Here is a 333,982-nt window from a genome sequence, read left to right on the forward strand (position 1 = left end):
GGTCAGTTGTGGGCACAACTCAACCTCAAGAGATAGCATGAGCCTTTCTATTCGTAACAGGCAGAGCCTGCCACTCATGACCACGTCCGTAGGACGTGGTTTCCCACGCTTAAATGAATGACCCGAAAAGAGGGGCAGGCCCTCCGCCCTACAGGGCACCCCCCCCTGTAGGGTCGAATTCATTCGACCGAGCGGAGTTGGCGGAATGAATTCCGCCCTACAGGGCACGCGCCCCCGATGTCCCCAATGTCCCCAATGTCCCCAATGTCCCCAATGTAGGGTCGAATTCATTCGACCACCCGGCCGCCCGGCCGGGTCGCGCGCGACAAACGCCGGGGCCTGCGCTAGACTCGATGGCATGGGCCAGCTGCGCGTCGAACCGAGGGTTCGCGGGCCGGCGAGCACCACACTCTGACGCAACAATTTCACGGGGAAGCCAGATGGAATACAACCCAGAGGTGCACAGCATCAAGTGTCCCAAGTGCGGGCATGGCATGGAAGAAATCGGCTATGGCGGTGTGACTATCGATCGCTGCACCAACTGTCTCGGCCTGTGGTTCGACACCGGCGAGGCCGAGGAGTTGAAGAAAAAATGGATGGGGGACGCGCTGGACTCCGGCAGGGCGGATGAAGGCAAGAAGTGGGACACCGTGGAGGACATCGCCTGCCCCCGCTGTGGCAAGGACATGGATAAAACCTCCGATCCCAAGCAGTCCCACATCTGGTACGAGGTCTGCAACGAACACGGCATGTTCATGGATGCCGGTGAGTTCACCGACTACAAGCACGAAACCCTGGCCGACCGCTTCCGCAGCCTGATCAAGGGCAGCCGCTAGCGCGGCGGCCGTAAAGCACCGGCGCGCGCGCCGGTGCCGGGCATTGTTCAGGCTGCGTTCAGGCCCTCCCCCCACCATCGGGCCAGCGCAATCCCACTGACTCCATAATAAACGCGGTCGCGGTGGCGACCGACGAGGCGGAGTACCTCCATGACAGGACCGGGCAGCCGCCTGCTCTATGGCGTTGGCGGCATCGTTTACGCGGCCAAGGAGGCCGCCTACACCGCCTTCGTACTGCTGTTCTATACCCAGGTGCTGGGACTCAGCGGCACCGTCACCGGCACCATTATCGCCACCAGCCTGGTGTGGGACAGCATCTCCGACCCCTTGGTCGGCTCGCTCTCCGACCGCCTGCGCAGCCGCTGGGGCCGCCGCTTCCCCTTCATGGTATTCAGCATCCTGCCCCTGGGACTGGGTTTCATCGGCCTGTTCGCGCCACCCGCGGCGGTGGTCGCCGACCACGCCCTGCTGGCGGGGTGGCTGCTGTTCTGGTCGCTGTGGGTGCGCACCTTCGTCACCACCTTCGCCATTCCCCACCTGGCGCTGTCGGCGGAAATCACCCGCGACTACCACGAGCGCAGCCAGGTACTCGGGGCGCGCCTGGCCTGCATGTTCCTGTTCGCGGTATTGCTGCCCGCGGCGGGACTGCTGTTGATCTTTCCCACCGTAAACGGCGGCGACGGCCGCTTCGACGCGGCCAACTACCCCTGGTACGGCGTGCTGAGTTGCGCCGTGGCCTGGACCGCCGCCATCGCCTGCACCCTGGGCGCGCGCCGCTATATCCGCTCCTCGCGCGACGCCCCGGAGCCGCCCGGCGACAACGCCTCCCCCGCGGCCCTGGTCCGCGACCTGCTGCGCACCCTGGGCAACAAGACCTTTCGCATCGTCATCGCCTACGAATTCGCCTGCATGGTCGCCTACGGCACCATTGTCAGCCTGAACATGCTGGTGTGGACCTACTTCTGGGAGTTCTCCCCGGAGGAGTCCTCCATCGTCCTGTCGCTGCCCAGCCTGCTGGCCATCGTCCTGGTCATGGCGAGCCTCAAGTCCCTGAGCCGCCGCTTCCCCAAGCACCGGCTGATACAGCTCTCCCTCGTCGGCATGTTCCTCAATTGCCTGTGGCTGTACCCGCTGAAGCTGGCCGGCCTGCTGCCGGACAACGACCACACGCTGGTGTTCGCGCTGAACTTCCTGTTCATGCTGGTGTTCATGTACTGCTTCCTGTTGCGCAGCATCTGCACCCAGTCGGTGGTGGCCGACCTCACCGACGAGCACGAACTGGCCTGCGGCCTGCGCCAGGAGGCCAGCTTTTTCTCGATGACCAACCTGATGAACAAGACCGCCACGGTGATCGGCCCGTTCTACGGCGGCCTCGCCCTGGACGCGATCGGCCTGCACGCCGGCATGCTGCCGGGACAGGTGCCCGCGGCCACCGTCGAGGGGCTGGGCTACGCCCTGGGCCTGGGGGTGCTGCCGCCGCTGCTGGTATCCCTCGTGCTGTCGCTGAAGATTTCCATGAGCGAGGACAAGGTCAGGGCCATCCAGCGCGCCATCGGCCAGCGCGCCGCGGACAGCGCCTGAACTGGGTCCGCGCACTTGCCCGGCACAAGCCCGGCGCGCGACAATAGCCGGCCCGCAACCCACTCCCGGCAAGGGCATGACCGAACGCACCGACGACATACGCATCAGCCGCGCGCAGCCGCTGATCACCCCCTGGATCCTGCAGGAAGAACTCCCCCTGGGCGATGCACAGGCGGCGGCGATCGCCGCCGCCCGCCGCGACATTGAAGCCATCCTGGCGGGGGACGACCCGCGCCTGCTGGTGATCGTCGGCCCCTGTTCGGTGCACGATCCCGAGGCCCTGCTGGACTACGCCCGGCAACTGCAAAGCCTGTGCGAACCGCTGGCGGACGCGATACTCCCGGTACTGCGGGTCTACTTCGAGAAACCGCGGACGGTGGTGGGCTGGAAGGGGCTGATCAACGACCCGGACCTGGACGACAGCTTCCACATCAACCGCGGACTGCACCTGGCGCGCAAGGTGTTGCTGGATGTGGCGGCGCTGGGACTGCCCGCGGCCAGCGAGTTCCTCGACACCACCTTCGGCCAGTACTACGCCGACCTGGTGAGCTTCGGCGCCATTGGCGCCCGCACCGTGGAGAGCCAGGTGCACCGCGAGCTGGCCTCGGGCCTGTCGATGCCCGTGGGCTTCAAGAACGGCACCACCGGCCAGGTGGACGTGGCCATCGACGCCATTCGCAGCGCCCGCCACAGTCACTGGTTCCCCTCGCTGACCAAGGAGGGCACCCCCGCCATCCTGCGTTCCAGCGGCAACCCCCACTGCCACCTGATTCTCCGCGGCGGCAGGGACACCGGGCCCAACTACCATCCGCAGGCGGTACAGGCCGCCGCCGAGGCCCTGGCGGCGCACCGGCTGCCGGCCTCGCTGATCGTGGATTGCAGTCACGGCAACAGCGACAAGGACCCGGCGCGCCAGGCCCAGGTGCTGTCCAGCCTCTGCGACCAGATCGAACAGGGCCAGCGGGCGATTCGCGGGGTGATGCTGGAGAGCCACCTGGTGAGCGGCAACCAGCCGATGGCGGCGCGGGAGGCCCTGGCCTACGGCCAGAGCATCACCGACGCCTGTCTGTCGCTGGCCGACACCGCGCCGCTGCTGGAGCAACTCGCGGCCACGGCGCGTCGCTGCCGCTGACTACCAGGTGTAGCCGAGGCGGAAGCGGTAGGTCTGGTCGACTTCCTCGACGTCCGCGGGCACGCCGCTGTCGTACTCGATCAACACTTCGGCGGCGGCCTCGATGCTGAACATCAGCGGGAAGGCCAGGCCGAAGGTGGTATTCATGATCAGGTCGCCGGCGTCGTCGAGGTTGAGGATGCCGTTGTGATCCAGGTACAGGCGTGAATCCCCCCCGAGCACATTGCTGGTGGCATTGACCGTCCAGTTGAGACCGGGGTATTCCTTGTCATCGGCGACGATGAAGTTCTCGTTCACGTACACCGCGCCGGCCTCGGCGGAGAGGGTCAGCTTCGGCTCCTCGTAGAACTGGTGACCGATGTAGGGACCGACGTAGTAGCGCAGGTCGAGGTCGGCGAAATCGTCCGCCTCGGCGGCGGCGTTGATGCCGGTGTACCAGGTCGGGTCTTCCAGGAAATAGTCGTACTTGGCGATGGCCTTCCAGTTCTCGGCATTCTTGACGCCGTTGGCCTCGTCCACCTCCCCGTTCATTTTGGTGGTAAAGCGGTCCCGCAGGCTGCGCCACACCGACTCCAGGCGGTAGTCGAACTCCTCGGTGTCGGTATTGCCCTGCTCGATGGTCAGCGCGGCGCTGACCAGGCCCGTCCACTTGTAGCCGTCACCCAGCTCCCAGGGCTCGGGGTTGACCACCAGCAAATTCGCCAGGGGGTAGCGGGTCTCCGGGGCGAGGCCGGGGGGCAGCAGCAGCTCGTCGTCGCGCACCACGATGGGCTGGTTCTGCACCACGATGCCGTCTTCCAGCTGCATCACCACGGGCTCGTGGGTCGACATGGCGGCCACCTGGTCCTGCTGGATGCTCAGGGTGCCGGCAAACTCCGTCTCCACGGTGATCACCCCGGCGCGGGTGTCGGTCACCGTGCCGATGATGCGCGAGCCGTTCTTCAGGGTAATCTCGTCCGACGGCTGCTGGCCGCCCTCCGCGGCGCCGGCCAGCGCCACGTGCGCGGCCAGCAGGCTGGCGGCGCACAGCGACGCCGGCTTGAAGTTTTTTCCTAGCATATTCCCTACCTTTTTCTCTGCCACGGTCGCTAGCGAGGACACGGGCGATCCAGTCCCGGGCGCACCAATCGAGGGCGGCCCATCCAAAGCGGCGACACCATACCCGATACCGGGGCCCCGCCAAACCCAACTATTACCGCGATTACCCCACCGCGGCGCCCTGGGCCAGGACCTCCACCGGGTCGCCCCGGCGCAGCTCCCCCCCACCCTGGTATAGCAGATTCTGGCCGAACAGAATCTGCCGCTCGAAGCGGCGGAAATCCGCCAGGGCGCGATTGATATAGGGGTCCCGCTCTCCAGTGGCCTGATCGATGGAGGGAATCGCGCAGCGGCTGCAGGCCTTGACCACGTCCATCTCCACCGCGCCGATGCGGATGCGCGACCAGCCGTCCTCGGCGAAAGGCTCGCAACCGGAGACTACGAGATTGGGGCGAAATCGGTTCATCGACACTTCGTGGGGCAGGCGCTCGTTCAAGGCCCCCAGGGAAGCCTCGGATATCAGCAGCAGGGGAAAGCCGTCGGCGAAGGACACCGTTTCCCCCCTTCTGGCGTAATCCGGGTCCACCGCGCGCCGGCTCTCCCCGGGCATGTACACCAGCCGGCATTCGGTCGCCAACACCTCGCTCAGCCAGGCGGCCGCGCCATCGCCGGCATCCACCGCGTTGACGCGGTCGTCCCACACCGTGACCTCGGCGAAAGGCGCGCCGGGGCCCGGCACCGCCACGCCGCACTCGGTGTCCCCGAGGGACAGCAACAGCCCGCCCCCGGGCAATTGGCTCACCCGCACCAGCGCCATGCGCGCCAGCTCGCGCTGGCTGAGAAAACGGCCGGTTCCGTCCACCACCATCCAGCGGCGGTCGCCGCGGGGGCCGAAACGGTCCAGGCTGACCCCTTCCAGGTCGATACCCGCGCAAGACTTAACCGGGTAGATGTGGATCGCGCTCAAGCTAATCTCAGTCATGTTGGAGAACTCCTTCGTTATCGGTCGCCAGTGCATTCGCGACGGCCGCCAACAGCTCGGCGAGACCGCTGTCGACGCCGTCCGCGGTCAGCCCCAGGCGAACCACCACTGTTTCCTGTTCGGGCAGTACCACCACCGCCTGGCCGCTGTTGCCCGACGCAAAGAACAGGGTATCGGGCAATGCCGGAAAGGCCACTCCGGCCGTGTTGAGCCAGAAGCCGCGGCCGTAGGCGCCATCGGCGGCGGCACTTCGCGGTCGCACCGCGGCCCGCTGCCAGTCCCGCCCCAGCACCGGGCTGCGACCGTGCCAGGCATCGAGCCACAGCTGCCCCACCCCGAGCCAGTCCCGGGCCGTCATAAACGCGTAGGAGGACCCCACCTGAACACCGGAGGCGTCGGCTTCCGCCACCAGCGAATGCAGGCCCAGCGGCCCGGCAAATTCGCGCCGCAGCCAGGTGGTATACGGCGTGTCACCCAGCGACTGCTGCCAGACGAGCGCGGCGAGGTTGGTGTCGCCGCTGGAATAGCTGAAGCGCTCACCGGGGCCGACGGCCTGGCCGGTGGCCGGGGCGGCGGCCCACATGGCCTCGCTGCGGTACAGCATCCGCGTGGCGTCGCCCCCGGGCAGATAGGTCTCCTCGAAATCCAGGCCGCTTTCCATATGCAGCAAGTGTCCCAGGTTGAGGCCCGGGTCCACGGCAGGCGCCAGCGCATCGCCGCCCGGCGCCCGCGCCAGCGCGGCCCGCACGGGCTGATCAAGAGTCAGCTGGCCGCGCGCCACCTGCATACCCACCCAGGTCGCCATCAGGCTCTTGTTCATCGACCAGCCCTGCAGTGGCATGTCGGGCGACACCGGCGGGAGATAGCGTTCGGCAATCAGGCTGCCGCGACGGGATACCAGCACCGCCAGGGTGTTGCGTCCGCCGCCAGCGGGTTCGGCAAAGGCCTGGTCCAGGGCCGCCTCGAGGGCGCGCGGAGCCACCACCGGGGCCGAGGGCCTCCGCGCCGCGGCGCGTGGCGTGGCGGCTTCGCCCCGCGATTTGTGCAGGCTGCAACCGCGTCCCGGGGCATAGCTGGCGCGGGCGGTGACGCCGAGGAAGGTGCTGCTCACCCCCGTTCGCTGCGGCGTTATCCCGCCGCGCAGCCGGTCACGCAACGGCCCGAGGATCGCCATGCGCGGCGCCACGTCCCGCTCCCAGATAAAATCCGCGGGCAGGCCCGACACCAGCAGCCCGGAGCAGGTCTGCTTGGCGGTATAACCCACGGCGACCTCGAGCGCCGGGCGCAGCAGCACCCAGGCCAGCGCCACCAGGCCGATGAGTACCAGCGAAACGATAAGCGTGGCTCGCTTCATGCCTGTCCTTCCAGGTGTGGGCGGACCATGATACCCGGCCGGCGCGACAGCGCCCACCACACCGGGTGCGGTTGCCGCTATTGGCGCCGGCCCTGGGCTGCTACACTCTTCGACATTTGCGCATCACCCCGCAAGCTCACGACTGGAGGACTTCATCAATGTCAGCCCTGGATTACGATCTGTTTGTTATTGGCGCCGGCTCCGGCGGGGTGCGGGCAGCGCGCATGGCCGCGGGCTTCGGCGCCCGGGTGGCCGTCGCCGAGGATCGCTACATGGGGGGCACCTGCGTCAATGTGGGCTGCGTGCCGAAAAAACTGTACGTCTACGCCTCGGAATACGGCAAGGCCTTCGAGGACGCCCGCGGTTTCGGCTGGGACAGCCAGCGGCCCGCTTTCGACTGGGCCACCCTGCGCGACAACAAGAAGACCGAGATCGGACGGCTGAACGCCATCTACGAGCGCCTGCTGGACGGCGCCGATGTCGATGTGATCGACGGCCGGGCGCGCATCGTCGAGGCCAACACCGTGGCCGTCGGGGACCGGCGCTTCACCGCCCGCAAGATCCTGATCGCCACCGGCGGCTGGCCCTATATTCCCGAGTTCCCGGGGCGCGAACACGCCATCACCTCCAATGAAATCTTCGATCTCGAGGAGTTTCCCGAGCGCCTGGTGGTGGTGGGCGGCGGCTATATCGCGGTGGAATTCGCCGGCATCTTCAACGGCCTCGGCTCGCGCGTCACCCAGCTGTACCGGGGCCCGCTGTTCCTGCGCGGCTTCGACCCGGACGTGCGCGCCCACGCCGCCCGGGAAATCGCCAACACCGGCGTGGACCTGCGCTTTGAGGTCAATGTGGAATCCATCAGCCGCGAATCGACGGGCCTGCGCCTGACCCTGACCGACGGCAGCACCCTGGAAGCGGACTGCGTACTCTACGCCACCGGCCGCAAGGCCCACCTGCAGGACCTGGGGCTGGAGAACGTCAGCGTGGAACTGACCGAGAGCGGCCATATCGCGGTCGAGGAACACTACAGCACCAGCGAACCGGACATATTCGCCCTGGGAGACGTTACCGGCGGCATGGAACTGACCCCGGTGGCCCTGGAAGAGGGCATGGCTTTCGCCCGCCGCCAGTTCGGCGACATGGACCAGCCGGTCAGCTACGAATACATACCCACCGCCGTGTTCAGCCAGCCCAATATCGGCACCGTGGGTTATACCGAGGACGAGGCCCACGCCCGCTTCGGGCACCTGCGCATCTACAAGTCGACCTTCAAACCGATGAAGCACACCATCAGCGGCCGCGAGGAGCGCTCCTTCATGAAGCTCATCGTGGACGACGCCTCCGACCGGGTGGTGGGCGCGCACATGGTCGGGCCCGACGCCGGCGAGATCATGCAGGGCTTCGCCGTGGCCATGCGCGCCGGCGCCACCAAGGCCATGTTCGATGCCACGGTGGGCATCCACCCCACCGCCGCGGAGGAATTCGTCACCATGCGCGAGGTGTGGAACGCGGACTGACGACACGATGATCGAGGCCCAATCCCTGACCCGCCGCTACGGCCCGGTGACCGCGGTCAACCGGGTCAGTTTCCATATCGGCAACAACGGTGTGGTGGGATTGCTGGGCCACAACGGCGCCGGCAAAAGCACGGTGATGAAAATGCTCAGCGGCTACCTGGAACCCACCGCCGGCAGCCTGCGCGTGGCGGGGCGGGATTACGCCCACGGCTGCCGGGAAGTCCAGCGCTCGCTCGGCTACCTGCCGGAAAACCTGCCGCTGTACCCGGAAATGATGGTGGCGGACTACCTGGACTACGCCGCCACCTGCAAGGGCATCGGCCGCGACCAGCGCGCGCTGGCGGTCCGCGAGGCGATGCAGGCCACCGACATCGCCGGGCACATGCTAGCCAAAATCGCCACCCTGTCCCGCGGCCAACGCCAGCGGGTGGGTGTCGCCCAGGCCATACTGGGCAACCCGCGATTGCTGATCCTCGACGAACCCGGCAACGGCCTGGACCCGGAACAAACCGGGCATATGCGCGCGCTGATCAAGCGCCTGGCGCGGCGCGCCACGGTACTGCTGTCCACGCATATCATGCAGGAGGTCGACGCGGTCTGCGACCGCGTGCTGATCCTGCACCAGGGGCGGCTGGCGCTGGATGCCACGCTCGAGGCCCTGCGCCACAGCGAGGCCCTGTCACTGCGGGTGAAAACCGCCTCCGAGCCCCTGCGCCACGCCCTGGAACTGGTGCCCGCCATCGCCAGCGTCGAGGCCCTGCCCAACTGCGACGAGTACCGCCTGCTATTGCGCCGCGACGAAGATCCCGACGACGCCTCGGCGGCCATCGCCCGGGTGGTCATCGAACAGGGCGCCGAACTGTGCCAACTCCTGCCCTTGCAGCGGGACCTGGAGACCGTGTTCCGGGAAGCCACCGGCGGGAGCGCGGCGCCGTGAGCCGAACCGCCGTCGCGCGCCGGGTCGCCGCCAAGGAGACGCGGCTGTTCTTCGCCTCGCCGGTGGCCTGGCTGTTCCTCGCCACTTTCACCGGCGCGACCCTGTTTATCGTGTTCTGGGTGGAATCGTTCTTCGCCCGCAATATTGCCGACCTGCGCCCGCTGTTTCGCTGGATGCCGGTACTGCTGGCCTTTCTGTGCCCGGCGCTGACCATGCGCATGTGGAGCGAGGAACGCCAGCGCCACACCCTGGAACACGTACTCACCCAGCCGGTGGGCATCAGCCGCTTCGTGTTCGGCAAGTTCGGCGCCTGCCTGTTGCTACTCGCCCTGGCGCTGCTGGCCACCGCGCCGCTGCCGGTGACCGTGAGCCTGATCGCGGAGCTGGACTGGGGGCCGGTGGCCGCGGGCTACCTGGCGGCGCTGCTGCTGGGCAGCGCCTACCTCAGCATCGGCCTGTTCGTCTCCGCCTGCACCGACAACCCCATTGTCAGCCTGATCGCCTCGGTGGCGCTGTGCATCGCCCTCTACCTGCTGGGCAGCCCGCTGCTCACCGGCTTCTTCGAGGCCGGCACCGCCGACTGGCTGCGGGCCCTGGGCAGCGGCTCACGTTTCGAGAGCATCGCCCGCGGCGTGGTGGACGTTCGCGATCTCTACTACTACCTGGGACTCACCGGCGTGTTTCTCACGCTGAACGTGTACGCCCTGGAGCGCGGCCGCTGGTCCCGGGCGCACAGCCGCCGGCACCGCTACTGGCGCTCGGTCGCCGCGCTGCTGGTGGTCAACTTCCTGCTGGCCAATGTCTGGCTGCACAAAGTGCCCGGCCTGCGACTGGACGTGACCGAGGGGCGACTGTACTCGCTGTCCGACACCACCGGGCAGTTCCTGCAGCGATTGGAGGAGCCGTTGCTGATCCGCGGGTATTTCAGCGAGCGCACCCACCCGCTGCTGGCGCCGCTGGTACCGCAACTGCGCGACCTCATCGAGGAATACCGGGAAGCGTCCGGCGGCAGGGTACGGGTGGAATTTGTCGACCCCGCGGACAACCCCGACCTGGAGCGCGAGGCGATCGAGCGCTACGGCCTGCGCGCCGCGCCCTTCCAGGTGTCGGACCGCCACCAGTCCGCCGTGGTCAACGCCTGGTTCCACCTGGTGGTGCACTACGGCGACGAATTCGAAACCCTGGGTTTTGGCGAACTGATCGAAGTGCGCAACGCGGTCAACGCCCAGCCGGAGGTGCGGCTGCGCAACCCGGAGTACGACCTCACCCGGGCGATCCGCGATGTCCTCTACAGCTACCGCAGCGGCGGGCAGCTGTTCGCCGGCATCGACACACCGGTGGAACTGGTGGCCTATGTCTCCGACGACGTCCTGCTACCGCCGCTGTTGCAGACCTACCGCCAATCCATCGCCAGCCAGCTGCAAGCTATCGCCGCGGAGTCTGGCGGCAAGTTCAGCTACCGTTTCGTCGCGCCGGAAGCCGATGGCGGCCTCGAGGCGCGCCGCATCGTGGACGAGTGGGGCTTCACGCCGATGGCGACCGCCATCGGCGAGGGTCGGGAATTTTTCTTCTATCTCACCCTCGAGGATGACCACCAGGTGGTCCAGCTCCCCAACGACAGCTTCGACCCCGGCGATTTCCGCCGCGACCTGGAGACGGGGCTGCGCCGCTTCTCCAGCGGCTTCACCCGCACTGTCGCCCTGGCGGTGCCGACCCCGCGCGAACAGGGATACCCATTCAACGGCGGCGCACCGACCTTCAGCCAGCTGGAGCAGATGATCACCCGTGACTACAGCATCCGCATGGAACAGCTGGCGGACGGCAGCGTGACCCCCGAGGCGGATATCCTGGTGGTGGTGGCCCCGCACCAACTCGACACGCACGCGCGCTACGCCATCGACCAGTTCCTGATGCGCGGGGGCACCGTGCTCCTGGCCACCTCCCCCTGGACCGTGTCGCTGGCCGGCGAAGACATGCGCCTGTTGCCCTGGCCCAGCGGGCTGGAAGAGTGGCTGGCCCACCACGGCCTGCACATCGGCGACGAGCTGGTCATGGACGATCAGAACGCCACCTTCCCCGCGCCGGTCATCCGCCGCGTCGGCGACCGCGAGTTTCGCGAGCTGCAGCTGGTCGACTACCCCTACTTTATCGACCTGCGGCCACCGGGACTCAACCCGGACCACCCGATCACCGCCAACCTGCCGCGACTCACCATGGGCTGGGCCTCCCCGGTAACGGTCCAGCGCGGTGAAAACCAGCGCCTTACCACCCTGCTGCGCAGCTCGCCGGCCGCCTGGCTGTCCAGCGCCGGCGATGTCACCCCGCGGGCGGACAGCGACGGGCAAGCAACTTTCTACGGCCAGGGAGAACGCAAGCCGCGCACGCTGGGGGTGATTCTCCAGGGGCGCTTCCACTCCCAATTCACCGACCGCCCACCCCCGAAGCCATCGGAGGCCGGTGATGCCAGCGACCCGCCAGCGGAAGAGTTGCAGCCACTGGTGGAGCTCTCGCCGCTGTCGGCGCGCATTATTTTGTTCAGCTCCAACGATTTCCTCGACGACCAGACGCTCAACGCGGCGGCCGGCGTCTCCGGTACCCGGCAGCAGGAGGGCCTGGAGTTGCTGATGAACGCCATCGACTGGTCGTTGCGCGACAGCAGCCTGCTGCGCATCCGCTCCCGCGGCCACTTCAATCGCACGCTGCCGCCAATGAGTAACCAGGCACAAACACTGATTGAGTATTTCAACTACGCCCTGGCGCTGGCCTGGCTGGCACTGCTGGCCCTGGTGCACTGGCTGCGCGCGCGCCTGCGCATGCGCCACTACCGGAAAACACTGGCCCTATGAAGCGCACCATCGTCAGCCTGCTGTTTCTACTGCTGGTGCAGTGCGGACTGGCGGCACTGTTGTACTGGCCGGGAAACAGCGACACCGGCGACGCCCGGCACCTGCTGGACAGCCGCGCGGCCTTGCGGGTCGACGCGATACGGATCGCCGACGACAGGGACAACGAGGTCCTGCTGCAAAACCTTCACGGCCGCTGGGTGCTACCGGATCTGCACAACCTGCCCGCGGACCACGCGCACATCCAGGAGCTGATCGATACCCTGACGCGGCCGCCGCGCGGTTTTCCCGTGGCCGAGAGCGCCGCCGCCCGGCAGCGCTTCCGGGTGGCTTCCTACCACTACAAGCGCCGGCTCACCTTCCTCGGCAACGGCGAGGCACTGGCCACCATCTACCTCGGCCGCTCACCCGCCTACCGCGCGGTATACGCCCGCAGCGACAGCTACCCCGCGATCTACCGCCTGCAATACAACAACCACGACGCGCCGGCGACCCCGGACGCCTGGCTCGATCCCGGCCTGCTCGCGATCGAGGGGCCGCGCGCCATCGCCATCGACGGCACCCAGTTGCGCCGCGACGACCAGGGACGGTGGCGCGGCGCCGCGGGAAGCGCCCCGGAGCCGCGGGAGCTGGCGGCCCTGCTCGACGCCCTCGCCACGCTGACGGTGCAGGGGCTGGCGGACGAGGACGCGCAGCGCAGCCTGGCGGAATCGGGCCGCGCCGCGCGCCGCCTGCGCGTGGAATACAACGGCCAGTCGATCCTGCTGGAGCTGTTCCGCGACGGCGAGCGCTACTACGTCCACGACAGCCGCTATCCGCCGTTTTTGAGCCTCAGCAGGCGGCAGTACCAGCGGCTGATGGACATTGACATAGCATCGCTCGCGCCTTTGATTGACACCAACAACTGACGTCCGGCCGCGCCAGGTTCAGCCCTGGAGTTTGCGCAGGATGCTGGAGAAATCCAGTTGGCCATTCCCCGCCGACTGGTGCTCGCTATACAGCGCCCGGGCCAATTGCCCCATGCGGTTGTCGACGTCGCTGTGCTCGGCGATATCCAACGCCAGCCCCAGGTCCTTGACCATCAAATCGACCATGAAACCGGGCTTGTAATCGTTGCTGGCGGGGGCCTTCTCCATCACTCCCGGGTAGGGGTTGTAGACCTCCAGCGACCAGTTGCGCCCGGAGCTGGCAAGCATGATCTCCGACAGCACCTTCGGGTCGAGGCCGTTGCGCGCGCCCATCTCCAGGGCCTCACAGGTGCCGATCATGTGAATCGCCAACAGCATGTTGTTGCAGCCCTTGGCCACCTGGCCGGCGCCGGCGGGGCCGGCGTGGAAAATGTTTTTGCCCATGTCGGACAGGATGGCCTTTGCCTTGGGGAAGGTCTCCGCCTCGCCGCCGCACATGAAGGCCAGGGTGCCCGCCGCCGCGGCGGCCACGCCACCGGAGACCGGCGCGTCCATGAAGCCGATACCCGCCTCGCGGGCCGCCTCGCCAACCTCGCGCGCGGTGGCGGCGTCGATGGTGCTGCAATCCAGGACCGTGGTGCTCTTGTCGAGTTGTTGCAGCAGGCCTTCGTCGCCGAGATACAAGCCGGCCACGTGTTTGCCGGCGGGCAGCATGCTGATGACGTAATCGACACCGCTCGCGGCCTCGGCGGCGGAGGATGCGATGCTCGCACCCACTGCCGCCAGCTGTTCACAGGCCGGCGCCGAGAGGTCGAACACCTTCACCGCGTGACCGGCCTTGACCAGGTTGGTGGCCATGGGGCCACCCATGTTGCCGAGGCCAATAAACGCTACCTTTGCCATGTCGGAATTCCTCGTTGTTGGTGACAGCCGCTTACAGATCGGCCAGTGGATTGGCGGGCCAGGGGGCACGGAAAAAGCCCTCGAGTACCTCCTCCGGCACATCGCGGGAGGTGGCGTACTGCCAGGCGGGCTTGCGGTCCTTGTCGATCAGCAGCGCGCGCACACCCTCGGCGAACTCGGGGTGGCGCACCACGTTGGTGGCCAGCTGCGCCTCGGCCTGGAACACTTCGCGCAGCGAGGCGTGACGGGTCTCCCACAGTTGCCGGTGAATCCACAGCGCGGCGAGCTTCGAGCCGTGGGCCAGGCTGTCCCGGGCCCGCGCCAGCCAGGGGTCGTCGGTCTGCTGGGCGATGATATTGTCGATCACCTGGTGCACGTCGTCGCCGTCGCACAGGCGGTTGATGGTGGCCATGTGCGGCTCCACCTGGCCCGCGGGCTGGCTGCCCAGGCTGCGCTCGGCGAAGGGCCGCAGGCAGTGGCGCACGGTCTTGTGGTTGTCCCGCGGGTCGTGGCTCCAGTCCTGCTTCAACAAGCGCTCGATCAGGTCCGGCTTGTGCTCGCTGGCGATGAAACGGTCCGCCAGGCCGGTAAACAAAGCGTCGGCGGCGTTGATCGAAGCCCCGGTCAGGGCCAGGAACAGGCCCGTACTGCCCGGCATGTGGTTGAGGAACCAGCTGCCGCCGACATCGGGGAACAGGGCGATGGTCACCTCCGGCATGGCGATGCGGGTGGTCTCGGTCACCACCCGGTGACCGCAGCCCGCCATCACGCCCAGGCCACCGCCCATGACGATGCCGTGACCCCAGCACACCAGCGGTTTGGGGTAGGTGTGCAGGGTATGATTCATGCGGTACTCGCGGGTGAAAAAATCCTCCGCGTACTCGCAGGGGCCGCCGGGGGTCGCCACCGCCGAGCGGTGCAGCGCCTGCACGTCACCGCCGGCACAGAAGGCCTTGTCGCCACTGCCCTCGATGAACACCGCCGCGACGTGCTCGTCGTCGCGCCACTCGTCCAGCTGCGCCTGCAACAGGTCCACCATTTCCAGGGTCAGGGAGTTCAGGGTGCCGGGGACATTCAGGGTCACCCGGCCAATGCGGCCGGCGTTGGCCGGCAGTTCCTCGAATACGATCGGGGCGTCACTCATACCTGTGGCCTCTTCGGGTTATTGGTTCTTCCATTGGGGCTTGCGCTTTTCCAGGAAGGCATTGACACCCTCGCGCTGGTCCTCGGTGGAGAACAGTTCCACGAACAGTTCGCGCTCGCCGGCCAGGCCATCGCCCAGGGCCTTGTCGCGGGCGGAGTGGATCAGTTGCTTGCAGCGGCCGATGGACGAGGGGCTCTGCTCGCCCACCTGCTCGGCCAGGGCCAGCGCCTTGTCCAGGGCCTCGCCGGTGCCGACCACTTCCTCCACCAGGCCGATGCGCTCGGCCTTGTCGGCCTTGATGCGCTCGCCGCAGAGGATCATGCGCTTGGCCCAGCCCTCGCCCACCAGCCAGGACAGGCGCTGGGTGCCGCCGGCGCAGGGCAGCAGGCCCACCTTGGCTTCCGGCAGGGCCATCTGCGCCTGCTCTTCCGCGATGCGGATATCGCAGGCCAGGGCCACTTCCAGGCCGCCGCCCATGGCGAAGCCATTGATGGCGGCGATGGACACGCCGCGGAAATCCGCCAGGGCCTCGAAGGCCTCGCCGAAGTAGCGCGCCATCTCGCCGGCTTTTTCCGGGTCGCCGTCGGCAAAGATCTTGAGGTCGGCGCCGGCGGAAAAGAACTTGTCCCCCGCGCCGGTCAGCACCAGGGCGTAGACGTCGCGGTTGGCGTTGAGCGCCTCCACCAGCGCCTTCAGCGCCGGCAGGCTCTCGACATCCCAGGTGTTGGCCGCCGGGTTGTCCACGGTAACCAGCGCGGTGTGACCGCGCAGCTCGACCTTGATCTTGTCGGATGTGCTTGCAATAGGACTCGGGCTCATTTGATAACCTCCAGTGCGCCTTCCATGAAGAGTTTGCGCGATATGATCACGCGCATGATTTCGTTGGTACCCTCGAGGATCTGGTGCACGCGGGTGTCGCGCACATGCCGCTCCATCGGGTACTCGCGGATATAACCGTAGCCGCCGAACAGTTGCAACGCGTCGTTGCAGATGGCGAAACCGGCGTCGGTGGCGAAGCGCTTGGCCATGGCGCAATAGGTGGAGGCCTGGCTGTCGCCATGGTCCAGCTTCCAGGCCGCCAGGCGCACCATCTGCCGCGCCGCCACCAGCTCGGTGAGCATGTCGGCGAGCTTGAACTGGGTGTGCTGGAAATCGGCGATGCGTGTACCGAACTGCTGCCGCTCCTGGACATAGCTCGTGGCCTCCTCCAGCGCCTGTTGGGCGGTGCCCACGCTGCAGGTGGCGATGTTGATGCGTCCGCCGTCGAGCCCCTCCATGGCGATGGCGAAACCCTGGCCCTCCTCGCCGAGGCGGTTGGCCACCGGTACGCGCACGTTGTCGAAGGTGATCATGCGCGTGGGCTGGGCGTTCCAGCCCATTTTGTCTTCCTTCTTGCCGTAGCTGACACCCTCGGCATCGGCCGGTACCAACAGCGCGGTGATGCCTTTCGGGCCCGGATCGCCGGTACGCAGCATCACCACCAGGGCGTCGGTGTGACCGGCGCCGGAGATGAAGACCTTGCTGCCGTTGACCAGGTAGTCGTCGCCCTCGCGTACCGCGGTGGTGCGCAGGGAGGCGGCGTCGGAGCCGGCGCCGGGCTCGGTGAGGCAGTAGGAGGCGAGTTTGGCGCCCGTCACCAGCTCGGGGCACCAGGCCTCGACCAGGGCGTCGCCGCCGTACTTGCCGACCATGCTGGTGGCCATGTTGTGGATGGTGAGAAAGGCGGCGGTGGTGGTGCAGCCCTTGGCCAGTTCTTCCACGATCAGGCTGGCGTCCAGGCGCCCCATACCCAGGCCGCCGGCGCGTTCGGGCGTGTACATGCCCATGAAACCCAGTTCGCCGGCCTGGGCGAGCACGTCCTTGGGAAAATGAGCCTGCTCGTCCCACTCGGCCGCGTGGGGGGCCAGGGCGCCCTCGCTAAAGGCGCGGGCGCTGTCGATAAAAGCTTTCTGGTCGTCGTTGAGGGAAAAGTCCAAGGTTGGGGACCTCCATTATTGTTGACGGACACCCTGTAGGGTCGCATTCATTCGACCGGCACACCGGCCGACCGCGCGGCATTGGCCGGATGAATCCGGCCCTACAAGGGGACCGGTTTGCCACCCTGTAGGGTCGAATTCATTCGACCATCACACCGGCCGACCGCGCGGCAATGGCCGGATGAATCCGGCCCTACAAGGGCCGGTTTGCCACCCTGTAGGGTCGAATTCATTCGACCATCACACCGGCCGACCGCGCGGCAATGGCCGGATGAATCCGGCCCTACAAGGGGTCGGTTTGCCACCCTGTAGGGTCGAATTCATTCGACCATCACACCGACCGACCGCGCGGCAATGGCCGGATGAATCCGACCCTACAAGGGGTCGGTTTGCCACCCTGTAGGGTCGAATTCATTCGACCATCACACCGGCCGACCGCGCGGCAATGGCCGGATGAATCCGGTCGTACAGGGAGCCGGTTTGCCACCCTGTAGGGTCGAATTCATTCGACCATCACACCGGCCGACCGGCCGCATGGCCGACACCCTAGCGCAGGTTAATGCTCATGTTCGGCTGCTTCGAGGTGCTGGCCTCGGAGTGCGTCCAGCGCGCGGTGATGGTCTTGGTCTCGGTGTAGAAGCGCACCGCCTGCTTGCCATAGGCGTGCAGGTCGCCGCGGAACGAACCGCGCCAGCCGGTAAAGGAGAAGAAGGGCAGCGGCACCGGAATGGGGATGTTGATGCCGACCTGGCCCACCAGGATCTCGTGCTGGTACTTGCGCGCGGCGCCGCCGGAGTTGGTGAAGATGGAGGTGCCGTTGCCGTAGGGGCAGGCGTTGATCAGTTCGATCGCCTCCTCCAGGGTGTCCACGGTCACGCAGCACAGCACCGGGCCGAAGATTTCCTCGCGGTAGATGCTCATCTCGGGGGTGACGTCGGTGAACAGGGTCGGGCCCACCCAGTTGCCGTCCGGCAGGCCTTCCACCACATAGTCGCTGCCGTCGAGCAGGCAGGTGGCGCCCTCTTCCTTGCCCTTGCCGATCAGGCCGAGCACCTTCTCGTAGGCCGGCTTGGAAATGATCGGGCCGTAGCTGGCGCTGGCGTCGTCCCAGGCGCCCGGGCGCGCGGTGGCCATGCGCTCCTTGAGTTCTTCGATCCACTGCTTGGACTCGCCCACGAACACCGCCACGGAGATCGCCATGCAACGCTGGCCCGCGGCGCCCACGGAGGAACCCACCAGGGCGTTGAGGGTGCCGTTCTTGTCGGCGTCGGGCATCACCACCATGTGGTTCTTGGCGCCCATCATGCACTGCACGCGCTTGCCGGCGTCGGTGCCGGTGCGGTAAATATGATCGCCGACCTTGGACGAGCCCACGAAGGACACCGCCTGGATGTCGGGATGGTTCAACAGCTGGTTCACCTGGTCGGCGCCACCGTGGACCATGTTCAGCACGCCCTTGGGCGCGCCCGCCTCGATGAACAGCTCCACCAGCCGCACCGGGGTCAGCGGGTCCTGCTCCGAGGGCTTGAGCACGAAGGTATTGCCGCAGGCGATCGCCAGCGGGTACATCCACAGCGGGATCATCGCCGGGAAGTTAAAGGGCGTAATGCCGGCGCACACACCGATCGGCTGAATGTAGCTGTAGGTATCGATGCCGTTGGCGACGTTCTCCACGGTCTCGCCCATCATGTTGGAGCCGACGTTGGCGGCCTGCTCGACCACCTCGATGCCGCGCCACACGTCGCCCTTGGCGTCCTCGAAGGTCTTGCCGGTGTCCTGGGACAGGATCTCGCCCAGCTCGTCGTGGTGCTCCTTGAGCAGGGCGCAGTAGCGCATCATCAGGCGCGCGCGCTCCGCCACCGGCACGTTGCGCCAGGTCTGGAAGGCTTCCCTGGCGCTGGCCACGGCTGCCTCAACCTCGTCGTGGGTGGCCAGGGGCACCTCGGCCAGCAGCTGCTGGTTGGCGGGGTTGGTGACCGGCAGTTTATTGCTGCTGCCGCTCTGGACGAATTCACCGTTGATGAACAGGGGGACCTGACGTGTCATGACTGCGTACCTGCGGGTTTGTTAGGGATTTCAGTCACTACAGTAGCAGCTCCCCGGGAAAGCGCACATTGACGAAGTTGCGGTGTTTATGGACTATATTGCGCCAAAAACAACGCTCAGACTGGCATTTAGGGATTATCGACCGGTTCCTGCCAGGTCCGGAGGTAGGGCCCCTCCGGGACCAGGACGGGGCCCGCACAAGGCGCGCGCGGTAACGGCAGGGCCAGCACAACGATGGAAGGCACTCTTTCCCACTCAACGGTTTTGGGCGAAAAGCATTGGGCCTGTTCTAGTTATCATTATCCAAACATAGCAACAGTCCACCTGGACGGCAAAGGCCACCAAGACGCTACCGCCGGCGGACTGGTACCATCCCCGGTAGCCAATACACGCCGGAGCACGCGCGCCCCCGTCATGAGCAGCCCCTCACAATGGCCCCTCCCCCCCCAGGGCGTGCGCCTGCTGACCCCCGCCTTCCTGCTGGAGCAGCTGCACCGCCACCCCCTGACCCGGGACTGCTACCCCACCGCCATGGGCTACTATCCCCACGCGAAGGGGCACCGCATGCGGCGGCCGCGGCACGACGACAACCTGCTGCTGTACTGCGTGGACGGTGTCGGCCGCCTGCGCGTCGGCGACACCCGCTACCCGGTCGGCGCCGGCGACCTGATCCTGCTGCCCCAGGGGGTCGCCCACAGCTACGCCGCCGCCCAGAGCCAGCCCTGGACCCTGTACTGGGTGCACTTCCAGGGGGTGAGCACGCGGATCTTCATGGAGTACCTGGGCTACCGCGACAACCGCCCGGTGCGGCGGGTGGGCCTGGCGCCGGCGCTGGCGGCGAACTTCCACAACCTGCTGGCGGTGGGCAAGACCGGCTACAGCAGCGGCGCCTTCATCAATGCCGCCAACCAGCTGCGCCACCTGTTCACCCAGTTTGCCCTCGAGGCGAACCGGGAACAGGCCAGCCACGCCTCGGGCATGGACCTGGAGGCCATCCGCACCTACATGCAGGAGAACATTCACGAGAGCCTGGACCTGGACGACCTGGCGGCGGTGGCGCACCTGTCCAAGTACCACTTCTCCGGCCGCTACAAGGCCCTGACCGGCTATTCGCCGATCAAGCACTTCCTGCACATGAAGATCGAGTACGCCTGCCAGTTGCTGGACAGCTCGGACCTCAGCGTGAAGGCCATCGCCGGCGCGGTGGGCTACGACGACCCGCTGTACTTCTCGCGCCTGTTCCGCAAGACCATGGGACTGTCGCCGCGGGCCTATCGCAGCTCGGTGCGTAAATAAGGCCGGCTCAGGCGGCGCTGGTGTTGGCCTGGGCGGTCAATTCCGGGGAGGTCAGGTGCTTCATCAACAGGGTGCGCAGCCATTGGTGCGCGGCGCTGCGCGAGGTGCGCGTGTGGCGCATCAGCGACATCTTGCCGCGGTGCTCGCTGTGGGAGTTGCGGATCATGCGCTGCAATTCCTGCGGCAGCTCGCAACCGGTGATCAGGTCCTGGTACAGGCCGCTGCCCTCGAAGCCGGCATTGGCCACCAGCAGGGATTGGGTGCGGTTGAGCACCCCCACCGCGGCGGCGAACTGGGTGGTCTCCAGGGTGATGGTACGGTGCACGCCGTACTGGCCGAGCACGTCGTCGACCATGGACGTGTTTTCGCGGGTCAGCCCGGGCAGGTAGAGGCGCACATGGGGATAGTCGAGAAAGTCCTTGAGACTCATCTCCCTGGCCATCAACGGATGACTCACCCCCATGTAACAGCGCGGCGGCAGCGCGGCGATCGGCTCGGCGAGGATATCGCGCTCGGTCTCCTGGGCCACGAAGGCGGCGAAATCCACCTCGCCCTTTTTCATCCGCTCCTGGTAGTCGGGGGTCACCTCGCCGGCGACGATCTGGACCTGGGGGGCAATCTCCCGCAGCTCGACCATCAGGCTGGGCAGCAGCGCCTCGCTGAGTATTGGCGGCAGCAGCAGTTTAAAGCTGCCGGCGTAGGTCTCGGGGCTGAAGACATCGCTGCCCAACACCTGCTCCACCCCCTCCAGCAGGGGCGGCAAATGCTGCGCCAGGGCCTCCGCCCGCGGCGTCGGAATCAGGCCGTGGGCGGTGCGGGTAAACAGCTCGTCCTCGAAGGCCTCGCGCAGTTTCTGCAGGGTTTTGCTCAGGGCGGGCTGCGACACCGACAGCCGTTCGGCGGCGCGGGTGACATTGCGCTCTTCCAGCAGGATCTGCAGGGCGACCAGGAGATTGAGATCCGTGCGAATCAGTTTTTTGGAAATCATCCCCTCGCCTCTGGCAACGTATTGTGCTTATTGGTGCGATCGTACCAGAGCCCCGCCCCCGCCGCACCGCTTTTCCCAAGCCGCCAGTGGCCGCCACTACGCAGTACTGCTACCATTTTTCGTCACATCATAGGCAATGAAGAGGCCGGCCATGCCCACCTGGAAACTCCTGCTCACCGCGCTGTTGTCGCTGGCGCTCGCCGCCTGCAGCGGCGTTGAAACCCGCCCCGCCGACACCGCCGACTTCGAGGCCGGCCACTACACCTATTACAAGTGGCGCAGCGAACCCCTGGGGAGCCGCAGCGGCTCGGCCGACCCCATCTACCGCGTGGACCCCATCCTGCGCGCCGCGGTGGACCGGGAACTGGCCGCCAAGGGCTACATCCTGGACCCCGAGCGCGCCCAGTTCAGCGTCGACTACGTCTACGCCGAGGGGCTGCGCATGGGCGAGACGGGCGCCGAGGCCAGCAATATCTCCCCCTACCCCGGAACCATTCCCAACCGCAACATTGACCAGGCCAGCGTCGACAACGCCATCGCCCTGGGCGGGGTCAAGGAAACCAGCAACATCGGCCTGCAGTTCAACGATGTACAGCGCCGGCAGGAGGTGTGGCGGGTGATCGTGACCAAGATCATCGAGCGGGTGAACAACACCGATACCGAGGCGATGCGCAAGACCATCGACTCGGCCATCAAGCACGGCCTGCGCCCGCTGCCAGACGCGGGCTGAGGGCGTCTAGACCCCGGGGTTAACGCAGTGGGGCATGGGCCGCCCCTTGAGCGCGGCGATGGCGTTCTCCACGGCGATGTCGGCCATCTGCGCCCGGGTAAAGGTGGTGGCGCTGCCGATGTGCGGCGTCAAGATGACGTTGGGCAGGTGCAACAGCGGATTGTCTTCCGGCACCGGCTCGCGCTCGAACACGTCGATCCCGGCGGCGTAGAGGTCGCCGCTCACCAGCGCGGCCGCCAGGGCCCGCTCATCGACGATGCCACCGCGGGCGGTGTTGACCAGCACCGCGCCGGGCTTCATGGTGGCAATCCTGTCGGCATCGAGCAGGTTGCGGGTGTCGGCGGTGAGCGCGCAGTGCACGCTGACGAAGTCGCTGCGCAACAGCAGTTCTTCCAGTGACACGCTCTCCACCCCATCGACGCTGCGCCCGCTGCGAGTCCAGGCCAGCACTTCCATGCCGAACCCGGCGGCCCGGCGCGCGACCGCCTGGCCGATTTCCCCGAGGCCGATGATGCCGAGGGTGGCGCCGTAGACGTCTTTGCCGGTGAAGAAGTCGGGGGCCCAGGCGTTCTCGGGCCGCCAGCTGCCCTGGCGCACGAAGTTGTCGGCCTCGGCGACCCGCCTCGCGGCGGCCAGCAGCAAAGCGAAGGCGGTGTCGGCGGTGGTTTCGACCAGCACGCCGGGGGTGTTGCCCAGGGGGATGCCGCGCTCGCTGAGTGCGTCGACGTCGACGTGGTCGACACCGACGGACATGCTGGAGACGAATTCGAGCTGGTCGCAGGCCTGCAACAGCTGGCGGTCAACGCGGTCGGTGAGCAGGCACACGAGGCCCTGGCAGTCGGCCAGTTCCGCGGCCAGTTCGCTGGCCGGCAACAGGCCGGGGCCCATCCAGACGTTGAGGTCGCACAGCTGCGCCAGGTCGTGGATACGCTCGCCGGGCAGTTGGTGCGTGACAAACACTTTTTTGCTCATACCTTGAGAATACCCCAAAGTGTTTTTCCGGCAATAGCGTGATGTTTCAAAAAACGCGATTTTCTGGCGCTGTTCTCGAAACGGTTGATTTTCGGTTGGCCGGCTTGAGGGTGTAACGGAATACGCTATCATGGTGCGTACTGTTCACGGATGGCTGTAGTTGTGAATTGGGCGTGGATTGCGGCGTTCGAGTGTTCACTAGCTGCGGTGGCGGCGCGCGAAGCGGGTGGCCCCCTGCCAGACACGCTACAAGCATGACGTCCATGTCTCGCTCGGCAGCGGCCGTCCCTGGCCGCTGACGGTCTGGCAGGGGGCCACCCGCTCCTCACGCCTCTCGTCCACTGCCAGTGCTTTCGTTCGGCTTACCGAATCCCCATTTGCATGAATTAAACACTCTTGGCTGTACTCGTTCAAAGTACCTATCGTTGACTGAGAGGTCCGAGGGCGGGAGGGCCGCAGCGAAACCACATCCGCGGCCGAATCAGCAGAGTCAGCTCGGTTATTCCCAGCTTTGAGCTTACCCCCATCCCGACTATGATGAAGGCATAGTCAAAGTCGTGCGTCACCCGAAAAAACCAGCCCGGGGAACATAGCCGATGCACACCAGTCCAAATACAAAGGGCCGGCGCCAAGACCGGCCCAGACAAGAGTTACCCGAATATGACTGACAGCAACAAAGCCATCAACGGCGACCTCAGCAAACGCGTGGCCGTCGAAACCAGTGACATGCCCTGGAGCGCCAGCCCCGGCGTCGACGTGTGGCGCAAGCGTGTACACCGCGTCGGCCCCACCGAATCCGGACAGGTGACCTCCGTGGTGCGCTACGAACCCGGCGCCCGCTTTCCCAGCCACGACCATCCCCAGGGCGAGGAAATCCTCGTGCTCGAGGGCGTCTTTTCCGACGAGCAGGGCGACTGGCCCGCCGGCAGCTACCTATTGAACCCCGAGGGCTTCCGCCACGCCCCATGGTCCGAGCAGGGCTGCACCCTCTTCGTCAAACTGCGGCAATACCCCGGGGCCGACCGCGAGCGGGTCGCGCTGCAAACCCGCGACAGCCAGTGGCGGCCCTCGGTGCGGCGCAACGTCCAGTGGAAAAAGCTCTACGCCCAGGAGCCCTACAGCGACTTCATGCGCCTTGAGGCCTGGGACGCCCCCGCCGAACTGGGACAGATCAACTTTCCCCGGGGCGCCGAACTGTTCGTCCTCAGCGGGCGCTTCGCCGACGAACACGGCGAGTACGGCACCCACTGCTGGCTGCGCATTCCCGCGGGCGGGTCTATCACCCCCACCAGCGATGACTACTGCGAGCTCTATATCAAAGAGGGTGGTTTCACCTACCTGCGCCAGGCCCCGGACCTCGACGGCACGCCCCGGGCGGTCGGCCAGTAGCGCCCGCCCCGGGGACAGCGGAACCGGTCTAGATCGTGACCCCGCCGTCCACCACGATACACTCGCCGTTGGTGTAGCTGCTGGCGTCAGACACCAGGTACAGTATGGTGCCCGCCATTTCCTCCGGCTCGGCGTGGCGCTGCAGCGGGATGCGCTTGACCACCTCCTCGTAGATGCCTTCGTTCTCGAACAGGGCGCCGGCGAACTTGGTCTTGGTCAGCCCCGGCAGCAGGGCATTGCAGCGGATACCGAGGGGGCCGCACTCCTTGGCGAAGGCCTTGGTCATGTTGACCACCGCGGCCTTGGTGATCGAATAGATGCCCTGCATCGCGCCCGGCTGCAGGGCATTGATCGAAGCGGTGTTGACGATGACGCCGCCGCCCTGTTCGCGCATCAACTTGCCCGCTTCCACCGACATGAAGAAATAGCCGCGGATATTGACCTCCACGGTCTTGTTGAAGGCGCCGAGGTCGGTGTCGAGGATATGCCCGAAGTAGGGATTGGCGGCGGCGTTGTTGACGCAGATATCGAGGCGGCCGTGGCTGTCGCGGATGTGCGCGAACATCGCCTGGATATCGTCCATGTTGCCGACGTGGCAGGCCCGGGCCTCGGCGCTGTGGCCGGCGTCGCGGATGGCCTGGGCCACCGCCTCGCAATCGGCTTGCTTGCGGCTGGATACAATCACATGGGCGCCGTAGCGCGCCAGTAACGTCGCCGCCGCCTCGCCGATGCCGCGACTCGCGCCACTTACCAGGGCGATTTTACCACTCAGGTCGAACAGATCTTTTGCCATGCTTGCCTCCCGCGATGCAGCCGCCCGCCGGATCGATTCGACCCGCCAGGTGGTTTTTTCAACTTTGAGTATGCTCCCGGCGCCATCATACCATGCGCACCGCGCTTGTCACCCGTGGGCGGCGGCATCCCGCCACGGGCCGTCCCACAGGGCCCAGGCCAGGTAGCACAAGAGGATGACGAAGCAGCCCAGAAAGGCACCAGCGTAGCCGAACCAGGCCAGGTTGACACCGGCGAGCAGCGGCCCGCACACCCGCCCCCAGGACGCCGCGGCGCTGGTGGTACCGAGCATGCGCCCGCGCAGGGCCGGGGGAATGCGGTGGCTGACGATGGTATTGAGCAGCGGCATGCACAGGGTGCCCCCGGACATGGCGATGAACACCGCCGCCACCATGGCCGGCATCGCCGTGGCCCACGCGGCGATGGCGACCCCGGCGAGGAATATCGAGATCTGCAGGCGCAGCAGCGGCCACTCGCCCAGCGCGCGCACCAGGCGCCCCAGCAGTCCGCCCTGGAGGACCACCATGATAGCCCCCTGGATGCCGAACAGGATGCCCACTTCCCGCGCGCCCCAGTCGAGCAGGTCGCCGGTCCACAGGGGCACCAGGTAGGTGAAGGCCGCGGTGACGCTGTTGTGCAGCAGGAATTGCAACACCAGCAGGCGGTTGCCGGTATCGCGCAGCAGTTGCCAGGTGGAGGTGCGGGGGCCGGCGCGGTGGTCGGCGCGGTTGGCGGCGCGCCGCTCACTGCTCACTGATTCCGGCAGGAACACCGCCGCCGCCAGGATCGCCAGCGCCGACATACCGCCGGCGACGATGCAGGGCAGGGTGAAGTCCCCGTCGTCGCCCGAAAGCAGGCCGCCGAGCAGCGGACCGAGCATGATACCCAGGCCCCAGGCTGCACCGATCATTCCCATGCCGCGGGCGCGACTCTCGGGCCGGGTGATATCCGCCATCATCGCCGAAGCCACGCCGAAGTTGCCCGCCATGACCCCGGCGAAGGCCCGGGCGGCGTAGACCATCCACAACTCGGTCGCCAGGCCCAGCATCACGTAGGCCAGCGCGGCGCCCGCCAGGCAAATCATGATCACCGGCTTGCGACCGAGGCGGTCCGACAGGCGCCCCCAGAAGCCGCCGCACAGCCCCGTGCCCACGGCGTAGGCCGCGATGATCAGGGCGATGTCCATTTTGCTGGCCCCGAGTTCGGGCGAGAGAAAGGGCAGGATGGGAATGACAATGCCGAAACCGATCAGGTCGAGCAACACCACGCCGAACAGGATGGGCACCGCTAACTAACCCGCCATCGGCCGCGGGCCGCGGACCGCGCCCGTCTCGCCGCCAGTGGCCATTGTCGATCGCTGGACCATGCAACTACCCGCACCCTGAGAAAGTGCGCACTTTAGCAGGGCGGGGCGTGGAATTCATGGCGCCGAAGGCTGTTCGGGTGGGTTATTGCCCGACCAGCGATTAGAATGCCGTGCGTTTTTCCCTTCACAGGTCCAGGCAATCGTGCGGCACAGTTTTCTAGCGGAGCTCAAGCAACTGATCAGGCTGGCCAGCCCCCTGCTGGCGGCGCAGTTGCTGGGGACCGGCATGGGGGTCGTGGACACCCTGATGTCGGGCCGCTACAACGCCAACGACCTGGCGGCGGTCGCGGTGGGCAGCAGCATCTGGCTGCCCCTGTACCTGCTGATATCCGGGCTGCTGATCGCCACCACCTCGATGGTGGCGCGCTATAACGGCAGCGGCGACTACGGCGCGCTGGTGACCACGGCCCAGCAAAGTGTCTGGCTGGCGCTGGCCGCGGCCATTCCCTGCATCCTCCTGCTGCTGAACGTGGGCACGCTACTGGACTGGCTGGCGGTGGACCCGGCCTTTGCCGGTATTGCCGGGGACTATTTGGCGGCGATCGCCCTGGGGCTGCCGGGGGCGGCGATATTCAATAGCCTGCGGGCCTTTACCGAGGGTATGGGTCGCACCATGCCGTACATGATCAGCAGCGCGGCCGCGTTCGTGCTGAACATCCCGTTGAACTACGGCCTGATCTACGGCAACTGGGGCCTGCCGGAACTGGGCGGCGCGGGCTGCGGCTGGGCCACGGCCCTCTGCCTCTGGGTGCAGACAGCGCTGCTGTTCTGGTTTACATCGCGCCCGGCGGACTACGACGGCGTGCGCCTGTTTCACCAGTGGCGGCGCCCGCACTGGCCGACCATCCGCCGGGTGGCGCGGCTCGGCCTGCCGATCGCGCTGGCGGTGTTTGCCGAAGTCTCCATTTTCTCGGCCATCGCGCTGTTACTGGCGCCGCTGGGCGCCCTGGTGGTGGCCAGCCACCAGATCGCCCTGAGCGTGTCACACCTGATCTTTATGTGCCCGCTGAGCCTGTCGCAGGCCATTACCATCCGCGTGGGCTATATTCTCGGCCGCGGCGACCAGGCGCACGCCAATTTCATTGCCCGCACCGGGGTGATCGGCGCCGGCCTGCTGGCGATCTCGACCATGTCCCTGATCCTGGCCTTTCGCCATACGATCGTCGGCTGGTACACGCCCGACATCGAGGTACAGGCGGCCGCCGCCGCGCTGTTTGTATGGATGGCGATCTACCAGTTCCCCGACCAGATCCAGGTCGCTTCCAACGCCTGCTTGCGGGCCTATCAGGACAGCCGCATTCCGCTGCTGCTGATCCTGTTCTCCTACTGGGGCGTTGCCATTCCACTGGGATTCCTGCTGGCGCGCACCGACTGGCTGGGGCAGGCGATGGCCGCCAAGGGCTTTTGGATCGGACTGGTGGCGGGCCTGACGCTGACCGCGGTAATGTTGAGCGGCCGCCTGCTGCGCATCGCCCGACGCCCGCTGGCGGACGGGACCGCGCCGGAACGCATCGCCACCTGACACCGCGCGCCGATGCCGGCGCGCAGCCGTCGCGACTGGTGTATGCTGCGCCGGGACAAAGGAGCCTCCCCCATGCCAGAACTGCTGACCGCGCGACTGCGGATCAATCACCTGGGCGCCGATGACGCGCCGTTCATGCTCGCCATGCTCAACGATCCGGACTTTATCGCCAATGTGGCCGATCGCGGGGTGCGCACCGAGGAGCAGGCCCGACGCTATATCGAGGACGGGCCGGTGGCCAGCTACCGGCAACACGGCTTCGGCATGTACGCCGTGCGCCTGCGCGACAGCGGTGAAACCGTCGGCTTGTGCGGGCTGGTAAAGCGCCCCGAATTGACCGACGTGGATATCGGCTACGGCTTCCTGCCCGCGGGCCGCGGCCAGGGGCTGGCGCTGGAAGCCGCCCGCCGCGTGTGGGAACATGCGACCGGGGAGCTGGGATTGAAGCGGTTGGTGGCCATCATTGCACCGCACAACGCGCCCTCTATCCGCCTGATCGAGCAGCTCGGCCTGCGGTACGAGACCACCATCCGGCTGGCGCCGGACGGTGAGCCCGTCAAGGTGTACGGCTGGACTGCGGTGTAGGGCGGGATTTATCCGGTCGTGCCGGCCGTTGGTCGAATGAATTCGATCCTACAGGGGCGGGAGTGATGCCCGCGGTGTAGGGCCGGATTTATCCGGCCGTGCCGGCCGTTGGTCGAATGAATTCGACCCTACAGGGGCGGGAGTGATGCCCGCGGTGTAGGGCCGGATTTATCCGGCCGTGCCGGCCGTTGGTCGAATGAATTCGACCCTACAGGGGCGGGAGTGATGCCCGCGGTGTAGGGCCGGATTTATCCGGCCGTGCCGGCCGTTGGTCGAATGAATTCGACCCTACAGGGGCGGGAGTGATGCCCGCGGTGTAGGGCCGGATACATCCGGCCGTGCCGGCCGTTGGTCGAATGAATTCGACCCTACAGGGGCGGCGCTCAGAAGCGGTAGCGCACGCCGGCCTCCACGCTGCGCCCGGCCTCTGGCGCCACATCGCGCAGGAAGGAGGTGCTGAGGCGGATCTCCTCGTCGCTGAGGTTGTTGAGGGCCAGGAACAGGGTGAGTTCGTTCTCGCCCATGTCCAGATTATAGTCCACCCCGGCATCCCAGCGGGTGTAGCCGTCGGTGGACTCCTCGTTGGCGCCCGGCTTGTCCTGGTCGGCGGCGTCGATCACCCGACCCCAGACTTCGAGGCGCTCGCCGACCCAGCTCAGGCGGCTGCCCACGCGGGTCGGCGGCAGGCGCGGCACGTCGTCGCCATTGTCCAGCTCGCCGTCGATGGCGTCGCCAAACAGGCGCAGCAGCACCGCGCCGCCGGCCACGCTGGCCACCGTGAATTGGGAATCCACCTCGACACCGCGGAACGTGGCGTCGCCCTGGATATAGGCATGCACCGGCGTTTCGTCCACCTCGATGCCGGTGTTCTCCAAATCGATGTAGTCGCTGAAGTCATTGTAGTAGGCGGTGACCTCCACGTAGTGGCTGCCGTTGTCCCAGCGCACGGAGAGGTCCGCGTTGTTGGATACCTCGGTGTCGAGATCCGGGTTGCCCAGCTCAATGGCATTGGTGGCGGCGTGGACCACCCAATCCGCCGGCCCGCTGTTCTCGACATTGGAGAACAGCTCTTCGATGGAGGGCGCCCGCTCGGCGCGCGACAGGGCGAGCCCCAGCTGCCAGTTGTCGGCGACATCCCAAAGGGCCGAGGCCGATACGCTGAAGGCGTTGAAGTCCTGGCTATCCGCAAAAGAGGTATCCGGGTCGCGCTCGTCGCGGTCGTAGCGCAGGCCGCCCTCGAAGGTCCACGCGTCGACGTGGTAGTCCTCGAGCAGGAACAGGCCGAAGTCGCGGCTGTCGGTCAGGGGAATGAAGGCCTCCTCCCCCACCGCGCTGAACTCGCGGTCCCGGGCCTGCAGCCCGATCACGCCGTGCATCCCGGCGATGGGTTCGTGCACCAGTTCCAGGCGCCCCTCCCAGGTATCACTGGCGTAGCGCGTGCCCACCTCGCCACCGGGTTCCACTTCCTTGTGCTCGTAGTCGGTGTAGGTCAGGAAGGCGCGGGCCACCTCGAAGGCCGGGATCGGGTCGTGCAGGTGCATCGCCAGGTCGTAGCGGGTTTGCTCCAGGTCGATGCGCACGCCGCCGTCCTCGTGGCCGTGATCCTCGTCCTCGTGCTCTTCCTCGTGGTGGTCCTCGCCCTCGTGCTCGTCCTCGTCGTGATGGTGCTCGTGGGCGCCGGCGGGAATGCCGTACTCGTTCTCGAGGCGATTGACCGCGAAGCCCACAAAGCCCTCGTCAAAGTGGTAGCTGGCGCCGACCGTGGCGCTGCGGGTGCGGCCATCGGTATTGGCGATGTAGCCGTCGCTGCCCTCTTCCTCGTGATCGTGCTCTTCGTGTTCCTCGTCGTGCTCTTCCTCGTGATGCTCGTCATCGTGCTCACGGGCCGCTTCGCCGGGGATCTCCAGGTTGTTCCAGTCGCGGTAGAGGCCGTCGATATGAAAAGCGAAGTTGCCGCTGCCGCCCTCCAGGCGACCCACCAGGGTGTCCATGTCGCTCGCGGCGTCGTGCCGGTACTCGGCGCCGCCATCGAGACCCTCCTGACGGGTGGTGGGAATGCGGTTGTCGACCACGTTCACCACCCCGCCAATGGCGCCGCCACCGTAGAGCAGCGTCGACGGCCCGCGCAGGATCTCGATGCTGTCGGCGAGCATCGCCTCGACCGATACCGCGTGGTCGGCGGAAATGTTGGACGCGTCGGCACTGGAGGTGCCGTTCTGCAGCACCGTGACCCGGGGACCCTGCTGGCCGCGGATCACCGGCTGGCCGACACCGGGGCCGAAGGAGGCATTGGCCAGCCCCGGGGCGTTATTCAGGGTGTCGCCGAGGGTGGAGGCGGCGGCCCGACTCAGGGCGTCGCCCGTCAGTACGGTAACCGGCAGCGCGGTCTCGGCGGTTTGCTTGTGCAACGGCACCGAGACCAGCACGTGTTCCATGGGCAGCTGTTCGGCAACAGCCGCGTTCGCGCCGGCAACGGCCAGCGCGAGGGGCATCATACGTTTCATTGTTTGCTCCTGTCAGTGAAAGGGGGACGGATCAGGAGCGGGCGGGTGGTCCCCGTGTCTGGCGCGGCTGGAAGAGCGGGGACAGCGGCACGGCGCGGTAGGCCGATGGCGCCGCCTGGCTCGCCAGCAACAGGGCAAGGGCAAGGGCCGCCGCCACCATGGGCAGCAGCGCGGGGGATTTGTACAGCAGGCACTCGGTGCCACTGTCGGCCAGGCCGTGCAGGTGGCCGGCCTCCAGCACGGGGATACCCACCGCGCACAGCAGCGCCGCCAGCGCCAGAATCCTGGCGAGGCGCGAAGTGCCGTGCTTGAACGAAAAGGTGGACCGCATGGAGGCTGCAGATGACCGGCTGCTTACAAAACAGGCGGATTATACGGCGTCAATCCCGCGGCCGCCAGCGCGTGACCGGCGCTGGCGGCGGCCCCACGGCGCGGGACTGCCCGGCCCTATTGCCCGGCGCCGCCCCGAAAGCTGGCGACCACGGCATCGCCGGACAGCAGGGTCAGCCGGTCACCCGCGATGCGGAAGCCGTCGACGGCCCCCAGGGCGTCGAGGTAGGCGCGCTCCAGCTCGCCGCCCTCGGCGCAGGCCATCAAGGTGCCGGCCAGCGGCCCGAGGCTGAGTTGGCCGCCGCTGGAAGACGCATCGTCGCGGCGGTAGGGCCCCCCGTACTGATTGCAGCCCGAAAAACCCGCGGCCCGCTGGCTATCGGCCTCCAGCAGCAGGTCCGGGACGCGGCCGCCGGCGCCGGTGACCGCGGCCACCCCCTCCAGGGCGTTGAGGGTCCATTGCGTGCCTTCCAGCGGGAGCGCCGCCTGTTCGTGCGTCGACTCCTCCACCGCCTGCACCCGCCGCACCATGATCTCGATGGGCCCGCCGGCGAAGGGATCGATGTAGTCGGTGCTGGTGAACATCAGCCTGTCATCGAGCGTAATGGTGGCACGCAGGGCGTAGCGGTGGCGTGGATCAATGTCCCGCGGACTGTAATCGATACTGAAATCGTAGGGCGGGCCCGCCGAGGCCGGCATCATGACCGTGGCCAGGGTGGAAGCGGGGGCGTCCGCGCGGGAGATATCCTGGAACTCAACCGTCACTTCCGCAGCCGGGGGCAGGATCATCCGCTCCCGGTACATCACCTGGCCAGTGATCGCTTTCACGGCGTCAGCCGGCTCCGCCGCGCTGTTGTCGCCACCCTCGCAGGCCGCCAGGCCCGCAAGCGCCAGTAACAGCAGCACGGCCCGCCGGCCGGCCGCTATCCCTGAATGGAGTATTGAACGGATCGTCATGAGTCCTCACTTGGTTGGCGCTTGCCATCCCTAACAGGCGAATAAATGGGTTCAATGGACCACCGCCTAGGCGGAAAGTTGCTCGAGCATGGCGCGCATTTTCGCATGCATCAGCTCAATCGCTTTCAGCGGCCGGATCATGACCTTGAACTCCTGGATCAGCCCCTCTTCATCAACGGTGATGATATCCACCCCGTTGATCACTATGCCGTCCACTTCGCACTGGAACTCCAGCACCGCGTGGGGCGCCTGCACCACTTCCCTAGTGTAGGCGAAACTCTCGTTGAACACCTGCATCGCGCCGGCGAGGTACAGCGCGGTGAGATCGCGCCCGCGCTGGGGGGTATGCACCACCGGGGAGAGAAACACGCAGTCCTCGGCGAGCACGCCAGCCAGGGCCGATGCATCTCGCCGCGCCACAATGCGGTGCCACTCCCGCAGTACCGGCATACTTTCCACTGACATCCGCATTCCTCCCGCGCCCATGTCACGGCCCCGCCGGTTGGCGGACCATCGCACTATTCTGCCCGCCCCGCCCCCCTTTGCAAGCGGACTGTCACCCGCCCTTTCACGTTTACCCGGCATGCTCTGGAAAAATCCGGCGCGCAACCGGGCATTATTCCGGGCCCGGGTGAACGCATGGTGTAAAATAGCCGCAACCCGACTGGAGCAGCATTTGCAGACACCCCTCACAATCTGGTGCGTCACCGATGGCAAGCCCGGCCACCGCAGCCAGATGCTGGGCCTGGTGGAAGCGATGGCGGAGCGGGCCGAGTGCCAGGTCGGCTGGCTGACGGCGGGGCGTGACACACTGGCCGAGGCCGCGGCCCTGAAGCAGCGGCCCGCCCTGATTCTGTGCACCGGCCACCGCACCCACTGGCCGGCCATCCGCCTGAAATGGCGCTTTGGCGGCATGCTGGTGGCGCTGCTGAAACCGAGCCTGCCGCTGCGACTGTTCGACCTCTGCGTGGTGCCCGAACACGACGGCGCCAGGGTCCACCGCCGGATTCTGCGCACCTGTGGTACCCTGAACGACATTCGTCCCGCGGAGGAAAGCGCCGACCCCGGGCGCGGCCTGATCCTGATTGGGGGTCCCTCAAAGCATCACGGCTGGGATGACCGGCAGATGCTGGACCAGATCGCGCGGTTGCGCGACGCCCTGCCGGCGCTGCGCTGGACGCTGACCACCTCGCGCCGCACCCCCGCGTCCTTTGTCGACGTGGCGCGCCAGCTCGCGGACGAGCGCCTGCGGCTGGTGCCCGTGGAGGACACGGACCGCGAGTGGCTGCGCGACCACTACGCCGGCTGCGGCGTGATCTGGGTGTCGGAAGACAGCGCCTCCATGGTCTACGAGGCCCTGACCAGCGGCGCCCGGGTGGGTATCCTGCCGGTACCGAGGCAGCGCGAGAGCCGGGTCAGCCGCGGGCTGGACGCACTGCTGCGGGATGGCTGGGTCACGGGCCTGGCGGACTTGTGCCGGACAGGCCACATGGGCCGGCAACGGCGCGGCCTGCGCGAGGCCGACCGCGTGGCGGACTACCTTTACTATTGCATACGACGACAGGATTCCACCGTTTCCCATGAAAGTCCTCCAGGTGTTGCCTTGCCTAAATAGCGGCGGCGTGGAACGGGGCACGCTGGACTTCGCCAGGACACTGGTCGCGCAGGGGCACGAGTCCCTGGTGATGTCCAACGGGGGTCGGCTCCAGCCGCAGCTCGAAAGCGAGGGCAGCCGCCACATCGCCTTCCCCGTCCACGCCAAGTCGCCACTTTCGCTGCTGCGGGTGCGCCGCCTGCGCCGCGAGCTGCTGCGGCTCGATGCCGACGTGATCCACGTGCGCTCGCGAGTCCCGGCGTGGATGGTGTGGCTGGCGCTCAAACCGCTGCCCGCCGCGCGGCGGCCGCTGCTGGTGTCCACCTTCCACGGCCTGTACTCGGTCAACCGCTACAGCGCCATCATGGGCCGCGGCGACCGGGTGATCGCCATTTCCGAATGCGTGCGCGACTACATCCTGGAAAACTATCCGCGGGTCGAGCCCACGCGCATCCGGGTCATACACCGCGGCGTGGATACCGAACAGTTCGGCGGCCGCCCCCCCCTGGCCGAGGGCCAGTGGCTGCGCGATTTCGAACGGGACTACCCGCGGACGAAGGGCAAGGCCCTGCTGTTGATGCCCGGCCGGCTGAGCCCCTGGAAGGGGCAGCGGGAGTTCATTCACCTGGTGGCTGACCTGCTGCGCGCCGGCTGCGAGTGCCACGGCCTGATCGCCGGCGAACCGACGCCGGGCAAGGACGACTACCTGGCCCAACTGCGTGCCCAGGCGCGCCAGCTGGGCCTGGACAACCACCTCAGCTTCCTCGGCCACCGCGCGGACATGGACCGCCTGTACCGGCACTCGACGCTGGTTTTCAACCTGTCGCAGAAACCCGAGCCCTTCGGCCGCACCGTGATCGAGGCCCTGGCCACGGGGGTGCCGGTGGTGGCCTGGGACGAGGGCGGCCCGGCCGAGTCCCTGCGCGCGGCCCTCCCCGAGGGCCTGGTGCCGCCGGGCGACCGGGCGGCCCTGGTGGCGCGCACACGGGCCCTGCTGGAACACCCCCCGGCGCACATCGAACTGCCGCCACAATTCACCCTGCGGGCCCAGGCGGAGGCCACCCTGGAGGTCTACCGGCAGGGCCTGAAAGACCTCGGGAGATCCGCCTGATGCGCATCCTGCACGTCGCCCACCAACAGCTGCGCAAGTACGGCCACACCCGCGTAAGCTGGGCCCAGAAGCTGTACCACGGCCTGGTAAAGAACGACTACCTGGTGCAGCGCTTCTCCGACCGCGACGTGGCGGCCTTCGAGGCCCCCCTGGGCATCCGCGACCTCGGCGCCCGGCAGGCCAACAAGCGCCTGCTGCAAACCGCCGAGGCCTTCGCCCCGGAACTGGTGCTGGTGGGCCACTGCGACATCATCGGCAACGACACCCTCGAGGCCCTGCGCCGGCTCTGCCCGGGAGTGGTCATCGCCGGGCTCAACAACGACCCGCTGTTCGTCCCCGAAAACTACGCCAAGATCGAGCACCGCTGCGCGGTGGTGGATTACATGTTCGTATCCACCGGCGAGCGCGAACTGGGCGCCTTCGGCGGCCAGCGGGCACAGCTGCGGCACATGCCCAACCCGGCGGACCCCGCCATCGAGAGCGCCGACAACAGCACCCGAGACGACTTCGAGCACGACCTGATCTTCTGCAGCAAGTCCGAGGCCTACACCGACCGCGGCCAGACCGTGCAATACCTGCGCGACAACCTGCCCGCGGAGCTGCGCTTCCACACCCCCGGCAGCTTCGGTGTCCCGGGGGCCTGGGGCCGGGACTACGACGAGGCCCTGGCGGCCAGCAAGATGGGCCTCAACCTGAACCGGCAGGAGGGCGGCCACTGGTACTCCTCGGCGCGCATGGCCCAGCTCGGGGGCAACGGCCTGCTGGTGTTCACCCACCGCGCGGCGGACTTCCAAAGCCTGTTCCCGCCGGAATCGCTGGTATACTTCGACACCGCCCGGGACCTGTGCGAGTCGGTGACCGCGTTTCATCGCGACGACGCCCGGCGCCGTTACTGGGCGGCCAATACCCGGGACTTTTTCCACCGGGAAATGAACTGTACGCTGTACGCCCGCTATATTGTCGAGACCAGCATGGAGCTGCCCTACAGCCACGACTACGCCTGGGTTGGCGCGTCGTGAACAATCCGGTAACCGTGGTACAGGCCCTCGCCGGCGCACCCTACGGCGGCGCCGAGAACTTCTACACCCGGCTGGTCTGCGCCCTGGCGGAGCAGCCCGGCCTGCGGCAGTTCGCCTTTACCCGCAAGAATCCCCAGCGCGAATCCGCTTTCGCCGCCGCCGGGGTGCCGGTGCAGACCTTCCGCTTCGGCGGCCGCCTCAGCCTGCCCGGCCACTGGCGCTATCACCTGGCGCTGCGCAAGCTGGCGCCGGACGTGGTACTGACCTACATGAACCGGGCCAGCGGGCTCACCCCGCCGGGGAACTACCAGTTGATGTGCCGGCTGGGTCACTACTATGACCTCAAGTACTACCGCCACGCCGATCACTGGATCGGCATCACCCGCGGCATCTGCGATCACCTGGTGCGCGGCGGGATGCCCGCGGACCGGGTGTACCGCATCCCCAATTTCGCCGACGAGACCGACCCCGCGCCGGTGTCCCGGGCCTCCCTCAACACCCCCGAGGGAGTGCCCCTGCTGCTGACCGCGGGCCGCGCGCACCACAACAAGGCCTTCGATGTCCTGCTGCGAGCCCTGGTCGAGGTGCCCGACGCCTGGCTGTGGCTGGCCGGGGACGGCCCCGAGCGCACCGCGCTGGAAAACCTGTCGCGGGAACTGGGCGTTGCCGACAGGGTGCGCTTCCTCGGCTGGCGCGACGACGTGGACGCACTGATGCGCAGCGCCGACCTGTTCGTCTGCCCCTCGCGCCACGAGGGCCTGGGCAGCATCGTGGTGGAGGCCTGGTACCACGGCTGCCCCATCGTCGCCACCCGCTCCCAGGGGCCGGGGGAACTGATCGAGCACGAGGTCACGGGCCTGCTGACGCCGGTGGACGAAACCGGCCCCCTGGCCGCCGCCATTCGCTCGCTGCTGGACGACCCCGCCGCCGCGGCGCGGCTGGCCGACACTGCCCGCGCCCACTACGACCGCCACTACAGTCGCGCCCACATCGCCCGCAGCTACAACGAGCTGCTGCACCAGGTGGCGGGGAGGCCCGCCCCGTGAGCAACGACCTTATTCAACAGCGCGACGTGGTCACACTCGGGGGCGTGGACGCCGCCTTCGCCCGCGGCGGCAACCGCCTGTGTTTTGTCGACCCGCGCTCCCCCGAGCGCTGCATCAAGACCCTGCGCGCGGACCGCTCCCCCGCGGCCAAGCGGCGCGCGGCGCCGCTGTTCAAGCGCCTCAAGCCCCTGGCCAGCTTTGACGACAACCGCCAGGAGGCCCGGGTTTTCCGGCGCATCGAGCGACGTATCGGCCAGGAAGCCTTCGAGCTGATCCCCCGACTCCACGGCTTCGTGTCGACCGACCTGGGCGAGGGCCTGTGCTGCGACCTGCTGCGCGACGACGACGGCCGCATCGCCCTGTCGTTGAAGCAGTACCTGTGGCAGCGCGGCCGCGACCGCTGGGTGGAGTCCGCCCTGGCGCGCTTCGGCGAGCGCTGGCGCACACTGGGCATGCCCTCCCGCCGCCTGCTGCTGCACAACATGGTGGTGCAGTGCCGCGACGGCCGCGCCGAACGCCTGTACGTGATCGACGGCCTGGGCTGGCCCGACATGCTGCCGCTGGCGGACCTGGTGCCGGCGCTGGCGCGGCGCAAGGCGGGCCAGCGCCTGCGGGACCTCGACAACGCCATCGAGCAGCTGCTGGCGCGCCAGGCGCGGCACGGCGATTTCGGTATCCACGGCTGGTTGCCCGATGCCCGCCGGGAGTGTTGATCACTTGCCCGGCCGGGCCGTATCCGGCAAAACAGGAGTCCAGCAACTGATTCATCACTCCCCCCTGCCGCGCGCCCTGGCCCCGGTCGTCGCCCTCGGCCTGCTGCTGATGAGCGCCGGGTTCTACCTGTTTCCGGACTACGGCGCCGTGGCCCGCTGCTTCTACCTGCTGGTGTTGCTGCCGGTGGTGGTGCTGGCCCTGCTGCGGCCGGGCGCGCTGGCCATGCCCCCGCTCCAGGCCCTGGTATTCCTGCCCCTGCCGCTGTACCTCGCCCTGAGCACCACCTGGGGGCTGGCGGGAACCGGCGCGGCGGGCCCGCAGTACTGGGACCTGGTCAAGCCCGCCCTGTTTCTGGCCGCCCTGCTGGGTGGCAGCCACCTCGCACGGGCGCGTTACCCGAACCTCCCCGCGCTGCTGCCGCGGGCCATCGTCCTGGCCGCCCTGCCCTCGGCCCTGACCGGCCTGGCGCAGTACCTGCCACAGGCCCTGGAGAGTGGCGACTGGCCGCGCATGGCGGGGATATCGCTGCGCGGCGACATCAACGTCAACGCCGCCCTGCACGGCCTCAGTTGCCTGTTTTGCGCCTGGGGCCTGCGACACTGGTCACCGCGCTGGCGCCCCTGGCTGTGGTGCACGCTGCCGCTGAGCCTGCTGTCGGCCCTGCTGTCACAGAGCAAGGTCGGCCTGCTGCTGGGCCTGCTGGCGCTGGCCGCCCTGGCCTGGAGCGCCCTGCGTCACAGCGGCCGCCAGTGGCTCGCGACCGGCCTGGCACTGGCCGGCCTGGCCCTGCTGCTGGCCTTTTTCGCCGGCTTCGAGCGGATTCCCTTCCTCTACCGCCTGGAGGGTTACAGCGTGCGCCTGGACCTGTGGTCCCAGGGCGTTGAACAGGCCGCCAGGCACCCCTGGCTGGGCCACGGGCTGGGCGCGGACCTGCCCCTGACCCGCTTCGGCGAGCCCTACCACTCCCACGTGCACAACCTGCTGTTGGGCACGCTGCGCTACGGCGGCGTGATCGGCCTCGGCCTGATACTGTGGCAACTGGGGGGGACGCTGTGGCTGGCGTGGCGGGAGCGACTGTGGCGGGGCGATGACGGAGCGCTGCTCATGTGGTGGCTGGCGGGCCTGGCTTTCCTGCTGACCAACGGCAGCCAGCCGCTGCTCAAGCCGCACCACACCTGGTTCTTCTACTGGATACCGCTGGCGCTGCTGTTGGCGAGCGCCGCCGGCAGGTCTCAGAAGCCCTCGACCTCGAGGTAGGGCTGGTGGCGCATGCGGAAGTAGCCGAGGGCGCAACCGAGGCTGCGGCAGCCGCGCAACCAGGCGCGGATCATGGCGTCGCGCTGCAGGACCAGCACGCAGGCCGCGGCCTGGAGCAGGCTGGCCACGCCCTTGAGACCATAAAACAGCGCGCGACCGGCGGTGCGGGGCTTGTCCTGCACGCTGCCGCTGCCCAGCAGCAGGCCCACGCGGAATTTGCGCCGCGACAGGTAGCGCAGGTTGGCCCGCTCCGGCGGTATGGTTTCCACCACCGCCGCCTCGTGGCAGTAGAGAATCGGCACGCCCCGACTGGCCAGCCGGGAGAAGAAGATGGTGTCGGTGCCGCCGTCGCGGGGGCGACTCTCGTCGAAACCGGGAGCGTCCTCTTCCAACAGCGCCAATGGCAGTAGCGTATTATTGCTGGCGCAGGTGTTGAGCTGCTCGCCGGTGTGGCGAATCTTGCGCTGGAAGTAGGGCCGCAGGTAATCCTGGCAGGCGGGGCTGACCTGGGCCACCACCCGGCCCTGCAGGACCGCCGACCAATTCGTTTCAGCGGCATAGGCGCAGAGCGCCAGCAGCCAGTCGGGCTCGACTTCCTCGTCATCGTCGACGAACACCAGCCCCTTGGCGCCGATGGTCCTGGCGTGCTCAAGCAGGCAGTTGCGGGCCTGGGGAATACCGACCCGCGTCTCCAGCTGGTAGCTGATGGGGAAGGGTGAACTGGCGTCGAAACCGGCCACCAGGGCGCGGTTGGCGGGCCTGTCGTCGTTTTCCACCACGTGCACGGACACCTGGCAGCACGCCGGCAGCCGCATACGCAACAGGCTGGAGAGCAGCCGCCCCAACATCCCCGGCCGACGCCGCGTGCACACGCCCACCACCAGCCTGTCGGCCGGGTGCGGGGGCGCGGGATTGTGGCGGTCTACGGTCAAACGGCAATCCAGGTACTGAATCCAGCGACATATGGTATCACAGCCAATGACGGGCGAAGGATGGCAATTATTCCCCCGGACAGGGGGAATGCCGACTACAGCGCGTCCAGCAGGGCCCGGATGGCGCCCAGGGCCGCGGCCTCCTCCAGGGTCGGCGCATGGCCGCGACCGCTCACCTCCACCACCTGGCAGTTGCGACCGCGTTCGCCCATGCGCGTGGCGCAATCACCCAGGAGAATGTCCGAGTGCCCGCCCCGCAACACCAGCACCGGCACCGGCAGGGCCTCGAACAGGGGCCACAGGTCCGGCGGCACCGCGGCGGCATCCGCCGCGTCGATCGGCGCGGCGATGGCGGGATCGTAGGCCAGCACCGGCACCCCGTTTTGCTCGCGGTAGATGGCGCGGGCGAAGGCCAGCCAGCGGGTGTGGTCGAAGTCGGGGAATTCGCGGCCGTTGATCGCCCGGGCCTGGGCCACGGCCTCCTCCCAGGTGGCCACCGGCGCCGATTTGCCGACATAGTCCTTGATCCGCGCCAGCCCCGCCGGGTTCACCTCCGGGCCGATGTCGTTGAGCACCAGGGCGCGCAGCCGCGCCGGCTGCATCGCGCCCATCATCATGCCCATCAGCCCGCCCATCGAGGTACCGATCACCACCACCTGTTCCAGGCCCAGGTGATCGAGCAGCGCGAACATGTCGGCCACGTAGGTGGCCGGCTGGTAGTTGGCCGGGTTCGGGTCGTAGTCCGAGCGGCCGCGGCCGCGCTGGTCGGCACAGACCAGGCGGCAGTCGCCCGCCAGTTCGCTTGCGAGCCCCTCGAAATCGGCGCTGTTGCGGGTCAGTCCGTGGAGGCACAGCAGCACCGGAGCCGAGGAGCCGGCGCGATTGTAGTCGCGGGCGTAGAGCCCCAGGCCGTCGGCGCCGCGATAGTGGATGTCGTCGTAGTGTTGCATGCCGTTGTCAGTCATAGCGCAGTTCGCTGAATTGGCGGCGCAGGTCCCGCTTGAGGATCTTGCCGTTGGGGTTGCGCGGCAGCTCGTCGACCAGCAGCACATCCGCCAGCCGCTGTTGCTTGCCCAGGCGCCCGTTGGCCCAGCCCAGAATAGCCTCTGCCCGCGCGCCGTTGGCGGCACTGGCCACCACCAGGGCCACGGGTGTCTCCCCCCAGCGCTCGCTGGCGGCGCCGATCACCGCGACGTCGTCCACCCCCGGGTGCCGCGCCACCACCGCCTCGATATCCTGGGGGTACACGTTCTGCCCACCGCTGAGGATCATGTCCTTCTTGCGATCCACAATGTACAGGAAGCCGGCCTCGTCGACATAGCCGATATCACCGGAACGCAGCCACTGGCGGCCGCTGTCGTCAACGAATCGGGCCTCGCGGTTGGCGTCCTCGCGGCGCCAGTACCCGGGCATGGTAATGCGGCCCCGGGACACGATCTCGCCGCTGCGGTTGGCCGGCAGCGGGCGGTCGTCGTCGTCGATAATGCACAGGTCGGTGCCCAGCAGGGGCCGGCCTACCGAGGCCCAGCGCCCCTCGGCATCCTCCGGGTCCAGGGTGGTGATAATGCCCTCGGTCAGGCCGTAGAGTTCGACGATACCGCAGGCGAAATGGCGGAAGATGTCCCGCTTGAGATCCTCGCGCAGGGGCGAGCCGCAACTCATCATGGCCTGCATGGTGGCCACGCTGTGCGCGCCGCTTGGCGGCGCGCTTCGCGGTGCGCCTTCCAGGCACTGCACGACGCGCTGGAACTGGATCGGCACCATCGCGGTGTGGGTAATGCCCTCGGCCGCCACCGTGCGCAGAAAGTCCGCGGCGTCAAAGCGGGTGTGCACCACCACCGTGCCACCGGCCAGCAGGGTACACAACATCGCCACCCAGGAGATGTTGGAGTACAGGCCGATGGTGAGCAGGGTGCGCGCGGCGCCGTGGTAGCGCAGGGCGATCGCCAGGTCGTAGGCCCAGTCCCGGCGGCTGCGAAAGCTGTGCAGGATGCCCTTGGGCAGGCCGGTGGTGCCCGAGCTGTAGATGATATTCAGCGGCGCGTCGTCGCCCAGGTCAATGTCCGGCAGGGTGTCCGGCCGCCCGTCGCAGAATTCGCCCAGCTCCCGCCACCCCGCGGCGACCTCCCCCGCGCAGATGCGCAGCCCCAGGGAGGGCGGCAGGCCGGCCTCGAGGGCGGCCAGGCGCGGCAGCTGGTCGGCGCTGACCACCAGCGCGGAGACCTCCGCGTCGGCGAGCATCGACAACAGGGCCTCGTCGCTGACCGAGAGATTGATCGGCACCGACACCGCTCCCGCGGCCATGGTGCCGAACAGGGCCTGCAGCATCGGCAGGCCGTTGGACATCACAATGCCCACCCGTTCCCCCGGCGCCACCCCGGCCGCCAGCAGGCCGTGGGCGAAACGGTGGTTGGCGGCGCAAAATTGCGCCCAGTTCCAGCGCGCCTCGCCGCACACCGCGGCCTCCTTCTCCCCGCGCCACTTGCCGTGCAGGGCCAGGATCTCCGGCAGCTGGGGTACGGGCGCCTCGAAGCCGGGCGCCTCGAAGCCGGACGCCTCGAAGCCAGTCATGTTATCCACCCTATTCACCCCGCGGCGCCGCTCAGAACCGGTATTCCACGGTCGCCGTCACGGTGCGCGGCGGCGCGTAGAACACGGTGGTGTTGTCCTCCAGACCCAGGGACGAGGGGCAATCCTGGAAACCGAAACAGTAGCCCGCGGTCTTGATCTCCTCGTCGGCGAGGTTCTTGCCGTAGAGACCCAGCAGCCAGTGCTGGTCGCCGCTGATCCACACCAGGCTGGCGTTGATCACGTCGTAGGCCTCCTGGTCGAGCACCGGCGAGGGAACCTCGAACTGGGTGATGTCGCCCTTGTAGGACCAGTTGGCGTTGACCGTGACATCCCCGCCCAGCAGGCCATTGGTGTAGGTGAGGCCGAGGTAGGCCATTTCCTCCGGCGTATTTTGCACCTCGCGCTGATCGGACACGTCGACGCCGTTGAAGATCCACTCCTCGATGCTGGCGTCGAGGAAGCTCAACGCCACCTGGGCGCTGAAGTGCTCGCTGAACAGCACGCTGCCCTCCAGCTCGATGCCCGAGATCTCCGCCTGACCGGCGTTGGTCACGGTGCCCACGAAGTCGTCGTTGACACCGTCGCCGTCAGTGTCGAAACCAATGGAGCCCGGTATCTGCATGTCCTGGTAATCGCTGTAGAACACCGCGACGTTGGTCACCGCGCGCCCGCCCAGCCAGCTGGACTTGACCCCTATCTCGTAGGAATCCAGGGTCTCCGGATCAAAGCCCTTCTCCACTTCGGGGGTGACGAAGTTGGCGCCGCGAGGGTCGAAGCTACCGGCCTTCCAGCCCTGGGAGTAACCGCCGTAGAGGGTGACATCGTCACTCACGGCGTAGCTCAGATTCACCCGCGGCGAGAAGTCGGTGTAGGTCTTGTCCGCCTCGTAGTCGCTGGTGGCGGCCAGGAACAGGGCGCCGTCGTTGCCGAAAAAGGGCGATCCGAATCCGGCGTACTGGCCGCGGAACACGTCCGCGGTGCGCTCGTCCTCGGTGTAGCGCCCGCCTACCGACAGGGCCAGCCGGTCGGTGAGGTTGTAGGTGACGTCGGCGAATACCGACCAGGCCTCGGTGTCCACTTCGCCCCCGGTATAGGCCGTTATTCCCGGGAAGCCGGGTATGACATTGAGCTGCCCCAGCACCACGTCGAAATCGTTGGACGCGGTCGCGTCCAGGTAGTAGAAACCCGCCACCGCGTTCCAGCGTTCACTGCTGTAGAGCAACTGGAATTCCTGGCTGAACTGCTCGTTGTCGTAGATCACCGGCGCGTCCATGTCCATCTCCGCCAGGCTGTCGAAGTCGATCACCGACTCGGTATAGTCCTCCCGCCAGGCGGTGATCGAACGCAGCGTCGCGGCGGGGCTCAGGTCCCAATCCACCGAGACCATGAAGCCCTCAGCCTCGATTTCGTTGTTGCCGTCGATACCCGCGGTGGAGGGCAGCTCCGAGGCCCCCGAGCGCGTATCGTAGATATCGTCCAGCACCGGGGCGCCACTGGCCGCCCCGGGATAGGGCCGGTGGCCGGCCACCGGGTTGGTCTTGTCCTCGCTCTTGTCGTAGGCCAGGCGCACCAGCAGGCTGTCGGCGGGCGCCCACTCGGCGCTCAGGCGGTAGGCGAACAGGTCCTTGTCGTAGTGCTCGTCGCCGGTGGTGCGGTTCTCGCCGAAACCGTCGCGGGTCAGGGAGGCTACCGTGGCCCCCACCTTGACGGTATCGCCCAGCGGCATGCTGCCAGTGCCCACCAGATCCACCTGGTTGTAGCTGCCGTAGGAGGCCTTGAGGCGCAGTTCCGGCTCATCGCCCAGGCGCCGGGTGACGTACTTGATGGCGCCGCCCACCGCGTTGCGGCCGTAGAGCGTGCCCTGGGGGCCGCGCAGCACTTCGATGCGCTCCACATCGTAGACATCGAGCAGCGCCGCCTGGGGACGGGCGATATAGACATCGTCGAGATACAGGGCCACGCCCTGCTCGAAGCCCGCCAGCGGGTCCTGCTGCCCCACCCCGCGGATGAAAGCGGTCAGCGTGGTGCTGGTGGCGCGGGAGGGTTCCAGGGTCACGCTGGGCACCGCCTGGGCCAGCTCACTGATGTCGGAGATGCCCCGCATGTCGAGGGCGTCACCGGAAAACGCGGTCACCGCCAGGGGGACGTCCTGCAGGTTTTCCGAGCGGCGGCGCGCGGTGACCACCACCTCCTCGAGCATGAGGGCGTCGCTGTCCTGGGCGTGAACGGCGGGAATTTCGGTTGCCGAGGCGAGAACGACAGCCATGGCGAGCGCGGAGCGCTGGGCACGTACTTTCATGATGACCACCTGTAATTAACGTTATGCGATTGGGTCCTGTCGGTTTGGCCGAAGCCAAATTCAACGTCCGTTGAATTTCTGCAAGATATTCAACAGATGTTGAATTGTCAAGCCCGCGATTCTCCCGGCGTGGAACGTCCCCGCGTGGAACGTCCCCGCGTGGAACGTCCCCGCGTGGAACGTCCCCGCGTGGAACGTCCCGCCCCGGCCACCACACCGTCGCGGGTCAGCCACAGGCCCGCCAGGCCGAACGCCAGGGACACCAGGATGGCGTAGCTGGAGGAGACCGCGGGATTGGGCACGATCCCCGGAAGGTTCAAACCCAGGTGGACGCCCAGACCCAGGGCGGCGGCGACGGCGACCACCGGCAGGGGGATATGGCGCCGCACCAGCACCCCGAACAGCACCGGCACCGCCGAGGCCGCCGCCAGTCCGTACACGCCCTTTTGCGCGAAGAGGCCGATCAGGGGCGGCGGGTCCCAGGCCAGCAGCAGGCCGATCACCCCGACGGCGACCAGCACCCAGCGGGACAGAGCAAGTCCGGGGCGCGCGCCGCCCTCGCCACTCTCACCGCGCCCGCCGCGCAGGGGGCCGACGATGTCGGTAACCACCATCGCCGACAGCGACACCAGGATGCCGTCCAGGGTACTCATCCCCGCGGCCAGCAGGGTGATAAAGATAAACACCAGCAGGTACTGCCCCGCGGGCGAGCCCCCGAACTCGTGCAGCAGGTACTCGCGCACCACGGTGTCCTGCGCCGGCACCTCGAGGCCGGCCAGGCGGGCGTAGAAACCGATCATCAGCATCAGGGTGAAGATCGAGCCGACCACTACTGTAGTGCCGATGAACTTGCCAATATCCCGCTCGCTGCGCAGGTACAGCACCTTGGTCAGGATGTGCGGCTGCAGCATCAGCGCGAAAGTGATGATGAAACCGCTGACAAATACCGAGAACACATCGGAATAGAGGTCGCTGCCGCGGTTGAAGGCCGCGGCGTAGTCGGTCCCCACCCGCCGCAGCGCACCGGCGAAGTCGCCCTGGAAGTACTTCCAGCCCTGGACAAACAGCAGCAGGGTGATGCCCAGCATCATCACGCCCTGCAAGGTGTTGGTGTAGGCGTGGGCGTAGGTGCCGCCCATCAGCACGTAGGCGAACACAAACAGCAGCACCAGCACCAGGGCGGTCTTTTGCTCCACCGGAAACAGGCCGGTGACCAGCAGGCTGCAGCCCACCAGGATCAGCACCACGAAGGTGATCGACAACAGGTTGATGAAGGCGAAGAACAGGCTGAAGCCGCGGTGGTTGTAGCGGTAGTAGATCCACTGCGGGATAGTAAGGGCGCTGTGTTCCTCCCCCAGGCGCAAAAAGCCCCGGGTCAGCACCAGGAAGGCCGTCAGGATACCCAGCGAGCCGGCCACACCGTAGTGCAGGTAGGCCGACAGGCCGTGGACGTAGACGAAGCCCGGGTTGATCACGAAGGTGGCGGTGGAAGCGATCGACGCCGCCAGGGTGATGCCGATCAGGTAGGGGTTCATGTCCTTGTTGCCGATGGAAAACCCGCGGATGTCCCGGGTGCGGCGCATGCCCACCCAGGAGAGATAAAACACCAGCGCCACATAGGCGCCGCTGAGCAGGTATTTGAACAGTTCGGGGGTCATCGCGGTCGCTCCGGGCTTTATCGTTATCGCAGACTGGGGAGCATTCTGGACCAGCCGGCGCGGCGATTCAACAAACGTTGAATTTCTTCTATGCTATCGTCCGCCCTCCAGTCACAAAAGCAGAACGCCATGGCCACCCACCGCAGCCAGACCAAACGCGAGAAAATCCTGGATGTCGCCGAGGAGCTTTTTGCCCTCCACGGCTACGACGGGGTGACGCTGCGCCAGATCGCCGCCGGCGCCAAGGTCGACGTGGCCCTGGCCAACTACCACTACGGCAAGAAGCTGGACCTGTTCAACGCGGTGTTCGAGCGCCGCGCCGCCCTGCTCAACGAGGCGCGGCTGGAGGCCCTGCACCAGTGCCAGCGGGAGTCAGGCAGCGGGGGCCCCACGGTGGAACAGATCATCGAGGCCTTCCTGCGCCCGCTGGAATTGGCCCAGGAAACCGGCGATCCGGGCTGGCGCCACTACCTGGCGCTGATCGCGTATATCAACAACTCCCCCTACTGGGGGCCGCGGATGATGTCGAAACTGTTCGACGAGCTGGTGCTGGAGTTCATCGACGCCCTGCGCACGGCCCTGCCGGGGGCCCGGGAGGAGGATATCTTCTGGTGCTACCACAACCTCTCCGGGGCGCTGACCCTCACCCTGGCGCAGACCGGGCGCATCGACAAGCTGTCCGGCGGCAGCTGCCAATCGGCGGACTTCCAGGCCGCCTACGACCACATGATTCCCTTTGTGGCCGCGGGCTTTCGCCAGGTGTGCCGGGAACAGTAACTACTGCGCGCCGGCGTCGATAAAGGCCGCCAGGTCCGCCTTGAAGCGCTCCATGGACGCCGGGTGGATATACATCATGTGCCCCGCCTCGTAGTGCTCCACCGAGATGTTGTCCCGCAGGCGCTCGGGAATCAGCAGGTGATTGAGGAAGTGCTCGGTGGCGCCGTAGGGCGTGGCCAGGTCGTAGTAGCCCTGCTGCACCAGCAGGCGCATGTTGGGGTTTTGCACCATGGCGTAGGCCAGGTCCACGGCGGTGTTGGCGTAGGGCACCTTGGCGTACTGGGTCTGGCCGGGCTGCTCGTGGGTGTTGTCCCAGTGCTTCCACAGGCCGCCGGAGGTGATGTACTTGCGGTCGCTGTCCACACCCAGTTCTTCGCGGTAATAGTCGTTGAAAGTGGCCACGAAGGCGGGGCCGACCGCGGGGAAGAAGGGGTCGTAGGTGAACTGCTCGCCGATGTGATTCAGGCCGTCGTTGACGAAGCGCGAATCGATGCGGCCCGTGGTCTGGCGGCGCTCACGCAGCAGCTCCTTGGCGAAGCGGCTCTCGTCCACCCGCAGGTTGGCGCGGTCCCAATACTCGGCGCTGATGCCGGTGAAGCGCTCCATGCCCGCGAGCACCCGCTGGCGCTCGGCGGCGCTGGCGCTGGCGCCCTTGAACAGCAGCGGCGCGTACTCCTCCGCGGCGAAGCGCTCCGCCTCGCGCAGGAAGGCCTGCAGGTCCCCGGGCCGGTCGTCGATCGCCTTGTGGTACCAGGCGGTGGCGGCGTAGGTGCTGAAGTAATTGACGTAGGGCAAATCCATGGCCAGGCCGGCGTTACCGGCGGCGAAATCCATGTAGGGCGACACCAGGATCACCCCGTTCAGGGTCAGTGAGTGGGCCTGCAGCAGTTCGTAGGCCACGCCACCGCTGCGGATGCCGCCGTAACTTTCGCCCAGCAGGTACTTGGGCGACTGCCAGCGGCCGTTGTCGGTAACCCAGCGGGCAATGAAGTTGGACACCGACTCGATGTCCTGGTCGACACCCCAGAAGTCCTCGCCCTTGGCCTCGCCCACGGCCTCGGAGAAACCGGTGCCCACCGGGTCGATCATCACCAGGTCGGCCCGATCGAGAATGCTGTATTCGTTGTTTACGCGCTGGAACGGACCCACCGAGGCGAAACCGCCATCCTCGATCACCGTGCGCTGGGGTCCCAGGATACCCATGTGCAGCCACATGGACGCGGAACCGGGGCCGCCGTTGTAGGCGAACATCACCGGGCGCTGCCGCGGATCGGCGTCGTCCTTGGTATAAGCGGTGTAGCCAAACAGGGCGATGGGCTCACCCGCCTCGTCCTTCATCAGCAGCTGGCCGGCGACGGCGGTGTAGGCAACCGTGGAACCGCCGATCTTCGCGCGGTGCTGCGATACGGCGTGAAGGGGCTCGGGGATGGTTTTTTTCGCTTCGACCTGCGCGGCCGGTTCACTGTTGTCTTCCCCGGCCAGCGCTGCATTGCAATATAGCAATACAAGCGGCAGGAGCAGGATGCGGGTGATTGCGGTCATAATGGCTTCCGGTTTATTTCAGAATGTGGACTGGTTAAGCTGAGACGAATTTAAACACGAATCCCGGAAACCTTCCCGCTATGACCCCATTCCTGGAGCTGTTCCACGGCCTGTGGCCGACGCTGACCGTGGCGGCGATCACCGCGCTGATCGTGGCCGCCGCCACCTGGGTGGCGCGGCGCAGCCAACAGGGCACCGCGGGACTGCTGTACCAGCTGATGAACTGGATCATCATCTCCCTGGCCATTATCGTCATCGTCATCCTGCTGCCGGTGTCCGACGAGACCCAGGGCCAGATCCTCAGCCTGCTGGGGGTGGTGCTCACCGCGGTGATCGCATTGTCCTCCACCACCTTCGTGTCCAACGCCATGGCCGGTGTCATGCTGCACCTCACCCAGCCCTTTCGCCCTGGCGACTACGTGCGCGTGAACCAGGAGTTCGGCCGCGTCACCAAGCGCTCCCTGGTGCACACCCAGATCCAGACCGAGTGGCGGGACATTACCACCCTGCCCAACCTGCTGCTGGTCAATAACCCGGTCACCGTCATGCACCGGGACGGCACCATCATTTCCGCCGAGGTCTCGATCGGCTACGACGTGGCCTACACCCGGGTGGAGGAACTGCTGCTACAGGCGGCGGAGGGCGCGGACCTGCTGGAACCCTTCGTACTGGTGCAGGAGCTGCTCGACCACGCCGTACTCTACCGCGTCTGCGGTTTCCTCCCGGAGATGAAGCACCCCCTGAGCTCGCGCTCCAACCTGCGCAAGAAAGTCCTGGAGCACCTCCACGGCAACGGCGTGGAGATCGTCTCCCCCGCGTTCATGAACCAGCGCCAGCTGGACCCGACGGCGGCGGTGATACCCGAGCAGCCGGTGATGCACCGCGCGCAAACCGCCGCGGCCGAAACCCCGGCCCCGGAGGAGAAAATTTTCGACAAGGCGGAAGAGGCCGCCAGCCTGGAGGAACTCAAGCAGCGACAGGAAGCGGCGCGCCAGGCGGTAAAACGCGAAAAGGCCCACCTCAAGACCGTGCCCCAGGAACAACGCGAGGCGGTGGAGCGCAGGATTACACAACTGGAGCAGCAGGAAATGCGGCTGGCCGAAAGGGCGGCGGCGCAGAGCCAAAAAGAATAGCGCCTACAAATCCACTTCCTGCTGGAACTCCCGCTCGATCACCTGCTGCATTTCATAGCGCGCATTGCCCGACTGACGCGTGGTATCTCGCATGCGGCTCTGGTAGCGCTGGCGGCGGTAGCCGGCCACCAGTTGCGGGAACCGCCTGGGCTCGACCTCCCCCGCGATCAGCGCCTCGATAAAGGCGATATCGATACCCACCCGGTAGGCGATGCGGCTGGGGCGGATCTTGTGGGCGTGGAACTTGGCGACAATATGAATCTGCTCCTCCCGGCCGTAGTGGCACTCGCGGGAGTAGCCGTAGGGCGGTGAGGGTGTGCGCGGGTCGGGTTTGTCGGGCTGTTCTGGCATGCGGGATTTGTAGCAGCTGGACGGAAGATTGCCAAGTGACCGGATCGCCAGAGGCGATTTTGGCCACAATAGACCGGTGGGCGGGCTTAAGGGGGCTCGCGACCGTGACTATACTGGGTTGCCAATAAGGACAGCAACCGAGGAAGCGCCATGAACGCACCGGAATCCCCCGCCCCGCACAGCGATATCGAGTCCAACATGAACGCGGTTCTCGAGGCCCAGCGGGCGGACTACCTGGCGGAGGGCGCGGTCACCGCCGCGGCCCGCATCGACCGGCTCGAGCGGGGCATCGACGTGCTGTTCCGCAACCAGGACCGGATCGCCGAGGCCCTGAACAGCGACTTCAGCTGCCGTCCCCGGGAGGTCAGCCTGCTGACCGACGTGGCGGCCTCGATCACGCCGCTGAAACACGCCAAAAAACACCTGCGCCGGTGGATGAAGGGCGAGCGCCGACCCACCATGTTCCCGCTCAACCTGTTGGGTGCGCGCTCGCGCATCGAGTACCAGCCCCTGGGCGTGGTGGGCGTGATTTCGCCCTGGAACTTCCCGGTCAACCTCACCTTCGGCCCGCTGGCGGGCATCCTGGCGGCGGGCAACCGCGCCATGATCAAACCCTCGGAGTTTACACCCGCCACCTCGGAACTGATGGCCGAAATGGTCGCCGAGGCCTGGGACGAGAAGGAAGTGGCGGTGTTCACCGGCGGCCCCGAGGTCGGCGTGGCCTTTTCCGGGCTGGCCTTCGACCACCTGCTGTTCACCGGCGCCACCTCCGTGGCCCGCCATATCATGACCGCCGCCGCCCGCAACCTGGTCCCGGTCACCCTGGAGCTCGGGGGCAAGTCGCCGGTGATCATCTCCCGCAGCGCCGACCTGGATAAGAGCCTCACCCGCATCATGCTGGGCAAGACCCTGAACGCCGGCCAGATCTGCCTGGCGCCGGACTACCTGATGGTGCCGGAAGAAAAACTGCACGAGGTCATCGAGGCCGCCCAGAAAGCGGTGCGCGCGATGTACCCGACCCTGCTGGACAATCCGCAGTACACCTCGGTGGTGAACGAGCGCCACTATGAGCGTCTCAGCGGCTACCTGGCGGAAGCCCGCGAGCGGGGCACCCAGGTCATTGCCATCAATCCCGCCGACGAGGATTTCAGCCAGCAGAGCGCCACCCGCAAAATCGCCCCGACCCTGGTGCCGGAACCGGCCGAGGACCTGAAGGTGATGCAGGAGGAGATTTTCGGGCCGCTGTTGCCGATCCGCACCTACCGCGACTTCGAGGAAACCATCGCCTACGTGAACGCCAACCCGCGCCCGCTGGCCGCCTACTATTTCGGCGAGGACAAGGCGGAGGAAGAGGCGGTGCTGACCCGCACCACCTCCGGCGGCGCCTGCATCAACGATGTACTGATGCATGTGATGCAGGAGGAACTGCCCTTCGGCGGCGTGGGCCCCAGCGGCATGGGCGCCTACCACGGCCACCAGGGTTTCAAGACCTTCAGCCACGCCAAGTCGATCTTCCGCCAGGCCAACGCCAATATCGCCAAACTGGGTGGCATGCTGCCACCCTACGGGCCGGCGACCGAGAAGACCATCAAGATGCAGGTCAAGAAATAGTCACCAAGCCGCCCGGCGGGCGCCTCAGCGGATGCGCCCGCCGATCGAGATACTGGTGCCGATACCGCCGCCCCAGCCGCCGTGCCCCCAGGAGCTGTAACCGGTGGATACGCCGATACTCCCGTAGACATGGGGGTCGTTACAGCCCGCCAGCGACAACACCAGACCGGCCAGCGCCGCGGCACGCACAACTTTCCAGGCTTTGATCATCGTTCGCTTCATGGCCCCGCCTCCGCCAGCGTTTGGCTATCGCTCCAGGTCTGCAGGGCGATGCCCGCGCCCGAGGGCCCCGCGATCAACGCCACCCGGCCACCCGCCGGGCGATCGGTGGCGGGCACCAGGACCCGGCCGCCAAGGGCTTCCACCCGCGACAGGATATCGTCCAGCTGGCCCGCGTCAGCCACCCGCAGGTAACTCACCCAGGTAGGCGGTATGTCCACCCGGGGACGCTCCCGCAAACCGGCGCGCGGGCGGCCACCAGTACTCAGTATATGGTAATCGAGCTGCTGCCCGCCGCTGCCCAGCTGGCGCTCCTGCGTGGTATAGCCCACCGCGGCGCGATAGAAGTCCCGCGCCGCGGCCGGGTTCGCTGACCACAGCTCGTCCCACAGGAAATCGCCAGTCGTGGTCGCCTCGCCCGGGTCCGGCGGATCCCCGTCCCGGGTCTGCAGCAGGGCCATCACCGCGCCCTGGTTGTCGGCGACCACCGCGATATCGCCGCGCTCGCCCAGCGAGGTGGGCGCGGTGATCACCGCGCCACCGGCGGCGGCCACCGCCGCCACGGCGCGCTCGACGTCGGCGACCGAGATCACCACCACCCACTGGGAGACATCGGCCGTGGTGGGCAGGCGGTTCTGGTCCACCATGCCGCCGATGGCGCGGCCGCGGTGGCGTATCAGGGTGTAATTGGTATTGCCCAGCGGCAATTCCTCGAACTCCCAGCCCAGCAACTCGCCGTAGAATGCCCGGGTTTGTTCCGGCGTGTCGGTCAACAGGTCGTGCCAGACAACCTTGCCCGGCAGGTGGCGGCCATCGCCGTCTTGCGCCACCCCCGGCAAGCTGAATTGAATCGCGGCGCAACTGGCCAGCAGCGCCGCGGCCAAGCCGGCCGCTATCCACCGTACTGTGGTCATGTCACTCAAACTCCCTGCAAAACAGCTCTAGGCTAGCATAGTGCATTTCGACCGCCGCGGCCGGGTGGCCGAATCGGCAATCCGGTGCAATACTGTAACAAAACCACCCAGGAGAAAGCCTCCCATGCGAATCCTGTTGGGCGCACTGGCCACCATCACGCTTCTCACAGCCTGCAGCAACGAGCCGGGGAGCCAGGCCTGGTGCGAACAGAAGAAAGCCCAATCCAAAAGTGAATGGACCGGAGACGACGCCATGACCTTCGCCCGGCACTGCGTGTTCGACGGCAGCAGCGTCGGCTCCGAGGAGTGGTGCGCGTCCCTTGACGAGAAAGACAAGGGCGACTGGAGCGCCAACGAGGCCGCCGACTACGCCAAATACTGCGTATTCTGATCCAGCCCCGCCGCCGATTGGTTTTTACATACCCCCCGGCCTACACTGAAACCGACCACAATCCGGGCGTCACAACGCAGGCGCCCGCCAACCGGGAGTGCCCCATGCGCAACTTGTTCAAAATCCTCGGCTTCACCGCCCTGACCCTGCTCGCCAGCGCCCTGTCCCCGGCAGCCAGCGCGGGCGATACGCTGCAGCGAGTGATCGACTTCAAAACCCTGAAGGTGGGCATGACCGCGGACCAACCGCCGATGAACATGGTCAATCGCGAAAAGGCTTTGATGGGTTTCGACGTCGACCTGGCGAAAGCCCTGGCCAACGCCATGCGGGTCAAGCTGGAAATCAAGGTCATGCCCTTCGCGGAACTGATGACGGCACTGGAGGACGAGCGTATCGACATGGTGGTTTCGAACATGGCCATCACCCCCGAGCGCAGCGAACAGGCCACTTTCATCGGACCCTATATGATGTCCGGAAAATCGATCCTGGCCCGGGATTCCGTGTTGGCCCGGATATCCAACGGCGAACAGTTCAACCGCGAGGAACTGACACTGGCGGCCCTGAAAAACTCCACCAGCGCGGGCTTCGTGCGCGAGGCAGCGCCGGAAGCGCGGCTGATCGAGGTGGCCCACTACGACGAGGCGGTGCGCATGGTGATGGACGGCGATGCCGATGGCATGGTCGCGGACATGCCGGTGTGCCTGCTCTCCGTCCTGCGCTTCCCCGACGCCGGCCTGGTGACCCTGGAACGCCCATTGACCGTGGAACCCATCGGCATCGCCGTGGCCAAGGGCGATCCCGAGTTTCACAACCTGGTGGACAATTATCTCGAGGCCTACACCAAGATCGGGCTGTTGGCGCAGCTGCGCAAGAAATGGATGGAAGACAACGCCTGGCTGGCGGCGCTGCCCTGAGCGCGCGCGGTGTTGACGACGGGCAGGGGGCTGTCCGGCCTGTTGCGGCCGGTTATTTTGCTGTCCATCCTCTGCGGGGCCGCGACCTTGGCCGCGGCTGAGCCGGACGCGCCGCTGGTCATCGCCCACCGGGGTGCCAGCGGCTACCTGCCGGAGCACACCCTGGCCGCCAAGGCCATGGCCCACGCCATGGGCGCGGACTACATCGAGCAGGACGTGGTGTTGAGCGCCGATGGCGTGCCCATCGTGCTACATGACATCCACCTCGACACCACCACCGACGTGGCGCGGCGCTTCCCCGGCCGCGCCCGGGACGACGGCCGCTACTACGCCATCGACTTCAGGCTCGACGAAATCCGCCAGCTGCGGGTGCACGAGCGCAGCCAGCGCAACGCGGCGGGCGAGGAAGAGGCGGTATTCCCCGGCCGCTTCCCGCTGATCCCGCTGGATCTGTCGGTCCCCACCCTGGCCGAGGAAATCGACCTTATCGCCGGGCTGGACCGCAGCCGCGGCACCCGCACCGGGCTGTACATCGAGTTCAAGGCCCCGCGCTTCCACCGCGCGGCGGGCTGGGACATCACCCACCAGGTACTGGCGGTACTGGCGGCCAAGGGCTACGCGGACCGGCCCGAACAGGTGTACCTGCAGTGCTTCGACGACGCCACCCTGCGCCAGCTCAAGGAGGAGGGAAAAACCCCGCTGCCGCTGATTCAACTGATCGGCGAAAACGATTGGGGCGAAGACAGCGCGGTGGACTACGACGCGATGCGCAGCCCCGAGGGATTGCGGGACGTGGCCACCTACGCCGATGGCATCGGACCCTGGCTGATGCACATCTACCGGGGTCGCGACGCGCGGGGCCAGGCCGTCGTTACCGATCTCGTCGATCGCGCCCACGCCCTGGGCCTGGCGGTGCACCCCTACACTTTTCGCCGCGACCAGCTGCCCACCGGAATCGCGGACTTCGACGAGCTGCTGGCACTGTTCATCGATACCGTGGGGGTGGACGGCCTGTTCACCGACTTTCCCGATCTCGCCCGCGACGCGATAGCACGGAGGGCCGCGCGGCAGCCCGATGGCGACTGAGCGCCGGTGACGGCGGCCCACGGGTAGCAGTCCGCGACCGAACAGGGCATTATCCTATCGGATACAATATGCCGCCGGCCGAATACGAGCACCGACAACGACAGGCGCTCCGGCCCCCGCGAAAAACACCGCCCCCCATGAAAAGGACTGGAGAGTGACACCCAAGGTAAACCGCCGCACGAAGATCGTGGCGACCATCGGTCCCGGCAGCGAGTCCGAGGCCATGCTGGGCAAATTGATAGCCGCCGGCGTCAACGTCTTTCGACTCAATTTCAGCCACGGCTCGGCGCAGCACCACGCCACGGTCGCCCGGCGTATCCGCAAGCAGGCCGCCGAGGCCGGCCGCTACGTGGGCATCCTGGCCGACCTGCAGGGCCCGAAAATCCGCATCAGCAGCTTCCGCGACGGCGCGGTGGAGCTCGCCGCGGGCGACCGCTTTCGCCTGGACCTGTCGGTCGGCGAGGGCGAAGGCACCGCCACCGCGGTGGGGCTTGACTATCGCGACCTCTGCGACCACGTGAGCCGTGGCGACACCCTGTTGCTCGACGACGGCCGCCTGCGCCTGCGGGTGGACGACGTGGAAACCAGCGCGGTGGACTGCACGGTACTGCAGGGGGGCAAGCTCGGCTCGCGCAAGGGCATCAACCGCCTGGGGGGCGGGCTGGCCGCGCCGGCCCTGACCACCAAAGACATCGCCGACATCGACAGCCTGGCCGGCGTGAAGCCGGACTTCGTCGCGGTGTCCTTCGTGTCCAGCGCCGAGGATATCCACCAGACCCGCGAATTGCTGGGCAATCACGGCCTGTCGCCGGCCATCATCGCCAAGATCGAGCGCGCCGAGGTGGTCGCCGACACCGACACCCTCGACCGCATCCTGGAAGCCAGCTTCGGCGTCATGGTGGCCCGGGGCGACCTCGGGGTCGAAGTGGGCGACGCGCAGCTGATCGGTATCCAGAAAGACCTGATTTCCCGGGCCCGCAAGCGCGACCGGGTGGTGATCACCGCCACCCAGATGATGGAGTCGATGATCAACAATCCCCTGCCCACCCGGGCGGAAGTCTTCGACGTGGCCAACGCCGTGCTGGACGGCACCGACGCCGTGATGCTGTCGGCGGAGACCGCGGTGGGCGGGTTCCCCGAGGAGGTGGTGCAGGCGATGTCCGAGGCGGCGCTGGGCGCCGAGCGCCACCCGGTGGCCCGCACCTCGCGCTACCGCCTGGACAAGCAATTCTCCAGCGCCCAGGAAACCATTGCCATGTCGGCGATCTACGCCGCCAACCACTACCCCAATGTGCGCGGCATCGCCTGCCTCACCGAATCCGGCACCACGCCGCTGCTGATGTCGCGACTGAGTTCCGGCCTGCCGATTTTCGGCCTGAGCAACCAGAGCGGGACCCTGCAAAAGCTCTGCCTGTGCCGCGGGGTTATCCCGCTGTACTTCGACGCCGACGTGTTCGACCAGGCCGACATCGACGCCCGCGCCATCGAGTTCCTGATGGACGGGGGCTACCTGCAGAAGGGCGACTCTATCCTGCTGACACGGGGCGAGGTCATGGGTCGCCCGGGCTCCACCAATATCATGAAGATTCTGCCGGTATCATGAACAGCAAACTCTCCCTCGCCACCCGACTGGTGGCGGATGTCGGCGGCACCAATACCCGCCTGGCCCTGTACGACGCCAGGCGCGACGAGTTCCGTGCCCTGGCGACCTATATCAACCGCGAGTATTCCGGTATCGAGGGCGTGATCACCGACTGGCTGTCGCACCTGGACGAAGCGCCGCCGCAAAGCAGCTGCATTGCCATCGCCGCGCCACCCGGCGACGACCGCGTGTCCATGAGCAACCTCGACTGGTCCTTTTCCTGCCGCGACCTGGCCCGGCGCTTCCATATGCAGCGGGTGGACTGGATCAACGACTTCACCGGCAATGCCTACGCCCTGCCCTACCTGCGGGCCGCGGACCGGGAGGAGCTGCGCGCCGGCGATCCCGGGGTCAGCCGCCGACTGGCGGTGGTCGGGCCGGGCACCGGACTGGGCGGGGCCACGGTGGAAGAAACACGCGGGGGCCATCTCGCCTGCGCCTGCGAACCCGGCCACATGGGCTTGTCGCCGGCGGACGAGGAAGAGCTGGACCTGTTCCGCCTGCTGTTGCCGCGACACGGCAATATCTACAGCGAGCTGCTGGTCTCGGGGCCCGGGCTGCAACGCCTCTATGAAGCCCTCGCCGAACTGCGCGGGCAAGCGGTGGTGGCGCGCTCCCCGGCGGAGATTTCCAGTCGCGCGCTGGCGGGTTCGGACCCCCTGTGCGCGGCCGCGCTGGAGCGCTTCTGTGCCATGCTGGGTTCCGCCTGCGGCGATTTCATCCTCGCCACCGGCAGCTACGGGGGCCTCTACCTGGCCGGCGGCATCGTGCCGCGGATGATTCCCTTCCTTCGCGACAGCGCCTTCCTCGAGCGCATGGCCGCCAAGGGCGCGATGCGCGACCACCTGTCGGCGGTGCCGGTATACGTCATCACCAACGCCCACCCCGGCCTGGTCGGCGCCGCCCACGCCCCCCTGCGCTAGAGGGCCATACGCAGAGTAGCGACAAAGCCCCTGCCCCCCGCGCCGGGCCCCACCCGGAACCGCGCTCCGTGCAGATCGGCCACCCGCGCCGCGATCGACAGACCCAGGCCGGCACCCAGGCCCCGGCTGCCGGGAACCCGGTAGAAACGCCGGGTAAGGCGCTGGAATTCATCGGCGGCCAGCGGTTCGCAGTCGTTACTGACTGACAGGGTGACCGCGCCCGCCTCGCGCACCAGTGTCACCTCCACTTCGCTGCCGTCAGTGGCGTAGCGCAGGGCGTTCACCAGCACATTGCGCAGCAGGATGGCCAGCGCTTCCTCATTGCCGCCGACAGTGGCGGCATCCACCCGCTCCAGGCGCAGGGCGAGACCCCGCTCCGCCGCCAGGTGGGCGGTTTCGGCCACCACCTCGCGCAGCAGGCGCGCCATCGCCACCGGCGCGTCCGGCAGCGGCGACGCCGGATCCAGGCGGGCCAGGGTGAGCAACTGCTCCACCGTGTGGTGCGCCCGGTCCACTCGGGCGGCGATTCGCTCCAACATGGGCCGCGCTTGCGCATCCGTCAGCAGGCGCTGGCACAACTGCACCTCGGTCTTGATCGCGGCCAGCGGCGTGGTCAACTCGTGGGCCGCGTTGGCGGTGAAACGCTGCTCCGATTCCAGGGCCGCCGCCAGCCGTTCCAGCAGATCGTTGAGGGCCGCCACCACCGGGTCCAGCTCCGCCGGCACCGACGCCGGCCGCAAGGGATCGAGCGCGCGGGGGTTGCGGCGGCTGATCTGGTCGGCGAGGGCTTTGAGCGGACCGAGGCCCCGTTCCACGCCAAAATACAACACCACCAGGGTCAGGGGCAGGACAAACAGCAGCGGGAACAGCACCCGCGACAGACTGCCCCACAGCGACCAGCGGGCCTGGTCCAGGTCGATGCCCACCACGATCCACAGACCCGAGGGGTCGGCTTCCCGGGCCAGCAGGCGCCACCGGCTGCGCCCCTCGCGCTGGCGGAAGGAGAAGCCCGCCGTCTCGGGGCGCGCGAAGCGCGGCGAGTCCCGCAGCACCGCCAGCAATTGCCCCCCCCACCAGATATTGAGCGCCGGCGAGACGCCGGTGGCGGCGGCGTTTTCCACGATCAGGGGGTGCTCGAAACGCTCCTCCAGCACGCCGGTTAGCAAGGGCTCACTAACTGGCACACCGGCCTCCAGCTGGCGCTCGTAGACCTGGGTGATGTAATTGACCAGGTCGGCGTACTGCTCGAGCTGACGATCCACCTGGGCCAGGAGCACCCGGCTGGCGTAGAAGGCGGTCACCGCCGCGGAACCTATCCAGGACACCAGGATCAGCCCCAGCAAAATCCACAACAGGCGGCGCTTGAGCGAGCGGCTCACCGGGCGATCCTGTAGCCCACGCCCCGCATGGTCTCGATGACGCCGCTGCCGAAGCGCTTGCGCAGGCGCGACACATAGACCTCTACCGTATTGGAACCCACCTCCTCGCCCCAGCTGTAGATGCCCTCCTCCAGGCGAGCGCGGGACACGAAGCGATCGGCGTTGCGCACCAGGATTTCGAGGATGGCGAACTCGCGGGCGGTCAGGGTCAGCGCCTCGCCGCGATGGCTGACGGTGCGGCCGATCGGGTCGACGACGATGCCCGAGGCCTCCAGCAGTACGCCCCTGTGCGCGCCCTCGCGGCGCAGCAGCGAACGCAGGCGGGCGAACAGCTCGTCCATTTCAAAGGGCTTGGTCAGGTAGTCGTCGGCACCTGCATCGAGACCGTCCACCTTGTCCGCCAGGGTCCGGCGGGCGGTCAACAGGAGCACGGGCAAAGTGTGCTTGTCGGCCCGCAACTGGCGCAGTACCTGCATGCCCGGCACGCCCGGCAGGCCGAGATCCAGCACCAGCAGGTCGTAGGGGGTTGACATCAGCGCGGCGCGCACCGGCTCCCCCGAGACCAGCCAGTCCACGGCGTAGCCTTCCAGGCCCAGCGCCGCCTCCAGCGACTCCCCCAGTTGCAGGTCGTCTTCCACCAACAGTACGCGCATGGACCACCCAGAGACTCAAAATTCAAGTGGCAGCTTACCGGGAGAAATGAATCCGGGCTGAAGCGATGGACAAAAAAGCCGCAATATTCCCAAATTAATTGCTGGCCAGGCCATTCAAGCTTCCGAAAGCGGTGATACACTCAAAGAAGCTGAGCAATCAGCAGTATTTATGCAAGCGGTCGAAGTTCCCCTAAAGTACCTCGGTTCGTTGAACATAAATAATGATTAATCAACTGGCGCCCAGTGGAGGCGCCTATGTAATACAGGTAACACATATGTCTACAGAAACAGGCACCGTCAAGTGGTTTAACGAGACCAAGGGCTTTGGCTTCATCGAGCGCGAAAGTGGTCCCGATGTCTTCGTTCACTTCAGCGCGATCAAGGGCGATGGCTTTAAAACGCTGGCGGATGGCCAGAAAGTCGAGTTCAACGTAACTCAGGGACAGAAAGGCCCCCAGGCCGAGAATGTCGTAGCACTCTGACGCTGGCGGCGGCGCGGGCTTCCCTTCGCCGCCGAGCACATAAAAAAGGAGCCCCAGGGCTCCTTTTTTATGTGCTGCGCGCCGCCGGGGCGGCGCCAGTCGAGGGTGTCGCCGCGCGGGTTTAGCCCTCGCGCAGCTTCTTCTGCCGGTCGAGCTCTGAATCCATGTACTTGATCCACTGCTCGGCGAACTTGGCGGAACGCTTGTCGCGGCCGGCGGCCTGGAAGGCCTCGCGGGCCTTGGCGTACTGCTTCTCGTTGAAGTAGGCCATGCCCAGCACCAATCGCGCCTGGTCGGGGCGTTTCACACCACCGCGCTGCAGGCCCTTGTTGATGGCGTCGATGGCCTTGCCGTACTCCTCGCCGTCCAGGTAGATGTTACCCAGCCGGGTGTAGAGCTCGCCGTCGTCGGATTTGGCCGCGGCCTTTTCCATCGCCGGGATGGCCTTGTCCACCTCCTGCGCCTGGCGGTAGGCGTTGCCCAGGATCTCCCAGTTCTTGGAAGTGTCCTCGATCGCCTCGCCGTCCAGCCCCTCGTCCATCACCTTGGCGGCCTTGTAGGGCACCTCGGCGTTCAGGTAGAGGTAGGCCATGGTGACTTTCTCGGTGCCCTTATCCAGCATGTCCTGGACGTAGGCCGTCTCCATTGCCGCCAGCTGCTCGGTCTCTTTCTTCTGCTCGCCGTACATGTGCGACAGCTGTACCCAGTACTGCTTCTTCGGGTAGTGCGTCAGCAACTCCTCGAGCACCGCCACCGCGTTGTTGATGTCGTTCTTCTCGAAGTACAGGAAGCGCGCCAGGTTGAGCCACTGCTCCTTGGGTACCTTGCCGCCTTCCCGGTACATGCCAATGGCTTTTTGCACGTTGGTCAGCGACTGGTCGTAGTCCTTCATCTGGTAGTAGCCCTGGGCCATCAGCACGTAGGCGCTGGCGGTGGGCTTCTCGGTCATGGCGAACCACTTTTTCAGGGCGTCGATACCCTCTTTCCAGCGCTCCTGCACGAAGTACAACTGCGCCACGGTGTAGCGGGTGTTGATCTCCATCGCCAGGGGGATGTCGGGCTGCTTGATGACGTTTTCGTAGGCCTGCAGGGCCTTGTCATAGTCTTCCCGGGAGTAGTGGATAAACGCGTACAGGTTGTACACGTTGGCCAGCTCGTAGCTGTTGAGCTCATTGTCGCGGCGGCCCGCCAGCATTTCGTCGAGAACCTTGGCGGCGGTGGCCATGTCCTTGGCCTCGGCGGCGGTCTGGGCCTCCGCCAGTTTTTCGTAGACCTTGTTGCGTAGCGCCGGGGTGCGGCGGGTTTCGCGCTGGTCGCCTTTGGGTTCTTCCTGGGCGACGGCGGATGACAGGGCGCTGAATCCGAGGTCCGACTGGATCTGGGACACCGCGACCTGGACCGCGACCACGGGCACCGCCAGCAGGGCGGGCCTGAGCCAGGTTTGGGGCTTAAACATTTTCATAGCACATCACCCGCTTACTGTTCCAACTCGTAGGTGAACTTGTTCTGTACGCCCGCCACTTCGATGGCTTCGCCATCGACCACGCGGGGCTTGTACTTGAACTTCTCGGCCGCCTTGACAGAGGCGCGTTCAAACACGCCGGAGGGCTGGCAGTCGACCGGCTGCGGGTCGCGGATCGAACCGGACTTGGTCACGGTGTACTCCACAATGCAGTAACCGGTGATGCCGCGGGTCTGGGCCCGACGCGGGTAGATGGGAGCCACCTTCACAATGGGCAGGTACTCGCCATCGGTGGCCGCCATGCCGCTGGAGCTGATCTCGATGGCCACCTGCTGCTGGGGCGCGGTGTTGACCACCTCGGTGTTCATGTCCATGTCCATGTCCGGCGTGTCGAGATCCGGCGGCGGTTCCTCGGGATCGTCGACCTTGTCGGGCTTTTGCTCCTTGACCTGGGTATCGATCTCGCGCTCCGGCATGTGGATATCAGCCAGCTTGCGCTGTTTTTTGTCATCGATCTCAGGGTCGGCGGTGGCGATCAGGTACTGCATGATGAAGAACAGACCGCCAGCCACCGGGATGGCCAGTAGCGCACCGAGAATCAGTCTGATGGGATTACTATTCATAACGCACTATTTATCTTCGGTTGCCAGGGACACGTCGTAGACACCGGCTTCGCGCGCGGCGTCGAGTACCGCAGCCACCGTTTCGGTGTTGGACTTGTTGTCCGCCTGGATGACGACCGCGCCCTTGGGGTTCTCGGCGTGCAGGCGCTCGATGTTGGCGCGCACCGCGCGCACGTCGATGCGGCGATTGTCCATCCAGATTTCGTTATTGGCGTTCACCGCCACCAGGATGTTCACGTTTTCCACGGGATTGGACGTGGAAGCCTCGGGACGGTTCACCTCGACACCGGCTTCCTTGATGAAGGAGGCGGTCACGATGAAGAAGATCAGCATGATGAACACGACGTCCAGCATGGGCGTCAGGTCGATCTGGGCTTCGTCTTCCGCAGCTGCTTGATTGTTCCTGCGCATTGCAATTGCTCTCTTAGTGATCGGTGGTCAGGTTGTCTTCCAGGAACTCGCTTTCGCGCTGGGCAACCCGGGTGACGTAGGTGTTGGCAAATACCCCGGACAGAGCCGCTACCATGCCGGCCATGGTCGGGATAGTGGCCCGCGAAACACCGCCAGCCATGGATTTGGCGTCACCACCACCGGTAACCGCCATGATGTTGAACACCTCGATCATCCCGGTCACCGTTCCCAACAACCCGAGCAGGGGGCACAGCGCCACCAGGGTTTTGATAACGGGCAGATATTGGTTGATCTGCATCCGTGCTTCGGAAATGAGCTTGTCGCGAATCTGGTGGGCTGCCCAGGACTTACGTTCCGGGCGCCCCTCCCAGGTGGAAATGGCCTTGGCCACGTCTTTCTTCCACCCGGCTTTAAAGTACCAGACCCGTTCGAAAATCAGTGCCCACATCACAAATAGCAGGATGGCGATCAGCCAGAGTACGTTCCCGCCCATGTCCATGAAGCGGGAGACGGCCTCGTAAGCACTATCGAACCAGTACATATTATTTCCCCTGGTTGCCCTCGGTGTGCTCGGCGATGATGCCGGTGCTCTGCTCGTTCAGCACGTGGATGATGCGCTGGGCGCGGCCATTCACGATGGTGTGCAGCAGCACGGTGGGGATCGCCACCAGCAGACCGAGAACGGTGGTCACCAGAGCGCCGGAGATACCGCCGGCCATCGCCTTGGGATCGCCCGCACCGAAGATGGTGATTGCCTGGAAGGTAATGATCATACCGGTCACCGTACCCAGCAGACCCATCAGCGGGGCCACCGCGGAAATGATCTTCAACAGGGTCAGACCGCTTTCCAGCTTGGGAGTTTCCTTGAGGATCTGCTCGGAGAGCTTCAGCTCCAGGGTTTCGGTATCCATGCTGGGATTGTCCTCGTGCACTTTCAGCACGCGGCCCAGCGGGTTGTTGGCGTTGGCCTTGTCGGACTTGAGCTGGCTGCTCACCTTCGCACCGACACCGGTGAGGACGATCAGGCGCCAGATGGCCAGCAGGAAGGCGAACACACCCACCGCGGTGATGGCGTAACCGATGTAGCCGCCCTGGTGCCAGCGCTCCTCGAGGTTGGGGCTGTTGATCAGCGCCGCCAGGAAGGAACCGCCGGTGGGACCGGTCGGGTCAACACCGAACTTGTGGAAGCCCTCGCCACCGGTGGCGGCGACCAGCTCGCTGGCCCAGCCCTGGTAGGGGCCGGAAGGCTGGCGGGCCAGTTCTTCCAGGGTGCCTTTGGAGGGCACGTAGGTCAGGTACTTACCTTCCTCGGAAACCACGTTGAACGAGCCAATACGGGTAACCTGGGTGTCGACCTTGTCGCCGTTGGGCTTGGCGATTTCGGCGCTGAAGGTCACCACCTTGCCGGATTCGACCATTTCGCGCTGCAGCTCGTACCACACGCGCTCGATCTCTTCGATGCTCGGCAGTTTGTCGCTGCCGCTCATTTTCTTGATCAGGCTGTCGAGGAACTCGGTGCGATCGCCGTACTGGGCGCTGGTGAGGGAGTTCTCCAGATTGGAGGACAGGTCACCGGCGGTGGAAGTCAGGTGGCCGAACAGCTCCGCCAGGGTACCCAGGCGCTCTTTCAGCAATTTTTGCTTCTCGGCGACCAGCAGTTCGTTTTCCTCGAAGGTGTTCTCGAGTTCGCTGGACAGCTGCTCCTGGCGCGTGCGCTCGGCTTCCGCCTGCTTCAGCAGGTTGGCCTGCTCGGCCTTGGCCTGGTTGAAACGCTGCTCGCGCTGGCGGTTCTCACGGGCCTCGGTGACCTGGCCCTGCTTCACAAACTCCAGCAGCTGCTCCAGGGACTGCGGCTCCTGGGCGAGCGCGGAGCCCGCGGACATTGTCAGAACACCGCTCAGGGCAAGGGCGGCGGCTTTTACAAACTTGATGCTCATTATTCAGCCTCCGGCGCTTCGATGGGCAGGTTCATCAGATCAATAGATGCTTCTTTACGGGCGATACGCAGGCCTTTCATGATGGCGTTGCGGTATTCCCCGCGGTCCAGGGACACCCAGCTGCGGGAGCCCTGGTCCCAGGCACCGGAGATTTCGGTATCGGTGGTCTGATACAGCAGCGCAATGCGGCCGACGCGGAAGAAGTTCACGTCGCGCTCCACGCCGTCGATTTCCACGCTGCCCTTGTAGGCGTCGAGCTTGCGACCGTACTCGGCTTCGATCTTGTAGGCTTCAAGCACCTGGCGGAATTTCTCGGCCACACTGACATCGGAACGATCCAGGTTGGCGCGCAGGAAGGCAATACGCTGTTGACGCTCTTCCATGTGGAAGGGGACATCCAGCTCAACGAACTTTTCCAGGCCGTCGATCATGCGGATGACCAGGGGGGTCATCTGGCGCTGGATCACGGTCACCTGGTCGATGGACTCATCGATGTCGCCGATGCGGGCGATCTGGTTGTCGATCTGCTTCTGCAAACGGGCGTTGTATACCTTCAGACCGTCGATCTGCTTGTTGACCGTTTTGTAGTCGTTCAGCAGGTCGCGGGTCTCGTCCGCGAGGCGATCAATTTTTTGCTGCGATTGGCGCGCAGCGTCGTTCTTGGCTTCGCCCACCTCGAGGATGGAGTCAAGTGTATTGGCTTGCACGGCAGCCACGGTGCCCACCAGGGCCCCAGCAGATACCAATGCAGCGATCAATACATTCTTCAATCGATGCATAGTCATGGGAGTTGTGCTTCCTTCCAACAGAGTGAATCAGAGCTGAATAAAATGTGACTCGGTACTTCTATATAGTGGAAAAGTGAGAGTCGGTAAACCGAGGGGCAGAATTTAAACCCAACGCCTAGTCATTTTCAATGAAAGCTGAAAGGCGCCTGAATTCTCAACAGCTTTTGAGTAGTTACGTTACACATTTGCCGGGAATGGTCAATCAAGGTAACAAAATAATCGGCAACCGCCAGTGAAACTAATAACTACTAGTCCGTGTGGCGCCGGTATGTAACAAAACTGTAACCGTATGGATTTTGTCCACTCGCGGCGTGAAATTCCCGGGACACTTCCCGCCACGCCCGCCAGTCCACCGCCGGCAGCCAGGCATCTCCCGCCACTTCCGCGTGCACTTCGGTAACATAGAGATGGTCGGCCCGGGGGATCGCCGCGGCATAGATCTCGGCGCCGCCGATCACCATCAGCTCTTCCACGCCGTCGATCAGCGCCTGGTCGGCCGCCAGGGCCAGGGCGGCGTCGAGATCCGGCACCACGTCGACACCCGGCGCGCGGTAGTGGGCGTTGCGCGAGATCACGATATTGCGGCGCCCCGGGAGCGGGCGACCGATCGACTCAAAGGTCTTGCGCCCCATGACAATGGGCTTGCCCAGGGTCATGCGCTTGAAATATTTGAGGTCCTCCGGCAGGTGCCAGGGCAGCGCGTTGTCGCGGCCCACCACGCCGTTTTCCGCCGCCGCGACGATCACCCCGAGCTTCACCGTCATACCGCCACCGGAGCCGGGATGTGGGGGTGCGGGTCGTAACCGTGCACCGCGAAATCCTCGAAACGGTAATCGTAGATGCTGTCCGGGCGGCGCAGGATCTCCAGCCGCGGCAGGCCGCGGGGAACGCGACCCAGCTGCTCGCGCACCTGCTCCAGGTGGTTGGTGTAGATATGGGAGTCGCCGGTGGTGATGATGATCTCCCCCGGCTCCAGGTCGCACTGCTGGGCCAGCATGGTGGTGAGCAGGGCGAGGCTGGCGGTGTTGTAGGGCAGCCCGAGGAATGAGTCCGAGGAGCGGATCAGCAGCTGCGCCGACAGGCGCCCGGCGGCCACGTAGAACTGGTACAGCAGGTGGCAGGGCGGCAGCGCCATGCGGCCCGCGCGCACGTTGTCCTGGGGGCTCATCGCCTCGTCGGGCAGGTACTCCACGTTCCAGCCGTGAAACAGGATGCGGCGGCTGTCCGGGTTGTTGCGCAGGCAGTCCACCACGTAGTCGATCTGGTTGATCGCGCCGCCGTCCCGGGTCGGCCAGGCCGTCCACTGGGCGCCGTAAATCGGGCCCAGTTCACCGTCCTCGGTGGCCCATTCGTCCCAGATACTGACGCCGTTTTCCTTGAGCCAGCGGATATTGGTATCGCCCCGCAGGAACCACAGCAGTTCATTGGCGATACTCTTGAAATGCAGCTTCTTGGTGGTCAGCAGGGGAAAGCCGTCCGCCAGGTCGTGGCGAAACTGGCGCGCGAACACCGACCAGGTGCCGGTGCCGGTGCGATCCTCCTTGCGCTGGCCGCTGTCGAGTATGTCCTGCAAGAGGTCCAGGTACTGCTTCATGTGCTGGCGTCCTTCACGTGCTTGGCGCCGCCGGCGCGGCGGTGGGCGTCCCACATCAGGTAGATGCCGAGGGCGATCATCGGCAGGCAGAGTATCTGTCCGCGGGTCATCCAGCCGAAGGCCTGGAACCCGAGGTGGGCGTCCGGTTCGCGGAAAAATTCGGCGACGAAGCGCAGGCAACCGTAGCCGAGTGAAAACAGGCCGGCCACCGCCCAGGTGGGCCGCGGCCGCGAGGAATACCAATACAGCAGCGCGAACAGCACCACGCCCTCCAGGGCGAACTGGTACAGCTGGGAGGGGTGGCGCGCCAACTGCAGCGGATCCCGCGGGAACACCATCGCCCAGGGCACGTCCGCCGCGCGGCCCCACAGCTCCTGGCCGATGAAATTACCCAGCCGGCCCAGCCCCAGGCCCACCGGCACCAGCGGCGCGACAAAGTCCATCAGCGCCCCGAAACGGATGCGGTGGCGTCGCGCATACAGGAACATGGCCAGCAGGACCCCGAGGAAACCGCCGTGGAAGGACATGCCGCCCTGCCACACGCGCAGCAGCCAGGAGGGGTCGCTGGCCAGGTGCTCGCCGCCGTAGAAGATGGCGTAGCCGATGCGCCCGCCCAGGACCACGCCGAGGGCGCCGTAGAAAATCAGGTCGTCCACCTGCTCCCGGGAAACCGGGCTGTCGGGGCGCGCGCTGCGGCGCACCGCCAGCCACCAGGCAAAGGCGAGGCCCGCCAGATAGGCCAGGCCGTACCAGTGTACCTTGGCGGGGCCGATGGAAAAGGCGACGGGGTCTATCTCTGGATAGCTCAGCATAGTTCTCGCGGATTGGCCTGGGTGATGTCGGGTGGCGGACGATCGGCGGCCGCCCGGCGGACTCGGCGGCTATTATCAGCCAGCAAGACGGGATTCACAAACGCGGCGGGCGGTGTCAGCATGGCGGCAACCACCGACACCGATTGACTATGTGCCTGATTATCCTCGTCCATCGCGCGCACCGTGACTACCCCCTGCTACTGGCCGCCAACCGCGACGAATTCCACGCCCGCCCCACCGCCGGCGCGGCGTTCTGGGACGCCCACCCGGACCTGCTCGCCGGCCGCGACCTGACGGCGGGCGGCACCTGGATGGGCGTTACCCGCCAGGGCCGGTTTGCCGCGGTCACCAACTTCCGCGATCCGGCGCGCACCGCCCCGGCCCCGCGCTCGCGGGGGGAACTGCCCCTGGCCTGGCTGACCGGCGACGCGCGCGACCCGGCGGCCTGCCTGCGCGAGATCGCGGCACGCGGCGGACAGTACGCCGGTTTCAACCTGCTGCTGGGGGACGGCGAGGCGCTGTGGTACTACAGCAACGCCGGGGCCGGCGACCCGGTACGGCTGGAGCCTGGAATTTACGGCCTGAGCAACGCCAGCCTGAACACCCCCTGGCCCAAGGTCACCCTGGGCAAGTCGCGCATGGCGGCGCTGCTGGGATCGCCGGTGGATCACGCCGGGCTATTGAGCACCATCACCGACCGCCGGCCGGCCCGGCCCGAGACGCTGCACCCCCTGGGCCTGGACGCGGATATGGACCAGCTGCTGTCGGCCCAGTTTATCCTCACCGAACGCTACGGCACGCGCTCCAGCACCACCCTGATCCGGGACGCAAGCGGCGGCCTGGGCTGGCGGGAACGACGCTACGACGCCACTGGCGAGCAGAGCGCGGTCATGGAGGAACAGTTCGAGGTGACTCGCTGAGCGGCCGGAGCCTATTGCTCCAGCGGTGCGTGCAGGAATTTTTCCAGGCCCCGCTCGGCCATCAGGCGCTCGAGGCGCAGCACCACCTGGCCGGCGTCCTCCATCAGCATCACTTCGTCGAGCACCTCGCGGGTCTCGACCAGGGTGACGTTGCGCACCGCCTTCTTCACCTTGTGCAGGCTGGTGGCGTTCATCGACAGCATGTTGTAACCCATGCCCAGCAGTAACACCGCCCCCAGGGGGTCCCCGGCCAGCTCGCCGCAGATGCCCACCGACTTGCCCTCGCTGTGCCCGGCCCGGGCCACCGCGTACAGCGCCTGCAACACCGCCGGGTGGAAGGAGTGGTAGAGGTCCGCGACCCGGGAATTGTTGCGATCCACCGCCAGCAGGTACTGCGTCAGGTCGTTGCTGCCCACCGACAGGAAATCGACCCGCCGCGCCAGCGCGCGGGCCTGGTACACCGCCGAGGGCACCTCCACCATCACCCCGATGGGGGGCAATTCGCCATCCAGGCCCTCCTGGCGGATTTCGTCGTGGCTGCGCTGGATCAGCGACAGCGCCTCCTCCAGCTCGGAGATATTGCTGACCATGGGCAGCATGATGCGCAGGTTGCCCAGGCCCGCGTTGGCCTTGAGCATGGCCCGCACCTGGGCCAGGAAAATCTCCGGGTGGTCCAGGGTGACGCGGATACCGCGCCAGCCCAGGAAGGGATTGTCCTCCTCGATGGGAAAATAGGGCAGGGCCTTGTCGCCGCCGATATCCAGGGTGCGCATGGTGACCGGCTTGGGGGCGAAGGCCTGCAGCTGCTCGCGGTAGATCTGGCGCTGCTCCTCCTCGCTGGGAAAGCGATCGCGCAGCAGGAAGGGCACCTCGGTGCGGTACAGGCCCACGCCCTCCGCGCCCTGCTCCAGGGACCGCACCACATCCACCATCAGGCCGGTATTCACCCACAGCGGCAGGCGGTGGCCATCCAGGGTCTGGCAGGGCTTGTCGCGCTGGGATTCCAGGTCGCGGCTGAGGGCGATATCCTCGTCGAGCATGGCCTGGAAACGCTGGCGCACCTCGGGAGGCGGATTGAGGTGCACGCTGCCGTGGTAGCCGTCGACGATCAGTTCCCGGTCCTGCAGCCGGGTGAAGGGCAGATCGACCGCCCCCATCACCGTGGGCACGCCCATGGCGCGGGCGAGGATCGCCACGTGGGAGTTCCCCGAGCCGCGCACCGAGATCAGGCCAACCAGTTTCTCCCGCGGCACCTCCCCCAGGGCCGAGGCGCTGAGCTCCTCGCCCACCAGGATGCAGCGCTCCGGGTAGTCCTGCTGGCACTCCTTGTCGCGGGCCTGCAGGTAGGCCAGGACCCGGGTGCCCAAATCCCTCACATCCACCGCCCGCTCGCGCAGGTAGCTGTGCTCCATGCGCTCGAAGTGGCGGATGTGCTGGATCATCACCTGGCTCAGGGCGCCCTGGGCCCAGTGGCCGGCCTTGATCAGCGCCGCCACCTCGCCGCCGATGGCCGAATCGTCGAGGATGCCGAGGTAGACGTCGAACAGGGCGTGGTCCTCGGCGCTCATCTGCCCGCGCAGGTTTTCCGACACCGCGCGGATATCCGCCTGCACCGCCGTCAGCGCCTCGCGGAAGGCGCGCATCTCGGCGCGGCGATTGCTGACCATGCGCCGCGGCACGGCGTAGAGATCGGCGCCGGGAGACACCACCACCGCGGTGCCAATGGCGATACCCGGGGCGCCGGGAATGCCGTTGATCCGGGTGGGCGCCGCCGGCGCGCCCAGCAACTCCTCCGCCACCGCGCCGGTGACCTGGGCGTGGGCGATCACCCCCGCCAGCTGGGCCGACATGGTGACCAGGAAGGCCTCCTCGCTCTCGTCGAAGCGGCGGCGCTCGGCCTGCTGGACCACCAGCACCCCCATCACCTCGCGCTGGTGGATGATGGGCACCCCGAGAAAGGCGTGGTAGTGCTCCTCGCCGATCCCCTGGAGGAACTGGAAGCTGGGGTGGGTCTCGGCGCTCTCGAGGTTGAGCGGCTCCTCCCGCGCGGCCACCAGCCCCACCAGGCCCTCGCCGGGAGCCAGGCTGGCGAGACCCACCTGGTCCTTGTTCAGGCCCTCGGTGGCGCGGAAGATGAAACGGTTGCTCGACGGGTCGCGCATGTACACGCTGCACACCTGGGTGCCCATGGCGTCGCGCACGCGCCCGACGATGATGTCCAGGGCCTGGCTCAGGCTCTCGGCGGCGTTGACCTCCTGGACGATGTGGCGCAGGGTCTCCAGCATCATCGCGAGCAGCCCCCCACCTTACAAGCCCGCCGGTAGCTGAACCCGCCGCCCCATCACCTGGGCCATCTCCTTCAGCGCCCGGCGATAGACCTCGCGCTTGAAGGAAACCACCTGGTCCAGGGGGTACCAGTAGCTCACCCACTGCCAGTGGTCGAACTCGGGCTTGTCGTTGAGATCCAGGCGCACCGCCTCGTCCGCGGCCAGCATGCGCAGCAGGAACCAGCGCTGCTTCTGGCCGATGCACACCGGCTTGTGGCCGCGGCGGATGAAGCGCTTGGGCAAGCGGTAGCGCAGCCAGCCCCGGGTGGCGCCGAGGATTTGCACCGCCTCGGGATCCAGGCCCACTTCCTCGCGCAACTCCCGGTACAGGGCCTCTTCCGCGGATTCGCCGGGGTTGATTCCGCCCTGGGGAAACTGCCAGGCGTCCCGGCCACCGACCCGGCGGGCCCACAACAGCCTGCCCTCGCCATCGGCGAGCATGATGCCCACATTGGGCCGGAAGCCGTCAGAATCTATCACCGGTTGCGCCACGTCATATTTTATTAGGGCCGGACATTGTTCCACACTTTGGCGGGCTGTTGAATAACGGCCTGCCATCGGCGCCAGCGGGCCAATGGCGAGACCGGGCGCGCGGGCGGCCGTTTTCCCGCGCCCGCGCGGCCGATGGCGGGCCCTGAATGCGGCCCGCGAAGGCCCCCGGGAAGCCTCCGCGACGGCGCGCGCCGGGCGGGCGCGAAATTTACAGCCGCGCTCCCCCGGGCTATCCTTCCCGGCCGTTTTTTTGCGACAGGGCATCCCGTGACACTGGCCATTTTCGACCTCGACAACACCCTTATCGCCGGCGACAGCGACCACCTCTGGGGCTGCTATCTGTGCGAGCAGGGGCTGGTGGACAGCGAAAGTTTCGCCGCGCGCAACGAGCAGTTCTACCGCGACTACCAGGCCGGCGAGCTCGACGTGCTGGCCTACCTGCGCTTTGCCCTGGCGCCGCTGGCCGGCCGCCCCGCCGGGGAGCTGGCACGCTGGCACCGCGACTTCATGCGCCAGGTGATCGAACCGATCATGCTGCCCGCGGCGCGCTCGCTGGTGGAGCGCCACCGGGACCAGGGCCACACCCTGCTGATCATCACCGCCACCAACGAGTTCATCACCGCCCCCATCGCCCGGGCCCTGGGTATCGACAACCTGCTGGCCTGCGAGGCCGAGCGAGTGGACGGCGTCTACACCGGGGAGCCCGTCGGCACCCCCTCCTTCGGCGCCGGCAAGGTGGCGCGGCTGGAAACCTGGCGCGCGCAGCGGGGCGAGAGCCTGGCGGGCGCCTGGTTCTACTCCGATTCCCACAACGACCTGCCGCTGCTGGAGCGGGTCGACAACCCGGTGGCGGTGGACCCCGACGAGCGCCTGCGCAGCCGCGCCGAGGCGGCGGGCTGGCCGATTATCTCGCTCAGGGACTGATTGGCCCACGCCCTAGAATAGAAATTACGCTCCGCTGGTAGGCACGGGGCGCGGGAGGCCCCTGCGAACAATCAGGCCACCGCTTTCGTTTTCCATCATCGGAGGGAGCTTTACGGCGAGCAGAGCCTGCCCCTCTTTTCGGGCACTGGCCGAGTCCCAATTTTTGCGCAGCAAAAATGGTCGAGTTGCGCAGCCGCCCGGAGATGATGGAAAACGAGTGGCCGTTCGCAGGGGCCTCCCGCGCTCCGGGCCGGCAATTACCTAGACAGACCGACGGAAAAACGCCGACTTCAGGTACTCCGTCTCCGGGATCGCCGGATGGATGGGGTGGTCCGCCCCCTGGGCGCCCTGCTCGATCAGGCTGACCCGGCACCCGGCGCGTACCGCCGCCGACTGCACCGCCGCCACCAGGTCGGCCCGCGCCAGGTGCATCGAACAGGAGGCCGACACCAGCACGCCGCCCGGCGCCAACAGGCGCAGGCCCAGTTCATTGATACGGCGGTAGGCCTTGATCCCCTTCTTGAGGTCCCGGCGCCGCTGGATAAAGGCCGGCGGGTCGAGAATCACCAGCTCGAACTGGCGGCCCTGCTCGGCCAGGGCGGTCATGGTTTCGGCGGCGTTGCCGCGCAGGGTCGAGACCACCGCCTCCAGGTCGTTGTGCCGCGCGTTCGCCTCGACCCCCTCGAGGGCCGCGGCCGAGCTGTCCAGGCAACACACCTCGCGCGCGCCGAAGGCCGCCGCCTGCACGCCCCAGCCACCGATGTAGCTGTACACATCCAGCACGCTGCGACCGGGAGCGTAGGTGCGCAGGCGCTCGCGCGCCATGCGGTGGTCGTAGAACCAACCGGTTTTCTGGCCGGCGTGCACCGGCGCCAGGAAACGCACGCCGTTTTCGGCCAGGGGCAGCTGCGGCGGCACCTCGCCGTGCACCACCGCCACCCGCTCTTCCAGGTCCTGCTCCCGCCGGCTGCGACTGTCGGCGCGCAACAGGATGCCCGCGGGCCGCAGCAGGGCCACCAGGGCCGCGACGATGGCGCCCTCGTAGCGCTCGATGCCGGCGTTGTTGAGCTGTACCACCAGGTAGTCGCCGAAGCGGTCCACCACCAGCCCCGGCAACAGATCGCTGTCGCCGTACACCAGGCGGTAATGGGGCTCGGCAAAGGCGAGTTCGCGCCCGGCCAGGGCGTCCGCGAGGGCCGCCGGCAGGGCGTCCTCCAGCGCGCACTGCCGCCCCGGCGCGTAGAGCCGGGCGCAGATCAGGCTGTGGGGGTCCATATAGGCGCTGCCCAGCACCTCTCCGCCGGCGGCGCGCACCGTCACCGGATCGCCCGCCTGGAAGGCCGACAGGGGGGTACGCGCGGCATCCACCTCGTTGGAGTAAACCCAGAGATGGCCGGCGCGCAACCGACGCTCGCCGCCGCGGCGCAGGAATAGATCGCTTGGGAGTGTCATGGCTTGATCAGGGCGCCGGCGACGGCGCCCCGCGAACTCAGTCCTCGTCGGCGCAGTGCTGCTCGTAGTCGCTGGCGCCGAGCAACTTGTCCAGCTCGCCGGCATCTTCCGGTTGCAGCTTGTAGAACCAGCCGTCGTTGTAGGGGTCGGCGTTAACCACCTCGGGCTCGTCCTCGAGGCGCGCGTTGACGGCGACCACCGTGCCGGCGACCGGCGCATAGATGTCAGAGGCGGCCTTGACCGATTCGACCACGCCGGCCTCGTCGCCCGCCGCCAGGGTATCGCCCTCCTGGGGCAGCTCCACGAAGACCACGTCGCCCAGCGCCTCCTGGGCGTGATCGGTAATGCCCACGGTGACCGTGCCGTCCTCTTCAAGGCGCGCCCACTCGTGGCTGCTGGCGTACTTCAATTCACTGGGGATCTGGCTCATGGGGGCTCCTTGAACATGGGCTGGGGAGGCCGGTGCGGTGCCCGGCGCGATTGTCGGCGCCATTCTAACCGCGGGACCGGCAAATCCAAAGCTGTCGCGCCACCTTGTCCCTGCCGGGCTAGGGCTCCAGCCCCATGGCCCTGCGCATAATGCCCTGCTTCAGCGCGCCGGCGCGGCCGACACGGGTCATCCCGGCGTTGCGCAGCCAGCGCAGCGCCGGGGCTTCCTGCTCGAACAGGTACTTGAACGTATCCATGGCGCCCATCATCAGCAGGTTTTCGCCCTTGCGGCGGCGCTGGTAGCGCCTGAGCACCGGCAACCGGCCGGGATCGGTCCCGCGCCGGTGCGCCGCCAGCACCTCCTGCGCGAGCACCGCCACGTCCTTGAACCCCAGATTGATGCCCTGGCCGGCCAGCGGGTGAATGGTATGGGCGGCATCGCCCACCAGTGCCACCCGCGGCTGCACGTAATCCACTGCGTGCCGCTGGCGCAGGGGAAAGGCCACCCGCCGGGAGCTGGCGAGCACACCGCCCAGGCGGTGCTCGAACGCCTCCCCCAGCGCGACGCAAAAAGCCGCGTCGTCCAGGGCCAGAACCTCCTCCGCCCGGGCGTCTTGCAGGGACCAGACGATGGAGCAAAAATGCCTGTCGCCCTCCCCGGGCAAGGGCAGGAAGGCCAGCGGCCCGGAGGGCATGAAACGCTGCCACGCGGTGGCCTCGTGCGGCCGCTCGATGGCCACCGTGGCCACCAGCGCGCGGTGGCCGTAATCCCACTCCCGGGTCGCGAAGCCCATCAGCTCGCGCACACTGGACAGGGCGCCGTCGGCGGCGACCAGCAGGCGCGCCTCGACCGGCGGCCCCTCTTCCATTTCCAGGGTCACCGCCGCCTCGTCCCGGGCGATGGCGCGCAGGCGCCGCGGCGCCAGCACCGAGATATCCGCGGCCGCGCCGATCCGACCCAGCAGCGCGCCAACCACCGCGCGGTTCTCCACGATATGCCCGAGCTCGGGGCAGTCCACCTCCGCGGCGTCGAAGGCGATGCGCCCGGTGCCATCGGCGTCCCACACCCGCATGTGCCGATAAGCGCAACTGCGGTAGCCGGCGATGGCGGGCCAGGCGCCGAGGTCTCGCAGCAGGGCGACCGACTGCCGGTTGAGGGCGCTCACCCGACTGTCGAAACTGTCGACTTCGCGCTCCGCCGGCAGCGCCGGCGGCGTCACCGGGCGGGCCTCGACCAGCGCCACCGACAGGCCGGCACCCGACAGCGCAACGGCCAGCGCGCTTCCGGCCATCCCCGCGCCGACAATGGCGACATCAAATCGCGAATACTCAGGCACGGTAATCTCCCACTTCACCCAGCGCCGCCACCCCGGCCGCGTGGCGCACGAATTCACGCTTCAGCGGCGACGCCACATCCAGGCCCGACAGCGCGAGGTCCCGGGCCAGGCCCAGCAGCGGGTCGCGGCGCATGAACAGTTCCGGCAGGCGGTCGCTGGCGCCGATGGTGCGCCGCTGGTCCTGCCGCTGCGCGCGGTGGTAGCGCTGCAGCACGGCCAGGTCGCCGTAGCCGGCGGACCCGGCGTCGGCCAGGGTCGCGACGAGCCGCGCCACGTCCCGCAGCGCCAGGTTGAAGCCCTGTCCCGCCACCGGATGCAGGGTGTGGGCGGCGTTGCCCATCACCACCACACCCCGGCGCAACTGCTCGCACGACTCCCGCAAGACCAGCGGGTAACAGTGCCGTTCGCCGGTTTGCAAAAAACGCCCCAGGCGGTAGCCAAAGCCCGCCTGCAGGGCCTCGAGAAACTCCTCCTGCGCGCACCCGGCCAGCGCCGCCGCCCGCTCCGGGGGCAGCGTCCAGACCAGGGCGCTGCGGCATTCACCGGGCCGGCTGGGCAGCAGCGGCAACAGCGCCAGCGGACCGCTGGCGGTGAAGCGCTCGTAGGCGCGACCGTCGTGGGGCCGGGCGAAGCTGACATTGGCGATCAGCGCGCTCTGGCCGTAGACCTTTTCCCGCACCGTCACCCCGAGGGAGTCGCGCAGGGTCGACCCGGCGCCGTCGGCCACCACCAGCAGCCCGGCGCGCCAGTGCGGGTCGGCGGCGCCCTCCACTTCCAGCTCGGCCCCCGCGGCGGCCGGGACAACCCCGGTGACCCGGGCGGGACTGAGCACTTCCACCCGCCCCTGTCGGCGCAGCGCCCCCAGCAGGGCCTTGCCCAGCCAGGGATTTTCCACCACATAACCCAGGGCCGGCCAGTCGTAGTCCGCGGCCCGCATCAAGGTGCTGCCGAAATGGCCGCGGTGGGACACGTGGATGCTGTCGATGGGACAGGCCCACTGCTCGAGAGCCCGCCACACCCCCATCCGCCGGTAGATGTCACGCGAGCTGAAACTCAGGGCGGTGGAGCGGGCGTCGAAGGAGGGGTGGTACTGCGGCTCGGCGTCCGACGCCGGCAGGGCGAAACCCTCCACCAGGGTAATACGCGCCGCCGCCGGCAGGCTCGCCGCCAGCTGCAGCGCCAGGCTGACACCGACCATGCCGCCGCCCGCTATGACAATATCCCGCTCCTGCATGTCGCCCCCTGTGCGTCCTCAGGCCCCCATCAGGGCCTCGATCTCGTCCACCTCGCGCGGCACGTCGCCGGTGAGCAGCTCGCAGCCGTCCGCGGTCACCGCCACGTTGTCCTCGATGCGAATGCCAATGCCGCGCCAGCGCGGGTCCACCCGCCGGTTGTCCGGGGCCACGTAAATACCCGGCTCCACGGTCATTACCATACCCGGCTCCAGCAGGCGCCACTCCTCGCCCACCCGGTAGTCACCCACGTCGTGCACATCCAGCCCCAGCCAGTGGCCGGCGCGGTGCATGTAAAAATCGCGGTAGGCGCCCTTTTTGATCAGGGTATCGACCCTGCCCTTCAGCAGGCCCAGCGCCACCAGGCCCTCGGTAATCACCCGCACGGTGGCATCGTGGGGCTGGTCCCAGTGGTTGCCCGGGCGGATCGCGTCGATGGCCGCGCGCTGGGCCTCCAGCACGACCTCGTAGAGGGCCCGCTGCTGGCGGTTGAATTTGCCGCCCACGGGAAAGGTGCGGGTCACGTCCGCGGCATAGCCCTCCAGCTCGCAACCGGCGTCGATCAGCACCAGGTCGCCCCGGCGCAGCTTCGCGCTGTTGTCGATATAGTGCAGGACGCAGCCATTGTCGCCACCGCCGACGATGCAGGGGTAGGCCGGGTGGCGGGCACCGGCCATGGCGAACTCGTGCAGGATGTCCGCCTCGAGCTGGTATTCGTAGAGCCCGGGCCGGCAATTGCGCATCGCCCGGCAGTGGGCGCGGGCGGTGATCTGCGCCGCCCGACGCATCACGCGCAGCTCACCGGCACTCTTGATCAGGCGCAGGTCGTGGAGCAGGTGATCCAGGTCGGTGAGTTCCCCCGGCGGCACCGCGCCGGACGCCTCCATGGCGCGTATGCGATTGACCCAGGCCATGACCTGGCGATCGAACTCGGCGCTGCGCCCCATGGAATAGTAAAGCCGTTCGCGGCCCTCGATCAGGCCCGGGAGGATCTCGTCGATGTCGCCGATGGGAAAGGCGTCGTCGGCCCCCAGTTGCTCGCAGACCCCCTCGGGCCCCAGGCGGCGCCCGTGCCACAGCTCCCCCTGGGCGTCGCGCTCGCGGCAGAACATCACGAATTCACCGTGCTCCCGCCCCGGGACCAGCACCATCACCGACATCGGCTCGACAAAACCCGAAAGGTAGTAAAAGTCGGAGTCCTGGCGGAAGGGATACTCGGTGTCGCGGCTGCGCACCAACTCCCGCGCGGAGGGGATGATGGCGATACTGTCGGGCTCCATCAGCGCCATCAGGCGCGCCCGGCGCCGGGCGAATTCCTGCCTGCCTATCGTCATGGTCAGTGCAGCGGCGGCTCGCCGGGAGCATCGTCCGCGCGCCCCTGGCTGTCCATGAACACGTTCAGCACGGCAAAGCGCAGGTACTCCACGAGCTCGGCGTAGTGGCCCTCGGACTCGTCCTCGGAGACTTCCGCGTCCTCGTCGGCGCCGGCCTGGGCCATCATGGCGATGTCCCGCAGGATCTCGGCGCTGTCGCCGGGCAGGCTGCGGTCGCCGCGCCCGGCCACCGCGGTGGCCCGGGCGAACCCGGCCATGAAGCCGCGGCACCAGAAGCCCAGGGCCATGATGCGCACATCCAGCTCGGTATCGTCGTCCGGCAACAGCGGGTGGAAATCGAACTCCTCGTCCTGCAGCGCGGCCTGGGTGACGCTGTACAACTGCAACATCAGCTCCGCCAGTTCGCCGTGGAGGTCCAGCTCCAGGGTCTGGTTGAGGCCGGCGAGACCGGCGGCAGGTTCGCCCACCGCGCCGGCCGACAGCAGGCCGCTCAGGCAGCCGTGCAATTCCGAGGGCGAAGTCTGCTCGCCCTGCTCCACCAGGTGGCCGGCGATCTCGTCAAAATCGAATACCGTGCCCGCGCCGGGCATATCGTCAAACATGGGGCTGAGTTCCACTGCGCTGGCCCGCGCCATCGGCAAGTTCCAGCAATAGCTGGAAAACCACGGGCAGGCTATTGAATAGCTTACGTTTTGTCTCGTTGACCTCACCGGGGCGCACGCCTATAGTGAGGGCACCAGACGGACGCTAGTATAACGCCATGGCCGACAACCCGCTCAAGGCACTGGAGAGTAAAATCGACCAGTTGATTACCCTGTGCCAGGAACTCAACCACGAGAACCAGACTCTGAAAGCGGATGCCGCCCGCTGGCAGCGGGAGCGACAGGACCTGATCGACAAAAACGAACTTGCCCGCGGCAAGGTCGAGGCCATGCTCAACCGCCTGCGGGCCATGGAGTGATACCGTGAGCCACCCCAATACCGTGACCGTGAGAATCCTGGACAAGGACTACCAGGTGGCCTGCCCCGAGGAACAGCAGGCCGAGCTGATCGTGTCCGCCAAATACCTCGACAAGCAAATGCGCGCCATCCGCGACACCGGCAAGGTCATCGGTGTCGAACGCATCGCGGTCATGGCCGCGCTCAATATCAGCTACGAGCTGCTGAAGGCCTCGGAGCAGGGCGGCGGTGACCTGGCGGACGCGGCGCCGGAAGACGTGCGCCAGCTCAACCAGAAGATCGATGACGCCCTTTACCACCTGCGCCAGCTGGAAATTGGCTGAATCGAAACGCGCGACGCAGAACTTCTCGGCGCACTGCGTTATAATGGCCGCGGATCCCTGGTGTACTCGCCAGGCAGACAGTCCTCGAGCCGATAAGTGTACGACCGGGGGTTGCCAGCAACTGCTGTTGTGCAGGTCCGGTACAAACCGGAAAGCCTGATGCGGTACGGCAGCCACCACCTTGAACCATCGGGTTCAAGGGCAGCCCTGCCAGCGGTATACCGGGAATCCAACCTCCTTTCATGACCTCTCCAGACCAGCTGAAGACACAACTGCGCCGGGAACTGCGCGAACGGCGTCGCGCCCTCGACCCCGCGCGGCAGCAAGGCGCCGCCCGCGCCGCCGCCCTGGCACTGCCCGCGCTCCCGGACTGGGACCGCATCGCGCGTATCGCCCTGTACCTGCCCGCCGACGGCGAAGTGGATACCCGCGACATCGCCCACCTGTGCCGCGCAACGGGGCGCACCCTCTATTTACCGCGGGTGGGCGCGCGCGGGGAACTGCACTTCGCGCTGTGGCGCGAGGGCGTGCCGCTGCACAGCAATCGCTACGGCATACCCGAGCCACCGCCATCGGCGCCGCGCGGCGACACCGCGACCCTGGACCTGGTATTACTGCCCCTGGTGGGCTGGGATCGGCGGGGCAACCGCCTGGGCATGGGAGGGGGTTACTACGACCGGGCGCTGGCGGGGCCGCGCCCGGGTCTGCTGGTGGGACTGGCGCACGGGGTGCAGGAAGTCGAGCGCCTGCCGGCGCAAGCCTGGGACGTGCGCCTCGACTATGTACTAACGGAACAGGGCCTGCACCGCTGCGGCGATTAATCCAGGTGGCGCGGGCCTAGTCCTGGACGATCACACCCGCTTGCAGCTCGGATGCCGGTGCCGCCACCGTGTCGTTGGCCGCCATGGGCATCACCAGGGTCACCAATACACCCACGCCAAAGGCCGCCATCAGGATCAGCAGAAAATCCGGTTTACGTTTCACGCTCGCTAACTCTCGCAATTAGTCAAATGCCCCAGCTCTCTCCGGAACCCTGGGCCTGTTTTCGTTGTGCCTGTGACCTGCCATTTGTTATCTGTGACCCCCGTCACAGCGAAGGCCGGCCTCATTGGCAATATTTCACAAACTGCAGCGAGTCTAGCCTAGCGATGACCAAAATAAAACCCCGGAGCCCGCATGAAACCTGGCTTTCCGGGGTTTTTTCCGACTTTTCCCGAGAAAGCCCCGGAAATTTGACCGCAATGGTGAATTCCGCTATTTGCCGGCGCGCCCGAGGTAGAGGCGGTAGGCGACGTTGTCGGTCTCCTCCCAGTAGCGATAGCCCACCCGGTCCAGCACCTCGCGGAACTGGCCGCGCTCGCCGCGGGGCACCTGCACGCCCACCAGGATACGGCCGTAGGCCGCGCCGTGATTGCGGTAGTGGAACATGGAGATGTTCCACTTCTGGCCCAGCCCCGAGAGGAATTTCAGCAGCGCCCCGGGGCGCTCGGGAAATTCCACCCGGAACACGGTCTCGTCGCCGACCTCCGCCGGGGCCCGGCCACCCACCATGTAGCGGATATGCAACTTGGCCATCTCGTTGTCGGTGAGATCCTCGCACTCGTAGCCGGAATCCCTCAGCTCCGCCAGCAATTCCGGGAAGTCGCCACCCGGGGTGATGCTCAGCCCCACGAACACCAGCGCCCGCTCCGGGTCGGTGTAGCGGTAATTGAACTCGGTGATATTGCGCCTGCCGAGCGCGCCGCAGAAGGCCCGGAAGCTGCCCGGGCGCTCGGGAATGGTGACGCTGATCACCGCCTCGCGCTGCTCGCCGATCTCGGTGCGCTCGGAAATATAGCGCAGGCGGTCGAAGTTGGTGTTGGCGCCGCTGACGATGGCCAGCAACTGCCGACCGCTCAGCCCCTCGCGCTCCACGTACTTCTTCATGCCCGCCAGGGCCAGGGCCCCGGCGGGCTCGGCGATGCCGCGGGTATCCTCGAAAATGTCCTTGATGGCGGCGCACATCTCGTCGGTGCTGGCGGTGATCACTTCGTCCACCGTGTCGCGGATCACCCGGAAGGGCTCCTTGCCGATCTGGGCCACGGCGCAACCCTCGGCGAACAGACCCACTTCCGGCAGCTTGTCCCGGCGCCCGCGCTCGAGGGCCAGCTTGAGGCAGGCCGCGTCCTCGGGCTCCACGCCGATAATGCGGGTGTCGGGCCAGACATAGCGGATATAGGCCGCCACCCCGGCCAGCAACCCGCCGCCGCCCACCGGCACGAACACCGCGTCCAGCGGCGCCTGGTGCTGGCGCACGATCTCCATGCCCACGGTGCCCTGCCCGGCGATCACGTCGGGATCGTCGAAGGGGTGGACATAGACCATGCCCTGCTTGTCCACCAGTTCCTGGGCGCGGGCCGCGGCCTCCTCGAAAGCGTCGCCGTGCAGCACCACCTTCGCCCCCCAACCGCGCACGGCGTCCACCTTGATGGTCGGCGTGGTGCGCGGCATCACGATCGTGGCCTTCACCTTCATGCGCTGGGCGGCCATGGCGAGGCCCTGGGCGTGGTTGCCCGCGGAAGCCGCCACCACGCCGCGCTGGCGCTCGGCATCGCTGAGGCGCTGCATCTTGTTGTAGGCGCCGCGCAGCTTGAAGGAAAATACCGGCTGCAAGTCCTCGCGCTTGAGCCACACGGTGTTACCCAGCCTGGCCGACATCAGCGCGGCCTCCTGCACCGGGGTTTCCCGCGCCACGTCGTAGACGCGGGCATCGAGAATGCGTTTGATATAGGTCTGCGGCATGGCGTTGTCGGGCACTGTCAGTGGACGGAACCGGGCATGTTAATGGAGCTTCGCCGCATTTTCAGCCCCGCGACCATTCTCAGCGGTAATTTTGCTGAATCACCCGCGCCCCTTTCCTATAATGACGGCCCAGCCGACCACACCCGCGGGAACAAGCCATGACCCAGGACGAACTGAAACAGGCGGTGGCGCAAGCCGCCCTGGCCTACATCGAAACGAAACTGGAGGACGACACGGTGCTGGGCATCGGCACCGGCTCCACCGCCAATCTGTTCATCGACGCCCTCGCTCCGCACAAGGGACGTATCGAGGCCACGGTGGCCAGCTCGGAGGCCTCCGCCGAGCGCCTGCGATCCCACGGCATTCCGGTGTTCGATCTCAACGCGGTGGACCGGGTGGACTTCTACATTGACGGCGCCGACGAGGCCAACCGCGCCCTGCAGCTGATCAAGGGCGGCGGCGCGGCCCTCACCCGGGAAAAAATCGTGGCCGCGGTCGCCAGGGAATTCATCTGTATCGCCGACGACAGCAAACTGGTGCACACCCTGGGCGCCTTTCCGCTGCCGGTGGAAGTGATTCCGATGGCCCGCAGCCACGTGGCCCGGGAACTGGTCAAGCTGGGGGGCGACCCGGTCTACCGCGAAGGTGTGGTGACCGACAACGGCAACATCATTCTCGACGTGCACAACTTCGCCATCGCCCAACCCCTGGGCACCGAGGAAAAAATCAATAACATCACCGGGGTGGTGACCAATGGCATCTTCGCGCTGCGCCCGGCGGACGTGTTGCTGCTGGGCACGGCCTCCGGCGTGAAAACCCTGTACGCGGAATAACGACACCGCGCCGCTGGCGGCGCGGTGTTTGAGCCATCTCCTCTAACTTTAGGAGAGCCGCGAACCGGCTAGCGGATGTGGCGGGTCAGGAAGGACACCAGGCCCTCTCCCGAGGGGTCTTCGAGGGCGAAGGCCGGCTCCTCCACGTAGGCCACGCTCTCCAGGCCCACCGCCATCGCCCGCTCGTGCACCGCCAGCGCGTGCAGGCCGTGGTGCAGAAACAAATTGAGCAAATCGTCGGGGCTCACGGCGTAGTTGTGCACGTAGATCGGCGCGTCCCCCGCGTCCATTAGCTCCAGCATGTCCACGTCGGCCCGATAGGCGCGGTTTTCCTCGCTGTCCAGGTCCGCCACGGCCGGCACCCCGAGGAAGGTCAACAGGAAGTTGGAGGCGCCGATGGCCTCGCTGACGGTCACGATATCCGTGCCGCCCAATACCGCCGCGAAGGGCTCGATCACCGGCGCCAGGACCCGCTCCCAGTCGACGAGGTCGTAGGTGGACTGGGTGGCCAGGGCGCCCACCGCGCGAACCCGGGTGGACTCGCGCAGCACCGGATCGTCGCTGCTAGGGTCCGCCAGGTCGTCGTGGGTACCGAGCCACAGGCTGGTGCCCGCGCCCGCGGAACCGCCGTAGAGGGCGACGTTGTCCGGGTCTAGATTGAGGCTCTCGAAGTGGTAGCGCATGAACTGCAGCGCCCGGGCGCTGTCCAGCATCGAGACCCGCACTCCGCCCTGGGCCGCGGCCGCGGCGATGTCACCGTCGTCATCCGGCACCTCCAGCAGGCTGTAGTTGATGGCGGCATAAGCCACGCAGGCCTGCAGGAACTCGCGGATATGATCGCCGAAGCGCTCGTGCGCGCTGCTCTTGTCGCCGCCGGTGAAACCGCCGCCGTGGATATAGATCACCAGCGGAGTCCGGTCGTCGCAATCGCTGGGGAGATAGATATCGAAGACATTGCGCTCACCCTCGCCGTAGGCCACGTTCGCCACATAGTCGGCATTGGCCCCCTCCAGCGCGATGGGGGGCTCGGAGTAGGTCAGCTCCAGGGCGGGCCGCGGCGGCTCCTGGGGTTCCGGCGGAGTGGCCGGGTCGTTGCGGCTGTCTCCGCTGTCGCTGCACGCAAACAGCGCGCCGCAGGCCAGTGCCAGGGCGAATCGGGGAAGGGGGATCACGGTCTTTCCTTGTTGCCATGTTGTCGGCGCGTACATTAAACCCTGCGGCGTTGCATGGCCAGCGCCGGGGTAATCCGTGGTCATTTCTGCGACGCCCGCTTTTTTGCTATTCTTTCTGCCCTTTCGCTGACGACTATCGCCCGACCTGCGGGCGTACAGGTGTACCCATGCCAGACTACCGTTCCAAGACCTCCACCGCCGGCCGCAACATGGCCGGCGCCCGCGCGCTCTGGCGGGCCACCGGCATGAAGGACGAGGACTTCCAGAAGCCCATCATCGCCGTGGTCAACTCCTTTACCCAGTTCGTGCCCGGCCACGTACACCTGAAGGACCTGGGCCAACTGGTGGCGCGGGAGATCGAGGCGGCCGGCGGGGTGGCCAAGGAATTCAACACCATCGCCGTGGACGACGGCATCGCCATGGGCCACGACGGCATGCTCTACAGCCTGCCCTCCCGGGACCTGATCGCCGACTCGGTGGAGTATATGGTCAACGCCCACTGCGCCGACGCCATGGTGTGCATCTCCAACTGCGACAAGATCACCCCCGGTATGCTGAACGCCGCCATGCGCATCAACATCCCGGTGGTGTTCGTCTCCGGCGGCCCCATGGAAGCCGGCAAGACCAAGTTGTCGGAGCACAAATTGGACCTGGTGGACGCCATGGTGATCGCAGCGGATTCCGACGCCGACGACGCCAAAGTCGAGGAGTACGAGCGCTCCGCCTGCCCCACCTGCGGTTCCTGCTCGGGCATGTTCACCGCCAACTCGATGAACTGCCTCACCGAGGCCCTGGGCCTGTCACTGCCCGGCAACGGCTCCACCCTGGCCACCCACGCCGACCGCGAGCAACTGTTCCACCGCGCGGGCCAGTTGGTGGTGGAACTGTGCCGGCGCTACTACGGCGAGGGCGACGACTCGGTGCTGCCGCGCAACATCGGCAGCCGGGCGGCCTTCGAGAACGCCATGGCACTGGACATTGCCATGGGCGGCTCCACCAATACCATTCTGCACCTGCTGGCCGCGGCCCAGGAGGCGGAGCTGGACTTCACCATGGCCGACATCGACCGCCTGTCGCGCCAGGTGCCGCAGCTGTGCAAGGTGGCCCCCAACACGCCCCTGTACCACATGGAGGACGTGCACCGCGCCGGCGGCGTGATGGGCATCCTCGGCGAACTGGGCCGCGCGGGATTGCTGCACACCGACGTGCCCACCGTGCATGCGCGCAGCATGGGCGAGGCCTTGGAGCAGTGGGACGTGGCCAGCACCGCCGACGAGGCCGTGCACCGCTTTTTCAGCGCGGGCCCGGGCGGCATCCCCACCCAGACCGCCTTCAGCCAGGACACCCGCTGGCCCAGCCTCGACCTGGACCGCGAGAACGGCTGCATCCGCCGCCTGGAACACGCCTACTCCCGCGAGGGCGGCCTGGCGGTGCTGTTCGGCAACATCGCCGAAAACGGCTGCGTGGTGAAAACCTCGGGGGTGGACGAGAGTATCCTCACCTTCTCCGGCCCGGCCTACATCTGCGAAAGCCAGGACGCCGCGGTGGAGGATATTCTCGCCGGCAAGGTGAAAGAGGGCGACGTGGTGATTATCCGCTACGAGGGCCCCCGCGGCGGGCCCGGCATGCAGGAGATGCTCTACCCCACCAGCTACCTGAAATCCAAGGGCCTGGGCAAGGCCTGCGCCCTGCTGACCGACGGCCGCTTCTCCGGCGGCACCTCGGGCCTGTCCATCGGCCACGTATCGCCCGAGGCGGCGGCCGGCGGCGCCATCGGCCTGGTGGAAGCGGGAGACATCATCGAGATCGACATCCCCGGCCGCGGCATCAACGTCAAACTGTCGGACGAAGAGCTGGCCGCCCGGCGCGCGGCGATGGAGGCCAAGGGCGGCGCCGCCTGGCAGCCCGCCGAGCCGCGGCAGCGCAAGGTCAGCGCGGCCCTCAAGGTCTACGCCAAGATGGCCACCAGCGCCGACAAGGGCGCGGTGCGGGATTTGTCCCAGCTGGATTGACGAAAGCCCGCCCGCCGGGCCAGGGCCCGGCGGGCGCGACTCGCCGCGCTATTCGGCGCGGCAGTTCAGCGAAAACTCAAGCCTGAGACCGTCGGGATGCAGGGCCCGGGCGGCTTCGTTTTCCGCCCGCAACAGGGCCGAGCCCGAAACCCCACGCTTATCGCCTTTGGTTCGCGGCGCCTCGCTCCGGTCTAGCAGGTAGTACGCATCGCCTTCCTTTGCCAACGCCACGTTGACGTTCCGGGGCTGGCTGAAGTTAAACGCCGCCTCACCGGGCAAACGCTCGAAGCGCAGCTTCAGGAATTCGTCCCCGTTGCTTTGCATGATGTACTCTTCGCCATCGAAAATTTCGCCGCATTTCGCATCGGCGAGCGCGATCCGCTGGTCGTTGAGGCTCATCCAGCTATCGCCAGAGGTTTCGGCACAGGCGACAAGCGCCATCGGACATAGCAGCGCCAGAAAGCCGCTGCAGGCCACACGGGTTAATGAATCAGACATGGGTTTGGCGACTCCTTGGAAAACCTGCCCGGGGAACACCCGGATTGTGGTAGCAGCTTCGATTACTGCTCAAAGCGCACCAAGCCGGTGTCAAAGCTGCCTTTTAACGGTCGGCAATTACCCAGATCCGGCTCTGAATAAAAGCCCGCTTGATAGCATACCGAGCCGGCGAAGGTCCCTTTCGCCCGCCCGGAATCCCCCAACTCCAGAGTGTCCAACTCCAGCTCAACCCGGGCGCCGCTCTGCGCGCTATCGTAGAACGGGCCGGACATACCTTCCGGCCAGAAAGAGAGGGAAGCCTCAAAAAACGCCGACGAACCCGCTTCGCCCATCAGACTGAACGAAAGGGAAAGTACATTATCCATGAGGCCGCCAGTCTCGAGGTCATGCGCCTGGATATTGACCATGGTCAAGCCGCCCATCTTCGTGTACGAGGCGGAGCCCTCTCGCTCGCCGGCGGGAGCCAGCGTCACTCCCGTGTAACTATCACCACCGAGAGTCGCGGTCACTGTTCCCAGGGTATCCTCCGAGTTGCCGCACGCAGCAACCAGGCCCGCACCAAGCACTGCAATAAGCCCGGCGCCCTTCTGTATCAACTTGCTTGTCATGTTGTATCCATCCTATTCCGAGCCTGTCCCCCGACGACTCACACCGGCGGCGACGCGCGACCAGGGCGATCCCGCCTGCGCGCCTTAGAAAAGCCTGTCCAGAACACTGTCAACGACGTTGTCCACAGCCTTGTCTGTCGCACGGTCAACCGCACGATCGGCTTTGCCCTCGGCCCGGTCCTGCTGGCGTTCCGTTTTGCGCTTGAAGAAATCGGCCAGCCCACCTCCCCCGGTTTCATCGTCCGCCTCTGCCTCGCCGCGCCCTTGCCTACCGCCCGTGAAGTCGCCCAGCGACGGTAGCTGCATCGGCTCGGCCGGCAATGCAAACCTCGCCGCGTCTGGCTTGACTGACTTCACCTGGGTAATGCTGTACTCATCCCCCTGGCGCAGCACACCCCAGCCGCCGTCATTCACAAAGGCTTCCGCCTCGCCCAAGGCTCCCGCCTGCTGCTCGCCGAGCGCGGAGAGCAAGATTCCGGTCATGCCGAACATGGCGCGGGTGAACGCCGCCACGTCCTCGTGTCGGGTGAGCACCATGGTCGACGTCGTCGTCCGACCGCTGTTGTCCACCGCCCGCATCTCATAGACCTCCCCCTTTATACCCGCAACCGTTTCCGATTTGCCGGTGGATTCAATAGATGCTATCTCTTGAATATCCGTATCCCAAAAGGCGCCCTGCTGCCACGCGTCGCCCATGGTGGAAATGGCCTGGGCAATATCAATCACCATGATGTTGCCCCCATCGCTTACCACGGAGTAGAGGCTGCCCTCGCGCATTAACATGTAGCCCTGCCCGGAAGGGTCCTCCATTCGCATCATGCCGCCATCGGTGAATTCGACGCGCATTGATTCGCCGCCCGATGCCACGGTGACGACACCATCGGCCCACGCCTGGAAAGTCGCCGACAGTGTGAATACGGCGCCGATCAGTATGCTTTTAACTCTCATGGCTTTCCCCATTTTCATGTACAGGTTTAGAAGCCCACGACATCGACAATACACATTCCGCTCGACCATCAGATCGGAATTGCGTCGTTGGTGGGTTGTATCGTAGGTAGTCGCTGCAAAATAGCCGTTCAGTGACGACCGGTCTGCAACCACCGCCCCCGGCCAAAACGGCGCAGCCCGAGCAGGACTATCAGCCCCGAGAGAAGCGCCGTCGCCCCCCCTGACAGGACGGGGACAGGCCGGGCGTCAAGGCCCGACGACACCGTCAGCGAAAAGGGCGCGGGAGTCGCGGTTCCCGCCAAACTGGAGTCACTTAGGAACACAATGTCAGTGCACTTCTGCGCATTGATGTTGGTACAGGATGCGCGGGAAAAAGCGCGACCAACACCGGAGCCCGTTCCGCCAGCAAGCGCCGCCTCGAACATGAAGCCATGCAACAGGTCACTCACATTGTGCGGGGGGAGCGGGGAACTAAGCCCCACGCCTACCTCCGTCAGGTTACCCGCGGAATCAGTGGTGACAATGAATTGCCGACTGAGGCCGGGAAGCTCCACGCTATTGGCCGAAGTGAAGCTGTTGACGCCATCACTGAACGACCAGGCGGTAACCAGGTCCGCCCCCAGAGGACCAATTTCCGCGGACGACATGTTGGCAGGCAGTGCGCCGGCCAGGGTAAAGAACCCTTCAATACGCATGCCTGTGTTGTACAGAGGGCCAGTAATATCCCCCGACGAATAGTTGTCGCTGCTAAATTGGTATGTGATCTGTTGCGCATGGCTGGCGCCCGCTGCAAACAACAGCAGTAGTCCTAGAAGTGTCTTCACATTTGCCCCTTGCTGTCTCGCTTCCCTGGATGATTTCTAAGGCTGCCCCTGAAAGCCGTCCTGGCACGCCCGGCACGACAACCGGGGCCTATGGTAGGCAAAAATCGCGCGGATATTTGTCCTGCATTTGTACTACAGCGCATTGCATTGCCGACGTGACGCGGACTTGTCTTGCTGGCGTTCGCCAGGCTGCCAGGACACCTGCTCAAACGCCGCCAAACTGGCGGGCATTGCCGATGACTTTATCCTGCCGTTTATTCTAGTATTGCCAAACCGACAACGAGGCCAAGAAACCCCTGGCATCACTATGCATTCCAAACGTACTGCCGATTTTCTGCTAAACCTGCACGACGCCAGCATGTTCCTGTCACCAGCCGCGTTCCAGGAGTGGGCCCTGAACGAGATTCAGCGGCTGATTGACTTCGATTTCGCCATTTGGGGAGCTGGCGACGGCAAACGCCGGCAGCTCCATACCGCGACCATCCTGCACCAGGCGGACTCGCTATTTGAAACCTGGGAAACCGTCAAACACGAGGATCCGTTCGCCAACCTGGTAATTGACAACACCGGCAAGACATGGAGCTCATGCCACCTGGATGGTTTCCACGACAGCCGGGCCTACCGGGAACACTGGGGCCGCTATGAGGCGAAGCAGCTTCTCTCTACGATGGAGGTGGACCCGCGCACGGAACTGCATATCTTCGTAACGCTGGCTCGCGACGCGCTGCAACAGCGGTTTTCGGCATCCGATACGCAGCTGAAAAACCTTATTAGCGGCCATCTCTTTCTCGCCGCCCGCCACAACGACATGCATAACCTGCGCTCGCTACAGGCGCCAGCCGCCTTCATCGACAGTCGCGGACTACTCAACGCCGCGTTGCCGGAGTTCATCGCACTGGTCGTCGACGAGTGGGGGCGCAAGGCCAAACAGCAGCTGCCAGAGGCGGTAAATCGCAGCCTTTGGGAGAGCGGCAACTATCGTAACCACCGCATCGCGCTCAACGCTGAGCGCATCAACCATCGGCTACTGGTCCGCGCTGGAATATTCCCCGAAGTGCGGCTGAGCGCGCGCGAGCTGGAAGTCGCCTGGGCCTACGTGAAAGGCAATACGCACAAGGAGGTGGCGCGTATGCTCGCGATCTCGCCAACCACGGTGAGAACCCATGTGTCGCGCATCTACCAGAAGCTCGATATTTCCGACAAGGCCGAATTGGCCCTGTGGCTAAACGGCAGCGGCGGGCTTATGTAAACCCCGTCGCGCAGGCACCCGGGGCAGGCAAGGCTCAGCGGGCACCGACAACCTCCGCCGCGCCCCGCTCCCCCTGCCGCTGTTCGCGGCTCAAGGCCAGGAAATCCTCCCGCAGATTGCCGAGCTTGCGCCGCAGGCGACGGTCCTGGCGCTCGCTGCGCATGTCGATCACCGCCACCAGGGCCCCCTGAATGGTGCCCAGGTTGTGTTGGTACATTTCCCGGTAGTCCTCGCTGCTGGACTGCCAGCGGCTGGCCACTGCCTCGCGCACCGCCTGCTGCCAACCGGGCTCGCGCTGCAACAGCCCCTCCAGGCGCCCGGTCCAGCGCGAGCGCTCCTCCAGCCAGAGATGATCAAAACGCCGCAACTCGGCCACCGCCACCCTCAGGATATCGCGCTGCGCGGGATCCAGCCGCCCCAGGTAATCCTGGCAGTTATCCAGCAGGCGATCGTAGGTGTCCTCGCGGTACTCGGCGAGGTCCCGCTCCAGGTACTCCTCTTCGAGCTCTTCCTGCTGCTCTCGCAGGTTGTCGATAAACTCCGCCACCTGCTGGTCGCTGAGCCGGTCGCCCAGGGGCAGCAGCCAGTCCAGGGAGCGGGTCTGCAGGCGGTCACTGGCAATCTCCACTTCACGCGCCAGCACCTCGGCTTCCGCCAGGGTCAGGGGCTCGTCGAGCATGCCTTCCGCCCGCGCGAGCAGGTCGGCGTAGCGGGGCAGCTCCTGGTAGCGGTGCCATTGCAGAAAAGGCGCCAGCAGGCGCTCCAGCTCCCGGTCCTGTTCCGCACTGAGCGCCACGTAGTCATCCACATACCACGGCACCAGGAATTCCAGCCGATTGTAGAGAAAGGAGGTGGTGCTGCAGGCCGCCAGCAGGGCGAGGCAGGCCAGCAGCGGCAGCAGGCGCAGCCGCCGAAACCGGCGCCGGATGTCAGGGGTAGTCCAGTCCATCGCTGGCGAACAGCATGTCGATATTGCGAAAAGCCTTGAATTCCAGGTAGTTGCCCGCGGGGTCGCGGATGAACAGGGTGCGCTGTTCCCCGCGCCGGCCGGCAAAGCGCGTCACCGGTTCAATCACGAATGGCACCTCCCGTTCCCGCAGGCGCTCGACGAGCGCCTGCAACTGGTCCCAGGACAGGATAGCGCCAAAATGCGATGCCGGCACGTCTTCGCCGTCCACCGGGTTAGTGGCCACTGTTTGCATCACCTCCTGCGGCACTTGATGGGTGACCAGCTGGTGGCCCCAGAAGTCGAAGTCGATCCACCGTGATGACGACCGGCCGCGGCGACAGCCCAGCACTTCGCCGTAGAAGTGCGCTGCCGCCTTGAGGTCGTCCACCGGCAGGGCCAGGTGAAACAGGGCTGTACCTCCGCCGCTCACCACGGGAGCTGGTCCAGGTCCAGGTTGCCGCCGCTGATCACGATACCCGCGCGGCGGCCGCGAAAGCGCTCGGGGTGTTCGAGCACGCCGGCGAAACTGACTGCCCCGGACGGTTCAACCAGGGTTTTCAACCGCGTCCACTGCAAGCGCATGGCGCGCACGATGGCCTCGTCGGGGACGGTAACGATGGTATCCACGTGCTGGCGGATAATGCGGTAGTTGAGTTCGCCGAGGCTGGTGCGCAGCCCGTCGGCGATGGTATCCGGCGCGGTCTGCTCCACCAGCCGGCCGAGTCCGAAGGAGCGAAAGGCATCGTCGGCGCCCGCGGGCTCCACCGCCAGCACCTCGATCGCCGGATTGATGGCCTTGGCGGCGATGGCCACCCCGGCCAGCAGCCCGCCGCCGCCCACCGGCACCGCGATCACCTCGAGGTCCGCCACCTGCCGCAGCAACTCCAGGGCGGTGGTGCCCTGACCGGCGATTACCCGGGGATCGTTATAGGGGTGCACCAGATGCGCGCCGGTCTCGGCGATCACCCGCTCCAGGGTTGCCTGCCGGGCCGCCAGGGTCGGTTCACACTCCACGATAAAGGCGCCGTAACCCGCCACCGCCGCCTTCTTTACCGCCGGGGCGTTGGCGGGCATCACAATATGGGCGGGGATGCCCCGGCGGCGCGCCGCCATCGCCAGCGCGGCGCCGTGGTTGCCCGAGGAGTGAGTAGCCACCCCCCGGGCGGCCTCGGCCTCCGGCAGGCTGAGCACCGCGTTGCTGGCGCCCCGGGCCTTGAAGGCGCCGACCTTTTGCAGATTCTCGCATTTGAAAAACAGCCGGGCCCCGCAGAGCTCGTCCAGTTGCGCGCTGGTGTACACCGGCGTGTGGTGGATATAGTCGGCAATGCGCGCCGCGGCCTGTTCCACCTGCGCCAGTTCGGGGGCCTGCGCTGCCTGCGTCATAGTCTACTCCGGGAATCGCCGGCCGCTTGCGGGCCGGCCTTGGGTGAATGGCATCGGGAATTATCCGCGCCATCGCCGGACCCTGTAAAGCCAGCGCCCGGCACCACCGACAGCCGCCAATCCGCCCGGCGCCAGAGCAGGTAGCCGAGCAGGTAATTGACCTGCAGCAACAGCGCCAACACCCACTCAAAAGCGTGCTCCACCGCGTCGTAGCCGTGATCGTCGACCAACTGCCAAATCACCGTGGCGAGCCCCAGGCACAACAGCACCGCGCAGTTGCCGAGCATCACCCGCGCATAGGGTCCCGCGGCCTCGATCAAAGCCGCCCTTGCCCGCAGTTGCCCGGCGAACAGCAACTGGGCGAGAAAACTCAGCGAAAAGTACAGCACGATACCGACGCGGCGCTGCCGCTGCCAGCGCTCCCCGGCCTCGCCCAGCACCACGGTGTAGGCGACCAGTCCGCAGCAGGCCAGCACCCCCAGCCACAGCATCCAGTCAAGGGCGCGGCCGCGCACGGCCGGCGCCACCGCCCGCAACCAGGCGCGATTCAGCCACCAGTAGGCGACAAAGATCACCGCCGCCGGCAGCATGGTGGCGCGAAACAGGTAACTGGCGGGCGGCTGGCGCCCGGTGGCGCTGATCGAGGTGCAGCTGTCGATGTAGGGGAAGCACCAGTCGACCAGCTGGTGGCTGGCGGCCACGAGATAGGTCAGATGGACCGCGAGAAAAGGCAGCAGCGCGGCCCACAGCGCGACGGGACGGGGGTTCATGGCCTGAGTGTAGCACCGCCCCTGTGCTATGCTCGGCCATTTCGCCAGGGGTCTTCATGGAATTACTGCAGCAGCTGTCCGCCACCTTTGCCGACGCCGTCTGGGGTACCCCGCTGGTGATGCTGCTGCTTGGGGGAGGCATTTTTTTCGCCCTCTACTCCCGCTTCCTGCCCTACCGCCACTTCGGCCACGCCCTGGGCATCATGCTGGGACGCCACGACACCCCCGATGAGCCCGGCGAGTTGAGCCACGCCCAGGCGCTGGCCGCGGCACTGTCGGGCACCATGGGACTGGGCAATATTTCCGGCGTCGCCCTGGCGATCGCCGCGGGCGGTCCCGGGGCGGTATTCTGGATGTGGATGTCCGCCCTGGTGGGCATCGCCACCAAGTTCTTCACCTGTACCCTGGGGGTCATGTACCGGGGACGGGACAACCTCGGGCACCTGCAGGGGGGCCCGATGTACATTATCCGCGAGGGCCTGCCGCGCGCGTTCTACCCCCTGGCCATCCTGTTCTCGGTGGCGGGCCTGATCGGCACCCTGCCCATCTTCCAGGCCAACCAGCTCACCGCCCTGGTCCGCGAGCAGGTGTTTCCGCAGCAGGACCCCACGCTGACCGGCTTCGGTATCGGCTGCGTGATGGCACTGCTGGTGGGCGTGGTCATTTTCGGCGGCCTGCCCCGGGTGGCGAGGGTCGCGGTGACCCTGCTGCCGATCATGGTGGTGACCTACCTCGCCATGACCGTGGCGCTGCTGCTGTTGCACTTTGACGAGGTACCGGCCCTGCTTGGCTCGATTGTCAGCGACGCCTTCAATCCCCAGGCCGCGGGCGGCGGGCTGCTGGGCATCATCCTGGTGGGCGTCAGCCGCGGCGCCTTCTCCAACGAGGCGGGTGTCGGCACCGAGGTGATGGCCCACGGCGCGGCGCGCACCAGCGAGCCGGTGCGCGAGGGCCTGGTGGCGATGATGGGCCCGGTGGCGGACACCCTCATTGTGTGCACCTGCACCGCCCTGGTGATCCTCCTCGCCGGCACCTGGCAGGACCCGGGCGGGTTGTCCGGAATCAACCTGACCACCAACGCCATCCGCCAGGATTTCGGCCTGACCGGCGTCGTGCTGATGTTCATCGTCACCCTGATCCTGTCCAGCACCACCATGTTCACCATGTGGTACTACGGCGCCAAGTGCTTCGGCTTCCTGTTCGGGGCCGACATCCAGCACCACTACCGCTGGTTCTTCGTGGGCACCGTGATCTTCGGCGCCACGGTGAGCATCGACGTGGTGTTCAACCTGATCTCGGGCTCCTACGGCCTGATGGCCATTCCCACCATGATCGCCACACTGATGCTGTCCGGGCGGGTGATGGCGGCGGCGCGGGATTACTTCCGGCGGCACCCGTACTGACAGGCCTGGCGCAACGCCCCCACGACTTCGCCGCCATCGGGAAACACACTGTCCGTCAACGCACGCTAACCCCCGCGCTCTTTCATGCCACCATGATCCCAAACCAAAACCGGTCGGGGGGACGGACATGGTGTGGTCGACACAGGCCTTTGGCGAACGCTACGGCCCCTGGGCAGTGGTCACCGGCGCCTCCGCCGGCATCGGTCGCGAGTTTGCGCGGCAACTGGCGGACCTGGGCCTCAATCTTTTACTGGTGGCCCGCCGCGAGCCCGAGCTGGCCGCCCTCGCCCGCGACCTGCAACAGGGCCACGGCATTCTGGCGCGAGTGCTGGCGACGGACCTATCGCAGGCGGAGGGACTGGCCAAACTGCTGCGGACCATCGACACGCTGGAGGTCGGCCTGCTGGTCAATAACGCCGGCGCCCCCAGCTTTCACGGCCACTTCGCCTCGCGGACCTGGTCCGCGGTGGCGGACACCCTGTACTTCAACACCCAGGTGCAGTTGCGCCTGATTCACCACCTGCTGCCCTCACTGCTGGAGCGGGGGCGCGGCGGAATTATCCAGGTCAGCTCCATCACCGGGCACACGCCGGTGCCCTACATGGCCGAGTACGCCGCCTGTAAGGCCTACCAGCTGGCGCTGGGCGAATCCCTGCACGTCGAATTGCGCGACCGGGGCGTGGATGTGCTGGTGCTGAGTCCGGGCGCCACCCGCTCCGAACGGGTCGATTTCGGCATGCACCCGCGGCCGGTGGCACGTGCCGCCATCAATGGGTTGGGCAAGCTACCGAGCGTGGTGCCCGGCCGCCTCAATCGCTGGAGCGCGTTTCGCTTTCGACACCTCGATTCACGCCGCCGGGCGCTGTGGCGCATGGGCCGCTTCCAGTCCCGCCGACTGGAACCGGCGGGAGAGTAAACACCATTGTTTCCGGTGCAAGAACAATCTAACCACCGCCAGCGGTTTATCCCCCCGAAGCGCCGGGAGTAGTCTCACAGCATCCGTACCGATACTGGAGAAACACCATGGACCGCTACCTTATTGTTTCCACCGATGGCCACGCGGGCCTGCCGATGGAGGGCTATCGGGACTTCGTCGAAGCGCGTTTCCACGAGGCCTTCGACAAGGCCCTGCCCGTGCAGCGGGAGATGACCCGCAAGGCCGAGGAAAAATTCCTCATTTCCGACTTCAACGATAACTGGCGCCGGGGCATCGAGGACGACCTGGCCGGCGCCTGGGACGGCGCCGTGCGCAACCGTGTCATCGACGCGGACGGCGTGGCGGCGGAAGTCCTGTTTCCCGACGGAATCACGGAAATGAATGCGCCGCCCTTCGGCGCCGGCCTCGGCCTGCGCCCCTGGGGGGTGGACCCGCAGTTGCAGTGGGCCGGCGCCCGCGCCCACAACCGCTGGATCGCCGAGTTCTGCCGCGAGGACCCGGACCGTCGTATTGGCTTGGCTATCGTGCTGATGCTCTACGATGTGGACCAGGCGCTGAAGGAAGTGCAATGGGCCTATGACAATGGCCTGAAGGGTATCCTGATCCCCGCGCTGATGGGCGACCACGACCCCTACAACCACCCCAAGTACGACCCCATCTGGGCCTTCTGCCAGGACCACGGCATGGTCGTCCACACCCACTCCGGCCCCTCCCCGGACTACAACTTCGACCTGCCCGGCGCGGTGGGCGTCTACCTCACCGAGTTCGCCTGGTGGGCCAGCCGCCCCCTGTGGCACATGATCTTCGGCGGCGTGTTCGAGCGCTTCCCCCGCCTGCATTTCGTCATCACCGAAGTCAGCGAATTCTGGATTCCCCACCTGCTGGAACTGATGGACGTGCGCGCCTCGGTCAAGCACACCAGCGGCAAACTGGGTGATTTCCGCAGCAACCTGACCCTGAAACCGAGCGAATACTTCCGCCGCAACTGCTGGGTGGGCGCCTCGGCCCTGTTCGACGAAAGTTCCACCGCGGTGCGCCACGACATCGGCATCAACAACGTCATGTGGGGCACCGACTATCCCCATCCGGAGGGGTCCTGGCCCCACACCCGGCAAAAACTGCGCGAGTTTTTCACCGGCATGCCGCCGGCGGAAATCGAGGCGATCCTGGGCGGCAACGCGGTGGACTGCTACCACCTTGACCGCGCCCGGCTCGACCCGATCGCCGCCCGGGTCGGCCCCCTGCGCAGCGACTACGCAACCACCGCGGGAGCAGCCTGATGAATGCCAGATTTCCAATGCCAATCCCCGTGGGCTGGTACTGCGTGGGCTTCGCCGACGAACTCGCCGTGGGCGAAGTGCGCAACATCCACTACTTCGATCGCGACATGGTGCTGTTTCGCACCGAAAGCGGCGCCGTCGGCCTGGTCGATCCCGCCTGCCCCCATCTCGGCGCGCACCTGGGCCACGGCGGGGTTGTGGTGGGCGAATCGATCCGCTGCCCCTTTCACCACTGGCAGTACGACCGCCGGGGCATGGTGACCGATATCCCCTACGCCAAGGCCATTCCCCCCCGGGCGCGGGACCAGGCCTGCCTGCGCACCTACCCGGTGACCGAAGCCAACGAGGTCATCTGGGCCTGGTACCACCCCGACAACGCGCCGCCGCCCTACGAGGTGATCGAACTCGACGAGCTACGGGACCCCGAATGGGTGGAACAGGAGCGCTACTTCTGGAGCTTCAGCTCCCACCCCCAGGAAATCGCCGAGAACGGCGTGGACGTGGCCCACTTCAAGTACGTGCACCGCATGGAAGCGGTGCCAGAGGGGGAGACCCGCTACGACGGCCACATCCGCCGCAGCCGGGTCAGCGGCCGGCGCAAGGTCACCGACGCCAGCGGCCGTGAAATCGAGATCGATTCCTCGGTGGAAGTGGTGCAGAACGGCGCCGGCCAGAAGTGGACCCGCTTCAAGGGGCTGGTGGACTACCTGCTGCAGGTGCTGGTGACGCCGGTGAACGGCGAACAGGTCGAGGTCCGCTTCGCCTATACCCACCGGCGCTATCCCGAGGACTCCTTCGAGTACCAGGCACTGCGCCAGGCCATCGCCAATACCAATGGCCAGAGCGGCCTCGAGGGCGATATCCCGATCTGGCACAACAAGTTCCACCTGACCGAGCCCCTGCTGTGTGACGGCGACGGCCCGGTGATGCGCTTTCGGCGTTATTTTTCGCAGTTTTACCCCGCGCCGGAACCGGCGCCCGTTGTCCGAGGAGAATAAGACCATGGCTCAATTACGTTACGTTCGCGACCCATCCCGCACCGCGCCCCCCCGCCCCGGCCTCGACTGCACCGTGACCTCCCTGCGCTGCGTCTACGAAACCGACCCGGCGATACACGCGGCGCTGTTGCCGGCGCCACTGGAGCCCAGTGCCGAACCCCGGATCTTCATCCAGCACGCCAATGTCGCCATGCATGTCAGCGACGACAAGACGGTGGAAATCGGCGCCGCGACTGTGGGCGTGAAGTGCCGCTACGGCGACACCGAGGGCCACTACGTGCTGGCCATGCCGATGCACGGCGAGTTCGTGGTGATCGGCGGTCGCGAGCGTTTCGGCGAGCCCAAGAAAATCGCCGAAGTCGCAACGATGGAGCGCAACGGGGACACGGTGCGCACCCGCATCGCACGCCACGGCATTACCTTCCTGGAGATGGCCGGGGAAGTGGGCGAGCCACTGCCGACACCGGAACCCTTCACCGAGTACTTCTTCTGCCACAAGGCGCTGCCGCGCATCGATGGCGAACCGGGATTCGATGGCAGCGTGTTCCTGACCCGGCTCAACTGGGAGCGCAATTACGAGAGCGTGCACCAGGTCAACAATGCCGAAGTGATCCTGCGCGACAGCCCCTACGACCCGCTGGTGGACGTCCCGGTCAAGCGCATCGTCACCATGCAGCTGGCTCGCGGCGCCACCCGCACCAGTGGCCAGGTCCTGGCGGAAATTCCCGGCGACAACCTGGTGAATTTCATCCATCAACGCTACGACGACATCGACATACCGGCGCTGGAGATCGACGGGGCTGCGCGGGGTCTCGCGGCCAATGGATGATTTGCGTGGCAAGACCGCCGTGGTCACCGGCGGCGCCTCCGGCGTCGGCCACTGCCTGTGCCGGCTATTTGCCGAGCAGGGCATGCGGGTGGCGATGGTGGACGTGGAGGCCGGACGCCTAGCCGGCGCGGCACAGACACTGCGCGAAGCGGGCCTGGCGGTGGTCGACATGCAGGCCGATGTCACCGACCCGGACGCCATGGACGCCCTGGCGCAACGCGTGGCCGCGGAGCTGGGCCCGGTTCATGTACTGTGCAATAACGCCGGCGTCGGTATCAAGGAGGCCCAGCGCCGCATGTGGACACTCACCCCCAATGACTGGACCTGGGGCTTCAATGTCAACGTACACGGCATCGCCAACGGCATTCGCGCTTTTGTGCCCGGCATGCTGGCCCACGGCGAGGCCGGGCATGTGGTCAATACCTCCTCCGGCAACGGCGGCCTGACCTCCCTGCCGACCACCCCGATCTACGCCGCCACCAAGGCGGCGGTGACCAGCATGAGCGAGGTGCTGCACTACCAGTTCCTGATGGAGGGAGCCGCGCTGCAGGCCCATGTCCTGTTCCCCGGCCCCCACGTGGTAAACACCAATATCCTCAACTCGATGCGCAATCGGCCGGCGGCGCTGCGCGACGACGAGGAGACGCCGGCCTATGTCAGCATGCGCGACCTGCTCCAGGCCTCGGGCATTGCCGACCCACAGCTCACCGAACCCGAAGAGGTGGCGGCAACCTGCCTGGAGGGCATGCGGGCGGGCCGGTTCTGGATACTGCCAGGGCATTCCGCCCAGGACGACAAAATACAAAAGCGCACCGGGGACATCCTCGCGCGCCGCAACCCGACACTGCCGGAGTAAAGCCCATGGCCAGCAAACTGGGACAGTACTGCATTACCGTATCCGACCTCGAGCGCTCGGTGGCCTTCTACCGGGACATACTGGGGCTGCAGGACCTGCAGCGCATCTCCATCCCCGGCGCCGAGGAAGCGATCCTCGGCTCGCCGGGCTCGGACGGCCGCATCCAGCTCGCCCAGCGGGAATCGGTAACCGGCCCCATCGATCATGGCAACGCGCTGTGGAAGCTGTATCTCTACTGCGACGACGCCCGCGCGGTGCACAACGCCGCGGTCGCCGCCGGGGCGCCCTCGGACATGGCACCCGCACGCCTGGAGGGCTGGCCGGTGATCGCCGCCTTCATTCGCGACCCGGACGGTTACGCCATAGAGATCCTGCAACGGCTGGAAGCCTAACAGGCTGTTGACAAGCAGTCCGCGTCATCGGCCACGCAGTGGCCGATGACCACATCAAACCCGTGAGCAAGTGATTTTCAGTGCCCTCTCTACGCACATGCGCGGCACAGAGGGTCGCTCAACGGGCGCGGGGCCGCTCGAGGAATTTTTCCGAATGCGGGCTCAGGTTGCGCCCGATGTACAGGGTGAGAAACTCGATAAAATAACGCACCTTGGCGGACAAATGCCGGCTGTGCGGGTACACCGCCCAGGTCTCCCGCTCGTAGTGGCTCCAGTCCTGGTGCTGCAATTTGACCAGCTCTCCCCTGTCCACCGCCTCCTGCACGTAGAAATCCGGCAGCTGCGCCACGCCGATACCGGCCTTGGCCGCCGCCAGCAGGGTGGCGCCGTCCTCGCTCAACCAGTTGCCCCCGACCTTGACCTTCAGGGTGTCGCGGCCGTCGGGGGTGTTGAACAACCAGAAACGGTCCGAGGTGGTAAGGCAGTTGTGCTGTTTCAGATCCTCGGGGCAAGCCGGTTTGCCGCGGCTCTGCCAGTAGCCCGGCGCGGCGCACAGGCAGAGGGAGTAGGAGCCCAGCTTGCGGGCGATCAGGCTGGAATCCTCCAGCTTGCCGTAGCGCACCGTGAGGTCAAAGCCCTCTTCCAGCAGGTCGACATCCTTGAAACTGGAGTGCACCTCCACCGAGAGGTCCGGGTATTCCCGGGAAAAGGCCGCCACCACGCTGGCCATGTACTGCACCCCGTAGCGGCTGTTGATCGATAGCTTGAGGGTGCCCCGGGGAGCCAGCTGCAAATCCGACAGGGTCGATTCCGCCTGGTCGAACTGCTCCGCCATGGCCTTGCAATGACCATAGAACACCTCGCCAATCTCGGTGAGCGTGAGCCGCCGGGTCGTGCGCTGGAGCAGGCGCACCCGCAAGCGGTCCTCCAGCTGGCTGACCTGCTTGCTGACATAGGATTTGGACACCCCGAGCCGGTCGGCGGCGGCAGTGAAGCTGCCCGCCTCCACCACACAGATATATTCCTCGATGCCTTCCCAGCGTCCCATAAGCCTTCCACCCGATGACGGCGGATTCAGCATACGCGCGGCTCCGGTCCAGGCAAAGCCCATTTCCCTCGGGTTTGGTGAGTCATGTTGTCCCATGGCGATGTGTTACGTGAGGCCGGCATCGACCTCCGCCCCCGCGGAGTTCGTTGCGCCGCGTGGCGCGGCGGCTCAAGACGACCGCCGCGCGCCCGGCACCGGGCGGAGTGCCCTGTCAGAAGTCGTAGTTCACCTCGATTCCGTAACTGCGCGGGTCGGCCCACTGGTTCACGGTGAACACGGACAGGTTGATCGCGCTGTTCCAGTACTCCTCATCCGTCAGGTTACGGCCCCAGGCCGCCACGCGCAGGCGACCGTCGCCAACCGGGATCTGGTCGAGCTGCACCCGCGCGCCCAGCAGGCCGTAAGCATCCACGTTGGTGCTCGGGTCATCGACGATATTGACGTAGAAATCGTCCTTCCAGGCATAATCGACCCGCGCCGACAGCTCGCCAAACGGGAGCGGGTCGAAGGTGTACTTGGCCGAGGCGAACACCGTGTTGCGCGGCGAGTAGGAGAAGTAGCGGTCGTCGGAGACATCGCTGCCGTCGTCGCCGGTAAAGTTGTCGTAAGCCGTGTCCAGGAAGGCGTAGTTCAGCACCAGGTCGAGGTTTTGGGTGGGGCGCGCGGTCAGCTCCATCTCCACCCCCTGCATGGTGGCGTCACCGGCATTGACGATAACGATAGTGATCGCGTCTTCGCCCAGGCGGCCCGCCTGAAAGTCGGTGTAATCGTTGTAGAAGGCCGACACGTTGAACTGCACCCGCTGATCGAACAAGCGGCTTTTCAGGCCCAGCTCGTAGGTGGTCATGGTCTCCGGGTCGAAGGGTGTTTCAAAGGCGAGGTTGGTACTGGCCACGCCGTTGAAACCACCGCTCTTGAAGCCCGTGGCGACTTTCGCGTAACCATTGATGTCCTCGCTGAAACGCCAGGCCGCCACCACCATGGGGGTGATCTCGCTCCAGCTGTCGTCGACTTCGACGGGGATCAGGTCACCGCCCGCAGAAAACACCGGATTGCCCTGCGAATCGCGTACATAGACACCGCCATTGGGGTCTGCCGCATTGACGTCATAGACGCTGCGATCCACCCACACCGAATGCACATCCTTGGTTTCCCGTGTCCAGCGGGCGCCGACGGTCAGATCGAGCCGCTGCTCAAAGGCATCCGGCGTCCAGGTCAACTGGCCGAACGCCGCCACCGACTCGTCCTTGGCGCCGCGGTTGCTGACGTCAAAATTGTCGCCGCCGAGCTGGAAAATCCAGCGCGGGTTGTCGGTGCTCCACTCATCCTCGTAGTAGAACAGGCCGAGCACATATTCCAGCCGGTCGGTGCTGCCGAGCAGCTGCACTTCCTGGGTGAACTGCTCGAAGTCGTTCTCGATGCGAAAGCGGAACATGTCCAGGCTGGTGCCGTCGAAATCCGAGAGGCTCAGGGTGTGCAGATCGCGGTAAGCGGTGATCGATTTCAGGGTGAGATCGCCCAGCGCCGTGCCGGGCATATCGTAGGTCACCGTCAGTGAGTGGCCCTCGATGTCCACCTCGCTCGTCTGGGCGCTGTCGTTGGCGATGGCATCGGGCCGGTCCTCGCTGGTCGCCGCGGCCACCAGCGGGTACAGCGGCGGAATCACATAGGCGAAGGTATCGGATTGGGTCAGCGCCAGCATGGTGGGGCGCTGCTGGGCGTCAAAGCGGTCGTAGCCGTACTCCAATAGCAGCCTGTCGCTCGGCTCGAGCCTCAGGTCCACCCGGCCGCCCCACTGGTCGCGGTTGTCGAAGTCCGGTTCGGAGGGGTCGGTATTGTCGTAGAAACCATCGCGCTCGCGGAAAAAACCCGACACCCGGGCGCTGAACTCACCCAGTCCACTACCCACCTGCCCCACCGCGGGCAGGTCCAGGGCGCCGCGGGCTTCGACCAGGTTCTCGTTGCCCGCTCCCACTTGCAGGTAGCCCTCCAGTTCGCCACTGGGCTTGCGCGTGACCAGGTTGATGGCGCCGCCGATGGTGTTCTTGCCGTAGAGCGTACCCTGCGGACCACGCAATACTTCCATCCGCTGCAGGTCAACGGCATCAAAAATGGCGCCGGAGGTCTTGGCGATGGGCACGCCATCCAGGTACAGGCCCACCGCGTTGTCGCGGCTCAGGTTGTTGGTGCTGTTCAACGCGCCGCGGATGCTGATAGTCGCGTTCACCGAACCGCCCACCGTGGGCGCCACCATCAGGCCAGGGGTATAGTCGGAGATGCCCTCGATGTCCCGCGCGCGCAGTTCGCCGAGGGTTTCGGTGTTGAGCGCGGTAATGGCGATGGGCGTCTCCTGCAGGTTCTCCTCCCTGCGCTGGGCGGTGACGATCACCTCTTCCAGCGCCGCCTGCTGCGCCAGGGCCGGCGCGACGTAGGCCGGCAACAGCGCGCCAACGGACAACAGGGACAGGGTGCGGGCAATATTATGTGGCTTGTACATAGTCGACTCCTTTGTCCCCGGAGGGAGTAGTGTTCGAGTGAGAAAGCGCTTGCAGGTCGCGCGTCCGCTGCATGGCGTGTACCTGCTCCACGCAGCGGCGGTAATGCGGCAGGCCGAGCCAGAGGATCACCACGATGGTGGGCGCGATCACGGCCGAGGCCAGCGCGATCGAATAGCGCAGGGCCGCGTCGTCGGCAAACACGAAATCGGTGAGCGCGGCGATCAGGCTGGCGCCGAAACCAATACCCAGGATGTTGACCAGGAACAGCATCACGGCCAGCATCTGCGCGCGCATCTCGTTGGGGGTAATTTCCATCAACGCGGCGGTGGTCACCCCCACCGAGACCTGCCCCAGGTAGGTGGCCACGGCCATGCACAGCAGCGCCAGTTCAGCGCTCGGCATCAGCGGCCCCACCACCAGTGGCAGGGTCTTGCACACCGCGGCGATCAGCATAACCCGCATATTGGCGTCGGCGTGGCCGCGGCGCATCAGGTGGCCGCTCAGCCAGCCGCCGCTGAGAATGCCGGCGGCGCCGCACAAGCCCATCACCAGTCCATAGGAATAGCCGGCACCACTGGCGCTCATGCCATAGGTGCGCATCAGAAAAGTCGGGTACCAGATGGCCGTGCCCACCGCCAGCATGCCGAGGAAGGCCACCGCCGAGAGATGCGCGCCGTAGGCCTGCCAGCGCTCGCGCATGTAGCCGCCGATCACGGCCAGCGGAATCCGCTCGCCCTCGGTGTCGTACATACGCTCCTGCCGTACCGGTTCGCGGAAGCTGAACATCAGTGCCGCAATCAACAGGCCCGGGAGACCGACGATAATAAAGGCCAGTTGCCAGGTGCGAAACGTACCCAGCCAGCCGAGTTGCACTTCGTCCACCCCGGCCAGCAATTCGAGCACCAGACCGCCGATGATCAACGCCAGCCCCCCGCCCACCGGATAGCCCAGGTGATACACGCTAAAGGCCATGGCGCGCCGCTCCGGCTTGAAACTGTCCGATATCAGCGAGGCCGCGGCGGGACTCAGGGCCGCCTCGCCGACGCCGACACCCATGCGCGCGACGAATAGCTGCCCGAAGGTCTTGGCCATGCCGCACAGGGCGGTCATCAGGCACCAGAAGACAATGCCGACGGCGATGATGCCGCGCCGGCTGCGGCGGTCGGCCACCCGCGCCAGCGGGATGCCGACCACCACGAACAGCAGGGAAAAGGCAAAGCCCTGGAGCAGGCTCACCTCGAAATCGGTCAGGCCGAGATCGGCGCGAACCGGCCCGACCAGCAGGGTCAATATCTGCCGGTCGATGGCGGAAAAGGTGTAGGCCAGAAACAATACGGCTACGGTATACCAGGCCGCCGACACCGGCGGGTAGGCGTCGCGTTCGGACATAGGCTCACTTAACTATTTTTATCGCATTGCCCGGCAATTTATCCTACCGCCTCGCCGGCAATAAACGGCTGGCCAAGCAATGATTGTTTCCAGATGGGCGGCAATAACCTCATGCAAGCCCGGGGGAGGTTCCCGACCGGCCCCGGAATCGTAAAGGGGTCCGCGTCCGTTTACCAGGTTCGATCGGCCGCCGACATCCGCCGGTCGACCCCGCCATCGGCACCGGTATCGGCACCGGTATCGGCATCGGCATCGGCATCGGCATCGGCATCGGCATCGGCATCGGCATCGGCATCGGCATCGGCATCGGCATCGGCGACCAGGTAGCCCCTGTCGGGTGGCCCGGCACAACCCGGAAGGAAATATTCATCAACGCCGGCGCCGAAACCGTGTACGCTGCGGTGGACGGCGACCCGGGGATAAACCGCCGACGGCCGAATTATTCCCGCGACTCGGCAAAAAGCCCAAGGGGGCGCCTTCAGCCGGCGGGCATCGCGCCTGCCGGAACCGCAACCTGGTCTAGCGCCCCGGCAAAAGGTCTTGAAAGCCTGTCTCGGGCACGGCGGCGGAGCCGATACGGCGAACTGATACGCAATACAACAGGAGCGCGGCATGGAGCTGCCCGACAAGTCGGAATTCTGGTCGCAAAACTTCGACTCGCTGGAGCTCTCGGGAGAGATTCTCGATGGCCTGGAGTTCGACGGCTGCACCTTTCACAACTGCAACTTCAGCGAAACCACCTTGAAAAGGTGCAATTTCGTGGACTGCGAATTCAGCCAGTGCAACCTGAGCGTCGCCAGCATCGAGTATTCGCGGTTTGCCGATGTGGTGTTTCGCGAGTCGAAATTGGTCGGCATCAACTGGACCAAGGTCGACTGGCCGCGATTGCTGCTGGGCGCCCCCTTCGCGTTCTACAAGTGCATCCTGCACGACAGCTCTTTCTACGGCCTCTCGCTGGCGGAACTCGTGCTGGAAGACTGCGGCGCGCATCGCGTCGACTTCCGCGAGGGAAATTTCAGCAAGGCGAACTTCATCTATACCGACTTCAGCGAAAGCCACTTCGACAAAACCGACCTGAGCGGGGCGGACTTCGCCGAGGCCAGCAACTACGATATCGACATCTACCGGAACACGATCAAGGGAGCCCGCTTTACGCGCTTCGATGCGGTGCGCCTGCTGGACAGCCTGGATATCAAACTGGTGGATTGATAAGGCAGGTGAAAAAGGGCTCTGACCCCTTTTAAAAGGGGTCAGAGCCCTTTAACGGACTTCGAGGCCGATTGAAGGGGTCGCCCCCTTCGTCAGGCCGCGGCGTGCGCGGACTGCCGCACGGCGCGGTTGATGGCGCCGAGAATTCCATCCAGCGAGGCCTGGATGATGTCGCTGCTGCGGCCCACGCCGCAGTGGCGGTCGCCGTCGATGTTGAGCTGGATATAGCACACGGCCTCGGCGTCGGCGCTGTGGGACAAGGCGTGCTCGCTGTACTCCACCAGCACGATCTGCTTGCCGGTGAAACGGCTCATCGCGTCCACGAAAGAGGCCACCACACCGTTACCCGAGCCCTTCAGGGTATGGCTGGCCGCGCCCTGCACCAGTTCGGCCTGCAGCTGGTCGACGTTGTCGGCGCGGCTGACCTGGTAGTCGCCCAGGCGGTACTCGCCCCCTTCCGCCAGGTAGGTCTGCTGGAAGAGGCTGAAGATCTCCTCGCCCGACACCTCGCTCTCGCGGTCCTCGGCGAAGGCCTGGACCGTGCCGCTGAAGTCGATCTGCAGCCAGCGCGGCAATTCGTAGCCGTAGTCCCGCTCCAGCACATAGGCAATGCCGCCCTTGCCGGACTGGCTGTTGATGCGGATCACCTCCTGGTAGGAGCGGCCGATATCCCGCGGATCGATGGGCAGGTAGGCCACCTCCCAGGGAGCGTCCTCGTCGCGCCTGGCCAGGCATTTCTTGATCGCGTCCTGGTGGCTGCCGGAGAAGGCGGTGAACACCAGGTCACCGGCCCAGGGGTGGCGCGGGTGCACCGGCAGCTGGGTGCACTCCTTCACGGTCTGGATGATCTCGTCCATGTGCCCGAGTTGCAGCTGGGGATCCACGCCCTGGCTGTACAGGTTCATCGCCATGGTCACCACGTCCATGTTGCCGGTGCGCTCGCCGTTGCCCATCAGGGTGCCCTCCACCCGGTCGGCGCCGGCCAGTACGCCCAGCTCCGCGGCGGCCACCGCGCAGCCGCGGTCGTTGTGGGTGTGCAGGGAGATCAGCAGGCTGTCGCGGCGCGCCACCCGGTCGCAGAACCACTCGATCTGGTCGGCGTAGACATTGGGCGTGCTCATCTCCACCGTCGCCGGCAGGTTGATGATCACCGGCTTGTCGGGGGTCGGCTGCCACACCGCGGTCACCGCGTCGCAGATCTCCACCGCGAAATCCAGCTCGGTGCCGGTGAAACTCTCCGGCGAATACTCGAACACCCACTCGGTCTCCGGGTATCTGGCGGCGCACTCCTGCACCAGCTTGGCCCCGCGCACCGCGATGTCGACGATACCCTGGCGATCGAGGCCGAAGACCTGCTCGCGCTGCACCGTCGAGGTGGAGTTGTACACGTGCACGATGGCGCGGCGGGCGCCCTTGAGGGCCTCGAAGGTCTTTTCAATCAGATCGGGCCGGGCCTGGGTCAGCACCTGTATGGTGACGTCATCCGGGATGCGACCGTTGTCGATCAGCTCGCGCACGAAGTTGTAGTCGTGGCCGGAGGCGGAGGGGAAACCCACTTCGATCTCCTTGAAGCCGACCTTGACCAACTGGTCCCAGAGCTTCGACTTCTGGCGGCCGGTCATGGGCTCGATAAGGGCCTGATTGCCGTCCCGCAGGTCCACGCTGCACCATAGCGGCGCCTTCTCCAGCTGGCGATCGGGCCACCGGCGCGAGGTCATGCGCACGGGCTGGAAGGGCTGGTACTTGCGATGGTCGAACTGGCTCATGGTGACAAACTTCCCTTGTGGAAAAAGCGGATTTACCCCTGTGTATCAGTATGGCTCATTTCGGAAAATACCGGCGGACTCGCGCGCCCGCATGTTCCGAACGGCCAACCGAACCGATCGGGAAGACCGGTTTGATGGCTCATAAAACGAACTGGCTGCCCACCCGGCGGACCCGAGCCTGCCCTCGTGAGGCATTGCACCGGCGGCCGGCCGCGGCGGTAACCGCGGGGCCTGGCAACGGCGGGTGAGAAATCAGCCGAGCGAAAAGTATACAACGACCGCTTGAGGGAATTTCTGCAAACACCGCACTCATTTGGCCCATTTCCGCAATATTTAACCAAAATAACAAAATTTTTGGGTTATATTCACTACCCTCAAGCCAAAGGACAATGAAAGCGAGCCACTCATGAAATTCGACCGCACCGATCGCCGCATCCTGGAGATCATGCAGCGCGACGCCCGAATCAGCAATCTCGAACTGGCGGAACTGGTGGGCCTGTCGCCAACCCCCTGCTCCCGCCGGGTCAAGCGCCTGGAGGAATCGGGGCTGGTGCGCGGCCACGTGACCCTGCTCGACCAGTCCCGTCTCGGGCTCAAACTGACCGCCTATATCGGCATCACCATGGACCGGCATACCCCGGACCGTTTCGAGGCCTTCGAAAAGGAGGTCTGCAGCTACCCGGAGGTCGTGGAGTGCTCGGTGGTGACCGGCCAGAGCGCCGACTACCTGCTCAAGGCCGTGGTCGCGGACATGGAGTACTACGAACGCTTTCTGCTGGGCAAGCTGACCCGGATTCCCGGCGTGACCGGGGTGCACTCCAGCTTCGAGCTGCGCCGCGTCCTGCAGCGCACGGCGTTTCCCCTGGATCACCTCAATGACGGCCAGAGCTGAGGCCCGGCCCGGTTATCACTATCGGTCACTTTGGGTGGCCGAATCGGGTCTGTGACCGGCCGCGCCATCACCGGACAATAGGTAAAAATGGCCGCGAAAATAACAGGAGGGGCGGATGCACGACGTCAGGGACCAGGTCGCGATTGTCACCGGCGGCGCCAGTGGCATGGGGCGCATCATCGCCGGACGACTCGCCGCGCGCGGCGCCAGGGTGGCGATTTTCGACATCAATGAGGACAACCTGGCGACCGCCGCCGGGGCCGGCGGTTTCACCCCCCTGCGCTGCGACATCGGCGACCGCGCCGAGGTCGAGGCCGCCGTCGCCAGGGTACAGGCGGAGCTGGGCCCGGTGGACCTGCTGGTGCACGCCGCGGCGCTGATGCCCAGCCACCAGCTCATCGACCACACCCACGAGGACATGGAGCGCCTGTTCCGCATCAATTATTTTGGCACGACCTACGCCGTGCGCGCGGTGCTGCCACAGATGATGGCGCGCGGACGCGGGCGCATCATTGCCTTCGGCTCCATCGCCGGCCACGCACTGGTGCCGCACATGGGCGCCTACTGCGCGACCAAGTCGGCGGTGAACAGCTACATCGAAGTGCTGCAGAACGAGATTCGCGACAGCGGAGTCAAAGTCCACCTGGTCTGCCCCCCCGCGGTGAACACGCCGTTGATCGACCAGAGCCTGGATACCGACAGCCCCGGCAGCCTGCGCAACGCCAAACAGTCGGGGCGGCTGGCGGACCCGGAGAAAATCGTCGACGCCATCGACAAGGGCGTGGCCAAGGGGCGCGACATCATCTACCCCGGGGAGGCCCGACTGCTGATGCTGTGGCACACGCTGGCGCCCCGGCTGTGGTGGAAAACCGTACTCGGCTTCGAGAAATAAACCAGCGGGACGCCAGTCTCGGGGACAGGTGATCGCGGTCGTGATAGCATCGCCGGCCCATGGCCGCGCATTCACAACGATTCCTGCACCCCGATTCCGGCTGGATACTGCTCCTGCTGGCGGCCCTGGTATCGCTCGGGCCACTGAGTATCGACATGTACCTGCCGGCGATGCCGGTAATGCGCGAGTCCCTCGACACCTCGACGGCCAACGTGCAACTCACCCTGAGTGCCTACCTGGCCGGCTTCGCCGTGTTTCACCTGGTGTGCGGCCCCCTGGCGGACCGCTTCGGCCGCAAGCCCGTGCTGCTCGGCGGCGCGATCATCTTTGTGGTGGCTTGCATCGGCTGCAGCCTGTCGACCACGGTGGAGCAACTGATCGCCTTTCGCCTGCTGCAGGGCGTCGGCGCCTGCACCGGCCCCACCCTCGGCCGGGCCATTACCCGGGACCTGTTCGGGCCGCGCCGCGCCGCCCGCGCACTGTCGCTGATCGCCATGTTGATGGCCCTGGCGCCGGCGGTAGCGCCGACCCTGGGCAGCGCCATGCTGCTGGTGCTGCCCTGGCCCAGTATTTTCGTGTTCCTGGCCGCCTACGGCCTGCTGATCGCATTGCTGGTACAGCGTCTGCTGCCCGAATCCCTGCCCCAGCGCCAGAGCCTCCACCCGGCCGTCATCGGCCGCAACTTCGCCATGCTGCTGCGCTCCGGCCCGTTCATGACCGTGGCCCTGGGTAGTTCGCTGCTGTACGCCGGACTGATGGCCTACCTGGCCTCCTCGGGCTTTGTGTACATCGACATGCTGGGCGTGCCCCTGCAGTATTTCGGCCTGATTTTCCTCACCACCGTCATGGGCTACATCATCGGCAGCGCGACCAGCGCGCGCCTGGCCGGCCGGCTCGAATCCCACCAGGTGGTGATACTGGGGGCCCTCCTCGCCACCGCGGGCTGCCTGTTGATGCTGGGCGGTTCCAGCCTGTGGCCCGAGAGCGTGCTGGCCTTGATGCTGCCGATGATGGTGTTTAGCGCCTCGCTGGGACTGATCCTGCCCCACGCCATGACGCTCGCGCTGCAGCCCTACCCGCACATGGCGGCCACCGCCTCCGCCCTGCTCGGCTTTATTCAGATGGGCGTTTCCGCCACCGCCAGCGCCGCGGTCGGCGGGATACTGGGCAACTCGCCGGCGCCCATGGTGTGGTCGATGACCGCGCTGTCGCTGCTCGGCCTGCTGCTGTTGCTGCGGGTGCGCCGCGGCGCGGACGCGGCCACCTGACCGGCGGCCCGCGCCTGTGGCATACTGGCGCGTCCCTGTAACTCGCGGAGTCAGCCCCTTGCAAACCGCCGCCGACGTCACCCAACTGATTGGCAATACCCCCCTGCTTCACCTGAGGCAGGTCTCCGAACGCACCGGGTGCACCATCCTGGGCAAGGCGGAATTCCTCAACCCGGGCCAGTCGGTCAAGGACCGCACGGCGCTGGGCATTATCCGCGCCGCCGAGCGGGCGGGGGAGCTCGAACCCGGCGGGCGCATCGTGGAGGGCACCGCGGGCAATACCGGCATCGGCCTGACACTGCTGGCCAACGCCCTGGGCTACTCCAGCACGGTGGTCATGCCGATCACCCAGAGCAAGGAAAAGATCGACACCCTGGAATTGCTCGGCGCCGACCTGCACCTGGTGGGCGCCACGTCCTACACCGACCCCAACCACTATATCCATACCGCCGAGCGCCTGGCCAACGACTATGCGGCCCGGGAGCCCCACGGCGCCATCTGGGCGCGCCAGTTCGACAACCTGGCGAATATGGAAATCCACCGCGACACCACCGGCGAGGAAATCTGGCGACAGACCGACGGCAAGGTGGACGGCTTTGTCTGCGCGGTGGGTACCGGTGGCACCCTGGCCGGGGTCTCCACCGCGCTCAAGGCCCACAATCCCGCCGTGCAAATCGGCATCGCCGATCCCGCCGGCGCCTCCCTTTCCAGTTATTTCGGCACCGGCGAACTCTCCCCCAGCGAAGGCAATTCGATCATGGAGGGTATCGGCATCAACCACGTGACCGGCAATGTGGCCCAGGCCCGGGTCGACCACGCCTGGTCGATCAGCGACGCCGAGGCCCTGCCCTACCTGTTCGACTTGCTGCAGCACGAGGGGCTGTGCCTGGGGGGCTCCTCGGCGATCAATATCGCCGGCGCGGTCAAGCTGGCCGCGGAGCTGGGGCCCGGCCACACCATCGTCACCATCCTCTGTGACTACGGCAACCGCTACCAGAGCAAACTGTTCAATCCGGTCTTCCTGCGCAACAAGGATCTTCCGGTACCCACCTGGCTGGATATCTGAGCGCGGACCGACGACAAGCTATCACGAGAATAAGGAAAAGCCATGAAACTCGGCATCATTTGCGGCAGCCACCGCCCCGATTCACAGAGCGGCAAGGTCGCACGCTACATCGAACGCGCACTGCGCGAACAGGAAATCTGCGACGAGACCTGGCTCTTCGACCTGGCCGGCAATCCCCTGCCACTGTGGGAAGAGGGTGTCTGGGACAGCGAGGACGCCCGCTGGCAGGAGCACCTCAAACCGCTCAGCGAACAACTGCACAGCTGCGACGGCTTCGTGGTGGTATCACCGGAGTGGCACGGCATGGCACCGGCCGGCCTGAAGAATTTCTTCCTGATGTGGACCGCGGGCGAGGAGATCGCCCACAAACCGGCGCTGATCGTCACCGTGTCGGTGGCCGACGGCGGCTCCTACCCCGTCGCGGAACTGCGCATGAGCAGCTACAAGAACAGCCGCATCTGCTACCTGCCGGAGCACCTGATCATCCGCTACGTGGACACCGTGTTCAACGACAAGCCCGAGGACAACAAGCCCAGCGCCCAGGAATACTTCGAGGCGCGGCTGACCTATTGCATGGAGCTGCTGCGGGAGTACGCCCTGGCCTTCCGCCAGATTCGCGCCAGCGGCAAGGCCAGCCTGGGCACCTACAGCAGCGGGATGTGAGGCGAACCCAGTTGGCCGAATGAATTCGGCCCTACAGGGGGTGCTGTAGGGCCGCGCAGCGGGCCCCGCGCCTATTCCGCGCCGGCGGCGCGCTCCTGGGCGATCAGGTATTCGGCGATCTTCAGCATATTGGCCTGGCTGCCCGCCTTGCGGGTGCTGATGCGGTACTTGCCGTTGACCATCATCTCCGGCGTGCCGGTGATCTTGGCGGCGCGGGCGCGGCTGTTGGCCTGGCGCACCTGGCTGCCGACACCGAAGGAGCTATAGGCCTTGTCGAAATCCTCGGCGGCTACGCCATTGGCGGTAAACAGGGCCTTGATTTCCTTGTCCGACTGCAGGCGCTTGCGGTCGACATTCATGGCCTGAAACAACACCGTGTGCATGGTATCGAGCACACCCAGCACTTCCGCAGTGTAGTATGCCTTGGCATGCAGCTCCATGGGCTTGTTCCACACCGCCGGCGAACCGACAAAGGCCACGTCGTCTGCGAGGGACTTTTTCCACTGGGTGACCATGGGTTCGAAATTGTAGCAGTGGCCGCAGCCGTACCAGAAAAACTCGGTCACCTCGACCTTGTCGCCATCGACGGTGCGCAAGGGCGGGGTGATAAGGTCATAGTGTTTACCTTCCTGCCAGTCCTCCGCCCATGCGGCCACGGGGGCCAGGGCCAGGAGGGAAAGCGCCAATATCCAGTTTTTTAGCATGGTAGTACTCCAAGTTGTCGCATCGGCTTTGACCGCGAGTAACCCAGCGGGTTCTGGCGGTGCAAAAAAAAGGTGGCCCGAGCCACCTTCATTGATATCGGTGTAGCGCCGCCGCTTATTTCAAGCCGGCGGCGTAGCTGGCGACGGCCTCGATTTCCTTGTCGCTGAGACCAAAGGCCGTCGAACGCATAATGCGGGTATCACCGTCGTTGGTGCGACCGCTTTCGTCCTCGTGACCCTTGCGGTACATCTTCAGCTGGCTGGCGATGTATTCGGCGTGTTGCCCGGCCAGCGAGGGGAAGCCCGCGGGTGCGTTGCCCTTGCCATTGGGGGAGTGGCAAGCGGTGCAGGCCGGCACGCCGCGCTCGGCCACGCCTGCGCGGTAGACCTTCTCACCCAGGGCCAGCAGGTCCGGGTTGGTCTGGCTTCCGCTGCGGGGCAGGACCGCGTAGTAGGCGGCGATGTCCGCCAGCTGCTGGTCGCTTTTGCCATCCAGCTGGCCCGCCATGGTGGGTACCGGACGGGCGCCGTCGCGAATGTCCTGCAACTGCTTGAACAGGTAGCGGGCGTTCTGGCCCGCCAGTTTGGGGAAGGTCGGCGCGGGGCTGTTGCCGTCGGCACCGTGGCAGGCGGCGCAGACCGCGGTTTGCGCCTCGCCAGCCTTCGCGTCCCCTTCCGGGGTCTTGGCCGCAAGTGCGGCCTGGCTAAGCCCGAACAGCAAGCCACAGGCAATTACTATCTTTTTCATTTCACTTCCGGGTCTGGTTGTTGTGTGCCCGCCTACTCCGCCGGAGAGGACATGAATTCAATCAGGGCTTTGTATTCGTCGTCGCTGCAGTCGAAGCACATACCCTTTGGCGGCATGGCATTCAGCCCCGAATTCACCGACTGAACCAGAGCGTCCACCCCCTTGTCCAGGCGCGGCTTCCAGGCTTCGACGTCGTGTGTTTTGGGCGCGTTTGCAGCCCCGGTATTGTGGCAGACAGCGCAGCTTTTGTTGTACTTCTCCATCGGCGGCTGAGCCATGCCGGGTTGTGCCAATACGGCCAGGGTCGAAATAGCGGCCAGGAGTGTCAACTTTTTCATTGCTAACCTCATATCAGGGTTGGGGGCTCTTCCTTCGGCCAATCACCGCCGACGAAAAAAAGCTGTGGCATTATATACGACTTGCCGCGCTGTTGAAAAACTGCCCGCGCCATCCTTTTCCCGGAAGGGCGGCGAAGTGCTCGAGGCGGCGCGCACCACCAACAAACCCGATTTACCGGCCTGCGCCACAGGCCCGGACAAGGCACCATGCAACCATGACAGAACCCGAAGTCGACAAGGCCCCGCCCCGCCCCGAATACCGGCGCGCGGAATTTCTCACCAGCGCCGGCAAGTTCGCCCAGTGCCCACCCGACGAGGGCTGGGAAGTGGCTTTCGCCGGCCGCTCCAACGCAGGAAAATCGAGTGCAATCAATAGCTTGACCGGCAACCGCAAGCTTGCCCGAACCTCCAAGACCCCGGGTAGGACCCAGCTGATCAACTTTTTCGTGGTGGGCGAGCAACAGCGCCTGGTGGACCTGCCAGGCTACGGCTTCGCCAAGGTCCCCGAGGCGGTCAAGCGGGAGTGGACCCGGCAGCTGGAAAGCTACCTGCAACAGCGGCAAAGCCTGCGCGGCCTGGTGCTGCTGATGGATGTGCGCCATCCCCTGCAAGCCTTCGACCAGCAAATGCTGGGCTGGGCGATCGCCGCCGACATGCCTGTGCACATCCTGCTGACCAAGGCCGACAAGCTCAAGAACGGCCCCGCCAGCAATACGCTGCTGCAGGTCCGCCGCCAGTTACAGGACCGGTCCGACATGATCAGCGTACAGCTGTTCTCCGCACTGAAGCATACCGGGCACAAAGAGCTGCGGAAGGTCCTGGACGCCTGGTTGACCGATGCCAGTGTGTATGACGATGAAGAGGGATTGGCCGAGTAAAAGGACGGAGAAACGCGGCCCGGCACATCCTGTGCATAAAAAAGCCCGGTTGCCTATAGGGGGGTAGACAACCGGGCCACCTTGGGTCTCTGGGGAAGAGACGTTGCTCGAAAACGGCCCATGGAGAATGACCGCCAGAGCATGTAGCAGCAAGCTACGATTAATGAGACTGGCGTCCGCGCCCAGAGTTCCCCCCGGGCGAAAAATTATCGGCGGCCCCGGGAGCCAGCCTGCCGCGGCCCGACCGAGCGCGGCCCGACCGAGCGCGGCCCGACCGAACGCGGCCCGACCCACACCGGCTCAGTGGGCCTCGTCCCAGTTGTCCCCCACCCCGGCCTCCACCAGCAGCGGCACGTCCAGGCTGGCGGCCCCGGACATCAGTTCGCAGACCTGCCCGCTGATCGCATCCACCTCGCCGGCGGCCACCTCCAGCACCAGTTCGTCGTGCACCTGCATGATGATGCGCGCATCCACCCGCTCCGCCTGCAACCAGCCGTACACCGCCAACATCGCCATTTTGATGATGTCGGCGGCGCTGCCCTGCATCGGCGCGTTGATGGCGGTGCGCTCGGCGGCCTGCACCCGCATCTTGTTGCGGGCATTGATTTCCGGCAGGTAGAGTCGGCGGCCGAACAGGGTTTCCACGTAGCCGCGCTCGTGGGCCAGCCCCCGGGTCCGGTCCATGTAATCCTGCACCCCGGGATAGCGCTCGAAATAGCGGTCGATATAGGCCTGGGCCTCGTTGCGCCCCAGGTGCAGCTGCCGCGCCAGGCCGAAGGCGGACATGCCGTAGATCAGGCCGAAATTGATGGCCTTGGCCTTGCGTCGCTGCTCGGCGGTCACCGCGTCCAGGGCGATGTCGAACACCTCGGAGGCGGTGGCGCGGTGCACGTCCTGCCCCTCCTTGAAGGCCTGCAGCAGGCCCTTGTCGCCGGACAGGTGCGCCATGATGCGCAGCTCGATCTGGGAATAGTCAGCGGCGACGATGCGGTAGCCCTTTGGCGCGATAAAGGCCTGGCGGACCCGCCTGCCCTCCTCGGTGCGTATGGGAATGTTCTGCAGGTTGGGGTCCGAAGAGGACAGCCGCCCCGTGGCCGCCACCGCCTGGTGGTAGGAGGTGTGCACGCGCCCGGTTTTCGGATTGATCATTTCCGGCAACTTGTCGGTATAGGTCGACTTGAGCTTGCTCAGGCTGCGGTACTCCAAGAGCACTTTCGGCAGGGGGTAGTCCAGCGCCAGCTCCACCAGTACCTCCTCGGAGGTGGAGGGCGCTCCCTTGGGCGTCTTGCGGATCACCGGCAGCTCGAGCTTGTCGAACAGGATTTCCCCCAGCTGCTTGGGCGAACCCAGGTTGAAGGGCTGGCCGGCCAGGTCGTGGGCCTCGGCCTCCAGCGCCTGGAGGCGCTTGCCCAGATCCGCGCTCTGCCGCTGGAGCAGCTCGCGGGACAGCAGCGCGCCCTGGCGCTCGATCCGCGACAACACCGGCACCAGGGGCAGCTCGATGTCGCGGAATACGTCCGCCAGCCGCCCCTCCGCCTCGAGCTGCGGCCACAAGACCTGGTGCAGGCGCAGGGTGACATCCGCATCCTCCGCGGCGTAGGGACCGGCCTGCTCCAGCGGAATCTGGTTGAAGGTCAGCTGCTTGGCGCCCTTGCCGGCGATGTCCTCGAAATGGATGGTCTTGTGACCGAGATACTTGAGGGCCAGGCTGTCCATGTCGTGGCGGGTGGCCACCGAGTCCAGTACGTATGACTCCAGCATGGTGTCGAAGCGGATGCCGCGCAGGGTGATGCCGTGGTTGGCCAGGACGCTGGCGTCATACTTCAGGTTCTGGCCCACCTTGGCCGCGGACTCGTCCTCCAGCAACGGGCGCAACTGCGCCAGCACCGCGTCCCGCTCAAGCTGCTCCGGCGCGCCCGGGTAGTCGTGGGCCAGGGGCACGTAGGCCGCCTCCCCCGCCTGGACCGCGAACGACAGGCCCACGATCTGCGCCTCCATGTAGTTGAGGCTGGTGGTCTCGGTGTCGAAGGCGAACACCTCGGCCTGCTCAAGGCGCGCCACCCAGGCGTCGAGAGCCTCCTGGGTGAAGACAATGTCGTAGTCGCCCTGTACCGCCTCGGGCTGGGCCACCTCGCCCTCCCCCAACAGCTCTTCCAGCCAGGCCTTGAACTCCAGCCGCGTGTACCATTCCAGCAGGGCCTCCCTGTCCGGCTCGCCGTTGCGCAGCTCCTGCGGCGTCAATTCGAGCTCGACGTCGGTCTTGATGGTGGCCAGTTCGTAGGACAGGAGGGCCTTGTCCCGCTCTTTTTCCAGCTTGGCGCCCATGCTCTTGGCGCCGCGAAACTCCAACTCCGCCACCTTGTCGAGATTGCCGTAGATATCCTCCAGGCCACCCAGCCCCTGCAACAGCGCCAGGGCGGTCTTCTCGCCGACACCGGGGACACCGGGAATGTTGTCCACCTTGTCGCCCATCAGGGCCAGGAAGTCGATCATCAGGTCCGGGGTAAATCCGTACTTCTCCCGCACCCCGGCCTCGTCCAGCACGCTGCCGGTCATGGTATTGACCAGGGTGGTATGGCTGTTCACCAGCTGCGCCATGTCCTTGTCGCCGGTGGAAATCACCACGGCCCTGCCCTGCTCGCTGGCCTGCCTGGCCAGGGTGCCGATGACATCGTCGGCCTCCACCCCGGGGACACAGAGCAGCGGCAGGCCGAGTGCCCGCACCAGGCTGTGGATAGGCTCCACCTGCGCCCTCAGGTCGTCGGGCATCGGCGGCCGCTGGGCCTTGTACTGATCGAACAGCTCGTCGCGAAAAGTCTTGCCCTTGGCGTCGAACACCACCGCCACCGGGCTGTCCGGGTAGTCCTTGATAAGGCGTTTCACCATGCTGATAACGCCCTTGATCGCCCCCGTAGGTTCTCCTTTAGAACTAATAAGTGGCGGCAATGCGTGAAAGGCGCGGTATAGATAAGAGGATCCATCCACCAGGACGATTGGCAGGGTGTTGTCGGCCATGGGCGCTCTCTCGCATCGGTTGCGGGTTGCTGGCACGCCTTTGGCGCCGGTGCAGTCGCGGCCGGCGGCGTGAAGAATCGAGCATTAAAGCCCAACAGCGGGCAAATTGCCACGCCGCGCGGCGCCGACCCGCGCGGTACCCGGCGAAATCCGGGTACGGCCGCGGCTTGTTACCCGCGAATCACACCCCGGCAAGCTCGCGGCAATCCGAAACGCAAAAATCCAATTTGGAACTAAATAGAGTTATTTTCAATAAAATCAGTAACATAATAAAAATGTGCATTATTCACGCAGAGAAACAGAGGACTTGAACTGTCACAAGCCGTCCACATACTTTCAGGCAAGGTAACAAATGTGTTACCTTACGCACATCAAGGTAACAAACTGGAGAGTCGTAATATGAAACTGCGTTCTATATTGAGCTCCATGTTGCTGGCCACGGCGCCATTTGCCGGGGCCCAGGACGTGGATTACGTGATTGTCCGCGCCGCCACCCAGGCGGAGGCGGGCGCAATGATTCAGCCAGCGGTGGCAACCCGGGAAACCCCCGCGGTAAAACCCGCGGCCGAGGTAGATAGTGGTCGCGCCAGCACCGAGTCAGTGACCAGGGAGCTGGACGCCATGCTGGAACAGCGCTTCGAGCACGAACACGCCGCCCCGGAACGCCCTGCCGCCAGGGCGCTGTTGGTAAGCGCCAGCTAACCCTATAGACCCGCCGGTGCGATGACGCACTCGGCGGGCGGTCTACGGTGGGCGAGGGTGGTTGGTGACGCGTCGGCGTCTAGCGCTCCCAGCGGTAGCGCGCGGCGCGGTAGGTAACCTTCATTTTCGCCAGATCCAGCGGCGCCTTGAAGAAGCCGTGATAATCACCCCGCGGGTTAATCAATACCACGTTGGCGCTGTGATCGACGAGGTAGTCCTCGCCCTGGCCCGGCACCTTGCGAAAGGGTGTATTCAGGGCGGTGGCAAAACGGAACAGATCCAGGAATTCACCGGTGACACCGACGAATTCCGGGTTGAAGTAGGGCACATACTCGGCCAGTTGCTCGGGCGTGTCCCGCGCCGGATCGACGCTAACCATCACTACCCGGGTGTCCTCCGCCTCGGTGCCCTCAAGCTGCCCCACGAACTCATTGAGGAAACTCATGGTGGTGGGGCAGATATCCGGGCAGTAGGTAAAACCGAAAAACAGCAGGGTCCAGCGCCCCTCGAGGCGCGCCGGCGTAAAAGCCTCGCCGCGGTGATCCAGCAAGGAAAAATCCCCGATATCCCTAGGCGTTTCCAGAATATAGGTGCCATTGGCCTTCATTTCCGCATCGCTCATCGCCCGCGGCAGGCCGATGCGGTGCACAAAGCCCGCCACCACCACACACATGAAAACCACCACGCCGGCAATGGTCAGCTGAACTCCGCGGCGCTGGCGACGGCTCCGGTCTGTCATCAAACACTCTCCGCTCTTATCAATCATTGTCATCCATCGATCGCTGTCCCCTGCCGCTGCGCGGCCGGTGACACTGACCGCTTTTCAGTTGCCCGCTACAGAGTAGCGACGGGAAACAGGTAGTGGTCCACCAGCATCACCACGAACAGGGCCATCAGGTAAATAATGGAGTACTTGAAGGTTTCCATCGGCGCCCGCGGGTTGCGGTTGCGCAGCAGCTCGATGGCCCAGTAGAGAAAGCCGCCACCCAAGACCACCGCACCGAGCAGGTACAGGGGGCCGCTCATCCGGGTGACAAAGGGGAGCAGGGTGATGGCGAACATGATCAGCGTATACAGCAGGATGTGCAGCTTGGTAAACATCACCCCGTGGGTCACCGGCAGCATGGGGATATCCACCGCCGCGTACTCCTCCCGGCGATGAATCGCCAGCGCCCAGAAATGCGGCGGCGTCCAGGCGAAAATGATCAAAACCAGCAGCAGGGCATGGCCGTGAATCTCGCCGGTCACGGCGGTCCAGCCGAGCAGGGGAGGGGCCGCGCCCGCCAGGCCGCCAATGACGATATTTTGCGGCGTGGCACGCTTGAGAAACATGGTGTACACAAAAGCGTAGCCCACCAGGGACGCCAGGGTCAGCCAGGCCGTGAGTGCATTGACCCAGATAATCAGTATCGCCATGCCCGCGACGCCCAACAGCGTGGCAAAGAGCGCCGCCTGCGGCGCCGCCACCCGGCCCCGGGCCACCGGCCGATTGCGGGTCCGCGCCATGCGCTGGTCCACCCGCTGGTCCACCAGGTGGTTGACCGTGGCGGCGGCCCCGGCGCACAGGGCGATGCCCAGATTGCCCAGAAGCAATACATCCAGCGGCACCATGCCCGGCACCGCCATGAACATACCGATGGCCGAGGTGAGGATCATCAACGCCACCACATTGGGCTTGGTCAGCTCCTTGTAGTCGCGCCAGGAGGCTTTGGCGGGGAGGGTGGTCTCGCTCATGATATCGGATCAGGCACTGGAGTTTTTCAACAGGAATTTCAGGTCGGCGATGACATCCTTGTACGACACCGAGCTGTCGTAGGACATCATAATCCAACCCGCGGGGTCCACCAGGTACCAGGTATCCGGGGCGGACAGGTGCTCGGCGAACAGCCGCGCCATTGTCGCGCCGTCGACTTCCAGCGCGCGCATCTGCTCGTGCTCCCGCTCGAGATAGGCGGGAAAACCGGGCGGCAGCGGGTGATCGTCGCTCAGGGCGCCCACTTCGAGGCGGGTCCCCGCCACCGGCGTGTCGCTAATGTAAAAGCGGCGAATGCGATTGTACTCCTTGCCCATCGCCAGGTGTATCTGTCGCGTGAGATATAGCAGCTGCTCGCACTGCGCGGCGCAGGTTTCGCCGCTGTTTGGCACGGCGAAGGTCCACTGCGCCTCCAGGGCGTCAAAATCCAGTGCTCCGCCGCCACTGTCCCGCAAGCCGGCCTCCGCCAGTTGTCGCGGCGGCTCCACCAGCCGGCCATTGTTGGCGGTGCCCAGGGCGCCGACGATATCCAGGTCGCCGCGGACCACAAAGAACCACAGCCAGGTGGCGGCCAGGATCATGGTCAGGGGAATGCCGGCGATCAGTAACAGCACCAGGCGGCTGCTGTTGGCGGTTTGGGTGTTGTCCACGTTTCAGTTTTCTCCGGTTCGACGGCGCAACAGTTGCCAGAGGTTACTGCTGCGCAGCAGGAATACAAGCAGTAACACAGCGGCCATGCAGAACCACTGCACCGCGTAGCCGGTGTGCTTGGCCGGACTCACGTTCACCGGCGACCAGCCGGCGCGCAGCGCCGCTGGATCCACGGCGGACAAACGCAGGGATCGGGGAAACAGTTCCCGCTCCAGGCGGCGCCCGAGCACCGGCGCCAGCTTGTCCATCTCCAGCGCCTGCAGCACGATCGGCCAGCCGCCATCCAGCGCCTGCTCGCCCAGCAGATAGGCCTCCCCCGGCGCCACATAGATGCTGGCCGACAGGGTGTGCAAACCGCGCGGTTGCTCGATCCGGGGCAGGCTGCGACGGGCGGAATCCCCGGCAACCCAGCCGCGATTGACCAGCACCGCGCGATTGCTGTCCGCGATCTCCAGTACCGCGACCACCTCGTAGCCGAATTGACCCTCGCGGATACGGTTGTCCAGCAGCAGGTAGCGCTCGGGGTCAAAACGCCCCGTGACCGTTACCCGGCGAAAGGCCAGCTCGTCCGCCGGCGCCTCCCACAGCGCATCCAGCTCCACCGGCCCGGCGGCCCGGCGCTGCTCATGGACCGCGGCGATAGCGCGCTTGTCCTCGGCGCGCTCCAGCTGCCAGAAGCCCAGGCTCACCAACACCGGCAGCAGGACCAGGGTCAGCGCGGTGGTCCGCCACTCGAGGTCCAGCCGCAGCCGCGGCCCGGCGCTCACCCGCGCGGCCCCGGACTGCGCCCGCCAGCAGGCGTTACGCCAAGTGGTTTATACTGCACGGCCAATTGAGAGGAGCTGAACATTGCTGAAAATTGCGATCGTCGTATTGATGGTGGCGCTGGTCGCCAGCCTGGGAAGCGGATTTTACTTTCTGATGGCGGACCAGGGAAATCGCCACAAACGCCGGCTGTTCCACTCCCTGGGGGTCCGGCTGGGCCTGGCCGTCAGCCTGGCGGCGGTCATCGTCTACGGAGTGGCCACCGGGCAGCTGGGGCACCGCAACCCCTGGGATGCCGGGCCGCGACCCGCGGCGGCATCCCAGGATGAGAAGGGCGACTGACTTACAGGATGTAAACGAACAGGAACAGGAACACCCAGACCACGTCGACGAAGTGCCAGTACCAGCTGGATGCCTCGAAACCAAAATGGTCGTCGGCGGTGAAGTGGCCGAACTTCACCGAGCGGATCCATTGGATCAGCAGCATGGTCATGCCCATCATCACGTGGAAACCGTGGAAACCGGTCAACATGAAGAAGGTGGAGCCATAAATGCCCGAATTCAGGGTCAGGCCGAAGTGTTCATAGGCCTCGTAGTATTCGTATGCCTGCACGAATACGAAGATGATGCCCAGCAGCACGGTCAGGCCCAGCCACAGGTTGAATTTCTTCTTGTTGCCATCCAGCAGACCCAGGTGGGCGATGTGCACGGTAACGCTGGAGGACAGCAGGATAAGGGTGTTCCACAACGGCAGCCAGGCATACCACGCGGAGGCGTCGCCAAAGGCCATGCTCTTGTCATAGCTTTCGAAGGTGCCGTTATTGGCAATCAACTGATTGCCGGCGCCGCCGATCGACTCCTGCGGCGTACTGGCCATCGGCCAGCTGTACTGGAAACCTTCCCACAGCAAGCCGTTCATGCGCCCGCCATCACCCTCGCCGGCCAGCCAGGGACCCGCCAGGTTGCGCACATAGAACAGGGCGCCGAAGAACGCGAAGAAGAACATCACCTCGGAAAAGATGAACCAGAACATGCCCAGCACATAGGACTTCTTCAGCTGGGCGCTGTTCATGCCGGCGATGTTCTCGCGGATGGTGGTGCGGAACCACACAAACAGGGTGCCGGCGAATATCGCCAGGCCCACCCAGAGAATGCCCCAGGAACCGCTGCCGTCGCCGAAGGTCATTTCGTTCAGGCCATAGGAGGCGCCGAAAATACTGAGGATCAGGCCGATGGTGGCGCACACCGCCAGCTTGCTTTTCTCAGGGACGTAGTACTTTTCGTACTCTGTGGATGTTTCGGTAGTCATTCTATTAATTCTCCATTTTTGTCACACCGGCCCCCGACCAGCGTGCGCTAGCGGGCGGCGACGGCGCCGCCCGCCATATCGGTCACATCAAATATTGTGTACGACAGAGTAATCGTGTGGATATCCCGCGGCAGGTCCCGGTCGATGATGAACTGCAGCGGCATCTCCGCCCGCGCCTGCCCGTCGAGCGGCTGCTGGTTGAAACAGAAGCACTCGGTCTTGTGGAAGTACTCCGCGGCACGCGAGGGCGACACGCTGGGAATCGCCTGCGCGACCATGGCCTCTGGCAGCGGGTTGTAGGCGAGGAACACGGTATCGTTGGACGCGCCCGGATGCACCTTCATCGCAGTCACGCTGGGACTGAACTCCCAGGGCATGCCCTCGTTGTTGGTGGCCACGAACTGGATGGTCACCACCCGGTCCTCGTCGACACCGGCCTGCACCGCGGTGTAGGCCTGGCCGGAGGTCTTGCCATTGATGCCCAGGGCGTCGCACAGCACGTTGTACAGGGGCACCATCACCACGAAGACAAAGGCAAACATGGCCACCGCCACCGCCACCAGCTTGATGGCGGTATCGATGGCGGGATTGTTGCTCAGCCGTATCATGGTTCAGGCCCCGTTTACGAGTGCGCGTGCGAAGCGTCGACCTTCGGCGGCGTCTCGAAGGTGTGGTAGGGCGCCGGCGTGGGCACGGTCCACTCCAGACCTTCCGCGCCGTCCCAGACCTTGTCGTCGGACACCGGCTTGCCGGACACGATGGTGGCGATCACGTTGTACAGGAACAGGATCTGCGACGAGCCGTAAATGAAGGCGCCGATACTGGACATCATGTTGAAGTCCGCGAACTGCAGGGCGTAGTCCGGAATCCGTCGCGGCATGCCCGCCAGGCCCACAAAGTGCTGCGGGAAGAAGGTCAGGTTGAAGCCGATGAAGGAGATCCAGAAATGGGTCTTACCCATGGTCTCGCTGTACATCTTGCCGCACCACTTGGGCAGCCAGTAGTACACCGCCGCGGTCATGGAGAACACCGCGCCGGCCACCATCACGTAGTGGAAGTGGGCGACCACGAAGTAGCTGTCGTGGTACTGGAAGTCCGCCGGGGCGATGGACAGCATCAGGCCGGTGAAGCCGCCGATGGTGAACAGCACCAAAAAGCCCAGGCAGAACAGCATCGGCGTCTCGAAGGTGAGGGCGCCGCGCCACATGGTGGAAATCCAGTTGAACACTTTCACCCCGGTGGGCACCGCGATCAACATGGTGGCGTACATGAAGAACAGCTCACCGGCAACCGGCATGCCCACGGTGTACATGTGGTGGGCCCACACGATGAACGACAGGAAGGCGATGGACGCGGTGGCGTAGACCATGGAGTCGTAGCCGAACAGCGGCTTGCGCGCGAAGGCCGGGATGATCTGGGACACCACGCCAAAGGCCGGCAGGATGATGATGTATACCTCGGGGTGGCCGAAGAACCAGAACACGTGCTGGAACAGCACCGGGTCGCCACCGCCGGCGGCGGAGAAGAAGCTGGTGCCGAAGTGGATATCCATCAGCATCATCGTCACCGCTCCGGCCAGCACCGGCATCACCGCCACCAGCAGGAAGGCGGTGATCAGCCAGGTCCACACGAACAGTGGCATCTTCATGTAGGTCATGCCGGGGGCGCGCATGTTCATCACCGTGGCGATGATGTTGATCGAGCCCATGATCGAGGAGATCCCCAACACGTGGATACAGAAGATGAAAATGGTTACCGACGGCGCCGCGTAGGTGGTGGACAGCGGGGCGTAGAAGGTCCAGCCGAAGGCCGGTGCGCCGCCCTCCATGAACAGGGTGCTGGCCAGCAACAGGAAGGCCGGCGGCAGGATCCAGAAGCTCCAGTTGTTCATCCGCGGCAGGGCCATGTCCGGCGCCCCGATCATCATCGGGATCATCCAGTTGGCCAGGCCGACGAAGGAGGGCATGATCGCCCCGAACACCATGACCAGGCCGTGCAGGGTGGTCATCTGGTTGAAGAACAGCGGGTCGACCAGCTGCATGCCGGGCTGGAACAGCTCGGCGCGGATGATCATGGCGAAGGACCCGCCGAGAATGAACATGGCGAACGAGAACCACAGGTACATGGTTCCGATGTCTTTGTGGTTGGTGGTGAACAGCCACCGTGAAAGGCCCTTGGCAGGACCGTGATGATGATCTCCCATCGTTATCTCCTCCAATTAGCCTTTCTTGTGGTTGAACACGTCGATCGGCTGCACCATGTCACCCATGTTGTTGCCGAACGCGTTGCGCTGATAGGTAATGACCGCGGCCATGTCCACGTCGTTGAGCTGGCCGCCGAAGGCCTGCATGGCGGTGCCGGGCACGCCGTTGATACCCACTTCCAGGTGGCCGGCCATATCGCCGGTGGCGATCGGGCTGTCGGCGATGGCCTTGCCCAGGCCACCCTCGCCATTGGCGCCGTGACAGGCGGCACAGGAGCGGTCGTAGACCCCCTTGCCGCGCTCCATCAGCTCGTCCATGGAGAAGGTCTGGGCCATCAGTTGCTTGATTTCCGCCGCCTCGGCCTGTTTGGCGGCCATCCACTCGGCGTACTCTTGCTTGCTCACCACGTTGACCACCACCGGCATGAAGCCGTGGTCCTTGCCACACAGCTCCGCGCACTGGCCGCGGTAGACACCCTCCTCGGTGGCCTGGGTCCAGGTCTCGTTGATGAAGCCGGGGATGGCGTCTTTCTTGACGGCCAGCTCGGGCACCCACCAGGCGTGGATCACGTCGTTGGCGGTCACCAGGAAACGCACCTTGGTGTCCACCGGGATCACCAGCGGTTCGTCCACTTCCAGCAGGTAGTGCTCACCCTTGTCGGCGGTGTTGTAGATCTCGCTCTGGGGCGTGCGCAGGTTGCTGAAGAAGGCGACGTTCTCGCCGTCCTCGTTAATGTATTCGTACTTCCACTTCCACTGGTATCCGGTGATCAGGACATCCATCTCGGCGTCCTCGAAATCGTAGATTTCCAGCAGGGTGGAGGTGGCGGGCACCGCCATGGCGATCAGAATGAAGAAGGGCACGACGGTCCAGGCGATCTCGACCTTGGTGCTCTCGTGGAAGGTGGCGGGTGTGACGCCGCGGGATTTGCGGTGGTAGTAGATGGAGTAAAACATTACCCCGAACACCAGTACGCCAATGATGACGCAAATCCAAAAGATGGTCATGTGCAGGTCGAAGATGCTCTGACCCACGTTGGTGACGCCCGGTGGCATATTGATCTCGTTCACCTTGGCGTCCGCGGCAGCGGTAGAGGCGCTATACAGGCCCAACAGCATCAGCACAGGACCAAGCGCCAGGGCGGTCAGCCGCTTCGCTTTCAAGAACATTTCCCGTGTCTCCATTCTTTGTATCCGTTATGGTCCCCACAACCGATCACGCGGCAGCGCCTTCGGACCTGATCCGGTGCAATCCCACGGCGAATGCGTGCGGGCGGACTGCTGACCTTTGCCAGGTCGGGGAGATGGAAGACGTTGCGAACGTACCAGCTGAATTATTATGCCAGCCCTGCGACCTTATGTCGCAGGGCTGGGCTCGCCGAGTATAGCGGAACAAATGCGCAAAAAATACTGAGGATACGGCGATCGCTCGTCGCGAGCGCCCCGGCTCGCCCCGCATGTTTTTGATGGAACACCATATATGGGACCCAAAATCTCGATTGACCGCAAAATCTGGGGAATCGCCTGGCCCGCTATCCTGTCCAATATTTCCATTCCCCTGCTCGGGCTGGTCGACGCGGCCATCCTCGGCCACCTCGGCAGCCCGCACTACCTCGGCGCGGTGGCCATCGGCAGCGCCCTGCTGTCCTTCCTCTACTGGGGCTTCGGCTTCCTGCGCATGGGCACCACCGGACTGGTGGCGCGGGCGATGGGCGCCGGCGAGCCGGCCCGGGCGCACCTGGTGCTGGCCCAGTCGGCCCTGCTGGCCCTGGGCCTGGCGCTATTGGTCTGGCTGTCACACCCCTTGCTGCTCGGCCTGGGCTTCACCCTGATGGCCCCCGCGGGGGACGTGCGGCCGCTGGCCGAGAGCTACGCGGGCATCCGCATCGCCAGCGCCCCGGCGGTGCTGGTCACCTACGCCGTGGTCGGCTGGTGTATCGGCCGCCAGGACACCCGGCGACCGCTGCTCATCGTGGTGACGACCAACGCGACCAACATCGCGCTGGACTTCGCGCTCATTCTCGGACTGGGCATGAACAGCGACGGCGCCGCGCTGGCCACCGTCATCGCCGAATACCTCGGCTGCGCGCTGGCGCTGGCCCTGGTCTGGCGCGTTCAGCCCGGCCTGCCCGGCGGCGAGCTGCGGCGGCAGCTGTGGCGCTGGTCCGCCTATCGCGTGCTGTTGCGCAGCAACCGCCACCTCTTCGTGCGCACGGTCTGCCTGCTGGGGGGCTTCGCCTTTTTCACCGCCGCCGGCGATAAACTCGGCACCGAGGTACTGGCCGCCAACGCACTGATGATGCAGCTGCTGCTGTTCGCCGCCTATGCCATGGATGGCTTCGCCTTCGCCGCCGAGGGGCTTGCGGGACAGTTGCTGGGGGCGGGTGACGAAGCCGGCTTCTACCGGGCGGTCGCCCGCTGCGGGTTCTGGTGCGCACTGACCGCGCTGCTGATCAGCGCGCTGTTCCTGGTCGCCCGGGAGCCGCTGTTCGGCCTGCTGACGGACCAGGCGAACCTGCTGGTGCTGATGCGCGAGCACGCCCCCTGGCTGGTCCTGATGCCGCTGGCGGCGGGGGCCAGCTACCTGCTGGACGGGGTGTTTGTCGGCAGCGCCCAAACCCGGCAGATGATGGTGACCATGCTGGTCAGCGCGGCGCTGGTCTACCTGCCGGCCTGGTACCTGAGCCGGGACTGGGGCAATCACGGCCTGTGGTTTGCCTTCCTGTTGTTCAACGCCGCCCGCGGGCTGACACTGTACTGGTGCTACCGGCGGATACAGCGTCGCGGCGGCTGGCTGGCGGAACAGCCCTAGCAATCGCGCGAGAATCTACTAGCCTGTACTGATTACCCCGCATGCCTTCCATTCAACTCTTCCATTTAGGCGGCCCATGACCACCCGCGCGATTCACGAGCTGATCGACAAGGCCATTGCCAGGGAGCGCCGCACCCACGAATTCCAGCGCCAGCTGGAGCCCGGGATCGACGCCCTGCGCCGGCGCCTGCGGCTGCCGGAGCCGGATGCGTCCGCGGCCCTGGTGGATTTCGTCATCGACTACGTGCGCGCGGCACCCGGCGCGCTGGACCTGGCGGCCAGCGTGGGGCGCTATCTGGACTTCTACGACTACGTGGCGCCCTTTATCTACCTGGCGGAGGATTTTTTCCTGCACCCGGTGGAGAACAGCCCCAATGCCGGCCTGCAATGCGTACTGCGCGAGGCTTTCCTGGCCCACCGCCTGATCGAGGAGGTGAACGATCACCACATGCGGCTGCACCAGCGGCCACTGCTGCCGATCGACATGACCGAGGCGAACATCATCGTGCACCACTTGCTGGGCGACGCCGCCGCCATCCGCCTGGAGTCGCTGGTGGCCGCCACCGCGGCCCGTCAACTGCTGAAGTTCCCCGCGGGGTCGGAGCCCGACACGTCGCGCCCCAGGAGCGTTCCCATGCCCGCGCGATCCCGCTTGCCCGCCCCCACCCGGGTGCGGCTGCGCCTGGAGGGCTAGCCGCGCTCCCGGTCCGTGCCCGGAGCGGCGGCGGGGTCGACCAGACGCACCGCTTCCGCCGGCGCATCGCCGCGCCGCGCCGGGCGATTCACCCGGGTTCGCGGCTCCTGCCGGGGGCCGTCCGCGGGGCGCGCCTCGCTGAAACCGCAGGCCACGCATTCGCGCTGCTCACTCTGTGTGTCCACCACAATGGAATCCATGGTCCGGCAACGGGGACACACGGCTCCTGCGATAAATCGTCGGCTGGCGGAAAACCCGGACATGGCGCAACCTCGTAACGGGGACTGGCGGGGATCAAAGACGCCCGCTATTGTACCAGTTTTTTGCGGAGCCCCCCGATGCGACACTACACCAGCAACAGCCTGCGCAGCTTCCGTGGCACCTCTCCGGTGCTGGGCGAGCGGGTACTGATCGACCCCAGCGCGGTGGTGCTGGGGGACGTGGAGCTCGGCGACGACGTGTCCGTCTGGCCCCAGGCCTCGGTGCGCGGCGACATGCACCGGATACGGGTCGGCGCCCGCACCAGCATCCAGGACGGCTGCGTGCTGCACATCACCCACGCCGGCCCCTACAACCCCGACGGCTGGCCCCTGTTGATCGGCGAGGACGTCACCATCGGCCACCACGCCACCCTGCACGGTTGCACCGTGGGCAACCGCGTGCTGGTGGGCATGGGCGCCACGGTGATGGACGGCGCGGTGGTGGAGGACGACGTGGTCATCGCCGCTGGCGCCCTGGTGACCCCCGGCAAGACCCTGCGCGGCGGCTACCTCTACGGCGGCAGTCCGGCACGGGAGATGCGCCCGCTCACGGATGCCGAGCGCGACTACTTCCGCTACAGCGCGGACAACTACGTGAAGCTCAAGGAGCAGCACCTGGCCGAGCTGGAGGCCTGAGACACGGTGTTGGGTCGTTGGTCGAATGAATTCGGCCCTACAGAGGGTGGGTTGATCTCCCTGTAGGGCGCAATTCATTGCGCCATCCCGCCAAGCGCCCCTCGGGTCGCCAGGTCGGCATCGCGCCAGGTCGAATGAATTCGACCCTACAGGGGGCCGGTTCGGGGTGTTCTCGGCACGGGCCGGACCGCCGCGCTCAGGCCGCGGCGAGGGTACTGCGCAGCTGCGCGATGACCGGACCGGTGGCGGGCCGTACCCGCCGCCAGCGGTAGAAGGACTCCGCCGCCTGTTCCACCAACATGCCCAGGCCGTCCGCCACCGCCCAGGCCGTGTGCAGGGCCGCCCAGCGCATGAACGGTGTGGGCTCGGCGCCGTAGAGCATATCGTAGCAACAGCTGCGCTCGGTGAGCAGGCTGCCGGGCAGTTCCGGCATCTCGCCCTGCAGGCCCGCGCTGGTGGCGTTGATCACCAGGTCGAATTGCCGCCCCTCCAGCAGGTCGAGACCGCCGCCCTCCAACGCCCCCAGTTCGGCGAACTCCGCCGCCAGGTCGCGCGCCTTTTGCGCGGTGCGATTGGCAATGGCGAGGGACCGCGGCCGCTCCCGCAGCAGGGGCTCGAGCACGCCGCGCACCGCACCGCCGGCGCCCAGCACCAGGATGCGCTGGTCCCGCAGCCGCCAGCCCAGGTTGGCGACCATGTCGCGCACCAGGCCAATGCCGTCGGTGTTGTCGCCAAACAGGCTGCCGTCGTCCTGCAGGCACAGGGTATTGACCGCGCCGGCCCGCGCCGCCCGGTCGCTGCGCTCATCGGCCAGGGCAAAGGCCTGCTGCTTGAACGGCAGGGTGATGTTCAGGCCGCGCCCGCCGCCGGCAAAGAAATTGGCCACCGCGCGCTCGAAGCCGTCCAGCTCCACGCGCACCGCGCGGTACTGCATGGCCTGGTCGCACTGCTCGGCAAACGCCGCGTGGATGACAGGTGACTTGCTGTGCTTGATGGGATTGCCGAATACGGCGTACTTGTCGGTGGTGCTCATATCGCTCGGTTCCGGTTTAGGCCGGCTGCAGCCAGTCTCTCGACTGCAGGTAGTACTCGGTCAGCTCCGCCTCCGGGCTGTCCGGCTCGGGCCGGTAGTCGTATTCCCAGCGCACCAGCGGCGGCAGGGACATGAGTATCGCCTCGGTCCGGCCATCGGATTGCAAACCAAACAACGTGCCCCTGTCAAATACCAGGTTGAATTCGACGTAGCGGCCCCGGCGGTAGAGCTGGAACTGGCGCTCGCGCTCGCCGTAGGGCGTGTCGCGACGCCGCCGCACAATCGGCAGGTAGGCCTCCAGGTAGGAGTCGCCCACCGCGCGCATGAAGGCGAAGCAGGTGTCGAAATCCCAGGTGTTGAGATCGTCGAAGAACAGGCCGCCGACCCCGCGGGGCTCGCGGCGGTGTTTCAGGTAGAAGTAGTCGTCACACCAGGCCTTGTAGCGGGGGTAGACCTCGTCGCCGAAGGGCGCGCAGGCATCAAAAGCGGTCCGGTGCCAGTGCTCGCAGTCCTCGCGGTTACCGTAGTAGGGGGTGAGGTCGTAGCCGCCGCCGAACCACCACACCGGCTCCTCCCCGGGCTTCTCCGCCACGAACAGGCGAACGTTGGCGTGGGAAGTCGGCACATAGGGGTTGCGCGGGTGAATCACCAGCGACACACCCATGGCCTGGTAACTGCGGCCGGCCAGCTCCGGTCGCGCGGCGCTGGCGGAGGCGGGCAGGCCCTCGCCCATCACGTGGGAGAAATTGACCCCGGCCTTCTCGAACACCGCGCCCTCGGCCAGCACCCGGCTGCGCCCGCCGCCGCCGGCCTCGCGCCGCCACTCGTCGACAATGAACTCACCGGCCCCGTCCTCGGCGGCGAGGCCTTCGCAGATTGCGGACTGGAGATCGAGTAGATAGGTTTTAACGGCTTCGACTTGCATGGACTGACAACACTGGGTGGGCATTGGCGGCACATTATACGCGTCTGGCCGCGCTATCCCACCGGCAAGGGACGCATCAGGTGCGCAGCACCTCATCGGTCCGCAGGTCGCGGATCACGCTGGGGCGACGCGCGCCGCCCACGGCGCCGGGCACCAGGGCATCCAGCTGTCCGCCAAAATAGCGCTGCACCTGGAAGGCGGCCCGGGGCGCCTGGCAACCGGCGCGATTGGCCGAGGTGGACACCAGCGGTCCATCCCAGGCCCGGCACAGCGCCGCCATCACCGGGTGGGCCGTCACCCGCACCGCCACCGTATCGCGACCGCCGTGAATCCACGGCGGCACCAGGTCGCCATGGGGCAACAACCAGGTGGTCGGCCCCGGCCAGGACAGCGCCAGCTTGCCGCGCTGGGCGTCGCTCAGGCCCCGCAGCAGGGCGGCGATCTGCTCGAGCCCGGACGCCACCAGGATCAGGCCCTTGTCCACCGGGCGCTGCTTCAGCTCGAGCAGCCGCGCCACCGCGGCCGGGTCGTCGGGGTCACAGCTCAGGCCCCACACCGCCTCGGTGGGGCAGGCAATCACCCCCCCGCGTTCGATGGCGCGCACCGCGTACCGCAAGCGCAGGGGCGGGGAGGGCACCTCAGCCCTTCAGGGACGCCTGCAGGGCCTCGTCCTTCTCGCGGATGGCCTCAGCGTTGGCCGCGCGCTCGTCACGCAGTTTGTCCGCCAGGGCGGGGTCGGCCACCGACAGGATTTGCGCCGCCAGGTAGCCGGCGTTCTTGGCCCCGGCCTTGCCGATGGCCACGGTGGCCACCGGAATACCCGCCGGCATCTGTACCGTGGACAGCAGGGCGTCGAGCCCGTCCAGGGACGCGTTCATGGGCACGCCGATCACCGGTTTCACGGTGGCGGCGGACACCGCGCCGGCCAGGTGCGCCGCCATGCCCGCGGCGGCGATAAATACCGCGCAGCCGCGCGCCTCGGCGTCCTTGATATAGTCCTTGGTCACTTCCGGGGTGCGGTGGGCGGAGGTGATACGCGCCTCGAAGGGGATGCCGAAAGATCGCAGAATGGCAAAACTCGCCTCCATTACTGGCAGATCGGAGTCTGATCCCATCACAATCGCGACAAATGGCTTGCTCATATTGTATCTCCGCTGAGGTCGGGCGAGCCCGGTTAGGCCTGGGTGAAAGAGCGCGAAATGTAACCAACCACGCCGATATTGGCAAGTTCGGCGGGCAATCGGGATAGCCCCGGCCACCGCGATCAACGCCGGCTGTAACCCCCGACCTCTCGCCGCACCCGCCCGGCCAGCTCCAGGGCCGACAGCGCCGCCATCACCCGCGCCAGCGGCAGCTCACCGTGACGGGCCAATTCGTCCACCGCGACGCAGCCGTCACCGATGAGCCGCAGCAGGCGCTCGTCGGCGCTGTCCTCCCGCGGATGCTCCACCGGAACCGGCGGCAGGCTCAATTCCCGCTGCAACCCCACCATGGCCTGCAACTCCAGCAGCAAATCGTCCACGCCCCGCACCAGCGCCGCGCCATCGCGCAACAGCTGCAGGCAACCGCGCCCCGCGGGATGGTAAATGGACCAGGGCAGGGCAAACACCTCCCGCCCCTGCTCCAGGGCGGTGCCGGCGGTAATCAGCGAGCCGCTGGGCAGCGCCGCCTCCACCACCAGCACCCCCAGCGACAGGCCGCTGATCACCCGGTTGCGGCGCGGGAAGTGTTCCCGCAAGGGCCCGCAACCGGGGGCGAACTCCGTCACCAGGCAACCGCCGGCCAGCAGGTCCCGCGCCAGGGCGGCGTGGCGGCGCGGGTAGATCCGCTCGATACCGGTGGCCATCACCGCCACGCTGCCGCCACCGGCGTCCAGCGCGCCGCGATGCGCGGCGCCGTCGATTCCCAGGGCCAGGCCGCTGGTGACCACCAGGCCCGCGTCCGCCAGCGCCGCGGCCATGTCCCGGGCCGCCCGCAACCCGGCGCTGCTGGCCCGGCGCGCGCCCACCACCGCCAGCTGCGGCCGCAGCAGCAGGTCGCCGTCGCCGCGCAGGTAGAGCAGTGGCGGCGGGTCGTGAATCGTGCGCAGCAGCGGCGGGTAGCCCTCGTCGGCCACGCACAGCACCCGCGCCGCAGCGGCCTCCAGCGCCGCCAGCTGGGCGTCCACATCGACCCGCGGATCGGCCGATCGGCCGCTGTCCCGCAACCGGTGAAAGCGCCCGGCCAGCCCCGGGGGCAGGCCGAGGGGCGGCCACCGGGCGGGGTCGGAGGCCCACAGGGCGTCCACGCCACCGCAGTGCCGCAGCAGCCGGCACAGGGCGCGCGAGCCGAGCCCGGGCAGCGTTTGCAACAACAGGCAGCGCCGGAGGTCATTGACACACATCGCCATCATCCCTGAAACCATTCCAGGCGCCCGCGAGGGCGCGGCGGTTACAGTGTGGCAAGTGCCGGACGGCGTGTCTTCGGTCTAAAGTGGTCGCGGGCCGGCCTCGCGGCCGGCGCCGGAATCAGGGGTTTTTCACCTTGTCGCCCACCTTCAGCGGGTGGCTGGCCTTGAGCACCACCGCGTAGCTGGCCTTGTCGAAGGTCTCGAACACCATCGCCAGGCCGGCGCGGACATCGGGCAGGCGGACGTTGTTGCGTGCCACCTGGTCGAAGACCAGCTCGCCCGCCTGGTAGATGGCGAGCACGTGACCGATCTCCAGCCCCTCGCGCTCGCCGCGATTGAGCACCACGATGTCCATGGTGCCAATCTGGGTGACGCCACCATCCACGGCGATCATGTAGCCGTCGGTGATATCCATCCCCGGCGCCCGGGGATAAAAGGTGGCGTCGAGTACACGCTCCTCGTTGGGCAGCAGGCGGTCGGTGATCCGCACCTCCTCGGAGACCCGGGTCACCTCCAGCTCGGTCACCTCGTCGTCATTGCCGCTGAGCAGGCGGGAGCTGCCGATATCCCGGGCCTGGTAACCCAGCAGCTCCTTGGTGACCGGGTCGCGGTAGGCGTCCCCCGCGCGGAAGATGCCGTAGGCCCGCTCGCCGTCGGGGAACGGCCCGCGGCCGAACACGCGATCGCCGGGCGCGCTGATCAGGCGGCCCTGGGACGCGGCCACCACGTAGGCGGAATTGTTGAGTTCACCGGCGTCGAGGATGCGATGGCGCAGCAGGAAGGCGCCGAGTTCGTCCAGGGGTATGGCCGGTATGGCGAGATCCAGCGGACTGACGCGCATGTTGGGCGACAGTTTCATGTCGCCGCGACGCACCCGCAGGCGCGGCTGGCCATCCACCCACACCAGGTAGAGCTCATCGCCGGGATAGATCAGGTGGGGATTGTCGATCTGCGGGTTGACGTCCCACAGCTCCGGCCACAGCCAGGGCTTTTTCAGGTACATGCCGGAAATATCCCACAGGGTGTCGCCCTTTTTGACGGTGTAGGTTTCCGGTACGTGGTCGTTGAGTTCCGCCGCCCCCAGCGCGCCACCAGACAGCAGTGCCGCAATTAAAAGCAATCCCGAGAAAACCCTGCCTGTCATTGTCCTGCCCCTGCCTGGCCTTGTTATTGTCCGCTCGCTGCCCCGGACCCAGCCCGCACCCCGGGCGCTGGGCACACTTCCGCCGGCGGATGTATAATTAACACCAGTTTGCGGTGGTCCTTCGCCACTGGCAAGTGCAAATGTTATTAATTCACTCAGGCCACCCGGCGCCGGGCGCGGCCTGCAAATCCCCCAGGTAGACGATGGCCATACTCGAAATTCTCGAATTCCCCGACCCGCGGTTGCGCACCGTGGCCCAGCCCGTGGAGACCGTGGACGACCGCATCCGGGCGCTGATTGCGGACATGTTCGAGACCATGTACGACGCGCCGGGCATCGGCCTGGCGGCGACCCAGGTGGATGTCCACCAGCGCATCCTGGTCATCGACGTCAGCGAGGACCATTCCCAGCCGCGGGTGTTCATCAACCCGGAGGTGACGGTGCTCGACCCGGAACTGGGCGAGTACGACGAGGGCTGCCTGTCGGTCCCCGGCTTCTACGAGACCGTCAACCGTCCGCGGCGGGTGCGGGTCACCGCCCTCGACCGCGACGGCGAGGAATTTACCCAGGAGCTGGAGGGTCTGCTGGCGATCTGCCTGCAGCATGAGATCGACCACCTCGACGGCAAGCTGTTCGTCGACTACCTGTCGCCCCTGAAGCGCCAGCGCATCCGCAAGAAGCTGGAAAAAGACCAGCGTCGGCGGGCCTGAACTTCATGCCGCAATCGTCACTGCGCCTGATTTTCGCGGGCACCCCCGATTTTGCCGCCCACCATCTCGAGGCCCTGCTGGCCAGCGAACACGAGGTGATCGCGGTATACACGCAACCGGACCGCCCCGCCGGGCGCGGCAAGAAGCTGCAGGCCAGCCCGGTCAAGCAGCGCGCCCTGGCCGCGGGCCTGCCGGTGCGGCAGCCCCCAAGCCTGCGCGACGCCGACGCCCAGCGCGAGCTGGCGGCCCTCGACGCCGACGCCATGATCGTGGTGGCCTACGGCCTCATCCTGCCCCAGGCGGTGCTCGACGCCCCGCGCCTGGGCTGCCTCAATGTCCACGCCTCGCTGCTGCCGCGCTGGCGCGGCGCGGCGCCGATCCAGCGCGCCATCGAGGCCGGTGACGCGGAGACCGGGGTCACCATCATGCAGATGGACGCCGGCCTCGACACCGGCGCCATGCTCACCACCGCGCGCTGCGGCATTGGCCCCGACACCACCGCGGCCAGCTTGCACGACACCCTGGCGGAGCTCGGCGCGCCCTGCCTGTTGCGGGTACTCGAAGACCTGCCCGGCTATCGGGCCGCCGCGCGGCCCCAGGACGATGGCGAGGCCACCTACGCCGCCAAGATTCTCAAGCCGGAGGCGAGGCTCGACTGGCGTCTCGACGCCGCGACCCTCGATCGCAAGGTGCGGGCCTTCAACCCCTTCCCGGTGTGCTTCAGCGAGCTCGACGGCCAGCGGGTCAAGGTCTGGCGCGCACAGCCCCTGGTCATGGCCGGCGGCGGCGACCCCGGCACCATCGTGCACTGCGACCGCGAGGGCATCGACGTGGCCTGCGGCGACGGGCGCCTGCGCCTGCAGGCCCTGCAGCTGCCCGGCGGCCGGACGCTGGACGCCGCGGCGGTGCTCAATGCCCGGGGCGAACAGTTCGCCGTGGGCGCACGCTTCGCGCTCCCGGACGCCGACTGATGGTGCTCGACTGTCGCGCCGCCGCCGCCCGCGTGCTGGCGGGAGTCATGAACGGGCAATCCCTCAACCAGGCACTGCCGCCGCAGCAGGGCAGGGTAGCGGGGCGCGATCGCGCCCTGCTGCAGGAGCTGTGTTACGGCAGCCTGCGCCACTGGCCGCGACTGGCCGGCCTGGCCGGCCAGTTGCTGGACAAACCCCTGCGCGACAAGGACCGCGACGTCTTCGCCCTGATCCTGGTCGGCCTCTACCAGCTCGCCGTCACCCGGGTGCCCGACCACGCCGCGGTGGCCGCCACGGTGGGCGCCACCCGGGCCTTGAACAAGGGCTGGGCCAGGGGCCTGGTCAACGCCCTGCTGCGCCGCTATCAACGCGAGCGGGACGCACTCGAGGGCGCGCTCGATCCGGCGGCGCGGGCGGCCCAGCCGCCGTGGCTGTACCGGCAATTGCAGGATCAGTGGGGTGAGGCCACCGACGCCATCGCCGCGGCCGGCAACAGCCGGCCGCCGATGGTGCTGCGGGTCAACCTGGCGCGGATTCCCCGCGCGCAGTATCGGCAACAGCTGGCGGAGGCCGGCATCGCCAGCACCCCCGGCGACCTCGCCGCCAGCGCCCTCTACCTGGAGCGCGCGGTGGATGTCGGCGAACTGCCCGGCTTCGCCGAGGGGCTGGCCAGCGTGCAGGACGAGGCGGCCCAACTGGCGGCGGAGCTGCTGGACTGCCGCGCCGGCGATCGGGTGCTGGACGCCTGCGCCGCCCCCGGGGGCAAGACCTGCCACATCCTCGAACGGAATCCACGCCCGGCGGCCCTGGTGGCGATGGAGGTCGACCCGGAGCGGGCCGCGCGCATCCGCGACAACCTGCGGCGCCTGGAGCTGGACGCGGAAGTGGTGGTGGCGGACGCCGCCCACCCGCCGGCAGACCTGGAGCCGGCGAGCTTCGATCGCATCCTGGTGGACGCGCCCTGTTCCGCCACCGGCGTCATCCGCCGCCACCCCGACATCAAGCTGCTGCGGCGGGAAAGCGATATCGGCCAGCTGGCAGGCCAACAGGCCGCGATACTCGACGGGCTGTGGCCCCTGCTCAAGCCCGGGGGCCAACTGCTCTACGTCACCTGTTCGATCCTGGAGGCGGAGAACAGCGCCGTGGTGACCGACTTCATCGGCCGCAGGAATGACGCGCGCCTGGACCCGATAGCGGTACCCTGGGGCGAGGCCCGTCCCGGCGGGCGGCAGCTGCTGCCACGGGAAGGCGGCCCCGACGGCCTGTTTTTCGCCCGCCTGCTGCGCGGCGACGGATAGCCAATCGCGCCGGAGGACGCCATCGCGCTATACAGCCCCGGCGCCAGTGCTTACAATCCGCGGGTCGAAACCACAAAAACTTCCCACAAGGTCCGCGGGCCATGAAGATCATTATTCTGGGGGCCGGTCAGGTCGGGGGCACGCTGGCCGAACACCTGGCCAACGAGCAGAATGACATCACCGTGGTCGACACCGACGCGGAGAAGCTGCGCACCCTGCAGGACCGGCTGGACATTGGCACCGTGGTCGGTGGCGCCTCCCACCCCAACACCCTGTACAAGGCCGGCGCCGACGACGCCGACATGCTGATCGCGGTCACCAACAGCGACGAGATCAACATGATGGCCTGCCAGGTGGCCCACACCCTGTACAACACCCCCACCAAGATCTCCCGGGTGCGCTCGCCCAACTACCTGGCCCACCAGGAGCAGCTGTTCAACCCCGGGAATGTGCCGGTGGACGTCATCATCGGCCCGGAGCAGCTGGTGACCAACAACATCCGCCAGCTGATCGGCAACCCCGGGGCGCTGCAGGTGCTGGACTTCGCCGACGGCAAGGTGCAGCTGGTGGCGGTGCGGGCCTACTACGGCGGCCCCATCGTGGGCCAGGAACTGCAGGAAATCCGCAAGCACATGCCCCAGGTGGACACCCGGGTGGCCGCTATTTTCCGCCAGGACCGGCCGATCATTCCCGAGGGCAACACCGTGGTGGAGGTCGACGACGAGGTGTTCTTCATCGCCGCGCGCAAGCACATTCGCGCGGTGATGTCGGAGCTGCGCAAGGTCGACAAACCCTACAAGCGGGTGATGATCGCCGGCGGCGGCAACATCGGCGCCACCCTGGCCCAGAGCATCGACGGGCAGTACCAGGTCAAGGTCATCGAGAAGTCCTACAGCCGCTGCCGGGTGCTCTCCGAGCGCCTCAAGCACAGCATCGTGCTGTGCGGTAGCGCCGCGGAGCCACAGTTGCTGACGGCGGAAAACATCGAAAACACCGACGTGTTCTGCGCCCTCACCAACAACGACGAATCCAATATCATGATGTCCATGCTCGCCAAGCGCATGGGCGCCAAGAAAGTCATCACCCTGATCACCAATTCCGCCTACGCCGAGCTGGTGGGCGACGAGATCGACATCGCCATCTCGCCGCAACAGATCACCATCGGCAGCCTGCTCACCCACGTGCGCCGGGGCGACATCAGCAATGTTCACTCCCTGCGTCGCGGCGCGGCCGAGGCCATTGAACTCACCGCCCACGGCGACGCCTACTCCTCCAAGGTGGTGGGCCGGCGACTGGACGAGATCAACCTGCCCGACGGCGTCACCATCGGCGCCATCGTGCGCGGGAGCGAGGTGCTGATCGCCCACGGCCATGTGGTGGTGGAACCCAACGACCACGTGATCCTGTTCCTGGTCGACCGCAGCCGCATCTCCGCGGTGGAAAAACTGTTCGCGGTCGGCTTTGGGTTTTTCTCCTGAGCCGCCGTCGATAGCACATGCATTTCAGCACCACATTCCGTGTCCTGGGCATCCTGCTGATGCTGTTCAGCAGCACCATGCTGCTGCCCCTGGTGATCGCGCTGATCGCCGACGACCACACCGTCACCGGCTTCCTCACCGCGCTGGTGTTCACCTTCCTGTCCGGCCTGCTGATGTGGGCGCCGGCCCACGGCACCCGTCGCGAACTGCGCATTCGCGACGGCTTTTTGATCACCTCCCTGTTCTGGACCGTACTGAGCCTGTTCGGGGCGCTGCCCTTTTACATTACCGAGGGCATCGAACTGAGCCCGGTGGAGGCCATCTTCGAGTCCGTTTCCGGGCTCACCACCACCGGCGCCACGGTGATCACCGGCCTCGATACGCTGCCCCACTCGATCTTGATCTACCGCCAGATGCTGCAGTGGCTGGGGGGCATCGGCATCATCGTGGTCGCGGTGGCGGTGCTGCCGATGCTGGGCATTGGCGGCATGCAGCTGTACCGGGCGGAAATTCCCGGTCCCTCCAAGGACTCCAAGCTCACCCCGCGTATCACCGAAACCGCAAAGGCCCTGTTCCTGGTCTACCTGAGCCTGACCGCGGTCTGCGCGCTGTCCTACTACATCGCCGGCATGAGCGCCTTCGACGCCATCTGTCACGCTTTCTCGACGGTGGCCATCGGCGGCTTCTCCACCCACGATGCCAGCATGGCCTGGTTCGACAACAACATCATCCTGGTGCTGTGCAGCCTGTTCATGTGCATCTCCGCGGTGAACTTCGGCCTGCACTTCCTGGCCTGGCGGCGGCGCTCACTGGGCCTGTATCGCAATGATTCGGAGACCAAGTTCTTCGCCGGAACCGTGCTGGTATGCATCACCATCACCTGCAGTTTTTTGGTGCTCTCGGGCACCATCGAGCCGGCGGACGCCCTGGTGCACGGCATGTTCCAGGCCGTTTCGATCGCCACCACCACCGGTTTCGCCAGCGAGAATTTCGCCGCCTGGCCCACCTTCCTGCCGGTGATGCTGCTGATGTTTTCCTTCATGGGCGGCTGCGTGGGCTCCACCGGGGGCGGCATCAAGGCCATGCGCCTGATGCTGATCTACAAGCAGGGCATCCGCGAGCTCAAGCAGCTGGTACACCCCCAGGCGGTGATTCCGCTGAAGACCGGCAAGCAGCGGGTGGAAGCCGCGGTGGTGAGCGCGGTGTGGAGTTTTTTCGCGGTGTACATGTTCGCCTTCATCACCATCATGCTGCTGTTGATGGCCACCGGGCTGGATTTCCTCACCGCCTTTTCCGCCGTGGCGGCGTCGCTGAACAACCTCGGCCCGGGCCTGGGGGACGTCGCCGCCAACTACGCCGGCATCAACGAAGCCGCCAAGGGCCTGCTGTGCTTCGCCATGCTGCTGGGGCGCCTGGAGGTCTTCACCCTGCTGGTGCTGTTCACGCCGATGTTCTGGCGCATGTAACCTGCGCCGGGCCCAACAGGCTGCTGCACAGCAACCTGCTTGGGGCCGGAACGCCTCAGGCGCCGCGGTGCTTGCGGATCATCTCGTAGGCCGACTGGATCTCCTGGGACTTCTCGGTGGCCAGCTTCACCATGTCGTCGGGCACGCCGCGGGCGATAAGCTTGTCCGGGTGGTTCTCGCTCATCAGTTTGCGGTAGGCCCGCTTCAACTCCTTGTCGCCGATATCGCGATCGACCCCCAGCGCGGCGTAGGCGTCGTCGAGGCTGGTGCCGGGCTCCGCGGTGCCGCCGCTGTGGCCGTGGAAGTGCGCCTGGGCCTGGGCCATGCGCAGCAGCTGATCGAGCTGGGCCTGGCCGATGCCCATCAGCCGCGCGATGCGACCCAGCGCCTCCCGCTCCGCCGCGTCCAGTTTGTTGTCCGCCAGCGCCAGCGACACCAGGAACAACAGCAGGGTGGACTGCAGTTGCCTCTGCGCGCGGCACAGCTCCAGGAACTGCGCCACCACCGGCTCGGGCTGGAAGTCCGGGGCGGCGCCGCGGCGGAACAGCTCGATGGCCTGCCGGCGCTGCTGCGCGTTGAGCCCCATCTGCTGGATCACCTGCTCGGTGTGCGCGATTTCCTCTTCCGAGATGCGGCCGTCGGCCTTGGCCAGGAAGCCCTGCAGCAGGAAGGTGGTATCAAAAAAGTTCTGCTTGATGCGCGCGATCTGCTCCGGGGAGCCGAACTGCAGGGTTGTCGACAGGCCGCGATCAAACAGGTGGCCGAGCGCCACCCCCAGCACCAGGCCGATGGGGCCGCCCAACACCAGCCCGAGCAGGCCGGCGATCAATTTGCCGTAAAACATGGCTCTCCTATTTCAGGTCCGCGTACACGCCAGGCCCCTCTTTGGGCCTGATCTTGAAGCGCTTGTATTCCCACTGGTACTGGGCGGGGCAGTCGCGCAGGCAGTCCTCCACCCCGCGATTGAGGGCCGCCAGCGAGGTGGCGGTATCGTCGCTGTAGATGTCCTCGTCCGCCGGGCGGTAGCACACCACCCAGCCGCCCGGCACCCGCCGGCCGTAACCGAACAGGGCCAGCGCGCCGGTGCGGCGGATCATGTTGCTGGCCAGGGTGCCGGTGAAGCAGCGCACCCCCATGAAGTGGCTGTTCATGCCCGACCCCACGTCCCGGGGACACTGGTCGGGCAAAATGCCGGAGATATGGCCGCCGCGCACGCTTTTCAACAGGCGCGCAAGGCCGCGGCTGTCGGTGGGCACCAGGGTGGCGCCGCTACGCTGGCGCGCCCGGCGGATCATCGCGTCCAGGTCGCGGAGGTGGGGCGGTTCATAGAGCGACACCGTCGGCCCCAGCGTGGCCAGGTGCAGGCCGGTGACTTCCCAATTGCCCAGGTGGGGCGCCAGCACGATCACGCCGCGGCCGGCGGCCTGGGCGTCCCGCACCAGGTCCGCGCCCTCCACCGCGAGAATATGGCGCTGCAACCACGGCCACCCGCGCAGCCACACATGGCCCATTTCCGCCGCCAACTCGGCGGTGGCGGCCAGGCTGTCCCGGGCCAGGCGCTGGCGCCGGGGGGCGTCGAGTCCGGGAAAGGCCAGCTCGATATTGCGCTCGGTAACCCGGCGGCTGGCGCCGCGCAGGGGCCAGTACAGCGCCGCCGCGCAGCGCCCGAGCCAGCGCGCGACGCCCAGCGGCAAACAGGCGCAAAGGCGCAGCAGAACCCTGACCGGCAGGGCCTTGATTTGATCCATGGATACTCATCTCTCGGTCGCGCCCGCGGTGGCCACCGGGTGCCGCTCGCGCGCGGCCGCCACCGGGTCTCGTCACCGCGCGATTTCACCGGAAACCACCGCGGGGGCGGGACTACGCCAGCGACGGGCGAAAGCGCGTATTATGCAGTGTTAAGAGCCTGTATAATACCCGGCTTTTTGCCATGCCCGCAGGTGCGAACGTGTCACAGAATCAGCGGAAAACACTGACTTTTCAGGAACTTATACTTCGTCTACAGCAGTACTGGGCGGAGCGGGGCTGCGTGGTGCTGCAGCCCCTGGACATGGAGGTGGGCGCCGGCACCTTCCACCCGGCGACCTTTCTGCGCGCGGTCGGCCCGGAGAACTGGAACGCCGCCTACGTCCAGCCCAGCCGCCGCCCCACCGACGGGCGCTACGGCGAGAACCCCAACCGCCTGCAGCACTACTACCAGTTCCAGGTCGTGATGAAGCCCTCGCCGGCGGAGTTCCAGCAGCTGTACCTGGATTCCCTCGCGGCGCTGGGCATCGACAGCGCGGTGCACGATATCCGCTTCGTCGAGGACAACTGGGAGTCCCCGACCCTGGGCGCCTGGGGCCTGGGCTGGGAGGTGTGGCTCAACGGCATGGAGGTCACCCAGTTCACCTATTTCCAGCAGGCCGGGGGCCTGGAATGCTACCCGGTGACCGGGGAAATCACCTACGGCATCGAGCGCATCGCCATGTACCTGCAGGGCGTGGACAGCATCTACGACCTGGTGTGGGCCGAGGGCCCGGCGGGCGCGGTGACCTACGGCGACGTGTTCCACCAGAACGAGGTGGAGATGTCGCGCTACAACTTCGAGGAGGCGGATACCCGCTTCCTGTTCACCCAGTTCGACCACTGCGAGGCCGAGGCCCTGCGGCTGGTGGAAAAAGACCTGCCCCTGCCCGCCTATGAAATGGTGATGAAGGCCTCCCACACCTTCAACCTGCTCGACGCCCGCCACGCGATCTCGGTCACCGAGCGCCAGCGCTTCATCCTGCGGGTGCGCAGCCTGGCCCGCGCCGTGGCCCAAGGCTACCTGCGCACCCGGGCCGCCCTCGGCTTCCCGATGGCCGAGCCGACCCTGGCCAAAGAAACCCTGGACAAACTGCACGCGGAGGCCGCCGAAGCATGAGTACCGAAACCCTGCTGGTGGAATTGGGTACGGAAGAGCTGCCCCCGAAAAACCTGAAAACCCTGGGACTGGCCTTTCGCGACGGCATCGTCGATGGCCTGGCGCAGCGGCAGCTGGCGCACGGCGAGGTGCAGTGGTTCGCCAGCCCGCGCCGGCTGGCGGTGCTGATCCGCGAGGTGGCCCTGCAGGCCCCGGACCAGACCGTGGAAGCCCTCGGCCCGCCGGCGGACCGCGCCCGCGACGATGCCGGCGAGTGGACCCCGGCCGCGGTCGGTTTCGCCCGCAAGCAGGGCGTGGACCCGGCCCAGCTGGAGACCATCGACACCCCGAAGGGACCGCGACTGGGGCTGCGCCAGACCCGCGCCGGCGCCAGCGCCGGCGACAGCCTCAACACCATTATCAACGACAGCGTCCACGCCCTGCCGATCGCCAAGCGCATGCGCTGGGGCGCCAGCCGGGTGGAATTCGTGCGCCCGGTGCACTGGGTGGTGGCGATGCTCGGCGAGCACTGCGACCACGGCGAGGTGCTGGGCCTGCCCACCGGCAACACCACCCGCGGCCACCGCTTCCACAGCAGCGGCGAGATTCGCCTGGCGCGTCCCGAGGACTACCCCGGGGCCCTGGCCGAGGCGAAGGTCGTCGCCGACTTCGCCCAGCGCCGGGCGATGATCCGCGAGCAGGTCGAGACCGAGGCCAGCGCCCTCAAGGCCACCGCGGTGATCGACGAGGACCTGCTGGACGAGGTCACCGGCCTGGTGGAGTGGCCGGTGGCGCTGACCGGCGCCTTCGAGGAGCGCTTCCTCGCGGTGCCGGCCGAGGCGCTGGTGTCGTCGATGAAGGAGCACCAGAAGTACTTCCACGTGGTGGACGGCGAGGGCCAGCTGCTGCCCCACTTCATCACCGTCAGCAATATCGAGAGCGAGGACCCGGTCCAGGTTATCGACGGCAACGAGCGGGTGATCCGCCCGCGCCTCGCCGACGCCGCCTTCTTCTTCGATACCGACAAGAAGACCTCCCTGGAAAGCCGGGTGGCGCAGCTCGACAAGATCGTGTTCCAGCAAAAACTCGGCACCCTGCTGGAGAAAACCCGCCGCCTGGAGCGGCTGGCCGCCGGCCTGGCCCAGCTAATCGGCAGCAACCCGGAACACGCCGCGCGGGCGGCCCTGCTCAGCAAGACCGACCTGGTCACCGAGATGGTGCTGGAGTTCCCGGACATGCAGGGCATCGCCGGCGCCTACTACGCCGCCCACGACGGCGAGCAGGCGGAAGTCGCCGCGGCCCAGGCCCAGCAGTACTGGCCGCGCTTCGCCGGCGACCGCCTGCCGGAAAGCGCCACCGCCGCGGCCCTGGGCCTGGCGGACCGCCTGGACACCCTGGTGGGCATCTTCGGCATCGGCCAGCCCCCCACCGGCTCCAAGGACCCCTTCGCCCTGCGCCGGGCCTCGCTGTCGGTGCTGCGCATCCTGGTGGAGAAGGAACTGGACCTGGACCTGCGCCAGTGCCTGGCGCTGGCCGCGGAGCAGTACCCCGCCGGCCTGCTGGCCGACGACACCGGCGAGCAAGTGCTTACTTACATGCTGGAGCGTTTCCGCGCCTGGTACGAGGAAGAGGCCATCCCGGTGGAAGTGTTCCGGGCGGTGAGCGCCACCGACCCCAGCCGGCCGCTGGACATCCAGCGCCGGGTGCACGCGGTGCACGCCTTCGGCCGACTGCCGGAGGCCCAGGCCCTGGCCGCCGCCAACAAGCGGGTGGCCAATATCCTGGGCAAGCTGGAAGTCGGGCACAGCTTTGGCGAAGTGAGCGCCGACTTACTTCGGGAGCCCCAGGAGAAAGAGCTGGCGGAGGCGCTGCAAGCCCTCGGGACAGAGAGCGCCGGCCACCTGGATCGGGGCGCCTACACCGAGGCGCTGGCCAGCCTGGCGGCGCTGCGCTCACCCGTGGACGCCTTCTTCGACGGGGTGATGGTGAATACCGAAGACGCGGCCCTGCGCGACAACCGCCTCAACCTGCTCAACGCCCTGCGCGACCGCTTCCTGCAAGTCGCCGATATTTCCCAGCTGGCCGGGACCAAGTAGGCCCGTTCTTTCGGGCGCGCCCCGCCGGCGGGTAACCGGCGGGGCGCGCTTGCTCACTCGCGCTTGTCGATATCGCGCGCCTCCTCCAGCAGCCAGTCGCGAAACACCCGCGCCTGGTCGCGCAATGCCCGCCACCTGGGGTACACCAGGTAGTAGCCCCCGGGCACCGGCAACACAGCCCGGGGAAAGAGGTGCACCAGCTTGCCCTGGGCGACATCCTCTTCGGCCAGTAGCGGGTTGGCCAGCAGCACGCCCTGGCCGTGGATAGCCGCCTCGATCGCCAGCGGCGTCTGGTCGATCTCGATACGGCGAATACGCCGGCACTCGTCGGCGCCAAAGCCGGCGTAGGCGGTGAGCCAGTCGTCCCACCAGGCGTGCAGGGTGTCGTTGAGCAGGGTGGCGCGCGCCAGGTCAGCCGGGGATTCGAGGCCGCGGGCCTCGCGGTAGGACGGCGCGCAAAACGCGGCCGCCCGGGCCTTGTAGATCAGTACTGTCTCCAGGGTGTCGGCGACGCCGTCGAAGTGGCGCACCGCGAGATCCATCGCATCGCGGTTGAAATCATTCACTTCCGAGGAGGAGCCAACGTGCAGGTCGGTGTCGGGGTTGGCGATCAAAAACCGGGACATGCGGCTGGAAAACCACTTGGCGGCGAAACTCGGCGGCATCACCACCCGCACCGACTTCTGGTGCCGGCGGCGCAGGGTTCGGCTGGCGTCGTCGATCTGCCGCAGGGCGCCCTGGATGCGCGCGCCGTACTCCAGCCCCTCGGCGGTGGGGCGGATCTGGCGCACCGTCCTATGGAATAGTTTTGTTTCCAGCCAGTCCTCCAGCTTGCGCACCTGTTGACCCACCGCGCCGGGGGTGACATTCAGCTCTTCGGCCGCCAGTGAAATACTGTTCAAGCGCAGTGCCGCCTCGAAGGCGCGCAGGGCATTGAGGGGAGGGCTATCGCTCATAAGATAGATTTACTATTCCATAGCGCAAATAAGATCAGTTGTAGCCCATCCCGCCGATTTCTACAATCCGCGCCTTCTCTACGGGAGTACCGGAATGCGCAACGCCAACCACGGCGCCTACGCGATCTACGCCCTGCTCGGGCTGGTCTGGGGCGCCACCTACATCTTCAACAAAATCGCCAGCCAGTGGCTCCCGCCCATGCACATTGTGCTGGTGCGCGTGGTGATGGGGTTCCTGCCGGTGTTGCTGTTCGCGCTGTCGCTGCGCGCCCTGCGCTGGTGGCACCTGCGCCACCTCCACCATTTCGCGGTAATGTCACTACTGGCGGCCACGCTCTACTACTACGCCTTCGCCGCCGGCGTGGAACGGCTGCCCTCCAGCGTGGCGGGCATGCTCAGCGGGTCCATCCCCCTGTTTTCCTTCCTGGGCGCCGCGCTGTTTTTGCGCGGGGAGCCGATCCGCCCGCGCTCCGTCCTCGGGCTGGCCTGCGGCTTTGCCGGTGTGATGGTCATCGCGCGGCCCTGGAGCGCGGACATCGCCGCCCCCGACACCGCGGGCATGCTCTTTATCCTCGCCGGCTCGGCGAGCGTCGGCCTGTCCTTCGTCTACGCCCGCCGCTTCCTCAGCCCGCTCGGTATCGCCCCGATCGCACTGTGTACCTACCAGCTGGGCCTCGCCTCGGCGCTGCTGCTCGCGCTGTGCGATATTCGCCAGGTCTCGGCGATTTTCGCCGACTGGCGCGCCGCCAGCGGCCTGTTCCTCGGCGCCGGGCTGTTCGGCACCGGTATCGCCTACACCTGCTATTACTACCTGGTGGAACGGCTGGGCGCGATCAGGGCCGCGAGCGTGACCTACATACCGCCGGTGGTGGCACTGGTGATCGGCGCGACCTTCGCCGGCGAATCCCTGGCCGCGATCGACATCGTCGCCGCCGCCATTATTTTGCTGGGCGTATTCGTGATGCAAAGCAGCGGGACGGCCCCGCTGCGGCGCTGGCGGCAGCCGAGGCCCGGGCGCGGCCCGGAGGATTCCGCGCCGGCCTGACACCGGGCGCCAGCGGCCGCGCTCAGCGCTCGCGCGACGCCTCGATGCGCACCGGCACCGATTTGAAGTTGGGCGTGCGACTGCGGGGGTCGACCCGCCGCTGGCACAGCACATTGGCTTCCGGATAGTAGGCCAGCACGTTGCCCGGCGGCAGATCGAAGGCCAGCGCGGTCACGCCCCGCATGCGGCCGACATCCGACACCACATCCACCCGGTCCCCCGGGGCCAGCCCCAGGGCCGCCAGGTCCCGGGGCGACACCAGCACGCTGTCGCGAGGCGCGCTGTAGCGGTAGCTGTCGCGCTCCTCGTAGATGATGGTGTTGAACTGGCCCTCGCTGCGCACGCTGGCCAGCAGCAGGGGAAAATCGCCCGCCGCCGCCCGGGGCTCGGGAATCGGATGCACCTGGAAGCGGGCGCGGCCGCTGTCGGTGCGAAACGCGGGGCTGTGCAGCAGGCGGCCACGCACGTGGAACTCGCGTTTCGCCACGCCGATATCGCGCAGGTCCTCCATCCCGGGAACAGTGGCGGCGATCGCCTGGCGCAGGTTTTCGTGGTCGGCGAAGCGGCGCAGGTCGACGGGCCCATCGGGCAGCAGGCGGGCCCCCAGCTCGGCGAGAATGGCGACCTCCGAGCGCGCATTGGCCAGGCGTTGGATACCGCCATCGCTGAGCCGCACGTAGTTGAACATGGATTCCTGGGTGGTGGACTGGGGCTCCTCGTCGCGGGCGCAGACCGGCAGCACCAGGGCCTCGCTGTCGTCGATGCCGTAAAGGTGTCCCTGGTTGAGGGTGGTGGTCAGGTAGAGCTTGAAACCGATGCGCTCCAGCGCCCGCCGGGCCCACTCGGCGTCGGGGGTGGCGCCGTAGAGATTGCCGCCCACCAGGCAGGCCGCGTCTATCCCACCGGCGTGTGCCGCCTCCAGTCCGGCCAGGGTATCCATCCCCGCGGCGCGGGGCAGGCTTACCCCCAGCTCGCTCTCCATTCGCGCAAACACTTCCTCGGCAAGTACCGGCTTGACCCCGATGGTGCCAATGCCCTGCACATTGCTGTGGCCGCGCAACGGCAGCAGGCCGGCGTGGCGGCGGCCGACCATGCCCCGCAGCAGGGCCAGGTTGGCGATGTATTCCACGTTCTGCACGCCAAACGCGTGGTGGGTCATGCCCATGCCCCAGGCAAACACCGCGCGCTCGGCGCGGGCGTAGATGTCCGCCACCCGCTCGATGTCGCCGCGCGCCACCCCGCTGGCGGCCTCGATGTCCGCCCAGGTGGTGGCCTCGAGGTCGGCGACGAAGGCCTCGCTGCCCTCGCAGTGATCGCGCAGGAAATCGCGGTCCTCGGCACCGGCGGCCAGCACCGCCTTGGCCAGGCCCTTGAACAACGCGAGGTCACCGCCGATGTGGGGCTGCAGGTAGGCGGAGGCGATCTCGGTGCCCCCGGCGATCATCGAGCGGGCGCTTTTGGGCACGGCGAAGCGGACCATGCCCGGCTCCCGCGCCGGGTTGATCACCACCACCTCGCCGCCGCGATCGCGGCAGGCCTTGAGCTTGTGGATAAAGCGCGGGTGATTGGAGGCGGGGTTGGCGCCGATCACAAACACCAAATCGCAGGCGGACAGGTCGTCCAGCTCGACGGTGGCGGTCCCCGTTCCAATCGTACTGCCGAGGCCGACGCTGGTGGCCTGGTGGCAGTAGTAGGAACAGTTGTTGACGTTGTTGGTGCCGTAGAGCCGCGCCAGCAATTGCAGGAGGAAACCCGACTCGTTGGAGGAACGGCCCGAGGAGTAGAAGAAACTGCGGCCGGGGTCGCAATCCCGCAGGCGACGCGCGGCGCGATCCAGGGCCCAGTCCCAGCTGACCTCGCGGTAGCGGTCCTCCCCGGCGGACTTGTGGATCGGGTTGCCAAGCCGCCCGGCGTGCTCCAGTTCCCGCGGCGTGAGCTCGCGCAGCTCGCCGAGGGGGTGGTCGAAAAAGGCCGGCGGCAGCGGCGGCTGGATATCCGTCGACTGCGCCTGCACGCTCTTGTTGCACACCGCCGGGAACTCCCCGAGCTCGTTGGTCATGCCGCCGCGCTGGCCGCCCATGCCCAGGCCGCAGGCCTTGCAGGCATTGCGGGCCGACAGGGCCTTGGCGGAGTTCATAAGGCCGATGCGGCGCACCGTTGCCAGGGTGTAGAGGACTTTTTTGGGACCGCCGCCCACCGGTTCTGCCATGGCCCGCACCATTTCGGGAAAACTCGCCCGATTGTACCCCACCGGCCAGGCGACAGGTACGCGCCGGCAAGCCGCGCGCCGGGCCGTGCAAGCCAGTAAACTGGTCGCGACACTGAAGGGGAGCCGCATGCCATTTGCCGAATTTCAAATCCTGCTAGCCGTGTCGGGCCTCGCCGCCGGACTGCTGCTGGCCACCTTCGGCTGGCTGCTGCACCGGCTGCGCGGCCAGCAGCGCCAGCGCCGCGCACTCACGCGCCAGCTGCAGGAGATCAACCAGCGCTACCAGGCCCTGCAGCGGGAACACGCGCGCCTGCAGGCCGGCAGCGAAGAGCGCGAAAAGCAGCACCGCGCGCAGGTGGGCCTGCTGAACGAGCACCGGGCCCAGCTCAAGCAGGAGTTCGAGCACCTCGCCCACCGCATCTTCGAGAACCGCAGCGAACAGTTCAGCCGCCAGAGCCAGCAATCCCTGGAGGCGCTGCTCAAGCCTTTTCGCGAGCAGATCAACGGTTTCCAGCAACGCATCGACCAGGTGCACACCGAGTCGGTGAAGGGCCAGGCCAGCCTGGAGGGCGAACTGCGCAAGGTGCTGGAGGTCGGCCTGCAGATGAACGAGCAGGCCGGCAACTTGTCCGCCGCCCTCAAGGGCGACAAGAAACTCAGCGGCAACTGGGGCGAATTCCAGCTCGAGCGCAGCCTGCAGCTGGCGGGCCTGGAAGCCGGCGACCACTACCAGGCCCAGGCGGCGCTGCGCGACGAAAGCGGTCGGCGGCGCCTGCCCGATTTCCTGGTCAAGCTGCCGGACGGCAAACACCTGGTCATCGACAGCAAAGTGTCGCTGGTGGACTACGAGCGCGCCGTGGCCGCCGACAGCGACACCGACCGCGCGGCCGCGCTGACGGCCCACGGGCAGGCGGTACGACGCCACATCGACGACCTGGCCGCCAAGGACTACGCGCAGTTGCCGCAGCTCGACAGCCCGGATTTCGTGCTCATGTTCATGCCCGTGGAACCGGCCTATATCGAGGCCCTGCGCCACAACCGCGAACTGTTCAACTACGGCTACGAGCGAGGCGTGGTGCTGGTGTCCCACACCACCCTGATGCCCCTGCTGCGCACCATCGCCAACCTGTGGATGGTGGAGCGCAGCAACCGCGAGGCGCGCGAGATCGGCCGGCGGGCGGGCGAGATCTATAACCAGGTATGCCTGGTGGCCGAGCGCCTGCACCGCCTGGGCAATACCCTGCGCAGCGCCGGTAATCACTACAACGACACGGTGCGGGCGCTGGTGGGCAAACAGGGCCTGCAGGGCAAGGTGGAACGCTTCGGCCAGCTCTCGGGCCAGTCCAGGCGGCAGATGACCGAGGTCACCCCGATCCACGCCGACCTGGAGCAGGACCGCCTGCGGGACGCGGACAAATCCACTCCGGCGCAACCGCCACTGGCGAGCAGCGACAAGTTCACCAATACTTGAGTGTGCCGGGGGCTTACACAATACAGGGCGGCACGCCGCCCGGGGAGCGATACCATGAAACCCGCCATCCTGATGGCCAGCCTGTACCTAGCCCTGGGAATGGGAAGCGCCGCGAGCTTCTCCCAGGATTTGGACAAACTCGTCGACGCCGTGGACAGGGACAAGGCCGCCGATTCCGTCGACCAGGACAAACTCAAGGACTCAGTCAGCGCCGATGGCGTGGACTACAAAAAGGCGGCGGAAGCGGTGGATACCGAGAAGGCCAGGGACGCCGTCGACATGGACAAGGTGCGCGAGGCCATGAGCGAGGAATAGGGCTCCGCGCCGGACAAGTCACCTTCCACGGGGCCCGCGGGCCCCGTTTTTCGCCCCCGCCGCCCGCTCGAGGGCCTGTTCCGGGCAAAAAACGCCGACTTCTTCTCAAAAAAGTCCAAGATCTGGACTTTTCTCCGGTTTTTAGTTGCCTGTGGGTACCCGCTTTTGCAAAGTTTGGGGCACCAGAACACGAACAACGCTGAAAAACTATGAAACGACAATCAAAACAGTGGTTTCTGGCTTTGGGGCTGTTTTCCATGTGCGTGGTGTCGCTGGCGCCCGCCCTCGCCGCCAGGGACGACCTCAACCTGACTGCCCTGGCCATGCACCGGGAAACCGGGCGCGACATCTACCTGGGTGCGCTGTTGGCCCGGGATCCATTGGAGACCCCCGCCGACATCAGCGGCGCCGACGACGAACGGGCCATGGAATTCCGTATCGTGGCGCGCCGCACCAGCATACGCAGCGTACTTGGCGGCATCCTGCTGCAGGCCGAACTGGCCAGTGGCGCCCCGCCGCCGCCCGCCACCGTGGACTTCGCCAACGCCATCATGTCCAGCGTCCAGGGCAGCCTGTACACCGGCGACAGCTTCACCCTGTGGCGGTCCGCCGGGGGCGATACCGCGGCCACGGTGAACGGCCTGGAGATGGCCCACACCGCGGCACCGGGGGTGTTCGATTACTTCCTGTCCGGCTGGATCGGCGAACGGGGCGCCGCCACCGCCTTTCGCGACAGCCTGCTATCGGCGGATATCGATGTCGATCTGCGCGCCGACTACGCCGCCACCCGGCCCAGCGCCGAACGCGTGGCGGCGGTGAGCACCTGGGTGGCGTCCCCGGCGCCGGTCGCACCTGAGCCGGTCGCACCTGAGCCGGTCGCACCTGAGCCGGCCGCACCGAAGCCGGCCGCACCTGAGCCGGCCGCACCGAAGCCGGCCGCACCTGAGCAGGCCGCCAAACAACAGGTAGCCGCCGGTTCGACGTCCCCGGCGGTCGAGAAGGCCGCCGCGACAAACATAGCCCCCGCCACGAACGGTGCCGTGACAGAGGATCGCGTCGCCGCAGCGTCGGCTGCCGCAGCGTCGGCTGCCGCAGCGTCGGCTGCCGCGTCGACAGCTGTCGATGGTGGTGACACTGGCGACGAGGTCGCCACCGATCCGGCGCAGCCCCCCGGCGAAGCCCTGGCCCCGGCCACCCCCAGCATCGCCATGGCGCGCATCAAGCCCGTGTTGCGGGAGACGTCGCCGGCGCAAGCCCTGGCGGAAGAAACCGCGCCCGAGGACCCCTACGGCGTCGCCGCACTGAGCGTGATCGAGTACTCACAGCGCCTGGCGGCGTTCAACTCGATGGTCTTTCGCATGGTCAATTCCAAGATACGCTATCCCCGGGCAGCCATTCGCCGCGGTATCCAGGGCAACCTGGAGCTCGATGTCACCCTGGACAGCGACGGCAACCTGCAGCGGGTGGCGGTCGGCCGCTCCTCGGGTCACGGCATGCTGGATGATTCCGCGGTCACCGCCGCCGAACGGGCTTTCAAGGAGCCCCTTGAAAAACCGGTGGACAAGGTCGCGCTGGCGGAATACAACAGCGGCGAGCGCAACCGGCTGGTCATCCCGGTCCCGGTTAATTTCATGCTCACCGAATAGCGGCGAATTCTACTTCAACAGTTGCAACGGACCCCAAGATGTCTGACCTACAACTCACTCACATAGCACTGGTCGGGGCGCGTATCCAGAGCTTTCGCCCCTACGGCTACAACAGCCGCGAAGAGCTCACCATGTGCCGCGTGGTGCCCGAAGCGCCGACGGGCGAGCGCCAGGGCTCGCTGCGGGCGGTACTGGAGGAGCAGCTGCCAATCTGGATTCACAACATCATTACCGACCCGGACTTCCCCCAGCGGAACCGCCTGCTCATGCCCCTGCGCCGCTTCGAGGGCGAACTGAGGGATAAAAAGGAAAACGAGGTGGTATCCTCGGTGTTGCGCCACGGCTTCAAGAGCATGCAGATGGACCCGCTGAACCTGCCGCGGACCATGCCGATGCGCCAGCGCTGCGCGATGGTGGTTCACCTGGACGTGTGGCGCGAAGCCTACCTGCGGTTGAGCAGTGAGGTGGTGGAAATACTGGCCGCGAACAGCGAAGCCCTGGGCAAGTGGTGCGAGTTCGCCCGCCACCCCGAACACGCGGCGGTGGGCTGAGGCCCACCGTCGACTACCGCGAAATCACTCTTCGTCGGCGGGGCGCCGATCACCGTCGCGGGACACCATGCGAATGGTGCGCTGGCAGGTATCGAGCCAGGGCACGCGGGTCTCGGTTTTCAGCACCCGCACAAAGCCGCCGTCCATGTGGCAGCAGATACTGGTCTTGTTCGGCGTCCAGTCACCCTCCGAGGTACGCGGCTTGCGCGTGCAGTAGAACCACAGGCCCCGACGGTCCTGCATGACATACTTTGCCTCTGGCGGCAGATAGACCTTTTTCCCCTCGATTACCGCAAAGACTTCCAGATTGGTGGACTTGCCCTCAAGCACCGCTGTCGGCGTCACAGTCAACATTGTTCCATCCCCTTGTCGTCTCTTAGTTATCGCTTTGCGGGAGACCGCAGACCCGGCGACCCGCGTTACCAGCCCGTGGACGACCTTTATAGGCAGAGGGAAAAAGCTTGACAACGGCCCGAAGCGGCCAAATTCAATCGATTTGAACAGGCGCCATTTTTTTTGCCTTTTTTTTGGCTTGCGGGAAATTTTGGCGCCCGGGAAGGGCCCGGGCTTGCCAAATTTTTGCGGGGCGACAGACGGCCCCGGGGGGCTTCGTCGCGGCTCAGCTGCGGATCAGATTGAGGTGGGGCGGCCTGCCGGAACCCCCGCCGAGCGGCTTCAGGGGCTCTGGATCGGCCCCCAGCGGCAGCTGCTCGGCCTGTTCCACGGAGTTCATCAACATGTGCAGCGAGAGTTCCGATCGCCCCTCGACGCTGCCCGCCCGGCGGGCGCAGGCGGCGACTTTTTCCTCCGAAATGACATTCAGCACCACGGCATTGGCCAGGTAGTCGCGAATGATCTGCCGGTTCACCTGGTCCTGCAGGTAGCGCTGGTAGCCGCCATCGGCGAACACCCGGTTCAGGGTGGCGATGTCGTTCTCCGACAGGCCGCCATCGGTGAATGGCATATCGGCCCCGAAAGCCTGGTCGATACGCTCCACCAACTGGTCAAGTTGCACTGATTTCACGGCTTCTCCATTGTTCTTCGTTCAGGCGGACTGCGTTTGCTCGCCATCGGTCACCGGCCCGGCGGCGCCGTGCCCCGCCAGGAGAGTCATCAGGTCCGGCACCTGGTAGGTCACGCCGCGCCAGGTAAAGGCGCCCGTCGATCCCGGCAGGGCCTCCCCGGGGCAATCCACCACCTCATCCTCGGGCACCTCGTACAGGCCCAGGCCTACCCCTCGCAGCGGGATGCCCAGGTATTCGCAGCCGCAGCCATCAATACCCAGCAGGATGGCCACCAAGCCGGTGCGGGCGCGCGGGTCGCGCCAGGGCGTCCGCTCGCCGCGCCCGGCGTCCACTACAGGCACTTCCTGGCCACGCCACGAGAGCGTCTCGGGCGGCTGTTCATCGACCCGGTAGAGGGTCACGATCTCCGCCAGGCAATTTTTCGGCACCGCCCATATTTCCGACGCCGAACGGGGCAGGAACAGACATTTGCGCAGCGCTGATTCGCCCATGCTTCAGCCTCAGTTGATCTGCAATTCGTGCCCGGTCAGCTGCACGATCTGCTCCACCAGCACCGGGAAGTTAAAGGGTTTGCCCATGTAGCCGTTGCAACCGGCCTCCTGAGCCAGCGCGCGGTGCTTGGGCCCCGTGCGGGAGGTCACCATGATCACCGGCAGATGCTTGTAGCGCTCCGATTTGCGGATTTCGCGCAGGGTCTGGATACCGTCTTTCACCGGCATCTCCACGTCCAGCAATACCACGTCGGGCAGCCGGTGGGTGGCGTTGAGCATATCGATGGCAACCAGGCCATTTTCCGCGGTAACGGTCTCCACGCCCAGGGTGTCGAACTGGCTGGTGGCCACCATGCGCTGGGTGCGCGAGTCATCCACCACCAGCACCAGCAGGCGTTCGCTCTTCTCCCGCTCGAAGGGCACCGCCGACAACTGGCTGGCGGCGAGGTTGCGCACCAGGGCGTTGAGGTCCAGGGCGACAATGGCCTGGCCATCGGCGGTGGTGGCGCCGCCCGCCACGCCCGGCACCTGGGAGAACTGGGCGCCCATGGAGCGGATCACCAGCTCCAGCGCCTCGGCCACGTCGTCCACGGCGATCGCCATGTAGCGCTCCTCGCTCCCCGCGAGGATCACCGGCACGGTGTCGCCCCAGGAATCCGGGTCCGGCAGTTTCGCGCCACTGCACAGGGTCGCCAGGTAGGCCGGCTCGCAGTCCAGGTCGTAGATGCACAGGCGCTCGCCTTCGCTGACCGCGCGGAAGAAATCGTTGGTGGCGATGTGCTCGACGGCGATCAGGCCATCCAGGGGAATGGCGTAGGAAGTGTCGCCCGCGGCGACCAGCAGGGCGCCATTCACGTTGACGTTCGATGGCACCCGCACGGTAAAGGTCGTGCCCTGGCCCGGGGTCGAGTCGATATCGATGTCACCGCCGATCTGCTGCAGTTCGCTGAGCACGATGTCCATGCCCACGCCGCGACCGGAAATCTCACTGAGCCGGGCAGCCGTCGAAAAACCCTTGTGAAAAATCAGCCGCAGGGCCTCGCGGTCGCCAAGTGCCCCGACATCCACGTCCAGGCCGCGCTCCAGCGCCGCCTCGCGCAGCGCGGCCGGGTCCATGCCGCGGCCGTCGTCGCTGAGCCGGATGAGGTAGTCGGAGCCGTCCTTGCTCACGTCGATGGTGACCAGCCCGGTCTCGGGCTTGCCCGCCGCGCGGCGCTGTTCCGGGGCTTCGATGCCGTGGTCGAGGGCATTGCGCACCATGTGCTCCAGGATGATCTGGCAGCACACGTGGCTATCCCGGTCCAGTTTGCCGATTTCGTTGAGTACCCGGAAGTTCACCGCCTTGCCGAGGTCCGCGCCCACCGTGCGCACGATGCGGCGCAGGCCCGGCATCAGCCGGGCGACCGGCACCACCCGCGCATCGCGGATGGCGGATCCCAGGGAGGTGATCACCGAGGCCTGCTGTTTGAGCAGCGACTCCGCGGAAGCACTCTGGCGGTTGGCCAGGTGGATCAGGTCGTCCAGGTCCTCGATGCCTTCGCGCAGAATGCTGGCGGCTTCCTGCAATTCGGAGTACTGGTCCATTTCCAGCGCATCCAGCTCGGACTGGTCCCGGCCGCCCCGGGCGGTCACGTTCTGCAGCGCGCGATCGGCGATCTTGGTGATGTGGGAACGCACCGAGGACAGGCGCGCCAGTAGCTCCGCTCCCGCGCGCTTGCTCTTGAAGGTGCTCTGGGAGGCCCGCACGCCCAACTGCTGCGCCTGGTTGCTCAGGTTGAGCAGGTTGTCCAGGGCCTCCGAGGTCATGCGGATGGTCTGCTGCGCGGCGAGTACCTTGGCGCCCTCGTCCGCCAGGCGCTTGTCCTGTTGCCGCTCCTGCGCCCGGACCGGCACCGCCGGCGCGTCCTCGCTCACATCGCCGCGCGCCTCCACCGCCAATGCGGCATCGGCGGCGCCCGCGCCGCCGGCTGGCACGGGCTCCACCAGGCCCTCGGCCTGGGGCAGCTCGCTGGCCACGTCGCTCTGGGTATCCTGAATGTGCTCGAAACCCTGGACCGCCGCATCCAGCCAGGCATTGACGATGCGGAAATAGTCCGCTTCACCGCCCTCCGCCGGCCTGGCCAGCGCCGCCAGCAGGGTTTCAAAATTGTGGATCAGCGTGCCGTAACGCTGCAGGCCCACACCCTTGGCAATACCCTTGAGGGTATGCAGTACACGCGGCACGACGTCGGTGCCCGCCGGGGAGTCGAAATCCTGCTCCCAGGCGCCAATGGCATCCTCGAGTTTCTCCAGTTCGACCGCGCCCTCCTCCAGGAAGGCGTCGAGAAAGTCACGGAACACCTCGGTGCCACTGCGACTGGTGTAGTTGAAGCGGATGTTGTCGGGAATGCACCAGGCCAATCCGGATTCGGCTGGCGCCGGAGATTGTTCGTCATCCACCGCGCCGGGTTGCCGCGCAAGGCCAAGCGCGGACGCCTCCACCGCGACGGGCACCGCTTGCTCGAGCGGCTCCATCGCCAGGTCGTCGCCGCCATCGAATTCGTCCACGGCCACACCGCAGATTTCGCCGATGTCCGACTCCTCGCCGCCCAGGCTCCGCAGCAGGGCCTCGACATCCGCCGCATCGGTGCCGGGCGCCAATTCCGCATCCCAGTCGTCGAGTTCCTCGGCGGAGAAGATGTCCGGAACCGCTGTTTCGTCGCTGTCGCCGCTCTCACCGCCATCAACGTCGATCACCTCATCCCCGGCCGCGTGGGCAATATCGCGATCGCGGTCCTCGGCCGCCATCTCCAGGGCCTCGGCATCCGCGTCGGCATCCGCATCGACCGGAGCCAACGCGGAAAACTCCGCCGCCATCTCCGCGGGCGGAGCCTGGGCGTCGGTGTCGTCCTCCTGCGCCGCCATTGACAACAGCGACAGCATTTCGCTGTCATCGTAGTCCTCTGTAGCCGACAGCGGGTCCGGCAAGTCGGGGTCCCCATCCGCCGAGGCCGCCGCGGACGACAGCAAATCGAGCATGGCGCTGTCATCCTCTTCGACCGATGACAGATCCAGCCAGGCGCCGTCGATATCCTCCCGCTCCGCCGCCGAAGTGTCCTCCGCGGCTGTCTCCAGCCCGGTGACCGGCGAGGCGGCCGCCGGCCCGGCGTCGTTGGCGGGCTCCACGTCCACGGCGAACTCGCCACTGGCGCCGACACCGCCGATATCGAGATCCAGGCCCGAGGGGAACGAACCGACGGCGGGCGCCGCCAGTGAAGCCCCGGGGTCGTCGACAGCAAGGGCGAAATTCTCGCGGAACAGTTCGTTGCAGGTATCGCCGCTGTCCCGGAGCACCAAGCGTACACACAGTGCGTCGCGCTCGCTGTCCCCGAGCTCCGCCAATACCGCGGGTATGCGCGCGCCGATCCCGGGGAACGGGACGTAGCCTTCGTCCACGCACTGCCGCCGCGACAAGGGGTCGGTGGCCAGCATGGCATCCAGGGCCACACTGCCCGCGGGCAGCGACAGCTCGACCAGGCGCGCTTCCACCGCCGCCTCAAGTTCCTCCATTGCCGGCGCCACCACCCGGGCCAGGGCGGCCACGGTGCGCGGGTTGAAATCCTGGGGCAAGCTGAAATCCTGGTGGTAGTCCAGGTCCGACTCCAGGGAGGGATCCACCGACACCACACCCTCGGTGCGCTCGACCACCAGGCTGTCAAAGTCATGGCCGAAATCGCTCAGGTGTTCACCACGCAGCAGGTAGGCGTCGAATTCACTGTCATCGGTGGGCGGGCTGTGACGGGTGACGTAGCTGTGCACGTCGTGACTGTCGTCGGCCGCCGCTGGCTCCCGCGCGTCGACATCGACGTCCTCTTCCCGGTCCGCCTGGTCCGCGCCGACGGCCGCCGACAACCACTCGACGGCCAGCTGCTCCGCGTCGGGGGAATCCAGGGCATTCGCCTCGAGGGACGGCACATCCTCCGCCCCGTCGCCGTCTCCCGCCAGAATCGACAGATCACCCAGCAGTTCGCCGCCCAGGGCGTCGGCATCCCGCTCGTCGAGGGCCAGTACATCGTCCAGCGTTTCCGGCACGACATCCTGTAGCATGGCGCCCGGCTCAGGGGCGCCCGGCTCAGGGACGCCCGGTTCAGGGGCGCCCGGCTCAGGGGCGCCCGGCTCAGGGACGCCCGGCCCAGGGGCACCCAACACAGCTGCCTCCGGCTCCGCGTCGCCCCGGTCCGTGACACCGGGCTCAAGGACGCCAAACTCGAGAGCGTCCAGCTCGAGCATCTCCGATTCAAAGTCGCCGCCGCGCGACTCCCCATCAACCGCCAGGGGCTGGTCAAAGATCGCCTCGGCGCCATCGCTCAACCAGCCGCCATCCTCGATCACACTGTCGCCGTCCGCCTCGGCCGTCGACAGTGTCAAGGCCGGGTCGAGGGTGCCCAGCAAATCGTCAACGTCTTCCTCCGGGCCGCCGCTGGCGTCCCCGGGCCTCATGGACATTTCGCCGCCGGGAGAGGGCGCGCCCGCGGCGGGCAGCGGTGCGCTTGGCAGTACATCGGTACCGGGCTCGAGGTCACCGGCGTCCAAAGCACTGTTGTCAAAAACGCTGTTGTCGAAAGCGCTGTTGTCGAAAGTACTGGGGGCGGGGCCGTTGGCCTCGAAGGCCTTCGACTCAAAGGTACCCGGCTCCCAGGTACTGTCGAGCCGCGCCGCGAGCGGCCCCTCCGCTACCGCGGGAGTCGCAACGTCCGGCGCCGCATCCGTGGCGGATGCGACGGCCTCGAAGCCACCTTCCGCCGGTGACTGGAGCGGCCCGGGTCGCGGCACCGGTTCGGGGGCTATCGGTTCAGGGACTATCGGTTCGGCCGCTATCGGCTCTGGAGCCGGGTCGAGGGGGGTCGCGCGCGCCTTGCGACTGCGTTGCAGGGACAGCGGCCTGGATCCGATGTCGTCGTCGTCCAGCAGGCCCAGGATGTCGGTGCCATCCTCCACCGACAGCTCGTCAATCGCGTCGGCGGCATCGGCGCGGCGACGGTGATCTATCGCCACGATTCCAGGCCCGGCGCCGTTGCCCGCCGTGTTGCCGTCCCCGTCGCTTACCTGCTGGTCGCTATAGATATTGCCGCCGCTCTCGCCGGAAAGCACGATCTCCTCGCCGACGAAAGCCGACAGGTCGTCCGCCGAGGGGTTGCCGCCGATCATTGGCCGGCCGGCGACCGCGGCCTCGCGCTCGGTCAGGTCACCGCCCTGGTAATCCCCGCCCGCGACACTGAACAGTGAGTCGGCGGGCTCCGAGAGATCCTGCTCCAGCAACCACTTCAGGGTTTTCTTGCGCAGATCCTGCTCTGTTTGTGACCCCTGGTGGTCGGGGCGGGCGCTATCTTCTGAATGCACGGTCGTTCTCCCCTTGAGTCTGCATCAACCTGGCGGCGGGCGCTCAGGAGTGAAGAGCCGAATGTTCCGGAGCCGAGGGCCCTGAAGGCGTCGCCGCACCATCCATCTGCGGCATGTCGGACGCCAGGTCGTCGGCGCCGGTTTCCGCCATGCGGAAACAGCGGTTGGTCAGTTCGCGGGTGGTGGACACATCGAAGCCCCCGGGGTCCTGGAACGAGGCCACCAGGCCGGGCAGCGCCGTCACCACATCCTTGAGCAGGGCCTGCAGTTTGTCGTCCGGCGGAATCTCGCCGTCCAGCACGCGATCGAGCATGTCCTGGGCCGACCAGCCGAGTTCGCCGAGCACATTGGCACCCACCGCGCGGCCGTTGCCCTTGAAGGTGTGGAAGTGGCGACGGATTTCCTTCAGCTCGTGCCCCACCTCCGGGTCCAGTTCCCAGGCGCTCATCAGGCGGGTCAGTTCGGCGACGATCTCCTCCGACTCCTCCAGGAAGACCTCGCGGAATTCCGGCGGTATGTCCCGGTCCTCGACGTAGCCGCCCTCCGGCGCGGCGGTGGCCTCGGCGGCACCCGCCGGCGCGACGGCCTCGGCCTCCGCCACCACCACCGCGCTGCCGGCGGACAAGTCGTCGATATGGCGATCCAGCTCCGCCGCCCGCTGCTCGGCGAAGGCGATCATGTGCGCGGTGTCATCCAGCGGATCGATAATGGTGCGCTGCAGGTGCAATTCGATTTGCGCAAAGGCGTCGGCGAAGCAGCGGAAGGCCTCGTCCTCGTGGACGCAGCCGGCGCGACTCGCCGCCACCAGCCACTTGCGGCACTGCTCGATCACCTTGCCCTCGCGCTCCATGCCGGCGAAGGTCAGGGCGCCGGCGATCTCCGCCAGCAACTGGGTGGAGACGCTCATCGCCTTGCGTTCCGGCGTATCGTCCAACTGGTCGAGGAACTGTTTTGCCAGGTCGTAAAGCAGGTCGACATCGGCCTCGCCGTTGTCCGCCTCGAACACCGCCTTGCGCAGCTCCGCGTGGCCCTTGTCGGTCTTGTTGAGGTAGCGGTGCAGGGCGTGGGTCAGCTTGAGGGTGTCGTCCATGCCGAAGGGCTTGCGCTTGAGCGCATTGGCCAGGGCCTTGCGCCGCAGCACCGCGTGCAGGTGGTTTTCCACCAGCGCCATCTGGCCGAAGGTGGCGGTCACCACGCTCTCGCGCAACTCAAATTCGCGACTGGAGAAGGAACTGCACACCCCGTGCTCCAGCTTGTATTCGACGTCCAGTTTCACATCGACGATACCGCGCACGATATCCGCGATGGCCTGCTCCAGCTTCACGGTATCGCTGCTGTAGTGACCGCGGTAGAGATTGCGCAGTTTGTCGAACACCGCCTGCAGCGAATCCGCGTGGGCTTCCTGGCCGGCGGCGGACAAACGGTACATGGCGCGTTCCACGCCGTCGAGCACCTCCGCGCCCGCTTCTTCATCCGCCTGGCGAATGGTGGACAGGTCGTTGGCGTTGATGTGGTCCACCACCGCGTTGAGCTGCTCGAGCGCGCCCGACAGGGCGGTGACCAGGGCGTCGATATGAATCAGCCCTCGCTGCGACTCCTCCAGGGTGTTGTCGTCGATACCGAAGACTTCGCGAATCTTCGCGATGTGCACCGGCTTGGCCTTGCACGAGGCGATGTAGTACAGCATCTGCTGCAGGTAGCTGTCGTAGTCCACGGCCGGGTCCAGTTGGCCGCCGTTCTCGCGGGCGTACTTGATCATGAAGGCCCCGGTCTTGAACACCTGGGCGATGCATTCGTCCGGCACGATGAGGCCACCGGCGATTCCCTCGCACAGACCCACCTGGGCGAACCAGAAACGCTCCGGCTTGCTGCCGGCGAACAGGCTCTGCATCTTGCGCGCGATGCGCGCCACGGTTTTCATGCTCTCCCCGGTGTTGCGCTTGCGCAGGGCCGACTTGGCCATCTCCAGGTACAGCGCCAGCATGACATTGGCGCGGCTTTTGATTTCGTCATCGGGAGCGGGTGAGGCCCCCGCGGTAATGCCCAGGTCCCCGGGAATATCCATGTGGAAGAAAAAGGCCTGGGGACGCGGCCGCTCCCCGACCCAGCGGCGCAGGTCATTGACATAGGGCTCCAGGCCCTGGCCGGTGTCCACGCGGGCGGTCTGTACGTGGGCGAGGTAGGCCGGCAGTACCTTGAGCGCCTGCATCAGGCCGCCCATGGTGAGCTTGCGGCGCTCGCCCTGCACCCGGTCCTTGTACAGGAAGTTGAGGCTGCGCTCCATTTCAATGGACAGCATTTCGCCTTTCTTGATACCCAGCGCGCGCAGGGTGGAGGTGATCTGGTGCACGGCCCACATGCATTGCAGCAGGGGCTTTTTCTGGCTGGCATCCTTGCTGTATTCGACCAGGGCCTGCTCGGCGTTTTCGGCCTGCTTGTTCATCAGGCCGATGACCCACTTGAGGGAGACAATGTCGGTCTTGGTAGTCACCACTTACACCTCCAGTTTTTTATAGGCACACACGCCGGGCCGGCCCGCGCGTTGCATGAGCGGGTTGGTCCACCCCAGGTCCTCGCCCGCGCCGAGAATCAGCAGGCCGCCTTCGCGCAGGCGATCGGCGAGCTGGTCGATAATCCAATGCTGTGTATCGCGTTCGAAGTAGATCAGGACGTTCTGGCAGAACACGACATTGAAGTCAGAGAACGGAGCGTCGTTGACATGTAGCAGGTTGCTGTGAAAAAAATGACTGCGTGTGCGAATGCCCTCGCTCATCTGCCATTCCCGCTCGCTGACGCGCGCGGTGTAGGCCCGGCGGTAGGGCGCGGGGATATGTTCGATCGCCGCCTCGTGATAGCGGCCGCGCTGGGCCTCGGTGATGGCGCGGAAACTGATGTCGGTGCCCACGCCGTGCCACTCCAGCCAGGGTTCCTCGCGGTGCAGCAGGTGCTCCACCACCATGGCGATGGAATACAGTTCATGGCCCGCGCTGCAACCGGCGCTCCAGAAAGAGAAGCCGTTGCCGGTATCCTCGCGACCGAGCCAGTCCTCCACGTACTCCGCAACCACCTGCATCGCGGCCGGCTGGCGGAAAAAGCGGGTTTCCTTCACCGTCAACAGGTCCACCAGCGCCAGCCACTCGGCGCGGGCGCTGATGCTGTCGTCGAACAGGGCGACATAGTCCGCGCTGCTCTCCAGCGCGAGCGTCTGCATGCGCTCGCCGACACAGTCGGCGATCACGCCCAGGGGGCTCTCGATGCGAATTCCCGCCCGGCGCTGCAACTGCTCCATCAGCAGGGCGAACTGCGCGCCGTTCAACTGCGGCGTCTGGCGTCGGGCGGCGAGGCTCATACGGACACTTTCTCCCGGTCTTCACCGTGTTCCAGCTGTTCCATCTCGCGCTCGTCGTAGATGCGCCGGGCCTCCGGAATGTGCTCCATGCCATCCAGCTCGGCCAGCCCGGCGTCGCCGGCGGCCGCGTCCTCCTCGATGCGGAACTGGCTGAGGTTCTCGGCCACCGCGCGCATCGACTGCTGCAGCGCGCTCACGCCACCCTGGGTGTGCTCGCTGTACTCGGAAATGTCCAGGTTGCGCTCGCGGATTTCCGCCATCGAACTGTTCATGTGCTGGGCGCTGTCCGCTGACTGGCCTGCGGCGTCGTCCACCGAGTTAATGATGGCGGTAATCTCGTTGGAGCCCTCGTTGATTTCCTCGAGGGAGGCATCCAGGCGATCGATGTACTCGAGGATGGTCACAACGGTGCCCACCGTGTTTTCCATCGAGGACAGGTTTTCCGCCGAGAGGTTTTGCAGCATGCGCACTTCGGAAATGATCTTGCGTCCCTCTTCCTCCGCCTCGCGCAGCAAATCCCCGATCGCCTCGGCAATCCCCAGGAAGGGCCGCCCGTGTTCGCCGGCTTTCTCCGCCTCGATCCGGGTGTTGATCGCGACCACCGAAATCTTGGTGTTCAGCGCCTGGATGTATTCCGCCGCGGTGGTCACCGACTGGATCAGCTCGCCCTGGCGCTTGGCGGACTTGGACGTCTCCTGCACCGCCTCGCGGACGTCGGCGGAGGCCTTGGACATGTCCTTGGTCAGCTCGTAGCCGCGGGCCACCTGCAGGCGGTTGCGCTCCGAGGTTTGCGCCGCTTTTACCGTGGCGGCCTTGATCTGCTCGCTGGTGCGCACCATCTCGGTGGCGGCGGTGGTGGACTCGACCACCGAGCGGGTCAGTTCCTTGCCTTTCTCCACCTGGCCCTGGGCGGTCTTGCCGATCTTGTTGATCTCGTCCACCGCGATCTCGAAGGGCGTGCGGATATTCCGTATCAATTGCCGCTGGCGACCGGTGGAGGCGTTGATTTCGCGGGCGATATCCCGGGTCACCGTGTTCTCCTCCGGCGCCTGCACCGTCAGGTCGCCCTCGGCGATCTTGAGCAGCGCGCTGTTGACGTCGGCCACCCCGGCCTCGGTGTAGATCACCCGGCGCCGCTGGTTGCGGAACATCAGGATGAGCAGGGCCACCGCCAGTACCGCCGGGGCGCCGAACAGCACCATCAGGGTGCTGCGATCGTACATCCGCGCGTTGGTCATGCGATCGATGGCCGGCACCAGGGCCGAAATGGCGTCGGAGAGCTGGGCGTTGGACACCGCGATCGACTGGCGCGCGGCGGCAGCGGCGCGCATGCCCGGCGCCGCCTCGGCGATCTGTTCCACCGAGGCGGACACCACCGAGAACTGCTCCGCGGCGCCGTCGATGGCGTCGATGGCGTCTGGATCGGCAATGCGCTGCACGCCCATCACCTTGTTGCCGTTGCGCAGCGCGTCCACGGTGCGGTTGAAATCAGCGGCGTCCATGCGGAATTCATCCGCGGCGCGCTGGTTTTCGGCGCCGCCGGCGAGGATCTTGTCGATGTTGCGGGCGATGCGCTCGGTCAGCCACAGGGTCTTTTGCGCGGCGGAAACCGTGTCGCTGGATACCGACTCATCGAGCAGGATATCCACCACCGCGGCGAACTCGCTCTGGATCGGCCGGATATTCTTCTCCAACTCGCCGGAAACACCGTGAATAAAGACAATCCGTGGACCCGCGTCCACCAGGGTCTGGGCCGAGTCGCGGATCGGCGCCCACTGCGCGAGAATCTCCTCGAGCTCGGCGTCCAGGCCGGCGTTTTCCAGGCCGGCCAGGGCCACATTGAACTGGGTGACCTGGGTGGCCAGCTGGTCGAACGTCCGCTGTTCGCCCTGAGCGGTTTCCCGGGCGCGGGCCACCACCTGCTGCGACTGCAGCCGCAGGTCATTGGCGATGGCGCGGTATTCACCTTCCTCGCCCGCTTCCTGCTGGATCATCACGAAGGTGTAGATCACCCCACCCAGGCAAGCCAGTATCGCCAGCGAGATAAGGCTTACCCAGAAAGAAGATGTTGCGCTCTTTTTGGCTGAAGTCATGAGCTTTTATCCTCGTTAAAGTCCCCTTCGGAAGCTGACGCGCTGCTCAGTTCGCCGTCCGCGACCAGTTTGTCGATATCCAGTACCGCCAAAAAACGTCCTTCGTAGTGGAAACCGCCGAGACAGAAGTCGGCGAAATCAGCATCCACCGGGTGCGACATGTCGCGCTCCGCGATCGGGAACTTCATGTCGCGATGCACGCCGCTGAGGGTCATGCCGAAATGCAGCCCCTGGCGGCGAACCACCATGCAGTACTCGCGCACACGTCCCGAGTAGGGGGCGCGGCGAAACAGCACGTCGCCTGAAAAAATGGGTAACAAGCCCCCCTTGTGCGCCGCCAGGCCCAGCACCCAGGGCTTGGTGCCCGGAATGGGCGTTACCGGGGGAGTTTCAATGATTTCGTCCAGCTCGCCGGCGCCAATCAGCAGGGACACGCCGGCGATACCCAAGTGGGTACCCACCCACAGCATCACCTGCTCGCCGGGCTCTGGCCGCGGCGCCGCCGCCTGCTCGTAGTTGCGCTCCAATTCGCGGAACATGGCCATGGCGCTCTGGTTCATGGATCAGGCCGCCTTCCGCGACGCCGTATGATCGTGAATGATCTGGCGCAATACCGAGTCCGGCGGGATTTTGGTGACATGCGCCGTGGCGCCCCTGGCCTGCCCCTTGGCAATGTCGAAAATACCGTCGGAGGAGGACAGCATCACCACCGGCGTATTGCGCGTATCCTCCGCGTTGCGGATCAGCGTGCAGGTCTGGTAGCCATCCAGCTCCGGCATGGTGATATCCAGGAAAATGATGTCGGGCTTGAATCGACGCAGCATGCCCAGCGCCTTGTAGCCGTCCTCGGCGCACTCCACCTCGCAACCCATGTTTTTGAGGGTGTGGGACATCATCATGCGTATCGTCTTGGCATCGTCGACGATGGCGACTTTCACGCCTGAAACGTCCAGTTCTTCAGTCTGATCCGTCATTTCTAACCTCGCAGCGTCGGTTTCCGTGGCCACTTCACGGCTTGTCTGGCAATCACAGTATTTGAATTGCACCCGGGCGCTTCAAGGAAAAACTGGAGTTTTCTCCAGAAACCGGATTTTCTTGCGATAGGATGTCGCCGGGAGGGGAAACGATCAGCTGTACAGTTGTTCGAGCGTGTAGGCAAGCAGCTCTGGACCGCCCTGGCGGTGCACCAGGCCGGTGTCCAGGGCGGCGCGGGGCATGCCGCGGCAGGAGGCGGTGTCGGGGTCCTGCACCCAGATGCGGCAACCACTGGCATCCAGCACATCCAAACTGCCCGCGCCATCGCTGCCCATGCCGCTGAACAGGACCACGCCGATCGACGGCAGGCCCGCCGCCGCCAACATCACTTCCAGTTCATCGATATCCGGCGTGTGATGGCCCTCCCAGGGAGCGGATTCCGCGGCGATGTCCAAGCCGCCACAGAAGCGGATTCGCCGGTGGGGCGGCACGATCAATACCGTACCGGGCGCCATTTGATGCCGCCCCTCTATTAACTCCATGTGGAATAGTTTGTTGTCGTCCACCAGGTGCCGCAGTTGGTCCTGGCGCGCCGGATCGTAGTGCTGGGCGTAGATAAACGCGACGGGGGGACAGCGCCGGAAACCGCCGAGAAAGCGGTGCACCGCCGCGGTGGCCCCCGCCGAACCCGCGAGCAGCCATACCGCCTGGACACCTTTCCAATCGCGGCCGGCGCCGGATGCCATCAATTCGCCCAAGCGGGGCAGGTCACTGCGCATGCGGAAACATAAAGTTCTTGAAGGGCTCCAGATGGCCGGGTTGAAAGTCGCGCCACTCGTATATATTCAATTTGTACATCAGGGTCAGGCAGCGCTGGAAAGCCTCTTCCGCGTCGTAGGCACTGGGAGGGATTTTGTAGCGGTCGCTGACCTGGGCAAAAATCATGGTGGCGATATCGCGCCGCCCCTGGTCCTCGCGGTACAACAGGTGGTCGACGGGGGAGGACACGACACCGGGGCCGTAGATCAGGAAGGCCTCCCAGTGGCGCACGTCCTGGTGCTCGCCCAGTTGCGCCACCAGAAAGCGCACCATGTTGTACAGGTCATCGCGCGGCGGCACTACATCCTTGTGCAGCCAGGCGCGGACATCCGATTCGCGCCACTCCGGGTTGATACCCAGCAGGCTGATCACCCGGCCCTCGTCCAGCGGCGGCGCGGCGCCGGACAGGTCCCACAGCATGTTCAGGCGCGCCGAAAAGCCCAGCGCCAGCGGCGTCTGCTCCGCGCACAGTTCCTTGAATTGCCGCGCGTACTCCTGGACCGGCTTGCGCTGCGCCGCGTCCCCCATCGCCTGCCTGGCTTGTTTGCTCACCCCGTCACTCCCCGTCTTGCGCCGCCAGCCTGAGCCGCTTGTTGTAGGTGGGCACGGAGACCCCGAGGATCGCCGCGCGGGTCTTCAGCTTCGCCGCCATGCCCTGTATCTCAAGCTGTTGCAGGATTATTTCGCGCGCGCTGTGCACAGGATCGGAACAGTCGACCTCGAGGTTATCCACCCAGCGCGCCACCACTTCGCCCACCGGTTTCCAGTTCATGTTGTCTGCGCGCTGGGTGTTGCGCGCCTCAATGCCCGGGAGCCAGCGCTGCACGTTGCGGGAGGTGGTCCGCAGGCGCTTCGCGGCCCTGGCGGTCTGCCCGCCACAGCGCGCCAGCACCGCCAGCACAATTTCATCCTCCAGCCAGGTACCCAGGGGTTCCTCGCCACCGGTATCCAGGACGTGGTGCACCGCTTCCGCCAGCCGCTGCTCGAGTTCCGACCGCGCGGAGGGCCGATAGTCGCCGGCGTGGGACAGCTCGCCGCCAAAGCCGTCCAGCAGGGGCTGTACCACGGGGGATTCACGGACGTCCGGCGAACCATAGAGCCCCAAATCGGCGGGACTGATCCAGCCCCCCCCATCGGCGGATTCCAGGGCGCGCACGATGCGCTGGCGCATTTCGCTGATATTGCCGTCCCAGCCGTGACCGAGCATGGCCTCCTCCGCCTCCGGGGTGAAACGCGGCAACCCGACACCCCGGTCCTCACACTCCTGCCGCAGGATCTTATCGGCCCAACGCAGTACCGCGCGCTGGCGCGCGCGAATGGGCGGCACCGAAATCGGGTAGCCAGCAAACACACTGCCCAGGCGCTCATTGAGCTGTTGGTTGCGGATCAGGCGCTCAATGGCGTCGGGAAACAGGGCCACGTACTTGGCCCGCGGCAGGGTGCGCGGGGGCTTGCTGTCCAGCAGGGTGCGCGTGGTCAGTTGCCGCGCCAGGCGCTGCTGGGCATCGGAGCACATCAGGTGGGGGTACTTGAAGACCAGCGTGCCGCCGGTGCATTCGCGCAGCGCGCTGTCGATATGCCGATTGGCGGCGTCGCGGTTGCGGAATTCCCTGCAATCAATGATACGCATGCCCGCGGCTTCACCTCCGGCGGCCTCGTGCACCACCCGGGCCACGTACATCTTGCCGGTGCCGCGGGCACCGACAATGGCGATCGGCAGGTCCGTCTTGGCGAGGAACACCGCCCGGTCCACCGCGCCTTCCATATTGTCCAGCACGTAGCCCGAGCGCTGGTCACACCGCTCTGTCCTGATACCAATGGCCCTGTCTGCCGCCACGTTGCCTCTCCGGGCATCTCGTCTGCCGAGGTGCGGTACCGCCGCGCTTCCCCGATTCAATTATTGTCGTCTCCCGGGTCGCCGGGAGACACCAATATAGGGAGATCAAGGGCAGATATCCAGCGCCGGCGGGAACCCGGGGCGACGCCGGCGATGAGACCGGCCACCGCGAGGGCGGTCGCCGGGGTTTCGGCCCCGGCGGGCTGGGCTAGTGATTGTGGAGAATGGCCCAGAGCTCCCACAGGTTTTCCACCCAGGCCTGGCGGCGCCGGTGATTCACATAGGCGACGCACTGGCCCTGGTTGCGGAAGGCTTCGCCGTCCGCGGTGCGCAGCTCGCGCCAGCCACCGCGCATGCACTCGCGAAGGGTCTGCGGGGTGCCGAAGAGGTTCAGGCCCACCAGGACCGGGTCGTGGTCGGAGCTGCGGTAGGCATCCGCCGCGTACAACCCGGCCTGGGCGGGGGACTTGTAGCTGGTGTCGTAGTCCAGGATGTCGGGTTCGTCGGCGTTGATGTGCCAGGCGGCGGCCCCGGCGACGCGCCCCGCCAGTGCCGCATTGGCCAGGGCGTGGTCGAGGTAGCCAAACTGGCCGTCGAACACGTAGCTGTAACCGAACTCGCCCTGGAACCGGGCCAGCAGGTCCTGGTAGCCGGCATCAACCAGGGCCGCGACCGGGTCCTCCCTGTCGTAGGCATTGAGATCGCCGATGATCAACACGTTGCCGGCGTCCTGGCCGGTGGGATCCGCCGCCAGCCACTTCGCCAGCGCGATCGCCGCGTCGGTGCGGGTCCGGTTGCAGTTGCCCTGGCCGTCGCCGAGATCGGGGTCGCCGAGATCATCGCAGTCGGAGCCCTTGGACTTGAAGTGGTTGAGCGCCACCGTCAGCGCGCCGCCATTGCCGGCGATAAACGTCTGGGCCAGGGCGGGGCGGTTCTTGCTATCGAGGAAATCGGGGTCGACCGCGGTATCGAGCACGGCAAAGTCCCCCCGCGGCTGCACGCTGCGCGGCTGGTAGATGAAGGCGACCTTGATCGCATCCTCGCCGATGGTCCCGGTTTCCAGCGCGGCGTAGCGCTCGTCGCCCAGCGCCGCGTTCAGGGCTGCGACCAGGTCCGCCGCCGCCTCGCCGTTGTCATTCTCGATTTCGATCAGGCCGACGATATCGGCGTCCATCGCGGCCAGGGCCGCCACGATCTTGTCGCGCTGGCGCGCCAGCTCAACGGCATCGTCGGCGCCGCGACACTCCAGGCCTCCGTTGGGGCCACAGCTGTCGGTGCCGTCATCGAGGCTGGTGAAATAGTTGAGCACGTTCATCGACGCCACCTGTAGCGAACCGCCGACCTCCGGCAGCGACGGCCGCGGGTTGGCGGCGACATAGTCGGCCCCCGCGGTCGGCTGCACGCGGTAGGCGTTGAAGCTGTAGTGCATGACACCGGTCAGGCCGCCGACCTCGTCGCCGCCGCGGAAACGGTTGTCCAGGGCAAAGGCCGCGCCGTTGGGGTGGCGGTTGAACGCCGGGTTCTCGGCGCTGCTGCCGTCGTCCAGCAGGATGCGGCTGCGCCGGTTGCGGTCCGCGCGCATCTCGTAACCGTTGGAGCCCGGCGCCTCCACCGCGGTGGGCGTCATGGCCCGGGGTTCGCCGCCGGCGGGCAGGGCGAGCACGATTTCGCCGAAACGGTCGTAGTTGTAGTACTCACTGATCCGCAAGGCCTGGGGGAAAGTCACCCGCATGCCCTCCAGCGCCTCGAACTCGCCGACGCTCGCCACAGGCAACAAGCGCTCCCGCGGCGCCGGCAGGCTGTTGCCGGATGACAGCACTGCCACGGTGGCTGCGCTAATCTGGGTCATGCCGAAGTATTCCGAGGCAGTGCCAACCACCCTGACCAGATCGCCGGGCACGACGTCCACGGTCCCGCTGCCGTCGAATACGAACAGGCCCTCGGAAGTGGCGTCGTCACTGTCGTAATCGGATTCCTCTTCCTGCAGGAAGAAGCCCCGCAGGTCGCCGGCGTCGGCGCCGCCGTTATTCTGGAAATCCCCCACCACCAGGGCCTCCACCATGACCTCGGTATCCGCGAGCGGCGTGGACTCGCCGTCGCCCTGGATTTCGTGGATGTAGTACAGCGCGGCGGGCTCCGGCTCCACCGGATCGTCGGGCTCGAATCCGCTGAGGACGCGGATATTCTGGGCCACCAGCGCCTCGTCGCCGCCGTTGGTCCGCGCGACCAGGCTCAGGGTCAGGGTGGCCCCCTCGCCGGCAATGGCGGCGCGGAAGGTCTGCAGGGCGTTGGTCAGGACAGTGTCGTCCAGGGTCAACGGATCGTTCAGGGTGAAGCTGTCGCCATCGGCCAGGGTATAGGTGTGGCTGGCGTTTTCGTCGGCCACGGGCTTGAACACTGTCACCGGCGATCCGCCGTCGATGGCGACCCGCCATTCGAACAGGTCGTCGCCCTCGAAGTCCCCCATGGCGCCCATGTCGATGGCGATGCCCAGTTCGGTGGCGCCACTGATATCGAAGGCCCAGGTGGCGACGACCGGACCGCTGGCGTCGTCGTTGACGGTATCGCTCACCCCGAAGAAGGCATTGAGGTTGCTCTCGTCGATGATCCCCAGGCTGTCGCCGGAATACGACAGGCTATCGTCGAGCACCGCAAAGGGAATGCTCGGCGACACACCGCGCTGGTAGATCCCGAAACCGTCGGCGGGGCTGGAAAAGGGCGTGGCCGGGTCGTTATGGAAGCTGATGCGCTTGCTGTTGGCGCTGCCCACGAGGTCGAAGGCCACCACCGTTTCCTGGGCCTGCGCCGCGGCGACCTGCGCCAGTCCGGCCAGGCCGGCGGCGATGCCGAGGTAGAGCTTATCGTTTGTCTGCATGGATAGAGGTCCGCTGGTCTGCTGCATGGGGCCGCCCCGGATCGGGCGAGGTGTCGAAACTCCCCCCATTGCATCACCGGCGCGTTAAGGGCCGGTTAAGGGACCGTGACCAGCCGGTGAAGTTTTCGCTGCCAAACGAATGAAGTCAGCGCTCGCTATCAAAAGCCTTGAGCACTTCCCGGGTCAGGTCCCAGCGATCAAAGCCCTGCTCGCCGTAATCCAGGCCGCGGCGCACGATCACCACCTCGTGGGACGGCACCACCACCACGAACTGGCCCCGGTTGCCGGCGGTGCTGTAGGCGTCCGCCGGCACCTCGCCCTTGCGCGCGTCCGGCACCAGCCACCACTGGCCACCGTAGAAATTGCCGCTGCCGGCGGTGGCCGGAGCGGGGCTGCGCACGAAATCGATCCACTGGGGGGAGACCAACTGCTCGCCCTGCCAGCGCCCGTTTTGCAGATGGAGCTGGCCGAAGCGCGCCAGGTCGCGGGCATTGGTGTAAACCTGGCTGCTGAGGATAAAGTCGCCGAAGCGGTCGGTGCCGAGCAGGGTGTTGCGCATGCCCAGCTTGTCCAGCAGGGCGCGGCGCGGGAAGGTGCGGTAGGCGGCCTCGCCCAGCGCTTGTTTCATGGCGTAGACCGCCAGCAGGGTATCGTAATTTTCGTAGTCCCAGAAACTGCCCGGCGCGCGCACCAGCCCCCGGTCCAGGGCACCGGTGACGGAACTGGCGCCGGCCCAGTAGGCGAGCCCCGAACCGGTGGCGTATTCCCGGCCAAAACTGTCCACGGGGTACAGGCCACTGGACATGTGCAGCAGGTGGCGCAGGGTCACGGCGCCGCGCGGGTCGCGATCGGCCGCGGGCAGGGCCGGCTGCCAGGGCAGATCCAGCGGCTCATCCAGGGCCAGCTGGTCGGCGTCCACCAGCATGCCGATCAGGGTCGCGGCGATACTCTTGGCGGTGGACCAGGTGCGGGTGCGGGTGTGCATGTCAAAACCCGGCGCGTAGCGCTCCAGCACGATGCGCCCCCGGTGCAGCACCAGCAGGCTCACGGTGTCCTGCTCGGGATTGTCGCGGTCAAAGGCCCAGTCCGCCGCGGCACTGAGCGCGGCGCCATCGACTGCCCGGGGCAGGGGGGCCGGCGCCACCGCATCGCCCATCGGCCAGGGGGTCGTTGCCGCATCACCGGGGGGCGCGGGCACTTCGGCTCTTGCCCCGAGACCGTGGATCAGTAGCAGGGCGCTCATCAGATACTTGCGCAAGCCGGTTGTCCTCCATTGCGACCCGGGTTTGGCCAACGGTGGCGGCCGCCGGGCTGTATTCCCTGCCCCCGCCCTACCGCATTCGGATCGGGGGCGAGTGCCGCAGTCTAACCCGGGACGCGTGGCGACGGCACGTCGATTCAGCGCCAGCGCGATTCCGCTTCGCGACGGCTGAAGTCGACCTCGCCGCCATCCGCCAACAGCTGGCAAATACGCCGGGGCACACCGTCGTCGTCCAGCTCCACCAGGCCGACGCCGCAGCCATTGAGCAGGCGCCGGCCGTGCGCGGTGCCCTCCGGTTTTCGCGGAATCACGCGCATCCGCCGACGCCGGGTCAGCCAGTTCAGCGGCGAGCGCGGGTGGTAGAGCCAGCGGTTGGCGCGGTCGAGGATCGCCAGCAGGCGCCGCGGAAAGGTATTGCGCAGGCCGCTGCTGCAGATTTGGTAGATATCCGGCCCCCGGGTGCGCCCCCTCAGCTCTACATCGTAGACAAAGGAATAGTGCACATCCCCCGAGAGGATGACGAAGTGTCCCGGCGTTCGCGAGTGCCGGAAAATGTTGAGGATGGCGCTGGCGGCCCCCTTGTGGGACATCCAGTTTTCCGCGTCCACCATCAGCGGCTGGCCGAACCAGGTGAAAACGCGCTGGATCACCTCGATCAACTTGACGCCAAAGATGGGTGCCGACGACACCAGCAACACCGCCGGCAGCCCGCGCAACTCGTGTTGCAGGTCGGTCAGGGCTTCCCAGTCCATCAATCCGGAGGGTTTGCGCGCGGCGGATTCGGAACGCCAACGGTGGGTGCGGCAGTCGGCGACCACCAGGGGCGGTGTCGTGGGCCAGTGGTAGTGCCACTGGTCGAAGCGCTGCAGGTCGTGCAGCAGCGCGTCGTGGTCCTCGCCGCCCGGGGCGGCCAGGGTCCGCTGCACTCGCTGCAGTAATTCCTCGTCGAAGGCCTCGGGGTTGTTGCCCCAACCCTGGCACAGGAGGTAGGCGAGCAGGGCGTTGCCGAGCACCCGGCTGGAGAAGGGATTGCCATAGGCCGCCTCTTCCCAGGCCCGGCTCAGGTTCCAATCGTCGGTGACATCGTGGTCGTCGAAGATCATGGCGACGGGGAGGTGGGCAAACAGCCGCTGCACGCGGTGCAGACCGGCGGCGAAATCCGCCAGCGCGGCCTCCTCCTCGCGGTAGCGCGCCTGCTGCCGCGCGTCGAGCCCCGGCGGCATCGCCGGCGTGGACAGCTCCCACAGCGCCGGCGACCACACCAGCAGGTACATGGCCAGCATCTCGCCCAGGGTAATCAGGTGGTTGTGGGCATTGACGGTGGTGAACACCGGTTTCTCCACACCGCCGAACAGCGCTTGCAACGGCGCGAGATTGCGCCGGTGGCGGGGCAGCAAGGCCTCGCGGCGGTAGTAGCAATCGGGGTGTCGGTACAGCGCCGCCGCGCCCTCGACCGCCACATCCACGCCGGCTCCCGTGAACGGCTCATCGGGTAGGCCGAGCAGGGGGATCACCCGGTGGATGCGCCGCAGCAGCGGTCCCGCCACGTCGTCGGCGTAGACCTGGTCACCCGACAGCACCAGGGCCGAGGGCCACTCCGGCCGCGCGTCATCCCGCGCCTCGCTCCCTGCCAGTAATCGCTCCAGCAGGGCATCGGCGGCCAGCAGGCCATCGCCCCCGGGATGGTGGGGTTTACGGCAGGAGCCGTGCAGAATCGAGCTCACCCGCGCGGGCAGCTTGAACCCGGGGCAATCCCGGCCGGGATAATTGAGGGTATCGACCAGCCCCGCGCAATCCACCCACGCACCGCCGGCGTCCGCCAACTCGAGCCGGTAATCAATCCATGTGTCGTCGGGCAGCTCGCCCCCGGGCTTTATGTCTACCAGCACAAAATGCAGCCGCTCGCCAGCGCTCTGCAGGCGACACGCCGCCGTACCCGGCTCCAGTGTGTAGTGCTGCGCTCCCGATTCCGCCCACTGCAGGGTCAGGCGTATGCCGACCGGCTGCCGCAGGGCCAGCCACAGGTTCAGCCGCCGGGGCGTCACCCGGCGCAGCAGGGGGCCGGCCAGTATCAGCGGGAGATCCTGGGATGACATCGCGTGTCGCGCGCTTCCTATTCGACCGTGTTCCCGCGGATAGTAGCGGTGAATGTACCCGCGGCGCTACCGGTGTGCCGGGACACCGCTGCGCCGGGGCGAATCACACCGGTTCATCCTGCGGCATCGGGCCCGGCGGAAACTCGCGTGCGCTACCGTGCCAGTGCCCGAATATCAGACCGGTTTCGAGGTGTTCCACCTCGGGACGCGTGGTCAGTGCGTTCATCGCGAAGTCGCGCAGCCGGCGCGAGTCCGCAACCCCCACATGAATCAGGAAATCGTTGGCCCCCGAGGTGTGGTACAGGTGGAACACCTCCGGCAAGCCCAGCACATAGGCCTGGAACGCCGCCACGTCCCGCTCCCGGTGGCGACCCAACCTGACCGATATCAATGCCTCGAGCCCGAGGCCCAGCGCGCCCGGGTCGACCTGCGCGTGGTAACCCCGCAGCGCGCCGAGGCGCTCCAGCCGCCGGGTGCGAATCAGGGTGGTGGAGGGCGCCAGGCCGACCTGCCTGGCCAGGTCTTTGTTAGTCAACCGCGCATTGTTCTGCAGAAGCTTCAGAATGCCGCGATCCGCCTCATCTAATTCGGAATAATCATCCATATCAAAATTATATTCTGACTGCACATAAAGCACAGAATAAAAGCTAGATTGTCATGATTAAATCAATAAATGGGACTCAGTTCCCAAGGAGGTCACCCCATGCCCACACAGGATCCCATCGAAGCCCTGGCGGCGGTACGACACGAGTTCGGTGAACACGGCGGCGTCAACATGTCGATCGAAACCAGCGCCACCTACACGGTGCTGGACCCCGCCACCATGCCGGACATCTTCTCCGGCCGCGCCGGGCCCGAAACCGGCGGCTGCTATCTCTACGGACGCCACTTCAACCCCACCGTCTACCAGCTCGGGCGGCAGCTCGCCGCCCTGGAGGGCACCGAGGCCGCCTACTGCAGCGCCAGCGGCATGGGGGCGATCTCCGCGGTGATCTTCGCCCTGTGCGGCGCCGGCGATCACGTGGTGGCGGGGAACGCCATCTACGGCGGCACCTGGGCGCTACTGAACGACTTCATGCCCGCCAAAACCGGGGTGACCACCAGCTTCGTCGATGCCCACGACAGCGCCGCGGTGCGCGACGCGATCACCGACAAAACACGGCTGATCTACGTCGAAAGCCTGTCCAACCCGACGCTGCGGATCGCCGATATTCCCAGCCTGGCAGCCGTGGCCCGGGAGGCGGGCATTCCCCTGGTGGTGGACAATACCTTCGCGCCCATGGTGTTGAGCCCCACGCGGCTCGGCGCCGATATCGTGGTGCACAGCCTCACCAAATTCATCGGCGGCGCCTCCGACCTGATCGGCGGGGCGGTCTGCGCCAGCCGCGACTTTATCGGCCAACTGATGGACCTGCACACCGGGCCGCTGATGATCCTGGGGCCGACCATGGACCCGCGCGTTGCCGCCGCGATCAGCCTGCGGCTGCCCCACCTGGCGCTGCGCATGGCCGCGCACGGCGAACGCTGCCTGCTGCTGGCGCAGCGGGCCCAGGCCCTGGGGGTTGCGGTGACCTACCCGGGCCTGGAGAGCCACCCCGACCACACCCTCGCCAGAGCGCTGAAACACCCCGAACTGGGTTTCGGCGGCCTGCTGACCATCGACGCGGGCAGCGCGGAGCGGGCGGCGGCCCTGGTGGAAACCCTGCAGAACGACGAGGACTTCGGCTATATCGCCGTCAGCCTCGGGTATTTCGATACCTTGATGTCCTGCTCGGCCTCCAGCACCTCCAGTGAAATGCCCGACGACGCGCTGGCCGCGGCGGCTATCGGCCCCGGCCTCGTGCGGCTGGCCATCGGCTATACCGGCAGTGCCGAGCAGCGCTGGCGGCAGCTGGAGAACGCCCTGCGTCGCTGCGGTCTCGCGAGGCCCGGCTAGCGCGCCAGCACGGTGGGCGGCGAGGTGGTTTTTGGCCCCCGCCCATGCCACACTCCACATTATAAGTTGTTTAAATTCAGCCAGTTAAGGCGAGCATGGCGATGCAGAGAGTGCGGGCCGACAATGCGGGGCCCGTTCGCTCCACCACCGACACAAGAAACCGCCCTAAGGGCGGTTTTCTGGAATACGGGCTTCCAGAATGGATACAGGAAACCCGCCATAGCCAGCACGACGGCACTCGAGTGGTCGCCTGTGGCCGCGCTGTATGGCTTCTATAGTGACTTTTCCCTCAAGATGCCCAAGACAGCGCTCTAGCGGGGATGGCCAGTACCAGAATGTCCGTCTGCCCTGACGCTTAGTGGGCTTTAGTGAAAATACCTACGAACTTAGTGGCACTTTTTACTAATTCTCGCGGAGCGGCCTCCCACGCCCCCACGTCTGCAACTGCAGGCGGGTCAAAACGGATTATCAAACCTGCGCCCAATGTTGACTGAGCATCATATATGAGTAATATTCAGCTTATATTGGATAAATTACTCATATATGGGCAGTTCAGGCAAAGTGATGAGGCCAAAGTTGGGCGACAACCTACTGGACTCACGTAAACGTAAGTTTCCGGGAGACACCCAGGCTGCGTTTGCCAAGCGGATCGGGGTTGGTCGAGCGACACTTCAGCGCATGGAGGCGGGCGATCTCAGTGTCTCCATGGACAAATATTTCGCCGCAGCGACAGTTCTCGGCCTCGAATTCAAGTTTGATGACCTTCTCAAAACCGACGTGAGCCTGTTCGATGAGTAAGCGGGCCAACTATGACGTCTACACCTCCCTTCCGACCATTGGTGTTATGAAGACGGGGGAATTGGTCATTGTCGATCAGGACGGCATCACCCAACGCTGCGCTTTTCGCTACACACCAGAATATCTGGCCACCCAGGGTTCCATTGCGCTGGACCCGGTGGCGTTGCCCCTCGGTGACCAGAACGAGTTTGACTTCGATTGTTCTGGCGGACGACCGGCATTACTTGATGACTACCTTCCGGACGATTGGGGGCGGAAAGTACTGACCCAACTCGCACTCTTTCGCGATAAAAGGCGCCTGAGTTTCAGAAGTGTCATCGACACCTTGGACATGTTGGAGGGTTCTGTTATCGGAGCCCTGTCCATCGTCCCAAAGGGAGAGGAGCCCTCTTTCACACTGGGCGCCAGCATCGATCGGCTACGCGACGCGGAATCTGCTGCCCAACACGTCGACGCGATAGACCAGAACACCGCGAACATTGATCATTTCTCCCTGCTTCACCTCGCGAATCATGGTTCGGGCGTGGGCGGTGCCAGGCCCAAAGCGCTCATTTACGACCGGGATCACCCCTTTTTAGCGAAATTCAATCGAATATCTGGCGCAGACCGGGATCTTTACAACAATGCGCGCGTGGAACTCGCTTGCTTATCCATGGCAAAGGAAGCAGGGATCGACTGCTTCGGTGGAAGAGTCGAGCCCGGCATTAACGGCAGAGAGGTGCTGCTACTGGAACGGTTCGACGTGAACGAGGATGCATCGAGAAACCACCTGATTACTATCAACGGCCTTCTCAAAATCCAGCGTAACCAATCTGACCTGGGTGAGGCATTCTCGTACGACCATATCTACCGAGTCCTGCAAAAGCACTCCGTTGCTATCGAGCATGATCTGAAGCAGCTGCTCCTGAGGATGCTGTTTAACCGTTCCATCAATAACGTTGATGACCATGAGAGGAACTTCAGTCTGATCAACAGGGGGCAGGGATACAGGCTATCTCCGGCCTACGATATGGTGCCCTCCCTGACCACCGGCGCTTACCATGCTGCGGCGTTCGGCTATCGTCCTTATCCACCAACACCTGCTGAGGCAGTAAAAGAAAAGAAAATCTTCGGGCTTAATCGCGCGGAAATTCGGGACTGTGCAGAGCAGGTACGACACGCCCTGGCGGACTGGTCGATGCACGCGGAGCATGCTGGTGTGTCGGAGCAGGAGACTGACCTGGTGGCAAAGGCCTTCCACAATCAGTAAAGAGAATGGATTTAAGCGCTCAATCTAACCCACCCTTCACTGACGCAGCAATAGCTTGCACGCTGCCCTCGTCCGTGTACCGAGTAGTGGCACTATGCCAAGGCAATTGACGTCCAACATCTGTTCAACCCAGTCCTTTCATTCAACAGTACAGCTTTCGGCTGAGCGGGGGGAGTGCACCGGTACCACATGATTACCGTGCGAGGCGCCCACAACCCATGTGCATACCGTCTCCGACTTCTGTAGTAAGCTCCCCCGAAAATGATCACGCTTTCGGCGCCAGTTTGATCAATTTTCAAGCAATCGCTGTACCTGGAACCAGTCAATGAGCCAAACAATCACCCTCCAACAGCTTGAGTCCTTCCTCTGGGAAGCGGCCGACATCCTGCGCGGCAACATGGATGCTTCGGAGTACAAGGACTACATCTTCGGCATGATGTTTCTCAAGCGCCTTTCGGATGCCTTCGAGGAGGCCCAGGAAGGCGTGGTCCGCTACTACCTGGACAAGGGTAAATCCGAAGGTGAGGCGCGAGAGCTGGCAAACGATGAGGACGAGTACGACAAGACCTTCTACATCCCGCCCGTGGCCCGCTGGGGGGCGCTGAAGGACCTCAAGCACGACATCGGCTCGGAACTGAACACCGCCACCGAGGCCATCGAGGAGTACAACCCCAGCCTGGAAGGCGTGCTGGTCTCCATCGACTTCAACATCAAGAACAAGCTGTCGGACAAGAAGCTGCGCGACCTGCTGAGCCACTTCAGCCGCTACCGCCTGCGCAATGCCGACTTCGAGCGCCCGGACCTGCTGGGTACCGCCTACGAATACCTGATCAAGATGTTCGCCGACAGCGCCGGCAAGAAGGGCGGCGAGTTCTACACGCCCTCAGAGGTGGTGCAGCTGCTGGTGTCCCTGCTCAAGCCCCACGCCGGGATGCGGATATACGATCCAACCATTGGGTCGGGCGGGATGCTGGTACAGACCCGCAACTACCTGGCCACCCACGGCGAAAACCCCGCCAACCTGTCCCTGTTCGGGCAGGAGATGAACCTGAACACCTGGGCCATCTGCAAGATGAACATGTTCCTGCACGGGGTCTACAGTGCGGACATCCAGAAAGGCGATACCCTGCGCGAGCCCCAGCACACCCAGCACGGGGAGCTGATGACCTTTGACCGGGTGATCGCCAATCCCCCTTTCAGCCTGAAGAAGTGGGGCAAAGAGGAAGCCGACAGCGATGCCTATGGCCGCTTCCCCTATGGCACCCCGCCCAAGGACGCGGGGGACCTGGCCTTCGTTCAGCACATGATCGCCAGCCTGAACGCCGAGGGCATGATGGGCGTGGTCATGCCCCACGGGGTGCTGTTCCGGGGCTCCAGCGAGAAGGCCATCCGCCAGGGCATTCTGAATAATGACCTGCTGGAGGCCGTGGTGGGCCTGCCTGCCGCGCTGTTCTACGGCACCGGCATTCCCGCCTGCCTGTTGATCATCAACAAGCAGAAGCCTGCTGAGCGTAAGGGCAAGGTGCTGTTTATCAATGGCGAGCTGGATTTCGAGGAAGGCAAGAACCAGAACAAGCTGCGCCAGCAGGACATCGAGAAGATCGTCCAGACCTTTGATGGCTACACCGAGGTCAAGCGGTATTCCAGGGTCGTCAGCCTGGAGGAGATCGCGGAGAACGACTACAACTTGAACATCCGTCGCTACGCCGACACCAGCCCGCCGCCGGAGATCTTCGACGTGCGCGCCATCCTGCACGGCGGCATCCCGGTGCGGGAAGTGGAGAGCGAGTATATCCGGGAAGAAATCCTAGAGGACTTCGATGTATCCACGGTGTTCGTTGCGCGGGATGCCGACTACTACGACTTCCGTCCCCAGATTGACAGTAAAGAGAAGATTCGGGAATGGGTCGAACGCCATCACCCGACCGCCATGGATGGCGGAAGTGCCGATAATGCAGGAGCAATTATCGGCCAACTGGAACGTTGGTGGGAAAAGTACCGGGTGTCGCTGCACGAGCTGGATGCGCAGGTGGCTGAGGCCGGGAATGTTATGAAGGGTTATCTGAAGGAGCTGGGTTATGAGTGAAACGGTTCCTGAGGGGTGGTCATCGTCAACCATCAATGACACATGCGACGTCCTCGATTCAAAACGAATCCCAGTTAATTCGCAAGACCGCGCACTCCGTCAGGGTATTTATCCTTACTACGGTGCGAATGGCGTACAGGGCTATATCGATGACTTCATTTTTGAAGGTGAGTATGTTTTGCTGGCCGAAGATGGGGGATACTTTGACGAATGGGATTCACGTCCCATCTCTTATCTGGTTGGCGGGAAGTTTTGGGTTAACAATCATGCCCACATCTTGAAAGCTAAAGATGGGCATGAAACCAGGTACGTACACTACAGCCTCGTTCACAAGAACATTCTCAAGCATATCAATGGTGGAACACGCTCCAAGCTGAACCAATCAGATATGCGCGAGATCGAGTATCTAACACCCCCACTCCCCGAACAAAAGAAAATCGCCGCCATCCTGACCTCCGTCGATGACGTGATCGAAAAAACACGCGCTCAGATCGACAAGCTAAAAGACCTGAAAGCCGGCATGATGCAGGAGTTGTTGACCAAGGGGATTGGGCCGGGCGGTACTCCGCATACGGAGTTCAAGGATTCGCCGGTGGGGCTGATACCAGTAGCGTGGGACGTAGATCTTCTAGACAATGTGGCTACTCGAGGCAGCGGTCATACACCCAGCAAATCTAAACCCGAATATTGGAATGGCGGAGTAGATTGGGTGTCACTATCGGATACCAAAAACCTCGATCGTTTATACATTACATCCACTTTCAAGCAGATTAGTGCTTTGGGAGTGATGCACTCATCCGCTGTTATTCATCCGGAAGGCACAGTTGTACTTTCTCGGGATGCGGGCATTGGGAAAAGTGGAATTCTTACCAAGGAAATGGCCGTAAGTCAGCATTTCATCGTGTGGCGATGTTCTGACCAATTACATAACCACTTCCTGTATTACCTTCTTCAGTTCTGGAAGCCAAAATTCGAATCTATCGCCATAGGCAGTACAATAAAAACGATTGGATTGCCTTTCTTCAAAAATCTTTACGTTCCCATTCCGCCTTTCCCTGAGCAAGAAGTCATAGCTAATTCACTTCGGTCAATTGACCGTAGAATTTTCAGCTTGGAACGGAAGCAAAATGCCATCAATGCTACCAAGAAAGCCCTCATGCAAGACCTCCTAACCGGGAAGGTTCGCGTCAACGTCGATAACAAGGAGTCAGTTGCTGCCTGATTGCCAGGCAGCCAACCCATCATGTTTCAGGATGAAACCGAAAAAGTCGAACAGCCCGCCATCGCGCAGCTGAAACGCCTCGGCTGGAGCTACATGCCCGGCGCGGCACTGGCCCCGGCCCTGCCCGCAGACGGCGCACCGACAGGCGAGCGCAGCTACTACCGCGATGTGGTGCTGGTACAGCGACTCGAAGCCACCGTGCTGCGACTAAACCCCTGGATCAGCGACGAGAACCTGCGCAAGGTCGTGCGCGAGCTCACCCACCCCAACCACGCGGGCCTGATGGAATACAACCAATCCATCCACGACTTGCTGGTGAACTACCTCTCGGTGGAGCAGGATCTGGGCAACGGTCGCAAGGGGCAGACAGTCAAGGTCATCGACTTCGATAACCCGGCCAACAACGAATTCCTCTGCACCAACCAGTTCAAGATCGAGGGCCTCAACCAGAACATCATCCCGGACATTGTCTGCTTTGTGAACGGGCTGCCCCTAGCGGTGATCGAGTGCAAGTCCCCCTACATCGCCGATGCTATCGCTGAGGGCATCAACCAGTTGCGCCGCTACGCCAATCTGCGCTTTCCCGAGAACGACGAGGGCGCCCAGAAGTTGTTCTGGTACAACCAGCTGATGGTATCCACCTGCCGGGACCAGGCGCGAGTCGGCACCATCAGCTCCAGCGCCCAACATTACGGCGACTGGAAGGATGCCTACCCCCTCACCGATGCGGCGATTGCCAGGATGTTGGAGCCTACTGAGCCACAAAGAGAAGTGCAGGATGTGGCCTCGCCCGTGTGCTATGCCGGGGAGTTCGACACGGCTCCGGCCATCAACGCCCAACAGCGCCTGCTGGCCGGCCTGTTCAACCCCGCCGCCTTCCTCGATGTCATCCAGAACTTTATCTTGTTCGAGCCGGTGGACGGTCGTCTGATCAAGAAGGTGGCACGCTACCAGCAGTACCGGGCGGTGAACAAGGTGATTCAACGCCTCAAGCAAGGCACCACGCGCAAGGAGAAGTCCGGGGTGGTCTGGCACACCCAGGGCTCCGGAAAATCCCTGACCATGGTCATGCTGGCGGTGAAGATGCGCCGCGACCCGGAGCTGCAGCAGTACAAGCTGGTCTTTGTCACCGACCGCACCCAGTTGGACGGCCAGTTGTCCAGCACCTTCCGCGACGCCCAGAACGAAACGGTCCACAACGCCGGTTCTGTGGCCGAGCTGAAGACCCTGCTGAGCCGGGATGCCTCCGATATCGTGACCGCCATGGTGCAGAAGTTCCAGGACGCGGAAGCCGAGAACGACTTCACCGACCTGAACCCCAGCGACAAGATCATTGTGCTGGCGGACGAGGCGCACCGCACCCAGTTTGGCAACCTGGCGGCCACCATCAACGCTGCCCTGCCCAATGCCCCCAAGATCGGCTTTACCGGCACCCCTCTGCTGAAGACCCAGAAGATGGACCAGGCCTTCGGGGGCTATATCGATCAGTACCGGATCAATGAGGCGGTGGAGGACGGCGCCACCGTGCGCATCATCTACGAGGGCCGGCGGGTACAGACCGATGTGGTGGGCGACTCCCTGGACGCCCTGTTCGACGAGTACTTTGCGGACGCCAGCGACGAGGAAAAACGGGAAATCAAGAAGAAGTACGGGGTGGAACGCGCCGTGCGCGAAGCCCCCGCCCGGATTCGCTGGGTGTGCCTAGATTTGCTCAAGCACTACCGGGAGAAGGTCCAGCCCGATGGCTTCAAGGCCATGATCGTGGTGGGCAGCCGCCACGCCGCCACGGTGTTCAAAAAGACCCTGGACGAGCTGGAGGCGCCTCTCTCCGAGGTGATCATTTCCGGCCGCCACAACGATGAGCCGGTGTTCGCCCCCTACACTGACGCCAAAGAGCACAAGAAAGCCATCAAGGATTTCGTTGATCCCCAGGGCGCCACCACCTTTGTAATCGTCAAAGACATGCTGCTGACTGGCTTCGATGCCCCCATTGCCCAGGTGATGTATATCGACCGGGGCCTGAAGGATCACACCCTGATGCAAGCGATTGCCCGGGTGAACCGCAACTACAAAGGCAAGGCCTGTGGCTACGTGGTGGACTACTACGGCCTCTCGGACCACCTCACCGAGGCCCTGGAGCAGTTCAGTAGCGATGACGTAGAAGGCACTTTCTACACCCTGAAGGACGAGATCCCCCGCCTGAAGGCGGCCCACACCCGCGTTGCCGTAATCTTCGGCAATGTGAAGAGCTCCGACATCGACGATTACGTGCTGGCACTAAAGGACGAGGACATCCGCCAGCAGTTCGAAATAGCCTTCAAGGCCTTCGCCAAACAGATGAACGTGATCCTGCCGGATGTGGCCGCCAAGCCTTTCATCCCGGACCTGAAACTGTGGGGCAAAGTCCAGAACGCCGCCCGCAACCGCTATCGCGATCCCGGCCTGAACATCAGCGACGCCGGCGCCAAGGTCCGCAAGCTGGTGGACGAGCATATTATCAGTACCGGGGTAGATCCCAAGATTCCCCCGGTGGATCTGATGGCGGCCAACTTCCGGGAAACCGTGGAGCAGATCAAGTCCCCGGAATCCCGCGCCTCGGAGATCGAGAGCGCCATCAAGCACCACATTACGGTCAACCTGGACGATGACCCCGAGTACTACAAGTCCCTGAGCCTGCGCCTGCGGGACATCATCGAGAAGACCAACGGCAAGTGGGACCAGCAGCTGGAACTGCTGCTGCAGATGGTCAGCAACCTCGAAGCCGAGCGCAAGCAGGCCGCCAACGACCTGGGACTGAGCGAGACCGAGTTCGCCTTTTACAACATCCTGATGGCCGAGGTGACAAGCCATTCAGGTGAGGACAGCATCAGCGAGGCCGTCCATGACGAGATCAAGGCTACTAGCCAGAACCTGGTGGCGATGTTCGACGAGGCGACGCAGATCGTGGACTTCTTCCACAAACCGGACGAAATGAAACGGATGAAAAAGGCCATCAAACGGGCAATCCTGGACTGTAGCTTTGCCGACAAGGCCCTGGTCACCGTGGTGCAGGATCGCTTCATGGACCTGGCGAAAAACCGGTTCAAATGAGGGGATCACCCCAGTGACGGCCAGGCAGCCACAAGCGGAGTACCGGGAAGGCCGCGGCTTCATTGCCGAGGTCATCCGCACCAGCCGCCGCAAATCCGCCGACATCCGGGTGGAAGACGGCGCCGTGTCCGTGGTGGTCCCCACCAACACCACCACTGAGCGGATCGACCAGCTGCTGGCCGCCAAGCGCCGATGGATCAAGGAAAAGATCGCCCTGCATCGAGAGCAGGCGCCCCCCTCTACGCGCCGCTTTGTCTCGGGCGAGGCCTTCAGCTATCTGGGTCGAAATTACCGACTAAAAGTAGAGACTGGCAACTTCACTCCAGTGAGGCTGCTAAACGGTCGCCTGCTGGTCACCGTGCCCTCGGGTAGCCAGCAGCACATGGTCCGCAACGCCCTGGTGCGCTGGTACAAACGCCAGGCCGAGCACAAGCTAATCGAAAAAGTGACGCGCTTCGCGCCGCAGGTCGGGGTGGAGCCAACCGGGGTGGGTATCAAAACCTTCCGGTCACGCTGGGGAAGCTGCACGGCCAAGGGCAAACTGGAGTTCAACTGGCGAATCATGATGGCGCCGAACCGGATGGTCGACTACGTCGTCATCCATGAACTCTGCCACCTGATACGCCATGATCACTCCCCGGAATTCTGGCGGGAGATAGGCAGGGTGATGCCGGAATACCAGGAGTCCCGGGAGTGGTTACGGGCGAACGCGGCAACCATGAACTTCTAGGTTGAGTGGGGCGCCGCTTTGCCGGGTTTCCTACTGCCTTTGGGTGCTGACCGATGGGGGAGGGCCGGAAAGCCAGAATAAGGGCGGTTTCATCCAAAGAAACCAGCCCTTATTGGTCAAAAAACAAACAAATCTCAGTATGTGTATCTACTTAACCAATTGAAATATAACGATTTATTATAAATCGACTTGGTTGAACACTGTGCGAAAAGTTCATTTTCAATGAGAACCCACACCCAGTGTAGGGCCGGACATAAGCTGTCCGCACCGCCTCCTTGTTTGTTGGTTTTGGACGTATTTATAAGAAGAAGATTTTTGGCCTACTGGCGCATAAAGACGGCATTTTCTTCTATTTTCGCATAACTTTGCCCCCAACATCCCCACACCCTTTAAATTGTAATCCTCCCATTTATAAGCGCCCATTTGAGTAGAGGGTTATGCAGCCTTTAGCAGCTGCGCTGGAGGCAGTGCTGGGCATCATTACGCGCAATTTCTACACATCTGATCCACAAAGCTGGATACCGGCTCAAGGACAGGGCGACCGGCGCAGTAACCCTGATCCAGCGCTTCGGATCTGCTCTCAACCTCAATATACATTTTCACATCTTGTTTCTGGATGGCGTATACGTCTTTCGCGACACCCGACCACCTCGGTTTCAACGCATCAAGGCACCGAATAAAGACGAGCTGGAGGATCTGGTTCAGCTGATCAGTCAGCGCGTAGGAGGTCGCTGCCTGGTACCGCCAACCAGGGCACCACCCGAGAGGTTGCCGCTTTTCGCTTGGGAGGAGTCCGCGAGTTCACGGTTCAATCAGTAGGGAAGCCACTGAACAACAGATGGCACGGGTTCCTACGCGCCCCGTGCGGGAATGACCGGAATAGATCTGCGACAAGGGCGCTACAAGTGTGATTTCGAGATACTCAATGACCCTAGAGTACCATCTTTGGGTATGAGACCTGGAGGATGCGAGTCGATTTCTTGCCAACAACCCATTTATATTGCTCATACTTGCCTGACTGTCTCCAAGGCGACGGATTTGGCACCGCAGCAGGCGTAGTATCCGGGGGCGATCGAATAACTCTGGAGTGCCGCACCATGGCCAGCCCGTATATCGAGTTACACAGTAATGATGATGTGCTCATTACCACCCGCGATGTTCCCACGGGATCGGAACTGGGTGCGGACACCCTCACCAAAGCGGACATTCCCTCCGGGCACAAGGTCGCCCGTCGCGCCATCGCCAATGGCGACCCGGTGCATCGCTACAACCAGGTCATCGGCTACGCCAGCGAGGACATTGCCCCGGGCAGCCATGTGCACACGCACAACATGGCGATGGGCGAAGTCGCGCACGACCACGCCTGCCCAGTGACAATGGCCCGTGCTACCTGTCATCCGATCTGGCTGATTACCTGCAGGACCAAGGCATGACACATACACGCGGACGCCCTTACCATCCGCAAACACAAGGCAAGATCGAACGATGGCATCGTTCGATGAAGAGCCAAATCCTGCTAAACAATTACTACTTCCCGACGGAACTGGAAGAGCAGTTACAGAACTGATGAGCTAGCTGTTTCTTAAATCAGGCGAGTCTTGGTCCGGATATCTTTGACGACGTACAGCCATCCGGGTGATGATGCGCTCCGCTAACCCGCTTCAGTCGACCTCCAGCGCATATCGGCCTATAATCGTTTTTTGCTGAAACAGTTGTATTCACTATTACCGGTCATCGCGAAACCAGTTTTAACAAGGCCAGTGTTCCTCCACGCTACAAGTCAAAAGCCCAAGCGCTCTCCTTGCTTTTGGGTGTCTGCTTTCCTCGAAGATGTGAAAATCATGAAAACGCTCTCTTTGCCAAGATGGTTAACCGCACTGGCACTGATCCTTGCCATGCCCCTCGGCGCATCAGAGCCCTATGACCTGGTCATAAAGAATGGCCGCGTGATCGACCCGGAGACGCGACTGGATGCGCTGCGACATGTTGGTATCAATGGGGGAACCATCGTTCAGGTGGCGACCGACGAGTTGCAAGGCAAGCAGGTTATCGACGCCAGGGGGCTTGTTGTTGCTCCCGGGTTCATCGATGTACACAGTCACACCCCGACATTGCTTGGCCAGCACTTCAATCTCCTCGACGGCGTTACGACGCAGCTCGATCTCGAAGCGGGCGCCTTTCCGATCAGTTTCTACGGCGAGCACTATGCGGGCGGGGCGCAGTTGAATTACGGCGCCTCTGTCGGTCATTTCGCGATACGCACCAAAGTCATTGAGGGTAAAGAACAGCCCTATATCTTTGAAGGTCACAAGCCCGCAAAAATGGGTGGCGATGCGTGGGTCCAACAAGCCAGTCCAGAGCAGATCGAACAAATGCGACGACTCATACTGCAGGGTCTCGATGAGGGTGGGCTGGGTATCGGAGTGCTGCTCGACTATATGACAGCCGCTGTGTCCAACGCCGAGTTGCGGATGCTGTTTGATGTCGCCGCTGAACGCAGCGTGCCGATTTATGTGCACGTCAGGCGCGGCAATGCCGGCGACCCCGCGGGGCTTCTCGAGGTTGTCAATCTCGCGAAAGAGACCGGTGCACCGCTGTTTGTCTGTCACATTACTCACAACGCGATGCACGGTATCAAGAACTGGCTGGCGATAATCGATGAGGCCAATGCCAGTGGGGCGAATATTGCGACCGAAACCCTGTCTTACGCGGCCGGCGGCACCAGCATCTCTGCCGACGTGTTCCGGCGTCGCGACTGGCAGAAGATCTTCGACATCAGCTATGAGGACGTGCAGTGGGTAGCGACCGGCGAATGGCTGGCCAAAGAATCCTGGGAGCGCTATGCGCAAGAGCAGCCCTCCGGGATGGTCAATCACCATTACGTAAAAGAGGAGTGGTTGGTCACCGCCTTGCAGTGGCCCCGGATGATGATCTCCACAGATGCCTTGCCGGCGCTGGACCGGGACGTGCTGACCAATCCCAACGTGGCCGGCACCTTTTCGCGGGTACTCGGGCACTATGTGCGTGATACCGGTGTGTTGTCGCTGCCCGATGCGCTGGCGAGAATGAGCCTGTATCCGGCGCAGTGGATGGAACAGGTCGCGCCGGTATTCAAGCGAAAGGGGCGTCTGCAGCCGGGCGCCGATGCCGATCTGGTGATTTTTGATCCCGACAGCGTGGCCGCCAGGGCCGACTATGGTACGCCTTATCGGCCCTCGGCTGGTATCGTCCATGTCATCGTGGACGGGCGCCGGGTGGTTGAAAACTCAGCGCGTGTGGAAGGACGCTACCCGGGACGCAAGCTGCTTTCCCTGTCGCCGTAATGGCGCAGGGCAGGCGTCGATCAACGCTATTTCTTGAAGCGATTTGAGTGCGGTTGCTCGACGTCGGCATCGAACAGCCCGGATGTTACCAGTGGGCGCAGGTAGCGCTGAATTGATCCGGTATCCGGCGTGGTAGAGAAAAAGCCAACCACCAGGTCGCGGTCCGGCGACACATACAGTCCCTGGCCAAACATTCCACTCTTGAAGAAGTCCCCGTCTGCGAACACCGCGTCCCACTGGCGGCTACTGCCGAGAATCGGGGCATTGAGGCGCTGGGTAAAAACCGGACCGTCATAACCGCTCATGAAAAACTCCTCGCCCCGAACGCCCTGGCGTATCCGCTGGACAATGTCGTCGGTCACGATGGGCTGGTCACTGACCGCGCGCCAGCTCGGTGTGTAGAGCATGCCAAAACGCGCCATATCCCGGAGCCGGCTGGAAACCACGCCGTGTACTGCCGCCAGGCCGTCGGGGGCGAGGTGAACCTGGAGCCCCCCCTCTACCGCCATGTGTGACCAAACCCGATCGTTGAACACGTCGGCCCAGCGCTTCTGCGTCACTTCCTCGGTGAGCAGCACCAAGGCCTGGGTCACTGGTGAGCTGTAATCGAATGAAGTTCCGGGTTCGCGCACTTTACGCGCGCTCTTCAGGACCTCGCGGACGGTTTCCTGTTCTCCGGTCTGCAGGTTGGGTTCACCGAACTCGGCCAGGAAAGTGCGTGTGGCGATAGAGTCAGGATCGGCCCGGGTGCTGTCGTCCTCCTCGGTATCCAGTCCCGGGGTCATGTCGAGGAGATCGAGTATGCGGATGTCCTCCCAGGCAGTGCCGCGAAAGTCGGGCATGTAGTGACCGTAGGTTTGCTCCGGGTCCAACAGGCCGTCGTCGATCAACAGGTCAATCACCAGTGAAGCCAGCGGTTTGGCATTGGAGGCCCAGAGGTGAGCGTCCTCTGGATTCATGCCCGGGTACTGCTCGTAGACAATGCGGCCCCGGTGGATTACGACAAAGCCCTGGGCGTAACTTCGGGAATCCACCAGGAACTCATCAAGGCTAAGATTCCCGAGCGCTGAGTCGGCGCGCACCTGACCAATTCGGCTGTCCTGCGCGTAGGGCAGCGAGCTTGCCGACCGGGTAGCGGGTATGACGGTGGTCGGCATGCTCTCTGACACATGCCCGGTCCAGTACAGCGCCACATCGCCCCCCTTAAGTACCGAAGCAACCGACACTGATTGGGCCAGCTCCCTGGCCTGCTCGAGTGTGAAGCCGGCTTTTGCCCGGACCACGGGGAGGCGGGCTTCCTGCCCCGACGCCATGGCGCTCGCCAGGGCCAGGGCGAGCGGCAGGGCCAGGGCGCTACCGCGGCCTCGCTGCCGACGTCGCCGGCAGGAGGTGACGCTGTTGTAGGGCATCCTCAAATCACCCTTGGCAAGAACTAGAACCAGTAGGTCAGGGTGGCCCCGACTGTGCGCGGTGCCGCCGGGGTGACATTGGCCGAGATTCCCGGGTTAATGGTGAAGTTATGCAGCATGTATTCCTCGTCAAAGGCATTCTTCATCCAGGCTGCGAGTTCCCAGCTCTGGTCCTCTGCGGTATAGGACGCGCGCAGGTTGGTGACTTCGTAGGCGCTGATCGCGCCCTCCTCACGGTTTTCAATGTCCTGGTAGGCCTTGCTCTTACGCGTGTAGTCGGCGCGGGCGCCGATGGTGCCCCCTCCCGCAAGCGGGTAATCGAAAATCAGGCTCAAAGAGCCGGCGTTCTTGGGCGCATTGCGCAGCCGGTTGCCCTCGAAGGGCGCGAGGTTGGCCTCCAGCTTGGTGTATTCGGTGTCGAGGTAGGCATAGGTGCCCGCGAGCTGGAAATAGCTCCCCAACTGCCACTGCATCTCCAGCTCGGCGCCTCTGCTTTCCGCCTCACCGGCGTTCTGGGTCACGTTCGGGCCGGGAATCCCGCCGGGGCTGACGGTCTGGATCAACACCTGCAGGTCTTCGTACTCGGTGTAGAATACGGTGGCATTGAAGCGCATGCTGCTATCGAACAGCATACCCTTGATGCCAGCCTCGTAGTTGATCACAGATTCCTCATCGAAAGGTGTTTCAGCCGCCAGTTGGGTACCCGCGGTACCCTGGAAGCCGCCGCTCTTGAAGCCTGTGGAAGCAGTCGCATAGAACGTGGTGTCACCCAGGTGGTAATTCAACGCAACCTTGGGAGTGAAGGCGCTCCAGTCCTCATCGACTTCGATATCAAAGACTTCTGTGATGTTCACACCGTTGGCCAAGGAGCGGTTGGTGGCATCCTTGCTCTCGGCAGTGTAGCGGCCACCCAGGGTAAGGTCCCAGTTGTCGCCGAACGACCAGGTGAACTGGCCGAAGGCGCCAAAGCTATTGGTCTCGTTGGTCTGGAAGTTGCCGCCACTCGGCAGCACTGTGCCCGTGGGTGCACCGCCCAGCGGGGCGCCAATGATGGCGTCGAAGAACTCGTCGCGATCAACCTGTTCGTTCAGGTAAAAGAGGCCTGCCTGCCAGAACAGGGCGTCGCTCGCCTGGCTGGCAAAGCGGAACTCCTGGCTGAATTGCTCTCCCTCTTCCTCGAAGTAATTATCAAGTGTAATGATAGGGAAGTATTCGAACGTTACCGGGGGCTGGACATCGAACACGTCCGCGTCAGCCATGCGGTAAGCGGTGATCGAGGTGAAGGTCCCGAGCTCGACGTCCCAGTCCACCTGCAGTGATATACCCGCTGTATCAGTATCGGCACTGGGCTCTTTACCCTGCAGGTTCTCGTAAAAATCGGGCCGCAATTCGGGAGGATAAGTGCTGACAATATCGCCCAGTGCCAGGCCATCGCCGATCGAGCGCCCGGGGGCTTTCCTGCGGTCCCTCGAGGCATCGGCGGAAAGCAGCAGTTCAACGCTATCAGAGGGACGTGCCAGCAGTTGCGCCCGCACCCCGTCCGACTCGTAGGCGTTCAGGTCGTCAAGATCGGCCACCAGGCTTTCCACATAACCGTCGCGCTCCTTGTGGCTGAAGCTGATCTTGCCTGCCATGGTGTCACCCAGGGGGCCAGACACCAGACCGCGCACACCGAAGTAGCCCATATCCCCGCCAGATAATTCAAAGCCACCCTCGAATTCTTCGGCGGGCTTGGTGGTAACGATATTGATGGCGCCACCGGCGGCGTTTTTGCCGTACAGGGTGCCCTGCGGTCCACGCAGCACTTCAAGACGCTGCAGATCGAACAGATCGAAAGCCTGCCCCGCAGTTCGGCCGAGGTAAACACCGTCGAGGAAGACCACCACAGACTGGTCCTCACCCGCACCGTCGGCGTTTGAGCCAATCCCGCGAATAAAGAGCTGGGGCTGGGCCGGATTATAACTACCCATGCTGAAACCGGGCGTACGCAGGGAGATCGAATTGATGTCGCTGACATCCGCGGTACGAATATCCTCGGCGCCAATCGCGGTAATGGCGATGGGTACGTCCTGCAGGCTCTCCTCACGGTGCTGGGCGGTTACAACAACCTCCTCCAGCGCCTGGGCGTGCAGTTCCAGGTTGACGGAAGCAACGGCTACAGCGAGAACCGTCTGCTGAACCCGCTTGGCGAGTTGGTTATTTGTCGAATGCATGTCACTGGACTCCAGATGTTATCGTATCGAGGCAGCTCCACCGAAGCAGCTGTATCCGGGTCGGATGCCCGGTTTTTTATAGACTGACTGGGAACGTTCCGCCCTCGGTCTTATTTTTCGACGCGGAGTATATCGCTGGCTCTACCTTCGAGTTTGCAACAATTGGTTCAATTCGGACCAAATCGGTATTCTGGGCATAGTACGCCTGGTTTCCCAGGCGACTGTGCGCCATAGCGTTTGAGTAGGGTCGGGCAACATGCTGCCTGGTCCTCAGTCACTTGGCAGGGTAACAATGAGAAAAGTTCAGGGATTACACAGCTGGATCGACTCGCTCCCCCCAGCGTTGCGCGAGACTGTCCGGGCGCGAATGAATCGACGCCCTTACGAAGATGGGCAGCCAATCTACCTCATTGGAGAGGAGGGGCGCGAACTGTTCCAAATCGTCAGCGGCAAAGTGCGAGTGGTCAGCTTTACCGAGGAGGGCAAGGAAGTGCAGCTGGCTGAACTGCGCAGCGGCGACTGTTTCGGGGAGCTCAGTCTGATTACCGGCCTCGGCCGGGACGTGTCCATGTTCGCGACCGGGCAGACCGAGCTCCTCGTCCTGAGGCGAGGGGATTTCCAACAACTGTATGACGATCACCGGGAAATTCCGCGAGAGCTCAACAAGCTGCTTGCCCACCGCCTGATTGTCAGTTACACCATCCTCACCGACGCCTGTCTGCTTCCCCTGCGCCATCGCCTGACTCGTGTGCTTGCACAACTGGCTTACAGCGAAGGCACGACGGATGAAAATGGCAATACGATAGTGGAGGGCGTCACCCACGAGAAACTTGCAACCATGCTTGGTGTGACCCGGCAGGCCATTACCCGTGAGATGAAGGTGCTGGAGGAAACTGAACTGGTTCACGCCCGATACAGCAGGGTTTGCGTTCCGGAAATCAGCCGTCTGGTGGCAAGCTGTAAACTGTTCTCTGGCGGAGAACTCATCGTGCCTGACTACTCGGACTGAAAATCAGACTGGAGATCAGAAACAGCGAGCGGCGCTGGATTCCGCCAGCGCCGGCACTGCTAACTTATTGAAACTAAAGAAAAGATATAGGACATCTTATGCGCGAATACGACAACTTATGCGCTTTCCTACAAAAGTTCCCCGTCTACACATCCAGATTCGCCACCGACAGCGCATTCTCCTCGATAAAGTCTCGCCGGGGCTCCACGTGGTCGCCCATCAGCGTGGTGAAGATCTGGTCGGCGGCAATGGCGTCCTCGATGGTCACCTTGAGCATGCGGCGCACCTCCGGGTCCATGGTGGTCTCCCACAGCTGGTCGGGGTTCATCTCGCCCAGGCCCTTGTAGCGCTGGATGTTGTAGCCCCTGCGCGCCTCCGTCATCAGCCAGGTCAGGCCCTCGTCGAAGTCGCGGGTCTCCAGGATCTTTTCGCCGCGCTTGAAATAGCCGCCCTCGTCGATCAGGTTGTTGATGGTACCGCCCAGCGCCACCAGGCTGCGGTATTCGCCGGAGGAGAAGAACTCGTGGTGGTATTCGGTCTCGCTCTCCACGCCGTGGGCGACGAGCTTGACCACGGGGAAGAACAGGTTCCGCTCCTGGTCCTTGCGCACCACCACCGAGTACTCGGAGCCCTTGGGCGCCCTGGGTAGTAAGCGCTCAGTCAGCTGCTCGGCGAAGGCACTGACCGTGGCCTCGTCCTTGAGCTCCTCCACCGTCAGGTGCTGGCCGTAGACCATCTGCCACAACACGATCGGCGAATAGAGGCGGTCGAGGCGGTCGATGGTGGCGGCAACCTTGCGGAACTGGCCGACCAGGCTTTCCAGGCTCTCGCCGGTGATCGGCGGGGCGTCCGGATTGACGTGAATCGCCGTGCCGTCCAGGGCGGACTGGGTGAGGTACTGGCGCAGGGCCTCGTCGTCCTTGAGGTAGGTGTGCTGCTTGCCGCGCGCCACCTTGTACAGCGGCGGTTGCGCGATAAACACATGGCCGCGCTGGATCAGCTCCGGCATCTGCCGGAAGAAGAAGGTCAGCAGAAGGGTTCTAATATGAGACCCATCTACGTCCGCGTCAGTCATGATGATGATGCTGTGGTAGCGCAGCTTGTCGGCGTCGAACTCGTCCTTACCAATACCGCAACCCAGGGCGGTGACGATGGTGCCGACCTCCGCCGAGCCCAGCATTTTGTCGAAGCGGGCCTTTTCCACGTTGAGGATCTTGCCTTTCAGCGGCAGGATGGCCTGGAAACGGCGGTTGCGGCCCTGTTTGGCCGAGCCGCCGGCGGAGTCACCCTCCACCAGGAAGAGTTCTGACAGGGCGGGGTCCTTTTCCTGGCAATCGGCCAGCTTGCCGGGCAGGCCGGCAATGTCGAGGGCGCCCTTGCGCCGGGTCATTTCCCGCGCCTTGCGCGCCGCCTCGCGGGCCCGGGCGGCGTCGAGCATCTTGCCGACCACCGCCTTCGCCTCCTGCGGGTGCTCCAGCAGGTAGTCGGAGAAATAGGTGTTCATGGCCTGCTCAACCGCCGTCTTCACCTCCGAGGACACCAGTTTGTCCTTGGTCTGGGAGGAGAATTTGGGGTCGGGTACCTTGACCGAAATAATGGCGGTCAGGCCTTCCCGGGCGTCGTCACCGGTGGTGGAGATCTTGGCCTTCTTCGCCATCCCCTCGCGCTCGATATAGCTGTTGAGGTTGCGGGTGAGGGCGGCGCGGAAACCCGCCAGGTGAGTACCGCCGTCCCGCTGGGGGATGTTGTTGGTGTAACAGTAGATGCTCTCCTGGAAGGAGTCGTTCCACTGCAGCGCGACCTCCACACCGATGCCTTCGTCGGAGTCCGCCTGGAAGTGGAAGGGCTTGTTGATCGGGCTTTTGTTCTGGTTCAGGTAGTCCACAAAGGCCCGCAGTCCACCCTCGTATTTGTAGGTCTCCTCCTTGCCGCTGCGCTCGTCCTTCAGCACGATGCACACACCGGAGTTGAGGAAGGCGAGTTCCCGCAGGCGCTTGGCCAGCTGGTCGAAGTGGAACTCAATGTTGGTGAAGGTCTCCGACGAGGGCTTGAAACGAACCAGGGTGCCCGAGGAATCCGTGCTGCCGATCTCTGCCAGGGGCGCATCCGGGACGCCGTGACGGTAGACCTGCTCGAACATCTTGCCCTCGCGGCGAATGGTCAGGGTGAGCTCTTCCGACAGGGCGTTCACCACCGAGACCCCCACGCCGTGCAGGCCGCCAGAAACCTTGTAGGTATTGTCGTCGAACTTACCGCCCGCGTGCAGCACCGTCATGATCACTTCCGCCGCCGACACACCTTCTTCGTGCATTTCGGTGGGTATGCCGCGGCCGTCATCGCCGACCGTAACCGACTCGTCCGGGTGAATAACAATATCGATGCGCGAACAGTGGCCGGCGAGGGCCTCGTCGATGGAGTTGTCCACCAGCTCGAACACCATGTGGTGCAGGCCGGTACCGTCGTCGGTGTCCCCGATATACATCCCGGGGCGCTTGCGCACGGCATCCAGGCCCTTCAGTACCTTGATACTCGAGGAATCGTAGTTTTGCTCTTGTTCACTCATAGTCCGCTTGACTCTCTCTCTCATCGACACACGCCGGATCGGCTACTGGTCGTTGTGCTTATCGCGCTGAAATTTCACCATGTTCCACGTGGAACATGGACGGTTGTTCACCCCCTGGCCACACCCGCGCCACGTCCTCGCGGGCCACACAGGTAATAAACACCTGGGTCTGCAGGGCATCCAATTCCTCGCAAACCCGTTGACAGTGGGCGGTATCCAGCTCCGAAGGCAGATCATCCACCAGGTAGATACAGCGACTATGGCCGGCGGATTGCATCAACTGGCCCTGGGCCAACTTCAGTCCACACACCACCAGCTTCTGCTGACCACGCGACAGCACGTCGGCTGCCGGGTAGCCATCCACCGTTACCTTCAGATCGGCGCGCTGGGGCCCCACCTGGGTAAAACCCTTCTCCCTGTCGGAGGCCTGGGACGCCGCCAGCGCCTCTTCATAGCTCAATCGCTTGTCCCAGCCCTGTCTCAGGCGCAGCTCGAGTTCGCCGAGCTGAGGCAGCAGTCGCTGCATGAGATCGCGGAACAGGGGGGCGAGTTGTGCAAAATAGGCCTGCCGGTAGTCATTGAGCAGGGCGCCGGATTTAGCCAGCTCCCGGGTCCACACGGCCAATTCACCGCCCCCCAGTTTATCACGGCGCAGGCCGGTATTGCGCTGTTTTATACAGCGCTGGAAGCGTTGCCACTCGGGAAAGAAGCGATGTTCCACGTGGAACACACCCCAATTGAGATATTGTCGCCGGGCGCTGGGCGTCCCGGTGAGCAGGTCGAAACTATTGGCATTGATCACCTGCAACGGCAATTGCTCCACCAGGCTGGCCACCGTGCGCACCGACTCGCCATTGATCCGCAGCGATAATTCACCGCGCCCCCCGCGCTGGACCCCCAGGGATACCGAGCCGTTGGTCAGCGCAGACCTCACCGTGCCTTGCACCACGCAGTGCGGCTCACCGTGACTGATCAGCGTGCGGGCGCTGGTGGTGCGAAAAGAGCGCGCCATGCCGAGCAAATGCACGGCCTCGAGAACACTGGTTTTGCCGCTACCGTTTTCGCCGTAAAGCACATTGATGCGGTTGGCGTCGTTCAGGCTTGCGCGGCGCAGATTGCGCACGTGATGGATATTGAGCTGCGAGAGAGACACGGGATGCGCTCAAACTACCGAAGGAGGAGGTTTACAAGAAGAGGGTGGAATAGCAAAAAGCGGGCGGGAATCTGCCCGCCGCGGCGCGACGGGCAACTGGCCCTAGAGCCGCATGGGCATGACCACATACACCGAATCCCCGCTCTCGGACTCCTCCAGCAGGGCACTACTGTTGGGATCGGACATGGACAATTTCACCTGATCGCCGCTCAATACACCGAGCACGTCCAGCAAGTAGCTCACGTTGAAACCGATTTCCAGGGTATCGCCCTGATACTCCACCGGCACGGATTCCTCCGCCTGCTCCTGCTCGGGGTTGTTGGCGACGATTTCCATCGCCTCCGGCACCAGCTTCAGGCGCACGCCGCGGTACTTTTCGTTGGAAAGAATAGCGGCGCGGCTGAAGGCCTGGCGCAAATCCAGGCGGGAACCGATTACGATCTTGTCGGGGGAGCGGGGCAAAACCCGCTCGTAATCCGGGAACTTGCCGTCCACCAGCTTGGACGTGAAGGTGAATTCGTCGGTGGTGGCGCGCACGTGGTTGCTGCCCAGCACGATGGCGATATCCTCCTCTTCGCTCAGCAGCAGGCGCGACAGCTCCAATACCCCCTTGCGTGGCAGGATAACCTGCATATCCTCCGGGCTGTCCACCTGCGAGGGCAGGGTACACATGGCCAGGCGGTGGCCGTCGGTGGCAACCACCCGCATACGCCCGCCCTGAAGCTCCCACAGCATGCCGTTGAGGTAGTAGCGCACATCCTGCTGAGCCATGGCAAAGGCCGTGCGATCGATCAAGCGACGCAGCTGGCCTTGGCGGACGGTGAATTGATGGGTGCCGATGCTGTCCTCCACGCTGGGAAACTCCCGCGCCGGAAGGGTCGACAGGGTAAAGCGGCTGCGCCCGGATTTCACCGTCGCCTTGCCTTCCACCACCGAAAACTCGATATCGCTGCCTTCCGGCAGGGATTTACAGATGTCCACCAGCTTGCGCGCCGGTACGGTGACCTCACCGTCCTCGCCGGCACCGGCGGGCAACGGCACCCGCCCAACCAACTCCACTTCCAGGTCGGTACCGGTGAGGGACAGGCGATCACCCTCGAGCACCAGTAGTACGTTGGCCAATATCGGCAGCGTCTGGCGCCGCTCCACCACGCCGGCGACCAGGTTCAGTGGCTTGAGCAGGGCATCCCGGGAAACTACAAATTTCATATTCTGTTGTATTCCTTTTTTGTCACCGAATAGGCCGGCGCCGTGTCCGACAGGGAACCCCCGCAACGCGGTATCGCCCCCAACTGGCTACAGGCATGCGCCTATTGCAAAAACAACGTCTCCTATCCGCCGCGAGCTCAGGTTGTGAGCGAGCGAAGCAGATTCTTGTAGTCCTCGCGAATATCGGAATTGGTTTCACGAAGTTCCTTGATTTTACGACATGCATGCAACACTGTCGTGTGGTCGCGCCCCCCAAAACTGTCGCCAATTTCGGGGAGACTGTGGTTGGTCAATTCCTTGGCCAGCGCCATGGCCACCTGCCGTGGACGCGCCACCGACCGGCTGCGACGACGCGACATCAGGTCGGCGACCTTAATTTTGTAGTACTCGGCCACGGTGCGCTGGATATTGTCGAGACTCACCTGCTTGTCCTGCAAGGCCAGCAGGTCCTTGAGGCTCTCCTTGATCAGCTCGATATCCACGGGCCTGCCGGTGAAGTGAGCGCTTGCTATCACCCGTTTAAGCGCGCCTTCCAGCTCACGCACGTTGGAGCGAATCCGCTGCGCAATGAAAAAGGCCGCTTCCGGTGGCAGCTCCACCCGGGCCTGGTTGGCCTTGTTCATCAGGATCGCCACCCGTGTCTCGAGCTCCGGTGGCTCCACCGCCACCGTCAGCCCCCAGCCAAAGCGCGACTTGAGGCGCTCCTCGAGCCCGTCAATCTCCTTGGGATAGCGATCACAGGTGAGAATCATCTGCTGTCCGCCCTCGAGCAGGGCATTGAAGGTGTGGAAAAACTCTTCCTGGGAGCGATCCTTCTTGGCGAAGAACTGGATATCGTCGATCAGCAGGGCATCGACCGAGCGGTAATAGCGTTTGAAATCGCTGATCGCGTTCAACTGCAGCGCCTTGACCATGTCGGCAACAAAGCGCTCGGAGTGCAGGTAAACCACCTTGGCCCCGGGGTTCTGGGATTTCAGGGCATTGCCCACCGCGTGCATCAAGTGGGTTTTACCCAGGCCGACACCACCGTAGAGGAACAGCGGGTTATAGGCGGATCCGGGGTTTTCAGCCACCTGCCGCGCCGCGGCCAGCGCCAGCTGGTTGGACTTGCCCTCGACAAAGTTGTCAAAGGTGTAGTTATCCACCAGGTGGTGCTGGTGTTGTGGATTGCTCTGCCCCTCCTGCGACCGACTGGCGGGGGGCCGGCCAACCGGGGTACGGCCACCCGGGGGCCCGCCAACCGGGGGCCGGCCACCCGGGCCGCGGTCTTCCGCGATCGCATGCGCCGTCACCGCCGCGCGCGGAGCTTCCGGGGCACGTGAGTGACCGCCAGGCCCGCCCGGGGACGGGGGGGCCTCGCCACTGACCGCAAAACCCGAGACCGAAGGACTGGACGCGGGGCGTTCACCGACGCCGCTGGGTATCGAAAAACCGAGAGAAGAGGGGCGCCCGCCCGCGGCGCCACTATCCAGCGGGCGCTCGGTCACCGGCGGGCTGGCCATGGGGCGCTCGCCCACCGGACTCTCCGGCAGCCCGCTGTCGGCCGCGGGGGACTGTGGACGCTGCGCGCCACTGCCGATCTCCAACACCACGTCGGGCGCCTGTTCGCCCTCCATTTCCCGCACCAGTTCGTGGATGCGCGAGGAGAACTTGTTGGCGACAAAATCCTTGATGAAGCGGTTGGGGGCAAACAGCGTGAGCATTTGCCCCTCGTGGGCGGCCTGCAGCGGCCGGATCCAGGTATTGAATTGTTGCGATGGCAACTCGCTTTGCAGGCGATCCATGCACCGCTGCCAAATGACTCCAGGCAAACCTTCCCCCCGATTGCCACGATAAAATGGTCATCACTGAGTTAGTGAATGTTAGTAACTTCTTATTCCGGCGACCATTGCACCCGCCGGGAAGAGGCATGATACGCCCCCCACAAACACTTATCCACAAAAACGGCGCTTCGAAGGGCTTTTTTTTTATTATTAGAAATCAGTATCTTATGTGTGTTATACGGCGACGAAGAACAGGGAGCCAAAGGTTATACCACAAGCTATCTACCTGTGGATAAACTGTTTGTATCTTTTTGGAAAAATGTGCACCGAATGCGCCAGGCCGCGCGCCGCCTGGCTTTGGCCGGGCGCGCGGGCAGGGTCCCGCAAACGCCAAAAAACAGCAAAATCGCGTTGTATTGCGGCGGCCGTTTCAATAGAATAGCCAGCCTTTTTTCCGGCCCGCGTTCCGCGGCCGCAGACTGTTTACGTTATTGGAATCAATGTCATGAAAAGAACGTTTCAACCCAGCGTCCTGAAGCGCAAGCGCACCCACGGCTTCCGCGCCCGCATGGCCACCAAGAATGGCCGCCTGGTCCTGAACCGCCGCCGCGCCAAGGGTCGCAAGCGCCTGGCAGCCTGATGGGTCGCCGGGGTGATGGGTGGCGACGCACAAACAGGCGGACCCGATCATCGCTTCGGCAAGGCCCGGCGCCTGCTCAACGCGAGCGACTACAGCCGCGTTTTTGACTGCGCCGAGGCCCGCGCCTCGCACAAACATGTCTTGCTACTGGCAAGGCGCAACGACAAACCCGGGCATCGCCTGGGTTTGGTCGTGGCCAAAAAAAATGTTCGGCAGGCAGTACAACGCAACCGGGTCAAACGCCTGACCCGGGAAGTGTTCCGCCAGGTTCCCCAGCAAGGGCCTTTTCTGGACGTGGTGGTTCTGGCGCGGCGCGGCATCGACCAGTTGGATAATGCCCAGCTATCCTCTATGCTGCGCGAGCAGTGGCGGAAACTGGCCCAACGTGTTTCCACGCCAAACCCCAGCACGAGCCAGGAACGCTGATGCGCCGCATACTGATTACGCTGATTTCCGTCTACCAGGCCTGCCTCAGCCCGTTCCTTGGCAACCACTGCCGTTTCTACCCCAGCTGCTCCGCCTATGCCCGCGAGGCCATCGCCGAACACGGGGTAATAAAAGGAAGCCTGCTGGCCATGCGCCGCCTGTCCCGCTGCCACCCCTGGCATGAAGGCGGGGTGGATCCGGTACCGCCCTGTACCCACACTCACTGACTTCGAACTGAATTATGGATTTGCAACGCTCACTGCTGATTGGCGCGATTGCCGTACTGTCTTTCATGCTGCTCACGGAATGGGTGGCGTTCAAGGAAGACAAGACCCAGGCGGCGGCCCCCGTCACCAGCCGACTCACCGATAGCGGCGACACGCTCCCCACGCCACCGGACAGCGAGCAGCCCGTGGCGAACGCCGCGGCGGACGATATCCCCACCGCGCCGGCGGCTCCCGGTGAGCCGGCCGCCGCCGAGGTTGCGGCGGACAATGGCAATGGCAGCGGGCGCATCGTGCAGGTGTTCACCGATGAACTGCAGCTCGCCATCGACCTGCACGGCGGCGATATTGTCGAACTGGCCCTGGTGGAACACCTGGAGGAACTCGAGGGCCAGCCCTTTGTTCTGCTGGAGAGCAATCAGCAGCGGACCTATGTCGCCCAGAGCGGGTTGATCGGCCGCGACGGCATCGACAGCCAGGGCCGCGCCAGTTACCAAACGGCGCAGCCGCGCTACACCCTCGCCGAGGGGCAGGACGAATTGCAGGTCGACCTCCTGTGGACCGGCAACAATGGCGTGAAAGTCACCAAGCGCTTCACCTTCCAGCGCGACCACTACCTGATCAAGGTCGACTACCTGATCGAGAACAACGGCGACCAGCCCTTCCAGGCCAACCTGTTCGGCCAGCTCAAGCGCGACGGCAGCGAAGCGCCCAACTCGGGCAACAGCGGCATGGGCATCCAGCCCTTCCTCGGCGCGGCCACCACGCTGCCCGACGACCGCTTCGCCAAATTCAGCTTCGACGACATGCACGAGGAACCCTTCAAGCAGCAGCTGCCCGGCGGCTGGATCGCGATGATCCAGCACTACTTCCTCAGCGCCTGGATTCCCAACCCCGAACAGAGCCACACCTACAGCACCCGGGTCACCGGCAGCGGTTTCAATATCGCCGGTTTCACCAGCCCGGCGGTGGTGATCGCGCCGGGGCAGAGCGGCGAAGTGGGCGCGCGCTTCTACGCCGGCCCCAAGGACCAGTACCGCCTGGAGAAAATCTCCCCCTACCTCGACCTCAGCGTGGACTACGGCTGGCTGTGGTGGATCGCGCAACCGCTGTTCTGGCTGCTGACCAAGATCCACGCCCTGGTCGCCAACTGGGGCGTGGCGATCATCCTGCTAACGGTGCTGATCAAGGCCGCCTTCTTCAAGCTCAGCGCCACCAGCTACCGCTCGATGGCCAACATGCGCCGCGTGCAACCGAAGATGCAGGACATCCGCGAGCAGTACTCCGATGACAAGCAGAAGCAGTCGCAGGCGATGATGGAGCTGTACCGCAAGGAGAAGATCAACCCCCTGGGCGGCTGCCTGCCGATCCTGGTGCAAATGCCGGTGTTCATCGCCCTGTACTGGGTGTTGATGGAATCCGTGGAATTGCGCCACGCGCCCTTCGCGCTGTGGATCAATGACCTCTCGGTAATGGACCCCTATTTCGTGCTGCCCCTGCTGATGGGCGCCAGCATGTGGTTCATGCAGAAACTGAACCCCCCGCCGCCCGACCCCATGCAGGCCAAGATCATGCAGTGGATGCCGGTGATGTTCACCTTCTTCTTCCTCTGGTTCCCCGCCGGCCTGGTGCTGTACTGGCTGGTGAACAACCTGCTGTCCATCGCCCAGCAATGGGTGATCACGCGCCAGATCGAGAAAGCAGCGGCCGCCTGACGCGACAGCGACCCTGCCACGGGCCGGGGCATTCCCCGGCCTGAGGCATTGGGCATGCCTTCCACCGCCCGGTAATCGTATACTGCGGCCATGAGCAACCTGTCCTCCCTCGACGGCGACACCATCGCCGCCATCGCCACCGCCCCCGGCCGGGGTGGCGTCGGCATTGTGCGCCTGTCCGGTCCCCGCGCCCGGGCCATCGGTGAGCATCTCTGTGGCAAGGGCCTGACCCCGCGGCACGCGCATTTCTGCCACTTTTCCGATGGCGGTGGACAGCTGCTCGACAGCGGCATTGCCCTGTATTTCCCCGCCCCCAACTCCTTCACCGGCGAGGATGTGGTGGAACTGCAGGGTCACGGCGGGCCGGTGATACTCGATCTGCTGTTGCGGGAGTGCGCCGTGGCCGGCGCCCGCAACGCCCGTCCCGGTGAATTTTCCGAGCGCGCCTTCCTCAACGACAAACTCGACCTGGCCCAGGCCGAGGCGATCGCCGATTTGATCAACAGTACCACCGAGCAGGCCGCGCGCAGCGCCACCCGTTCGCTGCAGGGGGCCTTCTCCCGGGAGATCGACGAACTGGTGGCCGCGGTCACCCGCCTGCGGGTTTACGTGGAGGCCGCCATCGACTTCCCCGAGGAGGAAATCGACTTCCTCGCGGATGGCAAGGTCGCCGAGCAGGTGACCGCGCTTGAGGCACAACTGCAGGGCGTGCTGCGCCAGGCCCGCCAGGGCAGCCTGCTACAGGAGGGCATGAAACTGGTCATCGCCGGCCGGCCCAATGCCGGCAAATCGAGCCTGCTCAATGCCCTGGCCGGCCAGGACACCGCCATTGTCACGCCCATCGAGGGCACCACCCGCGACGTGCTGCGCGAACACATCCAGATCGACGGCATGCCCCTGCACATCGTCGACACCGCCGGTCTGCGCGAGAGCGCCGACGCGGTGGAACAGGAGGGCATTCGCCGGGCCTGGCAGGAAATGGCCTCCGCCGACCGCATCCTGCTGGTGGTGGACGGCAGCTCCCCCGACGCCGACACCGCCAGCGCCGCCCTGTGGCCGGAAAAAGACGAACGCCTGGGCGCGGAACTGCCGGTCACCGTCATCCACAACAAGGCGGACCTCTCCGGCCGCGAACCCGCCGTGCTGCGCCAGGGCGACGACGTGATCATCGAACTGTCGGCCCTGACCGGCGCCGGCATGGACCTGCTGCGCGAGCACCTCAAGCAGTGCATGGGCTACAGCGAGAGCGCGGGGGGCAGCTTCAGCGCCCGGCGCCGCCACCTCGAGGCCCTGGAGGAAGCGGCCCGGTTCCTGGCCGCCGGCCAGGCGCAACTCGACGAAGCCGGCGCCGGCGAATTGCTGGCGGAAGACCTGCGCCAGTGCCACAACGCCCTGGGCCGCATCACCGGCGCCATCAGCAGCGACGAATTACTGGGCGAGATCTTTTCCAGTTTCTGCATCGGCAAGTAGAACCGCCATCCCCCGCCCACAACGGGCAAACACCGTTTCCAGCCCCCGCGCACAAAGAATCCACACACATATCCACAGCGGCAAACCGCCCCCAGCTTCCCCAGATCTTGCGCACAGACCGTCCACAGGGTTTCGCGAACTCACAACAACATCCACAGTTTCTGTGGGCAATGACTGCACAAGCCCTGATTACAGTCGGGGCAAAAACTGGATAAGGTCGACCCGCGCCGCGGGCCGCGATTTCATGCCCAATCGGTCCCCAGGCGAAACAGGGTTTTAGCGGGGTCAAAAGCAGGGGTTTTGGCCCCGGCTATCATTGCTCTAACGATTTGTTTTTATTGAATAAAACAGGCGAGTCCACAAGCTAGGGGCAAGCCAATAGAAACAACAACAATAAAACAGACTCTATATACTCATATACAAGATTACTTATTTAACAATAAACAGGGATTCTTCAACGAACAAAAAACGAACAACCGCCATGATCGACGACATCCTTCGCCGCCTGTACTCCACCGTGCCCACCGACACGCTGTATCACTACACCTCGCTGTCGGGCCTGCTCGGTATTGTCGAGTCGGGTCACTTGCGCGCCTCGGACGTGCGCTACATGAACGACTCCGCGGAATTGCGGCACACCCTCGAGCTAATGCGCGACCACATCACCCGCCGGGTCATTGCCGGTACAGACCGCCCCGTGCTGCTCAACCAGCTGCTGGATTGGCTGTCCCACCGCATCGTTGGCGGCCCGATGCTGTTTGCCGCGTCGTTTCGCGCCAACGGCAACCTGCTCAGCCAGTGGCGCGGCTACAGCGTGCACGGCAAGGGCGTCAGCCTGGGTTTCAACCCCCAACACCTGTCATCCTGTGCCCGGCGCCAGCATTTCCAGGTGGGGCGTTGCGTTTACGATTCCGCCAGGCAGCGGGAGTTGATCGAGGAAGTGGTCGACGCGGTGGAGAGTTCCGCCGCCGCGGATTACCACGAGTCGGATGAACAGGCGACCCTGTCCATCTTCGAGCGGGTCGAGGGGCGTCTGTTGCGCCTGGCGGCGATTCTCAAGCACCCCGCCTTCGAGGAGGAGCAGGAATGGCGCATCGTGTCCCCGGTGATCGCCGATTGCTCGGCGCAGCCGGTGCATTTCCGCGAGGGGGCCTCGATGCTGGTGCCCTGGTACGCCTTCGAGTTGCGCGAACGCGAAAACACCGCCGCGATGGGCCTGGACCATGTGTACCTCGGCCCCACCAGCAACATCGATCTGTCGATGAATTCCCTGGAGTTGTTTTTGGCCAAGCGCGGCGCGGGTCCCGCCCGCGGTATCAGCTATTGCCAGATTCCCTACCGGCAGCGGTAGGAGGGCGGTCGAATGAATTCGACCCTACAGGGCTGGGGAAACGTCGTTGTAGGGTCGAATTCATTCGACCAAATCCCCCCAACAACGACCCATGTAGGGTCGAATTCATTCGACCAACCCCCCCCCCAACGGCCTCATGTAGGACCGAATCCATTCGACCAACCCCCCACAGAACAATTTTTGTACAATGGCGATAACGGCACGTATAATCGCGCCCCCGAAAATTTATCCACCCCGGACGAGGCAGCCACGTGGAGTACCGGCAACAGTTTGATGTGATCGTGATCGGTGGCGGCCATGCCGGCACCGAGGCCTGCCTGGCCGCCGCGCGCATGGGCTGCCGCACCCTGCTGCTGACCCACAGCGTTGACACCCTGGGGCAGATGTCCTGCAACCCCGCCATCGGCGGCATCGGTAAGAGCCACCTGGTCAAGGAAGTGGACGCCCTCGGCGGCGCCATGGCCCGCGCCACCGACCGCGCGGGCATCCAGTTCCGGGTGCTCAACGCCCGCAAGGGCCCCGCAGTGCGCGCCACCCGCGCCCAGGCGGACCGGGTGTTGTACCGCAACGCCATCCGCGAGATCCTCGAAAACCAGCCCAACCTCAGCATTTTCCAGCAGGCGGTCGACGACCTGTTGGTGGAAAACGGCCGCGTGGCCGGCGCCGTGACCCAGATGGGCCTCACCTTCCGCGCCCCCCGCGTGGTGCTGACTACCGGCACCTTCCTCGGCGGTAAGATCCACATCGGCCTGGAACACAGCGCCGGCGGCCGCGCCGGCGACCCGCCGGCCATCGCCCTGGCCCGGCGCCTGCGGGAGCTGCCCTTCCGCGTGGAGCGCCTGAAGACCGGCACCCCGCCGCGCATCGACGCGCGCTCGGTGGATTTTTCCAATCTCGAGGAGCAGTGGGGCGACGAGCCGCAACCGGTGATGTCCTACCTCGGCTCGGTGGCGGAACACCCCGAGCAGCGCTGCTGCTGGATCACGTACACCAACGAGCGCACCCACGACATCATTCGCGGCTCGCTGGACCGCTCGCCGATGTTCTCCGGGGTGATCGAGGGCGTGGGGCCGCGCTACTGCCCCAGCGTGGAGGACAAGATCCACCGCTTCGCCGACAAGAATTCGCACCAGGTGTTTATCGAGCCCGAGGGCTTGCGCTCCAACGAGCTCTACCCCAACGGCATCTCCACCAGCCTGCCCTTCGACGTGCAGTACGAACTGGTGCGCTCGATCGCCGGCTTCGAGAACGCGCACATCACCCGTCCGGGCTACGCCATCGAGTACGACTTCTTCGATCCCCGCGACCTGCACTACTCGCTGGAAACGAAAGTCCTGCCGGGGCTGTACTTCGCCGGCCAGATCAACGGCACCACCGGCTACGAGGAAGCGGCGGCCCAGGGCCTGCTGGCCGGACTGAACGCCGCCCTTGCCGTGCGCGGTGAAGAGGCCTGGTGCCCGCGCCGCGACGAGGCCTACATCGGGGTGCTGGTGGACGATTTGATCACCATGGGCACCCTGGAGCCCTACCGCATGTTCACCTCGCGGGCCGAATATCGCCTGTTGCTGCGCGAGGACAACGCCGACTTGCGCCTGACCCCGAAAGGCCGCGAACTGGGCCTGGTGGACGACGCGCGCTGGGCGCGCTTCGAGCGCAAGTGCGCGGCCATCGAGGCGGAGACGGCGCGCCTGGCCAGTACCTTCGTGCACCCCGGTTCCCCCGAGTCCGAGCAGCTGGACGCCAAGCTCAAGAAACCCCTGACCCGGGAGTACTCCCTGGCGGATCTGCTCAAGCGCCCGGAACTGACCTATGCCGACGTGGCCGCGCTCAAGGGCGAGGCCACCGCGGATGCCCAGGCCGCGGAACAGGTACAGATCCAGGCCAAGTACGCCGGCTACATCGACCGCCAGCAGGAAGATATCGAGCGCCTGCGCCGCTTCGAGCACACCGCCCTGCCCGCCGACCTGGACTACAGCGTGGTCGATGGCCTGTCCAACGAGGTGAAGCAAAAACTGGGGGAGGCCCGGCCCGAAACCCTGGCCCGCGCCAGCCGCATCCCCGGCGTGACCCCCGCCGCGGTTTCGCTGTTGCTGATCTACCTGAAAAAACGCGGCGCGCTGGAACGCGCGGCCGGCGGCCGCCAGAGCGCCTGACCCGGGCGTGGTTTCCGCACACGACGAAGAGGCGCGGGCGGCGCTGGCCGCGGGCTGCGAATCGCTATCGCTCGCGATCTCGGCGCGCCAGCTCGACGCGCTCTGCGACTACCTGGCGCTGCTCGAAAAGTGGAACCGGGCCTACAACCTGACCGCCGTGCGCGGCACCGGCGACAGGGTGCGCAAGCACCTGTTGGACAGCCTGGCCATCGCCCCCCTGCTCAGCGGGCGGCGCTTGATCGATGTCGGAACCGGCGCCGGCCTGCCCGGGGTACCGCTGGCCATTCTATTCCCGGAGCGCGAATTTCACCTGCTCGACAGCAACAGCAAGAAGACCCGCTTCCTGTTTCAGGTGAAAACCGCCCTTGGCTTGGATAATATGACCGTGCACCATGCCCGGGTGGAGGCCTATCGCCCGGTGCTGTTGTACGATGCGGTGCTTTCCCGCGCCTTTGCCTCGCTGGAGGACATGGTGGCCGGCTGCCGGCACTTGCTGGCGCCGGGCGGCCGCTACCTGGCCATGAAGGGGGTCTACCCGGAAGCCGAACTGGCAACCGTTGCCCGCGAATGCGACATTTTGTCGGTGGCGCCCATCGACGTACCCGGTCTGGGCGAGGCGCGCCACCTGGTGGTGATGGCCCCGTCGAAGGCAGCGGGTAATTGATCGACAAAATCAAACACGTAAGCGTTTGATTTTCAGTGTCCATCTTTGCGGACATGCGCCGCAAAGATGGCTTGAAAAAGCCTTGCAAGGCTTTTTCAACACCTTGCTAGAGAAGAGCGAAGGAGTCTGTGGCAAAAGTCATCGCGATTGCGAACCAGAAGGGCGGTGTCGGCAAGACCACCACCTGCGTCAACCTCGCGGCATCCCTGGCGGCCACCCGCAAGCGGGTGATCCTGGTGGATCTCGACCCCCAGGGCAATGCCACCATGGGCAGTGGCGTCGACAAGCACGCGGTGGAGCACAGCACCTACGACCTGCTGGTGCACGGCACCCCGGTGTTGAACGTCATGGTGGCCGCCGCCGAGGGCGATTACTCGGTGGTGCCCGCCAACGGCGACCTCACCGCCGCGGAGGTGGAACTGGTGGGTGTGGACAATCGCGAGCGGCGCCTGCGCGATGCCCTCGAGGAAGTGGACGGCCTGTGCGACTACGTCCTCATCGACTGCCCGCCCTCGCTCAATCTGCTGACCCTCAATGCCCTGGTGGCGGCGGAAGGCGTGATTATCGCCATGCAGTGCGAGTACTACGCCCTGGAGGGCCTGTCGGCGCTGATCGATACTATTTCCCGGGTGGCTGGCGCGGTGAACCCGGAGCTGAAAATCGAGGGCATCCTGCGCACCATGTACGACCCGCGCAACAGCCTGACCAACGATGTGTCCACGCAACTGCACCAGCACTTCGCCGGCAAGGTGTACCGCACGGTGATCCCGCGCAACGTGCGCCTGGCCGAGGCGCCCAGCCACGGCGTGCCGGTGATGTACTACGACCGCTATTCGCGGGGGTCCAAGGCCTACATGGCGCTGGCCGGGGAAATCATCCGCCGGGACGAGGGCGGCCCGCCGACCGCGGCGGCGGACGGCATTGTGACACCCACCCTGATCATGGCACCCGACGGAGGCAGCCAATGACTGCGAGGAAACGCGGCCTCGGCCGGGGACTGGACGCCCTGCTGGGCGCCAACAACACGGCCCGCGAGGCGGTGGCCTCCGCCGAGGAAGTGGCGACGACCGCGGTGGAGACCGGCGCCGCCGAGGACCAGCTCAAGCGCCTGCCGGTGGATCTGATCCAGCGCGGCAAGTACCAGCCGCGCCGGGACATGGATCCGGAGTCCCTGCAGGAGCTGGCGGACAGCATCAAGGCCCAGGGCGTGATGCAACCCATCGTGGTGCGCCAGGTGTCCGACCGCAAGTACGAGATCATCGCCGGCGAGCGGCGCTGGCGGGCCACCCAAATTGCCGGCCTGGACACCATTCCCGCGGTCATCCGGGAGGTGCCCGACGAAGCCGCCATCGCCATGGCGCTGATCGAGAACATCCAGCGCGAGGACCTCAACCCCGTGGAGGAGGCCATCGCCCTGCAGCGCCTGCAGCAGGAATTTGAACTCACCCAGCAGGAAGTGGCCGCGGCGGTGGGCAAGAGCCGCTCGACCATCGCCAACCTGCTGCGCCTGATGACGCTGCAGGAGGACGTGCGCGTGCTGCTGGAACGGGGCGACCTGGAAATGGGCCACGCCCGCGCGCTGCTGGGACTCAGCGGCGTCGACCAGTCCCAGGCCGCGCGCACCGTGGTGGGCAAGGGCATGTCGGTGCGCCAGACCGAGGCCCTGGTGCGCAACCTGCTGGCGGCGAAGACGCGCGCGCCGGCGGCGGAGCAGCGCCTCGACCCGAATATCCGCCAGCTACAGGACGATTTGTCGCAGAAACTGGGCACACGGGTGCAGATCCAGCATTCGGCCAAGGGCCGCGGCAAGCTGGTGCTGGCCTACAACAGCCTGGACGAGCTCGACGGCATCCTCGGCCACATCAAATAGGCCGCCGCCCATCCAACCACAGTATGTAGTGCCACGGGGTCGCGCCGATACCAGATGATGTATGCTCTCCAGCGACCGCCGTCCAGGCCGGCTAAATTGCCGCGAAAGTGTGGGGAACGGCGGCGAAATCTTGCAGTCAAACCGCCTTCCGTCCGGTTGAACCGCCCCTCTAATCCCCCTATAATGCGCGCGCCCGATCGGATGAAAAACCTCTCATGGAGCCGCACTACAGGTGAGGCCCGATGAGTCGCGGCGCGCCGATCGCGAGACCACCCGTGTATCGCATCAGTCTGGCCCAGGTGGCCCTGCTGCTGCCCGCGTGCCTGCTGCTCGCGCTGTGGGACGGGGTATGGGGACTGTCCGCGCTTTGCGGTGGGCTGGTGGCGGTAGTGCCACAGGCCTGGTTCGCCGCCAGGGCGTTCCGCTACAGCGGCGCTCGCTCGGCGCAGGCCGTCGCCCGCTCGGGTTACGCGGGCGAGGTGGGCAAGTTCCTGCTCAGCGCAGCGGGCTTTGCGGCGGTTTTCATGCTGCTGCGCCCGGTTTCGGGGGCCGCCGTGTTCGCCGGCTACCTGGCGATGCTGGCGATACAGATAACTGGAAGCTGGATGCTGCTGCGGCGGCCGCCGGCACAAAGAGTACAGACGCAAGAGTTGGATTAGATGGCAGGCGAAAACCAGACCGTTTCCGAATACATTGTCCACCACCTGACGAATCTTACCTTTGGCAAGCTGCCTGCCGGTTTCGAGCGTTACGACGGTTCCGTCATCGGTGAGGGCGGCGCCTGGGTCATGGCCCACGGCGGCGAGGAAGCCGCGGCCATGGGCTTCAATGCGATCCACGTCGACTCCATGGCCTGGTCCATCGGCCTGGGTATCATTTTCTGCTGGCTGTTCCGCCGCATGGCGGTCAAAGCCAGCGCCGGCGTGCCCTCCGGCATGCTCAACGCGGTGGAGATGATCGTCGGTTTTGTCGACAACACCGTGCGCGACACCTTCCACGGCCACAACAAGCTGGTCGCTCCCCTGGCCCTGACCATTTTCGTCTGGGTCTTTTTGATGAACCTGATGGACCTGATTCCGGTCGACCTGATCCCGCACACCATGATGTTGCTGGGCGTGGAGTACCACAAGATCGTGCCCTCCACCGACCCCAATATCACCATGGGCATGGCCGTCGGGGTGTTCATCCTGATGCTGTACTACTCGATCAAGGTAAAGGGCTTCGGTTTCGTGAAGGAGCTGACCCTCAACCCCTTCAACCACTGGCTCTTCATCCCGGTGAACCTGTTCATGGAAGTGGTGGGCCTGCTGGCCAAGCCCTTCTCCCTCGGCCTGCGTCTGTTCGGCAACATGTACGCGGGCGAGATGATCTTTATCCTGATTGCAGCCCTGTTCAGCGCCGGCCTGGCGTGGGCGGTACCCGCTGGCCTGCTGCAAGTCGGCTGGGCGATCTTCCACATCCTGGTGATCACCCTGCAGGCATTCATCTTCATGGTGCTCACGATCGTGTACCTGAGCATGGCCCACGAAGATCACTGATTCACTATTCAACAACCTTTGGTTCTTAACGTTAGGAGAAAATCATGGAATTAATCTACGTTGCTGCCGCCATCATGATGGGTCTGGGTGGTCTGGGCGCCGCGATCGGCGTGGGCCTGCTGGGCGGTAAGCTGATCGAGGGCTCCGCCCGTCAGCCGGAACTGGCTCCCAAGCTGCAGGTGACCTTCTTCCTGGGCGCCGGCCTGGTGGACGCGATCCCGATCATCGGCGTGGGTATCGCCATGTACCTGATCTTCGTAGTTGCCGGTTAAGCCGCGGATCAAGCGAGCTACGGCTGAAAACGGGGCCGCTCCCATGCGGCCCTTAAGCAATCTGTGAGGAGCACGGCGTGAATATTAACCTTACGCTTATCGGGCAGATGGTCGCGTTTGTCTGTTTTGTCGTTTTCTGCATGAAGTACGTGTGGCCGCCGCTGTTGGCCGCGATGCAGGAACGGGAAAAGAAAATCGCCGACGGGCTGGCTGCCGCCGACCGCGCCAATCACGACCTGGAACTGGCCAAGGAAAAAGCGGTGGAGCGCCTGCGCGAGGCCAAGACCGAAGCCGCCGGCATCATCGACTCCGCCAACAAGCGCGCCAACCAGATCGTCGAGGAAGCCAAGTCCGCCGCCCAGGTGGAAGCGGACCGCGTGAAGGCTTCCGCCCAGGCAGAGATCGAGCAGGAATCCAACCGCGCCCGCGAACAGCTGCGGAGCCAGGTGGCGGCGCTGTCGCTTGCCGGTGCCGAGAAGGTGCTGGGCAAGAGCATCGATCGCAACACCCACGCCGAGTTGGTGGACCAGCTGGCTTCAGAGCTTTAAAGCGAGGACCCAATGGCTGAATTGAGCACACTGGCGCGTCCCTACGCGAAGGCGGCCTTCGAATACGCCAAGGAGCACGGCGCACTGGCGCAGTGGGCCGAACAGCTGGCGACCGCCGCCGCGGTGGCGGTCGATCCCGCGATGGAGTCGGTGCTGAACAACCCCGCGCTGACCGACGAGCAGCAGGCCAAGACCCTGACCGATGTGTGCGGCGACGCGCTGGGCGAACCGGCGCGCAATTTCATCGCCATTCTGGCCAGCAACAAGCGCCTGCCGCTGCTGCCGGAAATCCACGAGCAGTTCGCCCTGTACAAGGCCAACCAGGAAAAGTCGGTGGACGTGGAAGTGGTGTCCGCCTTCGACCTGGAAGACGCGGCGCGGGACAGGCTGGCGGCGGCGCTTGGCAAAAAGCTGGAGCGCGAGGTGGTGGTGACCACCTCCACCGACGAGAGCCTTCTGGGTGGCGTATTAATCAGGGCCGGTGATCTGGTGATCGACGGGTCCGTGCGCGGCAGGCTGAACAAGCTCGCCGAAGCAATGAATTTGTAGGATTGAGGAACAGAGCATGCAGCAACTGAATCCATCTGAAATTAGCGAGATCATCAAGCAGCGCATCGACCAGCTCGATGTGTCCTCCGAGGCTCGCAACGAAGGCACGGTGGTCTCGGTTACCGACGGCATCATCCGTATCCACGGCCTGAACGACGTGATGTACGGCGAGATGATCGAATTCGACGGCGGTATCTACGGCATGGCGCTGAACCTCGAGCGCGATTCCGTTGGCGCCGTGGTCCTGGGCGACTACAAGGGACTGGCCGAAGGCCAGTCCTGCCGTTGCACCGGCCGTATCCTGGAAGTGCCGGTGGGTCCGGAACTGCAGGGCCGTGTGGTGGACGCCCTGGGTAACCCGATCGATGGCAAGGGCCCGATCAACACCGACAAGACCGATGCCCTGGAAAAAGTGGCGCCCGGCGTTATCGCCCGCCAGTCCGTTGACCAGCCGGTACAGATCGGCCTCAAGGCCATCGACTCCATGGTGCCGATCGGCCGCGGCCAGCGCGAGCTGATCATTGGCGACCGCCAGATCGGCAAGAGCGCGATCGCGGTGGACGCGATCATCAACCAGAAAGGCACCGGCATTAAGTGTATCTATGTGGCGGTGGGCCAGAAGGCTTCCTCCGTCGCTTCCGTGGTGCGCAAGCTGGAAGAGCACGGCGCCATGGAACACACCATTGTCGTGGCGGCGACCGCTTCCGATCCGGCCGCCATGCAGTACCTGGCGCCCTTCGCCGGCTGCACCATGGGTGAGTACTACCGCGACCGCGGCGAAGACGCCCTGATCATCTACGATGACCTGACCAAGCAGGCCTGGGCCTACCGCCAGATCTCCCTGCTGCTGCGCCGTCCGCCGGGCCGTGAAGCCTACCCCGGCGACGTGTTCTACCTCCACTCCCGCCTGCTGGAGCGCGCGGCGCGCGTCAACGCGGACTACGTGGAGAAGTTCACCAACGGTGAAGTGAAGGGCAAGACCGGCTCCCTCACCGCGCTGCCGGTGATCGAGACCCAGGCTGGCGACGTTTCGGCCTTCGTACCGACCAACGTGATCTCCATCACCGACGGCCAGATCTTCCTGGAAGCGGACATGTTCAACGCGGGCGTCCGCCCGGCGATGAACGCCGGTATCTCGGTATCCCGGGTCGGCGGCGCCGCCCAGACCAAGATCATGAAGAAACTGTCCGGTGGTATCCGTACCGCGCTGGCCCAGTACCGTGAACTGGCGGCCTTCTCCCAGTTCGCCTCCGATCTGGACGACGCCACCAAGGCCCAGCTGGACCACGGTGAGCGCGTCACCGAGCTGATGAAGCAGAAGCAGTACTCGCCCCAGAGCATCGCCGAGATGGGTGTGATGCTGTACGCGGCCAACGAGGGTTACCTCAAGGACGTGGAAGTGGACAAGGTGGGCGCTTTCGAATCCGCCCTGCTGGCCTATATGCACGCCGAGCACGGCGCGCTGATGGACAAGATTGTCGAGACTGGCGGCTACGATGACGAGATCGAGTCCAGCTTCAAGTCGGCGATCGAGAAGTTCAAAGCCACCCAGACCTGGTAAGGCCGAGGGCGCTTAAATGGCAGTCGGAAAAGAAATACGCACCAAGATCTCCAGCATCCAGAGCACGCAGAAGATCACCAGCGCCATGGAAATGGTGGCGGCGAGCAAAATGCGCAAGGCCCAGGATCGCATGGAAGTCGGCAAGCCCTACGCCCGCCGCATGCGCGCGGTGGTGGGGCACCTGGCCAACTCCGCGCCGGAGTACCGCCACATCTACATGGTGGAGCGCGAGGTCAAGCGGGTCGGGTTTATCGTGGTATCCACCGACCGCGGCCTCTGCGGCGGCCTGAACATCAACCTGTTCAAGGCCACCGTGCGGGCGATGAAGGAGTGGGCCGACCAGGGGATCGAAATCGACCTGGGCCTGGTGGGCGCCAAGGCCGCGGCCTTCTTCAACAGCTACGGCGGCAACGTGGTCTCCGCGACCCGGGATCTCGGCGAGGAACCTTCCCTGTCCGACCTGATCGGCGGTGTGAAAACCATGCTGGACGCCTATGCCGATGGCCGCATCGACCGCCTGTTCCTGGTGAGCAACGAGTTCGTTAACACCATGACCCAGAATCCCAGCGTTGAGCAGCTGTTGCCGCTACCCGCTGAGGATTCCCAGGAAATGGCGCACCACTGGGACTACATCTACGAGCCGGACGCCAAGGAGCTGTTGGAGCACCTGTTGCGTCGGTATATCGAGTCCCAGGTGTACCAGGCCGTGGTGGAAAATGGCGCCTGTGAACAGGCCGCGCGGATGCTGGCGATGAAGAACGCCACCGACAACGCCGGGGAACTGATCGACGACCTGCAGCTGATTTACAACAAGGCGCGGCAGGCCGCCATTACCCAGGAGCTGTCCGAGATCGTGAGTGGCGCGGCGGCGATCAGCTAGCTCGCGCTAACAGATTCAGACTTAAATGGGGTCAGATCCCTTTTTCGTGAACCGAAAAAGGGATCTGACCTCGGAAAGAACATATTTAGAGAGGATCCGAACATGAGCAGCGGACGAGTCGTACAAATTATCGGTGCGGTAATCGACGTGGAATTTCCACGCGATGCCGTGCCGCAGGTCTACGATGCACTGACCGTGACCGAGAAAGGCCTGACGCTGGAAGTCCAGCAGCAGCTGGGCGACGGCGTGGTCCGCGCCATTGCCATGGGTTCTTCCGAGGGCCTCTCCCGCGGCCTGGCGGTGGACAACACCGGCGCGCCGATTGCCGTTCCTGTCGGCACGGAAACCCTGGGCCGGATCATGGACGTGCTGGGTAACCCCATCGACGAGCGCGGCCCCATCGGCGAAAAAGAGCGCGCTTCCATCCACCGCGAAGCTCCCACCTACGAAGAGCTGGCGGCGTCCGAAGAGCTGCTGGAAACCGGCATCAAGGTAATCGACCTGGTGTGTCCTTTCGCCAAGGGCGGCAAGGTCGGCCTGTTCGGCGGCGCCGGCGTGGGCAAGACCGTGAACATGATGGAGCTGATCAACAACATCGCCACGGAGCACAGCGGCCTGTCTGTATTCGCGGGTGTTGGTGAGCGGACCCGTGAAGGTAACGACTTCTACTACGAGATGCAGGAATCCAAGGTCGTTGACGTGGAGAACCTGGGCAACTCGAAAGTGGCGATGGTTTACGGCCAGATGAACGAGCCGCCCGGCAACCGCCTGCGCGTGGCCCTGACCGGCCTGACCATGGCGGAGAAATTCCGCGACGAAGGCCGCGACGTACTGCTGTTCGTGGACAACATCTACCGCTACACCCTGGCGGGCACCGAGGTATCGGCGCTGCTGGGCCGGATGCCCTCCGCGGTGGGCTACCAGCCGACCCTGGCGGAAGAGATGGGTGTACTGCAGGAGCGCATTACCTCCACCAAGGTGGGCTCCATCACCTCCATCCAGGCGGTTTACGTACCGGCGGACGACCTCACCGACCCGTCCCCGGCCACCACCTTCGCCCACCTGGACTCCACCGTGGTACTGTCACGCGACATCGCGGCCAAGGGTATCTACCCCGCGGTGGACCCGCTGGACTCCACTTCCCGCCAGCTCGACCCGCTGATCATCGGCAGCGAGCACTACGAAGTGGCCCGCGGCGTGCAGTCGGTACTGCAGCGCTACAAGGAGCTGAAGGACATCATCGCCATCCTGGGTATGGACGAACTGTCCGAGGAAGACAAGCAGATCGTGGGCCGCGCCCGTAAGATCGAGCGCTTCCTGTCCCAGCCGTTCCACGTGGCGGAGGTCTTCACCGGCTCCCCCGGCAAGTACGTGTCCCTGAAGGACACCATCGCCGGCTTCAAGGCCATTTTGGCGGGCGAGTACGACCACCTGCCGGAGCAGGCTTTTTACATGGTTGGCAGCATCGAAGAAGCTGTCGAGAAAGCCAACAACCTGTAACGCACGGGTAGAGGGCCCCCTATGGCTATGACAATTCACTGCGACATCGTCAGTGCGGAAGAGGAAATCTATTCCGGACTGGTGGAGTTGTTGGTCGCAAGCGGCGAGATGGGCGAGCTCGGTATCAACTACGGGCACGCCCCGCTGCTGACCGCCCTCAAACCCGGCCCGGTACGCATCGTCACCCAGCAGGGCGACGAGCAGGTGTACTACGTTTCCGGCGGTTTCCTGGAAGTGCAGCCGGGGGTGGTAACCATCCTCGCGGACACTGCCCTGCGTGCCGACGACGTGGACGAGGCCGCAGCCGAGGAAGCGCGCCGCGAGGCGGAGCACGCCCTGGCCAACCAGACCGGGGATTTCGACTACGGTCGCGCCTCCTCGCAACTGGCCGAGGCCGCCGCCCAGCTGGCGACCCTGCGCAAGATGCGAAATCGCGCCGGGCGCGGCTGATCGCCGTCCCAGGTAGCACTGAAACCCCGGCATTGCCGGGGTTTTTCGTTTTGGGGGGGTGAAAGTGTGCCGCGTCTGTATGAATGACCCGAAAAACCGGGCGCCCCACTGTAGGGTCGAATTCATTCGACCAAAAGCGGCGGAATGAATTCCGCCCTACAGGGGGATGCGCCACCGTTCGTGTAGGGTCGAATTCATTCGACCACCGCCCATTAACAGCCAACACGACAGCGAAAATCCCCCGTCGTTGCCCGGCAGATCGATAGCGTGGCCAACGCCGCCAGTGTCGAGGAACCGCTTCGGCCTGATCAGGCGCTATCGAACACGATTGTCATAAGCGAGCCATCGATGGAGAAGGGGAGTCGCTTGAGATCCTCTGTCGCGGGCCCGCGCACAACCCTGCCGGCGAGATCGAATTCGGAACCGTGACAGAGGCAGCGCCAACCGCCGCCGGGGCCAATACCCGACCTGGGTTCACAGGCCTGGTGGGTGCAAATGGCCAGCACTACCAGCCATTCCGGGTTGCCCAGTTCATCCCAGTGCGCGGCGTGTTCGGCCTTGTCCGGCCGGCGTAGAACGTGGACCACGTTGCCGCCCGACCACGCGATACGCCGGGTTGTCCCCGGCGCGATGCCGGCGATGGAGACCCGGAGGTCTCCCGCCGTATTTGACCAGGCGTCACTCGCGATCAGCGGAAGGGTGCCGAGGGCGCCAATCAGGTCGCGCCTGCGCACGGTGGCTTACTCGGTGCTGAACGCGATGCGCCGGGGTACCGTCCCCACCGGAATCTGGGCGACTTCCTCGATCTTCTCGATATCGATTACCGAAATGGAGTCGTCGCCAGGATTGGAGACGTAGGCGAACTTGCCCTCGGGGTCGCTGACAATCCAGTTGGGCTGCTTGCCAACGCCAACCGTTCCGCGCAGCTCAAAGTCCGGCAGGGAGTAGACCGCGACATAGTTGGCGACGGTCGCCGCGGCGAGCAGGTACTTGCCGTCTGGTGTCATCGCCAAACCGTGGTTGTAGGTATAGGGAAAGGCGGTCGGTAGTTTGTTGACATAGAGGTCGTCGCCATCGCGGGCACCGCCCTTGCCGGGGTCGTTCTCCAGCGGCGGCAACTTGATCGTTTCCACGTACTCGCCGGTATCGAGCCGACGAACTTCGAAGCCGTGCAACTTGGAAAGTTGCATGTACATGAGCTTGCGGTCGTCGTCGATGACGATGGGTCGATTGCCTTCCTGGCCCTTGCTGTCAATGGCCATCACCAGTTCGCCGCGCTCGGTGTCATAGACATACACCGCGTCGGTCATCATATTTCCGGCATAGATGTGTTTGCCGTCGCGGGAAATTTCCAGCGAGTGATTGCCAAGGATCGCTGGCCACCACGAGGCGATGGTGCCATCGTCGGCATTGACCACGAGAATCCAGTTCCGGTTGTACATGGGAACGTAAATGAACTTGCCATCTGGTGAGCGCGCCAGGTGGTGGGGCGAGCCGTCCACCGACAGTGACCAGAGTTGCTCCTTGGTGCGTGTATCAAAGGCAAGGACTTTGCCCGACTCGTTGGTCTGGTGTCCGAAGGGGCTGTTGTCATTGCCCTGCAGGGCGATGTAAAAACGTTCGCCATCGGGTGAGCCCATGACATCGTCGGTGTTGTCCCTGACTTCGATGTTCTTTACGACTTTGCGAGCCTGTGTATCGACCACCTGCACATCGTGGGATTCAAGGCTTTCCACCAGCAGGTAGTTTGCAACCGGCGCGGCGAAAGTCATGGAAGGGAGCAGCATCGAACAGATGCCCGCCGCGATGCGCGATTTAACCGCGCCGGTGAAAGACGTATTGCCGTGGGAGGGATTAGGTGATTTCAAGTCCGGGTTCTCCTGTATGTTTATTGATGTCACCAGAGTGCTTGTAGCCGAGGGTGAACATACGTCGAACCCGGAGGGTTTTCGGCAACAAATATTGCCATCCGGCTTTTTTGTTAGGCGGGGCAGCTCGCGTGTCGAGCTTGAAACGGCTAGGTTTCGGTTTGCGCGTCCTCGGTCAGCAGGGAGTAATAGAGAGCGCGAAACCGCGGATAGTCATGGATGATGATCTTGCGGTAGTGCAGGGAGATCATTCCGCTGCGCTCCAGCGAACGGATTTCCCGTCCCACGCTTTGTCGACTTGAGCCGAGAACACTGGCAATGAGTTCGTGGGTGACCTCGGCCAGAACCGCGGTCTCACCCTCGATACTACCGCGAGAGGACACCAGGCGGCACAGCAGTCGCGCGATGCGCTGCTGCAGGTTGAGCAGGGTGATTTCATTGAGCATGGTCATCAGGTAGCGCGTTCGCCGGCCCAGCAGCGTGCACATGCTGCGGGCAATTTCGCCCTCCTCCCGCAGCAGGCCGCGAAAATCCCCCGCGCCGAGGCGGAACAGTTCGATATCCGTGGCGGCAACGGCGGTATTGCTGCGCGGCAGGCCATCCATGATCGACATGAGTCCAAAACACTCATTGGCCTGAATGGCGGTAATCATGACTTCCGAACCCTCGCTGTCAAAAGCGAAGATCTGTACTTCGCCCGACAGCAGCTGGTAGGTGGCCTCCGCCTGCTCGCCGACAGAGTAGATGGCCTTTCCCCGGGGCAGGTTCAGGCGCGAACCCTTGGCCATGACTTTTGCCTGCACCGCCTCGGGAAGCTGGGAAATCCAGTTGTTGCTCGTGCCGAGATCATGCATGGGATTCTCCTGTACAGCCTTGCTTTGAAATTGGGGGCCGGCGGGCCTGTTGGCAACAAATGTTGTTTTTGCCGCCGGGGCCGCGGGATAGGGTAGTGGATGCGGTTGGATAAAAACGCGCACCGTACATTCGGGCCCTTGTAACCCGCTGCCAGGCCCTGGCGAGCCATGTGCTTAATAGCGCGCATGGCCCGCGCGGTGATGTCACCAGCCTAATTCTATAACTACAGACAAGAGAATTCCCACATGACTGAACGTCCAGCTCACCGCATTGTTGCGGCAGTATTCCAGCACCGATTGCGAAATGCGGGCGCCCCCGCCGTCGCGGCAGTTTCCCTGCTTCACCTGTTGGCTCCGGCCCCGGTACAGGCACAGGCGCTGGAGGAAGTGATCGTCACCGCGACCAAGCGTGCCCAGGGCCTGCAGGATGTGCCCATCGCCATGTCGGTCATGACGGGCAACGGCATGCGGGAGGGCGGCATACAGGGCCTGGACGAGATGTCGGCCTACATGCCCTCTGTGCATATTACGGAAGCCACCGATGGCGACCAGATATTTATCCGCGGCGTTGGTTCCGGGGTCAACTTCGGTTTTGAACAGTCGGTGGGGATGTTTATCGACGGTGTCTACTTTGGTCGCGGTCGCAACGCGCGTTTTGCGTTTCTGGACGTGGAGCGGGTTGAGGTACTCAAGGGCCCGCAATCCACACTGTTTGGCAAAAACACCATCGCCGGCGCGATCAACATTAGCAGCGCCAAGCCCAGCGCGCAGTTTGAGTCGTATCTGGAGGCCAACTACAACACCGAACTGGAGGGGCGTGGTGTGACGGGCGTGCTGTCCGGCCCGATAACGGACACGCTCGCCGGGCGAATCGTTGGCCTTAGTTACCAGGACAACGGTTATGTGGAAAACACCTATGTCGGCGAAGACGGGCCGCAGATGGACAAGTAGGCATTGCGGGGGACCCTGGCCTGGGATGCCTGCGAGGACCTGAGCCTGGAATTGAAGGTGGAAACCGGCGGTTTCGACATGATCGGTCGCCCGCAGATGATCGGCAAGGCTTCCGATACCGCCATTGCGCTGTACCGGACGGTTTATCCGGATTTCCAGCCCGGCTTCAATTACGAGCGCAGCATGGCCAATATTCGCGGCACCGGCAAGCGCCGGGGAGAATATGACAACACCGACTCGCAGGTCTACCAGTTGACCGCCGACTACCAGCTCGGCGGCCACTCATTGCGTTCGATCACGGCCTTTACCGAATACGATTTCCGGCTCTACAAGGACGCCGACTACAGCCCGCTGGAAACCCAGGCCCAGCTGCGCGAGGAGTGGCACGAGCAGTTTAGCCAGGAATTCCTGTTCATGTCCGCTCCGGGCGGCACACTGGAATACAAACTGGGACTGTTCTACCAGGACACCGACCTGCATCACCACGAGGAAATCGACGTTTCATTGAGTAACCTCGGCGCGGCGGGCCTGCCGCTGCCGCCATTGGATGCCTCCACCAACCACACGTTCAAGCAGCAGGGCGAGAGCTGGTCCGGCTTCGCGGAACTCACCTGGAACGTCAGCGATCGATTTCGCGCGACCGCGGGCCTGCGCGAGTCCCACGACAATAAAACCATGACCAACACCACGTTTGTCGGTGAATACCAGAACCCCGTGGAGGCCGACCCCTTCCTGTGCGATGCCTACGCCAATGCGCTGAATTTCATCAAGTGCTTTACCTTCGATGAAAACACGCCGGGTTTTGACAACCAGCGCAGCGAGCGCCACACCACCGGCAGCCTTGCATTGCAGTACGACATTGACCCGGCGGTAATGGCCTACCTCACCGTGTCCAACGGCTACAAGGGCGGCGGCTACGATGAAAGCAACCGCCTGGCCAGCGTCGACAACGAAGAGTTTGGCGATGAAACCGTGCAGTCGGCGGAGCTCGGGCTCAAGGCCGAACTGCTGGATCGCCGCATGCGCCTGAACCTCGCCACCCACTACAGCGAATACGACGACATGCAGGTCAGCACCTTTGACGGCAACAGCAGCTTCGTGGTCGGTAACGCCTCCCAGTCGCGCGTGCGTGGGGTTGAGAGCGACCTCGAGTTCGCCTGGAGCGAGGCTTTGCGGTTGACCGGGGCGGTGTCCTATCTCGATGCCCACTACACCGCTTTCCCCGATGCCGCCTGCAATGCGCAGCAGGACGCCGCCTGGGAAGGCGAGGGTCCGTGCAAGCAGTCACTTGCCGGGGCACCTTTGCAGTTTGCGCCGCAGTGGTCGGCAATGCTGGCTGCGCAATACACCGCGAGCCTGAGTGGTGGCTGGGACCTGCAGATGAACCTGACGACAACCTTCAGCGACGACTATGAAGTCGCCAACGATCTGGATGAGAACCTGCGCGTCGATGCCTATTGGAAGGCCGACGCCCGTGTTGGGCTGTACTCCGGCGATGGCCGCTGGATGCTGGCCCTGCTGGCGAAGAATATCACCGACGAGAAAGTGCTGGCCTGGGGCAACGACGTGCCCCTGGGCAGCGTCGGCTTTGCCAATACCTACCATATGCAGATCGATCCGCCGCGCAGCTACGAGTTGCAGCTTCGCTACTCGCTCTGACGCGGCCGGCGCCGGCTCGTTCCCGGGGGGCGGGCGGGACGCCGTTTACAGCAGGTTCCAGAGCGTATCGAACAGCAGCTGCTGGGTCTGGGCGATGGCCTGGGAATCAATGATCACCACCACCGGATAATTTTGCGCGGCGAGGGTGATCAACGCGACCTTCGGCGGGTAAATCGCGATATAGGAGGCGTCGGTGTCTTCCGCGGCCGGGAGCCACTTGCGCTCCGCCAGCTCGGCGTCGTCGCCGCCGGCGCCCACCGCCAGCACCCGCACCCGTATGCCGCGTTCAATGCGCTGGCGGGTGAAGTTGGGAAAGGGGCGGTAGAGGTGTTCCCGCAGGGAGCGGGTCGAGATGACTGAATAACCGCGCCGGGGATCCCGCCCGGCACTTTCCAGCAGGTCCCGTAGCATCAGTTCCACGCCGTCGTCGCCTTCGTAGAATCGCACGTTGCCCGGGCTGAAGGTGGTTTGGGTCTGCTTGAGCGCGGGGATGATTTCGCTGCGCAGCTGCTCGACCGCCTGGTTCAGGGCCTGCTGCTTGCGCTCGGCGAGGCTCATCAGGCGCTCCGGGTCCTCCGCCTGGAACACCCGCCGGCGACCCTTGGGGAAATAGCTGACCACGCCCTTGGTGGCGAGTTGCTTGAGGGTTTCGTAGGCTGTGCCGCGATTGATACCCGCCTCGACGGCGATATCGCGGATCGAGGCCGGCCCCAGTTTCAGCAGGGCGCGATAGATGGCGACCTGGCGTGCATCGAGGTCGAGGTGGCGCAGGGCGTCCAGTTTCAGTGTTGTCATTAATTTTCTGACAAAGTGCATTGTATTGGAGAAATGTGAGGCTAATATGGGCCTATCGATCTGACCGTGTCAAAAAATTAATGACATATAAGATGGTCGGAAACCGTTGTTGACCAATCAGGGGACGCCATGAAGCTCGAAGTCATTGTCCTTGCCGCCGGCAAGGGTACCCGCATGCGTTCAGACAAACCGAAGGTACTGCACCGTCTGGCGGGGCGCCCCCTGCTGTCCCACGTCCTCGATACGGCGGCGAGCCTCGGCGCCGATCGCCTGCACGTGGTGGTCGGTCACGGCGCCGGGCAGGTGCGCGAGCACTACGCCGGGCGCCCGATAAGCTGGGTGGAACAGCGCGAACAGCTGGGTACCGGTCACGCCGTGTTGCAGGCCCTGCCCGAGGTGGATGACGACGCGACCGTGCTGGTGCTGTACGGCGATGTTCCCCTGTTGAGCGCCGATACCCTGCGCCCGCTGGTGGCGGCGGCGAGCGACACGATGGCGCTGTTGACCGCCGAGGTGGCGGAACCCGCGGGTTACGGCCGCATTGTGCGCGGCGCCGCCGGGGAGTTCCGCGCGGTGGTGGAAGAGCGCGACGCCTCCGCGGAGGATCGGGCCATTCACGAAATCAACAGCGGGGTTCTGGCGGCGCCGGCGGCCCTGCTCAAGGAGTACCTGCCCCGGGTGGGCAACGACAACAGCCAGGGCGAGTACTACCTCCCCGAGGCGCTGTCGCTGCATGTGGCGAGTGGGGCGACGGTCGCGACGAGCCTCGCCGCCACCGAACTGGAAATTCTCGGCGTGAATGATCGCCTGCAGCTGGCGGAAGTGGAGCGAGCCTACCAACAGGGCCTGGCGCGGCAACTGCTGCTGGATGGCGTGCAGTTGGCCGACCCCGCCCGCATCGATATTCGCGGTTCCCTGCGGTGCGGACGGGACGTGTTCATCGACATCGACGCCGTGTTCGAGGGCGAGGTCACCCTGGGCGACAATGTCACCATCGGCCCGAATTGCGTACTGATCGACACGCAGGTCGGTGACGGCGCCACAGTACACGCCATGAGTCACCTGCAGGAAGCGGAAGTCGGTGGCCACTGCAATGTGGGGCCCTACGCGCGGCTGCGTCCCGGCACGGCACTGGCGGACGGCGCCCGGGTGGGCAATTTCGTGGAGACCAAAAAGGCGCGCGTCGGCGCCGGCAGCAAAATCAATCACCTGTCCTACATAGGTGACTGCGAGATGGGCGGTGGCGTCAACATCGGCGCGGGCACCATCACCTGCAATTACGATGGCGCCAACAAACACCTGACGGCCATTGGCGACGGTGTCTTCGTCGGCTCCAACAGCACCCTGGTGGCGCCGGTGGAAATCAGCGCCGGTGGTTTTGTCGCCGCCGGGTCCACCGTCACCAAAGGGGTGGGCGAGGACGAACTGGCGGTCGCCCGCGGCCGCCAACGCAATATCCAGGGCTGGACGCGCCCGCAGAAGCAGGAGGACTGAGTATGTGCGGCATTGTAGCGGCAACCGCCCGGCGGGAAGTGTCGGAGATCCTGCTGGAGGGCCTGCGCCGGTTGGAATACCGGGGCTATGACTCCGCCGGCATGGCGCTGATCGACAATGAACAGCACCTGCAGCTGCACCGGCAGCTGGGCAAGGTGGCGGAGCTGGAGCGCGCCCAGGCGATGACGCCCCACCACGGCTGCGTCGGCATTGCCCACACCCGCTGGGCCACCCACGGCGAGCCGTCCGCGGCCAACGCCCACCCGCACATTTCCCACGACCGGGTGGCGCTGGTGCACAACGGCATCATCGAGAATCACGCCACCCTGCGCGCCGAGCTGCGGGAGCGGGGTTACGAATTCAACTCCCAGACCGACACCGAGGTGGTGGTGCACCTGCTGCACACTTACCTGGTGGCCGGGGACAGCCTGCTGGACGCCCTCAAGTCCACCGCGGCGCGGCTGGAGGGCGCCTACGCCATCGCCGCCATCGATGCCCAGAACCCGGACGAGGTCGTCGCCACCCGCGCCGGCAGCCCCCTGGTGGTGGGGGTCGGCATCGGCGAGAACTTCCTGGCCTCCGACCAGATGGCCCTGCGCCAGGTTACCGACCGCTTCATTTTCCTGGAAGAGGGCGACACGGTGCGCATCACCGCCACCGAGCTGTCCATCTGGGACGAGGCCGGCCAGCTTGTGGAGCGCCCGCGAACCGACGTGCCCGACGCGGTGGAAAGCGTGGAGCTGGGTGATTTCGAGCACTATATGCTCAAGGAAATCTACGAACAGCCCCGCGCCCTGGCCGCGACCCTCGGCGCGGAGGGCGAGAAGCGCATCGAGGACGCGCGTTTCGGCGAGGGCGCCGGCGCCATTTTCGACCGCGTGCAGTCGGTGCAGATCGTCGCCTGCGGCACCAGTTACCACGCCGGCCTGGTGGCCCGCTACTGGCTGGAGGAGCTGGCCGGCATTCCCTGCGAGGTGGAAGTCGCCTCGGAGTTTCGCTACCGCAAGCGCGCGCCCCATCCCGGCACCCTGCTGGTCACCGTGTCGCAGTCGGGAGAGACCGCCGACACCCTGGCGGCCCTGCGCGGACAAATGGCGGACGAGTTCGTCGCCAGTCTGGTGATCGCCAACGTCGACCACAGTTCCCTGGTGCGCGAATCCGACCTGGTGTTCCTCACCCGGGCCGGCGCCGAGGTGGGCGTGGCCTCCACCAAGGCCTTCACCACCCAGCTGGTCGCCTTCCTGATGCTGACCGCGGTACTGGGTCGCCGCCACGCCCTCGGCGAAGCGGCGGAGCGGGAGTTGCTCAACGCCCTGCACCGCCTGCCCGACATGGTGCAGGAAACCCTGTCCCGCGACGCGGATATCAAGAAGTTGTCGGAGCAGTTCATTCTCAAGCAACACGCCCTGTTCCTCGGTCGCGGCATCCAGTACCCCATCGCCCTGGAGGGCGCGCTCAAGCTCAAGGAAATCTCCTACATCCACGCCGAGGCCTACCCCGCCGGCGAACTCAAGCACGGTCCGCTCGCGCTGGTGGATGCCGAAATGCCGGTGGTGGCCGTGGCCCCGGGGGACGAACTCCTGGAGAAGCTCAAGTCCAACCTCGAGGAAGTGCGCTCCCGCGGCGGCGAACTCTACGTTTTCGCCGACCGCAACGCCGGCTTTACCGACGAGCCCCGCGTGCACGTGCTGCAGATGCCCAGCTGCCCGGAAGTGCTCAAGCCCGCCATCTACACCGTGGCGCTACAATTGCTGGCCTACCACGTGGCGGTGCAGAAAGGCACCGATGTGGACAAACCGCGCAATTTGGCGAAGTCGGTCACGGTGGAGTGAGTGGGTCGGGGTTTCCACGGCTCTGTAGTATGGAAATATGGAGTCCTTTCGTCACTGACATTCGAGAGCAGTTTCGCCTTGATGCCACAACAAGTCGCCATTCAAGAGAAGAGTTCAACGGTGAGAGGTAGTTTCCTGGAGCGACCCTCAGGGCGTTTTTTTTCACCCTGAGAGTTGCCCTTTTCGGCTGACCGCAAGTCTGGGCCCGAGTCAGTCCTCCGCGACAGGCAGGTCCCTCGCCACGCGGAAGCCGAGGGTAAAATAGCCGAAGTCTGCGGGAGCGAGCAGACGATAGTTGGCGAGCATATAGTAGCTGTCATCTCCCCAGGAACCCCCGCGAACGACCCTGTAATCGGGCCTGGAGCAGTCAGCGGTCCGGGGAGAGCCGTCGTTGGGTATGCCGGCATAACTGTCGTGGTAGCAGTCAGCGACCCACTCCCAGACGTTGCCCTGGGTGTCATACAGGCCGAAGGCGTTGCCCTCCAGGGAACCCACCGGAGCGGTGAAATCCCAAATGTCATTATTCGCTTGTAACGGGCCGCAGCATTCTTCGGTGCCATGATTTGCCCGGCTGCGGTTGACCTGGTTTATCGGGGCCGTCTCGGGCATCCCCGATCGGGCGGCATACTCCCATTCCGTCTCGCTGGGCAGGCGGTAGGTTTGCCCGGTCACTGACGAGAGCCACTCCACGTAGGCGATGGCGTCACGCCAGCTGACACACACCACCGGATGGTCTGGATTCTGTGGGTAGCCAGGATTGACCCAATCGCGTTCTTCGTCCAGCACCCAGGTCACACCGTCGAGGGCGTTGCAGGCGCCCGCCGCCCGGTATGAGGTTTCCTCGACGAAGCGGCCGAATTGTTCCCGTGTCACCTCGTGTATTCCCATGGCCCAGGGTTTGCTGATGCTCACAGGGTGTCGCGGTTGCTGGTCGGGCTCCCGTAGATTTTCGGCCGGGACCACACCCATGTGAATTTCTCCTGAGGGTATTGCTGTTAATGCCGGGCACGTTTCGCAGTCGCGTATCAGGACCGGCTCGACAGCTGCGCCGGCATTGCGCCCCCGCGGGTCGTTGGTCAACATGGCCTGCCCCAGGCTGACGGCCGCTTCGGGCGTGGCCGCGTTGATATCGTTGTCTTTCAGATAGCTGGTATCGATGCTTATCCGCGCGCTGTCGTCCGCCCTGGCGGCGTAGGGTGTGTTGTTGATAAACGCCGAACCGCTGACCTCGATTAGCGCCTTTCCCGCGGCGTAGACTCCGTCGTCGCCGTTGCTCTCGAAAACGCTCGAGTCGACAGTCACCTGGGAGTCCTGGTAGGCGGCAATGGCGGCTGAGTCGTTGCCGCTGAAGTAGCCGTTTTGCAGGCGTAGACGTGCGGTCTCTTCGATCCACACACCGATGTGACCGTCACTCACCGTCAGCGCGTCGCTATCCACCTGGCTGTCACCGCGAATCGAGAGCGCCATTTTGGGTAAACCGCGAATGCTGATGTTCTCCAGTTCAGCCTTGCCGTCAATGATAAATATTCCGTGCCCGTCGTAGATGTCATCCTCCATCGCTGCAGCGACGAAGCCAGAGATCGTGAGGTTTTCCATCGAAACGCTGGCATCGCGCACGACAATGGCGGTAGCGGGTTTTCCGGTACTGCCCTGGATGACAACACCGGGCTCACCGACGAGTGATAAGTCCTTGCCCTCGACGTTGATGACGCCGCGAACGGTGATGTCCTGGTACGGCGTGTCTCGGGTTTCACTGGGCTCGTAGACGCCTTCGCGCAAGATGATTTTTGCACCACTGTCCGCGGCATCGATTGCCCGCTGAACCGCGCCTGGACCGCTGTAGTCACATGACGCTGCCTCGCTGGCGCAGACGGTTAGGGCTTGCGCTATCCCGGGATTGGCGCTAGAGCCCGCAGTGGACAAAAACAAACTGCCCAGAGCAGCCAGGTAAGTCGTTTTTTGAATGTGTTTCATTGCCTACCTCAATCGTCGTTCCGGTTGATTAACCGTCAATACTAGAGGCCGCTCCCATGAGGATGGAGATGCCTATTGCGTCCGCCGTGTTGAGCGCGAGACAACAGCCATCCCCGGGGGGCGAGATCCCGCCAGTGGTGACTGACCAGCACCCGCCGGGCCGGAATTGGCAACTTCCTCACCTGGCCAAGACCTGCCTAGAATCGACGCAGATCCATCTAATGGAGAGAGCATGTTGCATTGTCTCGGCCTTCAGCGAATGTTCGGTTGTAGTGCGGGGCTGCATTGCAGCCGGACCGGCACCGCGAAGTACTGCGGGCGCGCGCCAATTTGGACTATGACTTCAGTCCACGGGTTATCCTGGGTGCCCGGGCGGTGACAGGGGATCCGGGTGATCCCAATTCCAGCGATGTCACGCTTGGCAATTTCATGGATGATCTGCATATAAGACTTAATGTGAGCGTTCAATTTTAGGAAATTCCATGCAACTAGACTGGCATCAAGCTTATTCCCGTTGGATTTTTGGCGCCTACCGCGCGGCAACTGTCGGCGCCCTGTGCACCTTGTCGGGGCTCGTGGTCGCGGAGCCTGAGAAATGGGATGTTACCGATACGGGCCAACCTTCCCGGGAAGTCAGTTTTACCCTCACCGAAGGGACCTGGATGAGCGTGGATGTCAGTCCCGACGGCAACACCCTAGTCTTCGATCTCCTTGGCGATCTTTACACCATGCCCTCGACGGGCGGAAAGGCGACCCTGTTAAGGGGTGGCGCCGCGGTTGATCGCATCCCCAGCTTCAGCCCGGACGGAAAACGTGTTCTGTACATCAGCGACCGCAGTGGCGATGACAATGTCTGGAGCATTGCCCTCGATGGCACCGATGCCCGTAGCCTCACCAGCGAAACCACCCGGATCATGACCAACCCGTCCTGGAGTCCCGATGGACGCTACATCTACGCGACAGGGGTCGATATCGGCTACAGCGAACAGAAAAAGTCTTCCTTGCGGATCTATCACATAGATGGCGGAGCAGGGCATACCGTCGTAGACACTCCCCCCAATGGTCGCGATGTACAGGAGCCCAACCTCTCTCCCGATGGTCAATATCTCTACTACACGCAGCGGCTGGAGGATCATCACATCTTCGTCGATGCCAATCATGCCAACTACGCGACGATGCGACGGAATTTGTCCTCCGGCGAAACGGTGGAATTGATCCGGGGGTTCGGTGGGGCGCTGTCACCGCAGGTGTCGCCCGACAGCAAGCGCCTGGCATTTGTACGAAGGGTCAAGGACAAGACGGTACTCTTCGTCTACGAGCTTGAAACTGGAGAGCAGCGCCCCGTCTATGCCGAACTGGACCGGGATCAACAGGCGGATTTCTACCAGCAGGGTGTTTACTACCCTCAGTTCGATTGGTTTCCCGACAACCGGCATGTCGCCATCTGGGGCAAGGGCAAGCTGTACAAGGTTAATATGGATACCGGCGAGGCAGCGGAGATTCCCTTTGAAGTGGAATCACGTCACCGAATCATCGATACCGAGCGCTTTGCCGACCCGCTTGCACCTGAGCATATCACCGCAAAGGCCATACGTACGATCGCCATCACCAGGGATCAGCGTTCAGTCATCTTCCATGCGCTGGGTCACCTTTGGCGCAAGCCGCTGCCCGACGGGGTGCCCAGGCGGCTTACCTCGGCGAGCGCGTTCGAGTTTGAGCCGTCAATTTCGCCCGATGGCAGGCGACTAGCCTATGTCGAATGGGATGACGAGAAAGGCAGCAGTCTCATCGTGATGTCGATTACTGGTCGCGGGCGCACTACCGTCGTAAGTACGCGCGGCGTTATTCGACAGCCCGCCTTCTCTCCGGATGGCACTTATCTGGTCTACAACATCGATGAAGGCGACAAGGGGCTCAGCGGCTACCGGGCGACTTCCGGACTTTACCGGGTTCCGGTGAGCGGGGGTGACCCTCAGCGATTGGGTGGCGTGGCGCGGTACCCCGGGTTTGTTGAAGCCAGTGATAGGGTTTATTTTACCCAGGCTACGGCCGATGGCATGGGCATCTTCAGCGCGACAGCGGAGGGCTACGACCAACGGGCCCATGCCCTTGCCCGCGGTGCTGATCGCAGCGAGCTACAGTTGAGCCCCGATGGCAAGTGGTTGACCTTCAAGGAAAACCAACAGTACTACATCATGCCGTATCAGGAAACCGGGGCTGCCCTGGAAGCTTCCGCTGAGCATGCCCGGACTCCGCTGACGCGCCTGACCGCCAGCAGTGGGTACAACCTGGCCTGGAGCCCCGATTCCCGCGCTGTGTACTGGACCCTGGGTGATCAGCTGTTCCGGTGGACTATCGAGGATCTGGCGACAGGCCAGGCGCAATCTGCCGGCCCCCTGGCCCGATTCGGTCTCACCATTGCGGCAGATACTCCCGAGGGTCTGACCGCCTTCACTGGCGGCCAGGTCATCACGATGAACGGTGAGGAGATCATCGAGCGGGGTACGGTCCTGGTCGAGGGCAACCGGATCGTGGCCGTCGGGCCAGTGGAAGAGGTGGAGATACCCGCTTCCGCGAAGCGAATTGATACGGAGGGGAAAACGGTGATGCCCGGGCTGGTGGATATGCACGGGCATATCGATTGCTGTTATTACGGAGGTCTGATGCCGCAGAAGCACCCGAGTCATTACGCGGCCGCCTCTTTTGGCATCACCACCAACTACGATCCCTATACTTCGGAAATCGAGGCCTACGCCGCGACAGAAATGTTGCAGGCCGGGGTCCTTGTGGGTCCTCGTTTCATAACCACCGGCAAGGTCGTGTACGGGCGCAAGGGCAAGGGCGACAGGACCTATGTTCCGCTGTCTCGCTATGCCGACGCTGAGGACACAATGCGCAGGAAGCGGGCGTTCAATGGCCGTGTGGTCAAGAGTTACAAACAGTCGTCCCGGCGGGCGCGCCAGCAACTGGTCAAGGCCGGGCGTGAGGCGGGCGTGATGGTTGACGCCGAGGGGGAGAGCCATTTTTACCTCAATGTGGGCATGCTGCTGGATGGCCATATGGCGCTCGAGCACAATATCCCGGTGGCCAATCTTTACGATGACCTCATCCAACTGATGAAGCATGGTGGCGCCGCCAACACCCCGACCCTCAACGTCACCTTTGGTGAGATCATGGGTGAAAACTATCTCTACCAGACCACGCGAGCCTGGGAGGACCCAAAAATTCGGGCCTATGTGCACGGCACCACTTCCTCCTACAGCCCGGTAGGTACCCCGCATTCGGCCCCGGTTCACGTGCGTGCCATGACTACCCTGCATGCGGCGGATGAAATCTGGGATGTCGGTTTTCGCGCGGTGAGTCGGTCGATCAAGAAGCTTGATGACGCTGGAGTGATAATCAATGCGGGGTCCCACGGTCAGGTATATGGCCTGGCGCTGCACTGGGAAATGCAGTCGCTTGCCGAGGGCGGGATGAGCCATCACCGCGTTCTGCGCACAGCAACGCTCAATGGTGCCAGGACGCTGGGCCTAGAGGATCAGATCGGCTCGCTGGAGCCAGGAAAGCTGGCCGACATCATTGTCCTGGAGCGCGATCCACTCAGCGATATCAAGAATACCAATAGCGTGGAGCTCACGATGATCAACGGGCGGCTGTATGACAGTCTCAGCATGAACGAGATCGGTCACTACGATCGCCCACGGAGCAAGTTCTACTGGGAGCTGCCGGATTACCAGGGTATCGACTGGAATGAGGCCTGGTCGGGCCAGTAGTCCGGCGTCGGCAGCGGGTGCCTGTAGAGGGGCTGGTGAGTCGAACGGCCGGACTGTTAACAGAGCCCGGCCTCGCTTTCAGTCCCCGAGCCAGTCTGTCATGGCTTCCAGGGCACCAGTTGCTGTCCAGTCGATTTGCAGTGGCGTGACGACCGTAAACCCCCGGGCGTAGGCCGCCAGGTCGGTGTCCTCCCTGGCGGGCTCTGGATAAGAGAAGACCGGAGTGTAAGACTCGCCGTCACGGGTATACCCCTCCACTTTTATGTTGTCGCGACCCATGGCTGCGACCCGTAATCCGGAAGCTGCGGCGGGCACATTGACATTGAGGACAACGCCATCGGGTAGTCCCTCTGCACGTACTTTTTCGATGAGGTACTTTACCGATGTAAGCGCGGCGCCAAAATCGTTGGCATTGGCGGTTGCGCTGTCCAGCGAGACCGCGATAGCAGGAAGGCCGTAATAGGTTGCTTCCATGGCCGCGCCGACGGTACCGGAAAGATGGGAGAGTGAACCCAGGTTTTCGCCATGGTTGATTCCTGAGATCACCAGATCCACAGGAGCGGCAAGCGCATTCTGGTTCACGATGCCAAATCTGGCGGCGTCGGCCGGCAGCCCGTGTACCGCGTAGGCCTTGACGTTGCCGGCGACTGTCAGGGCCTCGATTTTCATTGGTCCCTCCCACAAGGCTGTGGCGTGACTGCTGCCACCATGCTTTTTCGCAGGAGCGGCCACGACAATCTCGTATAGCGGGTGCAGGGCTTCGACCATCGACTGGAGCCCCGCCGCGTAAATACCGTCGTCGTTGGTCAAGAGTATGCGGTACGGGGTGTCCGCACTGGCCGACGGTCCCGATAGCAGGACTCCTGACGCGAGAATCGAGATGGAAGTCATCGATTTAATTGACATGGCAACTGAAACTCCTGAGTGATTGCTGGATACCTTGCCGAGTGGATTCTAGCGAGCGCCCAGGCCCTGTCGGCATTGCATTCTTCAGTCTTCTTGTTGCCCTACCGGCACCGCGAGGAAAGCGAGTACCTGACGTGTTGCATTCGGGGCACCAATACAGCGCTTATAAGCATCTTCCGACACTCTTTGGCCGCCCCTAGACTTCAGGTGATGTTTCACGTTTTACAGTAATCCTGAGGAAGGACCGGAAATGAATCTCGATGCACACTGGATGCCATTCACCGCTAACAAGGCATTCAAGCAGAAGCCCGTACTGATGGAATCCTCCAGCGGGATGTACTGGACCTCCGAACAGGGCGATACCCTGCTGGACATGACCTCGGGGCTCTGGTGCACCAATCTCGGACACAGCCCCGCCAGAGTTGCGGAGGCAATGTACGAGGCATCCAGGAACCTGGGTTATGTCCCATCGTTCAACCTCGGGCATCGCGCTTCCTTCGAACTGGCCGAACGCCTGACAGAGCTTGCTCCCGGGAATCTGGACCACGTTTTCTTCACCAACTCGGGCTCGGAGGCGGTCGATACCGCGCTCAAGATAGCGATGGCCTACCACGCGGCCCGCGGCGAATCCGGCAGAAACCTGTTTATTGCCCGGGAGAGGGCCTATCACGGTGTCAACATGGGTGGGACCAGCGTTGCGGGTATCCGCGCCAATACCCGCCAGTTTCATCGCTGGGGGGAGGTGGATCATTTGCCCCATACCCACGACCTTGCCCGTAATGCATTTTCCCGTGGCCTGCCGGCCCATGGGGTGGAAAAGGCACAAGCGCTGAATGACCTGATTGCGCTTCACGGGAGCGACAGGATCGCCGCCGTGCTGGTAGAACCGGTCGCGGGTGCGGGCGGTGTACTCCCGCCGCCGGCGGGCTATTTGCGGGCCCTGCGAGAGATCTGTGATGAGCACGGCATCCTGTTGATTTTTGATGAAGTAGTGACGGCCTTTGGGAGGGTCGGTGCGTTCACCGCTTCCATAGAATTCGACGTCATTCCTGACATGTTCACCTCGGCCAAGGGGCTGACCAGCGGTGCTGTGCCCATGGGTGCCACTTTTTGCAGTGCTGATATTTACCAGACGGTGGTCAACTCGGAGGAGGGGATCGAACTCTGGCACGGCTATACCTATTCGGCGCACCCCATCGCTTGTGCCGCTGCAAGTGCCTGTCTCGATATCTATCTCGAGGAATCCCTTTTCACAAGGGTCAATGAGGGAATCGGTCGTGAATTTGAGGACGCAGTGCACAGCCTCGCGGATCTCCCTCAGGTAGTGGATATCCGCAACTATGGATTGTTGGCGGCAATTGAGTTTGCCCCCAATGCCGACGGGCTACCCTATGGCACCCAGATATTTCGCAAGGGGCTCGAATCCGGTCTGATGGTTCGTGGCGCCGGGGACAGTGTCATCCTCTCTCCCCCATTGATTATGGAGAGCCGGCATCTTGACGAGTTTGTTGAGAAAGTGCGTTCTGTAGCGAAAGTAATCTGGGAATAGATGGCGTGTGGAGAGTAGCTGGTGGTCCATGAACCAGCGAAAAGTGGCGTCTCATCGTCAGCATCATTGCTTGGCCTCGTTCACCGAATGGGTAAAGCCGGATTACACCTACACCGATCCGGAGCAGAAGACCGGAGATTTCGCCGGGGAGCCGCCGCTGTCGCGACGGCAAGCAGGTGGTCAGGGGTCCCCGGAGGTGACGGTGAAGCGGGCCAGGGTGGAGTCGACGAAGCGGCGGGCCGCCTCGCGATCGAAACTGTCGCTGTGCTCGATGTCGCCGGCATAGGCAAACATCGCCTCGAACAACTTCTGTCCCTCCACCTGCTGTTTTACGCGCACCTTCGCGTGCTGTTCCAGCAGCGTGTCCCAGGCCCGGCGAACTTCAGCCCAGAAAGGGGCGGTGCGCTGCCAGTAGTGATCGCCGGGTTTGAAATCGTGCCCGGAAATACGCTCGTAGCGATTGAGTCCGGCTTCGCGCGCGAGATAGGGTTGTTCAGCGTGGGGTTCGCCCTTTGCATCCAGCACCAACTTGAGGTTGTCGGACTCCTGTGTCCAGCCGGTGGGTACGATGGTATGGCGGTTGCTGCCGGCGAGTACATCGTAGTCGTCGCGCACGCTGAACTCGCGTCGCGGCAGGGGCCGCCAGGTGTCTTCGCTCGCCCAGGTGGAGACATTGCCGGCGTGGAGCCAGCGCCCGATATCCTCGTAGCGCGGGGAGTCGTCCACCTGGTACACGGCCTGGGACCAGGTGCCCTTGACATCGTCGGCGCCGAGCCGGCGCCGCTCCCAGGTACGATTGCCCGTGTAGACGTTGATTAGCCTGTCCTCGTAGCGCCAGTCCTGGCGCCAGTGCTTCATCACCATGGGTTCCGATACGGTGCCATCGGCCGACTCGAACACCATCACCATGATGTGCTGCAGGCTGATGAAATCGGGTTCGTCGGCCACCACGTAGACGTATTCCGTGCCCCAGGACTGGTAGGGTCGGGGTGGCGTATACCCGGGAGTGAAACCCATGGTTTCGATAAAATCAAAGCTGGCGCGGTAGGGCCCCGCCATGGCGAGAATGGCGCGCCGGTCGCGCTCCTTGTCCGCCAGCCCCGGCTCGCGCAGTGCTAGCCAGGCATCACCGGGTTCCTTATCCAGGGTGACCGCGGGCCCGGAGGTGCTGCCGCCCCGGGGCCGCATGTCGCCCTCCTCGATGAAGGGCCAGGCGTAGGTGTACTGGCGCGCCTGATATTGCTCGGCGGCGCCGGTGTAGATAGCGGCCGCCAGCAGGGTGGCGCCGAGGGCGAGTGATGCGCGCAGTGGACGAGTCATTCCACACCCCCGTCCGCCAGCCGCGCCGGGTCCAGCAGTTCCAGCAGTTGCTCGCGGTCCAGGTCGGTCTCCTCTTGGGCCACGTCAACGATCGGACGTCCCGCGGCGTAGGCTTTCTTGGCCACTTCGGCCGCTTTCTGGTAGCCGATGATCGGGTTGAGGGCGGTGACCAGGATGGGGTTGCGCGACAGCGGGCCCTGCAGTTGCTCCTCGCGCACCCGGAAGCCGGCGATGGCCTTGTCCGCCAGCAGGCGGCTGGCGTTGGCCAGCAGTTCGATGCTGTCCAGCAGGCGCTCGGCGATCAATGGCAGCATCACGTTGAGTTCGAAATTGCCCGACTGGCCCGCCACCGCGATGGTGGCGTCGTTGCCCATGACCTGGGCACAGACCATGGCCGCGGCCTCGGGGATCACCGGGTTCACCTTGCCAGGCATGATCGAGGAGCCCGGTTGCAGCGCCTCCAGTTCGATCTCGCCGAGCCCCGCCAGCGGCCCGGAGTTCATCCAGCGCAGGTCGTTGGCGATTTTCATCAGCGACACCGCGCTGCCGCGCAGTTGTCCCGACAGCGCCACCGCGGCGTCCTGGGAGCTGATATGGGCGAAGAAGTTGGCGGCTCTCTGGAACTTGAGGCCGCTCAGTTCCGACAGCGCCAGCGCGAACTGTTCGGCGAATTCGGGGTGGGCGTTGATGCCGGTGCCCACCGCGGTGCCGCCCTGGGCGAGGCTGCGCAGGTCGACCTTTGCCAGCTCCAGGCGCGCCTGGTTGAGTTGCACCTGTTCCGCCCAGGCGTCCAGGCTTTGGCTCATGCGCACCGGCATCGCGTCCATCAGGTGGGTGCGCCCGGTTTTGATGTACTGGTGTACTTCCCTGGCCTTGATCCGGGTGGTTCGGATCAGGTGGGAAAGCGCGGACAACAATTGCTCCTCGAGGGCCAGGGTGGCGCTGACGTGAATCGCGGTGGGAATCACGTCGTTGCTGCTCTGGCCGCGATTCACGTGGTCGTTGGGGTGCACCGCCTTGCCGCTCAGGCGAGTGGCGAGGGTCGCCAGCACTTCGTTGGCATTCATATTCGAGCTGGTGCCGGACCCGGTCTGGAACACGTCCACCGGAAAATGCTCCATCAACCGCGGGTCGTCCCGCAGCTGCGCCGCCGCCGCGACAATGGCCTCGCCGAGGTCGCTGTCGAGTTCGCCGAGCTTGACGTTGGCGCTGGCGGCGGCGGATTTGATCAATAACAGGGCGCGCACGAAGCCCGCGGGCATGCGCCGGCCGCTGACGGGAAAGTTGTTGACGGCGCGCTGGGTCTGGGCGGCGTAGAGGGCCTGCGAGGGGACCTCCAATTCGCCCATGCTGTCGCGTTCGATTCGGGTCGTGGTCATGGTGCTGCTCCGGCGGGTCGTTGGGTCAGGCGCCCAGGTTGATGGACTTGAGTTGGGTGAATAACAGGGCGACGTCCTCGCGACTGAGTGCGTTGTTCGCCAGCTGTCGCAATTCATACAGGGGGCGGTAGATCACGTTCAGGCAGGTTCGCCGCCAGTGTGACGGATTGTTGGCGTCCTCTACTGTCTCGTAGAGTAGAACGTACTGGGCGCGGAGTCGAAGGCGACGCTGCAACAGGGTCTCGGTCTCCGGCGCTGAGTCCAGCTCGAAAAACAGTTTGATCAGCCCGGGGTTATCGGGCTCCTCGGCGTAGCGGATCTTTCGTCGCAGTACTTCTATCTGTAAAAACTCCGGCAGCATGGGCTCGGCTTCCTGGCGTGGTTACACAGTGCGGGTGGCGACCGGTTTTGTCCCCGGTGTCCGCTGGCACAACACCCTAATATAAATGATAATCATTCGCAACAATGGTGCCGCGAAAGACGTTATCCCCTAGTGCCGGCCCAGCGCGACCAGCCGTTCGAGGCTGGCGATATTGCGCCCGAGACCCGGGTGGTGCGGGTTGAGTTCCCGCACGCGCAGCAGGTGGTCGAGGGCGCGGGAGTAGTCGGCCTGGGCCACCGCCAGCCGCGCCCGTCCCAGGCTGGCCTGCTCCTCGAAGCCCTCCAGGGCGGCGGCGCGCTCGAACAGCGTCGCCGCCCGGTGGGGCCGGGGATCGCGCTCCAGTTCCGCCAGCGCCAGCAGCGCGCGGCCGTTTGCCGGGTCGATGTCGATGGCCCGCTCGAGGCTGTTGCGGGCCCGGTCGGTCTGTTCGTTCGCCAGCTCGATACGGCTGCGGGCCGCGTACACCCGGCTGCGTTCGCGGGCGCCCAGCGTCTTTCCCCGGGTTTCCAGGCTATCGGCCAGCCGTCGCGCCGCGGGCCACTCCTGTCGCTGCACCAACCAGTCGAGGGTTTGTACCAAGGGGGTGGCGTGGGCCGCGTCGAGCTTCCCCATGCTGCCCTCCAGCAGGGCCACACCGCGCGTCAGGCTGCCCTCGCGCAAGTGCAGCTGGGCCGCCACCAGGGCGCTTTCGGGTGGCAGCGAGCCCAGTCGGGAAGCGACTTCCAGCGCGGCTAGCGCGGCCACCGGGTCGCCGGTATTCAGCGCCAGGTTGCTGTACTGCAACCACAGATCGGCATCGTTGCCGTCGCGGCCCAGTCCCTCTTCGACCAGAGCCCGCGCGGCCTCGAAATGCCGCGCCTTGACCAGTGCGTACAGCAGGCCCTGCTGCCACTGCTTGTTGTCCGGCTCCAGGAACAGGGCCTGGCGGTAGCCGGCAATGGCGCTGGCGGGGGACCGGGTCTCCAGGTTCAGGTAGGCGAGCTGCCCGTAGAGTTGCGCATCGTTGGCCCCCAGGGCGATGGCGCGCGCGATATGGTGTCGCGCCGCTTCCGGTTTGTCCTGACGCAGGTAGACCATGCCCAAGCCGCGGTGAGCGCGCTGGAAATCCGGCATTTTTTCCAGGGTCGCCAGGTAGGCCACGCGGGCGCCCTCGGGATCGTTGGCGGCCAGGTGCAGCTGGGCCTTGACGAAGAGCAGGGCGGCGCTGAATTGACTGTCGTCCATCTGTGCCAGCCGGGTGATGGCGCGCCGGTACTCGCCCTGTTGCACCAGCGGGCGTAGCTCGCTGGCGATTGCCTGTTCCTCGGGGCGCAGTCCCGCCTCGCGCGAACGCAGGGGTTCGATGTTGCTGTCCAGAACCCATTGCGGCGGCGGCAGGCGCAGTTGCTGGTCGAGGGCGGCGGTCGCGTTCGTCCAGCACAGCAGGCCGAAGTACAACAACAGGCGCGTCATTGGCGAATCTCCAGGGGCCAGATAAAGCGGGCTCGCGCCGCCTCGCCCTTGCTGGTCGGGGGTGAAAAACGGCTGCCACGGACGATGTCGCGGATCGCCGCGTCGAGAACTGGATAGGGGTTGTCGACAATTTCCACCAGGGAGGGCACGCCCTGCTCGTCGATAAACACATCCAGTTTGACCACCGCGCGCGCAATATTGCGACGCGCCAGGTCGCTGGGCCAGGGCGCCCGGTACAGGGCGACCACGCGCGGTGGCGCGTCCAGCGCGTCCACCGACAGCGCCTGCCAGTCGACGCTCAGGTCTCGCTCCCAGGCCATGTCCGGCTGTGGTGGCGCCGGGTCTCGCACCGCGACGTGATCCAGCACCGCGGAGGGGTCCACCGGTGCGATGGCGACCGGTGAGGCCTCACTGGCGACCGCCAGGTCCAGGGTCGGGATCCGGTCGGCGTGTTGCATGGATACCGGGGTCGGTGGCGGCGGGGGCGGCGGCAGGGCGAGTGCGGTGCCGCGCACCAGCAATTCGGGTTTTTCGGCCGTTACCTCGCCGGTGTAGTACATCACCGATGCCAGTGCCGCTAGCAGCAGCAGCGACACCGCCAGTGCCCGCCGTGTCGCGGACGGGGCCGTGGCCGGGCGCATCAGATTGCGCCCGCCTCGGTGCGGGTGGCTATGCTGACATCCGCGGCACCAGCCAGTTTCGCCGCGTCCAGCACCTTGACCAGCAGGCCGGAGGGCGCCGCGCTGTCGGCCTGGATTACCACCGGGCGCTGCTGCCGGCGCAGCAGCGGTTCCAGGGTGCGACGCACGCCCTCGGCGCCGATGTCATTGCCGGCGTGGATCACCCTGCCGCTATCGGTGATCGCCAGCAGTACCACCGACTGTGGCAGTTGTTGCGCGGACAGCGCCCGGGGCTTGTCGATCTCCACCCCGGTTTCGCGCACGAATACCGTAGTGACGATGAAAAAGATCAGCAGAATGAAGACCACGTCGAGCAGTGGCGAGAGGTCGATGCCGCGCCCGGCGTGTTCGGTGTCGAACCGCTGCTGCAGGCTGGGCCGCAGGCTCATTCCCGTGCCGCCCGCGCGCGGCAGGCGCGCAACCATTGGTGCAGGAACCAGGCGGGAATCGCGGTGAGCAGACCCCACTCGGTGGTGTAGAGGGCGGCGGCGATACCCCCGGCCAGCTGCTGCCCCATGTCCGCGCCTGCACCCGTGGACAGGGCGTGAAAGGCCTGCAACAGGCCGCCGATCGTACCCAGCAGTCCCAGTAGCGGCAGGGCGGCGATCAGCGCGGTCGCGGGCGCCGACCAGGACCCCCCGGCGACCGGCGGCAGGCCGGCCCGGGTAACCAGAATCTCCCGCAGCAGCAGGAAATAGGTGGCCGCGGCGAGCACCAGGATGCACCACATCACCGGGTTGGCCAGCAGTGCGTGATTCACGCCGCGCGCTCCTGCCAGCGGCTGAGAGTAATCGCGGTGTCCTCCACCAGGGCCAGGAGCTGGCGGGACCAGCGCGACAGCACGGTGTGCAGCAGCAGCGCGGGAATGGCCACGACCAGCCCCAGTTCGGTGGTAATCAGGGCCTTGGATATACCGCTGGACACGGCCTCGGGATCGCCGGCGCCGAACAGGGTCATTAACTGGAAGGTCTCGATCATGCCGCTCACGGTGCCCAGCAGCCCCAGCAGCGGGGACACCGCGGCAACCACGGTGAGTGTGCCGAGCCAGCTGTCCAGCGCGCGCTTGTAGTGGCTGATTTCGCTGAACAGCCGGTCGTCCCGCGCGGTGCCCGCCGGCGTGGACAGGGTGATATCCAGCAGGCGCGTGGTAACCCCGTCGCCGGTAGCGAGACGCGAGCGCAACTGCTCCAGCGTCTCGCCACCGCCATCGCCACCGTCTTCGGCGAGCGTGGACGGCAACGCCGCCGCGCCTTGGGGCGCCAGGCGGCGGAAATGCAACAGTTTGCCGGCGCTCACCAGCAGGGCCGCCAGCCCCATGGCGAGGATCGGCAACACCCAGATACCGCCCCGCGATACGTGATCGACCACAGAGGACGTCCCGTTGCCGGTGGCGAAGCCGTATTCCAGGGTCGGGTCCAGGCTGAGATGCCCGCGCCCCTCCCGGCGCAGTGTCGCCAGGGCATCGGTGGCGTCATCGCCCAGTTCGATCCGCACCCGGGGCGGGCCGTCGTCCCGGTGCTCGAGCAGGCCGCTGGCACCGCTGTCCTCGCGCAGGTACCAGCTGACCGGACCGATTCCGAGGGTCATCGCCGGAACCAGCTCGCCGCTGTCGAGGACGATCTGCCGCTCGCGCCAGGTGGGAATGACCCGCCGTGCCGAGGTGTCGACCAGGGCTCGCAGTGTGTCCAGGCGCTGTTCCGGCAAGGTGCCGCCGGGATAGCGGTCGATGTATTCGTCGATCAGCCGGTGCTGGTAGGCGCTCTGCTCCCGCCATTCGCCCAGTCGCGTCTCCAGGTTGGCAAGGGTAATGTCCCGCTCGTCGGCGGCGCGCCGGGCGGCGGCGTTTTGATCGCGCAGCGCGCCGACTTCCGTTTCCAGCGCCTGCAGGCGGCGCGACAGTTCGCGGCGCTCGCGGTTGATGCGCGTCTCGCTGGCGGACAGGGCCTGGCGGGCGGCCTGGATTTCCCCGGCGAGTCCGGCACTGGCGATATCCAGGCCGCCCGCGGCGTGATTACCGCTCACCGCGAGCAGCAGACCGAGGGCCCAGCCCCGCGCGCGTTCGCCCCGCTGACGCGGTCCGCGCCGGGGGTAACCACGAGGCTCAAGGTTCATGCCGCACTCCGGCAAGTGCGTCATCGCTGTCGCTGAGCGCCACCGGTAGGCTGATCAGCCCCCGTCGGCCCCGGCTCTCGAGCATCGCCATGGCCTCGAGCAGGTTGTCGGGATCCAGTGCCGGGTTTTCCTCCCAGACCCAACCCGACGCGCTGGCGCGACCGGTGCCCCGGTGCTCGCCGTTGGCGGAGATGTACCAGGCGTGAGAGGCGCCGAGATAGAGCTGCCTGACGTGCAGGCGGCCGCTCTCGCCCCGGTCGATCTCGCCCTCGGCCAAGGTGGTTGCCTGCTGGAAGTCATCCAACATGCCGAACAGTTCCAGGTGGCGCTGCAATGCGGCGCTGGGGTTGTCCGGGGGCAGGTCCTGCTCGAGCTGGTCCGCCCAGGTCCGCGCCAGCGGCGGCGGCAGCGAGGGCTGCAGGGTACGGGCCAGGTGTCGGAGATAGCGGTTGAGGTCCGCCACTCGCCCCTGTTCATCCTCCAGGGCCTGTTGCGCCCGCAGCAGTTCCGCGCGCGCCTCGGCGATCGCATCGTCGCTGTCGTCGTGGCTGGCAATGGCCCCCTGCAATTGCTCGCGTTCCCGCGACAGCAGTTCCACCCGCAGCGCCAGGGCCTGTTTTTCCTGTTGCCACTGAGCCGCAATCTGTTGTTGTTGACGTTCCAGCGCGAGCCACTGCGCCGCCATGTCGCGGACGCTCTCGACGGGATTGTCGGCGGCGAACGCCGACGGGCCCGCAAACGCCAGGGCCGCGGCCAGGGCCAGTAGCGGCGATCGCCGCCGGCGGGAGCGTGTGGCGGGGGTGGGGGTCGTGGCGGTGGGAATGTTGTTCATGGCGCCCGGCAATCGATCTGGTGGCATCGCTAATAAGGGGGCCTAGTGTATGCCTGTTTGTAAATGATAACAATTATCAATTACCATACCGTTCTCGTTTGAGAGTTACACATACCGCGATTATTTTGGAGCCGCGCATGAAAATCCCGATAAAAGCCCTGCTTTGCCTGGCCTTCTCTCCGGCGGCGCTGGGCCATACCCCCTACCTCGCCCCCAATACCTTCGAGCCCATCAACGGCGATGTCATTACCCTCGACGCCGCCTTTGCCGAGCACTTCTTCGTTCCGGAAGCGGCCTTCGATAACAGCGAATTCGCGGTGACCCACCCGGACGGCACGGTGCATGCGCCGCAGACCCGGGAAACACTGAAAACCCGCGTGGTGCTGGAGCATCAACTGCGCGAGGACGGAACCTACCGTTTCAGTACCGGGCGGCGCAAGGGGCGGGTGTTCAAGCTCTACACACTCGACGGCCAGCGCCACGCCGCAGAGGACCCCAGCGCGGCGCTGCCGCCGGGGGCCGAGCTCCAGGCTTTCTTCCAATCGGTAACCATGGCGGAAACCTATGTCAGCAAGGGCGCGCCGAGCGAGGCGCCCCTGGCGCCGCGCAAGGACGGCGTCGAGTTGGAGCTGCGGGGCCACCCCAACGGGGTCTTCGCCGGCGAGGCCCTGCCCATGCGCGCCCTGTTCTACGGCGAGCCGCTGGTGGGCCAGAAGGTGGACGTGTTCCTGGCCTCGGGCCTGCACGGCGCCACCGAGCCGGTGCAGACCCTGACCAGCTCGGCCACGGGCGAGCTGGCGTTCACACCCGAACACGGCGGCATCTACCTGTTGCAGATGCGCCACCGGGCGCCGGCGCCGGCAGGTTCGCCGGCGCCGCAATACAGTCACACCTACACACTGGTTTTGGAGGCGATTGAGTAAAATTATGAAAGCAAGCAGCAAGCTCAAACACATTGCGCGGGCGGGGCTGACGGTCGTGGTCGCGGCGGTCGCCGCGCAGGCCGGCGCGGCGTCCCACGCCAAGGCGCGTTTTATCGAACAGTACGATCTCGACGGCGACGGCAGGCTCGGCAGCGTGGAGTTCGAGCAGGCCCGGCGCGAGCGTTTCGACAATACCGATATGGACCGCAACGGCACCGTCGACCCCGACGAATACCTGTTGGAGTGGGAAAACCACCTGGATAACCAGCTGCAGCTGGATCGCAAGGCCCAGTTGAGCCAGACCGAGGTGCGCTTCAAGGCCCTGGACAAGGACGAGAGCGGCGCGGTCAGCGCGGCGGAGTTCAAGTCCTCCGGTGAGCGGGCCTTCAGCCACCTCGATCTCGACACTAACGGGGTTGTGGATGTGGCCGATGGCGAGGCCGCGGCTGAAGCTAAAGACAATCAGCGCAAGGACGCCGAGGCGCTCTCCCGGGAGGAGGCGGCGGCGAAGGTGCGGCGGGTATTGCGGATGCCCAGTACCCACGACCACCGCGGCATGCTGGCGCTCTACGATGAGGATGGCGATGACAGGGTCACCCGCGAGGAATACGAACGACAGCGCGCGGTGCAGTTCGCGCGCACCGATCGCAACGGCGACGGCGGCATCGACGCCGACGAGTACCTGCGCGAATTCGAGGATCGCCTGGACGCCGGGATCGTCGCCGACCGCGCGGCGCAGGTGAAGCAGACCCACGTGCGCTTCGGCGCTCTGGACAAGGACGAAAATGGCGCCATGACCTTTGCCGAGTACCAGCGCTCGGGTCACCGCAGCTTCAAGCGCTGGGACACGGACAGCGACGGTTTTGTCACCTGGGAAGAGGCCGCGCCACCGCCGCGCGAGCCGCGCCCGGAACCCGCCACGGCGGTGGCTAGCAACACCAGCACTCGCTGAGGTGGGCGGTCGGATCGGCGCCGGCCTGGCGCGCGCTTTGCTGTGTTGCCAGCTGGTGCTGGGCGCCGTTGCAACCGCGGCGTCCGCGGAGCAGGCGGTGGAGTTTCACCGCGACGGCGTGCTGGGCACGTCCCTGGACCTGACCCTCTACGGCGCCGACCGCGCGAGCGCCGAGGCGGTGTTTGACCGCCTGCAGACCGAGTGGCGGCGGCTGGAGGCGGTGTTGTCCACCTACCGCGACGACAGCGAGCTGTCCCGCCTCAATCGCGCCGGCGGCGCCGATCGGGTGTCCGCGGATCTGCGAGCGGTACTCGAGCACTGCGAGCGCTGGCGGCGGCGGAGCGCGGGGCGTTTCAGCTGTCGCATGGGCAAGGTGGAAGCCCGTTGGCGGGACGCGGAACGCCGGCAAAGCGTGCCGGACCGCATCGAGTTGCGCGCCCTGGCGTGGAACGCCAATCGCGCCGGGATGAGGATTGACGGCGTTCCCCTGCAACTGCCGGGCACCGTGGCGATCGCCGCGGACGGATTGGCCAAGGGTTATGTTATCGACCGGCTGGCGGCCCTGCTGCGCGATGCGCTGCCGGGGGTGGCTTTCAAGCTGGATATCGGCGGCGATGCCGTCTACGCCGGCGCGCCCCCGGGCCGCGGTGGTTGGGAGGTGGCCGTGGCGGACCCGGTCGCCACCGCCGATAACGGCGGTTTCGTTGCGCGATTGCGCCTGAACTCCCGGGCTATCGCCGCCAGTGGACACCACAGTCGCTCGCGCAATATCGGCCGACGCGAATTCAGTCACATCCTCACGCCCCGGGACGGCTGGCCGGTGGTCGGCGCCCCCGCCGCGGTGGTGGTGGCGCCGGACGCGGTCACCGCCGATGCGGTGGCCACGGCCCTGGCCGCGGGAGAAATGGCGGAGGGCATCGACTGGGTGGACGGTCTGGCGGAGGTCGAGGCGCTGCTGATCGACGGCGAGGGGCGCCAGCTGGCCTCGGCCAACTGGCATGCGCTGCTCGATGCGGCCGGGTCCGGTGACAGCGCCGAGCCGGTGCTGCGCCTGGCATACACGCTGCCGGAGATGCGCGTGGCCGAATTCCACTCGCCCTATGTAGCGATCTGGATCAGCGACAGCGGGCGGCGGGCGGTGAAAAATCTGCTGCTGCTGGGCGAGACCGAGCGCTGGGCGCGGGAGAACCGGCGCTGGTGGCGCCGGGTGGGGCGCAAGGATGCGCAATTGCTCGACGGCATCGCCAGGCCGACCCGCCAGCCCGGGCATTACGAGCTGGTGTGGGATGGGCGGGATGATTTCGGCCGGCCGGTGGCGGCCGGGGACTACACCCTGCACCTGGAAGCCTCCCGCGAAGCGGGCGGTTCCACCTACCGGCAGATTCCCTTTGTCCTCGGAGACGGTGCCGACGACATGGAATTCGCCCCCGAGGGCGAGATCGGCCGCATCCACCTGTGGATTGCCGGCGGCCGGTAGCCAGTACCTGCCCGGAAACGCTGGCATCGCGTCACCCCCCGCAGTTCCAATGGGCAAAAATCCACAGTATTTGTTGTTAATCTAAATGATAACGATTATCGTTTCGTTAATTTAATCGAGTCATTCTAGCCAAAGGGGAATCCATCATGTCCAAACCGCGAACTCAATTTCGCCGCACAGCCATTGCCCGGGGGGTGCTTTTGGCCTGCGGGGGGCCGCTCCTGGCCAGTCCCCTTCTTGCCGATCCGGCGCCGCGGGAACTGGACCTGACGGTGGTCGAGTCCGAGAGTATCGAGCGCGACGCGGTGGTGGACGTCATCACCTTGCAGGATATCAGCGCCGAGCAAATCGACAACGCCGATGACCTGGTGCGCTACATCCCCGGGGTATCGGTGTCCCGCGGCGACGACCGCTGGGGCGCCAGCGGCTTCAATATCCGCGGCCTGGACGAAGACCGCGTGGCGATCAATGTCGACGGCGTGCCCCAGGGCGAGACCCTCAAATACGAGAGCGGGCAGGCCTACGGCTACTTCAAGGGCTCGCGCAACGGTGTGGACGTTGAGGCCCTGAAAGCGGTGGAAATCGTCAAGGGAGCGGACGCCCTGTTTTCCGGTAGCGGTGCGCTGGCCGGGGCGGTCAACATGACCACCAAGGACCCGGATGACTACCTGGCGCCCGAGGGCGACGACTGGGGCCTGGGCCTGAAGTCCGCCTACAGCAGTGAAAACGATGAAACCATGGCGACCATCTCGGCCGCCAACCGTACCGGCGCCCTCGAATCGCTGTTGGTGTACACCTGGCGCGGCGGCCACGAATTCGAGAACCATGACATGGACGGCGCCGATATCGAAGGCTCTGCCCGGGAAGTGCCGGACCCCCAGGACCGGGAGCTGAACAGCGTGCTGGGCAAGCTGATTTACGAGCTGAGCCCGGGCCAGGAAGTCGGGCTGGTGGGCAGCTACTATGACCGCAACACCGAAACCGACACGCGGTCCTACAACGGCGGCTGGTACCACGACCGGGTGGGTGACGACACCAATACCGTGACCCGCTACGGCTTGTTCTACAACCTGGAGCATGAAACCGCCCTGTTCGATACCCTGTCCGCGGCGGTGAACCGGCAGGACAACGAGCTGGAGGCGATCACCCGCCAGCGGGCGCAATTCTTTATCCCGCCCTTCTTTAGCTCCAATGAAAACCGCGTCGACAACCGCAGCTACGACCAGGAACTGCTGCAGGTCACCCTGGACCTGGAAAAGACCGTGGGCGACCACCGCCTGATCTACGGCCTGGAATTGCAGGACAAGGACTACCGCAACAGCCAGTTCCGTTCCTCCGACGACCTGAACGACGATGTCGTCGAGTGGGAAACCGAAAACCTCGGCGCCCTGGTGCCGCGCGCCGAGGCCGAGGTGTACACGCTCTACGGCCAGGATACCTTCGCCCTGGGTGAGCGCACCCAGTTGCGCCTGGGCCTGCGCTACGACGACTACAGTTACGACGCCAGCGCCGATGACAACTTCCCCGATCAAACCGGAACCCTGGGGACAATCGGTTTCGACGCCCTCACCTGGACCGTTGGCGTGGAACAGGCTTTCAGCGACCACCTGAGCCTGGAGGCGGGGGTCTCGACCGGTTTCCGCGCCCCCACCGTGGAGGAAATGTACAGAACCAGCGGTACCCAGGATGACTGGAACGCGGTTGCCAACCCCGACCTGGACGCCGAAACCAGCACCAACTACGACATCGCCCTGGTGGGCGACTACGGGCTGGGGAGTTACCGCGTGGGCCTGTTCTACAGCGAATACGATGACTTCATCGAATACCAGGATTTCGAGGGCATCAACAGCAACACCGGCCAGCCGGACCCCAATGGCTACCAGATGCCGGTCAACAGCGACGAAGTGGAGATGAAGGGCCTGGAACTGTCGGCAACCCTCGATCTGAGCGCGGCCCTGGGCCTGCGGGATGGTCTCAGCACCCGCTTCCTGGCGGCCTACACCGAGGGCGAGGAAGCCAACGGCGACCCGGTGTATTCGGTGCAGCCGCCGAGCGCGGTGTGGCGCCTCAACTACGACAGCCCGCGCGGCAACTGGGGCATGCAGTTTGTGACCTCCTACACACAAGGTAAGAAGGACGGGGATTCCTACTCCACCGAAGCCGACGGCGAGCGGCTATACCCCCTGTACCGAAGCAATACCGCGACCGTGTTTGACCTGGTGGCCTATGTCGATGTGATCGACAACCTGCGACTGGTGGCCGGCGTGTACAACCTGGGTGACAAGGAGTACTACGCCTGGGATAGCGTGCGCTTTATCGATCAGGGCGATTTGCGCCCCGGGATCGGTGTCACCGACAACGGCATTCGCCGCTACAGCGAACCCGGTCGCAACTTCGAGCTGAGCCTGAACTACCAGTTCTGATACAGTGGCGCGAGTGACCGCCGGGGCTCAGCTCGCCCGGCGGTAACCGCCCGCCACGCCCTGGGGCGATAGCACCCACTGCCACAGTTGCAATTTACGCGCGCGGAAGGCGCCGGCGCAACTGAGCAGGTAGTAGCGCCACATGCGCCGGAAGCGCTCGTCCAGTGTATCCCGAAAGCGCGGCCAGGCGGCCTCGAAATTGCTGTACCAGGCCATCAGTGTGGGGTCGTAGTCGGCGCCGAAATTGTGCAGGTCCTCCACCGTGAACAGGCCCTCCAGGCTGTCCGTTACCTGGCCCAGGGCGGGGATCTCGCCGTTGGTAAAGATGTAGCGGTCGATCCACGGGTCGGTGGCGCCGGCGCCGACCACGCGGTTCTTGCCGATGGTATGCAACAGGGCCAGGCCGTCGTCGCGCAGGCAGCGTCTGGCCACGGCCATGAAAGTGCGGTGGTTGCGGTGCCCCACGTGTTCGAACATGCCGACGCTGACCACGCGGTCGTAGTCGCCCTCCAGGTTGCGGTAATCCAGCAGCAGGAACTCCAGGGGCAGGTGGGCGTAGCGCTCGCGGGCCAGGGCCACCTGTTCCCGCGACACGGTGACACCGGTGCACTGCACGCTGTACTTTTGTGCGGCGTAGCCCATGAAGCTGCCCCAGCCACAGCCGATGTCGAGCACCCGCATGCCGGGCTCCAGGTGCAGCTTGCGGCAAATCAGGTCGAGCTTGGCCTCCTGGGCCGCCGCCAGGTTGTCGGCCCCGGGCCAGTAGCCGCAGGAGTAGGTCATGCGCGGGTCGAGCATCGCGCGGTAGAAGTCGTTGCCGAGATCGTAGTGGCGCTGGCCCACCTGCCAGGCGCGGCGCCGGCTCTGGCGGTTGAGCAAGCGGGAGCGCAGCTTGTGCCCTAGCAGGCGCCAGGGCTTGAGTTTTTCATCGAGATCGGCGCTCAGGGCGCGGCAGAAAAAGGCGTCGAGTTGCTCCGAGTCCCACTCGCCGTCGATATAGGCCTCGCCGAGGCCGAGGCTACCGCGGGCCAGCACGCGATCGAACAGGCGCTCGGAATAGAGGCGGATATCCCATGGCCGGTCCCCGTCGACGCGGATGTCGGCGCTGTCCAGCAGTTCGGCGATGAACCGGTTGCCCGATACAACGCTGTTCACGATAAGCCCCCACGCTCCTTGACAGTGGTTGACCTACCTAATACTAGCAACTCCTGGCCATGTTCGCGTAACTGGCGCGGGTCGCCGGGTCGCCGGGTCGCCGGGTCGCCGGGTCGCCGGGTCGCCGGGTCGCCGGGTCGATCCGTGGAAATATGCCGGGCGGTTCCTAGCTGAAACTCAACAGCAGGTAGATCGCCAGCAGCAGGACCACCCAGGTCACCATGGTGCCGGTGCCGGCCTGCCGGGACAGCACGCCGCCGGGGCCGTGCAGCTGCCGGGCCAGGAACACGGTGCCGGCCACCGCGCCCCTGCCGAGCTGGCGCAGGCCGCGGTCGGCCCGGGCGACGCCCCGGAATACCGGCTGCGCCAGTCGCGGCAGCAGGCGGCGGTAGCTCCAGTCCACATCCAGGTGCACGGCGTTGAGCTCGGGCGGGTACAGCCCCTGCTTGTTCAACCACACGAAGGCCAGGGCCGAGAACAGCAGCAGCTGGAGCTGGGTCAGCACGTGGGTGACATCGTAGGGCGTGTAGGCCACGTCGAAGGGCAGGGCGCTGTACAGAACCCCCGGGAATACCCCGATGCCGATGCACAGTGTGGCGGCGATCAGCATTGCCAGCTGCATATTGAGCGGCGGGTCCGAGACCCGGATGCCCGAGTCGTGGGCGAAGAAGGCGAAGTAGGGAATCTTGATCCCGGCGTGGTGGAACACGCCGGCGGAGGCGAACAGTAGCACCAGCCAGATACCGTTGTAGTGTTCCTTCAGCGCCGCGGACATGATCATCGACTTGCTCACGAAACCGCTGAACAGCGGGAAGGCGGAAATCGACGCCGCGCCGACGATACACAGCACCGCGGTGCGGGGCATGGTCTTGTACAGCCCGCCCAGCTCGGAGCCGTTGATCCGGCCGGTCATGTGCAGCACCGCGCCCATGGACATGAACAGCAGGCCCTTGAAAATCACGTCGGTAAAGGCGTGGGCCACGGCGCCGTTGATCGCCAGCTGGCTGCCGATGCCGATGCCCACCACCATGAAGCCGAGCTGGTTGACCAGGCTGTAGGCCAGCACGCGGCGCAGGTCGTTTTCCACCACCGCGAAGAAGATAGGGAAGCAGGCCATGGTGGCGCCGACGTAGACCAGCCATTCGGTGCCGGGAAAGCCCCGCGCCAGGGCGTAGATCGCAACCTTGGTGGTGAAGGCGCTGAGGAACACGGTACCGGTGGGAGTGGCCTCGGGGTAGGCGTCGACCAGCCAGCTGTGCAGCAGGGGGAAGGCCGCTTTCAAACCCAGCGCCACCAGGATCAGCCAGCCGTAGCCGCCCTCGGTGCCGATGTACTCAAAGGCCAGGCTGCCGGTGGCGCGCCAGTGCAGCATCAGGCCCACCAGCAGCAACAGCCCCGAAATTACCTGGATCACCAGGTAGCGTACCCCCGCGCTGTAGGCCGCGGGGCTGCGTCGCGCCCACACCAGGAACACCGAGGTGACGGCCATGGCTTCCCAGAACAGGAAGAAACTCAGCAGGTCCCCGGCGAATACCGCGCCCAGCGCGCTACCGGCGTAGAGCAGGGCGCTGACCTGTTGCAGGGTGTCGCGCACATGCAGGGCGTAGACGATGCCGATCAGCGCCGCGATGTGGAACAGGTAGCCGAACAGGGTCGACATGCGGTCGATGCGCAGCGGTTCCAGATCCATGCCCAGCAGTTGCAGAGACCACGCGGCGTCGGCGGGCAACAGCCAGAGGTTAAGGGCGCCCAGCGCGGGGGTGGCGAGCAGCACGAGGTTCCGGGGCAGGCCCCGGGTCAAGGCCACCGCCAGCGCGGCGGCAAAGAACAGCGCGAAGGGGGGCAGGGTGATCATTGGGAGTCCTCCCCGCGCCGCGCCGCGCCGTTATCCGGCCAGGGCGGCAGGTCGCGCTGCTGGTAGTAGTCCTCGGGACGGATGATGATTTTTCGCATCCACTTCGCCACCAGCACCAGTACCACACAGCCGATAAAACCGTAGGCGGGATAGAAGCCGGGCAGCCACTCCCAGGGGTGCTCGGTGTGGCGGTGAACCACCAGTTCCAGCGACAGGGTCAGGATGCAGGCCGCGTACAGGGCCCACAGGATACGCCGGACATTGCGCGGATTGTCGAACAGGTAGCGTTTTTCCCCGGCCATGTTTCAGCCTCCCCCCAACGGAATTTGTGCGACCAGTTCGTACAGCGGTTGCGGGAACAGGAACAGCGCCACGCAAATGGCGGTGGTCACGCCGATCGCCAGGCAGCAGGCCAGCGGCGCCTCCCGCACCTCAGTGGGCGCCGCCGCCTCGTCGGCGCCGTCGAAACGCCAGAAGGCGCGCACCGGAATCAGGGTCAGGTAGACGATGTTAAGCAGCGAACTGACCACCAGCGCCGCGGTCAGCACCAGCGCGCCGGTATCCAGGGTGCCGAGCATCAGGAACCACTTGCTCCAGGTGCCTCCGGTGGGGGGCAGGCCCGCGATACTCAGGCTGGCCAGGAGGAAGGCGGCCATGGTGAAAGGCATCTGCCGGCCCAGACCGCGCAGCTGGCTGACCTCGGTTTTGTGGCTCGCCACCAGGATGGCCCCGGCGCAGAAAAACAGGGTGATCTTGCCGAAGGCGTGCATCGCGATGTGCAGACCGCTGCCGGTCACGCCGTCGGGTACCGCCAGCAAGACCCCCAGGGTGACGTAGGCCAGCTGGCTCACCGTGGAATAGGCGAGGCGCGCCTTCAGGTTATCCTTTTGCATGGCCACGATAGAGGCGGCCAGCAGGGTGAAGCCGGCGAGGTACAGCAGCCATTCGCGGCTGTCCACCGCCGCCAGCTGGTCCAGGCCGAACACGTAAACGCCGATCTTGACCAGGCTGAACACGCCGGCCTTGACCACCGCCACCGCGTGCAGCAGCGCGCTGACCGGGGTCGGCGCCACCATCGCCGCGGGGAGCCAGCGGTGGAAGGGCATCATCGCCGCCTTGCCCACCCCGAACACAAACAGGACCAGCAGCGCCGATAGCAGGCGCGGGTCCGTGTTCTCGGGGAACAGGCCTCCCGGGACGAAGGACAGGCTGCCGGTCGACCACCAGGTGAGAATGATCGCGGGCAGGAAGAACACGATCGAGGTGCCGAGCAACACCCCGAGGTACACCCGCCCGCCGTGTCGCGCCTTGTCGTTCCCGGCGTGGACCACCAGTGGCCAGGTGGAAAGACTGAGCATTTCGTAGAACAGGAACAGGGTCAGCAGGTTGCCGGAGAAGGCGACACCCATGACGCAGCCGATGGACAGGGCGAAAAAAGCGTAGAAGCGCGTTTGGTTCTGTTCGCCGTGGCCGCGCATGTAACCCACGGCGTACACGACGGTGACCAGCCACAGGAAACTGGCGATCAACGCGAACAGCGCGCCCAGCGGCTCCACGGCGAGCTCCAGGCGCAGGCCCGGCAGGATCTCGCCGCTGCGCCAGGACAGGGTGGCGCCCTGCTGCAGCGAGTGGTAGATACCGATATTGACGGCAAACAGCGCGATACTGGCGAGTACCGACACGCCCTCTCGCCAGTTGGGCCGCGATCGCAACAGTACGATGCCGAGGATCGCGAGCGGGGCGATGGCCAGGCTGGCCAGCAAGAGTCCGTTGCTATCGCTCATGGCAGTACCGCCGCCAGCAGGCCGTTTGCCGCGCCGCCGGCGGTTTGCACCGGCAGGCGGGTATCCAGCCCGAAGTAGATATTGGCCAGGGCCAGCACCACCAGCACCGCGAGCAGTCCGGCGGGCGCCTCCAGCGCCCGTGGCGCGATGCTGGCCGGGGATTGGCGCGGGGCGAGGTAGGCGGTTTCCACCAGCCGCCAGATGTAGACCGCCGTCAGCAGCGAGCCCGCCAGGATAAGCAGCACCAGCAGCCACTGCTCGCGATCCGCCGCCGCGGTCACCAGGTACCATTTACTGATAAAACCGGCGGTACCCGGCACGCCGATGAGGCTCAGGCCGCCGAGCAGCAGGCAGGCGGTGGTGATGGGCATGCTGCGCCCGACACCCTGCATCTGTGCATAGGTGCTGCCCCCCAGGCGAAGGACCACGGCGGCCAGCGCCATGAACAGGGTGCCTTTCATGATGGCGTGATTGAACAGGTGAATGAGGGACGCCTGCAGGCCCGCCACGGTGCCCAGGCCCACCCCGATCACCATATAGCCCACCTGGGCCACGCTGGAGTAGGCGAGGCCGCGCTTGAGATCGGGTTCGAAGACCGCCACCAGCGAGCCGGCGAAGACGGCGACCACGCCGAGTACCACAAACACGGTTTCCAGGGGCAGCGCCAGGATGGAATATTCCACCTGGAATACGGTAAAGCTGAAACGGATCAATACATAGAGCGCCACTTTGGTGGCGGTGGCGGCCAGGAACACCGTCACTATGGACGGGGCCCGTGTATAGGCGCCCGGCAGCCACAAATGCAGCGGGAACAGGGCGAGCTTCAGGCATACGCCGACCACGATGAAGGCGTAGGCGGCGAAGGCGGTGCGCGACTGTCCCACCGCCGGCAGGCGCTGGGCGAGGTCCGCCATGTTCAGGGTGCCGGTCAGCATGTAGACAAAGCCAATGCCGATCAGGATGAAGGTAGCGCCAATGGTGCCCATGACGAGGTAGTTGTAGGCCGCCACCAGCGCCCGGCGATCGCGACCGGTGGCCACTAGTGCATAGGTGGCGAGCGAGGAAATCTCCAGGAACACGAACAGGTTGAAGGCGTCCCCGGTGGCGGCGATGCCGAGCAGGCCCGCCAGGCACAGCAGATAGGCGACAAAGAACAGGGTGCGTTTGTGTTCGGGGATTTCCCGCCAGACGCTGGCGCGGGCGCCCAGCAGCACCGCCGCGCCCATGGCGGAGACCAGCAACAGCACCAGGGCGTTGAGCAGGTCGATGCGGTATTCAATGCCCCAGGGCGCGGCCCAGCCCCCCAGTGCGTAGCTCAGTACGCCTTGCTGCCAGGTGGCGGCCAGCAGCGCGATGGCGGCGGCGAGGGCGAGGACGCTCACCGCGCAGGAGAACACCCAGGCGGCGAGCGGCCTGCGCAGTAGCGCGCAGGCGGGCGCGCCGAGTAGCGGTAGCAGGACCGGCAGGAGGGGGAGTTGGCTCAACACGTGGCATCCTGCTCCAGAATATCCGCTTCTTCCACCGTGCCGTAGGCGGCGTGGATACGCACCACCAAGGCCAGGCCCACCGAGGTGGTGGCGATGCCCACCACGATGGCGGTGAGGATCAGGACATGCGGCAGGGGGTTGGAGTACAGCTCGACACCGTCGGCGAGGATCGGTGCCGCGCCGCCCATCACCTTGCCGGCGCTGATATAAAGGATGAACACGGAGGTCTGGAAAATATTTAGCCCGATCAGTTTTTTCACCAGGTTGCCGCGGGCGATCACAATGAAGAAGCCGAGCATCATCAATACGACCACGACCCAGTAGTTGAAGTAGGAGAACACGTCCATTGCGTCAGTCTTCCCTGGTATGCAGTCGCCCGGCAAAGGCGTAGTAGATGGTGATGATGACCGCGGCCACGGCGATGCCGACGCCGAGCTCGATGGCGATGATGCCGATGTGCTGCCCTGTCACCGGGTCCGCGGCCAGCGCGCTGTAGTCGAGAAAATTCTTGCCCGCCAACAGGGACAGCACGCCGGTCAGGCCGTAGATCAGGGCACCGACCGCGGCGAGTACCTCCACCACCGGCGGCGGGATGACCCGGCATACGGTGGGCAGCCCGTAGAGCAGGCCGTAGAGGATAATGCCCGAGGCAAAGATCACGCCGGCCTGGAATCCCCCGCCCGGTCCGTATTCGCCGTGAAACTGCACGTAGAACGCGAACAGCAGCATGAAGGGAATGAGCAGCTTGCTCACCACCTGCAAAATCGTGTGCGGAGCGAGGTGTTCCGGAGCGGGTGGCTCGGCGCGCGCCGAACCGCCCTGGCCGGCTGGCGCGAGGGCCAGGAGCACCGCGACCCCGGCGGTGAAAATGACCAATACCTCCCCCAGGGTGTCGTAGGCCCGGTAGCTGGCCAGCACCGAGGTGACTACGTTGGGAATGCCGATTTCGTCGCCCGATTGCTGCAGGTAGCGCGGCGCCACATGGGTCTGCGCGGGCGCGTCGGGGCTGCCAAAGGAAGGCATGTCCAGGGTGCCGATGATGAGTAGCGCGCCGGTTACCGTTACCAGTAGCAGCGGCACCACCAGCCGGCGGGCGTTGCTGGCGGCCTCCCGCCGGCCGACGATCGCAACGGTGAGCAACAGCAGCAGCGGTGAAACACCGGCGCCCACCGCCGCTTCGGTAAAGGCCACGTCCACCGCGTCCATGGTGACGAAGAAGCTGGCCGAAAGCAGGCCGTATACACTGGTCAGCATGATGGACGCGAGCAGGCCGCGCACGGCGATCAAGGCAATCGCCGTGGCGACAAGCAGGCAAAGCAATACAGTGTTGACCAGGATTTCTATGACGGCCTCCGGTTTTCTAGGGGTCTGTGTGTGGCAGGGACACCCGCCGCTTGCCGCTGTTGTCCCGGGGGCGAACGCCGGCATTCCAGGCGGCCTTGGCCAGGGCGTGACTCGCCGTTGGGCTACTGAACAGTACAAACAGCAGGATCAGCACCAGCTTGACCTGTGGCATCGCATCGTCGGAGCGCAGCAGCAGGCCCAGCAGAACAAATCCGGTCGCCAGGGTCTCGGTGACGCCGCAGGCGTGGATACGGGCGTAGAAGTCGGGGAAGCGCAGAAAGCCCAGTGCGCCGGTCAGCAGCAGAAAGCTGCCGATCAGCAGACAGGCATCGCTGGCCCACAGCCACAGCGTGCTCATTCGGCACCCGCCTGCCGGCGTTCGCGCCGTATTTCGGTGACGCGCAGTACGCCGATAACGCTGATGTAGTTGATCAGCGCGTAGATCACCGCGATATCGAGATAGTCCGGCGAGCCGAGGAGGTAACTGATGGCGGCAATCAAAAGCACGGTCTTGGTGCCGAACAGGTTGGCCGCCAGTACCCGGTCGAAGACGTTGGGCCCGGTAAAGGCGCGGGCCAGGGCAACCAGCATGACCAGCAGGATGACGATGATGGTAAACGACAGCATCACTGCTCCAGCGCGGTGACGCGCCTGGCCATCTCGCCTTCCTGGAGCGCGTCCATGCCCTCCCGGGAGAGGGTGTGGATCAGCAGCGAGTCCTGTTCCATGTCAATGGTCAGGGTGCCGGGGGTCAGGTTGATGGAGTTGGCGTAGACCACCCGGCAGACATCGCTGTCCTGGGGCAGCGGCACCCGCGCCACCACCGGGTCGATGGGCGTGCCCGGACGCCACACCCTGCGCACCAGGTCCAGGTTGCTGAGGAAGATTTGCCCGACCAGCCACAGGAGATAGCGCGGCAGCTTGAACAGGAGGTGCAGGGGAATGGATTCATGGTCGACAACGTCCATGCGGTGTGAAATCCAGCTCACGACAAGCACCGACAGCGCGCCCAGGCCCAGCAACAGGCCGCTGTAGTGGCCGGAGTTCGCCAACCAGAATATGGCGAGAAAACCTGCCATTGCCAGTGAATAACGCACGTCGGTCTCCGTTGATCGATGTTCTATAGCAGCTGTCGGTAAAAGTTCGCGGTTTGTCGACGGGGTCACGATCGACAACGGTAGTTTTTGTCGAGAATGCGTTTCACCACGCTGGCCGGCGATACGGCCGCCACGGAAGCCGGGTCGAGCGCGGCGATCGCGGCGCGGATTTCCCGCACGCTGTTGGCGCCCTCGAGGCAGTAGGCGACGGACTTCAGCGCGTCGGTTTGCGGGTGGACCGGGGCGCGGGTGCGCATGACGCGCTGCATGTAGGCCGATGGCAGTTCTTCGCTGAACGCCACTTCGGGGTTGGCATGGAGATAGCCGAGCAAATAACCCTCGCAAAGTCCCGCGCGGTCAGAGCCGCCAGGCCTGGCCCCGGATTGCGCGTCGCGACAGGCCTCCACCAGCGCCGCGCCACTATCCACATTGGTGGCCACATCGGCGACCACATCGCTGGCGGCGGGTGCGGCGCCCATCGCGGCGGCGCAAGCCAGCGCGATGCTGCAGAGGGGGACGGAAGCGTGTAACAATAACCGTGTCATTGGGCACACCAGAGGCATCGGGAAATCCACTGTGGCACCTAAATTGTGAAAAGTATTGGCAGAAATGCAAAAAACTGTGTCATCGCCTTTCAGGCTGTGTCGTACCCCCGACGCGCGCGTTCGCCCCTTGCCTGGGCGCCGCAATCCGGTTTTTTACGGGGCGCGAGCCACCGCGCGGGTTTGCGCGCGGGGTGGTTGAGTCATGATTGAGCGACAACTGTCCGTCCTGGTTGTGGATGATCACGAAGATATCCGCAACTTGCTGTCACAATTATTGTCGGACGAGGGCTATGTGAGCCTCACGGCGCGCGACGGTATCGAGATGTTTGCCGAGCTGGCGCGGCACAAGGTCGATCTTATCCTGCTGGATGTGATGCTGCCGGGCACCGACGGTTTCGACCTGTGCCGGGAACTGCGTGCCGACCCCGCGATGCCGCCGGTGATTATGCTGACCGCCAAGGACCAGGAGGTGGACCGCGTGGTCGGTCTCGAGCTGGGCGCGGACGACTACGTGATCAAGCCGTTCGGCAAGCGCGAATTGCTGGCCAGGATCAAGGCGGTGCTGCGCCGCGTCGCGGTGCAGCCCCAGCGGCAGGGCCAGGGCATCTATTGCTTTGGCGACTGGCGGTTCGACCCCGCCCGCATGGAACTGACCGATGCGGAGGACACCCTGGTATCGCTGTCGGCGAGCGAGTCGGAATTGCTGCTGGCATTTGTACAGCATCCGCAAGTATCGCTGTCCCGCGATCGGCTCCTGCACCTGACCAAAAGCCGCAACAGCGCGGCTTTCGACCGTTCCATCGACACCCATGTCAGTCGCCTGCGGCGCAAGTTGCGCGACGACGCGCGGCACCCCGAAATCATCAAGACGGCCTGGGGCGCGGGCTACATTTTAACCTGCCTGGTTGAGATTCGTTGAGGCTGCCGCCGACCACCCTGAAGGCCCGGGCGATGATCGTGCTCAGCAGCGTATTTCTGCTGAGCCATGTGGTGGGGCTGATGGTTTATGAGTACAACCGCGACCACACCATCGTGCTGACCGAGGCCACCGACCTGGCCGATCGCATCATCGGTATTGTGCAGCTGGCCAACGCCTTTCCCCATCGCGATCGCGAGCGGATACTCGCGGCCTCCGAGACCCAGTTCCTGGCCATGTTTCCGGACACGCTGCCGCCGGGCGGCGCGGCGTGCCGGGAGAACGACTACGCGCGCCATATGTTGCAGCGGTTCGGCAGGGCTTTCGCCGACCAGTCCGGGCTGGAGGTCGAGATCTGCGTGCGCGATGTCCGCGCCATCGACGACTCGCCGGGTCGTGTTGGCCAGATGGGCTTTGACGTGCTGACGACCATCCACTTCCCCGATGGCGAGCGTGCGGTATTTCACGCCGTGTTGCCCGACGACAGTTCGATCCTGGACGATCCGGTGCTGCTGCACTTTGCATTTGTGTTGCTGTTGTCGCTGGCGCTGGCGGGTTTCCTTATTCTCAAGGTGGTCGCGCCGCTGGGCCGCCTGGGGCGGGCGGCCGAGAACATCGGCATCGATATCGATTCGCCGCCGCTGGCGGTGGAGGGGCCCGACGAGGTGCGCGCCGCCGCCGTTGCGCTCAATGACATGCACACTCGCCTGCAGCGCCTGATCCACAACCAGCGGGACATCATGGCCGCGGTTTCCCACGACCTGCGCTCCAGCCTGACCCGCCTGCAGTTGCGCGTGGACATGCTGGACGACGGCGACGACCGGGATGGCTTGACCCGGGTCACGGCGGACATGCGGCGCATGGTGCAAGGGGTGCTGGACTTCGTGCGCGGGGTCGATACCGACGAGCGGCCGCGGCGACTGGAGCTGGCCACCCTGCTGGAGAGCCTGTGCGCCGACCTGGCGGAAGAGGGCTATGAGGTGCGCTTTCTCGAGCCGGCGTTCCAGCCGCTTGTCGTCGGTCGCCCCACCGCCCTGCGGCGGGGATTCCAGAACCTCATTCTCAATGCGGTGAAGTACGGCGGATCGGCCGAGGTCGCCCTCGCCGGGGAGGGCGCGCAAGTGGTGGTGTCGGTGCGGGACCGCGGACCGGGTATCGACGAGGAGCTGCTCGCCGAGGTGATGCGGCCCTTTTACCGCGTGGAGCGATCGCGCAGCCTGGATACCGGCGGCGTGGGCCTGGGCTTGGCCATCGCGCAGAACGTGGTCCAGGGGCACGGCGGCACCCTGGCCCTGCACAACCACCCCGGGGGCGGCCTGGTGGCTAGCGTCACGTTGCCCCGGAGCCAATGACAGGGGGCGTGGGAATCCGCTATCGGTGTACGCGGTAGCGCGGGAATGAGTAGCGGCCGGCGCGTGACGGCGCCGGCCGTTGGGTTCAGGCTGCCTCGGCGGGTGCCGCTTCCTGGCCGCCGTGCTTGAGCAGGTAGTCGAAGGCCGACAGCGCGGCCTTGGAGCCCTCGCCCATGGCCACCACGATCTGCTTGTAGGGCACGGTGGTCACGTCGCCGCAGGCGTAGATGCCCTCGGCGCTGGTCTCGCCGCGCTCGTTCACCACCACCTCGCCGTGGGGGGTGAGTTCCACCACGCCCTCGAGGAAAGCGCTGTTGGGCAGCAGGCCGATCTGCACGAACACGCCGGCCAGTTCGCGGCGCAGGACTTCCCCGCTCGCCCGGTCCTCGTATTCGATGGCGGTGACCTTGCCGTTGTCGGCGAGGATCTGCCGGGTGGCCGCGTTCCTCACGATGGTGATGTTGTCGCGGGCCTCGGCCTGCTCCACCAGCACCCGGTCGGCCTTGAGCTCGGGCAGGAACTCGAACACGGTGACCGCATTGACGATGCCCGCCAGGTCCAGGGCCGCCTCGATACCGGAGTTGCCGCCGCCGATGACCGCCACGTCTTTCCCCTTGAAGAAGGGGCCGTCGCAGTGGGGGCAGTAGGCCACGCCGTTCCCCACGTTCTCCTTCTCGCCGGGGACGCCCAGTTCGCGCCACTTGGCGCCGGTGGCGACGATGACGGTCCGGGTTTCGATGTCTTCGCCCGAGGACAGCCGAATGCGTTTGATGGCGCCCTGTTCGATCCGCTCCACCCGCAGGTGTTCCTTCAGTGTCACCCGGTACTCATTGAGGTGGGCCAGCAGGGCCCCGCTCAGTTCCGGGCCGGTGGTCTTGGGCACCGAGATCAGGTTTTCGATGCCCATGGTGTCTTTCACCTGGCCGCCGACGCGGTCGGCGATCACCGTCACCGCCAGGCCCTTGCGCGCCGCGTAAATAGCCGCTGCAATGCCGGCCGGGCCGCCGCCGATCACGGTGACGTCCTGCTGGGGCAGTGTCGATTGCGGCTCGTCCGTCGCCTGGGTCAGCGCCGGGTAGCGCGCGGTCAGTTTGTCCAGCAATTGCGCGGTGTCGATCTTGCCGTTGGCGAAGGGCTCGCCGTTGAGAAACACCGCCGGTACGCCCTGGATATTGCGCGCCTCGACCAGCTCCGGATAGAGACCGCCGTCGAGCATTTCGCTGCCGATGTTCGCATTCAGCAGGGCGAACTGGTTCAGGGACTGCACCACATCCGGGCAGTTGTGGCAGCCAAGGGACACGAACACCTCGAAATTCAGCGGATCACTCACCCGGCGCAACAGGGCCTGGATGCTGTCGTCCAGCTTGAGCGCGGTACCCGAAGCCTGCAGCACCGCGAGCACCAGCGAATTGAATTCGTGGCCCCCGGGAATGCCGGAGAACACGATGCCGGTGGCTTCGCCGCCCACTTCCAGGGTGAAACTGAGCGGGCTGCGCAGCGCGCCCCGGGTGTCGCGCTGCTCGAAGTGGATGTTGTCGGAGACGGATGCGAAGCCGGTCAGGAAGTCGACCAGTTCGGCGCGCTTGTCGTGGTCACCACGTTGCAGAACCAGGGTGACCGGCCGCTCCATTTTTTCGGCGTAGCCCGCGAGGGCCTTGAGTATGTCGTTGCTTAACATGATTCTGCTTCCTGGGTTTGGGGGTTGCCCCCGCACCGCCCGTTACATGCGGCGTGCGGGGGAATGGCGGGAGGGTGGGGCCTAGATTTTGCCGACCAGGTCCAGGCTCGGCTTCAGGGTCTCTTCACCCTGCTCCCAGGCCGCGGGACACACCTCGCCGTCGTGCTCGCGCACGTACTGGGCGGCCTTGACCTTGCGCACCATGTCCTTGGCGGAGCGGCCGATACCCAGGGCGTGGATTTCCGCCACCTGGATAATGCCGTCCGGGTCCGCCAGGAAGGTGCCGCGCAGGGCCACGCCCTCCTCTTCGATCATCACGTCGAAGCCGCGCGCCAGCTGGCCGGTGGGGTCGCCGAGCATCGGATAGTTGATCTTGCCGATGGCGTCGGAGGCGTCGTGCCAGGCCTTGTGCACGAAGTGGGTGTCGGTGGATACCGAGTACACTTCCACATTCATCGCCTGCAGCTCCTCGTAGTGCTTGGCCATGTCCTCGAGCTCGGTGGGGCAGACGAAGGTAAAGTCCGCCGGGTAGAACAGGAAGATGGACCACTTGCCCTTCACGTCGTCGGAGGTAATCGTCTTGAACTCGCCGTTGTGGAAGGCCTCAACTTTGAATTCGGGGATGGATTGGTTGATCTTTGCCATGTCGGGCTCCTTGGGGTTGGGTGATAATGGTGCGCGTTGCTCGCGTCGACCGTGGGAGTGATAATGCGGCCGAATAATGTTCTAATAAAGTGAATTAAACAGATGGTTATGTTCTAAACTATTGAACATTGGAGGTGGCCGTGATTTCCTTCAAGCAACTCAACTACGCCCTGGCGGTGGATCAGACGCGGCATTTCAAGAAGGCGGCGGAGCTGTGTTCCGTGTCCCAGTCGGCCCTGAGTACCGCGATATCCGAACTGGAGAGCCAGCTCGGCACCCAGCTGTTCGAGCGCGACAACAAGAAAGTACTGGTCACCCCGGTCGGCCAGCAGATCCTGGCCAAGGCGCGCAACATCCGGCTGGAGATGGACGACCTGGTCCACCTGGCCCACCAGCAGCAGACTCCCCTGAGTTATCCCATGAGGGTCGGTGTGATACCCACCATCGGGCCCTACCTGCTGCCCAAGGTGCTGCCGGCGGTGCGCAACCGCTATCCCGATTTCCAGCTGGTTATCGAGGAGGAGCAGTCCCGCGTGTTGGTGGACAGGGTGCGCAGCGGCGAGCTCGACACCGCGGTGCTGGCGCTGCCCTACGCCACCGAGGGCCTGCACTGTTTCGAGTTCTGGTCAGAGAACCTGCAGCTGGTCACCCACCGCGACAACCCGCTGGCCGGCCTGCCCTCGGTGAGCGCCGACAAGCTGGAGGAGGCGAGCCTGCTATTGCTGCGCGACGGGCACTGCCTGAAGGATCACGCCCTGGCGGCCTGTCGCCTGCAGCCCTCGGAGCTGGACCGCTCGCTGGGGGGCGCCAGCCTCTACACCCTGATCCAGATGGTGGCGGGGCACATGGGCTCGACCCTGGTGCCGGAAATGGCCCTGGACCAGTTGTTGGCGGGCAGTTCGGAACTGGCGGCGGTGCCGTTGGCGGAGCCCGGCCCGCACCGGCGCATCGCTTTTATTACCCGCCTCAATTACGGCGGCGTGGCCGATATCGAGCTGTTGATGCAGCTGTTCCGCGAACAACTGATGGCCTGTGGATCGGCTCCGGTGAACGTCGCGATCGAAAACTCCTGATGTACGCCGCGAGCCGATAGGCCGATACTCTGTTCGTCCACGACCACAACACAGGAGCAGTCGGATGAATCAGCGCCTCGCAAAGAACAGTACAGCCGGAATGAAAATTGCGGTCACGGCGGAACTGGAATGTAACTACCGCGACAACTATTACGGCGACCAGGTGTGCCGCCGGCCGGCCGCTGGCCGGGCGCGCGGGGGGTAAAGACACCTCCACTGCATACCCTTTGTCAATGAAGCCGGATTTGTCGCTGGCGCCCCGGGAGGGAGGCTTCTGTCATCGCCCCGTCATCGATGCTAAAGAACCAAAAACTGACGAATGGCTTGCGCGCTTACAGGCGCGTGGGCTAGTGTTCGAGCCATTGCCGACCGACATGCCCTACTTGTGGCGGGAGGCGATCTTGCGGGATCCCTCCGGTAACAAGGTCATGCTGGACCGGGCCGGGGAGAACCGCCTCTTTCCCCCGTGGCGAGTGGCGCGAGGGGGTGACTGACAAACCTGGCAAGGGGACGTTGCTATGGAGTGGTATCTCAAGGTAATCAAGAACTACGTGGGCTTTTCCGGCCGCGCGCATCGCACCGAGTTCTGGATGTTCGTGTTGATCAACCTGGTAATTACACTGGTGTTGAGTTTTATCGACGGCATGCTGGGGCTGGGTGGTGCCGAGTACGGCATGGGGCCGTTGCAGGGCCTGTACAGCCTGGCGGTGCTGCTGCCCTCGTTGGCGGTGGCGGTGCGCCGGTTGCACGACACCGGGCGTACCGGCTGGTGGTTGCTGATCTGCCTGGTCCCGCTGATCGGCGCCATTGTGCTGATCGTGTTCTACTGCCTGGACAGCGAGGCGGGCGACAACAAGTACGGGCCCAACCCCAAGGGTGTACCGGCGGCCGCTGGCGCGTAGCCAGTGTGCATGCGCAAACACCGCTGTTAGCCAGTTCCGTCATCCCCGCGCGGGCGGGGGTGACGTAAAAGGAAGGCAGGACTTCAGCCGGGGTTGGCGGCCTTGTACTCGCGAATCTCGGTGTTGAACTGGCCGGCCACCGTTTCCTCCGCGGACACCGCGGCGTTGTAGGCCTCCACGGCTTCGGTGTAGGTCTTCTGGGCTTCGGCGACAGCTTCATCCGCGGAATCCGCCCCCTCTTTCACCTTGGCCTCGGCGGTGGTGAAGACTTGCTCCAGGCACTTCATGTATTCCATATTGGCGGACTGGAATGTCTTCACGGCTTTCTGGCCGGCCAGCATGTCTTCCATGGTGGCCGAGGCGCCATCGGGCAGTTTCGGGGTGTCGGGTTTGGCACAATCCGCCATGGCGGCCGAGCTGCCAAGCGCCAGGATTGCAATCGCAAAGCCAAGCTTTTTCATCGCGTTGTCCTTGTTGGAAAGAATGGGATGGAAACAGTAACAGGCCGCATGCGCCCTGCCAAGTTCAGTCCTCGCCCACCCAGAGCTCCGGCAGCTTGTAGGTCTTTTGCAAGTCCGAGGCGACGGATCGTGCGGTGGACCTGTCAGGGAGTGAGACCACGCGCACCCGGTAAAGATCCCCTCCCGGGGCCGCGATGACCTTCACTTCCCCAGCCGCCGGCTTGAGTCGCCCGGCCCAGCTCTCGGCCAGCCGTCGCTGGCTGTAGGAACCAAAGTTGACGAACCAGTTGCCGCTCGTCGCGGCCGTTACGGCCGGGGCGGACGGAGCCGGTTTGGGCTTGGTGGAATCGGCGGCGCTTGCCTTGGCCGGGTTTCCGCTCCCCGCGTTGTCCGCGGCGGCCCGCTGGACGGCGAGCTGTTTCTCGAGGCCGCTGACCGTGTCGTTCAGGCGACGGTTTTCCAACAGCAGGGACTGCACCCGATTGCCCAGGGTTTCGTTGCGCAGCACCAGCTCGCGGTGCGCGCCGCGCTCGGTGGCGAGCTGCTCGGGGTCGACCGCGACGGCCAGTCGCGCCTCGAGGTCGCGCACGCGCTCCTGCATCGCCGAGCGTTCCTGCATCACGCCGAAACCGCCGACCGATAGCAGGATCAGCGCCACCACGGCGATGGCGATCATCCCCAGCGGCCAGGATTGCAGGGGCGAGGCGCTCTCTTCCTCCTCGTAGTCCTCCTCCCAGTCCTCCTCGTCGAGGTTGCCGTAGCGTTCGTTGTCGATGGATTCCGTGTCGTCGTCGATCTCGTTCCAGGCATCGTCGCTGGTATCGACATCGTCATCGACATCGACATCGACATTGTCATCGTCGAGGACCGCCGCGGTGGGCGGCGACTGGGGGCGGGTGTCGGGCCGGGTTGCCGCAGGCGGCGGCGTACCGGCACCGCCGGGTTCGTTCGCGTCGGGCCAGCCGGCGGGCAGCTCGGGTTCTTCCTCGTCGTCGAGGATTTCGTCCGGGTCGTAGTCGAAATCCTCGGCGCGGTAATCGAAGCGGTATTCGTCGTCTTCATCCGCGGCGAGCCTGTCGTCGGGGAGCCGCCCTGCGGGTTCGCGGTCGTCCTCCGCGACCTGGTCGCCACTACGGCGCGTGGGTGCGAAGGGATTGCCGTCGTCGCGTTGATCGTTGCTCATGGCTTGCGCCCCTGTCTACCCCGGATATGTGCGCGATACTAACAGAGCTGTACCCGGCGGTCAGCCGCACGGGGCCTGTTCGCGGCAAGTCAATCGGGACTGCGCAGGGATTGCAGTCCGCGATTCAGTTTGTGCAGGTGGCGATTGACCTCGTCGCCCTTCATCTTGGACACGCCGACGGCGAGGATGTCGATCACCGCCAGGTGCGCGATGCGCGAGGGCAGGGGTGTGTAACTGTCCTCGTTGGGCGATTCCGCGTCGATGGGGATGGCGATGGTCGCGCGGGCCAGCACCGGGGTGTCGGCCGGGGCCAGGCCGATGATCACCGCCCCCGACTCGCGCACGTGATCCATGGCCTCCAGCAACGCGGTGCTGCGCCCGGACTGGGAAATGGCGACCACCACGTCGTCGGGTGTCAGGGACATGGCGGACATGGCCTGGATGTGGGGGTCGGACAAGGCGGCGCTGGCGATCTGCAGGCGGAAGAATTTGTGTTGGGCGTCGATGGCCACCGGGCTGGAGGCTCCGAAGCCGTAGAACTCCACCCGGCGCGCGTTGCACAGGGCGTCCACGGCCACTTCGATGGCGTCCGGGTCGAGGGTGTTGCGGACCTGGGCCAGGGTTTCCATGGTGGCGTCGAAGACCTTGTAGGTGTAGTCCCGCGCGGTGTCCAGCTCGCTGAGCACGAAGGGTTCCTGGCTGGTGTTCTGGGCCAGGGCCTGGGCCAGGGCCAGCTTGAAGTTCTGGAAGCCCTGGCAGCCGATCGCGCGGCAGAAGCGCACCACGGTGGGCTCGGACACCTCGGCGGCGGCGGCCAGGTCGACGATGCGCATGTGTATGACCCGGTCGGGCTGGCCCAGCACCAGTTCCGCCACCTTGCGCTCGGAGCGCCGCAGTTGGGGGAGCGCGGCGTCGATTTCCCTGAGAATTGGCCTGTTTGTACTGCCCAAGGGCGAGCCCCTCGCGATACCTGAGCGCCCATTATACAGGTGACCCGCCCCACGCACAGGGCGCCGGGCAGGACGCGAACTGCACTTCATTAAGCCAAAAACTGGGTATGTTGCCCTCTGTAGGGTCGAATTTATTCGACCAAAAAACGGTGTTCACGGCATCAATGGCCGAATAAATTCGGCCCTACAATGGTTAAGTCAATGCCATTCGGGCAGGACGCCCTATTTGATTGTAAAAGACCACGGTAGAATGCGCCGATGGATGTATCAGAAATTCTCTCCCCCCTGAACCCCGCCCAGCGGGAAGCCGTCGCCGCCGAGAGCGACAACCTGCTGGTGCTGGCCGGCGCCGGCAGCGGCAAGACCCGCGTGCTGGTGCACCGCATCGCCTGGCTGATTCGCGCCCAGGGCCATTCGCCCCACTCGATCCTCGCGGTGACCTTTACCAACAAGGCCGCCCGGGAGATGCGCGGCCGTATCGAGGACATGTTGCGGATTCCCGCCCAGGGCATGTGGGTGGGCACATTCCACGGCCTGGCCCACCGCCTGCTCAAGGCTCACTGGAAGGAGGCCGGGTTGCCGCAAAACTTCCAGATACTCGACGCCGACGACCAGCTGCGGCTGGTCAAGCGGGTGTGCCGCGAGCTGGACCTGGACGAATCCCGCTGGCCGCCCAAACAGGCGATGTGGTACATCAACGGGCAGAAGGACGAGGGGCTGCGGGCGGCGCACATCGACGTCCCCCACGGCGACCTTTACGCGCAGACCATGCTGCGGATCTACCAGGCCTACGAGGCCGCCTGCCAGCGGGCCGGGTTGGTGGACTTCGCGGAGCTCCTGCTGCGGGCGCATGAACTGTGGCTGAAAAGCCCGGCGGTGCTGGCCCACTACCAGGGGCGTTTCCGCCAGATCCTGGTGGACGAATTCCAGGACACCAACACCATTCAGTACGCCTGGCTGCGGGTACTGGCGGGCGGGCGCATTCCGGTGGTGGCGGTGGGCGACGACGATCAGTCCATCTACGGCTGGCGCGGCGCGAAGATCGAGAACATCCAGCGTTTCGGCGAGGATTTCAGCGGTTGCCATACCGTGCGCCTGGAACAGAACTACCGCTCCACCCAGACCATCCTGCAGGCGGCCAACGGGGTGATCGCGCACAACTTCGGGCGCCTGGGCAAGGAATTGTGGACCGCCGGCGACGCCGGCGAACCGATCACCCTCTACGCCGGTTTCAACGAGCAGGACGAGGCGCGCTTTATCGTGGAGCAGACCCAGGCCTGGATCGACGACGGCAACGAGCGCCGCTCCGTCGCCCTGCTCTATCGCTCCAACGCCCAGTCCCGGGTGCTGGAGGAAGCCCTGATACGCGCCGGCATCCCCTACCGCATCTACGGCGGCCAGCGCTTCTACGAGCGGCTGGAAATCCGCAATGCCCTGGCCTACCTGCGGCTGTTGGCCAATCGCAGCGACGACCCCGCGGTGGAACGGGTGATCAACACCCCGCCGCGGGGGATTGGCGGCAAGACCCTCGACACCGTGCGCGAGGTGGCGCGGGCGCGGGAGGTGTCCCTGTGGCAGGCGATTGGCATGGCCATCGACGAGAAGCTGTTGCCGGCCCGGGCGCTGGGGGCGCTGGAGGGTTTCCGGGTGCTGATCGACGAGCTCGACGCTGGCACCGACGAGATGGCTCTGGAAGAACTGGTGGAGCACGCGGAGCAGGTTTCCGGGCTGCTGGAATTCCACCGCAAGGAAAAGGGCGAGAAGGGCCAGGCGCGGGTCGAGAACCTGGAGGAGCTGGTCACCGCCGCCAAGCAGTTCGCGCCGGAGGGGGAGGAGCTGTCGCCGCTGCAGCAGTTCCTCGACAACGCCGCCCTGGATGCCGGCGACGCCCAGGCCGACGCCCACGAGGACAGCGTGCAGCTGATGACCTTGCACTCCGCCAAGGGCCTGGAGTTTCCGCTGGTGTTCCTGGCGGGCATGGAGGAAAACCTGTTCCCCCACCGCATGTCGCTGGAGGAACCCGGGCGCCTGGAGGAAGAGCGGCGGCTGTGTTACGTGGGTATCACCCGCGCGATGGAGCGCCTGGTGATCACCTACGCCGAGACCCGCCGCATTCACGGCAGCGAATCCTACAACAGCCCCTCGCGCTTTATTCGCGAAATCCCCGCGGACCTGCTGCGGGAAGTGCGGCTAAACAATACGATCAGCGCACCGGTCAGCAGCCTGACCCAGGCGGCGGTGCCCGACACCGGCCTGAGCCTCGGCCAGCGGGTCTACCACCAGATTTTTGGCGAGGGCATCGTGTTAAACTTCGAGGGCCGTGGCACCAGCGCCCGGGTGGAGGTCAACTTCGACACCGAGGGCAGCAAGTGGCTGGTGGTGCAGTACGCGAATTTGCAGCTGCTGTAAGGTCGAATGAATTCGACCCTACACGGGACGGAGCAGGGCCGAATTCATTCGACCAACACCGGGCCAGGCCAACCCCCGTAGGGCCGAATTCATTCGACCAACACGGAGTCGGGCCAACCCCCGTAGGGCCGAACTCATTCGACCAACACCGGGCCGGGCCAACCCCCGTAGGGCCGAACTCATTCGACCAACACCGGGCCAGGCCAACCCCCGTAGGGCCGAATTCATTCGACCAACACGGAGTCGGGCCAACCCCCGTAGGGTCGAATTCATTCGACCAACACCGGGCCAGGCCAACCCCCGTAGGGCCGAATTCATTCGACCAACACCGGGCCGGGCCAACCCCTGTAGGGTCGAATTCATTCGACCAATACCAGCCAGGGACAACCCCCCAACAGCGAGACCTGCCCCTCTTTTCGGGTCATTCACTTGACACCATAAACGATAACAACCACCTACCCAGCCGATATCACTATGACCACAGCCACGACCACAACCCGCTACACCCCCGCCATCATTCTCCTGCTGGTCGCCGCCCTGGTGGCAGTGATCGGCCTTTGGGCTACCGAGCGCGGGGGCCTGCCGCGCGATGGTGGTGGCGCTGTCGCGAGTGACTCGGGCCCGCGGCAGGCGGAATATCACTGGAAAATCGTCACCACCTGGCCCAAGAACCTGCCGGGGCTCGGGACCGGACCCGAGAAATTCGCCCGCCATATCACCGAGATGAGCGGCGGCCGGCTGACCGCGCGCGTGTACGGTGCTGGCGAGATCGTGCCCGCCTTCGAGGTGTTCGACGCGGTATCCCAGGGGGTGGCGGACGCCGGCCACGGCGCGTCCTATTACTGGAAGGGCAAGATTCCCTCCTCGGTGTTTTTCACCGCGATCCCCTTTGGCATGAACGCCCAGGAAATGAACGCCTGGTTCCACTACGGCGGTGGCCTGGAGTTGTGGCAGGAAGTCTATGCGGGCTTCAATATCCTACCGCTGTCGGGAGGCAGCACCGGGGTGCAGATGGCCGGTTGGTTCAACCGCGAAATCCGCTCGGTGGAGGACCTGAAGGGCCTGAAAATGCGCATACCGGGGATGGCGGGGGACGTTTTCACCCGCGCGGGCGGCACCTCGGTGCGTATCCCCGGGGGCGAGGTCTATACCTCCCTGCAGACCGGGGTGATCGATGCCGCCGAATGGGTGGGGCCCTACAACGATCTCGCCCTGGGCCTGCACGAGGTGGCGAAGTACTACTATTATCCCGGCTGGCACGAGCCCGGCGCCATGCTGGAGTTCGTGGTCAACAGGGATTCACTACGGGCCCTGCCGGAGGATTTGCAGGCGATCGTAAAGGTGGCGGCCAGGGCCGCCAACCAGGACATGCTCGATGAGTTCACCGCGCGCAACAACACCGCCCTGCGGGAGCTGGTGAATGCGCACGATGTGCAGCTGCGACGCCTGCCCGACGACGTGCTGAAAGCCCTGTACCAGGCCAGCGAGGAGGTGATGCGGGAGCTGGTCGAGAACGACCCGATGGCGGCGAGGGTCAATGCGTCCTATCAGGCTTTCTACGACGACGTGCGGGCCTACCACCACATCTCGGAGCAGGCCTATATCAACGCCCGCGACGTGGTGCTGCCGCCATCGAGCCCCGAATGATCAGGGGTTGATGGAGCGGGTGCGGCCCTTTTCGTCGATGGCGACGAAGACGAACTCGCCCTCGGTCACCTTCAGCGGTTCGCCGTCGTGCTTGGAATTGATCCACACCTCGACCACGATGCGAATCGAGCTGCGGCCGACGTCCAGCACGTCGCAGTAGCAGCTCACCACCGCGCCCACGTGCACCGGGGTCATGAAGGCCATGCCGTTGATCGCCACGGTGGCCACGCGACCACCGGCCACCTCGGTGGCGGTGATCGAGCCCGCGATATCCATCTGTGACAGCAGCCAGCCGCCGAAAATATCGCCGTTGGCATTGGTATCCTTGGGCATGGCGATGGTCTGCAGGGCGAGTTCGCCCTGGGGGATGGGAGCTGAATCGATGTCACTCATGGCGTAGTGGCCCGGTTGTCCTAATGCGTGTTGCGTGATTGTTAGTTATTTCGCCAGCTGCGCGGGCAGCCAGGTGGCCAGCGCCGGCCATACCCACAGGGCGGCCAGTACCAGCAACTGGATGATTATAAAGGGAACGACCCCCCGGTAGATAGCTCCCGTGGCCAGTGAATCCGGCGCCACCCCGCGCAGGTAGAACAGAGCGAAGCCGAAGGGCGGGGTGAGGAAGGAGGTCTGCAGGTTGAGGGCGATCATGATGCCCAGCCAGATGGGGTCCAGGCCCATGGCCAGCAGGATGGGCCCCACGATCGGCACCACCACGAAGGTGATCTCGATAAAGTCCAGGATAAAGCCCAGCAGGAAGATGATCGCCATCACCACCAGGGTCGCGCCCAGCGCGCCCCCCGGCAGCTGGGTGAAAAAGCCGTGGATCAGCTCCTCGCCGCCAAAGCCGCGAAACACCAGCGAGAATACCGCCGCGCCGATCAGGATCATGAACACCATGCAGGTGACCTGCATGGTGTTCAGCGCCACTTCCCGCAGGCGCGCCAGGCTCATCTGCCGTTTGGCGCAGGCCAGCAGCAGGGCCCCCGTGGCGCCCACGCCCGCGGCTTCGGTCGGAGTGGCGGCGCCGGCGAGAATGGAACCCAGCACCACGGTGATCAGGGCCAGCGGCGGCAACAGGCCGCTGAACAGCTGGCGCAGGGGCAGCGGCTCTTCCCGCGCCGGCGGCGCGCTGGCGGGGCGCAGCCAGGCGTGTAACAGCAGGTACAGGATGTACAGCAGCACCAGCAGCAGGCCGGGAATCAGGGCGCCGATGAACAAATCGCCCACCGATACCGTCTTGGGGTTGTAGATGTTCATGCTCAACTGCGCCTGTTGGTAGGCATTGGAGAGCACGTCGCCAAGCAGCACCAGGGCGATGGAGGGCGGGATGATCTGGCCGAGCGTGCCGGTGGCGCAAATGGTGCCGGCGGCCAGCGTCGGGCTGTAGCCGCCGCGCAGCATGCTGGGCAGGGAGAGCAGGCCCATGGTGACCACGGTGGCGCCGACAATTCCGGTGCTGGCCGCGAGCAGCATGCCCACCACGATGACCGAGATGCCCAGGCCGCCCCGGGCACGGCCGAAAACCCGCGCCATGCTGGTGAGCAATTCCTCCGCGACCCGTGATTTTTCCAGGATCACGCCCATGAATATGAACAGTGGCACCGCGATCAGCGTGGTGTTGCCGATGGTGCCGAACAGGCGGCCCGGCAGGGCGGACAGAAAGGCGGGGTCGAACACGCCGCCGATAATGCCCCCCGCGGCAAAGGCCAGCGCGGTGCCCGCCAGGGTGAACGCCACCGGGTAGCCCAGCATCAACGCCAGGCACACCACGGCGAACATCACCAGGGAAATGTAGGCCTCCATCAACGGTCCCCGCGCAGTAGCAGTTCGGTGTTGCGCAGGGTCTCCGCCAGGGCCTGTAAAAACAGGGTGGCGGCCATCAGCGGTAGCAGGCTCTTGAGCAGGAATACCGCGGGAATCCCCCCCGGCTCCGGGGAGCTCTCGCGAATGCTCCAGGACTCGGCGACGTAATTCCAGCTGACACCGCAGAGGAACACGCACAGCGGGAGCAGGAACACGATGCCCCCCAGGCTGTTGATCCAGGCGCGGGTGCGGGGCGTGAATCTGCGGTAGAAAATGTCGACGCGCACATGGCCGTCGTGACGCAGGGTATAGGCCGCGCCGAGGGTGAAAAGCGTGCCGTGCATATAGGTGATGGCTTCCTGGGCGGCAATTGAACCCATGTTCAGGCCGTAGCGCAGCAGCACCACCAGGGTTGTCAGCAATGCCATGGCGACCGCCAGCCAGGCCAGGGCGCGGCCGCTGTAGTCGGTGAAATTGTCGATGGCGCGGATAATCGGGCGCAGTGGGGACATCTGTTATTGGTCTTTTGAAACCGTGGGGCGCAGAGTATCATAGCCGTTGCACGTGCGTGAAAAATCCCTTCGGTGGCCAGTCCGATCGCTCCGCTGGATGCATCGCGCGAATGCCCACCCAGAGCCGCCCACCCCGGACGAGGATTCATGCTCACAGTTATCTCACCGGCCAAGACGCTGGATTTCGACACGCCGCCCCACACCCGCAAAGCCACCCAGCCCCAGTTCCTCGAGCGCGCCGCTACCCTGGTGGATGATGCGCGCGCCCTGTCGCCGGACGATATTCGCGAACTGATGGGGGTGAGTGAAAAAATCGCCGAGCTCAACCACGCCCGGTTCATGAACTGGTCCACGCCCTTTACCAAGGACAACGCCAAGCAGGCGGTATTGGCCTTTCGCGGCGACGTCTATACCGGCCTGGACGCCGACAGCCTGGACAGCGCCCAGCTGGCCTTCGCCCAGAAGCACCTGCGCATTCTCTCCGGGCTTTACGGCCTGCTGCGGCCCCTGGACCTGATGCAACCCTACCGCTTGGAAATGGGATTGAAGTTCGCCAATAGCGGCGGCAGGAATCTCTACGAATTCTGGGGCGAGGATATCACCGCTTTGTTGAATCGCGAGCTGGCCAAGTCGGGTTCGCCGGTGCTGGTCAACCTGGCCTCCAACGAGTATTTCCGCGCGGTGAAGCCCGGCCAGCTGGAGGCCGACATCGTCACCCCGGTGTTCAAGGACCTCAAAAATGACAGGTACAAGGTCATCAGTTTCTTTGCTAAAAAAGCCCGTGGCCAGATGGCCCGCTACATCATCGAGCGGGAACTGGACAATGTGGCCGAGCTGAAGAAATTCCGGGTCGATGGCTACCGCTACAATGCGCAGGAGTCCAGCGCCCGGGAACTGGTGTTTACCCGGGACCAGCCGGCTGGATAGGGGCGCCCGGCTTAGGGGCGCCCGGCTTAGGGGCGCCCGGCTTAGGGGCGCCCGGCACAGGGGCGCCCGGCACAGGGGCGCCCGGTCCACGGTGATAGGCGATTGCGGCCCACGACAACAGACAATAAAAGCTGAGGAGGGATCATGAGCGACAAGCCCTTGAGCGTGGCGATCATCGGGGCGGGCATGTCGGGCCTGTGCATGGGTATCCGGCTGCGCGAGCGCGGCATCGACGACTTTGTGATCCTGGAGAAATCCGCCGGCGTCGGCGGTACCTGGTACGACAATACCTACCCGGGGGCCTGTTGCGACGTGCCCTCGGTGCTCTACAGCTATTCCTTTGAGCCCAATCCCTGGTGGTCGCGGAAATTCTCGCCCCACGACGAGATTCGCGCCTACTTCGAACACTGCGCCGACAAGTACGGCCTGCGCCCGCGCCTGCGCCTGAACACCGCCGTGGCCGAGGCCGCCTTCGACGAGGCGCGCGGGCTGTGGGTGATACAGCTGGAAGGCGGCGGGACCCTGGAGGCCCGGGCCCTGGTCAGCGGGCTGGGCCAGCTCAACCTGCCGCATATCCCGGACTTTCCCGGCCGCGAGACCTTTGGCGGCACTGCCTTTCATTCGGCGCGCTGGAACCACGAGCTCGACCTGCGCGGCAAGCGGGTGGCAATCATCGGCACCGCCGCCAGCGCGCTGCAGTTCATTCCCCCCGTCGCGGAACAGGCCGAACAGCTGTATGTCTACCAGCGCAGTGCCAATTACGTCATCGAGCGCAATGACCGGGCCTACGGCGCGGCCGAACAGCGCCGCTTCGCGCGTTATCCCTGGCTGCAGAAGCTGCACCGGCTGGGCACCTTCCTGCGCGGCGAATCGATATTCCTGGGGGTGCTGCGCGCCCGGGGCTGGCTGCGCAAGTTGTTTGAGCGCGGCTGTCGCAAATATCTCGAGAGCCAAATCAGCGACCCGGACCTGCGCGCCAAACTGACCCCCGATTACCCGGCCGGCTGTAAGCGCCTGCTGGTTTCGGATAACTTTTTCCAGGCCTTTACCCGCGACAACGTCGAACTGGTGACCTCGCCGATCACGGGTATCGATACCGGTGGTGTCCAGTCCGCAGACGGCCGCGAGCGCGAGGTAGACGTCATCATCTACGGCACCGGTTTTCGCACCAGCGACATGCTGTCCGGCGTGACCTTCCGGGGCGTGGGTGGCGCCGATCTGCGCGATGCCTGGCGCGATGGCGCCGAGGCCTACCGTGGCGTTTGCGTATCGGGCTTTCCCAATTTCTTCATGCTCTACGGGCCGAACACCAACCTGGGCAGCAACTCCATCATTTTCATGGTGGAGCGACAGGTCAATTACTGCGTGTCCTGCATTGAGAAACTGCTGAGCCACGACCTGTCCAGCCTGGAGGTCAATCGCCAGGTCATGCGCGACTACAATATCGACATGCAGCAGAAGCTGGCCGGGACGGTGTGGGTGGCCAGCTGCGAAAGCTGGTACAAGAACGCCGCCGGCAAGGTGGTGAACAACTGGCCGCGTTCCACTCTCGCCTATTGGTGGCACATGCGCTCGCCGGACTTCGCCGACTTCGACATGCGGGGGTGAACATGGACACGCTGCCCTTCTCCCAGGCCTGCGAGAACAACAAGGGGCCGATTCTCGAACACCTGCGGCGCCTGTTCGCCCAGGTCACGCAGGTGTTGGAAATCGGCGCGGGCACCGGCCAGCACGCCACCTGGTTTGCCGAACACCTGCCGCACCTGGTGTGGCAAGCCACCGATGTCGCCGACAACCTGCCGCTGCTGGCGCCGCGCTGCGGCGCCTACCGGGGACGCAATCTGTTGCCGCCGGCGGCGCTGGACGTCTGCCGGCACCCCTGGCCACTGGCGGTGCACGACGGCGTGTTCACCGCCAACAGTTTCCACATCATGGCTTTCGGTGCCGTGCAGCAGTTTTTCGCCGAGCTGGGGCGACGCGCGGGGCCGGGAACCGTGCTCTGCGTGTACGGGCCCTTCAACTACGGCGGCCGCTATACCAGCGACAGCAACGCCCGCTTCGACCAGTGGCTCGCGCGGCAGCACCCCGACAGCGCGATTCGCGATTTCGAGGCGGTGGATGCGCTGGCTCAGGGGGCGGGTTTTACGCTGCTGGAGGACAATCCCATGCCGGCCAATAACCGTCTGATTGCCTGGCGGCGGGGCTAAGGCCTATCCGTTTTGCTTGAACGGTAGCAACTCCGCGGCTTGCGCCCGGTATTGCTCAACGTGTGCCGTTTCGCGCTCGGTAAAATCGGCCACCGCCGCGGCTAGTTCTGGCTCGGCGATCCAGTGGTTGGAGTAGGTATAGACCGGGGTGAAACCGCGCTGGATTTTGTGTTCGCCCTGGGCCCCGGGATCGAAGCGCGACAGGCCCTGCTCGATGCAGAACTCGATGCCCTGGTAGTAGCAGGCCTCGAAGTGCAGGCAGTCGAACTCCCGTTCGCAGCCCCAATAGCGGCCGAACAGGGTGTCGTCGGAGCAGAAGTACAGGGCCGCGGCCACCGCCTCTCCCTCGCGTTCGGCCACCGCCATCATCACCTGTTCGCCCAGCGCCGGCGCCACCTCGGTGAAAAACTCGCGGCTGAGATAGCCGCCGTGGCCGCTGCGCTTGGCGTAGGTCAGCTGGTAGAAACGGTGGAATTGCCGCCACAGGGCGGGGGTGATCTGCGCCCCGCGCAGGCGTCGCAGGGCGATGCCCTGTTCCGCCACCCGCGCCCGCTCCCGGCGCAGGTTCTTGCGCTTGCGGCTGCTGAAGGTGGCCAGGAAGTCGTCAAAACTGCCGTAGCCCCGGTTTAGCCAGTGGAACTGTGTTGCCAGGCGCCGGGGCAGGCCCAGCGCGTACAGGTTGTCGGCGGTCTGCTGGTCTGGAAACAGCAGGTGCCACGATGACAGCTGGCGCCGCCGCGCCAGTTGCCGGATGCCCTGTAGCAGCAGCGGCCAGGCCTCGTCGGCCGCGAGGCCTGGCGCGCGGCACAGCCGCGGCCCGGTGGCCGGAGTGAAGGGGATCGCCGACAGCAGTTTGGGGTAGTAGTCGAGCCCCACGCGCTGCCAGGCATCGGCCCAGGCCCAGTCGAAGACATACTCGCCGTAGGAGTGGGACTTCAGGTACATCGGCAGTACCGCGGCGAGGGTCTCGCCATCGCGCAGCAGGGCGTGGCAGGGCTGCCAGCCGGACTCGGCGGTGGTGCAACCGCTGGTTTCCAGGCCGTGCAGGAATTCGTGCCGCAGGAAGGGGTAGTCGGTGCCGGTCACTGCGTGCCAGGCCTGCGGGGCGATCTGGTCCAGGCTGGTGATGAATTCGACACGGTACTGCGCGGTGTCTGTCATCCCGTCTCAGCGACCCGGCGCGTTTTGCAGGAAGTGCAGGGCGATGCCCGCGAACACCACCAGGCCAAACCAGTTGTTGTGCCGGAAGGCGCGGAAACAGGCCTCGCGATCGCGCTCGCGGATCAGCCACTGGTGGTACATGAACAGGCCCGCCGCCGCCAGCAGCGCGGTCCAGTACCAGGGCCCGAGTCCAAAGGCGCGCCCGGCCATCAGCAGGCAGGTGAGGCAGGCGATCTGGAACAGGGCGATCAGCGCGCGGTCGGCGCGGCCGAACAGCACCGCGGTGGACTTGATGCCGATCCTGAGGTCGTCGTCGCGGTCGACCATGGCGTACTGGGTATCGAAAACCACGGTCCACAGGAGGTTGGCGGCGAACAGCCACCACAGCGCCGGCGGCAAGTCGCCGCCCTGAGCGGCGAAAGCCATGGGAATGCCCCAGGAAAAGGCCGCTCCCAGCACGAGTTGCGGCCAGTGGGTATAGCGCTTCATGAAGGGGTAGGTGGCGGTCAGGCCCACCGCGGCGAGCGACAGGGCCACGGTGAAGGGATTGGTGAGCAGGACCAGGCCGAAGGCGGCCAGGCACAGCAGGCCGCACAGGGTCAGCGCCTCGGTCACCGTGACCGCGCCGGTCACCAGCGGCCGCTGCTGGGTGCGCAGCACGCCGCCGTCGAGATTGCGATCCGCCAGGTCGTTGACGATACAGCCCGCCGAGCGCATGAGAAATGTGCCGATCACAAAGATGGCGAGCAGGCCGGGGTCGGGCGGCCCGTCGGCGGCCAGCCACAGGGCCCACAGGGTGGGCCACAGCAAGAGCAGGGTGCCGATGGGTTTGTCGAAACGCATCAGCTGCAGGTAGGCCTGGGGTTTGGCGAGCGCGGTCATGTCATTACTGCTTGCGGGTCCAGCGTCAAAGCTTACTGCTTTGGCCGCAGGATTGCAGCGCTGACCTTGCCCCGCTGGCTGCGGTGCACCGGCAACAGGGCGCGCCAGGGGCGGAAGTGGCGCAGGAACACCTCGCTGACCAGCAGGCGCTTGCCGCCGATGTCGAAACAGGAGCGCCGGCCCCAGGCCGGCTCCGGCTGGTGCAGGAAATCCGGCAGATAGGCGCAGTCGCCGGCCATGCGCGCGACCTCGAAAGGGCTGCGGTGCATGGTCGTAAAACGAAACAGGATCGCGCCCAGCGCCCGGTTGCGCAGCTGGCGCAGGCGGCGCAACTCCCCGGTCAGGCTGGAGGCGGGGAACACGCTGCGGGCGAACACCACGGGGGTGGCGTCGATCATCAGAGTGACCTCCCGCACCAGCGCCCGCTGCCGGGGCGGAATCCCCAGCAGGCGCTGTTCCGAGGGGCGCGGCGTCTGCCAGCACTGGCGCAGGCGATTGACGCTGAAGCGCCCGGTCCCGCTGGCGATCAGGCGCCCGGTCAGGGAGCCGTCATCCAGCAGCCAGGCGCGGGTCGCGGCGGGCAGGTCGGCGTTGACGAAGTGTGGCGCGGGTCGCCAGCGGGGCTCGGTGGCGGCGTGTTGGGGGTGGATTGTCCCGGTCATGGGGCTACTCTGACCTAAAATGCAGGGCGAGCATGCGCCATGGCGCCGCGAGGCGCAAGCCGGCGCAGAAAATGCCCCTCAGGTCGACAAATTCAACTGCCCCGGTTATTGGCGCCCGTTGAAACGCTTGCACATTTTTCATACAGCCCTATAGTGTTGCGTCTCTATTTCACCGCGGATCGCCCCGCCGGCGGTCCCAGAGCAACCGATAACAGCGAGTTTGGGTATGAGTAAGTGGGAATGCATTGTCTGTGGCCTGATCTATGACGAGAAGGAGGGCTGGCCCGACGATGGCATCGCACCCGGTACCAAGTGGGAGGACGTCCCCGAGGACTGGTTGTGCCCCGACTGCGGCGTGGGCAAGGAAGACTTCGAGCTGCTGGAAGAAGAAGTGGTCGAGGATGTGCCCCACCACGAGGAGCCGGTGGCCGACAAGGTACACGCGCCGGTGGTGATCATCGGTACCGGCCTGGCCGGCTATGGCGTGGCCAAGGAGTTCCGCAAGCACGACAGCGATACCCCGCTGATCCTGATCACTTCGGATGACGGCCGCTCTTACTCCAAGCCGATGCTCTCAACCGGCTACACCAAGAACACCACCGCCAATGACCTGGCGCAGTTGGATGCCGGTTCCATGGCCAAGATGCTCAAGGCCAGCGTGTGGACCATGACCCGGGTCGCCGAGATCGACACCGCCAACCAGATGATCAAGGTCGGCGACGCCCAGAGCGCCATCCACTATGGCAAGCTGGTGCTGGCGGTGGGCGCCGAGGTCATCCAGCCACCGATCGGCGGCGACGCGCTGGAGAAAGTCTATTCCGTCAACGACCTGCTGGATTACGACGATTTCCGCTCCGCGGTGGAAAAGAACGGCGTCAAGAAGGTGTGCATCATCGGCGGCGGCCTGATCGGCTGCGAGTTCACCAACGATCTGCTCAACGGCGGTTTCGAGGTCGAGGCCGTCGATCCGCTGGGCCACTGCCTGCCGACCCTGCTGCCCGAACAGGCGGGCAAGGCGGTGCAGGCGGCGCTGGAGTCCAAGGGCGCGACATTCCACTTCGGGCCGCTGGTGACCGAGGTGAATCACGCCGGGGAGGGTGTGCGCGTGACCCTGAACAACGGCGAGACCATCGATGCCGACCTGGTGGTTTCCGCGGTGGGCGTGCGCCCGCGGGTCGCCCTGGCCCAGGCCTCGGGTATCGACACCAACCGCGGCGTGGTTACCAACCGCCTGCTGGAAACCAGCGCCCCGAACGTCTACGCCATGGGCGACTGCGCCGAGGTGGGCGGCCATGTGCTGGTCTACGTGGCGCCGCTGATGGCCGCGGCGCGGGCCCTGGGCAAGACCCTGGCCGGCGAGCCCACCGAGGTGAGCTATCCCGCCATGCCGGTAACCATCAAGACCCCCGCCTGCCCGGTGGTGGTGGCGCCGCCGGCGCCGGGCGCCCAGGGCGAGTGGACTGTGCAGGCCCAGGGCAACGATGTGCAGGCTGAGTTCCGCGACGCCGCGGGCAATCTGCTGGGCTTTGCGTTGACCGGCGAGGCCACCAAGGCCAAGCTGGCGCTGCAGAAGGAATTGCCGGCCATCCTGGCCTGATCGGGGGCTCCCGTCGTTCGCGGGGTGGACCGTGTCCACCCCGCGTCACACGCTGGCGAAGCGCTGTTTCTCCCCGGTCCAGCGCCGCACCAACTGTTCTTCCGCCAGGGGATTTTCGGCAATCAGCTCCCCGGTCTCGCGCGCCTGCTCCAGCAGGTCGTCGTGCAGTGTGAGGTCGGCGATGCGGAAGTTCATATCCCCGGTTTGGCGCGTACCCAACACTTCCCCCGGCCCGCGCAGCGCCAGGTCCTGCTCGGCGATGTAGAAGCCGTCATTGCTTTCGCGCATGGCCGTTAGGCGCCGCTTGCCCTGCTGCGACAGCGGCGACTGGTACAGCAGCACGCAGTGGCTGGCGGCGCTGCCGCGTCCCACGCGCCCGCGCAATTGATGCAGCTGGGCCAGGCCCAGGCGCTCGGGGTTCTCGATCACCATCAGGCTGGCGTTGGGCACGTCAACACCCACCTCGATCACCGTGGTGGCCACCAGCAGTGACAGCTCGCCGGCCTTGAACGCGGCCATCACCGCCTCCTTGTCCCGCGCCGGCAGGCGGCCGTGAATCAGGCCGATGCGCAGCGCGGGCAGGGCTTCCGCCAGCTCCGCCGCGGTGGACTCGGCGGCCTGGGCCTGGAGTACGTCGCTCTCCTCCACCAGGGTGCAGACCCAGTAGGCCTGGCGGCCCTCGGCGCAGGCCGTCGCCACCCGCGCCACCACCTGGTCCCGGCGGGCGGCGTCGATCAATACGGTGGTCACCGCCTGTCGTCCCGGCGGCAGCTCGTCGATCACCGAGCAGTCCAGGTCGGCGTAGGCCACCATTGACAGGGTACGGGGAATGGGGGTGGCGGTCATCACCAGTTGGTGGGGGCGGCCGGAGGCGGCGTCCGCCTTTTCGGTCAGCGCCAGCCGCTGGTGGACGCCGAAGCGGTGCTGTTCATCCACGATAACCAGTCCCAGGCGATGGAAGACGACATCGGCCTGGAACAGGGCGTGGGTGCCGATCAGCAGCCGGGTGTCGCCGCCGGCGAGGGCCGCCAGGGTTTCGCGCCGCGCCTTGCCCTTGCTCCTGCCGGTCAACACCGCCGGGGCGATGCCCAGGGGGGCCAGCCAGGTGGCGAAGTTCTGCCGGTGCTGCTCCGCCAGGATTTCGGTGGGGGCCATCACCGCCACCTGGTAGCCGTTGCTGATTGCCTGCAGCGCGGCGTCCGCCGCCACCAGGGTCTTGCCCGAGCCGACATCGCCCTGCAGCAGGCGCAGCATGGGCGTGCGTTGCGCCAGGTCGGCGGCGATCTCCCCCATGACCCGCTGCTGGGCCGCGGTGGGCTTGAACGGCAGGGCCCGCAGCAGGTCGCGGTGCGCCGCCTGCCGCCGCGGCAGGGCGGGGGCGCTCACGCTTTGTTGCTGGCGACGCAGGCGCAGCAGCGCGAGGTGGTGGGCGGCCAGCTCCTCCAGTGCCAGGCGCAACTGGGCCGGGTGGCGTCCCTCCTGCAGCAGTTGCAGCGGGGCGTCCGGTGGCGGCGTGTGCAGGTAGTGCAGGGCCGCCACCAGGTCGAAGCCCTGGTTGTAGCGCGCCGGCAGCAGGTCGAGCGGGCGCGCGCTAGCCAGCAGGGCCAGCGCCTGGCTGCAGAGCTTGCGCCACTGTGCCTGCCCGATGCCGTCGGTGGTGGGATAGATGGGAGTCAGCCGTTCCTCGACCGCGGACTCTCCCGGCTCGCAGTGGCGGTACTCCGGGTGGTAGATTTCCAGGCCGCCGCGGCCGCGGCGGGGGGCGCCGAAACAGCGCAGCCGGGCGCCGGGTTTGAGGTTGTTCTTCTGCGCGGCGGTAAAGTGGAAGAAGCGCAGGGTCACCGTGCCGCTGCCGTCCTGCAGGCGTGCCACCAGGCTGCGGCGGCGCCCGAACACGATATCCGCGGCGCGGACTTCGCCCTCCACCACCGCCTCGACCTGGGCCTGCAGGGCGGCGATGGGCGTTACCCGTGTGCGGTCCTGGTAGCGCAGCGGCAGGTGGAACAGCAGGTCCTCCACCTGTCCCACGCCGTAGTCGCGGAGTTTTTGCGCCAGCTTGGGCCCCACGCCCCGGAGGCTCTCGAGTGGCCGGTCGGCCAGAACGCCGCTCATCACGCGGGCAGCCCGGTCCCGCCGCGTCGAACGCGGTCCACATGCTGACTGGGTACTGATAAGGTCATAGTATTCGCCGCGGCCCGGGGGCCGCATAGTGCCATGCCATGAGTCTACCTGGAACAGGAGTGTAACGAGAGTGTCTGCCGCTGTTGAACGCCAAAACCGCCCGCGATCCCTGTGTGTTGTCGGCTGCGGGGATCTCGGCCTGCGCCTGGCCGGCCGCCTGCCTGCAGGCTGGCGGGTGGTGGGACTCCGGCGCCATCCGGATGACTTGCCCGCGATGGCGCGGCGCCTGGAGATGAAGGACCTGGAGGTGAAGGGCCTGGAGGTGGATTACACCCGGCCCGGCAGTCTCGCGGTGCTGGAGGAGCTGGCGCCGGACTACCTGGTGGCCACCCTGAAGCCCGCCGGCCGCGACGGCGACGGCTATCGCCGGGGTTTTGTCGACGCCATGCAAGGTTTGCTGGGAGGCCTGGGGGCCCATCGTCCCCGCGCGGTGTTGATGGTCTCGAGCACCCGGGTCTACGCCGAACGCGCGGGCCACTGGGTGGACGAGGGGGGCGCGCTGGCGCGGGAAGCCCCCGCGGCCCGCGCCATTGTCGACGCCGAGCAGGCGCTGCTCGATTCCGGGCACCGCGCCGCCGTGCTGCGTTGCGCCGGCATCTATGGCAGTCCGCGGGGCCGGCTGCTGTCGCGGATCGCGGCGGGCGAGATCTGCGCGCCACGGCCCCTGCATTACAGTAACCGTATTCACCGCGACGATGTGGCGGGATTCATGTGGCACCTGCTTCGGGCCGTGGAGCGCGGGGAGGAGCTGCGGACGGTCTACAACGTGGTGGACGACTGCCCGGCGCCCCAGCACGAGGTGGAGCAGTGGCTGGCCGCCGCGCTGGGCGTGACGGTCCGCGCCGAGCGGCCGCCGCCTTCGGGGCACAAGCGCTGCCGCAATCGCGCCTTGGTGGAGAGCGGGTACCGGCTTATGTATCCGGATTATCGCAGCGGCTACGAGGCGGTCATGGCCGCCCGCGCGGGGGGTGAATAACACTGGCGAGGGTGTTTGTCCTGGCCCCGCGCCCCGCTGCGAGACGGGTCACGGCAGGCCCCCTCAAATCGCGAGGATGGCCTCCACCTCGATCGCCACGCCCTTGGGCAGGCCCGCCACTTGCACGCAGGCGCGGGCGGGGTAGGGCTGCTGCAGGAAGCCGGTCATGACCTCGTTCACGGCGGCGAAGTCGTTCATGTCGGTGAGCGAGATGTTCAGTTTCACCGCCTTGTTGAGGTCGCCGCCGGCGGCCTCGGCGACGGCCGCCAGGTTGCGAAACACCTGCTCGGCCTGGGCCGTGATATCGCCGTCGATCAGCTCCATGGTGTCCGGTACCAGGGGAATCTGGCCCGAGAGCCACACGGTATTGCCCACCTTGACCGCCTGCGAGTAGGGGCCGATGGCCTGCGGGGCCTCCGGTGTGGAGATAATGGCTCGATTGCTCACGGTGTGCTCCTGATAGCGATTAGTTCTTGAGGCGGATAACGCGGCGCACGGAACTCACCGCGCGCAGGCGTTTCATGATGCTGGCCAGGTGTACCCGGCTGTCGACCAGCAACTCCAGGTCGACGTAGGTGAACTGGTAGTCCTTGTCCTCGGTGGAGATGCGCTCGATGTTGACGCCCATGCTGTTGATGCGGGTGGCCAGCACCGCGATCATGCCGCGGCGGTTCTCCACCTCGACCCGCAGGTGGGTCAGGTATTCGCCCTCGACCTTGTCGTCCCAGCGCAGGGCCACCAGGCGCTCGCGGTTCTCGCGCATTTCCGCCAGGTTCTTGCAGGATTCCCGGTGCACCACCACGCCCTTTTCCGAGCTGAGATAGCCCTCGATGGGATCCCCGGGGATAGGGTGGCAGCATTTGGCGTAGCTGACCATGAAGCCCTCGGTGCCGCGGATGGCCACCGGCTGCGAGTACTTGCTGTCGGGGGTCGGCTGCGCCTTGCTGGCCTCTCCCAGCAGCTGCTGGGCGGTGATCGGCGGCAGGCGGTTGCCGCGGGCGATATCGTCCAGCAAGTCATCCAGCGCGTTGTAGTCGTGCCGGGCCAGGTAGTCCCCCACCTGCTCCCCGGGCAACTGCTCCAGGCTGGTGTCGAACAGCACCAGGGCCTTGTCCAGCAGGCGCCGTCCCAGGGCCACGGAGTCGTCCCGGGTCTGGTGCTTGAGGAAGTGGCGAATATTGGTGCGCGCCTTGGCGGTCACCGCGTAGTTGAACCAGCTGGGGTTGGGCCGCGCTCCCGGGGCGGTGAGGATCTCCACCGTCTGCCCGCTCTGCAGGGGTTCCGACAGTGGCGCCAGGCGGCGGTTGATGCGGCAGGCCACGCAGCTGTTGCCGACATCGGTGTGTACCGCGTAGGCGAAGTCCACGGCGGTGGCGCCCCGGGGCAGCTCGAGAATGCCGCCCTTGGGGGTGAACACGTAGATTTCGTCCGGGAACAGGTCGATCTTGACGCTTTCGATGAACTCCAGGGAGTTGCCCGCCCGCTGCTGCATTTCCAGCAGGCCCTTCACCCATTCCCGCGCCCGGGCGTGGCTGGCGTTGGCGCTCTGGCCCTCGCTCTTGTACAGCCAGTGGGCGGCGATGCCGTTGTTGGCCATCTCCTCCATTTCCAGGGTGCGGATCTGGATTTCGATGGGCACGCCGTGCATGCCCATCAGCACCGTGTGCAGGGACTGGTAGCCGTTGGCCTTGGGAATGGCGATGTAGTCCTTGAACTCCCCCGGCACCGGCTTGTACAGGCTGTGCACGCAGCCGAGCACCCGGTAGCAGGTGTCCACCGAGTCGACGATGATGCGGAAGGCGTAGATGTCCATGATCTCCGAGAAGGATTTCTTCTTGGATTTCATTTTCTTGTAGATGGAGTAGAGGTGTTTTTCGCGGCCGATTACCTCGACGTCGTGGCCCTCCTGCTCCAGGGCGGCCTCGATCTGGTGGCGGATCTTGTCCACCAGCTCCGTGCGGTGGCCGCGGGAGGCGCGGCGGGCGGCCTCGATGCGGCTGGCGCGCATCGGGTGCAGGGCGCGAAAGCCCAGGTCCTCGAATTCCATGCGCACGGTGTTCATCCCCAGGCGCATGGCGATGGGGGCGTAGATATCCAGGGTTTCGCGGGCGATGCGCCGGGCCTTGTCGGGCCGCAGCACGCCCAGGGTGCGCATGTTGTGCAGGCGGTCGGCCAGCTTCACCAGGATCACGCGGATGTCCCGGGCCATGGCAAGGGCCATTTTCTGGAAGTTCTCCGCCTGCTTTTCCGCCAGCGAATCGAACTCCATCTGCGTGAGTTTGCTCACCCCGTCCACCAGTTCCGCCACGGTGGCGCCGAACTGATTGCTGATCGCCGACTTGTCGATACCGGTGTCCTCGATCACGTCGTGCAGCATGGCGGCCATCAGGCTCTGGTGGTCCATGTGCATGTCGGCGAGGATGGCGGCGACCGCCAGGGGGTGGGTCACATAGGGCTCGCCGCTGCGGCGCAGCTGGCCGTGATGGGCCTGTTCGGCGAAGTAGTAGGCGCGGCGGACCAGGCGGGTCTGCTCCTGGTCCAGGTAGCTGCGTAGAGTGGAATCGAGGGCATCAATGGTTTGCATAGGGGGAGACGCGTTGGCTACCAGGGATGCCGCTCGCGATTACACCGACTCGCTGGCCTCCATGACCTCGGCCAGTTCCTCTTCCGCGTCCAGTTCGTCCTCGCGGCTCAGGATGTCCGGGGTAATCAGGCTCTCGGCGATCTCGCGCAGGGCGATCACGGTGGGCTTGTCGGACTCTTCCTCCACCAGTGGATCCTTGCCGCCGGTGGCCAGTTGCCGGGCCCGCTTGCTGGCGACCATCACCAGTTCAAAGCGGTTGGCTACGTGTTCCAGGCAATCTTCAACGGTTATGCGTGCCATGCGTCGTTACTTTCCCATGCAGTGCGACGCCGGGAGTGCGTTCCGGGCCGCGGATCAATTTGTCTCAAATTGGATTGAGTCGTGTGGAGAGCGATTGCGGGACCCTGCCAGCGCCATCGGCGCGGGGACTCGTCTCTCCACTCTCTCATCTCTGTTCTGGCCGGGCGGCTGTGCCGCGCCGGGGGACCGCCTAGTATACCGCATTGCCCCGGGGGGGCGTCCAGCCCGCCGGGAGGGTGAATAATGCCGCCCGCCGCTAGCGCAGCAGGTCGGCGAGCATGCCGTCGAGCTCCGCCGCCTGCCGGGGGGTGCGCAGGCGCTGGCAGGTAATGATGGCGCGCAACTCCGCCAGCGCCAGGTCGAAGTCGTTGTTGACCACCAGGAAGTCCGACTCAATGTAGTGGGACATCTCCTCCACCGCCTGCGCCATGCGCGACTCGATGATGGTCCGCTCGTCCTGTCCCCGGCCGACCAGGCGCTGTTCCAGGGCCTCCCGGGATGGCGGCAGGATAAAGATGGCGATGGTCTCGGGCAGCAGGTGCTTGACCTGGGCCGCTCCCTGCCAGTCGATTTCCAGGACCACGTCGGTGCCTTCCGCCAGCTGCTGTTCCACCCAGGCCTGCGAGGTGCCGTAGAGGTTGCCGAACACCCGGGCGTGTTCGAGGAAGGCGCTCTCACCCAGCATTGCGGTAAAGGCCGGTTCGTCGACGAAGTGGTAGTTCACGCCGTCGCGTTCCCCCGGGCGAATCGCGCGGGTGGTGTGGGACACCGACACCCGCAGCCGCTCGCTACTCTCCACCAGGGCCTTGACCAGGCTGGTCTTGCCCGCGCCGCTGGGGGCCGAAACCGTGTAGAGAGTGCCTTTTCCGCTCATGGGGCATGCTGGTCCTGTGTTGGGGGAAAAGGCTATTGTACCCGGATACCCGGGTGGGGTGTCATGCTCCGCGCGGATACCGCGCGCCTCATGCCGCCGGTGCTGGGCCGCCCCGTCGGATGCGGACCAGTCCGGCGGCTTCCAGTGTTTCCAGGTCGTCGTCCAGGCGATTCGCCAGGGGCGCCCGCGTCTCCACCAGGCACCAGTCGTCGCGACCCGAGTGCTTGACCTGGTAAAGGGCCTTGTCGGCCAGGGCGACGGCCTGCTCCCAGGCGCCCGCCTCGCCGTCGCCCCGGGCCGGGGGAAAGCGCGACAGGCCGACGGAGCAGGTCAATTTTACCTCGCGGCCGCTGTCCAGGAAGAAGGATCGCTGCCGTAGCGAGCGGATGATGCGCTGCGCAATGCCGGTCATCTCGCCCTCGGGCAGGGCCTGGAAGACAATCATGAACTCCTCGCCACCCCAGCGCAGCACGTGATCGCGGGGGTGCACCAGCGCGCGCAGGCAGTCGGCGAAGCGGGTGAGAATCTGGTCGCCGCCATCGTGGCCGAACTGGTCGTTGATGCGCTTGAACAGGTCGATGTCGAGTAGCGCGACCAGCATGCAGCTGCCTGGCGCGCCGTGCCCGGCCAGCTGCCGCTGCTGGAATGCGCGCAGTTCCGGCACGATATGCTCGTTGAAGTAGCGCCGGTTCCACAGGCCTGTCAGGGGGTCCGTCAGACTGGTCGTTTTCAGCTGCCGGCTGTATTCCCGCAAGTGGGTATTGGCGACCCGCAGCTCCTCGGTGCGCTCGGCGACCAGCCGGCTCAATTGTTTTTCCCGGCTTGCCATGCGCCGGGTATTGAGGCGGAAGGCGGCGGCTAGCGCCAGCAGCGTACCGGCCCCCGCGAGGCCGCGAGCCACCGCGGTTTCGTACCAGCGGGGTGCGATATGGATCGGCAGCGTCGCGGGTTCCGGCGACCACACGCCGACATTGTTGCTGCCGCGGATTTCGAAGCGCAGCTCCCCCGGGGGCAGGTTGGTGTAGTAGGCCACTCGTCGCAGGGGGTCGTCGAGGGGCTGCCAGGCGTCCTGGTAGCCCTGCAGCCGGTATTCCATGCGCACGCTGCCGGGGTCCTGGAAGCTCAGGGCGGTAAAACCGATGTCGAGATCGCGCTGGTCGCTGGCCAGGCGCAGCGGCTGGTGGCGACCCGCCGCCCGCCACTGCCCGTCGAAGCGCGCGCGATCGATGCGCAGGCGCGGCGGGTGCGGGTTGCGCTGGATGCGGTCGGTGTGCACCTTGACGATACCGTCGCGGGTCGGGAACCACATGGCATCTTCCAGCAGTGCGGCTCGCGCGTTGCCCGCGCCGTTGCAGCAGGGGGTCATCTGGGCGCCCGCCACGTCGCCGCGCTCGCTGAGAATCATCTCGGTTTGCACGGAGCCGGCGTCCCCGTCGAGAAAGGCGTCGAAGCTGTCGCGGGGGATGCGGAACAGGCCGCGGTTGCCCGCGACCCAAATCTGGCCGGCGTGCTCGAGCAGTGCAAAGCTGGCGTTGGAGGGCAGGCCATCGGCGGCGCTGATGCTTCGCCACTGTCCCCGGTGGTGGACCAGGAGTTTTTCGTTGTGGGTGCCGGCCAGCAGGCGTCCGTCTTCAAGTTCCAGCATCGCCTGCACGGCGTGGCGCCGGGTCAGGCCCGGCAGCCGCCGGAAGCCCTCGCCGGGCCGGTATTCGAGGATGCCTCCCAGGGTGCCGGCCAGCAGGCGGCCGTCGCGGGTCTCCAGCAGGACGCGGGTCTGGTTGTCGCTGTTGGTATCGGCGGGCAGCAGTTGCTGCAGGCGCTGTCCGTCCCAGCGCCAGATGCCGCTATCGCTCCCCAGCCAGTAGCCGTCGTCGCGGCGCAGTATGGCGTTGATCTGGTAGCCGTTGAGCGCCGACAGGGCGCGGGGCCGTTCGACCCGCTGCTCCTCTCGCCACCACCAGTAGAGGCCGGAACGTGTGCCCACCCAGATTCTGTCCGGTTCCGGCAGCAGGCTGTAGGCGTGGGGGTGTGGCTGCCGGGCGCCAGCCACGACGGTCTCGAAGCGGCCCCGGGCGAAGCGCGCCAGGCCGTCGGCGGTACCGACCCACAGGTCGCCGCTGTCGTCCGGCGCCAGTGTCCAGGTCAGTGCCTGGTGCAGCCCCTCGGGGCGGGAATACCGCAGCGCGTAGCCATCCCACCACCGCGAGAGGCCGTAGGACCGGCTGCCCAGCCACAGGTTGCCCTCGTGATCCTCGGCGATGGAGAGTACGTTGCCGTCGATGAACAGGTTGCCGCCGTCGAAGCGGTCGATAACGCGGCGTCCCCGCAGGCGGAGCAACTGGCCGTTGACACCCACCCACAGGGTGTCCGCGCGATCCCGGTAGATGACCTCCACGATGCCGTGACCCAGTGCCGGGTCGGCATCGAAGCGCCGCCACTTGCCGTGTTCACGGTACAGCAGGCCCCGGCTTGAAGCGGCCCAGATGCCCCCGTCATAGCGCGCGAAGCCGCGTATCACGGCGTCGTTGGCCGCCGGTGGCAGGGCCTCCCGCCGCCAGCGGCCGTCCCTGTGGCGCGCCGCGTACCCGCGGCCGCCCACCAGGGTTTCCCCAGCGTGGTGAAAAACCGACCACAGGGGGTCGTGGGGGTCGTCGTCCCGCTGTTCGAGCTTGCCGCCTCGCCACCGCCACAGCCCGCTGCCGGATGCGATCAGGATCGCGCCATCTTCCGTTTCGGCGAACTGCAGGACGTCGATGGCGCGCCCGTCGCCGGGGACGACGGCGTGGAATTGTCCTTCGTGCCAGTAGGCCGCCCCGCGCTGGGTGCCCACCCACAGGCGGGCGCGGGTGTCCACGTACAGTGTTCGGGTCAGGCGTGTGGGCAGCGCGGGGTAGCGGTCGGGGTCGAACAGTTCAAAGCGGGTGCCGTCGAAGCGGCTGAGGCCGGCCTGGGTGCCGGCCCAGATATAGCCGTCGGGGCCCTGCACCGTGGCGAGTACCGTGACCTGGGGCAGGCCGTCCTGGATGCTCCAGATTGCGCTTTCGAACTGGTGGATGCGCATGTCCGGCGACAGTGCCTGGGCGATCAGCGGCAGCCACCAGGCGATCAGGGCGACACCCAGGCCACCGATGACGCGACGGATGCGCGGAGGGGACATCGCGGGCCGGGGTTTCACTCGATATTCTGGATCTGCTCCCGCATCTGCTCTATGAGGACCTTGAGCTCCACGGCGCTGGCGGTGGTGCTGCTGGCGGTGGATTTGGACGACAGGGTATTGGCCTCGCGGTTGAATTCCTGCATCAGGAAGTCGAGGCGACGACCGCAGGGGCCGCCTTTTTTCAGGGTTCGCCGCACTTCGCCGATGTGCGCGTCGAGCCGGTCCAGCTCCTCGTCGACGTCGGCTTTTTGCGCCATGTACACCAGTTCCTGTTCCAGCCGCCCGGGGTCGGCGTCGGTGTCCAGCTCCTCGATGCGGGCCACGACCCGTTCCCGCTGCTGGCGCAGCAGCGCGGGCAGGTGCTCGCGGGTGCGCGCGACTTCGCTCTCCACCTGCTCCAGGCGCTCCAGTACCAGGGCGGCGAGCTTTTTACCCTCGCGGGCGCGATTGTCGCGCAGGGTGGTCAGCGCCCGCTTGAACAGCTCGTCCGCCGCCACCTGCAGGGCCTGCTCGGCGCCCTCCGGGCTGACGCAGACCCCGGGGAACTGCAGCACCTCGAGGGGGTTCAGCGGCTGGCTCCCCGGGAGCTGGTCGGCGACGGCCCGGGCGGCGGCGAGAACCTCCGCTAGGCGCGATTGGTCCACCGACAGCGGGCCGCCCTGGGCCGACGCCTGGTGTTGCAGGCGCAGCATGCAGTCGAGTTTGCCCCGCGAGAGACCGCGGGTGGCCTGCTCGCGAAAGCCGCCTTCCAGTGCGCGCAGCGCATCGGGCATCTTGAAGCTGCAGTCCAGGTAGCGGTGATTGACCGAGCGCAACTCGATAACGAGCGTGCCGTGGTCCGTGGCCAGGGACTCCCTGGCGAAGGCGGTCATGCTGTGAATCATGGCGTATATGAGCAGGTTGCGTGGGCTTCGAGTGTAGCAGCTTGCCGCGCCTGCATCACGCCGGCCGCTGCCTTATACTGTGCGCCCGTTCAAAGTACCCAGGAGAATCCGTATGCAGCGGCCGAGTGGACGCGCGCCCGATCAATTGCGCGAGGTCAATATCACCCGCAACTATACCTGCCACGCGGAGGGCTCGGTGTTGGTGGCCTTTGGCAACACCAAGGTGATTTGCACGGCCTCGGTGGAGGAGGGGGTGCCCCGTTTCCTGCGCGGCACGGGCAGCGGCTGGGTGACCGCCGAATACGGCATGCTGCCCCGCTCCACCGGCACGCGCATGGGGCGCGAGGCGGCCCGCGGCAAGCAGGGCGGGCGCACGGTGGAGATCCAGCGCCTGATCGGCCGCTCCCTGCGCGGGGCGGTGGACCTGAAAAAGCTGGGTGAAAACACCATCACCATCGACTGCGATGTCATTCAGGCCGACGGCGGCACGCGAACCGCGTCGATCACCGGGGCCTGTGTCGCCCTGGTTGACGCCATCAACCACCTGCAGCGGCGCAAGAAGATACTCGACGACCCCCTGCTGCAATTGGTGGCGTCGGTATCGGTGGGGGTCTACCGGGGGGTGCCGGTACTCGACCTGGACTACCCGGAGGATTCCGCCGCCGACACCGACATGAACGTCATCATGGGCGAGGACGGCGGCTTTCTCGAGGTGCAGGGCACCGCGGAGGGCGCGGCCTTCGACCGCGGGGCGCTGGACGCGATGCTGGACCTGGCGGCCGGGGGGGTACGCGAACTGGTCGCGCTACAGCGCCAGGCCCTGGCGGAAGGCTGAGGGCGTGCAAATCAATAGATAGGGATATCTATTGATTTGCCTAATTAAGCATTTAGCTCGATGTCGTAATCCATGATGATCGGCGCGTGGTTGGAAAATTCCCGCGCCTTGTAGATCGCGCCGTAGTCGACGTTGTACTTGAGCCCCTTGGACACGATCTGGAAGTCGGTGCGCCAGCCGTTGCCCTCGCGGTCACCGTCCGGCCACCAGCTGAACTCGTCCCGGTCGGAGTTGATCTCGCGGAAAGCGTCCACATAGCCGGACTCCAGCAGTTCGTCCATCCACTGGCGTTCTTCCGCCAGGAAACCGGGGCGATTGCTGTTGCGCTCGGTGTCCTGGACATCGGCCGCGGTGTGGGCGATTTGCCAGTTGCCGCAGAAAATGAACTCGCGCCGCTTGTTGCGTATTTTCAGCAGGTGGTTCTTCAGCAGTTCGAAGAACTCGGACTTGCGCGCCAGCTGCTCGGCGTTGCCCGGCTCCGCGCTGGGTGCCAGCAGGCAGCCCACGCTCAGGTTCTCGTAGTCCGCCTGGATGTAACGGCCTTCCATGTCGAAGTCGGCGAAGCCCAGTCCGGTCATGATCGCCTTGGGTAGCTGCTTGCAGTAGATGGCGACACCATTGGCCTTGCCGTTGACGTCGTCAAAAAAATACGCGTTGTAGTCCTTGGGGAAGTACAGGTCGTCCTGCAGGTCGTACTCGCTGCACTGCAGATCCTGAACGCAGATAAACTCCGCATCCTGTTCGTTCAGCCAGTCGTAAAACCCCCGACCGGCAGCGTTTTTGATGCCGTCGGCGCTGAAGCTGATAATCCTCATTCTTGGCCCCTTGTTACGAGAGCGTGTATGATACCTGAGCCTGCCGGTTCAGAACACTTTGCCGGCGTATCCGTTAGATACCTCGTCACCTGGCAACCTGTGGTCCCAGTCGGACAGGCGTGCGGCCCCTCGCGGTTGAGGCCTTGTTATTATCTGGCGTTCGGGTTCACGGCAGTTATACAACAAAATACCGGCCGGTGGAATCCGCATCCGCCCATCGGGCTCAACAGGACCCAGTAGACCATGCAAGCATACCAGTCCGAATTCATTGCCCTGGCGCGCCGCTATGAGGTGCTCCGGTTCGGCGAATTCACGCTCAAGTCCGGGCGTGTCAGCCCCTATTTCTTCAATGCCGGCGCCTTCGCCAGCGGTCGCGCCCTGGCCGCCCTGGGGCGCTGCTACGCCCAGCGTATCGTCGATGCCGGGGTCGAGTTCGATGTCCTGCTCGGCCCCGCCTACAAGGGGATTCCCCTGGCCGCGGCCACCGCGGTGGCGCTCGCCGACCAGCACGACCGCGACGTGCCCTTCGCCTACAACCGCAAGGAAGCCAAGGCTCACGGCGAGGGCGGCGTACTGGTGGGGGCGCCCCTGGAGGGTCGGGTGCTGGTGATCGACGACGTGATCACCGCCGGCACCGCGGTGCGGGAGGTCATGGCGATGATCGACGCCGCCGGCGCCACGCTGGCGGGAGTGGCCATCGGGCTCAATCGCCAGGAGCGGGGGGCGGGCGAGCTGTCGGCAATACAGGAAATCGAGCGCGAGCACGGGATCCCGGTGCTCAGCATCATCGATATGGCGCATATCATCGAGTACCTGGAGTCCCGCGGCGATGCCGGCGAGGCCCTGGCCGCGATGAAGGCCTATCGGGCGCGCTACGGCGTTGATTGAGGCGCGCGCCGGCCGGTGCGGTGGCCCGGGTGGCGGTCCCGTGTACAAGCCGCCCCGGGAGGCGCCGCTTGTCTACTTCGGGGCCAGGTTTTATATTGGCGCCATGAAATTCGATCCCGCGTTTTTTGCCCGCTTGTTGCTCTGCGCGCTGCTCGGTGTCTCCGGCGCGCACGCCGCGGAAAAACGCCTCTATCGTTATACCAATCTCGAGGGCAATGTGGTCATTGATGACCGCGTGCCCAGCGAGTTTGTGGGCAATGGCTACGAGGTCATCAACAGCAAGGGCGTGGTATTGGATGTCGTTCCCCGCAATATGACCGCGGAGGAGCGCGCGGCCAGGGAGCAGCGGTCGCGGGCGGAGGTGGAAGCCGCCGAGGCCCGCAAGCGGTCCCTGGAGCGCGACGAAAACCTGCTGCTGCGCTACAGCACCATCGAAGACATCGAGGCCGCCAAGGAGCGCGCACTCAGCCAGTTGCGTATCCGCATCAGTATTCTCAAGAGCAATCGCGGCAGCCTGAAGCAGAAAATGGAAGTGATGCAGGCCCAGGCCGCCGACGTTGAACGGCAGGGCCGCAAAGTCGATGACAAGCAGCTCGAGGCAATGGCTGATATGCGCGAGGAGTTACTCAACACCGAGCAGAGCATCGAGCTTCGCCATGCCGAACTCGAGAAAGTCACGGCTGCGTTCGACGACGATATCGCGCGATTCAAGGAGTTGCTGACACTGGTGGAGTTGCGCCGTCGCAAAGAGCGCGGTGATATTCAGTAGCGGCGATTATTCCCCGGCCGCGGCGAAGGAGCTGGCTTGCCCGGCCATGGGCCTGGGCACGGCTTCCCTGAAGAACCCGCCGACCAGCAGCGCCCACTGATCCCGCCAGCCCTCGGTGGGCGAGCGGCTGAAGCCGCTGCGCACGAACTGGGAAATGCGCCCTTCCGCCGCCGCCATCAGCAGGTTGGCGGCCTCGGGCAGGGGGATGACCGGGCGCAGCCCCTCGCGCAATTCCGCTTCGCGAATGACCTGTTTCAGCTGGGTTTCGAAGCGGTCGAAAAGCTGCGCCACGCGATGGTGCAGGCGCTCGGTTTCACCCGCGAGGGCGTCGCCGGTGAGGATGCGGGTAATGCCGGGGTTGCGTTCGGTAAAGGCCAGCAGCAGGGTCAGCATCTTCTCGCAGCGGCCGGCCGCGGTGGTCTCCTCGTTGAGAATGATGGCGATGCGGCTGAACAGGGCGTCCTCGATGAACTCGATCAGTCCCTCGAACATCTTCGATTTACTGGGGAAGTGGCGGTAGAGCGCGGCCTCCGACACCCCCACCTGCCGCGCCAGGCCCGCCGTGGTAATCCGGTTGCCCGGGTTGGCCTCCAGCATTTGGGCCAGCGCCTCGAGAATCTGCTGCCGGCGTTGTGATTTTTTGGGAGACATTGCGCTCACAGTCGGAACCCGATGCCGGTAATGCTAGCGGTAACCACCTGCCCCTGCAATAACGCCGGCCGCCTTGGCGGGCTTTTTTCCATCGCGCGCCGATAAACTCAGCTATCGCGGTTGGAGATCAGGGTGCCGATGCCCTCGTCGGTGAAGATTTCCAGCAATACCGCGTGGGGGACCCGGCCGTCGATGATATGGGCGCTGGACACGCCCGCTTTCACCGCGTCCAGGGCGCAGCCGATTTTGGGCAGCATGCCGCCGCTGATGGTGCCGTCGGCGATCAGTGCGTCCACCTCGCCGGTGCTGAGGCCGGTGAGTACCTTGTCCTCACGGTCCATCAGGCCGGAAACATTGGTCAGCAACATCAGTTTCTCGGCGCGCATCACCTGGGCGATCTTGCCGGCGACCAGGTCGGCGTTGATATTGTAGGTGTTGCCCTCGGCGTCCACGCCGATCGGGGCGATCACCGGGATGAAGTCGCTGTCGAGGATGACATTCAGCACGCCGATGTCGATATGCTCGACCTCGCCGACATGGCCGATGTCGACGATCTCCGAGGCGCCCAGTTCCGGGCTGTAGCGATTGACTTTCAGCTTGCGCGCGCGAATCAGGCCGCCGTCCTTGCCCGTCACGCCGATGGCCTTGCCGCCGCTGCGGCTGATAGAGGCGACAATCTCCTTGTTGACGCTGCCCCCCAGCACCATCTCCACCACGTCCATGGTCTCGGCGTCGGTGACCCGCATGCCGTTGACGAACTCGGTGTGGATGTTGAGTTTTTCCAGCAGCTTGCCGATCTGGGGGCCGCCGCCGTGTACCACCACCGGGTTCATGCCCACCAGTTTCATCAGCACGACGTCGCGGGCGAAGCTCTCGTGCAGCTGGGGGTCCACCATGGCGTTGCCCCCGAACTTCACCACCACGGTGCGGCCGTTGAAGTTCTGGATGTAGGGCAGGGCCTCGGTGAGTACCCGGGCGATTTGCAGGGCGGATTCTCGGTTTAGCGACATTGTCTTTCCACGTGTGTCTGTATGCGGGTGAAGAAGGGGGCTCGGCGGGGCCTAAAAGGGCAGTTGCAGCTCGGGTTCGACCCGCGCCACCTGTTCCCGAAAAGTCCGCTTGATGGCCTCCAGGTGCTCCGCCGTGTCCGCCTCGAAGCGGGCGGTGAGGGCGGCGCTGGTGTTGGAGGCGCGCAGCAGGCCCCAGCCAGTGTCAAAGTCTACCCGGATTCCGTCCAGGTTGTTGACTTTTCCGGCGCCGAAATCGGCCTCCCTGGCAATTTTCTGCATCAGCGCGAATTTTTTCCGCTCTTCCACCGGTACCAGGATTTCCGGGGTGTTCTCCGTGCGCGGGAAGTCTTCCAGGGCCGCGTCCAGCGACTGGTCGTGGGTGCTGAGAATTTCCGCCAGGCGCCCGGCGGCGTACATGCCGTCGTCGTGCCCGTACCAGCGTTCGCCGAAGAAGATATGGCCGCTGAACTCGCCGCCCAGCAGCGCGCCGGTCTCGGCGATTTTTTGTTTCATCAGCGCGTGGCCGGTCTTCCACAGGACGGGGCGGCCGCCGTTGTGGGTGATCAGCCGGGCGAGGTGGCGGGTGCATTTGACGTCGAAGACCACGTCCGCGCCGGGGTTGCGTGAAACCACATCCTGGGCGAACAGCATCATCAGCAGGTCGGCGCGCACGATGGCGCCGCTGCCGGTGACCACGGCCACGCGATCGCCGTCGCCATCGAAGGCGACGCCGAAGTCGGCGTGTTCCGCCCGCACCGCGGCGCACAGGTCATCCAGGTTGCGCTCGTCGCTGGTATCCGGCGGATGGTTGGGGAAATTGCCGTCGATTTCGCAGTACAGGGGGATCACCTCGCAGCCCAGCTCGGTGAACAGGCGAGGCGCGATGTCGCTGGTGGCGCCGTTGCCGGCGTCGATCACGATCTTCAGCGGCACCGCGATGGCGATGTCGCCGGCGACCTCGTCGATATAGGCGGGCACGATATCCTCGGTGATCACGCGCCCGCGGGTGTAACCGGCGTCGCCGCCGCTGGCGGACGCCATGCGCCGGCGAATGTCCTGGATGCCGCCGGCGGCCATGGTCTGCCGGTCCAGCACGATCTTCAGGCCGTTGTCGTCCCGCGGGTTGTGGCTGCCGGTGACCATGATGCCTGCCTGGGAATCCAGGTGCTGGGTGGCGAAGTACAGCAGCGGGGTTGGCACCAGGCCGATATCGATCACGTCGAGGCCGCCATCCAGCAGGGCGCTGATCAGCTGGCTGCGGATGCGGGGGGTCGAGATCCGGCCGTCGCCGCCGACGATCACGCTGCTTTCTCCGCGCTCGGCCGCCATCTCGCCCACGGCGCGACCGATGCGGTACACCAGCTCATCACTCAGGTCGGTGTCGGCATGGCCGCGGATATCGTAGGCGCGGAAGATGTGCTCCGGAAAGCCTTCCGGTTCGCCGCCCTCTTCCCGGTCCAGTTCGAGGTCCAGTTCCAGTATCTGCGAGTCGGCGGGTTCCGCCTTGTCGAGAATATCGCTGGACTGGTACAGGAGGCTGCTGGGTTCCGCTTCGGCGATGATGCCCCCGGCAGCGTCCGCTTCCGTGTCGGCGAGGACAGTTTCCGTTTCCCCTTTTTCGTCGCTTTCCGGTGCCGGCGCGGCGGGGCCCTCGTGGCTTGCGCGCCGCAGTTGACGGCCGATGGCGGCCAGCTCGGGCAGGCCCAGCGTAAGGCGGGAGCGCGAGGACGCCCTGGACAGCAGCAGGGCGGTTTCCCGGCGTACCCGCTGGCGGTACAGGAGCGCGGTGAGCAGTATCCCCGCAAAGGCGCCGGCCATGCTCAACCCGGCGGCCGCGTACAGCGCGCCGCGATCCGCGGCCAGCGAGTCGAGCAGTTCGTCGCTGGGGGTGAACGCCACGCGCCAGCGGGTGTCGGCGAGACTCGCGAGGGCGGTGATCTGCGCCCCGCGCTGGCTGGCGGTACCGGCGCTGGCGATGTCCTGGCTGAGTGTGTTGCCGCGCTGATCGGTATATAGCTGCTGCAGGACCGCCTTGCCCGCGGACCCGGGCAGGCGCAATTGCTGCTGCAGCCGGGTATTGTCGATGGTGACGAGCACCGCGCCCCGGCGTCCGTCCGCGTCCGCTTCGCCGACCGCTTGCGCCATGGAGGCGAGCCAGCGCCCCTCGTGGGCGTAGGACTCTGCCGCCGGGGGCTCGCCCTCGGCGGCCCGGCGCACCAGGTCCACTTCAATGTGATTGCGCAGTCCCCAGGCGGTGTTGGCCAGCACCGCGGTGCCGAGCTCGCCCAGGGGCAGGATGCGCAGGCTGACCGCGTCGGGGAAGAAGGACAGGGCGCTTTGCTCCGCCTGGCGGAGCTCGCTGGCGTCGGCGCCGGCGAGCGACTGCCCGGCGAGTATCGCGGTGGCGGCGCTGGCCACCCGCTCTCGCAGCTGTTCCAGGTAATTGTCGACTCCGCGCGCGGCGGTTGCGGCGTGGGCCTGGGTGATTCGCTCGGCCATCGCGCCTTCCTGCCTGGGTGCCTGGACGGCGGCGATATAGGTGAAGGCCAGGCCTGTCGTCAACAGTGCGAGAAGCAGGCCAATCGCGACAATGATGGGGAAGGTGTTGCCCCGGGTGTCGATATTTTGCGGTGGCTTGGTGCCGGTCTTTTTGTTATTGCGTTTTGCCATCGGGGAAGCGTATCGCCTGTGTGTCATATTACGGGTGTGAGTGCCGACTGAAGCTAAAGTGCGCTGTCGCCCCTGTTGCCGGCCGATGCATGCCGCTCGGCGATCAGGGCCACCAGCTCCCTGGCCAGGTTGTGCTTGGTGGCCCGGGGCAGTTGCGAGGCGCCGTCGCGCCAGATTGCCGTGACCTCGTTCTCGTCACTGGCGAAACCCAGGTCCGCCTTCGACACGTCGTTGGCCACGATCAGGTCGAGGTTTTTGCGTTGCAGCTTGTCCCGCGCGTAGTCGACGACGTCCTGTGTTTCGGCGGCGAAGCCCACGGTAAAGGGACGGGGCGTGCCATTGGCGATGGCGGCGACGATATCCGGGTTGCGGATCAGCTTCAGGCTGCTGTGTTCCCCGCCTTTTTTGATCTTCTGTTCCCGCACCGTGGCCGGGCGGTAGTCGGCCACCGCGGCGCAGGCAATGAAGATGTCGCAGTCCGCCACCAGCGCCTGGCAGGCGTCGAGCATGTCCCGGGCGCTTTCCACGTCGACGCGCCGCACATGGGCTGGCGTGTCGAGGTGCACGGGGCCGGAGACCAGGGTCGTCACCGCGCCCGCCTCCGCCGCGGCGCGGGCCAGGGCGTAGCCCATCTTGCCCGAGCTGTGGTTGCTCAGGTAGCGCACCGGGTCGAGCGCCTCCCGGGTGGGGCCGGCGGTGATCACCAGTCGCAGGCCCGCCAGCGCGCCGCTGTCGAACAGGGCCGCGGCCCGCTCGGCGATCAGCGCGGGTTCTTCCATGCGCCCCGGGCCCACATCGCCACAGGCCTGCTCGCCGGCGGCAGGTCCCACCAGCTTGACGCCGCGTTCAGCCAGCCGCGCGACATTGGCCGCGGTGGCGGGGTCGCGCCACATTTGCTGGTTCATGGCCGGCGCGAGGAGAACCGGCGCCGGGGTCGCCAGGGCCAGGGTGGTGAGCAGGTCGTCGGCCCGGCCGCCGGCCAGGCGGGCGATCAGGTCGGCGGTGGCCGGGGCGATGAGCAGCAGGTCCGCCCAGCGCGCCAGCTCGATGTGGCCCATGCCCAGCTCGGCCTCGGCGTCCAGCAGCTCGGTGTGCACCGGGTTGCCGGAGAGGGCCTGCAGCGTGAGGGGGGTGATGAATTCCTGTGCCCCCCGGGTCATCACCACGCGCACGCTGGCGCCCAGGGATTTCAGCTGGCGTACCAGCTCGGCGGATTTGTAGGCGGCGATGCCGCCACTGACGCCGAGCACGACATTGCGATTAAAAAGATGTGCCATCGGGGCTTCCGAACTGGGAAACTGTTCACCGGCTGCGCGGGCCGGGCTCGACTCTCCACCCGTGCCGCCACGGACTTTGCGGTCAGGCGGTACGGGTAGCGGGCTACGGCAAGATACCACCCCCCTTTGTCGCTTGTCACCGCTGGGCGGCAATCCGCTGGGCGGCATTCCGCTGGGCCGCATCCGGTCGGGCGGCGATCCGCTGGGCGGCATTCCGCCGGGCGGCATTCCGCTGGGCGGCGATCCACTGGGCCGCATTCGGTCGGGCGGCACTCAGCCTGGCCGCCGCTGGCACAAGGAGGTGCGATGCTATGGCGATCCCGGAGTGGGGCGCGGGCGAGGGCCCGCGCGACAAACTGTTGCAGCGCGGCCGTCATGCGGTCAGTGACGCGGAGTTGCTGGCGGTGCTGCTGCGTACCGGCAGCCGCGGGTGCAGCGCCCTGCAGCTGGCGCGGGACCTGCTGGCGCGCTTTGGCGGCATCGGCGGCGTGCTGGGGGCCCCGCGCGAGCAATTGCTCGCCTGCCTGGGCATGGGGGACAGCAAGCTGGCGGTGCTGCAGGCGGCGCAGGAGCTGGCGCGACGCGGTGCGCAGGAGGAATTGGTGAGCGGCGACGCGCTCACCAGCCCCCAGCGAACCCGGCAGTTCCTGCAGCACCACCTGGGCGGGCGCGACCGAGAGGTCTTTACCTGCCTGTTCCTGGACAACCAGCATCGCTTGCTGCACTGCGAGGACCTGTTCTACGGCACCCTGGACGGCGCCGCGGTCTATCCCCGGGAGGTGGCGGTGCGGGCCCTGCAATACCGCGCCGCGGCGGTGATCCTGGCGCACAATCACCCCTCGGGGGTGGCCGAGCCCAGTCACGCGGACCGGCGTATTACCGAACGTCTGTGCCAGGCCCTGGAGCTGCTGGATATCCGCGTGCTGGACCACATCATCGTCGGTCGCGGGGAGGCCTGCTCCTTCGCCGAGCGGGGATTGCTGTAGGGTCGAATTCATTCGACCGAAAAGCGGCGCAATGAATTCCGCCCTACACGGCCGGGAGCTATTCCCATGTCGGACCGAATGCATCCCGCCCACACGGCCCGGAGGCATTCCCATGTCGGACCGAATGCATCCCGCCCACACGGCCCGGAGGCATTCCCATGTCGGACCGAATGCATCCCGCCCACACGGCCCGGAGGCATTCCCATGTCGGACCGAATGCATCCCGCCCACACGGCCCGGAGGCATTCCCATGTCGGACCGAATGCATCCCGCCCACACGGCCCGGAGGCATTCCCATGTCGGACCGAATGCATCCCGCCCACACGGCCCGGAGGTATTCCCATATAGGGCCGAATGCATCCCGCCCACACGGCCCGGAGGCTTTCCCATATAGGACCGAATGGATCCTGTCCACACGGCCTGGAGGCTTTCCCATACAGGGCCGAATGAAACCCGCCCCGCAGGGGGAGGCACCCTTGGCCCGCGCAGGGTCGACGTTATTCGACCAAAAAACAGCGATTGACTTGCTCGCCCCCGCCCGTTCTGGTATAAATGCGCGCCTCGCGCGGCTGGGGTCTCCATGCGACCCACAAAGCCACACCAATTTTTTATGAATTCCCGGGTTTGTGGGAGAGACAATCATGGCAAGAGTCTGTCAGGTCACCGGCAAGCGTCCGGTTACTGGTAACAATGTATCACACGCAAAAAACCGCACCCGTCGCCGTTTTTTGCCCAATCTGCACCAGCACCGTTTCTGGGTTGAGTCCGAGAAGCGCTTTATTACCCTGCGGGTTTCCAGCAAGGGTATGCGCATCATCGACAAAAAGGGTATCGAGAATGTTCTCGGCGATATCCGCGCCCGTGGTGAAAAGGTCTAAACGGCTTTTTAGCTGAGGGAGAATATCGATGAGAGAAAAAATTCGCATGATTTCGTCAGCGGGTACCGGTCACTTCTATACCACTGACAAGAACAAGCGCACCACCCCGGACAAGCTTGAAATGAAGAAGTACGACCCGGTCGCGCGCAAACACGTCATGTACAAGGAAGGCAAGATCAAGTAAGCCTGCCCGACCTTGTAAGCCCCCAAAACCCCGGCCTCCGCCGGGGTTTTTTGTAGGTGCGGGATTTGCGTCGCGGCCGGGCTCGTCGCCCGGAGCGATGAATCCGCCCGCCTCTCTTTGGCGGGGGGTGTATAGTGGCGGAGCCCTGCGATCCGGAGTCCCTTGTGCCCGAGTTACCCGAAGTCGAAACCACGCGCCGCGGCATCGCGCCCTACGCCGAAGGCCGGCGGGTGGAGGCGCTGCTGGTGCGCGAGCCGCGCTTGCGCTGGCCGGTGCCCGAAGCCCTGCCCGCGAATCTGCGGGGACAGCGCATCGAGCGCATCGAGCGGCGCGCCAAGTACCTGTTGTTCCACACGGCGGCGGGGACCCTGCTGGTGCACCTGGGGATGTCGGGTTCGCTGCGGGTGCTGCGCGGCGCGGCGCCGCCACCGAAGCGTCACGACCACATCGATGTGCTGCTCAGTGGCGGTGATACCCTGCGCTTCAACGACCCGCGCCGCTTCGGTTGCTTCCTGTGGCTGCCATCGGGGGAGTCCCATCCGCTGCTGGAACACCTGGGGCCGGAACCGTTATCGCCGGACTTCGACGGCGAGTTGCTCTATCGGCGCTCCCGCGGCCGGCGCGGGCCGGTAAAAAGCTTCCTTATGGACGGGCGCATCGTGGTGGGCGTCGGTAATATTTACGCCAACGAAGCGCTTCACCTGGCGGGGATTCGTCCGGATCGCAGTGCCGGGCGCATCGCCAGGGCCCGCTACGAGGTCCTGGCAGAGCGCGTGAAGCAAGTGCTTACTTCTGCTATAGATCAGGGCGGAACTACGCTCAGGGATTTTGTGGGCGGTGACGGCAAGCCGGGCTACTTCGCCCAGCAGCTGTACGTCTACGGCCGCGCGGGCCAGCCCTGCAAGACCTGCGGCGCGCCGCTGCGGGAGCGGCACCTGGCCCAGCGCAGCACCGTCTATTGCGTGACCTGCCAGCGCTGATCAGGCTACACTGTTCAGCCTCAGGGGAACGGGAACACCCGGGGAGTGGAGAATGACAATAAAACCGATGACACGTCGGCTGGCGGCGGCCGCCGTGATCGCCAGCCTGGCCCTGCCGCAGGCGCTGTGGGCCCAGGAAGCGATCGACGAGAGCCCGAGCGCGGGCGCCATGGTCGGCGACCTGCTGGTGGCGCGGCCCTTCGGTCTGGTGATGACCGTGGGTGGCGCCGCGGCCTTCGTGGTGAGCCTGCCTTTCACCCTGTTGGCGGGCCACGCCAGCGAGGCCGCGGAAACACTGATGGTCGGGCCGGCCAAAACCACCTTCATGCGCTGCCTGGGTTGCCGCGAAGTGGGTTACACCAACAAGGATATCGAGCGCGCCAGGGAGGCGCGGGGCGAGTCGGCGGCTGAGTAGCCGCCCGCCGCGCAGTCTCAGGTAGGGGCGCTGAAGCGCTCCTTCAGGGCCATCGCCACCGGCGGCGGCACGAAGGGTGTGATATCTCCGCCCAGCGAGGCGATTTCCCGCACCAGGGACGAGGAGATGTAGGACAGGTGTTCCGAGGGCGTGAGGAAGATGCTCTCGAACTCCGGATTCATCGCCCGGTTCATATTGGCCAGCTGGAATTCGTATTCGAAATCCGCCACCGCGCGCAAGCCGCGCAGCACGCAGCGCGCCCCCTGCTGCTGTACGAAGTGGGTCAGCAGGATGTCAAAGCCCCGCACCTCCACATTGTCCAGGTGGGACAGGCACTGCTCCGACAGCGCGACGCGCTCCTCCAGCGAAAACAGCGGCCCCTTCTTCTGGCTGTGGGCAATGGACACCACCACGCGATCAAACAGGCGCGATGCGCGCTCCACCAGGTCCACGTGGCCGTTGGTGATGGGGTCGAATGTGCCCGGGTAGATAATGGTTTCTTTGCTCATATTGGGACTCGCTCGGCGACCGAAGGCGGATGGTAAACAGTCGCGCCGGCGCGCGCAATCGGTCGCTACCCGTCCCCGGGGGTGAAGTACAGGCGGTAGATCACGCCGCCGGCGCGTTTTTCCCGGTGCAGGTGCCAATCGGCGGGCAGCTCCGGCGAGGCCTCTCCCGCTCCGGTTTCCAGGTAGATGCGCGCACCCGGGCGCAACAGTTTTCGCTGGTCGAGCAGTCGGCAGGCGGGCGCCGCGAGGCCCTGTTCGAAAGGGGGGTCGATAAACACAATATCCCAGCCCGGCGCGGCCTGCTCGAGAAAGCGGTCGGCCGGGCCGCCGTGGCACGTGCCCATGCTCCGCGCCTCGAGAGTCTCCAGGTGCGCCACCACCCGTTGCAGGTTGCCGCTGTTGGTGTCCACGAAATCGCAGTGCCGCGCGCCGCGCGACAGGGCTTCCAGGCCCAGCGCCCCACTGCCGCAAAACAGGTCGAGGCAGCGGGCGTCGCGGATATCCGGTGCGAGCCAGTTGAACAGGGTTTCGCGCACCCGGTCAGTGGTGGGGCGCAGGCCCTCGGCGGGGGTGAAGGCCAGTTTGCGGCCGCGCCACCGGCCGCCGATGATGCGCAGCCGCGAGTCGCCGCCCCGGCCGGTTCGCTCGCCGCCCGGGCGCTGTTGGTGTGCCCCGCGGGGCCCGCTGTTGTGCCGTGGCATTTCTTCGTCCAGTGCAAGGGTGGTAGGATACGCGACTGCGCAGAAGTCCCGTCTGCGAACCTTACACCACCACGACAGATTATGAAGTTTTTCAGACGCAAGAAAGCCGCGGATAAACCGGCGGCGGCGCCCGACGCCGGCCCGGTGACGCAACCGACCGAACCCGCGGAGCCCGCCGTTGAGCAAGCGCCGGTGCCGGCGCCGGACGCCCAGGTGCCCGCACCGGAAGCCGGGCCGCCAGTCGCGCCGGAAACCGCCGCGACCGCTTCCGCGCAAGCCCCGGCGGCCGCGGATACAGCGCCGCCGCCCGAGCCCGCTGCCAAGGAGGCGGGTTTTTTCCGTCGCCTGCGCCGCGGCCTCGGCCGCACCAGCGACAACCTGGTGCAGGGCCTGGGAACCCTGTTCCTGGGCAGCAAGGAAATCGACGACGAGTTGATGGAGGAGCTGGAGTCCCGCCTGCTGCTGGCGGACGTCGGCGTCGACGCCACCGTGGAGATTATCGAGCGCCTGACCCAGCGCGTGTCGCGCCGCGAGCTCACGCGCCCGGAAGCCCTCGAGCAGGCCCTGAAGGAAGAGCTACAGGCGCTGCTTGAGCCCTGCGAGCTGCCCCTGGATCCATGCGGTCACAAGCCCTTCGTGATCCTGATGGTGGGCGTGAACGGGGTGGGCAAGACCACCACCATCGGCAAGCTCGCCCAGCGCTATCGGGACCAGGGCCTTTCGGTGATGCTGGCGGCGGGGGATACCTTCCGCGCCGCGGCGGTGGAGCAGTTGCAGGTTTGGGGCGAGCGCAACGGCGTGCCGGTGGTCGCCCAGCACACCGGCGCCGATAGCGCCTCGGTGATCTTCGATGCCCTGCAGGCCGCCCAGGCTCGCGGCACCGACGTGCTGATCGCCGACACCGCCGGGCGGCTGCACAACAAGGACCACCTGATGGAAGAGCTGCGCAAGGTGGTGCGGGTGATGGGCAAGCTGGACCCGGAGGCGCCCCACGAGGTGATGCTGGTGCTGGACGCCGGTACCGGCCAGAACGCCCTGTCCCAGGCGGCCCAGTTCCAGCAGGTGGTGGGCGTGAGCGGCATCACCCTGACCAAGCTCGACGGCACCGCCAAGGGCGGGGTGATTTTCGCCATCGCCAAGAAACTGCGCCTGCCCATCCGCTATATCGGTGTGGGCGAGTCCCTGGAGGACCTGCGGCCCTTCGAGGCCGAGCCCTTTATCCGCGCGCTGTTCGAGCGGGACGACGCCCCTGCATGATCCGTTTCGACCGGGTGACCAAGCGCTACGAGGAGGGCCACGACGCCCTGCGCGAGGTCAGCCTGGATATCGCCCGTGACGAGCTGGTGTTCCTCACCGGCCACTCCGGCGCCGGCAAGAGTACCCTGCTGCGGCTGGTTATGCTGATGGACCGGCCCAGTCGGGGCAAGGTCCTGGTGGACGGGCGCGACCTGGCCTCGGTGGGCTCCCGCGGTATCCCGCGCCACCGCCGCAACATCGGCGTGGTGTTCCAGAACCACCAGCTCCTGTTCGATCGCAATGTTTTCGACAACGTCGCCCTGCCATTGGTGATCGCCGGCTACGACCACCGGGAAATCGGCCGCCGGGTGCGCGCCGCGCTGGACAAGGTGGGCCTGCTGCAGCGCGAGCGGGCGCTGCCGGTCACCCTCTCCGGCGGCGAGCAGCAGCGGGTGGGGATTGCCCGGTCGGTGGTGGGGCGGCCACGCATCCTGCTGGCGGACGAGCCGACCGGCAACCTCGACCCGGCGCTGTCGGCGGAGATCATGCAGCTGTTCGAGGACTTCAACCAGGTGGGGGTGACCGTGCTGATCGCCAGTCACGACCTGGCGCTGATCTCGCGCCTGCAGCACCGCATCATCACCCTGCGGGACGGGCGCCTGCTGGGGGCCGCCGCGTGAAGGGCGCGGCCGCCGCGCCGCGCCGCGAGGGCGCCAGCGCCAGCCGGACCCGCCTGCGCGACCACTATCGCGCCTGGCGCGACCACCACTCCCTGTCCGCCGCCGACAGCCTGCGCCGGGTGTTGGACAGCCCCGCCTCGAGCCTGCTGACCTGGCTGGCCATCGGCATCGCCCTGGCGCTGCCCGTGGCCTTGGGCGTGGCATTGGAGAACGCCCGCGTCGTCAGCGGCAGCTGGGATAGCCCGGCGCGCATCTCCCTGTTCCTGGCGCCCGCGGTGGATGACGGTACAGCCGCGTCGCTGCATGCCCGGCTGGCCGCGCGGGGCGACGTGGCCGAGGCCAGCCTGGTGTCCCGGGAAGCGGCGCTGGCCGAGTTCGCGGAGCTGTCGGGCTTCGACGACGTGCTGGCCAACCTGGACGACAACCCCCTGCCCCACCTGGTGCTCGTCACCCCCGCGACCGGCGTGGCTCCCGACGCGCTGCAGGCCGAGTTGGCCGCGCTGGACACGGTGGACCAGGCGGTGCTGGACATGGCCTGGGTGCAGCGCCTGAACAGCCTGATGGATCTGGGCCGGCGGCTGGTGTGGGCCCTGGCCGGCGTGCTGGTGTTCGGCGTGGTGCTGATTCTCGGCAACACCATCCGCCTGGCCATCGAGAGCCGGCGCGAGGAGATCGTGATCGTCAAGCTGGTGGGCGGCAGCAACGCCTTTGTGCGGCGTCCCTTCCTCTATACCGGCCTCTGGTACGGGGTGGGGGGCGGCGCCATCGCGGCCCTGCTGGTGCTCTGCGCGCTGTGGTACCTCGACGAGCCGGTGAGCCGGCTCGCGCAGCTCTACCAGAGCGACTTCCACCTCGTCGGCATCGGCCTGATCGGCAGCCTGCAGCTGGTGCTGCTGGGCGGGGGCCTGGGCCTGGCCGGCGCCTGGCTCGCGGTGTCCCGGCACCTGGGGGCCATCGAGCCCCGTTGATCGCCGGCGCGGCAGCGGTCGCCGCCGGTCCGGCGCTGCGAGCCATTGCCTTGTGGCCCGCTAAGTCGCTGATTTCTAGTTAATAATTCATAAATGTACGCGATACTGACGGAACTATTGCGTGATTAGCACTCTAATAGCTTGAGTGCTAGAATCAGCACGCTGAACATGGAGAACCCTCAGATGAGCAAGACCCTTCAGCCTGTCGACCAGATGGTGCCGGGCGCAAACCTTACGGCCTATGTACAGGCCGTGAGCAGTATCCCGCTGCTGAGCGCAGAGCGGGAGCGGGAATTGGCCGAGGACCTGTACTACAACGACAATCTCGAGGCCGCGCGCGAGCTGGTGATGTCGCACCTGCGCTTCGTGGTGCATATCGCCCGCAGCTATACCGGCTACGGCCTCGCCGAGGCGGACCTGATCCAGGAGGGCAATGTCGGCCTGATGAAGGCGGTGCGGCGCTTCAATCCGGAGAAGGGCGTGCGCCTGGTCTCTTTCGCCGTGCACTGGATCAAGGCCGAGATGCACGAATACATCCTGCGCAACTGGCGCATCGTCAAAGTGGCCACCACCAAGGCCCAGCGCAAACTGTTCTTCAACCTGCGCAGCGCCAAGAAGAGCCTGGCCTGGCTGACCCCGGAGGAAACCCGGGCGGTGGCCGAGGACCTGGGCGTGGACGTGAACGAAGTACAGCGCATGGAGGGTCGTCTGAGCAGCCGCGACGTGGCCTTCGACTCGCCGCTGGACAGCGATGACGACGACGCCTGGCAGGCCCCCCAGTACTACCTGGAGGACAAGCGCTCCGACCCCGCCGTGGCGGTGGAGTCCAGCGACTGGCGGGAAAACAGCGAGGAGCAGTTGCACCGCGCCATGGCCGACCTCGACGACCGCAGTCGCGACATCCTCGCCCGGCGCTGGCTGGCGGAGGAGAAGGCGACCCTGCACGAGCTGGCCGACCACTACGGCGTCTCCGCCGAGCGCATCCGCCAGCTGGAACAGAACGCCATGAAGAAACTGCGGGTCGCGATCGCGGCCTGATGTTGCCACCGGGGCGGCGAATTGCCGCCCCGTATGCGTTAGAATCCTCCCCATGACTCACTTGTTTCTGCCGATAGGCGCGCTGGCCGGCATGCTGGCGGTTATGTTTGGCGCCTTCGGCGCCCACGCCCTGCGCGGTCGCCTCGACGACTACGCCCTGGGCGTGTTCGAAACCGCGGTCCAGTACCACTTCTATCACGCCCTGGCCCTGCTGGCCGTGGGCCTGCTGGCCCTGCACCAACCCCCGTCGACCCTGCTGCGTTCCAGCGGCTGGCTGTTCCTGTTCGGCCTGCTCCTGTTCTCCGGCAGCCTCTACCTGCTCGCCCTCACCGGCACCCGCTGGCTCGGCGCGGTCACCCCCCTGGGTGGACTGGCCTTTATCGCCGGCTGGGCCTGCCTGGCCGTGGCGGGCTGGAAGCTGCTGCCGTGAGTGACTCGCCATCGGGCACCGCTCCGGACACTAGGAAGCACCGACCCATCCGCAGCTACGTCCTGCGCGAGGGGCGCATGACCGAGGGGCAAAAACGTGCCTTCGAGGCCAATTGGGCACGCTGGGGGCTGGATTACACACCCGAAGAACTCGACCTCGAATCGCTCTTTGCCTCTCCCGGTGACATCGTGCTGGAGATCGGCTTTGGCATGGGGCAGTCGCTGGTGACGATGGCGGAGGCCGCGCCCAATACGTGCTTTATTGGCATCGAGGTACACAAGCCCGGCGTGGGCCGCCTGTTGCACAGCATGGCCGAGCGCGGCGTGGACAATATCCGGGTGTTCTGCCACGACGCGGTGGAGGTGATGCGCCACTGCATCCCGGCGCAGTCGCTGGATACGGTGCAGGTCTTCTTCCCCGACCCCTGGCACAAGAAGCGCCACCACAAGCGCCGCCTGATCCAACCGCCCTTCGTGGAGCTGCTGGTCTCCCGCCTGAAGCCCGGCGGGGTGTTGCACCTGGCCACGGACTGGGAGAACTACGCCGAGCAGATGATGGAGGTGCTATCCGCCAATCCCGCTCTGCGCAACGTGGCTGGCGAGGGTGAGTACTCACCCCGGCCGGCGCATCGGCCCTTGACCAAGTTCGAGCAGCGCGGCGAGCGGCTGGGGCACGGGGTTTGGGATTTGCTGTTTACCCGCAGCGCCTGACCGGGCATTCAAGTGTTGGTCTGAGGAGAGGTAATATGGGCATTCTGTCGTGGATCGTATTGGGCTTGATTGCGGGTATCCTCGCCAAGTGGATTATACCGGGCCGGGACCCGGGGGGCTTCATTGTCACGACCCTGATCGGTATTGCCGGTGCCTTTGTTGGTGGCTACCTGGGCACCGTGACGGGACTTGGCGGCAGTGTCAGCCAGTTCAGCCTGGAAGGTATCGTCACCGCGGTGATTGGCGCTCTGGTGTTACTGGTCTTGTACCGCGCGATTCGCAGATAGTGCCGGGAGCCGGTCGGAACTCGCCCCGGCATCCGCTAGAAAAACTCGCCGACCACGCTGTCGAGGAAGCGCCAGCCAGTGGGCGTGCAGCGCAGCACGTTGTCGTGGGCTTCCACCAGTCCGCGACTGGCCAGGCGATCCAATAGCGGCTCGATCACTTGGCTATCGAGCCCGGTCCGCTTTTCGAAGTTGGACAGGGTCGTGCCCTGTGCCAGCCGCAGGGCATTCAACATGTACTCCCCCGGCAGCTCCTCGACCCCCAGCCAGCGCTGGCTCGCCTGGAAGCCCCCCGCTCCCGCCGCCAGATAGTCCCCCGGCTGGCGCCGCTTCGCGTAGCGCTCGATGCGCCCGTCGCCGTGGGTGATCTTGCCGTGGGCGCCGGCGCCGATGCCCAGGTAGTCGCCGAAGGACCAGTAATTCAGGTTGTGCCGGCACTCCCGGCCCGGCCGCGACCAGGCCGAGACCTCGTACTGCGACAGCCCCCCGCCGCGCAGGATCGCCTCCCCCTGTTCCTGGATGTCCGCCAGCGTGTCCTCCACCGGCAGCGCTGGCGGGCGCTTGTGGAACACCGTGTTCGGCTCGATCGTCAGCTGGTACCAGGACAGGTGGGGCGGCTCGTAGGACAGCGCGATGCGCAGGTCCTCGCGGCCGCGTTCGCCGTCCTGGTCCGGCAGGCCGTGCATCAGGTCTAGGTTGAAATTGTCGAAGCCCGCCGCCCGCGCCATGGCGATGGCCGCGTGGGCCTGGTCGGCGCTGTGCACGCGGCCCAGGGCGCGCAGTTGTTCGTCGTGGAAGGACTGGATACCCAGCGACAGGCGGTTGATGCCCGCGGCGCGGAAGCCGGCGAATTTTTCCGCCTCGGCGCTGCCGGGGTTGGCCTCCATGGTCGCCTCGAGGTCGGGGGACAGGGGCAGTCGCGCACCGATGCCCGATAGCAGTCGCGCGATGGCGCCGGGGCTGAACAGGCTCGGGGTGCCGCCGCCGATGAACAGCGTATCCACGGTCCGCCCCTGGGCACGGGGCAGCTCGTCCTCGAGGTCGCGCAGCAGCGCGTCCACGTAGGCGGCCTCGGGGATGTCGCGGGCCTCGTGGGAATTGAAATCGCAATAGGGGCACTTGCGCTCGCACCAGGGCAGGTGGATGTACAGGCCCAGGGGGGGCGGGGTGGCCATCGTCAGCCCCCGGACTGCAGGGCCTCCGCCAGCCTGGCGCAGGCCCTGGCGCGGTGGCTGATGCGGTTTTTCAGCTCGCGCTCCAGCTCCGCCGCGCTGCAGTCGTGCTCCGGCACGTAGAACAAGGGGTCGTAGCCAAAGCCCTGTTCGCCGCGGGGCGCCTCGAGTACGTAGCCCTCCCAGCTGCCCTGGGCGATCACCGGAGTGGGGTCGCCGGCGTGGCGCAGGTACACCAGCACGCACTGGAAGCGGGCCCGGCGCTGTTCCCGGGGCAGGCCGTCCAGGGCCGCCAGCAACTTGCGGTTGTTGGCCGCGTCGCCCTCGCCCTCTCCCTTGCCATCAGAGGACGCGTAGCGCGCCGAGTAGATACCGGGCGCGCCCCGCAGGGCGTCGACCTCCAGGCCGGAGTCGTCGGCGATGGCGGGCAGGCCGGTGTGCGCGGCCGCCGCCCGGGCCTTGAGGATGGCGTTCTCGACGAAGCTGAGGCCGGTTTCGGCCACGTCGGGCACGTCGAACTCGCCCTGGGAGCGCAGTTCCAGGCCCAGGGGTGCGAGGATGCGCGACAGCTCCTTCAGCTTGCCCGCGTTGCCGCTGGCCAGCACCACGGTGCCGGCCCTATCGCTTGTATGGCTCATAAGTCAGTGAATAAACAGCTGGTGCTTGAATTTGAAAGTATAGGTTGTGTCCGCGCCCTCGGGGCGGAAGTCCACCTCGAAGAAACGCCACTCGCGGTTGATGAAGCGGAACGGGGCGATGTAGTACACCGCCGGCCCCTCGCGCACCTCCTGGAAGTCGAGATCCTGGTTCTGCATCAGGTCCCAGGTGCGCCCCTTGAGTTGCATGGGACGGGTGGCGGCGCCGCCCTCGGCGAGGTGTTCCCGCACGGCCAGGTTCACGATCGCCCGTTTTTCGCCGCGCACGATGCCGTAGCGCGCCGCGACCTCGGGCTCCAGGAAGGTGGTGTTGACCACGCTGTAGTGGAGTTCATAGGGACCGAAACGCTCCGACTGCTGCGCCAGCGCGGGGGCGCAGGCCAGCAGCAGGGTGAACAGGCAGTACAGTTGTCGTAGCTTCATGTCAGCGGGTAATACGGTAGATCGCGGTCACCGCGAACATATTGGGCCAGGCCCCCGCCAGCAGGGGCCGGCGCTGGGTGTTGCCGACCATTTCCCGGGCCGCGATGCGGATGCCCTTGTCGCGGCACAGGGCCTCGAAATCGTTCACCGTGCAGAAGTGGATGTTGGGCGTGTCGTACCAGCTGTAGGGCATGAATTTGGACACCGGCATGCGCCCCCGGGTGCCCAGGTAGAGCCGGCAGCGCCAGTGGCCGAAGTTGGGGAAGGTGACGATGCCCTCGCGGCCGATACGCAGCATCTCGTCCAGCACCCGGTCCGGGTAGTGCACCGCCTGCAGGGCGTGGGCCATGACCACGGTGTCGAAGCTCTGGTCCGGGAAGTTGGCGAGGCCCCGATCCATGTCCTGCTCGACGATGTCCAGGCCCCGGCTCACCGCGGCGGTGATGTTGTCGGGGTCGATTTCCAGGCCCATGCCGCGCACCTGGCGCGTGTCCCGCAGCTGCTTGAGGAATTCGCCGTCGCCGCAACCCAGGTCCAATACCTTGGAGCCCGGCTCGATCCAGCGCTGGATGTGGGTGAGGTCCAGTCTCATTGGGAGCCCCCCCCCACCCGCTGCATGTAGGCGCGAAACAGGTCGCGGTAGCGCGGCAGGGCCAGCAGGAAGGCGTCGTGGCCCTCGCTGGCCTCGATTTCGGCGTAGCTGACCGGCCGGTCGGCGGCGATCAGGGCGTCGACGATTTCCCGCGAGCGCTGCGGCGAGAAACGCCAGTCGGTGGAGAAGGAGATCACCAGGAAACTGCATTTGGCGCGCGCGAAGGCGGCCACCGGGTCGTCGCCGTACTCCCGGGCGAGGTCGAAGTAATCCAGGGCCCGGGTCATCAGGATGTAGGTGTTGGCGTCGAAGCTGCCCGAGAACTGGTTGCCCTGGTAGCGCAGGTAGCTCTGCACCTGGAATTCCACCGACTCCTCGTCGCCCCGCTCCAGCGTGCCCGAGCGCAGGTCGCGGCCGAACTTGTTGGCCATGGCGTCGTCCGAGAGGTAGGTGATATGCCCCACCATCCGCGCCAGCGCCAGGCCCTGGGCCGGCACGCACTCGCGCTCCAGGTAGCGGCCCTCGCTGAAGTCGGGGTCTGACTGGATGGCGTGGCGGGCGATCTCGTTGAAGGCGATATTCTGGGCGCTGAGTTTCATCGCCGAGGCGATCACCACGCAGTGCTCGACCATGTCGGGGTATTCCAGGGCCCAGCGCATCGCCTGCATGCCTCCCAGGCTGCCGCCGATCACCGCCGCCCAGCGCGCGATGCCCAGGCGGTCGGCCAGCCGTTTCTGGCTGTGCACCCAGTCGCGCACCCGCAGGGGCGGGAAATCGGGGCCCCAGGGGCGGCCGGTGTCGGGATTGGGGGAGGCGGGTCCGGTGGAGCCGTGGCAGCCGCCGAGGTTGTTCAGGCTGACCACGAAAAAGCGGTCGGTGTCGATGGGCTTGCCAGGGCCGATGCAGGCATTCCACCAGCCGGGCTTGCGATCGGCTTCGCTGTGGTAGCCGGCGGCGTGGTGGTGCCCGCTGAGGGCGTGGCAGATCAGCACCGCGTTGGAGCAGTCGTCATTCAGCGCGCCGTAGGTTTCGTAGACCAGGTCGTAGGGCCCGAAATCGCGGCCGCAGGCCAGGCGCAGGGGCTCCTCGAAATGCTCGGTGCGGGGCTCTACGATGCCCAGCGACCGTTCGGTAGGTGCTTCCATCGAGCGCTCAGATTCCCATTGCCACGCCCATCGGCATACCGGCGCCGGCGGCCATGTGCCCGAGGGCGATCTTCAGCACATTGATCAGGATGAACACCAGGATCGGCGAGAAATCCATGCCGCCCATCGGTGGCAGCATCTTGCGGAAGGGTGCCATCACCGGCTCGGTGATCTGGTGGAGCAGGTACAGGGCGGGGTTGTTGCCGCCCGGCGCCACCCAGCTGAGGATGATCACCGCCAGCAGCGAGAAAAAGTAGATATTGATCACCAGCCCCAGTAGTGCGATCAGCGCCCACAGCAGGACCACCGGGTGCAGGATCACCGCGCCGGTTTTCAGGAACAGGATAAAGATGATGCCCAGGCTCTGGATCACCAGCGCCAGCACCAGCGAGGACAGGTCGATGCCGCCGAGGCCGGGCAACACGCGGCGCAGGGGCACCACCAGCGGATTGGTGGCCTTGACCAGGAACTGGCTGATGGGGTTGTAGAAATCGGCCCGCACCAGCTGCAGCAGGAAGCGCAGCACCATCGCCAGCAGGTAGAGACTGATGGCGGTCTGTAGCAGGTAGCTGAATATGTCGTTTGCCGCGTTCATTGCTATGCCTTTTCCTTGCTATCCCATATCCCGGGCCATTTCGACGGCCCGGTTGGCGGCGGCCTGCATCGCGCGCTTCACGGTGTCGCGCAGGCCGTCGCTCTCGAAACTTTCTATCGCCGCCTGGGTGGTGCCGCCCGGACTGGTCACCCGCCGGCGCAGTTCCACCAGGTCCGCGTCGCCCTCGATGGCCATGCGCGCCGCGCCGAGGGCGGTTTGCCGGGCCATGGCGGTGGCGGTCTCCCGCTCCAGGCCCAGCTCACAGCCGGCCTCGATCATCGCCTCCATGAACAGGAAGAAATACGCCGGGCCGCTGCCGGACAGGGCGGTGATGGCGTCCAGCGCCGCTTCGGTGGGCACCCATTCGACGATGCCGACGGCGCCGAGGATGGTTTCGGCATGGCCGCGCTGGGCCGCGTCCACCCGCGCGTTGGCAAACAGGGCGCTGGCGCCGCAGCCGAGCAGGGCGGGGGTGTTGGGCATGCAGCGGACGATGGCGGTGCTGTCCCCGAGGCGCGCGCGCATGCTGTCGATGGTAATGCCCGCGGCGATGGAAATCACCAGCGCGCCGGCCTCGGCCACCGGACCGGCGATGCCTTCCAGGACCTGGGACATCACCTGGGGTTTGACCGCCAGGATGACCACGTCGGCGCCGCTCACCGCCGTCGCGTTGTCGGTGCTGGTGCGCACCGGCGCGGTTCGCCGCAGGCTTCGCCGCAGGCGCTCCAGGCTCTCGGGCGAGGGGTCGGCGGCGCAAATGGCGTCGGGGGAGTGCCCGCTTTCCACCAGGCCGCCGATAATGCTGCTGGCCATGTTGCCGGCGCCGATAAAGGCGATGCTGGGTTCGCTCAAGGGTCGCTCCGTATCTGTGTTCAATGGTTGGGCGGATTGGGTCGAAGGCATTGCCCGACAATGGCGGGTAGTCTTCTGGCCCTGTTTGGCTGCCGCCGCTGGTCCGGTCGACCAAATTCGACCCTACGTGGTTGCCGCCACGGGATTGGTCGAATGAATTCGACCCTACGTGGTTGCTGCCACGGGATTGGTCGAATGAATTCGACCCTACATGGTTGCTGCCACGGGTTTGGTCGAATGAATTCGGCCCTACATGGTCGCTGCCACCGGGTTGGTCGAATGAATTCGGCCCTACGTGGTTGCTGCCACGGGGTTGGTCGAATGAATTCGACCCTACATGGCCTCGCTTTGGCGTGTGCCTGTAGGGCCGAATTCATTCGGCCAATATCGGAGGCCGCGCGCCCGTTGCCGGGGTCACCTATGCGTTCGGCAATAGGGTGGAATCCGATGCGGCAGTATACACGCCGCCGCCGGGCAAAATCACCCGCGCGGCCCGAAGATGTCGGTGCCCACGCGCACGATGGTGGCGCCCTCGGCGATGGCCGCCTCCAGGTCGCCCGACATGCCCATGGACAGGGTGTCGAGTTGCGGCATGCCCAGTGCCGTCATCGCCTTCCGCAGGCGGGCGAACGCCGCGCGCTGGGCCGCCGTGTCGCCAGTGGCGGCGGGAATTGCCATCAGTCCCCGCAGTGTCAGCCGGGGCAGCTCGAGTACCGCGGCGGCCAGTTCCGGCAGGGCGTCGAGGTCGGCGCCGGACTTGCTGTCCTCCCCCGAGATATTCACCTGCAGGCACACCTGCAGCGGCGGCAGGTTGTCGGGGCGCTGCTCGCTGAGGCGGCGGGCGACTTTCAGCCGGTCGACGCTGTGCACCCAGTCGAAGTGCCCGGCGATGGCCCGGGTCTTGTTGGACTGGATCGGGCCGATGAAGTGCCAGGTCAAGGGCAAATCGCGCAGCGCCTCGATCTTGTCCAGCGCTTCCTGCAGGTAGTTCTCGCCGAACTGGTCGAGCCCCAGCGCGGCGGCTTCGCGAATGTCCGCCGCGGGGCGCGTCTTGCTCACCGCCAGCACGGTGATGTCCGCGGGGTCGCGCTCGCAATTCTGGGCGGCCCGGCTTACTCTATCCAGCAGTTTTGCTATATTGTCGTGAAGTTGTCGCTCGCTCATGGGGCGAATAGTAGCCGAAGCGGCACCAAGAAAAACAGCGCCGGCATGTAGTCGGTGCAATCGGCCGGAGTGGCCCCGGGGTGGGGCGGACACCTGGCCAGCCAGGGGAGGGGATCGGTGGATATAACAGAACTGCTTGCATTCAGCGCCAAACAGGGGGCTTCCGACCTCCACTTGTCCGCCGGCCTGCCTCCCATGATTCGTGTCGACGGCGATGTGCGTCGTATCAACCTGCCACCGATGGATCACAAGCAGGTGCACGATCTCATCTACGACATCATGAACGACAAGCAGCGCAAGGACTACGAGGAGTTCCTGGAAACCGACTTCTCCTTCGAGGTCCCCGGCGTGGCCCGCTTCCGGGTCAACGCCTTCAACCAGAACCGCGGCGCCGGCGCGGTGTTCCGCACCATTCCCTCCAAGGTACTGACCATGGAGGACCTGGGCATGGGCCAGGTGTTCCGCGATATCGCCATGATGCCGCGCGGCCTGGTGCTGGTCACCGGCCCCACCGGCTCGGGCAAGTCCACTACCCTGGCGGCGATGATGGACTACATCAACGACAACAAATACGAGCACGTCCTGACCATCGAGGACCCGATCGAATTCGTGCACGAGAGCAAAAAGTGCCTGGTCAACCAGCGCGAGGTGCACCGCGATACCCTGGGTTTCGCCGAGGCCCTGCGCTCGGCCCTGCGCGAGGACCCGGATATCATCCTGGTGGGCGAGATGCGCGACCTGGAGACCATCCGCCTGGCCCTGACCGCGGCGGAAACCGGGCACCTGGTGTTCGGCACCCTGCACACCACCTCGGCCGCCAAGACCATCGACCGGGTAGTGGATGTATTCCCCGCGGCCGAAAAAGCCATGGTGCGCTCCATGCTCTCCGAATCGCTGCAGGCGGTGGTGTCACAAACCCTGATGAAACGCGCCACCGGCGGCCGGGTGGCGGCGCACGAAATCATGCGCGGCACCTCGGCCATTCGCAACCTGATTCGCGAGGACAAGGTGGCGCAGATGTACTCGGCGATCCAGACCGGCCAGGCCCTGGGCATGCAGACCATGGACCAGTGCCTGCACGATCTGGTGGAGAAGCGCGTGATCACCCGGGAAGTGGCCCGCGAGAAAGCGCGCATGCCGGAGAATTTCTAGGGTCTCGCCCCGCCGGCGGCTTGCGCGCGATTGGCGCGCGTTGCATCGGGGCCGAATTTTAATGGCGGCAACAATCGACTGACGAGTGCCGTCCCCGGGGACTGGCTGGGAGGTGGGAAGTGAATATCGAGCACTTGCTGGAGCGTGTGGTCAGGGAGAACGCCTCCGACGGCTTTATCACCGCCGGCGCGGCGCCCTGCATCAAGGTGAACGGCCAGCTCTACCCCATCGCCGACCAGGTGCTGGGCAGCGAGGAGGCGCGGGAGCTGGTGTTGTCGACCATGAACGACCAGCAGCGGGCCGAGTTTGTCGAGCACCACGAGGCCAATTTCGCGATATCCAGCGGCGAGCTCGGGCGCTTCCGGGTCAGCGCCTTCATGCAGCGGGGGAGCTACGGGCTGGTGCTGCGGCGCATCAAGACCGAAATCCCGACCATTGAGGAGCTGGGCCTGCCGCCGATCGTCAAGGACCTGGCCATGACCCAGCGCGGGCTGGTGATATTCGTCGGCGCCACCGGCACCGGCAAGACCACCTCCCTGGCCAGCATGGTGGGGCACCGCAACCGGCACAGCCGCGGCCACATCATCAGCATCGAGGACCCGATCGAATTCCTCCACGAGCATGCCGGCTGTCTCATTACCCAGCGCGAGGTGGGTGTCGACACCGAGAACTTCGACGTGGCCCTGCGCAACTCCCTGCGCCAGGCGCCGGACGTGATCCTGATCGGCGAGGTGCGCTCGGCGGAGACCATGACTCAGGCCCTGGCTTTCGCCGAAACCGGCCACCTCTGCCTCTGCACCCTTCACGCCAACAACGCCAACCAGGCCCTGGATCGCATCCAGAGCTTTTTCCCGGCGGAGTTGCACAACCAGGTGTGGATGGACCTGTCGCTAAACCTGAAGGCGATGGTGGCCCAGCAACTGCTGCCGCGCAAGGACGGCAAGGGCCTGACCCCGGTCGTGGAAATCCTGCTCAACTCGCCGCTGATCCAGGATTACATCCGCAAGGGCGAGGTACACCTGATCAAGGAGGTGATGGCGAAGTCCGGCGAACTCGGCATGCAGACCCTCGACCAGTCACTGTTCGCGGCCTACAACGAGGGCCGGATCACTCCGGAGGAGGCCATTCGCTACGCCGACTCCTCCAACGACGTGCGCCTGATGATCAAAATGCACGAACGCGGCCAGTTCAGCCTGGACGAAACCGAGGGCCTGAGCTACGACGATGCCGACAAGGGTAGCCACCGCTTCGGGCGCTGAGCGCCACGGCAGTCAGTCGGACCTGAGCCCGCGCTCCCGCAGCCAGGTTTGCAGGATCAGCTCGGCGGCGTAGCTGTCCACCGGCCGCGCCTTGTAGTCGCCCCGGTGGCCGCGTTCGCGCTGCTGTTCCTTGGCTTCGAAACTGCTCAGGCGCTCGTCCGCCAGCTCCACCGGCAGGCCCAGCCGGCCGTGCAGGCGACGGGCGAATTTGCCCGCCCGCGCGCTGAGTTCGCTGTTGCTGCCGTCCATGTTGAGCGGTTCCCCCACCACCAGGACGTCCGGTTGCCATTCGGCGACCAGGGAGCCCAGCGCCGTCCAGTCGGGCACGCCGTCCCGGGCCGGCAGGGTGGTCAGTGGCTGGGTGGTGCCCAGCAGGCAATTGCCCACGGCCACGCCGATCTGGCGCAGGCCATAGTCGAAGGCCATGGCGGTGTTGATAGCGGTTTTTGGCAAGGTGACTGTCGCGTGAATCAGGCGTGGCCCGCCTGGTTGGAAATGAGGTTCATATCGATGCCCAGTTGCGCGGCGGCGGCGGCCAGCCGGCGCTGGTGGGGAGTGGAAAAGATGATATCGCTATTGGCGGGCAGGGTCAGCCAGCTGTTCTCCGCCAGTTCCTGTTCCAGCTGCCCGGCCGACCAGCCGGCGTAGCCCAGGGCGATCAGGTAGTCCCGCGGTCCCTCGCCGGCGGCGATGGCGCGCAGGATATCCCGGGAGGTGGTCAGGGATATTTCGCCGGTGACCCGCATGCTGGCCTCCCAGCGCTTGGCGGGTTCCCGGTGCAGCACGAAGCCGTGGTCGATCTGCACCGGCCCGCCGGCCATGACCGGCGTCTCGCTGAAGTCGTCGGTGGCCTCGATCTGCAGGTGATCGAAAATTTCCGCCACGCTCAAATCCAGTGCCTGGTTGATCACGATGCCCATCGCGCCGCTTTCGCCGTGCTCGCAAATATAGGTGATGCTCTGGCAGAAGATGCCCTCGGTCAGGGTGGGCATGGCCAGCAGGAAGTGATTGCGAAGGCAATCCCCGCTGCGGGACGTATTGGCTGACAGGGGTGTGGGCATGGTGCTTGTACGGTGACCTCGGTTGGCTGGGGCTATCTTGCTTGGCTTGGGGCTATCCATGTAGGGCTAAACGGAAGGCCCTAGCCTGAGCTTAGCCGGTTTTCCTGGAATTGCCACGTGCGGATGATCTCCAGCTTGTCCGCCGTGGCCCGCAGTTCCGGTGGGAAGGGGGCGTAGGGCGCGGCCATGCGCACGATTTTGATGGCGGCTTCGTCGAGCAGTGCGTAGCCGGAGGAGGACAGCACGCGAATGTCCTCCAGCTGGCCGGAGTAATCGATCACCACCAGCAGTCGCAGGCTGCCGTATATCCCGTAGCGCACCGAGGCTTCGGGGTAGTAGCGATTGCCCACCGCCTCCACCCGCTGGCGCCAGTCGTGCAGGTAGGCGGCATCGATCGAGGCCTGTGTCGACAGCGAGGTCAGGCGGCGCACCCGGGGCAGGTTGGAATAGGCCCGGGACTGCTCGTCGAGGGCCGCCTCGAGTTCGGCCAACTCGCGGGTCAACGGGTCCGCGGAGGGGTCGATGCCCTGCATGGCGGGGTCCACGAGTTCGCGGGCGTCCCGTTCCGTCGCCTGCCGGCGTTCGGCGGCGGCACGGGTGGCGAGACTGCGTTCGCGGCGCTGGCTGGAGGGCTGATCGCCACGGGGTAGGAGCGTGGGTTGCGGGGGGCCGGGATTGACCCGTGGCGTGCTCGCCCGGGCGCTCACCTCGGTGTGTTCGGAGCGGTCGCCGCTACCGAGCTGGTTGGCCTGGGCGAAATGGCTGGCGTCCTCCGGTGTTTGCGCGGCGGGCTGACGGGCCAGGGTCACGTCGATCTGCGGGCGATACGGAGCTTGTCCGCCGGTGTCGAAGGACACCCCCAGCACCAGCGCGCCGTGCAGCAGCAGGGCGACCAGCAGCGCCGTGCGCAGGCGCCGGTCCGGTTGGCCGCGGCGAGTCACATCCATCCCCGAATGATTATCTGTTTCTCAGTTTGCCCTCTATACAATCCATCAGCTCGCCGCCGATGTCCAGGCCGCACTGGTCGTCGATTTCGCGCACGCAGGTGGGGCTGGTGACGTTGATTTCGGTGAGGTAGTCGCCGATGACGTCCAGGCCCACGAACAACAAGCCGCGTTCGCGCAGGGAGGGTCCCACGCGCTCCGCGATCTCGCGGTCGCGGGCCGACAGCGGTTGCGCGCGGCCGGTGCCCCCCGCCGCCAGGTTGCCGCGGGTCTCGCCGACCAGGGGCACCCGCGCCAGGCAGTGGGACACCGGTTCGCCGTCGATCATCAGGATGCGCTTGTCGCCGTCGACGATCTGCGGGATGTAGCGTTGGGCCATGATCGAGCGGCGGCCGTGATCGGTGAGGGTCTCCAGGATCACGCTGAGGTTCGGGTCGTCTTTTTTCACGCGGAAAATCGAGCTGCCGCCCATGCCGTCCAGGGGCTTGTAGATCGCGTCCTCGTGCTCGCGGTGGAAATCGCGCAGGCGGGCCGCGTCGGCGCTGACCAGTACCGGCGGACAGCACTCGGGGAACTGGGTGGCGAACACTTTCTCGTTGCAGTCGCGCAGGCTCTGGCAGCGGTTGACGATCAGGGTGCCGCGGCGCTCCGCCGCCTCGAGGATGTAGGTGTTGTAGATGTACTCGTTGTCGAAGGGCGGGTCCTTGCGCATCAGGATCACGTCCAGGTCCGCCAGCGAGCTGTCCCCGGTATCGCCCAGGTCGTACCAGTTCTCCGGGTCGCGGAATACCGTGAGGCGGGCCATCCTCGCCCGGGGCTCTCCCTGTTCCAGGTAGAGGTCGGCGGGCTCCATGTAGTAGAGCTGCCAGTCGCGCGCCTGGGCGGCCCACAGCATGGCCAGGGTGGTGTCTTTCTTGAAGTTGATGTTGGCGATGGGGTCCATCACCACGCCGAGCTTGATAGTCATGATTGCGTACCGCGATGTCCGTGGGGGAGGGCGAGCCCTAAACTACGCAATGCCCGTGAGCTGTGCAAGTGCGGGCTCCTGTGGGGCGCGGCATCGCGTGCCCGGCTCAGCCGGCCTCCGCCTCGCCCCAGGAGGCGGGAACGCGCACCGCCACCAGTTCGGCCCGGGCGCACTCCTCGCCGTTCACCGCCAGCGAGCAGGTCACCCGAGACTTGCGCTCGCCCGCCTCGGTGACCCGGGCCTCGAGCACCAGCGGCCCGGCGATGGGCGCCGCGCGCAGGTAGCTCACATTGAGCTGGCCGGTGACGTAGAGGATATTCTCGCCCTCGCCGATGGCGCGCCCCTCCCGCTGGTAGGCCTCCGCCATGGCGGTGCAGATGCAGTGGCAGTCGATCACCGAGGCGATCAATCCGCCGTACACATAGTGGGGCGAGCCGGCGCAGTGCCAGGGCTCGGGGGCGAAGTGGCAGATCGCGCGCTCGCCGTCCCACGCGCTCTTGATATGGTGGCCGTGGGGGTTGTCGGGGCTGCAGCCGAAGCAGTGGTTGCCCCGAATCTGGTCCTGGATGATGGTCATTGGGAAGTCCTTGTTACAGTTCCGGTGTCATGTCGCCCCAGCGGGCCTGGAGGATGGCGAGTGCCGCCAGGGGGGCGGTTTCGGTGCGCAGCACGCGGGGGCCGAGCCCCAGGGCCTCGAAACCCGCGCGCTCCGCGGCGTCGATTTCGGCGTCGCTCAGGCCCCCTTCCGGACCCACGGCCAGGGCCACGCTGCGCGGAGCGCCGCTGCCTTTCGCCGCCGTCGCCCGGTGGTGCAACACGAAGCGCCGCTCGGCGGAGCAGGCGGCGAGCCAGTCGCCAAGGGAAACGGCGGGCCCGAGCCCGGGCAGGCGATTGCGCCCGCACTGTTCGCAGGCGCTGACGATCACCTGCCGCCAGTGCTGCTGTTTTTTGTCCGCGCGTTCGCCCTTGAGCTTGACCTCGGTGCGTTCGGTAAACAGCGGGACCACGCGTTGCACGCCGAGCTCGGTGGCTTTTTGCAGCACCCAGTCCATGCGGTCGCCGCGGGATATGCCGATACCCAGCTCGACCGCCAGCGGCGATTCCACGTCGCGATCGCTGCGATCGCAGAGCACGGCGGTGACCGCGCGTTTGTCCACGCGCAGGATCTGCGCCGCGAATTCGTTGCCGGCGCCGTCGAACACGCTGAGCGCCTGCCCCGCGCTCATGCGCAGCGCCCGGGCCAGGTGCTGGCTGGGGCCGGGTTCCAGTTCCACTTCCGCGCCCTCGGCCAGGGGCTGCTGGGTATAGACTCGCGGGATGCGCATGCCGGTCGCTACAGGCCCAGGTTGTTGCGAATGCTGCGCGTGGGCTCCACCTGGTTCATGGTGTAGAAGTGGATGCCCGGCGCGCCGCTTTCCAGCAGGGTTTGGCACAGCTGGGTGACCACGTCGATGCCGAAGGCGCGGATGCTGTCCTGGTCGTCGCCGAAGCCCTCGATGCGCTGGCAGATCCAGCGCGGGATCTCGGCCCCGCAGTTGCGCGAGAAGCGCGCCAGGTTGGCGAAGTTGGTGATCGGCATGATGCCGGCGTAGATCGGCTTGTCGATGCCGGCGGCGGCGCACTGGTCCAGGAAGTAGAAGTAGGACTCCACGTTGTAGAAATACTGCGTTATCGCGCTGTTCGCGCCAGCGTCCAGCTTGCCCTTGAGATAGCGGATATCCGTGTCGTAGCTCTCGGCCTGGGGGTGGATTTCCGGGTAGGCCGCCACCTCGATGTGGAAGTGATCGCCGGTGGTCTCGCGCACGAATTCCACCAGTTCATTGGCGTACACCAGGTGGGCCGCACCGCCCATGCCGGAGGGAATGTCGCCGCGCAGGGCCACCAGGCGCTTGATCCCCAGCTCGCGGTAGCGCTCGAGCAGGTCCCGGACCGCGTTGGCGTCATCGCCGCCAAAGCTCAGGTGGGGGGCCACCTCGGCGCCGAGCTCGTTGATCGACGCCACGGTGTCGAGGGTGTTGTCGCGGGTGGAGCCGCCGGCACCGTAGGTCACGGAGAAAAAGTCCGGGCCCAGCGCCTGCAGGGCGGGGGTGGTTTGTTCCAGCAGCTTGGCGCGGCCCTCCGCCGTTTTGGGCGGGAAGTACTCGAAGCTGATGCGGGGTTTGTCGGTTGCCATATTCATTATCTATCAAGTTGTGGTCGAATGAATTCGACCCTACACATTTGGGGGCGTCCCCGCGGTGGTCGAATGAATGACCCGAAAAGAGGGGCCCGCTGTCGACCCTACAGGTTTGGGTGCGCTTTCCTGTAGGGCCGAATTCATTCGGCCGCAAGGCCCGGGTGGTCCCCGTGCGGTCGAATTCATTCGACGGCACCACACGGGAGCCCCGTAGGGCCGAAATTACTCGGCCGTGTTAACCCTTAATCAGTACTTGTAGCTATCCGGCTTGAACGGCCCTTCCACTTTCACGCCGATGTAATCGGCCTGCTCGGTGGTCAGGCGCGTGATCACGCCGCCGAAGCCGCGCACCATGTGCGCCGCCACTTCCTCATCCAGCTTCTTGGGCAGCACTTCCACTTTCAGCGCGGCCTGCTTCATCTCCGGCTCGAGGTCGGCGAAGCGGCGCTCGAAGAGGTAGATCTGCGCCAGCACCTGGTTGGAGAATGAGCCGTCCATCACCCGGCTGGGGTGGCCGGTGGCGTTGCCCAGATTCACCAGGCGGCCTTCCGACAGCAGGATCAGGTGGTCGTTGGCGGCGCGGTCGCGGTACACCTTGTGCACCTGTGGCTTGACCTCTTCCCAGTCCCACTCGCGGCGCATGAAGGCGGTGTCGATCTCGTTGTCGAAGTGGCCGATGTTGCACACCACGGCGCCGTTCTTCAGCGCCGAGAGCATGTGCTGGTCGCAGACGTTGAAGTTGCCGGTGGTGGTGACCAGCAGGTCGATGTTTTGCAGCAGCGCGCGATCGATGGAGGCGGCGTCGCCCTTGTTGATGCCGTCGATAAAGGGCGAGACTACCTCAAAGCCATCCATGCAGGCCTGCATGGCGCAGATCGGGTCGATCTCGGTAATGCGCACGATCATGCCCTCCTGGCGCAGGGACTGGGCGGAGCCCTTGCCGACGTCGCCGTAGCCGATCACCAGGGCTTTCTTGCCGGACAGGAGGTGGTCGGTGCCGCGCTTGATGGCGTCGTTGAGGCTGTGGCGGCAGCCGTATTTGTTGTCGTTCTTGGATTTGGTGACGGAGTCGTTGACGTTCACCGCGGGCACTTTGAGTTCACCCTTGGCCAGCATATCCTGCAGGCGGTGCACGCCGGTGGTGGTTTCCTCGGTGATGCCGTGGATCTTTTCCAGCATGGCGGGGTACTTGTCGTGCAGCATGGCGGTGAGGTCGCCGCCGTCGTCCAGCACCATGTTGGCTTCCCAGGGCTGGCCGTCTTTGAGGATGGTCTGTTCGATGCACCACTCGTACTCTTCCTCGGTCTCGCCTTTCCAGGCGAATACGGGCACGCCGGCGGCGGCGATGGCGGCGGCGGCGTGGTCCTGAGTGGAGAAGATGTTGCACGAGGACCAGCGCACTTCGGCGCCGAGCTCGACGAGGGTTTCGATGAGCACGCCGGTCTGGATGGTCATGTGGATGCAGCCGAGGATTTTGGCGCCGGCCAGCGGCTTGCTGCCGCGGTACTTGTCACGCATGGCCATGAGGGCGGGCATTTCGGTCTCGGCGATGTCGAGCTCGCGGCGGCCCCAGTCGGCCAGGGTGATGTCGGCGACTTTGTAGTCCTGCTGGGTGTCGATTTTTTCGGCTGTGGTCATGGTTGCTCCTATTTGGGCTGCTGCCCTTTACTTTGTCCTGTTCGTTTCGTTTCGGTGGTTTCTGGTGCTTCGATTCTGGTCCGGGGCCCGGCAACGGGGAGGCCCTTACGGGACACGCTGTGAACCCATCCATGGGGGCTCGTGTTGCGGGGGGCCGCCCCCGACATCCATGTCTCTCACGGTCCCGTAAGGGCCTCCCCGCCATCGGACCCCTCCGGGGTACCTTCGGCTAAATTGCCTCGAATACTGCGGGCGGATGCTGCTTCCGTTGCTCAAGTGACACTGTTCCTCGGAGCCCACGCCCCTTGTTCGGTGCGAGAGTCAGTTCTTGCGGCTCCACCAACCATACGTGATTGGTGGCATAGGCTTTCCGCATACCACTGAGGGACCTGGCGCCGGGTGGGCCCCTTCAGGACCGTGTGCGACATGGATGTCGCGCACGAGCCTACATGGATGTATTCACGGCGAGTCCTGAAGGGGCCCAGCCGGTGTCGGGGCCCGGCCCTGAATCGAAGTGCGCATCCTCTATCCGATACAGTATGAAAGCGCTCCGTTACAGCGCCGCTTTCAAAGCCTCCGCCTTGTCCGTCTTCTCCCAGGTGAACTCCGCGCTCTCGCGGCCGAAGTGCCCATAGGCCGCCGTCGGGCGGTAGATCGGGCGTTTCAGGTCCAACATCTCGATCAGCCCCTTGGGCCGCAGGTCGAAATGCTCGCGCACCAGCTCCGCGATCTTGTCGTCGCCCAGCTTGCCCGTGCCAAAGGTATTGATCGAAATCGACGTCGGCTCCGCCACGCCGATCGCGTAGGACACCTGGATCTCGCAGCGGTCCGCCAGGCCCGCCGCCACAATGTTCTTCGCCACATAGCGGCCCGCGTAGGCCGCCGAGCGGTCCACCTTCGACGGGTCCTTGCCCGAGAACGCGCCGCCGCCGTGGCGGGCCATGCCGCCGTAGGTGTCCACAATGATCTTGCGTCCTGTAAGACCGCAGTCGCCCACCGGACCGCCGATAATGAACTGGCCCGTCGGGTTGATGTGGTAGCGGGTGTCCGCGTGCAGCCACTCGGCGGGCAGGGTCTCCTTCACGATCAGGTCCATCACCGCCTCGTGGATATCCTTCTGGCTGATATCCTCGTCGTGCTGGGTGGACAGCACCACCGCGTCGATGGCCACCGGCTTGCCGCCCTCGTAGCGCAGGGTCACCTGGCTCTTGGCGTCCGGGCGCAGCCAGGGCAGGGTGCCGTGCTTGCGCAGCTCCGCCTGTTTTTCGACCAGGCGGTGGGCGTAGTAGATCGGCGCCGGCATCAGCACCTCGGTCTCGTTGGTGGCGTAGCCGAACATCAGGCCCTGGTCGCCGGCGCCCTGTTCCTTGTTTTCGCCCTCGTCCACGCCCTGGGCGATGTCAGGGGACTGCTTGCCGATGGCGTTCAGCACCGCGCAGGAGGCGCCGTCGAAGCCCACCTTCGACGAGTTGTAGCCGATGTCCAGCACCACCTCGCGAACCACGTCTTCCAGGTCCACGTAGGTGTCGGTGGTCACCTCGCCGGCGATCACCACCATGCCGGTTTTTACCAGGGTTTCCACCGCGACCCGGGCGTTGAGGTCGTCGGCCAGGATCTTGTCCAGGATCGCGTCGGAGATCTGGTCCGCCATCTTGTCCGGATGGCCCTCGGAGACCGACTCCGAGGTGAAAATGGAATATTCGCTCATGGGGTAGTCCTTGCTGTGTTGAAGTCGGGGTGGCCGAAGAGGCGCACCTGTATCTGGAATCCGTTGCGTTGCGCCAGGAACACGCTGGCGATACCGGCGAGGCCGGCGTCAGCCGCCCACTGGGTCAGGTCCCCGGGCTCGAAGCCCAGCCACAGGTCGCCGCAGTTCTCGCGGGCCCAGGCCTGGTCGTGGCGGCACAGGTCGGTGACCAGCACCACGCCGCCCGGGGCGAGCAGCCCCGCCACGTCGCGCAGGATCTGCTTCGGCGCCGGCGTGTGGTGGAGCACCATGTTGATCACCACGCAGTCCACCTGCAGGCCGTCGAGGGCCGCGCTGGCGGTGTCGCCGTGGATGAAATCCACATTCGCCAGCCCCGCACCCTCGGCGGTGGCGCGGGCCCGGTCGAGCATCGCCGCCGCGTTGTCCAGGGCGGTGACCCGCTCGAAGGCCGGCGCCAGTTCGAGCAGGAAGGCGCCGTCGCCGGGGCCGACCTCGAGGGCGCTGCGGCGGTGCGCCAGGGGGGCGTCCCGCAGGACTTCCGCCACGGTGGCGGCGTACTGCCCGTAGCTGGCGATCAGGTCCTGCTGTTCGCGGAACTTGTGCGCGTTGTGGTGAAAGAAGTGGCGCGAGTTTTCCTCCCGCCGGCGCTGCAGCGCGGCCAGGCCCCGGTGCAGGGGGGCCGGCAGGGTGATCCGGTCCACGGTCTGGAAGATCTGCTGCTGCAGCGGCTCCAGCTCCGGGCGCTGGCCCAGTTCGCTGCGGCGGTAAAAGATGGAATTGCCCTCCCGGCGAGTGGCCACCAGCCCGGCGCCCGCGAGCACCTTCAGGTGATGGGACAGGGCGGGCTGGCGCATGTCGAACAGGCCGCACAGTTCCGACACCCCGAAGGAGTCGTTGCGCAGCACGCGCAGCACCTGCAGGCGCAGGGGGTCGGCGCTGGCCTTGCACAGGGCGGCCAGGGCGTCGATCTGCTGCTCGGGGGCAGTGTTGGCGGTGGATTCGACAGCTAGCATGGCGAGGAAGTCTAGCAGGATTGCCAGCTATATCAAAATATTTTGATATAGCGTGATCGGCGCTATCTGTCGCGCTGCGTGGCCAGTTGAAGCCGGCCCTACGGGCGCGCGCACCACCTGTAGGGCCGAATTCATTCGGCCAAAAGGGGTCAGACCCCAATGGCACCTACTTAACCGTTGTAGGGCCGAATTTATTCGGCCATTGATGCCGTGAGCACCGTTTTTGGTCGATGAGATGGTCTCCTCCCCTCTCCAACGGCGTCGCGATGCGCCAAGATAGAGATGTACATCCTATCTGCACGGGATGAGGAGGAGACCATGAACAAGACTACGGTAATT

The 333,982-nt window shown here is 65.5% G+C and carries 309 protein-coding genes, 1 other RNA gene and 2 pseudogenes; 138 read left to right on the forward strand and 174 right to left on the reverse strand.

Annotated elements, in window-relative coordinates; all coding sequences use genetic code 11:
- Window positions 1–440: 440 nt before the first annotated feature.
- The 3 genes from JYP50_RS10305 to JYP50_RS10315 all read left to right on the forward strand — a co-directional run bounded on the left by JYP50_RS10305 (window position 441) and on the right by JYP50_RS10315 (window position 3,549).
- A complete protein-coding gene (locus JYP50_RS10305) occupies window positions 441–836 on the forward strand; it encodes a zf-TFIIB domain-containing protein (protein WP_206560440.1) in 396 nt (131 codons plus the stop codon).
- Between the two features lie 150 nt (window positions 837–986).
- Window positions 987–2,417, forward strand: a complete 1,431-nt coding sequence (locus tag JYP50_RS10310) for an MFS transporter (RefSeq protein WP_206560441.1) — start codon at window positions 987–989, stop codon at window positions 2,415–2,417.
- 76 nt (window positions 2,418–2,493) lie between these two features.
- Window positions 2,494–3,549: a 3-deoxy-7-phosphoheptulonate synthase gene (locus JYP50_RS10315; protein ID WP_206560442.1), complete on the forward strand. Its 1,056-nt coding sequence runs from the start codon at window positions 2,494–2,496 to the stop codon at window positions 3,547–3,549.
- Here the strand turns inward: JYP50_RS10315 and JYP50_RS10320 are convergent, their stop codons facing one another.
- From JYP50_RS10320 to JYP50_RS10330, 3 genes are all read right to left on the reverse strand, one after another.
- On the reverse strand, window positions 3,550–4,608 hold the full coding sequence (locus tag JYP50_RS10320) for a DUF481 domain-containing protein (RefSeq protein WP_206560443.1): 1,059 nt from the start codon (window positions 4,606–4,608) through the stop codon (window positions 3,550–3,552).
- A gap of 142 nt (window positions 4,609–4,750) precedes the next feature.
- On the reverse strand, window positions 4,751–5,569 hold the full coding sequence (locus JYP50_RS10325) for an MOSC domain-containing protein (protein ID WP_206560444.1): 819 nt from the start codon (window positions 5,567–5,569) through the stop codon (window positions 4,751–4,753).
- A complete protein-coding gene (locus JYP50_RS10330; protein WP_206560445.1) occupies window positions 5,562–6,923 on the reverse strand; it encodes a serine hydrolase domain-containing protein in 1,362 nt (453 codons plus the stop codon). Before JYP50_RS10330 ends, JYP50_RS10325 begins: the two co-directional genes overlap by 8 nt.
- A 158-nt stretch (window positions 6,924–7,081) precedes the next feature.
- Between JYP50_RS10330 and gorA the strand changes: the two genes are divergently transcribed.
- Genes gorA through JYP50_RS10350 form a run of 4 tightly spaced genes read left to right on the forward strand, consistent with a single transcriptional unit; the run spans window position 7,082 to window position 13,128 of the window.
- Window positions 7,082–8,440: a glutathione-disulfide reductase gene (gene gorA / locus JYP50_RS10335; protein WP_206560446.1), complete on the forward strand. Its 1,359-nt coding sequence runs from the start codon at window positions 7,082–7,084 to the stop codon at window positions 8,438–8,440.
- 7 nt (window positions 8,441–8,447) lie between these two features.
- Window positions 8,448–9,377 (forward strand): ABC transporter ATP-binding protein, encoded by a 930-nt coding sequence (locus JYP50_RS10340; RefSeq protein WP_206560447.1) that lies wholly within the window; start codon window positions 8,448–8,450, stop codon window positions 9,375–9,377.
- Complete coding sequence (locus JYP50_RS10345) at window positions 9,374–12,223, forward strand: Gldg family protein (protein WP_206560448.1); 2,850 nt, start codon at window positions 9,374–9,376, stop codon at window positions 12,221–12,223. The genes JYP50_RS10340 and JYP50_RS10345 overlap by 4 nt, the downstream gene beginning before the upstream one ends.
- Window positions 12,220–13,128, forward strand: coding sequence for a DUF4340 domain-containing protein (locus JYP50_RS10350; protein ID WP_206560449.1), 909 nt, complete (start codon window positions 12,220–12,222; stop codon window positions 13,126–13,128). The genes JYP50_RS10345 and JYP50_RS10350 overlap by 4 nt, the downstream gene beginning before the upstream one ends.
- Window positions 13,129–13,146: 18 nt before the next feature.
- Here JYP50_RS10350 and mmsB read toward each other — a convergent pair whose 3' ends face one another.
- The 5 genes from mmsB to JYP50_RS10375 all read right to left on the reverse strand — a co-directional run bounded on the left by mmsB (window position 13,147) and on the right by JYP50_RS10375 (window position 19,197).
- Window positions 13,147–14,031, reverse strand: a complete 885-nt coding sequence (mmsB, locus tag JYP50_RS10355; protein ID WP_206560450.1) for a 3-hydroxyisobutyrate dehydrogenase — start codon at window positions 14,029–14,031, stop codon at window positions 13,147–13,149.
- Window positions 14,032–14,062: 31 nt separating this feature from the next.
- Window positions 14,063–15,175, reverse strand: a complete 1,113-nt coding sequence (locus tag JYP50_RS10360) for an enoyl-CoA hydratase/isomerase family protein (RefSeq protein WP_206560451.1) — start codon at window positions 15,173–15,175, stop codon at window positions 14,063–14,065.
- 18 nt (window positions 15,176–15,193) lie between these two features.
- The gene (locus JYP50_RS10365) at window positions 15,194–15,994 is read right to left on the reverse strand and encodes an enoyl-CoA hydratase (RefSeq protein WP_206560452.1); all 801 of its coding nucleotides are present in this window, start codon (window positions 15,992–15,994) and stop codon (window positions 15,194–15,196) included.
- On the reverse strand, window positions 15,991–17,151 hold the full coding sequence (locus JYP50_RS10370; RefSeq protein ID WP_206560453.1) for an acyl-CoA dehydrogenase family protein: 1,161 nt from the start codon (window positions 17,149–17,151) through the stop codon (window positions 15,991–15,993). The genes JYP50_RS10365 and JYP50_RS10370 overlap by 4 nt, the downstream gene beginning before the upstream one ends.
- A 546-nt stretch (window positions 17,152–17,697) precedes the next feature.
- Window positions 17,698–19,197, reverse strand: a complete 1,500-nt coding sequence (locus JYP50_RS10375; protein ID WP_206560454.1) for a CoA-acylating methylmalonate-semialdehyde dehydrogenase — start codon at window positions 19,195–19,197, stop codon at window positions 17,698–17,700.
- A 414-nt stretch (window positions 19,198–19,611) separates the two neighbouring features.
- Between JYP50_RS10375 and JYP50_RS10380 the strand changes: the two genes are divergently transcribed.
- The gene (locus JYP50_RS10380; protein WP_206560455.1) at window positions 19,612–20,493 is read left to right on the forward strand and encodes an AraC family transcriptional regulator; all 882 of its coding nucleotides are present in this window, start codon (window positions 19,612–19,614) and stop codon (window positions 20,491–20,493) included.
- A gap of 7 nt (window positions 20,494–20,500) precedes the next feature.
- Here the strand turns inward: JYP50_RS10380 and JYP50_RS10385 are convergent, their stop codons facing one another.
- Entirely contained in the window at window positions 20,501–21,481 is a 981-nt protein-coding gene (locus tag JYP50_RS10385) for a LysR family transcriptional regulator (protein ID WP_206560456.1), read from the reverse strand.
- A 151-nt stretch (window positions 21,482–21,632) separates the two neighbouring features.
- Between JYP50_RS10385 and JYP50_RS10390 the strand changes: the two genes are divergently transcribed.
- Window positions 21,633–22,211, forward strand: coding sequence for a DUF4136 domain-containing protein (locus JYP50_RS10390; RefSeq protein ID WP_206560457.1), 579 nt, complete (start codon window positions 21,633–21,635; stop codon window positions 22,209–22,211).
- Between the two features lie 6 nt (window positions 22,212–22,217).
- On the opposite strand, the gene JYP50_RS10395 is transcribed toward JYP50_RS10390, so the two are convergent.
- Entirely contained in the window at window positions 22,218–23,183 is a 966-nt protein-coding gene (locus JYP50_RS10395) for a 2-hydroxyacid dehydrogenase (RefSeq protein WP_206560458.1), read from the reverse strand.
- 660 nt (window positions 23,184–23,843) lie between these two features.
- On the opposite strand from JYP50_RS10395, the gene JYP50_RS10400 reads away from it, so the two are divergent.
- Window positions 23,844–24,572, forward strand: coding sequence for a cupin domain-containing protein (locus tag JYP50_RS10400; protein WP_206560459.1), 729 nt, complete (start codon window positions 23,844–23,846; stop codon window positions 24,570–24,572).
- Window positions 24,573–24,600: 28 nt separating this feature from the next.
- On the opposite strand, the gene JYP50_RS10405 is transcribed toward JYP50_RS10400, so the two are convergent.
- The gene (locus JYP50_RS10405) at window positions 24,601–25,365 is read right to left on the reverse strand and encodes an SDR family oxidoreductase (protein ID WP_206560460.1); all 765 of its coding nucleotides are present in this window, start codon (window positions 25,363–25,365) and stop codon (window positions 24,601–24,603) included.
- A gap of 108 nt (window positions 25,366–25,473) precedes the next feature.
- A complete protein-coding gene (locus JYP50_RS10410; protein ID WP_206560461.1) occupies window positions 25,474–26,649 on the reverse strand; it encodes an MFS transporter in 1,176 nt (391 codons plus the stop codon).
- 223 nt (window positions 26,650–26,872) lie between these two features.
- Between JYP50_RS10410 and JYP50_RS10415 the strand changes: the two genes are divergently transcribed.
- Together JYP50_RS10415 and JYP50_RS10420 are read left to right on the forward strand one after the other, a co-directional pair.
- Window positions 26,873–28,252, forward strand: coding sequence for an MATE family efflux transporter (locus JYP50_RS10415; RefSeq protein WP_206560462.1), 1,380 nt, complete (start codon window positions 26,873–26,875; stop codon window positions 28,250–28,252).
- A gap of 72 nt (window positions 28,253–28,324) precedes the next feature.
- Window positions 28,325–28,837 carry a GNAT family N-acetyltransferase gene (locus JYP50_RS10420; RefSeq protein ID WP_206560463.1) on the forward strand — a complete coding sequence of 171 codons (513 nt, stop codon included), beginning with the start codon at window positions 28,325–28,327 and terminating at the stop codon, window positions 28,835–28,837.
- Window positions 28,838–29,220: 383 nt separating this feature from the next.
- On the opposite strand, the gene JYP50_RS10425 is transcribed toward JYP50_RS10420, so the two are convergent.
- The 4 genes from JYP50_RS10425 to JYP50_RS10440 all read right to left on the reverse strand — a co-directional run bounded on the left by JYP50_RS10425 (window position 29,221) and on the right by JYP50_RS10440 (window position 33,093).
- Window positions 29,221–31,341 carry a TonB-dependent receptor gene (locus JYP50_RS10425; protein ID WP_206560464.1) on the reverse strand — a complete coding sequence of 707 codons (2,121 nt, stop codon included), beginning with the start codon at window positions 31,339–31,341 and terminating at the stop codon, window positions 29,221–29,223.
- A 31-nt stretch (window positions 31,342–31,372) separates the two neighbouring features.
- Window positions 31,373–31,672: a hypothetical protein gene (locus tag JYP50_RS10430; RefSeq protein ID WP_206560465.1), complete on the reverse strand. Its 300-nt coding sequence runs from the start codon at window positions 31,670–31,672 to the stop codon at window positions 31,373–31,375.
- 116 nt (window positions 31,673–31,788) lie between these two features.
- Complete coding sequence (locus JYP50_RS10435; RefSeq protein ID WP_206560466.1) at window positions 31,789–32,577, reverse strand: YbaY family lipoprotein; 789 nt, start codon at window positions 32,575–32,577, stop codon at window positions 31,789–31,791.
- A gap of 117 nt (window positions 32,578–32,694) precedes the next feature.
- The gene (locus tag JYP50_RS10440; protein WP_241263039.1) at window positions 32,695–33,093 is read right to left on the reverse strand and encodes a nuclear transport factor 2 family protein; all 399 of its coding nucleotides are present in this window, start codon (window positions 33,091–33,093) and stop codon (window positions 32,695–32,697) included.
- A 211-nt stretch (window positions 33,094–33,304) separates the two neighbouring features.
- Here JYP50_RS10440 and JYP50_RS10445 point away from each other — a divergent pair, with 211 nt between their 5' ends.
- The 6 genes from JYP50_RS10445 to JYP50_RS10470 are packed head-to-tail and all read left to right on the forward strand — an operon-like array spanning window position 33,305 to window position 39,369.
- Window positions 33,305–34,243 (forward strand): mitochondrial fission ELM1 family protein, encoded by a 939-nt coding sequence (locus JYP50_RS10445; protein ID WP_206560467.1) that lies wholly within the window; start codon window positions 33,305–33,307, stop codon window positions 34,241–34,243.
- Complete coding sequence (locus tag JYP50_RS10450; RefSeq protein WP_206560468.1) at window positions 34,209–35,333, forward strand: glycosyltransferase family 4 protein; 1,125 nt, start codon at window positions 34,209–34,211, stop codon at window positions 35,331–35,333. The genes JYP50_RS10445 and JYP50_RS10450 overlap by 35 nt, the downstream gene beginning before the upstream one ends.
- Complete coding sequence (locus JYP50_RS10455; RefSeq protein ID WP_206560469.1) at window positions 35,333–36,352, forward strand: glycosyltransferase family protein; 1,020 nt, start codon at window positions 35,333–35,335, stop codon at window positions 36,350–36,352. Before JYP50_RS10450 ends, JYP50_RS10455 begins: the two co-directional genes overlap by 1 nt.
- Window positions 36,349–37,398 carry a glycosyltransferase gene (locus JYP50_RS10460; RefSeq protein WP_347136763.1) on the forward strand — a complete coding sequence of 350 codons (1,050 nt, stop codon included), beginning with the start codon at window positions 36,349–36,351 and terminating at the stop codon, window positions 37,396–37,398. The genes JYP50_RS10455 and JYP50_RS10460 overlap by 4 nt, the downstream gene beginning before the upstream one ends.
- Complete coding sequence (locus JYP50_RS10465) at window positions 37,395–38,111, forward strand: YrbL family protein (protein ID WP_206560470.1); 717 nt, start codon at window positions 37,395–37,397, stop codon at window positions 38,109–38,111. The genes JYP50_RS10460 and JYP50_RS10465 overlap by 4 nt, the downstream gene beginning before the upstream one ends.
- Before the next feature lie 4 nt (window positions 38,112–38,115).
- A complete protein-coding gene (locus tag JYP50_RS10470) occupies window positions 38,116–39,369 on the forward strand; it encodes an O-antigen ligase family protein (RefSeq protein WP_206560471.1) in 1,254 nt (417 codons plus the stop codon).
- Here JYP50_RS10470 and JYP50_RS10475 read toward each other — a convergent pair.
- The 5 genes from JYP50_RS10475 to JYP50_RS10495 form a co-directional block, all read right to left on the reverse strand.
- Window positions 39,345–40,301 (reverse strand): glycosyltransferase family 2 protein, encoded by a 957-nt coding sequence (locus JYP50_RS10475; protein WP_206560472.1) that lies wholly within the window; start codon window positions 40,299–40,301, stop codon window positions 39,345–39,347. The two genes, JYP50_RS10470 and JYP50_RS10475, sit on opposite strands and share 25 nt — an antisense overlap.
- A gap of 95 nt (window positions 40,302–40,396) precedes the next feature.
- Window positions 40,397–41,266 carry an alpha/beta fold hydrolase gene (locus tag JYP50_RS10480; protein ID WP_206560473.1) on the reverse strand — a complete coding sequence of 290 codons (870 nt, stop codon included), beginning with the start codon at window positions 41,264–41,266 and terminating at the stop codon, window positions 40,397–40,399.
- Window positions 41,259–42,872 carry a class I adenylate-forming enzyme family protein gene (locus tag JYP50_RS10485; protein ID WP_206560474.1) on the reverse strand — a complete coding sequence of 538 codons (1,614 nt, stop codon included), beginning with the start codon at window positions 42,870–42,872 and terminating at the stop codon, window positions 41,259–41,261. Before JYP50_RS10485 ends, JYP50_RS10480 begins: the two co-directional genes overlap by 8 nt.
- A gap of 31 nt (window positions 42,873–42,903) precedes the next feature.
- Entirely contained in the window at window positions 42,904–45,171 is a 2,268-nt protein-coding gene (locus tag JYP50_RS10490; RefSeq protein WP_206560475.1) for a TonB-dependent receptor, read from the reverse strand.
- A 107-nt stretch (window positions 45,172–45,278) separates the two neighbouring features.
- Entirely contained in the window at window positions 45,279–46,829 is a 1,551-nt protein-coding gene (locus JYP50_RS10495) for a sodium:solute symporter family transporter (RefSeq protein ID WP_206560476.1), read from the reverse strand.
- 90 nt (window positions 46,830–46,919) lie between these two features.
- Between JYP50_RS10495 and JYP50_RS10500 the strand changes: the two genes are divergently transcribed.
- Entirely contained in the window at window positions 46,920–47,606 is a 687-nt protein-coding gene (locus JYP50_RS10500; RefSeq protein ID WP_241263040.1) for a TetR/AcrR family transcriptional regulator, read from the forward strand.
- Here JYP50_RS10500 and JYP50_RS10505 read toward each other — a convergent pair whose 3' ends face one another.
- A complete protein-coding gene (locus tag JYP50_RS10505) occupies window positions 47,607–49,148 on the reverse strand; it encodes a S10 family peptidase (protein WP_206560477.1) in 1,542 nt (513 codons plus the stop codon). It abuts the gene before it with no gap.
- Between the two features lie 80 nt (window positions 49,149–49,228).
- Here JYP50_RS10505 and JYP50_RS10510 point away from each other — a divergent pair, with 80 nt between their 5' ends.
- Window positions 49,229–50,281 carry a mechanosensitive ion channel domain-containing protein gene (locus JYP50_RS10510; RefSeq protein ID WP_206560478.1) on the forward strand — a complete coding sequence of 351 codons (1,053 nt, stop codon included), beginning with the start codon at window positions 49,229–49,231 and terminating at the stop codon, window positions 50,279–50,281.
- A gap of 3 nt (window positions 50,282–50,284) precedes the next feature.
- On the opposite strand, the gene JYP50_RS10515 is transcribed toward JYP50_RS10510, so the two are convergent.
- The gene (locus tag JYP50_RS10515) at window positions 50,285–50,632 is read right to left on the reverse strand and encodes a hypothetical protein (protein WP_206560479.1); all 348 of its coding nucleotides are present in this window, start codon (window positions 50,630–50,632) and stop codon (window positions 50,285–50,287) included.
- A 150-nt stretch (window positions 50,633–50,782) separates the two neighbouring features.
- Here JYP50_RS10515 and JYP50_RS10520 point away from each other — a divergent pair, with 150 nt between their 5' ends.
- Window positions 50,783–52,243: a coniferyl aldehyde dehydrogenase gene (locus JYP50_RS10520; protein WP_206560480.1), complete on the forward strand. Its 1,461-nt coding sequence runs from the start codon at window positions 50,783–50,785 to the stop codon at window positions 52,241–52,243.
- 24 nt (window positions 52,244–52,267) lie between these two features.
- Here JYP50_RS10520 and JYP50_RS10525 read toward each other — a convergent pair whose 3' ends face one another.
- Window positions 52,268–52,465, reverse strand: coding sequence for a hypothetical protein (locus tag JYP50_RS10525; RefSeq protein ID WP_206560481.1), 198 nt, complete (start codon window positions 52,463–52,465; stop codon window positions 52,268–52,270).
- On the reverse strand, window positions 52,462–53,376 hold the full coding sequence (locus tag JYP50_RS10530; protein WP_206560482.1) for a VOC family protein: 915 nt from the start codon (window positions 53,374–53,376) through the stop codon (window positions 52,462–52,464). Before JYP50_RS10530 ends, JYP50_RS10525 begins: the two co-directional genes overlap by 4 nt.
- A gap of 124 nt (window positions 53,377–53,500) precedes the next feature.
- Here JYP50_RS10530 and JYP50_RS21795 point away from each other — a divergent pair, with 124 nt between their 5' ends.
- The 5 genes from JYP50_RS21795 (at window position 53,501) to glk (ending at window position 58,332) form a co-directional block, all read left to right on the forward strand.
- Complete coding sequence (locus JYP50_RS21795) at window positions 53,501–53,767, forward strand: DUF3012 domain-containing protein (protein WP_241263041.1); 267 nt, start codon at window positions 53,501–53,503, stop codon at window positions 53,765–53,767.
- Between the two features lie 104 nt (window positions 53,768–53,871).
- On the forward strand, window positions 53,872–54,681 hold the full coding sequence (locus JYP50_RS10540) for a transporter substrate-binding domain-containing protein (protein WP_206560483.1): 810 nt from the start codon (window positions 53,872–53,874) through the stop codon (window positions 54,679–54,681).
- A gap of 9 nt (window positions 54,682–54,690) precedes the next feature.
- Window positions 54,691–55,767: a glycerophosphodiester phosphodiesterase gene (gene glpQ, locus JYP50_RS10545; protein WP_347136764.1), complete on the forward strand. Its 1,077-nt coding sequence runs from the start codon at window positions 54,691–54,693 to the stop codon at window positions 55,765–55,767.
- A 154-nt stretch (window positions 55,768–55,921) separates the two neighbouring features.
- Window positions 55,922–57,370, forward strand: coding sequence for a pyruvate kinase (pyk, locus tag JYP50_RS10550; RefSeq protein WP_206560484.1), 1,449 nt, complete (start codon window positions 55,922–55,924; stop codon window positions 57,368–57,370).
- The gene (gene glk / locus JYP50_RS10555; protein WP_206560485.1) at window positions 57,367–58,332 is read left to right on the forward strand and encodes a glucokinase; all 966 of its coding nucleotides are present in this window, start codon (window positions 57,367–57,369) and stop codon (window positions 58,330–58,332) included. Before pyk ends, glk begins: the two co-directional genes overlap by 4 nt.
- Here glk and JYP50_RS22135 read toward each other — a convergent pair.
- Together JYP50_RS22135 and JYP50_RS10565 are read right to left on the reverse strand one after the other, a co-directional pair.
- Window positions 58,329–59,711, reverse strand: a complete 1,383-nt coding sequence (locus JYP50_RS22135) for an ATP-binding protein (protein WP_206560486.1) — start codon at window positions 59,709–59,711, stop codon at window positions 58,329–58,331. The genes glk and JYP50_RS22135 overlap by 4 nt on opposite strands.
- Window positions 59,708–60,364: a response regulator transcription factor gene (locus JYP50_RS10565; protein ID WP_206560487.1), complete on the reverse strand. Its 657-nt coding sequence runs from the start codon at window positions 60,362–60,364 to the stop codon at window positions 59,708–59,710. Before JYP50_RS10565 ends, JYP50_RS22135 begins: the two co-directional genes overlap by 4 nt.
- Before the next feature lie 275 nt (window positions 60,365–60,639).
- Here JYP50_RS10565 and cspE point away from each other — a divergent pair, with 275 nt between their 5' ends.
- A complete protein-coding gene (gene cspE, locus JYP50_RS10570) occupies window positions 60,640–60,846 on the forward strand; it encodes a transcription antiterminator/RNA stability regulator CspE (protein WP_206560488.1) in 207 nt (68 codons plus the stop codon).
- A 121-nt stretch (window positions 60,847–60,967) separates the two neighbouring features.
- Here cspE and JYP50_RS10575 read toward each other — a convergent pair whose 3' ends face one another.
- The 9 genes from JYP50_RS10575 to lgt all read right to left on the reverse strand — a co-directional run bounded on the left by JYP50_RS10575 (window position 60,968) and on the right by lgt (window position 68,473).
- Window positions 60,968–62,308: a tetratricopeptide repeat protein gene (locus JYP50_RS10575; RefSeq protein WP_206560489.1), complete on the reverse strand. Its 1,341-nt coding sequence runs from the start codon at window positions 62,306–62,308 to the stop codon at window positions 60,968–60,970.
- 14 nt (window positions 62,309–62,322) lie between these two features.
- On the reverse strand, window positions 62,323–62,931 hold the full coding sequence (locus JYP50_RS10580) for an energy transducer TonB (RefSeq protein WP_206560490.1): 609 nt from the start codon (window positions 62,929–62,931) through the stop codon (window positions 62,323–62,325).
- A gap of 6 nt (window positions 62,932–62,937) precedes the next feature.
- A complete protein-coding gene (locus JYP50_RS10585) occupies window positions 62,938–63,342 on the reverse strand; it encodes an ExbD/TolR family protein (RefSeq protein ID WP_206560491.1) in 405 nt (134 codons plus the stop codon).
- A gap of 13 nt (window positions 63,343–63,355) precedes the next feature.
- Window positions 63,356–63,883, reverse strand: coding sequence for a MotA/TolQ/ExbB proton channel family protein (locus JYP50_RS10590; protein WP_206560492.1), 528 nt, complete (start codon window positions 63,881–63,883; stop codon window positions 63,356–63,358).
- A gap of 1 nt (window position 63,884) precedes the next feature.
- Window positions 63,885–65,279, reverse strand: a complete 1,395-nt coding sequence (locus tag JYP50_RS10595; RefSeq protein ID WP_206560493.1) for a MotA/TolQ/ExbB proton channel family protein — start codon at window positions 65,277–65,279, stop codon at window positions 63,885–63,887.
- The gene (locus JYP50_RS10600; RefSeq protein WP_206560494.1) at window positions 65,279–66,064 is read right to left on the reverse strand and encodes a DUF3450 domain-containing protein; all 786 of its coding nucleotides are present in this window, start codon (window positions 66,062–66,064) and stop codon (window positions 65,279–65,281) included. Before JYP50_RS10600 ends, JYP50_RS10595 begins: the two co-directional genes overlap by 1 nt.
- 251 nt (window positions 66,065–66,315) lie before the next feature.
- Window positions 66,316–66,831: a dihydrofolate reductase gene (locus JYP50_RS10605; RefSeq protein ID WP_206560495.1), complete on the reverse strand. Its 516-nt coding sequence runs from the start codon at window positions 66,829–66,831 to the stop codon at window positions 66,316–66,318.
- On the reverse strand, window positions 66,828–67,661 hold the full coding sequence (locus JYP50_RS10610; RefSeq protein ID WP_206560496.1) for a thymidylate synthase: 834 nt from the start codon (window positions 67,659–67,661) through the stop codon (window positions 66,828–66,830). The genes JYP50_RS10605 and JYP50_RS10610 overlap by 4 nt, the downstream gene beginning before the upstream one ends.
- On the reverse strand, window positions 67,658–68,473 hold the full coding sequence (lgt, locus tag JYP50_RS10615; protein ID WP_206560497.1) for a prolipoprotein diacylglyceryl transferase: 816 nt from the start codon (window positions 68,471–68,473) through the stop codon (window positions 67,658–67,660). Before lgt ends, JYP50_RS10610 begins: the two co-directional genes overlap by 4 nt.
- Before the next feature lie 149 nt (window positions 68,474–68,622).
- On the opposite strand from lgt, the gene JYP50_RS10620 reads away from it, so the two are divergent.
- A complete protein-coding gene (locus JYP50_RS10620) occupies window positions 68,623–69,393 on the forward strand; it encodes an NRDE family protein (RefSeq protein WP_206560498.1) in 771 nt (256 codons plus the stop codon).
- 11 nt (window positions 69,394–69,404) lie between these two features.
- Here JYP50_RS10620 and ptsP read toward each other — a convergent pair whose 3' ends face one another.
- Together ptsP and JYP50_RS10630 are read right to left on the reverse strand one after the other, a co-directional pair.
- Window positions 69,405–71,678 (reverse strand): phosphoenolpyruvate--protein phosphotransferase, encoded by a 2,274-nt coding sequence (gene ptsP, locus JYP50_RS10625; protein WP_206560732.1) that lies wholly within the window; start codon window positions 71,676–71,678, stop codon window positions 69,405–69,407.
- 21 nt (window positions 71,679–71,699) lie between these two features.
- On the reverse strand, window positions 71,700–72,200 hold the full coding sequence (locus tag JYP50_RS10630; protein WP_206560499.1) for an RNA pyrophosphohydrolase: 501 nt from the start codon (window positions 72,198–72,200) through the stop codon (window positions 71,700–71,702).
- A gap of 279 nt (window positions 72,201–72,479) precedes the next feature.
- On the opposite strand from JYP50_RS10630, the gene JYP50_RS10635 reads away from it, so the two are divergent.
- Window positions 72,480–73,136, forward strand: a complete 657-nt coding sequence (locus JYP50_RS10635; protein WP_206560500.1) for an HAD-IB family hydrolase — start codon at window positions 72,480–72,482, stop codon at window positions 73,134–73,136.
- A gap of 261 nt (window positions 73,137–73,397) precedes the next feature.
- On the opposite strand, the gene JYP50_RS10640 is transcribed toward JYP50_RS10635, so the two are convergent.
- The 6 genes from JYP50_RS10640 to JYP50_RS10665 all read right to left on the reverse strand — a co-directional run bounded on the left by JYP50_RS10640 (window position 73,398) and on the right by JYP50_RS10665 (window position 79,555).
- Window positions 73,398–74,588, reverse strand: a complete 1,191-nt coding sequence (locus JYP50_RS10640; protein ID WP_206560501.1) for a class I SAM-dependent rRNA methyltransferase — start codon at window positions 74,586–74,588, stop codon at window positions 73,398–73,400.
- A gap of 37 nt (window positions 74,589–74,625) precedes the next feature.
- Window positions 74,626–75,018, reverse strand: a complete 393-nt coding sequence (gcvH, locus tag JYP50_RS10645) for a glycine cleavage system protein GcvH (RefSeq protein ID WP_206560502.1) — start codon at window positions 75,016–75,018, stop codon at window positions 74,626–74,628.
- Between the two features lie 118 nt (window positions 75,019–75,136).
- Window positions 75,137–76,354, reverse strand: a complete 1,218-nt coding sequence (locus tag JYP50_RS10650) for a UbiH/UbiF/VisC/COQ6 family ubiquinone biosynthesis hydroxylase (RefSeq protein WP_347136765.1) — start codon at window positions 76,352–76,354, stop codon at window positions 75,137–75,139.
- Window positions 76,347–77,588: a 2-octaprenyl-6-methoxyphenyl hydroxylase gene (ubiH, locus tag JYP50_RS10655; RefSeq protein ID WP_206560503.1), complete on the reverse strand. Its 1,242-nt coding sequence runs from the start codon at window positions 77,586–77,588 to the stop codon at window positions 76,347–76,349. The genes JYP50_RS10650 and ubiH overlap by 8 nt, the downstream gene beginning before the upstream one ends.
- A gap of 18 nt (window positions 77,589–77,606) precedes the next feature.
- Window positions 77,607–78,920, reverse strand: a complete 1,314-nt coding sequence (gene pepP / locus JYP50_RS10660; protein ID WP_206560504.1) for a Xaa-Pro aminopeptidase — start codon at window positions 78,918–78,920, stop codon at window positions 77,607–77,609.
- A gap of 2 nt (window positions 78,921–78,922) precedes the next feature.
- On the reverse strand, window positions 78,923–79,555 hold the full coding sequence (locus JYP50_RS10665; RefSeq protein WP_206560505.1) for a UPF0149 family protein: 633 nt from the start codon (window positions 79,553–79,555) through the stop codon (window positions 78,923–78,925).
- A 125-nt stretch (window positions 79,556–79,680) separates the two neighbouring features.
- Here JYP50_RS10665 and JYP50_RS10670 point away from each other — a divergent pair, with 125 nt between their 5' ends.
- The 4 genes from JYP50_RS10670 (at window position 79,681) to JYP50_RS10685 (ending at window position 81,024) form a co-directional block, all read left to right on the forward strand.
- Window positions 79,681–79,881: a TIGR02449 family protein gene (locus tag JYP50_RS10670; RefSeq protein WP_206560506.1), complete on the forward strand. Its 201-nt coding sequence runs from the start codon at window positions 79,681–79,683 to the stop codon at window positions 79,879–79,881.
- A gap of 4 nt (window positions 79,882–79,885) precedes the next feature.
- The gene (locus tag JYP50_RS10675) at window positions 79,886–80,203 is read left to right on the forward strand and encodes a cell division protein ZapA (RefSeq protein ID WP_206560507.1); all 318 of its coding nucleotides are present in this window, start codon (window positions 79,886–79,888) and stop codon (window positions 80,201–80,203) included.
- Between the two features lie 51 nt (window positions 80,204–80,254).
- Window positions 80,255–80,435, forward strand: a non-coding RNA gene (gene ssrS, locus JYP50_RS10680) — 6S RNA.
- Between the two features lie 10 nt (window positions 80,436–80,445).
- Entirely contained in the window at window positions 80,446–81,024 is a 579-nt protein-coding gene (locus tag JYP50_RS10685) for a 5-formyltetrahydrofolate cyclo-ligase (RefSeq protein ID WP_206560508.1), read from the forward strand.
- A 16-nt stretch (window positions 81,025–81,040) separates the two neighbouring features.
- Here the strand turns inward: JYP50_RS10685 and JYP50_RS10690 are convergent, their stop codons facing one another.
- Both JYP50_RS10690 and ilvA read right to left on the reverse strand, forming a co-directional pair.
- Window positions 81,041–81,187, reverse strand: a complete 147-nt coding sequence (locus tag JYP50_RS10690; protein WP_206560509.1) for a hypothetical protein — start codon at window positions 81,185–81,187, stop codon at window positions 81,041–81,043.
- Between the two features lie 270 nt (window positions 81,188–81,457).
- Entirely contained in the window at window positions 81,458–82,999 is a 1,542-nt protein-coding gene (ilvA, locus tag JYP50_RS10695) for a threonine ammonia-lyase, biosynthetic (RefSeq protein WP_347136766.1), read from the reverse strand.
- 143 nt (window positions 83,000–83,142) lie between these two features.
- Between ilvA and rpiA the strand changes: the two genes are divergently transcribed.
- On the forward strand, window positions 83,143–83,817 hold the full coding sequence (gene rpiA, locus JYP50_RS10700; RefSeq protein WP_206560511.1) for a ribose-5-phosphate isomerase RpiA: 675 nt from the start codon (window positions 83,143–83,145) through the stop codon (window positions 83,815–83,817).
- A 68-nt stretch (window positions 83,818–83,885) separates the two neighbouring features.
- On the opposite strand, the gene JYP50_RS10705 is transcribed toward rpiA, so the two are convergent.
- The gene (locus tag JYP50_RS10705; RefSeq protein WP_206560512.1) at window positions 83,886–84,989 is read right to left on the reverse strand and encodes a hypothetical protein; all 1,104 of its coding nucleotides are present in this window, start codon (window positions 84,987–84,989) and stop codon (window positions 83,886–83,888) included.
- Between the two features lie 167 nt (window positions 84,990–85,156).
- On the opposite strand from JYP50_RS10705, the gene ilvD reads away from it, so the two are divergent.
- Complete coding sequence (ilvD, locus tag JYP50_RS10710; protein ID WP_206560513.1) at window positions 85,157–87,001, forward strand: dihydroxy-acid dehydratase; 1,845 nt, start codon at window positions 85,157–85,159, stop codon at window positions 86,999–87,001.
- 48 nt (window positions 87,002–87,049) lie between these two features.
- Here the strand turns inward: ilvD and JYP50_RS10715 are convergent, their stop codons facing one another.
- The 4 genes from JYP50_RS10715 to JYP50_RS10730 form a co-directional block, all read right to left on the reverse strand.
- Window positions 87,050–87,499, reverse strand: coding sequence for a hypothetical protein (locus tag JYP50_RS10715; protein ID WP_206560514.1), 450 nt, complete (start codon window positions 87,497–87,499; stop codon window positions 87,050–87,052).
- Window positions 87,500–87,561: 62 nt separating this feature from the next.
- Window positions 87,562–88,107, reverse strand: a complete 546-nt coding sequence (locus JYP50_RS10720; protein WP_206560515.1) for a hypothetical protein — start codon at window positions 88,105–88,107, stop codon at window positions 87,562–87,564.
- An 84-nt stretch (window positions 88,108–88,191) separates the two neighbouring features.
- Window positions 88,192–89,055: a hypothetical protein gene (locus tag JYP50_RS10725; protein WP_206560516.1), complete on the reverse strand. Its 864-nt coding sequence runs from the start codon at window positions 89,053–89,055 to the stop codon at window positions 88,192–88,194.
- Between the two features lie 128 nt (window positions 89,056–89,183).
- The gene (locus tag JYP50_RS10730) at window positions 89,184–89,879 is read right to left on the reverse strand and encodes a hypothetical protein (protein ID WP_206560517.1); all 696 of its coding nucleotides are present in this window, start codon (window positions 89,877–89,879) and stop codon (window positions 89,184–89,186) included.
- A 307-nt stretch (window positions 89,880–90,186) separates the two neighbouring features.
- Here JYP50_RS10730 and JYP50_RS10735 point away from each other — a divergent pair, with 307 nt between their 5' ends.
- Window positions 90,187–91,128: a helix-turn-helix transcriptional regulator gene (locus JYP50_RS10735; RefSeq protein ID WP_206560518.1), complete on the forward strand. Its 942-nt coding sequence runs from the start codon at window positions 90,187–90,189 to the stop codon at window positions 91,126–91,128.
- Window positions 91,129–91,162: 34 nt separating this feature from the next.
- Here the strand turns inward: JYP50_RS10735 and JYP50_RS10740 are convergent, their stop codons facing one another.
- The 4 genes from JYP50_RS10740 to JYP50_RS10755 are packed head-to-tail and all read right to left on the reverse strand — an operon-like array spanning window position 91,163 to window position 94,230.
- The gene (locus JYP50_RS10740; protein WP_206560519.1) at window positions 91,163–92,077 is read right to left on the reverse strand and encodes a DUF6279 family lipoprotein; all 915 of its coding nucleotides are present in this window, start codon (window positions 92,075–92,077) and stop codon (window positions 91,163–91,165) included.
- A complete protein-coding gene (locus JYP50_RS10745; RefSeq protein WP_347136767.1) occupies window positions 92,058–92,507 on the reverse strand; it encodes a VOC family protein in 450 nt (149 codons plus the stop codon). Before JYP50_RS10745 ends, JYP50_RS10740 begins: the two co-directional genes overlap by 20 nt.
- The gene (locus JYP50_RS10750; RefSeq protein ID WP_206560520.1) at window positions 92,504–93,460 is read right to left on the reverse strand and encodes a pyridoxal-phosphate dependent enzyme; all 957 of its coding nucleotides are present in this window, start codon (window positions 93,458–93,460) and stop codon (window positions 92,504–92,506) included. The genes JYP50_RS10745 and JYP50_RS10750 overlap by 4 nt, the downstream gene beginning before the upstream one ends.
- Window positions 93,457–94,230 carry a hypothetical protein gene (locus JYP50_RS10755; protein WP_206560521.1) on the reverse strand — a complete coding sequence of 258 codons (774 nt, stop codon included), beginning with the start codon at window positions 94,228–94,230 and terminating at the stop codon, window positions 93,457–93,459. Before JYP50_RS10755 ends, JYP50_RS10750 begins: the two co-directional genes overlap by 4 nt.
- A 56-nt stretch (window positions 94,231–94,286) precedes the next feature.
- Here JYP50_RS10755 and JYP50_RS10760 point away from each other — a divergent pair, with 56 nt between their 5' ends.
- From JYP50_RS10760 to JYP50_RS10790, 7 genes are all read left to right on the forward strand, one after another.
- On the forward strand, window positions 94,287–95,633 hold the full coding sequence (locus JYP50_RS10760; protein ID WP_206560522.1) for an alanine/glycine:cation symporter family protein: 1,347 nt from the start codon (window positions 94,287–94,289) through the stop codon (window positions 95,631–95,633).
- Between the two features lie 127 nt (window positions 95,634–95,760).
- Entirely contained in the window at window positions 95,761–96,549 is a 789-nt protein-coding gene (locus JYP50_RS10765) for an SDR family NAD(P)-dependent oxidoreductase (RefSeq protein WP_206560523.1), read from the forward strand.
- 107 nt (window positions 96,550–96,656) lie between these two features.
- Window positions 96,657–97,850 (forward strand): amidohydrolase family protein, encoded by a 1,194-nt coding sequence (locus tag JYP50_RS10770; protein ID WP_206560524.1) that lies wholly within the window; start codon window positions 96,657–96,659, stop codon window positions 97,848–97,850.
- Window positions 97,850–98,848 carry a Rieske 2Fe-2S domain-containing protein gene (locus JYP50_RS10775; protein ID WP_206560525.1) on the forward strand — a complete coding sequence of 333 codons (999 nt, stop codon included), beginning with the start codon at window positions 97,850–97,852 and terminating at the stop codon, window positions 98,846–98,848. The genes JYP50_RS10770 and JYP50_RS10775 overlap by 1 nt, the downstream gene beginning before the upstream one ends.
- Before the next feature lie 4 nt (window positions 98,849–98,852).
- Window positions 98,853–99,677, forward strand: coding sequence for an acetoacetate decarboxylase family protein (locus JYP50_RS10780; protein ID WP_206560526.1), 825 nt, complete (start codon window positions 98,853–98,855; stop codon window positions 99,675–99,677).
- Complete coding sequence (locus JYP50_RS10785) at window positions 99,670–100,533, forward strand: SDR family NAD(P)-dependent oxidoreductase (protein WP_206560527.1); 864 nt, start codon at window positions 99,670–99,672, stop codon at window positions 100,531–100,533. Before JYP50_RS10780 ends, JYP50_RS10785 begins: the two co-directional genes overlap by 8 nt.
- A 5-nt stretch (window positions 100,534–100,538) precedes the next feature.
- A complete protein-coding gene (locus JYP50_RS10790; RefSeq protein WP_206560528.1) occupies window positions 100,539–100,925 on the forward strand; it encodes a VOC family protein in 387 nt (128 codons plus the stop codon).
- A gap of 118 nt (window positions 100,926–101,043) precedes the next feature.
- On the opposite strand, the gene JYP50_RS10795 is transcribed toward JYP50_RS10790, so the two are convergent.
- From JYP50_RS10795 to JYP50_RS10810, 4 genes are all read right to left on the reverse strand, one after another.
- Window positions 101,044–101,973 (reverse strand): LysR family transcriptional regulator, encoded by a 930-nt coding sequence (locus JYP50_RS10795; protein WP_206560529.1) that lies wholly within the window; start codon window positions 101,971–101,973, stop codon window positions 101,044–101,046.
- Between the two features lie 211 nt (window positions 101,974–102,184).
- Window positions 102,185–104,470: a TonB-dependent receptor gene (locus JYP50_RS10800; protein ID WP_206560530.1), complete on the reverse strand. Its 2,286-nt coding sequence runs from the start codon at window positions 104,468–104,470 to the stop codon at window positions 102,185–102,187.
- Window positions 104,454–105,860, reverse strand: a complete 1,407-nt coding sequence (locus tag JYP50_RS10805; RefSeq protein ID WP_206560531.1) for an MFS transporter — start codon at window positions 105,858–105,860, stop codon at window positions 104,454–104,456. The genes JYP50_RS10800 and JYP50_RS10805 overlap by 17 nt, the downstream gene beginning before the upstream one ends.
- Window positions 105,861–106,030: 170 nt before the next feature.
- A complete protein-coding gene (locus JYP50_RS10810; RefSeq protein ID WP_206560532.1) occupies window positions 106,031–106,474 on the reverse strand; it encodes a hypothetical protein in 444 nt (147 codons plus the stop codon).
- On the opposite strand from JYP50_RS10810, the gene JYP50_RS10815 reads away from it, so the two are divergent.
- Window positions 106,473–107,069, forward strand: a complete 597-nt coding sequence (locus tag JYP50_RS10815) for a pentapeptide repeat-containing protein (protein ID WP_206560533.1) — start codon at window positions 106,473–106,475, stop codon at window positions 107,067–107,069. The genes JYP50_RS10810 and JYP50_RS10815 overlap by 2 nt on opposite strands.
- A 92-nt stretch (window positions 107,070–107,161) precedes the next feature.
- Here the strand turns inward: JYP50_RS10815 and leuA are convergent, their stop codons facing one another.
- On the reverse strand, window positions 107,162–108,835 hold the full coding sequence (leuA, locus tag JYP50_RS10820; RefSeq protein ID WP_206560534.1) for a 2-isopropylmalate synthase: 1,674 nt from the start codon (window positions 108,833–108,835) through the stop codon (window positions 107,162–107,164).
- A gap of 406 nt (window positions 108,836–109,241) precedes the next feature.
- Here leuA and JYP50_RS10825 point away from each other — a divergent pair, with 406 nt between their 5' ends.
- From JYP50_RS10825 to JYP50_RS10845, 5 genes are all read left to right on the forward strand, one after another.
- Window positions 109,242–109,727: an Lrp/AsnC family transcriptional regulator gene (locus JYP50_RS10825; RefSeq protein ID WP_206560535.1), complete on the forward strand. Its 486-nt coding sequence runs from the start codon at window positions 109,242–109,244 to the stop codon at window positions 109,725–109,727.
- A gap of 115 nt (window positions 109,728–109,842) precedes the next feature.
- Window positions 109,843–110,619: an SDR family NAD(P)-dependent oxidoreductase gene (locus JYP50_RS10830; RefSeq protein WP_206560536.1), complete on the forward strand. Its 777-nt coding sequence runs from the start codon at window positions 109,843–109,845 to the stop codon at window positions 110,617–110,619.
- A gap of 59 nt (window positions 110,620–110,678) precedes the next feature.
- A complete protein-coding gene (locus JYP50_RS10835; protein WP_206560537.1) occupies window positions 110,679–111,887 on the forward strand; it encodes a multidrug effflux MFS transporter in 1,209 nt (402 codons plus the stop codon).
- Between the two features lie 58 nt (window positions 111,888–111,945).
- A complete protein-coding gene (locus tag JYP50_RS10840; RefSeq protein WP_206560538.1) occupies window positions 111,946–112,953 on the forward strand; it encodes a cysteine synthase A in 1,008 nt (335 codons plus the stop codon).
- 42 nt (window positions 112,954–112,995) lie between these two features.
- Window positions 112,996–113,616: an NADPH-dependent FMN reductase gene (locus JYP50_RS10845; RefSeq protein ID WP_206560539.1), complete on the forward strand. Its 621-nt coding sequence runs from the start codon at window positions 112,996–112,998 to the stop codon at window positions 113,614–113,616.
- A gap of 71 nt (window positions 113,617–113,687) precedes the next feature.
- Here the strand turns inward: JYP50_RS10845 and JYP50_RS10850 are convergent, their stop codons facing one another.
- From JYP50_RS10850 to JYP50_RS10860, 3 genes are all read right to left on the reverse strand, one after another.
- A complete protein-coding gene (locus JYP50_RS10850; protein WP_206560540.1) occupies window positions 113,688–114,320 on the reverse strand; it encodes a thiol:disulfide interchange protein DsbA/DsbL in 633 nt (210 codons plus the stop codon).
- 115 nt (window positions 114,321–114,435) lie between these two features.
- Window positions 114,436–115,068, reverse strand: coding sequence for a c-type cytochrome (locus JYP50_RS10855; RefSeq protein WP_206560541.1), 633 nt, complete (start codon window positions 115,066–115,068; stop codon window positions 114,436–114,438).
- A gap of 32 nt (window positions 115,069–115,100) precedes the next feature.
- Entirely contained in the window at window positions 115,101–115,406 is a 306-nt protein-coding gene (locus tag JYP50_RS10860) for a c-type cytochrome (RefSeq protein ID WP_206560542.1), read from the reverse strand.
- A 215-nt stretch (window positions 115,407–115,621) separates the two neighbouring features.
- Between JYP50_RS10860 and yihA the strand changes: the two genes are divergently transcribed.
- Window positions 115,622–116,284 carry a ribosome biogenesis GTP-binding protein YihA/YsxC gene (gene yihA, locus JYP50_RS10865; RefSeq protein WP_206560543.1) on the forward strand — a complete coding sequence of 221 codons (663 nt, stop codon included), beginning with the start codon at window positions 115,622–115,624 and terminating at the stop codon, window positions 116,282–116,284.
- Window positions 116,285–116,584: 300 nt separating this feature from the next.
- Here the strand turns inward: yihA and polA are convergent, their stop codons facing one another.
- Window positions 116,585–119,299, reverse strand: a complete 2,715-nt coding sequence (gene polA, locus JYP50_RS10870; RefSeq protein ID WP_206560544.1) for a DNA polymerase I — start codon at window positions 119,297–119,299, stop codon at window positions 116,585–116,587.
- Window positions 119,300–119,698: 399 nt separating this feature from the next.
- On the opposite strand from polA, the gene JYP50_RS10875 reads away from it, so the two are divergent.
- Window positions 119,699–120,001 (forward strand): hypothetical protein, encoded by a 303-nt coding sequence (locus JYP50_RS10875; RefSeq protein ID WP_206560545.1) that lies wholly within the window; start codon window positions 119,699–119,701, stop codon window positions 119,999–120,001.
- Between the two features lie 79 nt (window positions 120,002–120,080).
- Here JYP50_RS10875 and JYP50_RS10880 read toward each other — a convergent pair whose 3' ends face one another.
- The 4 genes from JYP50_RS10880 to JYP50_RS10895 form a co-directional block, all read right to left on the reverse strand.
- Window positions 120,081–120,740, reverse strand: coding sequence for an SCO family protein (locus tag JYP50_RS10880; protein WP_206560546.1), 660 nt, complete (start codon window positions 120,738–120,740; stop codon window positions 120,081–120,083).
- Window positions 120,741–120,835: 95 nt separating this feature from the next.
- Window positions 120,836–121,735: a heme o synthase gene (gene cyoE, locus JYP50_RS10885; RefSeq protein WP_206560547.1), complete on the reverse strand. Its 900-nt coding sequence runs from the start codon at window positions 121,733–121,735 to the stop codon at window positions 120,836–120,838.
- Between the two features lie 9 nt (window positions 121,736–121,744).
- The gene (locus JYP50_RS10890; protein ID WP_347136768.1) at window positions 121,745–122,404 is read right to left on the reverse strand and encodes a hypothetical protein; all 660 of its coding nucleotides are present in this window, start codon (window positions 122,402–122,404) and stop codon (window positions 121,745–121,747) included.
- 3 nt (window positions 122,405–122,407) lie between these two features.
- The gene (locus JYP50_RS10895) at window positions 122,408–123,172 is read right to left on the reverse strand and encodes an SURF1 family protein (protein WP_347136769.1); all 765 of its coding nucleotides are present in this window, start codon (window positions 123,170–123,172) and stop codon (window positions 122,408–122,410) included.
- A gap of 82 nt (window positions 123,173–123,254) precedes the next feature.
- Here JYP50_RS10895 and JYP50_RS10900 point away from each other — a divergent pair, with 82 nt between their 5' ends.
- Window positions 123,255–123,512: a DUF2909 domain-containing protein gene (locus tag JYP50_RS10900; RefSeq protein WP_206560548.1), complete on the forward strand. Its 258-nt coding sequence runs from the start codon at window positions 123,255–123,257 to the stop codon at window positions 123,510–123,512.
- Between the two features lies 1 nt (window position 123,513).
- Here JYP50_RS10900 and JYP50_RS10905 read toward each other — a convergent pair whose 3' ends face one another.
- From JYP50_RS10905 to coxB, 4 genes are read right to left on the reverse strand one after another with little or no spacing between them, the layout of a single operon-like run.
- Entirely contained in the window at window positions 123,514–124,479 is a 966-nt protein-coding gene (locus JYP50_RS10905; RefSeq protein ID WP_206560549.1) for a cytochrome c oxidase subunit 3, read from the reverse strand.
- Window positions 124,480–124,526: 47 nt separating this feature from the next.
- Complete coding sequence (locus JYP50_RS10910) at window positions 124,527–125,087, reverse strand: cytochrome c oxidase assembly protein (RefSeq protein WP_206560550.1); 561 nt, start codon at window positions 125,085–125,087, stop codon at window positions 124,527–124,529.
- Between the two features lie 14 nt (window positions 125,088–125,101).
- Complete coding sequence (ctaD, locus tag JYP50_RS10915; RefSeq protein WP_206560551.1) at window positions 125,102–126,682, reverse strand: cytochrome c oxidase subunit I; 1,581 nt, start codon at window positions 126,680–126,682, stop codon at window positions 125,102–125,104.
- 15 nt (window positions 126,683–126,697) lie between these two features.
- The gene (gene coxB / locus JYP50_RS10920) at window positions 126,698–127,852 is read right to left on the reverse strand and encodes a cytochrome c oxidase subunit II (RefSeq protein WP_206560552.1); all 1,155 of its coding nucleotides are present in this window, start codon (window positions 127,850–127,852) and stop codon (window positions 126,698–126,700) included.
- A 310-nt stretch (window positions 127,853–128,162) separates the two neighbouring features.
- Between coxB and JYP50_RS10925 the strand changes: the two genes are divergently transcribed.
- Together JYP50_RS10925 and JYP50_RS10930 are read left to right on the forward strand one after the other, a co-directional pair.
- Window positions 128,163–129,494 carry an MATE family efflux transporter gene (locus tag JYP50_RS10925; RefSeq protein ID WP_206560553.1) on the forward strand — a complete coding sequence of 444 codons (1,332 nt, stop codon included), beginning with the start codon at window positions 128,163–128,165 and terminating at the stop codon, window positions 129,492–129,494.
- A 76-nt stretch (window positions 129,495–129,570) separates the two neighbouring features.
- Window positions 129,571–130,188, forward strand: coding sequence for a hypothetical protein (locus JYP50_RS10930; RefSeq protein WP_206560554.1), 618 nt, complete (start codon window positions 129,571–129,573; stop codon window positions 130,186–130,188).
- On the opposite strand, the gene JYP50_RS10935 is transcribed toward JYP50_RS10930, so the two are convergent.
- Complete coding sequence (locus tag JYP50_RS10935) at window positions 130,185–130,451, reverse strand: YheV family putative metal-binding protein (RefSeq protein WP_206560555.1); 267 nt, start codon at window positions 130,449–130,451, stop codon at window positions 130,185–130,187. The genes JYP50_RS10930 and JYP50_RS10935 overlap by 4 nt on opposite strands.
- A 75-nt stretch (window positions 130,452–130,526) precedes the next feature.
- Between JYP50_RS10935 and JYP50_RS10940 the strand changes: the two genes are divergently transcribed.
- The gene (locus JYP50_RS10940) at window positions 130,527–131,084 is read left to right on the forward strand and encodes a gamma carbonic anhydrase family protein (RefSeq protein ID WP_206560556.1); all 558 of its coding nucleotides are present in this window, start codon (window positions 130,527–130,529) and stop codon (window positions 131,082–131,084) included.
- A gap of 196 nt (window positions 131,085–131,280) precedes the next feature.
- On the opposite strand, the gene aroE is transcribed toward JYP50_RS10940, so the two are convergent.
- The 6 genes from aroE to JYP50_RS10970 form a co-directional block, all read right to left on the reverse strand.
- Window positions 131,281–132,117 (reverse strand): shikimate dehydrogenase, encoded by an 837-nt coding sequence (aroE, locus tag JYP50_RS10945; RefSeq protein ID WP_206560557.1) that lies wholly within the window; start codon window positions 132,115–132,117, stop codon window positions 131,281–131,283.
- A 16-nt stretch (window positions 132,118–132,133) separates the two neighbouring features.
- The gene (hemF, locus tag JYP50_RS10950; protein ID WP_206560558.1) at window positions 132,134–133,042 is read right to left on the reverse strand and encodes an oxygen-dependent coproporphyrinogen oxidase; all 909 of its coding nucleotides are present in this window, start codon (window positions 133,040–133,042) and stop codon (window positions 132,134–132,136) included.
- A 76-nt stretch (window positions 133,043–133,118) separates the two neighbouring features.
- Complete coding sequence (locus JYP50_RS10955) at window positions 133,119–133,679, reverse strand: Sua5/YciO/YrdC/YwlC family protein (protein WP_206560559.1); 561 nt, start codon at window positions 133,677–133,679, stop codon at window positions 133,119–133,121.
- A gap of 1 nt (window position 133,680) precedes the next feature.
- The gene (purE, locus tag JYP50_RS10960; protein WP_206560560.1) at window positions 133,681–134,184 is read right to left on the reverse strand and encodes a 5-(carboxyamino)imidazole ribonucleotide mutase; all 504 of its coding nucleotides are present in this window, start codon (window positions 134,182–134,184) and stop codon (window positions 133,681–133,683) included.
- A gap of 122 nt (window positions 134,185–134,306) precedes the next feature.
- Complete coding sequence (dprA, locus tag JYP50_RS10965) at window positions 134,307–135,434, reverse strand: DNA-processing protein DprA (protein ID WP_206560561.1); 1,128 nt, start codon at window positions 135,432–135,434, stop codon at window positions 134,307–134,309.
- Window positions 135,435–135,549: 115 nt separating this feature from the next.
- Window positions 135,550–136,575 (reverse strand): LysM peptidoglycan-binding domain-containing protein, encoded by a 1,026-nt coding sequence (locus JYP50_RS10970; protein ID WP_206560562.1) that lies wholly within the window; start codon window positions 136,573–136,575, stop codon window positions 135,550–135,552.
- A gap of 203 nt (window positions 136,576–136,778) precedes the next feature.
- On the opposite strand from JYP50_RS10970, the gene def reads away from it, so the two are divergent.
- From def to JYP50_RS10995, 5 genes are all read left to right on the forward strand, one after another.
- Window positions 136,779–137,285 (forward strand): peptide deformylase, encoded by a 507-nt coding sequence (gene def, locus JYP50_RS10975; RefSeq protein ID WP_206560563.1) that lies wholly within the window; start codon window positions 136,779–136,781, stop codon window positions 137,283–137,285.
- A 5-nt stretch (window positions 137,286–137,290) separates the two neighbouring features.
- Window positions 137,291–138,256 (forward strand): methionyl-tRNA formyltransferase, encoded by a 966-nt coding sequence (gene fmt / locus JYP50_RS10980; RefSeq protein ID WP_206560564.1) that lies wholly within the window; start codon window positions 137,291–137,293, stop codon window positions 138,254–138,256.
- Window positions 138,256–139,554, forward strand: a complete 1,299-nt coding sequence (gene rsmB, locus JYP50_RS10985) for a 16S rRNA (cytosine(967)-C(5))-methyltransferase RsmB (protein ID WP_206560565.1) — start codon at window positions 138,256–138,258, stop codon at window positions 139,552–139,554. Before fmt ends, rsmB begins: the two co-directional genes overlap by 1 nt.
- A 101-nt stretch (window positions 139,555–139,655) precedes the next feature.
- On the forward strand, window positions 139,656–141,032 hold the full coding sequence (gene trkA / locus JYP50_RS10990) for a Trk system potassium transporter TrkA (RefSeq protein WP_206560566.1): 1,377 nt from the start codon (window positions 139,656–139,658) through the stop codon (window positions 141,030–141,032).
- A 17-nt stretch (window positions 141,033–141,049) separates the two neighbouring features.
- Complete coding sequence (locus JYP50_RS10995) at window positions 141,050–142,498, forward strand: TrkH family potassium uptake protein (RefSeq protein ID WP_206560567.1); 1,449 nt, start codon at window positions 141,050–141,052, stop codon at window positions 142,496–142,498.
- A 55-nt stretch (window positions 142,499–142,553) separates the two neighbouring features.
- Here the strand turns inward: JYP50_RS10995 and djlA are convergent, their stop codons facing one another.
- Window positions 142,554–143,342: a co-chaperone DjlA gene (djlA, locus tag JYP50_RS11000; protein WP_206560568.1), complete on the reverse strand. Its 789-nt coding sequence runs from the start codon at window positions 143,340–143,342 to the stop codon at window positions 142,554–142,556.
- 7 nt (window positions 143,343–143,349) lie between these two features.
- Window positions 143,350–144,246 carry a lysophospholipid acyltransferase family protein gene (locus JYP50_RS11005; protein WP_206560569.1) on the reverse strand — a complete coding sequence of 299 codons (897 nt, stop codon included), beginning with the start codon at window positions 144,244–144,246 and terminating at the stop codon, window positions 143,350–143,352.
- Window positions 144,247–144,446: 200 nt separating this feature from the next.
- Between JYP50_RS11005 and glyQ the strand changes: the two genes are divergently transcribed.
- The gene (gene glyQ, locus JYP50_RS11010) at window positions 144,447–145,403 is read left to right on the forward strand and encodes a glycine--tRNA ligase subunit alpha (protein WP_347136770.1); all 957 of its coding nucleotides are present in this window, start codon (window positions 144,447–144,449) and stop codon (window positions 145,401–145,403) included.
- On the forward strand, window positions 145,400–147,478 hold the full coding sequence (glyS, locus tag JYP50_RS11015; protein WP_206560571.1) for a glycine--tRNA ligase subunit beta: 2,079 nt from the start codon (window positions 145,400–145,402) through the stop codon (window positions 147,476–147,478). The genes glyQ and glyS overlap by 4 nt, the downstream gene beginning before the upstream one ends.
- A 53-nt stretch (window positions 147,479–147,531) precedes the next feature.
- Here the strand turns inward: glyS and JYP50_RS11020 are convergent, their stop codons facing one another.
- Window positions 147,532–148,434: a LysR substrate-binding domain-containing protein gene (locus JYP50_RS11020; protein WP_206560572.1), complete on the reverse strand. Its 903-nt coding sequence runs from the start codon at window positions 148,432–148,434 to the stop codon at window positions 147,532–147,534.
- Window positions 148,435–148,528: 94 nt separating this feature from the next.
- Between JYP50_RS11020 and JYP50_RS11025 the strand changes: the two genes are divergently transcribed.
- Entirely contained in the window at window positions 148,529–149,479 is a 951-nt protein-coding gene (locus tag JYP50_RS11025; RefSeq protein WP_206560573.1) for a DMT family transporter, read from the forward strand.
- Between the two features lie 22 nt (window positions 149,480–149,501).
- Here the strand turns inward: JYP50_RS11025 and JYP50_RS11030 are convergent, their stop codons facing one another.
- Window positions 149,502–151,688 carry an FdhF/YdeP family oxidoreductase gene (locus JYP50_RS11030; protein WP_241263043.1) on the reverse strand — a complete coding sequence of 729 codons (2,187 nt, stop codon included), beginning with the start codon at window positions 151,686–151,688 and terminating at the stop codon, window positions 149,502–149,504.
- Window positions 151,689–151,815: 127 nt separating this feature from the next.
- Between JYP50_RS11030 and JYP50_RS11035 the strand changes: the two genes are divergently transcribed.
- From JYP50_RS11035 to JYP50_RS11050, 4 genes are all read left to right on the forward strand, one after another.
- Window positions 151,816–153,159, forward strand: coding sequence for a DNA recombination protein RmuC (locus JYP50_RS11035; RefSeq protein ID WP_241263044.1), 1,344 nt, complete (start codon window positions 151,816–151,818; stop codon window positions 153,157–153,159).
- 54 nt (window positions 153,160–153,213) lie between these two features.
- Window positions 153,214–153,474, forward strand: coding sequence for a hypothetical protein (locus JYP50_RS11040; protein ID WP_206560576.1), 261 nt, complete (start codon window positions 153,214–153,216; stop codon window positions 153,472–153,474).
- A 209-nt stretch (window positions 153,475–153,683) separates the two neighbouring features.
- Window positions 153,684–155,120, forward strand: coding sequence for an energy transducer TonB (locus JYP50_RS11045; protein ID WP_206560577.1), 1,437 nt, complete (start codon window positions 153,684–153,686; stop codon window positions 155,118–155,120).
- A gap of 38 nt (window positions 155,121–155,158) precedes the next feature.
- On the forward strand, window positions 155,159–155,671 hold the full coding sequence (locus JYP50_RS11050) for a hypothetical protein (protein ID WP_206560578.1): 513 nt from the start codon (window positions 155,159–155,161) through the stop codon (window positions 155,669–155,671).
- Window positions 155,672–155,695: 24 nt separating this feature from the next.
- Here the strand turns inward: JYP50_RS11050 and JYP50_RS11055 are convergent, their stop codons facing one another.
- From JYP50_RS11055 to JYP50_RS22140, 4 genes are all read right to left on the reverse strand, one after another.
- Complete coding sequence (locus JYP50_RS11055; protein WP_206560579.1) at window positions 155,696–156,025, reverse strand: hypothetical protein; 330 nt, start codon at window positions 156,023–156,025, stop codon at window positions 155,696–155,698.
- 265 nt (window positions 156,026–156,290) lie between these two features.
- Complete coding sequence (locus JYP50_RS11060; protein ID WP_206560580.1) at window positions 156,291–156,695, reverse strand: hypothetical protein; 405 nt, start codon at window positions 156,693–156,695, stop codon at window positions 156,291–156,293.
- A 21-nt stretch (window positions 156,696–156,716) separates the two neighbouring features.
- The gene (locus JYP50_RS11065; RefSeq protein WP_206560581.1) at window positions 156,717–157,187 is read right to left on the reverse strand and encodes a hypothetical protein; all 471 of its coding nucleotides are present in this window, start codon (window positions 157,185–157,187) and stop codon (window positions 156,717–156,719) included.
- A 9-nt stretch (window positions 157,188–157,196) separates the two neighbouring features.
- On the reverse strand, window positions 157,197–161,273 hold the full coding sequence (locus tag JYP50_RS22140) for a response regulator (protein ID WP_431311299.1): 4,077 nt from the start codon (window positions 161,271–161,273) through the stop codon (window positions 157,197–157,199).
- A 36-nt stretch (window positions 161,274–161,309) separates the two neighbouring features.
- On the opposite strand from JYP50_RS22140, the pseudogene JYP50_RS22265 reads away from it, so the two are divergent.
- Window positions 161,310–161,975 (forward strand): annotated as a pseudogene (locus JYP50_RS22265) (hypothetical protein); the annotation flags it as partial.
- Window positions 161,976–162,609: 634 nt separating this feature from the next.
- On the opposite strand, the gene JYP50_RS22145 reads toward JYP50_RS22265, so the two are convergent.
- The 12 genes from JYP50_RS22145 to JYP50_RS11130 form a co-directional block, all read right to left on the reverse strand.
- On the reverse strand, window positions 162,610–165,057 hold the full coding sequence (locus JYP50_RS22145) for an Hpt domain-containing protein (protein WP_206560583.1): 2,448 nt from the start codon (window positions 165,055–165,057) through the stop codon (window positions 162,610–162,612).
- A gap of 3 nt (window positions 165,058–165,060) precedes the next feature.
- Window positions 165,061–165,915 carry a CheR family methyltransferase gene (locus JYP50_RS11080; protein ID WP_206560584.1) on the reverse strand — a complete coding sequence of 285 codons (855 nt, stop codon included), beginning with the start codon at window positions 165,913–165,915 and terminating at the stop codon, window positions 165,061–165,063.
- Window positions 165,912–168,008, reverse strand: a complete 2,097-nt coding sequence (locus JYP50_RS11085; protein ID WP_206560585.1) for a methyl-accepting chemotaxis protein — start codon at window positions 168,006–168,008, stop codon at window positions 165,912–165,914. The genes JYP50_RS11080 and JYP50_RS11085 overlap by 4 nt, the downstream gene beginning before the upstream one ends.
- Window positions 168,005–168,568: a chemotaxis protein CheW gene (locus JYP50_RS11090; protein WP_206560586.1), complete on the reverse strand. Its 564-nt coding sequence runs from the start codon at window positions 168,566–168,568 to the stop codon at window positions 168,005–168,007. The genes JYP50_RS11085 and JYP50_RS11090 overlap by 4 nt, the downstream gene beginning before the upstream one ends.
- 3 nt (window positions 168,569–168,571) lie before the next feature.
- Window positions 168,572–168,982, reverse strand: coding sequence for a response regulator (locus tag JYP50_RS11095; protein WP_206560587.1), 411 nt, complete (start codon window positions 168,980–168,982; stop codon window positions 168,572–168,574).
- A gap of 153 nt (window positions 168,983–169,135) precedes the next feature.
- Window positions 169,136–169,729, reverse strand: coding sequence for a chemotaxis protein CheB (locus tag JYP50_RS11100; protein WP_206560588.1), 594 nt, complete (start codon window positions 169,727–169,729; stop codon window positions 169,136–169,138).
- A 22-nt stretch (window positions 169,730–169,751) separates the two neighbouring features.
- Window positions 169,752–170,354: a hypothetical protein gene (locus tag JYP50_RS11105; RefSeq protein WP_206560589.1), complete on the reverse strand. Its 603-nt coding sequence runs from the start codon at window positions 170,352–170,354 to the stop codon at window positions 169,752–169,754.
- A gap of 4 nt (window positions 170,355–170,358) precedes the next feature.
- Window positions 170,359–171,639, reverse strand: a complete 1,281-nt coding sequence (locus JYP50_RS11110) for a sigma 54-interacting transcriptional regulator (RefSeq protein ID WP_206560590.1) — start codon at window positions 171,637–171,639, stop codon at window positions 170,359–170,361.
- A 208-nt stretch (window positions 171,640–171,847) separates the two neighbouring features.
- Window positions 171,848–174,514 carry an ExeM/NucH family extracellular endonuclease gene (locus JYP50_RS11115; RefSeq protein ID WP_206560591.1) on the reverse strand — a complete coding sequence of 889 codons (2,667 nt, stop codon included), beginning with the start codon at window positions 174,512–174,514 and terminating at the stop codon, window positions 171,848–171,850.
- A gap of 145 nt (window positions 174,515–174,659) precedes the next feature.
- On the reverse strand, window positions 174,660–175,772 hold the full coding sequence (locus JYP50_RS11120; protein WP_241263045.1) for a serine hydrolase domain-containing protein: 1,113 nt from the start codon (window positions 175,770–175,772) through the stop codon (window positions 174,660–174,662).
- 140 nt (window positions 175,773–175,912) lie between these two features.
- Window positions 175,913–177,871, reverse strand: a complete 1,959-nt coding sequence (locus tag JYP50_RS11125; RefSeq protein ID WP_206560592.1) for an alkaline phosphatase family protein — start codon at window positions 177,869–177,871, stop codon at window positions 175,913–175,915.
- 103 nt (window positions 177,872–177,974) lie between these two features.
- Window positions 177,975–178,475, reverse strand: a complete 501-nt coding sequence (locus JYP50_RS11130) for an Lrp/AsnC family transcriptional regulator (protein WP_206560593.1) — start codon at window positions 178,473–178,475, stop codon at window positions 177,975–177,977.
- Between the two features lie 99 nt (window positions 178,476–178,574).
- Between JYP50_RS11130 and JYP50_RS11135 the strand changes: the two genes are divergently transcribed.
- From JYP50_RS11135 to JYP50_RS11185, 11 genes and pseudogenes are all read left to right on the forward strand, one after another.
- Window positions 178,575–179,807 (forward strand): aminotransferase class I/II-fold pyridoxal phosphate-dependent enzyme, encoded by a 1,233-nt coding sequence (locus JYP50_RS11135; RefSeq protein ID WP_206560594.1) that lies wholly within the window; start codon window positions 178,575–178,577, stop codon window positions 179,805–179,807.
- Between the two features lie 576 nt (window positions 179,808–180,383).
- A complete protein-coding gene (locus JYP50_RS11140; protein ID WP_206560595.1) occupies window positions 180,384–180,605 on the forward strand; it encodes a helix-turn-helix domain-containing protein in 222 nt (73 codons plus the stop codon).
- On the forward strand, window positions 180,598–181,854 hold the full coding sequence (locus JYP50_RS11145) for a type II toxin-antitoxin system HipA family toxin (protein ID WP_206560596.1): 1,257 nt from the start codon (window positions 180,598–180,600) through the stop codon (window positions 181,852–181,854). Before JYP50_RS11140 ends, JYP50_RS11145 begins: the two co-directional genes overlap by 8 nt.
- 325 nt (window positions 181,855–182,179) lie before the next feature.
- Window positions 182,180–183,940, forward strand: coding sequence for a type I restriction-modification system subunit M (locus tag JYP50_RS11150; protein WP_206560597.1), 1,761 nt, complete (start codon window positions 182,180–182,182; stop codon window positions 183,938–183,940).
- Entirely contained in the window at window positions 183,933–185,162 is a 1,230-nt protein-coding gene (locus JYP50_RS11155; RefSeq protein ID WP_206560598.1) for a restriction endonuclease subunit S, read from the forward strand. Before JYP50_RS11150 ends, JYP50_RS11155 begins: the two co-directional genes overlap by 8 nt.
- A gap of 21 nt (window positions 185,163–185,183) precedes the next feature.
- Window positions 185,184–188,252, forward strand: coding sequence for a type I restriction endonuclease subunit R (locus tag JYP50_RS11160; protein WP_206560599.1), 3,069 nt, complete (start codon window positions 185,184–185,186; stop codon window positions 188,250–188,252).
- Between the two features lie 13 nt (window positions 188,253–188,265).
- Window positions 188,266–188,982: a YgjP-like metallopeptidase domain-containing protein gene (locus JYP50_RS11165; RefSeq protein WP_206560600.1), complete on the forward strand. Its 717-nt coding sequence runs from the start codon at window positions 188,266–188,268 to the stop codon at window positions 188,980–188,982.
- A gap of 555 nt (window positions 188,983–189,537) precedes the next feature.
- Entirely contained in the window at window positions 189,538–189,801 is a 264-nt protein-coding gene (locus JYP50_RS22270) for a transposase (RefSeq protein ID WP_431311300.1), read from the forward strand.
- Window positions 189,802–190,079: 278 nt separating this feature from the next.
- Window positions 190,080–190,415: a UxaA family hydrolase gene (locus tag JYP50_RS11175; RefSeq protein ID WP_241263048.1), complete on the forward strand. Its 336-nt coding sequence runs from the start codon at window positions 190,080–190,082 to the stop codon at window positions 190,413–190,415.
- Window positions 190,331–190,540 (forward strand): annotated as a pseudogene (locus JYP50_RS11180) (IS3 family transposase); the annotation flags it as partial. The gene JYP50_RS11175 and the pseudogene JYP50_RS11180, both read left to right, overlap by 85 nt.
- A gap of 283 nt (window positions 190,541–190,823) precedes the next feature.
- On the forward strand, window positions 190,824–192,305 hold the full coding sequence (locus JYP50_RS11185) for an amidohydrolase family protein (protein WP_206560602.1): 1,482 nt from the start codon (window positions 190,824–190,826) through the stop codon (window positions 192,303–192,305).
- 26 nt (window positions 192,306–192,331) lie between these two features.
- Here JYP50_RS11185 and JYP50_RS11190 read toward each other — a convergent pair whose 3' ends face one another.
- Both JYP50_RS11190 and JYP50_RS11195 read right to left on the reverse strand, forming a co-directional pair.
- Window positions 192,332–193,714 carry a serine hydrolase domain-containing protein gene (locus JYP50_RS11190; RefSeq protein WP_206560603.1) on the reverse strand — a complete coding sequence of 461 codons (1,383 nt, stop codon included), beginning with the start codon at window positions 193,712–193,714 and terminating at the stop codon, window positions 192,332–192,334.
- Between the two features lie 23 nt (window positions 193,715–193,737).
- Window positions 193,738–195,927, reverse strand: coding sequence for a TonB-dependent receptor (locus JYP50_RS11195; protein ID WP_206560604.1), 2,190 nt, complete (start codon window positions 195,925–195,927; stop codon window positions 193,738–193,740).
- Between the two features lie 292 nt (window positions 195,928–196,219).
- Between JYP50_RS11195 and JYP50_RS11200 the strand changes: the two genes are divergently transcribed.
- On the forward strand, window positions 196,220–196,936 hold the full coding sequence (locus tag JYP50_RS11200; RefSeq protein ID WP_206560605.1) for a Crp/Fnr family transcriptional regulator: 717 nt from the start codon (window positions 196,220–196,222) through the stop codon (window positions 196,934–196,936).
- A gap of 145 nt (window positions 196,937–197,081) precedes the next feature.
- Here JYP50_RS11200 and gyrB read toward each other — a convergent pair whose 3' ends face one another.
- The 4 genes from gyrB to dnaA form a co-directional block, all read right to left on the reverse strand.
- Complete coding sequence (gene gyrB, locus JYP50_RS11205) at window positions 197,082–199,499, reverse strand: DNA topoisomerase (ATP-hydrolyzing) subunit B (RefSeq protein ID WP_206560606.1); 2,418 nt, start codon at window positions 199,497–199,499, stop codon at window positions 197,082–197,084.
- A gap of 58 nt (window positions 199,500–199,557) precedes the next feature.
- Window positions 199,558–200,652, reverse strand: coding sequence for a DNA replication/repair protein RecF (gene recF / locus JYP50_RS11210; RefSeq protein ID WP_206560607.1), 1,095 nt, complete (start codon window positions 200,650–200,652; stop codon window positions 199,558–199,560).
- A 102-nt stretch (window positions 200,653–200,754) separates the two neighbouring features.
- Window positions 200,755–201,861: a DNA polymerase III subunit beta gene (gene dnaN, locus JYP50_RS11215; protein WP_206560608.1), complete on the reverse strand. Its 1,107-nt coding sequence runs from the start codon at window positions 201,859–201,861 to the stop codon at window positions 200,755–200,757.
- Window positions 201,862–201,998: 137 nt separating this feature from the next.
- Window positions 201,999–203,672, reverse strand: a complete 1,674-nt coding sequence (gene dnaA / locus JYP50_RS11220; protein WP_277602469.1) for a chromosomal replication initiator protein DnaA — start codon at window positions 203,670–203,672, stop codon at window positions 201,999–202,001.
- A 457-nt stretch (window positions 203,673–204,129) separates the two neighbouring features.
- On the opposite strand from dnaA, the gene rpmH reads away from it, so the two are divergent.
- The 19 genes from rpmH (at window position 204,130) to JYP50_RS11315 (ending at window position 221,435) form a co-directional block, all read left to right on the forward strand.
- Window positions 204,130–204,264: a 50S ribosomal protein L34 gene (rpmH, locus tag JYP50_RS11225; protein WP_206560610.1), complete on the forward strand. Its 135-nt coding sequence runs from the start codon at window positions 204,130–204,132 to the stop codon at window positions 204,262–204,264.
- A 15-nt stretch (window positions 204,265–204,279) separates the two neighbouring features.
- Entirely contained in the window at window positions 204,280–204,690 is a 411-nt protein-coding gene (rnpA, locus tag JYP50_RS11230) for a ribonuclease P protein component (RefSeq protein ID WP_206560611.1), read from the forward strand.
- On the forward strand, window positions 204,690–204,917 hold the full coding sequence (gene yidD / locus JYP50_RS11235) for a membrane protein insertion efficiency factor YidD (RefSeq protein WP_206560612.1): 228 nt from the start codon (window positions 204,690–204,692) through the stop codon (window positions 204,915–204,917). The genes rnpA and yidD overlap by 1 nt, the downstream gene beginning before the upstream one ends.
- A 14-nt stretch (window positions 204,918–204,931) precedes the next feature.
- Complete coding sequence (gene yidC, locus JYP50_RS11240; protein ID WP_206560613.1) at window positions 204,932–206,629, forward strand: membrane protein insertase YidC; 1,698 nt, start codon at window positions 204,932–204,934, stop codon at window positions 206,627–206,629.
- 90 nt (window positions 206,630–206,719) lie between these two features.
- On the forward strand, window positions 206,720–208,099 hold the full coding sequence (gene mnmE / locus JYP50_RS11245; protein ID WP_206560614.1) for a tRNA uridine-5-carboxymethylaminomethyl(34) synthesis GTPase MnmE: 1,380 nt from the start codon (window positions 206,720–206,722) through the stop codon (window positions 208,097–208,099).
- A gap of 481 nt (window positions 208,100–208,580) precedes the next feature.
- Window positions 208,581–209,450 (forward strand): DUF2971 domain-containing protein, encoded by an 870-nt coding sequence (locus JYP50_RS11250; protein ID WP_206560615.1) that lies wholly within the window; start codon window positions 208,581–208,583, stop codon window positions 209,448–209,450.
- 251 nt (window positions 209,451–209,701) lie between these two features.
- The gene (gene mnmG, locus JYP50_RS11255) at window positions 209,702–211,603 is read left to right on the forward strand and encodes a tRNA uridine-5-carboxymethylaminomethyl(34) synthesis enzyme MnmG (RefSeq protein WP_206560616.1); all 1,902 of its coding nucleotides are present in this window, start codon (window positions 209,702–209,704) and stop codon (window positions 211,601–211,603) included.
- 7 nt (window positions 211,604–211,610) lie between these two features.
- Window positions 211,611–212,267, forward strand: a complete 657-nt coding sequence (gene rsmG / locus JYP50_RS11260; protein WP_206560617.1) for a 16S rRNA (guanine(527)-N(7))-methyltransferase RsmG — start codon at window positions 211,611–211,613, stop codon at window positions 212,265–212,267.
- A gap of 128 nt (window positions 212,268–212,395) precedes the next feature.
- A complete protein-coding gene (locus JYP50_RS11265; RefSeq protein WP_206560618.1) occupies window positions 212,396–213,235 on the forward strand; it encodes an AAA family ATPase in 840 nt (279 codons plus the stop codon).
- Window positions 213,232–214,137, forward strand: a complete 906-nt coding sequence (locus tag JYP50_RS11270; RefSeq protein WP_206560619.1) for a ParB/RepB/Spo0J family partition protein — start codon at window positions 213,232–213,234, stop codon at window positions 214,135–214,137. Before JYP50_RS11265 ends, JYP50_RS11270 begins: the two co-directional genes overlap by 4 nt.
- Before the next feature lie 275 nt (window positions 214,138–214,412).
- Window positions 214,413–214,796 carry an ATP synthase subunit I gene (locus tag JYP50_RS11275; RefSeq protein ID WP_206560620.1) on the forward strand — a complete coding sequence of 128 codons (384 nt, stop codon included), beginning with the start codon at window positions 214,413–214,415 and terminating at the stop codon, window positions 214,794–214,796.
- Window positions 214,797–215,675: a F0F1 ATP synthase subunit A gene (atpB, locus tag JYP50_RS11280; protein WP_206560621.1), complete on the forward strand. Its 879-nt coding sequence runs from the start codon at window positions 214,797–214,799 to the stop codon at window positions 215,673–215,675.
- Window positions 215,676–215,719: 44 nt separating this feature from the next.
- Window positions 215,720–215,947: a F0F1 ATP synthase subunit C gene (gene atpE / locus JYP50_RS11285; RefSeq protein WP_009020576.1), complete on the forward strand. Its 228-nt coding sequence runs from the start codon at window positions 215,720–215,722 to the stop codon at window positions 215,945–215,947.
- A 77-nt stretch (window positions 215,948–216,024) separates the two neighbouring features.
- Window positions 216,025–216,495 carry a F0F1 ATP synthase subunit B gene (locus JYP50_RS11290; RefSeq protein ID WP_206560622.1) on the forward strand — a complete coding sequence of 157 codons (471 nt, stop codon included), beginning with the start codon at window positions 216,025–216,027 and terminating at the stop codon, window positions 216,493–216,495.
- 12 nt (window positions 216,496–216,507) lie between these two features.
- The gene (locus tag JYP50_RS11295) at window positions 216,508–217,044 is read left to right on the forward strand and encodes a F0F1 ATP synthase subunit delta (RefSeq protein ID WP_206560623.1); all 537 of its coding nucleotides are present in this window, start codon (window positions 216,508–216,510) and stop codon (window positions 217,042–217,044) included.
- A 16-nt stretch (window positions 217,045–217,060) separates the two neighbouring features.
- On the forward strand, window positions 217,061–218,605 hold the full coding sequence (gene atpA / locus JYP50_RS11300; protein WP_206560624.1) for a F0F1 ATP synthase subunit alpha: 1,545 nt from the start codon (window positions 217,061–217,063) through the stop codon (window positions 218,603–218,605).
- Window positions 218,606–218,621: 16 nt separating this feature from the next.
- Window positions 218,622–219,485, forward strand: a complete 864-nt coding sequence (gene atpG, locus JYP50_RS11305; RefSeq protein WP_206560625.1) for a F0F1 ATP synthase subunit gamma — start codon at window positions 218,622–218,624, stop codon at window positions 219,483–219,485.
- A 102-nt stretch (window positions 219,486–219,587) separates the two neighbouring features.
- Window positions 219,588–220,985: a F0F1 ATP synthase subunit beta gene (gene atpD, locus JYP50_RS11310; RefSeq protein WP_206560626.1), complete on the forward strand. Its 1,398-nt coding sequence runs from the start codon at window positions 219,588–219,590 to the stop codon at window positions 220,983–220,985.
- 21 nt (window positions 220,986–221,006) lie between these two features.
- Window positions 221,007–221,435, forward strand: a complete 429-nt coding sequence (locus JYP50_RS11315) for a F0F1 ATP synthase subunit epsilon (protein ID WP_206560627.1) — start codon at window positions 221,007–221,009, stop codon at window positions 221,433–221,435.
- Between the two features lie 308 nt (window positions 221,436–221,743).
- On the opposite strand, the gene JYP50_RS22150 is transcribed toward JYP50_RS11315, so the two are convergent.
- The 3 genes from JYP50_RS22150 to JYP50_RS11330 all read right to left on the reverse strand — a co-directional run bounded on the left by JYP50_RS22150 (window position 221,744) and on the right by JYP50_RS11330 (window position 224,157).
- Window positions 221,744–222,169: a Rieske 2Fe-2S domain-containing protein gene (locus JYP50_RS22150; RefSeq protein WP_206560628.1), complete on the reverse strand. Its 426-nt coding sequence runs from the start codon at window positions 222,167–222,169 to the stop codon at window positions 221,744–221,746.
- Between the two features lie 6 nt (window positions 222,170–222,175).
- Window positions 222,176–223,303: a YncE family protein gene (locus JYP50_RS11325; protein ID WP_206560629.1), complete on the reverse strand. Its 1,128-nt coding sequence runs from the start codon at window positions 223,301–223,303 to the stop codon at window positions 222,176–222,178.
- A 149-nt stretch (window positions 223,304–223,452) separates the two neighbouring features.
- A complete protein-coding gene (locus JYP50_RS11330) occupies window positions 223,453–224,157 on the reverse strand; it encodes a Crp/Fnr family transcriptional regulator (RefSeq protein ID WP_206560630.1) in 705 nt (234 codons plus the stop codon).
- A gap of 246 nt (window positions 224,158–224,403) precedes the next feature.
- Here JYP50_RS11330 and JYP50_RS11335 point away from each other — a divergent pair, with 246 nt between their 5' ends.
- Window positions 224,404–225,108 (forward strand): TonB-dependent receptor plug domain-containing protein, encoded by a 705-nt coding sequence (locus JYP50_RS11335; protein ID WP_206560631.1) that lies wholly within the window; start codon window positions 224,404–224,406, stop codon window positions 225,106–225,108.
- Between the two features lie 3 nt (window positions 225,109–225,111).
- Window positions 225,112–226,767, forward strand: a complete 1,656-nt coding sequence (locus JYP50_RS11340) for a TonB-dependent receptor (protein ID WP_206560632.1) — start codon at window positions 225,112–225,114, stop codon at window positions 226,765–226,767.
- A 45-nt stretch (window positions 226,768–226,812) separates the two neighbouring features.
- Here the strand turns inward: JYP50_RS11340 and JYP50_RS11345 are convergent, their stop codons facing one another.
- The gene (locus JYP50_RS11345; RefSeq protein WP_241263050.1) at window positions 226,813–227,562 is read right to left on the reverse strand and encodes a TrmB family transcriptional regulator; all 750 of its coding nucleotides are present in this window, start codon (window positions 227,560–227,562) and stop codon (window positions 226,813–226,815) included.
- Window positions 227,563–227,691: 129 nt separating this feature from the next.
- Here JYP50_RS11345 and glmU point away from each other — a divergent pair, with 129 nt between their 5' ends.
- Both glmU and glmS read left to right on the forward strand, forming a co-directional pair.
- The gene (gene glmU, locus JYP50_RS11350) at window positions 227,692–229,056 is read left to right on the forward strand and encodes a bifunctional UDP-N-acetylglucosamine diphosphorylase/glucosamine-1-phosphate N-acetyltransferase GlmU (protein ID WP_206560633.1); all 1,365 of its coding nucleotides are present in this window, start codon (window positions 227,692–227,694) and stop codon (window positions 229,054–229,056) included.
- A gap of 2 nt (window positions 229,057–229,058) precedes the next feature.
- Window positions 229,059–230,888 (forward strand): glutamine--fructose-6-phosphate transaminase (isomerizing), encoded by a 1,830-nt coding sequence (gene glmS / locus JYP50_RS11355; RefSeq protein WP_206560634.1) that lies wholly within the window; start codon window positions 229,059–229,061, stop codon window positions 230,886–230,888.
- Window positions 230,889–231,098: 210 nt separating this feature from the next.
- Here the strand turns inward: glmS and JYP50_RS11360 are convergent, their stop codons facing one another.
- On the reverse strand, window positions 231,099–232,862 hold the full coding sequence (locus tag JYP50_RS11360) for an SUMF1/EgtB/PvdO family nonheme iron enzyme (RefSeq protein ID WP_206560635.1): 1,764 nt from the start codon (window positions 232,860–232,862) through the stop codon (window positions 231,099–231,101).
- 482 nt (window positions 232,863–233,344) lie between these two features.
- On the opposite strand from JYP50_RS11360, the gene JYP50_RS11365 reads away from it, so the two are divergent.
- Window positions 233,345–236,635, forward strand: coding sequence for an amidohydrolase family protein (locus JYP50_RS11365; RefSeq protein WP_206560636.1), 3,291 nt, complete (start codon window positions 233,345–233,347; stop codon window positions 236,633–236,635).
- A 78-nt stretch (window positions 236,636–236,713) separates the two neighbouring features.
- Here the strand turns inward: JYP50_RS11365 and surE are convergent, their stop codons facing one another.
- Window positions 236,714–237,541, reverse strand: a complete 828-nt coding sequence (gene surE, locus JYP50_RS11370) for a 5'/3'-nucleotidase SurE (protein WP_206560637.1) — start codon at window positions 237,539–237,541, stop codon at window positions 236,714–236,716.
- 250 nt (window positions 237,542–237,791) lie between these two features.
- Between surE and JYP50_RS11375 the strand changes: the two genes are divergently transcribed.
- Window positions 237,792–239,090, forward strand: a complete 1,299-nt coding sequence (locus JYP50_RS11375; RefSeq protein ID WP_206560638.1) for an aminotransferase class III-fold pyridoxal phosphate-dependent enzyme — start codon at window positions 237,792–237,794, stop codon at window positions 239,088–239,090.
- 180 nt (window positions 239,091–239,270) lie between these two features.
- Here JYP50_RS11375 and JYP50_RS11380 read toward each other — a convergent pair whose 3' ends face one another.
- The 9 genes from JYP50_RS11380 to JYP50_RS11420 form a co-directional block, all read right to left on the reverse strand.
- On the reverse strand, window positions 239,271–240,410 hold the full coding sequence (locus tag JYP50_RS11380; RefSeq protein WP_206560639.1) for a DUF6607 family protein: 1,140 nt from the start codon (window positions 240,408–240,410) through the stop codon (window positions 239,271–239,273).
- Entirely contained in the window at window positions 240,407–241,789 is a 1,383-nt protein-coding gene (locus JYP50_RS11385; RefSeq protein ID WP_206560640.1) for a class II fumarate hydratase, read from the reverse strand. Before JYP50_RS11385 ends, JYP50_RS11380 begins: the two co-directional genes overlap by 4 nt.
- Before the next feature lie 25 nt (window positions 241,790–241,814).
- Complete coding sequence (locus JYP50_RS11390; RefSeq protein WP_206560641.1) at window positions 241,815–242,150, reverse strand: hypothetical protein; 336 nt, start codon at window positions 242,148–242,150, stop codon at window positions 241,815–241,817.
- Between the two features lie 129 nt (window positions 242,151–242,279).
- Window positions 242,280–243,623, reverse strand: a complete 1,344-nt coding sequence (locus tag JYP50_RS11395) for a tetratricopeptide repeat protein (protein WP_206560642.1) — start codon at window positions 243,621–243,623, stop codon at window positions 242,280–242,282.
- Window positions 243,620–244,264: an energy transducer TonB gene (locus JYP50_RS11400; protein ID WP_206560643.1), complete on the reverse strand. Its 645-nt coding sequence runs from the start codon at window positions 244,262–244,264 to the stop codon at window positions 243,620–243,622. The genes JYP50_RS11395 and JYP50_RS11400 overlap by 4 nt, the downstream gene beginning before the upstream one ends.
- On the reverse strand, window positions 244,264–244,692 hold the full coding sequence (locus JYP50_RS11405; protein ID WP_241263051.1) for an ExbD/TolR family protein: 429 nt from the start codon (window positions 244,690–244,692) through the stop codon (window positions 244,264–244,266). Before JYP50_RS11405 ends, JYP50_RS11400 begins: the two co-directional genes overlap by 1 nt.
- A complete protein-coding gene (locus JYP50_RS11410) occupies window positions 244,689–245,063 on the reverse strand; it encodes a MotA/TolQ/ExbB proton channel family protein (protein WP_206560644.1) in 375 nt (124 codons plus the stop codon). The genes JYP50_RS11405 and JYP50_RS11410 overlap by 4 nt, the downstream gene beginning before the upstream one ends.
- Window positions 245,060–246,415, reverse strand: a complete 1,356-nt coding sequence (locus tag JYP50_RS11415) for a MotA/TolQ/ExbB proton channel family protein (protein WP_206560645.1) — start codon at window positions 246,413–246,415, stop codon at window positions 245,060–245,062. Before JYP50_RS11415 ends, JYP50_RS11410 begins: the two co-directional genes overlap by 4 nt.
- Window positions 246,405–247,247 (reverse strand): DUF3450 family protein, encoded by an 843-nt coding sequence (locus JYP50_RS11420; RefSeq protein WP_206560646.1) that lies wholly within the window; start codon window positions 247,245–247,247, stop codon window positions 246,405–246,407. Before JYP50_RS11420 ends, JYP50_RS11415 begins: the two co-directional genes overlap by 11 nt.
- 137 nt (window positions 247,248–247,384) lie before the next feature.
- On the opposite strand from JYP50_RS11420, the gene JYP50_RS11425 reads away from it, so the two are divergent.
- The 4 genes from JYP50_RS11425 (at window position 247,385) to JYP50_RS11440 (ending at window position 253,022) form a co-directional block, all read left to right on the forward strand.
- Window positions 247,385–248,170, forward strand: coding sequence for a DUF4198 domain-containing protein (locus tag JYP50_RS11425; protein ID WP_206560647.1), 786 nt, complete (start codon window positions 247,385–247,387; stop codon window positions 248,168–248,170).
- Window positions 248,171–248,174: 4 nt separating this feature from the next.
- On the forward strand, window positions 248,175–249,122 hold the full coding sequence (locus JYP50_RS11430) for a hypothetical protein (RefSeq protein ID WP_206560648.1): 948 nt from the start codon (window positions 248,175–248,177) through the stop codon (window positions 249,120–249,122).
- 1 nt (window position 249,123) lies between these two features.
- Entirely contained in the window at window positions 249,124–250,599 is a 1,476-nt protein-coding gene (locus JYP50_RS11435) for a DUF2271 domain-containing protein (protein WP_206560649.1), read from the forward strand.
- Between the two features lie 146 nt (window positions 250,600–250,745).
- A complete protein-coding gene (locus JYP50_RS11440; protein WP_206560650.1) occupies window positions 250,746–253,022 on the forward strand; it encodes a TonB-dependent hemoglobin/transferrin/lactoferrin family receptor in 2,277 nt (758 codons plus the stop codon).
- A gap of 27 nt (window positions 253,023–253,049) precedes the next feature.
- On the opposite strand, the gene cfa is transcribed toward JYP50_RS11440, so the two are convergent.
- From cfa to JYP50_RS11495, 11 genes are all read right to left on the reverse strand, one after another.
- Window positions 253,050–254,177, reverse strand: coding sequence for a cyclopropane fatty acyl phospholipid synthase (gene cfa / locus JYP50_RS11445; protein ID WP_347136771.1), 1,128 nt, complete (start codon window positions 254,175–254,177; stop codon window positions 253,050–253,052).
- A gap of 166 nt (window positions 254,178–254,343) precedes the next feature.
- Window positions 254,344–256,032 (reverse strand): Na(+)/H(+) antiporter subunit D, encoded by a 1,689-nt coding sequence (locus JYP50_RS11450; protein WP_206560651.1) that lies wholly within the window; start codon window positions 256,030–256,032, stop codon window positions 254,344–254,346.
- Window positions 256,029–256,334, reverse strand: a complete 306-nt coding sequence (locus JYP50_RS11455; RefSeq protein ID WP_206560652.1) for a hypothetical protein — start codon at window positions 256,332–256,334, stop codon at window positions 256,029–256,031. Before JYP50_RS11455 ends, JYP50_RS11450 begins: the two co-directional genes overlap by 4 nt.
- A gap of 3 nt (window positions 256,335–256,337) precedes the next feature.
- A complete protein-coding gene (locus tag JYP50_RS11460; protein WP_206560653.1) occupies window positions 256,338–257,816 on the reverse strand; it encodes a proton-conducting transporter membrane subunit in 1,479 nt (492 codons plus the stop codon).
- Window positions 257,813–259,303, reverse strand: a complete 1,491-nt coding sequence (locus tag JYP50_RS11465; protein ID WP_206560654.1) for a proton-conducting transporter membrane subunit — start codon at window positions 259,301–259,303, stop codon at window positions 257,813–257,815. Before JYP50_RS11465 ends, JYP50_RS11460 begins: the two co-directional genes overlap by 4 nt.
- The gene (locus JYP50_RS11470) at window positions 259,297–259,650 is read right to left on the reverse strand and encodes a cation:proton antiporter subunit C (protein WP_206560655.1); all 354 of its coding nucleotides are present in this window, start codon (window positions 259,648–259,650) and stop codon (window positions 259,297–259,299) included. The genes JYP50_RS11465 and JYP50_RS11470 overlap by 7 nt, the downstream gene beginning before the upstream one ends.
- A 4-nt stretch (window positions 259,651–259,654) precedes the next feature.
- Entirely contained in the window at window positions 259,655–260,731 is a 1,077-nt protein-coding gene (locus JYP50_RS11475) for a Na(+)/H(+) antiporter subunit B (RefSeq protein WP_206560656.1), read from the reverse strand.
- Window positions 260,664–261,005, reverse strand: coding sequence for a monovalent cation/H(+) antiporter subunit G (gene mnhG / locus JYP50_RS11480; protein WP_206560657.1), 342 nt, complete (start codon window positions 261,003–261,005; stop codon window positions 260,664–260,666). Before mnhG ends, JYP50_RS11475 begins: the two co-directional genes overlap by 68 nt.
- Entirely contained in the window at window positions 261,002–261,274 is a 273-nt protein-coding gene (locus tag JYP50_RS11485; RefSeq protein WP_206560658.1) for a monovalent cation/H+ antiporter complex subunit F, read from the reverse strand. Before JYP50_RS11485 ends, mnhG begins: the two co-directional genes overlap by 4 nt.
- Window positions 261,274–261,744 (reverse strand): Na+/H+ antiporter subunit E, encoded by a 471-nt coding sequence (locus tag JYP50_RS11490; protein WP_206560659.1) that lies wholly within the window; start codon window positions 261,742–261,744, stop codon window positions 261,274–261,276. The genes JYP50_RS11485 and JYP50_RS11490 overlap by 1 nt, the downstream gene beginning before the upstream one ends.
- 65 nt (window positions 261,745–261,809) lie before the next feature.
- Complete coding sequence (locus JYP50_RS11495) at window positions 261,810–262,289, reverse strand: hypothetical protein (protein WP_206560660.1); 480 nt, start codon at window positions 262,287–262,289, stop codon at window positions 261,810–261,812.
- A gap of 202 nt (window positions 262,290–262,491) precedes the next feature.
- Between JYP50_RS11495 and JYP50_RS11500 the strand changes: the two genes are divergently transcribed.
- Both JYP50_RS11500 and JYP50_RS11505 read left to right on the forward strand, forming a co-directional pair.
- Complete coding sequence (locus JYP50_RS11500; protein WP_206560661.1) at window positions 262,492–263,208, forward strand: response regulator; 717 nt, start codon at window positions 262,492–262,494, stop codon at window positions 263,206–263,208.
- The gene (locus JYP50_RS11505) at window positions 263,205–264,557 is read left to right on the forward strand and encodes a sensor histidine kinase (RefSeq protein WP_206560662.1); all 1,353 of its coding nucleotides are present in this window, start codon (window positions 263,205–263,207) and stop codon (window positions 264,555–264,557) included. The genes JYP50_RS11500 and JYP50_RS11505 overlap by 4 nt, the downstream gene beginning before the upstream one ends.
- An 85-nt stretch (window positions 264,558–264,642) precedes the next feature.
- Here JYP50_RS11505 and ahpF read toward each other — a convergent pair whose 3' ends face one another.
- Window positions 264,643–266,235: an alkyl hydroperoxide reductase subunit F gene (gene ahpF, locus JYP50_RS11510; RefSeq protein WP_206560663.1), complete on the reverse strand. Its 1,593-nt coding sequence runs from the start codon at window positions 266,233–266,235 to the stop codon at window positions 264,643–264,645.
- 81 nt (window positions 266,236–266,316) lie between these two features.
- Window positions 266,317–266,880: an alkyl hydroperoxide reductase subunit C gene (ahpC, locus tag JYP50_RS11515; protein ID WP_206560664.1), complete on the reverse strand. Its 564-nt coding sequence runs from the start codon at window positions 266,878–266,880 to the stop codon at window positions 266,317–266,319.
- 140 nt (window positions 266,881–267,020) lie between these two features.
- On the opposite strand from ahpC, the gene JYP50_RS11520 reads away from it, so the two are divergent.
- The 3 genes from JYP50_RS11520 to JYP50_RS11525 all read left to right on the forward strand — a co-directional run bounded on the left by JYP50_RS11520 (window position 267,021) and on the right by JYP50_RS11525 (window position 268,855).
- A complete protein-coding gene (locus JYP50_RS11520) occupies window positions 267,021–267,953 on the forward strand; it encodes a LysR substrate-binding domain-containing protein (RefSeq protein ID WP_206560665.1) in 933 nt (310 codons plus the stop codon).
- Between the two features lie 233 nt (window positions 267,954–268,186).
- Window positions 268,187–268,447: a VOC family protein gene (locus JYP50_RS22155; RefSeq protein ID WP_347136772.1), complete on the forward strand. Its 261-nt coding sequence runs from the start codon at window positions 268,187–268,189 to the stop codon at window positions 268,445–268,447.
- A gap of 24 nt (window positions 268,448–268,471) precedes the next feature.
- Window positions 268,472–268,855: a DUF805 domain-containing protein gene (locus tag JYP50_RS11525; protein WP_206560666.1), complete on the forward strand. Its 384-nt coding sequence runs from the start codon at window positions 268,472–268,474 to the stop codon at window positions 268,853–268,855.
- Window positions 268,856–268,938: 83 nt separating this feature from the next.
- Here the strand turns inward: JYP50_RS11525 and JYP50_RS11530 are convergent, their stop codons facing one another.
- The 3 genes from JYP50_RS11530 to JYP50_RS11540 all read right to left on the reverse strand — a co-directional run bounded on the left by JYP50_RS11530 (window position 268,939) and on the right by JYP50_RS11540 (window position 271,449).
- Window positions 268,939–269,316 carry a hypothetical protein gene (locus JYP50_RS11530; RefSeq protein WP_206560667.1) on the reverse strand — a complete coding sequence of 126 codons (378 nt, stop codon included), beginning with the start codon at window positions 269,314–269,316 and terminating at the stop codon, window positions 268,939–268,941.
- A gap of 64 nt (window positions 269,317–269,380) precedes the next feature.
- Window positions 269,381–270,499 carry an SPOR domain-containing protein gene (locus JYP50_RS11535; protein ID WP_206560668.1) on the reverse strand — a complete coding sequence of 373 codons (1,119 nt, stop codon included), beginning with the start codon at window positions 270,497–270,499 and terminating at the stop codon, window positions 269,381–269,383.
- A gap of 89 nt (window positions 270,500–270,588) precedes the next feature.
- Entirely contained in the window at window positions 270,589–271,449 is an 861-nt protein-coding gene (locus JYP50_RS11540) for an SIS domain-containing protein (protein WP_241263055.1), read from the reverse strand.
- Between the two features lie 258 nt (window positions 271,450–271,707).
- Here JYP50_RS11540 and uvrD point away from each other — a divergent pair, with 258 nt between their 5' ends.
- Complete coding sequence (gene uvrD / locus JYP50_RS11545; RefSeq protein ID WP_206560670.1) at window positions 271,708–273,858, forward strand: DNA helicase II; 2,151 nt, start codon at window positions 271,708–271,710, stop codon at window positions 273,856–273,858.
- A 474-nt stretch (window positions 273,859–274,332) separates the two neighbouring features.
- Window positions 274,333–275,505 (forward strand): TRAP transporter substrate-binding protein, encoded by a 1,173-nt coding sequence (locus tag JYP50_RS11550; protein WP_206560671.1) that lies wholly within the window; start codon window positions 274,333–274,335, stop codon window positions 275,503–275,505.
- Here JYP50_RS11550 and JYP50_RS11555 read toward each other — a convergent pair whose 3' ends face one another.
- From JYP50_RS11555 to JYP50_RS11565, 3 genes are read right to left on the reverse strand one after another with little or no spacing between them, the layout of a single operon-like run.
- Window positions 275,506–275,898, reverse strand: a complete 393-nt coding sequence (locus JYP50_RS11555; RefSeq protein WP_206560672.1) for an acyl-CoA thioesterase — start codon at window positions 275,896–275,898, stop codon at window positions 275,506–275,508.
- A gap of 45 nt (window positions 275,899–275,943) precedes the next feature.
- Window positions 275,944–277,308, reverse strand: a complete 1,365-nt coding sequence (locus JYP50_RS11560; RefSeq protein WP_206560673.1) for a TRAP transporter large permease — start codon at window positions 277,306–277,308, stop codon at window positions 275,944–275,946.
- Entirely contained in the window at window positions 277,308–277,820 is a 513-nt protein-coding gene (locus tag JYP50_RS11565) for a TRAP transporter small permease subunit (RefSeq protein WP_206560674.1), read from the reverse strand. The genes JYP50_RS11560 and JYP50_RS11565 overlap by 1 nt, the downstream gene beginning before the upstream one ends.
- A 147-nt stretch (window positions 277,821–277,967) precedes the next feature.
- Between JYP50_RS11565 and yaaA the strand changes: the two genes are divergently transcribed.
- From yaaA to JYP50_RS11580, 3 genes are all read left to right on the forward strand, one after another.
- Entirely contained in the window at window positions 277,968–278,747 is a 780-nt protein-coding gene (yaaA, locus tag JYP50_RS11570) for a peroxide stress protein YaaA (RefSeq protein ID WP_206560675.1), read from the forward strand.
- A 144-nt stretch (window positions 278,748–278,891) separates the two neighbouring features.
- A complete protein-coding gene (locus JYP50_RS11575) occupies window positions 278,892–280,355 on the forward strand; it encodes a flavin-containing monooxygenase (RefSeq protein ID WP_206560676.1) in 1,464 nt (487 codons plus the stop codon).
- A gap of 2 nt (window positions 280,356–280,357) precedes the next feature.
- Window positions 280,358–280,954, forward strand: coding sequence for a DUF938 domain-containing protein (locus JYP50_RS11580; protein ID WP_206560677.1), 597 nt, complete (start codon window positions 280,358–280,360; stop codon window positions 280,952–280,954).
- A gap of 3 nt (window positions 280,955–280,957) precedes the next feature.
- Here the strand turns inward: JYP50_RS11580 and JYP50_RS11585 are convergent, their stop codons facing one another.
- From JYP50_RS11585 to JYP50_RS11595, 3 genes are read right to left on the reverse strand one after another with little or no spacing between them, the layout of a single operon-like run.
- Window positions 280,958–282,115 carry a GNAT family N-acetyltransferase gene (locus JYP50_RS11585; RefSeq protein WP_206560678.1) on the reverse strand — a complete coding sequence of 386 codons (1,158 nt, stop codon included), beginning with the start codon at window positions 282,113–282,115 and terminating at the stop codon, window positions 280,958–280,960.
- A gap of 6 nt (window positions 282,116–282,121) precedes the next feature.
- Window positions 282,122–282,997, reverse strand: a complete 876-nt coding sequence (gene ubiA / locus JYP50_RS11590) for a 4-hydroxybenzoate octaprenyltransferase (protein ID WP_206560679.1) — start codon at window positions 282,995–282,997, stop codon at window positions 282,122–282,124.
- Window positions 282,998–283,029: 32 nt separating this feature from the next.
- On the reverse strand, window positions 283,030–283,659 hold the full coding sequence (locus JYP50_RS11595; RefSeq protein ID WP_206560680.1) for a chorismate--pyruvate lyase family protein: 630 nt from the start codon (window positions 283,657–283,659) through the stop codon (window positions 283,030–283,032).
- Between the two features lie 226 nt (window positions 283,660–283,885).
- Here JYP50_RS11595 and JYP50_RS11600 point away from each other — a divergent pair, with 226 nt between their 5' ends.
- A complete protein-coding gene (locus JYP50_RS11600) occupies window positions 283,886–285,256 on the forward strand; it encodes an FAD-dependent oxidoreductase (RefSeq protein WP_206560681.1) in 1,371 nt (456 codons plus the stop codon).
- Window positions 285,257–285,301: 45 nt separating this feature from the next.
- On the opposite strand, the gene recG is transcribed toward JYP50_RS11600, so the two are convergent.
- Entirely contained in the window at window positions 285,302–287,368 is a 2,067-nt protein-coding gene (gene recG, locus JYP50_RS11605; protein WP_206560682.1) for an ATP-dependent DNA helicase RecG, read from the reverse strand.
- 139 nt (window positions 287,369–287,507) lie between these two features.
- Here recG and JYP50_RS11610 point away from each other — a divergent pair, with 139 nt between their 5' ends.
- Window positions 287,508–288,413, forward strand: a complete 906-nt coding sequence (locus JYP50_RS11610) for an epimerase (RefSeq protein ID WP_206560683.1) — start codon at window positions 287,508–287,510, stop codon at window positions 288,411–288,413.
- A gap of 63 nt (window positions 288,414–288,476) precedes the next feature.
- On the opposite strand, the gene JYP50_RS11615 is transcribed toward JYP50_RS11610, so the two are convergent.
- From JYP50_RS11615 to JYP50_RS11640, 6 genes are all read right to left on the reverse strand, one after another.
- Window positions 288,477–288,860, reverse strand: coding sequence for a Rid family detoxifying hydrolase (locus JYP50_RS11615; RefSeq protein WP_206560684.1), 384 nt, complete (start codon window positions 288,858–288,860; stop codon window positions 288,477–288,479).
- Window positions 288,861–288,879: 19 nt separating this feature from the next.
- Entirely contained in the window at window positions 288,880–290,997 is a 2,118-nt protein-coding gene (gene spoT, locus JYP50_RS11620; protein WP_206560685.1) for a bifunctional GTP diphosphokinase/guanosine-3',5'-bis pyrophosphate 3'-pyrophosphohydrolase, read from the reverse strand.
- A 39-nt stretch (window positions 290,998–291,036) separates the two neighbouring features.
- Window positions 291,037–291,297 (reverse strand): DNA-directed RNA polymerase subunit omega, encoded by a 261-nt coding sequence (gene rpoZ, locus JYP50_RS11625; RefSeq protein ID WP_206560686.1) that lies wholly within the window; start codon window positions 291,295–291,297, stop codon window positions 291,037–291,039.
- A gap of 256 nt (window positions 291,298–291,553) precedes the next feature.
- Window positions 291,554–292,171, reverse strand: a complete 618-nt coding sequence (gmk, locus tag JYP50_RS11630; protein ID WP_206560687.1) for a guanylate kinase — start codon at window positions 292,169–292,171, stop codon at window positions 291,554–291,556.
- A gap of 88 nt (window positions 292,172–292,259) precedes the next feature.
- On the reverse strand, window positions 292,260–295,346 hold the full coding sequence (locus tag JYP50_RS22160) for a diguanylate cyclase domain-containing protein (protein WP_206560688.1): 3,087 nt from the start codon (window positions 295,344–295,346) through the stop codon (window positions 292,260–292,262).
- Window positions 295,343–296,200, reverse strand: a complete 858-nt coding sequence (locus JYP50_RS11640) for a YicC/YloC family endoribonuclease (protein WP_206560689.1) — start codon at window positions 296,198–296,200, stop codon at window positions 295,343–295,345. The genes JYP50_RS22160 and JYP50_RS11640 overlap by 4 nt, the downstream gene beginning before the upstream one ends.
- A gap of 124 nt (window positions 296,201–296,324) precedes the next feature.
- On the opposite strand from JYP50_RS11640, the gene rph reads away from it, so the two are divergent.
- A complete protein-coding gene (gene rph / locus JYP50_RS11645; RefSeq protein ID WP_206560690.1) occupies window positions 296,325–297,047 on the forward strand; it encodes a ribonuclease PH in 723 nt (240 codons plus the stop codon).
- A 44-nt stretch (window positions 297,048–297,091) separates the two neighbouring features.
- Here the strand turns inward: rph and JYP50_RS11650 are convergent, their stop codons facing one another.
- Window positions 297,092–297,862, reverse strand: a complete 771-nt coding sequence (locus tag JYP50_RS11650) for an exodeoxyribonuclease III (RefSeq protein ID WP_206560691.1) — start codon at window positions 297,860–297,862, stop codon at window positions 297,092–297,094.
- Window positions 297,863–298,105: 243 nt separating this feature from the next.
- Between JYP50_RS11650 and pyrE the strand changes: the two genes are divergently transcribed.
- Together pyrE and JYP50_RS11660 are read left to right on the forward strand one after the other, a co-directional pair.
- Window positions 298,106–298,750, forward strand: coding sequence for an orotate phosphoribosyltransferase (pyrE, locus tag JYP50_RS11655; protein WP_206560692.1), 645 nt, complete (start codon window positions 298,106–298,108; stop codon window positions 298,748–298,750).
- Between the two features lie 40 nt (window positions 298,751–298,790).
- The gene (locus JYP50_RS11660) at window positions 298,791–299,519 is read left to right on the forward strand and encodes a hypothetical protein (RefSeq protein WP_347136773.1); all 729 of its coding nucleotides are present in this window, start codon (window positions 298,791–298,793) and stop codon (window positions 299,517–299,519) included.
- 6 nt (window positions 299,520–299,525) lie between these two features.
- Here JYP50_RS11660 and slmA read toward each other — a convergent pair whose 3' ends face one another.
- The 4 genes from slmA to coaBC all read right to left on the reverse strand — a co-directional run bounded on the left by slmA (window position 299,526) and on the right by coaBC (window position 305,127).
- Window positions 299,526–300,170, reverse strand: coding sequence for a nucleoid occlusion factor SlmA (gene slmA / locus JYP50_RS11665; protein ID WP_206560693.1), 645 nt, complete (start codon window positions 300,168–300,170; stop codon window positions 299,526–299,528).
- Window positions 300,171–300,277: 107 nt separating this feature from the next.
- Window positions 300,278–301,180, reverse strand: a complete 903-nt coding sequence (gene argB, locus JYP50_RS11670) for an acetylglutamate kinase (protein WP_206560694.1) — start codon at window positions 301,178–301,180, stop codon at window positions 300,278–300,280.
- Between the two features lie 51 nt (window positions 301,181–301,231).
- On the reverse strand, window positions 301,232–303,850 hold the full coding sequence (locus tag JYP50_RS11675) for a phosphomannomutase/phosphoglucomutase (protein WP_241263056.1): 2,619 nt from the start codon (window positions 303,848–303,850) through the stop codon (window positions 301,232–301,234).
- A gap of 53 nt (window positions 303,851–303,903) precedes the next feature.
- The gene (gene coaBC, locus JYP50_RS11680; protein ID WP_206560695.1) at window positions 303,904–305,127 is read right to left on the reverse strand and encodes a bifunctional phosphopantothenoylcysteine decarboxylase/phosphopantothenate--cysteine ligase CoaBC; all 1,224 of its coding nucleotides are present in this window, start codon (window positions 305,125–305,127) and stop codon (window positions 303,904–303,906) included.
- Window positions 305,128–305,438: 311 nt separating this feature from the next.
- On the opposite strand from coaBC, the gene radC reads away from it, so the two are divergent.
- The 5 genes from radC (at window position 305,439) to JYP50_RS11705 (ending at window position 308,570) form a co-directional block, all read left to right on the forward strand.
- Window positions 305,439–306,113, forward strand: a complete 675-nt coding sequence (gene radC, locus JYP50_RS11685) for a RadC family protein (protein ID WP_206560696.1) — start codon at window positions 305,439–305,441, stop codon at window positions 306,111–306,113.
- A 641-nt stretch (window positions 306,114–306,754) separates the two neighbouring features.
- The gene (gene rpmB / locus JYP50_RS11690; RefSeq protein WP_206560697.1) at window positions 306,755–306,991 is read left to right on the forward strand and encodes a 50S ribosomal protein L28; all 237 of its coding nucleotides are present in this window, start codon (window positions 306,755–306,757) and stop codon (window positions 306,989–306,991) included.
- 28 nt (window positions 306,992–307,019) lie between these two features.
- Window positions 307,020–307,175 carry a 50S ribosomal protein L33 gene (rpmG, locus tag JYP50_RS11695; RefSeq protein WP_116367864.1) on the forward strand — a complete coding sequence of 52 codons (156 nt, stop codon included), beginning with the start codon at window positions 307,020–307,022 and terminating at the stop codon, window positions 307,173–307,175.
- 164 nt (window positions 307,176–307,339) lie between these two features.
- Entirely contained in the window at window positions 307,340–308,155 is an 816-nt protein-coding gene (gene mutM / locus JYP50_RS11700) for a bifunctional DNA-formamidopyrimidine glycosylase/DNA-(apurinic or apyrimidinic site) lyase (RefSeq protein WP_206560698.1), read from the forward strand.
- 52 nt (window positions 308,156–308,207) lie between these two features.
- Window positions 308,208–308,570: a hypothetical protein gene (locus JYP50_RS11705; RefSeq protein ID WP_241263057.1), complete on the forward strand. Its 363-nt coding sequence runs from the start codon at window positions 308,208–308,210 to the stop codon at window positions 308,568–308,570.
- Between the two features lie 17 nt (window positions 308,571–308,587).
- Here JYP50_RS11705 and coaD read toward each other — a convergent pair whose 3' ends face one another.
- Window positions 308,588–309,079 (reverse strand): pantetheine-phosphate adenylyltransferase, encoded by a 492-nt coding sequence (coaD, locus tag JYP50_RS11710; protein ID WP_206560699.1) that lies wholly within the window; start codon window positions 309,077–309,079, stop codon window positions 308,588–308,590.
- 65 nt (window positions 309,080–309,144) lie between these two features.
- Complete coding sequence (gene rsmD / locus JYP50_RS11715) at window positions 309,145–309,780, reverse strand: 16S rRNA (guanine(966)-N(2))-methyltransferase RsmD (protein ID WP_206560700.1); 636 nt, start codon at window positions 309,778–309,780, stop codon at window positions 309,145–309,147.
- A gap of 81 nt (window positions 309,781–309,861) precedes the next feature.
- Between rsmD and ftsY the strand changes: the two genes are divergently transcribed.
- From ftsY to JYP50_RS11750, 7 genes are all read left to right on the forward strand, one after another.
- On the forward strand, window positions 309,862–311,037 hold the full coding sequence (ftsY, locus tag JYP50_RS11720; RefSeq protein WP_206560701.1) for a signal recognition particle-docking protein FtsY: 1,176 nt from the start codon (window positions 309,862–309,864) through the stop codon (window positions 311,035–311,037).
- Window positions 311,034–311,696 carry a cell division ATP-binding protein FtsE gene (ftsE, locus tag JYP50_RS11725; protein WP_206560702.1) on the forward strand — a complete coding sequence of 221 codons (663 nt, stop codon included), beginning with the start codon at window positions 311,034–311,036 and terminating at the stop codon, window positions 311,694–311,696. The genes ftsY and ftsE overlap by 4 nt, the downstream gene beginning before the upstream one ends.
- Entirely contained in the window at window positions 311,693–312,664 is a 972-nt protein-coding gene (gene ftsX / locus JYP50_RS11730; RefSeq protein ID WP_206560703.1) for a permease-like cell division protein FtsX, read from the forward strand. Before ftsE ends, ftsX begins: the two co-directional genes overlap by 4 nt.
- 183 nt (window positions 312,665–312,847) lie before the next feature.
- The gene (gene rpoH, locus JYP50_RS11735) at window positions 312,848–313,702 is read left to right on the forward strand and encodes an RNA polymerase sigma factor RpoH (RefSeq protein ID WP_206560704.1); all 855 of its coding nucleotides are present in this window, start codon (window positions 312,848–312,850) and stop codon (window positions 313,700–313,702) included.
- A gap of 52 nt (window positions 313,703–313,754) precedes the next feature.
- Entirely contained in the window at window positions 313,755–314,132 is a 378-nt protein-coding gene (locus tag JYP50_RS11740; RefSeq protein ID WP_206560705.1) for a DUF423 domain-containing protein, read from the forward strand.
- Window positions 314,129–314,842: a tRNA (guanosine(46)-N7)-methyltransferase TrmB gene (gene trmB, locus JYP50_RS11745; protein ID WP_206560706.1), complete on the forward strand. Its 714-nt coding sequence runs from the start codon at window positions 314,129–314,131 to the stop codon at window positions 314,840–314,842. Before JYP50_RS11740 ends, trmB begins: the two co-directional genes overlap by 4 nt.
- Before the next feature lie 35 nt (window positions 314,843–314,877).
- Entirely contained in the window at window positions 314,878–315,129 is a 252-nt protein-coding gene (locus tag JYP50_RS11750) for a GlsB/YeaQ/YmgE family stress response membrane protein (protein ID WP_206560707.1), read from the forward strand.
- A gap of 35 nt (window positions 315,130–315,164) precedes the next feature.
- On the opposite strand, the gene hemW is transcribed toward JYP50_RS11750, so the two are convergent.
- From hemW to JYP50_RS11790, 8 genes are all read right to left on the reverse strand, one after another.
- Entirely contained in the window at window positions 315,165–316,301 is a 1,137-nt protein-coding gene (hemW, locus tag JYP50_RS11755) for a radical SAM family heme chaperone HemW (RefSeq protein ID WP_206560708.1), read from the reverse strand.
- 2 nt (window positions 316,302–316,303) lie between these two features.
- Entirely contained in the window at window positions 316,304–316,936 is a 633-nt protein-coding gene (gene rdgB, locus JYP50_RS11760) for an RdgB/HAM1 family non-canonical purine NTP pyrophosphatase (protein ID WP_206560709.1), read from the reverse strand.
- Between the two features lie 3 nt (window positions 316,937–316,939).
- Window positions 316,940–317,377: a DUF4426 domain-containing protein gene (locus JYP50_RS11765; RefSeq protein ID WP_206560710.1), complete on the reverse strand. Its 438-nt coding sequence runs from the start codon at window positions 317,375–317,377 to the stop codon at window positions 316,940–316,942.
- 1 nt (window position 317,378) lies between these two features.
- On the reverse strand, window positions 317,379–317,969 hold the full coding sequence (metW, locus tag JYP50_RS11770) for a methionine biosynthesis protein MetW (RefSeq protein ID WP_206560711.1): 591 nt from the start codon (window positions 317,967–317,969) through the stop codon (window positions 317,379–317,381).
- The gene (gene metX / locus JYP50_RS11775; protein ID WP_206560712.1) at window positions 317,966–319,114 is read right to left on the reverse strand and encodes a homoserine O-succinyltransferase MetX; all 1,149 of its coding nucleotides are present in this window, start codon (window positions 319,112–319,114) and stop codon (window positions 317,966–317,968) included. Before metX ends, metW begins: the two co-directional genes overlap by 4 nt.
- Before the next feature lie 7 nt (window positions 319,115–319,121).
- Window positions 319,122–319,709, reverse strand: coding sequence for a YggT family protein (locus JYP50_RS11780; protein WP_206560713.1), 588 nt, complete (start codon window positions 319,707–319,709; stop codon window positions 319,122–319,124).
- Window positions 319,710–319,727: 18 nt separating this feature from the next.
- Window positions 319,728–320,561: a pyrroline-5-carboxylate reductase gene (gene proC / locus JYP50_RS11785; protein ID WP_277602470.1), complete on the reverse strand. Its 834-nt coding sequence runs from the start codon at window positions 320,559–320,561 to the stop codon at window positions 319,728–319,730.
- A 480-nt stretch (window positions 320,562–321,041) separates the two neighbouring features.
- Window positions 321,042–321,725: a YggS family pyridoxal phosphate-dependent enzyme gene (locus JYP50_RS11790; protein ID WP_206560715.1), complete on the reverse strand. Its 684-nt coding sequence runs from the start codon at window positions 321,723–321,725 to the stop codon at window positions 321,042–321,044.
- A gap of 117 nt (window positions 321,726–321,842) precedes the next feature.
- On the opposite strand from JYP50_RS11790, the gene JYP50_RS11795 reads away from it, so the two are divergent.
- Window positions 321,843–322,877, forward strand: coding sequence for a PilT/PilU family type 4a pilus ATPase (locus tag JYP50_RS11795; RefSeq protein ID WP_206560716.1), 1,035 nt, complete (start codon window positions 321,843–321,845; stop codon window positions 322,875–322,877).
- Between the two features lie 119 nt (window positions 322,878–322,996).
- Window positions 322,997–324,136: a PilT/PilU family type 4a pilus ATPase gene (locus tag JYP50_RS11800; protein ID WP_206560717.1), complete on the forward strand. Its 1,140-nt coding sequence runs from the start codon at window positions 322,997–322,999 to the stop codon at window positions 324,134–324,136.
- 12 nt (window positions 324,137–324,148) lie between these two features.
- Here JYP50_RS11800 and ruvX read toward each other — a convergent pair whose 3' ends face one another.
- The 10 genes from ruvX to JYP50_RS11850 form a co-directional block, all read right to left on the reverse strand.
- Window positions 324,149–324,589 carry a Holliday junction resolvase RuvX gene (gene ruvX / locus JYP50_RS11805; RefSeq protein ID WP_347136774.1) on the reverse strand — a complete coding sequence of 147 codons (441 nt, stop codon included), beginning with the start codon at window positions 324,587–324,589 and terminating at the stop codon, window positions 324,149–324,151.
- 17 nt (window positions 324,590–324,606) lie between these two features.
- Entirely contained in the window at window positions 324,607–325,197 is a 591-nt protein-coding gene (locus JYP50_RS11810) for a YqgE/AlgH family protein (protein WP_206560718.1), read from the reverse strand.
- Between the two features lie 80 nt (window positions 325,198–325,277).
- Entirely contained in the window at window positions 325,278–326,138 is an 861-nt protein-coding gene (locus tag JYP50_RS11815) for an energy transducer TonB (RefSeq protein ID WP_347136775.1), read from the reverse strand.
- A gap of 16 nt (window positions 326,139–326,154) precedes the next feature.
- On the reverse strand, window positions 326,155–327,108 hold the full coding sequence (gshB, locus tag JYP50_RS11820) for a glutathione synthase (protein ID WP_206560720.1): 954 nt from the start codon (window positions 327,106–327,108) through the stop codon (window positions 326,155–326,157).
- A 106-nt stretch (window positions 327,109–327,214) separates the two neighbouring features.
- Window positions 327,215–327,685 carry a PaaI family thioesterase gene (locus JYP50_RS11825; RefSeq protein ID WP_206560721.1) on the reverse strand — a complete coding sequence of 157 codons (471 nt, stop codon included), beginning with the start codon at window positions 327,683–327,685 and terminating at the stop codon, window positions 327,215–327,217.
- Window positions 327,686–327,698: 13 nt separating this feature from the next.
- Window positions 327,699–328,433 (reverse strand): 16S rRNA (uracil(1498)-N(3))-methyltransferase, encoded by a 735-nt coding sequence (locus JYP50_RS11830; protein WP_206560722.1) that lies wholly within the window; start codon window positions 328,431–328,433, stop codon window positions 327,699–327,701.
- Window positions 328,434–328,441: 8 nt separating this feature from the next.
- Window positions 328,442–329,281 carry a methylenetetrahydrofolate reductase [NAD(P)H] gene (gene metF / locus JYP50_RS11835; protein ID WP_206560723.1) on the reverse strand — a complete coding sequence of 280 codons (840 nt, stop codon included), beginning with the start codon at window positions 329,279–329,281 and terminating at the stop codon, window positions 328,442–328,444.
- A gap of 249 nt (window positions 329,282–329,530) precedes the next feature.
- Entirely contained in the window at window positions 329,531–330,922 is a 1,392-nt protein-coding gene (gene ahcY / locus JYP50_RS11840; RefSeq protein WP_206560724.1) for an adenosylhomocysteinase, read from the reverse strand.
- A gap of 553 nt (window positions 330,923–331,475) precedes the next feature.
- A complete protein-coding gene (gene metK, locus JYP50_RS11845; protein WP_206560725.1) occupies window positions 331,476–332,630 on the reverse strand; it encodes a methionine adenosyltransferase in 1,155 nt (384 codons plus the stop codon).
- On the reverse strand, window positions 332,627–333,643 hold the full coding sequence (locus tag JYP50_RS11850) for an ArsR/SmtB family transcription factor (RefSeq protein ID WP_206560726.1): 1,017 nt from the start codon (window positions 333,641–333,643) through the stop codon (window positions 332,627–332,629). Before JYP50_RS11850 ends, metK begins: the two co-directional genes overlap by 4 nt.
- Window positions 333,644–333,982 lie beyond the last annotated feature (339 nt).

Source organism: Parahaliea mediterranea, assembly GCF_017255185.1.
Taxonomy (GTDB): domain Bacteria; phylum Pseudomonadota; class Gammaproteobacteria; order Pseudomonadales; family Halieaceae; genus JAFKCZ01.

Coding starts and splice junctions, on each gene's coding strand:
- atpG (WP_206560625.1), top strand. CDS start 218,622: ATGGCAGTCGGAAAAGAAATACGCACCAAGATCTCCAGCATCCAGAGC.
- JYP50_RS10720 (WP_206560515.1), bottom strand. CDS start 88,107: ATGACAAGCAAGTTGATACAGAAGGGCGCCGGGCTTATTGCAGTGCTT.
- cspE (WP_206560488.1), top strand. CDS start 60,640: ATGTCTACAGAAACAGGCACCGTCAAGTGGTTTAACGAGACCAAGGGC.
- ctaD (WP_206560551.1), bottom strand. CDS start 126,682: ATGGGAGATCATCATCACGGTCCTGCCAAGGGCCTTTCACGGTGGCTG.
- JYP50_RS10825 (WP_206560535.1), top strand. CDS start 109,242: ATGAAATTCGACCGCACCGATCGCCGCATCCTGGAGATCATGCAGCGC.
- glmS (WP_206560634.1), top strand. CDS start 229,059: ATGTGCGGCATTGTAGCGGCAACCGCCCGGCGGGAAGTGTCGGAGATC.
- yidD (WP_206560612.1), top strand. CDS start 204,690: ATGCGCCGCATACTGATTACGCTGATTTCCGTCTACCAGGCCTGCCTC.
- JYP50_RS11780 (WP_206560713.1), bottom strand. CDS start 319,709: ATGAACGCGGCAAACGACATATTCAGCTACCTGCTACAGACCGCCATC.
- glyS (WP_206560571.1), top strand. CDS start 145,400: ATGAGTACCGAAACCCTGCTGGTGGAATTGGGTACGGAAGAGCTGCCC.
- JYP50_RS10760 (WP_206560522.1), top strand. CDS start 94,287: ATGGAATTACTGCAGCAGCTGTCCGCCACCTTTGCCGACGCCGTCTGG.
- JYP50_RS10540 (WP_206560483.1), top strand. CDS start 53,872: ATGCGCAACTTGTTCAAAATCCTCGGCTTCACCGCCCTGACCCTGCTC.
- JYP50_RS10595 (WP_206560493.1), bottom strand. CDS start 65,279: ATGAGCATCAAGTTTGTAAAAGCCGCCGCCCTTGCCCTGAGCGGTGTT.
- JYP50_RS11295 (WP_206560623.1), top strand. CDS start 216,508: ATGGCTGAATTGAGCACACTGGCGCGTCCCTACGCGAAGGCGGCCTTC.
- rpiA (WP_206560511.1), top strand. CDS start 83,143: ATGACCCAGGACGAACTGAAACAGGCGGTGGCGCAAGCCGCCCTGGCC.
- JYP50_RS10770 (WP_206560524.1), top strand. CDS start 96,657: ATGGACCGCTACCTTATTGTTTCCACCGATGGCCACGCGGGCCTGCCG.
- JYP50_RS11185 (WP_206560602.1), top strand. CDS start 190,824: ATGAAAACGCTCTCTTTGCCAAGATGGTTAACCGCACTGGCACTGATC.
- aroE (WP_206560557.1), bottom strand. CDS start 132,117: ATGAGCACCACCGACAAGTACGCCGTATTCGGCAATCCCATCAAGCAC.
- JYP50_RS10395 (WP_206560458.1), bottom strand. CDS start 23,183: ATGAGCAAAAAAGTGTTTGTCACGCACCAACTGCCCGGCGAGCGTATC.
- JYP50_RS10340 (WP_206560447.1), top strand. CDS start 8,448: ATGATCGAGGCCCAATCCCTGACCCGCCGCTACGGCCCGGTGACCGCG.
- slmA (WP_206560693.1), bottom strand. CDS start 300,170: ATGTCTCCCAAAAAATCACAACGCCGGCAGCAGATTCTCGAGGCGCTG.
- JYP50_RS11400 (WP_206560643.1), bottom strand. CDS start 244,264: ATGCGCCCGGCCACGGCCCCGTCCGCGACACGGCGGGCACTGGCGGTG.
- JYP50_RS10590 (WP_206560492.1), bottom strand. CDS start 63,883: ATGTACTGGTTCGATAGTGCTTACGAGGCCGTCTCCCGCTTCATGGAC.
- JYP50_RS11580 (WP_206560677.1), top strand. CDS start 280,358: ATGGACACGCTGCCCTTCTCCCAGGCCTGCGAGAACAACAAGGGGCCG.
- JYP50_RS11390 (WP_206560641.1), bottom strand. CDS start 242,150: ATGCTGCCGGAGTTTTTACAGATAGAAGTACTGCGACGAAAGATCCGC.
- JYP50_RS11195 (WP_206560604.1), bottom strand. CDS start 195,927: ATGCATTCGACAAATAACCAACTCGCCAAGCGGGTTCAGCAGACGGTT.
- JYP50_RS11420 (WP_206560646.1), bottom strand. CDS start 247,247: ATGAACAACATTCCCACCGCCACGACCCCCACCCCCGCCACACGCTCC.
- JYP50_RS11495 (WP_206560660.1), bottom strand. CDS start 262,289: ATGACACGGTTATTGTTACACGCTTCCGTCCCCCTCTGCAGCATCGCG.
- JYP50_RS10930 (WP_206560554.1), top strand. CDS start 129,571: ATGACCACCCGCGCGATTCACGAGCTGATCGACAAGGCCATTGCCAGG.
- JYP50_RS10400 (WP_206560459.1), top strand. CDS start 23,844: ATGACTGACAGCAACAAAGCCATCAACGGCGACCTCAGCAAACGCGTG.
- metF (WP_206560723.1), bottom strand. CDS start 329,281: ATGGCAACCGACAAACCCCGCATCAGCTTCGAGTACTTCCCGCCCAAA.
- JYP50_RS11550 (WP_206560671.1), top strand. CDS start 274,333: ATGACCACAGCCACGACCACAACCCGCTACACCCCCGCCATCATTCTC.
- JYP50_RS11040 (WP_206560576.1), top strand. CDS start 153,214: ATGAAACCCGCCATCCTGATGGCCAGCCTGTACCTAGCCCTGGGAATG.
- coxB (WP_206560552.1), bottom strand. CDS start 127,852: ATGTTCTTGAAAGCGAAGCGGCTGACCGCCCTGGCGCTTGGTCCTGTG.
- JYP50_RS22155 (WP_347136772.1), top strand. CDS start 268,187: ATGAAGCCGGATTTGTCGCTGGCGCCCCGGGAGGGAGGCTTCTGTCAT.
- rpoZ (WP_206560686.1), bottom strand. CDS start 291,297: ATGGCACGCATAACCGTTGAAGATTGCCTGGAACACGTAGCCAACCGC.
- spoT (WP_206560685.1), bottom strand. CDS start 290,997: ATGCAAACCATTGATGCCCTCGATTCCACTCTACGCAGCTACCTGGAC.
- JYP50_RS10880 (WP_206560546.1), bottom strand. CDS start 120,740: ATGACAGACCGGAGCCGTCGCCAGCGCCGCGGAGTTCAGCTGACCATT.
- JYP50_RS10795 (WP_206560529.1), bottom strand. CDS start 101,973: ATGGGACGCTGGGAAGGCATCGAGGAATATATCTGTGTGGTGGAGGCG.
- JYP50_RS10495 (WP_206560476.1), bottom strand. CDS start 46,829: ATGACCCCCGAACTGTTCAAATACCTGCTCAGCGGCGCCTATGTGGCG.
- JYP50_RS11425 (WP_206560647.1), top strand. CDS start 247,385: ATGAAAATCCCGATAAAAGCCCTGCTTTGCCTGGCCTTCTCTCCGGCG.
- rnpA (WP_206560611.1), top strand. CDS start 204,280: ATGGGTGGCGACGCACAAACAGGCGGACCCGATCATCGCTTCGGCAAG.
- JYP50_RS10350 (WP_206560449.1), top strand. CDS start 12,220: ATGAAGCGCACCATCGTCAGCCTGCTGTTTCTACTGCTGGTGCAGTGC.
- surE (WP_206560637.1), bottom strand. CDS start 237,541: ATGTCAATTAAATCGATGACTTCCATCTCGATTCTCGCGTCAGGAGTC.
- JYP50_RS11080 (WP_206560584.1), bottom strand. CDS start 165,915: ATGAGCCTCGCCGCCCGACGCCAGACGCCGCAGTTGAACGGCGCGCAG.
- radC (WP_206560696.1), top strand. CDS start 305,439: ATGGCGATCCCGGAGTGGGGCGCGGGCGAGGGCCCGCGCGACAAACTG.
- JYP50_RS11395 (WP_206560642.1), bottom strand. CDS start 243,623: ATGACGCGCCTGTTGTTGTACTTCGGCCTGCTGTGCTGGACGAACGCG.
- rsmD (WP_206560700.1), bottom strand. CDS start 309,780: ATGCCACGGCACAACAGCGGGCCCCGCGGGGCACACCAACAGCGCCCG.
- JYP50_RS10830 (WP_206560536.1), top strand. CDS start 109,843: ATGCACGACGTCAGGGACCAGGTCGCGATTGTCACCGGCGGCGCCAGT.
- JYP50_RS11595 (WP_206560680.1), bottom strand. CDS start 283,659: ATGACCGGGACAATCCACCCCCAACACGCCGCCACCGAGCCCCGCTGG.
- ilvD (WP_206560513.1), top strand. CDS start 85,157: ATGCCAGACTACCGTTCCAAGACCTCCACCGCCGGCCGCAACATGGCC.
- JYP50_RS10685 (WP_206560508.1), top strand. CDS start 80,446: ATGACCTCTCCAGACCAGCTGAAGACACAACTGCGCCGGGAACTGCGC.
- JYP50_RS11160 (WP_206560599.1), top strand. CDS start 185,184: ATGTTTCAGGATGAAACCGAAAAAGTCGAACAGCCCGCCATCGCGCAG.
- metX (WP_206560712.1), bottom strand. CDS start 319,114: ATGGAAGCACCTACCGAACGGTCGCTGGGCATCGTAGAGCCCCGCACC.
- JYP50_RS10520 (WP_206560480.1), top strand. CDS start 50,783: ATGAACGCACCGGAATCCCCCGCCCCGCACAGCGATATCGAGTCCAAC.
- JYP50_RS11380 (WP_206560639.1), bottom strand. CDS start 240,410: ATGACTCGTCCACTGCGCGCATCACTCGCCCTCGGCGCCACCCTGCTG.
- JYP50_RS11335 (WP_206560631.1), top strand. CDS start 224,404: ATGACTGAACGTCCAGCTCACCGCATTGTTGCGGCAGTATTCCAGCAC.
- JYP50_RS11345 (WP_241263050.1), bottom strand. CDS start 227,562: ATGACAACACTGAAACTGGACGCCCTGCGCCACCTCGACCTCGATGCA.
- gyrB (WP_206560606.1), bottom strand. CDS start 199,499: ATGAGTGAACAAGAGCAAAACTACGATTCCTCGAGTATCAAGGTACTG.
- JYP50_RS10740 (WP_206560519.1), bottom strand. CDS start 92,077: ATGGACTGGACTACCCCTGACATCCGGCGCCGGTTTCGGCGGCTGCGC.
- JYP50_RS11455 (WP_206560652.1), bottom strand. CDS start 256,334: ATGGCCGGGGAAAAACGCTACCTGTTCGACAATCCGCGCAATGTCCGG.
- JYP50_RS11585 (WP_206560678.1), bottom strand. CDS start 282,115: ATGACAGACACCGCGCAGTACCGTGTCGAATTCATCACCAGCCTGGAC.
- atpE (WP_009020576.1), top strand. CDS start 215,720: ATGGAATTAATCTACGTTGCTGCCGCCATCATGATGGGTCTGGGTGGT.
- JYP50_RS11640 (WP_206560689.1), bottom strand. CDS start 296,200: ATGACCGCCTTCGCCAGGGAGTCCCTGGCCACGGACCACGGCACGCTC.
- JYP50_RS11500 (WP_206560661.1), top strand. CDS start 262,492: ATGATTGAGCGACAACTGTCCGTCCTGGTTGTGGATGATCACGAAGAT.
- JYP50_RS10925 (WP_206560553.1), top strand. CDS start 128,163: ATGGGACCCAAAATCTCGATTGACCGCAAAATCTGGGGAATCGCCTGG.
- JYP50_RS10800 (WP_206560530.1), bottom strand. CDS start 104,470: ATGTACAAGCCACATAATATTGCCCGCACCCTGTCCCTGTTGTCCGTT.
- yaaA (WP_206560675.1), top strand. CDS start 277,968: ATGCTCACAGTTATCTCACCGGCCAAGACGCTGGATTTCGACACGCCG.
- JYP50_RS11360 (WP_206560635.1), bottom strand. CDS start 232,862: ATGAAACACATTCAAAAAACGACTTACCTGGCTGCTCTGGGCAGTTTG.
- hemF (WP_206560558.1), bottom strand. CDS start 133,042: ATGCAAGTCGAAGCCGTTAAAACCTATCTACTCGATCTCCAGTCCGCA.
- JYP50_RS10725 (WP_206560516.1), bottom strand. CDS start 89,055: ATGAGAGTTAAAAGCATACTGATCGGCGCCGTATTCACACTGTCGGCG.
- JYP50_RS10855 (WP_206560541.1), bottom strand. CDS start 115,068: ATGAAAAAGATAGTAATTGCCTGTGGCTTGCTGTTCGGGCTTAGCCAG.
- dnaN (WP_206560608.1), bottom strand. CDS start 201,861: ATGAAATTTGTAGTTTCCCGGGATGCCCTGCTCAAGCCACTGAACCTG.
- JYP50_RS11035 (WP_241263044.1), top strand. CDS start 151,816: ATGCCATTTGCCGAATTTCAAATCCTGCTAGCCGTGTCGGGCCTCGCC.
- JYP50_RS11450 (WP_206560651.1), bottom strand. CDS start 256,032: ATGATCACCCTGCCCCCCTTCGCGCTGTTCTTTGCCGCCGCGCTGGCG.
- JYP50_RS10750 (WP_206560520.1), bottom strand. CDS start 93,460: ATGACGCAGGCAGCGCAGGCCCCCGAACTGGCGCAGGTGGAACAGGCC.
- JYP50_RS11485 (WP_206560658.1), bottom strand. CDS start 261,274: ATGCTGTCGTTTACCATCATCGTCATCCTGCTGGTCATGCTGGTTGCC.
- JYP50_RS10810 (WP_206560532.1), bottom strand. CDS start 106,474: ATGCCGCGCTCCTGTTGTATTGCGTATCAGTTCGCCGTATCGGCTCCG.
- atpB (WP_206560621.1), top strand. CDS start 214,797: ATGGCAGGCGAAAACCAGACCGTTTCCGAATACATTGTCCACCACCTG.
- yihA (WP_206560543.1), top strand. CDS start 115,622: ATGACAGAACCCGAAGTCGACAAGGCCCCGCCCCGCCCCGAATACCGG.
- JYP50_RS11575 (WP_206560676.1), top strand. CDS start 278,892: ATGAGCGACAAGCCCTTGAGCGTGGCGATCATCGGGGCGGGCATGTCG.
- JYP50_RS11475 (WP_206560656.1), bottom strand. CDS start 260,731: ATGCCGGCGTTCGCCCCCGGGACAACAGCGGCAAGCGGCGGGTGTCCC.
- lgt (WP_206560497.1), bottom strand. CDS start 68,473: ATGCTGAGCTATCCAGAGATAGACCCCGTCGCCTTTTCCATCGGCCCC.
- JYP50_RS10480 (WP_206560473.1), bottom strand. CDS start 41,266: ATGACTGACAACGGCATGCAACACTACGACGACATCCACTATCGCGGC.
- JYP50_RS11460 (WP_206560653.1), bottom strand. CDS start 257,816: ATGAGCGATAGCAACGGACTCTTGCTGGCCAGCCTGGCCATCGCCCCG.
- JYP50_RS10790 (WP_206560528.1), top strand. CDS start 100,539: ATGGCCAGCAAACTGGGACAGTACTGCATTACCGTATCCGACCTCGAG.
- JYP50_RS11085 (WP_206560585.1), bottom strand. CDS start 168,008: ATGACTTCAGCCAAAAAGAGCGCAACATCTTCTTTCTGGGTAAGCCTT.
- JYP50_RS10310 (WP_206560441.1), top strand. CDS start 987: ATGACAGGACCGGGCAGCCGCCTGCTCTATGGCGTTGGCGGCATCGTT.
- JYP50_RS11050 (WP_206560578.1), top strand. CDS start 155,159: ATGTCTGACCTACAACTCACTCACATAGCACTGGTCGGGGCGCGTATC.
- JYP50_RS10815 (WP_206560533.1), top strand. CDS start 106,473: ATGGAGCTGCCCGACAAGTCGGAATTCTGGTCGCAAAACTTCGACTCG.
- fmt (WP_206560564.1), top strand. CDS start 137,291: ATGCCGCAATCGTCACTGCGCCTGATTTTCGCGGGCACCCCCGATTTT.
- djlA (WP_206560568.1), bottom strand. CDS start 143,342: ATGTTTTACGGCAAATTGATCGCCGGCCTGCTCGGGCTGGTGTTGGGC.
- JYP50_RS10385 (WP_206560456.1), bottom strand. CDS start 21,481: ATGATTTCCAAAAAACTGATTCGCACGGATCTCAATCTCCTGGTCGCC.
- JYP50_RS11565 (WP_206560674.1), bottom strand. CDS start 277,820: ATGTCCCCACTGCGCCCGATTATCCGCGCCATCGACAATTTCACCGAC.
- JYP50_RS11315 (WP_206560627.1), top strand. CDS start 221,007: ATGGCTATGACAATTCACTGCGACATCGTCAGTGCGGAAGAGGAAATC.
- JYP50_RS10620 (WP_206560498.1), top strand. CDS start 68,623: ATGTGCCTGATTATCCTCGTCCATCGCGCGCACCGTGACTACCCCCTG.
- mmsB (WP_206560450.1), bottom strand. CDS start 14,031: ATGGCAAAGGTAGCGTTTATTGGCCTCGGCAACATGGGTGGCCCCATG.
- JYP50_RS10325 (WP_206560444.1), bottom strand. CDS start 5,569: ATGACTGAGATTAGCTTGAGCGCGATCCACATCTACCCGGTTAAGTCT.
- JYP50_RS10765 (WP_206560523.1), top strand. CDS start 95,761: ATGGTGTGGTCGACACAGGCCTTTGGCGAACGCTACGGCCCCTGGGCA.
- JYP50_RS10670 (WP_206560506.1), top strand. CDS start 79,681: ATGGCCGACAACCCGCTCAAGGCACTGGAGAGTAAAATCGACCAGTTG.
- JYP50_RS11130 (WP_206560593.1), bottom strand. CDS start 178,475: ATGGATGATTATTCCGAATTAGATGAGGCGGATCGCGGCATTCTGAAG.
- JYP50_RS11375 (WP_206560638.1), top strand. CDS start 237,792: ATGAATCTCGATGCACACTGGATGCCATTCACCGCTAACAAGGCATTC.
- mnhG (WP_206560657.1), bottom strand. CDS start 261,005: ATGAGCACGCTGTGGCTGTGGGCCAGCGATGCCTGTCTGCTGATCGGC.
- JYP50_RS11740 (WP_206560705.1), top strand. CDS start 313,755: ATGACTCACTTGTTTCTGCCGATAGGCGCGCTGGCCGGCATGCTGGCG.
- JYP50_RS10485 (WP_206560474.1), bottom strand. CDS start 42,872: ATGACTGGCTTCGAGGCGTCCGGCTTCGAGGCGCCCGGCTTCGAGGCG.
- ahpC (WP_206560664.1), bottom strand. CDS start 266,880: ATGGCAAAGATCAACCAATCCATCCCCGAATTCAAAGTTGAGGCCTTC.
- JYP50_RS11365 (WP_206560636.1), top strand. CDS start 233,345: ATGCAACTAGACTGGCATCAAGCTTATTCCCGTTGGATTTTTGGCGCC.
- JYP50_RS11045 (WP_206560577.1), top strand. CDS start 153,684: ATGAAACGACAATCAAAACAGTGGTTTCTGGCTTTGGGGCTGTTTTCC.
- JYP50_RS11705 (WP_241263057.1), top strand. CDS start 308,208: ATGACAATAAAACCGATGACACGTCGGCTGGCGGCGGCCGCCGTGATC.
- atpD (WP_206560626.1), top strand. CDS start 219,588: ATGAGCAGCGGACGAGTCGTACAAATTATCGGTGCGGTAATCGACGTG.
- JYP50_RS10320 (WP_206560443.1), bottom strand. CDS start 4,608: ATGCTAGGAAAAAACTTCAAGCCGGCGTCGCTGTGCGCCGCCAGCCTG.
- JYP50_RS10565 (WP_206560487.1), bottom strand. CDS start 60,364: ATGCGCGTACTGTTGGTGGAAGACGACCTGCAACTGGGGGAGTCGCTG.
- gcvH (WP_206560502.1), bottom strand. CDS start 75,018: ATGAGCCAGATCCCCAGTGAATTGAAGTACGCCAGCAGCCACGAGTGG.
- JYP50_RS10585 (WP_206560491.1), bottom strand. CDS start 63,342: ATGCGCAGGAACAATCAAGCAGCTGCGGAAGACGAAGCCCAGATCGAC.
- pepP (WP_206560504.1), bottom strand. CDS start 78,920: ATGACGATAGGCAGGCAGGAATTCGCCCGGCGCCGGGCGCGCCTGATG.
- trkA (WP_206560566.1), top strand. CDS start 139,656: ATGAAGATCATTATTCTGGGGGCCGGTCAGGTCGGGGGCACGCTGGCC.
- JYP50_RS10640 (WP_206560501.1), bottom strand. CDS start 74,588: ATGACACTCCCAAGCGATCTATTCCTGCGCCGCGGCGGCGAGCGTCGG.
- rpmG (WP_116367864.1), top strand. CDS start 307,020: ATGAGAGAAAAAATTCGCATGATTTCGTCAGCGGGTACCGGTCACTTC.
- JYP50_RS11825 (WP_206560721.1), bottom strand. CDS start 327,685: ATGACCATCATCCAGGACCAGATTCGGGGCAACCACTGCTTCGGCTGC.
- JYP50_RS11175 (WP_241263048.1), top strand. CDS start 190,080: ATGGCCAGCCCGTATATCGAGTTACACAGTAATGATGATGTGCTCATT.
- JYP50_RS21795 (WP_241263041.1), top strand. CDS start 53,501: ATGCGAATCCTGTTGGGCGCACTGGCCACCATCACGCTTCTCACAGCC.
- yidC (WP_206560613.1), top strand. CDS start 204,932: ATGGATTTGCAACGCTCACTGCTGATTGGCGCGATTGCCGTACTGTCT.
- JYP50_RS10515 (WP_206560479.1), bottom strand. CDS start 50,632: ATGCCAGAACAGCCCGACAAACCCGACCCGCGCACACCCTCACCGCCC.
- coaBC (WP_206560695.1), bottom strand. CDS start 305,127: ATGGCACATCTTTTTAATCGCAATGTCGTGCTCGGCGTCAGTGGCGGC.
- gshB (WP_206560720.1), bottom strand. CDS start 327,108: ATGACTATCAAGCTCGGCGTGGTGATGGACCCCATCGCCAACATCAAC.
- rdgB (WP_206560709.1), bottom strand. CDS start 316,936: ATGAGCCATACAAGCGATAGGGCCGGCACCGTGGTGCTGGCCAGCGGC.
- JYP50_RS10525 (WP_206560481.1), bottom strand. CDS start 52,465: ATGAAGCGAACGATGATCAAAGCCTGGAAAGTTGTGCGTGCCGCGGCG.
- JYP50_RS10375 (WP_206560454.1), bottom strand. CDS start 19,197: ATGACACGTCAGGTCCCCCTGTTCATCAACGGTGAATTCGTCCAGAGC.
- JYP50_RS11125 (WP_206560592.1), bottom strand. CDS start 177,871: ATGTCATCCCAGGATCTCCCGCTGATACTGGCCGGCCCCCTGCTGCGC.
- JYP50_RS10850 (WP_206560540.1), bottom strand. CDS start 114,320: ATGCTAAAAAACTGGATATTGGCGCTTTCCCTCCTGGCCCTGGCCCCC.
- ubiH (WP_206560503.1), bottom strand. CDS start 77,588: ATGCAGGAGCGGGATATTGTCATAGCGGGCGGCGGCATGGTCGGTGTC.
- JYP50_RS10715 (WP_206560514.1), bottom strand. CDS start 87,499: ATGTCTGATTCATTAACCCGTGTGGCCTGCAGCGGCTTTCTGGCGCTG.
- JYP50_RS10935 (WP_206560555.1), bottom strand. CDS start 130,451: ATGTCCGGGTTTTCCGCCAGCCGACGATTTATCGCAGGAGCCGTGTGT.
- glk (WP_206560485.1), top strand. CDS start 57,367: ATGAACAGCAAACTCTCCCTCGCCACCCGACTGGTGGCGGATGTCGGC.
- JYP50_RS11810 (WP_206560718.1), bottom strand. CDS start 325,197: ATGCCCACACCCCTGTCAGCCAATACGTCCCGCAGCGGGGATTGCCTT.
- JYP50_RS11155 (WP_206560598.1), top strand. CDS start 183,933: ATGAGTGAAACGGTTCCTGAGGGGTGGTCATCGTCAACCATCAATGAC.
- coaD (WP_206560699.1), bottom strand. CDS start 309,079: ATGAGCAAAGAAACCATTATCTACCCGGGCACATTCGACCCCATCACC.
- ubiA (WP_206560679.1), bottom strand. CDS start 282,997: ATGACCGCGCTCGCCAAACCCCAGGCCTACCTGCAGCTGATGCGTTTC.
- JYP50_RS11675 (WP_241263056.1), bottom strand. CDS start 303,850: ATGGCAAAACGCAATAACAAAAAGACCGGCACCAAGCCACCGCAAAAT.
- JYP50_RS11025 (WP_206560573.1), top strand. CDS start 148,529: ATGCGCAACGCCAACCACGGCGCCTACGCGATCTACGCCCTGCTCGGG.
- ahcY (WP_206560724.1), bottom strand. CDS start 330,922: ATGACCACAGCCGAAAAAATCGACACCCAGCAGGACTACAAAGTCGCC.
- dprA (WP_206560561.1), bottom strand. CDS start 135,434: ATGATGGCGATGTGTGTCAATGACCTCCGGCGCTGCCTGTTGTTGCAA.
- hemW (WP_206560708.1), bottom strand. CDS start 316,301: ATGGCCACCCCGCCCCCCCTGGGCCTGTACATCCACCTGCCCTGGTGC.
- JYP50_RS10500 (WP_241263040.1), top strand. CDS start 46,920: ATGCTATCGTCCGCCCTCCAGTCACAAAAGCAGAACGCCATGGCCACC.
- JYP50_RS10605 (WP_206560495.1), bottom strand. CDS start 66,831: ATGACGGTGAAGCTCGGGGTGATCGTCGCGGCGGCGGAAAACGGCGTG.
- JYP50_RS10805 (WP_206560531.1), bottom strand. CDS start 105,860: ATGTCCGAACGCGACGCCTACCCGCCGGTGTCGGCGGCCTGGTATACC.
- JYP50_RS10735 (WP_206560518.1), top strand. CDS start 90,187: ATGCATTCCAAACGTACTGCCGATTTTCTGCTAAACCTGCACGACGCC.
- JYP50_RS10305 (WP_206560440.1), top strand. CDS start 441: ATGGAATACAACCCAGAGGTGCACAGCATCAAGTGTCCCAAGTGCGGG.
- JYP50_RS11385 (WP_206560640.1), bottom strand. CDS start 241,789: ATGACCACGACCCGAATCGAACGCGACAGCATGGGCGAATTGGAGGTC.
- purE (WP_206560560.1), bottom strand. CDS start 134,184: ATGAGCAAGCCATTTGTCGCGATTGTGATGGGATCAGACTCCGATCTG.
- JYP50_RS10365 (WP_206560452.1), bottom strand. CDS start 15,994: ATGAGCCCGAGTCCTATTGCAAGCACATCCGACAAGATCAAGGTCGAG.
- JYP50_RS11150 (WP_206560597.1), top strand. CDS start 182,180: ATGAGCCAAACAATCACCCTCCAACAGCTTGAGTCCTTCCTCTGGGAA.
- JYP50_RS10905 (WP_206560549.1), bottom strand. CDS start 124,479: ATGACTACCGAAACATCCACAGAGTACGAAAAGTACTACGTCCCTGAG.
- JYP50_RS10785 (WP_206560527.1), top strand. CDS start 99,670: ATGGATGATTTGCGTGGCAAGACCGCCGTGGTCACCGGCGGCGCCTCC.
- JYP50_RS10450 (WP_206560468.1), top strand. CDS start 34,209: ATGAAAGTCCTCCAGGTGTTGCCTTGCCTAAATAGCGGCGGCGTGGAA.
- ftsY (WP_206560701.1), top strand. CDS start 309,862: ATGAAGTTTTTCAGACGCAAGAAAGCCGCGGATAAACCGGCGGCGGCG.
- JYP50_RS11790 (WP_206560715.1), bottom strand. CDS start 321,725: ATGAGCGAGCGACAACTTCACGACAATATAGCAAAACTGCTGGATAGA.
- JYP50_RS11030 (WP_241263043.1), bottom strand. CDS start 151,688: ATGGCAGAACCGGTGGGCGGCGGTCCCAAAAAAGTCCTCTACACCCTG.
- def (WP_206560563.1), top strand. CDS start 136,779: ATGGCCATACTCGAAATTCTCGAATTCCCCGACCCGCGGTTGCGCACC.
- uvrD (WP_206560670.1), top strand. CDS start 271,708: ATGGATGTATCAGAAATTCTCTCCCCCCTGAACCCCGCCCAGCGGGAA.
- JYP50_RS10580 (WP_206560490.1), bottom strand. CDS start 62,931: ATGAATAGTAATCCCATCAGACTGATTCTCGGTGCGCTACTGGCCATC.
- ahpF (WP_206560663.1), bottom strand. CDS start 266,235: ATGTTAAGCAACGACATACTCAAGGCCCTCGCGGGCTACGCCGAAAAA.
- JYP50_RS10430 (WP_206560465.1), bottom strand. CDS start 31,672: ATGCGGTCCACCTTTTCGTTCAAGCACGGCACTTCGCGCCTCGCCAGG.
- JYP50_RS11190 (WP_206560603.1), bottom strand. CDS start 193,714: ATGCCCTACAACAGCGTCACCTCCTGCCGGCGACGTCGGCAGCGAGGC.
- JYP50_RS10315 (WP_206560442.1), top strand. CDS start 2,494: ATGACCGAACGCACCGACGACATACGCATCAGCCGCGCGCAGCCGCTG.
- JYP50_RS10425 (WP_206560464.1), bottom strand. CDS start 31,341: ATGAAACGTATGATGCCCCTCGCGCTGGCCGTTGCCGGCGCGAACGCG.
- rsmB (WP_206560565.1), top strand. CDS start 138,256: ATGGTGCTCGACTGTCGCGCCGCCGCCGCCCGCGTGCTGGCGGGAGTC.
- JYP50_RS11830 (WP_206560722.1), bottom strand. CDS start 328,433: ATGCGCATCCCGCGAGTCTATACCCAGCAGCCCCTGGCCGAGGGCGCG.
- JYP50_RS11525 (WP_206560666.1), top strand. CDS start 268,472: ATGGAGTGGTATCTCAAGGTAATCAAGAACTACGTGGGCTTTTCCGGC.
- JYP50_RS11405 (WP_241263051.1), bottom strand. CDS start 244,692: ATGAGCCTGCGGCCCAGCCTGCAGCAGCGGTTCGACACCGAACACGCC.
- JYP50_RS11535 (WP_206560668.1), bottom strand. CDS start 270,499: ATGAGCAACGATCAACGCGACGACGGCAATCCCTTCGCACCCACGCGC.
- JYP50_RS10390 (WP_206560457.1), top strand. CDS start 21,633: ATGCCCACCTGGAAACTCCTGCTCACCGCGCTGTTGTCGCTGGCGCTC.
- ptsP (WP_206560732.1), bottom strand. CDS start 71,678: ATGCTGGAGACCCTGCGCCACATCGTCCAGGAGGTCAACGCCGCCGAG.
- JYP50_RS10665 (WP_206560505.1), bottom strand. CDS start 79,555: ATGGCGCGGGCCAGCGCAGTGGAACTCAGCCCCATGTTTGACGATATG.
- gorA (WP_206560446.1), top strand. CDS start 7,082: ATGTCAGCCCTGGATTACGATCTGTTTGTTATTGGCGCCGGCTCCGGC.
- JYP50_RS10405 (WP_206560460.1), bottom strand. CDS start 25,365: ATGGCAAAAGATCTGTTCGACCTGAGTGGTAAAATCGCCCTGGTAAGT.
- JYP50_RS11415 (WP_206560645.1), bottom strand. CDS start 246,415: ATGAACCTTGAGCCTCGTGGTTACCCCCGGCGCGGACCGCGTCAGCGG.
- JYP50_RS10360 (WP_206560451.1), bottom strand. CDS start 15,175: ATGAGTGACGCCCCGATCGTATTCGAGGAACTGCCGGCCAACGCCGGC.
- JYP50_RS10440 (WP_241263039.1), bottom strand. CDS start 33,093: ATGTCAGTGGAAAGTATGCCGGTACTGCGGGAGTGGCACCGCATTGTG.
- metK (WP_206560725.1), bottom strand. CDS start 332,630: ATGAGCGAATATTCCATTTTCACCTCGGAGTCGGTCTCCGAGGGCCAT.
- JYP50_RS11005 (WP_206560569.1), bottom strand. CDS start 144,246: ATGGATCAAATCAAGGCCCTGCCGGTCAGGGTTCTGCTGCGCCTTTGC.
- rpoH (WP_206560704.1), top strand. CDS start 312,848: ATGAGCAAGACCCTTCAGCCTGTCGACCAGATGGTGCCGGGCGCAAAC.
- cyoE (WP_206560547.1), bottom strand. CDS start 121,735: ATGAGCGAGACCACCCTCCCCGCCAAAGCCTCCTGGCGCGACTACAAG.
- glmU (WP_206560633.1), top strand. CDS start 227,692: ATGAAGCTCGAAGTCATTGTCCTTGCCGCCGGCAAGGGTACCCGCATG.
- JYP50_RS11020 (WP_206560572.1), bottom strand. CDS start 148,434: ATGAGCGATAGCCCTCCCCTCAATGCCCTGCGCGCCTTCGAGGCGGCA.
- JYP50_RS10510 (WP_206560478.1), top strand. CDS start 49,229: ATGACCCCATTCCTGGAGCTGTTCCACGGCCTGTGGCCGACGCTGACC.
- JYP50_RS10910 (WP_206560550.1), bottom strand. CDS start 125,087: ATGATACGGCTGAGCAACAATCCCGCCATCGATACCGCCATCAAGCTG.
- JYP50_RS11560 (WP_206560673.1), bottom strand. CDS start 277,308: ATGGAGGCCTACATTTCCCTGGTGATGTTCGCCGTGGTGTGCCTGGCG.
- JYP50_RS10780 (WP_206560526.1), top strand. CDS start 98,853: ATGGCTCAATTACGTTACGTTCGCGACCCATCCCGCACCGCGCCCCCC.
- JYP50_RS10505 (WP_206560477.1), bottom strand. CDS start 49,148: ATGACCGCAATCACCCGCATCCTGCTCCTGCCGCTTGTATTGCTATAT.
- JYP50_RS10380 (WP_206560455.1), top strand. CDS start 19,612: ATGAGCAGCCCCTCACAATGGCCCCTCCCCCCCCAGGGCGTGCGCCTG.
- atpA (WP_206560624.1), top strand. CDS start 217,061: ATGCAGCAACTGAATCCATCTGAAATTAGCGAGATCATCAAGCAGCGC.
- polA (WP_206560544.1), bottom strand. CDS start 119,299: ATGGCCGACAACACCCTGCCAATCGTCCTGGTGGATGGATCCTCTTAT.
- pyrE (WP_206560692.1), top strand. CDS start 298,106: ATGCAAGCATACCAGTCCGAATTCATTGCCCTGGCGCGCCGCTATGAG.
- JYP50_RS11750 (WP_206560707.1), top strand. CDS start 314,878: ATGGGCATTCTGTCGTGGATCGTATTGGGCTTGATTGCGGGTATCCTC.
- JYP50_RS11440 (WP_206560650.1), top strand. CDS start 250,746: ATGTCCAAACCGCGAACTCAATTTCGCCGCACAGCCATTGCCCGGGGG.
- JYP50_RS10940 (WP_206560556.1), top strand. CDS start 130,527: ATGCGACACTACACCAGCAACAGCCTGCGCAGCTTCCGTGGCACCTCT.
- JYP50_RS10875 (WP_206560545.1), top strand. CDS start 119,699: ATGAAACTGCGTTCTATATTGAGCTCCATGTTGCTGGCCACGGCGCCA.
- JYP50_RS11145 (WP_206560596.1), top strand. CDS start 180,598: ATGAGTAAGCGGGCCAACTATGACGTCTACACCTCCCTTCCGACCATT.
- JYP50_RS10420 (WP_206560463.1), top strand. CDS start 28,325: ATGCCAGAACTGCTGACCGCGCGACTGCGGATCAATCACCTGGGCGCC.
- argB (WP_206560694.1), bottom strand. CDS start 301,180: ATGTCGCTAAACCGAGAATCCGCCCTGCAAATCGCCCGGGTACTCACC.
- JYP50_RS11065 (WP_206560581.1), bottom strand. CDS start 157,187: ATGGGCGAATCAGCGCTGCGCAAATGTCTGTTCCTGCCCCGTTCGGCG.
- JYP50_RS10490 (WP_206560475.1), bottom strand. CDS start 45,171: ATGAAAGTACGTGCCCAGCGCTCCGCGCTCGCCATGGCTGTCGTTCTC.
- JYP50_RS11200 (WP_206560605.1), top strand. CDS start 196,220: ATGAGAAAAGTTCAGGGATTACACAGCTGGATCGACTCGCTCCCCCCA.
- JYP50_RS11055 (WP_206560579.1), bottom strand. CDS start 156,025: ATGTTGACTGTGACGCCGACAGCGGTGCTTGAGGGCAAGTCCACCAAT.
- JYP50_RS10970 (WP_206560562.1), bottom strand. CDS start 136,575: ATGACAGGCAGGGTTTTCTCGGGATTGCTTTTAATTGCGGCACTGCTG.
- JYP50_RS11430 (WP_206560648.1), top strand. CDS start 248,175: ATGAAAGCAAGCAGCAAGCTCAAACACATTGCGCGGGCGGGGCTGACG.
- JYP50_RS11090 (WP_206560586.1), bottom strand. CDS start 168,568: ATGAACCAGAGCGCCATGGCCATGTTCCGCGAATTGGAGCGCAACTAC.
- mnmE (WP_206560614.1), top strand. CDS start 206,720: ATGAGCAACCTGTCCTCCCTCGACGGCGACACCATCGCCGCCATCGCC.
- JYP50_RS11530 (WP_206560667.1), bottom strand. CDS start 269,316: ATGAAAAAGCTTGGCTTTGCGATTGCAATCCTGGCGCTTGGCAGCTCG.
- JYP50_RS11650 (WP_206560691.1), bottom strand. CDS start 297,862: ATGAGGATTATCAGCTTCAGCGCCGACGGCATCAAAAACGCTGCCGGT.
- rph (WP_206560690.1), top strand. CDS start 296,325: ATGCAGCGGCCGAGTGGACGCGCGCCCGATCAATTGCGCGAGGTCAAT.
- rpmH (WP_206560610.1), top strand. CDS start 204,130: ATGAAAAGAACGTTTCAACCCAGCGTCCTGAAGCGCAAGCGCACCCAC.
- rpmB (WP_206560697.1), top strand. CDS start 306,755: ATGGCAAGAGTCTGTCAGGTCACCGGCAAGCGTCCGGTTACTGGTAAC.
- JYP50_RS10775 (WP_206560525.1), top strand. CDS start 97,850: ATGAATGCCAGATTTCCAATGCCAATCCCCGTGGGCTGGTACTGCGTG.
- JYP50_RS11600 (WP_206560681.1), top strand. CDS start 283,886: ATGAGTAAGTGGGAATGCATTGTCTGTGGCCTGATCTATGACGAGAAG.
- leuA (WP_206560534.1), bottom strand. CDS start 108,835: ATGAGCCAGTTCGACCATCGCAAGTACCAGCCCTTCCAGCCCGTGCGC.
- JYP50_RS10600 (WP_206560494.1), bottom strand. CDS start 66,064: ATGACTATGCATCGATTGAAGAATGTATTGATCGCTGCATTGGTATCT.
- JYP50_RS11330 (WP_206560630.1), bottom strand. CDS start 224,157: ATGCATGATCTCGGCACGAGCAACAACTGGATTTCCCAGCTTCCCGAG.
- metW (WP_206560711.1), bottom strand. CDS start 317,969: ATGAGACTGGACCTCACCCACATCCAGCGCTGGATCGAGCCGGGCTCC.
- JYP50_RS10610 (WP_206560496.1), bottom strand. CDS start 67,661: ATGAAGCAGTACCTGGACCTCTTGCAGGACATACTCGACAGCGGCCAG.
- recG (WP_206560682.1), bottom strand. CDS start 287,368: ATGAGCGGCGTTCTGGCCGACCGGCCACTCGAGAGCCTCCGGGGCGTG.
- JYP50_RS11095 (WP_206560587.1), bottom strand. CDS start 168,982: ATGACGGATCAGACTGAAGAACTGGACGTTTCAGGCGTGAAAGTCGCC.
- JYP50_RS11850 (WP_206560726.1), bottom strand. CDS start 333,643: ATGCTAGCTGTCGAATCCACCGCCAACACTGCCCCCGAGCAGCAGATC.
- JYP50_RS11470 (WP_206560655.1), bottom strand. CDS start 259,650: ATGGACGTGTTCTCCTACTTCAACTACTGGGTCGTGGTCGTATTGATG.
- JYP50_RS11555 (WP_206560672.1), bottom strand. CDS start 275,898: ATGAGTGACATCGATTCAGCTCCCATCCCCCAGGGCGAACTCGCCCTG.
- JYP50_RS10995 (WP_206560567.1), top strand. CDS start 141,050: ATGCATTTCAGCACCACATTCCGTGTCCTGGGCATCCTGCTGATGCTG.
- JYP50_RS10575 (WP_206560489.1), bottom strand. CDS start 62,308: ATGAAAATGTTTAAGCCCCAAACCTGGCTCAGGCCCGCCCTGCTGGCG.
- JYP50_RS11270 (WP_206560619.1), top strand. CDS start 213,232: ATGACTGCGAGGAAACGCGGCCTCGGCCGGGGACTGGACGCCCTGCTG.
- JYP50_RS11115 (WP_206560591.1), bottom strand. CDS start 174,514: ATGCAGACAAACGATAAGCTCTACCTCGGCATCGCCGCCGGCCTGGCC.
- JYP50_RS10835 (WP_206560537.1), top strand. CDS start 110,679: ATGGCCGCGCATTCACAACGATTCCTGCACCCCGATTCCGGCTGGATA.
- JYP50_RS11100 (WP_206560588.1), bottom strand. CDS start 169,729: ATGGCATCCGGCGCCGGCCGCGATTGGAAAGGTGTCCAGGCGGTATGG.
- JYP50_RS10330 (WP_206560445.1), bottom strand. CDS start 6,923: ATGAAGCGAGCCACGCTTATCGTTTCGCTGGTACTCATCGGCCTGGTG.
- JYP50_RS10860 (WP_206560542.1), bottom strand. CDS start 115,406: ATGAAAAAGTTGACACTCCTGGCCGCTATTTCGACCCTGGCCGTATTG.
- JYP50_RS11250 (WP_206560615.1), top strand. CDS start 208,581: ATGATCGACGACATCCTTCGCCGCCTGTACTCCACCGTGCCCACCGAC.
- JYP50_RS11135 (WP_206560594.1), top strand. CDS start 178,575: ATGCCCACACAGGATCCCATCGAAGCCCTGGCGGCGGTACGACACGAG.
- JYP50_RS11765 (WP_206560710.1), bottom strand. CDS start 317,377: ATGAAGCTACGACAACTGTACTGCCTGTTCACCCTGCTGCTGGCCTGC.
- JYP50_RS10845 (WP_206560539.1), top strand. CDS start 112,996: ATGAAACTCGGCATCATTTGCGGCAGCCACCGCCCCGATTCACAGAGC.
- JYP50_RS10755 (WP_206560521.1), bottom strand. CDS start 94,230: ATGAACCCCCGTCCCGTCGCGCTGTGGGCCGCGCTGCTGCCTTTTCTC.
- JYP50_RS10455 (WP_206560469.1), top strand. CDS start 35,333: ATGCGCATCCTGCACGTCGCCCACCAACAGCTGCGCAAGTACGGCCAC.
- JYP50_RS22140 (WP_431311299.1), bottom strand. CDS start 161,273: ATGCTACAGGATGTCGTGCCGGAAACGCTGGACGATGTACTGGCCCTC.
- ftsE (WP_206560702.1), top strand. CDS start 311,034: ATGATCCGTTTCGACCGGGTGACCAAGCGCTACGAGGAGGGCCACGAC.
- JYP50_RS10530 (WP_206560482.1), bottom strand. CDS start 53,376: ATGACCACAGTACGGTGGATAGCGGCCGGCTTGGCCGCGGCGCTGCTG.
- gmk (WP_206560687.1), bottom strand. CDS start 292,171: ATGAGCGGAAAAGGCACTCTCTACACGGTTTCGGCCCCCAGCGGCGCG.